This is a genomic window from Mycoplasma sp. P36-A1 (assembly GCF_049478495.1).
In the GTDB taxonomy this organism is placed as follows: domain Bacteria; phylum Bacillota_I; class Bacilli_A; order JAJDGJ01; family JAJDGJ01; genus P36-A1.
The window spans coordinates 173,015-634,387 of sequence record NZ_CP168083.1 but is presented as its reverse complement, the minus strand read 5'-3'; the positions used below and the strand labels follow the sequence as shown (position 1 = coordinate 634,387).

Here is a 461,373-nt window from a genome sequence, read left to right as displayed (position 1 = left end):
CCTACTAATTAATGGCTCCTATATAGGAGCCATTAGCTTAATTACATTTTATCGTGGAATGTACGTGATATTACATCTAATTGTTGTTCACGATTTAATTTTGTAAAGTTTACAGCATAACCGCTTACTCTTACTGTTAATTGTGGATATTTTTCAGGATGTTCCATTGCATCTTCTAAAGTTGATTTATCAAAAACATTAACGTTTAAGTGGTGCCCACCTTGTGAAGCATATCCATCTAATATATTTACTAAATTATCTATTTGTGTTTTACTTGCCATGATTTGTTTCCTCTCATTTCTTTAATATTTTTATTTATTAATTACATACAAACATTTTTAAATGGGTTACAAATTTCAATATCTTCTGATTTTCCTAATGAATCAGGAATAATTGAGAATGTATTTGAAATTCCATCTTGTGCATGTTGGTATGGTATTTTTGCTACTGATGATAATGAAGCTAAAGCTCCTGATTTATCTCTACCATGCATTGGATTTGCACCTGGTGCAAATGGTTCACCTTTTTTACGTCCATCTGGAGTTGAACCTGTTTTTTTACCATATACTACATTTGAAGTAATTGTAAGAACTGACATTGAAGCATGTGAATTTCTTAAGTGGAATTGTCTTCTAATCATATTCATGAATTTCTCTACTATTTCAGCAGCGATTTCATCTACACGATCATCATTATTACCAAATTTAGGGAATTCTCCTTCTGTAACAAAGTCAATTGCAACACCATTTTCATCTCTAACTGGTTTTACTTTTGCAAACTTAATAGCACTTAATGAATCAGCTACTACTGAAAGTCCAGCAATCCCTGTTGCAAAGTTACGTTTTACATCTCTATCATGGAATGCCATTTGAATTGCTTCATAAGCATATTTATCATGCATATAATGAATAATATTTAATGTGTTTGCATAAAGTTCTGCTAACCATTCTAAAGTTTCTTCATATCTTTCCATAACTTCATCATAATCTAAGTAGTCACCTTCAATTTTTCTGATTTTTGGTCCTACTTGAGTTTTACTTAATTCATCTACTCCACCATTTATTGCATATAATAGTGCTTTAGCTATATTAGCTCTTGCTCCAAAATACTGCATTTCTTTTCCTACTCTCATAGCAGATACACAACATGCAATTGCATAATCATCACCATAAGTTTGTCTCATTAAATCATCGTTTTCATATTGTACTGATGAAGTTGAGATTGATGTTTTAGCACAGAACTGTTTAAATGGTGCAGGTAAGTGTGTTGACCATAATACAGTTAAGTTTGGTTCTGGTGCTGGTCCAAGGTTTACTAATGAATGTAGTATTCTGAATGAGTTTTTAGTAACTAATGATCTACCATCTAATCCCATTCCACCAATTGCTTCTGTTACCCAAGTTGGATCTCCTGAGAATAAAGCATTGTAATCAGGTGATCTCATGAATTTAACCATTCTAAGTTTCATAATGAAGTGATCCATATATTCTTGAGCTAAATCTTCTGTAATTAATCCTTTGCTTAAATCTCTTTGGATATAAATATCTAAGAATGATGAAACACGTCCAATTGACATTGCAGCTCCATTTTGTTCTTTAATTGCTCCAAGATATCCAAAATATAACCATTGAATAGCTTCTTGTGCATTCTCTGCAGGTCTTGTGATATCAAAACCGTATTCTTTAGCCATAACTACTAATTGTTTTAATGATTTAATTTGCTCAGCTAGTTCTTCTCTTAACTGAATATTTTCTGGTGTCATTGTAAATGGCATTTCATTAATTTGAGATTTCTTATCTTCAATTAATCTATTAATACCATATAAAGCTACACGACGATAGTCTCCGATAATACGTCCACGACCATAAGCATCTGGAAGTCCAGTAATTACACCTGTTTTTCTTGCAGCTCTTATTTCTGGAGTATATGCATCAAATACACCTTGATTGTGTGATTTACGATATTTTGTAAATATTTCATCTACTTCAGGATCAATTTCATAACCATATGATTCTAAAGCTGATTCTGATGTTCTAATTCCACCATAAGGTTGTAATGCTCTTTTTAGTGGTTTATCTGTTTGTAATCCGACAATTTGTTCTCTGTCTTGATCAATATATCCTGCTTTGTGTGAAACAATAGATGATATTACTTTAGTATCTGCATCTAGAACTCCACCATTATTTTTTTCTTGTTCTAATAAATCTAAAACTTCTTGCCATAAATACTTTGTATTTTCTGTTGGATCAGTTAAGAAGCTATCATCACCTAAGTATTCAGTATAATTTTGTTGGATGAAATCTCTAACATTGATTTCTTTAGTCCAAATCCCTTGATTAAATTCTTTCCAAGTATTAAACATGTTTTGTTCCTCCTAATTGTTATATATATAGTGTTTTATAATTAACACTTCAATTTCTTTACATCTATATTATAACAATTAGTAAAAGATATTCAATAGCTTTTGATAAAAAACTACAATACATACACGGTAAAACATATTATTTTTTCTTATAGAAACTATTCAATTATTTTATTTATAATACTTATAATTAAATAAAAATATTTTTACACACCTGCAACACTAGTATTAGCCAAATTACTATCTCTTTTCACTAAAATATAGAATTTTTCTATCAATAGTGATATAGAATTTAGTAATAGCTTTAATTTATTTTTATATTTTTAACATTTGTTAGGCTGTGTCTAAAATATGTACTTTTTTGTTGCGCTAATAAATGCGATAGCTAGTGTATTCTTTCACAATTACTTTTTTTAATTTGTGATTTTATACACAAATATTTTTTAACAAAAATATCTATCAATAAATAAAAGCACCCATAAAAGTTGATTTTAGATCTAACTTTTAGGGTGCATTACAAACTCTAGCTTTTTGATAATTTTAAATTAGTGTTTATACAATTTATAAATTTTATATTCAACTACTGATGTTGTTATTATTAATCCAATAATCATCATAATTGAAATTAAAATCATTCTTGAAGTATCAACTCCAACAATTGTGTTTGCAATTGTAGATAGGATTAATATTACGATTAATCCTAAAATACTTTTGAACAGTCTATTTACTATTTTTTTGTACGCACACATTTTTTCATAATAATCCACAATTGACATCTCCTTGCATTTATAGGTATATTATAACTCTTTATCATATTAGACACAAGTATGAAATTTTATTATACATATGCTATTAAGACTATTAAATTAATATCTAACTTTAGATTTACTTAGTTAGATTATCTATAAGTTGGATTGTTTTTTCTAGACAATCCTGGTTAGTTTTGGGATTGTATTTTTCAGAAAATGTTGTAAAGTCATATTTATTTTGTTCTTTTATTAGTTGTATAATTTGATCTGTGCTATTAGTAGGCTTTGTTACTAAATCTTTTTCATAATCTAGATAGAAACCTCTTAATTTATTTTTATATTCATTTACATCTTGAGCAAAGAAAAAGAATGGTCTTTTTAAAATTGAATAATCAAAGAATACTGATGAGTAGTCGGTAATTAATATATCAGACACTATATATAATTCATTTATATCATTATACTGTGTGACATTTATTATATTTGGGTTTTTAAAGTCTTTGCTTTTAGTTATTATATAATGATATCTTAGTAATATTATATAATCAGGAAATGCTTGTTTTATTTTTTGAAAATCAAGTGTTGTTTCAAAACTATATTTTCCAAGACCTTCATTTAAATTATCTCTATATGTGGGTGCATAAAGTATTACTTTTTTATCATTTGGTATGTTAAGTTTTTGTTTTATTGCTTTGATGTTTGCTTTGTTGTATTTGTATAGTAATTCATTTCTTGGATAGCCTATTTGTAATATTTCTTGTTGATAATTGAAGGCACTTTTAAATTTTTCTGTTGCATAATCACAACTACTATATAAGTAATCCCATCTTTTAACATCTTTATCAAACATTTCTACATAATCATCTAAACTACCAGCAGAAGGCATGTGATAGGTTGTTAAGTCGTGAACTAATTTTTTTAATGGTGTTCCATGCCAGGTTTGTATAAAAATTTGTTGATCTTGTTTTAGCCAATACTCTGGCATTCTTTGATTAGAAACTATTATTTTAGCTTGTCTTAATAATGTATAGTGTTCTTTGCTATTTCTTTTTACTGTCTGATATTCTAAAAACTTTTTTGGATCGTTTACTATGAATATGCATTGGTACTTTGCCTTATCTAAGGCATCGTAGATTGCCTTAGGATTATCTAAAATGCTTCTTCCAAAAAAACATTCAAAGGCTATTAGCTTTTTATTAACCTTATTTTTTGTTTTTTTATTAACTGTATATATTTGATATTTTCTAATTGTTTTGTTATATATTTTTCTTAGTAGATTATTGATTTTTATTTTAAGTAACATTATATTTCTCCTTAAAAAAAGACTGACATATTGTCAGTCTATCATTTTTATAAGTGTTTTTCAAATGTTTCAAACACTTTATCGATATTAATTTTTGATTCACTTGAAAATGGTATTAATACTGATTCATCAACATTTAATGTTTTTTTGATTAGGTCTAGATTTTTTTTACGATCATTTCTTTTTACTTTATCTTCTTTAGTTAGAATATAGGTAACTGGAATATCATAGTAATCTAGAAATTGAGACATAATTACATCATCTTCGCTAGGTTTATGTCTAAAATCTATAAGCATTATGACAGCTTTTAAATTTGGTCTATTGACCAAATACTCTTCTATCATTTTTCCAAACTCTTCTCTTTGTTTTTTTGATACTTTAGCATATCCATAACCTGGAGCATCTACTATACTAAATTGTTCATTTATAATAAACCAGTTTAGTACTTGTGTTTTTCCAGGTTTTGAACTTGTTTTAGCAAGTTTGCTATTTTCAAAAATTGTATTTATAAATGTTGATTTACCAACATTTGATCTTCCACAAAGAAAGAATTCTGGTAAGTCTGAATCAGGAAAATTATCTGAATTAGTTCCACCAACTAAATAGTATGCGCTTGATATTTTCATTATAATAACACTAGCTCTACAGCTTGTTCAACATTTTCAATTGGTACTATTTCAAGTTTTTCGACTACTTCACTAGGAATATCTTCAATATCTTTTACATTTTCTTTAGGGATAAGTATTTTCTTAAGACCTGATCTATTGGCTGCAATTGATTTTTCTTTTAGGCCACCAATTGGTAAGACATTACCTCTTAATGTTACTTCACCTGTCATACCAACATCACTTCTAACTTTTCTTTTTGTTAAAGCTGAAATCAAAGCACATGACATTGTTACTCCGGCACTTGGACCATCTTTTGGAACTGCTCCTTCAGGAACATGAATGTGAATGTCATTCTTATCAAAGATTGTATCATCTATACCAAATTTTTCGGTATTAGCTTTTACATAGTCTAGAGCAATATTAGCTGATTCTTTCATTACATCACCAAGTTGTCCAGTAATTATTAATCTTCCCTTACCTTTAAAGTAATTGACTTCAATTGGTAATATATCTCCACCAAATGCTGTGTAAGCTAAACCTGTAACTACACCAATTTGATCACTTTGTTCTTTACTTGAATATGAGAATCTTGGTTTTCCCAATTTTTCTTCTATCATTTTTTTATTAATCTTTAGTTCTACACCATCTTTTAAGATTGATATTACTTCTTTACGAGCAAGCATTGCAATAGTTCTTTCTAATTGTCTAACTCCTGCTTCTTTTGTATATCTTTGGATTAAATATTTTAATGATTCTTTATTAATTTTAAGTTGATTTTTTTCTAAACCATGTAATTTAGCTTGTTTAGCAACTAAATGATCTTTTGCTATCATTACTTTTTCTTGTTCAGTATAGCTTGATAGTTCGATTATTTCTAGTCTATCTCTTAATTCATTTGGGATATTTTCTAAATAATTGGCTGTAGCAATAAACATTACTTTTGAAAGATCATAATTTTCTTCTATGTAGTGATCTGAGAACATTGAGTTTTGTTCTGGATCAAGTACTTCTAGCATTGCTGAAGATGGATCACCTTTGTAATCTGAAGACATTTTATCTATTTCATCTAATAAAAATACTGGATTAACTACTTGAGCCTTTTTCATACCTTGTATTATTCTACCTGGCATTGAACCTAAGTAAGTTCTTCTATGTCCACGAATTTCTGATTCATCTTTTACTCCACCAAGAGACATTTTTACAAATTCTCTATTTAGTGATCTTGCAATTGATTTAGCAATTGAAGTTTTACCTACACCTGGTGGTCCTACTAAACAAATAATAGGTGCTTTTAGTGAGTTTGTCATTTTCATTACTGCAAGGTATTCTAATATTCTTTCTTTTACTTTTTCAAGGCCATAGTGGTCTTTATTTAGAATATCTTCTACTTTTTTTAAATCTGATTCATCTTTGGTTTCTTGATACCAAGGAATTGACATTACCCAGTCAAGATATGTTCTTATGACATTAGCTTCTGAACTAGAAGCAGGCATTACTTCATATTTTCTTAATTCATCATTAACTTTATCAATAACGTGTTTAGGGAAAGGTTCTTCTGCTAATCTTCTTTTTATAACTTCTACTTCATCTTCTTTGTCTACTGCTTCCCCTAATTCTTCTTTAATTGCTCTCATTCGTTCTCTTAAATAGAATTCTTTTTGATTGTCATTTATTTTTTCTTGAACATTTTCATTAATACTAGACTCTAGTCTTGAAATTTCCATTTCATTTCTTATTTCTTGTAATGCAAGTTCTAATCTTTCGTTAATGTTTAATGTTTCTAACATCTGTTGTTTCTTTTCAATATACATTGGGAAATATTGGGCAATCATATCAGTTAGGTTAGCTGCGCTAATTCCATTTGTAATCTCTGTTATTATCTCTTGTGGAACATTTGGGATTACTGAAATTAAATCATCAATTGCTTTAGCAATTTGTCTTACTAATGCGGCTTCTCTTGTTTGATCACCTGAAACATCGTCTTTTACTTCGATGTTTGCTAAAAATAGTTCATCATCACTGATTACATCTAATATATTAGCTCTTTCTAATCCTTCTAAGGAAACCCTCATACTACCATCATCTCTAGTGTTAACTAATCTGATACGGCATAGTGTACCGAATTTATAAATATCTTCAGTTGTAGGAATATCAATATTAGGATCTTTTTGTGTTGTAATGAAAACATAATCATCATAATCTTCTTGAGATCTTATTATTGCTTCAAGGCTTTTTGGTCTTCCAACTTCTAAATTGAAGTTATTACTTGGAAAAACAAACATACCTCTTGTGATAACCATTGGGATATCTTTGAAAATTTTCTTTTTAACTGACATATTTTCGCCTCCTTTTAACATGTCTTTATTAGCAAAAACAAGACGCTGCGCGCCTTATTTTTGAATATATAGCTTACAACTATTATTTTACGTTGCTTTTAATAATATCTGCAGCTTTTTGCATTTTTATTTCAAACATGATTCCAGATTGATCAGGAATCATTTGTTTAATTTGTTCTACAGGCATATTGTAAACTTCTGATAATTTTACAATTTCTTCTTCAACTTCTGCATCACTAACTTCAACTTTTTCAGTTTCTGCAATTTTTTCAAGTACTAATGTATACTTAAGTTTATTGATTGCATCACCTTCCATTTGTTCTCTTACTTGTTCAGCAGTTTGTTGAGTCATTTGTAAGAACATTTCTTCATTCATACCTTGCATTTGAAGTCTTTGCATGAATTGTTGATACATGTTGTCTAATTCTTGATCGATCATTGCTTTTGGAACATCAATTTTTGTAGCTTCTATTACTTGGTTAACTAAGTCATTAGTATAATCCATTTCAGCTTGTTGTTGTTTTTGTTCTAAAATTTTAGCAGCTAAATCTTCTTTCATTTCAGCAACTGTAGTTACACCTTCAATACCTAAACCAACTACAAATTCATCGTTTAATTCAGTTTCTTTAGCTTCTTTAACTTCGATAACTTTAACTTTGAATACAACTGGTTTACCAGCTAAATCTTCTGCTTGGTATTCTTCTGGGAATGTAACTTCTACATCTAATTCATCATTAGCAGCTTTTCCAACTAATTGTTCTTCAAATCCAGGAATGAATGTATTTGATCCAACTTCTAAAGGATAACCTTCACCTTTTCCACCTTCAAATGCTACACCATCTTTGAATCCTTCAAAGTCAATAACAGCAGTATCACCTTCGGCAATTGCACGTTCTACAACTTCTAATGTTTTGTTTTGTTCTAACATTGCATCGATTTGTTGTTGAATTTCTTCATCTTCTACGATTGCAGCTTCTTTTACTGCAGTTAATCCTTTATAATTACCTAATTCAAATTCAGGTTTAACTGTAATTGTGAATAGTACTTTTAATTCATCTTCAGTCATAGCTTTAATATCTAAAGCTGGTTGAGCTACTGGCCAAATGTCATTTGCTTGAACTGCATTAACATACATTTCGTTTAACATTGTATCAGCTGCTTTGCTTAATACATCAAAAGGATTAACATTTTTCTTAACCATTTCAATTGGAGCTTGACCTTTTCTGAAACCTTTGATTTCAAAGTCTTCTCCTGCTTTTTTCCACTCTGATTCTACTGCAGCTTGCCATGCAACTACTTCTGCGTTTACTTCTATTTCAATAATTGAATTTTCTTTTTTATTTACGATTGTTTCCATTATTTATGAATTCCTCCTTGTTTTTATAAAACCTTAATTATTATATAACAAAAAGTATAAATAAGCAAGATAAGTAAGGGGATATAAAACCCTTGTTCACTGCTAATACACTTTTAATTACTATGTCTTTGACAATATGTAATTGGTGTGAATAAAATGCTATTTTTTTATTAATTTACACTTTAAATATTGCCTGAATATCTTTACTGTTATAGTGCTTTTATGATAGTATGAGCTGCTTTTGCTGAGTTTTTGCTTGCAAGTTGAATATATTGTTCAAACTGTATTTGATTTGAATCACTATCTCCAATTACATCTGATATTGATCTAAAAACTACAAATGGAATTTTTTTCAAAAAGGCAATTTGAGCTATTGCTCCTGCTTCCATTTCAACAGCACAGACATCTTCAAAGTTATCTGTAATGTGAGTAACTTTTTCAGTATCGGCTACAAATGTATCTCCTGATGCTATAGTTGCATAATGATATGTTAATCCTGTTTCACTTAATGATTTCATCATGTTATCTGATACTGCTGATTCATAATAAACTGGTAAATTTGGTAACATTCCTAATGGTCTATCTGCTGCAGTCAGATCAACATCATGTTGACATACTTTTTTTGCAACTACAATATCCATTGCTTTTACATGATGATTATTTACCACTCCACCAGCACTACCAATATTGATAATAAAATCAATATCTAACTCGTTTAAGATTGTTACAATACTCCATGAAGCATTTACTTTACCTATTCCACTCAACATTAAAACTACATCTTTATCTTCTATTCTACCTTGATGATATTTTACTCCATTAAATTCACCTTCTTGTGGATTTTCCATAAGGGCTTCTAATTCTTGATATTCTTCTTGCATTGCTGCTACAGCTAAAATCATAATTTTATCCTCGCTTTTTTGTTATGTAATTATTTCTAGATGGTTTACTTTCATCTAGCTCATTATAATCATATGTTTTTTTAATAATTTCTAAATTATATTTTTCTAATATTTGTTCTATTACTGCAAAATCATAAATATATTGTAGATGTTCTTCTTTATATATATTATTGTTTGCCTCTATTACTAGTTCATGTTTTATTTCATGTTTGGCTATTTTACTTACTTCCCAATCATATGAAAATTCTTCTAAATCTTCAAATTGGTAGTAATCATTGACAATTTCATCTATGTAAAATTGAGTCAACATATCAAAGACAAAATATCCATTTGGTTGTAGTGCTTTAGATACTTCTTTAAATATATGTTCTATTGATTCTAATGGACTTATATAGTTCAAACTATCTAAAGTACATGTTATTAAATCATAAGTGTTTTTTGGTAATGTTAATTCTTTTAAATCTTGTTGTATAAAGCTAACACCCTTTTTGTGTTCGTGATTATAATCATTTGCTATCATTAACATTTCAGCTGATAAATCTAGACCTGTTACTTCATTTTCACTATTTTTAAGCATGAATGCTAATGTTCCGCTTCCACAAGCTAAATCTAAAATATTATTAAATTCTTTAATATTATTGATTGTATCTTTTACTTCTTCATAAAATGATAGTGGTATTAGTTGATTATAATAATATGCAAAATTTCTATAACTCTGTATCTTTGACATATCTTTCTAAAATTGAATCTACATCGTAGAATTCACGAGATTCCTTTACAAAAATGTGAATTAACATATCATAACAATCGATGATTACCCATTCTTTTGACGCTGTATCATAAGCTTTAACTTCTATTTCATTTTCTTTTTCTGCTTTTTTTACTTCATTTACTATTGTATCTAAATTTCTTTTAACATCGACACTTGCAACTACTACTGTATCAAATAATGGATGCTCTGCCCCTACTTCATATACTTCAATATTTTTAGCGTGTTTATTTTCTAATAAATTCGCAATAAATCTTACATTATCTTTCATTAAACTTCATCCCTTTCAACTTTCTGTATTAATTTTTCTAATTCATCATCAATTTTGACATTTTTTGTTTTTAAATGTGCTGTTGATTGTATAAAACCTTCTTTAAATGCTTGATTTAAATTAGTTTTTAATAATTCTCTTAGCTCTTTTACACCTTCAAAACTTCTTTCACAACTTACCATATCACTCATATATATTAATTTATCTAAAGCTGACATTTCATAAAAACCTGTTGTATGCCATCTAATAGCATTTAGTATTTCTAAATCATATATTTTTAATTTTTTGGTTATTACTTCTAATGCTGCTGCTGCATGGTAAGTTGGCGTTTTCAACTCAAATTTAATTGTTGCTTTTTGAGCTAATTTTTCTTGTGTTTCTTCTGGTAATTCTTTTGCTATATCATGTAGCATACCTGCTACATAAGCTTTATTAGGGTCTATATCATTTTTGCTTGCAAGTTTTCTTGCAAGATTAGCAACATTTATTGAATGTTGTTTTCTTGACACTTGTAAATAATTATCAAGAACTGATTCTAAATATATTCCTTTATATCTTATGTAATTATCTACTTCAAATATTCCACTTGTTTCATATTGTGTTCGTATTTTAGTTGATGAATAATCTAAAATATTATTATCTAAATAAATGAGGCTTTTATCTTTTAATAGCTTATTATCTCTTTTAGAAACAATAAATGTTACTTCTTTTTTTAGCTGTTCTATTTTATCCCATTTTGATAGGTTAATAGCTTGATCACTTCCTATTAAAAAATAGTAGTCACCTGGTTCAGTTGCTTTAAGTTGAACTATTGTATCATAACTATATGATGGTTTATCTTTTTTTAATTCTATTTCATTTATTTCAACTTCAAAGTCACATTTTTTAAATGCTTCTAAGAGCATTATCTTGCGATCATATGAACTAGCTAAATTATTGTTATCTTTAAAATGGCCACCATGATTTGGTAAAATTACTACCTTATCAAATTTAAACTTTTGACAAGCTATTTCTACATTGTTTACGTGAGCTTTATGGATTGGATTAAATGTTCCTCCATACACTAGTATTTTCATTATTTTTCGAATTGTGGATCCTTATGATTTTTTTTATATAGCACTATTGTTTTTCCAATTATTTGTACTACTTCTGCATTGCTTAATCTTGCTAAATCAAATGCTAATTCTTTTTTATCTTCACTATTGTTTTGCAAGATACTAACTTTTATTAACTCACGATGATCTAATGCTATTTTAATTCCTTCTACCATTTCTGTTCCAATTCCATTTTTACCTATTTGAAAAATTGGTTTTAAATGGTGTGCCTGTGCCTTTAAGTATTTTTTCAATTCTTTATTTAACATATTTTTACCTTTTCTTTCTTAACTAAATCAATGCACTTCTTTTAGTTACTTGTACCCCTTTTGGTACTTTTACTTCTATTATTTGATTAGTTGTATTAAATGATATCCAACCTAATCCACTAATTACAATATCTACTTTTCTTTCTGTAGCTTTTACTTCAAATCGATAATTTACAAAGTCTTCTACTTTTTTTACTTCTAGTGCTTTTGGTATTAATGTACTATCTTCTAAATGATTATTATATAAATCATCTGCATTCTCTAACTTAGTACGATGTATTTTAATCTTTGGATTAAAGTATGTACTAAAACCTGTTTTATCACCAAATAAGAAATCAAATCTTGCTAATCCACCAATGTAAAGTGATTGTTCTTCATTTAGTTGATAGTTCATCGCTTTTATTTCTTTGTTATTAGTAAAATATTTATAGTCTTTTACTGATACATGATGTATCATTTGTTTATTATTTACTATTCCTGGCGTATCATATAATGTCGCATCATCTAGTGGGATTGCAATACTATCTAGGGTTGTTCCAGGATAATTTGATATTGTAATTTTATGTTCTGTTTTAGCCATTGAATTTATTAAGGCATTAACTATACTTGATTTACCAACATTTGTAATTCCACAAATATATACATCTTTATGATGATAGTTATCAAAAATACTATCCATTAAATCATCTACATTGTATTTTTTTAATGCTGATGATATTACAATATCTTTTATATCTAGTTCTTTTTCTTTTGCTATCTTCATTAAATATGTTGTAAGTTTTTTATCTTTAACACTTTTAAGTATTAAATCTCTTTTGCTTGCAACTAATACTATAGGGTTGTATTTTATTATATTTAGTAGTTCAGTTGAAAATGACGCTTCTAAATCAAATAAATCTACTATTAATACTACTAAATTCTTAGGTTTAATTTGATTTTTTAAAATCTTTTTAAAATCTTCTGCTTGTAAGTAATGTGAATGGTATTCATTGTAATTATTCATTTTAAAACATCTTTGACAAAGTTCATGTTCTTCATTTTCTAAATTATTTATATACCCCGGTTCATTTTTATTCTTGTCTTGTAGTTCTACACCACAGCCATAACATATCTTTTTACTCATAAAATTCTCCATCCTTAAATAGTTTTTTCTTTGCTAATAACTTCAGTACTATTCTTTCAAAGAAACGATTTATTTTAGTATATACGATATCTCTTTTTGCTAATGGTCTAACTAAAACACTTACCACCTTAGTTGAATTAGCACCAAATACATCAGTCATTATTTGATCACCAACTAAAGCTATTTCATTGTTTGCAACATTATATTTCTTGGCAATCTTATGAAAGACTCCTGGTAGCGGCTTTTTTGAACTATAGTTGTAATCTACACTTATTGGATCTGCAAACTTTTTGACTCTAGTCTTATTATTATTACTTATAATAATGAATTCAAGTCCAATAGATTGTATTTTGTTTACTAGATATTTCACATTTTCATCTGGTAAATCAACGTCGTGTGGAACTAAGGTGTTATCTAAATCACAGGCTATTACTTTAATACCTTCATCAAATAATTTTTGATAGTTTACTTGAAAAACGCTATTGTAATATTTTGATGGTTTGAATAGTTTTATCATTCACTTTCTTCCTTTCGAGTACTCCTTTTATTATATCATAATTTTTGTGTATAAATACACTGTAATCATGCTAGTTTTAATTATATTTAACATAATAACTAACATTAAAAAAAGAGCGATTCTTATCGCCCATTGTTGTAATACTAATTGATTAGTACTCTTTAATGTAAATCTATTATACGTATATTTTAATTGTTTGTCAATTAGTGTTTTTTTTATTAGTTATTATCTTTAAATATGAGTTTAATAGTCATAATTTCACACTAAAATAACAATATGCTTTTAGAAAGTATTAATTGATTGTAAATAACCTTTTTAGCTATATTTAAATTGTGATAATTCATTAATTTGTTTTTTTCTTTATTAATATGTTTTGTGGTATTTTATTTGACTAAATTATGTTCATAAGTTATTATCTAAACAAAAGGAGGTTCAATTATGAAAAAAGAGTTCTTTTTAGACATTTTAATAAATGTAGCAATTGGTATATTTGGTTTATGGGTATTAATCAATCCAGGTATTGGTATAGATTTTGTTAGATTTTATCTAGGAATTATTTTAATTGTTGCTGGAGTTGGAATTGGTATATTATATTTCATGAATAAAGATGAAAAACAGTTACTTCGTATTGTTCAAGCAATTTCTTTAGTTGTTATTGGTATTTTATTATTTTTCAGCTTTAGATTTACTGTTACTTTAATTGGTATTATTTTACTTGTTTGGATGATTGTTGAAGGTATTTTTGGGCTAAATCAAATGTTTACTTATAAAACTTTTGGCATTAAACAATGGCCAATTATGCTAGTATATAGTGCTATTGCTTTTATTTTAGCAATATACATTTTATTTAACATTCAAAAGGGTGCTGTTACATTTATTCAATTATCTGGTTTCTTTGCTTTTATAAAAGCAGTATTTGGAATCATTGATAATGTTTTATATCGTAAGATATATGAAATAAACAAAACTGATGTTTCTGATGATAATTCAAATGTTAATAATGATGATGTTATTGATGTTTAATTTTTAATAATAATAAAGGACTTTAAACTTACGAGTTTAAAGTCCTTTATTATTTATTTTCGCTCTTGGTATGAGCCGTTTATTACACTTTTAGTACTTGTTAGTGCTGCTGCTCCCATTGGTCCTCTAGCATGTATCTTTTGAGTGCTTATTCCTATCTCGCTACCTAATCCAAACATCTCTCCATCAGAAAATCTTGTTGAAACATTTACATAAACACAAGCTGCATCTACTTCTTTTTTGAATTTTTCAATTTTTGTATAATCATTTGATAATATTAAATTTGAATGTTTTGATGAATATTTATTCATTATTTTTATTGCTTCATCGATTGAATCTACAATTTTAATTCCTATTTCATAGTCTAAATATTCTAAATCATAGTCTTCTTCTTTAAACTCTTGTGAATTATCAAAATATGGTATTAAATTTTTGTCACAGTGCACTTTAATGTTATATTCTTTTAATCTATTATTTAACATTGTATAAAAGCTTGTAAGTACATCTTTGTCAATTAATACTTTTTCTAATGAATTACAAACACTAACTCTAGAAGCTTTAGCATTTATAATAACATCAATTGCTTTTTCAAAATCGGCACTATCACTTACATAAGCAAAGTTATTTCCAGTTCCGGTTTCAATAACAGGAACACTACCATTTTGTACAACATTTTTTATTAAGGCTGCACCACCTCTTGGTATTATCACATCTACATATTCATCCATTCTTGCTAAATCAATTATATCATCATGACTTGTCGTTTGAATCAATTGTACAAAGTCTTGTGGTAAATCTAATTTTAAGGCTTCTTTTCTTAGTGCATTTATTATTGCTTTATTGGTATTAAGTGCTGATGCTGAACCTCTTAATATTAAGGCATTTTGTGATTTTAATGATAAGGCTAAGGCTTCAGTTGTAACATTTGGTCTTGCTTCATATATCATTCCTATTACGCCTAATGGTACAGTTAATGTTATAACTTCAAAGCCTGATGGACTTTGATATGAGCTAACAACTTTATTAATTGGACTTTCTTGATTTTCTACTAATAATAAATTGTTTGCCATACCTTGAAGTCTTTGATCATTTAATGATAGACGATCTATCATTACTTCTTTCATTCCTGCTTTTCTAGCTTTTTCAACATCTTCTATATTAGCCTTAATGATACTTTCTTTATTTTCTAAGATTATTTTACTTAATTTATTTAATGCGTTATTTATGGTTGTTATTGATGTGTTAGCAAGTTGTATTGCTGCAATTTTTGCTTTTTTACCAATTTCTATATCTAATGCCATTTTATCTACTCCTCTATTAAACTTATATTATCTTTATGAATAAATATTCCTGAAGTTGCATTTGTTAATTCACTTTCACTTAATGTTGCTTTTCCTTTTGCTAGTAAATTGTGATCTTGATCATATATAGCTACTATGCTATCTTTTTCAAACTCACCTACAAAATTAGTTACTCCTGGAACAAGCAAACTAGCTTGTTTATTTAGTAATGCATCTTTAGCACCTTCATCTATAAATATTGTTCCACTTGTTTTTGCTATAAAACCTAGCCATTTTTTACGTAAGTTCTTCTTACTGTTTAATGGGGTGAAATATGTTCCATTAAAGTGATCTTCTACTATATCTATTAATATATTATCATCACTACCATTTGCTATTACCATTGGTATACCACTATTGGTAGATTTAAAGGCTGCTTCTAATTTTGTCATCATTCCACCGGTTCCTAAAGCTGAACCTGCTCCTGTTGCTACTTTCATTAATTCATTATCAATCTTACTTATTATTTCATATCTTTTTGCTGTAGGGTTTTTTGCGGGGTTTGCAGAGTAAAGTCCATCAATGTCTGATAACAATATTAATAGTGATGCATCAAGCAGTATTGAGACTAATGCTGATAAATTATCATTATCACCTATTTTTATTTCATCAACTACTGTTGAGTCATTTTCATTTACTATTGCTACTATGTCTAAAGCTCTCATTGCTTCAAATGTGTTTTTAGCATTTAATGCTCTACTTCGTACTACAAAATCATCATTTACTAATAACATTTGTCCAACATTAATTTCATATGGTGCAAATAATCTTGTATATGCATCCATTAAGGCAACTTGTCCAACTGCTGCGGCTGCTTGTTTCTTAGCTATACTCATTTTGCCATTCATTTGTAGTATTCCTTTTCCAAAGCCTACTGCACCACTTGATACTAGCAATACATCAAATCCTTTTGCTTTTATTGCAGCTAGTTGTCTTACTAAATCTTCTATATTGGCATTGTTTAAACTTCCATCATTCTTTACTAAAGTTGATGTTCCAACTTTTACTACAACTAAATCTTTTGCTTTTAAATTAACTCTACTCATCTTGCTCACCCTTTGCTTAATTTTTAATTTATATTTTAACACATAGTTATAATTATGGTAATTAATTTGATTGATTTATTTGTTATTTCATTGAATATTATTGTAATTTTAATTATTATTTATTAAATAATTATTTTCTTTTTTATTTTTTTATTAAATGTACCTTTTAACTTTATATTATTGTCTAAAAAAAGCAATCATATTAATATACAATTGCTTTTTATAAATTAGTACCAAATATGATTTTTTTTCTTAATACTTTTTCTTACTTGATTTACATATTTTGAGTTTAGTTTTATTTTTTTATAATTTTTTGTAGCTCTTCCTTGAGATGTATAATATTTTTTAACATATCCTTTTGTAGCTATTTTGCTTTGTAGTAATTTTCCATCAACAAATACCCAAACTAGACTTCTTTGATAACGATCTTTTTTTGATGCTTTAGAGTCATACTTAACTTGAATTTTCTTTGCTTTTTTTAATATTGTACAAGTATACTTACTTGCTTTTTTACCATATTTTGTATATCTTTCTGGAGTATCTATCATTAAAAATCTTGATTTTCCTACTTTAGTAAATTGTGCAGTGTCACCATCAGTACATTTTTTTAATTTTACTTTTATTAATTTAGTTGATGTTACTGTATTTTTAGTTTTCTTTTGTTTTGCTTTACTTTTAGTTTTTACATATTTACATCTAGCTACTTTTTTGTATGTAGTTGATGTAGATTTTGCATACCAATACTTTCCTGATTTTTTTGCTTTGTGATAATGATTTGAATGTTTTCCATAATAAGTTTGTCCACACTTTTCAATAGTGCTTTTGCTTAATCTTCCTGATGTTGCCTCGGCTTCTGTTGTAAATGATATACTTATTATTAAGGCAAGTATAACTGTTAATATTTTTTTAGTTTTCATTCATAGATTTCCCTTCTAATTTATATGTGTTTTATGTGTTGTCTTAATAATAACACATAAATTTAGGGTGTCTATAAAAAAAGAGATATTTCACATCTCTTTAATAGTTCTTTAATATTTAATTGTTAAACGTTAAATCTAAAGTGCATTATATCGCCATCTTTGACTATATATTCTTTTCCTTCGATTCTAACTCTACCATTTTCTTTTGCAGCATGTTCACTACCAAATTTTACTAAGTCATCATAAGCCATTACTTCAGCTTTTATAAATCCTCTTTCAAAATCTGTATGTATTATACCTGCTGTTTGTGGTGCACTCATACCATCAATAAAGGTCCATGCTCTAACTTCTTGAACACCTGCAGTAAAGTATGTTTTTAAATTTAAAATGTTATATGCTTTTTTTATTAAAACATCTAATCCACTTTCTGCTAGTCCGATATCTTCTAAAAACATTAATTGGTCTTCTTGATCTAATAGTGCAATATCCATTTCAATTTTAGCACATACAGGTACTACTTCAGTATTTTCTTTTGCTGCTAATTCTACTACTTTGTTGTAGTTTTCATTGCTTGTTGGATCACTTATTTCTTCTTCTGATAAGTTTGCAACATAGATCATTGGTTTCATTGTTAGTAATCTAAAATGTTTTACAAATGCTAGTTCTTCTTTATTTAATTCAGCGACTATTGCTTTTTGATCTGCTAGTAATACTTCTTTTATTTTTTTTAGGATTCCTACTTCATACATTCCTTCTTTATCTTTTGTTTGAGTTGCTTTTTTTTCGATTCTAGATAATCTTTTTTCTACTACATCTAAATCGGCCATTATTAACTCAAAGTTGATTGTTTCAATATCTCTAGCTGGGTCTACATTACCATCAACATGAGTTATATCTGCATCATTAAAACATCTAACTACATGAGTTATTGCATCTACTTCTCTAATATGTGAAAGGAATTGGTTTCCTAGACCTTCTCCTTTGCTAGCTCCTCTAACTAGTCCAGCAATATCTGTAAATTCAAATGTTGTTGGTACTGTTTTTTTGGGTTGTACTAATTCTGTTATTTTTTCTAAACGTGCATCTGGTACTTCTACCACTCCAACGTTTGGATCAATTGTGGCAAAAGGATAGTTTGCTGCTTCAACGCTTGATTTTGTTATTGCGTTAAATAAAGTTGACTTACCTACATTTGGTAAACCGACAATTCCTGCTGTTAATGCCATCTATATTACCTCTTTTCTAGTTTATTTCTTTTTTACTTTGTTAATTATATCATATTTAATTTTATGTTTCATTATGTCTTTGTTTTTAATACTAAAAACGTTGTTATCAATAATGTTTTAAAGCTATACACGACTTTTATGCCATACTTGCTTATGCTTTTTTAGATTTCTAGAAACTTGATTAACATACTTGCTTGTTAGTTTTACATTTTGATATCTTTTAGTCGCTTTTCCTTTTGAAGTGTAATATTTTGATACATATCCTTTTTTAGCTATTCTACTTTGCAGCAAACTGCCATCAACATAAACCCAAACTAATGAGCGATTATATCTATCAGTTTTATTAGCTCTTGAATCATATCTAACTTGTATTTTCTTAGCTTTTTTCAATTGATTACATGTGTATTTTGCAGCAATTTTTCCATACTTAGTATTTTTTTCAGGAGTATCAATCATTAAAAAACGTGATCTTCCTACTTTGCTGAATTGAGCTGTATCTCCATCAACACATTTTTTTAGTTTAACACTTTGTAATTTAGTGTTTGTTACTTTTTTGGTTGAGCCTGCACTTCCATTATTTTGAACATAATGGCATCTTTTTATTCTTTTATATGTTGTATTGGTTGATACAGGATACCATCTAGCTCCTGATTTTTTGGCCTGATGATAATGTGTTGTATGTCTTGCATAATATGTTTTTCCACATTTTTCGACGCTATTTGTTCTTAGCATTCCTGGTGTTGCTTGTATCTTTTCATTAAATGAAATTAGTAGCATTATACTTAGCAAAGCTGTTAATATTTTAATTTTCTTCATAATTATCTCCTAGCATTTTGTTTTCATAATATATTCATAATTATAACATATTATACACATGATTATAGTAAATATTTACAAATAGTTTTAATTGGTTTATCCACATAAAAAATATCTTTAAATAGTTAAAGTGTGTTTTACACTCTCTACTTAAAGATATTTATCATTTTATAATTATTATACTAAATATTGGTATATTGCATAGTAATGTGCAAAAACACCGGCAATTACAAATATATGCCAAATGAAATGGTGATATTTGAATTTACCTACAGCGTATAGGATTGCTCCTACTGTATAAAATACTCCACCAATAATTAACCATTTTATAAATTCTGGTGCAAGTTCAGTTGCCATTTGTGGAACAAGTATTAAACCTGCCCAACCCATTGCTACAAATATTAGTGTAGATAGTCTTTTAAACTTACCAACAAAAAATACTTTAAATACAATTCCTGCTATTGTAACCAAACATAATATTATAAATGTTATATAAGCTAGTTTGGAATGTAATCCAACAAATACAATTGGTGTATATGTTGCTAATATTTGAATAAATATAAATGAATGGTCTAATCTTTTAAAGATATCTCTTGTTTCATAATGCCAAATACCATGATACAAGCATGACATTAGAAACATTAAAAATGAACTATATCCATATATGGCTGCTGTAGCAACCACTACTGCATTTTGTGTTTGACTTGCTTTATATATTAGAAAAACATTAAGGATACTTACTATTAATGCTGCTATTCCATGAGAGATACTGTTTGCTATATCTTCACTTATTGTATAGGGAAATAATTTACTTTTTTCGATTCTTTTCATACAATCACCTCTGTTTACTATAATAAACTATTTTATACTAAATGTCAATAATCGTTTCCTATACGAAACTAAGGATTATTTTATTTATACTATTAATAATATACTTATCTATGGGTTTTTTCAAATTTTTAGGTCTCTTTTTTTTATATTTATATCTGTAATTATATTAGATTAAATTGCTACTTTTAATAGTTTGTATAAAATGATAAAATAAGTAAAGAATGAAAGGATGATATTATGAATTCAGTTGCAATTAGAGGAATTGCTTTAGAGAATCGAGTTAGAATTTTAGCTATTAATTCTACTTCTCTTATTTATAACGTTACTAATAAATTAGAAACAACAGCAGTTGCAAGTGCTGCTTTAGGTAGAAGTATGTCTATTACTTCTTTAATGGGTTTAATGAAGAAAAATGAAGATCAAATTTTTACTACAATTGATGGTAAAGGTGCTTTAGGTGCTATCCATGTTCACTATATGGGACATGGTAAAATTAGAGGTTATGTTGATAATCCTAATGTTCAAACATTTATTAATGATATGAATAAATTAGATGTTAGCAGAGCTGTGGGAACAGATGGTTTTTTAACTGTAAAATACAGACAAGGACTAAAAGCTGATTATTTAGGTAGTGTTCCTATTCAAAGTGGTGAAATTTCACAAGACTATACTTATTATTTTGCTTCAAGTGAACAAACACCAAGTGTAGTATCTGCAGGTGTTTTAGTTGATTCAGAGGAAAAGGTTTCTAGTAGTGGTGCTATTATTATTCAATTAATGCCTGGCTATCTTGAAGAAGACATAGTCTTTATAGAAAATCATTTAAATGATATTAGTAATCTATCTTCTAAATTAGAAGTTGAAAATGATATTGAAAGACTAATTAAAAATATATTTAAAGATTTTGAAGTTTTAGAAAGTAAAGTAATTGAGTATGATTGTGCTTGTTCTTATGAAGAAATGGAAAGTAAAATTATGACTTTATCTTTAAAAGATTTAATTGAAATAAGAGATGAAGATAAAATGATAGAAGCAGTTTGTCCTTGGTGTAATGAAAAGTACATATTTGATGAAGTTGCTTTAAATAAAATGATTGATGAAAGAGTTAATAAAATGGTGATTAGAGATGAAAAATAATAAATATTCACTTATCTATCAACGAATAGTTTTAGTTGTTGCTATTATGGCTTTATTCATTTCTTTATACATTATGTTTATTGCACCAAATAACTATTCTCAATATGGTGGCATTCCTTTAAACTTTAGAATCTTTTATACACAACAAGATGGTCTGAATTTTATCCAGGCTTTAAGTGCTGAGCAAAAGTTAGCTTATTCACAATTATTGACTTCTACCTTTGTATTTATTATTTCAGTAACTTATTTGATGTTTACTGCATTTACTGTTGTAAGAGAAAAGTTAAATATGTCTCAAGATTATCAAAAATTTGCATTATTATCTTACTTATGGGGTGGAATTTATTTAGGTGAAAATATGGTTATTTCTCAAATATTAGATACCTTTCCTGATAATAATGTAAATATTACTTTTGCAAGTATGTTAACTCTAGCTAAACATGTAATGTTTATTTTATTTATTGTATCTTTTGCTTATATGTATTATCGTAGTAAAAATCCAGGTAAAATAGAACGTAAAGAAGCAGCTATTACTAAAAAAGTAGAACATAAGGCAGAGCTAGAAAATTTATCAAAAGCAGAAAGAAAATATATTATAAAACAAAAAAATAGCAACAAAGATTCAAAGGAATAATTGTTGCTATTCAAGGCTATCTTAGATAGCTTTTTATTTTATACTTTTAAAAAGTTGCATTTTTTCTAATACTAGTAATTTCATTGCTTCTTTTCCAGGTCCAAGATATTTTCTAGGATCATAAACTTTAGTATCATTTGCTAAAATTTCTCTAACTTTTGCAGTAAATACTTGTTGACATTCAGTATTAACATTAATTTTAGCTGTTCCACAACTAATTGCTTCTTGTATTTGGTGATCTGGTATTCCACTTCCACCATGTAATACTAAAGGTAGATCTACTAGAGTTGATATTTCTTTCATCTCTTTAAATCCTAATTTTGGTTCACCTTTATAAACTCCATGAACACTACCTAAAGCTGGTGCTAATGTATCTACATTTGCTTCTTTAACTAATCTTAGGCATTCTTCTGGTTTAGCATACATAACAGATTCATTAATGATTCCATCTTCTTCTCCACCTACTAATCCTACTTCTGCTTCTACTGAAACATTTCTAGCATGAGCATAGTCTACTACTTCTTTAGTAATTTTAATGTTTTCATCAATTGGATGTTTTGAACCATCAATCATTACAGATGTAAATCCAGCATCTATTGCTTTTTTACAAGCTTCAAATGAAGATCCATGATCTAAGTGAATTGCTACTGGTACAGTTATGTCTTTTGATTTAATAAATCCTTTTACCATACCAACTACAGTATCATAACCTCCCATGTATTTTGCTGCTCCTTCACTTACTCCTAAAATAACTGGACTACTATATTCTTGAGCTATTTCTAATATTCCAATTGTCCATTCTAGATTATTAATATTAAATTGGCCTACAGCATATTTTTCTTCTTTTGCTTTATTTAACATTTCATTCATATTAACTAATGCCATTTTCATATACCCCTTTTCTAAGTTCTTATTTATGATTTAATTATAACAAATTATCTCTTATCTGACTATATATTCAACTATTTCATTTAATAAAGTACTTTAAAGATACTATTGTATTAGCATTAAATATATAAAAACAAGTTTTCAGTTAGAAAACTTGTTTTATCGTTAATTATTTCTCCTTATTAAAAAAGGTTTTAATTTTTGTTAGTGCTTCTAATAATATTTCTTCTTCTTGTGTGCCTAAATTATCTAAAATATGCTCTATCATATTTCTGTGAAATTCATCATGTATTGCAAGTACATCATATGCCTTTGGTGTAAGTTTAACTAAAACTACTCTAGCATCACTTTGTTCCCTAATTCTTTCAACATAGCCCTTTTTTTCTAATTTCTTTATAGCTGTTGTAGCTGTCCCTATTGTTATCATTAAAGATTTTGCTATGTTTGACATCGATGGGATATCAACATTAGCTACGGCTTCAATTGTATGCACTTCTGTCATTGTTAAATCGATACCAGATTTTTGTATGTTAATTTCTTCAATATAAAGCAAATGATTAAATAATTCGACAAACAAATGATTCATGACTTCTTCACGATTTTTCATTTATTTCTCCTGCTTATTTTATTTATTATTAGCTGTAAGCTTTGAAAAAGCTTCTAATAATAGTGTTTCTATATCTCTTGAGTTGTTTTCAAGTCCATATTTTATTATTTCAACATTACTTGAGATATTGTTAATGTACCTTTTATTATCTAATATGTCAATAACTAAGTACTTATTTAATTTACTTATATAATTATTTTCTAACTTTTCATGATTATCAATTACAATTAAATCATAATCTTTTAACTCATTTATATCATTAATATATTCAACAGATTCAAGTAGTGATTGTGCATTTAAGGTATCTAAAAATTTTTTGTATTCCTCTTTTTGTCCTACTATTGCAATTCTAAATTTTTTTTCAGTTGAATTTTCTTTTCTTAAATTATAAATTTGAGTGGTAACTTCTTTTTTTAATTTTTTTGTACCTAGAGCTTTTATTTCTAATTCTTGTATCGGTTTTCCTATACAAACTTTTATTACTTTAGTATTTTTATCATAACTTTTGTCTATATATACAGGAATTATTGGTTTTTGGCATTTCTTAAATATTGAAAATATTCCACTATTAAACTCTTTTATAAATGGTCCTTTTGATCTAGTCCCTTCAGGAAATACTACTGTATTGGCATTTTCATTATTTATATCATTTATTGCCTGTTTTAAGGTTCTAATACTTGCCATAGCATCTTCTCTATCAAGCGAATAAGATTGTCCTATTTTCATAAAATTACTTAGTAAGGGTATTTTAAATAATTCTTTTTTAGCAACAAATCTAATATCAAGTCCTAAAGCAGAATACAATGCCCAGATATCTCTATTATCTTGATGATTAGATAGTATTAAACAGCCATTTATATTTTTTAAGTATTCAGAGTTTACTACTTCTATTTTTACATTATCAATTTTCAAAATTGAATCTGCTAGTTTTTTTGACAGTTGTATTTTATCCTTTGAAGTTAAATTTTTTGAATTAAACATTATAGCTGGTGCTTTACTAATAAGGGCATTTGCTAGTTGAATATTCTTAATTATTTTCATCTTTATTTACCTCCAATACTACATTAGCAACTGCATAATCATTGTCATGTGCAATAGTAATTTCTCCACTTAAACCTAGAAGAATTGGTTCATTATTTTTACCTTTTAATATTTCAACATCTAAAAAGTCAAATTTATCACCAATACCAGTTTTAAGCGCTTTTGAGCATGCTTCTTTAGCTGCAAATCTACCTGCTAAAAATTCAGCTTTTCTTCTATCATTATTTAAATCATTAAATAATATTTGTTCCTTTTTTGTTAGTATTCTTGCTATAAATTTAGTATCATTTATTTTTTTTGCTAATCTAGGAATATAAACGATATCTATTCCTATTTTATAGTTCAATAGCAAATTTCAACTCTCCACTACATACTAACTTATCTTCTACAAAGGCTTCTGCTTTGGCAATTCCAATAAATCCTTTTAATTTTATAAGTTCTACTTTTAGAATTAAAGTATCTCCTGGTATTACTTGTTTTTTAAATTTCACTTTATCCATTCCAGCAAAATAAGCAATTTTTCCTTTATACTCTTCTCTGCTTAATAGTAAAACGGCTCCAGCTTGAGCAAGTGCTTCACAAATTAATACACCTGGCATTACATGCTTTTGTGGAAAGTGTCCTAAAAATTGCATTTCATTAACTGAGATGTTTTTCTTTCCAACTACAGTAGTTTCACTCATTTCTAAAATTTGATCAACTAATAAAAAGGGATATCTATGAGGAATTATTTCTTGTATTTGATTTGAATTAAGTAACATTTTATTCACCATACTTTCCTAATACTATTATAGCATTATGTCCACCAAATCCTAATGAATTTGACATAGCATAATTTATTGTTCTTGCTACGGCTTTATTTGGTGTATAGTTTAAATCTAGTTCTTCATCTTGTGTATGGTAATTAATTGTTGGAGGGCAAATATCGTTTTGTATTGCTAATGTTGTTAATACAGCTTCAATTCCTCCTGCTCCTCCTAATGCATGTCCATGCATTGACTTAGTTGAAGAAATGTTAACTTTGTAAGCATCTTCTTTAAAAACATCTTTTATTGCTTTAGTTTCAAATTTATCATTTAAAGGAGTACTTGTACCATGAGCATTAATATAATCAATATCTTTTGGTTCTATCTTAGCTTCTTTTAATGCTTTTTCAATAGCTTTAACAGCCCCTTCTCCTGATGGAGAAGTTATATGAAAGGCATCGCAAGTTGAACCATATCCAAATACTTCACCATATATCTTAGCATTTCTTGCTAAGGCATGTTCTAATTCTTCTAAAACTATAACTCCACTACCTTCACCTAAAACAAAACCATCTCTTTCTTTATCAAAAGGTCTTGAAGCTGTTTTAGGATCTTCATTGGTACTTAAAGCGCTTAGTGCATTAAATCCTGCTACTGTTTCTTTAACAATTCCAGCTTCTGTTCCACCTGCTAACATTATTTTAGCATCTCCATATTTAATCCATCTAAATGCATCTCCAATAGCATTTGTTCCTGCTGAACAAGCTGTTGTTGTGCAACTACATGTATTTTTAGCATTTAAAGCAATTGCTACATTTCCAGCTGGCATATTTGGTATTATCATTGGTACAAACATTGGAGGTATTTTGTTAATTCCTTTTTCTATACTTACTCTAATGTCTCTTGCAAAGGTTTCTAAACCACCCATTCCAGTTCCAATCCAAACTCCTAAATCATCAGGATTATGATTGTCTTTGTTTAAACCAGCATCATTATATGCTTGAGTTGCTGCTGCTACTGCATATTGTGAGCATAAATCTTGTCTTCTTATTTCTCTTTTAGCAATATAATCTAAGGCATTAAAATCTTTTACTTGTGCTGCAATTTTAACTTTTAGTTCACTTGCATCAAACTTTGTAATATAATCAATTCCACTAACTCCAGCAATTGCATTATCAAATGCTGTTTTGACATCACTACCTAATGGTGATATTATTCCTAATCCTGTAATTACTACTCTGTTCATAACTTTCCTCCTACATTACCATTCCGCCACAAACATTAATTGTTTGTCCCGTAATATATGCTGCTTGTTCACTGCTTAAAAAACTTACTAAGTTAGCAACATCTTGTGCTGTTCCCATTCTTTTTAATGGTACATTTGCTAATATTTTTTCTTTCACTGAATCATCTAATTTTTTAGTCATATCAGTATCAATATAACCTGGTGCTACTACATTACATGTAATATTTCTTGCGGCAACTTCTCTAGCTACACTTTTGCTTAATCCCATTAATCCTGCTTTTGAAGCAGCATAATTTGCTTGTCCTACATTACCAATTTCACCTATAACTGAACCCATATTAATAATTCTACCTGATCTAGCTTTTTGCATTGGCTTTTGAACTGCTTTTATCATGTTGAAAGATCCTACTAAGTTTATTTCTAAAACTCTACTAAAATCTTCTTCTTTCATTTTCATTAATAACATATCATTTGTAATACCAGCATTATTAACTAATATATCGACCTTTTCAAACATTTCTAAGGTTTTCTCTACTACTTTTTGACATTGTTCTTTATCGACAACATTTGCTTCAATATAGGTATAGCTAACATTGTTTTGTTCAGCAAGTTCCTTTGCATCTATAATGTTTTGTTCTTCTATTTCACCAATACCTGTTGCAATTATGTTTATTCCATCTTCAATTAATTTCTTTGAAATTGCAAGTCCTATTCCTCTAGAACCACCTGTTATTATTGCACTTTTATTCATAAATTATTGCTCCTTATTAATATATTGATTTAATGTATTATAGTCATAAACATTATCAATAATTACATTTTTATCTTTTTTCTTTGCGATGCTTTTGACAAAGCCACTTAAAACTTTTTTAGGTCCAACTTCAACAAATTCCTCTACACCATTATCTAGCATTAAATCAATGATATTAGCCATTTTAGTAGGCTGTGCTATATGTCTTGTTAAAGAATCACTATAATTATCAGTTTGTATTTTTGCTTCAACATTGTTTATAAAGTTTTTTGTTGGTTTTTTAAACTCATATTCTTTCAATACTTTATTAAGTTTTAATGAGGCATCATTTAAAAGGTGCATATGTGATACAGTTGATACTTCTAATGGTATAACTCTTTTAAATCCAGCATCTTTTAAAAGCTCTATTGCCTGTGATAATTTTTCTTTGCTTCCACCTATTACAATTTGATCAAATGTATTAATATTACAAATTCCAACTTTATTTTCTAATTCTTCACTATTTAAAACTTCTGTTATTTTACTTATGTCTGCTTTTAAAACTGCAGCCATTGAAGTTGAGTATGGTTTTGTTGCACTGTCCATTATTAATGCTCTTTGTTGCACGATTTTTAATGCATCTTCAAATGAGATAACATCGGCTGCAATTAAGGCATTATACTCTCCTAATGATAATCCTGCTACATAATCATATTCGATATTATTATCTATTAACAATTCAAATATCGCTTGATTTAAGGTCAACATTAATGGTTGAGTATATGTTGTTTTATTCATTTTTTCATCTTCTAATAAAGCTATTAAATCTATCTTTGTAATTTTACTAGCTTTGTCAAAAACATCCCTTACACTTTGATAATTTTCTAATAAATCAAGGGCCATACCTAAGTATTGTTGCCCTTGACCTGCAAATAATAATGCTCTCATTATTTACTTTCGATATAAGTTATAATATCTGTTACTGTTTTTAATGATGGGATGTCTGCAGTATCTACTTCAATATCATATTCTGTTTCTAATTCCATTACAATTTCCATTACTGCAATTGAATCTGCTCCTAAATCGTCTAAAATGTTTGCTGTATCTGAAATCTCACTTACTTCTAAATCTAAAATATCTCCAATAATTTCTTTTACTTTTGTGTTCATTTTTAAATCCTCCATGATTTTATTTTTAATTTATTACCATTCCAACAATACTGAACCATATGTTAATCCACTTCCAAAAGCAGTTAAGATTATTTTATCTTTTGCTTTAAACATCTTTTTTCGATTGCATTCATCTAATACAATTCCTATAGATGCGGCTGAAGTATTTCCATATTTTTCAATGTTTCCTGGAAATTTGGCTACTTCCATCTTTAATACTTTAATTGCAAAATCTACTATTCGTTGATTTGCTTGATGTAATACGACATAGTCTATTTCTTTACTTGATATATTATTTTTCTTCATTATATCTTGAATAGAAGTCTTACATGCTTTAGTAGCAAATTTAAAGACTTCTTGTCCTTTCATGTGGACATATCTATCTTGATTAAAATCTATATTGGTAAATGGTGTTTGTAAATTAATACCATTACTACCAAGTATTGCTTGTGTATTGTCACTTTCACTTTTAATTATGCTATCTATAATTCCTGCTTCATTACTTTGTTCAAGTATTAATGCACTTGCACCATCACCAAATAGTATTGATGTTGATCGATCATTAAAGTTTAAATGTTTTGATATGTGTTCTGCACCTATTACAAGAATTCTTTTATATTTATGTATTAACATACTTGCTAGTTCTAATCCATAAATTAATCCACTACATCCAGCATTTATATCTAGTGCTGGTGCTTTATTGCTCATGTTTAAATTCTTATAGATTAAGTTGGCAGTTGAAGGTGTATTATAATCTGGTGTGAAAGTTGCTACTAGAATATAATCGATATCATTTGCTTCAAGTTTTGCCATTTCTAATGCTTTTTTTGCTGCCTTAGTTGCCATAGCAGAGGTATTTATTTTTGAGTAACTTCTTGTTTTAATACCTGTTCTTTGATAAATCCATTCATCATTTGTATCCATTACAGTTGCTAAATCATCATTTGAAATGAAATTATCATCAATATAACTTCCAGTTGCAATTATTCTTGCTCTAATTTCTTTTTCCATATTTTCTAAACCTTTCATAACGAGAGCTTGCTATTTTCTTTTTGCTTAGCTTGCTTATCTGTGTTATTTTTTCATCTAGTGCTTCATTTAGATATTCTGTTATTTCTTCAAAGTGTTCATTTATATCATCTAATTCATCTATGATTCTTTCAACTATTTTTAACTCTAATAAATCTTCACTTGTTATTTTCATTATTTGAGCTGCTTCTTCTGCTTTGCTTGCATCTTTATATAATATAGATGCAAATCCTTCTGGTGAAAGTATTGAATAAATAGAATTTTCCATAACCCAAACTTCATTTGCTACTGCAAGTGCTAATGCACCACCACTTCCACCTTCTCCAATTAATATTGCTATAACTGGTACTTCTAAATCGATCATTTCTAATAAATTTCTTGCAATAGCTTCTCCTTGGCCTCTTTCTTCTGCCTCTTTACCTGGATATGCTCCTGGTGTATCGATAAAGGTAATTATTGGTCGATTGAATTTTTCAGCTTGCTTCATTAATCTTAGAGCTTTACGATATCCCTCAGGATGTGGCATACCAAAGTTGTATTGTAAATTAGTTTCTAAACTATCGCCTTTATTAATACCTATAACAGTTACTTTATGCTCATTTAGTAAGGCAATACCACCTATAATAGCTTGATCATCTCTGTATAATCTATCTCCATGTAATTCTATAAAATCATCAAATATATGATTAATGTAATCTTTTACCTTTGGTCTATTAGTTTTTCGGGCTTTCAAGACATGTTGCCATGCTTTATTGTTGTTTTCTTCCATTTTATTTATGCATTGCAAGCAAATAGTATAGTGTTGTTTTCATATCTCTTCTTGATACTATTTTGTCTACAAATCCTTTCTCAAGCATCATTTCTGCCTTTTGAAAATCTTCTGGTAATTCACTATTTATTGTTTGAGCGATAACTCGTGGTCCTGCAAATCCAATTAAGGCTTTTGGCTCTGCTAGAATAATATCTGCTAAAGAGGCAAAACTTGCTGTTACACCACCAGTAGTTGGATCACACATTACATTTATAAATAACAAACCTTTTTTATTATGAGCTGCAACGGCTCCACTTGTTTTGGCCATTTGCATTAAAGATATTAGTCCTTCTTGCATTCTAGCTCCTCCACTTGTAGAAAAAATAATTATTGGATAATCTAAAGATATTGCTCTTTCAAATGCTTGCGTTATCTTTTCTCCAACAACACTTCCCATTGAACCCATTAAGAAGAATGGATCTAATACACAAGCTATAAAATCAATATCATTTATTGAAGCATATCCAGTTAATATTGCATCTTTCATTCCATATTTATCATTTAAACTTGTCATTTTATCTTCATATCCTGGAAAGTTTAAAGGATCATCAGTTTTCATGTCGTACATTAATTCTTCAAAACGGTCAAATGTCATGGCTACTCTTTGACTTGCACTTACTCTAAAGTGATGTTGGCAAGCTGGACACATAAAGTAGTTTGACTCCATCTCATCAATTCTGATTGTTCTATTACAACTTGGACAGCCCATATATAAATCTTGTGGTACTTCTTTTATTTGCGTTTTTAATTTTATTTTTTGTCTTGATTTAGCTTTCTTACTTACTAGTTTATTAAACATTACCTAAATCGCCTACCTTTTCAAGATACTCTTTTATTGTTGATGTATTATACTCACCTTTTAAAAATGGTTTTGTTAATACTAAATCTAATAGAAATTCAATATTTGTATTTACACCTACTACATCTATTTCTTCTAGACATCTCATTATTTTTTCATTTGCTTGCTTTCTATTTTTAGCATGTACTATCACTTTTGCAAGCATTGAATCATAATATGGTGGAATAATGTAATCTTGATAAATCATTGAATCTATTCTTACTCCATTTCCTCCAGGAAAATGTAAAGCACTTATTTTACCACAACTTGGTTTAAAATTATCATATGGATCTTCGGCATTTATTCTAACTTCAATAGCATGTCCATTTTTTACAAGTTTTTCTTGTTTAAAACTTAATACTAATTCTGATGCTATGTTTATTTGTTCTTGAATTAAATCAACCCCTGTTATCATTTCGGTAACTGGATGTTCTACTTGAATACGAGTATTCATTTCAATAAAATAAAAATTTTCATTTTCATCCATAATAAATTCAATAGTACCTGCATTTTGATAATCAATATATTTACATAAATCTAAAGCTACTTGATATAATTTTTGTTTTGTTTCTTCTTTTAATTTTATTTCCCCAGCTTCTTCAATTACTTTTTGATTATTTCTTTGCATTGAACATTCTCTTTCAAATAAGTGTGCATAGTTTTGGTGTTGATCACCTATTACTTGAACTTCAATATGTCGTGGATTTTCTATAAATTTTTCAATATATACTCTTTCATCTCCAAAGGCATTTCTTGCTTCGCTTTGACAATTTAAATAATTTTCTTCAATCTTATCTAAATCATATACAATTCGCATTCCTTTACCGCCACCACCACTGCTTGCTTTAATTATTACAGGAAGTCCAATTTTTTTTGATATTTCTATTGCTTCTGTAGCGGTTTCTACTATTCCATCAGATCCTGGAACAACAGGCACACTTGTTTTCATGACTGTTTCCCTTGCCATGGCTTTATCTCCCATCATTGCAATGGTTTGCCATTTAGGACCAATAAATTTTATACCTACTTCTTCAATAGACTTAGCAAATTCAACATTTTCTGATAAAAAACCAAAACCAGGATGAATGGCATCAGCACCAGTGCTTATTGCAGCTTGAATAATGTTAGAGAAGTTTAGATAGCTATCTTTAGGTAAAGGTCCTCCTACACAAACTGCTTCATCAGCAAGCTTTACATGTAAGGAATCTCTATCTGCTGTTGAGTGTATTGCCACTGTTGCAATACTCATCTCTCTAGCTGCTCTAATTATTCTTAAAGCAATTTCTCCTCTATTAGCTATTAATATTTTTTCAATCATAAATACCTACTCCAATTCAAATAAAGATTGATCATATTCTACTAAACTACCATCTTCTACTAGTATTTTAGCTATAACACCTGATTTTTCTGCTTTGATTTCATTCATAACTTTCATAGCTTCAATTATACATATAACATCACCTTTATTAACTTTATCCCCAACCTTAACAAAAGCATTTTTATCTGGTGATGGTCTATCATAGTATGTACCTACTAATGGAGCTTTTAAAGTATTAAGGCTTAAAGCTTTTTCAACACTTTCTATATTATTGCTCAATATTTGATTGTTATGTGGTGTTGTAGAATTAATTACTACATTTTCATTTTTTTTACCTAATTTAATTTTTATATCTTTATCTTTAACTTCTAGCTCTGTAAGACTAGAGTCTTCTAATATCTTAACTAACTGTTTTATTTTATCAATATCCATAACTTACCTCCGTATTTATAGTTTGAACATCAAATAGTTTGATACTCAAACAGTTTGATTATCAAACAAAATTATAGTATAATGTTATCAACAAGTCAATAGAAGGAGAATTAAATATGATAATTAAACCAATCATTAGAAACAACATTGCGCTTAATTCACACCCATTAGGTTGTCAATTAAATATATTGCATCAAATAGAAGAATTAAATGATAAAGAATTAATTAATGAATCACCAATAAATGTCCTTATTATCGGGGGAAGTAGTGGTTATGGATTAGCGACTAGACTAGTTTTAGCATTAAAAGCTAATGCTTATACTTACAATGTCTCATATGAAAGTGGACCGCGAAAAAGAAGTAGTGGTACTGCTGGTTTTTACAATAATTATTATGTAAAAAAACACTTTATGGACAATAATATTCCATGTGATGATTTAAATGCTGATTGCTTTAGCAATGAAACTAAACAACTTGTTGTTGATGATTTTAAAAGAATGAATAAGAAAATAGATATGATTATTTATTCAGTGGCTAGCGGTGTTAGAGTTGATCCAGTGACTAATGAAAAATATACATCTGCTTTAAAACCAATTAATAAATCATTCAATGCTGATAGTATTGATTTAAGTAAAAAATTATTAAAGAATACAACTATAGAACCTGCTTCAAACCAAGAAATTGCTGAAACTATTAAAGTTATGGGTGGTGAAGATTTCTTGTTATGGATGGAAGTCTTAAAAGATAATGATCTTTTAAATGATAATGTTAAAGCTTTAGCATATACTTATATTGGTTCACCTATCACTTATGATATTTATAAAGATGGAACAATTGGTCAAGCTAAAAGAGATTTAGAGAAAAAAAATGAAGATATTAATAATTTGTTAGCTAGTTTAAATGGTACAAGTTATATTTGTTCTTCACAATCAGTCATTACAAAAGCAAGTATTTATATACCTGGTATTGCTTTATATGTTTCTTCTTTAAATAAAGTAATGAAAGAAAAAAATAAATATGAAAGCATTATTGATCACAAATATCGTTTATTTAGTGAAATGATTTTTAAGAATAACATTATTTTAGACGATAATAATATTATTAGATTAGATGCTATAGAATTAGAAGAAGATATTCAAAAAGATGTTATTAAATTAATGAACTCATATACACCTGAAAATTTTTATGAATTATTAGATGTAGATCAATTTAGAACAGAATTTTATAATTTAAATGGTTTTGAATATGATAGTATTGATTATGATTTAGATTTAAATTTAGATGAATATCTTAGTGAATAATATTTGAAAGTAAAAAAAAGTTAAATTCTATTGTTGAATTTAACTTTTTTTTGTTTATTTATTATTGTGTGCTAGTATTTCTTTGGGAACTTTTTTTACTACATAAACTACTATGAATGCTTTGATAAAATCAAATAGTATAAAAGTACTAGATAACATTATTAAATTATCAAGAAAATTTCCACTTACATTTAAAGTATAAAATGCCGCTCCACATACATAGTCTATTAATATTGCAATAATCAATACTGTTGTGATATTTAGTACACTATGAGAATTTGCAAATATTTTTATAAAATACATCATTAACAACCAACCATAAATATAACCTGATGTTGGTCCTACAAATACACTTATACCACTTGAAAAACCACTCATCATTGGTATTCCTGCAATTGTTGCCATACATAATGTTAAAAACCAAATACCAATTTCTTTTATATCTAGAAAAAATGGTAACATCATTACTAAACATATTTGTAATGTTATTGGCACTCCTACTATATTAATTGGTGGAATTATATTTGAAAAGATAAAAAATAATACTAAAAACATTGATACTTTTGACATTGATCTAACTTTCATAATTATTCTCCTTCAATTGCTAATAACTCTACTTGTTCTCTAAAATATTTAATTATCTTATTATTTTCTTTTACCACTAGTCTACCATCTTCTTCTACTTTTAATACTTTTACTTTTTTGGGATTTATACTAGTTTTTATTAGAATATTCTTGTTTTTAAATAACAAATTTTGGTTATATAGCTCTATATTTGAAATATTACTTTGATAATCAAAGTATATTCTATTAATTATTATACTTAATATCTCTTCTAATGCAAGCGTTTTATTATCAAATAGATAACCAACCTGATTCTTAAGTTTAAAAGTTACATCGTTATTTGGATTGTATAAATTTATTCCTATTCCTAAAACATAGTTTTCAATCTTATTATTTGAATCAGTAATTGTTTGTGCTAATATACCAACAGCTTTTTTATTATTACTGTAAATATCGTTATACCATTTAATTTTTATATCTTTATTAGAATATCTTTGTAGTACATCACACACAATTGCAGCACTGCTTAATGTAATATTATATTTTGTATTATTTGCTGGCATATTGATACTAAAATATACTCCTAAATCTTTACTTGAATAATAGACCCTATTTCTTGTGCCATAACCAGCAGTTTGATATGAACCTAGTACAACTTTATAGTTGTTAGTTTTATTATTTAGTAAATAGGTCTGAGTTGAATCGATTGTCTCAAAATATTCTATTTCTATTTTGTTATTTACTAGTTGTCTTAATTTATTTATATTAATACTCATTGTTATCACCTTTATTATATTGTAATTTAATTTTAAAATTATCACAAATACTTTTAAGAAAATTTCTTTATAATATCATTTAAAAAGGTTATAATAAATATGGTGATAAATGTGGAAATAATTAATTATATTTTAATCATAGCTTTAGGGTATTTAATCGGAAGTATTCCCTTTGCTTTGATTGTAGGTAAAGTCTTTTATAATAAAGATATTAGATTAGAAGGTTCTGGAAATCTAGGCGGTACTAATGCTGGTAGAACACTTGGTAAAAAAGCTGGAATTTCTGTAATTCTCTTAGATATTTTTAAAGCTTGGTTTGCTATTATATTAGCAACTTTTATTGTGAATAAGTTTAATATGAATGTTGATCCTAACTATGCTGGTTTAGCGGTTGTTTTTGGTCACTGTTATCCTATTTTCGCAAATTTTAAAGGTGGAAAAGGAGTTGCTACTGCTGCAGGTTTTGTTCTTGCTATTAATCCCATATTGCTTTTAATAGCTCTAGCTATTTTTCTAATTATATTATTTTGGAAAAAAATGGTTTCTTTAAGTGTTATTGTAACTCTAGTTGCAATTACTATATTATCTTTTATTTTCCCAATGTTTTATAATGCTAGATTGATGTTAGTTATTCTTACTATTTTTATAACTTATAAACATAAAGCTAATATTAAAAGAATTATAGATGGTAATGAAAATACTATTTCTTGGTTGACTAAATAATAGATGACTTTACATTTAATTATTAAGAGTGAATTGTTCACTCTTTTTTTTATTTGTTTATAATTATGAAATATTTTATAGGTTATTATCAATTATTATTGATAATATAAATATATTTTTTCTCATTTTTTAACAATAGGTAACTGTATCGTTATTTTTTATTTAAATAGTTCATTTCTTTATGTAGATTTGCTATTATGAACATATAATGTATATCTATAACATTATAATTTAAAATAAGGAGTGATTTATATGCAGTTTATTAATGAGAACAATGAATTTATAATTCAATTAGATTTAGTTGCAACGATGGCATTAACATTATTATTAGTTATTTTTGGTAATTATATTAAAAAGAAAATACCTATATTAGAAAAGTTATGTATTCCTTCACCAGTTATTACTGGTTTGTTATTTTCTTTAGTAACTTTAGTATTATATATTACTAAAATTGCTACTATTCAACTTGATTTAACTTTACAAACGCCTCTAATGATTACCTTTTTTGCTACAGTAGGTATTGGTGGTAGTTTAAAAATTCTTAAAAGTGGTGGTAAAGATTTAATCTTTTATTGGATACTAGCAGCTTTACTATCTATTAGTCAAAATGTTATTGGTGTTGTTTTTTCAAAATTACTTAATATGAATCCTTTATATGGTGTCTTAGGTGGTGCTGTTTCTATGGCTGGTGGTCATGGTGGTGCCGCTGCCTTTGGACAAACTGCTCAAGAAACAATGGGTTTAAGTGGTGGTTTAAGTGTTGCTTTAGCTGCAGCTACTTTTGGTTTAATATGTGGAGGATTAATTGGTGGTCCTATTGCTAAATATCTAATTAACAAATACAATTTACAACCTAATTTAGATGAAGTTGAAAATAGTGAAATGATTAAAGAAGAAGAAATCACTGAAGAAATAAATCCAAACAACATTATTCATCAAGGATCTATTCTTGGAGTAATAATGGTAGTTGGTGCTGTATTAGCAACATGGTTTTCTGGCTTATTTAATGATTTAGTTTTACCTGGTTATGTGGGAGCAATGTTTGTAGCCGTTATCTTTAGAAATGTAAATGATAAAATTAAAATAACTAAAGTTAATATGAAGGTTATGGACTTTATTGCTGATTTATCTTTAACTATCTTTTTAACTCAAGCATTAATGTCATTAAAACTATGGGAATTAAAAGACATTGCTGGACCATTGTTAATTGTTCTTATAGCCCAAGTAGTCTTCATTGCCTTATACACTGTCTTTATTGTCTTTAGAGCTTTAGGAAAGGACTATGATGCTGCTGTTATGGTTAGTGGTATGATAGGACATGGTTTAGGTGCTATGCCTAATGGTATTGCTAATATGACTAGTGTTACAAAAAGATTTGGTCCTTCAACTAAAGCCTTTATGATTGTTCCATTAATCGGTGCTTTCTTGGTTGATATTATACATATACCAAATATTATCTTCTTTATGAATTTGTTTAAATAATACATACCCTAAGAGAGTGAAAATTCTAAAATTTATTTTCACTCTCTTTTTTTATATTAACAAATACTTATTATTACAATGAATAGTTATTCAATCAAACCTATAATTAATTATACACATAGTCAACTTTCTTCTTTAATTATTTCTTTTTTAGTCAAAATTTTGATAATATGAACATATAATGAATGTTGATAAAATTATAATTTTAGAAATGAGGAGAGATTTATATGCAATTTATTAGTGAGAACAATGAGTTTATTATTAAATTAGATTTGGTTGCTACAATGGCTTTAACATTACTTTTAGTAATATTTGGTAGTTTTATAAAAAAGAAAATACCTATATTAGAAAAATTATGTATTCCATCTCCAGTTATTACAGGATTATTATTTTCCTTAGTAACTTTAGTATTATATATAACTAAGATTGCTACTATTCAACTTGATTTAACCTTACAAACACCTTTAATGATTACCTTTTTTGCAACAGTAGGTATTGGAGGTAGTTTAAAAATCTTAAAGACTGGTGGTAAGGATTTATTCTTTTATTGGATACTAGCAGCTTTACTATCTATTAGTCAAAATGTTATTGGTGTTACTGTTTCTAAAATATTAAATATGAATCCTATATATGGTGTTTTAGGTGGTGCTGTTTCTATGGCTGGTGGGCATGGTGCTGCTGCAGCCTTTGGCCAAACTGCTCAAGAAACAATGGGTATAAGTGGTAGTTTAAGTGTTGCATTAGCTGCGGCAACTTTTGGTTTAATTAGTGGTGGTATAATAGGTGGCCCTATTGCTAAACATTTAATCAACAAATACAATTTGCAACCTAATTTAGATGAAGTTGAAAATAGTGAACTTGTTCAAGAAGAAGAAATAACAGAAGAAATAACTCCTAATAGTATTATTCATGAAGGTTCAATACTTGGAGTGATTATGGTTGTAGGTGCTATTATCGCTACTTGGTTTTCAAGTTTGTTTAGTGATTTAGTTTTACCTGGTTATGTAGGTGCAATGTTTGTAGCCGTTATCTTTAGAAATGTAAATGATAAAGTAAAAATAACTAAAGTTAATATGAAGGTTATGGATTTTATTGGCGATTTAGCATTAACAGTCTTTTTGACTCAAGCTTTGATGTCATTAAAACTTTGGGAGTTAAAAGATTTAGCTGGACCATTATTGGTTGTATTGATAGCCCAAGTAGTCTTCATTGCTTTATATACAGTCTTCATTGTCTTTAGAGTCTTAGGAAAGGACTATGATGCTGCTGTTATGGTTAGTGGTATGATCGGCCATGGTTTGGGTGCTATGCCTAATGGTATTGCTAATATGACTAGTGTTACAAAAAGATTTGGTCCTTCAACTAAAGCCTTTATGATAGTTCCTTTAATTGGTGCTTTCTTGGTTGATATTATACATATACCAAATATTATCTTTTTTATGAATTTATTCAAATAAAAAAATGGTGCTTGCATATTCATATACAAGCACCATTTTTTTGTTTAATTTACATTACTTTTTCTGACCAGTTCTTTTTGGACTTACCCAAACACCTGATCCATAACCTAAAATTGTTTTAACAGCAGGAATAAATGTTGTTGCTATTGTTATAGCATTCATCATCCAATACAATAATAAATAAAGTGGTGCAAAAATAAAATACTTAATTTTTCTACCTCTATCATCAACAATTAAACTAGCAGCTAATTGGAAAATACCAGCTATCATTTCAAAGAATACAAAGATAAATGCCATTGTTATCATGTGATATATTCTTTCATAATTTCCTTGAAACATGTAAACTATGAATAAAACTATATACAGGAATGATGATATCCAAAAGAAAAAGGCCCATATTATACTTAATGTTTGATCGACAAACATGAATGTTCTTCCTATATGTTCAAATGGATGAAGTAATACTCTTTTAAAATTAGTTAGCCATACTTCTGTTCCACCTTTTGCCCAACGTTTTCTTTGTCGATATAACATATGTAAAGTTTCAGGAACTTCCATATAAAACATGATCTTTGGTGCAAATAGTGATAACCAACCATCAAATTGATGATCCCATGCAATACTGATATCTTCAGTTGCTCTATTTTGTCTAAATAGACCAACATCAATTAAGGCATCTTTTCGATACATAGTATTTGCTCCACTATAGGCATAAATTACTCCAATAACACCAATTTGCGTTCTTTTAATTATTCCTACAATACTAGAAAATTCTACAGTTTGTGATTTAGAAATGATTGTTGAACGATTTTGCACATCCATATTAGCTGTAACAGCTGCAATATTTTTACTATCTGGTCGATTAAAATAATTAACATATTTAATTAATGCATCTGGTTCTGGAACTGTATCAGCATCATTACTTAAAATCAATTCACCTTTGGCAAAGCCTACTCCTATATTGAAGGCATGTGCTTTACCTTTATTTTTTTGGATGTGTATTACACGTAGATTTGAATATTTATTCATTAATTTATTTAAAATATTTGCTGTTTTATCTGTAGAACCATCATCTGTTACTAATACTTCATAATTAGTATAATTGATATTATTCATTAAATATTCAATCGTATCCTTTATAACAACTTCCTCATTATGAGCAGGAACCATAATAGTTATAAAGGGTTCTTCATCTATAGAAACATCATCAAATTCAACTTGTTTATATTTAAAGATAAAAGTATAACATAAAACTCCTATAAGCCATGAAAAACCACCAATGATTGGATAAGTTACTAAAATTAAAAATATTATAAGTAAAAATAAATCTACTATAGGATTTCCTGTTTGAAATAGTGATATCATTATTGCACACCCTTTTCTTCGTATAATTCTTTTATTTGATCAGTATCTATATTTTTATCTTCAGATACTGAGTAATATGTTACATTTTCTCTAAATTCTTTATCTCCAAATCGTTCATAATAAAAATCATTTAAGACTTCTTTACGTTCTTCTAATCTTTTTTCATTGTACATTGTTTTGTTTTGATAAGTATTTTTAAATTGGTGATTATTATGCAGAGTTAATAAAACAAAAACAATTATAAAGAATATAAATACATAAATTAAAAATGACATTAAAAACTTAAATATTTGTAAGCCTTCTTTATATATTAAGAATCCAATATCGGCTGCAAGATTTGGATAAAAGAATGGAAAGAATAACCAGACTACTGGAAGTATAACTCCTAACCAACTTAATAATGTTATTGTCCCTTGTCTAAATGTTAACCAAAAATTTCCTTTTTCAAAAAATTTATCTGAAACTAATAAATCATTGACTTCTTCTCTTGTAACTTGTTTTTTTCTCATCTAATTCTCCTTATCATTATTTAGATATTCTATAAATATACAATACTATTACATCTCTATTGTTGTTGTGTGTAAATATTTCCTTTACATATAAAATGATTGATTGTATTATTCATATTCAAGCAAAAAATTTTATAAATTATAGTGATTTAAGCACTAATACGCTCTATAATTTATACTTTTATAAAATAGCTATAGATTAATTTTATAGTATATTACTTAAATAATAAAACCTATTTTACACATTCAATGTGCAAAACAAGACTTTTTTTATTATATTAAATAAAATTAAACACATATATATTTATATAATTAATGTATTACAAATAATTTATTAGATTATGAATTACACTCTTTTATCAATAAGAATCAACACTTGTTAAACATACTTATTTGTTGCGTATATTTGGATTTAGAATATACATAATGCTAAAATTGTTTTAGTACTATTATGAAGGGAGTATTGATATTTATGAAATATTATAATGGAAATTATGAGGCTTTTGCTATTCCACGAAAGCCTGATAATGTTGATGATAAAAAAGCATATTTAGTTGGTTCTGGACTTGCTTCACTTTCTGCAGCTGTCTTTTTAATTAGAGATGCTCAAATGAAAGGTGAAAATATAACTATTTATGAAGAAACAAATTTACCTGGTGGAAGTTTAGATGGTTTGTATTATCCTGAAAGAGGTTTTATTATTAGAGGTGGTCGAGAAATGGAAGATCATTTTGAATGCTTATGGGATATGTTTAGAAGTATACCTTCTATTGAAGTTGAAGGGATTAGTGTATTAGATGAATTTAGAAGATTAAATATTGATGATCCTAATTATTCTAAATGTCGTATTATAGAAAAAAATGGTATTCAAGCTAAGGATGATGGTTTATTTACTTTAAGTGATAAAGCATTATCTGAAATTTCTAAATTAATTATTACTTCTGAAAGTGAATTAGATAATAAAAAAATAACCGATGTCTTTTCAAAAGAATTTTTTGAATCTAATTTCTGGTTATATTATCGTACGATGTTTGCCTTTGAAGATTGGCATAGTGCAATGGAAATGAGAAGATATTTATTGAGATTTATCCATGCAATAGATGGTCTACCTAATTTTTCTGTTTTAAAATTCACTAAATATAATCAGTATGAGTCTTTAGTTATGCCTTTAATTAAATACTTAAATATGCACAATGTTAATTTTGTATATGATGCAAAAGTAACTAATATTTGGGTTGATCAATTCAAAGATTACAAACGTGCTAAGACTATTGAATTAGAACAACATGGTGTTGCTACTAAAGTTGATTTAACTATTGATGATCTAGTCTTTGTAACTAATGGTAGTATCACAGAGAGCACAACTTTTGGAGATCATCACAATCCAGCTATTGCTAATAATGATATTGGTGGAAGTTGGAAATTATGGGAGAGTTTAGCTGCTCAGGATAAAGAATTTGGAAATCCAAAGAAATTCTATACTAACATTCCTAAGAACAGTTGGTTTATTTCAGCAACATTTAGAACTTTAGATGATAAAGTAATAAAATTAATTGAGAAAATTGCTAAAAGAGATCCTTTATCTGGTAAGATTGTTACTGGTGGTATAGTTACTGTTAAAGATTCAAATTGGTTACTTAGTTTCTGTGTGCACCGTCAACCACATTTCAAATTACAACCTGAAAATGAAATTACTGGTTGGTTCTATGCTTTATTCTCAGATACAAAAGGTAATTATATTAAGAAAAGGGTTACTGAATGTAGTGGTGAAGAAATTGCTATGGAATTGTTATACCATTTAGGGGCAAAAGAAAGTGAAATTAAAACAATAGCAAGGAATTCTCTTGAAGTTATTCCTTGTTATCTACCTTTTATTACTTCATACTTTATGCCTAGACAAAAAGGTGATCGTCCTTTAGTAGTACCTAATAAATATAAGAATTTAGCATTTATTGGAAATTTTGCTGAAACAGAAAGAGATACTGTATTTACAACTGAATATTCAGTGAGAACTGCTATGGAAGCTGTCTATACTTTATTAAATGTTGAACGAGCAGTTCCTGAAGTATATCGTTCTTGTTATGATATTGAAATATTACTAAAATCTACTGCAAAGTTATTAGATGGTAAGAAATTAAAAGATGTTAAATTACCTTTATTTTTAAAAATGTTTGAAAACAAAGCTTTAAAGAAAATGGAAGGTACCATTATTGAAGAACTATTAGAAAAAGAAGGATTATTATAATACAAAAAAAGATGAATTTTCTTTTAAAGAAAATTCATCTTTTTTTAATTACTAATTATTTGTTGTCACGACATACATCATGATATTCAGGTTTGCGATCAAATTCAGCTTTTGCATATGGGCATAGTGGAATAATTTTTTTATTTTTCTCTCTTGCTACATCTACAACTTTACCTACTAATTCAGCTGCAATTCCATATCCACGATATGGTGTTTCAACTAAAGTATGATCAATTATCATTAAATCTTTTCCTGCATTAGAGTAAGTACATTCTCCTACAAATTTTTCTTGATCTGTTTCACAATATACTCTGTTAGGTTCTTCAATATAATTTACATTCATTACTTTTCCCTCTTTCTATTTTTTGATATATTTTAATGCACCAGTTGGACAAGTGTTAATTGTATTTTCGATATGATTAGCACTGTTTTCATTTGGTTTAATCCAAGGCTTACGACCTACTTCAAAGACTTCAGGATCACCATGTGTACATTTCCCGGCATGTTTACATGTTTCTTTAGAATAAAAAATATCAATGTTTTCTCCATCATATTTCTTATAGTCTGTTCCTTCTAAAATTTTTTCGTCTTTAATCTCATTTGTTCCCATCTGATATCCTCCTCAATAAAATAATTTTACTACAATAATTATAACGCAAGACTACTTTTAAAGCTATGAATAAGCTTAATAAGTACACTCATAGTTTAAAAATGGATTCTTTATAAATATCCTTTATCTATAGTCATTTTGTATCTATTATTTTAGATAAGTATTATAAAATTATTAAAATTAAAGACGTTCAACAAACTATAATTTATATATAACATTTTGTACACTTTTAGACAATGCACATTGAGTACTAATATTAATATATGGTGCTATAATTTATTTAGACAAATTGAGGGAGGATCAATAAATGAATAAGAATGATATGAGAGTTACAATATTAAAAGATGGACCATATTTGGTCAGTGGTGATATACCACTTTTCTATAAGAGAATTGTAAAAAAGGGACGAATTGTCGATTTAGAAACAGTGAAACAAATTGAAACTAATCAAAATGAAAGCTATGCTTTATGCCGTTGTGGAAAGTCTAAAACTATGCCATTTTGTGATGGTAGTCATGAACATGCACATTTTGATGGAACTGAAACTGCTAATAGAAATAATTATCTTGAAAGAGCTGATGTTTTAAATGGCCCTGAAATGGATATGTATGATGATGGTAGATGTGCTTATGCTAGATTTTGTCATCGTCAACATGGTGATGTATGGCAAGAGACAATGGATTCTTATGATGCTACTAAAAAAGAAGAAGCTTACTTAGGTGCTGATCTATGCCCTGCTGGCAGATTAACTGCATCTTCTAAAGATGGTAATCTTCACGAACCAGAATTAGAGCCAAAAATAGTAATTGCATATGATAAACCTTTGAAAATCTCTGCTGGTATGTGGCTAGAAGGATATATTCCATTATATAGTAGTGATGGTTATATGTATGAATTACGTAACCGTTATGCTTTATGTCGTTGTGGAGAATCTGAGATTAAACCATTTTGCGATGCTATTCACGTTAATATCGAATTTGATGATAAATTAGAAACTAAATAAAAAGAAGCTGTAATAAATTAATTTTAATAATCAATTTATTACAGCTTTTTATTATTTTATCATTCTATTTTCTTATGTAAAAAAAATTAGACTAGATTTTCTTTACATAAATATATTCCTTGTTTGTCACATCATAATTTTTAAACTTATAATCTAAGTATTCAAAGCTTTCAAAATTTGTATTTCCATCTAATATATTATTAGCCATGATACCTCTTAATTTTTTATTATCAACACTTATTTTTTTCTCAATATTATCTTTTATGCAAATAAAAGTAAAATTAATAAGATTAGGATGTTCTATTAAATTATTAAATTCATTTGAAGCTAAATTATAAACTATTTCTTCTTCAGCTAATTTAATGTTTATTTGATTGTAGATTATTTTTTTAAAGGTTTTAGAACCTTTCATTGTGTAATCAAAACGATGTGGACTTATATAATCTAAGCCATTTGACATACCATAAAGTGAGCTTAAAATATATAAATCTTTAAACTTTTCAAGATTATTTTTTGGTATTTGCATAAAAGCTATGCCATTATATAGTAATATTGCATATTTGCTGTAGATATTTATTTGGGAATGCATATTATAGATATCATTTTTAGTTTTAAATATTTTACATGATTCATCTTTTGAAATACTTTTAATATACTTTATATTATCAATTACCTCATCAAAATTTATACTATTTTCTTTTAAGATTAAATCATCTAGGTTCATTTCTTTACTTGGTGAAAGTAAGACTTTCATTATTTAACTTTACTGAATAATGTAGTTATTAATTCTTTTACACTAGTCATTTCATTAATTTTATATGCTTTTGCTCCTACAAAGAATAAACCATTATCAATATCACCATTAGCCGCATCCATTAATGCTTGTGCTATGCAATAAGGAGTTGTTTTTACATCACATGGAACTAAACAATTAAAGCATTTAGTAACTGGTATATTTTGTGTTTCTAATTTTTTCACTAAAGGTGTTTTTAATGCTCTACCTGGCATTCCTACTGGGCTTTTGACAATTTGTATGTCATCTTGTTTACAATCTATTATTAATTGTTTGAAAGTATCATCAGCATCACATTCATAAGTAGCAATAAATCTAGTACCAAGTACTACCCCATCAGCACCGCTATCTAATGCATGTTTTACATCATTTTCATCAAAGATTCCACCACCAATATAAATTGGTATTTTTCTATTATACTTTTCTTCAAACACAACTATAGATTCTTTAACATCGGCTAATAAATCATATATATCTACATCTAGGTGGTTTTTTTCATAACCTAAATGACCACCGGCTTCTGGTCCTTCTATAATTAACATATCTGGTATTACATTATAAGTTTTATCCCATTTTTTACATAATAATTTAGCAACTCTACCTGTTGAAACCACAGGACATAAAATTATTTCAGGATCACTTACAAGTCCTGGTAGATTTAATGGTAGTCCTGCTCCTGATATAATGATATCTGCCTTAGCTTCTACTGCAGCATGAACTAAATCTTCATAGTCTGTCATTGCTACCATTATATTGACACCTACTAATCCTTGATCTTTTTGTGCTTTTGCTTCGTTTATTTGTCTAATCAAGGCATTATGATTGGTCTTCTTAAAATCTTTATCGAAATCTTTATCTTTGAATCCAGGAAAAGCTGCTGAAATTATCCCTATTCCACCAGCAGCTGCCACTGCTCCAGCTAATTTTTCTAAAGATACTCCTACTCCCATACCACCTTGGATAATAGGATATTTTATTTCTTTATCTTTTATTATATATTTGTTCATTGCAAACCTCCTAGTACACTTATAGTATATAAAAAAATACTTTGAATGTCAAAGTATTTCATGTATACATTACTCTAAATTTAAATCATCTAATAAATCTTGAACTCTTTTAGGAATTTCATTTCTATTCCAGCTTATACAGTCAATAATTTCTAATTTACTATTTACTTGTAACTTGTAATATTCAGACTCTTCTACACATTTTTCATTAAAATCTTCAGCATCTATTATTATTTCATGTTCCATTGCATCTACGGCAATATAACTATTTTCATACAACTTATTTGTTGCATAGTATATTTCATTACTATTTATATTAGTTCTCAACAAAATAATACATGCAATACTAATGCCTAGAAGGACATATAGTCCTGTTCTCTTCATTAAAAACTCACCAATTTCTATATAAGATTTACTTAATACATTATATAATAATGAATTATATATATCAAATTTATGAACTGATATAGTATTTTGTTCTTTTCTATTTATATACATATAACTAACAAGTATATAATATCATTTTATATAGTAACTGTATATAAAGCATAATTTTGATTACTTAAGTATAACTCTATTTTAACTACTTTATGACAAAGCTACTGCGTTGTTTACTAGTAGTGTATTCAATATGATTTCGCAAAAATTTTATTTATTAAAATATCTTTATCAATATAAATTAATATTTATATAATCATAATATAGTTATTACTTTTGCTTTTTTAGATATCTAATTGACTATAAAATCAGAGTTACTTTATTTATAAGTATCTCATGATTGAATTATTTATTTTTTAAAAAAGTATATAAAATGATTATCTTGATTTATATTTGCTGGAAATGGTATTGTAATTTCTTCTTTTTTTAATGAAATAGTATTCATTCTATAATATTTATTATTTGAGTCTTTATAGTAAATATAGTCTGTTGATGCTGTTAATACAGCTTCAGGAAAAACTAAATTTTGAATTTGAATTTCGCCTGATTTATCTATTTTAACTAGTGATGATTTTCCTTCTTCTATTTCATTTTCTAATGTTGGAAAAACAACAAGTATATCTCCTTTTTTATTTACAACATAATTTGTGAAACTACCATACTCGTAGCCAATTTTTTTCTTTTTTATAATATTCCTATTTTTAATTATTCCTAAATAATAGTTATTATCTTTATTATCAAGGTATATAACATAGATATTATTGTTGTTTATTATAATATCGATAATATTCTTTTTTTTGGTAACATTATATATTATGGATTCTTTTTTTGACTTTATGTTGTATTTTACTATTTGTGATTTTTTTTGTGATTCTTCATTTTGTACATTTTCTCCACTAATTAGATAATATATTTTATCATTTTCTACTACTGTAGAATAAATTATATTATTTATTTTTAATTCATCAATTAACTTAAACTCTTTATCATAAATACCAATTCCACTCTGATAGTTTTTCATATCATTTCTGAAACCACCATTTAGTGTTGCAACATTGTAATTTTTAGTAAATCTTAATTCCTGAATGCCTGACTTTAATGATAATTTTTCACATAAATCATATTCTTTAGCATTTAAATTATTATGATATACATTAACAGTACATTTGTGGTTACTTATAAAGTTTAATGTATCATTATAGGGATTGTATTCTATGTTATTAAAAGATTGTTCACTGAGTTTTTGATATTCTTCTATTTTGTTGGTAACTAATATATTACTATCATAGTTTAAAGTTCCACTATCATCTGTCTGTGATCTATTGATAAGGATATAATTAGGAACATTGTTTGACTTAATAATTTCAATATTTTTAAATTTAAGATTATTTAAAAATATGTACCAAACCATTAAACATATGATAGCAATAATTATTATTTTCAATTTCTTGTTCATTTTTACTTACGATACACTTTCATATGGAAATCTAATAGTTACTCCTTGTGCTTTCCATGCGCTTGTAACTAACGTAACAGAATTGTAACACTCTTTATCAAAGGGAGATTTTACTGTGCAATAATAGGTCTTTTTATTATTCATAGTTTCTTTTTTAGATGCCCATAATACTGTAGCTGCAGATTTCCCGCCAGCATAATCTCTTGTGTGTATTTCATTCTTTGTTGGATAATATTTTTCTTTAAGTTCTTCTACTTTTAAAAAAGATAAATCTCTATTACTTTCTTTAAATAAATCTGCATCTTCTATATTTTTTAAACCATAAGCTTTATTTAATTCTATTAGGTCAATTAAATATAAATTATTATTATTCATATTTTCCTTTTTACTACTTATCACTACTTCTATTTTTGCACTTTGTTCCTTAAGAATAACAACTTCTTTTGGATAATTATATTCTTGTAATGCAACAATACTAATTGTTAGTACAAGCGTAAATAATATTAATAAACAAATAAATCTATTTTTCATAACTTTTCCTCCCTTAATGTTTGAATTGTATACTTCTTTACCAACACTTTGATGTAATAATTGATACTTATTATATCACCAGTAAAAAAAATTACTACATACTTGTAGTAATTTTAATATGTTGTAAAAAAAATTAGATTAATATATAACAATATTTTATTTATTTATTTTATATGTTTAATTTTTTAACATATCATATTTTATACTTAATATAAATTAGTAATGTTTAATATGTTTATTATAATGCATAATTTGTCATATAAATCTTATATCCACAGATATCTTTTTTTAATAGTATTTTTCAATTATTATTATGTATTTTATATGTTTTTGTGCTTATCTTATTTTTGTACCATTTTATTAAAAACAAAAGATTAATATATTAGTTTTCATGTAGTACATCAATTAATAAGTATATTTCCTACTGAATAAAAAGCATAAAAAATAGCATAACGTTGAGTATTATTGCTGTCTTTTTAAAACTCCTATAATAATACACTTATTTTATCTGTACGCAGTGTTGTCAAGGATACACTATAAAGAAAGTATATTGTGTTTAATTTTTAGCTATTTAGATGAGCTGTTTTTTAGTATTTTATTTATTTTAAGAAATCCAATGCCTGATGCAATTGCAGTTAGACCGGACATTCCAGCAGCAACGCCTATATCTCCATACATCATTGTGCTAATCCCTAAACATATGCATCCAAAAAGTAATAATGCCATTCCTAATTCTCTCATATTATTAATCCTCCAAATTATCTATTGCAAACTTAGCTTGCTTTTTTGTAAAACGTCCGCCATACTGCGAAATTAATTGATTATATACACGTGTTTTAGACATGTTCATTTTTGTATAATAAGTTTCTGCACTAGCTAAAGCATTTGCATTCCAGTCAGCATCGACATTATCTATTGCATATTGAGCAGCATCTTTAGGAAAATTTCCGCCATGCTTTGACACGAGTTGATCATATATCCTTTTTTTTGACATGTTCATTCTATTTGCATATGTATCCGCACTATCTAAAGCGTTCTTAAATTCTTGTGATGGTTCTTTTCCCATTGAATAAACTAAAACAATATCTGTTGAATATACTTTACTACCTGCTTCAACATCCTGATTAATTAAATTGCCAGCTTTAACACCATTAGAATATGAAGTTTCTACAGTTACATTTACTCTATCTAAAATAGGAAACTTATCTTTTTTATATTTGCTATAGTCTGGTATTACAACTCCTGCTCCAGCTGAATAATAAATAGTAATATTTTCGTTAATTGTTTCATTATCATTTATAGTCTGCGAAATATACATATTCTCTGCAATATCATCATTAAATTGATAATTTACTTCACATGCAATTTTACTTTGCTTTTTGCACCAAGCTTCTGATTGATTATAAGTTAAAGTTGAGAAATTAATTGCTTTTACTTTAGTATTTATATTTATCAAACCAATTACTAATAAGATGATTAATATTGCACCTATAATTTCATATTTGCTATTTTTATTTTTTTTACTTTTTTTAGAAATCTCTTTGATTTCATGCATATCTATTTTCTCCTTCGATTAATTTTTTTAGAAACCAATTGTCTCATCATAGTATATTTTATTATTATTATCAATTAGTTTTGCATTTATACCATTTGGAAAATCATCTATAAGTCTATATTGCATCGCTTCCGTTATATCATAGAATCTTCCATCTTCAACCATTTTAGATTTTTTAATATTATCAATGTTAAGAGTCATATTTAAGACTCCACTTAAATCACAATGAATATCAAAATTTTCTAAAGAATCTTTAACATCTTTAAAGTAACCAATATCACTAGCTATTGTTAGCTTGTCATTACATTGATTGTATAATTCTTTATTTGATTGTTTACTATCACTACAAGCTGTAATAAGAATTAAAATAAAAAACACAGTTAGATTTTTATGTATATCTCTGCTCATATTAATACCTAGTATATTATAATTAAAAAATAGAATTCAGATTATATATACCTTTTCCTTTATATTTTTAAAATTCTATAATAGTATTGTGAAAAATCAAATGATTGCATTAAAAACACATAAAAAATATACTTGCATAGAAAACCACTTAATATGAATGAGTTATAATCTATATATTTAACTATAAACTTATATATATTAGCTTTACATGTTATGGCATTTTATTAATAGTAAGCAAGTCTATATTTATAACTATTGAGTCATGATAAAACAGCATATCTTAACACTATAAACATTTCTTGTAATTATTACATAAAATTAGTTACTATTTACTGTTTATGATAGAAGTGGCATTTTTAGATCAGTTATTAATAGTTTTTGCTTTTAAGCAATAACTTATTAGAATTAAATGTACTATATAAAATAATTACAATTTCTAAAACTAAGTATCAAACTATAATTCAATATTACTAGGTGGAATTTTAACTATAATTATTACATTAATAGAAAACTATAAATGAAAATATTTTAACTCTATATAAGGTAAATCAAATTAACGTATTAAAAAGAGGGAATCAGTAATTTTTATTGATATTCTTTTATATTTCTAATTATTAATATCAATTCAAGTTAGCATTCTAACTAAATTTGATGATACATTAGTTTATTAAAACTTGTTACTATCTACTTTGTATCAATTCACACTAATGAGTACTAGAACGTATCCTTAAATAATTACTAAAATGAATTTAACTAAATGAGCTTGCTTAATCTATTTACTTTCACAGTATTATTTTTTATTTATCTAATAAATTTAATCTTTTTATTACATTGTTCACAAATACATAATATAATTTTAAAATAAAAACAATAATTATACACTTCAGTTCACAAAAATAACACAAAATATTTACGATGATGACTTATTTAAGGAAAATTTATATGTGTTACTTTTTAAAAAGCAAGAAAACAGTATAACATTGAATGTTATTGCCGTCTATTTAAAAACTCCTAATAATAATACACTTATTAAATCTGATAAAACTTGTGCTTGTTTTACAAACGTTTCAATTGATCATTGATGAATTTCAAAAATAATGAGATAGTCTATTTCTTTTTTTTATAAGTATTGAAAATATACAATATATATGAGAAATGACATGATACAATTATTAATAACTCATAAATATTTTGGAAGATAAAAGAAGTACAGATTATTAGAACATCAAAAAAGCCCTATAAAGTAGGACTTGAATATTCTGTGGTGCGATTCACAATAATCGATTCCACAAACAATGTCTAATAAAATTTTCATCTTTATTTCAAAACTGAATTTTGCTTTTCTTCTCGTAATAAAAATCATCCAAAATTTTTAGTGTAATTTATTTTTTTACAATGTCCACTTTAGTGGTATCATATAAATTCGATACATCTTTTTCCCAGATTTTATTTTTAAATATTATTCATTTACTATTATTTTTTTCTTTGTTATTAATACTATCTAAGTCACTTATATGGTGTTGAGGAATAGTGTAAACTTTTTTAAGTGTTGAAATATTAAATAAAACTGTAGAATATAACATTAATAGTAACAGTCTTATTAAGGTTACTAAAATTAAAACATTTATGATTATATTATATTCAAATAAAAATATTGAAATAAATATGTACAATAGTATTACTCTAAAATTTGTAACCAGTGTTGTCTGGTATTTTTTCAGTTGCATTACTCCATTTTCACTTAATCCCACTTTTAAATTATCAAAATTTGTAGATTGGAATAAAAATAATTGAAAGCTGAACAGAATTGAAATAACTGTTAATCCAGCATTTTTAAATTCTGGACTATTAGGGATAATATTAATTCTTAATATTATTAGGATAATAAAAAGAATTAGTAACATGATTGAAACCCAACTTAAAAACTTACTACTATTCTTAAAATCTTCTCTAATTGACTTTATAACAAAACTAAATTTCATGACATAACAACTCCATAATCTTTTTTAATTTAATTTGATTTAGTCCCGATGCTTTTGAATATTTTAAATTAATTTCTATATTTTGTTGAAATTTTTTATCGAAATTACGAGTTTTTCCATCTTTGTTTTTTCCTGTAATGCTAATTAATTTAGATCTTAGCATTATTTCATTAATTTTATTGATATCTGTAGGTATTGGCTTATTTGTTGATAGTGTATACTCTAACTTTTTAATATCTTGAACTGTAACTCCTAAATCTTCTATAGACTCGAAACCACAATCACTATTAAATATATTTATTCTATCTTCTAAATATTCTTCAATTTTGATTTTATTAAAGAATGCAATATCATCTAAATTAACAACAGGCTTTATGAAATTGTGTTCTACACCCATTAAGAAAAATAGTATAGTACATAAAGTCTGCTGTCTACAGTCTGAATTTTTATAAGCATAACATTTATATGTATCAACTAATATAAATCTAATAAGTAATGGAACACCATTTTTGCTCTTTATAAAATAATCATGATCCACAATTTTATCATTGTCTTTAACTCCTGAACTTCTGGGACTGTAATTTTCATATATTTTAATTAGTAAAAATCTATTATCAGAATATAAAATATCATTAACACAAAAATCATTCTCTTCATTTCCTAAACTATCCTCAGGAAATTCTAGACATAAGTATTTTTTAATTTCTTTAATTGTACCGTTTACACCATTAAATTTTGGCGTAAAACTGTAAATTGAAAAATTTCATAGATATTCACCATCCTATTTGTATACTTATATTATATACGTTGTTAGCTCCACAATCAAATAACAATATTTTATTAAGAATGGATAAATGATTAAATAATAATGGACATAATAGATTAAATAAATATGTACAAAATATTCTAGTATATTTTGAGTAATATTTAGTTTACTTATATAATTATTGTAGGCTACGAACACAATGATTATACAACAAAATATTACAACTAGCTTAAATATAAATTAGCTAGAAGATTTTAATAAGCTGAAATTTTTACTGAAAAGTGATTAGTATGGAAACATACAAAGGTAAACATTTAACTTTAGTAGAAAGAGAATACATTGAAAGTAAACTAATAGAACTTGCTACTAAAACTTCAATTGCTAAAGATTTAGGTAAAAGTAAATCTACAATAAGCAAAGAAATTAAAAATCATCGATACTTATATATTAAGTCTTATTCAAGAGATAGAAGTATTGTATTTGATTGTATTCATATGCAAGAATGTAAAGTTTATAAATGTAATAATACTTGCTCTGATTATTCAATGATACCTTGTAAGCATAGAGATAAAATAATCGGTGTTTGTAATGGATGTGTTGATATACTTAGCTGTAGATATACTAGGTATAGATATGATGCGAAAAGAGCTCAAAATGAATATGAGTATTCACTTGTAGATTCACGTAGAGGTGTAAACTTTACTACTTCTCAAGCTTCAATTATCGGTTCTATTATCAAACCTTTGATAAATAATGGACATTCTTTATATGCGATTATTAAATCTAATGATAATTTAAATATTTGTGAAAAGACACTCTATAATTATATTTCTAATGGAGTCTTTTCTAAAGAGGGTTTAATAGATCTCGATTTAAGATGTAAAGTATCAAGAAAAGTAAAAAAAATTAAATCAAAGCCAAGAAATAATAGAGCTTATTTAACCAACAGAAAGTTTAATGACTTTGAGAAATATTTATTGGAACATGCTTCATCCTCTGTAGTAGAAATGGATACAGTATATAATAATATATCAACTGGTCCATTTATTCAGACTTTTTATATTAGAAAATTCAAAATTATGATTGGGGTCTATCAAAATGAAAAATCTATGGAAGCAATGGTAAATGGTCTAAAATATTTAAAGTCTTTACTTGGAGATGACTTATATAAAAATATATTTCAGGTGATTTTAACAGATAGAGGTAGTGAATTTTATGCAACTGATAAAATTGAAGAATTAGGTAGTAAATTATTTTATTGTGATCCAATGGCTTCATATCAAAAAGCAAATGTTGAAAGAGGCCATGTAACATTGCGATATATATTGCCAAAAGAAAAAGATCTAAATAATCTTGGCTTAAAATCACAAGAAGATTTAGATCTAATCTTTTCACATATTAATTCATATCCAGTTGAAACTTGTAATGGTAAATCACCAATTAATTACATGAAATATTTTGTTGATAACACCAATGAAATATTACAATTACTAAAAATTAGTGAAATAGAACCTTCAAGTATAATACTTAAGCCAAAACTTATAAAGAAATAAACCGTAACGAATTAATATCAAAATAAGCGAAATTCTATCGATTGAATGAATACATACATAGTAGAAGTTAGTGTTACAACATTACAAAATTACTATGATTTTCAGTGTGTAGAAATTAGTCTTACTTTGAATATAAGTATACCATTATAGATAAGTATTGAAAATAAACATCACTAAAAAAACACCTTTTAATCGTTAGATATAGAATTTAGTATTACATGAACCATCTATAGCCTAAGTGTAGAATTAAGTTTTACACTTTACCATAATATCCCTAACAAATATAAAGATAGGCAACATATGGATAATAAGACAACAAATATTAAAGAAGATATAAATGTAGGTTTTTTTTCTTTCAAAAATAGATTTAAAGACTTCAATCATAACAAAGAAGATATAATAAAAAGTATTATTAACAAAGAAAATGTTATGTAATATGACCAACTGGTATTGATAAATCTTTATGTTATCAATACCTTACAATTAAACTAGCTCAAAAAAGTAATGGTGGTATCTCCATTAATTGCTCTAATGAAAGATCAAGTTGATAAACTAAATAAAGATAATCAACTAGCCTAACGCTATGCTGCTATTCTAAATAATAATAAGAAAATGCTAGCTAGAATTAAAAGCAAGAATACTAAAAATTCTTGCTCATAATTTTATATATTATTTTAGTAATATATTCTATTTTTATATCATCTTTAATATCATTACTATTGAGATATTGTTTCCATAATTTTTTTACATTTGCATTAGATACAATCTTATTTAATATTTCACTATATTCATCGTAAATATATTCTGTTCCTCTGTTAGTTATAGTATTACTTAATGCTGTAATTAATAAATCGTTATCTATTTCATAATGAAAAAGAGTATAGATAATGTAAATATCATAGTAATCTTTCATTCGACTACTTATTTCCGCTTTACTCAAGATTGTTTCTATTTTTTCTGATAGTATTGTTTCAAAATTATATGATAATATTGATATTTCTGTATCATCAAATAATTTTCTAAAAGTAAATGTGATAGCACTAGGAGTGACTTTATCTCCAGTTGCTAAATCAATATAAATTCTTTCGGTTATATTAACTATCTTAGCTTCTAGGAATACTCTATAACCACCATAATCATCTTCACCTTTTATTTCAGTAACCTTTATCATATTGAACTTAACATCATCATCTAGATTTACTGCAATAATATCAGTAATTATTCTTACAACTTCTTCATAAGTAAACTCGACATCCTTTAGTGAGAAATCTATATCTTTTGTGGTTCTACCTTTGCAACCTAATACATTAGATAAAATGTAACCACCTTTTACAATAAAATTATTTTTATAACTACTTATTGATAACCTTTCAATAAATCTTTCAAAAACATAAAATTTTAAAATAATATTTTTTTCTACTTTAATCTCTTTATGTAAATTATCAATATTACTTTTTAAGCTTTGAGCCTTCATCATTCAACATACCTCCCTATATACTCCATTACTTTTTCATAGACATTTAGCTTAGTTGCATATTTTCTTAATTTAGAGAAATTCAGACTATTTGAATATGCCTTTAGAACCTTTTTAACTTGCTCAACATCTTGTCGTCCAATACTTTTAATAATATCACATATAGATCGTTCAATATCATAACAGTTTACATAGTTGCCATATTCAGTAAGTACTTTCTCAACACCCAACTCTAATTTTTCTTTGCTAGAGACATAATAAACATTATATCCTGAAAAATATTTTTTCCCTCGTTTATTTGCAACAGTAATATCCTTTCTATATGGAATTTTTTCTGTCAAACCATGAAAGTGCAAAGCAGTGAAATGAGAGTAAATAGTACTAGGATATCTAAGTTGAAAAATGTAATATGAGTCTTCAAAACCATCATTCATTGCATCAAAGTATACACCTCGATCAACTCTTTCTAGTAGACCCTTCTCAACCATTCTTGTCAATATCTTTGGACTTATATTTTTAGACTTCAACTCCGACCTTGTAATATATCCATTATTTTTACGCGCTATATCAAGTATTATTGATTCTTGCATTTTAAACACCTCTGCCTTCTTTATGCGAATATTATAACATATTTTCGCATAAAAGGGGCGTTTTTTAAAAAAAGCTCTAGAAGTTGAATATTACACTATGAATTGCACCATATACTACAGGGCCATTATGGCAAACACTGCAGCATTTTGGTGTGCAAGATTACATACATGTCATACACAAAGCTCCACCAAAGTAATTTCATAGTGGTTTTGTACCACTAAATCTTGTATAATTTGAGATTACAAAAACTCTATTAAAAATGACATTCAAAATTGTGATTACACTTTATTTTAGATAATTATAAATATCTATTGGAAAATATTTAGAACATGGAAATGGTAACATAGTAAGTAAAGTATATATGCATTTATATCCTGAAAGTGATACTTCATTCTTAAACTCACTATCATGTGAAACATAATTAATTAGAATGAAGTAAAGAGTATAGATCTTACTTTTATAATAAAAAAAGCCCTTTAAAGTAGGGCTTGAATATTCTATGGTGCGGATAACAGGAATCGAACCTGCACACCGAAGTACTAGATCCTAAGTCTAGCGCGTCTGCCAGTTCCGCCATATCCGCATAAATATATTATGCACTAATATCAAGCAAATGTAAATACAATTATTTTACTTTTTTTATAATTTTTTCTATAAAACAGTTGCTTACATTTGTCTTGTTATTAAAACATTATTATTTTTTTAAGATAGCTTAATAATCTAATTTAAATGCTTCATCATCTACTATTTTCATTTTATCTTTAAAGACATAACTACAAACTAATGATGTAATCACTGGAGCTACTATGAATACAAAGCCTGTAATTAGAAGATTATGAATACTGAATCCTACTTTGTTCAGGTGTCCTAGAGGTCCAATTAGTCCTGCAAGGCCAAACCCTGCTGACATTGGTGTTCCTTGTATATTAAAGATTGGAACTAATGTTGAACAAATAATAGCTGATATTATTCCCGGAATAATAATTTTAGGATTTTTTATACAGTTGGCCATTTGAATTTTTGGTGATCCCATAAAGTGGGCAATTGCAGTACCTGCACCATTTGCTTTATAGCTTAGGATTCCCATTGTCATTGCCATACAAGCTACTCCCATTGTTGCTGCAGCACTACTGTTCATTGTAAGTGAAATCAAAAGTGCGATTGCTACAGTTGAAATTGGTGAAACGATGATTATTGCAAATGAAATAGCGATTAGAATTGACATTATAAGTGGTTGCATTACTGTAAATGAATTAATCATTTCACCTATACCAACAGAAATCATACTAACACTTGGAGCTGTAAAGCTTGTAATTGCACTTGTTGTAATAATTGTAATTGCAGGAAGTAGAATTAGTTTATATGCTTTAAGTTTTGGGCCAAAGAAGTTAATAAGACTTATGGCTATAACTGCACCAATCATACAATTAATAATATCGCCTGCACCTTTAAGCATAATCATTCCTTCTTCATTAATACCTTTCATTGAACCAGCAGCTACAAAGGTAGAAATAATTAATGAAGAAGCACTGATCATATCATATTTATATTTTAAAGCGATACAAACACCAATAGTTGCACCCATCATAGCTGTTGAAATACTTAGAAAAGGTGTTAGTGATGTTAAATGCAACGCCTTAATTATCTCTCCAAACACAGCTTCTGGCATTAAAGCTACAATAATTCCAATACTCATTCCATTTAGGATTTTTGACATATTATCTTTTATTATTTTCATAATTATTTCCTCTGACTTTCTATAATTGTATATGGTTTTTTATTATTTATAATATCTACTACACTATCAAGGCAAATGTTTACCATGTTTTCCACTGCTCTATGTGTATAAAATGCAATGTGTGGAGTTACGAATATTTTAGGATGATCTAAAACTAACTTAACACTTTCATCTACTATTTCTTTATTTTGATAATTATGTGCAAAGTATGCAGCTTCATGATCTACAACATCAATTCCAGCTGATTTAACTTTATTATTATCAATTGCATCAATTAAATCTTTTGTATTTATAGCTTGACCTCTTGATGTATTAACTATAATAACACCATCTTTCATTTGCTTAAAAATATCTTTATTTATCATGTTTATTGTTAATTCTGTTAATGGAACATGCATTGAGATTAAATCAGCTTGTTTAACTAAGTCTTCTAATGAATCTACATAGTTTACAAATGATTTATTTTCTTCATTTACTTTTATATCATATCCAATTACTTTAGCTCCTAAAGCATTCATTATTTTTGCATATACACTTCCTATTCTACCTACACCAATAACTCCTACTACTAAATCACTTATCTCATTAGATATTAATCCAGGCCAAGTAAAGTCTTGTTGTTTAATTCTATTTTGAGATAATGGCATATTTCTTATTTGATACATACTTAACATTAATGCATGTTCTGCAATTGCATGTGGTGAATATGCAGGAATATTAGTAACAGTTATATCATATTTATTAGCAAATGGAATATTTACCATATCATATCCTGCACTTCTTAATGATATTTGTTTAATACCAAATTCATTTAATTTTTTATAAACTCTTTCATCATCCATATCTGCAGTTTGTAAGATGCTAATTCCATCATAGCCTTTAACTTCATCAACAGTATCAAACTCTAAATCGTATGTTACTGTATCTATTTCTATATTATTTTTCTTTGCAAAAGCTTGAATGAATGGTTGTTCATCCTCTCTAACACTATACATCTTGATTCTCATAGTAATAACCTCCATTTGTTATTGTAAAATTTTGATAAAAAAAAGTGGATAAGCATTTTTGCTTATCCACTGTATCATAGCTTTTCTCTATTTAGATAACAGAAAAAAGATAGGGTTGTAAATAAACACTATCATTCAATAAGCTATATAAATAAAATCGTTTTGTTGAAGTTTTCATAATGTTTACTCTCCTTTTCTCTTTTTGTTGTTTCTAATATTAACACCTGTGTTAATATTATGCAACTCTTTTTTCTGATTATTTGTCAAATTACTTAATTTTAACAATTGCTAAAATATTTATTAATAGTTTCTTTAGTAATATTCATCAATTCTGTTGTACCAATAGTTATACGTAATCCATTATTAAACTTAGATACAATAATATTATTATCTTTTAAGTATGCATGTAAGTGTTCTGCTTTATCAAAAGTAAAATAAACAAAATTTGTTTCACTATCATAAACATCAAATTGTTCAAATTTCTTTAAAAATTGTTTGAAATCATCTCTAATTACAATTAATTCACTTCTTTTTGTTTTAAAGTGATCAATATGTTTTAATGCTTTAGATGCAATTAAAGAATTGACATCACTTAAGGTAAATGGACCTTTTACTGTATCTACAAAATCTAATAGTTTTTCATTTGCTAAGACAAAGCCTATTCTTAAAGCTGCAAGCCCCCATGCTTTTGATAATGTTCTTAATATTAATAAATTATCATATTGACTTAATAAGTCTAAACAATCAACACTTGCATATTCTACATAGGCCTCATCTAAGACAATATATGCAGATGTAGAATTAAGTAGGTCTACTATGTACTCTTTTGATTTTAAAGTACTTTGAGGATTATTAGGATTGGATAAAATAAATAATTCAATATTATTATCATCTATAAAAGATGCTATTTTCTCTGCTGATGCATTATTATTAATAGTTTTTAACTCTCTTTGAGCAATCAATGCTGCTTCTTCATACCTAAAGAAATCTACTTCAAAAGCTGCAATTTTATTCAAGGTTAAGGCGCTAAAAACCATTCCTATCATTGAATCAGATCCTGCACTTGGACATATCATATTTTTGTCAATATTATATATTTTAGCATACTCACTAACTAACTCATCATGATAGTTATTACCATAAAAGCCAAAGTTAAGATCTCTTATTGCTAATAATTCTTGATCACTTAAATATTCTTGCCAATTTAAAAAGTAATTTTCATTTTGGGCAAGGTTTATTAAAGAATTAGGTGCTGGTTTGTATTTACTTAATTTTTTTAAGTCATTTCTCATATGTATACCTCCATTTATTTTAATAAAAAAAGAACTATATGTTCTTTATATATATTATTATAATAGAATTGCTAAAAATGTATTGCAATTAATTATTGTTTATTATCTTATCAAATAATCATCTTAAATTCAAGATAATTAGTTTTTACTATACAAGTTTTAATCTTTACTTTACAGTATTTATTTGAAACTTTAATTATATTTACTTTTATTATCGTATAAATTATACTTTATAATTAGATTTTTTATTTTTTATACTATAAATAAAAAAGCCTAATCTTTACGATTAAGCTAGTATTTAACTATTCTAGAAATAAATTCATTAATATTTATAAATAATATCTTTTCTTTTTCAACAATTAAATTTATTATTCAACATCAACAACTGATACTAGAAATCTTATTTCTAAAATACCTTCACTTTCAGTCACTCTAATTTCATATTTACCGATATAAAAATACTCATCTTCTAATAACTTTTTTACATCATTATTACTAATTGCTTTTTGATTATTATTTTGTAAAAGTATATTTAAATCATTTTTAATTTCTTTAATATCAACATCTTTATATAGTATGAAAATTGCAATTGGATATTCTTGATCATTTATTATATTACTATCTAATCGAACTTTTTTATCTCCATCTATATAACATTTAGTATCTTTGTTTGATTTAATCAATTTTACTTTGTTTGTAAATTGAGAATGCTTTATATTCAACTGTGAAACATAATTTACTGCTTCTTTGTTATAATCTCTAATGTCTGTATCATTTATACACTCTTCATATCTATTAATGACTTCTTTACTATTGTTATTTGCTGAACAACTACTAACAATTAGTAAAACAATGAAAAGAGTTATTACTTTTGAAATGTTTTTTCTCAATTTATAATTCCTCCATTTTCAATTTGTATTAATACATCGCTAATCTCTTCGATATCGTTTTTATAATGTGAGGATATTATTAATATACCTTTCTTTTTAAATTGAATTAAGTACTCTTTTAATATTTCGCTAGTTTGAGTATCTAATGAATTAAAAGGTTCATCAAGTATTAGTATGCTTGAATTATCTATCAATGCTTGAATAATCAACATTTTTTGTTTATTACCTAAAGATAGTTGTGCATACTTCTTTTCTATAAATGGAGTTAAATTGAATAATTCATTTAAGTTCAACATTTCATTTAAAGTTGTTTCATTTTTAATTAGTCTAATTTTTTCTAAATTATTTAAGCATGATACATCACCTAAAAACCTGGTGTATCAACAATTATTCCTGCATTTAAAATGAAGTTGTTTCTATTCCTAATAATAATTCCATCTTGTATTATTTGTCCAGAAGTTAATTTAGTGTGCCCACAAATCGCCTTCATTAGTTGTGTCTTTCCTGAACCGTTTTTTCCAATAATTCCATAAGCATTACCAGTTTCAAATTCAAGGTTAATATTATTCAAAATCAACATATCTCTATATTTTTTTACTGCATTTTTTACTTGTATCTTCATTAAACTTTCTCCAATCTATAAAAAATAATTCTCTACTACTAATAATAATATACATACCAAAATTGAATATTTTGATTTAGTTGTTATACTTATTCCACCCTTAAATTGTTAATATAAAGAAAAAGACATTTATCTTTGTTATAATTTAAGCGACTAAAATAAATTAAGGAGATAAATGTCATGATTAATAATAACATAATTAATAAAAACAATAAAGAATTAAAAGAAATTATTGGAATTAATGATTCCAATATTAATATATATAAATTTCAAGATGAAAAAATTAAAGATAATATTTCTAAAGTATTTTATGGAATTCTATTTTTTAATGATAATGTTTGCCCTAAATGTAATAAAGTTCATAATAAATTTTATGTACATAATAAAAAAGTATCTCTTATTAAATTACCTATGGTTTCTGGTTTTGATGCTTATTTAAAACTTACTAAGACTCGTTACAAATGTATGGAATGTAATAAAACTTTTATTCCTGCTAATACTCTAACAAATCCTGGATGTTCTATTTCTAATATGGTTAAATATCTAATTGCTCTTAAATTAACTAATATGCTTACTTGTACTTATATTGCTAAAGATCATAATGTATCTACACATTCTGTTTTTAGAGTATTAGATACTTATGCAGAGGCTGCTAAATCTACTACTATTAAATCCTATTTACCAAAAGTACTTCATTTTGATGAGTTTAAATCTACTAAAGATGCTGATGGCAATATGTCCTTTGTTATTATGGATGGTGAAAAAAGAAAGCTACTAGATATCGTAGAAAACAGGCAAAAAGCTTACTTAGAGAACTATTTTAGCTACTATACAAAAGAAGCTATTGATAATGTTGAATATATTGTAATTGATATGTATACACCTTATATTGAAATCATTAAAAATGACTTTACTAATGCTAAAATAATATTAGATAGATTTCATATTTATCAGAATTTAACTAGAGACTTTAATAAAACTAGAGTTGCAATTATGAATGCAGATGAAAAAAACAGAAATAAGTTCAAAAATTTTTGGAAACCTATATTACAGTTAAAGGAGAATCTTTCAGAAGTGATGTTTAAGCATGTACCTTTAATTGTAAGTTTACAAACAATAAAGCAATTCAAAATTATTTAATCGAGAATAATGAGGACTTTAAAAATAATTATGAAATATATCAAGATTTACTATTTTCTTTAAAATACAATAATATGGAAATGTTTAAGAAAACAATGATCAGCCTAATAAATTAGCTTCAGATAAAATTAAAACTTGTATATCTACCTTTATTAAGTATTATGAATATATTAAAGATAGTTTCGATGCTGAGTATAATAATGGAATAATAGAAGGTACAATATCTAAATTCAAGAAGTTAAAAACAATATCTTGTGGCTTTAGAAGATTTGAAAGATTAAAAACTAAAATAATGATACAAGAATAATTAATTGTATAGCGATAAAGCATTAAAAAAGGATACAACATTTCTGTTATATCCAATACTAACTCATATATTAAAATAGTGACATTTATCTATCAGAATGAGGCAACAAAAAAACACCTGTAAAAGGTGTTATCTATTAAATATATGGTGCGGATGACAGGAATCGAACCTGCACACCGAAGTACTAGATCCTAAGTCTAGCGCGTCTGCCAGTTCCGCCACATCCGCATATTTAATTTAAAATGGTGTCCTGTACAGGATTCGAACCTGTGACCCTCTGATTAAAAGTCAGATGCTCTACCAACTGAGCTAACAGGACAATGGTGCCGGCTAGAGGACTTGAACCCCCGACCTACTGATTACAAGTCAGTTGCTCTACCAACTGAGCTAAGCCGGCATGGTGGACGATAACGGGCTCGAACCGCTGACCCTCTGCTTGTAAGGCAGATGCTCTCCCAACTGAGCTAATCGTCCATATTAAAGGTTAGTTACGCCCTTTTTCCAATATTTCTATCCAGTATCCATCAGGATCTGCAATGAAATATAAACCCATTACTGTGTTTTCAAATACAATTACATCCATTTCTTTGTGTAATTCATATGCCTTAGCATAATCATCAACTTCAAATGCCATATGGATTTCATTATCACCTAAATTATATGGTTTATTTTGATCTCTTAAGTAAGTAAGTTCAATTAGATTAGTTCCTTCTTCTGGTTTCATATAAACTAGAACAAATGATCCATCTTCTGCTTCTACTCTTGAAGATTCTACCATATTTAATGACTTTTTGTAAAAAGAAATACTTTTATTTAAATCAAAGACATTAATATTATTATGTATAAATGAAAATTTCATATAATCATCCTTTAAATAAAATGGTGGAGCCTAGCGGGATCGAACCGCTGACCCCCTGCGTGCAAGGCAGGTGCTCTCCCAGCTGAGCTAAGGCCCCATGTAAATTTAAAATGGTGGGCCTGAGAAGACTCGAACTTCCGACCTCACGATTATCAGTCGTGTGCTCTAACCAACTGAGCTACAGGCCCATTTTAAAATGTTATTATTTGTTAGAAATAAAATGGTGGGCCTGAGAAGACTCGAACTTCCGACCTCACGATTATCAGTCGTGTGCTCTAACCAACTGAGCTACAGGCCCCTATCTAAGAGTTATTTTATTTCCTAACGCCTATATATAATATCATGTAGGTTTATGCAAGTCAACTATTTGAAGGCTATTTTTATTATTTTTTTTATTTTTTTAAAAAATGAATTATTGCATTATTTTTGATAAAATTTATTACTAATTCTATAATTTAAATTAAGAATATAAATAATTAGAAAGAGGGAATAATTATGGAATTTAAAAAAATTAATTCTGCCTTAGCAATGCTTAATGTTTTAAGCGACTATGGAGTTAAGCATATTTATGGTTTACCTGGTGGATCTATCAATTCTACTATGGAGGCTTTATACAACGATCAAAGTAATATTGAATATATTCAAGTTAGACATGAGGAAGTCGGAGCTCTTGCTGCTGCTGCCCATTCTAAACTTACAAAAAAAATTGGTGTTTGTTTTGGTTCTGCTGGACCTGGTGCTGTTCACCTATTAAATGGTTTATATGATGCTAAGCATGATAAGACTCCTGTTTTAGCAATTATTGGACAAGTATCTTCTAAATTTATGAATACTAACTACTTTCAAGAAATGAATGAAGATCCAATGCTAAGAGATGTTAGTGTTTATAATAGAGTTGTTATGGATCCTCAGCAAATGCCTTACATGGTTGAAGATGCTATTAGAGCAGCTTATGAATATAATGGTGTTGCCTGTTTAACTATACCTGTTGATTTTGGTACTGTTGATATTAATGACACTTATATTACTTCTGCTAAACAATTTAATATTAAGCATCCTATTGCTGAAGAATCTGATATTGATGCTGCTATTGATTTATTAAAACAAGCTAAACAGCCCCTATTATTTTATGGTATAGGTGCTAAGGGCTGTAAAGATGAACTAAAAGAGCTTTCAACTAAGTTGCAAATGCCTGTTGTTTCTACTGCTTTAGCAAGAAATATTATTGGTGATGATTTTGAAAACTATTTAAAAGCATCTGGAAGGTTAGGAACGAAACCAGCTACTGAAGCAATCGCACATGCTGATTTGATTATGTTTGTTGGTAGTGATTTCCCTTTTGCTCAAGTTATGTTTAGACCAGATCAAAAGTTTATTCAAATTGATATTAAGCCTAGTATAGTTGGTAAAAGACATAGAGTTGATGTTGGTATTAATGCAGATGCTAAAAGTACTTTAAGAAGTATTATTGATAAATTAGATGGTAATGTTACTGAAAGTGCATATCTTAAAGCTTGTAAAATAAATATGGATTATTGGAATAAATACACTAAAGATTTAGCAAATCTTAAATTAGAAAAGGTTACTGCTGAAAACATAATGGCTAATTTAGCTAATATATTAAAAGATGATGCTATTATTGTTGGTGATGTTGGAAACGTAAGTATACAATGTGTTAGAAACATTGATTTTAAGCCGAATCAGCTATGGACTACCTCTGGTATATATGCAACAATGGGTTATGGTGTTTGTGGTGGTATAGCGGCTAAATTAGCTTATCCAAGCAGACAAGTTGTTACAGTAAATGGTGATGGTGGCTTTTCAATGGTTTGCCAAGATATTTTAACTCAGGTAAAATATAATTTGCCTGTAATCAATATTGTTATGAGCAATGATTCTTTAGGGTTTATTGAAAGTGAACAATATGCTACTCAACATATTTTTGGAGTTGATCTTTATGAAGCTGACTTTGGTTTAATGGCTAAATCAATGTCTGCTGTTGGATACACTGTTAACTCTATTGAGGAATTAAAAATGGTTTTTGAACAAGATGAAGTAATCAATCCTACTAAGCCTGTTGTTATTGATGTTAAGATTTCTCAAAACAGACCATTACCTACACATAGATTAGAATTAGATCCAAACAAATTTAGCCAAGAGCAAATTTCTAATTTTAAAAAAGCATATTATATTAATGAAATGCCATTATTTAAAGATATTCTAGCAAAACTTATTTAAACAAAACTTATTTAAACAAAAAAACTAACTTTATAAATGGGTTCTATAATTTATAGGGTGGAATAACAAATTCAAGTATTACTTGAAATGTTATCCACCCTTAAATTGTTAATATAAAGAAAAAGACATTTATCTTTGTTATAATTTAAGCGACAAAACTAAATTAAGGAGATAAATGTCATGATTAATAATAACATAATTAATAAAAACAATAAAGAATTAAAAGAAATTATTGGAATTAATGACTCCAATATTAACATATATAAATTTCAAGATGAAAAAATTAAAGATAATATTTCTAAAGTTTTTTATGGAATTCTATTTTTTAATGATAATGTTTGTCCTAAATGTAATAAAGTTCATAATAAATTTTATGTACATAATAAAAAAGTATCTCTTATTAAATTACCTATGGTTTCTGGTTTTGATGCTTATTTAAAGCTTACTAAAACTCGTTACAAATGTATGGAATGTAATAAAACTTTTATTCCTGCTAATACCCTAACTAATCCTGGATGTTTTATTTCTAATAAAGTTAAATATCTTATTGCTCTTAAATTAACTGATATGCTTACTTGTACTTATATTGCTAAAGATCATAATGTATCTACACATTCTGTTTTTAGAGTATTAGATACTTATGCAGAGGCTGCTAAATCTACTACTATTAAATCCTATTTACCAAAAGTACTTCATTTTGATGAGTTTAAATCTACTAAAGATGCTGATGGCAATATGTCCTTTGTTATTATGGATGGTGAAAAAAGAAAGCTACTAGATATCGTAGAAAACAGACAAAAAGCTTACTTAGAGAACTATTTTAGCTACTATACAAAAGAAGCTATTGATAATGTTGAATATATTGTAATTGATATGTATACACCTTATATTGAAATCATTAAAAATGTCTTTACTAATGCTAAAATAATATTAGATAGATTTCATATTTATCAGAATTTAACTAGAGCCTTTAATAAAACTAGAGTTGCAATTATGAATGCAGATGAAAAAAACAGAAATAAGTTCAAAAATTTTTGGAAACCAATATTACAGTTAAAAGAGAATCTTTCAGAAGTTATGTTTAAGCATGCAACCTTTAATTATAAGTTTACAAACAATAAAGCAATTCTAAATTATTTAATCGAGAATAATGAGGACTTTAAAAATAATTATGAAATATATCAAGATTTACTATTTTCTTTAAAATACAATAATATGGAAATGTTTAAGAAAACAATTGATCAGCCTAATAAATTAGCTTCAGATAAAATTAAAACTTGTATATCTACCTTTATTAAGTATTATGAATATATTAAAGATAGTTTCGATGTTGAGTATAATAATGGAATAATAGAAGGTACAATATCTAAATTCAAGAAGTTAAAAACAATATCTTGCGGGTTTAGAAGATTTGAAAGATTAAAAACTAGAATAATGATACAAGAATTATTAATTGTATAGAAAAATCATAAAAAAAGGATACAACATTTCTGTTATATCCTGTACTAACTCATATATCAAATTGTAAAATTCCACCCTATTTGACAAAGAGCCGTTATATCCTGTTCTAACTCATATATCAAATTGTAAAATTCCACCCTATTTGACAAAGAGCCTATAAATGAAGTTAGTTTTTTTATGCTTATTAATTTTTAAATGACATTGTTGCTGCTACTGCTTTTTTCCATCCTGAATAAAGTTTTTCTTTAGTTTCTTCATCCATGTTTGGTTTATAGTTACAATCAACTGCCCATTGTTTTGATATGTCTTCTTTATTTGTCCAATAACCTGTAGCTAATCCTGCAAGATATGCAGCACCTAAGGCTGTTGTTTCAGTAACTTTTGGAACATCTATTTCTACTCCTAAAATATCTGATTGGAATTGCATTAAGAATCTATTGGCAACTGCTCCACCATCTACTCTTAATTTTTTAAGAGGGAATCCTGATTCATCTGCCATTATTTCTACTATGTCTTTTGTTTGATAACAAATTGATTCTAAGGTTGCACGAACTACTTCTTCTTTTCCACTACCTCTTGTTAAACCAAATATTGCACCTCTTGCATCTTGATCCCAATATGGTGATCCTAATCCTACAAAGGCTGGTACTACGTATACTCCTTGAGTATTTTCAATTCTTTTAGCATATTTTTCTGTATCTGCTGCATTTTCAATTAGTCTTAAGCTATCGCGTAACCATTGAACTGAACTTCCTGCTACAAAGATTGAACCTTCTAATGCATATTCAACTTTACCATCTATTCCCCAAGCGATTGTTGTTAATAAACCATTATGAGAAATAACTGGTTTTGTTCCTGTATTCATTAACATGAAACAACCTGTTCCATAAGTGTTTTTAACAAATCCTTCTTCAAAACATCCTTGTCCAAATAAAGCTGCTTGTTGATCTCCAGCGATTCCTGCAATTGGTATTTCAAAACCAAATAAGATTGCAGGTTCTGTTATACCATAAACTTCTGATGAAGGTTTTACTTCTGGAAGTATACATTCTGGAATATTTAAAATTTCTAGTATTTCTTTATCCCATTCCAAATCTATTATATTATACATTAAAGTTCTTGATGCATTAGAGTAATCAGTAACATGAGCTTTACCAGCTGTTAATTTCCAAATTATCCAAGTATCAATTGTTCCAAATAAAACTTTACCTTTTTCTACTCTTTCTCTTACACCTTCTACATTATCTAAAATCCATTTAACTTTTGTTCCTGAGAAATAAGCATCAATAGGTAGTCCAGTTTTTTCTTTAAATTTTGTTTCATAACCTGAAGCAATTAATTCATCGCATATTTCAGCTGATTGTCTTGATTGCCAAACAATGGCATTATATACAGGTAAACCTGTTTTTTTATCCCACATTACGGTAGTTTCACGTTGATTAGTAATTCCTATGCTATCAATTTGTTCTGCTTCAATTTCATTGTTAACTACTAAAGTTGCTAGAACTGAAAGTGTTGTTAACCAAATTTCATTTGCATCGTGTTCTACCCAACCAGCTTCTGGAAAGTATTGTGTAAATTCTCTTTGTTCAACTGCATGGATTTCTCCTTTTTTGTTGAATAAGATTGCTCTTATTGAAGTTGTTCCTAAATCAAGTGATAAGACATATTTTTCCATTATTATTGTTCTCCTTTTTTATAAATAGTTAAGCATTAAAGTATAAATTAAACTTGCCACTACTGCTCCACATAGCGGTCCTACTATTGGTACCCAAGCATATGACCAGTTTGCTGAATATTTTTTTCCCATCTTTGTTAATGAGTAAACTATTCTTGGTCCAAAATCTCTTACTGGATTAATTGCATACCCTGTTAATGATCCAAGTGCAATACCAATTGCAACAATCATAAATGGTACAAATAAAGAGTTAGCTGATTTATCATGTGCCATCATCATTATAAATAATACTAAAGTTGCTGTTCCAACTAGCTCTGCAAAAAAGTTTCTTACTGAATCTTTAATTGCTGGAGCTGTAAAGAATACACCACCATAATCTTCATCTTCAACATAAAAGTGATGATAGTATAGTTGATAAACTGCTGCTGCTCCTAAGATTGCTCCTACTAATTGAGCTCCTATATAAGCTAATAGTTCTACAATTGACATGCTTCCTTGTAAAAAGAAACCTAAACTAACTGCTGGATTTAGATGTGCACCAGATAAAGGTGAAGAAACTATAATACCTGCAAAAACTGCAAATCCCCAACCTAATGTGATGAATACCCATCCTGTGTTTTGCGCATAACTTTTTCTTAGTGAATTAGCAGCACATGTACCAGTACCAAACAGTATAAGTACAAATGTTCCTAACAACTCACCAATAATAATCTTTTCCATTTAAAGATCCTCCTATTAATTTAATTAAAACGCTTTCAATTCCCATTAATAAGAAAAGCAAAAACAGTAAATGTTTTTGCTTTTCTCTAAGATAATTCGCTTATTAACTTTAACCAAAGTTTATCATAAGAAAACGCTTTAAGCAACACTTATAATTGTAAAAAAAATAATAGTTTTATTATAATTTAGATAATTGATAATGCGATTAAATAGGCTTTGTTATAAATCCATAGTAAAATATTATATATGTCTAGTGCGTGTATTTTTTATGATTTATTCTAATTGAATAACATAAAAAGCTATAGGTAAAAGGTTTGTTAAACATTTATCATTTTTATTATTTACCTTTATTATCTATATTTAGTTGTTTTTAGGTGTTTTTTTATTATACTATCTCAATACCTAAAGAAGTTAATAAATTTAATGATTCATACATACTAAATTTTGCTTTTTTCATTACATTGTTTTTTATATCTATAATGAAACCTCTTGCATTTATAAAGTTTGTTTTTGTTAAATCACATTGAATAAACTGAGTATCTATTAAACTTGTATCTTTAAAATTTGCTTCTGTAAGATTACATCCTTCAAAAATACTCTCTTCTATTTCAAGTTTTGAAAAGTTGAATTTCTTTAAATTCATATTTATGAATGAATTGTACTTTAAAAAGCAGTTTGTAATATTGCTTATTGGAATTATACTTTTATTACTATGATAGAAGTCTTTCCAATATATTCCTATTAAATTACAATCTTGAAATTTAACATATTTAATATTAGCATTTTTTGTTTCTATATTTAGAATATTACAATTGATAAATTCACAATTATCAAATAGTACATTATTTAAATCACACTGCTCAAAAGTACAGTTGATAAATTCACACTCTAAAAAATTGGTATCATTAATTTTTTCTTTAATTAGTTTTAGATCTTTATATTCTATGTTTTCTTTTACTTTATTATCCATTTAATCTACTCCTTTCTTAAATTCTAACATGTTTAGCTAGCTTTTATATTTATTTTCAAAAAAAAACTGAAATGAATCAGTTTTTTAACACCATAAACTTTTTTTACCAGTTGTAACTGCAACTAGTCCATTATCCAAACAATTTTTTATATCTTCTTTATCAACTATTAATCCTCCACCTATTACTGGAATATCTATTTGAGATTCTATTGTGGTAAATATTTTTGATGCTAGTGCTGGAAGTACTTCTAAATAATCTGGTTGTATTTTGTTTACTAAGTCTATACTTTTTTTAAGAGATGTTGAATCTATTAAAAATATCCTTTGTATAGCTAGGCAATTATTAGCTTTTGCAGCTAAAAGTGCATTTGGTTTTGTTGATATTATACCATCTACTTTTAGCTTTTGACATAAATATTCTGTTCCATATTTATCATTTGCAAGGCCGTGTATCATATCTATATGTACAAAGACTTTTTTGTTATTTTTATGCATTTTATTAATTATATCTGATAAGTGATTAATATGAAAGTCTAATATTACTCCATATATATGTTCTGTATTTAAAAATAAATCTAAGTTTTTATAGTTAGATATGGCTGGGATGACTCCATTATTGAACATTTCTCTTCCTCCTAATATCTCACTTATAGTTTATCTTAACTATTCAACTTTTTCAAGAGTTTTAGTTGCTAGTATGTCTACACCTAATCCTAATATATTGGCATAAACTACATCTTTAACTTTTATTGGCGCTTTTACTTTAACATTTGCAAGTTCTTTCATGCAGTCCATTATTCTACCTTTTGGTAGATCACTTGATGATACTACTGATAGTTGGTTTACAATTGCTCCTTCTATTTTTACTGTTGTTGTTAACATTCTTGTTGGATTTGTTAATTCTTTTTTTACATATATTGGTCCACGATTACATTGATTGTATTTAAAAGTCATTTCTTGACCTTCTTTTTGTTCTACTTCAATATGACATCCTTTAGGACAAACTATACAAATTACTTCTTTTTTCATTGTATTAACCCTCCTTTATTAGTTCAAGACTTATATTTTGAGTGTTTTCATCTAATACACTACTATCAAATTCTATATAGTCCATTTCAGCTGGTATTACATGTGTTTTAAAGAAATCTTTTATTACTGTCTTGTTATCAGATAATCTTATTTTGACATTTTGATCGACACGACCTACTCTAAAATATAGTCTTTGTTTTTCTTTTAAATTGTTCAAATCTAGGATTTGAGGTACTACATAGTTAATACCATTTAAGTTTTTCACTTCTATTTGTTTCATTGGCTCTGCATTATTTTTTAAATAATCAACGACTCCACTTACGCAAGTTTTTGCCTCATTTACTACATAGTCTACCAAATCATGTATGTGTAATACATTTCCACAGGCAAATATTCCAGGTATTGATGTTTGCATATCATTTGTTACTATTGCGCCTTTTGTTAATCTACTAAGTTTTATTCCAGCATATTCACTTAAGTTATTATCTGGAATTAATCCTACTGATAAAAGAAGTGTATCACATTCTATTATTTTTTGACTTCCTTCTATTACTTTAAGTTTATCATCTACTTGTGATAACTCAATACTACTTAATCTATTTTTTCCAATGATATTTGTTACTGTGTGTGATAAATATAAAGGTATATCAAAATCATTTAAACATTGAACTATGTTTCTAGTTAATCCATTTGAATAAGGCATTATTTCAGCAACTCCTAATACTTGTGCACCTTCTAATACCATTCTTCTTGCCATTATTAAGCCTATATCTCCACTACCTAATATAAATACTTTTTTCCCTACTAAATAACCATCCATGTTTAAATATTTTTGTGCACTACCTGCTGTTAGTACTCCTGCTGGTCTACTTCCAGGTATTGATATTGCACCTCTTGAACGTTCTCTTGAACCCATTGCAAGTATAATCGCTTGAGCTTGTACTATTTCATGGCCTTTTTTTGATATATATTCAACATGTTTATCTTTTGTGATATTAGTTACACTAGTTTCTAAAATATACTCTATTTTAGCTTTATCTACCATATCAATTAATTTTTGTGCAAATTCAGGTCCTGTAAGTTCTTCTTTAAATTCGTGTATTCCAAAGCCATTGTGAACACATTGAAGTAATATTCCACCTAATTGATTTTCTCTTTCAATAATTAAGATATTATTAATTCCTTTTTCTTTTGCTTCTAATGCAGCTTTTAATCCAGCTGGTCCACCACCAATAATTACTAGTTCATATTGTTTCATTAGCGATACTCCTCCTTGCTTAAAGATACTAAAATAGGTGATTTATCATTATCATATTTAACATCCATTTCATCTATACCTTTTTCTCTTGCAATTATTTTTACTATATGCCCTTCACAAAAACCACCTTGGCATTGACCACTACCTGGTCTTACTCTTTTTTTAATACCTTTTACACTAATACTTCCTACATTTCCATGTATCGCTTCAACTATTTCTTGTTCAGAAATATTTTCGCAACGACACACAATATTTCCATAAAGGTTATTTTCTGGTATTTTTTCTATTCTTTCTGGCATTTTAAGATTTCTTATTCTTGTTGTTGCTTGATATTCTTTGAAATCTGTTTTTTTAGGTAATTTTTCAAATTGTGCTATTTTACTTACATATTTAGCAATTGCAGGTGAGCTTGCTAATCCTGGTGATTCTATTCCAATAACATTATATAAGCCTTTATTTTCTTTTGATGCACTTATATCAAAGTCATGTTTTTCACTAGTTGCTCTTAATCCAGCAAATGATCTCATTATTCTATCAACTGGCATATCATTCATTGTATGTAATATTTCTTCTTTTAAATATGCTAATTTTTCTGCTGTAGTAGAAAGATCATCAAAGCTATCGACATAATCAGATGTTGGTCCTACTAATATTTCTCTTTCACTAATTGGTACTGCTAATACCCCTTTTCCTCTTTCTGTTGGTAATGGGAATATTACATGATTAACATATTCAAAATTTCCTCTTGTTAAAACATAGTACTCTCCTTTACGAGGTCTAATATCATATTGTGGTTTTTCTAACATACCTTGAATTTTAGCACCGTATACTCCTGCACAATTTATGATATTTTTTGTTTGATACTGATTATCTTTTGTAGTTATTAAAAAACCTTGTTCTATTTTTTCTATCTTTATTACTTCTTGATTTAATCTTAGTTCTACACCATTACTTATAGCATGGTCCATTAAAGCTAGACACATTTGCCATGGATAGACTATTCCTGCTGTTGGTGCAAATAAACCTAGTTTAGCATCTTTTTTTACATGTGGTTCTTTCTCTAATATTTCTTCTGAACTAAGTATTCTTGTTTCTACCTTATTTATTACTGCTCTTTCAGCTAGTTCTTTTATTTTTTCTACACCTGCATCATCAAAGGCAATTGTTATTGAACCTATTGGTGAAAAATCTACATCATAATATTTACATAGTTCTGGATACATTTGATTTCCTACTACATTTAATTTTGCCATTAATGTATTTGGTTCTGGATCATATCCTGAATGGATAATGGCACTGTTTGCCATACTTGTTCCATTAGCAATATCGTTTTCTTTATCTAATACTAATGTTTTTACATCGTATTGTGATAGTTCTTTTGCTATGAAACTTCCTACTACTCCTGCTCCGATTATTATATAATCATACATCTTAAATCCTCCGATCGTGAATAAAAAAAAGAGAATATAAAAACTGATGAATCAATTTATATTCTCTTATCTCTTGTTTATATTAACTTTGACTTTATGATAGCATCATCATTGTTTGTTTACAAGCTTTTACATAATTAAAACCTAATAGTTTATAAATTATATTAATTATTTTATCTAGATTTAATATTTAATATATTATATTAGTGTTATTAACAGTATTTTTTTATATTATTTAGGCAATAATTATTTCTATGCTTTCTAAAATTAGTTATATTTAGTTTTTATCATGTTTTACTATAATAATTTATAATATATAGTAGCCTATATTAGTATGTCTTATCTTATAGTACTAGAAATATTTATATTTTATTCTAGTTTTATTTATAAAAAAGAATCTGAATTTGCTCAGACTCTTTAATAGATATTATTGTTTTAGTATGATTGACCATAACTTAAACCATAATAGTTTTGTGGTTTTAATCGACATGTTCCAGAACAGTCTCCTATACCCATATAACCTAAACCAAAGTAAATATCATAATTTCTATGGAATTCTTTGACTACTTTTGATAATGATTTATTATTATGTTTGATAATTTCAATGTGTGTATGTGGTCCAGTTGAGTTTCCTGTTGAACCCATTCTACCAATTGTTTGTCCCTTACTTAAAGTTCCACTTGTTTTTACAAAGCTATTTAAATGGCCATATAAGAATGTATATGTATCATTTCCTACTTGGTGTGCTGTAACCATGTAGTTACCATATCCACCATATTCACTTGCTGCAAGTAAAACTACTCCTTTACCTGGAGAACGGACTGCAGTATTGTAATTGTTTGCAAAGTCTACTCCTGGGTGCCATCCACCACCAAAACTAGCTGGATAATACCATGAAGCGGCTGTAATAGTAGCATGTTTTACAGGTAAACCAAGTCTACTACTATTTGATGATGATCCTCCACCTGAACTAGATCCTCCACCTGAGCTTGATCCTCCACCTGAATTAGAGTTTCCTCCTGAGTTTGAATTTCCACCTGAATTTGAGCTTCCACCTGAGTTTGAATTATTATTATTATCCTTGTCACTGCTTGAGCTTGTATCATTGTTTAATTCTTTTTCTATTTGATCATTGATATTTAATTTAGCTGCTTTATTATCATAAGCTATTGATTGTTTTCTGCTTGATTCCATTTTTGCAAATAGATCTGCTTCTTTTTCTCTATATTGTTTCAACAATTCATTTTGTTGTTTATTTGCTTCATCAAGTTCTTTTTGACTAGTTTCTAAAGATTTTGTTTTTTTAGCTAACTTTGTTTTTTGACCTGTTAAATCGGTAGATAGTTCATTATTAGCACTATTTATAGCATTTATTCCATCAACTTTAGTAAAGAAATCATCTATTGTCATTGAACTCATTAAGAAATCTACTACAAAGTTTGATGTATTAACTTCTTGCATTAAAGCAATTCTATTTTTTATTTCTTTTTCAATTCTTGCAATTTCTTTTTCAACTACTTTAATATCTGACTTTGTTTTTTTAATTTGTTCTTTAGTTGTTTTAATTAAATCTTCATTTTTCTTGATAACATCTAAGAGTTTAGATATATCCCCTTTTGTTGCCTCAATTTCTTTTTTTATATCTTCTACATTATTTTTTGATTGTGAGCTAACTCCATTTAAGTATTCCTCATATGCTTGGCATGTTTTTAAGTTAGCATTGTAACTTGATCTTCTATTACACAATTCTTGATAATGTGCTTCATTACTTTTGAAGTCGATGTTAGTTTCGGCTTTTGTATCTGCAAATAATCCTAATACTAAACTCAAACTAATAAGCGTCAATATTCCCTTTAGCTTCATATACTCATCCTCCTTATTACGTACACATATTATACCATGTTTTGTAAACACTTTTTTATAATAGAGCTATTATTTTCTTAAAAAAAGACTGCATAGCAGTCTTTTATGATGTTAAACCAACATTATATAGTGCAAAATAAGCTTTTTTAAGCTCCATTAAGCTTTTATGGTTTCCTTCTTCAATTATGCCTTTATTTCCAATAACAACGATTTTATCGGCATTTTCAACTGTTGTTAGTCTATGGGCTACTATTAAACTAGTTCTATTTTCTTCTAGTTTTTCAAGTACTGCTTGTATTTCTTTTTCTGTTTTATTATCTAAAGCAGAGGTTGCCTCATCTAACACCATTAGTGTAGGGTTTTTCAAAAACACTCTTGATAGAGATAATCTCTGTCTTTGACCACCACTTAATTTTATACCTCTTTCACCTATATTACTGTTGTATTGTTCTGGTAAGCTTGCAATTACATCTGTTAATTTTGCCATTTCACAAGCATTTATAACATCTTGTTTACTTTTTCTAAAATCACCATAGATTACATTATCAAAAATACTTCCAGAAAATATATAGTTATCTTGTGTTACATAACCGATATGACTTCTTAAAGATTGAAGACTTATATTTTTAATATTAATACCATCAATTAATATTTCGCCACTATCTATTTCATAAAATCTATTTAGTAAGTTACACACTGTTGTTTTTCCTGCACCACTTGCTCCAACTAAGGCTACTTTTTCTCCTGGATTAACTATTAAATTAAAGTTTTCTAATACATAATCACTATCCTTATCATATTTGAAACTAACATTTTTAAATTCTATTTTACCTTTGATATCACTTATTACCTTGGCATCTTTATAATCTATTTGTTCTGGTTGTTCCATAACATCTAAATATCGATGATATCCTGAAGCTGCTTTATGATATTCTGTAACAAAGTTAGAAAATCTATTTATTGGTTGTTCAAATAAGTTTACATACATTATAAAAGCAGTCAGCTTTCCAACATTCATTTCATTTTGAATTACTAAATAAGCTCCATATATAATTACAACTAGATTTAAAACGCCAAAATAAGCTTTAAACGATGACATGTATGAAGCCATTATTGCATAAAAACTTTTCTTTTCATTGAAGAAACCATTATTTCCTTTATCAAATTTTTCAACTTCAAAGCTTTCATTTGTATATGATTTAACTATTCTAATTCCACTAAATGTTTCATTTATTGATGAATTTATCCTAGCTAGACTTTCTTTCATTTTTAGGTTTACATTAAAAAACTTTTTTCGTGATCTTTGATTAATAACATAAACTAGAGGTACTAGTATTAATATAATAGTTGCTAGCTTTACATTCATATTAAACATTAATGCTAATGAACCTGTCACTAGTATGACTAACATTGTTAATTCTTCTGGTCCATGATGAGCTATTTCTGATATTTCATTTAGATCTACTGTAATTCTAGACATCAAACTTCCTGTAGAATTTTCATCAAAAAACTTGATTGGCAATTTTGTAATTTTATCAAATAGTTTTTTTCGCATTTCAAATTCAATTGATACTCCAACCATATGACCATGAAGAGTTACAAAATAGGTAAATATTACTCTTAGAATATATAATCCTAACATTATTAAACCTATTTTGTAGAACAGGTTTAAATCATTATTTCCAATAGCATTATTAATTAGGTTGCTTGTTAAATTTGGTATTAGTAAATCTATGATTGAAATACATACTGCTACTACTAAAACACTTATAAACCTTTTTAATCTTGGTTTATAAAATGGTATAAATTTTTTTATCATTTTATCATCCTTTTTTTTATATTGATTATATTATATCTTATTTACTACCTTATTGTAAGTGTACTAAGTTTTAGTTTAAAGATTAACTATTTGTATTAAAAAAATCAGACTGATTAAGGTCTGATTTTATATCTTAACTTAGTGCTACTGATGCAATGTATATGATTGATACTATCGTTACATAATACATATAGGTATGCACTTCATTTTTTCTTTTAGCTGCAACCATTAATATTGTATGGAAGACAAAACCGATTGTTAAACCTAGTGCAATTGAACCTGTTAAAGGCATTAATACTATTGTTAAGAATGCTGGTATTGTTTCTTCAAAATTATTTTGCCATTGTATTGTTGAAACATTTTTAAACATAAATATTCCAATCGCTACTAATGCTGGTGCTGTTACAGCTGATGTAAATAATGACAAGAATGGGTGTAAAAATAATGATAGTAGAAATAGTATCGCTACTACTACTGCCATTAAACCTGTTCTTGCTCCTTGGACAATTCCACTTACTGATTCGATATATGTTGTGATATTTGATGTACCAAAGATTGATCCAAAAAAGCTTCCTAATGCATCTGAAACGTATATTCTTTTATTTTCAGATGTATCTATATTAAAGTTTCTCATTTCTGAAGTTGCTGCATTTAATGTTGCTGCTGTTCCAAAGAAATCTAAAAATGTAAATGTTAAGACGATTGTTATTCCACTTACAGTCATTATTTTAGGTATGTTTATAAATGCTACCCCAAATGTTTGACTCATCATTGCATTTATTGGTGTTGTTGGTAGAGCAATTAAGTTTCCTGATAAATGTGGTAAGGTTGCTGCTTGTTCTTCTGTGAAATGAATAAGTCCATTTGAATTTAGTACTCCTAACAACAATCCAACTACCATTGCAAATATCATTGAGAATATTACGGCATTTTTATTTTTCTTAGTTAATAATATTGCAAGAAATATTATCCCACAACCAGCAATTATAAAGTTGGGATCTGAGAAATCTCCTATTTTAATCATTGTTGATGGATCTGATATTATTATATGTGAATTTTTCATTCCTATAAATGCTATAAATAAACCTAATCCAACACTTCCTGCATTTTTTAATACTTCTGGTATTGCTTCTAGTATTTTAAATCTAATACCACTATATGATAAAGCAAGGAATATTACTGAAGATACTAAAACGCATGATAAAGCTTCTTGCCAAGATAGTCCTGTTCCTAATACTACTGAGTAGGCAAAAAAAGCATTCATTGACATGCAACTTGCTAGCCCAAGTGGGAATTTTGCATATAGCCCCATAATTAGTGTTGCTGTTGCTGCTCCAAATATTGTTGATGCAAACACTGCATCATGATCCATACCGGCATCTCCAAGTACACTTGGATTTACAAATATGATATATGCCATTGCTAGATAAGCTGAAATTCCACCGATTAGTTCTTTTTTAAAACTCGAACCGGATTTTGTGACACCAAAAAAGGCATCTAGTTTTTGTGTAAAACGATTCATTGATATCCTCCTATTTTTCACAAGCACTCTTTGCCTTCTGTTTTTATTATTCAGATTGATTACTCATAGTCTTCAATTTAAGGCTGAAGGTAGAAACGATTAACCATATTATAATCTATATGAGTACTTGTACACATATTATAGCATACCATAATCTTATAGAGAACACCTTTTATTATAATTTAGCATTATTATGTATTATTTTAAGTCCCTCTAAGTATCCTTTAACACCTTTATTACTTATTAGATAGTCACAGGCTTTTGCTGTTATTAATTTTGCTCTAAATTCTTCTCTATTTAAGACATCACTTAAATGAACTTCTACTTTTAAACCTTTAAAAATTAATAAAGCATCTAAAATTGCTATGCTATAGTGTGAATAAGCTCCTGGATTTATTATTAATGCATCAAAGCTATCTTTTACTAATTGATGTATGTAATCTATTATTTGGCCTTCATGATTTGATTGATAATATTCTATGTATTCTATGTTTAATGATGTTGCATAGATATCTATTTCTTCTATCATTTGATCATAAGTAATATTAGAGTAATGTTCTTGTTCTCGTTGTCCTAACATATTTAAATTAGGACCATTAATTATTGCTATTTTCATTTAATAAACTCCTTAATGATTCTTGATCTAATACTAGATTTGCATAAGACATATATAGTGGAAGTCTTTTATTATATACATTAATTAATTCTTCTTTATTTTTTAGTAATGGTCTTATTCCATCTTGATATCGTTCAAGTAATGTAACTAGATCTACATTTAAAAAGATAATAAGATAATCTTTTATTAATTGCATATTTTTATAATTTAGTATGGCTCCACCACCTAAAGCTATTAGCTTCTCATTATTTTTCACTAAGTATTCAAGTTCATTTGTTTCTAATTGTCTAAAATAACCACTTGCTATTAGCTTTGGTATTTGTTGTTGATTTCGTTTTACTATTTGTTCATCTACATCTACTCCACCAAATTCATGTACTATTGTACTTTTACCTGCTAATGGCATTCCTATTAAAGCTATTTTATCACTTTGTTCAATTAACAAGTATTGATATATCTCTTCAATTGTTGTTATATCTTTTTTTATTCCAGTCCATATTTCAAATGATGCCATTGCTTGTACTATCAACATGTACAAACCACCAATAAATTTCCTTCCACTACTCTTTGAATCGATAGCAAGTTTAGAGTTTATTGGATTATAGTTTAAATCAATTACTGCACTAAAATTTTCAATGGTTTGTTTTTCGATTGGTGATTCATATTTATTCATACCTATTGGAGTTGCATTTACTAATAGGTCTGCTTTTATATCTTTTAAAGTCTCATAGTTATACTGTTTATCATTTCTTGATATTACTATTACTTGAGATTTTTTAAAATATTCTTGCACCATTTTAGAACTACCACCACTGCCTAATATAACTACTTTTTCTACTTTTTTTACATTTAATAGTTTAACTAAGTATTCAAAACCTATTTTATCAGTATTATCTCCATAAAATTTATTATCTATATTTGTTATTGTATTACATGATTTTAGTGGTTGTGAATTTATATCAAGATATTTAAGTATTTCTTCTTTATATGGCATTGTAATATTTAATCCATTATACTGTTCTAACAGTTCTTGTGATAAATTATTAGTTTCAATTAACTCATATGTTGCTTCTATTTCATATTTTTTAATTAGGTATTCATGTATTAGCTTTGAATATGAGTAATCTAATTTTTTACCTATTAGTCCATATTTATTCATTAGTGTCTCCTTTAAAAAAAAGAGTAACTAAGAGCTACTCTTTATAATAATTAATTTTCAATTCCTGTCATGATATCTAAGATAACTGCATCTGTTTCTTTCATTCCAACTTTTCCTAGAATACCAACATTTTTAATAGTATGTTCTATATCATCTTCTACTATTCCACAACCGTGTGTAAACACTAAATTATCTTTTGCAAGATTAACTGCTTGGAATGCTGCATCTAAGGCTGATGATATTTTTGATGGACAACTTTCTTTAGCACCATCGCAAATTATTCCTGATACATTTCCTAAAACGTTTGTTATTGCTTTTTTGATTTGTTCTCTACTTCCACCATCTAAGTACATAATTCCGGCTGCTGAACCACTTGCTGCTACAACAGCACCACAATAACAAGATAATCTAGTTATTCCTGTTTTAACATGTATTGTTATTAGATTTGATAATAATAAAGCTTTCATCATTTTAGCATGATCATAGCCATTTTCTTTGGCATATACTATTACTGGTATTGAACAAGTCATTCCTTGATTACCACTACCTGAATTAGTAACAACTGGCATTGTTGATCCTGCCATACGTGCATCTGATCCGGCTGCTGTCATAGCTTTAACTTTAGTCTCAATATTATTATCACCATATTTTATTAAAGTTTTACCTACAGAAACACCATAATCATTAGTAAGTCCTTCTTCTCCAATTGCTATGTTGTTTGCCATTTGTAACTCTAATAAATCTTTGTAATCATCATATTTTGCGATTTCTACAAAATCTAATATTTGATCAACTGTTAATATTGATCTGTCAGTCATACTTGAAGCAAAGGCTGCATCATCTACATCTTGTTTTACAATGTCTTTACCATTTAAGGTAATTCTAACTACATTTGTATGCATATGTTTGATTTCAACTTCAACATTATTTGTTCCATCACTAGCACTTATTATCATATGTAATGTAGTAGGAGTATCTAATTTTTCAACATTAATTAGTCCTGTATTCATTAATTCATTTACTTCTTTGATATTTTCTTCTGTCATTTTTGATAGTACTTCTAATCCTAAATCTGGTTCTCCACCAACTAAACCAGCTAACATACTTGCTTGCATACCTTTTAATCCACCTGTGTTTGGTACTACAACGCTTTTAGCATTTTTAATAATATTTCCACTTGATTTTATTGTCATTTCAGTTGGAAAAGATTCTAAATACTTTCTTGCAAGAGCTGCTCCAAAGGCTACTGCGATTGGTTCTGTACAGCCTAATGCAGGAACAAGTTCCTCTTTTAAAATTTGTAAATAAGCATTATAATTCTCTTGTTTAAACATACTAATTTCTCCCCTTATATAATATATTTTTAAGTACTTACTTATTCTTTAATAAGTAATCTTGCACTTGCTATATTGGTAGCAAGTGGTACATTGTACACATCACAAAGTCTTAATAATGCACCAATATCTGGTTCATGTGGTTGGGCTGTCAATGGATCTCTGAAGAAAAATACTTTATCGATTTTTCCATCTGCTACCATTGCACCGATCTGTTGATCGCCACCCTTAGGTCCACTTTTCATTAAGTTTACTATTAAATCTGTATGCTCCATTACTCTGGTTCCTGATGTTCCTGTTGCATATAGTTCATGATGTTTTAATACTTCTTCAAATTCTTTACAAAATAGGATTAGGTCATTTTTCTTTTGATCGTGCGCTATCAAAGCTATTCTCACTAGCACCAACTCACTTTCGTATATGTTTTTTTACCTCTTCTTACTATTGTAACTCTTTCATCAAAGGCATCCTCTTTTTTTACATTAAATTCTACATCATTAACTTTGATACCATTAATTGTAATTGAGTTATTTGTAACAAATTCTCTAGCTTCTCTTTTTGATTTAACGATTTCATTTTGTACTAAGAAATCGATTATATTTAGTTCAATAATTTTTTCAAGTTGTTTATTAGGTACTTGATCAAATGAACTTTCAATTGTTTTAATATCTAAATTAGAAATATCTCCTGAAAATAGTGCTTTTGATATTTCTATTGCTTTATCATAATCTTCTTGTGAATGAATCATTATAGTAACTTCTTTTGCAAGTGCTTTTTGAGCAGCTCTTTCATGTGGTTTTTCTTCTACTTGTTTTGCTAAGTCAGTTATTTCTTCTTCACTTAAGAATGTAAATACTTTTAAATAATGTACAACATCAGCGTCTGCACTATTTAGGAAAAATTGGTATAACTCATATGGTGATGTTTTTTCTCTATCTAACCAGATTGCTCCACCGGCTGTTTTACCAAATTTTGTTCCATCACTTTTAGTTATTAGTGGCATTGTAATACCGCAAACTTGAGCTTCTGGTCTTTTCTTTCTTATTAAATCAGTTCCAGCTGTAATATTACCCCATTGGTCTGAACCACCAATTTGTATTTGTACTTTATGATTATCATACATTGTTAACCAGTCAATTGATTGTAATATTTGGTATGAAAATTCAGTAAATGAAATACCTGAATCTAATCTATTTGCTACTATATCTTTTGCTAGCATTGTATTAACATTAAAGAATTTTCCATAGTCTCTTAAAAAATCTAATAATGAAATTTTTTCAATCCAATCTTTATTATTTAGTAATAAGTAGTCGTCTTTATTAGCAATTTTAAAAATATGTTCTACTTGTTTTCTAATTTTTTCAACATTTTGATCTATTGTAACTGTATCAAGTAAAACTCTTTCTGAGTTACGACCACTTGGATCTCCTATTTGTCCTGTTCCTCCGCCCATTAGTGGTACAGGTATATGTCCATAATTCATGAATCTTTTTAATAATAGTATTGGTAATAGGTGCCCAATATGCATTGAGTCTGCGGTTGGATCAACACCTACATAAATTTTAGTTTGATTTTTTAAAATACTCTCTAATTTATCTTGGTCTGTAACTTGGTTTATTAAGCCACGCCATTTCAGTTCTGCTATAATATCTTGGTACATTTTATTCCTTCTTTCTTACTTTGTACTTTCTCTTTTAATTAGGTAACAATCTAATTCATGATTAGCTGATGTTACTTCTTCATTATTTAATAATTTGGTCATATGTCTAGCTGCTATTGCTCCCATTTCATATAATGGTACATGTATTGTTGACAATTGTGGTCTTGACATTCTACTATATTTGGTATTATTGAAACCAATTATTTCTAGATCATCTGGAATAACTTTATTTAAGTCTAAGGCAGCATTCATTGCTGCTATTGCTAAAGAATCTCTAGCTCCTAAATATAAATCTACTTCATTTTCTTGCATATGTTTTTTAAGTTGTTCATATGATTTTGAAAATGAATCACTTACTTTTAAGTGTCCTTTAAATCTAAGCCCTTTATCTTTATATGCTCTTTTTATTCCTGTAAGCATATCGGAAACTATAAATCTATTATAATCACCATCGATAAAATAAATTTTGTCTTTTCCTTTATCTAAGTAATCTTTTACACTTTCATAACACACTTTTTCATAATCGACATAAACACTTGTTCTTAGTGGACCATTTATTGTTGTTCCAACTATAGTTACAGGGATATTATATTTTGAAAACTGGTCTAATGCTTTTGTAGTTAACTCACTACTTAATATTATCACTCCATCAGTTCTGCTTGATACAACTCTATCAACTATTTTATCAATCTCAAATTGACCAAAATTAGTTGAGTGTAAAATTACATTATAATTATATATATAAACTACATCTACTACTCCATTAATAATTTTTGAAATATAAGAAAAACTTGCTTCAGGAACTATTAAAGCAATGTTAGTTGTTTTATTTGATGCAAGTCCTTGAGCTACAGCATTTGGAACAAAGTTAAGTTCTTTTATTGCTTCTAAGACTCTTTCTTTGGTTGCTTGCTTAACAGAAGCACTATTGTTTATCACTCGACTTACTGTGGCTAAAGAGACATCTGCTTTCTTTGCGACATCGTAAATTGTTACTTTATTAGACATAATACACCTCTTTTCAATTATTCTAACAAAAAATATTTTATTATCTCTAATTATACTAAAAAAACCGACTTATTTAAAGCCGGTCACAGGATATATTTATTTATTTACTTCTTTATTAACTTTTGATACTCTTTCTCTTACTTTTTCATCTATATTTTCATTATTATCAGTAGAATTAGCTTCATCAATTATTTTTTTAATATCATCTTGACTAGCATCTCTAGTAATTTTTTCTGTTTCATCTTTTAATTCATTAACTCGATCATTTACATTTTTTTCTAAATAATCTACTGTTGAATCTACATTACCTAATATTTCATCTCTTTTTGCTGCAGCTATTTCACTTGCTTTTGAAAGACTAGCAGATGTTTTATCATAAAAATCTGAACTTTTTTCTTTTGCTTCTTTAGCAAATTCATTTGCTTTATTCATAAATTCATCTTTTTTTGTTTTTGCCTGTTTTGCTAAATCATTATTATCAAAAAAGTTAATAACTTCAATTGCTCCATTTTCTAAACTTGTTACAGCATTGTCTAAAGTAGGTTTAATATTCTCATTTTTTTGTAGTTTATCAACTAAATTGTTAAGATTGCTTTTAATTTTTTCAGCTTGATCATTTACTATTTCTTTTGATTTTGTAGAATCTAGTTTAGATAGCTCTATTCTTAAATCTTCAACGTTATTTTTTAAATCGTCTATATTTAATTCTTTTGCTTGTAAATATATATTATTTAATTTTCTTTTTAATTCTTCGTATGATTCGCTTCCTTTTTTTGGTGATAATAGTATTCCTGCAACTATTCCAGCACCAAGTCCAATAATGGCTCCTTTTGCTTTCATTTTTACATCCCCTTCATTTTTTATTTTTGTCTATCTCTTTTTTTCTTATTTGCGCGCGCTCTTGCTGCTGAAACCGCTACTCCACTAAGCATGTTTCCAACACCAGTATATGATGCTTCAAAGTTAGCAATTCCATCAAATATTGGATCAAATATCGCAACTTTCTCCTGCACATCATCAACCATTGTATTTGCTTTTTTTATTGTTTGTACCATTTGATATAATAGAACACTTATCATTATTAGTACTCCAATTCCTGCTAATGGTAATAAAATTTTTATTAGTGCAAATGAAATTCCATTCCAAATTTCCATTTTAAACTCCCTTTCGTTCACAATATATTTAAATTATAACAAACACATCTTTATCATTCAATTAATAAGCTATGTCCATACTTTAAATGTATTATCTTTTTTGTTTAATGTTTTGTAATTGCTATCACTTGATCTCTAAAGTCATAGACATTTTTGCTTGACATGAATAAGAAAATACAGTTTCGATAATCCTTAAATCTTTCAACACTGTCTTTACTTTCATCAATTATAACACCTTTATTCATTTTTTCTAAGACATAATTCATGTTTATATCAATACCTTCTTCTTTTGCAGAGGTACTTGGAAACTCAAATAAATAAGCTTCATCACTTAAATCTAAAGCTTTGGCAATTTCATCACCAAATTGATAAATTCTTGAATATCTATCTGGTTTAAAAAATGAAATTACTCTTTTGAAAGGGTATCTTATTTTTACTGTTTCAATCATTAGTTTTATTGCTGTTGGATGATGAGCATAGTCATCAACAAATATATTAGTATTTTGTTCTATGACATCAAATCTTCTAGCAACACCTTTATACAAGTTTAATTGTTCTTCCATTTTTTTATAATCTTGTTCATCTGTTCTTAATACATAAATTGCAATTGCTGCTAAAGCATTACTCATCATGTGATGTCCAAATAAATTTAAATTAAATGTATAAACATATTCTTTATTAGCTCTTTTATAATCAGTGTAGAGATCAAACTTAATTCCTTGTTGATTTAATACTACATTTTTAGCTTGAAAGTTATTATTATCATTTTCTCCAAAGTAGTAATAATTATCTTTTTTAGGTATTTCTAAAACGTTTTTGTCATCACCATTTAACACTACATATTTCTTTGCTTGTGATGCAAATTGTGCAAATGAATCTATGTATTGTTTCATACTATGAAAGTAATCAACATGATCTAACTCAATATTGTTTATTAAAGCAATATCAGGTGTATAGTTTAAAAAATTGTCTTTATATTCACAGCTTTCTACCACAAAGTTTTCTGAATCTTTTGTAATTTCTCCATGACCATCTCCTATTAGATAGCCTGTTGAACCATTTGCTGATAAGATACTACTTACCAAACCTGTTGTTGTTGTTTTACCATGTGTACCTGCAATTGATACAGAATAATATTCATTTATTAATTTTTGTAGCATTTCCATGTAAGTATGCATTTCTAAATTCATTTCTTTTGCTTTTTTTACTTCACTAAAATCATTATCAAAGGCATTACCTTTAATTACTATCATACCATCTTTTAAATTATCTTCACTAAATGGTAATATTTCAACACCTCTTGCTCTTAGTCGATCTTCTAAAAATATATGTTGGTCTATATCACTTCCACTAACTTCATATCCTAAATCTAATAAAATATTTGCTAGTGATGCCATTCCACTACCTTTTATACCAATAAAATAATAATGCTTCATTATTGCTCGTCCTTTCAAATTCTTTGTTTATTTATACAAAAAATAAGTCGTTACCGACTTATTCAATAATATCATCACTATATACTAATTCTATTTCTCCAGTAGAATCTTCTATAATTGTGAAACCGGTAGTTACATGTAAAGGTGATTTTTCTTCATCTTTTACTTTTTTATTGTCTACAGTGTTTTTGCTTTTTGCCTTTAATACTTCTAGTTCTTCATGTAATGATTCTTTATTAGTAGATTCATCTACATTATTTTTCGTCTTTTTAGTTTTTTTAGTAACTTTTTCAATACCTTTATCTTCAACAACTTCTTCTATTTTTTCTTCTAGTTCAGTTGATTCTTCTAAATCAGTAACTTTGTAATTTTCTCTTAATTTAATTATACCCGTTTTAGGTGGCTTACTTTCACTTTTTGTAAGTACTTCATTATTAGCTTTTTTAGTGACACCACTCATCGGTTTAATTATATCCATAAGCTTAAAGTTTTCTTTTGTTACTAACTCAGATACATCTCTAGGTATAAATCCTGCTGATTTAATTTTTTTGGTTGCTTCTGGTTTTTTTACGACAGCTTTTTTATCAGCATTGGATGTCTTATCATTGCTTTTAACTTCTACTTGTTTTTTTTGTGGAGCTGTTTTAGTATTTGCAGGTTTTGCTTGTTTAGTAGGTTTAGCTACTGGTGGTACATAACTTGCTGGTTTACTTTCAGGTATGATTGACTGATTATATGCTAATTCAATTTCTTGTGTAAAATTATCAGTGCTTTTTGTGATTTTGTCTTCTACACTATCACTTTTAATATTATGCGAAACTATATTAGGAACATTGTTCACAATGTTTTTTTCATTACTATATCTTGATCCATTATTAATGTTGTTTTTATTTTGTTGATGATGTGTAGTATTATTCTCTACATTTATTTCACGCATTTTCATTGTATTATCTGGCGCGCTATTGTTAGCATTATATGGAGAATATTTTTCATTTGATGATTCGTTTTGACTATGGTGTACATCTTCTGTGTCGAAATCTAATTCTGAATCATCTACTGAAAATAATTTTTTGATTGTCTTTAACATCTTTAATACACTCCCTTAATTTATATATGCTCTCATTATATCATAAAACATACTTTATAATAGTGGTTTTTTATAAAGAATTAATTTTATATGTACTATGTAAACAATCAGTTAAGTACTTTATACTACAATTAGATATAACTTCTAGTATCTATTTTAATATTTCTATAAATATTGTTTTTTATTTTTTAAGATTCACATGTGTGTTTTAATAGTTAAATCACACAAGTTTAATAAATGATTGCTATATTGATATCACAGGAGTGATCAACATGAAATTGCTTATTAGAAAATATTTTGTTTTATTATTACTAACAGTTATTATAAGTGGCTGTAGTACTAAAAACAAAACAACAACTGATTATATTAATGATAAATTTAATACTAATACTTCTTTTATTATGGTTGTTAACAGTGCTAATTGTTCTACTTGTAATAATTTTATAGAAATACAAAAGGCCGCAAAATTATATTATTCTCATTTAGATTTTGAAACTGTTAATTTATATCAAATCAATGATGCAAATGAAAGAAATGAGTTTATAGATCGTTTTAGTTTAGAAAATATTAACTATCTAGATAATGGTAAATTGTTCTTTATAAAAAATGGAGCTATTGTATATACAAGTGATATTTCTAAAGTAGATACTATTGATACTTTTAAGACTTTAGTTGATGAATATATTTATGATAATAATTACTCTCCTTCAAACAAAGATAAAAAGGATAGTGAAAAATACTCATATGAAAATGATTTAGAAAATAATTTAGATGCTACTGATGAATTAATAAGTTATAAAATTCAACACAAAGAAAGATTTGTAGTCTTTCTTATTAGTGATGATTGTAATAACTATTGTGATTTAATTGTAGATAATATTGTTAGCTTTGCAGCTAAGTCTCAAGAAATTCCAATTTTAATTTACAAAACTACAGAATCAAGTAGTTACAATAAAGAATATCAAAAGAAGTGGCATGAACAATATCCTAATAAGACTATCTTATTTTTTGAAAATGGAAAGGTTATAGAAACATCAGGTGATTTTACTATTATATCAAAATCATTAAAATCATTTTCAGATACTATTCATGATGTATATGATAAATACTTAAATTAATAGTTTACTTTATAGGTGATGTATTTACATTGCCTTTTTTATTATTAAAACAATATAAAAAGCTCATAAATTATAATAGGAAATAACCTATTAATTTATGAGCTTTAATTATTTATTTTATAATTTTTTTATTAGGATCTCTGCTAATGAAATGTGTGTGTAGTAATTCATGAGCTTTATGACTACCTGGTTTATCTAAAAAGTCTTCGTATAATTTAATTATATCTGGATTTTTATGTGATTCTCTAATTGTTTTATCTGAATCAATTTGATAAGTAGCTTGCATACGTTTTTCGATAACTTCTAAGTTACCATGAGTGTATGGTTGTCCACCACCAGCAATACAACCACCAGGACATGCCATGATTTCTATTACATCATATTCATTTTCACCTGAATCTATTTTTTCAAGTAATTTACGAGCATTACCTAATCCACTTGCAGCAGCAACTTTTAACTCAGTTCCTGCAACAGTTAGTTTAGCTTCTTTGATACCATCTAATCCTCTTACTATATTATAGTCTAAAGTCTTTGGTTCTTCATCTTCTAACCATGCAGCTGCAGTTCTTAAGGCAGCTTCTAATACACCACCTGTTGTTCCAAATATTTGAGCAGCACCTGTAGATTGTCCTAATGGATTATCAAAGTCTGAATCTTCTAATTCCATAAATTTTAGACCTGCTTCTTGACACATAGCAGCAAATTCTCTTGTTGTAAGTACTAAATCAACATCACTTGTTCCTTCAGCACCTAATTCTGGTCTTGCAGCTTCATATTTTTTAGCAACACAAGGCATTATTGAGACAACCACGATATTTTCTGGTTTAATTCCCATTTTGTCAGCAAAGTATGTTTTAGTAATTGCACCAAACATTTCATGTGGTGATTTACATGTAGAAGGTATATCAGTTAAATTTGGAAATTGATATTCAATGAAGTTGATCCAAGCAGGACAACAAGAAGTTAATATTGGTAACTGTCCTTCGCCATTCAATCTTGAAATTATTTCATTTGCTTCTTCCATAATTGTTAAATCGGCAGCCCAGTTTGTATCAAAGACAAAATCAAATCCTGTTCTTCTTAAAGCTGTTACCATTTTACCTGTTGAAATAGTACCTGGCTCTGCACCAAACTCTTCAGCAATTGCAACTCTAACAGCTGGAGCTGTTTGGACTACTACTACTTTTTCTGGATCATTTATAGCATCCCATACATTATTAACATTATTTATTTCAGTTAAGGCAGCTGTTGGACAAACTGTTACACATTGACCACAAAATGTACATGGTGTATCTTGTAAAGAGTTTCCAAAAGCTGGTGATATTATTGTTTCAAAACCACGATGGATTGCTGAATACACATTTACTGTTTGCATTTCAGAACAAGCTGTTTCACAACGACGACATAATATACATTTGTCTAAGTCTTTAACAATCGATTTTGAAGTTGCATCAACACCAAAATGGTTTTGTTTCCCTTGATATCTATTTTCTCTTATATTTAATAATTGAGCAAGATCTTGTAACTCACAGTTAGTACTTCTTGCACAGTATAGACAATCTTGTGGATGATCTGACAACATTAATTCTACTACTGTACGACGAGCATTTATTGCTTGTTTTGAATCTATATCAATATCCATTCCTTCAGAAACTGTTTGATCACATGCTGGAAGTAATACTGAGTTCCAGTTAGGTCTTTTTACATCGACCATACAAACACGACAAGACACAGGATGATTATTTAATCCTTGTTCATGTAGGTTTAAGTGACAAAGTGTTGGAATATGGAATCCGTTTTCTTCTGCTGCCATTAAGATAGTATCACCTTCATTGGCTTGTATTTTTTTACCGTTTATTGTAATGTTTACCATAATTTTGCCTCCTATTTAACAACAATCGCATTTACTGGACATGCAGTAACACATGCCTTACATTTAATACATTCTGCCTGATCAATCACATGTAATTCTTTTACTTTTCCATCAATGCAATCTACCGGACAAACTCTACTACATTTTGTACAACCAATACATTTGTCTGTAATAACGACTTTTAATAAATCTTTACATACACCAGCTGGACATTCTTTATCATCTATATGAGCTAAATATTCATCATAGAAATAATTTAAAGTTGATACTACTGGATTGGCTGCTGTTTTACCTAAACCACAAAGTGAAGCTGAAGTTATTATTTCAGAAAGTTCTTTTAGTTTAGTAATATGTTGTCTTGTTCCTTTACCTTTAGTAATATCATCAAGTAATTCTAATAATCTAGTTGTTCCAATACGACAAGGAGTACATTTACCACAAGATTCTTCACAAGTAAAATCAAGGTAGAACTGTGCAATGTTTACCATACAATTTGTTTCATCAAGAACTATCATACCTCCTGAACCCATCATTGAACCAATTTCAACTAATGATTCATAATCAATTGGAGTATCTAAATAATCTGCTGGTATTACACCACCAGATGGTCCACCAGTTTGTACTGCTTTAAATTTATGGTTATTAGGAATTCCACCACCGATTTCAAACACTAATTCTCTAAGTGTAGTACCCATTTCTACTTCTACTAAACCTATATTATTTACTTTTCCACCTAAAGCAAATACTTTAGTACCTTTAGATTTTTCAGTACCTATATTAGAAAACCACTCTGCACCATTATTAAATATAATTGGAATATTTGCTAATGTTTCAACATTATTTGTACATGTCGGTTTTCCCCATAGCCCTTTTTCTGAAGGAAAGACAGTTTTTGAAAATGGTTCTCCACGATCACCTTCAATAGATTTCATTAAAGCTGTTTCTTCTCCACATACAAATGCACCAGCACCATATTTGATTTCAATATCAAAGCTAAAATCTGAACCTAAGATATTTTGTCCTAGCAAACCATATTCCTTAGCTTGTTCTAAAGCTATTTCAAGTCTAGAAATAGCTAAAGGATATTCTGCTCTTATGTAAACAAAACCTTTATTAGCACCTATAGCAAATCCTGCAATAGCCATTGCTTCAATTACTGAATGTGGATCACCTTCAAGTAATGAACGGTCCATAAAGGCACCTGGATCACCTTCATCTGCATTACAGATTACATATTTTTGATCTCCAATAGCTTTTCTTGTAGCATCCCATTTAATACCAGTTGGGAAACCAGCTCCACCACGGCCTCTTAAACCAGAATCAATCATGACTTTAACTGTAGCAGCAGGATCATTTTGTGCAATTTGATTTGCAAGTGCCATATAACCATCAGCTGCAATATATTCATCAATTATTTCTGGATCAATTATTCCACAATTACGTAGTGCAATACGCATTTGTTTTTTATAAAATGACATCTCATGCATTGTTGATACTTTTTCTTGAATAGTAGGTTCAAAGAATAATAAGTCTTCAACTGGTTTTCCATTAATAATATGTTCTTCAACTATTCTTTTTGCATCTTTTGGTTTAACTTTTACATAAAACACATCATCTGGATATACTTTTATAATTGGACCTTCAGCACAAAATCCAAAACAACCTGTTGATTTTGCTTCAACATTTGTTATATTATTTTTCGCAAGTTCTTCAATTAAATCTTCTAATAATTCTTTAGATTCTGCAGAGTGACATCCTGTCCCACCACAAACCATTAATACTTTATCTTCTCCAATACATGCTTCTGCTTTACGCAAAGCTAATAGTGGAAGTTTTTCTTCTCTTAATTGTTTCAATTGTTCAATAGAATTAATTTTCATTTTCTTACCTCCGCTGCTTAAGCTGTAGCTTGTTCTACTAAGTAATCAGCTAATATATTTTTTACATCCTCAGACTGTACATGTCCATAAACTTTTTCATTTATTAAAACTACAGGAGCTAGTCCGCAGGCTCCGACACATCTTACACCTGAAAGTGTAAACTTCATATCTTCTGAAGTAGTACCAGATTTAATATTTAGTTCAGCTTCAAATGATTCCATAACTTTATCTGCGCCTTTTACAAAACATCCAGTCCCCATACATACTTGTATAATGAATTCTCCCCTTGGCTCATCTGTAAAGTATGAATAAAAGCTAATTACTCCATACACCTTAGCAATAGGTACATCTAACTTTTGTGCTACATGAATTTGTACATCTTTAGGTAAATATCCAAAGATGTGTTGTGCTTTATGTAATACCATTATTAGTGATGACTCATCAGTACTATTGCTACTTACAATAAACTGATCAAGTTCTTCGAACATTGGTTTATGTTCTTGATTATCTGTACATTTACAACTCATTTGCATTTCCTCCATATATCTTAATTTAATGACTTGCATCACTCTTATTTTAAACAATAATTAGGATAAAAACAACGTTGCATTTCCTTAGATATACACAACAAAAGTGTTTACTTAGTGCTTTTTTACTATTTGTTTATTTCAGTTATAATCTAGGACTAAAAATTATCAGTTGTGAATAAAGTATCATATAGTTGAAATGTGCTACTAAAAGACTGTATATATCACGTTTTTTGTAGTTATTTATATTATATATCCATTAAAAGTAATTATAATTATTTTAAATAAGCATATGAAAAAATTCACATGAAAAAATACACACTTTTTATGACATCATTACTATTTTAAACTTTAAATAGCTTAATAATCTTGATAATATATATAAAAAATAAGAGATTTCTCTCTTATTTTTTAAAATTCATTTTCAACTATTTTTTTACTTTTCTTTTTTATTTCCATATTTGCTAATTAATCTTTGTTTATTCTCATAACATTTTTGAGATAAATCAACATAATATCTTGCTGGATTTCGATATCTTTTATGTTCATCCCAAAGTAGATCAAGTGACTTGTAACAATAATCTTTAATTTCATTTATATGTGGTAATTCATAGTTAATTTTTCCATCAATATATAAATCTATATGTATATCTTTCAAGCAATAATTATGAATTGTTTTATAGATAAGTGGATTTGATTGTTCAAACATTATTAAAGGTTTCTTTTCATCTACCTTTTCATTTGCCAGAATGATATAATCACCTTCTGATTTATTAGAAAGTTTATTAATAACTCTAAACACTTTCTTTTTACCTGGTGTTGTTATCTTCTCAATTGAGCCACTAATTTTTATAACATCTACCATTCCCTGATCTTCTTCAACAGCTACTAATTTGTATACTGCTCCTAAAGCTGGTTGTGAATAAGCAGTAATAAGCTTTGTTCCAATACCATAATTATCTATTTTAGAACCTTCTAGTAACAATGAAGCAATTGTATCTTCATCTAAATCATTACTTACTGTTATTTTAGTATTCTTAAATCCTGCTTCATCTAATATTTTTCTAGCTTCTTTAGATTGGTATGCAAGATCGCCACTATCTATTCTTATTGCACTAAAAACATTTTTATTTGGATCAAATGTCTTTGCTACTTCGATAGCATTAGGCAATCCACTTTTTAATGTATCATATGTATCTACTAAAAAAGTACAGTCTTTGTGTGATTCTGCATATTTTTTAAAAGCAACTTTTTCATCTTGATACACTTGAACAAATGAGTGAGAATGTGTCCCAACTATCTTCAATCCAAACTTTTCTCCGGCAATTACTAAACTTGTTCCATCAAAACCACCGATAATAGTAGCACGTGCTCCCCATAAAGCAGCATCTAATTCTTGCGCTCTTCTTGCTCCAAATTCAAATAGACCTTCTGTTTTAGCTAAATTTCTAATTCTACTAGCTTTAGTAGCAATTAAAGTTTGAAAGTTTATAATGTTTAATATTGCTGTTTCTAGTAATTGAGCTTCAATTAAATTTGCTTCCACTATCAATAGTGGTTCATTAGCAAATACTATTTCTCCTTCTTGACATACTCTTATATTACCTGTGAATTTCATATTTTTAAGATATGCTAAAAAATCTTCTGAGTATATTTTTAATTCTCTTAAATATTCAATATCTTCTTCAGTAAACTTAAATCTATTAATATAATCAACAATTCTTTCAACACCTGCAAAAACAGCATATCCATTATTGAAAGGATTTTTTCTGAAATAAGCTTCAAAAACGGCCTTTTTTTCATGCTTATTATCATTGAAATAAGCATAAGCCATATTAATTTGATATAAATCTGTGTGTAATGCTAAGGACTCCATTATTATAATCTCCTTTTTCCTAATTATAAGGTAATTTTAGCATAATATAGCTAATTTTGCTAAAGAATAATTAAACTCTTATCTTGTAGAATAAATGACAATTTACATTTATTTGCTATTTCTCCATACTCTGTGACGTTCATTGCTTCAATTAGTCTTTTTGAACTATCAGGTTTGTATCATTTAGATTAGCTTTTTTATCTATCACTATTAATGCTCGATCTATTTGTTTATTTCGTATTGATCTTTGATATAACTTAAACTTTGGACTATAACTTACTATTATTCTTTGTTCTAGTTTATTTTCTGTTTCCACTTATCTTTATAAAACACTGAATTAATATACTCTTCATCATTTATTTCATCTAAATCAAATATTTTATCTGATCCGGTTAATTTACAACCAGCTTTTTTCTAAACACCAATCTTTTATATGTATCTTAGTTTTCTTGATTGATTGAGTTACTATATAAGACCTGTCATTAATACTATTGAATACTCTGTTTTCTTTAGAATGTCCATATTGTTTAAGACGTCCTCTTTTTCTATTTCAAAAAAGTAATTAGTACAATCATAATATAAGACATCTGTATTTCTATCAATGACTTTAAGGTTGTTCTTATATACTTGTGATTGAATTTATTCTTTATTATCAGCAAGAACACTCAATGAGTGATATAAATTATGAAGTTTATAAGCAGGTTGTTCTATAAAGCTTTGAGAATATGTAAAAGAACTACTTTTAGAACAGGGATTAAGTATTCTAGAATATATTAAAGTTAATAGAATATTTGATAAATCGTAAGAATAGTCATTTTTCTTATTTATATTTTCGCATATTTTATCTAGTTTAAATTGATGATATATTTTTTAAAGGAAAAGATAGCCACCATTAAATAGCAGTTTCTCGTTAATTTTTAATTGCTCTTTAGGATCTAAACTAATTATTACTTTTTTTAAGTTTTCATTATCTTGTCCAGTAAGCTTTCTAGCATATAAATCAGCCCAATCAAGTGCTTGTTGATTAGTAAAATTATTATTTTTTTATAATCTTTTCTATAGAGCCTAATTTTTCAACAACATATGAAGAATTTTTTCCATTCTCAAATGTTGATTTTCTTACAAACGATTTTGTAATAACATACCAAAATGCATATGAGCCATTAGAAGCTCTAATAACCAAAATTACTGATTTATTTGAAAATAAAATTTGATTATCAAGTAATACGAGTTGAGTGTTTTTTTATTTAGCTACAATACACTTTGCGTAGTTTATAAAGCATAGAATTTATGTTATTAATATTATAATAAAGTGTTATTTATATATGATTGTTTTCACACTATGTTTACAATGTATATATTAAATGATATTATAGTTATATAAATTTAATTTAAAGGAGAATTAAAATAAAAAATTATTGTATTATTAACAGTATTTATGATTGGAATAATTACAGCACCACTATCGACTCAATAAATTAAAATAGAACCAAGGGTAGAATCAATTTTTAATTGTAATAATTGGGCTAATTATTCTAAATATAAAACTTATAAAAATGCAACAATGAGTGGATGGCATCCACAATTAAGTAGAACTTGGGAAAAAGTAAGTAGATATTTTTTTCTAATTCTAAAACAAGTGTTTTTGTATCAGTGTCTAATTCTTCAACTAGTAGATGGTTTATTAGTGCAAATAAGAAAAAATATTCTAAAGTTAAATTTTCTAATAAAGGAACGTTAACTAAATGGAGACATAATAATGGATGTCCAGTAAAAAACAAATTTAGTATTACACATGAAAATTATTATCCAGTATATAAATAAGGAAAGATAACAATGAAAAAAATAATTAGTTTTTTAGTAGTTTTAATTTTTGTTATTGGTTGTAGTAATAAAAATAGTACAACTATAAATTATGAGAAAATAACAAATGATGAAGGTAAACAATCAATTTTAAATAATAATTTAGTATTTGATAAATTCCAAATAAAAAACATTAAAGATTTTGAAATTTATTTTATACATTTTTTAGATGGAAAAGAAATACGAAAATATGATTTAATTCATGATGAAAATAAAGATGAATCTATAAATTTAGACGTAATGTACTCTATTTCAAACTCACAGGATAGTGAACAAAAAAAAATAATTAGTTTTATGGAAGGCGCTTCAGTTTATTATGATAATATTATCTTAAAAAGTAAAACAAAAGATATAAAAACTTTAAAAATTGACAATATAGAATTATCAAATAAAGATTTAAATATATTAGGTGGCTTTTATTTAGATAATAAAAATAATATAAATAATCCAATGGAATTTAAAGATATGACTAAAGATGAAGCGTTATTATTAGTTTTAAAATTAAAATAATAAAAATATAGCTTATAAAAATAAGCAAATACTTTAAGCAAAGTAATAGAACGACCAATTCTATTACTGAGACAATTAGATAAAAAGGACCTATCTAAAACTCCGACACTACTTTTTCAAAATAGTAGTGTTTTTATCTATAAGAATTTGGAATTTGAAAACCATTATATTTTTCTTCATCTTCAATTTTTTTATTATCTAATGATAATTTACATTTATCTGCTACTTCTTCATACTTCTATGACGTTCTTTGCTTCAATTAATCTTTTTGAACTATTAGGATTTCTATCAATGACTTTAAGGCTGTTCTTATATACTTGTGCTTGAATATATTCTTTATTATCAGCAAGAACACTCAATGAGCGATATAAATCATGAATTTTATAAGTAGATTGTTCTATAAAGCTTTGAGAATATGTAAAAGAACTACTTTTAGAACAGGGATTAAATATTCTAGAATATATTAAAGTTAATAGAATATTTGATAAATCATAAGAATAATCATTTTTCTTATTAATATTTTCGCACATTTTATCTAGTTTTAATTGATGATATATTTTTTGAAGGAAAAGATAGCCACAATTAAATAGCAGTTTCTTGTTAATTTTTAATTGCTCTTTATGATCTAAGCTGATTATTACTTTTTTGAGTTTTCATTATCTTGTTCAGTAAGCTTTTTAGAATATGAAGCAGCCCAATCAAGTGCTTGTTGATTAGTAAAATTATTATTTTTCATAATCTTTTCTATAGAACCTAATTTTTCAATAACATATGAAGAATTTTTTCCATTCTCAAATGTTGATTTTATTACATAAAGATAAGTATATTTATCTGATTTAACTTTGCTAATTCTCATAGAAACACATCCTTTTACACATTATGCTACATTTACGTATGTTTATGTAATAGTTAAATTGTAAATTTGACATAAAAAAACGATACTTATGCATCTAAATAGTTGTAATATGAATATTAGCTGTCAAACTCTTGTGTAATGCTAAGGACTCCATTATTATAATCTTCTTTTTTACTAATCATTAGGTATTTTTAGCATAATATCGCTAATTTTGCTAAAAAATAATTAAACTCTTGTCTTGTAGAATATATGTAGTAAAATAAGATATAAATATAAGATGGGAGTATTAATATGAAACTTAATTCAAATAATGATTTACTTGTAATAATAGATATGATTAATGGCTTTACTTATGAAGGTGCTTTTGCTTCTTCAAATGTTTGTAAAATAATTCCTAAGATGACTGAATTTGTAAAAGAAATGATTGATAACAATATAGAAGTTGTTCATTACACTGATCAACATATTTCTAATGCTACTGAATTTAGTACTTATCCAATTCATTGTATTAAAGGCAACAATGAATCTCTACCAATTGATGCTTTGAACTTTAAAGAAATTAGTATTATTCCTAAAAACAGTACTAATGGTTTTTTTGCTAAAAACCCTTTTGATTATAAAAAGAATATCTATATCATTGGTTGTGTTAGTGATATTTGTGTTTTTGAATTTGCTTTATCTGCACAAAAATATAAAGAAGAGAAAGAATTAACTTATACAGTTAATGTTATTTCTGATCTTGTTGCAACTTTTGATGCACCTAATCATGATGCTAAGATAGTTCATGAAGAATATATGAATAATTTAAAAAATCGTGGGGTCAACATTATTAGTTTATAACAATTGATTTTTTAATAATTTAGATATTCTATGCACTTAATAATTCTTATTTATAGATTAATAAGTTATGTTTTACATCAATAATACTTATATAATATAAAAAACTTATTAAAGACTTTTTTGTATGTTGCTTGCACAAATATATCACATATGTAAATCATTGTGCACACATAGTTTTTTTCTGGTGTTATAAAGCGATTATTTATAAAGATATATGTTGAAATAATGAACTTTATAACTTGTTTATTGCTATAAAAAAAGGTATAATAATTTATAATTTTAAGATGTATTTTTACATCTTAAAAACAGTATTATTTTTAGAAATAAAAGTGTATAATAATATGATGTGATATTATGTATTTAAGAATTATATTCACTGCTAAAATAATACATTTTTTATAGAAAGAGGGATAAAATGTACAATAATGATACTATTAAAAACCTGAACAACACAATTCGAGAAGATTTTGTTCATCTATTTCCAATAGAATCTGATTATAATAAATCACTAGAGGGTGTTTCTCGACTTGTTATGCTTGATAGATATTCACAAAAGGATAATAGTCTTAAAACTCTTAGAGTTAATGATCTAGTTATTGTTGTGTTAGAGTTTGATCCTAAATTTCCTGCTAGAGGGATTGGATATGTTAAAAAAATAGAAGATGATAATGTTACAGTTGAAGTTTTAGATGATTATGTAAATCAAATAAAAGATGAAACTGAATTTAATACAAAGACAGTAATTCGTAAAAAGAATGAAATTGAAAAACCTTTAGAGATTTATTATGAGCAAATTGCAAAAAGAATTGCTGTTGCTTTAGCTAAAGAAGAAAAATCAAAAGAGTTATCAGAAGAATATGCTGACAAGTTTTTTGAACAGTTAAAAGACTTTAATTTAGTACCTGCTGGTAGAGTATTATATGGTGCTGGTAGTGGTTCTAATGTTACTTATTTTAATTGCTTTGTAATGCCTTTTATCGAAGATTCTCGTGGTGGTATTTCTGATCATCGTAAAGAGGTTATGGAAATAATGTCTCGTGGTGGTGGTGTTGGAACAAATGGTTCTACACTAAGACCTAAACACACTATTGCTAAAGATGTTGGCGGTAAATCTAGTGGTTCTGTAAGCTGGCTACATGACTTATCTAACTTAACTCATTTAGTTGAACAAGGTGGTTCTCGTCGTGGAGCTCAAATGATTATGTTATCTGATTGGCATCCTGATATTATTGAGTTTATTGTATCTAAAATGCAAAATCCTAAAATTTTAGAATGGCTTTTAGAAAACTCTGATGATGAAGATATTAGAAAATTTGCAAAACAAAAACTTAAATTTGTTGCTTTGTCTAATGAAGATAAAACAATGTATGAACAAATTGCTAACAGTCATGATTGCTTACCAAAAGAACTTGTTGATAAAGCTAATGAAAAGCTTTTGGCTGGTGGTCATTATGAAGTTGAAAATAAAGAATTTTTAACAGGTGCTAATATATCTGTAACTATTTCTAAAGAATTTATGGCTGCTATTGAAAGAGATGGCGATTTTCAATTAAGATTTCCTGATTTAGATAAATTAAATGCTGAACAAAAGGCTTTTTATGATACTAAATGGAAGGATATGGGTGATGTTAGAGAATGGGCTGAATTAGGATATCCTGTAAAAGTTTATAAAACTATTAAAGCTAAGGAGTTATGGAACTTAATTTGTTTCTGTTCTACTTACTCTGCTGAGCCAGGAATATTCTTTATTGATAATGCTAATGATATGACTAATGCTAAAGCATACAATCAAAAAGTTGTTGCTACTAATCCTTGTGGTGAACAACCTTTAGCACCATATTCTGTTTGTAATTTATCTGCTTTAAACCTTGCAAACTTTATTGATAAAGAAACTAGACAATTAAAATTGAAAGAACTTAAAAATGCTGTAGAACTTTCAATTAGAATGCAAGATAATATTATAGATAATACTCCTTACTTTTTAGAAGCTAATAAAGAACAAGCAACTGGAGAAAGAAGAATTGGATTAGGTGTCATGGGTCTTCATGATTTACTTCTTTATGCTGGCTTAAGATATGGTTCTGTTGAAGCTAATAAAATAGTTGATGAGTTATTTGAAAACATTGCAACTTTTGCTTATAAGGCCTCTATTGAGCTTGCAAAAGAAAAAGGTAGTTTCCCTTTCTTAAATGATCGTGAAGCTTTTATAAACACTGGATTCATGAAAAAAATGCCACAAGATATTAGAAATGATATTTTAAAATATGGTATTAGAAATTCTCACTTATTAACAATAGCACCTACTGGTTCTACTGGAACTATGGTTGGTGTTTCTACTGGACTAGAACCTTATTTTTCATTTAAGTTTTACCGTTCTGGTAGACTAGGTAAGTTTATTGAAGTTGATGCTGCTATTGTTCAAGATTGGTTAATTCACCATCCTGAGTATACATCTAATAATCTACCTGATTATTTTGTTGGTTCTATGGATTTAACTCCTGAAGAACATGCTGATACTCAATGTATCATTCAAAGATGGATTGATTCTTCTATCTCTAAGACAGTTAATGCTCCTAAGGGATATAGTGTTTCTCAAGTTCAAAAAATATATGAAAGACTTTATAAAGGTGGAGCTAAAGGTGGAACTGTTTATGTTGATGGTTCTCGTGATACTCAAGTTCTTTCTTTAACTAAAGAAGAAACTATTGTAGAACAATTGTCTTTATCTGATGAATTTAAAACTCCAAAAAACAAAGAGAAAACTGAGTTACGTTCTGATAGACAAGATCGTAATATTGGAACTGAAGTTGGCGATATTTGTCCAATATGCCTTGAAGGTACTGTTGAGGATGTTGGTGGTTGCAATACTTGTACTAATTGCAATGCTCAACTTAAATGCGGTTTATAATAATAACAAAAAGACTAGAACTAATAATTATTAGTTCTAGTCTTTTTAAAAATCAATATAAAAGTGCAATATCAAATTAGCTTTGAGTATTGCACTTTTTTGTATATATCTAAAATTAAAAAAAGAATTAGACAATATGATATTAAATTGTCGTTTAAAAAGGAATGAATAGTAAGTAATCATTATATTTATATTATTATAAGTTACTCACCTTTTGATTCATAAATAAAATTATTATTAACATCTCCTTTCATAAGAATTACTATTGATATAAAGCAGTTTAAACATTAATAGTAATTATTCACTTATTTAGTTGATTGATATTTTCCAAATACGTATTTGTTACCACTATGATAATACTTATATTGTTTTTTGTAAATATACTTAACTATTTTTTAAAAATAATTGTAGACTTTTTTAACAATATCTATACACTGATGCAATTAAATAATAATATAAAAAAAAAGCAAAATTAATTGCTTTTATTATTATTTATCAGATCTATTAATCTCTAATCATTTTTATTGTTGGTATTAATAATCCATATTCATTAACTTTTGATTTTTCAATTGGTCTGAAACCTAAGTTTGAGTAAAAGTTATAAAATGGTTCATCAGTTTCTTCTACTAGGACCATGTTGGCTTCATCATTTACTAAAACATGTTTAGCAAGCTCTTCTTGAATACCTTGTTTTTGAAGTTTTGGTAAGACATACAATCCTAATATTCTTTGCTTATTTAATAGAATAAAACCCTTTATTTCATTTGTATCATTTCTAGCAACATAAACTTTTGAAGCTTTAAATTCTCTTGCAAATAATCCTTGATCCATTTTAAATTGATTTTCATTTAAAAAATCTCTAACATGTTTAACATCTTTTTCCCATACTTGAAATATTTGTTGGATGTCTAATTCAGTTGGACTTTCTAACAGTGTAATATTTAAGTTTGACATTATTTTTCCTCCTATTGTACTAATCCATTTTTAGCAAGTTTCTTTTATCAGCAGTGAAATCCTTTGTAACTTTAGGTATATTTAATAATGTAACCAAACCTGAATCCATTACTAAAAATCCGTGTATTGTTCCTTCAAAGGCGATATATGATTCATCATCATAATTACCTGTTTTAATAAAATGCTTAGCTTCTGGATTCATATGTTTCTTAAAGAAATCTTCTTTTTTAGGAGTAAACAGTTTCGGTTTTTGTGGATGAAACAATCCAAATGTCTTAAACCTTAAAGTTCTTATTTCTTTATCTCTTTTGTTATATGCATTTAATCTTTGTCTTAATATACGATCATTAGGAATACTTTCCATACAATCAGCTATAAATGTTCTAAATTCATTTTTAAATGGATAAGCTATTACATATCTATTGTTTCCTTTTTTAAAATCTGCATAAAAGCTTTCTACTTTTTTCATTTCTAAGAAAAAATTAAAAGCAAAAACAAATACAACTGCTAGTACCATATATAATATTCTATTACCATGAACTACAAAGGCATATACTGCACTAAGTATCGCTACTACTGCAACTATTAATAGTATAATACTTTTCACATAAAATAATCCAATAAAATGCGCAAAATCCTTTATATCTTTTATGTTGTCTAGTATTTTCTTTGTTTTTTGAAGATTGTAGTAATCTTCTCTTTCCATACTTACATGACACACTGGACATAATCTTTGAATTTGTGGCATTACTGCATCACAATTATAACATTTCATAAATTTACCTCATATAGCAAAAATGCTTGAGAATTACTTCTCAAAAGCATTTTTCCAATCTTTTTCAAAATTTTCTAATCCTTTTGTTGTTAGTGGATGATTAAACATTTCTTTAAATACTTTTGTAGGTATTGTTGCAATGTCTGCACCTGCTAGTGCACATCTAGTAACATGTATTGGATTTCTTATACTTGCAGCTATTATTTCTGTTTGTATATTGTGTAATGTGAAAATATCACTAACTTCTTCAATTAAGTTTATTCCATCTTGTCCTATATCATCTAATCTTCCCACAAATGGAGAAACAAAAGCAGCATTTGCTCTAGCAGCCATCAATGCTTGATTGGCACTAAAAATCAATGTTACATTTACTTTAATTCCTTCTTTTGCAAGTTGAGAACAAGCAGTTAATCCTTCTGGTGTAATTGGAACTTTAATTACAATATTTGGATGGATTAAGGCAAGTTGTTTACCTTCTTCTATCATTCCATGTGCATCAGTTGAAACAACCTCTGCTGATATTGGACCATCAACTATTTGTGTTATTTCTTTTACAACAGTTTTAAAGTCTTTACCTTCTTTTGCTATTAATGATGGGTTTGTTGTAACCCCACATATAAATCCTAGTTTAGATATTTCTTTTATGTCTTCTAAATTAGCAGTATCAATGAAAAATTTCATTATATGCACCTCCGCTATTATTATATCCTATCATTGTTTCTAATGCTATGTATTATTTTAAGTTTACCAATCTTTTTTTGTGAAGTGGGCTGCATAAGATCCTGCACCTGAGTGTGCACCTAATGTTGGTGGAAAAGGCATATATTCAACTTCAATATTTGGATAAACATCCTTTATTCTTTTTTCTAATTCTTTAGCTTTATCTAGCACATTTGCATGAGCTATATATACTCTTGAATTCTGTTCTGTGAAATTCATGTTTTGAGCATCATCTACTATTTCTTTTAAAAGTTTAGCCTCTGATCTTGAAATAGAAAATTTATCCATTAAACCATCAGTTTTAAGTGTTAATGCTAGTTTTAGTTTTATCATAGTAAATATTGATGCTGCCATATTTGAAAAACGACCACTTTTTCTCAGTTGTTTAGTATCTCTTACTACAACATATAGTTTAGAGTTATATTTCAATGACTTAGAATACTCTACTATTTCTTCAACTGTTTTATTTTCTTCAATCATCTTATTAACATTTAAAGCTAGTGTTCTAGAAGCTCCTACTCCAGTTGCAATATCTACAACAGTAATTTTTTCCTCTGAAACTTCTCTTGCTGCAAGTTTTCCAGCATTATATGTACCTGATAATTGTTCAGGTAAAGTGAAGTAGATAATATGATCATATTCAGTCAGTATATTTTCAAACAAGGCAATTGTATCGGCAACATTTGGTTGAGAAGTACTAACCTCAATGCCTTCATCTAATTTTTCATAAAATGTTTTGTAATCAATATCGACCATATCTTTATAACTTTCATTGTTGATAACGATAATAAAAGGTGTAATACCTACATTAAACTTTTCAGCCTCTTCTGGTGTGTACATTATTGTACTGTCAAATACTATCTTAATTTTCATCGATAAACTCCTCCACTGTTTCTATTATTATTGTTGCTAGTTGTCTTGTTTCAATACTTCCATCTAAATTTACATACCCTTTTTTTAGATTCTTAGCTAGCTTTGTATTTTTTTGTAATTGTATTTTATCATTACGTTCATCATCTTTAAATGTAACATTTAATACTAAATCAAATAATTTTAAATATGTTGTTGCATTTATTAAAGCATTATTTGTATCTGATAAAGCAGTATCATCTGCAAAGTAAATAAATTCATTTCCTACAAAATATAAACGATTATTTTGTCTTTGTTTACTTATTTGTTCTATTATATGGACCTGATTACTTAAAAATGTTCCACTCTGAGTATTAAAATCTTTAAATATCGCAAAATCATCTATTGCATAATCAGTTGTTAACTTTAAAACGTTTAATAAAATACTTAGTTTACTTTGATTATTAGAAATTAATAAAACTGATTTGTTTTTCAATCTTTTAATTCTAAGATATTCTTTTTCCTCTAAGTTAATATCGGTAAACTCTTTTAAGTTAAACTCTTCAAATTCATTGTTAAAGGTATAAAAACTTGTATAACCTGATTTACTAATAACTTTTTTCAAGTCTGATTCTGTCACTATATCTATTTTAGTATTTGAAAAGTTCAAGTAATCATAAAATCTATTTAATGATTTTTTTACATCTTTAATTTTTGCTTTATCTTTAACTAAAATATAGATATCACTAGTAGAAGCAATATTGTGTGATGCGATATAGACATATTTTTCAATTGATATTGTGTCTACATTCACTAGATATGCCTTTTTTTCAAAACTTTCTTGTAATGTTGGTAGATTTAAGGCATGATGTATTGCATTAATCTTTGTGCTACCAGGTTCATTAATTTTATTATTTATCAATCTTGATAAATACCCTTTTGATACATTAACTTGTTTAGCTAATTCTGAGATACTTTTATTTTCTTTTTCTAAAGCATCTTTTATATATTGATAATTATTCATGTCATCACCTGTTTATTATAATAAACGTTTTTATGCAATTAGTCAATGTATTATTTACTATAGGAAACGATTATTTTATGTTCAGTTTTTTCTTTAGCTCTTCTAAATCACTACTTCTATCTATTTTATTTAGGTAATCGTTAATTGTTTTAAGATGTTTTTCATAATTTGATTTATTATTAGGTTCATAAAATTTCTTATTTTTTATTTCATTTGGAAGGTATTGAATGAGGTGTTTATTTTCATATGGAATTGCATAATAGTTTAGCTTATCTTTTATGTTCATTGGCGTTTGTTTCATATAATCATTAAAACTAAAATTTATTGATGATGCTAATTCTATTGCTTTATCTAAGGCTACATAAGCTTTATTTGATTTTGAGCTTAAAGCTAAATCAACCACACAAAAAGCTAGTGGAATTTTAGCTTCTGGAAAGCCAACCATTCTTGCTACTTTTAAGGCATTTAGCACTCGATCTACTACCTCTGGATTTGCAAGGCCTACATCTTCATAAGCCATTATACTTAATCTTCTTTCAATTATATCTAAATCCTGTGCTAAAACTAGTATTGCTAAGTAAAATAGTGCTGCATTTACATCGCTTCCTCTGACACTTTTTTGTAATGATGATATGGTATCGTAATAATAGTCTTCATTTTTATCTATTTTAACATTGATGTTTAAATTTTCTAAAAGTTTATCTATAGGTTGGTCTTTTTCATATATTATTGTTAATAGTTCTAGTTGGTTGATAGCATGTCTTATATCCATATTAGAAACTGATGCAATCTTACTAATTATTTGTTGCTTTTCTTCTATATCTTTTAGTTCTGTTTCATCAATTATTTTTTCTAAAAACATTTTCATATCTTCAATTGATATACCTTTTACTTCTAGTAATATTACTCTTGATCTTAATGCTTTGTTTACTGAATGATATGGATTTGAATTTGTTAATCCTATTAAAGTTATTAGACCACTTTCAACAACTGGAAGTAGTATATCTTGTTTATCTTTATTCAATCGATGTATTTCATCTATTATTAAAATAAAATTACTGCTCAATCTAGATCTTGTAATGGCATTTTCTAAATCTTTTTTAGTTATATTTGTAGCATTAAGTTCTAAGAAATCACTTTTACTTGTATTTACAATAATTCTTGCTATAGTTGTTTTTCCAACTCCAGCTGCGCCATACAAAATCATTGATAGTAGTTTATTCTTTTCTAACATTTTACTTATTATGCCATTATTTCCAACTAAGTGCTCTTGTCCAATTACATCCTCTAATTTTGTTGGTCTGATACTATTAGCTAACATACTGTTTTTTTCCATCTTATTCCACCACTGATCGATAACTAAAACCTTCACCCTGTACACTATTAGCATTTTGTACTATTACAAATGCTTTAGGATCTTTTTCTTTAATTATATGTTGAATTTTATCTAAATCACGATCATTACACACTATCATGCTTATGTCTCTTGATTCTTGGGTATACCCACCATATGCTTTTAATCTTGTAACTCCTCTTCCTGTAATATCCATAGAGGTTTTTTCAATATCTAATTGCTTGGTTGATATTATATATATTACTTTTTTTCGAGATATTCCATTTGATATTGTTTCCATTATCACAGATGTTAGTAATATAACTAGTACTGCATACATAAAACTTTCTATACCAAATGCATAACCAGAAATACCTACAATTACAGCATCTGTTGCAAAAAGTCCTATTGAAGTTGGAATACCAAAATATTTTTTGAAAATAAGTGGTGGAATTGTTGTTCCTCCACTAGAAGCATTATTACGATATAGTATATCTACTCCTACTGCTGTTAACAGTGCTCCCATAAATACTGACAATAAGATATCATCACTTAATGTTAATTCTGGTATTATTGCCATGTAAGCTGGAACTAACATTGTTCCAAAAGCTGTTTTTAGTAAAAATGCTTTACCTAGTAAGATAGCACCAATTATTAAAAGAGCTGTGTTTAAAATAAATGTCGTAATAGACATGTTTATATTAAATACTCTTTCTACTATTAAAGATAATCCACCTATTCCTCCTGCAGCAATATCATGAGGTGCAAAAAACATCTTAATAGCAACTACTATTAATAATACCCCAATTAATATTCCACTATATTGTTTAATTATATTTTTCATAAATGCCTCCCTTATATTAAAAATAAGCTGTGTTAACAGCTTATTCTAATTCTTTTATATATTGTTCTGCAGTTGCAGATGTATTTTTAAATACTGTTGCTTTACCATCTTTAATTCTGATCAAAGCTAATTCTTTACTTATTTTTATATCCTTTGGTGCTTGTGGTAAACTTGATGCATTTGTAACATCTTTTGTTAAAGATGAGTTATCAAATGTAGTACTGTCAACTGTATATACTGGTAACTTTGTAATTCCAGCTGCCATATTACTTGTTTGTTCTGCAGTACCAAATAAAACTACATATTCTTTATCTACTCTATTATAAGTTTCACCTACTAAGATATCTTGTGGATTGTAGTCAGCAGCTGTATATTCTACATCACCTTTTAAAGCACTGTCACTTAGTTTATACGTTCCTGAATTACCACCCATATATGGAACAATCATAGATGCAACCATTATTATAACTACTACCGCTACAATTGCAGTAATAATTCTTTTCTTTGTTTTTTCATCACTAAAGTCCATTTTTAGACCCGCTTTTGAGTTACGTGCCTTATTTGCAGTTTTTTTCATATTTTTATTAGAGGCCATAATTATTTTTCCTCCTTTGCTGCATCATCATAATTAGTTTTTATTGCTGCCATTGCCATATTGTATGTTTTTTGATCTTTACTATTTGGAAAAGTAATTTTGGCACCACTTCTTAATTTATATAAGAAATAATCATCCATATATGAATTTGCTTCTGTAGCTTGTTCGTATTGTAAATCTCTTAATCTTTCTTTACTTGCTTCAAAGCTAAGTCTTTCATCATTGTTTGATTTATAGATAAAATAATATTTATCTTCATCAACAACAGGATCTTTAGTAAACTCTTTGTATTTTAAAGAATCTAATTTAGCTAATACTTTATCATCAACATCATCTCTACTAACACTTTCTTTTTTACCATTAGTAATTGTTGATTCATCCCCTGGGTATTCTTTTGCTAGAGTTGTGAATGTTTCTTCTACATTTTCTGCTGTTACTGTACTTAGTGTTTCTTTTATTTTAGCAACTGATTCTTTTAGTTTTTCTTCATCATTATCAAATAATGTTTCATCTAATTCAACTACTGTATATGAAACTAACTCCCCAGCTTTTTTATCATACAACGCTTTTAAAGAGGCATCATTAACAAATTCTTTGTTAAATTGATCTTTGGCATATTGTTCTCTTTGAGCTGATAAAATAATCCCAGCTTTTAATACTAATTCATCCATATCTTTTACATCATATTGTGAAAGTATATCTGGATTACTTTCTAAAATAGTCTTTTTCTGTGTTTCTACTTTTTCTTTTACTTTATTATTTTTATCTATACTATAATTTGCTGCTAGTAATTGTGAATCTATTAAATCAAAAAAGCCTTCACCTTTACTATCTATTTTTGCTTGATTAAATATTTCTGTTTTATTTACTGATTGATCTGCCATCGTAATTAAAGCATCACTAGCTGCATTTGCACTAGAACAAGCACTTAACCCAACCAATAATAGACAGCTTAAAGATAATTTATATAATTTTTTCATTTATCTTTCCCCCTAGTATCCAAAGTCGTATCCGCTTGAAGCATTGTTTGGATCAAACTGTTGATAGTTTACTCTATTATCGATTACACTTGATGCATATTCTTTTGAATAAGCATTATCATTAAATGATATTTTATTATCAGATCTAAATAAATCTAAGACATATTTTTCAACATTTGTATTTTCTGTTGAATATATATCATATAATTTACTAGCAACTTGTTTTTCTAATTCTTCATATGTTTTCTTTGCTTCTGAGTATTTAATCATTACTATTTCATATCCATTTTCAGTAGCAATAACTTTACTAGCTTTGCCATCTTCTAATGAAAATGCTGCATTTATTATACCTTTATTTAATCCAGCTTCCCTTGCTGAATTTACATTGTATTTTCCTAAAGAACCATTATCATTTATTTTATTACTACTATATTTCTTTACTGCATCTTGAAATGATATTGTTCCTGCATTTATTTCACTGATAACTTGTTCTGCTGTTTTTAATGCTTCAGCTTTAGCTTTTGAAATTGTCTCTTCATTACCATAATCAGCTGCAGACACTGCAGGAGATATTAAAATGTTAAAAATTTCTCCAGTACCTGAAAAATAATTATCATAGACATATTGCATTTGAGCTTTTGAAAATATTGCTTTTTCTGCTTGATCAATTGCAGCTAATTTTCTTAGTGCTGCTAATCTAATTCCAGAATTTTTAATATATTCATCTTTATTTGTTGCACTATATATTTCATATTCCTTTGCCATTGTACTGTCTGAAGATTTTGCTGTTTCTTCTGCTTCTTTATATTTATCATTAACTACTGCTGCTAATCTTGAATCATCTTTGTAGATTTGTTCAAGAACTTTTGTATCTAACACCTCTAATGCTGGTGTAAACCCTGCATTTAATTCTATTGCATTGTATAAATCTAAAGATGTTTTTTTATTCCCATTTACTGTAAGTACTTCTTTATCACCATCTGTAATAGTTGTATCATTTTGTGCATAAATGACACCTGTAGCTAAACTAGCTATTACTAGGCCTAAAGTAACTTTATTCTTTAAAGTCATCACAATTCCTCCTCGTTTGTAATAATCACTCTTTATTATAACATAGCATTTTCGATAATTTAACTGTTTTTTAAGCTTTTTCTATAAAATCTAGATTCATGTGTTTAATTCCTACATTTGCTTCAAAGGCTATTTTAGCAATGTTGTCATTAACTTCAATAATAACACCCTTTTTAAATATCGGATGTATGACTTTATCGCCCTTGTTAAACTCTTGCTTTTCTTTCATGTTATTCTTTCTTTTTTTCATCATTTCCATTTCATTTACATTAGTATGTAAATGTAAATCCTGTTTATATTTACCTTCTTTATCTAAATGTTCATTATCTATCTCTTTTACAAAAACACTACTTGAAACATTAGTATAGTTATTTTGATTCATACGATGAGATATTAAAAACAATTGATTTTTAGCTCTTGTAAATGCAACATATGCTAGTCTTCTTTCTTCTTCAAAATTTAATCTTTCCATTGAATATGAACTTGGAAATACTCCATCATTTAAAAAGACCGTAAAAACGTATTTATATTCTAAACCTTTAGCAGCATGCATTGTCATTAAAGAAACTTTAGGACTATCTTCTTTTTCATCAGTGGTATCTAAGCTAACACTTTGTAAAAAATCACTAAGACTTAAATCAATAGTTTGAGCATAATTTATAAGCTCTTGTACATTATCTGCTCTTTTTTGATATTCAAAACTTTGAAAATTATATTCATCTAGTATATTAACACTATCATTTATATTAACTAGCATACTGAATACTTCTTCATTACTTTCTTGTTGCTGTTTTATAATATCGACAAATTCAGCCAAACTTTTTTCTTGTGTTTTACTTAATTTTATTTCAGACAAGTTATTTTTTAATGCTTCAAACATACCAATTTTATTACTTCTAGCATAATTAGTAATTTTTTCAATTGCTTTTGGACCTATTTTTCTTTTAGGAACATTAATAATTCTTGTTAAAGCTAGTTCATCTTCATTATCAATAACTTTTAAATAAGAAATGAAATCTTTTATTTCTTTACGTTCATAAAAGCGAGTTCCACCATATATTTTATAATCTATATTCATTTGAGTTAATTTTTGTTCAAATACTCGTGATATATAATTTGAACGATATAATATCGCAAAATCATTATAATTTACTCCATCATTATTAGCAATTATTTCATTAATTTTTTCAGCAACATAATTAGCTTCTTGCTCAGCTGTATCGGCTACAAAATGGATTACTTTATCTTCACTATCTAATGTTGGAATTAATTTCTTTTCAATTCGATTATCATTGTTTTGTATTAAATCATTTGCTATATCTAATATATGTGAATATGAACGATAATTATATTCTAATTTTATTGTTTTAGCATTTTTAAAATCTTTTTCAAAATTCATTATATACTCTATTTTAGCACCTCTCCAAGAATATATATTTTGATCTGGATCTCCAACAACAAATATGTTTTGTTCTAAGGCTAGCATTTTAACTAATTCATATTGTTGTGAGTTTGTATCTTGAAATTCATCTACCATAATATAATTAAAACGATAACGCCACTTTTCTAAAATTACTGCATTTGTTTCAAATAACTTTACAACTTTTATTATTAAATCATCAAAATCTAAGTAGAAATGTTCTTGTAAATATTTTTCGTATTTATCATAAAAAATATCATATACTCTTTCTAAGTTTTCATCTAGTTTTTCTAAGTTATATTTATTTTTTTTGTTAGATATATATGATATTATTGCTTTAACTTTAAAAGTTTCTGCATCATATTCTAACTCTTTATTAATATCTTTCAAAATGGATTTTTGATCATCAGGGTCAATAATATTAAAATTATTAGGATAACCTAACATATTTATATCTTCTTTTAAAACTCTTAAGCAAAATCCATGAAATGTTGCTACTACTCCTTTAAAATCACTTTGCTGATCGCCAAGCAAGTCATATACTCTATCTTTCATTTCAGTTGCTGCTTTATTTGTAAAAGTAATAGCTAAAATCTTATTTGATTTTACTTTTCTTTCTTGTATTAAGTAAGCTATACGAGTTGTTAGTACTGCGGTTTTACCTGAACCTGCTCCTGCAATTACTCTGATATATGGATCTGTTGAAGTTATGGCATCTTGTTGTGCTTTATTAAAATGTTCTAAATTCATATTATTTATTCACCCATCCTAACCCTAAAAAGGCTTCAGTAATGTAAATCATAGCTCCTATTACTACTAATAAGGTTACAACTACTATTTTTTTCAAATTTATATTCAAAATTCTCAACTCCTTATACTAATTATACTATATTTAGCTGCTTAATAGTTACATTGCATTAATAATGTTTTTTTATGACATTAACTATTTATAATATCTTTATAACTACTAAAATATGCCTTTTGAATCTGTAGTTATTAAGTTTTTTTTACTAATGTAAATACAAATATGCACTTATAATGTACAATTAACAAAAATAGATACACATTATAAGTCTATTCTTGTATAATACTTAAAGGGAGGTAGTTATGCAAACTAATAAAAAATTAAAGATAGCCATACAAGTCGTTTTGGTTGTAGCATCACTGTTAACAATAGCAAATGTATTTTACACATTCCCATCTTTAAAATTCACTGTTATAAATAAGGTAATTATACTAGCATTCTTTTTATTGCTAATAAATATATTGGTTGCTTTCTTGTTAAATAAGTTCAATAATACTACATGGAAAAATGTTCTTGGAGGTATACTTATTGTTCTAGTTGGTTTTGGAATTTTCAAAGGAAATGAATTCTTGTTAAATTATAATAATGCTTTTGCTGCTATGAATACAAGTGGTGTTTATCGAACAAGTTTAGTTACTGATAAAGATTCAACTATTTCTAGTGTTGATGATATTACTAAAAAAACTAAAATTGGTATTCAAAATATTAAATTTTATGAAAATGGTTCTTTAGCTTTAGCAAAAGTTAAAGAGTTGAATAAAACTGATAACATTAAACAATATCCAACTATTTCTGATGCTTATAAAGCTTTAGAAAAAGGTGAGATTGATTTAATGAGCGTTAAAAGCTTAGCTGATGAGGATTTATTAAAGGTAAATGCTCAAGCAGTTAGTAATATGAAAGAAGTCGTTTCTTTTGAAGAAACTGAAGCTGCAAAAACTGTTAGTACTTCAAAAGATATTACAACTGAACCTTTTACTATTTTAGTATCTGGAATTGATAGTAGAAGTTCTGATATTAGTGATGTATCTAATTCTGATTCAAATGTATTGGTTACCTTTGATCCAACTACTGGTCGTGTAACTACTTTAACTACTCCAAGAGATTCTTATGTGCAAATACAATGTGGTGGCTATGGTTATGATAAATTAACTCACGCAGCTGCTTATGGTGGGACTAGTTGTGTTAAAAAAACACTTGAATCTATATATGATATTAAAGTTGATTATACTGTTAGAATTAATTTTGTAGGTGTTATTGATATTATTGATGCTTTAGGTGGTATCGATGTTGATGTTCCTAAAAACACTGCTAATGTAGGCGTAGAAAAAGTCTGCGAGCAAAATTCTAAAGGTAAAAAGGACACAATGTGTTGGGAAGAAGGAAAAGTAAACCACTTTGATGGTGAGTCTGCTTTAGCCTTTGCAAGAAATAGATATAATCAAGATGGTGGCGATTTCTATCGTGGCCGAAATCAACAAATTGTTATTGAAGCTATATTAGAAAAAGCTAAATCAATTAACAATATTGACACTATTAATAATTTATTAACAGGTGTTTCTAAGAACATGAGAACTAATCTAACTAAAAATGATATTATATCTTTATATGAAATCTTAGTTGGTTTAAACAATGGTATTTCAATTGAAAAGTTATATATTGGTGGTGGCACTGGAATGGTCAATGCACAATCTGTAGTATATCCTTCTGTTGATGATATCAGTTATGCTAGTTATCGTATGAAAGTTTCTTTAAAGAAAGCTTACCCTCAGTTTCCAACTACAAATTATTCTGTTTCAGCAATAAAACCAGATAATAGTGATGGAAGTAATGCCTTACAAACGGAAAAGACACCATTTAATGGAACTTTTAAAAAATATGTTGAATCTTCAACAAAATAATTTTTAAATAAAGTTGTACTCTATAGAGTTGCAACTTTTTTTATTTTTCTAAAAGGATAATTTTATTATTAGCATTACTATCATAACCATGATTAATTATGTTTATAATTAGTAATAGAATCAAGTTTATTTAATACAATTATTATTTTATATATGCTATAGTATTAGATAAGAAAAGAGGTTTTTTTATGGATAGTAGTATGAAAAATGAATATAATAAATACCTTTTACCAATAATTAATAGTGATGATTACATAATCAAAAGTGGTAAGGGACTATATTTAATAGATGAGTATGGTAATGAATTACTCGATTGTAATGGTGGACAGTTTTGCACTATATTTGGACATAGCAATGAATATTTCAAAGAAATATTGGAAAAGGTAAATAATACTCTAGTACATACTAATGTATATAGTTACTCTTTAAGTGTTTTAAAGGCTTCTAAGCAATTAGATTCAATAATGCTAGGATTTAATCCTCGCTCTATTTTTCTATCAACTGGTTCAGAGGCAATTAATTTTTCTATTAAATATGCTAGACATTACACAAAAAAGAAAATGGTTATAACTAATGATCATAGTTTTTTAGCTATTAGTAATAATTTTGAAAAGAATTTATTTAGCACAATTACAACACCTTTAAACTCTAGTGATGTAGCTGCATCTTTACAAGAATTTGAATTATTAGCAAGTTCTAATCAAGTTGCTTGTTTTACTATTGAGCCTATTATCAGCATGGGTGGTATGCTTTTTTTACCACAAGAATTTTTTGTAGGTTTAAGAGAAATTTGTAACAAATATCATATTTTATTAATATTTGATGAAAGTCAATGTGGTTTTGCTAGAACTGGCAAATGGTATTATTATCAACAAATAAATGTAGTACCAGATATTATCATTTCAGCTAAAGGTGTAGGAAATGGTTATCCTGTTAGTGTAGTTAGTGTTAATGCAAATTTTGTAAATGAACAAGATCCTATAGCAACTGCTTCTACTCATCAAAATGCACCATATGCTGCATCAATAGTAAGTGCAGGTATTGATTATATTGAAAAAAATAATTTATTAAATAACAACTTAGATAATGGTAATTACTTTTTACAAAAATTAAAAGAGTTATGTTATCATAAAAAGCTATTTAATAATCCTCGTGGATTAGGTTTAATGTGTGCAATTGATATAAATAATACCAACTATCAAGTAATATTTAATGACTTAAAAAATTATTGCCTAAGAAATAATTTAATTATTAATGGGACTTCTAAGGGTAAAACTATTCGCTTTATTCCTCCATATACTATTAGCACTAAAGAAATTGATTATATTATTTCAGTATTAAATGATTATAATGAAATGGAGCTAGCACATGAATAACAAACAATTTCTTAATGATTTAAACCTAGTTGAAGCTTTTACAAAATGCTTACCACAAGCTACTTATCAGTTTGCAGTTATGTTAGCATCTTACACATTAAAAGCTACCCAGTTTAGGGATAGAAATAACTCTTATATAAAAGAAGCAATTGCTGCTGCAAACTCATATATTCTAAATAATGATTCTTTAGCTGATATTGATAATGCTATAGAAAATGTGTATAAGCTTGAAAATGAAGCTTTAGATAAAGCAGAATTATATACTATTAAAACTTTAGCAACTTGTTTAGAATCTTTTAGCAATAATGAAAAAATTATGTTAGCTTGTGAATATGCTATTGAAGCTATTTCCTTAAAATATGATAATGATAGCTTTAAACTTGATAATTTACAAAGGTTTATAAAAAACACTGCAAACAATCTAATATTAAAATATATTTATCAATAAAATATTCTATAATCTAGAATATTTTTTGTTTTATCTAATTTAGGACTTTTTTAATATATAAATGATATTATTTATATATTAAAGAAAAAAAGAGGGGTTTGTTATATATGTATTTAGAAAATGAAAATCAAATTATGTTTGCTATGGCACAAGATCCTATACTATTAGATTTAAGTATGGCTAATAGACATGGACTTATTTGTGGAGCAACAGGTACTGGTAAAACTATTAGTTTACAAGTATTAGCTGAGTCTTTTTCCAAAGCAGGCGTTCCAGTATTTTTAGCAGATATAAAAGGTGATTTATCTGGTATGAGTGTTGCTGGTGAAGCCAGTGAAAAATTAAATGAACGATTAGCTAAAATTAAAGTTAATGATTTTAAGTTTGAAGCTAATAGTGTTTCTTTTTGGGATGTTTATGGAAATGATGGTACTGCTATTAGAAGTACTATAAGTGATTTAGGACCAGATTTACTAGCTAGAATTTTACAACTTAATGATGTTCAAACTAGTATTTTAAAAATTATTTTTAAAATTGCTGATGATAAAAAAATGTTATTAATTGATATGAAGGATTTAAAAGCTTTACTTACATATGTTAAAGATAATGCAGATTTATTTGTTAATGATTATGGTTTAGTATCTAAGCAAAGTGCAGAGGCTATTTTAAGATACTTAGTAAATTTAGAAGCAAGTGGTGCTGATGAATTTTTTAATGATCCTGAAGTTGATATCAATGATATTTTAACAATAAATAACGCTGTTGGTATGGTTAATATTTTAAATTGTACTAAATTGATTAATTCACCTTTATTGTATTCTACCTTTATGTTATGGTTGTTAACTGAACTATATGAAACACTACCTGAAGTCGGTGATTTAAGTAAGCCTAAAGTAGTCTTTTTCTTTGATGAAGCTCACTTATTATTCAATAATGCTTCATCTCAATTAATAGATACTATTTCACAAATTATCAAGCTAATTAGATCTAAAGGTGTTGGTATCTTTTTTATAACTCAGAATCCTTCAGATATTCCTGATAGCATTTTAGGCCAATTAGGTAATAAGATTCAACATGCTTTACATGCATATACTGAAAAAGAACAAAAAGGTGTTAAAGCAGCTGCTATGTCTTTTAGAGCTAATCCTGAATTTGATACTGCTACTAAAATTAATGAGCTTGGAACTGGAGAGGCTATAATTTCCTTTTTAGATGCTAAAGGTATTCCTCAAATCAGTCAGTTTGCTACGGTTTTACCTCCACAAAGTAAAATTGGAGTTGCAGATCAAAACATAATCAATAATATAATTATGAGTAATCCTTTATATGCTAAATATAAAGATGTTATTGATAATAACTCAGCTTTTGAAATGATAAAAGCTGAAAATGAAAATAATGAATTAAAACTTCAAAATGAAAAACTAAAAGAACAAAATTCTCAAGAAGAATTGAAACAACAAAAAAAATTAGAGAAAGAAAATACCAAGAAACAACAACAAATGAATAATACTATTAATAAATATCTTGGTAAAATTGGAAAAGAGATTACTAATTCAATAATTAGAGGCTTTTTTAATACTAGAAAAAAATAATTTTCAATTGACATACATATAAGTATTTATATAGTATTTAGCTTATATTTGTCCAAATATACATATTTTAGATAATGGTTTGAATTATTTGTGTTATAACTTTTATATAGGCAATGTACTAGCTTTTTTAAGCAATTAAGTGTTATTATCATTTTACATCTAAAGAAAAAGTGTAGGAGGATATTACATATGCATGATATTGAAACAAATATGGAAAGTCTAAACTTTTTTTCAGCAATTCATAATGAGAAACTTGATTTTTATTGTATTCATAAATTAAAAGCATTCTTTAAAAATCATTTTAATGTAAGTCATTATATTTCTAGTATTAAACATAAGAAAAGTTATGTTATTAGGTTAGAAAAGTGTACTTATTCAAAAATTGTCGTTTTGAAAAACGATTCATTAAGGCATTATCCAATCAAAGCAGCAATCATTATGTTTTTATGGAAAAAGCAATTTGTTTAAAATATAAAAGACAATAGTTTTATAAGCTATTGTCTTTTATATTTTATTCATGATTTTTAATATATGTTTCTTTTAATTTTTGAAAGCTTTCATCACTTATATCATGTTCAAGCTTACAGGCATCTTGTTCTGCTAATAGATCATTTACGCCACATTTTATTAGCATATTTTTAAAGAATGTATGTCTTTCAAAAATTTTATCTGCTTCTATCAAGCCATTAGAAGTGAATTGCAAATAACCATTTTCATCTGTTTCTATTAAGTCTCTATTTTTCAATTCTTTGACTGCAATTGAGACACTTGGCTTTGAAAAACCTAAATATCTTGCAACATCAATTGACCTAACAGTACCTTTTTCTTTAGCTATTCGATAAATAGCTTCAAGATAATCTTCTAAAGATTTCCCTATAGCCACCATTAAAACCACCTTTTTTAATTATTAGTATATGTATACTATATCACATTAAAGTATTATACAATAATAATTTGTTATGTAAGTGTGTATTTTGAGTAAATATTAAAAGTAGCGCCTTAAAATGGCGCTACTTTTACAATTATTTATCCTAAAGCTTTTTCTAAGTCTTGAATCATTATATCAGTTGATGTAATACCGCCTGATACTAGATACCAAGCTGCAGGGTTTAGATAAAATATTTTATTATCGATTGAAGCTTTTGTCTTTTTAACAAGAGCATTATTCATTACTTCTTCTGCAAGCTTTGCACCTTTAGCATTTATTGCAGAATCACGGTCTAAAGCAAATATATATTCAGGATTTTTTTCTACAAGTAATTCAAATGAAGATTCATTTCCATGCGTAGAGTTAATGTTTTCTGCTAGGTTAGTAAATCCTACTTCATTCATTATTAAAGAAGCACGACTTTCATTTCCCATTGTATTAAATGATGAATTTGTAACCATTCCTGCAATTGCATTTTTACCTTTTGCTTTTGTTGCAAGAGCTGCAATTCTTGTATCAAAGCTATCAGTTAATTTTGTAGCTTCATCTGTTTTATTAAATATTTTTGCGACATTCACTACATTATCTTTTGTACTTTTAATTACACCTTTATCATAATCAGTACTCAAATATATTACTGGTGCAATTTTTGAAAGACTATCATACTGATCACTTAATCTTCCACCAATAAAGATGATATCTGGATTAATAGAAGATAATGCTTCCATGTCTACTTCTTTTAATGTTCTAAATCTTTAATGTTATCATTTTCATTATATTTTTTTAAATATTCAACTTGTGATCCTTTTGGCATACCAACTACTCTATCAGCTAAATTCCAAGCATCTAACATATCTAAAACTGCAAGATCTAGTATCGCAATTTTTTGAGCATTGTTTTTAACTTCTATATCTACTTCTTTTCCTTCTGCATTTAGTGTTTTTACACTAACTGTTTCTGCTTCATTTGTAGTTGTGCTTGAATTTGAGCAAGCACTTACTCCTATTGCTAAAATAATTGCTGCTAATAATGCTGTGATTTTTTTAAACATTTTTAATGTTCTCCTTATTTTTAATAATATATAGACATTGGCTTTCCATCAATATCAAGAATTTCAAAATCAACATGATAAATGTGTGATAGTGTTTCTTTATTGATTACTTCAGACACTTGTCCAAATTTTGCAACCTCACCATTTTTAAAGGCACAGATATAATCTGAATAAAAAGCTGCATAATTTATTTCATGTAAGACCATGATTACTGTTTTATCAAGATCATCACATAATTTTCTTACTAATTTCATCAGTTTTGTTGCATGGTAGATGTCTAAATTATTAGTTGGTTCATCTAATAAAATATAATCTGTATCTTGTGCTATGACCATTGCAATGTAAGCTCTTTGTCTTTGCCCACCTGATAATTCATCAATAAATCGATCTTTAAATTCATCTAATTCCATATAATTTATTGCTTTATCGATTATCTCTTTGTCATGCTTATTAATATATGAACCACTGTGTGGAAATCTTCCAAACGCTACTAATTCTTTAACTGTTAACTTCATAGTTATAGAATTTGACTGTGTTAGTATTGCTAACTTTTTTGCTAGTTCTTTACTTTTCCAGTCTTTTATCTCTTTACCTTTAAAATGAATTGCTCCTTCTTCTGTCTCTATCAATCTTGATATCATACTCATTACAGTTGATTTACCAGCACCATTTGGACCGATAAATGCAGTTATCTTTTTCTCTGGTATTTCAATATTGACATCATTTACTACTGTTTTGTTATCATATCTTTTAAATAAATTACTTATTTTCATTTTAGTATGCCTTTCTTTGTTTTAATAATAAATATAGAAAATAACAACCACCTGCTACTGAAATAAAAACACTTATTGGCATTGAATAAATATATATTCTTTCTACAACTGTCTGCGCTACCACTAAAACAACAACTCCTATAAATACACATCCTGCAATTAAATAACTATGTTTATATGTTTGTAGTAATTGTCTTGATAAGTTAGCAATTATTAATCCTAAAAATGATATTGGTCCTACTAAAGCAGTAGCAACTGCTATGTATAAGGTTACTCCAAGCAATAGTTTGGTAATTGTCTTATCAAAATCTACACCTAAATTAATTGCTTGATCTTTTCCTAAGGCTATTACATCTAGAAGTTTAGTCTGTTTTCTTAATAAAAATGTTATTACTACTAAAGCTACTATTGATATTCCTATTAAATTTGAATTTATATTTGAAAAGCTGGCAACTAGTGATGATAGTAAAGCATCATATTCATTTGGATCCATTACTCTTATCATTGAAGATTGTATACTTGTAAAAAATGAAGCTAAGATGGTTCCTGTTAATAAAACATATAAGACATTATATTTTGTCTTTTCAAAAAGGTATTTATATATTACTGTTGCAACTACTCCCATAAGTATTAAATCAAGTAGAAATGATATATTAGCATCTCTTGCAAATATGCTTTGTGATCCTAAAAAGAATACTACTGATGTATGAATTAATGTATATAATGAATTCATTCCTAATAAACAAGGTGTTACTATAGTATTGTTTATTATTGATTGAAAAATAATTGAGGCTTTTCCAATGGCATATGCTACTATAGCCATAACTATTAATTTAGGCATTCGCAATGACATTGCATATCCTATTTGACTAGGATTTAATTTATAGAAAGTATATGCTAAACAACTAATAAAAGATACAGCTATCAATACCGCAATAATACGGTTATTTTTACTTTGTAATATTTCAATATTCATTGTCTAGAATCTCCTTGTTTTTTAGTTTCAATACTTTAGAATTTTTTCTTTCATTTAATACTATAGATATTGATTTGTTTCCATATCTTAATCGATAGAATAGTAGTGCAACAAATATGACACTTCCTAGAACACCGACAATTAAATCTATTGGTAATTCATAAGGAGCAATTAAAGTACGACCTATAATATCGCATATTAAGACAAATAGTGCTCCAGCTAATGCTGTATCGATTAATGTTCCTTTTAAGTGATCACCTTTATACATTGATACTAAATTAGGTACTATTAAGCCAATATATGATATGCTTCCAACTATTACTACTATACTTGATGTTAACATTGCAGCTATTGCTAATCCTACAAATAAGATAACCTGATAATTTACTCCTAAATTTTTTGAGAAATCTTTTCCAAGTCCTACTATATTAAAGTGATTGGCAAAAACAAAGGCGATTATTAAAAGTGGTACTACTAAAAATACTATTTCATAACGATCTTTGATTATTAATGAAAAGCTACCAGTAAGCCAAGTTGCTAATGCCTGTGTCATTTCATATCTAAATGCTATAAAACTTGTAATTCCCCCAACTATATTTGAAAACATAATTCCTACAAGTGGTACCATTACTATTTCTTTAAATTGCATTTTTTGAATAAACCAAACAAATATTAATGTTCCTATTAGTGATGCAATAAATGCTAATATTGCTCTTGAAACTATCGTAGAATTAGGTAGAAATAGTAATGCTAATAGTATTCCTAATTGAGCTGATGAAATTGTAGCACCTGTTGATGGGGATACGAATTTATTCATACACAACTTTTGCATTATTAAACCTGCAACACTCAATCCCATACCTGTACATACTATGGCCAATAATCTTGGTAATCTAGATAATATAAGCATTTCTAATTGTACTGAATCATTTCTTTTTAAAACATCTATGATATTTACTTCATAAACTCCAACAAATAATGATAATACTCCTATTATTATCAATAAACCTAATAAGCTTATACTAGTTTTATAATTATTAATATAACTCACTCCTTGCTTTGCATTAGTGTATCTAAACTGAACAGTTAGATATAACTAACTATATTTGATTTTATCAGTTTCTTATTTAAAGTCAATATAAATATGATTATTATATATATTTACTTAACTTTTTAACTCATTATTAATAACTGTATAACACTATATTAAATATGTTCTTGATTATCTCTAATTTTTAAGTTGAATTGGTTTTATTTATATTATATATGTGTTGTTTACACACAAAAAAAAGACTTTGGAAATAAATCCAAAATCTTGTTTTTTGTAATCGTATATAATTAACGTTTTGGGAATTGAGGTCTCTTTTTAAACCCTTATTTGATGGGCTTTTTGGCCGATTGAAGTATCCATTGTTGCAAACTTTGTTGCAAGTCATGAGATTCCACCGCAATTCATGGGACCTGGGGAGATATTCCTTGTTCTTCACTAAGAACACATTACCATTGGCTCTTAATTATCAGAGATTTATACCTGTTGCGTTGAAGATGCATCATTGTTGCAACCACTCGGGTTTTTTAGTGTTCCCACATGACCCTCAGTAATCTCACACGTAAAATCCCTAGTCCAGGAACTATGCGCCAGAGAATTGAAGAGAGAATATGTGGTCTCCCTTTAGATCTTGTTGATTGCATCAATTAACACCTGCATATCAAAATGAGTATAAACCTTTTCAGTAAGTGACATTGCTCCAGAGTGACCAACAATCTTCTTAATGACTGTTTGGTTTACTTCAGCTGTTGCTAATAGACTTACACAAGTATGTCTACAACAGTGAGGAGTCTGCGTCATATCTAACCTTTTCATTAAAGGCATAAAATAAGAATCGTAATAGTTACGATATGAGAATTGTTCATTGCTTGGTGAATGTATTAAGTATTCACATTCATCTGTAGATTCATACCAACTTTTAAAGAATGGTAAAACTTTATCAGCAATAGGCACTCTTCTTATACCATTAATAGTTTTTGATTCAGTTACTTCAAACCACTGTTCATCAAGATGGACAGTTTCTTTTTTTAGATTAAGAAGTTCACCTATTCTTAGTCCTGTATATATAAGGATAAGGACTACTTGATAATAAGGTTCATCACTTCTCTTCCAAAGTTCTTCTATATCCTCAGTTGTAAAGTTTTTACGATTATATGCATTAGGATTAACATCCTTATATTTTGTTATATCAATAAAAGGAGAATAATCCTTATTACATATATCATTCTTTAATGCATACTTATACATCTGAGAGAATAAATATTTTAATCTCTTTAAAGACGGATAATGCTTTCCACATGTATCAATCAGTCTTTGATAATCTGCTGTTTTTAGATCTCTAAATGCTTTACTGTGAAGTGATTCTGCAGTTATATAAGCTGCATGATATGAATTCTTTTGTCCAGGTGTAATCGTTCCATACTTTTCAAGACTATATCTTTCATATACTTCTTTAAAAGTAATTTGTGCACTATCTAAATCATAAGGATTATTGTGGTAATCTGCTAATATCATTTTACCTTCCCTACGAGTAGCTGCATATCCGATAATAACCATTTTTGTTTTAACGGTTTCCTTCTTTGGATCAATATCATATCCACTTACAACTCTAACAACATAAGGCTTTCTTCTATTTCCGCTTAATTTGCTTACGCTACCGAAACCTTTAGGCGATTTCATTGAAATATCCTGTCTCTTCCCATACTCTTTTATCAGAGCAATAGTAAGTATATTCACTTGAGTCGTTAATCTTCATTGCACAACCAAATGTTAAGATACCTTGTTGAAGAGCTAATCTAATATACATTTCACTTTTATTCATAGCTTTAGCTAACTCTGAAATAGGAACATTACGTCCTGTAAACTTAGGTACTTCTAAATACGGTTTGTTTTCTTTTATGTTTTCCATATATATATCATCCTTTCTCTTGTTCTTATTTAAAACGCGTAGCAATTAAGCTACTGTCAATATACTGAATAATCAAAAATCTTACTAACATGCAAAAAAATAATTTGCACATTAAGTAATAATGTCGATAGGTATTTCTATCTGGTTCATAGCAGGCCCTTAGTTAGAGGGCCTTCATTGGAATCTCACCACCCCGTTCTACCGAGGGCCATTACGCAAGTATCATTATCCCCTATATATAGTTACGGCCATAGCTGTGACTATCAGCTTTACGTATTGAACCTATTCAATACCACTCGCATTCTTGTAAATAAAGAATATATGCGCATTCTTGTATCGGCTATTACATACAGGTAAAGTACTACTACACCTATTCAATTTTCAAGGATCTAATAGATTTGTTTACCAACAATCTAAAGGGCAATTTATTTCCCTTCATCTATTACCATGGAATTTGAGAATATATAGGGCATATTTTGAAATAAAATAAAAAAAGTTACTGAATTGATCAGGTTCAGTAACTTATAAGGATTAATCTTCTTCACTCATTGGATTAATTTTAATGATTTGTTTAAGTTTCTTTAATGATGTAATTAATGATTCACTAACTGAAGATTGTTTAACACCTTCTTCTTTAGCAATCTCTACAGTGTTCTTACCCTCGTAAAAATACTTATGTACTCGTCTTTTTTGAATATCACTTAAATTAGATATTGCTTCTTCTAATTGAAGTTTTGCATTCTCCATTTTTAATTCAGTTTCTTTAGCACAAAGTATTTCAGCAGGAGTTGGTACTTTATTAATTGCATACTTTTCCAACCATTCATATTGATCCAAATAATAATAGGCCTTGTTTCTTCTAATCTGTTCTTTATATGTATGTTCTGCTCTATAATAGTCATTGAAAACATCTATCAATTCAACTTTAAGTTGAATTATAGTGTCTTTTTCATACAAGCTAGGATACAGATCTCTTAGATTAACATCTACTAAAAGACAGGTCATTTAAACATCATCCTTTCATGAGATGAAAGGTATTGATCAATTACCTCTCATTAACTCCCATGAAAATTGGAAATGTATAGGGCATTTCTTAAAAAAAGCGCAAAAAAAAGTACAGCATTAAATAAATACTGTACTTTGAGCGCATTAAAAAGATTATATTCTATTGTGGTTATTATTCTTTCTGATAAGTTAAGATGGATGTGATAAATGCCGTTATCTTCCAGTAACATGTAATCATCCTGGATAAACTATAAAAAAAGCTTTCCTATCAGACATATAAACACACCCTCTCTTATATTATACATCAACCCTGTGTATAATTAGTATGCTCCCAGTGTACAAATAAGTTTACAAAAGCCCATAAAATAGCGGTTAAACAACATTTTCATTTTACATTTACAATACTACTAATTACACTAAATTATTTTTATATATTAGTTTGTATCAACAAGTATATATATGATAGAATATGCTTACATATAAAAGAGGAGTGGATTATTATGACAACAAAGGAAAGCATACGTGATACTGCTGTTAGGCTTTTCAATGAAGAAGGTTATGAAAATGTTTCTTTAAGAAGGATTGCTACTGAAGCAGGGACTACAATAGGAAACTTGACATATCATTTCAAAAAAAAAGAAGATTTAGTTATTGAAATAGTTTCCGAATTACATGATGATTTTTCATTTTTCTTTTGTTCTTCTTTAAAAGGGAAAGACTTATTAGATGATCTAGTAAAATCTTTTAATAAGGCAGAACAAAATCAATTAAAATATCCATTCTATTTTATCAACATTAATGAACTCATTATTGCATCAGACTATTTTTCTAAACTTAATAATGATTTTCAAAAAAGGCTATATACTTATTACGTATCTTGTTTGTTAGTCCTTCAAGAAGATGAGATTATTGATACATCAGTTACTCTAGATCAAATCCATAATATTGCTACAGTTTTTATATCAATAATTACTAATTGGTCAACACCATCTTCAGTTTCGAATAATCCATTAATAAAAAGTTCTACTATGCAAAATGCATTACAACAAACACTTATCTCTTATTTAAATCATGAATATAAAGGTTGTTTATAAGTAAGAAGAGTAACTAAAGGTTATTCTTCTTTTTTTATATTGACTTCTGTTACAGTACATTGTACTATAATAATATAAGAAAACAGTACATTGTACTATAAGTAGGAAAATTTATGGCAGTACGTGGACGTCCTGGAGCACAAAACCCAGGAAGAATGATTGCAGGTGGAATGGACATTGCAGACTTTATTGAATTAACAAAGAGAACTGAATGTGATTGTACTTGTGTTGGTAAAAGTTTTGAATTAGTTCCAATGGAACAAAGAGAAGACTTCGTAGATGTGGCAGAAGAAATTGGTGATCGCCATTTTGCTTATGCAAAAAAATTAGAAGCTGAAGGGAATCTATTGTCAGCAAGTCATTATTATGGAAGAGCAAATGCATTATTCCGTGTAGCTGATTATGGTATCCATGATGGATTAACTGATGAGAAAATGAGAATCTACGGAAAAGTTCCTGTAACTTTCCAAAAGCAATGGGAATTAAGTGGAAGCAACTTTGAAACAGTCAACATTCCATATGAAGGTAAAAATATGCAAGGTTATTTCTGCATACCTGATAATACCCCTACAGACTCACCAGTTTTAGTATTTATCCCAGGAGCTACTGGATTTAAAGAAGAAAACTATGCAATTGCATATGATTTCTATGAAAGAGGAATTCCTTTTATCATCTTCGATGGTCCTGGACAAGGAACTAGTTTATACTTTGAACATATGTGGCTTAACACTACTAACTATATTGGTGCAGTTAAAGAAGTAATAGATTATGTAAAAGCGGACTCTAGAGTTGGGAATAAAGTTGCCTTATATGGTATTTCATACGGGGGATTCTTAGCTACTCAAGCAGCATGTGAACTTAATGATGATATTTGTGGGCTAGTTGTCCGTGGTGGTACAGATAGAACAGACGATTTAACTAAACATCCATGGGTTGGAATACCTAATTTCTATTTAGGTGGATTCCAATTGAAATTTAACGAACCTGATTTAGAGGTATGTTCAAAGATGTCTACTGAAATGTGTGTGACAGATAAATTAAAGAATATTACTGTTCCTACACTTATTATCCACACTGAGAAGGATCCAATTATTGGTGTGGATGGGCCAAAGAGAATTTATGATATGATTTCATCAACAGACAAATACTATGCTGAATATCCAGGTCAAGCACATTGTGTAAATGACCAAATGGATTCAGCTGGATGCTTTGGATCTGATTGGATGGTAAAAAGGATGTTATCTAAATAACTTGCATTAATTCAATGTCATATAAAAAGGATGTATTTTAACAAAACAAAATAACATCCTTTTTTCTTTTATCTTCGTATAATAAACAATTATGTAACTACAAAAACAAGCTATGGTCACTTTAGTGTTGACCACAGCCCGTTTTCATATTCTCGATGCGTTCTAGAGGGCAATTTTGATACCCTATTTTGTCGGAAAATCCAACATATTTTTGGGGGGTGCAAAAAATAGGTTAAATTTGACATAAATTTTATAAAGTATTAATTACTCCTCTTCCATCATCATTTTATAGTGTTCTTCATGTTTCATGTTTACAAACAATTCTCTAAAGACACGCTTATATCTATCGATGGAATCTGTATAACTATCAATGTAAAAATCATCTGGTATAGAATGAGATCCATCATTAATCCAACTTATTAAAGAACGACATATTGTTTTATCTTCAACAGAATCAAACGATTCAACTATAGTATCATCAATTTCCTTACCTAATATACCAAAGTAGTTTTCAATAATTCTTCTCATAATATTTTGTGTTGTTACTAACGATGCATTTGTATTCGTTTTTAATTCTTTCCACAACAATTCATACGAAGTTTTTATTGGGTTTTCTTTTCCAAAACTACGTATAGATGTTACATTATAATCTTTGCTAATAATCCAATAATTAACATCGTTACACTCTTTTGTTCTTCCATTAATAAATGAAGCTTCTTTATGAAAGAAAACATTATGCGTAAGGACAAACACTTGTTTAACGTTCGATTTATTTTCACGTACATCTTTTACTAGTGATTTCACCATTGAACTTACTATATATAAAACAGTGCTATCTAAGCTACTAATTGGATCATCTAGAACTAGGACTTTACTTGAAGATACTTTTGTTTCATCCATTGAACCCTTAGCCAGTTGCATAAAATAAAGGAATGAAATAAAAGTTTCTTCTCCTTCACTCAATGTATTAGTTGCTAACGTTCCATCCATTCTTTGAATCTGATAACAATTATCCATTTGCTTAGACGGAACAATTTGAAAATTTGTAAACCCATAGGCTCTTAGAGATCTATTTATTTCATCAACAGTAGGCTGAACACTTGTAATATTTTTACCAGCCTCTACAATCTTTTCATTAAGCTCATTTAATTTAATTTGACAGTCTGATATTATAGTTGCTATTCCTTTTATTGCTTTGTCTATATTTGCTACATCTTTTAAATAATCTTTTATTAAACTAGAATTTTCAGTTACTAAGAATTCCCAAATATCATCAACTAGTTTTTGCTTTTCATCATTGAAATTATCAACAATTGTATTATGCTTATTAATTACTTCATTAGCGCTATTAAACACTTTAAGTATATTTTCTATTGCTTGTTTACTTTTAGATATTTCTATACAACTCCCCGGTTCTCGTGTCTTAGATTCCATTTCCACTATAACAGTTGAAAAAGAAGATTTTAATGAATCTAATAATGCATTTGCTTTTACAGTATCTATATTAGCTATATTAGTAGTATGTTCATCATTAACAATAGCCATATATTTTGATTGTAATTGTTCTGAGATACTTCTATACTCTGTTACTAATTCATTTATGTATTCAATATCATTTTCATACTCACCATTAAAAAAATCATTTAACTGATTTTCTAAATCCTTAGTAATTGTTTTTTGCTGACAAAATGGGCAAACACCATCTTCACCTATGTATGATCTTCCTTTATTAACCCAATCAGCATTATTTAGAAATCCAATTAGTTTTGCTATTGGGACATCTTTATTTCCAACGATAGTCTTTGACCAAATTGGATCATTTTCAATTATATCAAGTCGTTCAGTTAAACTAGTATCGTTTGTATTTATTGGGTTACATAATTCTGGCTTTTCTGAAAACAACAATTTTGAACGTTCTATGATTGATTCTCTTGTTTCAGCTGATTGATGAGATATATTATATTTATTAATTACTTCTTCTTTAAATTTTTCTCTACTACTTCTTAGCCCGGAAAACGCCACTTGAAAATCACTATCATTTTTCTTAAAAATATTACTCCACACATTTTCTTTAAATCTTGTATCAAGCGCTTGTCTTTCTTCATTTTTTCCTTTTAAGGTTCTCTTTCTTATTTCAGAATCAGCGTATTTATTTTCATAATCTGTTTTCATTTTCTCAAGAGCTTCAATATCTTCAATAGCATCTGCTCCTAAGGTAAAAACCCCTGCAATATTCTCTTTAAAATGACGCGCTCTAAATTCCTTATTATAAACAAGCGTATCCATTGGATTATCATTTTCCCATTCAATTGTACATGAGTTGTACTTAGAATCTACTGAGTTATAAAGGTAATTACTTATTGTGGATTTACCACTTCCGTTTGGTCCATAAAAAAAATTTATTTTCTTACAGTCCTCTATCTTTTCACCTTCAGCTGAATATGTTGCACAATTTGACATATATATTGATTTAATCATTCCTTATCATTCCTTTTCTATTCTATTTTGTTTAAACTTACGGATTACATATTAAGATAATTATAGCATATACATAATTTACAAAATACAAAAAAAGAAGAGTTATGGGAAACTCTTCTCAGGTACTGTGATGGATTATTTTTAAGTTTTTTGGAAAGGGATCCACCACATATATATTATGTATCATAAAATAAGTAGAAATATCAATTACAGTATCTGTATGATTTTCTTTAATATTAGTTTGGGAAATACTACCGAAAAACCGACATAATAGGGTATTATGCGAAGTAACCTATTTCCGCCCTATTTTAAAGGGTTTGAAGCTTGGCGTATAATTCGCTCAATAGCTGTTGTCTCCAATTATTCTCTAAGCTTTTATCTTCTGAAATCATTGGATAATAACATGCTTTATGTACTCTTTTTCCTTTTTGCCTATTTGTAGTTTTGTACAAGTAATAATCATCACTGCCTTCTTCTATAGCAGTAATAGGCCCTAGCCCCTTACATAATACAAATTGTTTGATTTCAATATTATCACTACTAATATTAATTTTTTCAGGATGAATATTTCCAGTTTTATAATCGATATTTGGTCTAGATGCGTTAGGATCAGTAACTTTATTTTTGATTATATTTTCTCTAGCAAGTTCTAATATATCTTCATCAATTAAATAAGGACTAAGTGCTATATTATCATATTGTATTGAATCATCATTAGATATGATTTTATATTCATACCAACATAGATCTTTTAATGCTCTTTTTCCTCTATGCAATTTAGGATTACCTTTACAATCAGTATCTAGTTCTAATGTTATTCCACAATCTAATACAATATTAGAAATCAATTGTTTGCTAGATATACTATTTGCTAAGCCATGCATCATTAAACTTATTCCTAAACTCATTCATTATATCAGAGAAAGTTTTTAAAGTACTATCATACTCTTTTACTTTCTTTTCAAAATCCATTCCATTATCTTGTGCTAACGAATCCCAATAGTACGCAACCATACTGATTGCGGGTAATTTCCCAATACGTGCTTTAGTAATATTAACACCATGTTTAATATTACTTGGCGCGTTTGAATTTAAGATTGGCTCAAAAATTTCTCTATCTAAATAATCCAAAATTTCTTGTTCTTTACTCATATATTTTTCCTCCTATTTAGTTAATATATTTTGTATCTTCAACAATTATCAGATGATCTTTCAAATGCTCTAATTGATTTAGAGACATACTTTTTAAATAAGTTACATTCTCTATATCCTCACAATCACCTTTTCAGCTGAAAATGTACGTCCACTATAAATACATTTATCAGATGATAAATAACTATATCTATCATTAAGTAAAATAATCATTATATTTCTACTAGTTTTTATAAATTCAAATCCATCTCCAGATTTGATTTTTTCATCTAATATATCAAACAAACATTGATCTGAACTATTAGAAGTATCAAACTCAGAGAAATCTGAATTTATTATTTTCATACCTACTATTCTACCTACAGGTATACCAATTAATGTATTTGAATTCATAATATACTCCTTGTAAATCTATTTAAATCTATAAAAAGAGCGTTTCCTACTTAAACCATACTCAACAACTTTTCTTGGCCCTAGACACTCAATATCATCACGATCTTTTATCATCATAAAAAAACCGCGACCAAGTCTTGCAGCTCCTGAGATACCAATATCATCAATTAGTTGCTGGTACTCAGAATTTGAATACAAATCCGGTATAGAAAACTCGTCTTTATTGTCTTTATATTTTTCTAGTGCTCTCCTCAATGCATCTCCTGCTGTAAAAATTTCATTTTCTAAAGCTAAGCATTGTTTGATGTAATCAGTTATGCTTAAATTTTTTTTTGCAGCAGTATTCTTTACTTGCTCATATTGATCTTCCGTTAATTTAAAACTTACATTTACTGTCATAGTTCATCCTCCTCGTGATGACAGTACTACTGTCGCTTATCACTGTACTACCAGTGTATCACTGTGGTTTATTTTTTGCAACACTTTTTTAAATTTAAAGAAATTCTTTAATTTTTTGAGTATATATTAATAGGAGGTGAAATAAATGGATGATAATAAAATAATAAGTATTGTTTTAGAAATTAATTCAATAAAGGAACTACTTGTGGCTTTACAACAACTCGCAGTAAATGATAATTTGGATTTTATAAATTTAGATGACTACTTAACAGTACCCATTGGTTCTCTAATAACAATTTCTAATACACTTATCAAATTTAAAAAGACTCAATAATGAGTCTTTTTTGGTAAAATTCCTTCATAAGTGTTTTCTTATTTTTTTTAAACAAGATATTTCAATATGATTTAATCCTCTTCTATTTGAATAATGAGGATAACCATATTCATCTATAAAGAATACCTTTTTCCTATATTCTTCTGCATGCTCTGAACATAATAAAATATAGTTATAAGTATCATATATACTATGTTCTGAGTTTATTAATACTAATCTCAGATTATAAACATTACTTTCTTCACAAATGAAGCAATAATTTATATTTTCTAAAACTCTATTAAATAATTTGTCACCAAGTTTTAAATCTTGGTAATTTTGGTAATCACTTTCAGATAAAGATGATGTATATGAAAATCCTGGCAAATCTATATATTTTTTAATCATCATATTTACTATGTTAATAAATAATTTCTTTTGGGATTCATTATAGTTGTCAAAATCATAATCAAACCACAATGAATGTTCATCGAATTCTAAATACTCGACTCTTGATTTGATTGTATCAAGTGTTGCCAAAACATAAGTTCGCATATCTTCTGGTTTAAATAGCTCTAAACATTGAATCATGCGATTTGAATTTCTTTTTCGTAATATTGGATTATCCAGATAGAATCTATAGGTATATACTACAAATTTTTTGATATCTATTTTTTTTTGCGAGAACAGATCTTCTTCTTTAATAAACAATAAAAAGGAAATCATTCCATAGTCGCTACCAACAGCAGAATTAGAATCCAGACTCATTAATGCGTTAAATAATTGTTTCATCGTATAATAAACTCCATACTTATCAAATTCTCGATATTTATTTCTTTTTTCTTTTCCTTTGATAAATTAACCATCAAATTATTACGTCTTTCGTTTATTTGATCTTCTGCCTCAGCTAAAGAAATCCATGATTGTGATATCTTTTTACTTAGTTTATGAATTTCACTTTGAATTCTTTCTTTTTCTAAAATATCTTTTTCGTAATTAAAATCCATCTGTAATATTTTTCTTTTCTCTCTCATTTCTTTTACTTTCACCTGAATAGACTCTATTTGATTATCAGCCCATGAATTAATGTATTCAGATTCATCTCTAAATAAATTTTCATTTCTTAATTCTATTTCATTAATTGTTTTATCTATATCAAGATTATGCCTTTTGTTCAGTTCACCGAAATCTGTAGTTGTTACTGCCGTTTCTGCACACTCTAATTTAAGCAGTTTATGACATATATCTCCAGGAATTATTGTACCATCATCAAATCTCCCTGATAATACTAACGATTCTGTTAACTCAAACGAATTATAAGTAACTTTTGATACTACAATTTGTCCAGATTTATTTTCAGTATTATCAATAAATCCTATTTTAGCATTACTATTAGTATAATCTAAAGTATTCTTACTCAAGTTATTTCTATTTTTAGCAACCAATAAAACCCTTTGTCCTAGCTCACTGTTTAAAGAACAATAATGATAATTTGATAAATTCTTTTTTTGAGTAGAAACATAATAGTTCTCATTTGATTTTTCCATTTTGAAAGTAAAATCATTTTCATTGAATTTAGCATCATTAAAATATGTGTATTTTAATAATTCCCAAAAGATGATTTCATATTCATTTACAAGTTTTGTAGCCTCAACATATTGTAAGTCAAATGATCTTTGGACTTCCTCATCAAAGTATTGCTCTAGCTTATCCTCTGAAATTTTCAAAGATTCTTTTATTTCTTTATCAAACTCTTTTTGCATTTCCTCAAACGCTTCATTTATCTCTTCAGGAGTCCTACATGAGGTATATATTTTTTTAATCCTTAACTCAATATCTTCTGCAATATTAGTATTTCCTAAAATCAAATCTGATGATCCAAATGTCTCTTCAAATATTCCAAGTTTTGTATTCAATAAAGTGTATATTCTGTTATCTATTGAGCTATTCTTATTAAGCATATTCATTACTATGACATCATTTTTTTGTCCATATCTATGACATCTTCCAATTCTTTGTTCAATTTTCTGTGGATTCCAAGGAAGATCATAATTAATCATAATCGAGCAAAATTGCATATTAAGTCCTTCAGCCGCAGCATCTGTTGCAATCAGTATTTCATATTGATTTTCAAAAGCATCAATAATTGCTCTACGCACATTTATTGATTTATCAACATTTGAAGATATTTGATCTGTTTTCTCCAACCATTCACAATACAAATTATTAATTTCTTTTGAATTGTTTTCTCCATTGAACGACAATATTTTATCGTATCCATCATTTTTTAATCTATAAGCTAAATATTCTTGTGTTTGTTTTGATTCAGTGAAAATAAGTATTTTTTTATTTCTTGACGAATCTTGTAAAAGCAATTCAAATGCACTATCTATAGCTTTTTTTAAACTCTCATATTTACTATCAATTGTTATTGTCTTAGAGAATTCTAAACACTTATCTATATTTTTTATTATATTATTTATATTTATATTCGGTTTGTTTGCAATTATCTTTTCTTCTTCATCATTTTCTATATCATCAATCACTAGTAATTCTTTATTTTGCAAATTATACTTCATGTTTGTTAATGTTTTACATACAGCATAAGAAGATGATGATAATAATTTTTGTAGCAATATAATCAATAGTTGATTTTGTCCACCGGAATATGATTCTAAAAAATCATCACTATATAATATACTACTAACCATTTCATAAAATTGAGATTCTTTTAAAGTACTTTCATATTCGAACACTTCCACAAGTCGCTTCGTATATTTAATATATTTAACAACATCTTTTCGTAAAGTCCTTACAATGTATTTTTCTAAAATACTGTGCAAATCTTCTTTATTTAAGTTGTAGTTGTTTATATACTTGCTTTTAAATAATTCAACATCACCAAAAATCTCATCATCAATAATTGAAATCAAACCAAACAATTCCAATAGATTATTTTGAAATGGAGTAGCAGTTAACATTAGTTTTTTTGTTCCTGCAAAAGCCTCTTTAATTGCGGGGGCCATTACACCGTTTGATTTATAAACATTTCTCAATTTATGAGCCTCATCAATAACAACTAAATCAAAAGTTGAATTGAATAATTCCTTATTTAAATAAATTGAATGTAGCGAAGTTATATATATTTTATCTTCCCATTTAAAATCTGCACTCTTGAATTGTTTACTACTCAATAATGTTGATTCCAAGAAAAATTTTTCATACAATTCTTCATTCCATTGTTTCATTAATGATGCAGGGGAAATAATTAAGATTTTTCTTTTCTTTTCATACCAATACTGAGATATTACCAACCCAGCTTCTATTGTTTTTCCTAACCCCACTTCATCAGCTAGTATTAACCCCTTTTGAAAAGGCGTTTTAAAAAATGCCAAAGCTGCATCTATTTGATGGGGGTTTAAGGAAATTTTAGAACCCATTAATGATGTCCCCAATTTTGAAAAATCTTCACCACTTTTTTTTAATTGAATATAGTTTGAAAGATATGTAGCCTGACTTTCGCTAATCATTATCTTTTAGCCTCTTTATTTTGGAAAGTAGCATTATGTTCCATTAAATATGCAACTCTTTCTTCAGTTAGTAAATCAGCAGGCAATACAAAATCCCTATTCACATTTAATAGTTTCAAATCTTCATCAGATAAAAGTTTAGATATTTCTATTGATCCATCCATAAAATTAAATGTTATTAAATATCTATCAAATAATTTGTCGTGGTTACAGCAAAGTAATAAACCATTATTTGTGTCGATTTTCTCATATACATTAGAGTTAGCTGCAGGTTTAATATGTGAACCAATTAATAATTCTTTATTTTCAACTCCACACATTATACAATGACAATTTTGTGTAACCATTAAATTGTTCTTAAATACACTTTGCACATAACTATTTCTAGATACCGAATTAACAAGTGTTGTACCATCAATTCCATATTTGTTGGCTAAATCCACTAATTCTTTATACATGATTTTATCTTTTTTTTCTATTTCATTAATTTCTTCTTTTGTAATTTTCTTTTCTTTCAAACTACTATCCGCAATATTTGATATAACCTGACTATCGAACGTTAAAGTTCCATTTTCCTCTTTAAGCACTTCAAACAAAGTACATAACTGCAAAAGACTAGGAACCCTGTTCTCACCAGTAGATGTTCTTGATCCACGTTCATATGGTGTTGGGTCAATATCATAAATTGTTTTTGTTGTTTCAAAATAATCATCAATAAAATCTTTTCTTTGATTATAATAAAATCCATATTCTAACAAATATTCTCGTAGAATTTTAAAAGGAATAGATGAAAAGAATACATTTTTAAATTCATCATATAAATTTGGATTAATAGTAACCATCTGTTTTTTTACGTTTTTTATATTAGCAAGTCTAAACCCTTCATCAAAGTCTGGTGATGCACTTCCAAAATAATCGAATATTCTTTTTCCTTCACTTGTTAAATCCAATATAAAAGAATCGCCTATTGCAGAACCTAACGAAACAAGGTTCAACCCAATCATTAATTCTGTTGTCCAGGCATAACCAATATTATTTTCTAAATTAATTTTTCTATTTCCATTTTTATGTCTCAAAGAGTTATTCCCAGCTAAATAAATATAATTAAGAATTCTACCTACTGGCGCTGGTCCTGAAACTATATTTTTAAATGCTATGTTGTGTTGATCAAGATTAAAAGTTTTCATAATTCTCCCCTATTCTATAGTATTTTAATAATTATAACATTTATGAAATTTGATTTAAATTGATACTCATATATTATTAATCAAAATTACAAAATATGATTGTATATAATGTAAAATGAATTGACATGTGATTGAAATTAATGTAATATTAAGCAAGGAGGAATTTTATGAGAGACAGCGAAAAAATTGAGTATCTACAAGAAATAAAAAAATACCTAAATTTAACTTCCGTTTGCAACTTGTACAATCAAAAAAATGTAAAAGAGCAAATTGATTATAACAATTTAAGAACTGTTATAAATAATCCTGATTCTACAAGATTAAGTACCAAAAAGATAGATTCATTTATTAACTTTATTCAAAATGATTTATTAACAGTATTAAAACCTGATTATTCTAAGCCATTTTGTATTAATAATGAAAAAATTGAAAATATTGTAGATGAGTATTCTAACGAACTAAAACAATCTATAATGAAGGAGATTAATAATGGAATTTAAAGTAAATGAATCTTCAGAATATGAAGTAAAACTAAACGAAGAAAAAACAAAAAAAAGAGCTGGTATGCATTCTTTCCATAGATATTATGGAAAGCTAATCCCTGCTATTCCAGGAAGTTTTATTAGCGAATTAACTGATGAGGAAGATCTTATATTTGACCCTTTTTCAGGATCAGGAACAACTGCAGTTGAAGCATTAAGACTAAATAGAAATTTTGTAGGTATCGAAATTAATCCATTATCTCAAAAAATTGCTAAAACAAAAACTACTAAATTAAAATTCTCAGTCTTGAATATGTTTAATGAAGAAATAATGAACATCGTGAAAAACAACAATTTTATAGTTACAGAAGATGATCTCCCTTATTTAGTAAACAGGGACCATTGGTTTAAAGACTTTGTCCAAAATGATTTAATAATTATTAAAAAATCTATTGATTATTTTTTTAACAATTTGGAAGAACATCCAGAAGATGAAAGTGACTATAAAGACTTTTACCTTGTTACACTTTCTGCTATTTTACGAAATGTTAGCAACGCAGACACTAGACATGTATTTCCAGGAATTAGCAAAAGAATGCGAGCTCTAGAAGCAGAAGGAAAAATACATATCGACGTAATCGCATCCTATGAACGTGCTATTAAGAAAAGAGCTCAGTATTATAAAATATATGATTCAGTATCCACTGAATCTAAGATAATTTTAGGAAGTAGTACAGATGTAGATTTAAGTGACTATCGAGAGAAAGTTGATCTAATTGTTACTAATCCACCATATATTTCATCAGTAAGATATATTGAAACATTAAAATTAGAAATGTATTGGTTTGAATTCGTAACCAACATTGATGAATATTCAAATTTAGCACATCAAATGTTAGGAAATGACAAATTAAAGAAAGCTGAATATGCTCAACTTGAATATACTAATTATGATGAAATTAACGAGATAATCGATAATATGAGCTTAATAGATATGAAGTCAGCAAAAATAATAGGAGAATTCTTTAATTTAATCGAAAAGGTCATCATTCAAATGAATTACGTTTTAAAACTGAATAAGCATGCAGTCATTAAAATATCAGATAGTAAAATCAAGAAAACAAAAGTTGAGACTGGTAGATTAATGACTCTTATAGCTGAAAGTCATGGATTTAAACTTAAGGATTTATTTTTAGACGAAATAAACAATAATAGTAGATCATTGACCACAGCGAGAAATACCTATAGCGATATTATTACTCATGATTATATTATAGTATGGGAGAAAATAGAAAATGTACGATAGTATTCCAACCATAAGATATATGGGAACAAAAACAAAATTACTAGATTATATTATCCCATGTATAGACAGTGTAACTCCGAAAAATGGTACCGTATGTGATATTATGGCTGGTTCGAATGCAGTTAGTTACGCTCTAAAAAGAAACTATAGTGTATATACAAACGATATACAAAAATATAGTGAAGTAATCAGTAACGCACTAATTATTAACCAGGATACTGTTATATCATCCATTTCTGCAAAAGAAGATTTATATGATTTATATATCTTCAATCTTCAAGAACAAGAATTTGACTATTTTAAAAAAACGTATTCAGGAACTTACTTTTCAGAAAATCAATGTTGTTCAATAGACTCGATAAGATATAGTATTTCTAAAGTACAAGACAAAAATAAATTTAACCTATACCTATTAGCGTTGATGAATACAATGTGCAAAGTTCAATCAACCCCTGGACACTTCGCTCAATTTATGCCTAGTACACATAAAAGAATAATTCCACTACAAAATATGGATGTATGGGATGAATTTCTAAAATCATGTAATTACTATTCTGATATTACTTTTTCCAATTTTAATAACCACTGTTTTTGTGGAGACTACAAGAAACTATTAATAGATGATTCACTAAAAAATGTCGATACAATATATCTAGACTCTCCATATTCGCAAGAACAGTATTCAAGATTCTATCATATTCTCGAAACAATCGTTAAATATGATTATCCAGAGGTCCATTTTAAAGCCAAATATAGAGATGATAGATTTATGAGTGATTTCTGTTATAAGTCCAAAGTACTCGATGAGTTTAAAACCATCCTAGAATACTGCAATAAAACCCAAAAAAATTTAGTTATCAGTTATTCTACAAATGGAGTTCTTCCTCACAAAGAATTGTTTGAAGTGTGTAAATTATTTTTTAAAAATTGTAAATTAGAAGAGATAAATTATTCACATTCAACTCAAGGAAAAGGAAGTAATAAAATCAAAGAAATATTAATAACACTATCGCACTAACTATATAAAAAATAATAAAATAGAGTATAAATACGTCTTATTCTAGACATATCTATACTCTTTTTTTATTTGATTATCCCATAACCATATATAACACTATCGCTAACCCTGTAAGTATTTCTTTTACAAACATCATTTGAATTACCTTCAATAGTATGAATAACATCTCCTTCAACATATTCGATAATACCAACATGATCTGAGACACCATCACCTTGCCAATCAAAGAAGATAATATATCCTTTCATTGGATATGTTCCTTTCTTTGCCCATTGAGATTCCTTTTTAAACCAAGGTATACCCTGTTCCTGACAAGAAGCAAACTTAGGCATCTTATTTGTTGCTATTAAATTAGATTTATCTCCACACCAACTAACAAAACATGCACACCACTCTACTCTACTTTTGAATCCATACCATGACCAGAATTTTTGACCACCTTTATTACCTATTTCTTGTTGTGCAACTTTAACGATATCTCCATTACCTCTGTTGTAATACCTCATTACATGAGCAACATATTGCTTATCACCAAACTTTTTTACTTTCAGTTCTTTCTTCTTGTTATCAGAATATGTTTCAGCATTGGCTTCGCTATATCCCCCAAAGTTCTTTACAGCCCAATCAATATATTCAGATCCATAGTTATATCCCTGTAAAGCAAGATATATAGGTTTCATATCTGTAGGGCTACTTACTTTGGCTTGTTTAATACAATCAGCCAGTTTATGCACTCCACAATCAATTGAGTATTCTGCTTCTTTGATGCTATCAGGTTCATGAGGATATTTTGTATTATAATCACTCTCAGATACTTTCATTACATCTGTACCTTTTCCTTGAGATTCTTGCATCATTACTGCTTGAATAAGATCTACATACTCACCTATTCCATATTGATCAGCATATTTCTTAGTAATGATATTGTATTGAAGTACTTCCTCACTAACTAATTGATTATCCATTTCAGTAATTACTGTACTGTTATTCAAGTAAGTCATAGATGTCATAAAGAACATAAGAACAACTAATGTTATCATTCCACCAATTGCCCATCCAATAAAAGGGATAGATGATAAAGCTTTAACTACTTGCTTAATAACTATATAAGTAGTCTTAATTGTTTCTTTAGCTGCATAACTTGATCTTTTAGCAGAATTCTTTGCCTTCTTCATCATTTGTTTTTGTTTGAATGCTTGTTTCTGTGCATTCAGCATTTGCTTCATTGATTGTTCTGCTTTTTTAGTTCTAGTAGTTTTGAATCTCTTAACGTTTTTTACATTATTTGCAACGTTTTTGGTATCTTTGGTAGATTTATCAATTGCTCTAGATGATTCATTAACACTTCTATCAAATACTTGTTGCTCATTTTTAATGTTTCTTTTTCTTGTGCGTCTTTCTTTAAACTTCTTAACTGAATAATTCTTTACCGCTCTAGAAGATGTTGATGCAGCTTCTTTTTCAGTATTTGTTATTATGCCACTAGCATACTCATTAACTGTCTTATCATCTTTGTTGATTCCTTTCTCTACTGATTCTTTTGTCTTATAAGTTGAATGTACTATAGATCCTTTTAATAACGATCTACTGTCAACTGTTTTAAAATCATGACTTGTTCCTTTTACCTTAAATTCAGGCATTATAAAAAAATGCATAAGCCATATGGCCTATGCATGATTAACCTCATCTGGTTTTGTTGTCATGATTTGATAAGACTCAGTATTCTTTGGATAGTTATCAGTAAACGGAATTAAGAATTTTCCGTATCTAATTAATCCGCTTCCTGGTGTTACGTTGGTAATATATTCTAATTGATCATCTGAAATATTAAGTAATCTTGCTAACTCATCTCTATCAGATGTAGCTTGATTTAACATTACAATAAACTCACTATTTGATAACATTGTTCTAGCAACTGGAGATTGTAATAAATCTTCTACGTTTTGTGTAATACCTGTACAGAATGCTCCATACTTTCTTACACGTTTCCATAACTTAGATAAGAATTGTGCAGAGTACTCATGTTTAAACAATAAGTAGATTTCATCAATGATGATGTAAGTTGTTCTACCTGCTTTTCTATTCCTTGTAATACGATTTAAGACACTATCTAATACTACTAGCATCCCTAAAGATTGAAGTTGTTCACCTAGTTCTAAGATATCATAACAGATAAGTCTATTATTGATATCTACATTAGTTTGTTTAGCAAAAGTATTAAAACTTCCTTTAGCATATAAGTTAATTGCTTGAGCTAACTTATGACCTTCTTCTCCTTCTTTAGACAATAACTGACATAAATCTACAAGAGTTGGTGGTGTACCATGAAAGTCATTTCTTACATACTCTTGATATACCTGTCTTGTACATTTATCAATGATTGATTTATCTATTGCACTTAATCTTTCAGGTGCTATAGCTTGTTCACAAAATGATAATATGAACTCAGACTTCAAGGTGATTGGATCACCATTTTCGTTATATGAAGCATTAATATCTAACGCATTAATATGATCACTTGAATCAGCTGAAATAATAATAGTCTCACCTTTAAATCTCTTAACAAGGTTCTTATATTCTCGTTCTGGATCTATGATGATAATATCGCAATCGTCTGTTACAAATTGATTTAATACTTCTTTCTTAGCTGTAAATGATTTACCAGAGCCTGATACTCCAAGTATAAATGAATTTCCATTCATTAGTTTCTTCTTATCAGCAATAATCATATTACCACTTACTTTATTGATACCATATAACAATCCACTAGAATCAATAATATCTTTTGATCTAAATGGAATAAAGTTGGCTACTCCTTCAGTTAGTAGTGTTCTTGTACAATCAATCTGTTTTGTTCCAAAAGGCAATACAGTATTTAATCCTGGTAGTTGTTGATGTGTTAAAACATCTAGCTCAAATCCACATCCTCGTCCTTCAGTAATTAAGTATTGTGTATCAGTATCAAGTTCTTCTTTAGTATCCGCTAGATGAACAATTGTTACTGTGGCCAACATCATTCTTTGATCTCTTGAAGTAATATCATGAAGATATTCTTCAGCTTCCATTCTAGCTGTCTTCATATCATATGGTATTGATGCTGAGAAGTTATTATTCTCATTTTGTCTCATTTGAAATTTTGTAATATTAGTTTCAACACTTAATAGTCTTTGTTCACATTCTCTAATAGCCTCTTCAGTGGATACAGGAATAATATCTATTGTAAGCATCAGATTTTTATTTAAGTCACATAAGTTAGTTATTATTTTGTCATTTCCAATATTAGGATAATCTCTAATAAATAACACTCTTCCATATTTATCATCTAACTTAAAATACTTCTTTTCAAAATCAATAGATGCAGGACATATATAATCTTTAAAGTTATGACCTTTAGCCATTGATTTTTTCATTTCAAAAGGAATAGTTCCTTCCACATTTGGTCGATAGAAACCTTTAAATATATCTAACCTTTCTTGATAAGTCAGAGGTCTTGCATCAGATGTTAATTTTGACATTTGTTTTTCTAGATTAACTCCAACACGATTAAAGTAATTACAAGCTTCCTCATGATTCTTTTTTTCAGTTGATAATGTAATGTATTTCTCCTGAACTATTAGATTAGATCCTTTAGCGTGTGCAATACGTATATCATTTTGTTCATCACGTATACCGCTAAATTCATCATCACGAGGTTTAATTAATAATCTTTTTTCAAAGTCTTCTTTATTAATTTTAGTGTTGTTAATTGTAATCTTAGCATTAATACCAGCATCCAACGAATTTAGTAATTCTACATAATCAGCAAAGATATTATATTGATCAGTCTCACTTGATGCTTCGTAATTAATATCACTGAATTTAAATGTTTTACTAAATAATCTACCAGATCTAAAAATACCATCATCATAGATGGTATCCACAGGCATTGTCTGTTGAACTGATTTAGGTAATTTGTTATCTCTTTTATTTAGATTTCTTATTCTTTTTAAAGCCTTTAACATATCTATGTTTCTCCTCTCTTCTTTTTTCTTTTGCACTTTCTATAAGCATTAGCTCATACATATTCTCACTCTTATAAACTAACGGTTTCATCGATAATAGATACGATTTAAGAAAACATCTTGTAAAGTCTTCAAAATACATTCCATGATATCTAACAAAACCTAACAGTACAAATGGTACTGCTGCTATCATACAGATCCAACTTAATGGCTCTAATGATAGATAAGGACTTAATGTGAAATAACATATAATTGCTACTCCTGCAGCAAGTGCAGCAAACAAACACTGTCTCATTGTTAATCCAAAGAATATGTGTTCATTGTATTCTCTTATTTCTTTATTAATTCTTATTTCCATTTCTTATTCCTCCAACAAAAAAACTGATTCTATTTAGAACCAGTTCCTTCTTCTTGTTTACCAACAAGTGCTACATTAAATCCTAATTTAACACCTTTGATAAACTGATCAAACATTTCTTCTTCAGTAAAATTCATCCAAGCATTTCTATATTCCTCGCATAAGTTATTAAAATCCTCAGAACTTACTTTATTTTCATGTCCTACTTCTAGATTGTTTCTTGCATTATTTAATTCTTTTAATGCTTTTGATAGTTCAGGACGATTAGAATTTCTTGTAATCATTCCTGTATACTCTCCATCAAATATTTCTCTCATAAATTTTTCATTTAGCATAGTTATATCCTCCTTTTATGCAAGGATATTCTACTCTTTAATAAACAAAAGAAAAACGTGCAAATAATTATTCACACGTTAATCTTCTTCATTTATTACTTTATCGTATATTTCTTTATCCACTAATATAACTTCTTTTGGAACAACATCATCTTTTTGATACTTTTGAATAATAGATACAACAACATCAGCTAGTAAATATTCTTGTGTAGTTGTCTTTCTACCAAACTTTTTGATTATACGAATATTACCATCTATTAGATTAGTAAACGCATAATCATATAGTGCTTCTTTATTCTTTCCATTTTCTAAAAATTCTTTACTGAATCCAATGATCCAAGACTTATCATCAAATTCATTATTTAATGAATAAGTATATTGATATTCCTCATCATCTTCTTTAACTTGTTTAATACGTAAAAGTAAAAATTCTGATAACATAATAACTTCCCTCCTATGTTCTAAACAAATTTTAACATTCAATAAAAATTAATAAAAATGTGCAAATTGTTATAATCCCATTAATTCCTTAATAATGCGATCACTCATCTTAACTGTTCCAACTAGAACTAATAAGTTAAATATGATTTCTGATATGTAACCCCAAAGCATACTACTAGCAGAAGCATCTGCGTTCACTGTCGGCGATACAACAAATGCCGAGAATATGACACAGGATATAACAATTATTAATCCTTCTAAACATACACCAGAAAAACTCTTCAGGAAGTTAATACCCATACTTTGAAATGGTTGTCCTGCAAAAGTTGATAATGGTAATGGTGATATTGCTGTGTATAAGTATATTTTAAAAAACCTACCATAAACGGTAAGTATCATAATGAACGATAAAATTGTAATAAAAAGACTTCCAATTAACGTAACTGCATATAGTGGCATAGCTTCCAACCAACCTACATCATTACATGCATTCTTTATTACTTCAGGAAGTACAATCTTTGAATAACTAGCTACTCCTGTTGTATTCATTACAGATGTAATTGTTCCTTGTGCAATTTCCATGATCGCTAATAGTAAATCTAGTCCATATGTGACTACTCCTTTTGCAATTGCAAATCTTACAAACAACTTTAATACATGTTCTGGTTTCTTTACCTCTGTAAAACTACCACAAGTTTTGACTACTCCACAAACAAAGAAAATAACAAGCAATGCTAGTGCAATTGCTTGTAATGTTCCATGTATATTTTTAATAACTGTCCATATAGTTCCACCTTTAAAATTCTGAGGGGATGTTGTTAATAATGCCCATATCTCCTGGAACTTGGAATTCCAGGTATTCAGGGCGTTAACTAAGTTATCTATAATCCAACTATCTCCCATAATTACTTTCACCTCCTACTTTCTTTTTTAATCAATTAACCTACAATTAAATCTAAGATTTCTTTGGCAAAAGTAATAATGATTCCACCCGCAAGAGTTAAGAAACCATTTGCTCTTTGGCTAGGATCATGACTCTTTAATGATAACCCTACTTGCACAATACCAAATCCTAAAAGGATTAAACCAATTGCTCTAATCAACGAAAAGATAAATGTTGATAGATTATTAATTACTGATAAGGGATCTCCAGCTGCATATACTGTTGATCCAAAGTTACACATTAATACTCCCCATACATACATATAGAATGTACACTTCACTGTATGAGGTGCCTTACTAAATCTAATTAAACTACTTTTTATTTTTTTCATTTTACTCATTCTCCTTGTTGAATTCTTCTTCTAAATCTTCTTCACTTAATAACTCATAGTTACCATTTTCATTAAGTTCGATTGTTCTCCAATCAATGTCTTTTTCTACGATTCCATATACATATGGTTCTCCACCACCATCAGTCGTATATTTAATATTCTTATGCTTTAAGATATCAAACTTCTTATCACATATCGGCTTCTCACTTCTCACAAAAAGTAGTGCTTCATCAATATTAATAAGACCTACTTCATCAGGCATTAATAACTCTCTACCACTTTGTTGATAGTTAGTTGTATAGGATCCATTTCTACCTCTATTCATTCCATATGTATTTGTATCGATTGTTTCTTTTCCTAATCGCTTAGAAACATATTCATAAGTACTTTGTTCATTCCCACCAAGATAAAGCATCTCATCACAGTTACCAACAATTGATTCCCAATTGTCTTTATACAACGCTTTAATCTGTGCTAAGTTTTGAAGAATAATAGATACCGATATTTCTCTAGATCTCATCGTACTTAGCAACTTATCAAATTCATCTGGTAATGCAACATTCGCAAATTCGTCCATAACGAAATGAACATGTACTGGTAATGCTCCATGATATATATAATCAGCTTGATAATATAGTTGCTGAAATAACTGAGTATATAACATACCTACTATAAAATTGAATGATGAATCATTATCTGGGATAACAGCAAACAATGCTGTTTTTCTTTCACCCATCTTTTCTAGTTCTAGTTCATCAGTTGTAGTAACTCCAGATAATGAAGACAAATTAAAAGCAGCAAGTCTAACTCCTACAGAAATCAAAATTGATTTTGCTGTCTTACCTGCTGCTTGTTTATATATGTGATATTGCTTTACTGCTAAACTATCTGGATTACGATTCTCTAACTGTGTAAAGAGTTCATCTAGTGGACTAACATAATCCTCATCATCTTCTTTAACATCAGCTGCTGCAATCATTTCCATTACCATACCAAAGTTTTGTTCTTCAGGTGGTGCTTCATGGTGTAAGAATAAACATAAAGCTAATAGCAATGCTGTTTCACTTTTCTCCCAAAACGGATCCATTGATTGAGATCCTTTAGGTGTTGTGTTTCTAATAAGATTAGTTATAAGCTTTAATACATCGTTGTCATCATGCAAATAAGCAAAGGGATTATAACAAAGACTTCTTTCCATCTTAATGAGATCTAGGACTTTAACTACGTATCCTTCTTTCTCTAATAAATTTCCTGTAGACCTTAAAATCTCCCCTTTAGGATCTAGCACGACAAAACTACTATTACATTGCATAATATTTACTTTAGCATAGCACCTTGTCTTACCTGCCCCACTTCCTCCAATAACGAGAACATGTAGATTTCTTAGATGCTTTCTTTGATTAAAACTAATACTAAAGTTTTGAGTTAGTATCTTATTGTTATTACTATTCTTATCTTCATACTTGTTAGCTAATTGAAATACATTACCCCACTTAGCTGAACCATGTTCTTCATTACGCCTATAGTTCTTTTTAGTAGAATAATAGATTGCAATTCCCATTCCATATGCAATTAAACATAGCAAAATACTTCTTCCAGTATTCTTAGTTATTTCTATATGAAATGGATTAGACATATTAGTGCTAAGACTATTCATAATATCAAATAGATTACCACTCAAAGACATTCCTAAAATCAATGCAAACCATAAAACTGGTACACATCCTAATAAATATAAAAGTACAATAGTTCTTTTATCTAGCTGCTTCATACTTATCTATATTCTTAGGCTTAGCATCAATGATTTTTAATAATACATCGTCTACATTCTCAGTAGGCTTCTCACTATCTAATAAATTATTTCTAAACTCATTTAATGCTTTAATAATTAAGCCTCTCTCATACTGATCAATGTTTAATGTATATTTATCTTTCATCTCTTTGATCCTTATTCTTATCTTTATATAAATAATCATTGATACCTTTGTTCATTTTCTTATTCATACTATTAAGTTCAGAAAAGAATACTTTTTGATCATCTTCACTTCTTTGAACAATATCTTCAGATGCTTTATCGAAACTATAATTAGAAACATCAATTCCATACTTATTACAAATCATATAAGAAAGCATATAGGCATTCATCGAGAAGTCTCCTCTTGAATAGTTTTGTGATTCATTATCTCTAATAGCATGAGCTACTTCCAAAGATAAGCATCTAACTACATTTTCAGGTGGCATATTAGCCTTAATGTAAATTTTCTTATCCAATGGTTCATACTTGCTATCTACTGTATCCGCCATGTCCTCTCTTTTTAAGATATCGCATGGTGAGATACTAATTAAAGCTTCTACTACTTTCTTAATATCAAGATGATATTGAATATCCTTAGTCGAATCAGTTTGTTCAACATCAAAAACCGTTGCAGTACTTACTTTAAACTCACCCTTATTATCTTTATAAGGTTTTAGAATTAAGAATCCATTCTCACCTTTTCTAACATGAATTCCTAACTTATCCCATTGCTTATACTCTTTAATTTGAGTAGCCTTAGGATTCGCATTAAATACTAGTAACTGATTGTTTAAAGTGTATTGGTCAAATCTTGAACAAACATCTAAAAAGCTTCTTAAATTATCAGGTGTTTCTGATACTTTAGGAAGCGTTATTTTAATATTTCCAAATACTAGTTCTCTATCTGCTTTCTTCTTTAAAATCCATTTTTCTTTATCAAATTCTTGGTTCATAACTATCTACCTCGTTTCTTTGTTTTCATTTTAGTTTTAACTGGAACCTTCTTAGCAGGAGTATTTTTACTTCTTCTTTGTTTAATATCATTCAATTCTTTTCTGATACTAGAACGAACCATTGTAGGAATACTTTCCTGTTTTTGTTTTTGCTTTGTTGAGTTCTTTCCTGACTGATGTTGGGCTGTCTCCTGCTGTAAAGACTTTTTTGGCTCTACACCTAATAAGTCATTAGCTTTATCAATAATTTTTGTTTCTTTAGCTTTTTCTTTTGAATCAGTAATTTCCTTTTTAATGGTTGCTGTATCAATAGATGCTAAATCAAACTTATCCATAATACGATCTACTTTAGAAGCATCACGTGCTTTAACCATGATATCGACTTTACCATTTACATCATTCTTATCTTTTAATGCACAATACAATACTCCATACTTTTTAGCTTCTCTTTGAAAGACTTGTAAATCTTCTCTATTAACTTCAAAGATTTTTAATTCATCTCCACTGTTAAGCATTGTTTTAAGTCGTGTCTTACCTTTGGTACGCTTTTGATCTTTCATCAAAGTATAAAGATAAACCGATAAGTTCTTTGCTCCATATCCAGATATCTTAATGACTTCTTCCATACCCTTAAGAGACATGTTGACGACTTGTTCTGCTGCTTGTGATTCTGTGTTCATCTTGACCATCCTCTCTTTCTTGATTGTTAATTAGATTAACGTTATTTTGAATCTTTGCAGATCTATCTACTATCTGTTCACATAGTTTCACCTCCTTAGATAAAGAAAAGATTTCCTTAGATAATAAGGAAACCTTCTGTTTAACTTCTTCCATTTCTACATAATTCGTATCTTTCTTACTGCTATTAAGTTGATTACGAACATCTTTGCATTCTTCAATTTGTTGTTGAAGTAATACCTTTCTCATTTCAACATCTTCAGCAGTTTGAAGATCATGTTTACAAATATAATTTGCTTGTCTGCATATATCATCAAGATAATTAATATCTTCTTTTAATAAGAAATGCATTCTTTTAGCTTTAGGTTTATTTTCAAATACACCTAGTAAAAAACAATAGTGATAATAAAGGGCTTGAATACCTTTAGACTTTGGTTTGTTATTTTTATTAAGGAATACATTTCTATCCACTTTAATAGTTGTTACACTTCTATCTTGTTCAGCTATTCTTTTCTTAATAGCATCTTCAGTGTAATCTTCACCTAGTGATTTACATCTAAAGTATTTAGATTTACCTTCAGGCATTACTTTAAGATACTTGTTGTAGTTATTAACTTTGTATCCTCGTTTTTGCATACCTTTAACAAACATATCAAATGTTCTTGATTCAGCAATTACTTCATCAATATCTCTTTTAATAATATTCCTTACTGTTGGTTTACCTTCTTGAGTGTCCATATATATTCTATAGTTCACACCTTTACCTCTCTTGTTTTCTATCACACTTAAGTGATTCTCTTTGCATAATCTATCAGACACTTCTTGCATCTTTCTATAGGTTGCTTTATTTGCTTCAAAGCATTTATTGTTTTTTAAATTCACATTGTTAATAACAAAATGATTATGAATATGTTTCCTATCAGTATGAGTAGCAACTACTACTAGATAATCAGTCCATAACTCTTTAGCAAGTTGTACACCTATATCATGAGCTTGTGCTGCTGTTACTTCTCCAGGCTTGAATGACTGATATCCATGAAATGCTTTTATCTTTAATCTGTTATCATTTTTTTCATGTAGCATCATCATATCTTTAACTGGATCACTACCACAATTTAATGAAGTAACAAATAAAGCTTGTTCTGTCTTTTTACTATTAGTAGCATACTTAACAACATTATTAACATCATCAAATCCTACAGGCTCATCATAATCATCATTAGTTGTCTTATCAGGATTAGAAGCATAATCGACAACTCTTTTTATACTTCCTTTAACTGACCAAATTTTTGTTGTTGCCATTTCATTCCTCCATCTTTTCAGGCATAACATTTAACTCAAATAATTGATCTAGAAGAACGTCTAATTTCTTACACTCTTCATTTATTAATTCAACATTCATTATGCCTCTTGCATTTGCTTTTACAGCTAGTTGATTGAGATTATTACCAATAGCATGTAATTCTCTTGTTAGTGATATGTACTCCTCACTAGGTGCTTCTTTTGGAATATATCCTGTTATTAATTTTCTAATATATGCTTCTTTGGACATCTGAGTTTTTAATGTATGTTCATCAAGTTTATGTTTTAACTCATCATCTAAGCGTACAGTCAATTTATATTTATTCATATATCGCCTCCAAAATAAAAAAGTACAACAAGTGTACTTTAGAATATTGTTATTAAATGAAAAGTGCCTTCTATTATGAAGACACCTTTTAGCTAATTATTTAGTTTTCTATTTCTTAGTGACAAGTACATACCTGCCATACTTATCAACATTAATGATACGATTGATGCAATATCTGTTGTATCTCCTGTTTGAACTGTGTCTTTATCAATGACCTTAATTGTTGTAGTCGCTGTTCCATCAGTCCATACCATTTTAATCGTATGGTCACCAGTTTTTAATGTTTTCATAAACTCGGGTTTAAATGTAATGATTGTTGATCCTTCTTTAAGTGTATAATTTCTATCACTGACAAGAATATCATCAAAGTATACTCCTGTGAACTTATCTAAACTTCCTTCTCCTTTAACTACGAATGCACTGTTAGAACCTTTTTGATATACAACTGACGTATCTGAGACATTAGAACCCGGAAAAGAAATTGGATAATTTTTATTATCATCTAAATCTTCAATAGAGACCTTATCAGGAAAATCAAACTTTCCAATAAACCAACTAAAGTTATTAATGGCCAAAACTTTATATCCTGTTTTTGTTGAATTGACTACTAATCCAGTAGAAGAAACCATTAAACTTAATTTTGTATAGCTCATTTTTATTAAAACTATTGAACTACCAGCAAAAGCATCTTTTCCTATACTTGTAATTGAATCGGGGATTGTAAGACTGTCTAATTCATTACACTCATAAAATGTTTTTTCACCTATACCAATTACTTTATATGTTCTAGTTTTAGTTTCAGTAATAGTATGCTTTACAGTTTCTGGAATTATTAAATCACCACTATACTTAGTATCTCCCGAAATAATCATAACACCACTATTACCAGGATCGACTACTCTATATTTTATCCCATTAGAAACAAATTCTTCATTCATATCAGTAAATATAAACGTTCCTTCACATCCTGAAAATCCTAAAACTTCAGAGGTGGTTGGGATTGAATATCCTTTTCTATTAGAATGAATTGTAAAACAAAGAGGAGCAGTTCCTAAAAGGTGATTGTATTCGATAGCTTCAAGCTTTGATGAATGCATTTTTACATTCGTTAGATTACAACACCCCATACAAAAATTTGAATCAATTCTTGTTACTGAATCAGGGATGGTAAAGCTTGTTAATTTTTTACAACAACCAAAAGCCATTGATTCTATAGTTTTAAGTTGACTATTCTCACCAAATGTTACACTTGCAAGATTTGATTCATTTTCCGCGTTCCACGCACTAAAAGCTTTCGATTCTATACTTTGTACTGTATCTGGAATTGTAACACTTTTTAAAATTGAACAATTTTCAAACGCAGATTCACCTATACTTGTCACAGTGTATTCAGTGTAATCATCAAAGGATTCAGGATTATATTTTTTTACTTTAGATGGTATTTCTAACTCACCAGAATCACCCAAATTTCCGTAGCCAACAACTGCCACAGTTTTTGATTCCTCATTATCCTCTATTATTTGATATTTAAGATAGTTATCATTATCAAAAAACATGTCACCAGTTGATGCACTTACTTCTTTTACACCACCAGTAAAGATTGGTATTGCAAAACACATAGTTATAACTAATAGATAAGATATGATCTTCTTTATCTTCATTGTTCTATCCTCCCTCTTTCAAGATTAAAATGTTTTTCTTTTATATCTTTATTATACTTTTTTGAAATTTTAAAGTATATAAATATAGTCAATAAATCCAAAATTGTTTCGATAGAATCGATGAAAATACAGGGTATTAGGGAGCATCCCTAACAAGCGATTTATGATGCCGTCATAAATCAATGCTTGCTATGAAAGAAAGGTATAGTCTACCTTCCTTCATGACCTTTATTCGGATGTTTAACTTCTCTGAAATCAACTTGGCCTTGATCATTCCTAAAGAATGTATGTGGATTTTCAAACACCTTTTTATAGTGAGTAAGCTGTTCTTCATTTAATGAACAACATTCATGATGTTCATCTATTCCACAAATAATCATGTTACCAAAGAAGATGTTTTGTAGTTTCCCATTGGCATCTTTGATTCCTCTATTGGGTTCAAGTTGTAATGGAATACCTTCTTCATTTACTACAACAGCTACTTTGTAATCTTCAAAAGGATATGCTCTTTCAATATGTCCATCAACAATATTTTGCATACTTTCCAGGTTGTTGTTGATTGATGATTGATATGGTTTTCTTCTTGGTTCAATGATTAATACATTGATCCTTTCTGGAACTTCTTCTATTGAATAATCAACACCTGAAAAGTCATCAGCAGATAATACGATTTCCTCTTCTGCATATTGACCTTCAACAATATCTCTAGCCTCTTCTGGGCTACTTGCGATAACCTTAACTTCTCTTGATAGTGTTTCTTCAACTGTAACAATATACTGCTTTTGAACACCATCTGCATTTAGATTTACATACTCTACTTCCTCAGGTTCAATCTCTCCTGTTTGCATTCCATTTAAGGCCATTATTAATTCAGGTCTCATATCTACTCCATCAGGAGAAAACCTATCCAAGAAACATCCCATTGTTGTAAATAGATTTCGATCTAATGAATCAATGAACATAAATCTATCTGTCGTTTGGTCATTGATAAAACTAGCTATGTTTAAGATATCTCTTTTAATAGCTATAGGATCTTCTATATTTTTAACATCATTTATCTTATAAGCTAATACAAAATCATCTGGCATTGTTGTCACCTCTTTCTTTATTCATATATTTAACTAAATATTCATTTACATCTTTACCACTCGTAGGTGGTCTATCTAATACGTTATATTTATTTGAATATACTCTTTTGATAAGTTCTGTTGCAGCTCGTCCTGCATGATCATTATCAAGATGAAGAATTATATTCTTAATGTTTTTATGATTGTTTAAGAATGTCTCCAAAGCTATTGGATTGGTATCCTTATTTGAATCATAAACACCACCTAACGATAAGTAATTTTGTTTATTCCATTCATGTTTCTTATGTTTAAGTAATGTACCATATGATAGCAAATCAATAGGACTTTCAAAAACATGTAATACATCATTTGAATTATTTAATCCCAACGAAAAAGAGAAGTTCTTATTACTACAAGATACTTCTCCATGAAACTTCTTTTCAGTTGTTCCTCTCATACAAGCATATTTAACATTACCTTCAGGATCTTTTCCTAAGAAGACTACATTATGATGATTCTTTTCTTCATAAAGAATTCCATCATATAGACAATAAGCAATTAAAGAATCATCAATACATCTTTTTCTTAAATATTCTATTGCAGCTAATGGTTTATCTGCTTTTTCAGGAAGTTGGAAATACTTCCTTTTTGTATACTCCTGCTTAGTTTGTACTGGTTCTTTTGCATTCAAGTTTCCATTGATTTTCTTAACTGCTTCAGGGAATGAATAGCCATATACATTCGTTAAATAACTGATTACATTTGTTCCTCCAATTTGTCTAGAAAACCAATGCCACTTACCATTAGATATCTTTAAACTGTCATGATCAACAGTACAATAATTTCCTCTAGATATTTTAACAAGATTATCAAGTTCATAAGTCATTAAATAAGTTAAAAGGTCAATCGATTTTGCACGACTGATCTCTTCTTTATTAACATACATGTTCTGAAGATGTTTCCAATTCTGTTCCAGTAATAAACCCTATTCTTGCTAATCCTACAGAATACTGTAATTCAAAATCTCTATAATTCATATTTGTTATTACGTCTAATAGGTCCCATTTGTTTTTAAAAAAGTGATATTCAACAACAAGTGGTTCATCACTGTTGTCATGAGGATCACGTCCTCCTTCAAATACTGATAGAATTATATTCAATGTCATGACATCATATTCAGCAAATTTATCTAACAATATATTCTTTGGTTGTTTAACATTTCTTAGTGATTCAAAATCTCTCATTGAGATAATACAGTTATCACCGTTATCAACTTTTTCCATTTTCTCAAACATGTCATCTAACTTTTCCATATACTTATTAAAAGCATTTCTATATTTAACAATATTATTGTAAACATCTATTAACACATCTTTGTGTTGTTCTAAAATTGTTTCTGGATTCATTTTATCTTACCTGTCCTTTTCCCTGTGATTTTTGTTCTATGTTAAATTGAACAAACTTATTTTTATTAATCATTTCTTGATTACCTTCAGCTTCAATTACATTACCTTTTTTATCAAAGGTTATTGAGAAGTCATCTCCTTTTATTTCAGCTATTTTATAATTGTTTTCTTTAATATTCTTTAACCATCCATTAAGGAATTTATTTAAGTCATCTGCTACTTCTGGATTAGAATTAATATCTTGATACATGTTCATATTGTCCTGTTGAAATGTTTGACCATATATTAATTGATTCTCCGTATCAAATGTAATCTCCATATCAGGATCTGCCATCATATCTCCATTTACTTCATAGTAATGAGACATTGCAAACCTATCATTTCCCAGGTTATCAATATTCAAATCCATAAATGAACTATTGGCTTTTAACTTAATATAAGTAGCATCACCACTAAGTACACTTTCACCAAATGATTTAAATCTTAAATAGTTTTCTCTTTGGATGCTATCTTCAACAAATGGTCTATCCATATTGGGATCCATAATATCTAAATAGCATCTTAGGAAAATTGTTTCTTTAACTCCTTTTTCAAAGTAATCATTAACATGATATAAGTTAGCAGCTAAAGGATGTTTATCAGCATACTTATCCACAATTGCACCTAAATCACTATCAATAACTTCTCTACCCAATTCTGGTTCGTTATCTTTTGATCTCAGATAATCATAAACAGGCATCGCTGAGACATCATTCATTAAATCTTCAACTAGTCCTTTAGAGATGTATTCAAGCTCTACAGGTGTTAAATAACTATCATCAGTTGAATGCACATCATTAAGATCAATGTTAAACTCTTTATCATTGTTCATATCCATATTCCTTTCATAAATTGGTTCTAACTTTGTAATCATTTCATGAGCATTACTTTGAATATTAAGTAATGTCTGTTTTAAGAATTGATCGTTTTGTTCAGCATATGTAGCAACATACACAAAACTATATTCACTGGTATCAATTCCAAAGTGATTACAAATAACAAAAGCCAACGATTCAGCTTCTATCTCTCGTTGACTTTGTGGTTTATTTAATTCTTTATGTAATAGTGAATGGGCATATTCATGTGCTAAGGTTTTAGCTTTATGGATATCATCTAGTCCTGAGTTAATTACTATCTTATCTTCAGTAAGGCTATAATAACCTTTCGCTCCTCCACTAAGTGTTTGATCTTCATCAATTGATTTGAACTCAATTTGTATTTCACAAACTTCTTCTATTGATTTTATTAATGCTCTCGAACTATCTGATGTTCCTTTTAAATCATGAGTTAATTCAGGTAATGGTTGTCCATCTGTTTGAGAAATATCAAATACATTAACTACTCTAAACTTAGTCACTGTATAAACTTTCTCTTCAGTTAAAGCATCTCCTTTATCATTCCTTATGACTTCACCATTTGCATCTTTTTGTTCTACTTGTGTTTTAGCATTAACTTGATAAGGAGCTAATATCTTAATAGCTTTAGCTCCTTTTACTACATGTCTTTTAAAATTCTTATTCCATGAATTAAATCCAGCAACTAATGATGCTGTTGGATACTGACATAATATCAACATTGTATTATTCAAGGAATAATTATGAAACTTTGATAATGATTGTAAGTAATTAAGGAAGTTGTCTGATGTATAAACATCTTTAACCCCCTGTTCTATCATCTCAAAAGCTTGTTTAGTCTTGTCTTCTCTAGGGCATATCACTCACTCCTTTTCACTAATCTTTTTTCTTTTTAGCGAAGTATACTTTTCCTGCTACGATAGCAATTCCTGCAGCAAACATTAAGAACATATAGAACTTAACATTAGTACTATCACCTGTATGAACTACGACTGGTTTATGAGTATCTTTCATCACTACTTTTTGTACTACTCCTGTATCACCAATTGTAAACTTAATTGATTCAGCTTTATTGTAGCCTTCAGGTGCAGTAATTTCTGTTAAAGTATATTCTTCATTTACATGTAATCCATAGATCATATGTACTTCATTTGTTGAAATCCATTTATCAATTTGATTACCATCTTTATCAGTGATAATTAAAGTTGCTCCTGGTAATTCTTTGCCAGTACTTGCATCTTGTTTAGAAATACTTACTTTAGTGATTTCATCTTTCATTACGATCTTTTGAACTTCACCTATATCATTTACTGTGAATACAACATCACTTGCAGTTGCGTATCCAATAGGTGCTAAGTCTTCCCATAATACATAAGTCTTATTGATTTCTAATCCTCTAATTACATGAGGTTCATTTGTTGAAGTCCATTCATCAACCACTTTATTTGTTTCTTTATCATAAACAGTTAAGTGTGCTCCTGGTAATTCTTTTTCAGTAGTAGCATCTACTTTAGTGATATTAATATTTGTTTTAGTATTAGTTAATTCTAAACTTTGAGTGTATAGAACTTTATCACTATGATCATAAGATAAATCAATATCATATACTTTCTTATCAGTTGCATAACCTACTAAAGCTTGAGTTTCCTTTAATTGATATTTACCTAAAGCTAAGTCACCGATATTGATTTCACCTAACTCATTTGTTAAGTAGAATCCATCTTCAGAAATATCTTTAGATACTGTTTGTCCACTTCTATAAATTAATGTCTTTCTTCCATCTAATGAATAGATATCTTCAGCAGCAGTTAATTGATATTGAACTCCACTTAATAACTCATTTGAGTCTTTATCAGTTTTAACTAAATGAATTTCTCCAGTAGGAGCAATATTAGTAATTTTAATATCCATCGAATAAACCTTAGTTGTTAAATCTTTTTGAGTGAATTCAATATCATGTACTTCTTCACTTAAAACATAACCTTCTAAAGTTAATGTTTCTTTTAATTGATATGATCCCATTGGTAAATCTTTAATTGTGATTCTACCTTCTTTGTTAGTTTTATCTTTTGAAACAAGATCACCTTTTTTATAAAGAATACTACCATCGATTGGACTAATAATATCTTTAGTTGCTGTTAATTCATATTCAACATTTTCTAAAGGCTCTTTTGATACTTTATCAGATTTATATAATTCAATTGTTCCAGTTGGTTGTAAGTTTTCCACTTTAACTGTAAGCATTGGATCTTCATCTTCATCAAGATCATAATCGTATTGATTAGTAATAGTAAACTTAACTGGATTTTCTAATGATAAGAATCCTTCAGGTGTTTCTACTTCTTCAATAGTGTATGTTCCTGCTAATAAAGTTAATGGTAAAGTAACTTCTCCATCTTTACCTCTAATAACTACGATATTGTTTTTACTATTAGTAGTGAAAGTATCATATTTAACTCCACCTACTTTTTGAACTACATAATTACCTTTAGAATCTTTAATCTTGAATGATGCACTATTTAAAGTAACAGTCTTTCCTGTTACTTTATCAATCTTTACAAGTTTAACTTGTGATTTGAAAGGTGCGTTATTCACGTTAACTCTTCTTACTTGTTCAACATCTGTATATTCTGTGTAATCTTTTGTAACTGAGATTGTGAAATCTGGTGCTGTTACATAATCTTTTGGAGTAGCTGTTTCTTTAACTAAATATGTTCCATATGGTAAATACTTTGTATTAGCTTTTCCATTTTCATCAGTAGTAACAACATCATATGTAGTTGCATTGTCCCAACCTACATGATCAACTTCTGATTTTAATTTGAATGTGAATTCTGCTCCTTGTAATCCTTTAACTACTCCAGAGATACCTTCACCTTCTCCTGATTTAAATACTTGAATCTTTTGCATATTGACTCTATCACTTGTGTCTTTATCCACAATAACTTTTGATACTGTTTGTCCTTGATAAGTAATAGCTACATTAATGGTATTAGTATTTAAAACTAATGAATCATTAGTTGCAGTTTCTTTAATGTAATAATTACCTAATGGAAGATCATCCCAAGTAATATCACCTGATGCATTTGTTTTTTTAGCTGAAACCTTTTGATCTTTATCATAGAACTTCTTAGTTCCTGCTACATTAGTAATTGTTTCAGCAGCATATAAGGTATATGTATTATCGTTGATAACAGCATCACCTTTTTTGTTATCAGTTTTTGATACATCCATGCTCTTCTTTAGATTGATTTTTCCTGTTGGTTCTAAATTGGTTGGATCAATAGTTGTAGTTTCTAATACTTTAACTGTAAATTCAAATTCAGTTGTATTGATTAAATAACCTGTAGCAGCATTTACTTCTACGCATTTATAATCACCTACTGGAATACGATCTAATTTAATCTTTCCATCACTACTTGTTTGTACAGTACGATCAAATCCATTAGGACCTGTTACTCTATAACTAGTATTAGGAATTGTTGCTGACTTATCATCATTGTATTTTAATAATTCAAAGTTACCATATTTATTTGTTTTAACTCTGAATGATACACGAACTGGATCAGCAATCTTAAAGCTTCCAAGTGATTGACAATCACTAGCAGTATAAACAATTGTTGTTCCTGTTTCACTTGCAGCAATGTTTTTCTTTAATGTAATACTTGTTAAGTCAGAAGCATTAGAAGCTCCTTTAATGATTAACTTGTTTCCACTAATTGAAACATTTAGGTTACCTGAACTAACAACTACCATATCAGATAACACTCCGTTGGTATCTGTTAATTCAATTTGCCCATCCATATCTACTTCATGTGTTCCTGAAGCAAATGATGGCATTACATAATAACGATCAACGTCAGCTAAGATTTCATTCCAACATCTTTGTTGATCTTGATATGTAGGTGCTGTTTTACATGTTACAAATTGTAAATCAGTTCTATCATGGATTTCTCTCCATAGTAATCCTTGTGTAATTGCATACCAGTCTTGGCTTGTTCTTCCAGCCACTTTAGTTCCATAATAAGCAATTAACGATAATCTTTTAGCTTTAGCTTCACTCAATCCAATATCAGCAGGTGTTCCTGCGGTTACTGTTTTTCCACTATGATATTCAGCATAGTAATCAACACAGAAAACTGGTTGTCCACTAACCTTTAAATATCCTTCATGTCTATTACTTACTACATTTCCTGTTGTGGTTAAATACCAATCACTAGGTACATCGCAACTTGTTACTCCAGTTAATGCTTGAGCTGATGAAGTTGCTCCACTAATCACTATCGCTAAACTAGCTAGTGATATTAAGAATCTTCTAACATTCTTCTTTATCTTATCTATCATTGTTTTTCTCCTGTTTAAAATAAAAAAGGAAGAACATTATAATCATTCTTCCTTACTTATTATTTCTATTTAATTGTTGTTAATAATTACTGTAATAATACGAGATAGTCCATTTATCATATGTTGAATATACTAAATATCCACTAACATAATTTGTATCACTTACGTAATTATCTGAGTATCTTTCAGCTTCACTATATGCCACATTTTCATCAGTATATAGCTTACCTGAATTACCTATTTGATAATTATATGAAATAGGTTTTTCTTCTTTTGGTTTTTCTGGTTGTGTGGGCTTAGGTGTTGGTGCTGGTGTACTAGGTATTGAATTATCAGTTGGTTTTGATTCTTCAATCTTAGTTGGAACACTACTAGAACTAGAAGTACTTGAAGAACTAACTTGTTTACTAGAGTTTTCCACTTTTTTTGATGAATTATCCACCGATGTATTACTGCTACTAACTTCTTTCTTTTCAGCTGTCTTTTCTTCGACAACTTGATTAGTTTCACTAGCAGCTGTTTCTTCATTTTCTTTAGTGTTCTTTTGATCCTTTTCAATTGTTTCCTGAACTGCTTTCATTGATTCATCAGGAACAGGAACATTTGAAGCACTAATAAACATACCAACTAACACTACAGCCATTGGAATTGCAAGTATTCTTTTTAACATAAAGCATTCCTCCTCTTCACATTCAATGTATTCCTAGAAGGAAGACTATTCAATCTTGCAATTAATTAATTTGCAGATTAATCATCTTCATAGTCATCTTCTGTTAATAGAACTGGTGGAACATTCTCACATTTGGGCACCATTACTCTAATATTTGCAAAGCACTCTTTAAATTCATCACCAGGAACAAAGAAATCTCTTTTATCTTTAGACTTATCATCATATGTCACAATAAATGTTATTGCACCTATATCTTCACACATGTAATCAAGTTCTCTATAGATGATATCAATTACATCTTTAGAAATACGATCAAACAAAACATTGAATACTTCATTGTTTGTTTTAAAAGACCATTTTTTTACTGGATTGATATCTGAAATAAACATTGGATTATATGTATATTTAATACTTTCTTTTGTTATTACGATTTTATCCTCATACGCATCTTCATATGAACAAAATCCAGATGTACTTCTTATTTCAACTTTAATAACATTCTTAGTACTCATAAACATATCCTCCTGTATCTCTTTATATTTAAATCATAACACTTATTGATTTACTCAGAAAGATAATAAGGCTAAATCATTTGTTCCTTAGGAGGCTGTGTATGATTCTTCAACTTAATACCCTTATCGTGCATTATTGTTTTCATCTTTTCTAAATCATCTTGACTCTCACAAGCAATTACATAATCTAGTTTAAATTCTGATTCACTAATAACAGGACTTACACCTAAAATCATTCTTCCATCATTTCCAACAGCTGATTGTATTGGACGATCATCAGCAATAAGTTCTAAGTTACCTTCATAGAACAATGCAAATGGTGGACATTCTTTTGATTTAAAGAATTCAGGGTATTTATCATCAATGATTGTTACACACTTATTCTTCTTTGATTCCATTAATGTTGGTCCAAGTTCTGGGTCAACTTTTTCTTTGTTTGATAATGCTTCATAAATTTTATCGAAATCACCTTTATACTTTAAAGCAAAGTATTCCAGGATTTGTTTCATACCGTTATCCATGAGTTTCATCTCCTTTTGAATAATTTTTAATTAACTCTGTGATCTTTTCATAATCATCATGTTGATTAGCTTCAATTTTGTTTAAAACATCTTTAGCCTGTTTAGCTTGTTCACCATTAAGACTAAAAGCATAATGCATTAAAGCTGAACTAATAATGCTTAATTCTTCTTTATTAAAATTCATTTTCTTTATTCCTTTCTAATTAAGTATTTCTTATTAAGTTATTTACTTATTTTTTTCAGTAAATAATATTCTCAGATAGTAAAAACAGGGGGAGTGTGAGGGGGAAGAAAAAATTCTTCCTATCCTGGTTTGGGCGCACTCCTCCCTTGTTGGTAACTATCTACTTTGTATTTCTTTTTTCTTCTTTTTTGACCAGTCTTCAATAAGTTTCATTATTGTTTCTCTTATCTGATCATCATCATAATTTCGTGGAAAATATTTCTTAATATCTTCCTTTCTTAAAGAGACACGCTCTTTTTGATTTGGCTTATATTCGGCCATGATTGCTCCAAGAGTCTCATCATCAAGTTTTCCCGCTTGTGAACATTGTTTTAATCTAATGGCCTGTGCTAATGATGGTGTAGCATCATTCAATTGCATTTTATCAAGTAATCGGTCTTGTTCATCTTCAGTTAAGTAAGATATTTCAACAGCTGGTCTAATTGCTACAATTTTTGCATCTACCATATCAAGCAATGGTTTATTTAGATAAGTTAATCGGATAAATCTTCTAACTGTTTCTCTACTTTCACCATTTTCTTCACCTATACTTTCAGCTGACAACTTCGACACCATTGGTGTAGAAGTTGATTGTCTTTGTCCTTGGTGCTTAATTGCTTCCATCTTCATCTTATAAGCAAATGCTTTCTCACTAGGTAAGATACCTTCACGTTGAATATTACTATCAACCATGATGATTGTTGCTTCATCATTAGATAACTCTTTAACAATACAAGCAATTCTTTCTAAGTCTGCCATTTGAGCAGCAAACTTCCTACGATGTCCTGATATCATTTCATATCTACCATCTTTTGTAGGTCTTACCATTGCTGGTACTAGAACTCCATTGTCTTCAATACTTTTAGCCAGTTCGACCATCTTCATATCGTTTTCTACCTTGAATGGATGATTAGGAAAATCATCAATCTTTTGGATGTCGATATGTAATACCTTAGTATTAGTTGATACATCCCTTAACTCCTGCGTAGAAAATAAATCATCGATATTGCTGATTTTTATTTCGTTTGACCTGTTTGCCATTTTCATTTACCTCCTTTGAAAAGTCCGCATAAGCCTTAGTAGCCTTTCCATTAGGATCATACCTGAAAACCGATTCTCCTACACCTGTGCACTCACTTGCTTTTACACATCTTGGGATTGAATCCTTATAAACTTTGATGTTTCTACCATACACTTCATGTATCTGTTCTCTAATATTCTTAGAAAGATTAGTTCTTTCATCAGTCATAGTAATTAGAATTCCATCAATGTTTAATTCAGGATTAATGTTACGCTTAACACTAGAGATAGTCTGTAACAGCTGTACTGTTCCTGTGGTAGATAAGAATTCTGCCTGTACAGGAATGATAACTGAATCAGCACAAGCTAATGAATTGATTGTCATCATACCAAGAGAAGGCATACAGTCGATTATTACATAGTCGTAATTGTCTTTAACTGTATCAATAACATTCTTCATTACCTTTTCTCTACTCATTGTATTAACGAGTGTAACGTCCATAGCAGCAAGTTCAATATTTCCTGGTATGAGGTCAACACCCTCCACATGATGTAGTAAGGTCTCACCAACCTTTAAGTCTGTGTTCTTAATAGAACTCGTCATTAAAGTAGCTAGTGAGTTTTCTAGTGAATCCTGATTACGATAACCAAGAGATACTGTCATACTGCCCTGTGGATCAGCGTCAACTAGTAATACTTTCTTACCCTGGTTTACTAAACCTACAGCAAGATTGATACAGGTAGTAGTCTTACCGACTCCACCTTTTTGGTTGGACACTGCAAATACTTTAGACATAAGTATTCCTCCTTTCCCTCAATTTGGGTATAAAAAAAGGAAGTAATTAGTTTTTAGTTAATTACTCCCTGTTGTTTGATTATTCAGTTAAATTGGATGATATACATAGTAAATTTGTTGCGTTTCCAATAGTAAAAAGAAGCCTTGGTGTTACAAGGTTGTTGCAAGTGCTCGGAATTTTGTGTTATTTCACAAAACTTGGAAAAACAAAAAACCCTTTAAAATAAAGGGTTTTAAGTCTTTTGACACTTCCTGAAATCTTCCAGAAATTATCTCTTAGTGAAAACGTATTAACGTTTTGAGAATTGAGGTGCTCTTCTTGCTCCCTTAAGACCGTATTTTTTACGTTCTTTAACACGAGCGTCTCTTGTAAGCATTCCAGCTGCTTTTAAAGCAGGACGGTAATCTGCTGAAGCTTCTAATAAAGCTCTAGCAACACCTAATCTGATTGCTCCAGTTTGACCAGTGAATCCACCACCGTTGATGTTTACTAAAACATCAAACTTTTCAAAAGTGTTAGTGATCATTAGTGGTTGAACAAGATCTGATACTAAAACTTCGAATGGAAGATATTCTCTTACATCTTGACCATTTACTGTAATTTTCCCGTTTCCAGGTACTAAAATTACACGTGCAACTGAGCTCTTACGACGTCCAGTTCCTCTGTACATTACTTCTGACATATGATATATCTCCTTTCTTAACCTTTAATTTTTAGTTCAACTGGTTGTTGAGCAGTATGTGGGTGCTCGTTACCAGTATACACAAATAAGTGCATACCTTGTTGACGTCCTAAAGTAGTTTTTGGTAACATTCCTTTGATTGCTATTTCTAACATTTCTGTAGGATATTTTTCAACCATTGTTCTTGCACTTCTCGTTCTTAGACCACCGATGTGTCCAGAATGATTGTGATACATTTTTTTCTCTAACTTGTTACCTGTTAATTTAATTTTTTCTGCATTTGTTACGATTACGTAATCACCACAGTCTACATGTGGTGTGAATGTTGGTTTGTGCTTTCCTCTTAAGATTGCAGCAATTTGAGATGAAAGACGACCTAAAGTCAATTCTGTTGCATCTACAACATACCATTTACGTTCAACTGTGCTATTATTAGCCATTGTAGTTTGACGCATTGTATTCCTCCTAAATCATTTTGTAGTTTTCCGGGGCTACAAAACGACACTTTGTGTCAACCATAATTATACATTACTTTAGCTAGTAAAGTCAATGTACATTAGTGATTATATTTATGTTTTTTGATTAAAAGTTATCCACATTACTTAAAGAAACCCTGATTAATTAAAAAGAGCATAAAGCTGCTCTTTTGTAGTTAGTTATCTATTATTTGACTATCTCTTTGACTCATTCGATAATCATAAAACTCATTAAATCCTTCTTTTAGACTTGCGGCCATTGGAACGCATAACAATAGTCCTAACACTCCAAAGGTTGCTCCACCGATAACTATAGCTATAATAACCCATACACTTGAAACTCCTACTGAATCCCCAAGTATTTTAGGTCCTAAGTATATTCCATCAAATTGTTGTAGAGCTAAGATAAACAATGCTGACCATAAGGCTTGCATTGGATCTCCAGTTACAAATAGGGTTACTAATACTACTGGGATTCCTCCAATAAATGGTCCAAAGTATGGAATCATGTTTGTAATCATTACTACTATAGCTAATAATGGAAATAATGGTACTTTTAATAATGAAAGTCCTATAAAAGCAAGTATTCCTATTATTAGTGAATCAAGCATTTTTCCAAAGAAGAATTTTTTAAAAGTACTTTCAAAATGTAAAAAATATTTTTTACTATACTTAAATTGTCTAACAGACATTACTGCTTCAAAAAATTTATTAGATGCTGCAAATAGTTCCTCTTTTGATAAAATCATATATATACTTATAATAATACCCATTACTACTGCATATATTGAAGTTGTAAATCCAACTACTCCTGTAATATATTTTGTGACATTATCAACAGATAATAAATTTGATATTTTTGAAATTGATGTATTTATCAAATTAGTTGCATCTATATTTGCTAACAATGAATATTGAGATTGTAGTTGTTTCCACTCTTCTACAGTATCACTTGTTATTTTTGAGTAATCTAAATTGGCAATTTTATTACCACTTTCAATTACTATTGGGGCTAACCATGAATAAAGCATATAAAATATCATGAATAGGAGCAGGTAACTTATCAGAATACTAATATAATAACCTAATTTTTTTATTCGTTTATTATCTAGTGGATATAGTAATTTTTCATACATTATTTTTACTATAGGATATATAAAATATGCTATTCCCATTCCATATACTATTGGTTTTATAATTGAAAATACTTTTCCTAAACTGCCGCTAAAACTTGAAAAGTTAGTTACAGCTGTATACATAAGTATTACTATAAATGCAAAACCTAAGTATTGATATTTTTTTTTGCCCATTATTTCACTTCCTTGTTTAATTTCTTCTATTTGCAATAATAATTATTCTTAATAAATTGGCTAATGCTGCTAATACTCCAACTACATATGTCATTGCGGCTGCTTTTAAGACTGCTTTTGCAGGGCCTACTTCAGTTTGTATTATTAATCCATTTGCTTGTAAATTAGTTACCGCTCTTTTAGATGCATCAAATTCTAGAGGCAATGTTAATACTTGAAAAAGTAAAATTACTGCTAGCATTGCTGCTCCTAGCCATAATAGACCTGTAAATGATGAGAATAAACCAATCATAATACACATCCATGAAAGATTACTTGCTAATGAAGCTACAGGTAATACTTTGTTTCTTATATCAATTACTGGATATTTTTCAGCGTGTTGAATTGCATGTCCAACTTCGTGTGCTGCAACAGCAACTGAGGCTACAGAATATCCATTATATACTTCTGGTGATAAATTAATATGATTACTTCTTGGATCAAAATAATCTGTTAGAAAACCTTTTCCAACTCCAATACTAACATTTTGTAATCCATGTGCATCTAAAATATCTCTTGCAGCTTGTGCTCCTGATACTCCTCTAGAATTACGCAATTGTAAATATTTGTTATATGTATTTTTTAAACTTGATTGTGCTATCATTGCTAGCACCATTGGTACAATCATTAATAAGAATGTTGTTCCATTATCGTTAAATGTTATTGGCATTTTTTATCACCTTTACCTTTCTGCTTTTAATTTTCTACTCATTAAATTGTTAATTGCTTGTTCTGGATCTTCATCCTCATACAATACTGCATAGCATTCATTTATTATTGGTAGCTCTAATCCCATTGATTGGCTATCTTGATAAATTACTTTACATGTTCTTACACCTTCAATTGTCGTTGAGGCATCTTCTACTACTGCTTTTGATGAGTGTTGTTGTCCAATTTTTAGTCCAGCTTGATAATTTCTTGAGTGCACTGATGTAGCAGTAACTATTAAATCACCTATACCTGTTAATCCTAAATAGGTTTCTACTTTTCCACCTTTAGCAACACCATAATTAATCATCTCATGTAAGCCTCTTGTTAAAAGAGCAGCTCTTGTGTTGTCTCCTAATCCTATTCCTGTTATTACACCACTACACAACGCTAAAACGTTTTTAAAAGCAACACCATATTCTGCGCCCACTTCATCTGTTAGTGTATATAATCTGATGTAATCATTTGAGAATAGAAGTTGTATCGCTTCAGCAACATCTGTATCTAAACTAACACTACATATTGCTGTATACATTCTTTGAATAACTTCTTCTGCATGTGATGGACCTATTATTGAACATACTTCATGTCGATATTCTTCACTGATTGTTTTTCTAATTGTTTCTGACATGCGATCATTTGTTTGAGGATCAAATCCTTTTGATGCATTTACAATATATACTTTTTTGTTGGGATTTAAATATTGTGATATTTCTTTTAATACAGATTTTGTTACTTTAGTAGGTACTACCATTAGTATTACATCTGTATCTTTTAAAGCTTCTTCTAAACTTGTAGTAGCTTTTATATTACTATTTATTTTTAAATCATCAAAAAACTTATGATTATATCCACTATTAATATCTTTGATTTCTTCTTTATCTATTCCATAAATTATGGCATCATGCTTATTATCTGCTAATACTTGAGCTAAAGCTGTTCCCCAACTTCCACTACCTATAATACTTACCTTCATAAAATTCTCCTAACTATACTCTTTTTCTTAATAAAATTTTAATTGGTGTTCCTTCAAAGCCAAAGGCATCACGTAATTTGTTTTCTAAATATCTTTGATAACTAAAGTGCATATAATCTGTATTGTTTACAAATAATATAAATGTTGGTGGTGCTATAGCAACTTGTGAAGCATAGTATATTCTTACTCTACCACCATTAAACATTGGAGATTGATTCATTGCTTGAGCATCACTTATTACATCATTTAAAACAGATGTGCTTACTCTTTTATTCATACTATCATTTGTTTCTGTAATAGCATTAAATATTGTATGGATTCTTTTCTTTTCTAAGGCTGATACAAAGACAACATTTGCATATGCAAGAAATTTGAATTCTTCTTTTAGTTTATCTTCAAATTTAGTCATACTGTTTGTATCTTTATCAACTAAATCCCATTTGTTTACTACTATTATTATTGGCTTACTTTCTTCATAAGCAAATCCTGCAACATTCTTATCTTGATCTAAGATACCTTGTTCTGCATCAATTACTAATAAAACAATATCACTTTTTTCAATTGCACCCATTGATCTTAAGGCCGCATATTTATCTAAGTTTTCGAATATTTTTCCTCGTTTTTTCAATCCAGCAGTATCTACTACCTCATATTTTTGGCCATTATTAGTAAATGATACATCTACTGAATCTCTTGTTGTACCTGCAATGTCTGATACTATTACTCTATTATCATTTAAGATTGCATTTACTAATGAAGATTTTCCTACATTTGGTCTTCCTATTAGACTAAATCTGATAGTATCTTCATCTTCATCTTTTGCTTCATTAGGTAAGTCTTCAATTACCTTATCTAATAAATCTCCTATACCAATACCATGAGATACTGATAAAGCAATAGGATCACCTAATCCAAGTGAATAAAATTCATAGATATTAGTATTTAATTCAAAGTTATCTATTTTATTAACTGCTAAAATGACTGGTTTCTTTGATTTTTTTAATATTTTAGCTACATATTCATCATCACTTGTAGCACCAATTTTTCCATCTGCTACATATATTATGACATCTGCTTCTTCAATTGCTATCATTGCTTGAGTTCTTATTTCATCAATAAAAGGAGCATCAGCTAATTGAATTCCTCCTGTATCAACTAATCTAAATTCTTTTGTTAACCATGTTGCCTTAGCATATAATCTATCTCTAGTTACCCCACTATAATCTTCAACAATGCTTAATCTTTCTCCTACTATTCTGTTAAAAAGCATTGATTTTCCTACATTTGGTTTACCTACTATTGCTACTAATCCTAAACTTGCCATGCTATTTCACCCTTTCTTCTGCTAATTTTATTACTGCATCTGCACTTTGTTCAATAGTCATATTTGAAGTATCAAGTATTAGTGCATCTTTAGCTTTAGTTAAAGGTGAATGCTCTCTATTCATATCCTGATAATCTCTTTGTTCTATTTCTTTTGTTATTTCCTTTAAATCTGAAGGAATATTTTTTTCAATATTTTCTTTATGTCGTCTTGTTGCTCTAGCAGTTGCTGAAGCAATTTGATATATTTTTAATTCTGCATTTGTAAATACTACTGTTCCTATATCTCTACCATCCATTACAATACCTTTTGTTGCCCCTAATTTTTGCTGCTGTTGTACTAAATAACTTCTTATTTTAGCATTCTTAGCAATTTGAGGGACTATATTCGTAACTTCATTAGATCTAATTTTTAAAGTAACATCTTGATTATTTAAATAAACATTGTTCTTTTCATCAAATTCAATGTTTATTTTATTTAAATTTTCTTCTAATTGTTTTTCATCTAGGTTGTTATTTATAGCATATAAAGCAACACATCGATACATCGCCCCTGAATCAATGTATTTATAACCTAGTTTACTTGCAACTATTTTAGCTACTGTTGATTTTCCGCTTGCTGCTGGTCCATCAATTGCAATAATGATTTTTTTCATTTTTCCACCTATCCTGCAAATGCCTGGTAAACTAATACGCCTAAAAAGATTATTAAAACAATTAAAACTACCCCTAATAAAGTGTTAACTGATAGGCTTTGCTTTGTTTGACTTGTTTTATTTACCGGTTTATTTACTGGTTTACTTACTGATTTTTTTACTTTTTTTACTTTTTTTGGCTTAGTATTCTTGATTTGCTTTTTTGCTTTTTTTGCTTTACTTGTCTTTGTTTCATTTTCTGTGTTATTTTCTAAATTCAAATTTATTCTTTGTGTCATTGAATGATCAACTTTTTTTCGACTAACATCTGCTAACACTTCAACTACTGGTCGATTCCCACTGTCTAATTCCTTAACAGGAATTGTTTCCTTAGGAATATTTTTATGTTCTGGCGAACTAATATTAGCTGGTTTAATTGTAGCTTTTTTAGCCTTAACACTAGCTTTTATTGCTTTTTGTTTTGCAATTGTTTTTTCATCAAGCATTTTTATTAAATCTTCTTCACTTATTGTTATTTCTTTTGTATGATGATCTTTTAAAATTTCAATTGTATCATTATACTCAATCATATTTTCACTGAACAAATCATTCATTATCTCTAATTGAGTATCTCTATCATAACTTCTATTATCATTTTTCATATTTTTAAAAGCTTCTTCAATATCAAATAACTCTCTTTTAACACCTGCTGCTTTTTTTCTTATATCCTCAATGTCTAAGTTTTTTGATACAACAATATTATTGTATGATCTTTTTCTTTTAGCTACCCCTTCTTTTTCTTTTGCTGCTATCGGATTAATATCATATGTTTGTTTCATTGTCGTATCAGAATTAATTTGCGTTGTACTATTAGCTAATTCACCCTCGCGTCTTTGTTTATGTCTTTCTAATCTAGACATTTTTTTCTCCGACTTCTCCATCTTAATTATTTCCTTCTTTAGATATTTTATTTAACATATTTTGTCTTGCTTCTTCTTCAAAGCTAGTATCAATTTTTTGTTCATTGAACTCTAAATTGTTTTTTTCCATAAATTTTTGTAAAAAGAATTTTGTAATATTAGGATTCTTTGGTAATAGTGGTCCATGTAAGTATGTACCTACTAGATTTTGGTATATAATACCTTCTTCGTTTGTATCTAGATTATTTCCTTTGCCATTTATTGCTGTTCCTAATTTATCTAGATTGTGAAAAGTCTCTCCTGCATGGTTTACAAATCCAACAATTGTTCCAAATTTATCAGATTCAACTATAAGATTTCCTAACATACGTTGTTTAGTTTGTCCTACTGTTTCCATATCTAAAACCGATAATCCATCTAAAATATTACCTGATGTATCTTTGTAAAACTTTCCTAAAAATTGATACCCTCCACAAACAGCTAGTACTGGCAAGCCATTATCTACTTCTTTTTTTAATTTATCTTTTATTTTTGATAGTTGACCTGTAACTAGGGCTTGTTCTCGATCACTACCTCCTCCAATTAGCATAAAATCAACATTTTCCCAGTCTATATTGTCTACATTGTCAATTTCATGTACAACTGGATTTAATCCTAATTGTTTTGCATAATAACTTAAAGTTAAGATGTTTCCTCTGTCTCCATATAAATTAAGAAGTTTAGGAAACATATGATAAATGTTATAATCCATTATTTATCCTCCTTTTTCATTAAAGCATTTTTAGCATCATTTAAAGCTGTATAGCTTGCAACTACTAAGGCATTTTTTTCAGTGATTACTTCTATTAAAACATCAAAGTTATTGTCTACTATTATTTTATTTGGTTCTACTCCCATATTTTTTAATCTTAGTGCCATATCTTGTGCTCTTGTTCCTGAAACAAAGTATTTCGCAATATTTTTTTCTAATAGATATTCAAAATCAGCATCCCAAATCCAAGAAACATCTCTACCATCTGGCTCATGATCATTTAATATAAAGGCTATGTTTTCAATATCCATTTTCATTGCTTCTTGTAATGTCATATTCATACCTGCTGGATTTTTAACTAAGTTCAAATAAACATCGTTATTTTTTATTACTATTTTTTGCATTCTACCATCATTTGAAAAATATGCTTTTAATCCTTTTTCAATTAATTCATCTTTTATATTTAATTCCTTTAATATACTTATTGCAGCTAAAACATTATAGGCATTATATGCACCACTTAAGTTATGTTCATAGTTATGATGATTAATAAGTAAATTTTTATCTTTTATTTCTTGGGCTTCATACTTTGGTTCTGTTCGTTTAAAACTACAATTAGAACAATAATAATGTCCAAGCTGTCCATAGAAGTTATGCGTATATGTTAATTCACTGCCGCATACTGGACAAAATCTTGAATCTGATACGCTTCCTTCTTTAAACAAATCTATATTACTACTTAATCCATAACCTATATATTGATGATTGCTTAAGCGCATGCAAAATGGATCATCAACATTTAAAACTAATTGTGTGTTTTTATTATCTAATGATTTATCTATTCTATCAACTAACATATCCATTTCACTATATCTATCTAATTGATCTCTAAAGAAATTGGTTACTACTAAATAATTAGCATTTATTTCTTTCATAATTTTAGGTACTGAACCTTCATCAACTTCAAAAACAGCATACTTTATTTTATTATTACCAAATATTTTATAATCTTCAATCATAGCTGTTAAGACACCAGTATACATATTAGCGCCTTTACGATTATCTATAGTTGAATCTGGTAATTGATCAAGTACACTTGCTATTATATTTGTTGTAGTACTTTTTCCATTTGTTCCTGTTACTAAAATGATATTTTCAATATTTGCCGCTAGTTTACTGAAAATATTCTTATTAAACTTTAATGCTACAACGCCACCAATATCTGTACCGCGATTTCCGATTAATCTTGATGAATTTATAGCTAATTTACCTAATATTACGCTCATTAAATAATCACTCCCTTGATTTTATATTATAACATTTTTTTCATATAATTATAACATATACATAAATCATATATATTAAATTATTGAATTAAATAGCGTTTTATTTGATTTTTTTAATAATATGTTTGTTTAGGCACTTACATATTATTAATTTGTGTTTTTTTCAATCAAACAATAGTTTATTTAACTCATAAATTATATACATTGTATATAAAAAGGCGTAATCGAACTTAGTTGTCACTAAACGCTATTACACCTTGTCTTATTAACATTTACTTTTAATAAGTATTTTCTATTGTTTTTTATTGTCTAAAAATATTATATAATCTTCAAATATTTTTTTCATACCTTCATAAGTATTTTCAGTATTTAATGCTTGTCTAACTCTTGCATTTTCACTAAGACCTTTTAAGTACCATGCACCATGACTTCTCATTGATGTAACACCTATTTTGTTTCCATATTCTTGAACTAATAGATCTAAATGTTCGATAGCTTGATTTATTTTTTCTTGATAACTTGGTGCTTCTAATCTATTTCCTGTTTCTAAGTAGTACTCTATTTCTTTTGCTAACCAAGGATTTCCAAGGATACCTCTTCCGATCATAATTGCATCACATTTTGTATATTCTAACATTTTTATTGCATCGTCTACTGATTGAATATCACCATTTCCAATTACAGGAATATCTAAATGTTCTTTTAAGTCTTTTATGTAATCCCAATTAGCTTTACCTTCATAAAATTGTGAACGTGTTCTTCCATGAATAGTAATAGCACTTGCACCACTATCTTGAATTATTTGTCCTATTTCTAAATAGTTGATACTATCAAAATCAAATCCTGCTCTTATTTTTACTGTTACTGGTTTTGAAACATTATTAACTACTTTTGTTACAATTTCTTTTACTTTATCTGGATACTTTAATAAATTTGAACCCCCGCCTGTTTTTAATACTTTTTTTACAGGGCATCCCATATTTATGTCAATAAAAGTAGCATTTGAGTTTTCATCTATAAACTTAGCTGCATTTACAATATTATCAACTTCTCCACCAAAGACTTGCATACTTACCATACCTTCATCTTTATCAACATTAATCATATTTAATGTTTTTTCATTTCGATAAAGTATTGCTTTATCAGATACCATTTCAGCACATATTAGTCCTTTTGTATATTTGCGATATACTTTTCTAAATGCATGATTACTTACTCCTGCCATTGGAGCTATTATTATTTTACTTGGAAGGTTTATTTCCCTAATTTTCATTAAAGAAAGTATTTCCTATTACTGCTGAATCTTCTAAAACTAGGATACCATTTGATTCTTTTGTTAATCCTAATTCTTTACTTGAACAAATCATTCCAGCACTATCTACTTTTAATAATTTGCCTTTTCCTATCCAAGTACCATTAAATAGTACTGCATTTGGTTTCGCAACTACCACTTTTTGACCTTGTTCTATATTTTTAGCTCCACACACTATTTGTAATACTTCATCTTTTAAGTCTACTTGAGCAATATGTAATCTTGTACTTTCTGGATGTTTTTCTAATTCTTTTACATATCCAATTACAAAATATTTACTAATATCATCCATTTCTAATGGTTGTTGATTTATTGTTGCTAATGCTTTATTTACTAATGCTTCTATTTCTTTATCATATTTCAATAAGCCATTTTCCTTATTTGGTAGTTCGACATTAAATATGTTATAACCAATTACTTGGTCTTTGTTATATAATGTTGCTACTTCTTTATCTTTTTTATATTCTGTTGTTGTTTTATTAATTAATCTTACTATTAAAGTTTTACCTTCAACTAAAAATGCATGGAATTTATTCATTTTTTTCACCTTTCAATTTAAATACTACATGGGCACTATAAATTGGCTGTCCCATTCCTGAGAATTTTCTTTCATATTCACTCATTACATTATCTTTTGCTATTTCATTATTGTGTAAATCAACACTTACAAATGTTAAATAAGCAGGATATAAACTGTATGACATTAAAGAAGACTCAAACAATCCTTGATTATCTGTTTTTTGCTTTAAAATACCATCTTCTTTTAATAATTTTTTATATAAATCTAAAAACGTTCTAAATGTTAATCTTCTTTTTGCATGTCTTGATTTTGGCCATGGATCACTGAAGTTAATGTGTATTTCATCAATTGAGTAATCTTCAAAGTATTCTGGCAATTCAACTGCATCTACATTTAGTATTTTTATATTGTTTAATTGTTCATTTTCTACTTTTTCTAGCGCTTTTGCAAGTACTGTAGCATATTTTTCTACCCCTACAAAATTAATATGTGGATATTTCTTTGCCATACCTACAATATAATCACCTTTTCCCATTCCAATTTCTAAAATAAGTTGTGTGTTATCATTGTTGAAATATGAAGTAGCTTGTTCTTGTATTGTATAGGTAGAACTATCTAGTATATTACCTGCTTCTGGATTATTTCTTAGTCTCATGTTTTGCTCCTATTTAATTTATCATTAAAAAAAATTTGCCAAGGCAAACTTTTTATATCATATTAATTATATCACATACTAATAATTTAAACAATTGTTTCCACAAAGTGTTAATCATTTCGCTATTTGTTTATTTTTTGGTTTTGATTAGGTTTAACTACATTTTGACACACATCTAAAATATTCACACTATCAACTCTTAATGTAGAAGTAATAGTTGCAATTATTGTTATAATAAGAATTACTAATATTGTTTTCTGATTACTAGTCATATTAATCACCTTCTATTTTAGTTTACTTTATTTTATCATTATTCTTTAACAAAGATGATTAATTTTTAACTAGTAATATATTAATTTTATTTTATTTTTTGAACCGGTTTTGTTAAAACTGCACTAAATGTTTTAAAAAAATCTAAGGTTTGAACCTTTACTTATTGTATGCTAGAGAGTTTTTGATTATTTGGTCTATTCCATTTGTGTATGTTTCAAATGTCTTTTCTAACATTTTGGAAAATCTGCTTCCTTGTGTCATACCTGGAATGGTATTTATTTCATTAAAATAAATATTATTTTTGTGATCGATAAACATATCTATTCTAGCATAGTCTTTGCAACCTAAGATATTATAAATAGTAAGAGCTGTTTTCATTATCTCATTTTCTAGTTCTTTTTCTATTTGTGTTTCATTAGTAAACATTATTTCAGAACTTAAATACTTTGTTTTATAATCAAAAAAATCATCATTTAGTAATACTTTATCTGGTTTACTAATAATTATTTTATCTTTATTGCCAACGATAGCACAACCAACCTCATATCCTTTTATTTCTTCTTCTATTACTATTTCATTATCATATTTAAAAGCAGTATCTATTGCACTGATTATATCATCTACTTTGCTTACTTTAGTTATTCCAATTGATGATCCTGACTTTATTGGCTTAATATATAAAGGCATTTTTAGATCATATATTGATTCTAGATTTCTTTTATCTTTTAATTTAATACTTTTAGTTGTTTTAATCCCAGCATGATTTGCAATTATTTGCGAGTAATATTTATCCATACCTAAAGCTGAACTTGCTAGATCACAACCAATATATGATAATTCTAATGCCTGTAATACTCCTTGTATTACACCATCCTCGCCATTTTTACCATGAAAGATTGGCCAAATATAATCATATTCGATTTCTTTTTCTTGATAAGTTAGCGGTTTATCTAATGAAATAATGGCTGGCTTGATATTATCTTTACAAATATCTTCAATGTTTGTTATTAAGTTCCATGAGCCTTTCTTATCTATTTTAATTAATTCTATTTCATATTTTTCTTTATCTATGTTCTTAGTAATTGTATAGGCTGACATACATGCTATTTCATGTTCTGTTGATTTGCCTCCAAATAATAATAATATTTTTGTTTTACTCATGATCTTTAATCCTTTCTTTAGGTATAAGATTTTCTTGAAAATTTATTTCTTTATACTCTTCTATTATGGTTTCATTATTATGTAGTATATTATTTTTATATTGTTTTCTATCTAAAGAACAATGAAAGTAATACTTATTTTCTATTTTCAAGTATTCTTTTATATTGTTATAAAGCTTATATGTGTATTGTGGTTTTATTTTTGAATATATTGCTACTTTTAGGTATCTGTTATCTACATCTAGTTTAAGTTGATAAGTATTTATTGTTGAATTAATAGCTTTTAAATCTAACCATCCTTCATTTACTGTTGCATCTATGCCTTGTAAGTTATCATGATTTAAGATTGGAAAGGATAATGAGTCATGACCTTGTCTTTGAGTTATTGTTAGTTCAGTATTTAATAATACTTCATATATCATATTGCTAACTTGACATAATCCTCCACCTTTTATTAAGCTCATTTTATTTCTTATTACATTTAAGCCTTCTTTGAATTGTTCATTTTTAGAGTAATATGATAGTACTTTCCAAAAGGAAAAGGTTTCATTTGGTTTTATAATTAATCCATTAAATGCTTTGGCTGCTATTTTAAGATTGTGGACTTTATTATGTTGGTATTTTATATCATAGCCACTTTCTAAATTTATTAGCTCTGTTTTGCATTCATATACTAGATTGTTAAAAAATATATGATCTTTTGCTAAGGAATATTTATTAGTATCAAATTTCATTAACATATAAAAGCAATACTTTTTTTGTTTTTCTCTTATTGGCCATAGCCAAGGAAATACTTGTGTTAATAATAATCTTGCCATATTTATCTTGTATGATAATTTGTATATCATACTTCTCCTTTTACCTATAGTAATTAAATTTTATCAAATCTATAATAATAGTTTCTTACTTATTTATGACAATTAAACTTTTTATCTTACTTTTTTGTAATATTTTATTTATTTCTTTTTGTTGTTTAAACTTAGTTGAGATATTATATTCTTTAAGTAGTTTTTACTTTTTAAAATATAAATGCATACAAAAAAAACTACCAACTGGTAGTTTTATGTTTTAAATGGTGACCCGTACGGGATTCGAACCCGTGTATGCATGCGTGAAAGGCATGTGTGTTCAACCGCTTCACCAACGGGCCTTAAATGGCGGAGTAGGAGGGATTTGAACCCTCGCGCCCGTTTCCAGACCTATACCCTTAGCAGGGGCACCTCTTCAGCCGCTTGAGTACTACTCCATAATGGCGCCTAAGGTAGGGATTGAACCTACGACCGATCGGTTAACAGCCGATTGCTCTACCGCTGAGCTACTTAGGCAAGTAGTTGTTTTTACTGCTACTTAATAATATCATAATAGATTTTACTTTGCAACAATTAACTAGCATTTTTTGTAAATTTTCCTTAAATAAGCCTTTACTTACTTTATTTTTTGACTCTTTCTTTAATTTTTAACTTTAAATAATTAAAAGCCACATAATAGTGGCTTTTAATTTAAGTTAGTTTGCTTTAATGTAGTTTTTTAATTCTTCTACTTTATCTAACTTTTCCCATGTAAAGTCAGGATGTTTACGTCCCATGTGACCATATGCTGCTGTGTTTGAGAATATTGGTCTTTTTAGTTGTAATGCATCTATAATACCTGATGGTGTTAAATCAAAGTTTTCTCTAATTGCTTGGGCAATTCTAAATTCTTCTATGTGATTTGTTCCAAAAGTTTCAATTAGAATTGATACTGGATGGGCTACACCTATTGCATAAGATAGTTGTATTTCACATTTATCTGCAAATCCGGCTGCAACAACATTTTTCGCAACCCAACGTGCTGCATAAGCTGCACTTCTATCTACTTTAGTTGCATCTTTTCCTGAAAAGGCTCCGCCTCCATGTCTTGAATATCCTCCATAAGTGTCTACTATAATTTTTCTTCCAGTTAAACCAGCATCACCATGTGGTCCACCTATTACAAATCGACCTGTTGGATTAATCAACACTTCGTATTCACTTGTATCAACTTCATATTCAGATAATACTTTTTTTATAATATGTTCTTTAATATAAGCTACAAACTGATCATGATTATAATCTTCATCATGTTGAATTGACATTAAAACTGTGTGTACTTTTGGATTAGTTTCATCAGTATAATCAATTGTTACTTGTGATTTCATATCTGGTCTTGACCATTTAAACAAACCACTTTTTCTTTGCATACTAGCTTCTCTAACAAGATTGTGTGAAAGTACAATTGGTAAAGGCATGTATCCAGATGTTTCTTTACATGCAAAACCAAACATAATTCCTTGATCTCCAGCTCCAATTACTTTACTTGTATTTGTTGTTTCATCTACTCCTAAGGCAATATCAGATGATTGGTTGTGTATTAGGATCTCTACTCTACAAGTATCGCAACCAATTCCTAGTTCTTCACTAGTATAACCAATTTCTCTCAACTTGTTTCTTACAATGGCTTCAAAGTCCACTTTTGCATTTGTTCTTAATTCTCCACCAACAATAATTGTTCCAGTAGTTGCAAATGTTTCACATGCTACACGTGAATAAGGATCTTGTTCTAAACAAGCGTCCAAAATGGCATCACTAATTTGGTCACAAACTTTGTCAGGATGTCCTTCAGATACTGATTCTGAAGTGAATAATTTTAATTCTTTCATTCGATAAACCTCCATAAATTTTTGTAATATTATATGATACCCTTAAATTAACATAGTAATTATAACAATAATAAGTAACTTATTCAATCTACTTTTGTCCTTATTCTCTATATACAATAGAATAACACACGTAATTTTTTTCTAAAAACAGGCTATTAATTGTAAATATTCACCTATATTATGCTTTATAGTTCTAATTAATACTTTTTTTGAAATTTTTTTTAATTTTATTCTTATAATTTACATACAACTATAACTTAGTTATGATAATATTTATACATAGGAAAGGGAGTTGTTGCTTAAAATGATAAGTGGAAAAAATAAAACTATGGCATTTTTAATCAGTTTAATACTGAGCATGGTTTCATGGGGTATTGTTGTATTTAATGTTATTTTAAGAGTAAGTACTTTATTTCAGTATGGGGTATATAACATCGATGGATTTGGATTCGTTTTTGTTACAATTTTATTAAGTATTTATACATTATTAATATTATTTAAATTTTCAAACTCAGCTTACTTCCCAATTTTGTTAATGCTTTTGCATATGGCAGCTATGAGAGGGTCTACCTTAATTGTTCCATTTATAATTGCTGATCTTGCTATCTTGCTTTTATTAAATACTGGACCAAGCATTCAAACTAACCACTCTTCTAGTCAAAGAACTTATTACTACAGTACTTTTGGATCAGATAAACCTAGTAGTAAGAGTGAGCCTATAACAAGCAGTAGTAGTAAAATCAAAGAACAAGATGTCTTTGATGCAGAATACACAACAAAAGATTAGGAGTATATATGAATATTGTAGATTTTTTAAAAAGTGAAATAACTAATACAGAATTTTATGGTGCTAAAAGACCTAAGTTTAATAAAGAGGAAAGAATTTATCTCTTTGAAAACGATTCGTTGGTCTCACTAAGCACCTTTGATTATGCTAAAAGTTTGGAAAATTTCTTTGAGAATGTTATAAAAGACCATTTAATTGAACTATTAGATGAGATACATATTAAGGATTATAATAACCATGATAATTTTGCTGGATTTATGTATTTAGATCAAGACAGTAAAATTGATTATATTGAAAAGATGAATGAAACACAAGCTTCTTTAAGTTTACTTGAAGCTGCTACTATATCATTTCCATATTTAATAATTAAATGTGAAAATGATGAATCACAAACGTTTTTAATTTGGATGAAGTTAGCTTCTCCAATTAAAGTAGAGAATAATGTATTTTTCTCTAAACCTGAAAATTATGAGGTTAAAATAAATAAAGAAGGTATGGTAATTGATAATTATCCTTCTTTCAAATTAGATTTAGCTCAAATTGCTTTTTTTAATTTTAATAATGATTTTTATATTTTAGATAAAGAACTTTATCAAAAATATTTAAATTTAGAAACTTATTATCAAAAACAAGCATCTGATTTAATTTATGCAGATGATAAGATTATAAGTGATGGAGAATTGCTTACAAAATCTAATTCTAAATTTGTAGTTGAATATTATGAAAATGTTCAAAGGTTTATTAATCGTATTGAAAGTGATGAAATAAGCACTGAAAATGTTAGTAAAATGATTGAAGAACTAAATTTAGGATTTGATTATATAGTTGACAGTGGTAAATTTTTATTAAAAAGACCTAAGGATTTAGTCGATCTAATTCTACTAAGTAGTGGTTGTTTGGGTATTAATTCTTTAACTAATGAACCTTATAGAGTTAAGAAACCTAATTTTTTAGTAGAAGAATAGTTATTGCATATTATGCTGTAATAGTTTACAATAATAAGTTGGAAAGACATGGTGAAAAATTAATGAATAAAATAATAAACATCGCAGTAATCGCACACGTTGATGCTGGTAAATCGACTCTAGTAGATGCATTTTTGAGTCAAAGTAATACAATGGAAGCTCATAACCAAGTTATGGACAGTAATGACCTTGAAAAAGAAAGAGGTATTACAATATATTCTAAGAACTGTAGTATTAAGTATAAGGATTATAAAATTAATATCGTTGACACTCCTGGACACGCGGACTTCTCAAGTGAAGTTGAACGTATTATCAAGACTGTTGATACAGTAATTTTATTAGTCGATAGTGCTGAAGGGGTAATGCCACAAACACGTTTTGTGCTTTCAAAATCTCTTGAATTAGGTATTAATCCTATCTTATTAATCAATAAAATTGATAAACCTGATCAAAGAGCTATTGAAGTTATTGATGAAGTTATGGAATTATTTATTGAATTAGATGCTAATGATAAACAATTAGAATTCCCAACATTGTTTGGAATTGCTAAACAAGGTATTGTTAAATATGATTTAAATGATGATTATAATGATTTAACTCCTTTATTTAATACAATAATTGAACATGTAAGTATTGATGATACATTAGTAGAAAAACCTACTCAATTACAAATTTCTTCTCTTGCATATGACAACTTTATAGGGCGTCTTGGAATAGGTAGATTATTTCAAGGGACTATTGAAGAAGGTCAAAATGTCTTAGTAAATAATGTTGAAGGACAACTTGTTAAAAAGAAAGTTAATAAAGTTTTTGTATATGAAGGTTTAAATAGAGTTTCTGTCAAAAAAGCTGTTGCAAATGATATAGTTGTTATTTCTGGAATTGATGATATTACAATTGGTGAAACAATTTGTGATGAAAATGATCCTCAACCTTTAGAATTAATTAATATTGAAAAACCTACAATGGCAATGAACTTCTTAGTTAATAAATCACCTTTTGCTGGTCAAGAAGGTAAGTATTTAACTACTAGAAATATTAAAGATCGTTTAGATAAAGAATTAGAGGTTAATGTTGGATTAACTGTAGAAAACCTTGATAGTGCTGCTGATGGATTTAAAGTTAGTGGACGTGGTGAATTACACTTATCTATTCTTTTAGAAAACATGCGTCGTGAAGGATTTGAAATTGCAGTTTCTAAACCTGAAGTTATTTATCGCGAAATTAATGGAAAAATTCATGAACCTATTGAAAGAGTTACAATTGATGTTCCTGAAGAATATTCTGGTACAATCATCAATACATTAAATCTTAAAAAAGGTGAAATGCTTAACATGATGCCAAAAAATGCTATGATAAGATTAGAGTATCTTGTACCAACTAGATCTTTAATTGGTTATAATACAACTTTTATCAATGATACTCATGGTGAAGGTATTATGGTAAAAATATTTGATAGCTACCAACCATATAAAGGTGCTTTAGATGGACGTAAGAATGGTGTATTTGTATCAGGTGTTGATGGTGATGCCATGGGATATTCATTAATGAATTTATCTGAACGTGGTACAATGTTTGTAACACCTGGTACTAAAGTATATGAAGGTATGGTAGTTGGTTTAAACTCAAGAGATAATGACCTTGTTGTAAATCCAACTAAAAATAAAAAACTTACTAATGTTCGTGCTAGTGGTACTGATGATGCAATTAAATTAGGTAACCCTATTATCATGACATTAGAAGAGGCTCTTGCGTTTATAGAGGATGATGAGTTGGTTGAAATCACTCCTGAAACTATTAGAATTCGTAAAAAGCATTTAAAAGATAATGATAGAAAGAGAGCTAACAAAATAAACAATCTAGAGGTGATCTAATTGAATGATGATGAAGTAAAAAGCAAACCGTTAACTAAGACTAGCGAGAATAAAGATCAATCATATACAATGAATATTAACATTGCTAAATTAAAGGAATCTCAAAAAAAACGAGAAGACTTTTTTAAGAAGCACCCTGATTTATTGTCTGAACAAATTGAACAAAAGCGCAAGGAAAGAGAACAAGCTAAAAAAGCTATTATCAAAAAAATTAATTCTGACAACAAGCCTTTATCTAAAACTAAAGTAACGCCTTCTAAGCCAATTACTTCTTTAAAGGATAATGAAAAAAGTGTTGTTAAAAGACCGCAGACTGATGATGTTAAAAAATCTCCAGAAATTAGAGTTATTAAAAGTCGCGCTAGTAATAAGGATAAAAAAACTACAACAACTAATACTGTTGGTGAAAAACAACAAAGATTAAGTTATACTTTACAAATGGATCAAGTTTCTAACAGTCATGTTGAAGCTTATCGTAAGAAAAAACGTAAAGATAATTACTTTAACTTTGAAGATCGTTTTGAATCTTTAAATCCTAAAATCAATCGCTACTATACAATAGTTATTATTATTTTATTAGTATTAATAAGTATTACTTTAATTTTATTAAATATAAAATAAACACTTGAGAATTATCTTAAGTGTTTTTCTTTAACCTTATATAGCATATCTAAGGTTACTTATAACTTTTCATGTTATAATTTTTTTAATATCAGAGAAAGAGGGAGTGGAATTTTATGTCAAACAAAAATATTAATCAACCAAACAAAAGAACTAGTGAACAAATAAAGGAATTGTCTAATCCTCATAAAGAAGAAAGACAATTACATGATCAAGCAATAAGTACTAATGATATTATCGAAATGCTTAAAAGTAATGATGAAAAAACAATCTTAAAAGGTTTAACTTTAATGGAATTAACTAGATTAGATCAGGATCAACCTTTAGTAGATCAATTATACAAACTATTAGATTCTGATGTTGTTGCTATTAAAGCTCATTCATTATGGTTTTTAGGTGAAATCGGAATGGGATACTATACTTTAGTCTATCCAAACATTAATAAGATTACTAAGTTTTTAGATGATGAAAAACCTGAATTAAGGGTTAAAGCTATCCATGCATTAGCAAGAATATCAACTGCTGATTTTAAAGCAATTGAGCCAAACTTAGCTAAAATAATCAATATGAGAAGTGATAATAATCCTACGGTTAGGGAAGCTGTAGCATGGGCTGCTACTAAAGTAGCATCTTATAATCCTGATGCTTTAAAATCTTATTTAGAAATAATTATTGAAATGTTAAAGGATCGAACACCAGATGTTAGAAAGCAAGCTTTACAAGTGTTTAAAGAAATGGCAATTCAAAGACCTCAAGAAGTTGCAAAGGTTATGAATTACTTATTAAATGTACAAAATAATGATGAAAACTCAATGGTAAGTAATGAAGCTAAAGCTTTAGTTAAATATATTGATAATCATACAAAAGTTAATAATTATATTGAAAAGTAATTATATAAAGGCATAAAAAAAAGGAGAAATAAATCTCCTTTTTTATTTTATTCTTCTTCTGATTCCATTCTAATTGAATTTCCAACTGCATTAGAAATAGTGAAGATACAAGCAAATATTGCTATAAATATTACAAGTAATAATATAAGCAAAATGGCTAAATTATTATCCATTACTGACACTCCTTATTTTTTTGATAATTATACCATGCTTTTTTGAATAAGCATATATTATTTTAGAAAATAAAATTGTTTATTGAATATAAAAACCATAATCTAAGATAGTTTCATCATTTGAAAAATTAAATCTTCTATTATCATAACGTTCATAGTAATAATGAACTCTATCAAAGTTGACATCTTTAATTATATCTGCATTTTTTAGGGCTAATAAACTTTGTGCTATAGCATCCTGACCATATAGATCAGATGTTGATTGTTTTCCTTTAAGCCAAGTAACCACTACTCTGCTTTTAGGTAATTCCATATAATCAAACCCATCAGGAATATTACTACTTTTTTCAAAAAAGTAACCTACCCAATAAGAAAAATCTTCTTCATTAATCATTAAACAAGTTAATGAATCATCAAAATTACCTTCTAATTCTTTTAAAATTTCTAATTGTTTACTCTCAATTACTTCATCTCTAAATGCAATTGTAGATTTATTACCTAAACCATCTTTTTCGTCCATTTTCTTACCTACAAAGTATAGTGATGGTAAAACACGTTCAGCTGTATATACAACTTCTCCCATGCTAATTCCCTCCTTATAAAGATAATATTATTTTGTTAAAATTCTGTAAATAATCATTTTATCTATCTTATATAGTATACCACAACAACTAGTGTTTGTTCAAATACACAGTACTAAAATTAGTGATTTTATTTGTACTTTGAGATATAATATTAATGAGGTGTTTATAATGGAAAAAAATAAAATTAATATCCATGAAAGATTATACATCGGAATAATATTAGCAGTAGCTGGCGGAGCTATGGATACTTATACTTTTATGTTACAAGGTGAAGTTTTTGCAAGCATGCAATCAGCTAATGTTTTATTATTAGGAATTAACTTAGCTAAACAAAACTTTGCTCAAGTTATCCATTATGTTCCTCCTATTATTTGTTTCATTATTGGAACAATGTTAGTAGAACATATTAAAGTTAGATATTCTCATAAGTTCAAAAAAATCGATTGGCAGCACGCTATTTTAATAATAGAGATTGTTTTATTGCTAATTATAGCTGTTTTTGAGCTAAACTTTAATCAAATAATAATAAATTCAATTATCTCTTTTGTTGCAGCATTACAGGTTGGTACTTATCGAAAATTATCTGGTGTACCATTCTCGACAACAATGACTACTGGAAATATTAGAACAGCTTCAGAGTATTTATATTATCATTTCTGTGAAAAAGGAAAGAAACATGGAACTAAATCAGCTAAATCTTTTTTAATAGCAATTGGCTTTTTCGCTGGTGCATTACTTTCGGCTTCTTTATATTTTTATTTAAATTTTAGTCCTTTGTATACAACTATAATAACTTTAATAGTAGTTTTAGTTTTCACTTATCTTTTTAGAACTAAAAATTAGCTATTAACATTTATAGTTTTTACAATTTTTTAATACTTTTATTAAAAGTAGATAATTATTACTAATTATGTATTGAAGTTAAGTACCATACTTTTAAGAAAGTATGTATTTAGCTTTTTTATTTTACTAGATCTTTTATTCAATTATACAATTACATATATTCAAAAAACTGTTGTATAGCTAATAAAAAGATTCATATATTTTATGAAGTGATTGTATTTAATAATTATTGAAATTAAACTCTTTACACAAGCAAATTAAAATACTATATATGATAAGCTAAATCGAAAAAACACCTCTAAGTTAGATACTTAACTCTAACTTAGAGGTGTTTTGAGTATTTAAAATTATATTATTAGTATGATCCTTTTGGTGCAGATTCATTTGAAACTAGTGCAATTCCATTAGATGTACCAATTCTAGTTGCTCCAGCTTCTATCATTGCATTAAAGTCTTCTGGAGTTCTAACACCACCACTAGCTTTAACTTGTAATAAATCTTTTACCACTGATTTCATTAGTTTAACATCAGCTACAGTTGCTCCACCAGTTGAAAATCCTGTACTAGTTTTCACAAAATCTGCTCCAGCTTCCATTGCAAGCTCACATGCTTTTATTTTTTCTTCTTCATTTAGTAAAGATGTTTCGATAATTACTTTTACTAATGCTTCTTGGTTTGCAGCACTAACAACAGCTTTTATATCATCTAAAACTACATCATAGAAGCCACTTTTTAAAGCTCCAATATTTATTACCATATCAACTTCTGCAGCACCATTTACTATTGCATCTTTAGCTTCAAAATATTTTACTTCTTTTGTATTTGCTCCTAAAGGAAATCCAATTACTGTACATACATCTACAGTTTCTTCTTCAAGTATTTCAGCACAATATTTTACCCAAAATGGATTAACACAAACAGATGCAAAATCATTAGATATCGCTTCTTGACATAATGTATGTATTTGTTCTTTAGTTGCCTCTGCTTTTAATAATGTGTGATCAATATATTTACTTAATTTCATTTTCTTTTCCTAACCTTTCATTTATTAAACGTTTACTTAAATCGATATCACCCTCATATGGCTCATCTTCGTTAATTCCAACTACATTATATTTATCATTAGCTTTTGCTAATATCAATATCAAATCATCTTTTTTAGCATTATTTATTGCATGTATTAGTGCATCTTTTCTTTTAGAAAACTGAATATAATTAGTATTGTATATAAAACCACTAGCTATTTCACTGTTTATATCTTCTACTTTTTCAGTTCTAGGATCTTCTTGTGTCAGTATTATTTGACTTGAATACTTACTCGCAATATTTCCTAACACTGGTCTTTTACTTTTATCTCTATCTCCACCAGCACTTCCAAATACACTTATTATATCTGCGTTTGCTATTTCTTTAGCATAAGTGAATACTTTTTCAAATCCATCTGGCGTATGAGCATAATCTACTATTACAGTATAATCTTGTCCATAATCTAAGTTCTCCATTCTTCCTTGTGGATATGAAAACTCATTAAATAATGGCATTATTTTTTCGATATCAAAACCTTCTAAATAACAAATAGTTATTACAGGTAATAAATTATAAACATTAAATTCTGCTACTAAATTTGACTGTATTTTATAATTTTTATCAAATAATTTCAAATCAAATGTTGTATTCTTTTTATTTAAAACAATATTACTTGCCATAACATCAGCATTATTTCTTATTCCATATGAAATAACTTTTGCTTTAGTACACTTTGAATATTCATCGTATGTTATATCATCTTTATTTAAAATAGCATAAGCTTCTTTTTTTAATCCTTTAAATAATATTTGTTTAGCTTTTTTATAGTTTTCCATTCCACCATGAAAGTTTTCATGATCATTTGTAAAATTACTCATTACAGCATAATCAATATCTATACTATGACTTCTTTTTTGTTCTAAAGCATGTGAAGATACTTCTAAGTTTACATACTTAACATTATCTTGTTTCATTTTTGAAAGGACACTATTTAATTCTATTGGTTTTGGAGTTGTAAAATGATTTTTAAGTACTTTGTTATTATATTCAATACCAATTGTACCAATATAACCACTACTACTCAATTTAGTTAGAATATCATGTAATAACCAAGCTATAGTAGTCTTACCATTTGTACCTGTAATGCCTGTTACCACCATTTTATCTGAAGCATTATTATAAAATGCATTTGCTATTTCTGCCATTGTTTTATTTATATCTTCAACTTTTAGATATACAATATCATCTTGATAATTTGTCAGATTTTTTGTATGAACTATTACTTTAGCACCATCATTAATTACTTGATCAATTGCACTATGTCCATCAAAATTAGCACCTTCTAAAGCAAAGTATAAACTATTAGGTTTAATATCACGATTATCTTCACTTAAGTATTCTACATTTATATCACTATCTATATTATATAGTTCTTTTAATTTCATACTATACGACCTTTCCTACTGGAATAAATCTATTTTCAGTTATTTCTACATTAACAATATCACCTGGATTAATTTCATTGCTTATAGCAAAAAATACTTTTATATAATTAGAGCTGTGTCCATAATACAATTCTTCTTTTGAATCATAACCTTCGACAATTACTTCTAAAATACTCCCAATATGGTTATTAATATATTTTCTACTTTGTTTATGTTGCAAATTTATTATTTGTTCTACTCTTTGTTTTTTAACTCTTTCATCTACTTGATTTTCCATACTTGCAGCTGGAGTACCTTTTCTTGCAGAGTAAGGAAAGACATGTACTTCAAAGAAATTACATTTTTCTACTAAGTCTAATGTATCTTGGAATAACTCATCTGTTTCATTTGGAAAGCCAACTATTAAATCTGTAGTTAAAGCTATATCTTCTACTTTATCTCTAATTTCTGTTAGCTTTTCAAGATACTGTTGAATATTATACTTTCTTTGCATTAAGGCTAAAATAGTATCAGTTCCAGCTTGTATTGGTATATGTAAATGTCTTGCAATTCTTGGATTATTTTTAATAATATCTAGTGTTTTAGTTGTAATTTGAGATATTTCAATCGAAGATATTCTTAATCTTTGTAACTGAGGTACTCTAGTTAATATTTCTTCTAGTAAATCATCAAAATTATAGTTATTTAAATCATAGCCATAGCCACCTGTGTGTATTCCAGTTAAAACTATTTCATTATATCCATCAGCACATAAAGATATAGCCTCATTTATAATACTTTCTTTATCCCTAGAACGCATTTTACCTCTTGCATAAGGAATAATACAATATGTACAAAAGTTATTACAACCCTCTTGAATCTTTAAATAAGCTCTTTTGTTTGTCGTATGAGTTTGTAGTTCAAAATCCTCAAATTTTTCACTTTTGAAGATATCATCAACTTTTTTTAACTTTTGACTTTTATCATGATTTTTAACAAGCTCTACAATCTTATCGCGATATTGTGTACCTAGAACAATATCAACACCTTCAATTTCAATTACTTCATCTGGGCTTACTTGTGCATAACATCCAAATGCTACTACAATTGCATCTTTATTTCTTTTAGCAGCCTGTCTTATTATCTTTCTACTTTTAGCATCACCTGTATTAGTTACAGTGCATGTATTTATGATATAGACATCTGCCTTTTCTTTAAAATCTACTTGCATATATTCATCTATTTCAAATAGTCTTGCTATAGCATTACTTTCATAACTATTTACTTTACAACCTAAACTATACATTGCAAATGTTTTCATTTAATCATCCCTTCTATTCCATTAAATCAGTTATGATAGCTAATGAGCTAATAACTGCTGTTTCTGTTCTTAATATTCGTTTACCGAGTGTTACAATATCATAATTATTATCCTTGAACACTTCAATTTCTTTAGAACTTATTCCACCTTCAGGACCAACAACTAACATAACTGATTTATTTTGTTTTATACATTTATTTATTTTTGAATCAACCTTAGCTTCTTCATAAGCTACTAAATTAATATCCTTACTATACTGCATTAATTCCTTTACACTTATTGGCATCATTATTTCCATCAAAGCATTACGATGAGCTTGTTCACAAGCCTCTTTAATAATTTTTTGCCATCGTTCTATTTTTTTAGCTAGTTTTTTTTGATCGTATTTAACAATACTTCTTTCCATTATTAAAGGAATAAATTTAGTTACTCCTAATTCAGCAGCTTTTTGTATTACAAATTCTAATTTATCAGCTTTCACTAAACCATAAGCTAATACTAACTCATGATTTAGTTCACTACTATGTTCTATTTCTTTAATTATTGTCGCTGATTGACTATCATCATTTAAAGATGCTAGATATTTTTTATTTGTATTTATATTTACTACTTCTACTTTATCATTAAAGTTATGTCTCATCACTTTATAGATATGATGTAGATCATCTTTTATAAATTCGACTTTGTTATTATTAAATTTACTATTATGTATCATATATTGTTGCATTTCATCACCTTTTTAATTATATCATTTTACTTCTATATTACACAATGTAAAAGTGATGTATTTAACTACATTATATAACTTTATTTATTGTTTTTTAGTAATAATCTATAAATTTTATATATAAAATAATAAAAGTTAAGTTTATTTAAATTGACTAATATTTAATGTTTTGATACTATGCAATAAAGGGGTGTTGCACAAAATGAAACAAACATACATTAATGGAAATATTTATACAATGAATGGAAAAGAGAAAGCTTCTGCAATGATTATTGATGATGGAATCATTACAAGTATTGGATCTAATGAAGACATTTTATCTATGTTAAATAAAAACAGTGATATAATTGATTTAGATAATCATACAATCATTCCTGGTATTAATGATTGTCATTTACATGTTTTACAAACAGCTAAACAATATGAATATATTGACTTAAACAATACTTTTAGTATTGATGATATTATAAGAATAGGTAAAGAAAATCTTTCTAAAGATCAAAATAAGTGGTTATTAGGTAAAGGATGGAATCAAAATAATTTTAAGAATCCTACTATATTTACTAAAGATGATTTAGATAAGATTTCTAAGGACATTCCTATAGCTTTTACTCGTATTTGTATTCATGTAACTATTGTAAATTCTAAAGCTCTTGAACTAATTAATGAGGTTGCTGATATTTACAATCCTGATTCTACTTTATTAAAAGGTCATTTAGATGATATTAAAAATGGAGTATTAAAAGAGAAAGATCAGGATATTTTAGGACAGTTTATTGCTCCAAATACCAATGATGAAATTAAAGATTTATTAATTAAGATGAATCCTATCTTTGCTCAGTATGGGATAACATCGGTACAAAGTGATGATTTCAGTGCTTTTACTAATATTGATTTTGAAACTATTATTGATGTTTATAAAGATTTAAATGCAAATAATTTATTAACTTATAAAGTATATCAGCAATGTGCTTTACCTAATATTGAGATCTTATCAGAGTTTATTGGTAAAGGTTATAAGTCTTTACAAGATTATCAAAATTATCGCTTAGGGCCTCTTAAACTATACTTAGATGGTTCTTTAGGTGCATGGTCTGCTTTAATAAATGATGGTTATAAAGATGCTCATACTTTTGGACAAAGTAACTATTCTGATTCTGCTTTAACTGAAATTTGTACATATGCTCAAGAAGAAGATATGCAAATTGCTATTCATGGTATTGGTGATAAAGCTGTTGAAAGAATTTTATTAGCTTATTCTCATTTACAAGAAGAAAATATTAATAATATTCATCGTCATGGAATTATTCATGCTCAAATAACTACTCCTCGTTTAGTTGATAATATCTCAAGAAGTAAAACTTGTATTTATGCTCAACCTATCTTTGTTGCAACTGATAGACATATAGTTGAACAACGAGTTGGAAAGGATAAAGCTGCTACTAGTTATGCTTTTAAACAAATGATTGAACATGGAGTTAAGGTTGGTTTTAGTACTGATGCTCCAGTTGAAAGTATTAATCCTTTTGAAAATATTTATAGTGCAGTTACAAGAAAAGATCCATTTCATCCAAGTGATAAACCATTTCAAGATTATGATACCATTGATATATGGGATGCTATAGAAGCTTACACTACTACACCTGCTTATCTTTCATTTGAAGAAGATAAGAAAGGAAGTCTTGAAAAAGGTAAAGTTGCAGATTTTATTGTGTTAGATCAAGATATTTTTGAAATTGATTCTGAATCAATTAAAGATATCCAAGTATTAAGAACGGTAATTGATGGTAATTTAATTTACAGCAAATAAAAAAGCTACAATTAAATTGTAACTTTTAAATAATAAGTAGGTTGTGTAGTTTATTACACTACCTACTTTTTTAGTTTTGATAGTTTGATTAATAATGTCACTACTAGAGCAACTACTGGTATTATTATCACACCAAATATTAATCCAAGTAATGCCACCATTTTGTTTTCTCCTATCTATGCTTTTTCTTTGCTTGTTTCTTTGCTTTTTTAGCTGCTGCTTGTCTTTCTAGGATCTGACGGTTTTTCTCTTTAATCATTTTATTCTTAGTACGAGTGTATGTAAAACCGGCTACTACTACTAAGGATACTAGAAAAGCAGAAATGACTTCTCTTGAAAAAATGTTTGAAACTACTGACTTTGTTTCAACTTCTTTTGCAAATAATTCAGTTGGTATACTTAGCAATATAATTGTAAAAGTAGTTATAATTGTTTGAATTTTTTTATTCATATTGACACCTCAATAATATTATAGCAAATAATATTACTTTAATTAAGCTTAAAGATAAGTACATTATATTTTTAAACTTCATATATGTGTTATTTTTTATCAACTAGTTACTTTTATATTAAAGTGAAAATATTCACAAACTAATATTTCTATAGATTAGTTTACTCTTTGTTTAAGAATTTCTATAATCAATATTTATTCACTACAGTGTATATATTTAAAAAATTTCACAATACTGTGAATAATGCTTCAGCTTTATTAACTGTCAATGCTATAGATTATTTTAATAGCTTTTAGACTAATGGTAAAATAATTACATATTTGTATCCTTTATGTTAAAAAAACTTACAATATGGTGTAAAATTTAAAATTGAGCTATCAAAAGTTATAATATAAAATTACACTTTATATTTTAATTGTTATACATTTAGATATTTTGTATGTCTTTATTGAAAATGATTAATGTGTCTTTTTTTGGAATCAAGTTATGATTGTATTTAAGTTGTGAAATTTTTTTGTCGTAATTTTTGGAAAATATTGTTATTGCATAGTGTTTATTTTTTTTGTAAAATGAATGTGGGAAATTTAAATACTATATATTAGGAGGCATATTATGAAGAAAATGTATAAAGATACTTTCATTGTAGGGTTTGCGTTGTTTGCAATGTTTTTTGGAGCTGGAAACTTGATATTTCCACCATACTTAGGTCTTGTTTCAAGTAATAAATGGTTATTAGCATTTGCTGCTTTTATTATATCTGATTTAGGTCTTGCTTTAGTTGCTCTTGCTGCAGCTGCTAGAAAAAATGGAGATATTATTTCTGTTTTTAGCAGATCTGGAAAAAAAGTCGCTATTGTTATTGCTAGTTTAATTATGTTGTGTTTGGGACCACTTCTTGCTATACCAAGAACTGGTGCAACTACTTTTGAAATGGGTGTAGCTCCTTTACTACCCGGTGCTAGTACTGCCTTATTTGCGGTTGTCTTTTTTGGTTTAACTTTGCTTTTAACTATTAGGCCTTCTAAAGTTGTTGATATAATCGGTCAATACTTAACTCCAGCATTATTGGTTGCTTTAATTGCTATGATTGCTAAAGGAGTTTTAGATCCAATTGGACCTATTGAACAACCTGAGTTTATAGAGTCTGTTGTTGCAGAAGGTATTGCTCAAGGATATCAAACGATGGATGCTTTAGGTGCTATTTCTTTATCAGCTGTTATTATGGTTAGTTTAGGACAAAGAGGATATACTTCTGTTAATTCTAAAGTTAAAATGGCTTTAAAAGCAGGTGTTGTTGCCACTGTTGCCTTACTTATTGTTTATGGTGGTCTTGCTTATTTAGGGGCATCTTATGTAAACAACTATGTTGCTGCTTTAGGAGGTGTTGATCCTAGTAATATTAATAATACTCAACTTATAGTTTCATTAACTGAAGATTTATTAGGTCAAACTGGGAAAATTATGCTTGCTGTAATTGTTTCTCTTGCTTGTTTAACAACATCTGTTGGACTAACATCAGCATGTGGTACTTTCTTTTCTAAGATTACAAATAATAAGTTAACATATGAAGCAATTGTTATTGCCATTTGTATTTTTGCTGGTATTGCTTCAACTTTAGGCGTTAGCAATATAATCGCTATTGCTGCTCCTATTTTAAGCATTGTTTATCCTGCAACAATTGTTCTTGTCTTCTTATCATTTGCTGATAAACTAATTAAAAATGATAATGTCTTTAAATATGCTACTTATGCTACTATTTTATTTAGTACATTAGAAGTTATTGGATCATTCAATATTATTGATGTTTCTTTCTTACAAATTATGCCTTTATCTTCTATTGGGTTTGGGTTTGTTCTTCCTGCTATCTTTGGTGGAGTCATTGGATACTTTTCTTTCAATGGCAATAACTCTGGTAGAAAACAGAAAAAAGCTGAAGAAACTTTGCAAGAGAATAATGCCTAATTAATTTTAAAATATTATATAAAAAAGCTGACTTGATACTTTATCTTAGTATTAAGTCAGCTTTTTGTATATTGTTTTTTATTCATCTATACTTTTTATTTCTTCTTCTAATTCTATAACTTCTTTATTATTGCTTGTTTCTTCTAATACTAATTCATCACTTTTCACTATTTCAGCTTCGGTTTCATTTGTATTATTTATTGTTTCTTCTTCCAATACTATTTCAGTATTTATTACAATTTCAGGTTCACTTATATCTTCTTTTTTTATTTCATCATTTTCATCTGTTTTTATTGATTGAACTGTACTTGAAATTAATATTTGTGATATTTTTGGATTTAGTTGTGTTAAACCATTATTGTTTAATAAGTATGTTTTATCACACTCTTTTGCTACGATATCATCGTGTGTTACTACTATAATAATTTTATCTTCTTCTTGAGCAATCTTTCTTAATTCATGAATTATATTAAGTGAGTTTTCTGAATCTACACTTGATGTAGGCTCGTCTGCTAATATTATTTTTGTATTAGATAAAAGTGCTCTTATAATCGCAACTCTTTGTTGTTGTCCACCAGATAATGTTGCTGGCATCTTACCTAGGTTTATTGTATCCATATCAAATTTCTTAATGAATTTTTCTAAATTTTCAGCAGAGTATTGTTTGTTTTTAACTAGATATCCTTGTTTTATATTATCATCAATACTTAAATATTTGATTAGATTCAACTCTTGAAAGATGATACTTACATTTTCTTTATTGTATTCAAATAGATCCTTTTTTTCAATTACCTTATTATCAAATAACAATTCTCCACTATAGTTGTTTTCTAATCCTGCTAATATTGTTAACAGTGTTGATTTACCTTGGCCACTCTTTCCTTGAATTGCTACTACTTGGCCACTTTCAAAGGTCGCATTTAGATTATCAAGTACTTTAATATTGCTATCATATGAAAATGATAGATCTTTAATTTGTAACATTTTTGTTCCTCCTAATCATTAATTATTTCTTTTGGTCTTTTCATTAGTGTTTTTGATACTGTTATTAATGTAATTATGATTACTAATATTACTAGTATCAAATAAACACTAGATATTCCTAGTATGTCCCAACTTGCAGTTATATCTGTAGCAACTGTTGCTGATGATGAAGGCATCATTGATCTGCCACCACCCATTCTTGTAGCACCATCTTTTATATTGCTAAAGACATCCATATTAAGCAGGATTGATATGATATTGCTTCCAACAGCTAATGATACTGCTAGACCTACAATAAAAGCAATACTAACTAGTATTACATTTTCTGTAATAAACTGTGTCACTATGTTTCTTTTTCTTTCTGATAGTGAGTAGAGAACTCCTATTTCATAGTTTCTTTCTTTTATCATTAAGTATAAAATAATTGCTATCAATGCTGATATTCCTACTATTATTACTATTTTAGCTTTTGACATTATCTCTGCTATTTGGCTTAATGGTTGGATTGTGCTTGTATACACTTCATCATTTAGTGATAGTTGTACTGTTTCTTCTGTCGTATTTGTTATTTTGTAATATGCTTCTTTGAATGTTTCAAAATCATCACTTGAATTTACATAGTATTGAGTAGATATCATTGGAGTATAATCGCTTGATACCATTGATGTTACTGCAGAATATGTTGTATACATCGTATTTTCTGGTATCATTTGCATGCTCATTTCATCTAGAGTTGCATTATATGTATAGATACCTACTATTGTATATTTAGCTGTTTTATCTTCATCATTACTATTTTTTAAAGTAATGCTATCTTTTAGTTTTAAATCATTATCATCTGCTAATGTCTTACTAATTACTATTTGATTATCTGTTGTTGGCATTTCACCAGAACTTAATGAAATAGTATTTTCACTAAAAATTGTTTCTAAATTATAATTTGTTGAACCATATATTCTTAGTCCATTGCTCATTTGATTTCTACGTTCACTTGATCCACTATCTTTTGATGCATCAGGTATTACATTAGACAGTGCAGTTGATCCTGATTGAGTTGTATTTGTACTATTACTTGTTGTTTCTTCTTCACTATAAGAAATTGCCTCTACTCCATCAGATGTTACACTTAGATTAGTATTTTGTTTTACATCAGTGATATATTCTAATTCTTGTATTTGTGCTAATTGTTCTGCAGTTACATTTGTAGCTGTTCTTCTATCACTATTACTTGATGGCTGTTGTGTTTTTCTTGACATGACTGGATTTACTGAGACTTCTATTCCATTTTTATTATTTATACTATTGTAGTAATTTGATATTGTTGAATCAAGACTACTAGATAGTAACAATACAATACTCATTATGCTGAATAAAGCTATTAACATGATACTTTTAATTTTTTTATATTTTAAATATTGAATAGCTCTGTACATTATGTTTTTCATATTATACCTCCTTAAATTTCTTTACAATGATAATTATATAAGTTCACTTAGTTATCCAAGTATTTAGTAAATGTTGTTTATATAAAGATATTTTCAGTTTTAAGAAGAGCTATTGTTATCTATGTGTAATAGTTATGACTATATATTTTTTTATTTTTATTATAATATATTTAATAAAAAGAAAGCTAACACATCAATTACTGATATATTAGCTTTCTTTTCATTTACTTTATTAATATATATTATTTTTTTCTTATTGCATCTACTGGATCTAATTTTGCAGCACTTATTGAAGGTATCAAACCTGATATAATTGCAAGTAAAGTTGTTATTAACACTAAGATAATTGCTGTTTGTGGTGTTAATGAAGCAACATTCATTGCAGGTAAGTTTTCATTTGTTTGTCTTAAAATGCTTGTGACTACACTATTAATTATTTCACATATACCATATGAGACAACAACTCCAATAATTCCTGATAATAAACCAATTAACATTGATTCTGAAACAAACATATTTCTAATATCTTTCATTCGTCCACCAATTGCTCTTATTATTCCTATTTCCATTCTTCTTTCAAGTACAGAAATATAAATAACTACCGCAATCATTAAGATTGCTACAAATACTGATACACTAGAAAAGGCTATTAAAACGTTTCTTACTAAATCTAAAATTCCATTTACTGTTGATAAAACACTTTGTGCACTAGGCTCAAATAAATATTTATCTTGTTTCTTATTTAATTCATCAGCATAGCTATTTACACTTGCTACTTCATCACTTGCAAGCATTACTGACATTGCTTCTGTATCTTTTATGCTTTTATCAAAATAGTCATTTAAAACATTTTTATAAATGTCTTCATTAGTATACATTGATGATAAAAGAGTATTTTCTGATGTTATACCTCTTATAGTAAATTTTACTGTTTCATTTTTTGGTGTTGTTGCATTTGATCTTTCTGACATATCAACAGCTGATACATAGACATTTTTGCCTATTAAGTCTTCAACTTTTTCTTTGTCTTTTATTAATTCTTGAGCTGTTGATAAAGAGATAAGCACACCGTATTTATCATCTTTGTCTGGAACTTTTCCAAAGCCAATGCTATTATCACCAGAGCTAAATGGAACAACACTTGCCATCATTGTTGTTGGGTTTTTATCTTCTACTCCATTAATAGTGTTTTCTCTAAATTTAACTACATCAGCACTATTTTTATTTGTTGAAGCTATTGTAAACATAAATGATGATGGTTGGAAATAAACATATGATGCATCATCTGCGATATCTTTTATTTTTTCATAATCTTTATATGATAATTTGCTATCTTCTTCATCATCGTTTAGTGTTGCTGTAATAGCATTTGCAGGGAATATTGAAAGTACTTGATTTTCAATTGATGATCTTGTTCCATCTGTTAGTGCAAGTGCTAATGCTATTCCTATTATTCCTATTGACATTCCAATTGCTGTTGCAATAGTACGTCCTTTTTTTAATTTAAGATTTCTTAAAGCCAATTTAAATGATGTCCAAAATGGCATATTTGATTTTGAATTATTGTTTTCTAAAACTAGCTCACTTTTTTCTTCATTAACTAGATTATTCTCAATAGATGTTAATTTCCCATCACTAATATTCATTATTACATTTGCATATTTGCTAGCTAATCCAGGATCATGTGTAACCATGATTACTGTTCTTGTTTTAGCAATTTCTGATAGTATTTTCATTACTTCTAAACCATTTTCTTGGTCTAAAGCTCCTGTTGGTTCATCTGCTAATATAATATCTGGATTATTAGCTAATGATCTTGCAATAGCTACACGCTGTTTTTGACCACCTGATAATACATTTACTTTCTTTTTAGCATGCTCTTTTAGTCCTACAGAATTTAGTAATTCCATTACTTTTACTTTTCTAGTTTTTTTGTCTACATTAGATATTTCTAAGGCAAGTTCGACATTTTCATATGCTGTTAATGAATTTATAAGTGTAAAGTTTTGAAATACAAAACCTACGGTATTTTTTCGATATGATTCTAAATCTTTTCCTGCTGCACTTTTAAGTGATTTACCATTAACTATAACATCACCATCAAAGTCGCTATCTAGTGCTCCTAGTATATTCATTAGTGTTGTTTTCCCACCACCTGATGGTCCAACTATGGCAACTAAATTACCAGGTTCAACTTGAAAGTTTATTTCATCTAGTGCTTTAAATTTACCACTACCTGATGAATAATATTTAGATACTGATTTTACTTCTAACATGTTGTTTCCCCCTATTCATCACGCAATGCATCTATTACTTGCATTTTAGTTGCTCTTCTTGCTGGTAAGTATCCTGCAATTGCAGCTACTATTACACTTATTAGGATTAATATTATTTGTGGTAATAGATAATAATCACTACCATTTATATTTAAAGTTAACGGTATTGATAGTAATCCTGTTGCATCAAATCCAGTAACAGCTGTTACTACTACTTCAGCTATTGGTGCTATAACAAATGATAATCCAACACCAATTAATCCAGCTAATAATCCTAACATAATAGCCTCTGATTCAAATACTCGAATTACATCTTTTTTACGAGCTCCTACAGCTTTCAATATTCCTATTTCAACTTTTCTTTCTAATACGCTTGAGAATTGAACTATCGCTATTAATATTGAAGATACAATTAATGCCACTACTAAAAATAGTATCATTACTAGTTGTGCCATAGAAATAATGGTGCTTAAAGCTTGATAGAATATTAAAGCAAATGAGTTCATACTTATTCCTACTCTATTTCCAATCATACTTGCCATTGGATTTGCACTTGCCACTTTACTTGTTTCTCCTGGATAGTTTTCTATTACCCATTGTTGTACTTCAGTTAACTCATGTGGGTTTTTAACAGTTATTTCAAACTCTGGATTCTTTTGACTAGTAGATGAATAAACTGTTTCAGTAGTCATTGGTATCTTAGTGTCTTTATAAAAATCTTTCATATCTTCATAGTTGTAATACAACATTGAAGTATCAACATCTATCTCATTTACAATTCCTGATACTTTGAATTTTTGACTACCGGCAAAACCAGATGATGATAAATCAAGTTCTACACTTTTTCCAATTGCTTCTTTTATATCAGTATCTTTTTTCTCACCTGTAGCTTTTAAGATTGCTCTTGCATATGCTTGATTTACTAATAATTGATTTTTACCTTCTTTTGGTAAATCTCCTGTTATAAACTCTTCTAAATACTCTTGATTATCTGGACTAGCTAAGGCATAAGCTGTTACATCCTCTGACTCATCATTTATCAACCAAGTACCTTGATCAGTTAGTTTTCTTCTAAGTTGTAAAATATCATCATTATCTGTAACAAATTCATAATCAGCTTTTTTACTTACTTTATTAAGTTGATTATCATCGCCTTTAGTTGTTATAGCAATAGTTGCTACATTAGAAGAACCAAACTTAACCATTTCATTATTGATAAAATTAGTTGTTCCATTTCCTAATCCCATTACTAATGAAATCCCAGCAATTCCAATCGATCCAGCAAATGCTGTTAAGATTATTCGACCTTTTTTCTTAACCATATTTCTAAATGACAATCTAATTGCTTCTTTAAATGGCATTGATTTATCTTTTTTAGATAATGAAGTATTCTTTATATTTTTTTCATTAGTTTTAAGCACTTCATCATTTATAATCTTTCCATCTGCTATTGAGACAACTCTTGTTGAATATTCATATGCAAGATTTCTATTATGAGTTACCATTATGACTAATTTATCTTTAGATATTTCACTTAGTAGATTCATAATTGATAAACCAGTTTTAGTATCTAATGCTCCTGTTGGTTCATCTGCTAAGATTATATCTGGATCATTAGCTAATGCTCTTGCAATAGCTACACGTTGCTTTTGTCCACCTGATAACATTGAAGGTAAATGGTCTACTCTTTCTTCAAGACCTACTTCTTTAAGTAACTCTAAAGCACGTTTTCTTCTTTCTGCTTTATTTATTCCTGTTAATGTCATAACAATTTCAACATTTTCAATAGCAGTTAAATGCTCTATTAAATTAAACTGTTGAAAAACAAAACCTACATTATTTTTTCTATAGAAATCCCAGTTTTTATCTTTAAATTTCTTAGTTGTTTTTCCTTCTATTAATAATTCTCCTGATGTTGGTCTATCTAGACCTGCTATTACATTTAGTAATGTTGATTTACCACCACCACTTGGTCCTAAAATCGAAACAAATTCTTGTCTATCAAAACCTAAATTAACATTGTCTAAAGCTTTTTGGATAGTACCATTTTTTTCACTACCATATACTTTAGTAATATTTTTTAATTCTAGTAACATAAAATATTACTCCTTTCGTTGTAAATCTTTAGACTCATTCATAATACTGATAAAGGTATTTTTAATTAATTGTGAATAAACTTTATTTTTAGTGTAATAATCCACTTTATTTAACACTTGTTGTTCTCTATTTTCATCTAATACTGCAATATTATTTTCTTTTTTATACTCTTTTACATTTAAAACTAAATTAAGTCTTTCTTCTAATAAACTAATGATTTTTTTATCTATTTCATCAATTTTATTTCGATAGGCATCTAATTCGTTCATTTTTATCCCCCTTTATAAATAACTAATTCATTTTACCATACACCTGTTAGGCTTATATGTGCTATTTGTGTAAATTATAAAAATAATAATTTTATATTTGCATACCTTATCACTCAACTAGTATATCAAGTTAATATCAACTTAAGATAAACTTTTTCAAAAAATTTATCTTGAGTTGATTAATATGGTTTATTATGTAATTATATTATTAGTGGAGGTATTTTTATGTTTAAAATTTTAGTTGTTGAAGATGACAAGAATACTCGTAAATTGATGTGTGCCGTTTTAAAAATGAATGGTTTTGATACTTATTATGCTGAAAATGGTATTGTTGCTTTGAATGTATTAGATAAAGAGCAGATAGATCTTATTGTTTTGGATATTATGATGCCTGTTTTAGATGGATATGAATTAACTAAATCTTTAAGAGATGTAAATATAAACATTCCTATTATTATGGTTAGTGCTAAATTTAATACAGAAGATAAAATTAAAGGATTCAATCTAGGTATTGATGATTATATGATTAAACCTATAGATGAACAAGAATTAGTTTTAAGGATTAAAGCTTTATTGAGAAGAGCTAAAATTGCTTTAGAAAAGAAAATTATTATTAATAATACGGTTGTTGATTATGATAGTATGTCTATTCATTTTAATAATCAAACTATCTATTTACCACAAAAGGAGTTTCAACTATTATTTAAGTTACTTAGTTATCCTGGTATTATTTTTACTAGAATTCAATTAATGGATGAAATATGGGGGTTAGATTCTAACACTAATGATCATACTGTTAATGTTCATATAAACAGATTAAGAGATAAATTAAATGATGTTGATGATTTCAAAATTATTACTGTTAGAGGTGTTGGATATAAGGTGGAGAAATATCATGAATAATTTTTTCAAGGATAAATTAACTTTACAAACTATTCCAATTGTTTTTGTTTTTTTAACTATGTTAACAGCCTGTACATTAACTATTTTGTTAATTGCAGTTTTAAGATTATCAAGTGTTTTTGTATATTTATATCGTTTAGGACCTACATTAGTCTTTTTTACTATGTTAATAGCTAGTACTATTATTGGAACTATTATTGCAGCTATTGCTAGTAAAAGGATTGTTAAACCTATTTCTGAAGTAATTGTAGCAACTAAAAAAGTTGCTAATGGCGATTTTAATGTTAGATTAAATACTGAAAGTATTAAGGAAATAAATGATTTAAATGATAGTTTTAATATTATGGTCAGTGAACTTGCTTTAACTCAAACTTTAAGGAATGATTTCATTAGTAATTTCTCTCATGAGTTTAAAACTCCTATTGTCTCAATAAGGGGATTTGCTAGACTACTACAAACTGCAGACTTAAGTGATGAAGAAAAGAGTGAATATATCCAAATTATTATTGATGAATCTAGTAGGCTTGCTAATCTTTCTAATAATATATTAGAATTGTCTAATTTAGAAAATACTAATATATTAACAAACAAGATTGAATATAGTTTAGATGAACAAATTAGAAGAGTTGTAGCTTTAACTGAACAAAGTTGGGCTAATAAAAATATTACTATTGTTTTAGATCTAGCTAATATTAATATTTTTAATGATGAGCAATTATTATATCAAGTTTGGCTAAATTTAATAGATAATGCTATTAAATTTTCTAAAGATGGTGGTACTATTGAAATTAGTCTAACTACTAATAATAAGGATATTATTTTTATTATTAAAGATTATGGCATAGGTATGGATATACATACTATTAATCATTTATTTGATAAATTTTATCAAGGTGATACTTCACATAGTGAACAAGGTAATGGATTAGGTCTATCTTTAGTAAAACAAATACTAATACTTTGTAATGGAAGTATTACAGTAAAGTCAGTTATAAAAGAATACAGTGAGTTTATTGTTACACTTAGTAATATTAAATCTAAATAAATAAAATCCAGTAAACAACTAAATGTGACTAATGGGTTATATTTATTAATGTCACATTAGCAAATATGACATTATATTTTAAAAAGCAAAAAATGATGTAGTTAAGACTAGCCATTTTTTGCTTTTTATTGTAAATATATTTTTTTAGATTATTATTTGAGTATTTTTATTACTACTACTAATTATAGTATTTTATTAAATAGAAGGCTTTTAACACTATTTGAATAAGTATTAAAAAGACAATTGTGTATTGAAACATCAAAAATAGTTTCTTACTTTTATTATATTCTTCTTCCTGACTAGATTTAATTAATTGCTTACTTTCATCATTTTCATGAGTGTATTGATATGCTTCTTTTATAAATTCATTTAAGTTAATTTTGAATAATAGTGATAACTCAATTAATCTTTCTAAATCTGGTGAAGAAATACCATTTTCCCATTTTGAGACTAATTGTCTAGATACTTTCAAATTAACAGCAATATCATTTTGTGACCAACCTCTATTTATTCTTTCTTGTTTTATCTTATTCCCTAAACTTTCGTAGTTCAACATTTTCATCACTCCTTATTTTGATTATATTTCTATTTAGTAAATTATTAAAGAGTTAAATAGTAGCATTGTGTATTGATTTGTAGCACTATGTTTTAATATACCAAAAGTTTACAAAGAGTAAATAATATGCTTTAATTTTTTTTATTAGTATCATCATAATCTATTTATTAGTATGCTTTCATTTAGGAATTTCCTTTTATAAATAAAAAAGGGGCTGTAATGCATTAGCATATATAGTTCTATACAATAAAAGGAAGAATGTTTACTCAATGTAGAGAAAACGTTCTTCCTTTTTAGTATAATTGATATATGAATACCGAATTACTCAATAACAATTATGCTTTTAATTATAAACCAGTTCAGCTTATTTTACCACTAGAAGTAGAAGTAATTTCACCAGCTGATGATGTAGTACATTCATTTGTAGAACTAATGAAAGGATTTAATTTATCAAAATACATAACTCGATCATACCATAGAGGTAATCAAGGGTATGATCCTACAATGATGTTACTAGTTATTTTATTTGCATATACTAACCAAATTTATTCTTTAAGAAAAATAGAACAAGCATGTAAAACAGACATACGATTTATGAGTCTTTGTAATATGAAGACTCCATCTCACAATGCTTTCGCAACATTTATAAATGAAAATTTAGTTGATAAAAATATAGAAAATATATTTTATGATATAAATAAATATATTATCTCTTGTGATGATTCAATTGATACTTCAAAACTTTATATAGATGGTACTAAATTTGAAGCCAATGCTAAAAAGACTAGTTTTGTATGGCGTAAAGCTGTTGAAAAATTTCAACAAAAACTATTTACTAATGTTTCAACTTTCATAGTAGAATATAATAAATGTTATGATCAATATTTTCCAGTTAAAAATAAATATAAATCAACATACTTAAAAACAATAGTAGAAGATATTGAAATAAATATAAAAAAACAAAAAATTGAGTTTGTTTATGGAAAAGGATCTAGAAAACACGATTTACAAAGAAAACATGAAAAAATAAATGATTATTATTCAAGATTAGCTAAATATGAAGAACATTTTAAAATATTTGAAAATAGAAACAGTTACTCTAAAACTGATCATGATGCCACTTTCATGCACATGAAATATGATTATTATAACAATACTGGAGTTTTTAAACCAGGGTATAATATCCAAGTAGGAGTTTCAAGTGAATATATAATGGTTGCAGATATATTTCAGTGTGCCAATGATTTGAGAACATTCATTCCATTAATGGATTTGTATAAATCTAAATATAAAAGTTATCCACAGTATCCAGTAGGTGATGCTGGATATGGTAGTTTTGAAAACTATAAATATTGTAAAGAACACAATATGGAATTAACTTTAAAATACCCATTATTCAATAAAGTTAATTTTGATAAAACTTTTGTTAAGAAGAAAAAATATCAAGCTATTAACTTTAAAACATCAGAAAATGGATTCAAAATTTGTCCTGAAAATCAAGAGTTTAATGTTTTAATAAGTGAAAATATAATAGATGTAAATGGCTACGGAAAAAAACAATATAAATATGAATGCACTAAATGTAATGACTGTCCAGTCAAATCAGAATGCACTAAAGCTGCAGGAAATAGAATGATAACAGTTACACCTGAGCTTGAAGAAATGTACAAAAAAGTAAATGAAAACCTTACAGGAGATTTTGGTAGTAACTTAAGAAAACAAAGAAGTATCCAAGCAGAAGGAACATTTGGAATAATTAAACAAGATTATCAATACACTAGAATACATAGAAAAAAGATAGAGAATGTCAAAACTGAGCTTTTACTAATATGTATAGGATATAACATAAAAAAATATCATAATAAAAAAAGCAGAATTAAGCTTAATTGATATATTTAAACTGAATATCGTGATAGGCTTTTTAATAATGCCTTTTTTTATGAAATATATTAATAACTGAACAAATTCTGTATTAAAACTAAAAAAGCTATAATGCATGATTATTAAATCAATGCATTACAGCCTCTAATTTCTAGAATAAATCTTCATCTACATTTAGTAATGTTGCAATAGTTTCTTGATTAATTATGATTCTTTCAGTGTTTTCTATTGTTTCTTTTAATAAAGGTTCAAAGTCAAATCTTTCTTCATTTTTAAGTGTTACTTCTAGTGATGGTTCAATAACTGGATTTGCAGGTAAGAATATTGTACAACAATCTTCATATGGTAGAATACTTGTTTCATATGTATCTATTCTTTTTGCTATGTCTATAATATCTTCTTTATCAAATGCAGCAAGAGGTCTTATTATAGGCATTGATGTAACATTGTTTATTACAAACATACTTTGTAATGTTTGTGATGCTACTTGGGCAATACTTTCTCCATTTATAAGTATCTTGCAATTATTTCTTCTTGCAATTTCTTCACTTATTCGATACATCATTCTTCTCATTATTGTCATTGAATAATTAATATCTACATGTTTATTTAATTCAAGTTGCATATTAGTAAATGGTACATTATGTAATATTACTTCTTCTGTATAATCTAAATACTTTGCAGATAGTTTTATGACTTTGCTCAGTGCTTTTTGAGATGTGTAAGGTGGTGATGCAAAGTGAATTGCATGTAATGATACTCCACGTTTCATTACCATGTATCCTGCAACTGGTGAGTCTATTCCACCTGAAAGCATTAACAATCCATTTCCACTAACACCTACAGGATAACCTTTAGCACCAGGTATTTTTTCAAAGAAGATATAAGCATAATCATATCTAATATCAATATTGATTCCTAGATCATAATTTCTTACGTCTACTTTCAAATCTGTTTCTTGTAGTACTTTAGTTGCGATACTTCGATTAATTTCATCTGATATCATTGGAAATTGTTTATTTCCTCTTTTAGTAATTACTTTAAATGTTTTATATTTGTTAAAATCTATTATTTCCATTACTGTTTTTTCAATTATCTCATAATTAGGTTTTACTTTTTTTGCTAAAGAAAAATTTGCAATTCCAAAAACATTTTTTAAATTTTTCATTATTTGATTAACATCATATTGATCAAATGTTATATACATTCTATCTCTTCTAGAATCTATTTTTATTTCTGGATATTGTTTTAGTCTCTTTTTTATATTATTTTCTAATTTATTTATAAAGAATCTTCTGTTTTTTCCTTTAGTATTTAATTCTCCATATCTAATTAAAATTACGTCTTGCATTTAGATTATCCTTTCGTTATTGAATCAAGGGTTGCAATTAGCTCTTTGTAAAATGTTTGGATATCTTCAATTGTTGTATATAATGAAAAGCTTACTCTAAAGGCACTTTCTTTTATGCTATCATCAACAGGTAATGATTCCATTACACGTGATCTTTTAGCATTTGATGAACAAGCACTCTTAGTTGATATATATATATCTTTGTGTTCTAAATCATTTAAAATTACTTCTGATTTATATTCTGGTATTGAGAAGTTTATTATATACATTGAAGTATTTTGTAAGTCTGAATTAATTACAATTCTTGAATCACTTTGTAATAGCTGAATCATTAAATCATATTTTGGTTTAATTGGACTACTTTCTTTTTTTTCTAAAAACAGTTTTAATGTTTTTGCTAATGCGATATTGAAATGGTAGTTAGCAGTTCCTGCTCTTAATCCCATTTCTTGTTCACCACCTGAAATCAATGGTAATATTGTTATGTTTTCTTTTTTATAGAACAAGGCTGATCCTTTTACTCCATTTATTTTATGGGCAGAAAATGATGCCATATCCATGTGCTTTAAATCTAATTCATATTTTCCAAAAGCTTGTACACAGTCCATATGAACTACGATGTTGCGATTTATCTTTTTTATTTGATCATAGATTTCTTCTACATAATTCATGGTTCCCATTTCTGAATTAACTTTCATTATGGTAATTAAAATTGTGTTATCTTTTATTGCTTCTAATATATCTGTATTAGAAATTCTTCCATGTTTGTTTGGTTTTAAATAAGTAACTTCAAATCCAAAGTTTCTTTCTAGTTGTTTACATGTTTCATACACTGAAGAATGTTCTGTTTCTGAAGTAATAATGTGTTTAGTACCTTTTCCATAAAACTTAAAGGCTATTCCTTTAATGGCTGTGTTGTTTCCTTCGCTTCCAGTACTTAGAAAGAATAATTCTTTTTTATTTACATTTAACATTTCTGCTAAAATTGCTCTTGATTTTTCTTGTAAATCTGAAATTTGAATTGCAGGCCAATATGGACTGTTTGCATTCATAAAATAGCTGCTTCTTAGTTTATTTATTGTCTCATGGACATCTTTGTTTAATTGTGTTGTTGCTGCATTGTCTAAATAGATCATTGTTTTTCCCTCCTAAAACAATATACCCCTATATTAAATAGGAGTACTTTCTAGTTGTTCCTTCTTATAACTAAGAAGTTCTTGTCTGATTCTTGGATAAATTGTTTCGATTGATTCGATTGCTGTTGTTAATGATTTAGTGTATTCTCCATTATTAAAGAATATTTCTGCTCTTCCTAACATTGAATCGATTTCTGGTCTACTTGATCGATAACGATTTCCAAAAACTATGGTGTTCTCTGCCATTTGTGCTGTTTTTAATAAGTTTCTTGAATTATCATATAATTTATATACTATCTCATGTTGTGCTGATACCTTTGAATTAATCTTGTTTATGTCTAATGGCTTTTGTCCTAACATTGCTAGTATATCTATTAAACCTTTTTTACATTGTTCGATTGTATCATAGTATGCATGTGATAATTTTGGTAAATTCATTTCTCTTAGTTTTGCTTCACAATCATTGATAATATAATGCATGTTATTATACTCATCATATTGTCTTTTTTCATCTGTTCTTAGTTTATCTATATGATTTATATATGCATCTACTGCAATGATTATTGCTGTAAATTTAGGATATAAATCTGCTGCTTTAGTTACTAAGTCTGATGCGATAAAGTTGTTTTTAACTTGTAGTGAAACTATTTCATTTTTTTCTGATATAAAATCTTTTAAAAGATTTGCTTCCATATCTAAGTTTGCAACTTCATTTTTAGTTAAAATATATTGTTCTTTTATTTCTTTAAGTTCATTGATTGCTTTATCCATTTTTTTAGATGCTTCTAATTCTGTTTCAACTAATTTATCAATCTTGTCTTTTAAAATAAGATTAGCTTGTACTTCTTCATTTAATTGAGAATCAATTAAATCTAATTCTTTATGTAATGAATGTGATGTGTCTTGAAGGTCTTTCAAAAAAACATCGTTATTATTTTCTAATACTTTTAGTAATTCTGTTCGAATCATTAAAATTCTTTTGGCAATATCTAAATGTGCTACATTGTATTTTTGTTTTACTACATCATTATAGTGTTTCTCAACTAATTCATATTTTTTTGGTAAATCTTTACTTAAATCTTCTAAGACAACTGGTAGATTATTTAGTATGTCTTTCATTTTAAGTAATTCTCCTTCAAGTGTTGCAGCTTTATTTCTTGCTTTATCAACTTGAGATTGATTTAATAAAATATCTATATTAGTAAATGAGTCTTCAATATTTACAAAGTAACGTTCAATTGCAATATTATAAGGCTTATAATTATCTATATTTGATTGATACATTTTCTTGTAGTTTCTAAATAACTCTTTTTGATTTGTAATTTCTTCTCTGTTTTTAACATCTATTTGTGTTGCTTGTGTTAACTCATTAAGTATTGCTTCATACTCAGTTTCATATGCTTTGATATTTGATTCTAAATCTCTTATTTTTTCACTTGCTTGATTATATTTTCGTGAATAGACTTGCTGTTCAATATCTATTAGCTCATTTTTTATCTTATTACTTTCTTCATTAGATAAGCGATTATAGCTTTCACTCCATCGGTTGTATTGTTCTTCAACTTCAGGTGTCTTTGGCATTAATGAAACTTTGTTCAATAAGTATTGTACTGGTAATGCTTTTAGTGTTGAAATTCTATCTTGTAATTCATCTAATTGTTTTAATCGATTTGATTTTTTGGTGGAATTTGTAACTAGTGCGATGATAATTGCTACTAATAAAATCCCCACGGCTATCATAATAATTAATTTTTTATCCACATTATCACCTCATCTCTTAATATTTTATCATATATAGCTAAATAAAAAAACTCATTAATAAAATAAAGTAATGCATTCTATCAAATACCACAGAAAAAATACAGAAGTTTGCTTTTAAAATTATTTGACATCTTTTTTACTTGTGATATTATAACACTGAGGTGATATAATGAAAAAACTATTAAGTTTGCTAACAGTATTCTTTTTAGCTATTGCTATTGTTGGATGTTCTAAATCTTCTGTTGAAGTTGTTGATCCTGCAAAAGTTACAGAGAAAATTGATGCAAAGGAATCTTTTATTTTAGTTGCTTCTTCAACAACTTGTGAATATTGTAAACAATATGAACCTATTGTTAAAGAATTTACTGATAAAAAAGAAAATGTTAATGTAGTTAAAGTTGAAATTGATCAAATTAGTGATCAATCTGAAAAGAGTAACTTTATTAATAAATTTGTGATTAGTGGTACTCCTACTACTATTATCATAAGTAAAGGTGAAGTTAAAATGACTAAAGCTGGTGTTCTTACTGAAGCTGAGCTTGAAGATTATACTTCACAATACATTACAGAATAATTAAAATAGTAAACAGGTATGCAAAGTGCATACCTGTTTTTTTGTGTGAATATTTTGATTATACTTATTTTTGTTTTGAATCTTTTAATAAATGTTTTTTGTATTGCATTGGCATATATTTTAATATTAAAAATATAAGTACAACATTTATTGGTAGTTGCAGTATAGTTTTGACTATTCTAGTTGATGCTGCAATATCAAACTGTACTCCATACATTATATTAATCCATAATGATGTTCCTATTATTGATGTAACTACATCACTTACTAATACAATTAAAGTTATATGTGATGTTGTTACATATAATTTATTATTTTTATTATTATACTTTTTAGCAAAATAGCTATTTACTATAATTACTACTACACTCATTACTACTAATAAGATGTATACTAAATTCTTTATTGAAGATGTTAGTTCATTTTTCACACCATCTATTGATAATGATGTCGTATTATTAATATATAAATACCCTAATAATAACATGATTGCTAAGAAGATATAAATAATCATATTTAATGTTTTTTGAGATGTATACTTAGTTTTTCTGATCATCACTGATGGAATGTACACCCCTAACATTGCTGATAAGGTAAATCCTAGAAATGGCATTGACATATCACCTGACAAAGGTGCTAATGCTATTCCTATCAAATCAATTATGAAACCTGCAATTAATGCAAGTTTTGGTGAAACTAATAAACCTATTGTTGTAGTAACACACATTGCAAGTGATATTACAAATAATGGCTGTCCTGGTGGTAGTTTAATTGATAGTGTTTTACTTAATATTGCAGTTAAAACACATAGTATTGCTACCATTGTCATTTCTTTGCTTGTAATTTTATTCTTGTCATATTTTAATGTAATGGCAAATAATAAAATAATAATTATCGCTACAATTGCTTGTGATGCGATTAATTCCATAAAAAAGCCTCCTAAAAATTCTAAATTTTAGAGACCACTTAACTTTTATTTAGTTAAAAATTTAGCGGATGCGGTATAATATTGCGTCTATGACTTCGTTTCTAACCAACTTCCCATGTTAGAACACTTAACATATATAACCTACTCTAATCAATTAGATTATAGTACACAAAATGTAAATAATCAATATATTTTAACTTACTTATATAAAATTTTTTATTTATTTTATAAATCTTGTCTATTTATAAAATAAATCTATATAGATGATTAATATCTTATTTAACAGATATATAATACAAAAAAAGCCAAAGAATATTTTTTTCTTTGGCTTTTTAATTAGTCTATATTTATTACTTCTCCTATTTTTGGTAATGCAACTTCAAAGTTTTCAGCAATAGTAGCACCAATTGATGCAAAGCTTTCTATCACTGGTAGCATTTTACCTTTTTGAAGTTTATTATAGTATGCTACAAATGGTGCATATTCTCTTGTGTGATCACTACCTCTAAAGTTTGGATCATTTCCATGATCTGCTGTTAGTATTAATAAATCATCATCTTTAAGATTAGTTAATACTTCATTTAGTTTCACATCAAATTCTTCTAATGCTGTTGCATAGCCTTTAGCATTACGTCTATGACCATAAACAGCATCGAAGTCTACTAGGTTTACAAAACATAAACCTTTAAAATCACGGTTTTTAACCATGGCTATTGTTTGGTCCATACCATCATCATTAGAGATTGTCTTATTTGATTCTGTTAGTCCTTTACCATCAAATATATCATATATTTTACCTATTGATATTGTTTCATAACCTGAGTTTTTTAAATTATCTAATACTGTATCTTTAGGTGGTTTTAATGCATAATCATGTCGATTAGGCGTTCTTTTAAAGTTGTTTGGTGTTCCTATGTATGGTCTTGCTATTACTCTTCCTAGCAACCATTCTGGCTTCATTGTAATAGCTCTAGCTATTTCACAACATCTATATAGCTCTTTTAAAGGAATTATATCTTCATGTGCTGCAATTTGTAAAACTGAATCAGCTGATGTATAAACTATTAACTCTTTTGTTTTCATTTGTCTAGGCCCTAATTCATCTAGTATTTCAGTACCACTTGCAGCTTTGTTACCAATAACTTTATAACCTGTTTTCTCTTCTAATTCATCTATTAGTTCTTTAGGAAAACCGTGTTCTGTAAATGTTACAAATGGTTCAACTGTTTTTATACCCATAAATTCCCAATGACCAGTCATTGTATCTTTTCCATTACTTTCTTCAGCTAGTTTAGCAACTACTGCTTTAGGATTATTTGTGTGATATTTATTTATTGAAGATAAATTAGTAAAACCTAATTTTTGTAAATTAGGAATATTTACTATATCTTTTGCTTTTAATATACTTTCTAATGTATTAGCACCTACATCGTTAAATTTTGCAGCATCTGGCATTGCTCCTACGCCTAATGAATCTAATACGATTAAAAATACTCTTTTAAATTTCATATTGATTACCTCCTGTGTCTAATGATTATATCATTTTTTATGTCTTTTTTGCTACTAAAACACAAATAGTTTGCTAATTGTTTATACATTAGATAAAATATGTTTTATAGGAGTGATAAAATGAAAACTGAAGTTTTGTATTACAATAATATTAATGAATACGAGTTTGATGCAACTGTCTTAGAATCAACTGAAAAAGATGGTCTTTTTTATTCTATTTTAGATAAAACTGCTTTTTACCCTGAAGGTGGCGGAATGTCTAATGATATTGGTACTATAAATGGAATACAAGTTGAACATGTAATGAAAAAAGATGATGAGATTTATCATGTTACATCGCAAAAACTAGAAGATGATGTACATGGAATTGTAGATATGCATAATAGAACTATCATGATTCAAGGACATGATTCTCAACATTTACTAACTGCATTGTTAGAACTTGATTATGGCTTTAATACCATATCTCATCATGTTCATGATAACTATTACGATATTGTTTTAGAAGGTGATAATTTAACACCACAGATTATTGAACAAATATCAGCTAAAGCAAATCAATTAATTATTGATGATGCAGTCATGGAAATCTTTTATATTGATAAAACTGAATTAGGTAAATATGGTCTAAAAGATAATCCTAAATATACTAATCCTGTTAGGATTACTAATATAGTTGCATTGAATGATTATAATGCTTGTGGATGCTTACACTTTGAAAGTCTCAAAAAAATACAGTCTTTAGTTATCTTAGATTATGAAAATACTAGTAAAGGTTATAAATTAACTTATACTTGTGGTTTAGCATTAGTTGATTATTTTAGTAAAATGAATGAAAATATGAAACAGGTATATGCTTTAACTAAATCTAATGAAGATAATTTAATTAAGAATATTAATACTATTTATGATAAAAATAAAGAACTAACTGATGAATATAATATTATGAAAACTAATTATTATGATCTTGCTATTGAAAAGTTATTAAAAGATAAAGATGAATTTGTAATTTTTGATTCTGTTAGTAATTCTAAAGACTTGAAGAATATTTCTGCAAAAATTGCTAAACAAGATTATAATGTATCTGCTTTGATTCAAGCCAAAAATCATGATAACTACCAATTTGTTCTAGTTAAAAGTTCTACAAGTGATTTAGATATTGTTAAAGTTTTTAATCAACTTAAAAATGACTTTGATATTAGAGGTGGTGGCAAAGGTCAAAGCATTAGTGGAAAAAGTGATATAGATGTTTCTAAGATAATCAAAAATTATTTATAATATAATTTAGACATGATACTAATTATCATGTTTTTTTTATTGTTAATTGAATATTAAAAAAATAATGAACATAAAAAAAACTAGCTCTAAGCTAGTACATTTTTTAATGGTGACCCGTACGGGATTCGAACCCGTGGATGCATGCGTGAAAGGCATGTGTGTTAAACCGCTTCACCAACGGGCCAATAAAAATGGCGCCTGAGGTAGGGATTGAACCTACGACCGATCGGTTAACAGCCGATTGCTCTACCGCTGAGCTACTCAGGCGTTGATAGAATGATTATACTATATTTATTTGTTTTTAGCAATTATAGAAATTTTTAATGGTGACCCGTACGGGATTCGAACCCGTGGATGCATGCGTGAAAGGCATGTGTGTTAAACCGCTTCACCAACGGGCCACTAATGATTTTCTATTGCTTGTTTATCCCTTGTTTCAGGACTGTTATATAATAACATTTATATTTTTAATGTGCAATACTTTTTCGACAAATTTTTACAAAAGTTTCATATTTTAGCTATTATTTATTTTAAGCAACTATTATATATATATATTCTATATTTTTAATCATATTTATATACCAATTATCTATAATTATTATAATTTATGTCTATTTTAAATATATATTATTTTTTTATACATTTGTAGACTAAAATAATGTATAATGTGACTAGGAGTACACAAATTTAGTAAAAAGATGCTTTATTATCGTTTTATGATATAATTTTCATTTGTTAGTTTGGCGTCTTGCTATGAAAAAACATAAAAATATAATTTTAAATCTGAGTTTTTAAGACAATCAATATCATTGTAAATAAGCAATCTATCTAACTTTTCATTATAAATAAAAACTTCTTTTATTATCTTGTATTATTCTATCTGTTAATAAAACAGGTATACACATCTTAAATAGTATTGTATTAGGGCACAATACTATTTATTTTCAAACAATGATAAGCATATTTGGTAATTATGCACTGCTTGTAGTTTAGACATTCTAAATTTGTCTCCTTTTATTTTTACTTTACATTGACTACTACAGTCAATTATAAAAGCTTCTATTAACATTTTTTGTTTATAGAAGCTTTTTTGTTTTTATTTTATTATTCTATTCTATTATTTAGTTTGTCATCTTCTATAATTGGTTTCAAAAATTGTCCAGTATAACTTTCTTTAACTTTTATTACTTGTTCTGGAGTTCCTTTTGCAACAATACTACCACCTTTTTTACCACCTTCAGGACCTAGATCAATAATGTAATCAGCTACTTTTATAACATCTAAATTATGTTCAATTATTATAACTGTATCACCATTATCTACTATTTTTTGTAGTACTTTTATTAATCTTGATACATCATCAATATGTAATCCTGTTGTTGGTTCATCTAAAATATATACTGTTTTACCTGTAGCTCTTTTTTGAAGTTCAGTAGCTAGTTTAATTCTTTGTGCTTCTCCACCTGATAAAGTTGTTGCACTTTGACCTAGTTTTATATATCCTAATCCCACTTCTTGTAGGGTATCTAATTTACGTTTTATTTTAGGAATACTTGTAAAAAAGTCACAAGCTTCATCTACTGTCATGGCTAGTACATCTGCAATGTTTTTATCTTTAAATGTAACTTGAAGGGTTTCATCATTATAACGTTTTCCACCACATTCTTCACATACTACATAAACATCTGGTAAAAAGTGCATTGCTATTTTAATTACTCCATCTCCTTGACAGGCTTCACAACGTCCACCTTTAGTATTAAAACTAAAACGACCTTTTTGATAACCTCTAGCTTTTGCTTCTTTTGATAGTGCATATAAATCTCTTATGTCATCAAATACGCTTGTATATGTAGCTGGGTTTGATCTTGGTGTTCTACCAATTGGATCTTGAGATATTTCTATTACTTTATCGATATTTTCTAATCCTTTTATTTCTTTATGTAATCCTGGCTTTTGCTTATTTTTATATAGTTTATTAGCAATTGATTTATATAATATCTCATTTACTAAAGTTGATTTACCACCACCAGAGACTCCTGTTACTATTGTCATGGCTCCAAGTGGAAATTTAGCATTTATATTCTTTAAATTATTTTCTTTTGCACCTCTTACTTCTAAGAAGTTACCATTACCTTTTTTTCTTGTTTTAGGTAAAGGAATATATTTTTCTTTTGATAGGTATTGACCTGTAATACTATTTTTGTTGGCAACTATTTCATCATATGTTCCTGCAGCAACAATTTCTCCACCATGTTCTCCTGCTCCTGGACCAATATCAATTATATAATCTGCTTCTTTCATTGTATCTTCATCATGTTCAACAACTATCATAGTATTTCCTAATTGTTGCATCCCTCTTAATGTTGCAATTAGTTTTTCATTATCTCTTTGATGAAGTCCTATACTAGGTTCATCTAAAACATATAAAACACCTGTTAGAGCTGATCCTATTTGTGTAGCTAGTCTAATTCTTTGAGCTTCTCCACCACTTAACGTTCCTGCAGTTCGAGCTAAGTTTAAGTATTCTAAACCAACATTCATCAAAAATGTTAAACGGCTGTTTAGTTCTTTTAGGACTAGTTTTGATATTTCTACTTCATTTTTATTTAAATGATTTGCTAAATCTTTTACAAACTCTAAAGCTTCATCTACTGGCATTAAAGTAAATTCATAAATATTTTTTCCGCCTACTTCTACACTTAAAGCTTCTTTTGATAATCTTGATCCATTACATTCAGGACAAACTGCTTCTGCCATAAATCCACTATACCAAGCTTTTGATCCTTCGCTTTCAGTTGTTGCATATCGTCTTTCAATTAATGTTTTTACACCTTCTATATATTCTACTCTATTATAGGTACCACTTGAAGAATACAAAGTATATGTAATTGGTTTATCACTACCATTTAGAATAATATTCATTTCTTTTTTACTCATTTTATTTAACGGTTTATCCAAATCTATTTTGTAAGCGTTACATAGGGCTTTAAATTTTTGTGTATCTAAATTATCTTTGTGAATAATATTACGATAGTATTTAATTCCACCTTTATTTATTGATTTTTCTGGTTCATCTATTATTAAATCAATATCTGCTTCAAAAACAACACCTAATCCTTTACATGTATGACATGCTCCTAGTGGACTGTTAAATGAAAATAGTCTTGGTTCTAAATTGGGAATTGAAAAACCACAAATAGTGCAAGCAAAGTTTTCTGAGTATTGTAATCTGTTTAAAGGGTTTCCTTCTTCATCATTTCCACGTTCAATTTGAACTACACCTTTGCTTAATTTTAAAGCTATTTCTATTGAATCATATAGTCTTTCTGAACTGTCTTCTTTTAAAACTATTCGGTCTACTACAACCTCAATATTATGTTTTTTATTTTTATCTAATTCTTGCACATCTTCTAATAGCATTGATTCACCATCAATAAAAGCTCTTACAAAACCATCACTCATTAGTTTAGCAATCAGATCTTTATGAGTACCTTTTTGATAGCTAGCTACTGGAGCTAGTAGTTGTAATTTACTTTTAAGTGGTACTTCTTCATATAGTTTAGTAATCATTTGTTTAATTGTCATTGCTGAAATTTCATGATGATGAATAGGACAATATACATGGCCTATTCTAGCATACAATAATCTTAAGTAATCATATATTTCGGTTACAGTTCCAATTGTAGAACGTGGGTTATTATGTGTTGTTTTTTGTTCTATTGAAATTGCTGGTGATAAACCTTCTATTAAATCTACATCTGGCTTTTCACTATTTCCTAAAAATTGTCTTGCATATGCACTAAGACTATCCATATATCTTCTTTGTCCTTCTGCATATATTGTATCAAAAGCTAAAGAACTTTTACCACTACCACTTAAACCTGTCATAACAACTAGTTTTGATCTTGGTATTTCAACATCTATATTTTTAAGGTTGTTTACTCTTGCACCTTTTACAATTATTTTATCATTTTTCATATAATATATTTCAGCTCCTTTTTATCATATATTTCTACTGCATTTTAGGTTTTAAGACAAAAAAAACTGACAGAAAACCTAATCTCTTGTCTAATATATTATACGTTATCGTTGTATAAAATGATACAAAGAACATACTTTATATACTTAAATGATTTATATGTGTCTATTGATAAATAAAAAAAAGTGAACTATCTTTAAGATAACTCACTTTGGTTGAATCAGTACATATATTTTTTCGGGAGAATATTAGATAACTGATTCTATTGAACAAATGAAATAATAAATCGCGAAATGCTTCTTATCACCTTCGCAACTTAATTATAACAGTTATAATTACATAACACAAGTGTTTTTTATAATTATTATAAATTATTTTTTGCTTCTTTTTTTAACAGCTCTTTTATTGTTTGTTTTACATCTTGATTATATTCTCCACCATGATATGCAATTATTTTATCAAAGTTATAATTAAGTAATTTTTTTGTGCTTTTAATTACATCTTCATAATTTAAGGAGAAATCTCTACGTGCAAGTAGCAATTGTTTTTTTTCAACTGTAAACATATCACCTGCAATAAGTGTTTTCAATTCATTGACTAACACACATAAATGCCCTGGCATGTGGCCTGGTGTTAAAATAATAGTTAAACCGTTTGCAAAGTCGATTACTTGATTATCTTCGACTACTTTATCTACTTCTACTGTTGGTATGCTACTTATCATTGAGATTTGTTCATCAATACCAATTTTTTTTAATGGATCAGTGTAATCAATTCTATTATATAGTGGTTTTATTCTAAGATTTTCTTTACTACCATCTAAGTAAGGTTTTTCTATTTTACTTGAATATATTTCTATACTTGGATTTAATTTTTTTAAATATGCTAGATTTGCGATATGATCATGATCTTGATGTGTGACAATAATTCCCTTTAAATTATTTATTAATAGTTTATTGTTATCTAATTGTTCTATTAAACTATCATAACTACCTACAAATCCGCTATCTACTAACATGAATTCATCATTATCATTTACTATTGCTACTACATTTACTTTTAAACCGAATTTAAATACTTGTTCGCTTAATACTAGATTAATTAATTTGCTCATGTGTTATAATCCCTCTTTCTTTCTTAGATAAGATTATAGCAAAAAAAATGATTAAAAAGTATTATGTACAATTTTTGTTGACAAAATGTATAACTATGTTGTATTATTGTATCATACAGTTAATACAGTAACACAACAGGAGGTGTACATATGGAGTTTAACTTTGATAATTCTAGTCCTTTGTATAAACAATTGGTTAACCAGCTGATGATAAAGATAGCTATTAAGGATTATCCTGCAGGAAGTAAATTACCTTCTGTCAGAGAGCTTGCAACTATTGCAACTATTAATCCAAATACTGTTTCCAAAGCATTTACTGAATTAGAAACTTTGGATTTAATTACTACTGAAAGAACTAACGGGAAATTTGTAACGGAGGATGAACATACTATTATGGAATTAAGAAATCATTTAGCAAAAGAATATGTTTTAGAATTTTTAAAGAAAATGCAAAATTTAGGGTACGATCAAAATGATATATTAAATATCATTGAAGAAGAATTGAAGGAGGCATAATATGAGTTTAGTTAAAATAGAAAATGTAAGTAAAAGTTATGGTTCACATATTGTATTAAGTGATTTGAATCTAACTTTGGAAAAAGGAAAAATAATTGGTCTTTTAGGTTCTAATGGTTCTGGGAAAACTACTATAATCAAATTGATTAATGGACTTCTTCAACAAAATAGTGGTCGAATATTGGTAAATGGAATAGCACCTGGTGTTGAAAGTGCTAAAATATTATCATACTTACCTGAAAGAACATATTTAGATGAAAGCTATAATGTAATTGAATGTGTTGAATTATTTGTAGATTTTTATGAAGATTTTAATAAAGAGAAATGTTTACATATGCTTAGAACTATGAAAGTTGATGTAAATGATAAAATAAAAGAATTATCTAAGGGTACTAGGGAAAAAGTTCAATTAGCTTTGGTTATGTCAAGACAAGCTATGTTATACATCTTAGATGAACCACTAGGTGGTGTAGATCCTGCTTCTAGAGATTTTATTTTAGATATGATTATTCAAAACTTTGATAATGAGGCTTCTATGTTAATATGTACTCATTTAATTGCTGATATTGAAAATATTCTAGATGAGGTTATCTTTATTTCTGAAGGTAAAATTCTAACGCATGATAGTGCCGATGAATTAAGAATTAAACATGGAAAATCTATTGATAAAATATTTAGGGAGGAATTTAGATATGTTGATTAAATTAATTAAATATGATATGAAATCAATGATTAAAGATACAAGCTTTATTTATCTTATTACATTTATTTCTTGTATTATGGCAGCGATATTTATGAATTTTATTGATAGTGAGAATTTATTCATTAAAATTATTGTTACTTTAGTTATTATTTTTTCTGTAATTATGCTAATTACTATTAATATTGTAACTCTTGTAGCTGTTATTAAACGTTTTTATACTAATGTTTTAAAAGATCAAGGATACTTAACAAATACTCTACCAATAACTAAAGGAACTCTTGTTTTATCTAAATATATAAGTAGCTCATTAATGCTTATAATATCTTCTATTGTTACAGTAATTTTATCTACTATATTTTCATCATCTAATATTTTTAGTCTAACAAGTACTGCAATTAGAGAATTAAATGATAATATTAATTATTTAGGCTTTAGCTTTATTCCTTTTATAATTGGACTAATTGTATTATTTCTTATTACGTGTGTCTACTTTCAAGCTTTTGTGTATACTGCTTTAGTATTAGGACATGCAAAAGATCGTAATAAAATTTTATTTAGTATTTTATATGCTATTATTATCAATACAATATTATCAATTGCTTTAGTCTTTGGAGTATATTTAATTGAAGGTCTTAGTTATTCCTTTAATTTTTCGACTAATATGTCTGAACAATTAGTAATAAATACTGTTATTTGGGGATTAGTTGTTATTTCTGCAATTCCAACTATTGCTTATTACTTTATAACAAAAATTACTTTAGAAAAAAGATTAAATCTAGAGTAATAATTATAATATGACTTCTTATGAAGTCTTTTTTTATTTTCATAGATTATTCATATGATATTCTTGCATTAACTAGAAATGAGGATTATAATGATATCATTATAATATTCACATTTGTGAATTAAGGAGTTGTTTATATGAGTTCTTTAGACAAAGTTAAGTTATACTTAGATGATTATGGTTTAAAAAACGATATTATGGAATTTGATGTTGCTAGTTCTAGTGTTGAGCTTGCAGCAATTGCTTGTAAATGTAAGGCATCACATATTGCTAAAACTTTATCTTTTAAATTAAAGAAACAAGATAAAATAATTGTTGTTGTAATGGCTGGCGATGCTAGTGTTGATAATAAAAAATATCGTCATCACTTTCATGAAAAAGGTAGTATGCTTAATCGTGATGATACTTTTGAACTATTAGGTCAAGCAGCAGGTGGTGTCTGTCCTTTTGCTTTAAATGATGGAGTTGCTGTTTATTTAGATATTTCATTAAAACGTTTTGATTATGTTTATCCTGCTTGTGGCTCTAGTAATAGTGCAATTAGAATTTCTATTCCTGATTTAGAAAATACCTCTAAATATGTAGAATGGGTTGATGTAACTAAAGGATGGCAATCTGAATAATATGTATAATAAAAACCGCTTATGCGGTTTTTATTGTGCTTATTACTTTGTGTATAGTGATATCTTTAACAACTAAAGTTTATAGTAGAAAGATGATATTTATACGACTTTTTAGATTATTCTTTTAAACATTTTTTCAACTTCATATTTACTCATTGTTATTATGATTGGTCTTCCATGTGGGCATCTATCATAGTTTGGTGTTGTCACTAATTTATCTAAAAGCTGTTGTTGTTCTTTAATATCTAGTCTGGTATTTGCTTTTAGTGACATTTTACATGAAGCTAATATCAAACCTTCTTTACTAATATCTTTGATGCTTACTTTATTTAATTCTAGAATATGCTCTATAGCGTTTTGTATTTGAAGATTTGCATTATTAATATCTATCCATAATGGTACTTCTCTTATGATTAAATCGTTTGTAGCACTTTCTTCAATTTTAATGCCTATACTGAATAATTTATCACTAACTTCTAATATTTTTAACTTTTGCGAAAATGTTAGTGGTATTACTATTGGTACTACTAATTCTTGAAATTCTAAAGGATCATTTATTTTCTTTAGTTTATTTTCATAATTTATTCTTTCCATTGCAGCATGTTGATCTATTATGTGTAAGCCACTTTGGTTTTGTGCTAAGATATATGATCCATCAAACTGACCTATTGCACTAAAGCTTACATATGCTGTTTCTATTTCTTTAACTACTGCTTCTTCTAGGTCTTCTTTTAATGAATAGTCTTTATTAGTTGTATCTGTTATGTTTAAGATTGGCTTATCAATATTTAAGGTTTGTTCACTTGTTTGTTTATCAACTAAATTTATTTTTACATTATCAACTTCTTTTAGTATATCTTTTTCTTCTTGAATATTCATATCTCTTGTTTCATTAAAGCTAGTTAGTTCTTTTTCAGATATATTATCTTCTATTTCGTATGTAAAATTTAGAGTTGGTTGTATTATTTTTTCTTTTGTTATAAATTGTTTTCTTGCAATGTTAAATGTTTCTTTAATTGTATTTATTATAGTCTCTTTTAACTGATCTACTTTAGATATTCTTACTTCTAATTTAGCTGGATGAACATTTACATCAATTAATTGAAAATCGCATGTAATATTTATAAATGCTATTGGATATCTTTTTTCCATTAAATAGTCATCATAACCTGCAATTACTGAATTACTTAGTTCTTTATTAAAGACTAGTCTATTATTAATATAAACATAGATATTTTTCTTATTTGATCTTGTAGTTTCTTTATCTGATATATATCCTGTTATGTTAAAGTCATTATCTGTTTTATTTATTTTTATCATACTTTTAGCAACATCTAATGAGTATATATTATTTATGATTTGTAACATATCTTTATTTCCATTTGTATTTATTAATGTTTTATTATCATTTATTAAGACAAATGCTATATGAGTATTTGCAAGAGCAAATCTTGTTACTATTTCTACTATTTTTGATAATTCTTTTTGAGTAGAATCTAAATATTTAAAACGAGCTGGTACATTATAAAATAGATTATAAACACTTATTTTACTACCTTTAACATCATATCCAGCATTTATACTATCGGTGAATACATCATATGTATAACCTGTTTCGCTGCCATTATTAGAACTTATTTTTAGCTTTGATACTGCTTTTATACTTGCTAAGGCTTCTCCTCTAAATCCTAATGTTTCTATATTAAATAGTTCATATTCATTTGTTATTTTACTAGTTGCATGTTCTTTTACTGATAGTAATATATCTTCTTTATCCATTCCACTACCATTGTCGGTTACTTCTATTAACTGTATTCCACTATCTATTAGATTTATTGTTATTTTATTAGCGTTTGCATCTATGGCATTTTCTATTAATTCTTTAACAACACTAGATTGGTTTTCTACTACTTCACCTGCTGCTATTTTAGAAGCAAGATCAAAACTCATAACTTTTATTTTACTCATAATTATCAACCTTCTTTTTCAATGTGTCTAATATTGTTAGTGCTTGTATTGGTGTGATTTCATTAATGTTTAAGTTAGCTATTTCATTTTTTAATGGTGTATAATCTGAATATGTATTACTATTTTCATTTATTTTTTCTATTGGATTCACTTCTATTTCTAAGTCTTTTGTCTGTTCTAAACTATTTAGTATTTCATATGATCTTTTTATTATATTTTCAGGAAGATGAGCTAGTTTAGCTACATGGATACCATATGATTTAGCAATATGTCCTGGTTTTATCTTGTATGTAAAGGTAATGTTTTGAAAGTCTTCAACAACACTAGCATGATAATTAATGACTTGTTTATAGCTATCGGCAAGTTTTGTAAGTTCATGATAATGGGTTGAAAACAGTACTTTGGCTTGTGAGTTTAATGCTAGATGTTCTATCATTGCATAAGCAAGTGACATTCCATCGTATGTTGCTGTTCCTCTACCTAGTTCATCGAATAATATTAAGCTATTATCTGTTGTATTATTTATGGCATTACTTGCTTCTAACATCTCTACCATAAATGTTGATTGGCCTTCTAATAGATCATCATTAGAACCTATACGAGTAAATATTTTATCAAAGATTGTTAAGCTTGCATGCTCTGCTGGAACATAGCATCCTATTTGAAACATTATTACTATTAATGCAAGTTGTCTCATGTATGTTGATTTTCCACCCATATTTGGTCCTGTTATCAACATTATGTTTTCTTCAACATTTAAATAATAATCATTATTTACAAAGCTATTGTCTGTATCAATTGCCTTTATTATTGGATGAAATGATTCTTTTATCTCGATATTTTTTTGATTGTTAAATATTGGTTTTGTAAATCCATATTGATTTGAAATATTATATAATGCATACATTACATCTAAATATGCTAGTTTTGAAGATAGCAATTGTAGTCTTTTAGTTTGTGGTTGGATATTTTTTTTAAAGGCATTAAATATTTCATTTTCTAGGTTTGTTAGATTTTCAGAAGCATTTAATATTAATGATTCTTGTTCTTTAAGTTCACTGTTAATATAACGTTCTGCATTAGCTAATGTCTGTTTTCTTATATAACCATGTTCTTCTTTTATTAAATCTTTATTTGCATTTGAAACTTCTATGTAATAGCCAAATACTTTATTGTATTTAACTTTTAGATTTTTGATATTTGTTAATTCTTTTTGTCTTTGTTCAAAGTTAATTAACCATTCTGTACTTTCTTGTAATACTTTTCGGTATTCATCTAATTGTTCATTTATATTATTTTTTATTATTACTTGACTATTGCCTTCTAATATTTCTTCAGATATTGTTGCTTTTATCAGATCTTTTAAATCTGTTAAATCATCATAATCTTCTAGGTAATTTTCTATTTGTTTATCTTCTATCATTTCTAATTCTACTTTTATTTTTGTAGCTTGTTCTAGTGAGTTTGCTAGCCACAATAAATCTTTTGGTGTTGTAGTTAATAGGTCTAATTTACTTGCTATTCTTGCAATGTCATAAACATTTTTTAAATAGGTAGCTATCATTTCAGTATTCATAAAATTGTTTAATAATGCTGAAACAAATAGTTGTCTTTCTTCTATTAATGTTCTATCTATTAATGGGTTTTCTATGTATTCTTTTAGCAATCTTGATCCCATTGCTGTTTTTGTTTTATCTAAATACCAAAAAAGGGTTCCATATTTTTCATTGTTTTTTATAGTTGATGTTAATTCTAGTGAGAATTTACTTGAAAAGTCTAACTGCATATGTTTATTATCTTGATACTCTACTTCTAAGTAGTAGTTTATTGTTTCCATCTGCATACCTTCGATGTATTTAAGTAATTGTTTAAATACATTTTGATATTCTAAATGAATTGAACTCAGTATTTTATTTTTATATTCAATGCTATCTTTTACTAGTGATATTAAGACTTTATTTGTTTTTAATAGGTCATTAAAAACATTTGTTTGAAAGTTTTCATTTACTACTATTTCTTTTATTTGATAGTTTTTTATTTGTTCATATAAACTTTGTTGGTCTATATTTGTCTTTAGAGCTTTTAACTTACCTGTGCTAATATCAGCTAATGCTATGTAATAGTATTGTTGATCATTACTTATTGACATAAGATAGTTGTAATCATTATTTTCAATATTTAAATCTGTTCCTGGTGTTATTATTTTAACGACATCTCTTTTTACTATTTTTACTCCTTTACTAGGAGCTTCTAGTTGCTCACATATAGCTACTTTAAAGCCATTATTTATTAGTTTTTTGATATATGATTCGCTTGCATGAAAAGGTACACCACACATTGGTATTTTTTCTTCTAATCCTGCTGAACGTCCTGTTAAGGCTATCTCTAATACTTTTGATGCAGTTAGTGCATCTTCAAAAAACATTTCATAAAAATCGCCTAATCGATAGAATAAAATGGCGTCTTGATATTTATTTTTAATTTCCATGTATTGTTTCATCATTGGAGTTAATCTTTCATAATCCATATTCTCACCTCATTTATTAATTATATCAAATAAACAAAAAAAGAAACAGTCTAAATAAGACTGTTATCTTTTACTTTACTTAAGTATCGATATATTGTTGGTTCAGATACTTCTAATATACTTGCTACTTCATTTACTGCGCCTTTAAGCATAAATATTCCTTTTTCATTTAATAATTCTATTACTTCTATTCTATTATCTTGTGTTAATTGTAATATTAGATTATGAAACTGTGCTTTTTGCTTGTGTGTAGCAATTATGCTGTTTGCAAGAAAGTATTCTTCAATTGTTTTTTGAATTGTTTCTATCATTGTCTCACTTATATCTTCACTTTGTTTAACTTGTTCATTTCGTTTTTTTATTATTTCATTAGGATGTACTAATTCTAACATTGATTTTGCTAGATCGACAAATTGACTATCATCAAAGTTAATACATAAAAGCCCTAATAATTTGTTGTTATCTTTAATAAAGAACATTGATGATCTTAATGGCTTTTTATCTTTTGATACTGCATCATGATTTGACATGTAATCATTATCTTTATACTGTTTTGATGCTATTACTTTTAGTGCAAACATTGTAGCACTATCATTTATTTTTCTTCCTGTTATATGTGAGTTTGCTATTGCAATTATTGGTACATTTTCTTTTTGTGCATCGTGTAGAACTATTTCATAATTTGGTCCTAACATTGATGCTAAAAAGTCTACTAATTTTATATAACTTTTCATCACTTCGTTCATTTTATCACCTTTTTTTATTATACCATTTTTATTTGCAATTAGAAAAAAAAGAACTGCTTTTTAGTGCAGTTCTTTTTGCATTACTTAATTGGTGCTAAGTGTGCTTGGAAATGTCTTAATATTGGTGGTTCCCAAGTTATTTTGTATCCTGTTACTGTATTGGCTCTTGCTTTTATTGCAATTAATGCATTTGCCATTACATCTATGTGGGCTTGTGTATATACTCTTCGTGGTATCGCAAATCTTGTAAAGTCAAACTCTGATTTTAACTGTACTCCTGTATCTGGATCATTTCCAAGCATATAAGAACCAATATCACAAGTTCTAATACCTGCTTCAATATATAGTTCGATAGCTAGGGCTTGTCCTGGAAACTCATTATATGGAATATGTGGAAACATTTCTCTTGCATCAACAAATATTCCGTGACCGCCAGCTGGAGATTGATATGAAATTCCTTGTTCATCTAATTGAGCTGCAAGATATTCTACTTGGCCAATTCTATATCTTAAGAAATCTTCGTTTAGTCCTTCATATAATCCTATTGCTAATGCCTCTATATCTCTACCTGAAAGACCTCCATATGTAGTGAATCCTTCAAATGAAATAGTTCTTGCTTTTGCTTTTAAAAATAATTCTTCATCATCCTTAATTCCTAGTAATCCTCCCATATTTACTATAGTGTCTTTTTTAGCACTCATTGTAAACATTTCAGCATATGAGAATGTTTCTGCTACAATTTCTTTAATACTTTTATCTTGATATCCTTCTTCTCTTTGTTTTATAAAATAGGCATTTTCTGCATATCTAGCAGCATCTATACAGTATCTTATACCATATTTTTTACACAGTTCACTAGTTTCTTTTATATTTGCTATTGAAACCGGTTGTCCTCCAGCTGAGTTATTTGTTATTGTTGTAATGATTAAACCAACATTTTCAGCACCGTGTTCTAATATAAGTTTTTCTAGTTTTACATTGTCCATATTACCTTTGAATGGAGCTCTTTTTTTAGGATCTTTTGCTTCTGCTACAACACAATCAATAGCTCTAGCTCCTGCAATTTCAACATGTGCTCTTGTAGTATCAAAGTGCATGTTAGAAATTGAGATATTACCACTATGTAATAATAAACCAAATAAAACATGTTCTGCAGCTCTTCCTTGGTGCACTGGTTGAATATATTTATACTTAAATATATCTTGGGCAGCTTCAAGTAATTTGAAATATGATTTACCTCCAGCATATGCTTCATCTCCGCGCATTACACCTTCCCATTGTTCTGATGACATGGCATTTGTTCCACTATCTGTTAATAAATCGATGTATACATCTTCAGATCTTAAGTTAAATAAATTATATTTTGCCTCTTTAATTCTTTCAATTCTTTCTTCTTTAGTAAGCATTTTAATATTCTCTACCATTTTAATTCTAAATGGTTCTGCTATGTATTTCATGTTAATCCTCCTAAAAGTTATTTTATAACAACATACTATCATGATAATATTTTATTGTCAATGATAATTTATTATTACATCGTTGAGTATTTATAGTAATATATTGCTAAATAATAAAAATAGACCCTTTTAGGGTCTAAATCCGATTATTATTTTATCTCTATCTTCAATAATTGGTCTTTTTATTAATTTTCCATTTGATAATAATAGTTCTACTTTTTCTTCATCGTTTAACTCTGGTATTTTATCTTTCAATTCTAATTCTTTAAACAGTACTCCTTTAGAATTGAAAAAATCATTTATTGGTTGATTACTTTTATCAATTAGTCTTTCTAATACTTCTTGTGGAATTTGTTCTTTAATAAAATCAAAGAATTCTACATCATTTCCATTTTGCTCATAATACTTAATTGCCTTTGTGCAGGTGCTGCATTTTTTGTACCCAAATATGTTCATATTTTTCTCTCCTTTAGAATAATGGTGCAAATAATCTTAAGATTACTTGTAATGCTCTTTTAAATAAATTTTGTTTTTCATAGTCATTATATATTACTTCATTTGAATTTACTATTTCATCTTCAAATATATCTGATATTTCTTTTAATACTGGACCATTCATTAGCAATGTGCATACTTCAAATGAAAGATTGAAACTTCTCATATCAAAATTTGCAGTTCCAACTATTGCGATATCATCATCTACCATTAGTTTTTTTGAATGTATAAAACCTTTATATTCAACTATTTTTACGCCGACTTTTAATAAGTCACGATAATATGATTCAGTGGATAATTTTACTATTTTTTTGTCTGGTAATCCAGGTGTTATGATTGTTATTTGTACCCCACTTCTAGCTTGAAGTATTATTGAGTCTAAAAGAACTGAATCAGGAATTAAGTATGGTGTTGATATTAATACTCTTTCTTTAGCAACCATAATTGTTTTAATAAACATGTCTCTAATAAATGTTTCTGCTGAGTCTGGTCCATCAACATATGGATAAATAAAAGTATCACCTTTTAATGTTGAATTATCTATTGATGGATAGTATTTTGGTATAAATAAATTTTCTTTTGTTTCAAAATACCAGTGTTGGGCAAAGAATGTTTCGTATTCTAATACAGCACTTGAATCAGCTATTCTTATAGCAAAGTCTTGCCAATGTCCATAGTATTCATCTAGATCTATATATTCATCTCCTATATTAAAACCACCTGTATAAGCTATACTACCATCAATTACTACTATTTTTCGATGATCTCTAAAGTTAGTTATCTTTGATAGAACATTTATTTCAAGTTGATTAAAGAATACTAAATGAATATTGTTTTGTTTTAACTTATTTTGTGTATGTAGACTAATACTTCTACCACCAACAAAATCACTAATTATTCTTATTTCTATTCCTTGTTTTGCTTTTAAAATTAGCTCTTCTATGATTTTATCAAATAATATTCCTTCTTTAATAATATAAAATTCTAAATGGATATATTCTTTAGCCCTTCTTATATCTTGTATTATGTCTTCAAAGAAATCTTGACCAAAATCATATGTTTTAAAGTTACTTCCTTTTTGAAGGTATGCTGTTCTATAGTTCATATTATCTAAATAATTTACTAAGGATTTTTTCCTAGAACTTAAACTATTTAGTTGTGATAGTTCTGATTTTTCTGTATTGTATCTTATTTTTGATGATTCTAATACTCTTTTTTTATAACTTGTCATTTGTCCAATTCCAAATAATAGGTATAGTATTGTTCCTACTGCAGGAAATGCAAGTACTATTGTTATCCATGATAACTTAGAAGTTGTCATTTTAGTATCATCTGAAAGGATGTAAAGTGCTAATAAAATTCCAATTATTATTTGTAAAAGATATACTGCTGTAGTTGTTGCAGGCACAAGAAAAAAATATAAATAAAGTATAATTTGTATTATTGCCCATATCCCAATTATTACTATTCTTCTCATATTTTCTCTCCCTTATGCTACTATATCAAATATTATTTTTGCTGCTAGTAATAACATTACAAATATTAATACTGGTCTTATAATCTTCTCTCCATTTTTTATTGCCAGTTTTGAGCCAAAATAGTTTGCAATTATATTTGTAATTATACATGGAATTGCTAGCCACCAAATTATTATTCCATTAAAAAAGAATATAATGAATGAAATTAAATTTGTTATTAAGTTTATTATTTTAGCATTTCCACCAGCTTCAAGCATGCTTAAACCGCAAAGAGAAAATGCAATTATTAGAAATGTTCCTGTACCTGGTCCAATAAAACCATCATACAATCCTATTACTAATCCTATAATTGCTGATATTACAAAGATCTTCTTTTTTGAAAAGCTTACTTTTTTATTAGATACTATCTTTTTGTTAAACATCATTAGTACTCCAATACACGGTAATACTAATATCATTATTAAATTAAGTATTTCAGCACTAGTTATTGTTACCATATATGATCCTAGAGCTGATCCAATTATTGCACCAACTGTTGCAAATGGAATATACCATTTATTAAAATGGCCTTCTTTTAAATAATTATATGTCGATACTGCTGTTCCTACAAGTGCTTGTGCTTTGTTTGTTCCATAGATTAAATGTATTGGTAGTCCGCCTACTAAAAAACCAATCCATGTTACTACTCCACCGCCACCAGCTATAGAGTCTACAAAACCTCCTAGAAATATAAATGGTAATACAATAAATAATATGTTTATATCAAAATCCATCTTAATGTACTCCTTATTTAAAATATATAAATATATTATAACAAATTTTTGTATAATATATGTCTTTTTTAGCAATAGTTTACAATTATTAATATTTAAATAAAAACACCCCATTAAAGTTAGATTTCTTAATCTAACTTATGGAGTGCCTTTACACAATTGTTTTTTTAACTTATTATTTTTATTAATTCTTTAATTGAAACTTAAATTATCTTTTACCTTCATCATATATCTCACCGGCAGCTTTTGGACCGTTTGACTTACCACTAGTTACAATTAATGCAATTATTGTGAATACATATGGTACCATGTAGAATATTTCTTGTGGAAATGAGTTTAGTGCTTCAATTCCATTTGAACTGATAGCTATTACATTTGATAGTCCAAAGAATAAACCTGCTCCAAATACTCCCCAAGAGTTCCACTTACCAAATATTAGTGTTGCTAAAGCTATGAATCCTGTACCGTGAATTGACATTGCAGTAAATTGTGTATCTACTGTTAATACCATGATTCCGCCACCAAGTCCTGCTAATAATCCTGATAATAAAACTCCAGTGTAACGCATTTTATATACGTTAATACCCATTGAAGATGCTGCTTGAGGAAATTCTCCACAAGCTCTTAATCTTAAACCAAATTTTGTTTTTTTCATAATAAAGGCTGTTAAGATTACAATTATTACGGTTAATACAAATGGTTGATATGTTCTTGATAACAATTGTCCTATTATTGGTATATTGTTTATTGGTCCTAAATCTATTGTACCAAATCCTTGTGCAAAACTGTTTGTTCTTTGTTGATTAAACATAATTTGAGCTAAGAAGACTGTAAGTCCTGTTGCTAACATATTTATTGCAGTTCCTGAAATAATTTGATCTGCTTTATATTTAATACTTGCAACTGCATGTAATAATGAAAATAACATACCTGCTATTGCTGCTGCTATGACACAAACCCATGGTATTACTGTGCTTGCCATGAATGATCCACTTGGTACATTTAAACCTAGGTAATAACACATTGCAGCTGCCACAAATGCACCAACTAGCATTATTCCTTCTAAACCAACGTTAGTTACTCCACTACGTTCTGAGAATAAACCTCCAATTGCAGTAATAATTATTGGTGAAGCATACATAAATGTTAATGCGATATTAATTATTAAACTATTCATTATGCATCACCTCCTGCTTTTTTGGCTTTTTCTTTTTTTAATTTTTTCTCTTTATGTTTTTCTTCATATCTATCTATATACTTTTCATATAGTGCTGGTATTGCGCAGAAGAAGATAATTAATGCAGAGATAATTACAGCAATGTCTTTTGGTATTCCTGCTGATTGCATTAATGGTTGTGATACTTGAAGCATTGCAAATAATCCACCAGAGAATACTGTACCTATTGCACTATTTAAACCTACTAATGAAACTGCGATTCCATTGTAACCATAGTTTTCAAATGAGTTTAAAACTCTTCCATAACCAAATAGTCCTAGTACTAAACATGCACCTGCTAAAGCTGCAAATGCTCCTGAGATTCCCATTGACATCATTATTCCAGAATCTACTTTCATTCCTGCATATTTTGCGGCATCTTTATTATGACCGATTGCTTTTAATCGATATCCAAATGTTGTTTTTTCTATTATAAACCAGAATACTAAGCATGCGACTAGTACTACAAGTATTGACCAGTTAAGTCTTGATCCTTGTGTTATTTGCGATAAAAAGTCACTACTTATTTTTGCTGAATCTCTTATTGCTGGTGTTTTGTCATTAGCATATCCTGGAAGTGCTTTAAAGATCATATTTGCTAAATACATTCCAACATAGTTAAGCATGATACAGGTTACAACCTCATGCACATTAAACTTTGCCTTTAACAATCCGGGTATAAACCCAAAGATAAATCCTGCTATTATTGCTGCTAAAAAGCAAACTATAGGATGTATAATTGGAGGTAAATCTAAATATATACCTGCTAAAGTTGCTGCAATACTACCTACTAGTACTTGCCCTTCAGCCCCTATGTTAAACAGTCCTGTTTTAAATGCAAATGCAACTGATAAACCAGTTAATATTAATGGTACTGCTGCTACTATAAACTCTCCTATATATCTAGCAGAGAAAGCATTGTGTCCACTTATGTCAAATCCAGTGAATGATCTTATCATAGGTACTAATATGGTATCTGGTGTATATGTTGTTATAGTCCCATTTTGGAATTTTATTCCTAATATCATTGAAAAGACCATACCTACTATAAATCCAAGCAGAACCGCTATAATTGCAGTTAGTAATTTTTTATTCATTGAAGCTTTCCTCCTTATTATGATTAGAAGTTGCTCCAGCCATCATTAAACCAATTTCATTTTCATCAGTTTCTTTTGGGTTGACAGTCCCTACTATTTCGCCTTCATACATAACGGCAATAGTATCACTCAAATTCATAATTTCGTCTAATTCTAAAGATACAAGTAAAATTGCTTTCCCTTTATCTCTTTCTTTTACTATTCTTTTGTGAATATATTCAATTGCTCCAACATCTAATCCTCTTGTTGGTTGAACAACTAGCAACAAATCAGGACTAAGTGAAATCTCTCTTGCAATAATTACTTTTTGTTGATTTCCACCTGACATTTGTCTAACTATAGTTTTTGACCCTTTTGAACTTCTTACATCAAATTCTTCAATTAGTTTATCAGAATTTTTTGTTATTTCATCTTCTACTATTATTCCATGATTTTGATATGGTGCTTTATTATAAGTATGTAATACCATGTTTTGTTCAATTGAGAAATCTAAAACTAATCCATGCTTATGTCTATCTTCAGGAATATGACCCATTCCTTTATCTATTCTATGCTTAATAGAAATATGACTAATATCTTCATCATTCAGTTTTATAACCCCTGATTTAGCATTAGTTAAACCTGTAAGCGCATACACTAAATCGGTTTGACCATTTCCTTCTATACCAGCTAAGCCGTATATTTCTCCAGCTCTTACACTAAAGCTAACGTTGTTTACTACTTTGTATTTTTTTTCATTTTCTACTGTTAAGTTTTTAACATCTAAGACTATTTTTGTAGGATGTGCTGGAGTTTTTTCAACTTCAAAGCTTACTTCTCTACCTACCATCATACTAGCCATTGTTTTTTCATCAGTATCTTTTACATCTACTGTACCTATACATTTTCCTCGTCTAAGTACTGTACATTTATCAGCTACCATTTTAATTTCTTTTAATTTGTGAGTAATTATTATTATTGATTTACCTTCTTTTATTAAAAGTCTAATTATACTCATTAGTTCTATTATTTCTTGAGGTGTTAATACTGCAGTTGGCTCATCAAATATAAGAATTTCATTGTTACGATATAACATTTTTAATATTTCTACTCTTTGTTGCATCCCGACAGAAATATCTTCTATTTTAGCCTTTGGATCAACATTTAAGTGGTATTGTTTACTTAACTCTGCAACTCTTTTAGTTGCAGTATCTATATCAACTACCATTCCTTTTACTGGTTCTGCTCCAAGTATTATATTTTCAGTAACGGTAAAGTTTTCTACAAGTTTAAAGTGCTGGTGTACCATTCCTATTCCTAATTCATTAGCAATATTTGGATTGTTAATTTCTACTTTTTTTCCATTTACTAATATCTCACCACTTTCAGGTTGATATAGTCCAAAAAGTACACTCATTAACGTTGACTTTCCAGCTCCATTTTCTCCTAAAAGCGCATGTACTTCTTGTTTTTTCAGACGTAAAGTTACATCGTCAACTGCTTTAATACCAGGAAATTCTTTTGTGATATTAAGCATTTCTATTACGTATTCCATGAGCTTCCTCCTCTATCATGTTTATTTAAATTATAGCAAAAATACTAGTGGTTTACAATTGTGATTTTTATATTTAAGTAACTTTTATGTACATTATTTTTGCATTATTTATGTGTTTTTTATCAATTTATCTACTAATCCACTTTTTCGTTGATTAGTAATTTCATTGTTACTAGCAGTATTAAGTATATTTATTGTTGAAATAATTGTTAATTTATTTTTTGCTCTTGTTATTGCAGTATACATTATTTTTTTATCAATAAAATGAAGATTATCCTTTGAAAGAAATATTAATACTTCATCATATTCATTACCTTGTGATTTATGAATTGATATGCAGTAGGCAAGTTTGATTTGATCATAGTCTGCTTTTTTATATTCGATGTATTTACCATCATAGTTAACTACAATACCTGCATTTTGGGATGAATCAACTATTCCAACATCTCCATTATATATTTCATCATCATTTCTATTAACTAGTTGTATTACTAAATCATCTTTAGAAAACTTTTTATCTACATCATTAAATCTCTTTTTTTGAATTGCAAGATTTAATTTATCAATGCCAAATCTTCCTTTATACATTGGTGATAAAATAACTTGATCTTTTCCATTTGTAGTTTTTTCAATAAAATCATTTACCTGTTTTAATATTTCTTTAGAGTTGCTTATATCAATTAAATTCAAGTCATCATTTTGAAAATCACTTTCTGAAATTTCTTGTTTATTTAAAATTTTGTAAGCTAAGTCAATTATGCTTGAACCTTCTTTTTGTCTATATATTTGATTCAGTGTGGTTGTATATAGTTTATTAGATTCAATCATATCTTTTAATACTTGTCCTTGACCAACAGATGGTAACTGATTATAATCACCCAAAAATATAATTTTAGATATAAATTGACAAGCTTTTAATAAACTAGCCATCACAAAGTTGTCTATCATACTTGATTCATCTACTATTAAAACATCATATTCTAATGGTGCAAAAACATTTTGTCCAAATGTGTTATCATTCATATCATATTTTAATAATTTATGAATAGTCATTGCTTGCTTTTGTGTTAGTTCACCTAGTCTTTTACTCGCTTTTCCTGTAGGAGCACAAAGAGCTATTCTTTGTTTTCTATCCTGTTTTTTTAGAATATAAACTAAGGCATCTACTACTGTACTTTTACCTGTACCTGGACCACCTGTAATTATGCTTATTTGTGAGGTAGCACCATTAATGATTGCTTGTCGTTGTTCACTGTTAAATGTAATACCTTTAATATTCTCATACTCAGTTATTATAGCATCAACATTATTATCTACTTTACTTAATGAATACTCATTTAAAAAGTCTGCAATTGTCTTTTCATAATCATACTGATCTTTCTCATATATTTTTTCAGTATCTTCTATATAGATATGTCTTTCTTTTTCTAAATTTTCTAGATTGCTATTTAAGCTTTCTTGATCTAAGAAAATTTGTTGCTTTCTATTTATTACATCAAATAAAAAACTTTTTTCTATGTATGTAGAACCTGTAGAAAAGCCTATTTCTTTTATCAAAGAAAAAAGATATGCTTGAATTCTTTTATCTTCGGCATTTTCTATTTCAAGTGAAATTGCTACTTGTTCTATTTCATTAAATTTAATATCGTTAAATATTAAATCATAAGGATTATTCTTTAATATTGTTATAAATTCATCTGATTTAAGGTTGCTTTTATTAAACATCTTCATAACATCTGCATAATTCACATTTAATTTACTAACAAAATCAAGTAAGATATTATTTTTAAGTTCTTCGGTTAGAATACTTAAAAAAGCATCTTTTTTCACTGACATCCCTTTAACAAGATCAAGTTCTTCTGGTTTTTGAACTATGGCTTGTAAAATATCATCATATGTTTGGTATTGTTCATAGATTTTAGTTGCCATTACTTTTCCAATACCATTAAATTGTTTACTTGAAAGATAACTTATAATAGAATCCTTTTCTTCTGGAAGTAATAATTTTGCAGAATATGCTTTAAATTGTTGTCCATATTTAATATGATTAACATATTCACCTTCAAACTCATATTCTACATTTTCTTTAATATTTGCAAAAGTTCCAGTAATAGTTTCTTCATCAGTTATTGTCTTGATAGATAAAATATAGAAATTAGCATCAGTATTTGAAAATATAATTTTTTTTACTTTACCAACAAGTTTATCGCTCATACTGAAGCTCTATATCATTTAAGAATACTTTTGAAATTTCGCCACCACCAATGCAGTATTCATCTAGGTATAATACTGCGGCTTGACCTACAGTGACACCAAGTGGTTCTTGATCACTATAAGTTATGTAGGCACTAGTTTCATCTATCCATTCTACTTGTGCATTTTGTTCTTTTTGTCTATATCTGAATTTAGCATTACAATTTTTTATACCTTCAAACTTTTGATTGTTTATTACAATATTATTAACTAATGCTTTGTTTGATTTTAAAAACTTTTGTTCTGAATCGTTACTAACGTATAGTATTCTTTTATCCAAATTCTTACCCATTACATACCATTTACCATTATCAAAACCTTTTTGACCACCTATACCTAAGCCTTTGCTTTGGCCAATAGTGTAGTACATTACTCCAGCATGAGTTCCAATTTTTTTATGAGTTACATAGTCTATAATATCTCCTGGTTTAGCTGGAATATAATTTGATAAAAATTGTTTGAAGTCTCTTTCACCTATAAAACAAATACCTGTACTGTCTTTTTTATTAGCTACAGGAATATTTATTTCCTTGGCAATATTTCTAATCTCAGGTTTAGTATAATTTTGTAAAGGAAAAAGGCTTTTTGAAAGTTGATATTGACTTAATTGAGAAAGAAAATATGTTTGATCTTTATTAGTGTCTTTAGCTTTAATCATAAATGAACCTGAACTTGTGTGTTCTACTCCGGCGTAATGTCCCATTGCAATATAATCAAAGTTATTTTTTTCAGCATAATCTAAAAAGTAGTCAAATTTTATATATTTATTACATAAAATATCTGGATTAGGTGTTCTTCCTAGTTTGTATTCTTCTATAAAATAAGTAAAAACATTATCCCAATATTCCTTTATAAAGTCTATTCTTAAAAGTTCAATTCCTAAATGTTCACAAACATTAAGAGCATCATTATAATCTTGTTCTTGTGGACATATGTTATTGTTCAAAGTAGGGTTTCCACTAATATCATTATTAGCAGTACTATCCCAATTTCTCATAAATGCACCTGTAACATTATATCCTTCTTTTTTTAATAAATAAGCAGCAACTGCTGAATCAACTCCACCACTTATTCCTACTAATACTTTTTTCATTATCATCAATTTCACCTTCCAAATTATATCTATACTAATTATACAACAAAACTAAGTAACAATTTATTTAGTTTCTGTTAAATTTCTAATTATATCTTTATACACAAAAAAAGACAACCTAATGGCTGTCTGTTTGCCTGGCGATGTCCTATTCTCGCACTTTCGTACTACATTCGGCGCTAAGATGCTTAACTTCTGTGTTCGGTATGGGTACAGGTGTGTCCATCTTGCCATCAACACCAGACTTTGTAAAGTCTTTGCTGAATAATATTAGTCTTTTTCAAGGTTAAGTCCTCGACCTATTAGTAACACTCAGCTTAATACATCGCTGTACTTACACATGTGTCCTATCTACCTTGTAGTCTTCAAGGGGTCTTACTTATTGGGATATCTCATCTTGAAGTAGGCTTCCCGCTTAGATGCCTTCAGCGGTTATCCTTTCCCTACTTAGCTTTCCAGCCATGCCACTGGCGTGACAACTGGTGCACCAGAGGTAGGTCCATCCCGGTCCTCTCGTACTAAGGACAGCCCTTCTCAAATATCCTACGCCCACGACAGATAGGGACCGAACTGTCTCACGACGTTCTGAACCCAGCTCGCGTACCGCTTTAATGGGCGAACAGCCCAACCCTTGGGACCGAATTCAGCCCCAGGATGCGATGAGCCGACATCGAGGTGCCAAACCTTGCCGTCGATGTGAACTCTTGGGCAAGATCAGCCTGTTATCCCCAGGGTAGCTTTTATCCGTTGAGCGACGGCCATTCCATTCTGCACCGCCGGATCACTATGCCCGACTTTCGTCCCTGCTCGAGTTGTTGCTCTCGCAGTCAAGCACCCTTTTGCCATTGCACTCTTTGCATGATTTCCATCCATGCTGAGGGTACCTTTGGGCGCCTCCGTTACCTTTTAGGAGGCGACCGCCCCAGTCAAACTGCCCACCAGACACTGTCCTATACCCCGTTTAGGGGTTCTAGTTAGAGATTCAATATATCAAGGGTGGTATCCCAACATCGCATCAATACACACTTGCGCATGTATCTCTTTTGCTCCCACCTATCCTGTACATAATATACTAAATCCCAATATCAAGCTACAGTAAAGCTCCATGGGGTCTTTCCGTCTTGTCGCGGGTAACCTGCATCTTCACAGGTACTAAGATTTCACCAAGTCTATTGTTGAGACAGTGCCCAAATCGTTACGCCTTTCGTGCGGGTCGGAACTTACCCGACAAGGAATTTCGCTACCTTAGGACCGTTATAGTTACGGCCGCCGTTTACTGGGGCTTCGGTTCTGTGCTTTGCATTGCTGCTAACACTTCCCCTTAACCTTCCAGCACCGGGCAGGCGTCACCCCCTATACTTCGTCTTACGACTTTGCAGAGAGCTGTGTTTTTGGTAAACAGTCGCTTGGGCCTATTCACTGCGGCTTATATTTCTATAAGCACTCCTTCTCCCTAAGTTACGGAGTCATTTTGCCGAGTTCCTTAACAATAGTTCTCTTGCTCACCTCGGAATTCTCTTCCTGACCACGTGTGTTCGTTCTCGGTACGGGCATTGTTACAATTAGCCATAGAAGCTTTTCTTGAAAGCTGGCATCGGGTGTTCTTGATTGCTCAATCTTGTCTAGTCTTTAGATTATGTACTACGGATTTGCCTATAGTACTCCTTCTACTAGCCTACTAACATCCATCTCGCTAGCTCACCCTAGCCTTCTTTGTCACTCCTTCTGTTGTAACAACGGTGCAGGAATCTCTACCTGCTGTCCATCGACTACGCTTTTCAGCCTCGCCTTAGGTCCCGACTTACCCTGGGCGGACGAGCCTTCCCCAGGAATCCTTAGTCAATCGGTGTAAGGGATTCTCACCCTTATTCGCTACTCACACCGGCATTCTCACTTCTAATCAATCCACTCACTCCTCACGGTATGGCTTCTTCTCAATTAGAACGCTCTCCTACCACATTTCTGTCCTCAGCTTCGGTGTTATGCTTAGCCCCGGTAAATTTTCGGCGCAAAGTCACTCGACTAGTGAGCTGTTACGCACTCTTTGAAGGATGGCTGCTTCTAAGCCAACCTCCTAGCTGTCTGTGCAACTTTACATCCTTTTCCACTTAGCATATACTTTGGGACCTTAGCTGGAGATCTGGGCTGTTTCCCTTTCGACTACGGACCTTATCACCCATAGTCTGACTCCTGATCATATCTTTCTGGCATTCGGAGTTTGATTATACTCAGTACCCCATGCTGGGGCCATCATACATTCAGTGCTCTACCTCCAGAAGACTCTTATCAAGGCTAGCCCTAAAGCTATTTCGGAGAGAACCAGCTATCTCCAGGTTCGATTGGAATTTCACCCCTAACCACAGCTCATCCTCGCACTTTTCAACGTGCGTAGGTTCGGTCCTCCATTTAGTGTTACCTAAACTTCAACCTGGCCATGGCTAGATCACCTGGTTTCGGGTCTATGACTACATACTTTGCGCCCTATTAAGACTCGCTTTCGCTTCGGCTCCATATCTTCTATTTAACCTCGCATGCAATCATAACTCGCCGGTTCATTCTACAAAAGGCACGCTATCACCCTTTAACGGGCTCTAACTTTTTGTAAGCATATGGTTTCAGGTTCTCTTTCACTGCCCCTTCCGGGGTTCTTTTCACCTTTCCCTCACGGTACTGGTTCACTATCGATCACTTGGTAGTATTTAGCCTTGCCAGATGGTCCTGGCGGATTCCAACAGGATTTCTCGTGTCCCGTTGTACTCAGGATTCCACTTTGTGTTGAAGTAATTTCGCCTACGAGGCTTTCACTCTCTTTGACTTACCTTCCCAGGTAATTCGGCTATCACTCGCTCACTCTATTGTGGTCCTACAACCCCGCATCGCTGCGGTTTGGGCTTCTCCCCGTTCGCTCGCCGCTACTAGGGGAATCACTTTTGTTTTCTTTTCCTCTAGGTACTAAGATGTTTCAGTTCCCTAGGTCTGCCTTGTCATGCACTATGTATTTATGCATGCATTTAGTTATCTCTAACTATGGGTTCTCCCATTCGGATACCCCTGACTACGAGTGTTATCCTCTTATCAGGGCTTTTCGCAGATTACCGCGTCCTTCTTCGGCTCCAAGTGTCTAGGCATTCACCATACGCTCTTTCTTCCTTAACCTTACTTTTTTTTCAAGTTTATTCTTGCGTTTTTTTGAAAGTTTCGCTCTTTCTTTTGCTTGTTTTTTGTAAAATCTTTAGTATTACCCACTCCAATAAACAGAAATTCCTTCCATTTATTTTTGTTTGTCTTACTTATCTATCTTGTTTGTTTTCTAATATTATTCAGTTGTCAAAGATCTTTACTACTTAAGAAGTCTTTTCGACCTCTCAAAACTAAACAGTACTGCCTTTTTCAATCCAGCCTTCTTTCTCCTTAGAAAGGAGGTGATCCATCCCCACCTTCCGGTAGGGATACCTTGTTACGACTTCACCCCAATCATCAATCCCACCTTAGGCGACTCCTTCATTGCTGTTAGGTCATCGACTTTGGGTGTTATCAACTCTCGTGGTGTGACGGGCGGTGTGTACAAGGCCCGGGAACGTATTCACCGCGGCATTCTGATCCGCGATTACTAGCGATTCCAGCTTCATGTAGTCGAGTTGCAGACTACAATCCGAACTGAGATCAGCTTTTTGAGATTTGCTTGCCCTTGCGAGTTTGCTTCTCTTTGTACTGACCATTGTAGCACGTGTGTAGCCCAGATCGTAAGGGGCATGATGATTTGACGTCATCCCCACCTTCCTCTAGCTTGTCACTAGCTGTCTTGTTAGAGTCCCCACCTTATATGCTGGCAACTAACAATAGGGGTTGCGCTCGTTGCGGGACTTAACCCAACATCTCACGACACGAGCTGACGACAACCATGCACCACCTGTCTTAGTGTTAACCTCCACTATGCTTCCATAGCTTCGCACTAGATGTCAAGATCTGGTAAGGTTCTTCGCGTTGCTTCGAATTAAACCACATGCTCCACCGCTTGTGCGGGCCCCCGTCAATTCCTTTGAGTTTCACTCTTGCGAGCATACTCCCCAGGCGGAGTACTTAATGCGTTTGCTTCAGCACTGGGTTGCCCCAACACTTAGTACTCATCGTTTACGGCGTGGACTACTAGGGTATCTAATCCTATTTGCTCCCCACGCTTTCGTGCCTCAGTGTCAGTTACAGACCAGAAAGCCGCCTTCGCCACTGGTGTTCCTCCATATATCTACGCATTCCACCGCTACACATGGAATTCCGCTTTCCTCTTCTGTACTCTAGTTATGCAGTTATCATGGCATTATGGAGTTGAGCCCCATTCTTTAACCACAATCTTTCATAACCACCTGCGCACCCTTTACGCCCAATAATTCCGGATAACGCTCGCCACCTACGTATTACCGCGGCTGCTGGCACGTAGTTAGCCGTGGCTTTCTGATAAGGTAATGTCAAGTGCAAAGCATTTCCTCTTTGCAGTTTTCCTCCCTTATAACAGAGATTTACAACCCGAAGGCCTTCTTCTCTCACGCGGCATTGCTCCATCAGGGTTGCCCCCATTGTGGAAAATTCCCTACTGCTGCCTCCCGTAGGAGTCTGGGCCGTGTCTCAGTCCCAGTGTGGCCGTTCACCCTCTCAGGTCGGCTATGCATCGTCGCCTTGGTGAGCTTTTATCTCACCAACTAGCTAATGCACCGCAGGTCCATCCTTTAGTGAAGCTTGAAAGCTTCTTTTAATCTTCCACCATGCGATGGTTGATATTATCTGGTATTAGCAGTCGTTTCCAACTGTTGTCCCAATCTAAAGGGTAGGTTACCTACGTGTTACTCACCCGTTCGCCACTAAGAAAATGATCCAAGTTTAAAATGCAAGCACTTTATTCTTGGTTTTCTTCGTTCGACTTGCATGTATTAGGCATGCCGCCAGCGTTCATCCTGAGCCAGGATCAAACTCTTCATATTAATTTATTGACAGGATAATTGTGTTATCCATTTGTTTTGATTTCCTGACTGAATTGAATTGACAGTTCTGTTTAGTTTTCAAAGATCGTTGCGTTTTATTACTTTCGTTTTTCAACGCCCATATATAATAACAATTTAAACACTATAGGTCAACGCTTTTTTGCTTTTTTTTTGCTTTTTTTACTTATTTTCTTTTCTTTTATAATTCTATAGTTTTCTTTAATGTATTTTGCCTTTTTTTTATCATTTTTCTGCTTGTTTTTTCTTGCTTTTCTTCTTTTTTCTTTTCTAGTTAACCATTTCTAATTCTTTTCATTTCTCTTTTATTTTTTTCAAATGATAATATTTTTTTCATTTGCACTGTTTGTTAATAATTTCACAAACTTTTACGCTTTTACTTTTATCCACAGTTGTTTTTAAGCTTTATTTATTCCTTATTTATTTTATTTTTTACCTTCTTTTTTTAGTGTTTTGGGGATAAGTTTAGTTGATTATTCTATTTTTAATAGTTTTAAGCTAATTTTATCAACACTTATAAATACTAGCATTAGAATATAATCTTACAATAATTTAATTTTTTGTCCTTATTCTAGTATTTTTAATCTTTTTTTGACTAGTTTCTTTTTACTTATATAATTTTTGGGCTATTTATCTAGCTATACTATAAGTTATCTACAATAATACTAAACGAATACTTCTTAGTAAACTTTCTTAACAAGTAATTTATTAACTGCTTTTAGTTTTAGATACTAATCTAAAATTAAGATAGTTGCCACAATTATAGCTATTAGTACTATAGATGATACTTTATATCATTGTTTATCTATTTAAGCTTATACTTGCTTATTTAAGCTTGTATCAAGTTACTTTGCTCTTTATTTCACTGTTAGAAGCTCTATCTTAATTAATACCTATCTATTTTTTTAAAAGACTACTAAATAAAGGCTGCTTTTACTCATACTCATTACTATCCAGTTTTATTAATTATGTTTTAATTCTATATTTTATTGAATGGAAATAATTGCTTCAAGTAATAATAATACAGTAGTTGTTAAATGGTTAGTTTAAAAAATATCTTTATAATACTTTTTACATCACTACTAGATTCAGTACCTTTTATTTAGCTTTACTACTTAAGTAGTTATCAAATTAATACTGTTATAACTTTATCGTTTATAAATAATACAAGCAGCTCTTTTTTAATTAATATTATAAATCAACTCTTTTAAGAAACACTTCTATTTTTAACAGCTTAGATCTAGGCAATAATATAATTAATTAAAAAAACAGCCTAAAGAGCTGTTTTATCTTGTATTAAATCATGTATCAAATTGTATAGGTTCTATAATTTATAGGGTGGAATAACAAATTCAAGTATTACTTGAAATGTTATCCACCCTTAAATTGTTAATATAAAGAAAAAGACATTTATCTTTGTTATAATTTAAGCGACAAAACTAAATTAAGGAGATAAATGTCATGATTAATAATAACATAATTAATAAAAACAATAAAGAATTAAAAGAAATTATTGGAATTAATGACTCCAATATTAATATATATAAATTTCAAGATGAAAAAATTAAAGATAATATTTCTAAAGTGTTTTATGGAATTCTATTTTTTAATGATAATGTTTGCCCTAAATGTAATAAAGTTCATAATAAATTTTATGTACATAATAAAAAAGTATCTCTTATTAAATTACCTATGGTTTCTGGTTTTGATGCTTATTTAAAGCTTACTAAAACTCGTTACAAATGTATGGAATGTAATAAAACTTTTATTCCTGCTAATACTCTAACAAATCCTGGATGTTTTATTTCTAATAAAGTTAAATATCTAATTGCTCTTAAATTAACTAATATGCTTACTTGTACTTATATTGCTAAAGATCATAATGTATCTACACATTCTGTTTTTAGAGTATTAGATACTTATGCAGAGGCTGCTAAATCTACTACTATTAAATCCTATTTACCAAAAGTACTTCATTTTGATGAGTTTAAATCTACTAAAGATGCTGATGGCAATATGTCCTTTGTTATTATGGATGGTGAAAAAAGAAAGCTACTAGATATCGTAGAAAACAGACAAAAAGCTTACTTAGAGAACTATTTTAGCTACTATACAAAAGAAGCTATTGATAATGTTGAATATATTGTAATTGATATGTATACACCTTATATTGAAATCATTAAAAATGTCTTTACTAATGCTAAAATAATATTAGATAGATTTCATATTTATCAGAATTTAACTAGAGCCTTTAATAAAACTAGAGTTGCAATTATGAATGCAGATGAAAAAAACAGAAATAAGTTCAAAAATTTTTGGAAACCTATATTACAGTTAAAAGAGAATCTTTCAGAAGTGATGTTTAAGCATGCAACCTTTAATTATAAGTTTACAAACAATAAAGCAATTATAAATTATTTAATCGAGAATAATGATGACTTTAAAAATAATTATGAAATATATCAAGATTTACTATTTTCTTTAAAATACAATAATATGGAAATGTTTAAGAAAACAATTGATCAGCCTAATAAATTAGCTTCAGACAAAATTAAAACTTGTATATCTACCTTTATTAAGTATTATGAATATATTAAAGATAGTTTCGATGTTGAGTATAATAATGGAATAATAGAAGGTACAATATCTAAATTCAAGAAGTTAAAAACAATATCTTGTGGCTTTAGAAGATTTGAAAGATTAAAAACTAGAATAATGATACAAGAATTATTAATTGTATAAAAAAAGCATAAAAAAAAGGATATAACATTTCTGTTATATCCTGTACTAACTCATATATCAAATTGTAAAATTCCACCCTATTTGACAAAGAGCCATTGTATAATTACACCCATTTGATCAAAGAGACATAAAAAAAAGCCCTTTTAAGGGGGCTCTTACTTTGCCTGGCGATGTCCTATTCTCGCACTTTCGTACTACATTCGGCGCTAAGATGCTTAACTTCTGTGTTCGGTATGGGTACAGGTGTGTCCATCTTGCCATCAACACCAGACTTTGTAAAGTCTTTGCTGAATAATATTAGTCTTTTTCAAGGTTAAGTCCTCGACCTATTAGTAACACTCAGCTTAATACATCGCTGTACTTACACATGTGTCCTATCTACCTTGTAGTCTTCAAGGGGTCTTACTTATTGGGATATCTCATCTTGAAGTAGGCTTCCCGCTTAGATGCCTTCAGCGGTTATCCTTTCCCTACTTAGCTTTCCAGCCATGCCACTGGCGTGACAACTGGTGCACCAGAGGTAGGTCCATCCCGGTCCTCTCGTACTAAGGACAGCCCTTCTCAAATATCCTACGCCCACGACAGATAGGGACCGAACTGTCTCACGACGTTCTGAACCCAGCTCGCGTACCGCTTTAATGGGCGAACAGCCCAACCCTTGGGACCGAATTCAGCCCCAGGATGCGATGAGCCGACATCGAGGTGCCAAACCTTGCCGTCGATGTGAACTCTTGGGCAAGATCAGCCTGTTATCCCCAGGGTAGCTTTTATCCGTTGAGCGACGGCCATTCCATTCTGCACCGCCGGATCACTATGCCCGACTTTCGTCCCTGCTCGAGTTGTTGCTCTCGCAGTCAAGCACCCTTTTGCCATTGCACTCTTTGCATGATTTCCATCCATGCTGAGGGTACCTTTGGGCGCCTCCGTTACCTTTTAGGAGGCGACCGCCCCAGTCAAACTGCCCACCAGACACTGTCCTATACCCCGTTTAGGGGTTCTAGTTAGAGATTCAATATATCAAGGGTGGTATCCCAACATCGCATCAATACACACTTGCGCATGTATCTCTTTTGCTCCCACCTATCCTGTACATAATATACTAAATCCCAATATCAAGCTACAGTAAAGCTCCATGGGGTCTTTCCGTCTTGTCGCGGGTAACCTGCATCTTCACAGGTACTAAGATTTCACCAAGTCTATTGTTGAGACAGTGCCCAAATCGTTACGCCTTTCGTGCGGGTCGGAACTTACCCGACAAGGAATTTCGCTACCTTAGGACCGTTATAGTTACGGCCGCCGTTTACTGGGGCTTCGGTTCTGTGCTTTGCATTGCTGCTAACACTTCCCCTTAACCTTCCAGCACCGGGCAGGCGTCACCCCCTATACTTCGTCTTACGACTTTGCAGAGAGCTGTGTTTTTGGTAAACAGTCGCTTGGGCCTATTCACTGCGGCTTATATTTCTATAAGCACTCCTTCTCCCTAAGTTACGGAGTCATTTTGCCGAGTTCCTTAACAATAGTTCTCTTGCTCACCTCGGAATTCTCTTCCTGACCACGTGTGTTCGTTCTCGGTACGGGCATTGTTACAATTAGCCATAGAAGCTTTTCTTGAAAGCTGGCATCGGGTGTTCTTGATTGCTCAATCTTGTCTAGTCTTTAGATTATGTACTACGGATTTGCCTATAGTACTCCTTCTACTAGCCTACTAACATCCATCTCGCTAGCTCACCCTAGCCTTCTTTGTCACTCCTTCTGTTGTAACAACGGTGCAGGAATCTCTACCTGCTGTCCATCGACTACGCTTTTCAGCCTCGCCTTAGGTCCCGACTTACCCTGGGCGGACGAGCCTTCCCCAGGAATCCTTAGTCAATCGGTGTAAGGGATTCTCACCCTTATTCGCTACTCACACCGGCATTCTCACTTCTAATCAATCCACTCACTCCTCACGGTATGGCTTCTTCTCAATTAGAACGCTCTCCTACCACATTTCTGTCCTCAGCTTCGGTGTTATGCTTAGCCCCGGTAAATTTTCGGCGCAAAGTCACTCGACTAGTGAGCTGTTACGCACTCTTTGAAGGATGGCTGCTTCTAAGCCAACCTCCTAGCTGTCTGTGCAACTTTACATCCTTTTCCACTTAGCATATACTTTGGGACCTTAGCTGGAGATCTGGGCTGTTTCCCTTTCGACTACGGACCTTATCACCCATAGTCTGACTCCTGATCATATCTTTCTGGCATTCGGAGTTTGATTATACTCAGTACCCCATGCTGGGGCCATCATACATTCAGTGCTCTACCTCCAGAAGACTCTTATCAAGGCTAGCCCTAAAGCTATTTCGGAGAGAACCAGCTATCTCCAGGTTCGATTGGAATTTCACCCCTAACCACAGCTCATCCTCGCACTTTTCAACGTGCGTAGGTTCGGTCCTCCATTTAGTGTTACCTAAACTTCAACCTGGCCATGGCTAGATCACCTGGTTTCGGGTCTATGACTACATACTTTGCGCCCTATTAAGACTCGCTTTCGCTTCGGCTCCATATCTTCTATTTAACCTCGCATGCAATCATAACTCGCCGGTTCATTCTACAAAAGGCACGCTATCACCCTTTAACGGGCTCTAACTTTTTGTAAGCATATGGTTTCAGGTTCTCTTTCACTGCCCCTTCCGGGGTTCTTTTCACCTTTCCCTCACGGTACTGGTTCACTATCGATCACTTGGTAGTATTTAGCCTTGCCAGATGGTCCTGGCGGATTCCAACAGGATTTCTCGTGTCCCGTTGTACTCAGGATTCCACTTTGTGTTGAAGTAATTTCGCCTACGAGGCTTTCACTCTCTTTGACTTACCTTCCCAGGTAATTCGGCTATCACTCGCTCACTCTATTGTGGTCCTACAACCCCGCATCGCTGCGGTTTGGGCTTCTCCCCGTTCGCTCGCCGCTACTAGGGGAATCACTTTTGTTTTCTTTTCCTCTAGGTACTAAGATGTTTCAGTTCCCTAGGTCTGCCTTGTCATGCACTATGTATTTATGCATGCATTTAGTTATCTCTAACTATGGGTTCTCCCATTCGGATACCCCTGACTACGAGTGTTATCCTCTTATCAGGGCTTTTCGCAGATTACCGCGTCCTTCTTCGGCTCCAAGTGTCTAGGCATTCACCATACGCTCTTTCTTCCTTAACCTTACTTTTTTTTCAAGTTTATTCTTGCGTTTTTTTGAAAGTTTCGCTCTTTCTTTTGCTTGTTTTTTGTAAAATCTTTAGTATTACCCACTCCAATAAACAGAAATTCCTTCCATTTATTTTTGTTTGTCTTACTTATCTATCTTGTTTGTTTTCTAATATTATTCAGTTGTCAAAGATCTTTACTACTTAAGAAGTCTTTTCGACCTCTCAAAACTAAACAGTACTGCCTTTTTCAATCCAGCCTTCTTTCTCCTTAGAAAGGAGGTGATCCATCCCCACCTTCCGGTAGGGATACCTTGTTACGACTTCACCCCAATCATCAATCCCACCTTAGGCGACTCCTTCATTGCTGTTAGGTCATCGACTTTGGGTGTTATCAACTCTCGTGGTGTGACGGGCGGTGTGTACAAGGCCCGGGAACGTATTCACCGCGGCATTCTGATCCGCGATTACTAGCGATTCCAGCTTCATGTAGTCGAGTTGCAGACTACAATCCGAACTGAGATCAGCTTTTTGAGATTTGCTTGCCCTTGCGAGTTTGCTTCTCTTTGTACTGACCATTGTAGCACGTGTGTAGCCCAGATCGTAAGGGGCATGATGATTTGACGTCATCCCCACCTTCCTCTAGCTTGTCACTAGCTGTCTTGTTAGAGTCCCCACCTTATATGCTGGCAACTAACAATAGGGGTTGCGCTCGTTGCGGGACTTAACCCAACATCTCACGACACGAGCTGACGACAACCATGCACCACCTGTCTTAGTGTTAACCTCCACTATGCTTCCATAGCTTCGCACTAGATGTCAAGATCTGGTAAGGTTCTTCGCGTTGCTTCGAATTAAACCACATGCTCCACCGCTTGTGCGGGCCCCCGTCAATTCCTTTGAGTTTCACTCTTGCGAGCATACTCCCCAGGCGGAGTACTTAATGCGTTTGCTTCAGCACTGGGTTGCCCCAACACTTAGTACTCATCGTTTACGGCGTGGACTACTAGGGTATCTAATCCTATTTGCTCCCCACGCTTTCGTGCCTCAGTGTCAGTTACAGACCAGAAAGCCGCCTTCGCCACTGGTGTTCCTCCATATATCTACGCATTCCACCGCTACACATGGAATTCCGCTTTCCTCTTCTGTACTCTAGTTATGCAGTTATCATGGCATTATGGAGTTGAGCCCCATTCTTTAACCACAATCTTTCATAACCACCTGCGCACCCTTTACGCCCAATAATTCCGGATAACGCTCGCCACCTACGTATTACCGCGGCTGCTGGCACGTAGTTAGCCGTGGCTTTCTGATAAGGTAATGTCAAGTGCAAAGCATTTCCTCTTTGCAGTTTTCCTCCCTTATAACAGAGATTTACAACCCGAAGGCCTTCTTCTCTCACGCGGCATTGCTCCATCAGGGTTGCCCCCATTGTGGAAAATTCCCTACTGCTGCCTCCCGTAGGAGTCTGGGCCGTGTCTCAGTCCCAGTGTGGCCGTTCACCCTCTCAGGTCGGCTATGCATCGTCGCCTTGGTGAGCTTTTATCTCACCAACTAGCTAATGCACCGCAGGTCCATCCTTTAGTGAAGCTTGAAAGCTTCTTTTAATCTTCCACCATGCGATGGTTGATATTATCTGGTATTAGCAGTCGTTTCCAACTGTTGTCCCAATCTAAAGGGTAGGTTACCTACGTGTTACTCACCCGTTCGCCACTAAGAAAATGATCCAAGTTTAAAATGCAAGCACTTTATTCTTGGTTTTCTTCGTTCGACTTGCATGTATTAGGCATGCCGCCAGCGTTCATCCTGAGCCAGGATCAAACTCTTCATATTAATTTATTGACAGGATAATTGTGTTATCCATTTGTTTTGATTTCCTGACTGAATTGAATTGACAGTTCTGTTTAGTTTTCAAAGATCGTACATCTTTCGATGTGTTTTGCGCTTTTTCAACGCTTATATATAATAACAAATTTACTACTGTTTTGTCAATGCTTTTCACATCTTTTTTATAATTAATTTGTTATTACTATTTTTTATCGCCTATTTGGCTTGTTTATATAATACCATTTTTTCCCTTACATAAGCAATATTAATTGTTTCTTTTTACTATATTAAAATAAAATTAACCTCTTCTTAATAAAACATCAGTATACACGACTTAAAACCTTTAAATACTATATGTAAATTTTTTATCATCTATCTTTATCTATAGTTATACTTATAAGTAAAAGTATTAAATATGTATATTATTATCTAAAAGGCAATTACAATAACATTGTTTCATTTAAATATTCTACTGTTTAATTTATTATCCGTTAAAAATTGGATGAGTATTTTATTATATTTTTTAGTAATAAGTTACTATTAGTATAACTTAATGTTTATAAGCTGAACAGAACGTTCACTTTTTTTAATAAAGAATATAAAAAACAGCCCAAAAAGCTGTTAATAAAAAAAAGCCCTTTTAAGGGGGCTCTTACTTTGCCTGGCGATGTCCTATTCTCGCACTTTCGTACTACATTCGGCGCTAAGATGCTTAACTTCTGTGTTCGGTATGGGTACAGGTGTGTCCATCTTGCCATCAACACCAGACTTTGTAAAGTCTTTGCTGAATAATATTAGTCTTTTTCAAGGTTAAGTCCTCGACCTATTAGTAACACTCAGCTTAATACATCGCTGTACTTACACATGTGTCCTATCTACCTTGTAGTCTTCAAGGGGTCTTACTTATTGGGATATCTCATCTTGAAGTAGGCTTCCCGCTTAGATGCCTTCAGCGGTTATCCTTTCCCTACTTAGCTTTCCAGCCATGCCACTGGCGTGACAACTGGTGCACCAGAGGTAGGTCCATCCCGGTCCTCTCGTACTAAGGACAGCCCTTCTCAAATATCCTACGCCCACGACAGATAGGGACCGAACTGTCTCACGACGTTCTGAACCCAGCTCGCGTACCGCTTTAATGGGCGAACAGCCCAACCCTTGGGACCGAATTCAGCCCCAGGATGCGATGAGCCGACATCGAGGTGCCAAACCTTGCCGTCGATGTGAACTCTTGGGCAAGATCAGCCTGTTATCCCCAGGGTAGCTTTTATCCGTTGAGCGACGGCCATTCCATTCTGCACCGCCGGATCACTATGCCCGACTTTCGTCCCTGCTCGAGTTGTTGCTCTCGCAGTCAAGCACCCTTTTGCCATTGCACTCTTTGCATGATTTCCATCCATGCTGAGGGTACCTTTGGGCGCCTCCGTTACCTTTTAGGAGGCGACCGCCCCAGTCAAACTGCCCACCAGACACTGTCCTATACCCCGTTTAGGGGTTCTAGTTAGAGATTCAATATATCAAGGGTGGTATCCCAACATCGCATCAATACACACTTGCGCATGTATCTCTTTTGCTCCCACCTATCCTGTACATAATATACTAAATCCCAATATCAAGCTACAGTAAAGCTCCATGGGGTCTTTCCGTCTTGTCGCGGGTAACCTGCATCTTCACAGGTACTAAGATTTCACCAAGTCTATTGTTGAGACAGTGCCCAAATCGTTACGCCTTTCGTGCGGGTCGGAACTTACCCGACAAGGAATTTCGCTACCTTAGGACCGTTATAGTTACGGCCGCCGTTTACTGGGGCTTCGGTTCTGTGCTTTGCATTGCTGCTAACACTTCCCCTTAACCTTCCAGCACCGGGCAGGCGTCACCCCCTATACTTCGTCTTACGACTTTGCAGAGAGCTGTGTTTTTGGTAAACAGTCGCTTGGGCCTATTCACTGCGGCTTATATTTCTATAAGCACTCCTTCTCCCTAAGTTACGGAGTCATTTTGCCGAGTTCCTTAACAATAGTTCTCTTGCTCACCTCGGAATTCTCTTCCTGACCACGTGTGTTCGTTCTCGGTACGGGCATTGTTACAATTAGCCATAGAAGCTTTTCTTGAAAGCTGGCATCGGGTGTTCTTGATTGCTCAATCTTGTCTAGTCTTTAGATTATGTACTACGGATTTGCCTATAGTACTCCTTCTACTAGCCTACTAACATCCATCTCGCTAGCTCACCCTAGCCTTCTTTGTCACTCCTTCTGTTGTAACAACGGTGCAGGAATCTCTACCTGCTGTCCATCGACTACGCTTTTCAGCCTCGCCTTAGGTCCCGACTTACCCTGGGCGGACGAGCCTTCCCCAGGAATCCTTAGTCAATCGGTGTAAGGGATTCTCACCCTTATTCGCTACTCACACCGGCATTCTCACTTCTAATCAATCCACTCACTCCTCACGGTATGGCTTCTTCTCAATTAGAACGCTCTCCTACCACATTTCTGTCCTCAGCTTCGGTGTTATGCTTAGCCCCGGTAAATTTTCGGCGCAAAGTCACTCGACTAGTGAGCTGTTACGCACTCTTTGAAGGATGGCTGCTTCTAAGCCAACCTCCTAGCTGTCTGTGCAACTTTACATCCTTTTCCACTTAGCATATACTTTGGGACCTTAGCTGGAGATCTGGGCTGTTTCCCTTTCGACTACGGACCTTATCACCCATAGTCTGACTCCTGATCATATCTTTCTGGCATTCGGAGTTTGATTATACTCAGTACCCCATGCTGGGGCCATCATACATTCAGTGCTCTACCTCCAGAAGACTCTTATCAAGGCTAGCCCTAAAGCTATTTCGGAGAGAACCAGCTATCTCCAGGTTCGATTGGAATTTCACCCCTAACCACAGCTCATCCTCGCACTTTTCAACGTGCGTAGGTTCGGTCCTCCATTTAGTGTTACCTAAACTTCAACCTGGCCATGGCTAGATCACCTGGTTTCGGGTCTATGACTACATACTTTGCGCCCTATTAAGACTCGCTTTCGCTTCGGCTCCATATCTTCTATTTAACCTCGCATGCAATCATAACTCGCCGGTTCATTCTACAAAAGGCACGCTATCACCCTTTAACGGGCTCTAACTTTTTGTAAGCATATGGTTTCAGGTTCTCTTTCACTGCCCCTTCCGGGGTTCTTTTCACCTTTCCCTCACGGTACTGGTTCACTATCGATCACTTGGTAGTATTTAGCCTTGCCAGATGGTCCTGGCGGATTCCAACAGGATTTCTCGTGTCCCGTTGTACTCAGGATTCCACTTTGTGTTGAAGTAATTTCGCCTACGAGGCTTTCACTCTCTTTGACTTACCTTCCCAGGTAATTCGGCTATCACTCGCTCACTCTATTGTGGTCCTACAACCCCGCATCGCTGCGGTTTGGGCTTCTCCCCGTTCGCTCGCCGCTACTAGGGGAATCACTTTTGTTTTCTTTTCCTCTAGGTACTAAGATGTTTCAGTTCCCTAGGTCTGCCTTGTCATGCACTATGTATTTATGCATGCATTTAGTTATCTCTAACTATGGGTTCTCCCATTCGGATACCCCTGACTACGAGTGTTATCCTCTTATCAGGGCTTTTCGCAGATTACCGCGTCCTTCTTCGGCTCCAAGTGTCTAGGCATTCACCATACGCTCTTTCTTCCTTAACCTTACTTTTTTTTCAAGTTTATTCTTGCGTTTTTTTGAAAGTTTCGCTCTTTCTTTTGCTTGTTTTTTGTAAAATCTTTAGTATTACCCACTCCAATAAACAGAAATTCCTTCCATTTATTTTTGTTTGTCTTACTTATCTATCTTGTTTGTTTTCTAATATTATTCAGTTGTCAAAGATCTTTACTACTTAAGAAGTCTTTTCGACCTCTCAAAACTAAACAGTACTGCCTTTTTCAATCCAGCCTTCTTTCTCCTTAGAAAGGAGGTGATCCATCCCCACCTTCCGGTAGGGATACCTTGTTACGACTTCACCCCAATCATCAATCCCACCTTAGGCGACTCCTTCATTGCTGTTAGGTCATCGACTTTGGGTGTTATCAACTCTCGTGGTGTGACGGGCGGTGTGTACAAGGCCCGGGAACGTATTCACCGCGGCATTCTGATCCGCGATTACTAGCGATTCCAGCTTCATGTAGTCGAGTTGCAGACTACAATCCGAACTGAGATCAGCTTTTTGAGATTTGCTTGCCCTTGCGAGTTTGCTTCTCTTTGTACTGACCATTGTAGCACGTGTGTAGCCCAGATCGTAAGGGGCATGATGATTTGACGTCATCCCCACCTTCCTCTAGCTTGTCACTAGCTGTCTTGTTAGAGTCCCCACCTTATATGCTGGCAACTAACAATAGGGGTTGCGCTCGTTGCGGGACTTAACCCAACATCTCACGACACGAGCTGACGACAACCATGCACCACCTGTCTTAGTGTTAACCTCCACTATGCTTCCATAGCTTCGCACTAGATGTCAAGATCTGGTAAGGTTCTTCGCGTTGCTTCGAATTAAACCACATGCTCCACCGCTTGTGCGGGCCCCCGTCAATTCCTTTGAGTTTCACTCTTGCGAGCATACTCCCCAGGCGGAGTACTTAATGCGTTTGCTTCAGCACTGGGTTGCCCCAACACTTAGTACTCATCGTTTACGGCGTGGACTACTAGGGTATCTAATCCTATTTGCTCCCCACGCTTTCGTGCCTCAGTGTCAGTTACAGACCAGAAAGCCGCCTTCGCCACTGGTGTTCCTCCATATATCTACGCATTCCACCGCTACACATGGAATTCCGCTTTCCTCTTCTGTACTCTAGTTATGCAGTTATCATGGCATTATGGAGTTGAGCCCCATTCTTTAACCACAATCTTTCATAACCACCTGCGCACCCTTTACGCCCAATAATTCCGGATAACGCTCGCCACCTACGTATTACCGCGGCTGCTGGCACGTAGTTAGCCGTGGCTTTCTGATAAGGTAATGTCAAGTGCAAAGCATTTCCTCTTTGCAGTTTTCCTCCCTTATAACAGAGATTTACAACCCGAAGGCCTTCTTCTCTCACGCGGCATTGCTCCATCAGGGTTGCCCCCATTGTGGAAAATTCCCTACTGCTGCCTCCCGTAGGAGTCTGGGCCGTGTCTCAGTCCCAGTGTGGCCGTTCACCCTCTCAGGTCGGCTATGCATCGTCGCCTTGGTGAGCTTTTATCTCACCAACTAGCTAATGCACCGCAGGTCCATCCTTTAGTGAAGCTTGAAAGCTTCTTTTAATCTTCCACCATGCGATGGTTGATATTATCTGGTATTAGCAGTCGTTTCCAACTGTTGTCCCAATCTAAAGGGTAGGTTACCTACGTGTTACTCACCCGTTCGCCACTAAGAAAATGATCCAAGTTTAAAATGCAAGCACTTTATTCTTGGTTTTCTTCGTTCGACTTGCATGTATTAGGCATGCCGCCAGCGTTCATCCTGAGCCAGGATCAAACTCTTCATATTAATTTATTGACAGGATAATTGTGTTATCCATTTGTTTTGATTTCCTGACTGAATTGAATTGACAGTTCTGTTTAGTTTTCAAAGATCGTTGCGTTTTATTACTTTCGTTTTTCAACGCCCATATATAATAACAATTTAAACACTATAGGTCAACGCTTTTTTGCTTTTTTTTTGCTTTTTTTACTTATTTTCTTTTCTTTTATAATTCTATAGTTTTCTTTAATGTATTTTGCCTTTTTTTTATCATTTTTCTGCTTGTTTTTTCTTGCTTTTCTTCTTTTTTCTTTTCTAGTTAACCATTTCTAATTCTTTTCATTTCTTTTTTATTTTTTTCAATTGATAATATTTTTTCATTTGCACTATTTGTTAATAATTTCACAAACTTTTATGCTTTTACTTTTATCCACAGTTGTTTTTAGACTTTATTTATTTCTTCTTTATTTTATGTTTTACCTTCTTTTTTTAGTGTTTTGGGGATAAGTTTAGTTGATTATTCTATTTTTAATAGTTTTAAGCTAATTTTATCAACACTTATAAATACTAGCATTAGAATATAATCTTATAATAATTTAATTTTTTGTCCTTATTCTAGTATTTTTAATCTTTTTTTGACTATTTAGCTAGCTATATTAAAAGTTATCTACAATAATACTAAACGAATACTTCTTAGTAAACTTTCTTAACAAGTAATTTATTAACTGCTTTTAGTTTTAGATACTAATCTAAAATTAAGATAGTTGCCACAATTATAGCTATTAGTACTATAGATGATACTTTATATCATTGTTTATCTATTTAAGCTTATACTTGCTTATTTAAGCTTGTATCAAGTTATTTTGCTCTTTATTTTACTATAAGAAGCTCTATCTTAATTAATAACTAGCTGTTTTTTTAAAAGACCACTAAATAAAGGCTGCTTTTACTCATAATCATTACTATCCAGTTTTATTAATTATGTTTTAATTCTATAATTTATTGAATGGAAATAATAGCTTCAAGTAATAATAATACAGTAGTTGTTAAATAGTTAGTGTAAAAAATATCTTTATAATACTTTTTACATCACTACTAGATTCAATACTTTTTATTTAGCTTAACTACTTAAGTAGTTATCAAATTAATACCAATATAACTTTATCATTTATTAATAATATAAGCAGCTCTTTTTTAATTAATATTATAAATCAACTCTTTTAAGAAACACTTCTATTTTTAACATCTTAGATCTAGGCAATAATATAATTAATTAAAAAAACAGCCCAAAAAGCTGTTTTATCTTGTATTAAATCATGTATCAAATTGTATAATTACATCCCTTTTGATCAAAGAGACATAAAAAAAAGCCCTTTTAAGGGGGCTCTTACTTTGCCTGGCGATGTCCTATTCTCGCACTTTCGTACTACATTCGGCGCTAAGATGCTTAACTTCTGTGTTCGGTATGGGTACAGGTGTGTCCATCTTGCCATCAACACCAGACTTTGTAAAGTCTTTGCTGAATAATATTAGTCTTTTTCAAGGTTAAGTCCTCGACCTATTAGTAACACTCAGCTTAATACATCGCTGTACTTACACATGTGTCCTATCTACCTTGTAGTCTTCAAGGGGTCTTACTTATTGGGATATCTCATCTTGAAGTAGGCTTCCCGCTTAGATGCCTTCAGCGGTTATCCTTTCCCTACTTAGCTTTCCAGCCATGCCACTGGCGTGACAACTGGTGCACCAGAGGTAGGTCCATCCCGGTCCTCTCGTACTAAGGACAGCCCTTCTCAAATATCCTACGCCCACGACAGATAGGGACCGAACTGTCTCACGACGTTCTGAACCCAGCTCGCGTACCGCTTTAATGGGCGAACAGCCCAACCCTTGGGACCGAATTCAGCCCCAGGATGCGATGAGCCGACATCGAGGTGCCAAACCTTGCCGTCGATGTGAACTCTTGGGCAAGATCAGCCTGTTATCCCCAGGGTAGCTTTTATCCGTTGAGCGACGGCCATTCCATTCTGCACCGCCGGATCACTATGCCCGACTTTCGTCCCTGCTCGAGTTGTTGCTCTCGCAGTCAAGCACCCTTTTGCCATTGCACTCTTTGCATGATTTCCATCCATGCTGAGGGTACCTTTGGGCGCCTCCGTTACCTTTTAGGAGGCGACCGCCCCAGTCAAACTGCCCACCAGACACTGTCCTATACCCCGTTTAGGGGTTCTAGTTAGAGATTCAATATATCAAGGGTGGTATCCCAACATCGCATCAATACACACTTGCGCATGTATCTCTTTTGCTCCCACCTATCCTGTACATAATATACTAAATCCCAATATCAAGCTACAGTAAAGCTCCATGGGGTCTTTCCGTCTTGTCGCGGGTAACCTGCATCTTCACAGGTACTAAGATTTCACCAAGTCTATTGTTGAGACAGTGCCCAAATCGTTACGCCTTTCGTGCGGGTCGGAACTTACCCGACAAGGAATTTCGCTACCTTAGGACCGTTATAGTTACGGCCGCCGTTTACTGGGGCTTCGGTTCTGTGCTTTGCATTGCTGCTAACACTTCCCCTTAACCTTCCAGCACCGGGCAGGCGTCACCCCCTATACTTCGTCTTACGACTTTGCAGAGAGCTGTGTTTTTGGTAAACAGTCGCTTGGGCCTATTCACTGCGGCTTATATTTCTATAAGCACTCCTTCTCCCTAAGTTACGGAGTCATTTTGCCGAGTTCCTTAACAATAGTTCTCTTGCTCACCTCGGAATTCTCTTCCTGACCACGTGTGTTCGTTCTCGGTACGGGCATTGTTACAATTAGCCATAGAAGCTTTTCTTGAAAGCTGGCATCGGGTGTTCTTGATTGCTCAATCTTGTCTAGTCTTTAGATTATGTACTACGGATTTGCCTATAGTACTCCTTCTACTAGCCTACTAACATCCATCTCGCTAGCTCACCCTAGCCTTCTTTGTCACTCCTTCTGTTGTAACAACGGTGCAGGAATCTCTACCTGCTGTCCATCGACTACGCTTTTCAGCCTCGCCTTAGGTCCCGACTTACCCTGGGCGGACGAGCCTTCCCCAGGAATCCTTAGTCAATCGGTGTAAGGGATTCTCACCCTTATTCGCTACTCACACCGGCATTCTCACTTCTAATCAATCCACTCACTCCTCACGGTATGGCTTCTTCTCAATTAGAACGCTCTCCTACCACATTTCTGTCCTCAGCTTCGGTGTTATGCTTAGCCCCGGTAAATTTTCGGCGCAAAGTCACTCGACTAGTGAGCTGTTACGCACTCTTTGAAGGATGGCTGCTTCTAAGCCAACCTCCTAGCTGTCTGTGCAACTTTACATCCTTTTCCACTTAGCATATACTTTGGGACCTTAGCTGGAGATCTGGGCTGTTTCCCTTTCGACTACGGACCTTATCACCCATAGTCTGACTCCTGATCATATCTTTCTGGCATTCGGAGTTTGATTATACTCAGTACCCCATGCTGGGGCCATCATACATTCAGTGCTCTACCTCCAGAAGACTCTTATCAAGGCTAGCCCTAAAGCTATTTCGGAGAGAACCAGCTATCTCCAGGTTCGATTGGAATTTCACCCCTAACCACAGCTCATCCTCGCACTTTTCAACGTGCGTAGGTTCGGTCCTCCATTTAGTGTTACCTAAACTTCAACCTGGCCATGGCTAGATCACCTGGTTTCGGGTCTATGACTACATACTTTGCGCCCTATTAAGACTCGCTTTCGCTTCGGCTCCATATCTTCTATTTAACCTCGCATGCAATCATAACTCGCCGGTTCATTCTACAAAAGGCACGCTATCACCCTTTAACGGGCTCTAACTTTTTGTAAGCATATGGTTTCAGGTTCTCTTTCACTGCCCCTTCCGGGGTTCTTTTCACCTTTCCCTCACGGTACTGGTTCACTATCGATCACTTGGTAGTATTTAGCCTTGCCAGATGGTCCTGGCGGATTCCAACAGGATTTCTCGTGTCCCGTTGTACTCAGGATTCCACTTTGTGTTGAAGTAATTTCGCCTACGAGGCTTTCACTCTCTTTGACTTACCTTCCCAGGTAATTCGGCTATCACTCGCTCACTCTATTGTGGTCCTACAACCCCGCATCGCTGCGGTTTGGGCTTCTCCCCGTTCGCTCGCCGCTACTAGGGGAATCACTTTTGTTTTCTTTTCCTCTAGGTACTAAGATGTTTCAGTTCCCTAGGTCTGCCTTGTCATGCACTATGTATTTATGCATGCATTTAGTTATCTCTAACTATGGGTTCTCCCATTCGGATACCCCTGACTACGAGTGTTATCCTCTTATCAGGGCTTTTCGCAGATTACCGCGTCCTTCTTCGGCTCCAAGTGTCTAGGCATTCACCATACGCTCTTTCTTCCTTAACCTTACTTTTTTTTCAAGTTTATTCTTGCGTTTTTTTGAAAGTTTCGCTCTTTCTTTTGCTTGTTTTTTGTAAAATCTTTAGTATTACCCACTCCAATAAACAGAAATTCCTTCCATTTATTTTTGTTTGTCTTACTTATCTATCTTGTTTGTTTTCTAATATTATTCAGTTGTCAAAGATCTTTACTACTTAAGAAGTCTTTTCGACCTCTCAAAACTAAACAGTACTGCCTTTTTCAATCCAGCCTTCTTTCTCCTTAGAAAGGAGGTGATCCATCCCCACCTTCCGGTAGGGATACCTTGTTACGACTTCACCCCAATCATCAATCCCACCTTAGGCGACTCCTTCATTGCTGTTAGGTCATCGACTTTGGGTGTTATCAACTCTCGTGGTGTGACGGGCGGTGTGTACAAGGCCCGGGAACGTATTCACCGCGGCATTCTGATCCGCGATTACTAGCGATTCCAGCTTCATGTAGTCGAGTTGCAGACTACAATCCGAACTGAGATCAGCTTTTTGAGATTTGCTTGCCCTTGCGAGTTTGCTTCTCTTTGTACTGACCATTGTAGCACGTGTGTAGCCCAGATCGTAAGGGGCATGATGATTTGACGTCATCCCCACCTTCCTCTAGCTTGTCACTAGCTGTCTTGTTAGAGTCCCCACCTTATATGCTGGCAACTAACAATAGGGGTTGCGCTCGTTGCGGGACTTAACCCAACATCTCACGACACGAGCTGACGACAACCATGCACCACCTGTCTTAGTGTTAACCTCCACTATGCTTCCATAGCTTCGCACTAGATGTCAAGATCTGGTAAGGTTCTTCGCGTTGCTTCGAATTAAACCACATGCTCCACCGCTTGTGCGGGCCCCCGTCAATTCCTTTGAGTTTCACTCTTGCGAGCATACTCCCCAGGCGGAGTACTTAATGCGTTTGCTTCAGCACTGGGTTGCCCCAACACTTAGTACTCATCGTTTACGGCGTGGACTACTAGGGTATCTAATCCTATTTGCTCCCCACGCTTTCGTGCCTCAGTGTCAGTTACAGACCAGAAAGCCGCCTTCGCCACTGGTGTTCCTCCATATATCTACGCATTCCACCGCTACACATGGAATTCCGCTTTCCTCTTCTGTACTCTAGTTATGCAGTTATCATGGCATTATGGAGTTGAGCCCCATTCTTTAACCACAATCTTTCATAACCACCTGCGCACCCTTTACGCCCAATAATTCCGGATAACGCTCGCCACCTACGTATTACCGCGGCTGCTGGCACGTAGTTAGCCGTGGCTTTCTGATAAGGTAATGTCAAGTGCAAAGCATTTCCTCTTTGCAGTTTTCCTCCCTTATAACAGAGATTTACAACCCGAAGGCCTTCTTCTCTCACGCGGCATTGCTCCATCAGGGTTGCCCCCATTGTGGAAAATTCCCTACTGCTGCCTCCCGTAGGAGTCTGGGCCGTGTCTCAGTCCCAGTGTGGCCGTTCACCCTCTCAGGTCGGCTATGCATCGTCGCCTTGGTGAGCTTTTATCTCACCAACTAGCTAATGCACCGCAGGTCCATCCTTTAGTGAAGCTTGAAAGCTTCTTTTAATCTTCCACCATGCGATGGTTGATATTATCTGGTATTAGCAGTCGTTTCCAACTGTTGTCCCAATCTAAAGGGTAGGTTACCTACGTGTTACTCACCCGTTCGCCACTAAGAAAATGATCCAAGTTTAAAATGCAAGCACTTTATTCTTGGTTTTCTTCGTTCGACTTGCATGTATTAGGCATGCCGCCAGCGTTCATCCTGAGCCAGGATCAAACTCTTCATATTAATTTATTGACAGGATAATTGTGTTATCCATTTGTTTTGATTTCCTGACTGAATTGAATTGACAGTTCTGTTTAGTTTTCAAAGATCGTTGCGTTTTATTACTTTCGTTTTTCAACGCCCATATATAATAACAATTTAAACACTATAGGTCAACGCTTTTTTGCTTTTTTTTTGCTTTTTTTAAAAAAAATCGTTTTTTTAAGTTAGATACATCATTCTTACATATAGAAATTTTATTTTAGTTATTATTATATGCTATAATGTTTCTATTGAGGTGAAAAAATTGAGAAATAAAAATAAGAAAAAAAGTCCTATAAATACACTACTGAACATTATAATAATTTTATGTTTGGCTGGAGCTGCTTATTTTGCTGGTAAATATTTTTATGATATTTATCAACAAAAACAAAATGCTTCTGTCGCATTAGTTAAGGCTAATAAAACTTTAAAAACTAAAGAAGATGTTAGAAAGAAAAAGAAAATTGATATTGGAACAGTTTTAGGTGTTTTTAAAGTTGATGGACTAATTGATGAAACTCCAATTATAGAAGGAGATAATCTATATGAGGCAATGGCTCATGGTATTGGACATGTACAGACTACAAGATTACCAGGTACTGGTAATGGTATTATTGCTTTATCTGCACATAGAGAAACATTTTTTAAGCCATTAAAAGATATGAAAATTGGTGATATTATTACTGTTAAAATGCCTTATGGAACTTATAAATATGAAGTAAAAAAATCTATGATAGTAAACCCTGATCAAGGTGCTTTAGTATATAGTGAAGAAAATGTTAATACTGAAAGACTTGCATTAATTACATGTTATCCATTCAGTGCATTTTCAACACCATCACAAAGAATAATATTCTTTGCCGATTTAATTGAATAAAAATATATACTATATAAATAAAAAGGGGCTGTAATGCATTAGCATATATAGTCCCATACAATAAAAGGAAGAATGTTTACTCAATGTAGAGAAAACATTCTTCCTTTTTAGTATAATTGATATATGAATACCGAATTACTCAATAACAATTATGCTTTTAATTATAAACCAGTTCAGCTTATTTTACCACTAGAAGTAGAAGTAATTTCACCAGCTGATGATGTAGTACATTCATTTGTAGAACTAATGAAAGGATTTAATTTATCAAAATACATAACTCGATCATACCATAGAGGTAATCAAGGGTATGATCCTACAATGATGTTACTAGTTATTTTATTTGCATATACTAACCAAATTTATTCTTTAAGAAAAATAGAACAAGCATGTAAAACAGACATACGATTTATGAGTCTTTGTAATATGAAGACTCCATCTCACAATGCTTTCGCAACATTTATAAATGAAAATTTAGTTGATAAAAATATAGAAAATATATTTTATGATATAAATAAATATATTATCTCTTGTGATGATTCAATTGATACTTCAAAACTTTATATAGATGGTACTAAATTTGAAGCCAATGCTAAAAAGACTAGTTTTGTATGGCGTAAAGCTGTTGAAAAATTTCAACAAAAACTATTTACTAATGTTTCAACTTTCATAGTAGAATATAATAAATGTTATGATCAATATTTTCCAGTTAAAAATAAATATAAATCAACATACTTAAAAACAATAGTAGAAGATATTGAAATAAATATAAAAAAACAAAAAATTGAGTTTGTTTATGGAAAAGGATCTAGAAAACACGATTTACAAAGAAAACATGAAAAAATAAATGATTATTATTCAAGATTAGCTAAATATGAAGAACATTTTAAAATATTTGAAAATAGAAACAGTTACTCTAAAACTGATCATGATGCCACTTTCATGCACATGAAATATGATTATTATAACAATACTGGAGTTTTTAAACCAGGGTATAATATCCAAGTAGGAGTTTCAAGTGAATATATAATGGTTGCAGATATATTTCAGTGTGCCAATGATTTGAGAACATTCATTCCATTAATGGATTTGTATAAATCTAAATATAAAAGTTATCCACAGTATCCAGTAGGTGATGCTGGATATGGTAGTTTTGAAAACTATAAATATTGTAAAGAACACAATATGGAATTAACTTTAAAATACCCATTATTCAATAAAGTTAATTTTGATAAAACTTTTGTTAAGAAGAAAAAATATCAAGCTATTAACTTTAAAACATCAGAAAATGGATTCAAAATTTGTCCTGAAAATCAAGAGTTTAATGTTTTAATAAGTGAAAATATAATAGATGTAAATGGCTACGGAAAAAAACAATATAAATATGAATGCACTAAATGTAATGACTGTCCAGTCAAATCAGAATGCACTAAAGCTGCAGGAAATAGAATGATAACAGTTACACCTGAGCTTGAAGAAATGTACAAAAAAGTAAATGAAAACCTTACAGGAGATTTTGGTAGTAACTTAAGAAAACAAAGAAGTATCCAAGCAGAAGGAACATTTGGAATAATTAAACAAGATTATCAATACACTAGAATACATAGAAAAAAGATAGAGAATGTCAAAACTGAGCTTTTACTAATATGTATAGGATATAACATAAAAAAATATCATAATAAAAAAAGCAGAATTAAGCTTAATTGATATATTTAAACTGAATATCGTGATAGGCTTTTTAATAATGCCTTTTTTTATGAAATATACTAATAACTGAACAAATTCTGTATTAAAACTAAAAAAGCTATAATGCATGATTATTAAATCAATGCATTACAGCCCCTTTTTTAATTGTTAAATTTTTATTAGAAATCAAAGTTTTCAATTTCCATATATGATTGTGGATGTTTACACACAGGACATACCTTAGGTGCAACTTTACCTTTATGTTGATGACCACATTTTTTACATACCCAAATTTTTTCTTCTGGTTTAGTAAATACTGATTCATCTTTAACATTGTCAAATAATTGTTGATATCTTTCTTCATGTGTTTTTTCAATTTTTCCAATTAATTCAAATTCTTTAGCTATTTGATCAAATCCTTCTTCTTTTGCATCTTTAGCAAATTGTGCATACATTGATGTCCATTCATAATTTTCACCTTTTACACAATCTAATAAATTTACTTCAGTTGTTGGAATATCTCCACCATGTAAATATTTAAACCATATTTTAGCATGTTCTTTTTCATTATCTGAAGTCATTTGGAATAAATCACCAATTTGTTCATATCCATCTTTTCTTGCTTTTTTTGCATAAAATTCATATTTAACTCTAGCTTTTGATTCACCAGCTAATGCTTCCATTAAATTTTGTTCTGTTTTAGTTCCAGCTAAATCTTTCATATATAATACCTCCCATTTCAATGATTATATTATACCAAATTTAGTAAAATATTGAAAAAGATATGTTAAAGATTTTTACAAAAAAAGAAACTGGCAGATTAAACCAATTTCTTAATTATAATTATTATCTTAAGCCTAATTTAGCAGTACAAGCTGGCCATTGTCCCCAACCTGATGCTTTTTGTAAATAAGACGCTACTTTTATTTGTTGTGCTCTTGATGCATTTTGAGGCATTGATACAGTTACACCAACTTTAGGTGCTACAGATTGCCAAGTAGATGCCATAAACTGTAATCCACCATAAAATCCATTACCTGTATTTGCTGCCCAGTTACCACCAGATTCACACTTAGCTAAATCATCCCATACAGAATCTCCAGATTCATAATTTGTAGAAGATGCTGTAGATTTAGTACCTTTTTCTATTATTTTCTTTTGTCCTTCAACTAAAACTTTAACTGTTTTAGTAGTAGTTTTATCTTTTTTTCCATTTACATATGTTGTAGTTACTTCTTGAACATATTTTTTAGCAATACCTTTTTGCTTAACTTTAGTAGTTCCTGCAGCTAGTTTGCTGTTATTAACATAAGTAGTCGTATAGTCTTTAGTTTTTTCAACTTTTTTGGTTACAGTTTTAACTAAATCTATAACAAAATTATTAGTGTTTGTAAGTAATACCTCTTTAGGTTTATCATATTTAGCAACTTTATAAGAATAATCTGATCCTAATTTAGTTAATTGAGCTTTTTGCTCTTCAAGAAATTCAGCAAGAGTATCTGCATATGTATTATATGTTTTTTTCTCTCCACTTATAGTTGCAGTTATATTTTTTTGCGTTGAAATTTTTACAACTTGATTTTCTTGAACTAATGTATTAAGGTCATCAGCATTCTTTACTTTAATTTCTTCTGCATGAATATTAGTTGATAGTTTGTCTAGTAACATTGAATTAATAAAGTGGTTTGTTTTTTTGGTATATTGTTGTCCATCTAGTATTAATTTGATACTCTTATTTTTACCAAACACTCCTACAAAAATTGCCATAGCAATTAAAACTACTAACATACTAAGTTGAATAATTCTTCTTTTACTTAAGAATTCTTTTACAAAATTTGGTTTTAATGCTTTTTCTTCTAATAAGAATGCCCCATTATTGGATTGATCTTTATTAGATTTATTTTTATTATACTTTGCATTAATTTTAGTTAGCTTAAAATTTTCACTCTTTTTAAATTTATTCAATCGTATCACTTCCATTTCTCAAACATTATACTTCACTATTTTTTAAAGGTAAAGAAAAGACATAAATAAAGCATTTTATATACTGCTTTTGTTCACATCATCTTCAGGGTCTCTATTTTTTGAAAAGTCAAAATTAAAACCTGTTTCTGCCCAAATAATTCCAATAGTAATGATAATACCACCAATTATTAATCCACTTGAAAAAGGTGTACTTCCAAGAACAATTGCAAAAAAAGTTGCAAATAAAGATTCAGTAGAACAAATAATTGCAGTATTTGAAGCTGATACATATTGTTGGGCAACTAAAATTGCACCAAAAGAAATTATTGTTGGGAAGATAGCCATGAATACTATAGGTAATATAGTTGGTTGTAAATTTTCCATAGGAATATTTAAAGGATTACCATCAACTATTAAACTAAATATAAACGATAATACAGTACTTGTTAGTAATTGAAATATTAACAGTGTAATTGGATCTTCATCCTTTACAAAAATATCTGATAATATTATTTGAGCTGCAAATCCAAAAGCACATATTAATGTAAGAAAGTCACCAAATGTTAAATTAAGTTGACTGCTTAAAGAAGTTAATGAGTTTGATAAATTGAAAATATCTATATCAAAGACTAAAAAGAAAAAGCCTATTAGCATTACTATTACACCTTTTAATATGTGTAATGGCGGTTTTTTCTTAAATAAAACCCAACCAATTAATGGTACCCATATTACATTTGTAATTGTTATAAATGCATTCTTAGGTACAGTTGTTTGTGCAAGACCATAATTTTGTGCTGTCATTGCAAAGAAAAAGGCAACACCTATTAATACTCCGTAAATAATACTTTTTTTACTTACTTTGAGCCATTTATTTCTAAATAAAACCATACAAATTATACTAGCAATTCCAAATCTCATGAATTGCATTTGTACTGGACTTATGTATTTATTTGTTACATCTGTAGCAACAAAACCCATACCCCAAAACATTGCTGCTAGAATTAATAAAATATTAGCTTGATAAGTTTTCATACACATTTCCTCCTTATTTTCATTACTATGAATATAACAATAAAACAACAATCTTACAACCCCTTAAGTAAAAATGTTTACAAAACAAGCTAATGTTAAAATTTCAAATTTTAATTAGGCATAAAAAAAAGTGTGAATAATCACACTTTAATATATATATTTATTCTTTAGTAGCTATTACAGAGATTTCTACTCTTACATCTCTTGGAAGTCTAGCAACTTCTACACATTCTCTTGCAGGTTTGTGACCTTCAAAATATTCTCCATACGCTTCATTAATAACAGGGAATTCATTCATATCTTTAATAAAGATAGTTGCTTTAACAACATCAAATTTTGTATAACCAGAATCCTTTAAAATTGCATCAATATTAGCAAGTGATTGTTTTGTTTGTTCAACAATCCCTCCTTCAACTACTTCCATAGTTTCTGGGTTGAATGGTACTTGTCCAGATACATATAAAGTTCCATTAGCTTCTACAGCATGAGAATATGGTCCAATAGCTGCTGGTGCATTATCACTAAAAATAATTTTTTTGCTCATTTTATTCACCTCATAAAGTCCTTTCAGTTTTCAAGACAATGTCTTGTAACTCCATTATACTAAATAAAATGCACATGTTCAACTGCCCAAATATGTATTTGTAAAGAACTGATAAAAGTTTTATACAATGTCATAAAATGATGTTATAATTACTTTGAAAAGAGGTGCATACTGTATGTTAAAGCAGATGTTTAAAATCATCTTATTCTTGTTAATATTGCTTTTGATTAACTTACTAAGTCCTGCTTATACAAATATATTAAATATAGTATTATCAAATTTAACTAATGTTTTTATTGGAGCTGGTATTGCATATATAAGTTATCCACTTGTAGTTAAATTAAAACAATTAGGTGTTAATACTGTAATTTCTAATATTATTACTATACTAGTATTTTTTAGTTTATTTATTGCCATTGGCTTACTAGTATTACCATTACTTTATAGTCATGTAATAAAGTTAATTGAATTAATACAACATTCTTCAACATCTTTATCTTGGATAGATGATTATCCTCAAGTTAAAGAAATATACAACTACATAGAACCTTATTTTGATAAGATAGCACAATCTATTTTAAATTGGATCGCATCAGAAACTTCATCTATAGTTGGAACATCTACAAAGTTGATAACAGACGCCTTTATAATTGTTTGTTTATACATTTATATCCTAATAGATGCTCCTAGAATAATAAAATATATTAAACGAAAATTAGGATATAATACTAAAAGATATAAATTTGTTCAAGAATTAGATGATCAACTTCGATTGTATATTAAAAGTGTAGCTTTAATTATAGCTATTACAGTAGTAGAATATGCAATAGTATATAGTTTAATAGGTCATCCAGACTGGAGAACTTTAGCTGCATTATGTGCTATTGCAAACTTAATACCTTATTTTGGAGGAATAATAGTAAATATAATCGCTTTAATAACAGCTGCATTTGTATCACAAGAGTTGTTTCTTAAAGTTCTAGCTTGTGTTTTAATCTTACCTAATATTGAAGGTAATGTTATCAATCCAATAATACATAAAAAGCGAACAAATATATCGCCTATAATTGTTTTACCTTCTTTGTTTATTGGTAGTGGTATCCTTGGATTCATGGGAATTGTTATTACATTGCCTATTTTAATTTGTATAAAAGTATTTTATAAATACTACGCTAAAGATGTTAAAAATTTTATTAACTATGTTTACGCATCATAATAATAATAATAATAACAACAAAGAGGTGCAATTTGCACCTCTTTGTTATTGTTCTTGTAATTTCATTTTAGCATTCATAACCAATAATTTAACTCTGTTTTCTTGGTTAATTTTACTTGCACTTGTATCATAATCAATTGATGCAAGGTTTGCATATGGGTATTTGTTTTTTATTGATTTAAACATACCACGAGCTACAATATGATTTGGTAAGCAACCAAATGGTTGTGTTGTTATTACATTTTCTACTCCACTTTGGATTAACTCTATTATTTCTGCCGTTAATAACCAACCTTCTCCAACATGAGTACCTTGTCCTAAAAAAGGAGTAGCTAAATTTCTTAAATCTCTAAAATCTAAACTTTTTCTAAAGCGTGTATTAGTAAGTGCTTTATTTATTTTCTTTCTAGGGGCTTCAACATAGTATGATAATAGGTTAAAAATCTTTGCTTTAATCTTAGATCCTCCATACTGTGAAATATCAAAAGATGTTGATTCAAAGGTATATAAAATAAAATCTACAATACCTAAAGTGACAACTTCACAACCTTCACTTATTAAAAAATCTTCTAAGTTATTATTTCCTAATGGTGAATACTTAACATATATTTCTCCAACAATTCCTACTTTAGGCTTTTTTATATTACTAATTTCAATATTTTCATAGCTAGTTATCATTTCTTTAACTATTCTTTGTATATATACATCTGATATCATTTTTTTACTAGCAAAAATATCAATCATATTATCAAGCCATTTATCACTTAACTCTCTTGTTTGATTTTTATTAATTTCATAAGGAATTGTTTGGTTGTGTAAAGACATTAATAAATCGCCAATAGTTAAGGCTTGAATAAGCTTTTTCATTAATGCAATATTCATTTTAAAACCTGAATTACTTTCTAAGTTAGCAGCATTTAATGATATAACTGGTATAAATTCATAACCAGCTTTAGCCAATGCTTGTCTTAGTAAATGAATATAATTACTAGCACGACATCCTCCACCAGTTTGTGTAATTATCAGCGCTATTTTATGAACATCATATTTACCGCTTTTTATAGCATCAAGAAATTGTCCAATAACATATATTGCTGGCACACAAGTATCATTATGGACATACTTATTACCTAGATAGGCAATATTAGCATTGTTATTTTTTAATACTTCTGCTTTATATCCAAATGATTTTAAAGTTGAAGCAAATAAATCAAAATGGAAAGGAGCCATTTGTGGCATTAAAATCGTATATTCTTTTTTCATTTCTTCTGTAAATTCTATTCTTTGTACCATACTATTCCCCCATTACATTTATTAAACTTCTCAATCTAATATTAGCACTACCAACATTAGATATGTCATCTATTTTTATTTGTGTGTATAGTTTATTACTTTCACTTAAAATATTCTTTACTTCATCACTAGTAATAGCATCTATTCCACATCCAAAAGATACTAGTTGTACTAGATTAATATTATCGTATTTTGCAATACTATGCGCTGCATTATACATTCTATTGTGATATGTCCATTGATTTAAAACATTAGTCTTTTTAGTATCATCTAATCTAAAACTATCTTCACTCAAGACAACACAGCCTAAATCATTTATTAATTTATCAATACCATGATTTATTTCCTCATCTATATGATATGGACGACCTGCTAATACTAATGCATTTTTATTATTAGTAATTACATCATTAATAACAGCTTCTCCTTCAACAAAAACTTCATTTCGATACATATTTTGTTTTTCTTTTGCTTTATCATAAGCTATTTTAATATCTTTTTTAGAAAATCCTAATTCTTTTAAACTTTGTTCCATAACTTTAATAAAAGCTTTTTTATTATCTAATGTAATATATGGCATAAAATAATTATGCTTGCTAAGATCTAAGTTAGCTTTTATCAATTCTGGATAACAACCAACAACTGGACAATTATAATGATTTTGTAGATTACAAGATTCATTTTCATTATATGGCATATTAGGATAGAAAATATTCTTAATACCTTTATCTTGTAAATTTATTATATGACCATGTATTATTTTAGCTGGATAACATACTGTATCACTTGGTATTGTATGTTGTCCTTTTTTTATTAGATTCATAGATGTTTTATCACTAACAATTACCTTTGTATTTAACTGATTAAAAAAGCCAATCCAAAAAGGAATATTTTCATACATGTTTAATCCTCTAGGTATTCCTATTACCGAATCATAATCCTTTTGATTATCGATATAAGATTGTAATAATTCATTTTTAAAAGTATACATATTTGCTAGATTACTACTAGTAGTCTTTTTCTTTAATGGTTTAGAACATTTATTATTAGCAATAAAGTTTTCTCCCGTACTAAATTTAGAGACAGTCAAAGAACAATGGTTTGGACATAATTTACAAGTTACATTACTGGCTTTATAGACAAAATCTTTTAAACTTTCATAACTAATAATACTAGAACTTGCTAAGTTTTGTTCTTTAGCTATTAAAGCTGCTCCATATGCTCCCATTAATCCTGCAATTTTTGGTCTGATTACTTCAAAGCCTATTTCATCTTCAAATGCTTTTAAAATAGCATCATTATAAAATGTGCCTCCTTGAACTAAAACTTTAGTACCAAAGTTTTCTTTAAAATCAGTTGCTCTTATTACCTTGTATAAAGCATTTTTAACAACAGAAATTGCTAAAGAAGCTGAAATATCTTCAATACTTACTTGCATAGCTAGTGCTTGTTTTATTCCACTATTCATAAAAACAGTACATCTTGTTCCTAAATCTATTGGTCTTTTAGCATTTTTAGCCATAACTGCAAAATCTTTTACATTATGACCTAATGATGAAGCATAAGTAGAAATAAATGAACCACAACCACTTGAGCATGCCTCATTTAAAACAATAGATGTTATTACTCCATTATCTATTGTAAAATACTTCATATCTTGACCACCAATATCAAGAACAAATTCTACTTCAGGTAAAAAATGTTTAGCTGCTTCATAGTGACAAATAGTTTCTACTTGTCCACCATCAAGTTTAAAGGCATTTTTAATTAGTTGTTCTCCATAACCTGTAGAGTATGCTCCTTTTATCTCTATATCACTATTTAATCGATAAATATTTAGTAATTCCTTTTTGACTATATCTAAAGGATTACCCTCATTATTACCATAATATTCATATAATAATTTATCATCTTGAGATATTAAGACCATTTTAGTTGTAGTACTTCCAGCATCTATACCTAAATAAGCATCACCTTTATAACTCTTGATATCTTTTACTTCAATATTATGATCATGTCTTTTTAAAAACTGTTGATAGTCTTCTTCATCTTTAAATAATGGATCTAAAAATTTTTGAGAATCATCTGCTTTTATATTTTCTAGTCCTTGTAATAAGTCTTTTAAATTAAGTTTTTGTTCAGTATCATAAATAGCACAACCATAGGCTACAAATAATTCAGAATTCTCAGGAATAAAGCTTTCTGTTAAATTTAAAGTTTCATCAAATCTTTTTCTAAGTTGACTACTAAATGTTAATGGTCCTCCTAAATAACAAACCTTACCTTTTATTTCTCTACCTTGAGCTAGACCTATTATTGTTTGATTAACTATTGCTTGATAAACACTTATTGCTACATCTTCTTTAGTAGCTCCTTGATTCAATAAAGGTTGAATATCGTTTTTAGCAAAAACACCACATCTACTTGAAATATCATAAATTTTATTAGCATTGCTTGCTAATTCATTCATCTGACTAACATCCACTTTAATTAATTGTGCCATTTGATCAATAAAAGCTCCTGTACCTCCAGCACAAGTACCATTCATTCTTTGTTCTATATTTCCATTATCTATAAATATTACTTTTGCATCTTCTCCGCCTAATTCAATAATAACAGAGACATCATCATATAATTTATTTACTGCATAAAATGCACAACTAACTTCCTGAATAAAGTTCATCCCAAACTTTTTAGACAAACCAAGTCCTGCACTACCTGTAATATTAAAGTAAACCTCTTCTTCATTGCACTCACTCAAAAAATCACTTATCAATCTACTAAGTGTCTCATTTATTTTAGAATGGTGTCTTTCATACACCTTGTAAATTACTTCTTCATTTTTAATAGCAACTAACTTAATAGTTGTACTTCCCATGTCAACTCCTAAAGTTACATTTGACATCTATTCCACTCCCTAACAAATCATCTTATTATTTTAATTCATTTTCATTTATTTTAGAAAAATTAACATGGCAATAACCACTTGGATTCTTTACTAAATAAGCTTGATGATAATCCTCAGCATGAAAGAAACCATTTTCTAATTCTACTTCTACAACTATTGGTTTATTATACTTAGCTTGTTCATTCATGATAAAATTATCAATTATAGTTTTATCATTAATATCAGTATAATAAACTCCTGTTCTATATGATACACCTACATCATTACCTTGTTTATCTAAACTTGTAGGATCTATTATTCTAAATAGATGTTCTAATATTTTATTTAAGTCAATGATGTTTTCATCATAAAATATTTCTACACCTTCTTTTGCTTGAAAGACTCCTGAACAAACTTCTTCATAAGTAAGCTTGTACTTAGTACCATTCACATAGCCAACACTAGTCTTTTCAACACCTTTTAATCTTCTAAAGTATTCTTCTACTCCCCAAAAGCAGCCACCGGCTACAACTATCCTTTTCATAAACATCCCTCTTTTCTTACTAAATCAATATTTTAACACATATAAATTTTAACATATAGATATTTTATAACTATAATACTAATATAATTCTATATTACTAGTAAACTTGTTTCAAAGATTTAGCTATATATTCTAAAAAACACTAATAATAAAAGAAATGTCGATTTTTTACGGTTTTATCTTTACAAACTTTTCTATTTATTGTATTATATATTTGTCGTTAAAATATGGCGGATGTGGTGAAGTGGTTAACACAACGGTTTGTGGTACCGTCATGCGCGGGTTCGATTCCCGTCATCCGCCCCATATAACAATTTACTCCTTAGTTATAAGGAGTTTTTTTATACTTATACTATATACTATATATATTTATTATAAACTTAGCTTTTGTTAAAATTACGTTTTAAACAAAAAAACTAGCTAAAAGCTAGTTTAATCAAATATTTTTATTTTAAATAATTAAGTTTATATTTCTTGCTTACAGTTCCAAAATAAGCAATAGCAACCAATAATCCACCTGTTAGATTACCAAAGGATGTAGCAAATAAATTGTAGAACATTCCCCCTATTGACAGTGTAGAGCCATGATTTGCTAATAAACTAGAAGTTAGAATAGTCATATTAGCTACACAGTGTTCAAAACCTATAACATTGAAAGCAAATAAGCACCACCAAATCATTATAAGTTTTCCACTTTCACTTTTTAGTTTAATTGAACATAGCACCGCAAGGCAAACAAGAATATTACATAAAATACCTTTACAAAACAAGTTAAAGAAATCACCATGCATTTTTAAATTTGCAGCATGTTGTAATGCATTAGCTGTAGCATCGCTTGTTGCATTTCCTCCAATATGATTTAAGCCTGTTCCTACAAACAAGATACTTAGTAATACTGATCCAATTAAATTACCTAAATAGCATATACTCCATAACTTAATTGTTTCTTTTACTTTTGCTTTTTTACTTAGTAAGGCAACCCCTAACACAAAATTGTTTCCAGTAAACAATTCTGAGCCGGCCATAACAACTAAACTTAATGCAATACCAAAACTAGCTGCCATTGCAATCTTAGTAAAAATAGTATTGCCTAACTGCCCTGAAATACTAAAAATAAGTAAGCAACCAAAGCCTATGAAAAATCCTGCGATAATACTAGCTATAAAAAAATTAAAGGTATTTTTATTACTAGCTTCTAATTTTTCAAGCGCTACACTATTTACATCATCAATTAATGCTTCATACATAATTCTACCTCCCGAAAATATATTCATGTAATTTTACCACTTTTACATATAGTAAAATGTGGACATAATCATGTATAACTTGTGAAATAATGCACATAACGTTATACATTTAAATATTTAACATTTAACTAAGCTAATAATAATAAAAAGGATATAACCATTCAATCATGAAAGGCTATATCCTTTTATTTAATCTAATTCTTCAATTATTAATGTTTCATTGTCCCCAACTACAAGCATTGTTTTTTTACCAGTAGTACTTTCTACATAGGAAATATTACCATTATCATTTACGACATCAAATTTTCCTTTTCGTTCCCAAACAATTTTGCCATCTTTATCTAGTATATAGACATGACGGTTTAATCCACCTGTAAAATTTGATGAGAAGTTTTTAAATTGACGTCTTCCTACTTCAGTATGATTAACATATAAATAACTGCCTACTGCACCAAATAATAGCACAACTACGACAGCAGTAATAATTGCTTTTTTTGCAGTTTTCATAACAATCCTCCATTTATGATATATTTATTAATATAATATACCATATTTATAAATATTTTAAGCTACTTTAGTAATATTTTTTATTAAAAGACATTATCAATAATACAAACTTCTTCATAAGATTTATTTTTAATTAAATATATATGTAGTGTTACACATATATAAATAAAACATAACATTAATTGTAACCATAGTTTTGGTACCATAACCATTGAAAAACACATACCAACAGATAAGAATAAAAATGCTTTTCTTTTATCAGATGCACTAACTCCTTCATCTTCTAAATAACTTTGTAAATAAGCTTTACATAATTTATTAGAATATAAAATATTAAGTGCTTTCTCACTTGTTTTTACAAAACAAATTGATGCTAACAATAAAAATGGTGTTGTTGGTAAAATATGTAGAATTATACCTACTAATCCTATAACAACACAAATAACTCCACAACTAAAAATCATAAATCTTTTCATAAACTACCTACCTAATCTTTAAATATATTTACCTTAAATACATAATAATACATTTCTAATATATAATCAATCTAAATAATAAAACAGTACTTTAAAACAAAAGGCATAAGATTTGTTTTGTAAATAAAATAAGTTTAATATTAAGTTAAATTAAAATATAAGGAGGGAATTATATGCCAGCATTTGCAGATCCATTTTCATTCAATGTTGATAGAAAGATAACAAAGGATGAATTAGTACAAGCCATAAGAGTAGATATTGCCGGAGAATTAGAAGCAATATATCTTTATGATGCACATATACAAGCAACTGATGATATTGTTGTAAAAGAAATATTAGCAGATATTAGAGATGAGGAAAAACTTCATGTAGGACAACTAATGAGATTATTGTCTTATTTAGATCCTGATGGGGCTGTTCATTTCAATGAAGGTCAAGAAGAGGGACAAGAAATGATTGAAAGTTTAGCAAAAACAGCCCTACAAGCTAATACAGTAGGTTCATTAATAGAAGAGTAAGGAGGAATAAGTATGGATTATTTACAAAGAGATGCCGCTAATTTTAGCGATAAGTTATGGAATGATATAGATAGTGCTGTAGTTGAAACTGTTAAAAGCAATCTAAAAGGTCGTCAATTTATTCCAATAACAAACTTAGGAACAGGAATAAGATTTGTTCAAGTTGATCAATATGATCATGAGGAAATATTTGAAGATAATATAGTAAGTACATCAAATCGTAAACTATATGAAATAGTACAACTATATAGTGATTTCTGGCTTAACTGGCGTGACTTAGCTGCTTCTGAAAAAGAGAATTTACCTTTTGATTTATCGCAAGCAAGAGCTGGAGCAGAAACATTAGCTAGAGCTGAAGATAATTTGATTTTTTATGGGAATGAAAAGTTAGATATTCCAGGGCTTATAAATGTTAAAGGTAATAAAGTAATTGAAATAAAAGATTGGTGGGAAGCTGAAAATGCTTTTCTAGATATCGCAAAAGCTGTTACTTATTTAGAAGATAAAGCTCGTTATGGAAATCACACTTTAATAGTAAGTTCTGATTTATATGTAGCATTACAAAGAATACAACCAGGTACTGGTGAAATAGTATTGAAAAGAATATCTAAATTAATTGATCGTAAAGTAATTAAATCAAATGTTTTAAAACCAAAAACAGCATTGTTAGTTGCTGCACAACAACAATATATCGATTTAGTTTTAGGCCAAGATATTTGTTCAAGTTATATTGAATCAGTGGACTTAAACCATCATTTAAGAATAATAGAAACTGTTTTACCTAGAATTAAAGCAGCTGATGCTATTGTAGTATTTAAAGAAAAATAATTTATAAAGATATTATGTATATTTATGCATAATATCTTTTTTATATATTATTAATTAATATTTAGGCAGTTGTTTAGTGTTTATTAAATAATTGTAAAAATATTTACATATAATTAATATTTCTTGACCTTTGATATTGCTTTAACTTGTTTTATTTGTTAATATTAAATTATAAACATATTGAAAGAGGTGATAGTTATGGCAATTTTAGTAATAGATGATGAACATTCCGGCATAAAGGCTACTTGGCATACACTAGAACACCAATTAAATATCTACTTTAACTGATTGAAAAAAATGTATTTTTTTACCATGAATTCAATCATGGTTTTTTTATGCCTTTTAGTCTCATTGTTATTAAACTAATGGAGGACTAAAAATATGAATAACAACACAAATATTTACAATGAATTAACAAAATTATCAACACAAGATATCATTACAAAATACAGTATTGATATCAATGGTTTAAGTGAAAACCAAGTACAAGAATCAATTAGACAATACGGTTTAAACACTGTAAGTTATGGAAAGAAAGAACATATTCTAATAAAATTGATTAAAGAATTTTTTACACCGTTTACAATAGTATTAATAATACTAGCAGTAGTATCTTTTTTTACTGATTATATGTTTGCTGATGTAGGTGAAAGAGATTTAACTGCTGTGCTGATCATTTTAATAATGGTTATTATGAGTGGACTACTAAGTTTTTTTCAAAGTGAAAAATCAAGTAACGCTGCTTCTAAACTTAAAAAGATGGTTAGTATAACTACTAAAGTTAAAAGATCAGAAAAAAATGCTTATGAAACTCCAATGGAAGAAATAGTCAAAAATGATATCATCTATCTAGGTGCAGGTGATATGATACCTGCAGATATGCGTATACTACAATCAAAGGATTTATTTATATCACAATCTGCCTTAACTGGTGAAAGTGCACCTGTTGAAAAAACTAGTAGTGCCTATGAAGTTAAAACAACTGATAATCCATATGATTATGAAAATATGGTTTTCATGGGAAGTAATGTAGTATCAGGAAGTGCAATTGGTATTGTTATCAATGTCGGTTCAAAAACATATTTTGGTGAAATAGCTAAAAATATAACGGTTGCAAAGCCTCAAACCAACTTTGATAAGGGTATCAATTCTGTTTCTTGGTTATTAATTAGATTTATGTTAATAATGGTACCAATTGTATTCTTTATCAACGGTTTTTTTAAGGGAGACTGGCTTAATTCAATGTTATTTGCTTTATCAATTGCTGTAGGATTAACACCTCAAATGCTTCCTATGATTGTTACAACAAACCTATCAAAAGGTAGTGTTAGTCTTGCTAAAGAAGGTACAATTGTTAAAAGTTTAAACAGTGTTCAATCATTTGGAGCAATTGATGTTTTATGCACTGATAAAACTGGAACATTAACACAAGATAAAATAGTTTTAGAATATCATCAAAACCTTCTAGGAGAAGATGATGATTATGTCTTAAAAATGGCTTATTTAAATAGCTATTATCAAACTGGTTTAAATAACTTGATGGATGAAGCTATAATTGAATCTGCAAATAAACAACTTAATGTTGATAAGTATGGATATAAATATACAAAGGTAGATGAAATTCCTTTTGACTTCAACAGACGAAGAATGAGTGTAGTAATTCAAAACTATAATACTGATACATTGCTAGTTACTAAAGGAGCAATTGAAGAGTTACTTTCAATTTCAACAACAGCGTATATTAATAAGAAAGTTGTCACTCTTGATGAAAAAGTTAAAACAAAGGTTATGGATGTTGTTGATAAACTTGGCTCACAAGGATTTAGAGTTATTGGTTTAGCAACAAAGAAAAATCCACCAGCTGAAGAAGAGTTTGAAGTAAAAGATGAAAGTGAAATGACTTTAATTGGTATATTAGCATTTTTAGATCCACCTAAAGAATCAGCTAAAAATGCAATCAAAGCACTTGAATCAAACAATGTTAAAGTTAAAGTTATCACTGGTGATAATGAACTTGTTACTAGAAATGTTTGTAATCAAGTTGGTTTAAGCGCTAGTAAAATATATTATGGAAAAGATATCGAAGATAAAAATGATGATGAATTAAAACAAATAACTGAAGAATATGATATTTTTGTTAAAGTGTCTCCCGATCAAAAAACTAAAATTGTAACTACTATTAAAAATAATGATCATGTAGTTGGTTATATGGGTGATGGAATTAATGATGCTATGGCAATGAAGGCTGCTGATGTTGGAATCTGTGTTGACACTGCAGTTGATATATCAAAAGAATCAGCTGATGTAATCTTATTAGATAAAGATTTAATGGTTTTAGAAAAAGGTATTATGTCTGGTCGTAAAATATTTGGAAATACTATGAAATATATTAAAATAACTGCAAGCTCTAATTTTGGTAATATGTTTTCTGTTTTAGTAGCAACGCTATTTTTACCATTTTTACCAATGCTTCCACTACAAATTTTAATTTTAAACTTAATATATGATATTTCATGTATTTCATTACCTTGGGATAATATGGATTCAGAATATTTAACAACTCCCAAAAGATGGTCAGCAAAAAGTATTAAATCATTTATGATGTGGTTTGGACCAACAAGTTCTATTTTTGATATATTAACCTATTTACTAATGTATTTTGTTATTTGCCCAGCTATTTTAGGAAATACCTTCCATAATCTAAACAATGCTGATCAAGCAATCTTTATTACACTGTTTCATACAGGTTGGTTTATTATGTCATTATGGACACAAACATTTATCATTCATGTCTTAAGAACAGAAAAAGTTCCTTTTATAAAATCTAGTGCCTCACTTATTGTTTTTGTAGTAACAACATTAGGAATAGTACTTGGAACCTATTTAGCTTATTCACCTATAAATGTAGATTTAGAAATGTTACCTTTACCAATATACTACTTTGCTTATTTAATTGTAATAATCATTGGCTATATCTTATTAACATCTCTAGTAAAGTATTTCTATATTAAAAAATTCAAACAACTTTTATAATAAATAAGACTTTTAGAATACTATACATATCAATATTTGAATGTATAATTTATATAACTGTAAATAATTAGAAAATTTCAGATGAGATTTTCTTTTTTATTTGTACTATAATAACTATAAGGCGGTGGTTATTTGAACAGCATTCAAATATTAAAGGATAGTATTTCTAAATTATTGAAACATCCATATGCAAACACAAAATATATAGCACTAGCTAATATATTAACAATGTACATTTTCATACCCTTATTAAGAAAATTAGCTCTAGCTTTAATGAAAATAAGTGGTATAACCTATATTTCATATGACAATATCTTTACTGTATTTAAAAATGTACCTTTATTCAGTATTATCTTTATTGTCTTGTTTATCTTTATATTAATACTTTTATACATTCAATTTTATATAATAATTATTACAATGCAGTATATCAGAAATGATAAATATATCTCATCTACTAAACTACTAACAAGTACAGTATTTGCGATATCTTGTTTAAGTCCAACTAAACTATTATTCACTTTCTTTTATTTACTTATTTTTGTACCTCTTGCAGGATTTAGTTTTTATACTAAATTATTAGCAAATGTAAGAATTCCTGATTTTATTATGGAATTCATTACTACTACAAACAGTATCTATCCAATAGTCTTAGGCTTATTTTACATTTTAGTTTTATATGTAGCTATTAGATTAGTATTAGTACTTCCATTAATGATGCTTGAGAATATTAAGTTAAAAAAAGCAATAAACATTAGTCTTAAGTACACTAAAAAGAAATTATTCTTTTATTTAAAAAATTATATTTTAATATTTGTAACACTATCATTTGCAATGACTTCAATATACTTTATCCTTCTAGCAATACAGTTAGGTTTTGATAATTATTTACCATCTTTTGCATATAATTCATCACTAATAATAATATTTATAATGCAAGGTTTTAACTACTTCTACTGGTTAGTAGGAGTATATTTAACTTTTAGTGTATTCTTTAATCAAATAGAAGAATATAACTTATTAGCACCCCTACTTAATACATCTTCATTTTTTAATAATAATGTTAAATTAAGTAGTGAAACGATCTTTATTACATTTTTTACTATTATTTCACTTTTTTCATTATTCACCTATAATAGTATGTATTTACAAAACGTTTTAAATTCAAAACCTTTAAGCATTTCACATCGTGGTATCAGCAATAAAAAAGGGGTTGAAAATACTATCCAATCCTTTAATAAAGCAATTAAGTATAAACCTGATTATGTAGAAATAGATATACAATTAACTAAGGATGATAAATTTGTTGTTTATCATGATAAAACACTAAAAGGTTTAACAAATAAAAGTACTGAAGTTAGTAGTTTAACTTTAGAACAACTTACAAATACAACTATAAAACAAAATAACTATAAAACAACGATATCTGATTTTGATAGTTACTTAGAAAATGCCAATAAGCATAAACAAAAACTATTAATAGAGTTTAAACTATATGATAGTGATCCAAAGCATTTTGTGAATTTATTTCTTGATAAATATCAGAAAAATATTATTACAAATAATCATCAAATACAGTCGTTAAGCTATGATGCATTAAACTATTTAAATCAAAAGAATAGAACTATTCCAGCTGGATATATAATGATTTTAGAAGTATTAGGACAACCTAAAGATATTGTAGATTTTTATACATTAGAATACTCTACATTAAACAAGCGATTTATTGATGAGATACACGCTAATAACAAGAAGGTTTATGCTTGGACAGTATCAGATGAAGAATCAATGAGTGGCTTAATGTTTCAAAATATTGACGGTATTGTAACTACTGACTTAAAGACACTACAAGAAACAATTGATGGCTTTTATTCGCAAAATTCCTATTCTAAAAAACTTCTATATTACATAATTGGACAAAGTTAAGACTTATCTTTTGTTTATCTTTTGAAAGTCTTTAATTAAAAGTGCATAAGCTACATTATAACTATTTATTTGATATACAATAAAGAAGAACAAAATAAAATAATAAAAGGGAGATCATAATATGGAACCAAAAATGTACTGTTACCAATGTCAGGAAACAGCAAAAAATGAAGCATGTACAATAGCTGGTGTTTGTGGTAAAAAACCAACACTTGCTAATAACATGGATGTATTAAAAAATGCCATTAAAGAAATATCAAAAGTAGTTTTAGAACAAGGCTACAAAGATCAGGAAGCTAAAGAATTTGTAACTCATAGTTTATTTAAATGTATTACAAATGCGAACTTTGATGAAGCAGTATTCACTAATGAAATTGCTAAAGCAAATGAAATATATGAAAGATTAACTGGTAAAAAAGATGCTTTTGTCTTAACAGAAGATTCTTGGAAAACTATTGGTACTCAAAATGAAGAAAATGCCGATTTAAGAGGACTAAAAGAATTTGTCATTACTGGTTTAATGGGTATGGCAGCTTACCATCAACATGCAATTAATTTAGGATTTGATGATGATTCTATACATAATTTTACAGTTGAAATGTTAGCTAAATTAAAAGACACAAAAGATATGAATGAATTAATTACAATGGTTGATAGAACTGGAGAATACGGAGTTAAAGCTATGGCTTTATTAGATAAAGCTCATAATGAAAGCTTAGGAAGTCCAGAAATCACTGAAGTTAAAATTGATGCTGGAACTAGACCTGGTATTTTAATAAGTGGACATGATATGGATGATATGGAACAATTATTAGAACAAAGTAAAGATGCTGGAATTGATATTTATACACACTCAGAAATGTTACCAGCACACTACTATCCTAAATTCAAAAAATATGATCATTTATATGGAAACTATGGTAATGCTTGGTGGAAACAAGTTGAAGAATTTAAAACATTTAATGGTCCAATCTTATTTACAACAAACTGTATTGTACCTTTTAAAGAAACAGAAGAATATGGAAAAAGAATATATACAACAAATGATGCAGGATATCCTGGTTGTATTCATATAAAAGCTGATAAAGATGGTAAAAAAGACTTCTCAGAAATTATTGAACAAGCTAAACAATGTCAACCTCCTCAAGCAATTGAACAAGGAACTATTGTTGGTGGATTTGCACATAATCAAGTTGTAAATTTAATTGATTCAGTAGTAGAAAATGTTAAAAACGGATCTATTAGAAAATTCTTTGTTATGAGTGGTTGTGATGGAAGATTCCCAAGTCGTAAATACTATACAGAATTTGCTGAAGGATTAAAAGATGATACAGTAATTCTAACATCAGGATGTGCTAAATATCGTTATAACAAATTAAACTTAGGTGATATTAATGGTATTCCTAGAGTACTAGATGCAGGACAATGTAATGATTCATATACTTGGGCTGTTGTAGCAATGAAATTAAAAGAAATATTTGAAGCAGATACATTTGAAGATTTACCGATTCAATTCAATATTGCATGGTATGAACAAAAAGCAGTTATTGTATTACTTGCATTAATGCACTTAGGATTTAAAAATATTAAAGTAGGACCTACACTACCTGCATTTGCAACACCAGCACTAGTAGATTTCTTAGTTGCTAATTATGGTTTATCAACTATTGGAACATTAGAAGCTGATTTACAAGCTATCGGATAAATAATATTGGCTCTTTGTCAAATAGGGTGGAATTTTACAATTTGATATATGAGTTATTACAGGATATAACAGAAATGTTGTATCCTTTTTTTATCCTTTATCGCTATACAATTAATAATTCTTGTATCATTATTCTAGTTTTTAATCTTTCAAATCTTCTAAAGCCACAAGATATTGTTTTTAACTTCTTGAATTTAGATATTGTACCTTCTATTATTCCATTATTATACTCAACATCGAAACTATCTTTAATATATTCATAATACTTAATAAAGGTAGATATACAAGTTTTAATTTTATCTGAAGCTAATTTATTAGGCTGATCAATTGTTTTCTTAAACATTTCCATATTATTGTATTTTAAAGAAAATAGTAAATCTTGATATATTTCATAATTATTTTTAAAGTCCTCATTATTCTCGATTAAATAATTTAGAATTGCTTTATTGTTTATAAACTTATAATTAAAGGTTGCATGCTTAAACATCACTTCTGAAAGATTCTCTTTTAACTGTAATATAGGTTTCCAAAAATTTTTGAACTTATTTCTGTTTTTTTCATCTGCATTCATAATTGCAACTCTAGTTTTATTAAAGGCTCTAGTTAAATTCTGATAAATATGAAATCTATCTAATATTATTTTAGCATTAGTAAAGACATTTTTAATGATTTCAATATAAGGTGTATACATATCAATTACAATATATTCAACATTATCAATAGCTTCTTTTGTATAATAGCTAAAATAGTTCTCTAAGTAAGCTTTTTGCCTGTTTTCTACGATATCTAGTAGCTTTCTTTTTTCACCATCCATAATAACAAAGGACATATTGCCATCAGCATCTTTAGTAGATTTAAACTCATCAAAATGAAGTACTTTTGGTAAATAGGATTTAATAGTAGTAGATTTAGCAGCCTCTGCATATGTATCTAATACTCTAAAAACAGAATGTGTAGATACATTATGATCTTTAGCAATATAAGTACAAGTAAGCATATCAGTTAATTTAAGAGCAATAAGATATTTAACTTTATTAGAAATAAAACATCCAGGATTTGTTAGGGTATTAGCAGGAATAAAAGTTTTATTACATTCCATACATTTGTAACGAGTTTTAGTAAGTTTTAAATAAGCATCAAAACCAGAAACCATAGGTAATTTAATAAGAGATACTTTTTTATTATGTACATAAAATTTATTATGAACTTTATTACATTTAGGACAAACATTATCATTAAAAAATAGAATTCCATAAAATACTTTAGAAATATTATCTTTAATTTTTTCATCTTGAAATTTATATATGTTAATATTGGAGTCATTAATTCCAATAATTTCTTTTAATTCTTTATTGTTTTTATTAATTATGTTATTATTAATCATGACATTTATCTCCTTAATTTAGTTTTGTCGCTTAAATTATAACAAAGATAAATGTCTTTTTCTTTATATTAACAATTTAAGGGTGGATAACATTTCAAGTAATCTTGAATTTGTTATTCCACCCTATAAATTATAGAACCATAATATTTTAAGATAAGAAAGCAATTTCTTATCTTTTTTTATTAATATTATCTTTATTGATAAATAGAAAATATACTTTATGCAATGTAATGAAATTGTAAGGTTTTTATCCACAAGATTAATTGACACTCTTTTTATTTATAGTTAAAATTAAATTATCTTATAAATAGGAGTAAACCTAATAAAAGCTAATATAAAGTCTAACATCCTGAATTAAGTATAAAATTAAAAAACAAAGGTATTATTATTCTTTTGCAAAAACAAAAGTAAATATTTCAATTAATACATTAACAGTATTATCTAGTTATCAATAAAGGAAAGAAAACTATGAAATTTAAAGAAATAATAAGTATAGCATTAATGCTTAGTATAGTAATAAGTTGTAATAATAATAAAGAAACAAAAGCCTTTCATAACATTAGTGAAGATCAAAACAAAATTACAGCTCTTTACAACTCAGAATTATATGAACATATAAATATAAACAGTATAGATAAATTTAAAATATACTTTGAACATTATGTTGCTAGTAAGCTTTTAAAAAGAGATGGTGACTTACTTTAAAGGTTTTGATAAATTAGTAAATTTAGATCATGTACTCTATTACTAAAGATGTTAATAATTCATCAATTAAGACAATATATTTTTTAGAAAAAGTCTCTACCAATAATAAAAATACAATTTAAATTTAAAAAACTTAAAAACAAATGATTTTGATACAATAAAACATAATAAACAATAGACAAATACCTTAAAACTGCATAAATGCACTTTGAGGTATTTTATTTATCCAAATTTAATTGTATACAATATAATGAAATTGTAAGGTTTAGCTACATTATACATCTTGAATTTGATAATCTAGAATGATAGACTTTAAGTAGAAAGAACTTATGTCCATCATTTTCAAAAGAAAGGTAGTATTTATATGAAATTTAAACACTTGATTCCTCTATTAATCCTTTTTTTACTTGTAACCTGTTTTACTAACTTTAAAAAAAGTGAATACATTTATAATAATAATGATTCACAACTAAAAATTAGAATACTTAATTACTTAGATACTTTTAATAATAATAAAAGTAAAGAGTATAATAACATCGATCTAGACTTAAAATGATATTATCAGTTAATGAATAACTAGAATATTAAAAATACAGTCTAAAATAGCTATATGAATTATTATAAAAGTGACATTGCCTTTAATTAGCCAAATAAGACTAAATAAGCCATTATATTTAATAATTAACTTTAACTATTAGTAAATAAAAAAAGCAGTCAAATGACCGCTTAATGTATTAAATAACTCTTTTTGCATATGCTGGTTTGTATGTGCTTAGTTTATTTACAATTACTCCTGATTTTGGAGTTGATGCATGAACATACTTTCCAGAACCAATATAAACACCTACATGATATGGAGAACTTTTAGAACCCCAGAACAATAGATCTCCTGGTTGTAGTTTTTTAGTACTTAATTTTACATAACTACCTTTTTTAGTTTGTGAACCAGTTGTACGTCCTATTGATTTAGATACTGTTTTATTATAAACATAACTAGTTAGACCACTACAATCAAAACCTTTAGTAGTAGTTCCACCATAGCGATATTTTTTACCAACTAAAGTTTTAGCTTTAGCAGCAACAGCGCTTCTTTTACCAGTTTTAGAATAATATTTTAATTTTTTTGTTGTTTTACCATTAGATTTATAAGTTCTCTTTGCAAAAGCACCACTAGTTGCTTTTATTTTTTTTGAAAACGTATTGTAATAATAAACTCTTGAAGTTTTAATAGCTTTTTTTCCTTTATAACGATAGTAAGTAGTTAAATATCTTTTACCGCTTTTATAACGAACGATTTTTCTATTAGTTAACTTTCCTGACTTAGAGTAAGTATATCTTTTATACTCTGTAGTTACTTTATTCTTTTTAACAAAAACATATTTATATTTTACTTTCTTATTCGAGTAATATGTTTTTTTAGTTGATGTGACTGTTTTAGCTGAAACACTATTGTTATGTCCTAACATTATTAGAAATGCTAATCCAACTACCATTATCAGTTTCGCATACTTCCTAAAATACATTAAATCTCTCCTTTGAATCAATTTCTCTTTAATTTTGTGAATACATAATACCACTTCTTGTAATATTCCTTTTTCAACGCACCTTCATTTTACATTACATTTTTGTCATGTTTTGTATATCTTTTGTATGAATTATTATGTTGTTTTACTGTTTTTTATTAGTAATTACCTTAGGTATAGGAAACGATAAAAAAACTTGCTTTTTTCAAAATAAAGTATTTTAACAATAAATTAACTTGCATTAAAGTTGCAAATAACATTACATTTTAGTAATGTTTGTCTGAAATATAGCTAATTTATAATGAATACATCTTAATATCGATATAATGTCACTATAAATACACTTATATATTTACAAGTAGTTAATCTTTCACAAAAATTACATTTAATAATAGTTGAATTTGTTTACTGTTAATGTTATATTATAGATTAACTGAAATTTTCATCGTATTCTAACCAGTTAACTAAGTAAAATAAATATAATAAAGGAGGTCCTTTTATTGAATGAATTATTAATCTTTGGTAGTTGTAATATTGATATTATAGCTAAGTCATATCAAAAGATTGTTCCCTTTGATAAAAATCCTGGTATTACCTATTATGGCATGGGTGGAGTTGGACGTAACATCTTTGAAAGCATTTTACGTTTAGGTTTTAAAGCTGACTTTGCAACAAACATTGGTAATGATATGTTTGCAAAAGCAATGATTGATCACCTTGAAAAGCTAGATGGAACTGTTTTTGTAAATGAAGTAGATATGCCAACATCATCTTTTACATCTATATTAGATGAAAATAATGATTACTACTTATCTATAAGTAGTATGGATATCGCAAGCAAGTTTACTACTGAATTATTAAACAGTATTGATTACACTAATTACAAATTAATTGGTGTTGATGCTAATTCTCCTGTTATTTTAGATTTTGTCTTTAATCTAAACAAGACAATATTTGCTGATGCAACTTCAGCTGCAAAAGTTAGTGCTTTTAAACCTTATTTAAATAAATTAGACTATTTAAAATGTACTGATGAAGAATTCACTGCTTTATTCGATACTAATGATAAGCAAGCTGTAAGCTTAAAGTATAAACAAATGCATATTATCATTACAGATAAAGAAAAACCTATTAATTACTATCACAATACTACTCATCAAATATTTAATGTAGAATATGTACAACCTATTTCTACTATTGGTGCTGGAGATTGCTTTAGCGGTGGTTTGCTTTATGCAATCACTAATAACTTAGACATTGCTACTGGTATTAAACTTGGTAGTAAGATGTCTGCATTAACATTACAAGATCAAATAGCTGTTTCAGCTAATATTACACAAAATTTACTTAAGGAGTTATAAAATATGAAAACATATAATAAACTATTAGAATTTACACCTGAAATCAAACAAGCACTTGAAAATAATCAACCTATTGTTGCTTTAGAATCAACTATCATTTCACATGGTATGCCTTATCCACAAAATGTTGAAATGGCTAAAAAATGTGAACAAATAATCAGAGATAATGGAGCAGTTCCTGCAACTATCTGTTTAATGGATGGAAAAATTAAAATTGGACTAAGCGATGCAGATTTAGAAAGACTTGCAACTGAAAAAGGTGTTATCAAAACATCTCGTAAAGACTTTGGTTATGTTTTAAGTCAAAAGAAAATTGGAGCTACTACTGTTGCAACAACAATGTATGCTTCTGAATTAGCTGGAATTAAAGTATTTGCTACTGGTGGAATTGGTGGTGTTCACAGAGGTGCTGAATTAACATTTGATATCTCTGCAGATTTAGAAGAACTTCAAAACACTTCAGTTGCTGTTATCTGTGCTGGAATTAAATCAATCTTAGATTTACCTAAAACATTAGAATATTTAGAAACTGCTGGAGTTGAAGTACTTGGTTATCAAACTGATACTTTACCAGAGTTCTACACTACTGGACGTAATTATTCTGTAAATTACAACATGCAAACTCCAAGTGATATTGCTGCTTTAATTGATTGTAAGTGGACTAGTGGTATGGTTGGTGGAGTAGTTATTACTAATCCTATTCCAACTGAACATGCAATGGATTATGATACAATTAATTCTGCAATTGAAAAAGCTGTAGCTTCAATGAATGAACAAGGTATTAAAGGTTTTGAACAAACACCATTCTTATTAAAAACAGTTAAAGATATTACCGAAGGTAAATCATTAACTGCTAATATTGAATTAGTATATAACAATGCTAAATTAGCTGCTTTAATTGCAGTTGATTATGTTAAAAGAAATAACACAAAAGAAATCTAAAACAAAAAATGGTTGCCTTCATTTGAAGGTAACCATTTTTTTGTTGTTTACTATTTTTCTTCTGAATTATTTTCTTTTTCAATTCTAATCTTATCTTGTTCAATGTTTTTAATATCAGATTCTACATTAGCTGCATCCCTAGCTAATCTTTTTTTATCTCTTTCAATTTTAGCATTATTAATTTCTTCATCTACTTTTTTCATATCAGTTAATAGATTCTTTCTTAAAAAGCCTTTATCTTTATTTCCAAAAGAATTTCTTTTAGTTAATAAATAATAGATACCTGTAACTACAATAGCACCAATTATTATGACAGTATCTTGACCAATTACAAAACCCTTATTAATATTTTCCGGTTGTTTTGCTGTTTTTTCAATTACATTACCTTTTTCATCTACTGCTTTATTATCTTCATTTATATTATCACTAACTGGCATTATACCAACTCTTGCTTCTTTTTCAATGACATCACCATTTTCATCCACAGCTTTAGCTTCATTATTTGTTTGTGTTGTTTCAGCATTGATATTAAATTGCATTACTGTCGTTGAAAAGCCAAACATCAACATTATTGCTACTAAGAAACTTATAATATTCTTCTTCATAAAACTCCTCCTTTTTGATTTCTCATTTAAATATACTCCATTATTATTGAAAAGACAATAATTATCTATCTCTAACTCGATAATTATGAATATAAAGATTATATAATTCACAATTTTAAACATCATGTCAACTAATATAAAAAAAGAGGAAAACTCCTCTTTCTATTTTTCATAAAATGATTTAATCTTAGCTAATGCTTGTTCATAGTCACTGTTATCCATTACTCTTTTAAAGATTGGCATTAATTTATATTTTACAACTGTCTTGTATTCATCAATATTAATACCACGATCTTTTTTCAAGAACAATCCATGATTAATAGTTAGTCCATAATCTTGTAGCTCTTGATTTAGTTCTGTAAAAGTTTTTGCGATAAAACTTGCAAGTTTATGGTCTTCAAACATATGGATAAAGCGATCATTATACATAGCATTCATCTCAAATATTAAATTATTTGATATTTCATAAGGATTAAACATTCCTGGAACATCTCTATAAGTCATTAAAATATAAATATTATCTGGTAAATAATATTTTGTAGGACTGTATGGTACATCTAAAGCACTTTCTTTAGCTCTGTTATTATCTTCCATTAAATATGATATTTCTGCTGCAACATCATCTATATTAATAGAGTGTGCATCTTCAAAAATAATAACAAAATTATCCATTGTATTTTTACGAGCCATCTCAATAAAATTATACAGTAATCCTGTTTTTTCATCCATTAATACTTCATATGTCATATTTTTAGTCATTTTAATATGTAACATATTATCAAGATTACGATCTTCTAGTACTAAATATGCTAGTTTTCTAGCAAAATATGATTTACCTGTACCCCAATCACCAACAATATGTAATGTTTTTTTCATTTCAATTAATCTAAGTGCTTCTTCAAAGTAACCTCTTGTATAAACACTATTAGTAGCTGCTTCAGCTAAAGTATACTTTGATCCCGCTCTTAATTGATCTTCATGAATTAAACCAGCTTCTTTTAATGCAGTTGCCAATTCATTTTTCATTATTAAACATAAATGACCATCTCTAACAATTCCATTAAATAAGTTTGGAGTCCACATACCTTCAACTTTTTTAAGTTTAAACTGTCTTGATATTTTTCGTGCTAAATTTTCTAGTGATTCTTTTACTCTTATACCAACATATTGTTTTTGCAGTTCATAGATAGATATTCCACAATCTTGATTTTTATATATAATATGAAGTAGTTCAATTTCATGAGGGTTAAAAGTTACATTTTCAAAAAATGTTAAATATTCATCTGTTGAAATAAATGAAGGGTAATTTATTAACATACCATTATCATCAGATACTAAAGCTTCATTTATAACTTGTTCAATCATCTCATGAGTTGATTGTTTTTCAACTTGTCTTATCTTGATTCGGTGATTACCATCTTCAATACTCATTGTTTCTTTATTTAGCCACTTAACTGCTCTAACATGTGGAACTTCTTTATTTTTATTGAAACGATAGTTTGATTCTATTATACCTACTGCTCTAACTGATTTAGAATCAACTAAACAAACAGCATCTCCTACTTCCATTTCAAATAAAAACTTTTCAAAGTTTGTCTTATCTTCATTGCTTATATCATGTTGTTCTTTTAAAATGTCAGCTAACATTTCCTTTGGATCAGCAGCATTAAAAACAATACTTAGATCTTTATTAGGTAGTTTATCAATTCCAATTAGATTGTAATCTAACATTCTACGATAATGATTTCCATAATTAAATAAGAAATATTTTCTTAATTGCATATCACTTCTATATATTTTATACATTTTTACATACCCTTTCTATTTTTTCATACTTAAAGAGATTTTAGATGATTTAGGATCTATTTTGATAACAGTTACATCGACAATATCATTTACTGAAACCTTTTCACTTGGATGTTTTATATAACTATTACTTATTTGAGATAAATGTACTAATCCATCATTTTTTAACCCTACATCAACAAACGCTCCAAAATCAACTACATTTCTAACTACTCCTTGTAGCTTCATTCCTACTTCTAAATCATCAATGCTCATTACACTTTTTTTAAGCTGCACTTTTTCTAGCTTTTCTCTAATATCTAGATTTGGGTGTTTTAAAGCATTTAATATACCTTCTATTGTATACTTGTCACTGCCTAATTGTAAAGAAATATTATTCACATCAACATTACTAATTTTTTCTTTAAAACTTTCATCATTTAGTTGTGTTAAATCAAGATTTAAATGTTTTAATAACTCTTTAGTAACTTCATAACTTTCTGGATGAATTGTTGTTTTATCCAATATGTTTTTACCATCTACTATTCTTAAAAATCCAGCTGATTGTTCAAATGCTTTAGGTCCTAATTTGGCAACTTTTTTAAGTTGAACACGACTGTTGAATGGCCCATTATCTAATCTGTATTGCATAATGTTCTTACCAATTGTTTTACTTAATCCAGATATGTGAGCTAATAAATAAGGACTAGCCGTATTTAGATCAACTCCAACATCATTTACTATCTTTTCAACTGTAAAATCTAATTTTTTTTCTAAACTTTTTTGATTTACATCATGTTGATATTGACCAACACCAATTGATTTAGCATCAATTTTTATTAATTCTGAAAGTGGATCTAATAATCGTCTTGCAATAGAGATTGCTGATCTTTTTTCGACTGTTAAATCAGGAAATTCTTCTTGGGCTGTTTTAGATGCTGAATAGACACTTGCTCCAATTTCACTAATAATAGCAAAGCTTGTATCAAGTTTATATTTTTCTATTACCTGTGCTACAAACTGTTCACTTTCACGACTAGCAGTACCATTACCTATAGCAACTACCTCAACTTTATAATCTTTAATCATTTTGGCTAGTTTACTACCTTCTGTTTCATTAAAACCATTTTTAAAAAATGGATAGATGATATCAACATGCAATAAATTTCCTCCTTGATCAATAACAGCAATTTTACAACCTGTTCTTAATCCTGGATCAAATCCTAGTATTACCTTGTTTTTTAATGGTGGTTGTAATAGTAATTGTTCTAGATTTTTAGCAAATAATTCAATTGCATCATCAGAAGCAACTTCTAACTTTTCACTATACATAGCACGATGAATACTTGGAAGTAACAATCTTTTATATCCATCTTCAATACCTTTTAATATTAGTTCTTTATTAAGTCCATCTTTTATTTTCAATGAGTTGTAAATATAGTTAATATTAGCTTGATCGTTTTGTTCTATTTTCATTGTAATTACTTTTTTATTGACACCTCTATTAATCCCTAATAGTCGATGGTTTGCAATTTTAGTAAATTTTTCTGTATAATCATAATAATTTTTAAAAATTCCTTTTTCATCATCATGCTTTTTCTTTTCTGATGTATTTAAAATTGCCTGATCATTAATTCTTTCACTTAATGTTGTTCTAACTTTTGGATTAGCTGTTGCATCAAAAGCGATAATATCCAAAGCATACTCAATTGCTTTTTCAACTGTTTCAACATTTTCATTTAAATAGTTTATAGCTTCTGTTTCAACATTTAAATTAGGGTTGCTTAATAATAGTTTTGCAAGAGGTTCTAAGCCATATTCTTTAGCAATTGCAGCTTTAGTTTTTTTACCTTCTTTAAATGGTTGGTAGATATTTTCAACATCAACTAACCTTTCTGCTTTTAAGATAGATTGTTTTAATTCTGGTGTTAACAATCCTTTTTCATCAATTAATCGTATAACATCTTCTTTTCTTTGAACTAGGTTTTTTGCATATTCATATACTGTTGATATTTCAAATATTTGATTTTCATCTAGTCCTTCGGTCTTTTCTTTACGATATCTTGCGATAAAGGGTATTGTTTGATTGTCACTTAATAAATCAATAACCGTCTCAACTTGAGACGGTTTAATTGCTAATGAAGTGGCAACATCTTTAATAATTATACTTGTTTCCATGATGTTCTCCTCTTTTTATCCATTAAATATTTTTAATATGTCATTAAATGTTACAAAGACAATTAATGCCATTAACAGTGCAAAACTAACACCGATAATACGTGATTCTAATTCTGAGCTAAACTTACGTCTTGTTACAGCTTCAATAATTAATATTAAAATACGTCCACCATCTAGTGCTGGAATTGGTAATAAATTAAAGATTGCTAAGTTCATGCTTAATAGGGCTGTAAAGTTGATTAATCCTACTATACCTGAACTACTATCAATGTCTTTAGTCATTTCAATCATTCCTACTGGACCTGATAGATCATTAACTCCAGCTTTTCCTGTGAATAACATCTTTAAGCTAGTAAAAATACTTTTAGCACCATCAACACTCATGTTAAAACCATTAACAATAATATCTTTTGGATTTTTACTTGCTGCTAACACTGATGGTGAAAAGCCTGCAATATATCTTTCTTCTTCTTTTACATATGCTGGTTTTATATCTAAAGATACATTCTTATTATCTCTTAATACATTCATCGTATATGCTTGTCCTTCTTTATTTAAAGAAGTAAATATACTTAGATCAGAATATGTTGTAATTTTAGTTGTATGTTTATCTTGTTCAATACTAGTAACTAAGTCTCCTGTTTTTAAACCAGCTTTAGCTGCAGGAGAATCATTACTTACAACACCAATAATTGGTTGTGGATTTATCGTATCTTGGGTTGCTGCAATACCACAAAATATTATAAATGCTAAAACAATATTCATAAATGCTCCTGCAAACATGATAATAAATTGTTTTAATCTATTTACTCCTTTTAGCGTTCTTTCTACTGGTAGATTTAAATGAGCTAATTGCTCGTCTTGATCAACATCTTCACCTGCCATTGCTGCAAATCCACCAAGTGGTAACATTCGAATGCTAAATTCTGTTTCTTTACCTTTGTGAGAGAATATTTTAGGTCCAAAACCTAGAGCAAATTCACTTACATAGACATTAAATATCTTAGCTGCAATAAAATGTCCAAATTCATGAACACTAACTAGCACTAATAATATTACTAAAAATTTCAATATCTCCATTAATTTCTCTCCTTATTAATTAAATTCACAACATAACTTCTAGTGGCTGCATCTATCTTTACTAGTTGTTCTAATGTTGGATTTTTGACTACTTTGTGATCTGTTAAAGCTATTTCGACATATTCAACAATATCTAAAAATGGTATTAATTCTAAGAGAAATGCTCTAGTAGCTACTTCTTTTGCGGCATTTAAGACACAAGGATAACTGTGGGCTTTTTTACCTGCTTCAAAGGCTAAGGCTAAACCTTTAAATCTTTGATAATCTACAGGTTCAAATGTTAAATTCATACCATTACTAAAATCAAGTCTACTTTCATTAAAAGATTCTCTATTAGGATAAGCAAAAGCATACTCTATTGGTTGTCTCATATCTGGCATTGATAGTTGTGCTATACAAGAACTATCTTTAAAATCTACCATTGAGTGTACAATGCTTTGTCGATGTATTAAAACTTCTATATTTTCATAATCAATTCCAAATAAGTAATGTGCTTCAATTACTTCTAATCCCTTATTTAACATAGTTGCACTATCAATTGTAATAGAAGCACCCATATTCCAATTAGGATGATTTAAAGCTTCTTGAACAGTTACATTTTCAAGCTCTTGTAATGTTTTATCTCTAAAACTACCACCACTTGCTGTTATTAAAAGTCTTTCAACTTCATGATGTTGTCCATTTTTGATACATTGAAACAATGCACAGTGTTCACTATCTACTGGTAGTATGTATGATAATGGATGGTCTATAAGTAAATCATTAATCAGTTTTCCTGCAACTACCATTGTTTCTTTATTTGCTAAAGCTAAAACTTTGTCATTTTTTATTGTTTCTATAGAAGGTATTAATCCTGCAAAACCTACTATTGCATTTAAAACAATATCATAATCATCATCATTTGTTATTAATTTTACTATTGCATCTTCATCATCATTAAAATATGTATTAGGAAACATTATTCTTAACTCAGAGATTCTATCTGATTTAAGCAATGCTACTTCTTTAATATTAGGAAAAACATTAAGAATTTTTATTAACATATCTACATTTTTACCAATACTTATTTTATTTACTTCATATAAATTTCTATTATCATTTATTAAATCTAGTGCTTGTGTTCCAATAGAACCACTAGCACCTAATATAATTATTTTTTTCAATTAAAACAGTCCCTTCCAAAATACCAATAAAAGACATAAAACTAAAAAGTTTGTTAAATGAGAATCTATTCTATCTAATATACCTCCATGTCCAGGTAACATATTAGAAAAGTCTTTAATATTCATTGTTCTTTTAATTTTAGAAAAGAATAAATCACCTAATTGTCCAGTGATAGCTAAAACTAATGAAAACAATAAAGCCATTGGTATACTATCTATTTGCATTGGCATAATTAAGTACAAGACTAATCCCATTACTAAAGAAGCAACTATACCACCAATAGAACCTTCTATGGTTTTATTAGGTGAAATACGTTCTATTAATTTATGTTTACCAAACAACTTACCGGCCAATAAAGCACCAGTATCACTTGCTGATGTCACAAAAATACTAAACATGATTAAATAAAAACCATCATCATTAGATCTCAGCCACATTGCACTAGTTGTTGTTGCAATTAGATACATCATAAAAGTATAGAGATTAGACATTTCATAATAATCAATATTTTTATCTATTATCATTAATAAGAATATTATTAGTGTCCAAATACCAAACCATGCAATACTAACATTAAATATATCAGTTACTAACACAACAGGCAAGATACTTAAAGTGTATATAATAATTTTAGAAGTTAAACTATACTTTTTCTCTTTAAAAACATCTAAAAATTCATGAATTCCAAAAGCAGCAATAATAATTGCAAGGATTCTAAAGGTATTTACAGAGATAAAGACAACAGGAACGACTACTGCAACAATTAATAGGGCTGTAATTACTCTACTCTTCATCATTCAAACCTCCATAACGTCTATTTCGCTGATAATAGTTATCCAAAGCAATATCTAATTGTGTTTCATTAAAATCTGGCCATAATACATCAGTAAAATAAAATTCACTATAGGCTACTTGCCATAGTAAAAAATTAGATAAGCGCTTTTCTCCACTTGTTCTAATTACAAGATCAACTGGCATCTTCTCCATTAAATTATCATTGAATAAAGATTCATCTATATCATCAATATTCAAACTGTTTTCTATTACTAAACTTGCTATTTTTTTACTAGCTTGAACAATCTCATCTTTAGATCCATAATTTAAGGCAAAAGATAAAGTCATCCCACTATTATTTTTAGTTTTTTCCATCGTTTCATTAATACTTTTTTGCGCATTGCAAGGAATTTCACTAAAGTTTCCAATATATTCTATCTTAATTTGATGTTTCATTAAATCCTTCAAATATGCATCTAAAAAGATTTTTGGTAACTTAAATATATAATTAACCTCATCAGCAGGTCTTTTCCAATTTTCAGTAGAAAATGCATAAACTGTCATTTTCTTTATCCCTCTTTTACTTGCAGCTATAGCAACTTCTTTTACTCTTTTACCACCTTCATAATGACCCTTAATACGTGGTAAATTACGTTGTTTAGCCCATCTGCCATTACCATCTAAAATAACAGCTAAATGTTTTATTTCATTTTTCATATCTTTCACCCTCTTCAAAGTAATTATAACATTTATAATTGTTTTATTAAATGTAATCGAATAAAATTAACTACTGAATACTAAAAAGACAATAATTATCTATAGAAATAACATTTTTTAAAAAGGCATCAAAAAAGTGATAGCAAAACTATCACTTAACAAAAAGGATTCAACTATAAGAATTATTATGTGTAGTATGGTAACTACACTTGTATAATAACAAATTATAATAATAAATATCTTAAGAAAATCATACAATATACTTACATTATTGTAAGATTTATTATTCTATAGCTTTATTAATATCATATTCTTCAGTTAAATTAACTAACCACTTACCTCTTTTAAAACGATGACGTGCAACAATTAATTTAACTAAATCTAAAAATTGAATAATAAAATAATGTACTGGCATGTATAAATGAGCAAATCCTGTTAAAAAGGCTAATGGTAATATAATAACCCAAGTAAAACCAGAGTCCATTAATAATACTGATTTAGTATCTCCACCTGCTCTTAAAACATAGAAATGTGTCGCATTTAAATAATATAGGAATGCAAACCCAGCAGCAACAGCAATCATCCAACGAGCTTTTAAAATAATTTCAACATCAACATTATATAAAGAAGTTACAAAGAATGAACTAGCTAATGCAGCACTACCTAAAAATATTCCAATAGCTGCACTTAGTTTAAACAATCTTGAAGCATCTTTTTTTGCTTTTACAAAATCCCCTTTACCTAAACTATTACCTACTAATATACTTACTGCAACATTCATACCTGACATTCCAACAGTTATTAAATTAATAATAACATTAGATATACTTAAAGCTGCAATATTATCTCTTGTTCTTTGGGTATAAGCAACATTAATTAACTGAAAGCCTAATGCCCAGAAGAATTCATTAGTAATTAAACCATATGCTTTTTGTTTGTAATCTACTAAGACTTTATGATCAAAATGCATAATATCTAATACTTTTGTTTTAATTGGAGTACTTAATTTAATCATAAACCATATAATAACAATTAGTTCAGTTATTCTTGCAACCAATGTAGCAATTGCACTACCTTCAACACCTAAAGCTGGAAATCCTAAATTTCCCTTTATTAGTAAGTAGTTTAAAATTATATTTACTATTACAGCTAGAATAGAAGTATACATTGATATTTTAATCATCCCATAATATTTCAACGAAGCACCAATTGCAGTACTTACAGAATATAATAAGAATGTATACTTAATATACTTAATAAAGTGTAATGCAGCATCAATTGTTTCACTATCATTAGAAAATAAAGTTAAAGGTATTGTAGGAATAAAATGCATCATTAAAAAAAAGACAATTCCTAACATACTTGCAACTAGTAAAGTAACCCTAAAAACCTCAGTTGTCTTTTGATCATTACCCGCTCCTTGATATTGAGCAATAAAAATACCACCTACTGCACAGACACCAAGTAAAACTATTGTATAAATCCAAAATATTTGGTTTGCAATTGATACTCCTGCTATTGAAACAGCATCTAGACTACCAACCATAATATTGTCAATCATTGAAGAAAAAATCATTACAAACTGTTGAATTATACTTGGTAATGCAAGTGCTAAAGCATTGTAATAAAATAACTTATTTTTTCTAAACATATCCTACACCTCCTAAAAAAATATTATAACACACTAATGAAAGATAATACACATAAAATTAACACAATTAAAAAGTGTTTAACTTTATCATTATCAAAACAATATATAATGCTTTTTCGCTACAATATATAATAAAAACTTATAATCGCATAATTGTTGATTATAGTATAATAATAGGCTATAATAATATAAATAAAATTTTGGGAGATGAGTATTATGAAAAAGAAAGTAAATCGTTTCAACTGTGTAGTTAAAGCTAATCAAAAAAACAAATATAAAATAGACATTGATTATGAAACTATGAAAACTAATGTTATTAATTATTTAGACTTAAACGAACTTCTAAAAAAACATGTTCAAAGCCTAGAAAAGCTAAGTTCTTAAGAATGATACTTCATTCTTTTTTTAATGCGATCTCTTAATTATTAAATTATCTATACTTAATATAGCTATATACTTATATGTAACAAAAAAAGCCTTATTACCTTTTTTCAAAATAGAAAAAACGTTACAGACTTAAAGCTATCTATTAACAATATTAATGTTATCACAAATAATATCAAGTAGTCAATTTATATTTAAACAAATAATATTAACTTGTTATTATAATATAATAATAAATTTATCTATAAAACTTAAAAATATCTCTATTTACATATTAATATTACTTAGTAATATTACAACTTGATTTAAAAATGAATAAAAACAAAGAAAGCGCCATTATTTGGCGCTTTGCTTATTTAAATAAATATTATTTTAAGTTAAAGAAAGTTTTAGAACCACTAAATATAGCAGTAGAACCTAAATTATCTTCTATTCTTAATAATTGATTGTACTTAGCAATTCTATCTGTTCTTGAAAGTGAACCAGTTTTGATTTGTCCAGCATTTGTTGCAACTGCAATGTCTGCAATGATTGTATCTTCTGTTTCTCCTGATCTATGAGAGATAACTGTTGTGTAGTTATTTCTTTTAGCAAGTTCAATAGCTTCAAATGTTTCAGTTAAAGTACCAATTTGGTTAACTTTAATTAAAATTGAATTAGCTATATCTTTTTCAATTGCAGATTGTAATTTTTTAGTATTTGTTACTAATAAATCATCTCCTACTAATTGTACTTTAGATCCTAATTTTTCTGTAAGAATTTTCCATCCATCCCAATCGTTTTCATCTAATCCATCTTCAATTGAAATTACAGGGTATTTTTCTACTAAGTTAACATAGAAATCTACTAATTCAGCTGAAGTTAGTTCTTTATTACCTTCACCAGCAAGAATATATTTACCTTTTTCTTTATCATAGAATTCACTTGAAGCAACATCCATACCTAATAAGATATCTTCTCCTGCTTTATATCCTGCTTTTTCAATAGCTTCTAAAATTACAAGAATAGCTTCTTCATTTGATCCAAGATTTGGTGCAAATCCACCTTCATCACCAACACCAGTGTTGTAGTTTTTTTCAGTTAATACTGCTTTAAGACTGTGGAATACTTCTGCACCATATCTTAATGCTTCTTTAAAAGTAGGAGCACCTACTGGTAAGATCATAAACTCTTGAAAGTCAACATTGTTATCAGCATGAGATCCACCATTTAAAATGTTCATCATTGGAACTGGTAATTCTCTTGCATTAAATCCACCTAAGTATTGGTATAATGGTAATCCACTATAAATTGCAGCAACTTTAGCGACTGCCATACTTACACCTAAAATAGCATTTGCTCCAAGTTTACCTTTATTATCTGTTCCATCTAAATCAATCATCAAGTAGTCAATTCCTGCTTGATCACGACAATCTAAACCGATAATTTCATCAGCAATAATATCATTAACATTATCTACTGCTTTAGTTACACCTTTACCACCATAACGTGATTTATCTCCATCTCTTAATTCAACTGCTTCATATTCTCCAGTTGATGCACCACTAGGTACAATAGCAGAGGCAAACTCTCCACTTTCGATTGAAACTTCAACTTCAACTGTTGGATTTCCTCTTGAATCTAATACTTCTCTTGCATATACATCTGTAATAATTGGCATAATGTACTTCCTCTTTCTCTTTATTTATTTTTTATGATTAATGATTCACCAGTCATTTCTGCTGGTTTATCTAAGCCAACATAATCTAAGATCGTTGGCGCGATATCACTTAATCTTCCATCTTTAACACTTACACTTAAATCGGTAACTATTAAATCTACTGGGTTTGTTGAGTGTGCTGTAAACACTTCATTGTCATCAGCACGCATTTTTTCACTGTTTCCATGATCAGCAGTAATTAGCATGACACCACCTAATTTTTCTACTTTATCATAGACACGTTTAACACATTTATCAACGACTTCTAAACTTTTAATAGTAGCCTTTATATCACCTGTATGTCCAACCATATCACCATTAGCATAATTTAAGATTACAACATCATAGTCGTTATCTAATTCTTTAATTAAGGCATCAGTGATTTTTTCAGCCGACATTTCAGGAGCTAAATCATAAGTTGCAACTTTAGGACTGTTAATTAATACTCTTTTGCTATTTTCTAACTCTGGTTTGTTAGTACCATCATACTTGACTAATCCATCAAAGAAAAAAGTTACATGAGCATATTTTTCTGTTTCGGCAATTCTTAGTTGCTTTTTACCATGTTGAGCTAAATAAATACCTAAAGCATTTTTAATCTCAATATTAGGAAAGGCAATAACACCTTTAACACTTTGATCATATTCCATCATAGAAACAAAGAAAATATTATTTAAATTATTTACTATTCCACTCTTATAATCTTTATTTGTTAAAATTGAAGCTAATTGAATTGCTCTATCTGGTCTAAAGTTAATACAAATTATAGCATCGTTATCGCTAATTTGACCATCAACATGCTTATCAAATGCTGGTAATATAAACTCATCATAAGTTTCTTTAGCATAGTTAAACTCTATGTAAGCCATTGGATCGACATAACTTTCACCTTCATGATTAACTAGTACTTCATATACTAGTTCATTACGATCAAATCTTTTATCACGATCCATAGCAAAGTAACGACCACTAATGTCAGCAAGTTGTCCAATTTCATTATTAGACATAAAATCTAATATTTCTTTAGTAAACTTAATTCCTTCATCTCTTAAAGTATCTCTACCATCCAAGAAGGCATGTAAGAATACCTTTTTAACATTTTTATGTTTAGCTAATAATAAAACAGCTTTAATGTGATCAATATGAGAGTGAACTCCACCATCACTTAACAATCCCATTATGTGTAAACCTGAATTATTATCCAAAGCATATTGCATTGCATCATTTATAGCTTCATTGCTATTAAATGAACCATCCTCTATAGCTTTATTAATTCTAGTTAGTGATTGATAAACAATTCTTCCAGCTCCTAAGTTTAAATGTCCCACTTCACTATTACCCATTTGATTAACAGGTAAACCAACATCTAAACCGCTAGCTTTTATTTGAGAATGAGGATATTCTTCTTTTAATCTATCTAAAGTAGGAGTATTAGCTAAATAATATGCATTAGAATCAGAAGGTTTAGCAATACCTACACCATCTAATATGCATAATACAATCGGTTTTTTCATATTTATTTCTCCTATTTTTTAATTATTTGTAATTAATTAAATTAGTGAATGCATCAATTTTTAAACTAGCTCCACCCACTAAAGCACCATCAACATCTGATTGAGCCATATATTCTTTAATATTAGAATCATTAACACTTCCACCATAAATAACTCTTACTTTGTCAGCAAGATCTTCATTATACATTTGTGCTAATACATCTCTTATGTGTGCACAAACATCTTGAGCAATTTTTTCACTAGCACTTTTACCAGTTCCAATAGCCCAGATAGGTTCATACGCTACAACAGTATTAACAATATCTAAGTCCTTACAACATTCTTTTACTTGAGTAGCAATAACACTATCAGTTTCATTATTATCATACTGAGCTTCAGTTTCACCAACACAAATAACTGGTAAAATTACCTTTTCTTGTAATAATTTAGCTTTAGTATTAATAGCATTATCAGTTTCATTATAATATTGTCTTCTTTCAGAATGACCTATAATACAAAAATCAGTTTTAATTTCTTTTAATAAATCAACACTAACCTCTCCAGTATAAGCACCTGATAAGTGATCATTAACATTTTGTGCACCTACTAGAATTTCATTTTTTACAGCGTTAACTGCAGGTATGGCAACAAATTGAGGTGCTACTCCAATTTGTGCACTAGTATCTTTTAATTTATCTAATTGTTGAACAAAAGCAGTACCATCAGCAATAGACATATTCATCTTCCAATTTCCAATAATTATTGGTTGTCTCATTATATCATCTCCTTTGACTACTATTTATCTGCAATAGCTTCTATTCCTGGTAATTTCTTACCTTCCATAAACTCAAGTGAAGCTCCTCCACCAGTCGATACATGACTAAACTTAGAAGCATACCCTAATTTAATAGCAGCAGCAGCACTATCTCCACCACCAATAATAGTAGTAGCATCAATATTAGTTAAAATATCCATTAAACCAATAGTACCATTTGCAAAATTAGATAACTCAAATACACCCATAGGACCATTCCAAATAACAGTCTTAGAATGTTTTAAGATATCTTTAAACATTTCAATTGTTTTAGGACCGATATCTAATCCCATATATCCAGCAGCTATCTTATCGGCATCCACAGTTTTGATTAAAGATGCATCATTAGAAAACTCACTAGTTACAACAATATCAATAGGTAAAACAATTTTATCATTAGCTTTTTCTAAATAAGCTTTAGCATCAGCAATTTTATCTTCTTCAACAACACTATTTCCTATTTCATAACCTTGTGCTTTTAAGAAAGTATAAGCCATACCACCACCAATTAATATTTTATCAGCAATAGTAATTAAATTATTAATTACATCAATTTTATCAGATACTTTTTTACCACCTAAGATAGCAATCATCGGTCTTTTAGGATTATTGATTGCAGAACCAATAAAGTTTAATTCCTTTTCAATTAAAAAACCAATAGCACTATCAACATACTTAGGCACACCAGCAGTTGATGCATGTGCTCTATGGACACTTCCAAAAGCATCACTAACATACAAATCAACTAAACTTGCCCAATACTTAGCTAATTCTTCATCATTTTTAGTTTCTTTATCCAATTCAAAGCGAGTATTTTCCATTAATAAAACTTCACCAGGTTCTAAAGCTCTAATAGCTTCTTCTAATAAAGGTCCTCTAGTACCAGGAACAAATTCAACTGGTTCATTTAATAATTCACTTAATCTTTTAGAAACAACTTTTAAACTTTTACCTTCTTTATCAGCTTCAGTCTTAACCTTACCTAAATGAGAGGCTAGAATAATTCTAGCCCCATTTTCTTTTAAATATTTAATAGTAGGTAAAGCTTGAACAATTCTATTATCATCAGAGATTGATCCATCTTCATTTAAAGGAACATTAAAATCAACTCTTACAAATACTTTTTTTCCATATAAGTCTAAATCTTTAATAGTTTTTTTCATAATTATTCAAACCTCGTATATTATATTTTTATTAATTCTTATAGTTTTGCAAAGTAATTTAAAGTACGTACCATTTGAGATACATAAGAATTTTCATTATCATACCAAGAAGCAACCTTAATTAATGATTTGTCTCCTAATTCTACAACTTTAGTTAAAGTTGAATCAAATAAAGAACCAAATTTCATACCAATAATGTCAGAAGATACAATATCATCAACATTGTAACCATAAGACTCATCAGCAGCAGCTTTCATAGCAGCATTTACTTCTTCAACAGTTGCAGCTTTAGAAACAACAGCAACTAATTCAGTAATAGAACCATCAATTACAGGTACACGTTGAGCAGAACCGTCTAATTTTCCTTTTAATTCAGGAATAACTAAACCAATTGCTTTTGCAGCACCAGTAGAGTTAGGAACGATATTTGCAGCAGCTGCACGTCCACGACGTAAATCACCTTTTTTATGTGGTGCATCTAAAGTATTTTGATCATTAGTATAAGCATGGATAGTAGTCATAAAACCTTTTTCAATTGTAAATGTATCATTTAAAACTTTAGCCATAGGAGCTAAACAGTTAGTTGTACATGATGCAGCAGAAATAACTTTTTCACTTCCATCAAGTGTATTATGATTTACATTATAAACAATAGTTTTAATATTCCCAGTTCCAGGTGCAGAAATAACTACTTTTTTAGCACCAGCTTCAATATGGTAACTTGCTTTTTCCTCAGAAGCAAAGAATCCAGTACATTCTAAAACAATATCAACCCCTAATTCTTTCCAAGGCAAGTTTTTAGGATCACTTTCTGAATATATTTTAGTTTCATGTCCATCAACAACGATACTATTTTCAGTATTAGTTATTGCCCCAGCTTTATATGGTCCATGAGCTGAATCATATTTTAATAAATGTGCTAATTGTTTTGCATCAGTTAAATCATTAATTGCTGCAATTTCAAAATTATTATCCTCAAACATTTGTCTAAACGCTAATCTACCTATTCTTCCAAATCCATTAATTGCTACTTTGATTGCCATCGTAACATCCTCCTAATTATTTTGTATTATTTCTTGTTTCTATATTAACATACTATTAATGCCACAATATGTCTAATAAAAGGCTATTTACCGAGCTTTTATACATACATTTTCCCTACCTAAACACACTGAATTTTTACAGATTTACTATTTAAAAAAGTAATTGGAAACGCTTTTGTAAATATGCTCAATCTAATTTTACCATACTTTTACTTCTTTAAAAAGCCTTTAAGTATCGTTGAATATCTAACCAACTACTTTGTAAGTAGGTTTTCATTAGATAGCTCAGCCATATTTTAGTCATAATTACATTGAATATGCAATTTGACTAGAAGTAAAAATGAATGTGTTTACATTTTTAAAGCACATATTAGCTACTTTTAATAGCTATTTAAAGTAATCATATTTTAACAAAATACGCCCTAAATTATTATTAAATTTTAACTTTACATCTTTTATTATTAGTACTTACTATATAAATACTAATATAGCAATTAAAGCTTTACTATTAATAATACTAATGAAAGTACCTTTCATAAATTAACAATAAAAAAAGTTCACCTAAATATGAACTTTTAAAATAATTCTATTCTACTTTTATAATACAATAAATGGCAATACTTTAAATATGTTTACAATTTATTACCAAGGAAATATAAATAAATCAATTACTCAAAAGTAACTAAAGAGATTTAATAATCTATTATATAGTTTCCCCTTTTAAAATATTAACTATTTTCTTTTTCTCAGTTATAGTCACAATAGTAATTAAATACAAGATCATGCAAATGATTATTAACAGTAGTATACTCCAGTAATAATAATTTATATTAATATCAACACTACTTTTACTTACTCCAATTACTATACAATTACTAAATAATATACTAAAACATAGTAAGAATAATAATTTTGAATACCTTTTATAAACACTATAACCAAATATCTTTTTTATAAATAATAATTTCGCATTCATACTTATATATAAGACAACTTTAAAACTAATTAATATTATGATGATAAATATCATAACTGTAATTAGTAAAATTGTAATCCTTCTAGTATTATTGACTATTACTAATAAATCCTCATATAAATAGTAATCATTATGTAATTGTAAATAGTCTTTATACTTATCAAATGCTTCAATATCAAGCTTATCTAATAATGTTGGCTTATTATCTTGAAGTAGATTATTATTTAATAAAAAGTAATAATAATCTAAATTCTTATTAGCTATATTATTAGAAGTATTACGCAAGATAAGATTATTAATAGTACCATTATTATTCTCTAGTAAGGTATTTGCAAACAAGCCTTTATTTGCATCATAATATTGTACATGACATTTATCATCACTAATTTTTTTATTATCTAGCATACAAAGTCTTTTTTTAATAAATTTTATATTAGTTTTATCTTGACTAGAAACATATAAAATTACAATATCTTTATTATTAAGATAATAATTGCTTACTTGATAATGCTTTAAATAATTATCATTAATATCTATATATGGTGTTGTTTGATATACATCAGTAAATTCATTATCCTCTTCATTATTATTTTTATAAGAATAAACACTTTCTAAGATACTATTATCTAAATAAATTGCATTATTATCATCAATCTTTTTAACATCATTACTTTTTAAATTATCTAGTTCTACAATAACATCAGTAGTATTAAAGCTAACATTAAAATACTCTTTATTTAAAGATAATTTTGATTTATTTTGTAAAGCTAGTTCATTACTATCAGTATTTTTGTTTAAAACAAGTAATAATAAAAGACTCATCGTAGTAATACATATAAGTAAAGAAACATTATAAATGTTTGATAATAATGATAACTGAATTTTGCCTTTAGCATAGAGTAATGGATTTGCTTTTATAATATAGAGATAAATAATACCATTTATAGTAAAGGATATAATAAATGGTAACAGTAAAAAACTTAGTAGTAACATTTTATTATAGATTGGATAATAAAAGATAAAAACACTACTACTTAGCACAACTAAACTGAAATGAAAAATAGTAATAGTCGCATAGTATTTTAAATATATTTGAAGGTTGCTACTAAATATTTTATATACAGCTATACTTTTAAATTGTAGTATATTTATTAAATTAATAGTAATAACATAAAATACTAATATCACAATTAAAATCATTCTGCTTAAGTCGCTTAATAAACCATTAGTAATACTTAATTCACTAATACTAGCATTTATATTATTATCTTGAAGAATTACTAAAACATCATTTATATCCTTAGTATTACTCGTAATAAAGTAGGTATTATTATAATCCTCTAGTTGCTCTAGATTATTCATAACTAGTATATCTTGATTATAACTTTTGTATCTTTTACTTTGATCATAGTTATGTTCAAAGTAATTGTTAGATAATTCTTCATTATTAAAATGACAGTAATAATGAAGTAGCTTATCAATTTTAGAAGTGCAAATATTAAATTCATTGTTTAAACTTACATCAATTAATTTTGAATATTCTTTTTTTGATTTAATAGTAACTATTGCAGCATTATCATTAACATAACCGATTTTAGAAATATTATTTTGATTATGTTGAACTTCAACTACTACAACAATGCTTACACTAATAAACATTAAGACAATAGTAGCAATTAATTGCTTTAACAATTGTTTATTTATCTTCTTCATTTATTACTTATTCCATTGAACAGTTTGACTATCTGACACTCTAGCACCATTTATTCCAATATAACTACTTTTATAATGTTGTCTTTTAGTAATTTCATACGTATTGCTTACATACACCATTATTAATAACATAAATATTATCATTAATTTCTTTTTCATAAGAATACCTCCTTTATTATCTATTATATTTATATTAAATAAGTCTTATTCTTAAAAATCATAATAACATTTTAATAATTTGTTGTAAATCTTAGCTAAAGTAAAGCATAATAAAAAAATTCAGAAAATGAAATAATTTCCAAATATTTTCTGAATTTTTATTATTTTTTGTTAGATAGTTATTAGTATATTATTCTAATAAATTAGTATTTTATTATTTGATATTATCTAAACTATATAAAATCGTTTACTGTATATTGCAAAGTTTAACAAAGATATTTATATACTTAAAAATTTAATTGTTATTTTTTGATCTACTATATTTTAGTTTAAGTACAATTATAAAAATACATATAGATAATAAAACTATAATTGTGATAATCTCATTAGCATTTTTACCTGTACTTGGAAGTGATACATCTTCTTTGTTATCTATAACATTACTATTATCAATTTTTTTCCATGATGCATACAATGAAATATCAATATCATTTGTTTTCATCTGCTTTTGTAATTTTATTTTTGAAACTGTTAACTTTTCTCTATCTTCATATTTAACAATACCTTTATTTGCATTTTCTATTGTAGTTGACCAACCTATAAAATGAAATCCTTTTCTTTTAAAGCTGTTTATTGGTAAAGTAATATAATCAGTCGAATTAACATTTAATGAGGTCATTGTTCCATTTCCTTGATTTGCATAGAATGATATATTGATCTTTTTTTTATCCCAAACAGCATGTAACTCTATATCATTGGAAATATTATGTTTGTATTCCTGATTATCATCATAAGAGACAATACCATTTTTAGCATCACTTTTGGAAATAGCCCACCCTATAAAATCACTATCAGTTTTAATGAACTTGCTCTTTTCTAAAAGTATAGTTTCATTAAAGTTAACTTTTATATTAGACATCATTCCTTCTCCACCATTAGGGTTAAAAGAAATATTATAAGTATTTGGTTTCCATGAGGCATATAAAGTGATATTTTTTTCATCTTTATACGTATAATCCTGTTGATCTTGATAACTTATAATGTTATTTTCTGCATTGGTTTTTGAGCTTGACCAACCAATAAACTGGTAACCATCTTTAACAAAACTATTTTTAGAAAGTTTTTTTGTCTCATTTAATTTCATTTCTAATTCTTTCATACTACCTTTTCCAGAATTACTATCAAAATTCAATTTATAAGTAGCTTCTTTCCATGAAGCATATAAGATATTGTCTTTCGTGTTACTTTGTTGAAAATAAGATTCATCCTCATATTGAATGATTTGATTATTAGCATTATCTTTTGAAGTTGCCCAACCTGCAAAAGAATAACCTTTTTTCTCAAAACTATTCTTTGGTAATTTTATTTTTTTAGAATATTCAACATCTACAGAACTCATGTTTCCAAGACCAGTATTTCCATCAAAATTTAAACTATAGGTATTATTTGAAAAATAGGCATATACTTTCATATGCTTAGCTACTAAATCCATATTTGGTTGGTATTCTGTTCCTAATCCATTTTTATTAGAATACCACCCTTTAAAATTTTTACCATCAACTGTTGTATTTGGAATATCTGATGAATTAACCTTTGTTTGATCGGCAACTTTTGCTAGTGTACTTACATCTTCTACCACAAAATTAACATTATATGCTTTTTCATGTGTGTAAATACCTGCCATAGAAGGTTTATATGAAACACTTAACTTTAAAGAATTCCCCCTAAATGTTTTATCAACATTTACCCAATTTGATGTATAACCTTCTCTTTCTTCTATTTCTTTTAAACCAGAGTTAGATAATGTATTTATTCCCTTACCTAAAATTAATCTTTTTATATTTGTACTACTAAACATTGCATATAAATCAACTCTATTATCAATATAAAAACCTGATAGATCGAGCTCTGGTAGAACGTATAAACCACTAAACATTGTAGCCATTATAACTACTTTTTCTGTATTAAATTTATCTCCTAAGTTTAAACTTTCTAATGATCGCATATTTTGAAACATCCCCAACATTGATGTAACATTACTGGTATCAAATTTATCCTTTAAATCTAAACTTTTAAGTTTAAACATATCTTGAAATGCTTGTTGTGTACTTGTAACACTTGACATATCAAATTTTTCACCTAAATCAAGCTCTTCTATTACCTCCATGCCTTTAAAAGTTCTTACAATATCTTTAACTTTAGATGTATCAAATTTTTCTCCTAAGTCTAGATGCTTTAATTTTTTTAAATTTTGAAATAAGTATGTCATTTTATTTGTATTAGAAGTATCAAAGTTTGGTCCTAAATTTAAAAACTCTAGTTCTATGCAGTTGTCAAAAACAGCAGTCATATTTACCGCGTGCGAGGTATCTAAACCATTTAAATCAATACTTTTTACTGTTATAAAATTACTAAACATACTCGATGAATTTTCTGGAAATTTAACACCATCTAATATCTCTATACTTAATATTTTATTCTTGTAATATTTATATTCTAAATTATCTAAAAGCATTTCCGGCATCATACCATCAGTATTTTCTTTAGCACTTATTGTTAGCTTATAATTACTATCTACTACCCAATTAATATTAGCTACATCTCCCGTAGCAATATTAGTACTTACTTGCTTTTGATTATTATATGATTTTACTGTAGTCATATTAAAAATGATAACTATAACTAGTATCAATAGTCCTAAAGTGTATTTTAATGCTTTATTATTATTTTCTTTCATATCGTCTTCCTTCTTTTTTATTATATTTTTCACAGACACATATAAATTTATAATGTCTTTATTTCGTTAAAAAGTATAGCATAGTTTACGAAAAGTGTATATAATTTCTTTAATATTTATTAATTATTTTTTATTTATGTTATTTATTGTTTTTCAAGTGTTAATTTTTTAGTTATATATTATTATTATTTAACTTTTTTGAAAAAAATGAATATTTGATACACTTTTGGCAATTAAAAAAAGAGTAACTTGCGTTACTCTCTAATAATAAAGTTTATGTTTTTTTATGATTATGACAAACTCTAATTTTGATAAAATATGTACAAGTTATTTAAACACTTGTTCTACTACTCTTGATGCTGCTTTTCCATCATCAAATGTATTAAACTCTTGGGCAAATTCTTCTATCTTATTGGCATCTAAATCTGATTTTATATCTTTAATTAGTTGTTGTTCATTTTCTGATATAGGGCCAGGAAGTTTTGATGCATCAAAATAGAATCCTCTTAATGTATTTTTATAATATTCATAGTCATACATATAGAATAATATCTTTCTTCTTAAATTTGAATAATCAAAGAATACTGAAGAATAATCTGTTATTAAGATATCACTTATTACATATAAATAGTTGATATCATTAATTAGTGTACCATTATAGACAAATCCTTTATATTCTGAGAATTTAAATTTACTTGCAATAAAGTAATGTGGTCTAAAAATAATAACATATTCATCTTTTAATTGTTCTTTTAGAAGGTCAAAGTCAATATTTACATCAAATGTATAACCTACACCTTCCTTATATTGATTATCACGCCAAGTTGGTGCATATAATATAACTTTTTTATCTTCAGGAATCTCTAAAATATCCTTTACTTTTTTTACATCATCATTTGTATAGTTATATAAAAAATCATTTCGTGGATATCCCGTTTCATGTACTACCTTCTCTTTATCAAGTGCTTTTAGATTAAATGCACTTGTAATTTTGTCAGTATAGTATTTTGAAGGTGAAGGCATGAAATCATAATTTTCTGCATCTTCTTCATATAACTTTAATAGTTCATTTTTTTTATGAGAAGCATTTTCACCTTCAACTTCTATATCAAACCCGATTCTTTTGAATGGAGTTCCATGCCATGTTTGTACATAAACTTGTCCTTCATTTTTTTCAACATATTCTGTCATTCTGTTATTAGTTATCCAATACTTTGCTTGATATAATGCCTTAAAATAATCTTCACTCATATATTCTATAATTTTTGTTCTTAAAGCTAATTGTTTAATTTTCTTTGCTTTTTCGGTATTTTTAAAAACCCAAACAAAAGTATAATCATCAAATTTAGGATTCTTCATCATTTCTTCATAAATAGCTCTTGGACTATCTGAATAGTATTTTCCTAAATAGGAAATAAAAAGCACTGTTTTGTTGTCAAAATGGATTTCATTTTTATATTTATTCATCCATTGAATTCTTTTCTCTCTTCTTTTACTTCTTATATATGCCCCGTGTTTTTTATATATAATTGTTTCCTTTAAGACTCTTTTTACTTTGTTTTTAATTCTTTTCATTGCTATACCTCGATTGCAAAACTTAATTGATTCTTATTTTTTTGATCCTTTACTACCTTGACCAAATGATTGTAACACATTTGTTTCAAATGAAGTTGTATGTTGTTTTGATTCCCTTTTACGTTTAACTGCAAGCATAATCATTTCATCACATAACTTTGTAAAGTCAATATCTACTTTATCCCATAAATAGAATGCTAAAGAACCAGGTATTGTATTTACTTCATTTAAATATACTGTATTAGTTCTACCATCTATTAAATAATCTATTCTTGTGTCCCCAGCTAAGCTTAAAGCTCTAAAAGCAGCTTTTGACATTTCTTGAATTTCAGTCGTTTTTTCCTCTGAAAGAGGTGCTGGTATTAAACGATTAACACTTGCCATTCCTTCTGATGTTTTAGATCCACCACTTGTTTTTTTGCTTCCGCCACCTTGATACTTATCTTCATATGATAATATTTCATCATTTTGGAATACTTGTTCAATAACTGATGCTTTTTGACTACTATAGTCACCTAATACAGCACAGTTAACTTCAACAAGGTTATCCACTACTTTTTCTACTAGTATTTTAACATCGTATCTATTTGCTTCTCTAATTGCATCAGCTAGTTCATCCTTATTATTAGCCTTAGATATTCCTACAGAACTTCCAAGACTTGCTGGTTTTACAATTACAGGATAAAATAATTTGGTTTCTATTCTTTTTATAATTTCTTCTTCTTGCTCGTAAAACTCATTAGAGTAAAACCAATCAAAATCTACTACTCTAATGTTATTGTCCCTTAATATGTTTTTCATAAAGACTTTATCTTGGCCATTAACTGCACCTTTGCACTCACACCCCGTAAATGTTGCATCTAACATTTCAAACATGCCTTGAATTGTACCATCTTCTCCATTAGTACCGTGTAATACTGGGAAGAAAATATCAATTTGGTACATTTTAGATGGCGTAAACATTTTTTTATTAAAATAATGCATTTCAACATTTAATCCATCTTTTTTTAGTGTAATTTGTGTTCCATTACTTTTAGCTTTTTCTAGATTCTGAAAAGTTTCTACATTACGATAATCATTTGAAAAGTAGAAATCTTTATCTTTACTTATATATATTGGTAATACATTGTATTTTTCTTCATCTAATGCAGCCATTACTTGAGAAGCACTTATTATGCTGATTTCATGTTCAACACTTGCCCCACCAAAGACAACTCCGATATTTAGTTTCATATTACTCACCTCATCTAATTATTATATCAAATACTACATATAAACTCTATCAATTTTAGTAATTGCTAACTGATTATTTGTTTTTTCTTTAATAATATTTATAATAGTTTCATCTTTAGAATAAAATATTATATTTACTTCTTCTAAATAATCGATTTTGTTTATTACTCCATGATATTTTTTTATTTCGTATTCAACCATAGAATGAAATGAGTAAGATACTCTCACTTCAAACCCCTGCATTAATATCGCTTGTTTAATACTTGCATGATCAACGGCACTTTTAACACTGCCACCATATGCTCTTATTAAACCGCCAACTCCAAGCTTGATCCCTCCAAAGTATCTAATGACAATTGCTACAACATTAACTAGATTTTCATATCTTAAAATATCAAGCATAGGCATACCAGCTGTTTTTGAAGGTTCACCATCATCACTTTGATTTTCTATATTTTGATATTCTTTTCTTATTATGTAAGCATATGTGTGATGTACTGCTTTGGGATGTTTGGTTCTGGCCAATTGTATGTATTCTTTTGCCTCTTTTTCATCAACAACTGGATACAACCATGTAATAAATTTTGACTTTTCAATAGTTACTTCATACTCGACCTTTTCTTCTATTATATTTATATTTTCCATACAATAGTACTATTTGATAAGCATACTATCTCCAAATGAAAAGAAGCGATATTCATTCTTGATAGCATGATCATAAGCTTTCATTATTAAGTCTTTTTCTGCAAAGGCACTTACTAGCATCATCAAAGTAGATTTTGGTAAGTGAAAATTAGTAATTTGCATATCAATGACTTTAAATTTATATCCTGGATAGATGAATATATCAGTGTAACCTGATACAGGTTCTATTTTACCATATTTTGTAGCTATTGTTTCTAAAGTTCTTGTGGTTGTTGTACCAACACTTACCACATTATTACCACGTAATATTGCTTTATTGATTATATTGGCATTTTCTTCATCTAAGCTATAAAATTCACTATGCATTGTATGATTAGTTACATCATCAACACTAACTGGTCTAAATGTTCCTAAACCTACATGTAGTGTTACATAAGCAAGCTTTATTCCCTTTTCATTTATTCTTTTCAAAAGTTCTTTAGTAAAATGTAAACCGGCAGTCGGTGCTGCAGCACTGCCACTTACTTTTGAATAAACTGTTTGGTATCTTTCCTGATCTTCAAGTTGTTCTTTAATATATGGTGGCAAAGGCATAGTTCCTAATGCTTCTAGTATTTCTAAAAGTATACCATTATACATTAATTTGAAAACGCATAGTCCTTCTGCTCTTTTTTCAACACATTCCATTTTTAAACTACCATCTCCAAAAGTTAATACAGTGCCTATTTTAATTCTTTTGGCTGGCTTAACTAAACATTCCCATACATCAACACAAGTTTCTTTTAAAAGTAATATTTCAACATGTGCTTTTGTATCTTCTTTTTCTCCAAATAAACGAGCAGGAAGAACTCTGCTATCATTCATTACTAAAACATCGTTTGCATTTAAATGATCTATTATATGATCAAAACTACTATCGCTAAACTCACCACTAGTTCGATCAACCACTAATAGTTTAGAAGAATCTCTTTTTTCTAATGGTGTTTGAGCTATCAGATGTTCCGGTAACTCAAAATTATAATCATCTGTTTTTAACATTTTTATCCCCTGGTATATGATAATTTACTTATTTGCAGAAAATAATATATACCTTTTCCTTTCTATATAAAAAAAGTCATTACATAAGTAACGACTAATATTTTTGTCCTGTTTTTACATTAAAGACTGATGCTGGTTCTAGTCGGCAGACCTTACTACAATCTCCCTTATTATTATAACCTAATCCAAACCAATAATCATTATTTTGTTTAAATTGTTTTACTACAATAGATAAATCATCAGTGTTATGTCTAAATACTTCAATGTGTATATGTGGTCCTGTTGAAGCACCAGTATTTCCAGAAATCCCAATAGTTTCACCTTTTTTAAACTGATTAACATTAACAAAACTACTCATGTGAGCAAACAGCATTGTATAAACATAATCACCTTTTTTAAAGGCTGCAACCATATGAATGCCATAACCACTTCCTCCATTAGCTTTAGCTAAGATAACGCCATTTGATGGCGCAGTTATTTTACTTCCTATAGGAGTTGCAAAGTCTGCACCTGGATGCCATCCTCCACCTGGATAATACCAAGTAGATGCAGAAATAGTTGCTGATTTAGTTGGTTTAGCCCAACTTTTGGATTTATCATTAATCTTACTTAAATCAATGTTATTTAAAGCAGTATTATATGTTGCACTTCCACCACTATTTGAACTAGTATATAAAGTTACTTCTTTTCTTTGAAACTCTAAGTTAAGTTTCTTTTGCTTTTCCTTAATATCTTTTAATCTATCTAAATCAGAACTTAAGTATTGTGTAGTCTCTTCTAATTCTAAAGTTGTTTGTTCTAATGTAATTACATCTTGCATATTTATTTTTTGTATTGCAGACAAACCGTCAACTCGAGTCATTAAATCATCAAGATCTGTTGAACCCATAATGATATCAACGATTTGATTTTCATTTGTAAAGTGTTGCATTAATGCTATACTTTGGCCAACAACTTTATCCAATTTTTTTATCTTAGCCTTATTTTTAGCAACTTTAACTTTAGCTGCTTTAAGTTGTTTCTCTTTTTTTGTAATTAATTCATCATTTCTTTTTATCAAATCAGATAGTTCACCCGCTGTTAAACTACTATCATTAGTTTCTTTATTTAGTTGATCTACTTGACCATTATTATCTGCTTTGTATCTTTCAAAATCAGTACATGCTTGTCTATTTAATTCATAGCTTGATCTTTTAGAACACGTTTCTTCATAAAAATCAAAGTTCTTTTTAAAATCTATTGTTGCATCTATGTTTGCACTTGTTAATATAGTTACAATACATATAATTAAAAATTTCAGTTTAAATATTTTATTCATCAAGTTCACCTCTTGCATATTATAACATTACCAACACAATGATATACATAACATTAACAATACAAAAATATATTTTAACTTTAAAGTGATATAATTAACCTTATATTAACTTTATTAACTAAATGAAAAGCTTTATGTGTTCTCAGTTAGTTATTTAGAGAGGTTATATTTATACATATTGAAATTTACTCTACAAATAGAAAACAACCTATTGTGGTAGATTGTTTGATTTCTTATTCTTAAATGCTTTATAGTCAAATACTATTTTATTTACCAAAAAAGTAATTGGTATTGCTGCAATCATCATTATTAATGATGCATATTTTGAAGAAACTAAATTAGCTTGTACTAAGAAAACTGTTCCTAAACTACTCATTAACAAATTAGGCAAAAAAGTAATTGGAAATGAGACAAAGGTCTTCCATTCTGGTTTTCTTTTAAATGTATACATTGTTGTAGCAAAATAAGAAATAAAAGCAGCCATTAAAAAGGCAATTATATGTGCTATAGAGTAATTTATAATGTTTAATAATATTAAATAAAAGGTGTAATAACAAAAAGTATTAAAAGCGCCTACTAAAACAAAGCGATAAAACTGTCTGTTTAAAAATGGTGTTTTATCTATAACTATCTTACCTATAACAAAGGCACAAATGCATAAAATAAAAGCTAGTGGGTAGCTAACTTCCACATTTACTATTGGTATTGAAAAAAGAATATTATTTATCATTTTCTACTTCCTTTACTTTTTCATTAAAATCTTGTTTATTATAGTCTAAAATGCTATTGTCTTCATCTACAATATATAAAGGTCTATCTTTAACTTCAGTGTATATTAATCCAATATAATAACCCATTACTCCCATTAACATAATTACTATACCAAACATAAATAACATTACACTTATTAATGATGCATATCCATCTACATCTACACCAAAAGCAATAGTTTTAATAACAACATAAAGCAAGAACAAAAAACTTGCAAGCGATACAAATGCACCAATTTTTATAGACACTAATAATGGAACGTTTGAATATAAAGCAAAAGATTCAAATGCATATGAAAATAATCGTTCTATGTTACCAAATTTACTAACTCCTGCATTTCTATCAACAATTTCAACCGGTATAATTCTTGGACTATAACCTAAATACCCAGTCATTCCCTTAAAATAGCGAGTTTTTTCACGCATTCCAGTTATAATATCAATAATTTCTCGATCCATTATTTGAAAGTCCATAGCATCCTTGTGTATTTTAGTTTTAGACATTTTATTAAATAAATCATAATATTTAGTTGCAAGTTTACTTTTTATACCGCCACTTCTATTTGAACGGTATGTTAAAACAAGTTTTTCACCGTTTAACCAATGGAACACTAACTCATTTATAGAAGAAACAGGCATCTGTAGATCTGCATCTATAACAATTGCAGCATCACCTAAGCAAAAATCTAAACCGGCAATCATAGCTGAGTCTTTTCCAAAGTTACGAGAAAAGTTTACTAATTTAACTTTTTTATCTACCTTACTTAAGTCTTCAATTATTTTAACAGTTTTATCTTTAGAACCATCATTTACAAATAAATACTCAAAAGTAACTTTACTTTTATCAAGCTTATCTTCTAACTCTGAATACATTTTTTTTATATTACCTTCTTCATTATAAGAAGGAATAATAATACTTACCATTTTCATATGTTCACCCTTTACACAACTTTCACTTTTTATCATTATATTTTAACATATAAATATATTTTTTCAAATTGTAAAAAATTGAAATGCATGCAACTACTTAACTCAATTTTAAAGGTAGTGAATTTAGTATTCACTACCTTTATTCTAGTCTGTATTTTTTTGCCACATATCATTAATAATATCTTCAACTGAATTTATATTAGTTTTCCAACCAAAATTTTCAAAAGCTTTTTCTGAACTAGCTACTGAGCAGAATAAATCACCTTGTCTTCTTGGTCCAATAATAAACTCAATATTTTTACCAATAGCTTTTTCACTTGCTTTAATAATTTCTAATACTGAAAATCCCTGACTACTTCCTAAATTATAAATACCACTAATGTTATTACTTGCATCACTCATAAGTTTTTTAGCTGCAAGAATATGTGCCTTAGCTAAGTCTTCAACATGAATAAAATCTCTAATACATGTACCATCAATACTTGGATAATCATTTCCATATACTGTAACAGGCATATCTTTATGAACTGCTGTTATAACTTTTGGAATTAGAGTTGTAAATTGTTCAATTTTATATCCCTTTTTATTTCCACCAGCAACATTAAAATATCTAAATATTACATAATTTAATCCATATACTTTTGCATCTTCAATCATTTTTTCACCAAATAGTTTAGTTCGACCATATACATTTACTGGATCTGTTATGTAGTTCTCATCAATTTTATTTGATAAATCTGCATCACCATAAACTGCAGCTGTTGATGAAAAGACAATATCTTTAACATTATATTTTTTCATAGTTTTAAGTAAGTTTAAGGTACCCGCAACATTTACATCATAATATTCATAAGGTTTCTTTGCGCTTTCTTCAACACTTAATTTTGCAGCTAAATGAATTACACAGTCAATTTTATTTACTTTAAAAACTTCATTTAGTTGTTCTTGATCTCTGATATCATATTCATAAAATAATGCTTTTTTATTCACTCCACTTATATGTCCAGTACTTAAATTATCAACAATAATAACTTCTTCATTTTGTTCTATTAATAGATCAGTAATATATCTTCCAATATACCCTGCTCCTCCTGTAACTAATATACTCATAGTTAGTCCCCTTTTTTAGTAATTTTATATATTATACCTTATATGCCTAAAAAAGATACAAACAAGTGCTATTAAACCACCTGCTTGTACCTATAATATTAATAAGTTGAGCCTACAGATACACCAAATACTTCTGTCGGTTGAAGTCTTTGTACAGTAGAGGCATTTCCTTTACTACTATAACCAAGTCCAAACCAATAGTCCTGTGTTTTCTTAAACTCTTTTACTACTGTTGATAAACTAGATGTGTTATGTCTAAATACTTCAACATGGACATGTGGTCCTGTTGAGTTTCCAGTATTACCTGTATATCCAATTACATCACCTTTTTTAAATGAGCTAACACCACTTTTAAACTGTGACATATGACCAAAAATCATTGTATAGACATAGTCTCCTTTTTTAAAGGCAGCAACCATATGATTACCATATCCATTAGCTCCAGTAGCAGTTGCAAGTAACACTCCATCACCAGGAGCTAGTATTTCTGTCCCTACAGGTACTGCAAAGTCAGCACCAGGGTGCCATCCACCACCTGAATAATACCAAGTACCTGCTGATACAGTTCCACTTTTAGTAGGTAATTTCCAACTACTACTAGTATCATTAATCTTTGATAAATCAACATCATTAACCAAGTTATTATATGTTGCTTTACCACCAGAATTACTACCAGAATATAAATCTGCTTCCTGTCTTTGGAATTCTAGTAACAATTTTTCTTGTTTAGCTTTTATTTCTTTAAGTGTTTTCAAATCAGATTTGATATACTTATTATCTTCTACTAATTCTTGATTAGTTTGATCTAATTTAGTAATACTATCTAAATTAGCATTATTAATTGCTTCCATACCATCAATTTTATTTAATAAATCATTTAAACTTGTTGAACCCATAATTACATCAATTACTTTATTTTCATCAGAAGTAACTTGCATTAAAGCTAAAGCATTAGAAACCTCTTTTTCAAGTTTTTTTACTTTTGCTTTATTTGCAGCTATACGTTTCTTTTTAGTTTTGTAAGCAGCTGTTTTCTCTGTTATCAATTCTCTATTAGTATTAAGTAATGCTGTTAGTTCATCTAGTGTCATATCTTTAACGCTATCATCTTCAACAGATTTTTGCATTTTTTCTACTTGTCCATTTCCATCTTTTTTCCATTGATCAAAACCAACACAAGCTTGTTTATTTATTTCATAACTAGCTTTGTTACTACAAAGCTTTTCATAATAGTCTTCATTTTTAGAATAATTTATTTCAGCATTTACATTACTAACATTTATCACAAAACCTAAACTTAGTACAAATGCCATCAATTTGCTTATTGTTTTCATAGTATACACCTCGGTAGTAATTATAACAAATCAAATTGAACAAATTATGTCTATATTATAGTGAACTTATCCTTATAATGTGTACTAACAAAAAAATAATTTTTTACTAACAGTATAGTAATAATAATAAATGCAGGATAACATAGATATCTAATGTCTTTTCTAAGTTGTGAAATATATAACGCAAAAAAAAGAGGCATTTTGCCTCTATTCTGCAATTTCACTATCTTTAAATCTAACTGAGCGAACATCAAATGAGAAGTTATTTTCATAATTTCTGGCTCTAAACTCATAGCAGCCAATTTCTTCATCAATATTTTGCGTAGTAAATGATGTGTTAACCATTTTTTCACCAGTACTTGGATGAGTAAAAGTGAAACTAAAGACATCGCTATTTAAGACATCTTGCAAGTTAATGTAAACATCTAACAAATACTCACTTACATATTCAATATCAAAATCAAAAACATCATAATCAACTGATTTATATGTTTTATTATCAAATCTTGTAGAATACAACCTAAACTCTTCTATTTTATCTTTCTTGATAACATTACCTTCAGCACCAATACCAACATCAAAACGAAGTCTTAATCTTTGTTCGGCAATTTCAAACTCAACAAAAGAAACTGTAGGTTGTCGTTTTAGTTTTAAGTTATCAGCATGATATAATGCAAGTCCACGATCAACTTCACCATCATATTCAATATGACCTTCTTTTAAATAAATGACACGATCACAAAACTCTTTTATTAAAGATTCTGAATGTGATACAAATAAAACTGTTTTACCAGATCGTAATAACTCTTCTGTTTTTGCTCTAGATTTTTTTTGAAAGTTTTTATCCCCAACAGCAAATACTTCATCAATTATAAGTATATCAGCATCAGCATTAACAGCTAGTGCAAAACCTAAACGAGCCGACATACCTGATGAGTAAGTACCCAGTGGCATATCAATATAATCTCCAATATCAGCAAAAGCAATAATATCTTCAATAACATTATCAACATCGGCCTTAGTTAAACCTAATAAAGAACCTTTTAAATAGACATTTTCTCTACCGGTTAATTCCTTATTGAAACCTGCACCAAGTTCAATTAAACTTGCAATCTTACCATTTACTTCTATTTCACCACTAGTTGGAAAGTATATTCCTGATATTATTTTTAGTAAAGTTGATTTACCTGCACCATTTTTTCCAAGTATTCCAACTCTTTCACCTTTAGCAACATTAAATGTTAAACCATTTAATACTCTAAATTCTTTAGTAAAACCTTTTTTAGTAAACAACCAATAAAAGACCATATAGTCTTTTTTGAAGAAACGAAAGATTTTTTTTAAATTTTTAATTTTTATTACGTTAGTCATATTAATCCTCCTAGACAAAATCCGCATAAATTCTTTGTAGTCTATATTGGATATAACATCCTAAAGCAAACATAACAAAGACAATGCTCATGAATATTGCAATACTACTTAAAGGCGGAAATTGGCCTAAGGAAATTGAATATCTAAAAGTGTTAATCAAATGAATAAATGGTGTGTTTTGTAAAAATGTAGCTGCCCATGATGGTAAAAAGCTCATTTTAGGAATATCTTGTAAAACAGACCAGAAAATTGGGACAAAATAGAATTGAATTCTAACAATTGCTTTATAAAGTTCTCTAAAGTCTTTAGAAATTGTATAAAAACCGCTCATTAATAAAGAATAAGCAATACCAAATACTAAAGAAGCTAACAAAGAATATATTAATCCAAAAATATTAATATTAACTCTATAATTAGTTGTGATCATGATAATACCTAAAATAATGGCAAGTAATGTAAAGGTAGTCCATCTTTTAATAAAGATTGCCAATGTTTCAAATGTTGGAATAATTAATATAGGGAATTTAATTTTAGTGAATATATGTTTATTTTTAAGTATACATTTTACTCCACCATTTAAATAATCCGATATTAAATACCAGGCTACAAGACCAGTGTATAAATACACAAGTCTAGGCATTCCTTCAATTTGACCACCAACACCTCTAACTGCAAGCATAAAGAATGTATAAGCCATAAAAAACACAGCATCCCTAAAGACATTCCAATACATCCCTAGTGTTGTTTTCTGTGTTTCTTCTTTTGCACTTGATAATGCAAGATTTAAAATATATCTACTGTTGTTTTTATGTTCTTTAAAAAAATAATTAATTTCTTTTATCATATATAGTAATGCCTCCAATAATATGTACACTGTAATTCTATTATTATATCAAATAATGATTAAAGAGTATATGTCTTATAATTGATTAATTTGTATATATAAAACAAATTCAACTAATAAAGTTTCATCCTAGTTTACGATGAAACTTTATAATATTACTTTTCTCTTTTAATAATAAAATCGATATTTCTTTGTTTAACATCAACTTTATCACAAATTACAGTTACTCTTTGAGCTAAAGCATATGTTTTATTTTTATTTTGGCCACGAAGTTGATGAAATTTATCATCATAAATATAGTGATCATCTTTTAAATTAGAAATATGTACTAATCCTTCTACAGTATTTTCTAGTTCTACAAAAAAGCCAAAACTAGTTACAGAAGTTATAATACCTTCAAATTCTCCACCTACATATTTTACCATGTACTCAGCCATTTTCATATCATTAACTTCACGTTCTGCTTCTATTGCATCACGTTCTTTTGTTGAACTTTTATCAGCTGCTTTTTGTATCTTATCTACAAGTATTTCCATTTCATTACCATTTTTAGGAATGTCCTTATCATATAAGTATTTTCTAAGTAATCTGTGAACTATTAAATCTGGATATCTTCTAATAGGTGAAGTAAAGTGAGTATAATTTTTACTTGCTAGACCAAAGTGTCCTAGATTCATACTATCATAGCGTGCTTTCGACATACTTCTTAATAATAGACGATCTAAAAATAATTGATCACCCTTAGCATTTATTTCATTCAAGACTCTTTGAACATCTAAAGGAGTAATTTTGTCGCCTTTTAATTTTAGTTTAACATCAAAAACACTTGCATAATTTAAGAAATTACTTATCTTATCTGGATTTGGCTCTTCATGAACTCGATAAATGAATGGCAATTCCATATGGTAAATGGCAGAAGCAACGGTTTCATTTGCAATAATCATAAAGTCTTCAATTACTCTTTCACCCTCACCACGTTCTCTAACAATGATTTCTGTAGGTTTACCTTTTTTATCAACTAATATTTTAGGTTCAGGTATTTCAAATTCTAACATACCCCTTTTAATTTTAGTTTTTCTTAGCTTCTTAGATAATTCATGCATTTCAAGTAACATTTGATATATTTCTTGATATTTATCTTGAGTAGCTTTGTTATCGTGCACTAAAATATCATTAACTTCATCATAAGTCATTCGATATTTTGAATTAATAATTGATTCAAATATTTCAAAGTCAATTACTTTTCCTTTATCATTAAACTCCATTTTACAAGTCTGTGTTAATCTATCAACATCTGGTAATAATGAACATATCCCATTTGATAATTGATGTGGTAACATTGGAACAACTCTATCAACAAGATAAACTGATGTCCCTTTAGTATATGCTTCATCATCTAGAGAACTATTTTCAGTTACATAGTGAGATACATCGGCAATACTAACATACAATACACGATTACCCTTTTCATTTATTTCTAAATAAACGGCATCATCTAAATCCTTAGCATCTGCACCATCTATTGTAATAGTTGTTTGATTTCTTAAATCTCTTCTTTTACCTACTACAATATCATTTTCAGTATATGATTTTGCTTCATCAATAGTCTTTTGACTAAATGTTGGATCAAAATCATATTTATATACTACCGATAATATATCAATTCCAATATCATTAATATGACCAATAACATCTTTAATTTTACCAGAAACAATACCTGTGTTTTTATCAACATTAGTAATAACCGCTAATACTTTACTTCCTTCACTAGCACCATTTATGTTCTTTTTACTTATGTTAATTGCAAAATCTAGTGATCCATCATCGGGTGCTACATAAAGTCGACCTTTAAACACCTTAACTTCACCAACTATTATGTTATAACCATGTTCTATAACACGGTAAATAAAGCCTTCTTTATTACTATTATCTTTCTCATTAGTAACTTTTACAAAAACCTTATCTTTGTTGATTCCACCATTTAGGTTATCTCGACTAACAAAAACATCAAAATTTTCAGTACGTACAAAGCCAAAACCTTTACGCTTAATTTCTAAAGTACCAACAATTAAACCTAATCTTTCAGCACTATGAATTTTATCACCTTTAAGTCTAAGTACTTTATTATCATTTTCTAAATCTACCATAGCTTTAAAAATATCATTTAAATCAAAATCTGAATATACCATCTGCACTGTTGCTGCAATATCAGAATAGTTTAACGGTATATAATTATCATCATTAAGCATTTTTAATATCTTATCTTTTATTTCTTCTAACATTCTTTACTACCTCCTAACAAAAAAAGCCCTATGAGGCTTTTAATTAATTAATTAATGCAATGATAACTGGTATAACCATAAATGTCGTACCAAAAACCATAGTTAATCTTTTAAATACTAGTTCTGCACCACGCTCTTTAGTTTGAGCAAAGACATTTACACCTGTACCACTCATAGTACCTGCTGCATTTTCAGACTTTGGTGGCTGCATCATAATAACGACGATTAGAATAGCAGCATTTATTATAAACAATGCGTTTAAGAAACTTACCATGTTTTACATTCCTCCATATCTAGTAATTAAATTATCTCGTTTATCATTGTAACAAGAAAATAGAAAATATGCAAACTAATGCTTAATTTCAACATCTATATTCAAAATATTAAAGCTTACTTATCATTTTGAAATAAAGCATTATATGTATTTTTAGTATTATTATTACTATTAGTTTCAATCAAATCATTATAAATATCTATAAATAATTGATCTTGTTTATTTGAATATCTATTTTTAATATTATTAACTACACTATCTAAATCATAAGAAATATCTCCAAAACAAATTGGTTCTTGCATTATATTAGGTGAACCATAATGTTCTTCTGCAATAGCTTTATCTTCCCAATAACATATAATATTTGAACCACCTGCAAATCCAAAAAACATAATAGAAGAATAGTCAGTTACTAAAACACTACTTCTTTGAATTACTTCTTTAATATTACCATTATATAAATATTTTTTAATGCTATTATATTCATCAGTAAACTGTGTTTCTAACATTTGTGTAGCCTTAGGATGTAATACAAGATTTACTTTTTTATCATTGAAAAATTCATTTTCTTGTACTAATTTTAAGAACGTCAAATATCTATCTATATAAGAACCTTTTCCCAGTGTACCAGTAATATCCCATGGTCTCCATGTTAACATAAAAGTAATATCAGTTTTAGGTTTATTATCTAATTTATAATTTACAAAGTCATCAAAATTTGGTATTCCAGTTAATAATAATTGTTCATCTTTATAATAAGTATTGTCTAAAAATAATTGTTTTTCATATTTAGAACTAACAATAATTTTTTCTGGTGCAAAAGCACCTGTAGATGAATAATATCCTCTGGTAAAGACATTTGTACATAATGATGGTCCATGTTGTAAAAAGACCCTTTTAGATTCAATGATTGCTTTTTTAATATCAGAACTATTATCATATAATCTTCTTTGTATATGACTAGCAGTATCACTAGATATTAAGTATTTTGCTTTGAAAATGTTATAGAATGCTTCTACTGAATTTTTAATAAATACATTATTTGGATATTTATTTTTAATTTCATCATAATTTTCTGCATCGTTAGACATAATATATATATGTTTTAATCCATCGTTTTGTTTCATTGCATATTCAAATAGTAAGAATGCAGATTCTCCCGCACCAAATGCAAATTTTTCAAAATATAAATATCTATCCTTAACTGGTTCTTTTAAAGCAAGCTTCTTACCTTCATTTTCATTTTCATATACTTCTTGCTCTAATCTATCAGTCATAACAAATACTGCTTGCCCATTGTCATTTCTTTTCATGTATACTTCATTATTTGTATTTTTAATTTCAACAGAATTTGTTGCAAAAAGTCTATTTTCTAATAAGTGTTTCCCTCTTTTATTAAATAATGGAACTTTTATATAACTCTCTTTATTACTATCATCAAAACTGTATTGTAAATAGATAGGTATATTTACTTCAGATGTTTCTAGATAATGTTGATATACTAAATCTAAAGGAATCTCACATGTATACGCTATTAAATTTTTGATTGGTTTGAATTTAGTTTTAGTATATAACCTTCTTAGTCTGTAGTTATGTATAAAACTAATATCAAACTCTAGTTGTTTTTTATATCCAATAGTTACTGATGTATGTTCTAATTTATTTTTTGTTTTAATTTTACTACTTACACCTTTTATTATCAGTTTGTCATTTTCTAGTGTTAGTCTATTGATGTTAACAAATGCTTTACTTATTTCCAAAATATAATCTAATTCATTAACAACAGTTTTTAACTTTGAAAAACTAAGATACTTTCTCTTGTCTAAAAAAACAATATACTTATCCTCATCAATTACAATTGTATCGATTAATGTATTTGCATTTTTATCTAATAATTGTATTCTTTCACCATTCAAATCATAAAGAAGGTATTTAGTATTATAGTTAACTCTTAATATTAGGTCTCTGCTTCCATTAAACCTAGTATAATCATGAGTTAAGAAAACTTTCAACATACCATTTATGCCCTTCTCATATTTTATAAAATCACTCATTTTTAATCTCCTTTTTATATACTATTAAATTCTAAATTTGGAATCAATTTTCTTATTTAAATAATTTGTACTTGTAATGCTTGCTACTTTTTTAAAACTTTCATAATCATTATCTATAATACTCTTAAATAATTTATTATTTCGACTATTTCTATTTAGACTATAAGAATAGTATTCTTGATTATTTAATAAATAGTCTTGTAATATATCAAATAAATTCTTCTGTGAGTTATCGTTGTACATATTAAATAATCTAATATAAACAATCATATCAACATTTATAAAAGTAGAGAAAAGATATACTCTATACTTAATTGATACATTATTTATCTCATTATTTATTGCTTTAATTCTTTCATTTAATAATTCTAAAGATATCTCTTGATCATAATTTAAATTATAGTAGTTACCATTAACTCTATTTTGAAGACTAATTGTATTTTTGATAACATTAATTTTACTTGCCTTGTATAGTAAAACCATATTTAAAGTAGTATCTTCATAATATGAAGTTTTTAGTAAATCTTGATTGTTGATTAGTAATTCTTTTTTATATAATTTATTTTGATAGTTAATATCTTTGAAAAATTCATTAGTTTCTTTATTTTCAATAGTTTTACTAGTCTTATAAACAGCGTCATATATATAATTAATTTTATTTGTATCCTTGTTATTTATTAGTGTTTTCCCACTTACTATATCAGCATTATTATTTTCTGCTGAGTTCACTAACAAATTTATAGCATTATTAAACAATCTAGTGTTCATATCTAAATAAAATATATATTTACCAGTGCTGTTTTCAAGACCTTTAATTCTTAATTCTCCAACTTCATTAGTATTTACATAATATTGATTTACTTTTTCATTATCTATTAATTCATCTTTACTATTACTAACATAGATTATTTCTAAGTTAGTATATTCTTGTAGTAATGCTGCCTTAATTGCAGGTAGTGCTTTGTTTTTACTACTATTATTAATTATAATGATTGAAACTTTTGTATCCATAATATTACTATTCGATATATTATTCTCATTATTTATTGTATCAATGTATTGCTTTAAACTTTGTATACTTTTTCCATTACTATTGCTTTTATGTAATACTCTTTTAAGTAATCTTAACACTTTCACTTTAAAGCTTTTTGCATTAGCATTACTTTTATCTTCTTTACTATAGTTATTTAAATTATTATTTTCATTTAACACCTCTAAATAATTAACACTAGTAGTATTATCATTGGTTATGTTTATTGTATTATTATTAATATTTTTAATGCTATGATTAATTTTTTTAATTAGTTGAATATTAAATTTAGTTATTTCATCACTTAAATATATTTTTTGTGCACTCGAAATATGGTTAATTACTTTATTTGAGTTTGGTTCTATTTCTACTATATTTTTAAACTTTGAGGTTTTTACTGCTTCAACTAAACTATTATACATTAAACCTTCAGCTATTATTACTATTTTCTCTTCATCCATTTGATTAATAGCATTTATTAGTTGCGTTATTTTATCTTTATCATTTACAAATGATAACATTACACTGTAATTATTGTTGTTTTCACTACTGTCTTTATCTATTGTTGGAATATCTAATAATATATCATTTGAAACTATTCTATTTTCTATGTTAACTTTTTTATTGAAGAAATTATAAACAGTTTCATCAAAATAAATTATCTTTCCATCACTTTCATTTAGTATATTCAGCACTGCTTTCTTATTTGTTTCAAAAGATATTGCAATATCTACTAAATCATAATTAATGCAATGTAGTTTTTTTGAATTTTCGTTGTATTCATTTTTAGCAATCACTATAATTTTAGTATTTGCATCATCTTTAATTACTTTAGAAATAAGGTACATACTTAAATGATCATTTGTAAAATCGTTTAAATCATTAACTAGAAAAGTTATTTCTTTAGTTTTTCTTGTCTCATTGTTTAAACTTAAACTGTTTACAATATTTTGTGTTGAATTACCTGTTTCATAAGGGTAAAACTCTTCTTTCAATTTATTTTGATTAAAATCTTTTAATAGTTTAGGTAGCTGATATAAATCTTGTTCTTCAATTATAATGTGACTGCTTGGTATATATTTTGAAAAATCAAAATAAACTGATCTACTCTCAAAGTATTGTTGTTGATCATATTGGTATAAAAATATAGGTTTATTAAGTAAAGCATAATCTAATACTAAAGATGAATAATCACTAATTAAAGCATCACTAATTAACATCAAATCACTTATTTGATTACAAGAAGAATAATCTAATAAGTCTTTATTTTTATCTATAAGTTGTGACCAATAATGTAATTTTGTAATTATTTGCCATTCTTCACTTGTTTCTTTTTCTAGTTCTTTCTTTAAATTAGTAACATCAAATGGAATTTGATAAGGACCCTTTTCTCTAAAAGTTGGAGCATATAATAGTATTTTTTTATCTAAGGGTAATTCTAGCTTCTTTTTTAATTCTATAATTTCTTCAGTACTATTGTTAAATAAATTATCAACTTTAGCACAGCCTATTTCTTTAACTTCACCTGAAAACAATAGCGAATTTCTTAAAAAAGTATTAGTATAATATGATGACATTGAAATCATTGTATTATATGCATTTGAATAATTAAGTCCATGATTTAAAGAAGTATAATCAAAATCAATAAACATTTTTTTATAAGGAATTCCATGCCATACTGATATCCAGTGCTGTTTAGGACTTATTTTATAAGGAATTCGCATAACACCAGCATCTATTGTGTAATCACTTGTATATCTTAAATATTGTCCAAATCCAGAAAGACCATCGACAATATAATAGCCATCCTTTTTAACAATATCCTGTTCTTGATTACGTGCTAACAAATATAAATTAAAATCATCCTTATAATATTGTATAAATGGGGCAACATCCCCTAAAGCTTTTAAATTCATGTTACTTGGTACTAATATCATATTTTTTTTAAATTGCATCTATATTCCCCTATCATTTTTTATTATTAAATTATATCATATTTTTTAAAGACAATAAAATCTAGTTTTGTATTTGAAATATACAACTAGTGTACAAAAGAGGTGTAAATAATCACACCCCAATTGTTATTTATTTTTATAATTACTTCTTTTATTATTTATTAAGATAAATATAAAGTAGAAAATATTAATAATTACCCCAATTATACTTACAACAATACCAATTTTTTTTATTGTATCATCATATGATATTTTTATCTTGTATGAGCCTTTTTCTAATTTGGCTCCTAAAAAATATCCATTAACAACCTTACTATCTACTTTTTGATTAGGTTTATCATTTTGGATAAGCTCAATTTTAAATCTATCATCATAATATATACTTGTAAATAAATCTCCACTTGTTGGCATATTTATTTCAAACTCATATGAATGATTGTATTCTATTTTATTATTATAAGTTTTAATAAAGTTAGAATTACCTAAATCTTTTTTTGGTACAAAATAAATTTTATAATCACTATATGTATTATTAAAAGCAGTTGCATGCATTCTTAAATAGATAGGTTTATTTAATTTTAAATCATCTGTATCTATCATAAATACAGCTTTTTTATTTGGAAAATCTGTATATTGTGTTTTATTTCTAATACTAGTACAAAATCTTTTAATACATACTCTTTGATATGAAATATTTTCATTTGTTGCTGATGTTTCTATATAGTAAGTACCTTCTTCTTTTATTGTATGCTTTAGTAACTCTATTTTTTGATATGCTGTGTTGTTAGTAGGCATTTTATTTGAAGTTATAAAATACTTATCAGTATTAATACTTCCTATTTTGGTAGAATTGTTATCTGTAGAGTAGTTTGTCAAACCTAATAATCTACCTAAATTCAAGTTGTTGTTATTATCGCTTGCTATATTTAATTTATTAAAACTATAAATATCTTGATCCAATACACCATAAATGAAAGTTCTTGCATTATAATTCTTGTTAGTAGTCAAGTCTTTCTTTACCCCATAGATTGTTCTAAGAATATTATTTCGATAAGTATAGTTTTCTACATAACGATCAGATCCTCTTTTTGATATACTTATATAATCATTAAACAAATCAACACCGTATTGATTGACAATTGATGTATAAAGCATTGGTGCATAATGATTAATTGCTGCCGTCATATTAACATTATTATTTGTACGATAAAAATCTGTCCCTATTTCTTTATCATAAAACTTCTTCATCTTCTTAGTTAATATTTGTTCTTGATAATACACTTTATCTTTATAATAACCAAAATAAGTAAAATTACATATTACTAGTAAGTTTACTAGTAATATTGTAAGTGCTTTTCCTATTTTATTATTAAATAGGTTATTCTTAGATAACAAAATAAACATTACTAGTTGTATTAATAATATATAGATATATATTATTTGTTTAGAGTTCTCTTCAAAATTAAACAATGGATTATTATAAATATATAATCCACATATTATTATTGATACTAAAGAAGAAACTAATTTGAACTTTATTGTTTTATCATTCATCAAATAGTATATATATATAATTATAAATGGTACTAAATATATGTATGCTCTATTTTCATTATATTGCATAATGTTTAGAAAGATTGCTGCATGATTGGATATTAAAAGTATTGCAAGTACAATCCCTAAGTATCTAACAAGTTTATTTTTTAGGTTGAAAATAGTTAATACCCATAAGAATACTATTAAGAAATTTAAACCAAATCCATAGCTACTAATCATCATGTTATTAACTAAATCCGGATGGATAATTGTTTTCAAATCTAGTGTTGATGTAACTCTTCCACCATGCATTATATTATATGCTTGTGGAATAAAAGCTGCGGCACCCATCACTATTCCTATTAAATAACCATATAACATTTTCTTAATTGTTGTATATATTAACTTTTTATCAGCTTGCTTGTGATATAAATACATGATAGCAAATAAAGTTTGTGATACACCAATAGCAATGGCAAAGAAAAAGTTAGTGAAAAAGATACTTGCAATAGTAAATGAGAAAGGAATAGAACTTTTTCCATCAACTATTCTAGTAATAAGATAAAAGGAAACAACAATGATAGGATAATAATAATAAAACATTAAATGAGTTCCAAAGTGAGTTATTAACACTGGACTAGTGGCGACTAGAGTTGAGAAAACATATATTTTTAAATCACTGGTATTATCTTTAGATAACTTTTTCAATGTTATATATGAGAATATATAAGATATTAAAATTGCTAATAATGGTAATATCTTTAAAAAAGTATATGTTGTTACTTTAGGAAATAAAAGAGTTATCAATAAAAACGGATTTAAATAACCATAATAATACAAATTAGCAAAATCTTGAGTAGTACCGTAATTCATAGTAATATTAGGCATTAAATCATGTGTTTTATGAAAATTTTGTCTATAATAGTCAAAAAACTTAACATGTTGAGTTGCAAAATCTGAACCTCGCGCAAGTGTTAAGTTATTTGTATGTAAAAACATAAATATTGATACAATAACAACAATAAATATAGCATGATAAAATAATTGATTTTTTTTCATATAACGTTCCTTTTTTTTATATGAATATATTATATCTAATTAGTTTACTTAATGCAAAAAATATTTTATGCAATTATTTAGATGAAAATTTATAAAATAATTAATTTATTGTTTTTCTATCTTTATTTTTAACTTTTCTGGCCATAATTTATCTTCAAACACATTTTCATAACTTGAATTAATATGGCCAATATCTATTGCCCATTTTCCAAGTTTTGCTAATTCAAATGTTAAAATTGTACCAGCTGGTCCAAGTGATATTAAGAATAGTTCAGATTGGTTATTTTGTATTTCATCTAAGATTCTTGGTAAATCGTCATATGCATTCTTTGGCACGCTATACATATAATTAATTGTTTTTGCATTATCAAATAAAGCATCAATTGCATCAAATCTAGATGATTGACCAGTTATAATTGTTATATCCTTATCATCCCAAATTTTCCTCCATAAATCTACTCCATCTTGCCCCATAGTTAAAAAAAATAATGGTCTAGATACATGAGCATGTCCAAAGACATTATGATTGATTAACATTGGTTTAATTTCAAACCAGATATCCGCATAAACACTTGCCCAATGTAAATCATGATAAACATTAGAGAAACCAATTAGCAAGTTTTCTACTTTTGAATTTAAACAATTTTTTAAATCAACTTGGATATTTTCGCTATTTTTTTGAAACTTTAAATTATAATCATTTCTTAACATAAGTTTAAGTTCCCCATCACCAAATCTAGAAAAACTCAATTTATTCTTTTCAATATACTCAAGAGTCTCTTTCATAGAAAGCTGTTTTTCTTTTAAATATATATTAACCTCTTCATATATTTTTGAAGTTGATGCATTTTTTATTATATCAATTCTCTTTCTATTTTCCTGAAGTTCCCATAAAATCAGGCTATCCTGTTTACTATTATTCAAATTATTATCCTCTAATAATTCTATAATTCTATCCATTTTCAAATTATTTTCCTTAAGTAGTTTACTATTTTTTTTAGTAGAGCTCAAGTATGATTTAAGACTTTTAAACATCAATTTCCAACCCCTTTTTATAAAATGTTGAGACAATATCCCAATGTTTACTAATGCTTGTAAGATTAACAATTTTCTCAATTACTATATTTCCAGTTTTTCTTTTTACCTCTAAAGCAGAAAATGGTTCTAAATATTTTAAAAATACTAAAGACTCTAGCCCTTCAGTATACGCGTCAACTGCAAACCACTGTTCTTCTAAGTAATTATAACCTCCTATTGCAAATAATTGATGGATATCTGTGTTAGAAAATCTATACCTTTTATTAGTTTTATATACCTTAGTATGAAATAAAATAATGTTATACTCATCAGAGTTGTAACCATTTATTGTTTTAATGGCATTTTCACCATCTTCCGTAAATATATCTGGAAGAAAAAATAAGATATTTTCTTTATTATTTGATACTTTTCTCTTATTAATTACATTTTCTTCAAAAAAGAAATCTCTAACAATTCTATTTGAAACTTTTCCGTCTTGATTTGATACCCATTTATTTGCAGATTCAATATTCAACCAGTTACAATTTTGCACATCAAGTCTGTTTTTGAAATATTCATCAAGATCGTTTTTATCTTGAGTAATAAAAGCATCAATACTTTCTAAATCAAAATATGTACCTCTTTCTCGTAGATATTCTTCTTTGTCATATATCCAAAGTATAATAGGTTTTTCACGAACGTAATAATCGAAAAAAATACTAGAATAGTCTGTAACAAGTAAATCAGTAACTGATAAAATTTCAGATGTATCAAGATAATTTGGTATAAATATTGTTTCATCAATTCCATATTCTATCATATCCTTATATGAATTCAAATGAACTTTTAGCAATAATTGATATTCATTAGGTATTGTTTCTTTTAAAATATTATATTGTTCTATTAGCTCACTAGAACTATTATTATCTCCACCATTGAACCCACGCCATGTTGGAGCATATATAGCTATTTTTTTATCATCTTGCAAATTTATAACACTTCCTAATATATCATTCTTATAATATTCCTTATTAGTATTTTGAATTAGGTCAATTCTTGGAGCACCACAGACAGAAGAATATCCATTAAATATTCCAAACATATCATGAGATTCAAGGAGTGATTTTTCGGTAAAATTATTAGGGTGCACAATTAAATCAGATTGAAATAAAGTTCTTTGAACATTCCTATACGCTCCCATATATCCGTCTTTAATATCTTTACCAAGCGTTTTTAAAGGTGTTCCATGCCATGTTTGTAATACTTTTTGGTCATATCTAGCTGCAAACTGTTCTTTTAAAGATGTATTAATGACTATGTATTCTGAAGTTGCAAGATACATAAAATACTCTTCTGAACCAATTAATATAAACTTAATATTTTTAAAATTACTATACCTTTTAACTTGTATATTAGTTTCTAAGCTATCTAAAACCCAAACATGAAAGAATTTACTCTCAGTATCGATTTTTAATAATTCTAAAAAAATTGCATACGGATTATCAGTTAAACCCTGTCCATAAAACGATTCATATAATATAACATCTTTTTGAATATTATATTCTCTATATTTAGTATATACATTAGAGTTTAGATTAGAAACATTTTTATTTAGAAACTTTTCAAATTTATTCATTGTTTATCTCCTCTTTAACAATCAAATCAATGATTCTTTCAGATATATTTGCATTATTAAAACTCAAAAATTTATTTTCAAAATTCTTATTACTCGCGAATACTAATTTATCTAGATTATTTATTGAGAAAAAAAGCTCATTCTCAGAAGTGATGATCTTTCCCGGTAAATTTTTTAAAATAAATTTATCTATTTTAGCAATATTCTTGTCAAAGTTAGATTGATCAGATTGAAAAAAGATAATTGGCTTATTTAATGTAGAATATCCTAAAAAACTTGGACTGTAGTCTGTAACTAATGCTTCTGAGATGTTCATATAATCAGTCATATTACTTAAATTGTAAATTACCCTTCCTCTTTTACCTAAATCTTTATTTGTTATACTACAAGTACTCTTCTTTTCACAAAAAATAACAAAATATACATCGTCATTTGTCATCTTTAATAAGTGCTTGGCTCTAAAAGGAAAAATCACCTTACGCTTGGATTTTTCAAACATATCTAATATAACAACTTTCGAGTTATCTGGGATACCAAATTTTTTTCTGATTAGTATGTTTTCATTTATACTTTTGTTTAAATTATTAAAATATGGAATTGCAGTTTCAAGTATTTTCACGTTAGACTGAAATGCAGATTTAAGACTAAAAGTATTATGCTCTCCTACAGATAATAGAAAATCTATATCATCATATTTTTTTCTAATAATATCTTTTTTAGATTCATGAACACTAATAGTATCATTAACACCTTTCAATGTTATACCATAATTTTCTTCTAATGAAATTATAATCTGTTTATCTTTTTTATAGTAATCTATTAACAAATTATTATCAGTAAATATATATTTGCAGGTTGATAGTTCATACCAAAAATTTTTGCTATTGTATACAACTTGATTGTTCTCCCCATTAATGAACCCAACAGTTGAGCAAAATATGATAGTATTATCAATATTGTTCTTTATTATTTCATCTTTTAATAATTTGTAGTTTTCCATATTTCTAGAATTTATTATGAAAAAAAACTTTTTTTCATTTATTTCTAAATTTTTATACTTTCGCACATATGTCTCATCTAAAAATAATGAATATTCCTTCTTGTTCATAAATCCATTGTTTCTTTTTATTTCAATTTTTAAGTTATTAAACTTTTCGTTTTTATACGGATATAGAATTATTGTTTTTCCCATTAGACGATGTATTTTGTTTTCACCTTCAACACCAAATCTCACTCTAAGTAATTTGGGCTTAGCTAATAAATAGTTTAGTTTTAAATAGACATCAAAACTACTTATATTACTAGTAAAATCATTGTATGCAATTTTAGCTAGAAACTCATTTCTATTGTCTGGATTATCCATTAGATTGATTTTCATTTCGATATTTTCACTATCATTTGAAAAAATCATATATGAGCTTCTTAATATTCTTTTACTAAATATAAGTTTTCGATTAATATTTAAATTAAAATTTAATGTAGCTTCATCAAAAATAATTTTATTTAAGATTGGTTGACTTTTATATTTTTCAATGAATAACTTGCTTCTGTATTCATACATCACATAATTACCATCAGATTTTGTTTCTGTATTGTAAAAATAACTACTGCTATTTTTACTAATTATTTTGTTTTCACCTTCTGTGTCATATACCAAATATCTTCCATTCTTTTCTAATATACTGGTATTTTCAATATCAAAATAATATTTGGAATTTTTTATTTTTTCTGCATATAATATTTCAGATTTTCTACTAATTCCGATATTTGTTTTACCACAACTAATTGCGCCATTTAAGGATAACTTGTAATGATTACTTTTTTTATATACAGATAACGAATCAATCACCAAACTTTCAGTATCTCTAGCTATTAGTATATTATCATCTTCATCATTTGTTAACTTATAAACATTACTGCTACTTACAAAATGCTTTGTAACCCATTTTTTGCAATTTGCTGATTGAAGAATAAAGCTAAAATTTAAACCTTTAATATGAATTTTAATCCTGAATTTAATTGCTTCACAACTATTCAAAATATTATCTATACTTTCAAACGGAATAATCACTTCAAAAAGAGAATAATCATAATTGTAAAAAGGTTTCTCTCTTTTTGGTTGATTTTTCACATATCCCTTTTCGTAAGTAAATTCTTCATCTTTCATAATTTTCACAGATTTTTCAAGTACAATTTTATTATTTGAATTTAGTATTTCTAATTGTGCAGAGTATTTTTTTAAGTCATTTGTGTTTAGAGCAGAGAAATAATTATGAAAAGATATTGTTAATTGGTTATCAATTAAATCAATGTTATTAATAATAGTATTTCTAAAAAAATCTGTTGACTTTGGATGCACATCAAAATTTTGTATTATTCTTGTATATTTGTTCTCCATTGCGAATATATCATTATTTGTTGTTTCTTCAAAATGCAAAACACCTTGATTTTTGTCTAGCTCATAGCTTGAAAGCTCATTAAATTTTTCTTCAAAAATAAGTCCATACTCAATTCTGTTTCTATATGGTAGTTTTACAGTATAATCAATTGACATAAGATTATATAGCTTTTTAGCAAACTCAATAAGTTCTGTTTTATATTTATTGTTTACGTATGGAAAGACCTTAAAATAGATTGGCAAATCTAATGATAAAGATTTAAATAAAAAGTCATCTAAGAACTTACGCTTTATCTGTAATTTATCAATTGAATTAAGAACTAGTGAAATAGCTTTTTTTCTATCTTGAAAATTGACTATATCAACTCTATTTTGAGTTATTGATTGATTACTGTTATCTCTTTCTCTCCAAAGGTATCCAATCTCATATATAATATCTATACTATTTGCAAGATAATGCATGACCATAGTAACAGGAATATCCTCGTATAACATATTTTCTGGAAATTTAAAATTATTTGTTTTATACCAGGAGTGTAGAATTAGCTTGTTCCATGCAGTAGAGTCATATATTAACTCAGGTGTATTTTCAATATTAGTTTTATCTATAGATTTTCTAAATATTTTTTCGTGTAGAGGTGATCTTTTTACTACATTGTGCATAAATCTTTTAACGTTTATAGTAACAAAGTCAGATTTTGTTTTTCTTATCTTCTCAAGCATAATTTTGTATGTGCCATTTGGTATAATATCATCTGAATCAAAGAAAATTATGTATTTACCAACAGATATAGACTCCCCTATATTCCTTGCTGCTCCTAACCCCCTATTTTCTTGCACTATAAGTCTAAACTCATGAAAAGTATTAGCGAAATACTCAGCAATTTCTTTACTTCCATCTGTTGACCCATCATCTATCATTATAACTTCAAATGTATTACTTTGTAATTCTTGTTTAGTCAGACTTTCTAATGCCTCAAATAAAAATTCTTTTACATTATAAAACGGGACTATAATTGAAATTTCCACCATATAACCTTCTCCTTAAAAAATTTTAAAAAACTGAATACTTAAAAAAACACTGTAAATTTACATAAGATTTTTTTTGATATTACTAATTCGATAATAACCCATAACACTTATTAATATGTAAATGGGTATAAATTGTATTAAATATCTAGATCTTCCACCTTCGAATATCAATAAAAACAATAATCCTCCTAAAAATGCAGTTTTACATACTACTAATTTGTTATCAATACAACCTACTTTAAGTGTTGATAAAATCATACCTAATATACCAATAATCCATAAAAATTGCATGTAAAATCTCGAATTTTTTACATTATCTCCATCTGAATAATATGTGTCTCTTAAAAAGGCTTGAACTACATTATTTGACTTCAAATTACTTTTCAAATTTGCTTCGCCACCTAAGCCCCAACTAAAATCTCCTCTTGAAACATTATAATTAAGTTTATTAAATAAAAATTTGATATATCCTAAAAAACCCTTTTCTTTAAGTCTTAGATTTATTTGATCAATTGTATATTCTTTTTTTTGATCATAACTTTTAAAGCTCGCTGTCATATTCACATCTTCTCTATTATACCCACCATTACCTTTTAATCCCATCATAACCCAATGTGTTAATGGTATTTTTTTTTCACTATCATAATCTATAATATCTTGGTTGTATATCTGATTGTTGGCTATTTTAGTAAATGAAAAAAGAAGTGCTAAAAATATAAACACTAAGCATATTTTTTGTTTTGAAGACTTTTTTATATTAAGAAAAAAAACTAAAATAAAAGCAATTACAAAAATTATACCAGTTGGTTTCAATAAATAGGAAAATACACTCAATGCTGAAAGTAAAATAACTAGTAATATCTTATTGTTTATTTTTTCAACACTACCTATACATCCGAACACAAATATTATGATACATGTAATTGATAGTGAAAAGGTATCAGTATAAGGCACTAAAATATGTGGTGATAACATGACAGTTATAGCAAGAGCATAAGTTGAAATATATGAAAATGATTTGTTAAAAATTTTACTAATTCCAAAGAAAAATAATACTACGCCTACATCAATAATAAAAATATTGAATAATTGCCAAAACATCCAAGTATTACCTATTCCAGAATGTATAAAATTACCAAGCTTAGTTACATTGAGCATTATAAAAAAATATAAAGAATTATTTGGATACCTTGACAAGTATCCACTAATAGAAATAGTTTCACCAACTAAAGTATCTTTGACACCTTTAAATATTGCTCCGACATCCCAACCAATAGGAGTAGAAATATTTATAATAATTATTATTTGCAATACTACGGCAATAATAAACAGTTTTATGCTATTTTTCCCAATATCTTTTACAAAAGCATTTTTAAGTTTATTAAAATGATTGATTAAAAACAGTCTACTTTTTTTATTTATAATTAATACTCCAAAAATTATTAATGAGATTATTGTTATAAAGAAAACTAAGGGTGTTAGGTTTTGTATATCAAAAATTGGTGATCTTAATGAAAAATACAACATTAAGATGCTAACAAATAAAAAAGTAATGTTAATAAAACTTGCAAACTTCTCATAAACTCTATTCATCTATTTTACCCTCTTCTTCATAACCATATTTATTAGCTACTATATATAGTGGTCTTTCTTTAACATTATTACTGATGCCTGCAATATATTGACCGAATATTCCAAGTGTTATAAATAAAATACCAAAGAAGAATGTTAGTAATAACATCATTGATGACCATCCACTAACTGTTTTACCAAATATTAGACTAGATATTATATAAATTATAAAAATAAAATCTATCAACAGTGTTAATATTCCCAAATTTGTAACCAATTTTAATGGCTTATCTGAAAAAGATATAATAGCATCATTGGCAAAAGCAAACATTTTAAACAAACCATATTTAGTTTTACCAGCATATCTTTTATCTCTTTCATACTCTACGGCTATTTGTTTAAAGCCTACCCAGCTTACCATTCCTCTTACAAAGCGATTTTTTTCAGGCATTTGTTTTAAAGCTTCTACTACCTTTCGATCCATTAATCTAAAATCACCAGTATTTCTAGGTATTCTTATTTCACTCATTTTATCTAAAAAAGCATAAAACATATAAGCTGAGAGTTTCTTAAATAAAGACTCTCCTTTTCTTTTAGATCTTGTACCATAAACTACATCATATTCTTCTTGCCATTTAGTAATAAATTCAGTTATTACTTCTGGTGGATCTTGTAAGTCTGCATCAATTAAAACAACAGCATCCCCCTTAGCACTATCAATACCAGCACTTACAGCTGCAGAATGGCCAAAATTACGGGAAAAATCTATTATTTTAACTTTGTTATTATCTTTTTGAATATCTAGTAATTTAGGTAATGTATTATCAGTACTACCATCATTTATAAAAATTAATTCATAATCATAGTTATTTAAATTATCCATTACCTTATATAAACGTTTATAACTTTCATCAACTACTGCTTCTTCAAAGTACATTGGTATTACTACACTAATAAGTTTCATTATTTAACACCTTTACATTCATAATTATATGCCGTTTCAATAATGATATTAATATCATCATATTTAGGTATCCAATTTAGATCTTTAACTATCTTTACATTAGAAGCAATCAACTCTGTTGGATCACCACTTCTTCTAGACTCTATTTTATATGGTAGTTTTTTTCCAATAACACTCTCTGTAGCTTTAATTATCTCTAATACAGAGTATCCATGATTATATCCTAGATTATAGAAATTACTTTTTTTAGTTTTGATTAAACTTTCTAAAGCTAGAATATGAGCATCACATAAATCTAATACATGAATATAATCTCTAATACAACTACCATCTTGGGTATCATAATCATTTCCATATACACTTAGATATTCTCTACTACCATTAACTACTTGCATAATAATAGGAATAAGATGCGTTTCAGGATTATGTCTTTCTCCTAATTTTGAGTCTAAACTTGCTCCTGCAACATTAAAGTATCTTAAAACCATATAGTTTATACCATATGCTTGTTCAACCCACTTAACCATTTTTTCCATAGCAAGTTTAGTTTCACCGTAAGCATTTATTGGCTTAGTTTCATACTCTTCTGTAATAGGCATAATTTCATGCATTCCATAGGTTGCAGCAGTTGAAGAGAAAACTATTTTATCAATATTATTCTCTTTCATAGCATCTAATAAAATTTGCATCCCATAAACATTGTTATCGTAATAAGCTAATGGAATACTCATACTATCACTTACTATAGATAATGCTGCAAAGTGCATTACTGCATCTACTTTATATTTTTTAAATATACTATTTAATTTTTCCTTATTTCTTAAATCACAATTTTCAAAGATTGCTCTTTCATCAATTGCATCACTATGTCCTGTTGAAAGATTGTCTATAACTAAAACTTCATAATTATTATCTAATAACATTCTAACTTGATGCGATCCTATATACCCAGCTCCACCTGTAACACATATTAACACTATAAACACCTCATTTATAACAAAATAATTTTCAACTATTATTATAACATACAGTTAAACTTAAATATTAAAAAAGTTTGTTTTTTTGGTTACATCTTTAACAAAAAACTTTAATTAAACTATTATTCTACTATGCATAATGTTAAACTATAAGTTAGAAATTATAATACTTACAAAAGGAGAGAATAGTTTAATGAAGAATTTTAAAAATAAGTATAGTTCTTATCTATTTTTTACAATATTTTTATTTTGTGTTATTGCAATCTTTGGCTATCTAGAATATAGAGGATTAATTTTTGGTGAAGCTAGAGGTGATTTTTTAACGCAACATGTTAGATTTATTGATTATTATAGAGAGACATTTTATAAAACTGGCAACTTATTTCAACCTATTACAATGAATTATGGAACTACTCAAGATTATGCTAATTTATATTATCATGGGTTTTTAAATCCTTACTTAATGTTGTCATTATTAGTGCCTAGTCTAAGTACTTTAACGGTAATAAAATTAATGCAAATTTCAACATTGATCTTAACATATTTATTTTCATATTTGCTATTTAATAGGCTAGGCACTAAATTCTGTACAAATGTTGATAAAATAAAATGGTATTCTTTTATCTTTGCTGTAATTACAGCCTTTAGTGGCTGTGTCTTATGGCATTTTTCGCAACACTTTATGTTTTTCTATTACTTTCCTTTCATTTTTTTATCATATTATGCCTTATGTGATCTAGTAGATGGAAAAGGTATTATTAAATTTATAATCTCTGTTGCTTTAATAATGTATACAAACTTTTTCTTTGCCCTTATTATCGGTTTTACTCAAATAGTATTCATACTGTATTACTTCAATATAAGTAATGCAAGTATTAAACTTAAAACTCTATTATTTAAAACTCTTCTATCCTATGTTTTAGGTATAATGCTTGGAGCTATAGTTTTTATACCAGAAGCATTTGCAATTATAACTAGCAATAGATCTAGTCAAAAACGTAGTAGTATTCCCATAATACTGAATAACTCAAAAAATTTAGCATTTCTAATATTTGATAGTCCTTATAGCCAAGGTATGGGCATAATTACAGCTTTTGCATTTATACTAGGTTTATTAAACTTCAAAAAAAAATATGTATTAATTTTACTTGTTCCTTTAATAATAATATTTTTATCAGGACATTTTAATTATTTATTAAACATCATGCAATATACACATCGTAAAGTCTATATGTATGCCGTTCCATTAGTATTGATATTATTATTTTCAATGATAATTGATAATAAAATTAAATATAAAAATATAAGTTTAATAATTACTATTGTTTTGGCATGTTGTTATGTTTTTGTACCTAGCCTACATACAAATAGGTTTTCAGGTTTAATACTTATTATTCCAATGATACTACAAGCAATTATTTTTTTACTTTTAATAAATAAAGGTGACAAACTTAAGTATTGTATAATATTATTCATTCCATTACTTGCAATATCAACAACTTATGTAAATAGCACAAGGATGAGTAAGAAGGATTTTTATAAAAAAGTTTTAACCAAAAAAGTGGATAATTATTATGACAATAATATTAAGTCAGATTATTATCGTACTTTAAATGTTACAAATATGAATGCTGCAATTAACCATTACAGTCCTATATTGTACTCTTCTGTCTTAACAAAGGATTATGATATCTTTTATAATGAATTTGTAAATTTAGGTCGCAGTACTTTTAGTAATCGTACACAACGTGAAAGATATTATAATAATGATATTTTCAGAAAGTTATTTTCTATTAAACAAGTATATTATTCTAATAAAACATATGATGCAACACCATTTATATATGGAGTAACTAACAATCAAGTTCAATCTGATAAACAACTTTATGATAATAAAAACAATCTAGATCGCATTCTAGCTATTACACAAGATACTTTTGTTGATAGTAATACTAATAATAATAATTACCAGTTTGAAGGCTCTAAGTATCTTATAAAAGAAGGTAGCTTAAACATTGAAAAAGGAAAGAATCAAAGCTTTAATCTTATTTCTACTAAAGGCTTAAAAGATGGTACTCTGTATTTTGAAATGAGCACTAAGAATAAAGTTAATTCTAAACAAGATTTTTGTTTTGATAATGTATGTACTGGTGTTAGACCTGTGAATTTTTATAATGAACCTGCTAATGACACTGTAGTTATTATGGCTAACTCCAATAAGTTTGATAATAAAAATTATGTAGAATTAATAAGTAAACCAACTTGGAATCTTAATGATTACAATAATTATAAGTTATACTTTATTCCTAATAATAAAGTTAAATTAAAAAATGTTATTAATACTACTAACAATCAAGAACACTTTAATGAAAAGTATGAATTTGACTTAAATATGCCTAGTGATGGCTTTATAGCAACATCTATAATATATGATAAGGATTATATCATAAGTGTAAATGATGAAGTAGTCGACACAAGAAAAATTAATGGTCATTTTATTGGAGCAAGTGTTAAAGCTGGTAGTAATAAAATAATTATTACTCTTAAAAGAAATGACTTTACTCTAGGATTAATTATCTCAACTATTGCAGCTATTAGTATTGTGGCACTTGCTATTTATCAAAGTTATAAAAAAAAGGTTGATACTAGAAATAAATAAAGTACAATGTAATACAATTAGTTCAATATATTAAAGTTAAAGTTTATACTAAATAATAGAACTAAATACTATTGTTTTTATTTCTACATTATTTTACATAGTAGCAAATTAAATTATAATAATAATAATTGTATTTATTCGAGTTATTTAAGTTGTAAAATTTAATATTTACTACATATATTACCTATGCAAGATATATTTTGGATTTTCAAAAAAATAAAATTTTTTAGCAGTAAATGATTGCGGTATACTAACATCACCACCTTAAAATTCACTTATTCAGTTATAACAAAATAAATATCTTAAAAACAGACAGAAAAATAGCAGTAATTTTATAAATTCACTGCTATTTTTATTTGTCGAAATAATAATTTTTTGCTTTTACAAAAGAATTAAACTAAAGAATTACGTTTCCTTATACTCAGACCAATTACTATTTAGAAAGTCATTATATAATTTTAATATCTTTTTTGTTTCACTATTCTTATAACATGCTTTTATTCTGTACGGTAATTCAGCACCTTTATTAGATTCAACTATATTTGAAACACTAGGTCTTGTTAATCCCATCTCTAAATTACAATAATACAATTTTGCAAAATCCATATAGATGTTTTCTTTTTTTATACTTTCCATATTTGCAAATCTAGTTATTACATTATTTTCAAAAATAGTATCATTGTTTTTTGTATTAGTATTATTTAAAAAAAATATTAAATCACTAGGCTTAATTTGCATAAAGTCCTTGATATATCTTTTAATACAACTTAAATAAACTATATCATTATTTTCTGTCTCGATTACAAATATATTTATTAGATACATTATAAAATCAAAGACTTTTTCCTCATTTTCATAGTCAATACTCTTCATTAAATCTCTACATTTATTTTCAAAACTAAAATATATGTCTTCATCAATTCCATCTAACAGTTTCATTGGAAAAGTCGGATTAAGTTCCTGAATGAATTTAAGTTTTTTCTCTAATGTTTTTATTCTTTTTTCATTATAGTTGCTATCTATAATTTCTTTAACACACTTTGTGATTTCAATTGCTGTTTCCATAATAAGCATATAACTTATCCTTTCCTTTTTTTATTACATCAATATTATACATAAACAATAACGTTATTGTTTTTTTCAAAGAATCTAAAATAGTACATTGTAATCAATACGATTAACTTTTTAACATAAGTATTACTCAATATTTAAATCTTTAACATCATGTATAGTAGTATTAATAACTATAATATATTCTCTAGATATAAGATAATTCATAGCTTTTTCATATACTTTTTTATATCCTGCAGTTAATCTTTTTTTATCAAACACTTCTAGATTAACGGCTCTAATTAATCCTTCTATATCATAACCAATTCTTGTTTTAGCTGCTATTAGTAGTATTTGTGCTAAATCTTTTATGTTTTTTTCAAATAGATATACATCTTTTCCATGATAAGTTGGTAGACTTGTATCTATCTTTTTAGTTAGTGTTATTATATTAGACTCTTCATATTTGTTATCTTGATTATTTATATATTTATCTTTTTCTTCAGAATAATTATTTATTGTTTGGTTTATAAACTCTAATAGTTTAGCTTTTTCATTGTTATTATCATTAATCCAGCATGTAGAATATATTCTATAATAAGACCATCCTTTTGTTTCTAGTATTTCTTGTCTTAAACGGTCTCTATCTCTTGCTGTCTTTGAAGAATGATATGATTGACCATCACATTCTATTGCTACAATATAATTATCCTTATTTTTAGGATTAACTATAGCTAAATCTATTTTATAATCAGATGCTCCTACTTTAGTATGAACATCAAAGTTGTTCTCTATTAAGTAATTATAGATATTCTCTTCTAAATTTGAATCAAAAGATTTATTATTCTCTACATTAACATTTTCATAACCAATTAATGTTTGTAATCCTTTTTCTGTATAATCCAAGAAATCTCTGAATATTAAACGATTATTGTTATTAGTATCTGTTTTAATATCTATTGATCTAATAGAAGAAAAGATATGCATATACTCTTTAGCTCTTGTAATTGCTACATTTAACCTTCTTTCTCCTCCAACAGAAGTAAGTGGTCCAAAATTCATTTTTATATTTCCATTTAAATCTCTACCATATCCAACACTTAAAATAATAACATCTCTTTCATCACCTTGAACATTTTCTAAATTCTTAATAAAAAAAGCTTCATCTTTGTTTTCATCAAAGAATGTTTCAATTTCAGGATAATTATCTCTAAGTGATATTACTTCATCTTCTATTAGATTAGCTTGTGATATACCAAAAGCAACAATACCTAAAGACTTATGTGGATGATTAATTATATGATCATATACTTTTAAGGCAACTTCTTTTGCTTCATTTACATTTCCAAGCTTACTTTCCCATATTCCATTTTTAACATAGTTAAATGTTACATTACTATTATTGTTTATATTGTTAGAAGGAAAAGTAGTTAATCTTTTTTCATAAAACTTATGATTAGAAAAACTAATCAATGATTCATCTTTACTACGATAATGCCAGTTAAGATAACTGTTAGGTATTTTAGCTGATAATTCATCTAATATTGATTCTAAATCAACAATGTCATCTAATTGATCATCATCATTGTTAGAATTAAAGAAAGCTGATGGTGGCATTTGTTTTGAATCACCTGCAATTACTATTTGTTTACCACGTGCTATTGCAGCAATAGCACTTTCTGTTTTAACTTGTGAAGCCTCATCAAAGATTACTAAATCAAACATGCTCCAATCAGTATTTGTTGAAAAATAAGCACTTACTGATAAAGGAGACATCATCATACAAGGTTTTAATCTTGGTAATAAAGTTGGTAAAGATGCTATCAACTTTCTAGTAGACATCTGTCTTGATTTTTTCAATAGTTCTTTTTTTAATATTTGCATCTCTCCACCACAGTTATTTTCATTAACATTAGGAAGTGCCTTTAACAAGTTTAATCTTATCTTTTCTTTTGATAATTTAAATGTATTTTTATCATTCTCTTTAAAGCTAACTATATCTTGATTTAAGAAACTATGAGATTTATTTCTTAAAAAGTCATATTTAGCTTCTCTTTCTAAAAATAAAAAATAAAACCTTTTCTTAAAGATATTTAAAATATCTTCTTTAAGAAAACAATCTGATTCTATTTTATCTATAAAGTCATTTAAATTATAATTATTCAATAAATGTCTTTTAGATTGAACATAGTCTTTATATTCAACCCAAGTATTAAAATCTAAAGATTTTATAAAGTAAAGCAATTGTTCATCATCATAACTATCAAGATTATCAAAATTATTCTTTATGATTTCACTTGTTACTACAACATTATTACTTGTAGTAATTTTATTATTAACTAAAGATTCAATATTATCCCAATCAATCATTTCATTATTTACAATATTTTCTAATATTTCATTGTAAACAATATATTGATTGTTTACATATACAATATTTTTTAAATTATTAAGCCATAGTATTGTTTGATATAACTCTTCAACTTTTTCAAAATCATAGCCATCTATCTCTAAAGTAGTAGTTATTGATTTGATTAACAATTCTTTATCATTTGTAAGTTTTGCATACTTAGATTTATTATCGTTTCTATTTGCTAAATCCTCTAAGTTTTTTACTAAGATATCATAACTTAATTGCAAATCTTTAGTTAATAACTTATTAGATCTAAAAATATTTTTATAATCACTAGAAAACAATCTTTTAATAAATGATTTATATTCATATTTTAAGATTTTTATAGTCTTTTCAACATCAGCTTTATTAAGAAATTCATCCTCAAATTTTTCATTAATATGTTTTTCAACTGATAATATATGTTCATTAGTTTCATTTAATTCCTTATTAATATCTAGTAGTTTTTCTAAATTACTAATAACATTTATTAGATCTTTATCTAACATAGAATAAGAAGGATTATAGACTCTAGTATTAGCTAGTTCTTTTAAATTATTAAATAGTAATAATAGTTTTTCATCTTCTATTTTAACTTTAAATTCTTTATCTAAGCTATCCTTTGCAATACTAGCTTCAATTAATTGTTGTTGATAGTTTTCAAAAATATTTTTTAATTCTTCTTGCTTGCTCATACTAAAATCAACTTTTAAACTCTTCTAATTATTGTTTAAATGATGTTGTGTATTATCTAGATATGTATTAGCTAATGTCTTTATAGCATCAAAGACACCTTGTATTTGATTGTATGAATAATTAAATATTTTATCATCTATCTTAAAAATGACTAGTTTAGTATTTATGATAGGTGCTAATTTACCATGAACAAAGTAAAAAGACTTTTGTAATTTATGATCTGTAGAATGTAATATATTATCATATTCATTTAAAAAGTTAATATTAACTTGTAATTTATCATAAATCCATGTTTTATCATCTCTTGTTGCATAATCAGATTCTGCAAGATTCATAGTATTTTTTAATTGGGTTCTTATATCTGATTTTTTAGCTTTAATATCATGAAGTATTAAACAAAAATCAGCTAAGTTATTTTTTTCTAACTTTTCATAAACCACATTTAAGGCAGCTTGTTTTTCAGATACAAACAGTATTCTTTTACCTTGACCTAATTGATCTCCTATAATATTAGTAATTGTTTGTGATTTACCAGTACCTGGTGGCCCTTGTAAAACAAAACTATCACCTCTTCGAGCACGTTCAATAGCTTCTTCTTGACTTGAATCAGCATCTAAGATTTGCAATTTTCTTTTTACATCTATATTTTTAATATCTAGTGGTTTATTATAATCTTCATATAATAAATCACCATCTTCATCTATCAATGCATTAATAAATTTACTATTTTTTAGAAGTTCTTTATTAGTCTCTAAATCATTTTGTATTACTAAATTAGTAAAATTAAAAGTATCAATTATAATAGTTTCATCAATACTCCAATTAACTTGTTGACTTATTTTTTGTTTAAACTCTATTACTATTTCACTATAACTACTAAATTCAATATCTTTGTTTAAATCAATCCCAAAATCATCTTTTAATTTCTTGATTATAACTGGATTAATTTTAGCATCATCTGTTTTTATTTTACTAATTATAAATGAAGACTTTCTATTTTCTCTTTCTATTAATATAGGTACAAGTATTAATGGTGATTGTAATGGTTTATCTTTAGTTACATCACTACTTGTCTCATACCAATTCAACATTCCAAATGTCATATATCCTATATTAAAACCAATTTCATCATTTGCTAGTCTTATTTGTTTTCTAAGATATTCTAACTTCTTATTTTGTGTAATTACTTTATCATTAGCTAGTTTATATTTTTCTTCATCTTCATAATTTGCTTTATCAGGTAGAACATTTGAATATTCAATACATTTCTCATCATCTACTAATGCTCTATAAAGAGTACTAATCTCTTCTTCTACTTCAAAGCTTCCTGTCTTACGTTTCTTATAATTCAACATTCTATTTTTCTTTGTTAAATCAAGTAATTTTTTATTCCAATAATCATTCTTTTGTTCAAACAAGTCTAGATTCATATTCTATCCTCCAATATTTATCTTAAAAACATATATTAATAAAGCATTAAAACATGTATATTTATTTTAAAAATAACACAATTCTATATATTAAAATTATATCACAGTATGTAGTTAACTATTAGTAAAACTTTCATTACGTTGCAACTATATTTATTTATCATAGATAATTGTTTTAATGATCTATTTGCTATTGTAAAAAAGAAATATGATATTCATAAAATTTCTAGAAACAATATGAAAGTCTTCAACAGGGAAATGACTTTGTTCAAGTTATTGATGATATAAGAATATATGATAAAGCAGTATTATTAGTACAAAATATTGCTGAAGACTACATAATCTATTTAAACTTTGTGTATATGAACTAAGTAGTTGTTATATAAAAAAGATATTAAAAAGGAATAATTACTGAAAGCTGTAAAACAAAATATGCAATAATAGAAGTAACAAGACATAATACATAAAATATCAAACTTTAAAACTATTTAACATATACTAACTAAAAAATGTCAAAAATGCTTTAAAGGTCATCAAATAGTTATTAATTTATGTAGTTTTAAGTAAGTAAAAGAACCATACTAAATGTCTTAGGTAAGACTATATGGTTCTTTTCCATTTATTTTAACTGTCAAAATTGATTTTATAATATACAGCTTATCTAAAAAAGAATAATCTGCTTGTTAACAAAAGTGAATTATGATTATTAATAAGTATAATTATATACTCAAATTAAGAAAAATCGTGTTTACAACAACTGCAATTGAAAGCTTAATTATCTCATTTATACATTTAGAAAATTCGCTAAAATACGTACATTATTTATTAGTGAAGAAACTTTGTTTAAATTATTATATTTAGCTTAAGATAACTTACAGAAAAATAGAATACACCACAGTAAACTAGGGAATAGTATAATCTAGTTTATAAATTATATTCGAAGGATGTATATATGTTTATCGTTTTAGATCAATAACACAAATTTATATGCTACTCTTAAATTATACTATATTAATTATTAGCACTTTGCATAAATTCCTTAATAAGCTTTTTAAAATTGATAAATTACTTAACAACCAAAAATATAAATAATTTTATTTACTTATTTAGTTAAGTATAATTTTATGTTTTATTTTTTTTTATAATTTTGTAACCATGACTTTCAAGTTTAACAAACTTTTCATTTAGTTTATCAATTATAATATCCATTTGTATTGGCTTTTTAGGATTATCAAAATCAATTTTTTTAGTCCATAATGTAAGTTTTTTATTTTCGGGAATAAAGTATGGATTTGTGTATCCTATTCCATTGTCTAAAATGTCTAGATATATACAAAATGCAATAAATTGCTCATCATTTAAATCAGTAATTTTCTTAACTAGCACAGCATTCCACAGATCATAGTTTTTCCAAATATCTATAGACGAAATATATACAACTAAAATAAATTCTGGTCTTGCCAAACTTAAAGATTGAAGATTATTATAACAATCTTCAATTTTATCCTTGTGTATTTTACCTAAATCATTTGGACTGCAAATTCCATGCTTAATGAAAAAGTATAGAGAGTCTGAGTAATCATATTTACTTTCCAATAATATTTTATGCCACTCTTTAAAAATGTCTTCATAGTTTTGAAGATTTTCTTCGCTATAGCTATCAATATGTAAACTACTAACAATTTCATTATTTTTTTCTCTTACAATAAAATTAATAGTATCGCTTGATTTATTATCTTTTTCCAATCTTAAAGAAAGATTAAGTAACTTTTCTTTACGCTCATGAGAAAAGCTATTATATTTTACATACAAAAATCTATAAAAATCTTGTAGATAACTTGATAACATTTTTTTTTCAAGTTCTAGTTCATTTTCAAAAGTAGCTTCTAGTTCTTCCTCAGTTGAATTTGAAGTAGATTCATATATTAGATATTCTGTAAAATTATCGATATATACTGGTGGATATATTTTATCCCTGTTATTTAATATGTCTTCTAGAACGTTTTTAAGCAAAGTATTATTTTTTATAAATTCAAACAATTCATCATATTTGTCTATATTTTTTACTTGGCCAAATGCCATTTCACCTGTTGATAAGCGTTTTTTTTCAGTTAGTATTGCTTGTAATCTCTCATAATAATTAGGATGAAATAAGTACATATAAATAATAAGCAATTGTTGCTCAGTTTGAACCCTACCTAGTTTTCCCCTAGTAAAAAATTCTAAATTGACATAATCATTAAAATGATAACGATCCCTTAAGTTTCTTTTTTCAGATACAACTAAATTAATAAAAGATTTTGTAATATTACAATTGAAATTTATGCACAAAACTTCAAAATATTTTTCCCAAATATTTGAATAACTTAAGACAAAAGGAAGCTCTATTCTTCTATCAATAATTTTAGATAAAAAATGAGGTTTCTCTTCTATAATTTTTTCATAGTCACCTATGAATAATATTGGTAACCTTCCATTTAAAATATTAAATAAGATATAGGCTTCATTTTGATCGGTTTTTTTAACTCTATCAAAATCATCTAAAACCAATACAATATTATTATATGATAAATTCTTTAAAAAATAGATATACAAATCATCAATTTTAAACTGAAAGAATTTTAATATTGTTATTACTAAACCAAGCAATGAAATTATAATTGTTGCTATAGTTAGTACATTTTCTAAATTTGAACTTTCTATAGTTTCTAGTATTTTCGAATATACTTTTAAACTGAAAAATAAATATAAGACTAATAAACAAAATAAAGCAAATATATTTTTATATTTCTCGATAAAAATCTTTCTAAACGCCTTTGCGATTACGGTGCTATTATCACTTGGTTGCCATAAGTTCAAATATATAAATCTATCTTTAGATTCTTTTTCTACTTTGCTTATAAAAACGCTCTTACCACTTCCCCATTTTCCATTTAAGAAATAAGTCTTTTTCTCAGTAATTAACTTTGCAATTCTTTGTGCTGAAATTTCCGTATTTATTTCATTTAACACAATAAATTTATCATCATTTGATTCACTCATATTTACCTCCATTTTTTAAAAGTGTTTTTCCTACATAAACACAGCTATTTCTCTAAACAAACTTAATAACAGTATATCTTAATATTTTCATTTTATCATACTGCAGTTAAAAACTATACTAAATAAAAAAACTAAGTAGCAATTTGCATTTATTGATATAAAAGTGGACCACAATTCAACTTAATATCAGTTGAAAATACAATTACTGTTTTTTATCATATTACTGAAAACATCAATTTCATAAACAACTTAATTATTATAAGTCAAACAGTTTAAAGAAGTTTTTTGTCCCAAATAATATATTTTTGTCCCGTGATATGTTAAAATGTAAATATATACGAGGTGGCCTACAATGAAAAAGAAAAACATATTAAACTTAATAAAGTATCACTCTGAAAAAAATGAATTGCAATTTAGAAATGAGGCTATAGAAATAGCTAGAAACTTTGATGAAGCTGGTGATTATCAATTATCTGAATATATCATGAGTATGTTGTCTGAAGTTAATACATTTGTTCCACAGACTATGTTTTATGAAAGTGATTATTTAAAAGAAGTAGAACTAAATACAAATCCATTGCCTTTACCTGAAGTTATTGCTGATGATATCAAAGGTATTATCAATGCAGTAAATCATAATGTTGGGATTAATAAGTTTTTATTTGAAGGAGCACCTGGAACTGGAAAAACAGAAACAGTTAAACAAGTTGCTAGACTGCTTGATAGAAAATTATATATGATAGAATTTAGTGAGTTAGTCGATAGCAAATTAGGGCAAACAAACAAAAATATTGTTTCTGTTTTTAGTGAAATTAATAAACTTGCTTATCCATCAAAAGTATTAATTTTATTTGATGAAATAGATGCTATTGCACTTGATAGAATTAACTCAAATGATAATAGAGAGATGGGAAGAGTAACTTCAGCAATCCTGAAAGAATTAGATGGATTAAATAATGAAGTTGTTTTGATTGCAACAACAAATTTATTTGGTAATTTTGATAAAGCTTTAACAAGACGTTTTGATTCGATAATAAGTTTTAATAGATATAATAAAGATGATTTAGTAGCAATAGCTGAAAGTATTTTAAACTCATTATTAAAAACTTTTAAAAATGCTAGAAGAGATATGAAATTGTTTAAAAAAATAATATCTAACATGGATGTAATACCAAATCCTGGAGAGTTAAATAACATTATAAAAGTCTCTCTAGCTTTTAGTGATCCTAATAATCAATATGACTATTTAAGACGTTTATTAAAATCTACTCATAACAAAGATTTATCTTTAAAAGATCTTAAAGAATTAGGTTTTACAACAAGAGAAATTGAAGTTTTAACAGGTATTTCAAAAAGTCAGGTTTCTAGAGAACTGAAAGGAGAATAAAATGAGAAATGATATTTTAAATATGAAAGGAGATTTTGAACAAAAATCAAATGTAGGAAGACCTGGTTCACCTACATTACCTTCTAACACTACTGTTAGCGTTAAAGATCTCCAACAACATATATATTACTTAAATGAAATGGCTAAATACTGGAAGCGTGAAAACCTATTAAATGGATGTCTAGTAAGTGTATATTACACTAGAGTTATTCCTAAAAGTAAACGAACTAATTCTTTTCTTAAATACAAGAGTAACAATGCAAATGATACAATTGTTGGTACAAAATTTTCGAGTGATAAAAATAAACATATCATAACTCATTTTATACCTTATGATGCAATTTCACACTCAATTTTAATTGCTACTATGAGTGCTAAAATTTTACTTAATGAATTCAATGGAAGTATAAATGATTTAGTTTTTAATAATCAAGAAAATTTTAGTAAAATAGATTTTAAAAAATATAATATTTCAAAATCTGTTTTTCAAAGAGTTATTCAAGATACTCCCTTTATTGAAAAATTTGATGTTGAAAAAGCTAATTTTGATACTAAGCATAGTTCAATTGTTACACTATATGACACAGGAGAAAATACAGTAGAATTATTAAAAAAGTATAATATTAATGTATTGAATGAAAGGGTTATTAATAAAACCACTGTATTACTCGATCAACATTATTTAAATGTTTTACTTCAAAAAGCTCCCTATTTAGTTGTTATGGCTGTAGAAAATATCTCTGATTTATCATCAAGTGATTTTTCAAAACCCTTTGAAGTTGATGAAAATATTATACCATCACCTAGAAACGAACCAACAATAGGAGTAATTGATACATTATTTGATACAAGAGTATATTTCCATGAATGGGTAGATTTTCATAATATGGTTGATCCACATATACCAGTAAATGCGGGTGACTACAAACATGGGACTGCAGTTTCATCAATTGTTGTCGATGGTCCTTCAATTAATCCTGAATTAGATGATGGATGTGGAAGATTTAAAGTAAGGCATTTTGGTGTGGCAATCAACAAAGCTTTTAATTCTTTTACAATTATTCGTGCCATTAAAGAAATTGTTGCAGATAATCCTGATATAAAAGTTTGGAATTTATCACTTGGTTCAAATGAAGAAATAAGGGAAAATTTTATATCTGCAGAAGCTTCTATACTAGACCAAATTCAATATGAACATGATATTATATTTGTCATTGCTGGTACAAATAATCTAGAAAAAAATACTAGCAAAAGAATCGGCTCACCAGCTGATTCAATAAATTCTTTAGTAGTAAACTCAGTTGATTCTAATAAAAATCCAGCTGACTATTCAAGAGAAGGAATTGTATTATCTTTTTTTACTAAACCTGATGTTAGCTACTATGGTGGTGGGAATGGCAAACTCATGTATGTATGTGAACCACTTGGAAAGGCATCTGTAGCTGGTACTTCATTTGCAGCACCCTGGATATCTAGAAAATTATCATATTTAATAGATATAATTGGTTTAAGTAGAGAAGTAGCCAAGGCACTTATAGTAGATTCAGCTATAGGATGGGAAAATAGCGATGATAAATCTCTTAAGGGACATGGAGTTGTACCAATAAAAATAAAAGATGTAATTCAGTCATCTTCTGATGAAATTAAATTTGTTGTAGAAGGAATATCTGAAGGGTATGATACTTACAACTATAATTTTCCAGTTCCTATCTATCAAGATAAACATCCATACATAGTAAAAGCCACATTATGTTATTTTCCCAAGTGTTCAAGAAATCAAGGTGTTGATTATACTAATACAGAATTGGATATACAGTTTGGTAGGATTAGTAATGATGGAAAGCTTAAAACTATTAATAATAACAAACAAGGTCTTGAAGAAAAATATTATTATTTACATGAGGATAATGCTAGAAAGTTATTTGGAAAGTGGGAAAATGTAAAACATATTTGTGAATCAATGCCAAAAAATAAAACAAAAGGGAAAAAGGTATACAATAATCCAATGTGGGGTATGAGTATAAAAACAAAAGAACGTCTTAATAAAAAAGATGGTGAGAAAATTCGTTTTGGTGTTGTTGTAACACTAAAAGAAATTAATGGAGTTAATAGAATTGATGATTTTATTCAACAATGTTCCTTTAAAGGTTGGCTTGTTAATAGAATTAATGTTGAGAATCGTATTGATATATATCAAACTTCTGAACAAGAAATACATCTAGAATAGGTAGAAAATTTTTTATTGGCTATAGTAGTATCTAGAAAATTATTTATATTAATGTGTTTTATAAATTTTAAGTTTTAAACTTATTTTATATAGTTTTAATAAAATATCATTTTTAAATTAAAGAAAGACAAAGGTATTTAAACATGACTAAAAAAAGCATATATATTAAAACCCCTAATGAACATAAAAAAAATATAATAATATTATTTTTATTTTTGTTTCTAATTTTTTTTATTGGATATTCAATTTCAATTTCAAGCATATCTCTTTTTTTTAATTTCTTTAATATACTAACTCCATATATACTCCTTTTCTTAACATATATGCTAGTTCATAAAGAAATAAAAGATCAGAATAACAAAAAAATTAAATTTCACTCAATAAGAATAAAATATAATTTGGACAATGTAATATCTAACCTAAATTCATTTATAAATAATTATGAATGCATAGCCGCTTCAGATATTTCGAAAAGAAATATTAGATTAAATATCGAATTAAAAGTTTTTATAAATGACATTGAAGGAATTTTGTCAACTGGTCTAATACAAAATAGTGAAAACAATGAACTTTTAAGCATATTTGACCATATAAAATCATTTCAGTATTATTTATTTACTAATAGTTTGAACTTAAGTGAATATGACATGAGCATTGAAAAAAATTATGAATTTAATGTTATGGAATCTAAGAAAATACTTAAATCTATTGATAAATTTCTTAATTATCCAATCTTAAAAGAAAAAAATCTTTATTAGCATAAAAACAAAATAATTTAAAAAAGACATTTATTAGAGTTTACACTTTCTTGTATATTATCCACACAACTTGAAAACGACTATTGTTAACTGTCTTTTTTAGTTTGACAATATTTTTTAAATTAGTAACTAACTATCTTTGAAATGCTTAAGCATAGAAAAAATTCACAAGTAATTTGTGAGTTTTCTTCCGCACCGAGTGCCATTGAATTTATATAATACTTTAATTAACTCTCAATGTCAAATACTCTAAAAAACCAAATAACACATTTTTCTATATCTTGTATAAAAATACCGATAATTTAGCTCTAATTATTTAGAATTTGCTTGCAATAAAAATAATATATTATGACAGATCAGTTTTATTATATTCACTCATATTTTTAAGATTTTACTTCCATGTAGTACTTATTGTCTTTAACAATAACAGGAATTTCTTGATTTAATATGTCTTTTTCACTAATATCTATAATATCTATATTGTTAATGCTTTGATTTTTAATTTCTAATACTAAATTATCATCAATTTTTGTATTCTTCCAATCACTATTAAAAATACTAATTGTATCTTTAATAAATCCTTCAATACCTTCATTATTTCTTGTTCTATTCTCTATATTGATTCCAAATCTTATAATTTCTTTATTATGCCAGATCTTTAAATTTTTGAATGATTGCATACTCATATTTTTAACTTCATAATAACTATTATTAGCATGTTCTTTTGACATTGATCCTTGGTGTAATACATAATTAAGATCACTAATGATATTTATAATATCTAGAAGTTTTCTTTGGTAATCTAATAAAATATTGATTTTATTTATTGATATTTCATATTGTGCAAAATCACTATTTTTACTATCTTTGAATATATCATTTAGAGCTAAATTCACCTGATTAAGTACTCTTTTAGAATCTCTTCTTAAATTATCAAGTAAAATTATTTTTTGATTTCTAACTTCAGCATTTTTTAATATTTCATATTTAAAATTTACCATTTCCTTTACTTCAGAATAAATAGTTATAATTTCACTTTTTAATTCCCTTTGTTGAAAGGCACTAATTTCTTTAACATCTTTACTAATTTCATTTAATTTAGCACTAATTTCTTGCATATGATATTGACCAACAGCCATCGAAGTAATTGCCATTACATTAGATATTGAAGCGATTTTCTTCAAATCTTTGGGATTAATCTTTACTAGATCCGCATGTCCTTCAATATTACCTTTACCATAGATTCCTTTAAAAGTATCTGGTAAGCTTTTTGATTCCATTAATTGCTGGTTTGTAGGAATAATGACTTTATAAATATTATCTGCGTTAATTTTATTCTTTAAAGCCATATCAGATCCAATACTTGTAAATGCAGGAATAGAAGCCTGTAAAGTGTCTATTACTTTATTATCAGAAATTAATACTAATTTGGATTCATCAAAATCATCATTACTAATTTGTTGGAAATTTAAAATACTTTCTACAGATAAATCTTTTATTTTTTCATCTAATTCTTGACTAGACTTTGTAATAGTTTTATTGTTGTTATTATATAAATATCTTACTAATACAAAGACAATTACAGCGGCAATTAGTAAAAAAAATAATATGTAAGTTACATTATCAGTCATATATTATCCTCCTTTATTTCTTTTGTATTAATATATTCTAACTTAAAAATATCAAAATGAATTTCACAATACATTTTTTATTATTAATCAATTTTCAATATATTAATTGCACTGGCACTAAATTGGTTAATTTGTTTAATTAATTCTTTTGTATTTTTTTCATTATATTCTAATATATATATTTTAGTATATCATAAGGTTAGTTTTCTATTGTTATATATTTATTATGGTTATGTAATATATAACTAATCAAAAACCTTCTTTGGTGTTATTCTCATATACCAAAGAAGGTTTTTATCAATTTATTCAGTTTTTTAGCTATATTTTTTAATATAATAATTATTTTTTTTCTAAAGTACTACTTTTTAAATATATGCTTAATGTTATACCTATTAAAGTTAATATAAATGCTGTAGGTAATAAATAGTTTCCTGTTTTAGGTAATTCTTTATTTGTACTACTAACACTTGTGACACCTTTATCTTTATTATCATCTGTAATAACACTACTTGTTTTTTTCTTAGTATTATATTTTTTAAGTTTTATTGTAGTTTCATTTTTTGTACTGATTTTAAAACTTATTATTTTATTGTCATTTTGATAACCTTCTGGTGCTTTTGTTTCTACAAATTTGTAATTTCCAACTAGTAAACCTTTAACTTTAATTATTCCATTTTCATCTGTAACTAAAGAATCTTTAATAATTTTATTATTTTCATCAAGTATATTAAAAACTGCCCCACTTAAAGTTTCTTTAGTTTCACTATCAAGCTTAGTAATTAAGACACTTCCTTTATATAAAGTATTTTCTTTTGTTAGCTTTATATTTTCTGTTTGTTCACTTTTAATTTCAAAATCAATAGCAGTTGAATCTAGAATATATCCATAAGGTGCTTTTGTTTCAATAAGCTTATACATTCCTAGTTCCATTTTATCAATTATAATTTTACCATCTTTATTAGTAGTAATTTTCTCTTTTAATACTTTACCATGTGCATCTTCTAACCTAAATTCTGCACCTTCAAGCAGGATATTGTTATCTTTACTATCTACTTTAGTCAGTTCAACACCAAAGATTGTACCACTACCACTTCCATCACCACCAATTGCTGGTGTTTTAGCGTTTATAGTTGCATTAATGTCATTAGAACTATTTAAAACTCCATCATTTTCATATATTTTAGAAGAACCACCATCTGTAGTTTTGGTACTATATTTGATATACACCATATCTGTTAGAGTACCAAAACTATATTCAAATCCTGTATCAGACTGACTGGTAATTTCACCTATAGGTCCTAATATTTTTTCATGATTATGATTGTTTGGATCAAATATTGCAACGTTTGCTTTTAATGTATCTTTAAGCAATATTTGATTTTCACCAATTGTATCAGTATATGTAGCATTCTCTATTGTTTTATGATTTGCATTAATTCTTACAACCCAGTGTATTAATGTCTTATCATAAGTATCTCTATATCCCCATTTAGTTAAATTTTCACTAACAGGTGGTAGTGGCAATGGACTAACATGAATTGTATCATTTTCAATCCCATCAATATTCCAATCTATGTCATTATCTCCATCAACAATGACATCATCATGCAACCATATAACTAAGACTTCAAATTTACCATTTTTGAAATTTGGATTCTTTTCAAAGTAATCTGTAAATTTAAGTGTTACAACTTTAGAATTACCATCAAATGTCGCATGTGCCACAATTTCTTTGCCTGCACTATCGAAAATCTCAAATGCTTGATTACCTCTTGCTATTAATTCATCTGGCAAAGTCACTTGCATTGTATCATCTTGTAAAATACTAATTTCATTTGGAATTTCAAATGTATATTCTACTGACATGTTTGCATTTTCTTGATGTGAATTACTCTCATTACCATCTTTATCTAGTAATTTAACTGAAGTTATATACTTTGAATCATAATCCTTTGCTTGAATATTATTTATTGTTAATGTTAAAAATGCAAATACAATTAACATTACTCCAATAAATTTTCCCTCTCTTTTTTTACTACTATTAATTTTCCTTCCCATAAAACCTCTCTTTCTTACATACATTATATAATTTTTTTAATCTAATAGAAAATATTTTTATAATTTATTTTTACAATTCGTAAACATTATAATTAGAGTCAGTTTTTAGTTAATAACAATCTTTTGAATTCATATTTTTTATTTATTAAGTACTTATTTGTAGATTAGGATGAAGATAATATAAGCTATTTTCTACAACAATAAGTTATTTTATTTCTTAATATTTTTTTTTCGAACATAAAAAAAAGACAGTGTTAAAACTCACTGTCCGATGATTATTATACTTTGCAATTATGCAATATCAAGACACTTTTGAATGAATATTTCTAGATTAGAATTATCTGATTCAGCTAATTCTTTATTAAAATCAGCTAGATCATTTTTACCCATTTGTTTAAAAATATATTGATAATCTGCAGTTTTATTTTATATTTATTTACACTGTCCACTTTAAAGGTATCATATATCTTTATCAACTTTAACTTTTTATTTATCAAGGTTATTTAAAGCATATTCAATTTGTTTGTCAGTATATTTTTCATACTTTAATTGTCTTTGTAAGTCTTCTTTTGACATATCCATTAACTTTACATAATTTTTGGCAGCATCTAATGCTTCTTTATTATAATCAGCTTTTACATTTTCAACTGCATATTTAATGAATTCATTTGGTACTTTATCATACTCTAATTGATCTTTTAAATTTTCTTCACTAAATGACATATATTCAATATAGTTTTGAGCTGCTTCTAATGCCTTATTTTTATCTTTTCTTGCTGCTTCATATACATTTTCATAATCTTCACTGTTATTTGTTTCTTCATCTTCTGTTACATCATCATTGATTAATTCTATATCATTTTCTTTTGCTTTGTACTCATCACTTACTATATTACCGTATGATAGCAATGGTATTGCTATTACTATAAACAATAAGGTAATTTTTATTATTTTATTTTTCATTTTAATTATTTATATTTTATGATAATTTATCATAAAACCCTTCCCTCTTTTTAAGCTAAAACTAAACTATTTACTTATTCTTAATTTAATTTTTAACTTCTTTATTGTATCATGCAAAGTGCATAACTTCAACAAATGGTAAACAATCAAGTGTTAGGCTTTTATGATAGATTTGAGTAAAAATTAATGATTTTATTAGCTAATAATTCTGGATTATCAATATTTACTTCATGAGAGGCATTATTTATCAATGCAAATTCACTATTTATAATTTCTTTATGATAACTTTTTGAGCTTTTTAGATTTATTTTATCTTTGGCTCCACATAATACTAAAGTTTTACAGGTTATCTTATCAAGGTTACTTGTAAGATCTAAATCTGCAATTGATTTTGTAAGAGTGATAAAGTCTTTTTTGCTGCACCCTAAACTTATAAATTTATGCTCAGGCATAAATTTAAATACTATGTTTTGTATTTTAAGCATTGTCTTTGGCATTTTATATGGCGTTCCTATTATTATTAATGAGTTTACTTTATTTGGATATTCTTTAGCATATTCTAAAGCTATTATTCCACCTAATGAAAGGCCGCATAAGTTTATTTTACCTTCTAGTTTATTACAATCTTGTTTAAAACTATCATATATATTTTGATAACTTATACTCATGTTATTCTTTATCAAATTTGGACAATGCACTATAATATGATTCTTTTCTAAGATATTTTTTGTTTTTGTCCAACTATCTTTATTTTGGCCTAAACCATGTATTAGTATATTATTCATATATTCCTCCCTTTTTATCTATTATTATATATTTTGTTAAATGCTTTAGCAATATTCAATGTCTTAATCTAATATTCTATTTTTGTATTTCATAATATCTTTAGAAAAAAAAGGACTATAAATCAGCTTTTACTAACTTATTTATAGGCCTTTATATACTATTTTTATCTAATAGACATATCTATGTAATTATTAAGATCATAGAAGTTACCATCAGCATCGATGGCTATTGCTGTTACAGCACCACCACCTTGATTATATCCTATATTTGCTTGTTCTACTCTTACAATATTATTGACACCTTCAATACTGCCTTGAGAGTTTCCACCTTCTATTATAGCTTTCAATTTTAGATATTCTACACTTCCATCTTCCATTATCATGAATAAAGCACTATAAGAACTATTTTGACCTATTCCAATCATTTTACCATCGATAACAGTAGATTTTTTAGTAGTAATATCAATTGAGTAATTATTGTTTTCTAGTTTTTCCATCTTAGAATCATCTTCACTCTTAATTACTCCATATTCTACCATCTGTGCTAGGCTGTCATAATAGTAAACCTTAGCTTTAGAATTTTCAATCTTCACTGAAAAACCATCCAATTCTTTACTTATAATAGAGTATGATACTTCCGGTGTTTTTTTCCCTATATTTTTTTTATTATCAAATGCAACGGCTTTATTTTTACACTTGATCAATTCTGATGATGGTTGTTCTTTTATGATTATTTCAGGTTCTGGTTCTACATAAGTGGTTTTAACTACTACATATGTAATTAGTAATGTAATTAAACATGATATTATTGCTACTATTACTAATTTAAGTTTATTTGACATGGTAGTTCTCTCCTTTTGTTAGTCTTTTTTAGATAAATCTCTTATCATAACTAGATTATAAATTATTCCTACTAAACTAAAACTTGCTACAATATTGTTATTTTTTAAGATACTTACTAAAGCAAAAACTATTTCACTTTCATTATTAAAGATTATTTTTATCAAACTTAGTAATAATGTTTGTATTAAAATTGAAATTATAAGCCAAAATAGTGATACTAATATTACTGTAATTAAAACTTCAAATTGCATTTTAAAAAACGATAAAATTGATATTTCATCTTTGTTTATATCTTTAGTTAGTACTTCTTCTTTATTTTCTAGCACTTCTTTATTCTCCTTTTTTTGATATAATTGACTATTTAGATTTATTTCAGGATTATTCTTATGTAAATATTGATATAGGTTATATAATAAAAATCCTATTAGTAAAATAAAAATTATTATGCACACTATTATTATTAATTTTTCTATAATATCACTCATGTAAGCAGTCCTTTCTTTTTAAAGATAAATATATTATTCATTATCTGTATTTGAGAATATTATATTAGACTTTTATTTTTAATTAAATTGATTTACCTTTAAATAATTATAAATGTGTAAATAATATCATTATCTAATTATTCATTGTATCTTTAATTTCTTTATATCTTTAGTTTCTTTATATCTTTATAAGTAATTAAACACAATATAAAAATAGAAGCATTAAGTTGTATATAACTTTAAGTGCTTCTATTTTATTTACATTATTTAGTTTATTTATAGTCATTTATTATGTATTAGTCTAGATTTTTTATAGCATATGTAATTTGTTTTGATGAATATCCTTCAAACTTTAGTTGAGACTTTAAGCCTTCTGTTGACATACTAGTAAAACTTAAGTAGCTATTAGCTGCATCTAGGGCTTCTTTGTTGTAATCAACATCGACATTCTTTATTGCATAATCAATAGCTTTAGTAGGATATTTTTCAAATTCTAATTGTTTTCTTAATCCTGATTTACTAAAGGCAGTATAGTCTATATATGATTGTGCAGATCCTAAAGCATTTTTACTTTCTCTATCTACTTTAACTTCTTTCTTTTTTTCTACTACCTTTTCTGTTTCTTTTACTTCTTCAACTGCTGGTGTTTCATTTGTTTTTTCTTCTACAATTACTGGTGTATTAGTTTCATTTATTGATTTATCATCATTCATTAAATTTCCTATACCTGAAATTACTACTAATACTGCAATTACTGCAATAATTCGTTTTTTGCTCTTATTGGTTTTCATTAGATTTATGGTTTATATAACACTTTAAACCAATCTCTCCTTTCCTTTTTAGTAAATAAATTTTTCTTAAAACACTTATAAAACAATATATATAATCCCCATTAAATACTTATTCTATTTCTAATTTACCTCCTTATTTATTTTTTAATACATCTTTATATTCGATATGAATATTTTATAAATTTATATGAAAATATTATATCATTTGTATCACATATAATCAACACATAGTAAACAAATATATAACATTTATTTTATTTATTCTTTATATTATAAAAGTTTTTATATACTATCTTGATGCATCTACTAATTATTTAGATTGTTTAATTTTTATTTTTAAATGAAAATAGTAATTAATGATTATTAGTCTATTAATTACTACTTTTTTTTTATATTTCTGTATCTTCTGTTATCATATTCTTATTTGTTGCTAGAAGGATACCAGCACCAACTATTCCACAAATTCCTGCTACAAATCCAAGTAATGAACTAAACATTACTACTAATCCTCCAGCTATTATAAGTAATATCTTACCTGCAAGACTTGATGTTTTTGATTTAAACATTAATATGATTGCTAGTATTAACATAATTCCTGCCATTATTCTAAAGAAACTATCAACTCCCATTGTTGCACTTGCACTTGCATTTTCTTCTATTGCATCCCCTACTATACTCATCATAGTGAATAATGGTGCAATTAGTAATACTATTGATACTATTAAAGAATATATTGCTGTTAATAAGCTTAATTTTTTCATTGTCATTTTTATTTCCTCTTTCTTATTTAATGTTAAGTTCTACTTCTATTTTATCTGTCCAATTATCAAAGAATACTTTATAAACTCCACTTCCTTCTTTGACATAATACATGTATCTAGTTGCACTTTTACCTGGTAAGATATCACCACCCCAATCAATGGTCGTCTTATCATCAAAGTATGCTGATGCATTATCTAATTTGGTTTCACCTTTTGGTCCATATGCTTCATAATAAAACATATTTATCATTCCTTTTTCATTCTTTGTATTTTTTATTTTTAAAGGAATTTTTACAACTTTCTTACCTTTGTTATCACTATAAGCATTAGTATCAACTACTGTTTTTACTTTATCTTTAAAAGTTATTTCAAAGCCATCAAATAGTATCTTATCATTAAAACCATAACTATTTTTTAGATCTGAAACTTCAAACTCAATCTTATTAGAAATATCATAATTTTCACTAGCTAAACCTTTAATTTCGACACTTACATTATCACCATTACTTAGATCCTTAGTTTCAGGTGCTACATATTCTAAATCGTTTAGATTTCCATCAAAATCTGGAAAATCTTTCTTAAACTTTTCCTTATCAACACTAACATTAGCTACACTAGCCTTAGTATTTATTCCAGTATATGTAACATTCATATAAGGTTTTAAATCTATACTTTCTTTACTAGAACATCCACATAAAGCTAGTATTAATACAAATAAACCAATTAATTTTTTCATCTTTCTTTTCTCCTTTACTTGATGCCTTCATTATAGCAAGCCAGAACACTAAAAAAGTATCCTGTCAGGATACTTTGATTTTTCGATTTTTATTTTGTTAAATATCTGATTTATTATTAAGACTATTGTGCTATTTAAAATCATTATTTATAATTTACATATAACATCCAGGCTCCTATTAGGCCACATATACCACTAACAAAGCCAAATATTGCTCCTAGTATTGTTCCAATTAATCCAGTAACTATAATTAATACTTTAGCAATTGTCTTTGCTTTTTTATTAGTTATTAATAAAAATACTCCTAATACAATCATTATCATTGATAGTATTCTAACAAAAGCATCTAATATAAATAATGATTGTGAATCATCACTACTCATAAAATCACCTGATAAAGTTACTAAGATTATTAATGAACTAACTAGCATAATTATAGATACTATAAAAATATATCTTGTTATATATAATGTGATTTTTTCTTGTTTCATTATAAACCTCATTTCAATAAATGTAATAATACTTTAACATTTACCTATCTAAAAATCACTTTATATACAACTTTATCCATTATTTATATATTAAATACTTTCTAGCTAAATAGTTCCACACTAATACAATTATAGATACTATAACTTTTAATATTACATAGTTATATTTAAAAATAAACTCTCCTATATACATTAGTAAAAGTGTTAAAACTAGTCCTATTATAGCTACTATTAAAGTATTAAAAATATCTTTTTGCTGGTTATTACTTTCATAGTTAATAAAAACATATTTAAGAGTGCTTAGATAATTAAAGATAAAAGCTAGGATAAATCCTAAGATATAATATAAAGTTATGATATATGGGTTTGTTGTAGGATAGATAATATTACGGCATATTATAATAGTCATAAAATCAATTATAAAGGCAATTGAACCAATAATGATATATCTTATAAAACCACTTTCTAATAGTTTAGTTATCTTCATACTTATCATCTATTAATCGATGTTGAATATCAATTAATCTCATTTCAAAATCCCTTTTATCTTTAGCAGCAACATTATCAAGTAATAGTCCATTAGTAAACATCAAAAATGATAGCAATAAAATAACTAATCCAAACATTAGTGTAGGAAATCTTAATACTAATTTGGTATCAAAATACTCTATTATTACTGGAACTATAAAGGCTAGTGAAATTGTAAATAATATCGCTGCAATGATACTGAAGAAGGCTAATGGTCGATAGTTTTTAAATAGTTTAAAAATAGTCATAATAACTTTAATACCATCACTATATGTATTTAATTTTGATTCACTTCCTAATGGACGATCTCGATAATCTACTTCTATATTATCTATATATAAATTCTTATCTAAAGTATGAATACTCATTTCTGTTTCTATTTCAAAACCATGAGTAATAACTGGAAAGCTTTTAACATAACGATAACTAAAGGCACGATAACCAGTCATAATATCTTTGATATCACTATTGAATAAGAAATTAATTGTTTTTCTAACTATTTTATTACCTAGATTATGAAAAGCTCTTTTATTTTCACTAAAGTAAGTTGTAGATAAACGATCACCTATAACAATATCATTCTTTTTAGTTAAAATAGAATATACCATTTCATTAGCATATTCACTTGGATAGGTATCATCCCCATCAATCATTAAATAACATTTAGCATCAATATCTCTAAACATTGATCTAATGACATTACCCTTACCCTGTTTAACTTCTTTGACAACAATAGCACCACTTTGTTTAGCAATCAATGCAGTATTATCTGTTGAATTATTGTCATACACATAAACTATTGCTTGTGGTAGTGCTAAAGTAAAATCATCTATTACTTTCTTTATTGTTAGTTCTTCATTATAACATGGTATTAGAATCGCAATTTCTATCATTACAATCTACCTCCTTTTCATTAAATGTCTTTGATAATACAAAACCTAATAAAATTAATGTGCTTAATATATATGGATACGCATAACGATATTCTCCATTAACCGGTGAAGCTATGATTGTTAGATATAAATAGAATATAGGTAAACTAATACATAAATAAATTATTCTATTTTTTCTAATAAAGATATAACATGTTATCATTAGCATCCATATTTGAATTCCTACACTGTATATATCACTTACTAAAGGTATTTTTCTTAGTATTTGCCACTTTTTTATAATATGCATATTATCTTGTTTATTGCTTAGTCTAATTAAGGGTTCCATTTTTAAATCATATTTTTTAAACTTTTTATACTTATTAAAATTACTGCTATGTGCAACTATCCAATAATTATTATGGATAGTGTAATATCTAAAAGTTTGTAAAATGAAAGCTTTACTAGCATTAAGCGGACTTTCTTTTAAATATTTTAAGTAGAGAATAATAAACTCTTTACTATGATTATGATAATAATCATCTTTAAAAGTATTCTTTACTGGATCAGATAAGTAATACTTATAATTTTTAAGCGATTTTTTTAAGTTTATGTATTTATTTAAACTATTTTTTAGATCTTTATTTATACCATGATCATACTTATTTATATAAACCATCTGTTGTAAAGGTAGCGAAAACATTTCTCTTTTACTACCTTCTATTACCCCAATATTAGAATATCCAATACCAGTTATCATTTTAAAAATTATTATGGGTATTATAAAGATAATTAATGTTTCTTTTCTCTTATTTTTTAATAATACTAAACAAGTAATAAAACTAAGATAGATTACATATATAGCATTATTTTTACTAAAAGATAAACTAGAACAAACAATAATAAATATTATTATAAAATAGCCTTTATTATAGTATTTATTGTCTTTTACATAATAAATCATCAATATCGTAAATAACATCATAAATAATGCTAGCCATATATCTTTCCACATAGTACATAAATATAAATAAGTAACAGGATTAAGAACTACTACAATAAATAAGAATACTAAATATTTTTTACTAACCTTTATTTTTATTAAAGTATAGGCAACAAAGGCAAAAATAAGATTACCTATTATTATTTGAAAGATAAAATACATTCCAATACTAAGTTGGTTAAAGCCTAGTTGACTACCTAAATTTATTAATAATCTAATTAATAGAGTCATCATAATAGGATGATGATTACTTAATACTTCATTATTTAATGCTTGATTTAATTGCCATTGACTATCTGATGTCAATATTCCTGGATAGATTAATGAGTATAAACCAAAGCTTATTAATAACATTATTAGTAATAGTTTTAAGGATAACTTTTTAGCATTTCTAGCATTAATAAAATCAAAGTCTCCTTTTATTAGATAATGAAGTATATCTATTATAAAACGATATAAAGGCAAAATTGTTGTTATACTAATAAAACATAAATATAATATTATGTTATTAAATAACTTGTCTATATTAGCTAAAGTAAGTATCATTGCATAATTACTAAAGATAAATAATAAACTGATAATTAATGCAAATATTTTATCCTTACTACTTACATTAGCTAAGTTAGGTTTCTTTTTTGTATTAATCTTATATAAATAATATAAGGCTAAGAAATATGTTGTTGAAAAATAAAGATATTTATCATGATATGCTACTATAATTACTATTATTGAAAGTAGCATTAAGATTAAACAGATCAAATCTTTATTTAAATGATGTCTTTTCATACTCTTTTTGTTTTAGTATTTTTAGCAACATTAGCTTGATATTCTTGGCAAATATAGTTACTTACTAAAATAAATCTTTCTAAATCATTGTTTATAAAACAATCATATACTGTTCTAGCATTGGCATTTTTTAATAGATTAGGATAATAATATTTTTTATTAGCTAATATAAACTCATTGGCTTTAACATATATTTGTTCTTGTTGTTCAACAGTATAAAAGCAAAATTCTCTTAAATATATCATAAGATCATGCTTTAAAAAGTAAGCAAACATTTTATATCTAACTATTTCATTAAAGTTAAACCAACTTCTATTTATAGCATTCATACGTTCACAAAAATTGTCATAACTTTTATGAGTTGTTATTGATGTATAACTACCATAAACACACCATAAATAAACTGTCGTTTTAATAAAACCTATTTTAGGAACTTTAGCATATAGTTTTGAAGTAAATATCTTATCTTCATATAAACCCTTTTCAAAGTATAAATCATACTTTGAAAACACTTCTTTTTTGTATAACTTATTAGTAGCTAGAGTATCTTCATAAATATTAAAACGTTCATCTAAACTTTTATATATTTCATTTCTTTTATATAATTCTAAATGCCAAGGCTCTGTCTTATCACTTTCTAAATAGTGTCTTTGAGTCAGACCAGAAACAACATTTAAATCATTTCTTAAGGCAAATAATAATAAGCTTGATAGGCTTTTTTGTGGTAATAAATCATCAGCATCTAAAAAGAATATATAATTAGATACTGCTTGTTCTATACCATAATTTCTAGCTTTTCCAGGACCATTATTAGTAGTTTTAAACAACCTAATATTTATATTTTTAATTTTGTAACAATTAATAATATCATTTAAACTTTCAACATCATCACTACCATCATCTATTACTATTATTTCGTATAATATAATTCCTTGAATTATTATCGAATCAATACAAGCCTTAATACTTTTGCTAGCATTAAAAGCTGGAATAATAATACTAACACTTGCTTTATCTTGATATTCACTATTGATTATATTAAGATTTTTAGTATTAGTAACTTGATCTTTATATAGAGAAAAGTATTTTTCAGGAAATATAGGTAAACTTTTTACATAGGCCTTAAACTCTTTAATAAGCTTTTTGTGCGTTATATTCTTTTTAGCAGTACTAATTTTATCAATTGCCTTTTCTTCTTTAATATCAATAAATAACTGATTCCATTTATTAAATATTTCATTGTTTTGATAGTTGCTGAACTTTTGCTTTATGTAATTACTATTTAATAATTTATCTGATACAAGTAAGGCATTATATAGTTGTTCATAATCAAGATTATCCACTAAATAACCTGTTTTACTACTAAGTATCATTTCACTTGCTGCTGTAAAAGTGTTAAAAGCAATAACAGGTCTACCATAAGCATATGCTTCTAATATCACATAAGGAAAACCTTCATTTTTAGAAAGTAAAATTAAACCATTGTTTTTACTGAAAATATCTTCCTTATTTTCAACATAACCATGAAATATAATAATATTATTTAATTTTTGTTTATTAACCTTACTTACTAACTCTTCTTTAAGAGGACCATCACCATAAACATTAATAATAATATTACTTTTGTTTGATTTTATTAGCTTTGCAAGTTTAAGCAATGCTAGTGGATTCTTTTCATCACTTAACCTACCAATAAAAGCAAAACTATTATGGGTTTCTTTACTTAAAGGTGTGTATTTCAAATCTATGCTATTATGTTGAAAATCTAGTTTATCAACTACTTCTAGACTAAGATGTTCTCTAATATTATCCTCATTTTTTTTAGATAAAAATAATAATCTTTTGTAGTTATACAGCTTTTGCATATTCAAAGATTTTAAATGAAACTTGTAAACATCTGCATCTATAATAAGTTGAGAATCTCCATGAAACATTAAAATAGTATTTTTATTACGCATCCATCTTTGAAAGTGACGATGAGCACTAAACTGTAGTGAAATAATATATCCTGTGGTATTTTTAAGAAAGTGAACACAAGTACCATGTTGATATGTAGATGATAAAGTATAATCAATATACTTACTATCTAAAATGTAAACTTCACTATTTTTGTTAGCAAACTCTTTCATAGCAATGACAATAATCTTAGCATCATATTTATTCTTATAATATTTAGCCATATTGTTAATGAATGTGTTAAGTCCTCCTATTTCATTTAAATCATTAATTATAAAGATAATATCTTCATGTTTTCTTTCATTAGTATTAAAATTTAAACTTTCTACTATTCTTTTACTACTTTGACCATCTTCTAAAGGATAGAAATGCTGCTTAAGATTATTTTTTATCTTTTTAAAATCATTATTCTTAAATAGTTTATATAAATCATCAATATTATAAATAAGTGATTCTTTACTTACATAGTCTTCTATATTAAATGACAAACCTCTTTTATCTAGATATTCTTGTTTATCATTTTGTAATAAAATGATTGGTCTATTCAAGATTGAATAATCAAATATTACGGAAGAATAGTCACTAATTAACAGATCACTGCATAATAGAATATCTGAAATATTATGATAGTTAGTTAAATTAATAACATTTTTATTTTTAATAGTAATATTACTAAGATAATGCATTTTTATTACTAAAACATATTCATCATTAAAACTATTTAATAAATCATTTAGATTAAAAGGTAATGTTTCATTTTTTATATCCTTAAAAGTAGGAGCATACAAAACAACTTTTTTATCTAGTGGAATATTTAAATTGTTTTTCAATTCATTAATTTCTTCTAGGCTTTTGTTAAATAGTGAATCCATTCTTGAACAACCTAGCATTCTAATCTCTTTATTGTATAACATTGCTTTTCTTAAAAATATTTCTGTATAGTAATTAGAAGATGATATCATTAAATCATAGGCATTAGCGTATAAATTTGCAGATTCTATTTCTGGTGGTAGTTTATCTACAAACATTTTTTTATAAGGTATCCCATGCCATATTGAAACAAAATACTGGTTTTTTCCTTTTCTTTGTCTACTGTTGATACTTCCTGCATCAATAACATATTCTGCAGTATCTCTTAAATATTTACCATATGAACATTGAATATTTACTAGTTGATAATCAAGGCAATCTTGAACATCACAAGGTATATCCTTAACCAGAATATATATATCTAAACTATCTTTATAATAATCAACAAAGTTAATAACATCTCCAATTGCTCTTATGTTATAAGCACTTGGTACTAATAATAGTTTCCTTTTCATTACATCAACTCCTTTGTATTTTAATCTAATATTTATATTTTATATAATTAATGTTATTTATCTTTTGATACCATTTATTATTAACAAAGTTATAGTATCCATAAATAGCTACTAGATATATTAAAGGTAGAAATTGAATTATATATCTTGATCTTCCACCCTCAAATATTAATAGGAATAACAAACAGCCTAAAATACTTACTTTCAAAACTAAAATATAGTAATTATCTTTTTTGGTATAAGCTAGTATTAAACCGACTATTGTAAACAACCATGATAAATGCATTATAAACTTACTATCTTTAATATGTTGGCCATTTGGATAGTAAAAACTTCTTAAAACACTTTGTAGTTTAAAATTAGCTTTCTTTTTTTGTTTTTGTTGTCTACCATCAAAACCATATGCAAAATCACCATCTGCTACGTTGTTTGCAAATTTTTTAAATAAAAACTTTGTGTAATTTAATAGACCATAATTACTTAAACGTTCTTTAATAATTTTTATATTAAATTCTTTTTTGGCTTTTAAGCCCTTTATTGAACCTGTTTTTTTAACATCACTACTGTTATAACCACCACTTTTAGTTAAACCCATCATTATCCAATGTGTTTCTGGAAATTTATCATCAACATTATAGACAATGATGTTTTGCTTTTCTTTAAAGACTGCATAACTTTGATAAGTAACTAAAACAGATAAGAAGAATATAAGTACTAGGCTTAATTTTTTAATATTAATATAGCCAGCTTTAATAATACTTACTACAAAAAAAGCAATAACAACAATAATAGCTGATGGTTTTAATAAGAAGGTAATACTTACAACAATCCCTAATAATATAGTTATAAAGTATCTACGGTATTTAATGCTACTATGAATAATGCTATATAAATAAAGCATTAAACAAGTTAGTGATAATGCCATAATATCTGTATAAGGTATTAATAAATGGGGAGAAAACATCATACTTATAGCTAATAAGTAAGCTACACTATAAGCATACTTTAAATCAAATAGCTTTTTTGTAGCTAAAAATAGTAAGATAATACCTACATCTAAAATTAAGATGTTTAATAATTGCCAATAAATCCAAGTATTACCAGCTGTTTTAATAAATAGATTACCTATACTTGATAATGCATACATAATATAAAAATACATTGAATTGTTATCATATCTAGATAAGTAACTACTTATTCTAGTATTATCACCAGCCATTACATTTTTTACACCCTTAAATATTTGTGCAACATCCCAACCTATTGGTATTGTTGTTAAAAAGATAATAACAATTTGGATAATTATAGCTACAATAAATAGTCCTATACTAATCTTGCTAAGATTATTAATAAAATATTTACTACACCTATCATATCCTTTAACTAAGAAAACTCTGCTTTTATTATTTAAAAGTAAAATACTTATTATTAATAAAAAAATGATTAAAAAGAATAAGAATTCTGAAGTTAAGTTATTTATATTAAATATTGGTGATCTAATAGCAAAGTAGAACATTAAAATACTTATTAGTAAAAATATAATATTGATAAAACTAGTGAATTTTTTTAATATAATGTTCATTAATCTAACTCCTTATTCTTATCTTTTAAAAAACCATAGCTATTACCAATAATGTATAGTGGTCTTTCTTTAACATTGTTACTGATACCTGCAATATATTGACCAAAAATACCTAAAGTAAGAAACAGTACTGCAAAAAAGAATGTTAATAATAACATTAGTGAAGTCCAACCACTTACTGTATTTCCAAAGAATAAACTATACATTATATAAACAACAAATACTAAATCAATTAATAAAGTTATAATTCCAAGACTTGTTATTATTCTTAATGGCTTATCTGAAAAAGATATAATAGCATCATTAGCAAATGCAAACATTTTAAATAAACCATATTTAGTTTTACCAGCATATCTTTTATCTCTTTCATACTCTACGGCTATTTGTTTAAAACCTACCCAGCTTACCATTCCTCTTACAAAGCGGTTTTTTTCAGGCATTTGTTTTAAAGCTTCTACTACCTTTCGATCCATTAATCTAAAATCACCAGTATTTCTAGGTATTCTTATTTCACTCATTTTATCTAAAAAAGCATAAAACATATAAGCTGAGAGTTTCTTAAATAAAGACTCTCCTTTTCTTTTAGATCTTGTACCATAAACTACATCATATCCTTCTTGCCATTTAGTAATAAATTCAGTTATTACTTCTGGTGGATCTTGTAAGTCAGCATCAATTAAAACAACAGCATCACCCTTAGCACTATCAATACCAGCACTTACAGCTGCAGAATGGCCAAAATTACGGGAAAAATCTATTATTTTAACTTTGTTATTATCTTTTTGAATATCTAGTAATTTAGGTAATGTATTATCAGTACTACCATCATTTATAAAAATTAATTCATAATCATAGTTATTTAAATTACTCATTACCTTATATAAACGTTTATAACTTTCATCAACTACTGCTTCTTCAAAGTACATTGGTATTACTACACTAATAAGTTTCATTATTTAACACCTTTACATTCATAATTATATGCCGTTTCAATAATGATATTAATATCATCATATTTAGGTATCCAATTTAAATCTTCTACTATCTTTACATTAGAAGCAATCAACTCTGCTGGATCACCACTTCTTCTAGACTCTATTTTATAAGGTAGTTTTCTTCCAATAACACTTTCTGTAGCTTTAATTATCTCTAATACAGAGTATCCATGATTATATCCTAGATTATAGAAATTACTTTTTTTTGTTTTTATTAAACTTTCTAAAGCTAGAATATGAGCATCACATAAATCTAATACATGAATATAATCTCTAATACAACTACCATCTTGGGTATCATAATCATTTCCATATACACTTAGATATTCTCTACTACCATTAACTACTTGCATAATAATAGGAATAAGATGCGTTTCCGGATTATGTCTTTCTCCTAATTTTGAGTCTAAGCTTGCTCCTGCAACATTAAAGTATCTTAAAACCATATAGTTTATACCATATGCTTGTTCTACCCACTTAAGTATTTTTTCCATAGCAAGTTTAGTTTCACCATAAGCATTTATTGGATTAGTTTCATACTCTTCTGTAATAGGCATAATTTCATGCACTCCATAAGTTGCAGCCGTTGATGATAATACAATATACTCAACATAATGTTCATTCATTATTTCTAATAAAACTTGTAGTCCATATACATTATTATCAAAGTAATATAATGGATTATTAATACTTTCACTTACTATCGAGACTGCTGCAAAGTGCATTACTGCATCTATATCATAGTTGCTAAATATTTCTTTTAAACGATCTCTATCCCTTAAATCACATAACTCTATTAAAGCTCTTTTATCTATAGCATCATAATGTCCAGTTGATAAATTATCTATAACTAAAACTTCATAATTATTATCTAATAACATTCTTACTTGGTGAGAACCAATATAACCAGCTCCACCTGTTACACATACTAGCAAATATATTCCTCCTTTACACACAATGACTTTGTGTTTTATTAATTTTATCATTAAGAAAACTTTATTATGTTACATTAATCTTACAAAAGTCTTACAATTTTCTTCCATTGTATACAATCATTTAGAAGGTTACTGGTAATAATATCTCAGCTATTATTTGTTACATTATTATTAGTGATTTACATGTAAAGAAGAGCTTAACATGTTCTATAAGGTAATAGTAAGAGATACTTGCTAGTTTTATTAATAAACATTTTATATAATATAATTGTAAAAAGAGGTGATTGAATGAATGATTTTGGTAGTCAAATAAAATCATTACGAGTTGATAATGATTTAACACAAGAACAAATGGCTAATATTTTAAATGTTTCTAGACAAGCTGTTTCTAATTGGGAAAACAATAAAAACCTTCCTGATTTAGAAACTATAATATTAATTGCAAATTATTTTGCTATATCGTTAGATGAGTTGATCTTAAAAGATAAGACTATTAATAATTTAACTAAAAAGTTAATAGATGATGGTAATGAAAATAAAAAGGCAAAATTGAACTTAATATCACTTATTATTGGTTTTGCCTTATTAATATTAGGTGTTATAAGTTTTATAATAAAATCAATTAGTGTTGAGTATATTGATGCTCAAGGAATATTACATGAAAACTTTTTCCTAATTATTATTGGCTATATTTTTATTTTTAGTGGTCTAATTACTTTTCTAATTATAGGTATTAAAAATATTAAAAATATCTTTATAAAGTAAAAAAAACAGCTTATATCATTGTGATATGAGCTGTTTTTAAGTATTATTTAAATTCTATTTTAAGTTTAAACATTTTACTTTCTTTTTCAAAACTTGGTGTTATTTTAAACTTATGTAGTTCTATTATTTTTTTACTAATATACATTCCTAAACCACTTCCTGATTTATTACGAGATTTATCTTGTCTATAAAATGGTTTAAAAATTAAATTATCTTTAAGAATACTATCATCAAAGTCTTTAGTAATATTAGTAATTTCAAAATAATCTTGATTTGCTGCTATTACTATTTGAGTATTATCATCACAATACTCAATAGCATTTGATATTAAATTAGTTAAAGCTTTAGAGAAAAGACTACCATCTGCTTTAATATTTAAATCATTATCAATATTAACCAATACATCAATATTTTTAGCTTCAATATTGAAATCAAGTTCATCTAATACTAGAGTAACATGTCTTATTATATTAAAATCAGTTATATTTAAGGTTGTATTATAATCATCTAATTTAGATGAAATAATAATTGATTGTATGATTTCTTGCATGTTATTAACTAGTGAGACATTTTTCTTTAAATATGTATCTCGATCTTTATATTTACCAACATTATAAATCATTCCTTCAAGCTGTCCCTTAATTGCTGTTAAAGGTGTTTTTAAATCATGAGAAAGAGTTGCGATATATGCTCTTCTTTCCTCTTCCATAATACGTTCCTTCTCAATATCTGAATAAAGCTTTTCATTTGTCTTTTGTAATTGATTTATATTAGTTTCTAATTCATTTGCAAGTTTTTTAAGACTAATAGATAAATCACCTAATTCATCATCACTTTTAATACTTTGATCTACATTAAAGTCTAGGTTTGTAATTTTTTTAGCATCTTCATTTAATTTTATTATGCCACTACTTAATTTTGAAGATATTAAATTAGACAACAATAAGGCCATGCTAACAGATAATAAACCAAATAATGGTAAGAATAATACTAAGATATTTTGAACTTCCTGAGTAGAGCTTAAAGGCATTATAAAATGAATATATACTAATTCATCATCTATTTTTACTGATGTATCAACTTTAATATAGTTTATTCCATTACGTCCTCTAATATCAATATTTTGATTTGGGACACTTGTACAATACTCTTGAAAGAAACAATTATAAAATTCACCATTTATTTCATATGTAACAATTGCATTACTATGTCTTTTCATAATTTGTAAATTATATTCAAGTTCTTGCATATCGTCACTTTCATTAACTACTCTATTAATTTGAGTATTAAGATTTACTGTTTTATAGTATTTATACAATGTAGGAATACCTGTATAAATCATTATATAAACAATTACACTGAACATTAAAAATACTATTAAAGAAAAATTAAAAGTCTTCTTTCCTAAACGACTATTTTGCCATTTAAAATGTTTTCTAAGATTAAATTTCTTCGAGTTTGTAACCAATTCCAGTCACCGTCTTAATTTTTGATATCCCTGTCTTTTTTCTTATATTTTTAATGTGAGTATCGATTACTCTTGTATCACCATAATAACTATAACCCCATACTTGATCTAGTAATATTTCTCTTGATATTACTTTCCCAACATTATTCATAAGTATTTTAAGTATTTCAAACTCTTTTAAAGTTAATGCTACTTCATTATCTTCCACTAAAACACTGTGACTTGTATCATCAAGCATAATATTATCATATGATATCTTTTTACTTGTTGATTCATTAATAATTGAATTTCTTCTTAATAATGCTTCTATTCTTTTTAGTAAGATATTAAATGAAAATGGCTTTGCAACATAATCATCAACACCTAATTCAAAACCTTTTAATTCATCGTATTCTTCACCTAAAGCAGTCAACATTAATATTTTGACATTCTTATCTTTACCTCTAATAAGTTTAACTAAATTATTACCATCCATAATAGGCATCATAACATCAGTTATTACTAAATCAAAGTCTCCTTCTTTAAAGGCTTCATAACCCTGTTGACCATCATTAGCTCTTTTTACTTCATATCCTTCTTCTTGTAACAACTCTGCAACAATATCTTGAATATTTAAATCATCTTCTACTATTAATATTTTACTCATTAAAATCACTCTTTTCTTTTAAATTTTTTTATTTTTATAATCTGCTTAAACAAGCTTCTACTCTTTTTAAAAATACTCTTGTTGAAAAAGGCTTACAAATATAATCATCAATACCTAGATCAAAACCTTTCAGTTGGGTTTCTTCTTGATCTAAAGCACTTAAAACAATTATCTTTGTCTTAGAATCATATTCTCTAATTCTATCTATAAAACCATATCCATCAATATGTGGCATCATTAAATCAGTAATAACTAAATCAAACAATTCATTTTGATATATATATAATCCTTCGATGCCACTAGAAGCAAACTTCACTTCATAGTTTCTACTTAATAATAATTCTACTACTAACTCTTGTATTTTATAATCATCTTCTACTACTAGAATTTTATACATCTTAACACATCCTTGCATAGTATTATAATACCCACTTTTAGCATTCAAATGTGTGCTTTGTGGGATTGTTGTGAAGTTATTGATTTACACAGAAAAAGCATATTTTACATTTATTTATAAATATTATCTTTAATAATGCAAATAAAGAATGATTTAAGTCATACACTAATTGTGTAATATTATCAAAATATCACTCTCTTCAAAACTGTGTTTTTTATTAATATCATTATATGAAATCGTTAATTATATTTTAGATAATTATCTATTGTTAACACTAAATTATGAAATTGTTATTAGCAAAAAATTATTTTTGTTTATTGTGCACATAGCTTTATTTTAGCTATTATTAGACTTTAATAAATGATAAACTAGTCTTTATAAATTAAATACATTTATAAAAAGGAGAATTATTTAATGAAGAATTTAAATACAAAGTATAGTTCTTATCTATTTTTTACAATATTTTTATTGTGTGTTATTGCGATTTTTGGTTTTTTTGAACATAATGGGCTAATGTTTGGAACAGCTAAAGGTGATTTTTTAACGCAACATGCAAGATTTATTGATTATTATAGAGAGACATTTTATAAAACTGGCAATTTATTTCAACCTATCACAATGAATTATGGAACTACTCAAGATTATGCTAATTTATATTATCATGGATTTTTAAATCCTTATTTAATGTTGTCATTATTAGTTCCTAGTCTAAGCACTTTAACTGTAATAAAATTTATGCAGATTTCTACTTTAGTTCTAACATATTTATTTTCCTATTTACTTTATAATAGACTAGGAAAATACTTTTATGAAGACTCTATTAAAATTAAGTGGTATTGTTTTATCTTTGCAAGTATTACAGCCTTTAGTGGCTGTGTCTTATGGCATTTCTCACATCACTTTATGTTTTTCTATTACTTTCCCTTCATCTTTTTATCATATTATGCCTTATGTGATCTAGTCGATGGAAAAGGCATTATTAAATTTATAATCTCTGTTGCTTTAATACTGTATACAAACTTTTTCTTTGCCCTTATTATTGGCTTTACTCAAATAGTATTTATACTCTATTACTACAATATAAGTAATGCAAGCATTAAACTTAAAACCCTAATTTTTAAAACTATCCTATCCTATGCTTTAGGTGTGATGCTTGCAGCTATAGTATTTATACCAGAAGCCTTTGCAATTATAACTAGTAATAGATCTAGTCAAATACGTAGTAGTGTTCCTATAATAATGAATAGTCCAAAAAGGTTAGTCTTTTTAATATTTGATAGTCCTTATAGTCAAGGTATTGGAATAGTTACGGCATTTACTTTCATATTAGGCTTTCTCAATTTTAAAAAGAAGTATATCTATATTTTACTTGTACCTTTAATAATAATATTTTTATCAGGGCATTTTAATTATTTATTAAATATATTGCAATACACTCATCGCAAAGTGCACATGTATGCTTTACCTTTAGTGCTAATACTATTGTTCTCAATGTTACTTGATAAAAAGACTAAGTACAAAAATATTAGCTTATTCATTACTATCATTCTTGCATTAATGTATGTCTTTATTCCTTATTTACATACTGAACAATTCAGTGGGAAAAAAATTATTATTCCAATGCTTATTCAATTTATTATTTTTTTAATACTCCTTAATAGGTATGATAAATATAAATACAGCCTTTTAATACTTCTACCAATCCTTACTGTTACTAGTACTTATGTTAATAGTAACAGAATTAGTGTAAAAACATTCTATGAAAAAATACTAACTAAAAAAGTTGATAATTATTATGACAATAATATTAAGTCAGATTATTATCGTACTTTAAATGTTACAAATATGAATGCTGCAATTAACCATTACAGTCCTATATTGTACTCTTCTATCTTAACAAAAGATTATGATATGTTTTATAATGAATTTGTAAATTTAGGTCGCAGTACTTTTAGTAATCGTACACAACGTGAAAGATATTATAATAATGATATTTTCAGAAAGTTATTTTCTGTTAAACAAGTATATTATTCTAATAAAACATATGATGCAACACCATTTATATATGGAGTAACTAACAATCAAGTTCAATCTGATAAACAACTTTATGATAATAAAAACAATCTAGATCGCATTTTAGCTATAACACAAGATACTTTTGTTGATAGTAATACTAATAATAATAATTACCAGTTTGAAGGCTCTAAGTATCTTATAAAAGAAGGTAGCTTAAACATTGAAAAAGGAAAGAATCAAAGCTTTAACCTTATTTCTACTAAAGGCTTAGAGAATGGTACTCTGTATTTTGAAATGAGTACTAAAAATAATGTTAATTCTAAACAAAATTTTTGTTTTAGTAATGTGTGTACTGGTGTTAGACCTGTGAATTTTTATAATGAACCTGCAAATGACACTGTAGTTATTATGGCTAGTGCTAGTAAGTTTTCAAACAAAAAATATGTATCTTTGAAAAGTATGTCTCATAAAAAATTAAATAAATATCATAATTATAAATTGTATTTTATTCCTAATAATAAAGTTAAATTGAAAAATGTTATAACTACTACTAACAATCAAGAACACTTTAATGAAAAGTATGAATTTGACTTAAATATGCCTAGTGATGGCTTTCTAGCGACATCTATAATATATGATAAGGATTATATTATAAGTGTAAATGATGAAGTAGTTGACACAAGAAAAATTAATGGTCATTTTATTGGAGCAAGTGTTAAGTCTGGTAATAATAAAATAGTTATTACTCTTAAAAGAAATGACTTTACTCTAGGGTTAATTATCTCAACTATTGCAGCTATTAGTATTGTAGCACTAGTAAGTGTTCAATATTTTAGAACTAAGAAATACCTTTAAATAGTAAAAACTCTATCTTTTATTAAGTTACACGCTTAATATTGATAGAGTTTTCTCTGTTTGAGTATACTGTTTATTTTTTATACAACTTAGACTTCTATAACCACACATACAAATACAGACTTATTGGGAATAAAAAATACTTGTAATTTATATGAATTGACTGCTTACAAAGTTAATTACAATTATAGTGGCATAGCTTAAACGATCATCATCAAATTTTAAACCTTAGTATCAAATAATAATTACTATTAATGTATTGTATTACACTCAAACAGAATATTTTATTAAGGGTACTCATTACAATAATAATACTGTGAAGAATAAGGTTTTTTTGAATACCAGTATTATTTAAATACATTGTATAGCTCTTACTAATTTGATAAAAATATTATATCTGATAAATAAAGTACTTTTGATAAAATACAGTTAATAAATATTAATTACTTAATAAAATTAAATTATAGTTATGTTAGTAAAAATAATATTTATTTTATTAGAAATTTAAATAATCTATATGTAAATTTATGTGTTTAAAGAAGTAATTAAGTGTCTATAATGTGTTATAATATTTTTTAGATATTAGTATTATTTTTGGAGGTATAATTATGAAGACTATTTTTAATATGAAAAATTTTTATGTTTTATTAGGTATAGTATGTGTTGCTTTATCAGTAAACGGTTTTGCTTTAGCTAATAATTTAGGTGAAGGAGGCATTACTGGTGTTACTATGCTTTTATATTACACTTTAAATATTCCAACAGCATATTCAAATTTTATCTTAAATGGTATTCTAATTATTATTGGATTTAAACTATTAGACAAAAAGTTGATTTATCGTACTATTGTTACTGTTATTTTAACTTCTGTTTTTCTAGACTTAACTACAGGTATTGCTTTTAAACTTGAAAATAGTTTAATTGCGTCAATTTTTGCAGGTTTGTTAATGGGTGCTGGTATTGGTTTTATTTACAAAGGAGAATCTACTGGAGCTAGTTCACCTTTAGTTGGTAAATTTGCAGAGAAATATTTGCATATTAATAAAAGCACTACTGTCTTGTTCATGGATATTATTGTTATTATTCCTTCTATATTTATTATTGGTTTGGAAAATTCTTTACTAACATTAGTTTCAGTTTACATTGGAGCTAAAGCAATTGCTTTTATTGTTGAGGGTGCTCAACCAAGTAAGTCAATTATGGTTATATCGAGTCAATATAAAGAGATAGCTCAAAATATAATTGATCATACTAATAAGAGTGTTACTGTATTAGATGGCACAGGATACTACTCTAACAGCAATTATAAAATGCTTTATACAGTTGTTGAGTATGAACAAATGGTTGATGTTATTGATGCTGTTAGAAGCATTGATCCTGAAGCCTTTATGTCTGTCACTAATACTTCTGATGTTTTTGGTAGTAACTTTGCCCATCTACAAGATTATCGTATAAAAAAATCTAAACACTTACAACATTAATACTTACCATATAAATACTGTAACTCTTTTGTATCATTAATAGTTGGCTTACTTATATTATTGTAGCCCATAATCGAGGCATTATTTGATACAACATTTTTAGGATTTCCATTTTTACTTATGTTTACATAGTGACCCATACCTAAAGTATGCCCTAGCTCATGTATATAGGTACTTAATGGATTTTTATCATTTGTTTTAGTAAATCTTGTAACATATACTAATTTCTTAGCGACATTTGTCTTAAATTGGCCTAATACAGTAGCATTATTTACTCGATATATTTTATTTGAAGTTAAAGCTATAATATTAGCCTTATTTTTATTATTTGTAAGCACAAGTTTAAAGTTAGCTTTTTTACCAGTCTTTTTTCCTGTTCGACCTGATACATTGTTAATATTAGTTATTGCCTTTTTAATATATTTCTTTTCTTTAGCATTATAATTATCAGTATATACATAAATATTATTGTTGTTTTTTTTATATATTGCTTGATATAGTTGATAAAATGACTTTCTTTCTACTCTATTATATAAGTATTTAACTAGTTTTGTCTTAGTCTTAATTTTAATTCCTTTTTTATTGTATGAAATTGTAGTAGTTTTATAGTATTGTGAGTATTTATTATAATACTTAATTTGCTTAGATTTAAGCTTTTTATTACTATAATAGGTATATGTCGTTTTCTTGCTGAGTATCTTTTGATTATTATAGTAATTAGAATACTTAGAATTATAAGTGTATACTATTTTTTTAGCTTTACTTACTGTTGTTGTTTTAGTAGTAACTTTAGCTTTAATAACATTATTGTTATTAAGTAAAAAAAACATTGTGATAATAGTTAATAGTTTAATAATAATATTTTTACGTTTCATTTTTTCTCCCTTTATAAAAATAAAAAGAGCCCTAAAAAAGACCCTCATTTATTTCTATATCTGTTTTAATATGATTATGCTTAAACTTATCACTTAATAACTTAATTTGCTTTTAAGTAATTTCTATGTTTTTATTTTACCATAAATGAAATATAAAAACATCACATTTTTTACAGTTTGTTAACAAAGGTCTTATTTACTGTTATGTATTTACTTGATATTATAAACCTTTTTCATTAACTAACTTATAAATATATGCTATTATAGAGTTAGTAAATGGAGGTTTTTTAATGAAATTATTTAAAAATATAAGTGATTGTAGTGAAATATTTAAATATTTTGAAAAAGTTCACATTAATAAGAAGACAATTTTATTTTATGAAAAACAACCAACACAATATTTTTATTATTTAATAAAAGGTAAAGTTACTTTATACTCTAATATTGCAAATGGAAAGAAAAAAATTTTTTTAACATTAGATAGTGATAGTATAATAAATGACTTTGATCAAGCTTATTATAACTTTCCTTATGAAGCTATTGCTTTTGAAGATTGTGAGATTCTTAAAATTAGCCAAGATCATTTATTTTCATTATTTAAACTATATCCACAGTTAGAATTAAATGCTTTAAAACTGCAATCTCATCGTACTAGAAGACTTTATCGTTTATTAAAAAACTCTATATCCATTAATGTTGAAAAAAAGATAGCAGCTAAGCTTTGGAAGTTTGCTAAGGATTATGGCATCAAATCAGATGATGAATATACTCTTATTAATTTTAAAATCAACAATTCTTACCTAGCAGATGTAATTGGTGTTTCAAGAGAAACTGTATCTAGAGCTATTACCTCTTTAGTGGAGCTAGGCTTAGTAAAAATTATTGCTAATAATTACTATGTTAAACAAGATCTACTTCTTGATTATTATCGTAATATAAAAACTAATAAATAAAGCACCTCAATTGAGGTGCTTTATCTAACTATGCTTTTAGTAATCTTCCTGAAGCATTATATCTTCTTGTAACATTACTAGTTCTTCTTCTTTTTGAATTATATGTTTTAACATTTCTTGATGCATTACCACTTTTATTGCTTCTTAAGACACCATTTCTATTGTAGTTATAAGTTGTAATTCTAGTTACTCTTTTTGCAGCAGTTCTATTAGTTACAACTAAACGTTGACGCTTACCATTACTACGATAAGTAGTAATTCTTCTTGTTCTATATACACCTTTACTAAAGTTAGAATCTTGAATTATTCTAATATTACGTCCATTACTTCTTCTTGTTAATTCATAATAAGAGGTTCTACGTTTAGCACTAGTTTGCTTAGTAGTTCTTCTTCTATTTATAACACCATTACTATGATAAGTTCTTAGATCTCTTTCACTCCATACATTATTAACATTAGTATGGTATTTATAGTAATTTCTACTTGCATATCTTAGATTAGTACGTCTTACGACTTGTTCTAATGTTGTTCTTCTACCACTATTATTAAAAGTTGTGATATTACGTGTTCTCCAATTATTATTAGTAGTGCTGAAGTAAGTATATGTTGTTGTTCTAATAATTCTATTACTAGTATTTCTTTGAGTAATACTTGTAATTCTATTACGTGAGTCTCTAACAGTAGTAACTCTGTTTACAGTTGTTGTGCTACCACTGTTATTATTACTATTGTTATTATTGTTATTGTTATTGTTGTTATTGTTATTGTTGTTATTGTTATTGTTGTTATTGTTATTATTATTGTTGTTATTATTTATAACTGTAACTACAGCAACTTTAGTTTCATTCTCATAAGAATAAAATACATTATAACTTCCAACAACTGCAGTATTAACTGATCCAGTCCACTTGATTTGATTAAAATTAATTACAGTTCCACCATATGAAGCATTAACAAAGTTATCAATTGCAGACCATTTAGAATCTTTCTCTATAGTTGTATTTTTAACATTAAGCACTACAGTTTTTTCTCTAACATAAGTATCACTATCTTGAGCAGTATACTGATGCATTAATAAACTACTAGATTCAAAAGTTAAATTTTTATTTAAACCTTTCCATCTACCAGTATACTTTGCATTATCTCTATTTATTGCTGGTAAGTTTACGGCCATCTCAAAACTATTTTGACTTCCTAAAGTTAATGAATCTAAATTGACCATTCCACTAAACATATCAACTTTATTAGATACATTGCTCATGTTCCAATTTTCAATATTTAATGTAATTAAATTGCGCATATTCTTAAAAGTAGAATTTAAACTTTTAACATTAGTTGTATTCCATTTACCTAAATCTAAATTTTTGATAGCACTCATATTTTCAAAGGTATTGTTTAAACTTACAACACTTTGAGTATTTAAATCATTTATCAAAAGACTTTCAAGACTTATCATATTTTTAAATGTATTATCCATTGTTTGAACATTAGAAATATTCCACTTATCAATAGTAATATTTTTAATTTTAGTTACATTTTCAAATGTACTATTTAGACTAGTAACATTTGTTGTATCCCAGTCATTTAGATCAAGTACAGTAATAGAACCTAAATTAGCAAAAGTACTATCCATACTTTTTAAAGAATTAGTATTCCAATTACCGATATTAAGATTAGTAAGAATTGACATGTTTTCAAAAGTATTATTCATGCTTTCAACATTAGTTGTATTCCATCTATCTAAATTTAAACTTGAAACAGATGTTAAATCTTTAAATGTGCTATTTAAACTTTTAACATTACGAGTATTAAGATTATTTAATTGCAAATCACTAATTTTACTCATGTTACTAAATGTGTTATTCATAGTCGTAACATTAACAGTATTCCAATTATTAATATCTAAACTTTTTAAAGAAGTCATATTTTCAAAAGTGCTATCCATATTAGTTAATGAAATCGTATTCCAACTTGAAACACTTATTTCTTCTAATGAACTAGTACCCTTAAAAGTAGCATTCATGTCAGTTACATTACCAATATTCCAATTAGAGATTAATAAATCTTTAAGATTACTCATTCCTTCAAATGCACTATCCATAGATGTAAGGTTAACAATGTTCCAACCTAATAAATTCAAACGTTCCATTGTTTCATTATTTAATAAAAATCTAGAAATTGAAGTTAACCTGTTAACATTCCAGTTTTCTAACCCTGTAACATTAAGCTTAGTTGTATTTTCAAAGAAACCATTAGCACTTGTTAAATTAGAAGTATTAAAATAACCAACATAAATATGTGTTAGTGATGATGCATTTTTAAAGAAATCATTAGCAGTGGTTACTCTACTAAAATCGATATTTTCAAATCCATTAATTGTTTTTAAAGACTTAAAATTTTCAAATATACCATTTGCAAATGCCGTTAAATTAATATTACCTGTAATATTAATTTCTTCTACACTTTCTATCTCATCTTTTGTAAAATGAGTTGAAAATGAACCTGAATTACTTGATATAAAAGTACCACTATCCAGTTTTAATACGTTATCTGATAAAGTAGCTCTTACAGTACCAACAAATGCCTGTTTGCTTCTTTGATTACTTTGATTTACTGTATTTGCCTTTATCATTTTTGAATTTCCACCAACTCCAGCACATAACAATACTGCCACAATTAATACTTTAATCTGTTTTTTATTCATTATTTGTCCCCCTTATAGACACTTCACTTTTAACTTATACACAAGTGATGTGAATATGATATTAAATAATCATAAAATTGTCAAACACGAAGTAAACAGGTAGTTTACTTTAAGAAAAAGAGAACTATAAACTTACTATTAACTAACAAAAACCGCAAAAAATTGCGGTTTCTGAAGACTTTTTATTTAGTTTTACTAATCATTTCACAAAATAGATTTCTAATTTCTTTGCACTCACCTAATGAGTAAGAATTATAATTGCATTTATAATCATCAAATATTTTAATTGTAGACTTAACATCTTTTTGTGCATGAAATCCCTCTACAAACATTAAAGGGTATATTTCTATATCTTTCTCTTTATCTAAGTTTAAGAAACTGATATCATTTGTTCTTAATTGGGATAAAACACAAACTCGAACATTATTTTTAGTTTGTTTATAAAATTCATTTTGAAGGTTTTCATAATCTTTATTACTTGTACTGTTACCATGTCCAATAAATATTATATTTTTATTCTTATCATAAGGTAATATACTAACTAGTTTTGAAAGATCTAGACTATCTAATAAAGGCTTATTTATTTTATAATCTATCTTTGAGTTATCTAATTTACTAATGATACCCTTATAAATATCACCATTACTTAAATTTGTATGTAATATTTCAATTTCTTTTATATTATCTTTTTTTAACATATCTAATATATTATCAAACGTTTCTCTTTTTTTAATTATTCTATTATTTACAATTCTTGAAGTAAATACTTCATATACTTTAGCATGTGGATGAAGTATTTCAACCTCACTTTTAAGCTTAGTATAAGTTTTCTCATTTATTTTTTCATTTGATGTTCCATGATGTACTAATACGATAACTTTATGCATCTTATACACTCCTTAGTCTAGAGTGTTTGCTTTATAATGAACTCCACTCCAGTTTATATTATCTTTAACAATCATTATATCACTGTATTCTACATCTTTTAAGGCCCATTTCTTGTATTCCATAAAACCTGTTCTATCAACAATATAACCTATATGTTCTTTAGGAAGTGAACGATCAATATATTCATTAACATACTTGTAAGTATTTTCAATAACTTTCATTATTGTTTCTTTATTAGTCCATAACATCCAATCCATTGCAAGTCTAGGATTTTTCTTACCAGTTCTACCCATTATAACAAAACGATAATATTTTTCTTTAGATCTTGTCCATGCTCTAGTTGGACAGTTTAAAACACACTCTCCACACCCTATGCATTTACTATGGTCTCTATCAGGACGATTATTTTTCATTTCAATAGCTGAAGTTGCAAGTTTTTGACATTTTTTCTCACACATTCCACAACTGATACAACGATTTAGATTAAATACAGGTAATGCCATACCTAAAATACCAAAATCATGCATTCTTACCTTTTGACAATCATTTAAACATCCTGTTAAGGCAATTTTAAAGTGTAAATCATTTGGAAAGACTAAATCTTCTATCTCTTTTGCAAACTCTGTTGTATTGTATTGAGCTTTAGGACAAACTTCATTCCCAATACAAGCTGCAACATTTCTTGTCCCAGCTGAAGGATAACCATTACTTTTACCATTCGGTTGATTAGTATGCATTGCATCAATAATTGGTTGGATTGCTTTATTACAAGCATCCATATTTTGCCAAGGAATACCTAATATTTCAAACCCTTGTCTAGTTGTAATATGAACTCTACCATTTCCATATTCATTAGCAACTTTAGCAACCTGCATTAATACATCAGCTTCTAATTTTCCACCAGGTATTCTAATTCTTAAAGCCGTTTCATCTCTATTTTTAGTAACACGATAAGCATTTTTAGTTACTAATTTTCTATTGATATCTAAACTCATATATAATCCTCCTAATCCAATAAAGTCTTAGCTTTAGGATATTCAAATACTGGTCCTTCTAAACAAACATAAGTTTCATCTATTTTACAATGACCACATTTCCCTACAGCACATGACATATTTCTTTCAAAACTAACAATGATATCTTCTTCTTTAATACCTAGTTTTAAAATATCTAAAGTAGTAAACTTCATCATTAAAGGAGGTCCTACTACTACAACTTTTACATTATCCTTGTTTACTTTATTAAATAATGATTCTAAGTGATCAGTAACAAAACCTACTAAACATCTTTCATTATCACAGTCTAAAGTCATCATAATATTATTATTTTCTTTAGACCACATATCAATATCATTTTCAAATAGGATTCCATTTTCATCCTTGAATCCCATTAATAAATGAAAATTACTGTTTTTATAAAACTCATTAACTAATGGTCTTACTGGAGCTAAACCTGAACCACCACTTATAACAACAACATCTTTACCTTTTAATTTATCTAAGTCAAAACCATTACCATATGGCCCTCTTAAAAACATATTATTACCAACTTCTAAATCAAATAATTTATCAGTTACCTTACCTACTTTTCTAATTAAAAACTGAATACTATTATTACTAGGATTAATTTTAGTAATTGAGATAGGTGCCTCACCAACCATTGGTAATGAAACTTCAATAAATTGACCAGGATTAGCATCTTTATCAAATTCTACTTCAAATAAATACTCTATTTCTGATTGCTTAAGAATACTTAATATTTTATATGGTTTTGGTAAATATATATTATTCATGATTTTCACCTTCTTTGATGTAATTAGTTAATTTATTAACACTGTTTGCAAATGAGATATGTTCTGGACAAACATCATCACATCTTCCACAACCAACACACATGTTGTAACCAAAGCGTTCTTTAAAATCACTAACTTTATGTAAAACTTTAAAACGCATACGATCTTTTTTATCTAATCTAAAACTATGTCCACCTGCCATATCAGAATAACCATCAACATGACAACTTGCAGCCACTCTTCTTCTTTCACCAACATTTTCATTATCCTGATAAAAAATATCTTGCATAGTAAAACATGTACATGTAGGACAAACAAAGTTACATGCTCCACATGCTATACATCTAGTAGAATATTCATCCCAAATATCTGCATTGATTACTTTTTCTAATTCTACTTTATCTGGAACATTTACTTTGTAGCTATTTATACTTACATGATCATGCATAAAGTCTTTAATGTCTATAACATTTAATAAATCTAAATCTGCATCTTTTATATCTATTTCAACCCCATTGTCTCTAATATTTAAAGCAATATCATAATTATCTGAAATATTAGTAGCAAAATCAACACAATGACAATTATCAAATTCTTCTTTACAACCTACTAAAACAAATTTTAATAATTCTTTCTTTTCTTTATAATAGATATCTTCATATTTATTATATAAGTATATTTGATCAGTTCTCTTTATTGCATGTAAATCACAACTTCTAACAAAAATTAAACTAGGTTTAAGCTTATTAGTTGGTTTAGTATATTCATTTTCAGTAAAATAAAAAATAGTTTCACTTAAAGGTAAAAAGATATCTTTAGCACTGTAATTAGATTTTTTATCAAAACACATTTCACTAAAATTATTAACTTTTTCAAATATAATTGTATCAGTATCTGAAAAGACACCGGCTTTTTCTTGAACTACTGGTCCATATAAATCATATGATTTAGCTATTTTAGCTAAGTAATCATCTAATTCTAAGTATGTAAGTTTACCTGCCATAATTAATTCTCCTTTATTTATCCATATTTCTTGATGCAACTATATACGCACCCGCTAGTAATAAGCCACCAACTATATTACCTGAGGTAGTTGCTAGTAAATTGTAAATCATACCACTGTAAGATACTGTTTCAATATGTGGTGTAAACAAACTAGTAAAAAAGATTGTCATATTTGCAACACTATGTTCAAATCCAGTTGTAATGAAAGCAAACAAACACCACCAAATCATAATTAGTTTACCACTTTCAGATTTAAGCTTAATAGAACATAAAACTGCTAAGCAAACTAGTACATTACATAAAACACCTTTAAAAAATAATTGTATAAAATCACCATTCATTTTTGCACTTGCTGCATTTTGTATTGCCATACCTACACCATTACTAGCAACTCCATCACCAATTTGACCAAGCCCTGCAAGAATAAATATAATACTTAATAATGCTGCTCCTGCTAAGTTACCTAAATAACATAGTACCCATAGTTTAATAACATCCATTAATTTAGCTTTTTTATCAAACAAAGAAACCCCTAAAACAAAGTTATTACCTGTGAATAACTCTGAACCAGCCATTATTACTAGTGATAATGCAACCCCAAAACTAACACCCATTATTAATTTAGTATATGGTGTATTACCTAATTGTCCTGAAATACTAAATATAAGTAAAATACCTAGCCCAACAAAAAAACCAGCTAACATACTAGCTACAAAATAGTTTAATGGTTTTTTCAATCCACTTTTCATTTTATTAGCTGCTGCCTTATTTACATCTTCTATTAACAAATTATACATATAATACCTCCTATTTTATTAAATTCTATCATTATAATAAATAAGGTAAGTGTGAGAATAATCACACTTCATATGTGAATATTCTAACATATAGCTATATAATAACCTTACATATAACACTATAATTTATACTCTATAAATACTTCTATATGTATAAGCCAATATTTATAGTGTATATTTATATACTCATCTTAGATTTATTACTTTTATAGTTTCCTAAGTATTTATATTTAAATAATCTTAACTTAGTTATATTGAAGTTTAAACAATAAATAAGTACAATATAATATAGAGATAAGTATTGATAGAGTGGTTTATAAAGGAGATTTCTTAAATGATTGAAAAGATAATGAGTGGTATTAAAGAATTAGATAAAAAAGCAATTGAGATTGCTAGTATAAGAGTTGATAATTTAGCTAAGCCTTTAGGTAGTTTAGGTAAACTAGAAGATATAAGTATTAAACTAGCAGGTATTACAACTAAAACATATAACAGTGTTGCAAACAAATGTATTATTATCATGTCTTCTGATAATGGTGTTGTTGAAGAAGGTGTTGCTTCAGCACCACAAGCAATTACCCTAGAACAAACTAAGAATTTCATAAAACAAAAAACAGGAGTTGCATCCCTTTCAAAGGTTAATAACACTAAATTAATAGTAGTAGATGTTGGAATTAATTCTGATGAAATTATTCCTGGTGTTTTAAATCGTAAAATTAGTAAAGGAACTAAAAATATATACAAAGAACCAGCCATGACTTATAATCAAGCCCTTACTGCTTTAGAAATTGGTATAGAAGCAGTTAAAATTGCTAAAGATAATAATTTTGATATCATTGGTGTAGGTGAAATGGGTATTGGTAATACCACAACCTCTGCTGCAGTTTTAAAATCACTTTTAAACTGTAGCGTTGAAGATGTTGTTGGTAAAGGTGGCGGTATAACTAATGAATCTTTTGAGAAAAAGAAATTAGTTGTTGAACAAGCTATTAAAATAAATAATTTAAATTTCAATGATCCAATTGATATAGTTGCAAAAGTTGGAGGTTATGATATTGTAGCAATGGCAGGCGTTTATTTAGGTGCTGCATATTATCGTATACCTGTTGTAATTGATGGATATATTTCAGTTGTTGCTGCCTTAGTTGCAAATAGAATTAACCCATTAGTCAAAGACTATTGTTTTGCATCACATAAATCTGAAGAGATAGGTTATAATTTAGCAATTAAGGAATTAGAATTAAGTCCTATGTTAGATTTAAACATGCGCTTAGGTGAAGGAAGTGGCTGTCCAATAGCTTTTTCTGTAATTGAATTTGCTACATCAATGATGAATAACATGGCTACATTTGAAGATGTTGCGATAGATAATGAATATTTAGATGAAGTACGAGATAAAGAATGTTATATAGTATAAAAAAATGCTACTTTTGTAGCATTTTTTTTAACGAGATTTAATCTGAAACTGTTTTGGTGTTATTTTCATTTTACTTTTATAAAAATAGATAAATGAATTAGAATTAGCAAATCCAAGAGTTTTAGCAATAACTGATATTTTAGCATTTTCTGCTACTAACATACTGTTTGCTAGATTAATTTTAACTAAGCTTATATAATCATGAATACTCATGTGATATAAATACTTAAAACCATAAGTTAACTTTTGAACACCAATATAGTACTTGTCAGCTAGTTGTTTTATTGTTAAATAATTACCACAGTTTAAGGTTATCTCATTATGAATTTGTTGAATTATTTCATGATCCGTTGCAGATAAAATAACTCTTTTACCATTTTTCATTTCAAGTGGTATTGTTTTAGATTGTACGGCAGAAATATTATCTTTTGGTATTAGAAAATAAATAATATTCATAATTTGAGCATCTAGATATAATCTAGATACTTTTTTATGTGATATTGTTGTCGATATTTCTTGTAAAATATGTAAAACCTGTACTGGTAAAGGTTTAAATAGTTTATTTAGACCATAGTAATCTAATTCATTAAAGGTGTAATCATAATCAACAAGTTTTTTTTCAAAGAATGGCTTTTTTATTATAATATCAGTCGAATGATAATGACTATTTTTTTGCCACTTCTGTCTACCTTTACGATCTTTTCCATATAATAAAAAACTTGAATAGCTATTTTGATTACTATTATCCTCTTGTCCTAAGAACATTTCTAAATGCAAATATGTTTCACCAATATCATAATCAATCATAATGTCCTCATAAATAGTGAAATCACCTACAAATAATTCATACCAATCAAATATTTTTGCATGTATTATATACTCTTCACTTTTGCTTGGATTAATATATAAATTAAAATGCTCATTTTTATATTGTATATAATTTATTTTACTAAAGAAAGCTTCATAGTATTCTTCTAAGTTGTTACATATCATTTTTATCACCTATATTTATTATACATAAATTAAGTGTAAAAATACATAATTATCATGATTTTATTGCGTATATATATTCTATATGTTAATATCTTATCACCGGTTAGATTAAACTAATTGAATACATTAGATACATAGTATAGAGAAAGAGGTATATATGAAAAAAATATTTTCACTAGCATTTGTTTGCTTAATGCTAGTTTTAACTGGATGTTCAACAACATCAGATCAAACGACAAAAACAGTGAGTACTGTTAAAGGAGATGTAGAGATTCCATCAAATCCTAAAAGAGTAATTGCTGATTATTTTGTAGGTGATCTTTTAGCTTTAGGTGTTACTCCTATTGCATCTACTTATATATATGAGGGAGCAGTCTTTGAAGATAAATTAAAAGATACTCCATCTATTAATGGTAGTGATGCTTATGGAGAATATAATTTAGAAACTATTGCATCTTTAAAACCCGATTTAATAATAACTTATTCAGAAGCTGATTATGATAATTTAAGTAAGATTGCACCTACACTTTTAATTGATTATTTAAATATTACAACACAAGAACGAATTACTTGGACTGCAGATGTTTTAAATAAACAAAAAGAAGGAGAAAAGCTTATTAGTGACTTCAATAATGAAGTTGCTACTTATAAACAAAAACTTATTGATTCAAAGGTATATGATAAAACAATTACTCTTATGGAAACATATGTTAAAGAACTATTTGTTTATGGTAATAAACAAGGACGTGGTGGTGATGTTTTATATGATTTATTAGGATTAAAAGCTACTAAAATTGTACAAGATGAAATAATAAATGGTGAACAATATCGTTCAATTTCTTTGGAGGTTATTGATGATTATGCTAGTGACATGATTATGATTGGTAGTTGGCAAGAAGATCCAATGACTCTTGTTGGTAAAAACAAGGTTTGGTTATCTACTGATGCAGTAAAAAATAATAAAGTTATCACTTATGATTCAAGTGCCTATATTTATCAGGATATTCAATCAACTACTAAACAGTTGAAAGATATCACTAATAGTATTTTAGCTTTATATGAGTAAAATGAAAAAATGGATGATAATTGGTGTTCTAGCTTTACCAATTATCATCTTCTTTTCTTTGAAATTTGGAGCAGCTAATACTTCATGGTCTACTTATTTAAATATTTTAGGTGGCTTTATTAATAAAGGAAACTCATATGAGATTATCATTAATATGCGCTTGCCTAGAATACTTGCAACTGGTATTGTCGGTGCAAGCTTTGCAGTTGCAGGTGCTGCAATGCAAGGTTTAACTAGAAATAAACTTGCAGATGCAAGTATCTTAGGAATTAACTCCGGTGCATCATTTATGCTAGCAATATGTTTTGCTTTAATAAGTCGTAATAACTTTATTATAACAATTATTATGTCTTTTATTGGAGCTGCCTTAGGTTTATTTTTGACATTGAGCTTTTCAACTAATAAATATAGTTCTAACTCAAAAAATTTATTATTAGCTGGAGTTGCTGTATCACTATTCTTCACATCTTTAAGTCAATTTGTTGCAATATATTTTAATATAGGACAAGAACTTACATTTTGGAATGTAGGAGGTAATGCTAATATAGGATATAGTGAACTAATGCTAAGTTTTATTGCTTTTGTTATTGGAATACTTATATTATTCTCTTTAGCAAAAAAACTAACACTATTATCAATAAGTGATGAAGTGGCTACTAGTTTAGGAGTAAATGTTAATAAGACTAAATTTCTAATTTGCATTGGAGCATTACTACTTGCAGGTATGTCCGTAAGTATAGTTGGTAGCATAAGTTTTGTAGGTCTTATAGTACCATATGCTGTATCTAGATTAATAAAGAAAGAAGAATACCAATACATTTTGCCACTATCATGCATTTATGGAGCTAATTTCTTAATAATTATCGATTTGATTGCTAGAAACATTCAACCACCTTATGAAACTCCTTTAGGTATTATCATGTCCATTATTGGAGTTCCTACATTTTTATTTATGGAAAGGAAAATGTACTATGCAAATAAGTAAAAAAAATAAAGTTATTACATTAAGCCTTATCTTAATTGTTGTAACAATAATATCACTATTCATAGGGCAAGGAAACATTAATGTCACAAAGCTTATTAGTGGTGATACTACAAGTAATTTTATATTCTTTCAACTAAGGTTACCTCGTATTATTTGTGCAATACTAATAGGAGTTGGTTTATCAATTGCAGGACTACTACTTCAAACAACTTTAAATAATGATTTAGCTGATTCTAGTATTATTGGTATTAATTCTGGTATCTCATTTTTTGTATTATTATATATAATGTTAAACAATAGTACTAACTTCTTAAGTATTCTAGGAATGCCTTTAGTAGGCATAATAGGTGCTTTAATAAGTATATTTATCTTATTTATCCTAGTTTATGATAAAGATAATGGTATTAATTCAATTCGTATGTGTATTTGTGGAATAGCATTGAACATAGGTTTTCAAGGATTAATTCTCTTTTTTTCAACACAGTTAGACAAACAAAAATTTGCCTATGTACAGCTTTGGAATGCAGGTATTATTACTGGTAATAATTATTTCAAGATTACAATACTTTTTATAGTTATAAGTTTAATAGTAATTTATATTATTAAACATCTAAATGAACTGAACATTTTTATTCTCGGAAAAGAAAGTGCAACTACATTAGGTTTAAACTATCAAAAAATGAGTATTATATTCATATTATTATCTTGTATTTTAAGCGCTTTTGCAATTTCATTTGGAGGATCAATTCCTTTTGTAGGATTACTTGCACCACATATTGCTAAAAAATTAATTGGTAATAATTACAAATACACCTTAGTATGTACCATGTTAATAGGTGCTGCATTAGTTTTAGTTGCAGATGCTTTAGCAAAAATACTAATTAGTAGTACTGAAATACCTACAGGTATTATTATGTCAATAATTGGTGTTCCATATTTTATATACTTATTAAGAAAGGAAAATAGTCAATGAATATAATAGAAGCAAACAATTTAAGCATTAATTATGGTAGTAAAAATATTATTAAAGAACAAAATATTTCTATTCAAGAAAATAAAATTACCGTAATCCTAGGACCTAATGGTTGTGGAAAATCTACTCTATTAAAAAGTATCGCTAGAATTATCCCTATTAACGAAGGTAAGATATATTTAGATAGTCTAGATATGAAAACACAAGATAGTATTGAAATAGCTAAGAAATTAGGCTTTCTTCCACAAATATTAAATAGTCTTGATGGATTGAGTGTAGAAGAATTAGTTAGTTATGGTAGATACCCTCATCAAAAAACAGCTTCTAAATCAGAAAATAGAAAAGCAGTTGCACAAGCTATGAGACTGACAAAGACAAATGAACTTGCTTCAACTAATATCAATAGTTTGTCTGGTGGCCAAAAACAAAGAGTTTGGATTGCCATGGTATTAGCAGCCCAAACTAAAGTAGTACTACTAGATGAACCAACTACTTATCTAGATATTGGATATCAAATTGAAGTTTTAGAGCTTTTAAAATCACTTAATAATAATAACAAGCAAACTATTGTTATGGTCTTACATGACATTAATCATGCTGCTAGATATGCTGATTGGATAATCACTTTAAAAGATGGAAAAGTTTTTAAAGAAGGGACTCCTAAAGATATAATTACCGTTGAAAATATCAAGCACTTATATAATGTAGATTCACAAATAATAATCGATTCTAAGCATGATTGTCCAGTTTGTATATCTTTTGATTTATAAACTTATAATAAAAACAGTAATACATGATTTAAATGTCATGTATTACTGTTTTTTCTATTTCATAGTTTACCATCTACATATTAGATATATTGAAAAAGAGTATTATATACACTTTCAATTACAATAATTCTAATATCTATTTCTTTTTTGTTTAAAAGCTAATAAAGCTACAAATAGTAAAAATAATACCACTATTTGAACAATAGTTTTAGTTCCACTTTTTGGTAAATTTGATTTAGTTGTTTCTGCAGTACTTGCTTTTGTTTTAGGATTTTTAACATTACTATTTTTATCATTACCAGTAGTACTATTATTAATAATTACATTAATAGTAATTTTTGGATTTATTGATAATGTTATTTGGTAAGTTCCTGGCTTATTCATTATATTATTACTTATTATTTTAACTGCAGGATTTTTAATCCACTCTAATTTACTAATATCATAAACTCTAACTTTAGATAACTTTAATAGATTATCGATACTTAAATCTAAATTGTCACTATTTATTTCAAAGCTATAAGCATTAATAATTAAATTATTATCTTTAACATAAGCTGAATCTTTAACTAGAATAACTTTAGTGAATACCGTTTCATTTAAATCACTGTCTATAACTTTGTATTGTACATTATAAACACCAGCAATTTTAGTATTAAGATCACTTTTGTAAGTAACTTTATCATTACTAATAATTCCATCTTCTTTATCACTTACTTTTAAATTTTTCAGATAACTATACTTACTATTTAAAGAAACTTCTTGGTAATTTTCTGTTACAATCTTAGCAGGCTTTCCTTTATCTACAGATTGATTATCTACAGTAACATCTGCTTTTATGATAACTTGTTCACTACCAATAGCTACTTTAATATCATAAGTTCCTGTTTGATTATTAAAACTAGATTTATCTACAACTACTTGATCACTTACTTCTTTATTAGTTTTTTTATCATATACTTTAAGATTACTTTTACTAATAATATTTTGATCATTTAAATCTTTACTATCTAGATCTATATTATTAGCTACTATTATGTAATCAGTTCCCACAGTAACATTCTCACCTTTTACTACTACTAGTTGTTCACTATCTACTTTATTACCATCTTTATCTACTGTAGTATAAGTAACTGGATATACTCCTGGCTTAGTTGTATCAACACTTCCAGTTATTGTTGCTTTAATAGTTCCATCTTCTTTATCACTTACTTCTACATCACTTAAAGTATCATTAGCATTTATTTCTAAGATAGCTGGAATATCTACTATAGGTGCTTCACCTACTTTAACATCCGCTTTTATGATAACTTGTTCACTACCAATAGCTACTTTAATATCATAAGTTCCTGTTTGATTATTAAAACTAGATTTATCTATAACTACTTGATCACTTACTTCTTTATTAGTTTTTTTATCATATACTTTAAGATTACTTTTACTAATAATATTTTGATCATTTAAATCTTTACTATCTAGATCTATATTATTAGCTACTATTATGTAATCAGTTCCCACAGTGATATTCTCACCTTTTACTACTACTAGTTGTTCACTATCAACTTTATTACCATCTTTATCTACTGTAGTATAAGTAACTGGATATACTCCTGCTTTAGTTGTATCGACACTTCCAGTTATTGTTGCTTTGATAGTTCCATCTTCTTTATCACTTACTTCTACATCACTTAAAGTATCATTAGCATTTATTTCTAAGATAGCTGGAATATCTACTATAGGTGCTTCACCTACTTTAACATCCGCTTTTATGATAACTTGTTCACTACCAATAGCTACTTTAATATCATAAGTTCCTGTTTGATTATTAAAACTAGATTTATCTACAACTACTTGATCACTTACTTCTTTATTAGTTTTTTTATCATATACTTTAAGATTACTTTTACTAATAATATTTTGATCATTTAAATCTTTACTATCTAGATCTATATTATTAGCTACTATTATGTAATCAGTTCCCACAGTGACATTCTCACCTTTTACTACTACTAGTTGTTCACTATCAACTTTATTACCATCTTTATCTACTGTAGTATAAGTAACTGGATATACTCCTGGTTTAGTTGTATCAACATTTCCAGTTATTGTTGCTTTGATAGTTCCATCTTCTTTATCACTTACTTCTACATCACTTAAAGTATCATTAGCATTTATTTCTAAGATAGCTGGAATATCTACTATAGGTGCTTCACCTACTTTAACATCCGCTTTTATGATAACTTGTTCACTACCAATAGCTACTTTAATATCATAAGTTCCTGTTTGATTATTAAAACTAGATTTATCTATAACTACTTGATCGCTTACTTCTTTATTAGTTTTTTTATCATATACTTTAAGATTACTTTTACTAATAATATTTTGATCATTTAAATCTTTACTATCTAGATCTATATTATTAGCTACTATTATGTAATCAGTTCCCACAGTGATATTCTCACCTTTTACTACTACTAGTTGTTCACTATCAACTTTATTACCATCTTTATCTACTGTAGTATAAGTAACTGGATATACTCCTGGTTTAGTTGTATCAACACTTCCAGTTATTGTTGCTTTGATAGTTCCATCTTCTTTATCACTTACTTCTACATCACTTAAAGTATCATTAGCATTTATTTCTAAGATAGCTGGAATATCTACTATAGGTGCTTCACCTACTTTAACATCTGCTTTTATGATAACTTGTTCACTACCAATAGCTACTTTAATATCATAAGTTCCTGTTTGATTATTAAAACTAGATTTATCTATAACTACTTGATCACTTACTTCTTTATTAGTTTTTTTATCATATACTTTAAGATTACTTTTACTAATAATATTTTGATCATTTAAATCTTTACTATCTAGATCTATATTATTAGCTACTATTATGTAATCAGTTCCCACAGTAACATTCTCACCTTTTACTACTACTAGTTGTTCACTATCTACTTTATTACCATCTTTATCTACTGTAGTATAAGTAACTGGATATACTCCTGGCTTAGTTGTGTCAACACTTCCAGTTATTGTTGCTTTGATAGTTCCATCTTCTTTATCACTAACACTTAAGTTTGATGTGTTATCAAATTTATCATTTAGATTCAATTCTGTTAGTTGTGGAATGTTAATAGTTGGTAACTCTCCAGTTTCTACATTTGCTGTTATTTCTTTTGTTGTTTGATCATCTAAAGTAAAAGCTATTTTATATGATCCTACTTTCGTATTATAGTCATTTACATTAACAGAAACTGCATCTTTTGTTTCTATCCCTGTTTTTTTATCGTATACTACTAAATTTGCAGCTTTTTTTATCGCAAGTATGTTAGTATCAACCTGTGATGGTCTTAAGTTAAAATCTTGTGCTGATATTATGTAATCAGTACCAATATTTATTTTGTCATCTTTTACAACTACTACCTGTTTATTATTAATGACATTTAAATCACTATCTTTAACTTCATAATCTAAAACATATACTCCTGGTTTAGTTGTATCGACACTACCTGTTATAGTTGGTTTGATACTTCCATCCTCTTTATCATTTATGATTACATTTGTATTATTATCAAAACTATCATTTACATTTATTTGTGTAAACTCTGGGATAGTAACTTCTGGTATTTCTTTTGGATCTACTGTAGCATTGATTTTCAGTATATTTGTAGATTCTATTGGCAGATATATTCCTAATTCATAACTTCCAGGTGATTGATTATATCCATTTAAAAGTATTTCTATCCTATTATTGATTGCTTCACCTGTTTGCTTATTATAGGCTTTGATCTTGGCAGTTTTTATTACATCTTTTCCATCAAGCGAAAAATCTTTCATTCTAACTGTAAAATCATTCGCTTTTAAAATATAGTTATCACCTACAGAGATACTTTTATCTTTAACGACGATAATTTGTGTAAATTCTACTCTATTATTTTCTTTATCAGTTGCACTATAATATGCTTTGTATACACCTGGTACATTTGTATCTATTTTATTGCTCATCTTAGCTGGAATTTCACCATCTTCTTGGTCTTTTGCATTTACTTCATTTAATGTCTCACCTTTATTTATTTCAATATATTTAGGTATTGTAAATTGTGGCATTGCATTATCTTCTACTTTTACATTAGTTATTAAAGTAGTTGTCGGTTCTTTTTCAACAGATATATTTAATGGATATTCTTTTACTTCATTGCTTAAACTAGTGGCATCTACTACTGTTTTCTCATTTAATATACTACCTGTTTTCTTATCATATACTTTAGCTTCTGTATTATTAAGTATATCTTGTTCATTCCAATTAGCCTTATTTTTTGTTGTTGTTTTGTTTGCTGTTAGTATGTAATCATTTCCAACTTCTAGATTAGTATCTTTAACTACTACTACTTTTGTAACACTTACTTTATTTGTATCAGTATCTGTTACTTCATAGTTTAATTTATATACACCAGCTTTTGTAGTATCTACTTGACTCTTTACATTGTCTTCACTAACTTTTATGGCACCATCTTCTTTATCAGTTATTTCTACATCAGCAAGAGGATCAAATTTATCATTTAGATTCACTTCTTGATATAAAGCTGTTTTTATTTCTGGTAAAGTACCTATATCTATGTTAATAATAATACTTATCTTAGTAGTTTTATCTTTAGTTACTAAAGCTTCTATTTCGTATTTATTTTCTTTTTGATTAAATCCTTTAAGATTTATTTCTAATGGTGTTGTTTCCACTACACCTGTTTGCTTATTATATACTTGAATATTGGCATTTTTAATTATCATGTCATTTTCAATGTCTGAATCTCTAGCAAGTATTGTGAAATCATTTGCACTTATAATATATTCATTTCCTATGCTAATTGTATTATCTTTTACAACTATTACTTGATTAGCACTTACTTTGTTTCCATCACTATCAGTTGCAGAGTATATTACTGGATACACTCCAACTTTTGTTGTATCGATTGTTGTATCTATTTTTGCATTTATTTCTTTATCTTCATTATCTATAGCCTTTATTTTTGGTAGTTTATCATTTACATTTAATTGTAAAAATTTATCTAATTCTAAATATGGTGACTTTTTTTGATCTATTGTTACATAAACAGTTGTTTTAATTTTAGGGTTATCTTTTAAAGATACATCTACTGAATAAGTCTTTTCTTCTTCTTTAAGATTTGTTCTATCTACTACAAATTCTTTTGATAATACTTCTGCAGTATTTTTATTATATACTTTAATATCAATGTTTTTTAGTATGTCTTTATCGCTACTTTTAGCAATACTTGTTGTAATGTTAGGGTTGTTTACTACATAGATTTCATCATTATCTATAATAATTGAATCATCTTTTACTACTACGACTTGTGTTGCAAAGCCTTTGTTTTGATCTTTATCTAGCACTTCATAATCTAGTTTATAAACTCCTGCTATTGTAGTGTTCACAGTTCCGATAACAACTACATCATTAACATTCAATGAACCATCTTCTTGATCATCTACTTGAACATTTTCTAAAGGATTAAATTTACTTCCAATAGTTATTTCAGTGTATTCAGCAACTTTTATTGTTGGTGGATTTTTAGGATCTACTGTAATATTAAATTTTATTTGACTAGTTTTATCATTCTCTACATAAGCATTAACTTCATACTTTCCTGCTATTGCAGCATAATCATTAATATTTATGCCTACTTTTTCTTTACTTATCGTTCCATCAAGTTTATTAAATACTTGAATGTTAGCACTTTTAATTATCGCATCAATATCAGTATTAACATCATTTATATCAACAGTATAATCATTAGCCTTTATAATATAATTATTCCCTGAATTAATTTCATTATTTTTAACAACTGCTATTTGATTAGCCTCTACTTCATTACCATCTTTATCACTAGCTTTGTATACTAAATTATAGATTCCAGGTTTATTAATATCAATATCATTTGCTAAGTCTGCTTTTATATCTCCATCTTCTTGATCTTGAGCATAAACATCTTTAAGTGTTTCTCCCATATTAATCTCTAAGAATCTTGATACATTTAGTTTAGGACTTTGTTTATTACTAACAATCATGTTTATCGTTGTTTTAGTTGTAGCTTCTTTATTTAATGATATTTCTATTCCATATGTTCCATTATTCATAGATAAATTATTAGTATTTATACTTAAATCTGCATCTGTTATGTTACCTGTTTTTTTATCATAGACTTTAATTTTTGCTTTATCTATTATTTCTTCATTTGTGGGTAAAGTATCACTGTTATTCATGTTAAATGAATAGGCACTTAATACAAAGTTTTCGCCTTCAATTATAGAATCATCTTTTACTAAGACAACTCTATTTACTGTAACTGTATTACTATCTTTATCTGTATAACTATATTCTAAAGGATACAATCCTGCTTGTTCTGTGTTTACACTGCCTTTTATAGTTGGCTTTAATGAATCTAGAGTATATTCATCTTCTTCATCTTTTACTACTACATCTTTTAATGTATCAAAACTTTCATGTATATTTATTTTAGTATATTCTTCTAAAGTAAGCTTTGGTAATTCGCCTTTATCTGTTGTTACTTTTACTTTATTTGAAATACTTCTATCTCTAGATGTAGTAAATGTTATATATGAATCTCCATATACATCTTTATATTCTTTTCTATCAACACTAAGCGTATTTTCAATTATTTTACCTGTCTTATTTTCAAAAACTGTTGCTTTGGCATTTCTTACAATACTAGTATTACTTTGTTTAAACATACTCTTAGCTTGAGTATAACTTTTTGCATATATAGAATAATCTTTTCCCATTACTAATTCACTACTTGTAATAGTTAATAATTGTTCTGCAATTACTTGATTACCATCTTTATCAATGGCATAGTAAACTATTGGAATAATATTTGCGACACTAGTATCTATATTATTTGTAAGTTTAGCTTCTATATCTCCATCTTCTTTATCTTTAGCTTTGTATACTGGTAAGCTATCATTAACCTTAATTGTTAAAGTTTTAGGAATTGTTAATACTGGTTTTTCTTTACTTATTTCTGTTGTATTTACTGCTAATATTTTAGTCCCTATATTATTTCTTAGTATTACTAAAATAGCTATTATGCTTATACATAAGATATATTTTACTTTTATTATTTTCATACTGTTCTCCCATCTTCTATATGTACTGTATTTATCAAATATAAGTTTAATTGTATACAATTAGTATACTTTTGATTTATATATTTATAAATATAACAATTAAAAAATGATAAAACAATAGTATAAATACAACTAGTATTTATTAATTATTCTCATTAATTATGCTAATTTGTATAATTAATTTTATTTTGGAATTAATATGATATCTTTTATTATTAATATATTAATTATGTGATTATTAATCTTTTTTATCTTTAATAAATTTGAGTAATAAGCGACTTTTAATAGCTAAAAAGATTAAAGTTATTTTAGTATTTATAATTTGTTATTAAGAATTTCATATTAACTTTCTAACAATCTTTTTATTATAAAACGAACTTTAATAGATTTTATTAATTTAGGGTTTTTATTTAAAGAAATACTTATAAATATAATAGCTTTTATAAAACCTTATGGTATAAAGGCTATTTTTTGGGTTAATTAACACTTTATCTGTATAAAAAAAAGACTTTTATTCATCAAAGTATTATATGTACTTTTTATGAACTAAGTCTTGTTTTTTTATTTTATTACTTCTTGTAGTACTTTATCATTAGCTATATCATTTATTTCTACAAAGATAGTTTCTACTATTTTAGCTTGCACTACTATACTTAAATCCTTTTCTTTGCTTAAATTATATTTATTTTTTAATTTCTCAACAGCTTTTTTTGTATCATTTGAATAATAGCCATCTTCTCTTTTACAATCATATCCTAAAGCTTTTAATGCTTTTTGATATGAAATAAGATTTCCATTTACAGTATCATTTTTTAAATCTTTTTCAAAGCTATATGAATAATTTGTTGCTTCAAATACGGCACCTTTAGATACTTTATTTGTCGGCTCTATTCCTTTTTTATTTATAGAGTTTCCTTTGGGTGTAAGCCATTCAGCACTTGTATATTTCAAATATGCCTTATCTGAATATTCAAAGAAATTCTGCATTATTCCTTTTCCAAATGTTGTTTCTCCATAAATAGGTATATTAAGATTTTCGTTCATTGCTGCAGTAAATGCTTCTGCAGCACTTGCGGTATTATTATTTACTAATAATAATATTTTATCGTTTTCATAATAGGCCTTTTCTGTTGTTTTATATTCAAGTATTTCATTATTTTTATCTTTTGTTTTTAAGATTACTTGATCTTTTTTCAAAAACAAGTCAGCTGTTCGTTCTAATGCATCTAAATAGCCACCTGGATTATTTCTTAAATCTAAAATCAATGTTTTTACATTTTTTGCTTTTAAATAGTCTAGGGCTTTTTTTACTTCTACATCAGTAGTTTTTGAAAACTCATCTATTTTTATATAGCCTTTTTTATTTATTACACTATATTGAACACTTGTATCTAATTCAGCTCTAACAGGACTAACTTTAATCTCTTTATTTGATCTTTTTAATGTAATTTCTACTTTAGTACCCGCTTGACCAACTACTAGTGCTTTAATATCTTCACTTTTCATCTTGCTTATATCTTTGTTGTCTATTTTTTCTATAACATCACCAACTTTTATCTTTGCTTTTGAAGCTGGTGAATTAGGATATACTTTTGTAACTAAAGGATATTGACCTGCAGTAAAATATTGAATACCTATACCAACATAGGCTGAGTCCATATTTTCAAAATATTCTTCACTTTGATCACTTTCAATATATTGAGAGTAGTGATCATTATCACTATTTGAATTAGTCATTGCATTTGTTGCAGCTTCTAAGACTTCTTTCTCTCCTTGAAAGTAGTACCAATTTTCTTTTAGAATATTATAATTTTCAATAAATCTTGATAAATATTTATCGTTTGTTTTACTTGAAATTAGTACTGTAGGATTGCTTGCAAATTTAACTAAAAGAATACTATAGATTATTACTACTAATACTATTATTGTAATCTTTTTGTTTTTATTCATTTTCATTATTTCATTCCATTACTTAGGTATTCAACCTCTTTAGCTACATCTAGTCTTTGAAAGATTGGATCTAGTTTTGTAACTGTTATTTCATCGGTAATATCAAATTCATATACACTTTCATAACTTCTATTATCTTCTGTAATATTTAATTGATCTAGAATACTTTGACTTCCATCTAATAAGAATGGTTTTAATAATATTCCTACTTGTCTTAATCCTAATGATAAATTAAGTAGTACTGTTTTTAGTTCATCTTTCTTTGCTTCATCTTTTGCTAAAACCCATGGTTGTGTTTCATCAATATATTTATTTAAAGCAGATACATAATCAAATACTACATGTGATGCTTTATCTACATGATATCTATCCATGTGTTGTTCATATTCTTTGATAGTTTCACTTGCTAGTTGTTTTAGTTTTTCATCATATGGTGTACTCATATCTGTTCTTAAAACACTGCCATCAAAGTATTTTTCTATCATTGAAACAGTTCTGTTTAATAGATTTCCTAAGTTATTAGCTAAATCTGTATTTACACAGCTTACAAATAATTCTGGTGTATATGTTCCATCTTGTCCTAAGACTACTTGAGATAAACAATAATGTCTTAAAGCATCTATACCATATCTTTCAGTTAAAGTTTGTGGTGCTACTACATTACCTTTAGATTTAGACATTTTTCCATCTTTCATTATAAGCCATCCATGAGCATATACTTTATCTGGAAGTCTTAAGCCTAATGCCATCAACATTATTGGCCAATAAATGGTATGGAATCTTACAATTTCTTTACCAACAATTTGTAGTATTTCAGTATCTTGTGACCAGTATTTTTCCATTAATGAATCATCTTCACTTAAATAGCCTAATGCTGTAATATAGTTTGCAAGTGCATCTATCCAAACATATATTACATGACTTGGATCTTCTAAGACTGGAATTCCCCAATCAAAAGATGTTCTTGTTACTGATAAATCTTCTAAACCTGGTTCAATAAAGTTTCTTAGCATTTCTGTTTTTCTAGTTTCTGGTTCTATAAAATCTAGATGATTATCATAATATTCTACTAAACGATCTGCATATTTAGACATTTTAAAGAAATATGTTTCTTCTGTCTTATCTTCTACAGGTCTTCCACAATCAGGACAATTTCCATTTTCATCTAATTGTGCTTCTGTCCAAAACGATTCACAAGGAATACAATATTTACCTGAATATTCTCCTTTATAAATATCGCCTTGTTCTAAAAATATTGAAAAGATTTTTTGAACTGCTTCCATATGTCTTGATTCTGTAGTTCTAATAAAATCATCATTACTTATTCTTAAATCTTTCCATAACTGTTTAATACCAGCTACAATATTATTTGTATATTCTATTGGTGTTACATTTGATTCTTCAGCTTTTCTTTGTATCTTTTCTCCATGTTCATCAGTTCCAGTTAGAAAATGAACATCATAACCTCTTTCTCTTTTATAACGGCAAATACAATCTGAAATGATTGTTGTATAAGCATGTCCAATATGTAAATTATCACTTGGATAATATATTGGTGTTGTTAGATAAAACGTTTTTTTAGTTTCCATGTTATCAATACCTTTCTTTCTTATAAAAAAAGAGCACATCGCTAAGGACGAAATGCTCGTGTTACCACCTTAATTTATAGTTTATTTACTAAACTACCTCAATAAGTAAATAAAAATATCTACTTTGCCTTGTAATGTAGGCAACACAGCATAATTTACTTGATTTCAACTATCCAGCTCCAAGTCCATCTTCCTTATAATTATACATGATCTTTCTCAGCCTTTAGATCTCTCTGTAAATAATAAATTATAAGTACTCTACTTTTCATCGCATTTATTTATATAACTAATTTTATCAAATGGTTAAGAGCAAGTCAATTTATAATAATAAATGAATAAGTTATATTATATAATAAACACAAAAAAGAAGCTGCTAAGCAACTTCTAATTCGTATTTTTCAAAAATCCCTCAATTTTTAAAAACTCTCAATTTTAATTTACATTTAATCCCTCAATTAATTATAAATTTCTCATTTTAATTTTAAACTTTAAAAGAATAATATATCTTTTTTAAACAATTCCCTTTGTTATTATTAAAACATTCCCATTATTTTAATAAGTACATTCTCATTTTCGCATTTTTTCTAAAAACATTCCCACATATTTTTAGAAGTTTAAATTCAGTATTAAATTACTTAATACTTTTAAAGAACATCCCTCGTGTTGTTCTTGTATATATAATACCATATACACAAAATTATGCAATAGCTATTTTAATTATTTTTTAACATAAACTAACTATATACTCATTATTAGTAATGTGAATTTATCAATTATCTATTAATTAGTGAAATAAATATTAAATAAGGCTAAATACTTGAATAATTAGTGTTTTATATTAACACTTGAATAATTAACTATTATTTTAAAGTTAGTTTTATTAATATAAGGTTAATATAGTTAATTACTAAATACTTATGTCTTAATTGTGTCCTGAAGTTTCTTTTATAAAGTTAAGAATATCAACATAAACTTCAATATTGTCTTCTTCATTTAATATTTCATGTTTCATTCCATGATAAAAATGATACTCATTGTTAATATTATATTTATCCATTATATCTACTAATTCATAAAGTTGTTTTGTATTATCTGAAAAGGCATCATCTTTACCAGACATAAATAGATAATTACTTTTTTGCATGTTAGCTATGTTGTTTTCATCTATTGCTTTTACTGTTAATTTTAATAAATCATCAATTGCAGAGTTACTAAATGGTATCCCTGAGTCTTCATCTAATATATATTCATTAATATTATCACTATTATATGATATTCTTTCCTTTAAATCACCAAAGACTAGCTTATTTAATTTAGGACTAATTTTTTTAGAACCAAAGATTTTTTTATTTACTAATCCAATTGCTTTTGCACTTCTTATTAAATTAGATGAAGGATTTAAAGTACCTGTTAGGATTACTCCATTAAAACTGATCTTAGTTTCCATCATTAACACTCTTGTAATTAAAGAACCCATTGAATGACCTAAAACATATAGTGGCAACTTTGAATTATGTGAATATGCATATAAGCATACATCCTCTAAGTCATTTACTAACTTTTCATCACCATTACTTTCGGCAATTACGATTTTATCCTTATGTTTTCTTTCTGGACCATGTCCTTTATGATTATATCCATATACTTCAACCTTGCCATTATTTAAGAATTTAGCAAGTTCTTCATATCTATTAATATGTTCACTTGCACCATGGGCAATTATCAATACTGCTCTTGCATCACTAATGTGCCAATTATTAATTGTAATAGTTTCATTATCTCTATTTTTTATTTGTATATTTTTCATTTTTTTCACCTTTAAATTTCAATAATATTTGTGTTATTATAACATATTTGATACTATTATAAGTATATACACTTTTTTAAATCACATGGAGGTTTTTCTATGACTATTATACACATTATTGTTTGTCTTATTGTAATCATTTTATTATATTTAAATATGAAGTCTATGACAGCATCACTAAAACAAAAAAATTATTTCATGCAATATCATCTAGAAGAGAATGAGTTTATTTATAAAACTGCAATGTCATATAAGATGAAGCTGTTAAAAATAAACCGAATTAGCTTTCTTGTTTCGATAGTTGTAGCTATTATCATTTGTATTTTTAGTAAGTATTATTTAATACTTTTATCTTATGTTATTTTATTTTTAGGTGGTAACTTATTTATAAATCAATATATGATTACAAAATATGGAGAACAATTGAAAAGCATGAATACTCTAGATAGTAATCAAGATGAAAAATTTTCTAAATATGGTTTATTATATAATGATGATAATACAAACTCTTTATGGCATAAATATTTAAATAATCGATATGCTTTAAATAAGAATTATACTAATATCAAACAAATGATTGTCGTGTTTGTATTTTCAATACTTATTTTTGTAACTATAGCTGTAACATCAGATTTTAAGATTGGTTTCTTTAATCCTGATCGTCATGTACAAATAAGTACTGAAACAAATGAACCTGTTGAAAGTACTACTCAACCTTTAAATTCAAAACTTAAATACGAAATTACTAAAAACTATGTTGTTTTATCTTATGATGATAAAGTACATAAAGTTAAAAAAACTGATATTAGTAAAATTACTAAGTTAGATAAATTACCTGTAATTACTAGTAACATTGATGGATATCAAAATTCTGGTATAAACGTTGGTAACTTTAATTTACAAGCATATGCTAAGTCTACTCTTGTGCTTGATAGAAATCATCCACCTTATATTATGATTACTAAAAATGATAAAACTGCCGTATTTATAAATTATACAGATGATGACTTTTTCAATAAATTGAAAGAGAAATAGATCTAAGACTAAAATTAAAATAATATAATTTTCTATCATTAAATATGTGCTATTTTATATTAATCAAAATTAGACATTACAATTAAAGCAAAGATTTTCTAAATGAAAAAACTTGCTTAAAAGAAAGAACAATAAATCATTGAATAATTTATTTCATTAACTGTGATTAATTCTATTGCAGCAACAACAATGTTATAACATTTATTTCAAAATGATAATTGGCAAGTTAAATACATTCTTTCAAATTGTCTGATTATGATAGTAATTGATAACAAAATAAATAATACAAATTATCACTATTTATAACATTAAAAATACTCAAGAATGATTAATTTCATTCTTTTTTTGTCTAAAAAAAGGAATGCTATGCATTCCTTTTAATTAACATACTTATTTAAAAAATTATTGACTTTTTTCATATATTGATAGCTACCTAATACTGATTTTGCTTGTCCATGACCTGCTTTTTTTACTATTAGTTTTTCTTTTTCTACATTTGCAGCATTATATACTTTGTCTAACATTTCAAAAGGAACAAATGTATCCTTATCGCCATGTATAAACATCATAGGTACCTTTGCATTATTAAGTTGGTTTAATGTATTACCATCTTCTAAAAAGTATCCTGCTCTAACTTTTGTAGTAAGAGAAGCAAAATTTATTATAGGAAAACTAGGTAAATTAAATATTGATTTTAATTGATAAGCAAAAATATCATTAATACTACTAAAACCACAGTCTTCAACTATAGCTTTAACATTTGCTGGTAAGTTTTCTCCTGCTGTATTCATTACAGTAGCTCCGCCCATTGAGATACCATATAATACTATTTCTGCATTTTTATTGTTTTTAATTATTTGATCAATCCATACAAGTGCATCTTTTCTTTCATCCCAACCCATTCCAATATAATTGCCTTCACTTTTACCATGTCCTCTTGCATCAGGCAATAAAACATTGTAACCAAAATCATTAAAGTCTGCAGCCGTATAAAACATAGCATTGGCCTGAGACATATATCCATGAAATACTATTACCCATTTATTAGCATTATGATTTTTTACCTGGTAGGCATGTAATTTCAAATTATCTTTAGACATTACACTTACTTCACTATTATTTTGTAAATCATACCATTTTTTACTAGCTTCATAATCAAGCTTTTGACCTTCTATAACATTATTATCTGCACTTAATACCATACTTTTATCGGTATTAGGATTAAGAGCAAGATCATAAAAATAATTACCTATAAAACCACCAGCAATTACTAATAATACTGTAAATATGCTTAAAAAAACTATAATTTTCTTTTTCACATCTATCTCCTTTTTCTTTTAAAGTTACTTAATATTATATACTATTTGATTATATTATTGATATCTTTTTTGATACTTCTTATTATAAAAAATATCTAATCCTTTATTATTAAACACTTTCTAACCTGTATCACACTAGTTTAACCTATCTCATTTATATTCTATTTCTTTTAACCCTATTATTATTCATCTACAAATACTTTATCTATGTCAAGAATAGATTTACAAAAATTGACAAATTAGACAGTAATAGTGACAAATTAGACACATTGTTTATTATTTAATTATTAATTATGATATAATTCAAGAAAAGCAATACTCACTTTATATTTAATTACTAAATATAAGAGCATTACAATAATTGGTAATATGAAAGATATCATCAAACACTATAGTAAGAGGCCTACTATGATTCTTTATACGATGTAAATCAAATTCATGCTTAAGGAGAGAAGAAATATGTTTAAAATAGATATAGATCAAATATCAAACGGTGGCTTTAAAATGGGCCCTGTTAAATTGAATATAGAAAAAGGTGTTTTTTACCATTTAATTGGTAAAAATGGTAGTGGTAAATCTACACTGTTAAATTACATATTTAGATATTATAGAGATAATGTCTCAAATAGTATAGTTTATTGTCCAGATACTTATATTGGCTATACAAATGTTACAATTAATGAAATTGAGAAGATATACAAACTTTCAACTGAAAAATGGGATTATCAAGAATATAAGATACTATATGAAAGTTTATTAGATATTAAAAAAAATAAATATATATCTACTTTATCAACAGGTGAAAAAACAAAACTATTGATTTGTATTTTAATGGCTTTCAAGCCACAATTTATAATATTTGATGAAGCACTTTACAGTTTGGATATTGATTCTAAGGAAAAGATTTTAAACTATCTAAAATTATATTTAGAGAAAAACAATGCTTATTTTATCGGAGTAAGCCATGATACCGAATTAAATCAATATAGTGATCAAATTATCGATATTAAAGAGGTAGTTGCACATGATTAAGCAATACTATAATTCTATTATAAAAGACTTCATACTATCAAGAAAAATAATATTAATCGTATGTATTTTCATGGCAATTAGTTTTTTTGTTCAGGTTTTCATTGAAAAAGATACTAGTATCTCAACTTTTGGTAAAGGAGTTGTTATATCCCTTACAATATTAAATGTTGGATTGATTCTTTTTGCTTTTAAAAATGAGGAAGAGATTGAATTTGATTACTTAGCTCATTTTTTTGATTTAAACAGGCCTAAAAGGATCATTGCTAAGTATTTATTTTTTCTAATAATTAATTTATTTATACTACTTTTATATTTAGTGTTTAATGTAGATTTTCTAATAATTGGGTTCCTAGTAAATATAATAATTTGTTCTATAACATTATTTACATATTATACCTTTGGAAGTCAGTACCTAATGATTATGGTTATGGTGTTTAGTGGTTTAACTATACTGTTATTTCAATTTTTCCCCATAAGTATTACCAATTTAAGTAATATTAAATTATTAATACCACTAATTGGTATCTCACTATATTTTTTATCATTAATATTTTCTTTAATATTAAATAAGCTTAAAAGGATAAGATCATATGAAACTTAAATTTATTAATAATTATAAAAGAGAGTTATATATAAATAGAAAAGCCTTTATTACATTAATAATTGTTCTATTTTGTTATTTTAACTTCTTTAATAATTTTTCAAATGTTTTAAATGTTAATAGAGATATTACTTATATCTACATATTGTATTCTAGTATTTACTTCAAAAATATTATAGAAGTAACATATTCTATGAATACTAAAAAAATAAACCATTTAATCTATGGAAATGAGTACAATAAATTAAATGCGTATATATTTCATTTCACTAGCATCGCATTAATAATAACGCTATTTAGCTATTTATTTAATCTAAACTTTAATAGTTATATTATCTTATGTATATTCTCATCCATGGTATATCTATTAAGCTTTTTTTTGAAGAGAGTAACTCTATTTGTATGTATATTACTTTATCTACTATTTATGATTAACTATCAAAGTACTTTTACAAATTTATTAAATATTTCTACTTGGTTATTATTTGTAATATTTAGTTACTTATTTGTCTTTATAGTGAAAAAGTATATAAAATATTAGTGTTATGATTCATCTCTTATACCTATTAAAAATAATATCATCTTAAAATGAAGATAAAGTCTTCATTTTTTTAGTTACTATCTAATTTTTGGGTGTATTTACTTGTTTACAAACATCAAAAAAAGGAATAACTATTGTTATCCCTGATTGAATTAGTGCTGAAAAAGTAGCTTAAGTAGCTAGTTAATTATAAAAAAACTCTTAACTTGCCTAAGCAACTTAAGAGCTAATAGTTTTATAATGGAGCGGGTGAAGAGAATCGAACTCTCACAGTCAGCTTGGAAGGCTGAAGTTCTACCATTAAACTACACCCGCATTTGATACCTTTATATTATAGTATTTATATAACGTTTTGTAAACACTTTTCTTTAAAAAAATTGATAAATATCGTTATTTTCACTACTTTTTTCCTCTTTTTAAGAAAAAAACTGATTTTGATAATATTTAGAACAAGTTTTTTCAAAACTTTATTTCAATTATCTTCTCGTAGCTAAATACATAGAGGTATTTTCCACCCTATTTGACAATGAACCATATTTGTTTAAGTAATGATTTAGTATATAAATTTTCTAAATTATAATTGATGCTTTTATAATTAATACCCAAAGAAATTATCATTTATATTTTGAATTAAATGGATATAAAAATGCAGGTAAAATATTATTAGACCAAGTACGAGCAATCGATTCAAATGCTAGAAAAGTAAACCATATTGAAAAGTTAAATAATAATGATTTAAAAGAAGTATTAAAGCCTGCAAGTTTTATATTCCAAGAATAGGTTAGAAGGAAAGTAATTACACTTTTGCCCCTCCCATTGCCCACCGTATGTACGAGTCCTGTATACGGCGTTACATTTGTATTATCCAGAAATGACTTAGATAGTATTCAAGATGATGGTCCAAACATAGTCTATCCTTTTTCTTTATAGATAAGATGTTTAGGTTTAGTATGATATTAACCACATGCACTTCGCATTGACGATACAGTCATAAGCTTAAATTAGCCACTTTGTATATTTCTTCATTATTGAATGCAATGCTTCAACTACTGTAATTAAATAGCCTATTTTACAATATTAGTATCTATACTTGTAAAAGGTTCACTTTTTAATCCTACAGTACTTAAATATATTTTTTTATCTGTTACTGATTGTATTATTGAAAATTCATGGTTATTATCTAATGACTTAATATTAAAGTCATAACTTGGTACTTCTTTGCTAAAAACAATTTCAGTTTCAATAAAGGTATTGTCCTTTTTAATTTTTTTCTTAGAAATTTTATAAAATAATTTTCCTGGATCTTCTTCATCATTTTTTTCAATATATATTAATAAATATTTATTTGCAAAATTAAACATAGAGTTTTTACTATCATCTATTTCTTGAACTTGATCTTTGCTTAATCCTTCATTATCCTCTTCTTCTTTACTAGGTTTTCCAGATGTTAATGAATCCTTTATATCTTGTTTAGTAAAACTAATATAATAAGTTTGATTGTGTTTTAAATTAGTTGGAACTTCAAATAATGAATCATCTTTTAATAATTTGAAAGCTGAGAATGCTATTAAGATTATAAAAGTTATAGCTGTTGTTGTATATATAATTTTTTTCTTTTTCATATTTTTACCTACTTTACCTTTATTAATTTCGAATCATCTATTTCATATATCTCATCTGCAAAACCTTCATGAAATGTTTCATTATGAGTTGTATAGATTATAGATGCATCTTTATTTATTTTTAAATAAGTGTTAAATAATTCAATTGCTAATTTTTGAGATTTCTTATCTAAAGCATCAAATGGTTCATCTAAAATTAAATATTTAGAACTATCCATAACAGCTTGAATAATTCTTAACTTTTGTTTAGTACCTAAAGAGTAATTACGATATTTTTTATGTATAATATCATTCATATTAAAATAATCTACTAATATCTTTATTTTATCTTCAGATGCTATTTTTCTTATTTTAGCTAAATAACATAAATTATCAAATCCACTTAAATTTTTGTTGAATTCAGGATTATTAATACTTACACCAGAACCATTAATAAAATCATAGTCTTTTTTTAAAATATAGTCATCTATTTTTATTATTCCAGAATCTGCAGTAGAATAACCTACAATAAGCTTTAATAGTACACTTTTACCTACCCCATTTGGCCCTTTTATTAATACTTTCTTTCCATTTTCTATAACCATACTAACATTATCTAAAATCATATTATCTTTATATTTTTTACTTAAATTCTCTATTACTATCAAAATATATCCCTCTTTCTTTTGTATATTGTCATAAATATAATGTAAATTAAAACATGTAAAGCAATAAATATTAATATATAAACAAAATCATATATAGCAACACTAGATTTTAATAATATACTAGTACCTATTGTTATATCTGTATATGTTAATAATATAATCAATACGATATTTATATATATAGTATGTATGTACTTATTAAAAATAATAGCTAAATTAATAATATTTGTAATTAAAGAAAAAGCTAAGATTAATTTAAAATAATAATAGAACATAGATACATCATTAAATGTTACTGGCAAATTAGTTACATAATGATAAACTAATAAATGAATGACAAACATTGCAAATATTAATATAAATGAGTTAATGAAATTCATTACATACATTTGTCTTATATTAGCTTTTAATTGTTGTTTATGAATAGAAAACTTTAACAAATCACTATTAGAATTATTTTGATTAATTAAATAATATAGAATTATAATAAAGAATAGTACATAATAGATATGTGTAAAAAATAGATTCTCTACTGTCTCATATTTATTAACAGCAGCACTATTATAAAATAATATATCAACAATGTTTTCAAAGCTAGTAATGTTATTTCCTTCATAAATACGATATCTAATTATAAAAAATACAATTGTTACAATGCACATTAATATGGTATGTTTTTTTATTTTTATCTTCTTATTATTAAAATATAGTATCGTTAATCCTAAAATAAAACAAAGAATCGTGATTAATAAATTATATTTTAAATTATTATAATCTGAATAGTTAAATAAACTGATTTTTAAATTTGTAAAAAATCTTGTTGCAATAAAAATAATTAAAAGCAAGAAATATAAATATTTACCCAATTTTATATTTAATGATATATAGTAATAAAATAGTAATAAACTAATGTTTGTTAAAAAAACAATTGAGGCAAATATTAGCAACGGTATGATTTCATACTCTGAATTCAATAAGGCAAAAAAGATGTTACCTACAGTTATAACAAATAAAAAAAAAGCGACTAATGTAATTTTTTCTCTATACATAAAAATATAATAGTCTATCTTTCTTTTAAATCGATAGATTATCAAATTATGATCAATATTATCTTTACATAGAAAGAATACAAACACTATTAATATTAGTGTAATAAAATAATTATTATAAACATTAATAAAACTAAAATGAGCTTTTAACATATAAAATAATAGTGATATTAATGAAATAATGATACCATATAGCATGGCTTCTTTATATTTCAGCATTTTTTGACCTCCAAAACATAATTATCATACTTATAACAAGAGGAATCAATGCGCCTGAAAGTAGAATAATACTATTTAGATCTGCATAATCAGAATTAGCCATTATTGTACTAGGACTTATATATAATGAAATATCAGGAAATGCATCCATTATTACAAAAGAAAACATAATCAAACCATAATATAATAGAAATGGTGCAAATATAATTTCTTTAATATTTTTTAAGATAAATACTAGTGACTGTGCAAATAAACTATAAGAGAATATAACCATAAAAAACTTTATAAATCCTTCAATCAAATAATATAAATATAAATTATTAGAATAAAAACTTCCACCAAATAAATCTAAAAGGAAACTTTTAGGCAAGCTATTTAAATCATGTATATCTAATGATGTCTCTCCGTTACTTACTACAATCATGAAGATATAAAAGATTAAAAAAGATGTAAATACTGCAGAAGAAATTTTCAAAGCATTTATAGTAATACTTTTTAACATAAATTTAAAATAGCTTTTTTCCCTATATATTATGTAAACATCTATATTATTATATTTTTCAAAATTCAGATAAGCTGATATAGACATAAATAAAGGAATTAGTAATTGAAAAAAATAGAAAGAAAAAATCATATTAAAATCAAATTTTTTATAAGATTGATCTTCAAAAATATATTTAATATATTCTATTGTTCCTTGTTTTAAAAAAGGAGCATCACTCATTTTATTTCTTTCAATAAAATTATTATTATCAAAGACAAAAATATATAACCTTTCAAAAAAACCATTTTCTGACAAATATGTAATAAAAATAAAAGAAGATAAAACGAGGGTTAGTATAATATACACTTTATTATTATCAATAATTTTTTTCATGTTTTATCTCCTTTAAAATAATTAGATTTTATGGATCCCATCTACCAGAAACTTTAGTAATTGGATCAATCATATGCTCTCTTTTGGTTTTTAGCCAAGCATAATAACCTTTTTTCTGAGTAGTACTGAACGTCTTATTCTGCAAGTAATTAAGTAATGATTCTCCTCTGACTGCACCATCACTATTCACAACCCTAAACCATTGTTTGTGCTTAGACTTGCTACTACTTTGCCAATGAACCCATGCAGTTTTCAAAGTATCACTTTTAGTATTTCTTGAAGATGCATATGCCCATGTACTACCAGTTGTTGCAGTAAATGATTGTACTTTCGCATCAACCTTAGCAGAAAACATGAGCGCTAAAACTAATAAAAATGACATAAAAACTAAATTTTTATACTTATTTAATAAAAACATCGTTAATCTCTCCTTTCTTTTGTATTACTATAATATTATCAAATATTTTGTTTGAAGTTCTTAATATTTTCTTAAATTACTATTACATTTATGTAATAGTTGTCACAAAATCTTAATAAATTCACTGCATTCACATAATTAAGTGTTTATTACCTTTTTAACACGATAAAAAAAATTTAGAAATATTTGTTTTAGTTGCTTGGCTAAAAAAATCTAACTTTTGAAATGCTAGTACATAATACTTTTTACAACTAAATATTTCTTTATGATATATACTCATAATATGATTTTAAATTCATGACTTACAATCAACTTAGTGGCTTATATTTTTTATTAAAGTTAGCTTTAAAACATTATAAAGCAATATAGTTGCATCTAGTCGTTACAAAGTTAATAATAAGAGATATAAATAAGGAGGAAATTAATTATGGAAAAAATTTTAATTGCGTATTTTACAACTACAGGAAACACTCAATCTATAGCAGAGGCATTTAATGATGCTATCAAAGATTCAGCTGAGGTAACTCTTGTAGAAATGAGTGATGACTTATCAATTGAAGGATTTGATAAATATATGTTTGGTTCACCTGCACAGGGTACTGAAGTTACAGATGATACTGTATTTGATCCATTCATGGAAAAAAACATTGAAGGATTAAAGAATAAAAAAGTTGCCCTATTTGGTTCATTTGGTTGGGGTGGTGGAGAATACATGACTACTTTTGCTGATAAAATCAAAGCAGATGGTGTTAATGTATTTGATGCTCCATTTACAGTATTAGAAGCTCCTGATCAAGAAGCTATCGATGCAGCAATGGAATATGCTAATAAATTCTTATCATTCTAATAAAAAGAACGTTAAAAATTATAAGTAAATAGTATTAATGATGGTAGGTACAATTTTTTTGTATCTATCTTTCTTTTATACTAACATAAAAGAAAATGTTGTCAAACATTGGATTAACTTCTATCTTACAATTTAAACTTTTACTATATTTGTTAGAAACAGTATTTAGTTTATTTTAAATTTATATATTATTGAATGTATCTTCAAATATATATAAGACTTTATCACTAATTTTTATTATCACAGATCTAAATTATTAGTTTAATATGTAATCTACAATAAACAATCAATTTTCATAGATATTATATTGAATCTTTCTATATTGTTTTTTCTTTTTATACAGATTCTTAAGAAAGATTATGTAGATAAATGCATATTATTATAACAAAAAAAAGCACCTTAAGTGCTTTTTTTTTGTTTATAAGTCCTTCATAACTTTACGTAGTATTCTGAATAGATCACTAGCATCTTCACTTGTGATTTCCATACATTCAGCAACATTATTAGGTACTTCCTTGGCATTTTTTCGTAATGTTAATCCCTTTTTAGTAATACAAACAATTACATTTCTTTCATCAATTTTATCTCTTTCTCTTGAAACATACCCATTTTTTTCTAACTTTTTTAATAGGGGCGTTAAAGTTCCTGAGTCTAAAAATAAAAGTTCTCCTAATTGTTTTACATTCATCTTTTTTCTTTCCCATAATACCATTAATGTTATATACTGTGTATACGTAACACCTAGCCCATCTAGAAATGGTTTATAACGGCGAATAACTTCCTTTGATACAACGTATAAAGGAAAACATATCTGGTTATCGAGCTTTAATTCTTTATACTCCATAAACATACCTACTTCTCTTTAAATTATATTCACACAAATTTATTTTAACATAGTTTTTTAGTATAGAACACACTAAACAGGAACAAAAATAGCACAAAAAGTGTACTAGTGAAATTACTACACTTTATTAATGCACTTTTAACATTCAAACAACAAAAATAGACTTATTGTATACTTTGATTATCCTTAAAATTAATAATAAAATCACAATTGATATTTATAGATTCATTATGTAATAGTAATTATTAAAAAAAAGAGAAATATCATCTAAATGTATTTCTCTTTCAAAGCTTTTGTTTAAAATATTTATCTCTTGATATTTTAATAATATTCTTGTATGTTGCAAAGATGCATACTATCAATGGTATAACCATCATCAAGCCATATAAGTTATTATATGCCAAGATCATTATCAACATTAATTGAAACGATAAAATAATACCATAGCAACTAAATCCAAAAACTAATGCTTGTTTTTTAGAATAAGACACATACTTATTGTACCAAGGAGTTGAAAATAATATTCCTCTTACAAAAAAATAGGCCGCAACTAACACTAGCATATCACCTGCAAATGTATTATATTCAAACTGAAGAAACTTTGATAAAATTGATAAGACAACACCAATTCCAATGTATATAGCATTTATTTTCATATTTATAAGAACCCCTATTTTTATTTTAGATATATTTATATGTTCTTTATAATTATAACAAATTTTTATGAATATACATAGCATAACTAAAACTAATTCATAAATGCATTATTCAATAAATACTGATTATGGTTTACTAATTTAAATAAGTAAACCATAAGAATCTACATACTTAAAATAAGCCTTTTTAAATTCTTTCATTCTCTTTTGTGCAACAGGTATTTCATGATTATTATCCATTATTACTTTATTATTATTGTAGAACATTTTAATACGTTTAAGATTAATGATATACGCAGCATGAGTATGACTAAAATTAAAATGTACTAATTTAGCATTGATATCCTTTACTGTTGAAGAAATATAATATATTTCATTATCAAGTACTAATCTAACCTTTCTATTTACATATTCAATATAGATTATACTATTTATTGGTACTTGCACATATCCAGCAATCGTCTTAAAGGAAACTAAAGTAGAATGATGTGAACTAAAATCTTTAAACCAAGGATTTACAACATCTAATAGATATAAAACTTGTTTTGTGGAAAATGGCTTGATAATGTAATCAAAACTATGCAAATAATTCATATATACTTTAAATAGAGAATAGTCTAAAATAAAAATAAACTTTGTCTTTAAATTATTAGCTTTTTTAAGACCCGTAATTATTTCTATACTATGAGCATTATCAATTTGAATATCTATGAAAGAAAATGAGTAATTACACGTTAAGGAAGCTTCTAAAAAAGTATCACACTCACTAAAATAATCTATTTTAATATCAATATTTTTATCCTTAAAGTATTTCTTAATAGTAGAAGCTAAGTAATTAGTATTATTTTGATTTTTCTGACAAATTGCAATATAGAAAGAGTTCATATATACCTCCAATATAAATGTATTACATTCTATTATACTTTTAGTATATACAATATACAAATTCACAATAATGAGTAAACATATTATTCATGAGCTATTATTTAAAAAATAATACTCATTAGTTACTCCAGCTATTATTAATAATAAAGACATTTATCTATAAATTTTTAATAGAATTACCATATATCTATAGCTTTTAAGCTATTTACTTCCATCTAAGATCCTTTTTATAATAATTATTCTTAGAAAAAATATTATAAATTTAACTCTTACTATAAAAGTTATTATAAATAAATAATATTTATAATAATACATTATTTATGTACTAAATATGTAATGTTTTAGTACTAAATCATACATATTATAGTAAACACAACAACAATAACCTCATATTATATTTAATTGTATAAACTACATTTATTAATTAGACATTTATTCCTATTCTTTAGACAATATTTGTTTTTTTTGTTTTTAGCTATGATATTATGACAATAGTGATAGTTTAATACAAAGAATAATTTATTAAAAAGAATGTTGCTTTGATGTCTATAGTTTCAATAGTTGCACCCTCGCTAATAAGTGCAGATATTGGTGATTTTAACTTTTATGTAAATAAGGAACATAGACAGGCTAAACAAGTAAAAAAAAGAAAAGCTGATAAATCAGCTAGAATTAATATATTAAATAACAAAAATTCTACAGACTACTTTTGGGTGGATATTCATAGAAGTAGTACTGATCAAATAATTGGCTGGAAAAAAATAAATGATAATTCACCTACTGAAACTATATCTTTAAATAGAATATATAGAAATGAAATGCACTACTTACGTGTAGCTAGAGCAAGTGCTGCATTTGATAATGCTCTAAAACTAGCAAAAGGATGGTACTCTCTTGATTTAAGCTAGTATCAAAATATAACCTATCACTAATTATTTTTAAAGGAGTTTAAATATGTTTATCTCTAGAAATATTTTCAAAGTAAATTTACTTATTATTATAATTACATCAACTTATGGATTACTTAATTGGTTTTTCTTTTCCCAATATAGTAATTCAATAGATAGTTTAAGAAGTTTATATTATTCTATAAATTATTTTGGAATAACTTTTAATATATCTAATATAATTTTTATACCTATTATTGCTTTGTTAGCTACTTATAGCTATCTTTTTTTAAGTAATCGTATTCTATTATTCAGTATAGGGAAAAATACACATTACTACAAAAATAGATTCTTTTTAAAAGTAGTAGTAACATTATCCACTAGTCTAATAGTAATAACCACCTATAGTTTAATAGTATTAATCTTTTATCTTATCAATCCAGAAGCAACCTATATTGTAAATGATAGTACTATTTCACTAGTAAAAGATAACACTTTATATAGTAGTATTGAATACTATATATACAGTAACCCTCTAAGAATTTTTATTTTTGAAGCTATTATTTTAGTATTTATCCCCCTATTTATAACTACATTTATGACACTTACAATTCAAGATCTTATACATTCATTTGTTAAGACTATTTTATTATTATTTACTTATATCTTTATATTTTCATTTATCTTATCCTTTTTTATACCTACACAATATAATTTTAATATTATATTTAATTATGAAGTAATAAACAACTTTAAAATATATAAAGTTATCTTTCCCTATTTATATACAATTACAGCAATAGTATTGTTAGAGTATTTTACATATGATATTTAACATATATAAACATTATAAATTATTAGCTTGTATCTTTGCATATGTAACTTCATTACTAGTTGTCACTAATTATTCAGTAAGTGGCTTTACTGACAATTCATATGATATATTTTATATCCTATTCTTAATTGTTAATATAAATATATTGTTTAATTTATTTATCAAAGACTCACTACTATTAAAAGCAACATCTACTATTAATTATCATAAAAATCTATTATGCATTACTATAAAAGAAGAAATATTATTTATACTACAAATAGAATTTTGTATTTTACTAGCAAGCATTAGATATTTAAGTTTTATTCCCTTTATTATTAGTACTATTACATTTATATTACTAATGATAAACATAAAAATAATGTACATACTACTATTACAATTTACTAAACTAATATATATTTTTTTAGTAGTAAATTTTATCATAATAGCATTTCATTTAGTAAGTCGTTATTCACAATATAATTTTAGTGTAATATCAATCTTATATCAATTTGATTTAAGAATTATTTTAGTCTTATTAGTACTATTTCTAATAAATTTATTTATTTTTATAATTACACTAGAAAAAGTAGTAATAAGCAAAAAAGCTAAATCATATCTTTTATATACTGTAACATTTTTAGGAATACTATTAACTTTTAAATATATTAATACCGATAACTCAATTATAGACTTTTTAAAAATATTTGGTGAAAATCCTGATTTAGCTTATATTGAATACAAAAAAGTAACATTTATATATGCTCTAACTTTTATATTATATTTTCCAATAATAAAAGCATTTTTAAATTTCAATGAAAACTATATAAGTATACTTTCATTTAAGTCTACTAGTATTACAAATTTAAATCAAAAGATATATAAATACTTAACTGCAATAGCAATAATATCTACTACAAAATATCTATTTATTATCTTAGTAATAAATATAATATATTTTGATATTTCACATACAAATAATATTATGCTTTATTACTTGTATGAAACAATAATTATTATTTTTATAACATTAATAATCGCAAATATCAGTTTTGACAACAACAATACTAATTCTATAATATTATTTATTCTAATATTATTTCAAGTTTTAAAAATATACTATTTAAATAATTGGTACTTAATACTTATAACCTTGATATTGTTATTTAGCTTTACAAGTTACACTAAAAAATTAAGATAGAAATGGAGTGATAAAATGATTGAATTAATAAATGCTAGTAAAAAATATCGTGGAAGAATTGTTTTAAATAATATCAGTTTAACATTTAATGATAATAAGGCATATGGTATCTCTGGAGTAAATGGCTCAGGAAAAACTCAATTACTAAAAGCAATTTGTGGTTACATTGTATTAAATAGTGGTAGTGTTATGCAAGACAACAATAAAATAAGGAATAAATATAATTTTATACATAATGCAGGAATATTGATTGGCGATCCAGAATTTATACCTGATAAAACTGTTATTGAAAATTTATTATTAATAGCTTCTATTCAAAATAAGTGTGATAAAAAACGTTTATCAGTATTGTTAAAATATTTCAATTTAGAAAGCTTTAAGGATGAACAATACAGTAAACTTTCCTTAGGGAGTAAAAAGAAAATGCTAATAATACAAGCGATTATGGACTATCCTAAAGTGCTAATACTAGATGAGCCATTTAATGCTCTTGATAAAAAAACAAGTGAGAAACTAAGAAGTTTTCTAGTTCACTATAAAAAGAATAATTTATTAATATTAACATCACACAATGAAAATGATTTAGAGATCATATGTGATGAAATATTTGAAATTGAAGAGGGAATGATAATATGAAACTACTGACTATACTTTTATTGTTTATTTTAACCAGCTGCAGCTTTGTAAACATAAATATAGAAAACACAATGATTAATGATTATTGTAATATTGATAAAGTTCCAGATATTGATGATAATCAAGAACTTAAAACAAACCTAAACAATAAATTCTATGATGCTATTAAAGAATATGAATTAATATATGATGAACAAAGCTTAGCTTGTTATAAAAATGATGAACAAATATATGCAAATCACTTTTTCACAAATAAAAGGGCTAAAACTAGTGCTATTTTTATTGGTATTACTTCTAATAGTATCGAAGATATAAACTTAGAAAAGCTAAATAAAGCATTAAAAAAATTTTCAAAACATGAAATAACACTAAAAGATTTAGCTAACATGACTCGTGATACACCACTTGTCTTACATAATAAATGTGTATATTATTTAGAAAAAATAAGTAATGGTTACATTATTACAATAAATTAAAGGAGCCTTTATGTTTAAAATAATATACAACAAAAAAATCTACTTCATCTTTATTTTATTTATAACTGTTATTACATTAATATTCATTATTTCTAATAATATCGATGATAATAAAAGAAGTATTCTTCTTTGTCAAAAGCATGAAATACTAAAATCAAATGAGACTGCCATAAAGAAAAATACCTTTACTAAATATAATGTTGAAACATATACCGATTTGAATTATATTCAAAATAATAATGCAAGTGCTTGTTTTATAAATAATAATAAAACCATTATTTCAAATAAAATAGAATGGAACTACTCTAATATTATTGCTAGTTATTTTTACAATAAAGATCAAAATTTATTAATTTCTGATTTAAAACAAAATTTAAAATCTTTAGATATAGTATTTAAAACAGATGAAATAAATCAAGTAATTGATAAAATTAAAGAAAGTAACTTTGAGAACATTGAAATATCCTATCATGATTTTTCATTCATTCTAAATAAAGAATATAATTTCTATTCTATTAAATATGGTTTAACTCAATATCAAGAAGATTGGCTATAATATACTACTAATACAAAGTGAGGTGTTAATATGAATAAAGTTAGAATTGCTGTTTGCACACAAAACATAGAAATACAAAATAAAATTAAAACTATTATACTAGAATATTATAGAAAGAGAAAAACTACTATTACTCTAGATATTTTTACAAATGGAAATATATTTATTGAAAAAGCATTAAATAAAAATTATAGTTTTATATATTTGGATTTGGATTTTAAAAGAAACAATGGCAAAAAAATAATTGAATCTATTAAGACTATAATCAAAAGTCCAACTTTAATAATATTTATATTAGACTACCATAGTTGCGAGAAAGTCATCTTTCCACTTCAGACCTTTGATATTATTACTAAATCTTTTACAAAGTATGATATTCATCACTCTTTGGATGAATTAAATCATCGACTAAATAACAATTTAAGTATTCATATAAAAAAAATAGTTTTTAAAACAATTTCAGGAATAATTAATGTACCTATTAGTAATATTTACTATATTGAAAGTTCTAATCGAAAAGTAAATATTATCCTAAACTCAACTACATTCTTATTAAATGAAAAAATGAATAGACTGACTACAAAAATGGTAAAACATAATTTCGCAATTCCACATTCTTCTTTCATTGTTAATTTATCTAAAATATCTAGTATTGATAATAATAAAATAACTATGGATAATGGTGATGTTATATTTATAGCACGCACTAGAAAAAAGAGTTTTAAAAAACAATATCTAGAATATATTAAATATCTTGGATACTAACACATTAGCTATATATTATTTATGTATAAATAGATATTTTAATTTTAAAATGACATATTTGTTAATATAAATGACACATTAGACAAGACCACTATTATTATTTTAAATGTTATATATAATTCTAGTAATACTATTTATTTTAAAAAATATATTTTTAATTACAAAATACATATAAAGGAGGCACACAATGAAAAAAAATATAATACTAATTTTTATATTATGTTTAAGTATTTTAATTAAACAGTTTGATAATAACTATGCTGATATACAAAATATTGGTAAAGAAAATAATGAATATGTTTCTGTCTTATTAAAAAGAGGAAATAGCCTTTCTAATTTAATTAATTATGCTGAAAAAAACAGTCTTAATATATCTTATTTATCAATAGAAAATAATGAAACAGTAATTTATCAAATCAAAAATTATGATCCTTATACTACTACTAAAAATAAGTATGATAAAGGATTAAATGATTTTGAAAATAAAGTAAATTTTTTCCAAAGTAATGTTAGAACTGAACAACTAAACAAAGATCATATAGTTAATGGATTTAGATCATATAGTATAACTTCTAAAGATAAAGACTATGATGTTTTAAAAAAGTCTTTAGATGAAGTTGGCTTTGAAGCATATTTAGTACATGTAGTAAAATCAAATGATATCGATTTTATATTTGATGTTATTCTTATATTAGTTATTTCAATATTATTACTTTCTTTTATTATTGAGTACAACAAACAAAAAAAGAAAATAAACATTGAACTGACACCCGTCAAGTAGACAGTGTAAATAATTAAATTCTTAACATTGCAATATAGCTTAAACACAAGTTGTTTGAGTTATATTGTTTTTTCTATCTATATTTTCCCAGTATTTAACCACTTTAGGATTTGGAACGATTGGATAAGTTACAACCACTAAATTATTTTTAATCTGATCTAAAGCTTCATTTCTAACTTCTATTGGTGTTTTATAGTTAAATCTAGGTTGTAATCTTATATTATTATAGAAGTATATGTGTTCAATAATATAATCTTTTAACTCAGATATACTATTTGCTTTATTGTAATCTACCATTTCAGTTTTTAGTATTGCCCAGAATTTCTCGATTGGACCATTATCTATACACCTTCCAACTCGTGACATACTTTGTACCATGTTTTGATCTTCCAACATTCTTTTAAATGCTTTTGATGTGAACTGATAACCTCTATCGCTATGAAACATAGCTTTAGAATTAGGGTTATTATTTATTGCTTCTCTATATGCATCGAATACTAATATATTATCGTTTCTTTCGGATATTTGATATCCAACTATTGTATTATCAAACAAATCTATAATAGCTGCCAAATATAGTTTTAATCCTGTTGATGATATTTTAAACTCAGTAACATCACAACACCATTTTTCATTTGGTAAATTAGTGCTAAAATCTCTGTTCATAATATTTTGTGCAACTACTTCAGGAGTACTTCTAATATATTTTGGTTTAGAGCTCTTTCTAATTTTTGCCTGAAGGTTTGATATTTTCATAATACGATATATTCTTTTAGGATTATAATTTGCGCAAAATTCTCTATTAACCATTGCACACATTATTCTATAACCAAATATATATTTATATTCCTCTTGTTTTTGCTTAATAAACTTATAGATTTCTATATTTTCTATATCTTGCTTTGATTCTGATCTTTTTAACCATTTGTAATAACTACTTCTATTTAGTTTTAATATTTTACAAGTAAATTTAATACTAATTCCTTCACTATAAAATGCCTTTACTAATTCATATTCTATTTCATTTTTCGGCGTGAAAGTAACACGCTCCTTTCTTTCTCTTCTAGCTTTTTTAGAATTTTATTCTCTAGTTCTTTCAATTCCAATTCTCTTTTTAGTCTTGAATTATCACGCTGAAGTAGTTCAATTTCATCTAATTCACTATCATCTTTCTTGCGACCACGATTATCTTTTAAACCATCAACTCCATCCTTTAAATATTTTCTAGTCCAATTGTAAACGTTAGAATAACTAGTTTTATACTTACTAGCAGTATCGATATAATTTAAGCTATTTTCAATACAATATTTTGCAATAGCTAACTTTTGATCATAAGTATATTTATTATTGTCTTTCATATAGACACCATTACTTTCTAAAGGCTTATGAGCCTTTGTTTCTATATGATTATTATACTTATTAATCCAAGATTGTAAAATACTGATTGAGCTTATATTATATTTACCGATGATATCATTTAAAGAACCTAATCCATTAATATAATCATTAATTGCATAATTTTTCAAATCAGTTGAATAAGACTTATTAAATTTATTGGTTATCAATGCTTGTTCACCATTGCTTATATATTTATTTAACCATCTTCTTATAGTGGATTCATTTACAGTTAATCTATACGCAGCATTACTAACTGATTCGACCCCACCAACTATGTCTAATACAGTTTTCATCTTTATCTCAAAACTGAATTTAGCTTTTCTTCCCATAATAAAACACCTCCAAAATATTTAGTGTAATTTGTTTTTTTACACTGTCCACTTTAGAGGTATCATATCACATTTTAAAACTGTATAGTAATTTTACAAATGCTTTTAAATATCTCTACTTAAATCAACTTATATTAACGAGTATTTTATTACTACTTTTGTCATTTTTTCTTATAACATTTATAAAAGTTGATTCTTTCTTATTAATAAGAAACTTTGGACTATTTATATTAACACAATGGATTATTGCAATTATATTATGCTATAGCTTAAATAAAAAGTTAAATATTTCTGAATTAAAAGGAAGAGTTAATTTGAAAATTCCTTTTAATATATTTAGGATCTTATCGTTTTTAATTATCATCCTAATTTCAATAACAGGATATCAATTGTTAGGTAATATTGAAGATAGTACTTTATTAGAGTATCAAAAATCTAAATGGAATTTTTCCAAAAATTATGCCAATTTAACTATAAATGATGATTTACTTGGTTCTAATATAACAGTAGACTATCTTAATGATATTTATAAACAGTTCAAAAATAGTTCTTTAGTCTATTTTGATAATAATGAGTTTTCAGACTATGAAACAGAAATGTATGGAGAACTTTCAGCAAACAAAATTAAAGATGTTGAAGTAGATAAGTATTCAGCAATAACCGTAAATAATGAATATTTGAAAATTAATGATTTGTCTATGCATATTAAAAGTAATGATATAAATGTTTTAATTCCTAGTAGTTTATGGAATCAAAAAGATAAAATTATGAAATCTCGATGCATTATCGATAGAAATGATAAAGATGTAAAAATTAAAGATTGTAACGCTACTGAAACTGATGATAAAAACATATTCGTTGGTGCACTATTAGATAATGCAAATACTGGTATGCATAAGGCGATTATAGTAGTATACAGTGATGATTTTATAGAGAATGAAGTAAAAGTAGATTCAAGATTAATTTTTCTTAAGTATGATAGTAATAGTTCCTATGATAAAAATTACACTAATATAATGAATTCAATTAATAATAAAAAAATATTTTCTGAAGATGGCTTATATACAGGCTTATTCAATAAGTCAGTTGAATACAGTCATCTTGAAGATACAATGGCTACAGGACAACTAATTATAACAATTGCTCTTGTAATCTTTCTTTTAGTAATTATTTATTTTATATACAATATTATTAATATTTATATAGGTTCTATGATTAAAGAAATAATGATTAAAAAAACTTCTGGTTATTCACTATTAGCAAGATACCAATCATTACTATTATTTTTAATATTTTGTTTCTTATTAACTACATGGCTAATTTGGCTATATTTACTAATGAGTAAAAGTGGTTCATTGACAGTAAATTACTTATTTTTCATTATTTTTATTAATTTATTAATCATACTTATCTCATATAAAATTGTTAATAAATTAGAAAAAAAGAGCATCTTAAACATTTTAAAAGGAGATAATATATAATGATAGTTTTTAAAAATATATCAAAAGGTTATGACACCCCTATATTTGAAAATATTAGTTTTTCTATAAATAGTGGCGAGTGTGTTGCTTTCACTGGTGAAAGTGGTTGCGGTAAATCAACTATACTTAATATAATTGGTTTACTAGAAAATTATGATAGTGGTGAATATTTATTAATGAATAAGAATGTTAAATCATTTAAAGATAAAAATAAAACAGCTATTATGAAAAATGAAATTGGATATATATTTCAAAACTTTGCTTTAATTGATGATGAAACAGTCTTAAATAATCTAAAGCTATCTATACCAGATAGAAAAAAAAGAAAAAATTGTAATGAAGCAATTGATAAAGTCCTAAATGAAGTTGGTATGTTAGCTTTTAAACAAAAAAAGATCTATACATTATCTGGTGGTGAGCAACAAAGGATTGCAATTGCTCGTATCCTTTTAAAGGATTGTAATATTATTTTAGCTGATGAGCCTACTGGATCATTAGACTCTAAAACAAGAGATGAAATATTAGAGCTGCTTATGAAACTAAGAAATGATCATAAAACAATAATAATTGTAACTCATGATCAGTATGTTGCAAATTGGTGCAATAGAAAATATATATTGAAAAGGTGAATGATATGAAAAAAATTTTAAGTGTGTGTTTACTAATATTAGTTTTAAATTTAGGTTGTTCAAATAATAGTAGTAATACAAAAAATTTGGAAGACTATAAAAAGAAAATTAATGAATTAGAGTTAAAGGTTAATGAAACTAACACCAATAATATTAAAGAAAAATTACAAGATATTAGTGGTTTATCTAATAAAATTATTAATCATAATTTAGATGATGTACCAAAAAATATAGAAGATAAAATAGATATAAAACTAATGCAAATAATCGATTTAACGGCTGAAAGCAAAAAAATGGAGATTACTTTATTTAAAGAATCAGTTACTAAAGTTTTAACAAGTATAAAAGATGATTTAGAAAATGCTACTAAAAATTAATATTATAAAAAGCTAGAATGATATAGAAACATTCTAGTTTTTTTTATGCTATTTTATAATAAGCTTTACATTAATAATTTCATCATAATTTTTAACATTTATATCTGATGGTGTGTTTGGTAAGTCACTTTTCTCATTTATACTTCCAAAATATATTAAATTATATTCATTTACCTTTTCTACAATAAAACTTTCTTCTATGGAGTAATAATCATAGTAATCATAAATATATATGAAATTGTTTTTGCACATTCTATATTTTCAGTATCTGACTGGCTTAAGCAATGGAATTTTTTTTACACTGTCCACTTTAGAGGTATCCTATCATAGTGTCATTGATATTTACAATAAAAAAAAGCTTTTAAACTACCTTGTAGGCAATTATAAAAGCTTTTGTATTTTTAATGGAGCGGGTGAAGAGAATCGAACTCTCACAGTCAGCTTGGAAGGCTGAAGTTCTACCATTAAACTACACCCGCAAATGGCGGTCCAGACGGGACTCGAACCCGCGATCTCCGCTGTGACAGAGCGGCATGTTAACCACTACACCACTGGACCCCTAATGCCTTTATATAATAGCATTTTTAAAAATACTTGTAAAGTTATTTTGCTAAATTTGTGCACTTTTTCAATAAATAAGACGATATTTTAATAATATCGTCTTTTAGTAAATATTTATTTTGCTTTTACTGAAAATCTTAAAGTTGTCTTTAATTTTTCTGGTGCTGTTTTTCTTGGATCACTTAAGTATATTTCTTTGTGATTTAATGAAGATCTTTCTAAATTATTCTTTTCTGCAAATTCTTGCATAATACTAAAAGTTTCTACTTCTGTATCATATGGACCAACATGCAACATTTGAATTGAAAGACCTTCTGTAATTTCTTTTAGTTCTAATTTATCTATATATGAATTTTCAGAATTTTTTAATTTGATTATTTTTTTATAGTCTTCAAACAACTGTTCATTTAAGAAATCTGGTTGTCTTATCATCATTATAGACTTGAAATTATCTTTATTTAACCCTTTAGAAGGATCTTGTAAGGTCCAATAACCTTCTAAAGGAAATACTACATAGTCATAGTAATCTTTTAAATTTTTAGATTTCATTTTTACTGTATATGACATAGAATATAATGCTTTCATTACATCATTAAACTGTTCATTATTAGGATTTCCTAAATATTCTACACAAATATATTTATAAGCTTCAACATCTATTATTTGTGGCTTTTTTTTAGCAATATAAATATCCTTATATTGTTTTTTATAATCTATTTTTTCCATAGTTTTCCCCTATTTATTATGATAGTGATGTATAAATATAAAGTAAGTCAGCTTTTGTAAATTCATGATAGATATCATTTGTTTGCTTAGTATCTATTAATTTATTAATAGATGTATCAAAATCAAAATCGATAATATCGTAATCTACAAGTTTTGTTTTTTCAATCCAACCAAAGAAAGTATCTTTTAAACATTGATTAGCTTTTACTGCTACTTCTTCATCTGTTCCAGTTAAATGGAAGACATTTTTACCAATATTTACAAACTTAATTAGACTAAGTCCTTGTTCAATATCTTTATTTAAAAAGACATCTAAAACATATGGATGAATCAATGCAAGGCCAATTCCATGAGTTATATCAGTAACTGCACTTAAATCATGCTCTATACTATGAACACTCCACTCTCCACCTTTTTTACCTAGACCTGTTACTCCATTTAAGGCATATGTAGCACTAAGCATTACTTGTGCATTTGATTCATAATTATCTGGTTTACTTAAGTAATCACTTCCATAATTAATCAAATTAAGCATCATAGCTTCTGCCATTCTATCTGGAAAACCTTCATCATTATGTGATGTAAAGTAGTTTTCTAATAGATGAGATAATGTATCAGCTAGACCAGCAACTCTTTGTTTTGGTGGTAATGTAGTAAGTTGATTAGGATCTAAGAATGAGAATACTGGAGCTAGTTCAGGATGTCCTATTGACATTTTATCACATGTTTCTGGATTAGTAACAACTCCACCACAATTCATTTCTGATCCTGTTGCTGAAATAGTTAGTATTGTTCCTAGTGGAATAAACTTAGATTCAGTCTTTGCTTTAGAAGGATCTAATATTAAATCCCAAATATCTTGTTTACAGGCTTGTGCTAAAATCATATGTTTAGAATTATCGATTACACTACCCCCACCTACTGCTAGTATAAAATCAATATTATGCTCGTTTATAAGCTTAACACCCTCTCTAACTGTCGTTACTTCAGGATTAGGCTTAATACCTGATAATTCTATAAATTCTATATTATTATCATTTAATAATGTTACAACTTGATCATATAAGCCATTTCTTTTAATACTGCTCATTCCATAAGTTAAAAGAACTTTGTTTCCATATTTTTTTATTTCTGTAGGTAATTTCTCTAACATATCTTGACCAAATACTAGTTCCGTTTTTCTTTGATATACAAAATTATTCATTTTTATTTCCCTCCATTTTATGTTTTAATTGTTCTAATGCTAATATAAAAATAATTCCAACTACAAACCATATTACTTTAAAATTAGATAAACCTAGTGGTGCTAGATTTAAACTTTGTTTTGTAATTTCATCAGTTAAACTTGTTGGTCCAATACATATTGCATATATAGAACCTATCATAAGTCCTACAACAAAGAATACTGATAATGAACGATAATTGTTCAATAAATATTTTACTAATTTTGAAAAGTAAAATAAACCAATAAGCACACCTAAACCAAAAACTATACATATATCTAAACTTTCAAAGTTAAATTTCATAACATTTTTTACTGCAGTAATTATTGGTACATACAAACCAAAGATTAGTAAGAATGTAGATCCAGAGATTCCAGGTAAAACCATAGCACATATTGCTACCATACCCGCTACAAAGATATACAGATATTTAACTATTGAACCTTCTTCTCCTAAATTAACAGCTCCTGCAGTTGAAGAAGATACTAAATAGACAAATAATATTCCAATAATTGTAAGTAAGATTCCTTTGAGACTAATCTTACTCATCAGCTTTTCTTCCTTAACTATAAAAGGAATTGAAACAATTACAAACCCTAGAAATAATGATGTCATCTCATATGGTTTATGTGTTACTTGAGTAGATACTATAGTAATAGCTAGTCCCATACCAACAATCCAACCCATTAATAATTTGATTAAAAACTCGATTCCTTTTTTTCGATCTTCTTTATTTGCTTTTGAAGACATTGAAGAAATTGCATTGACAAAGTCTTCATATTTACCCATTACATAGGCAATAGTCCCACCACTTACACCAGGTACACTATCTGCAATTGCCATTAGGAAACCTGTTATTGTTGTCATCATATCACTTTTTTGATATTTCATTTATTTACCATCCTTTTCAACTATTTATTCTTAATAATTATACACTAAAATAACACTTAAAGCATTCCTTGAAAGATACATTCACATTATGTCTACTTTAAAACTAGTTTAGTTTTTATTAATATAAATACAATAAAGCGAAAATTGAATTCTCTTTAGAGTTTTACAATTTTCGCTTTTTAATATTAAATTATTTTTTAACTAAAAGCTTTATCTATAAGCTTGCGATACAATAAGTAAAATCCGATAGCTAAAACAATTAATAACACTGAGATTACTCCTGCAACTATATTAATATCTAAATTTAGCAAAAAGACACCTGAAATAGTTGCTCCAATCACTATACCTGCAAATAATAATGAACTTAACATTGTTATCCATATTGATTTAGATCTTTTTACTACCATGATATCTGATTCCCACTCTAATGAAGGGAATTTTAAATCGGCACATAAAGGTATAAATGAAAAGGCACAAGTTACTAAAAATACTGAAACGATCATTATTAGCACATATTGAATATTTAAACCAATTACTAGCATTGGTATTACCATGAAAATAAATGATGTTGCAAATTCTAGTATAAAGTGGAATATTACTTTTCCAATAAAGGCACTTTTCATATCGATTGGCATTGATTTTAAAGCTTCTAAGTTATATGCTTCTCTTGAATATGCTGTAGCTGCTCCATTATTAAATAAAGCAAAGAAACTTGTTATACATACTCCAACTAAAAAGACTGCAGGAATAGATATATAATCATTAATTGAAGCAAATACTTCAACACTTTCTTCATCCATAGTAAAGTAGAAGTAACCCATCATTCCTAAATATACTACAACAACAATTAAGTTACCAAATATTGTATTGAAAAAATAGGCACTTGTTTTTATAAGTTGTTTAGCTTCCATAAAGAAAAACCATTTTTTCACACTTCTAGTTTTTACTTCACTAACTTTAAACTTCTTACCCTTACTTCTATAGTAATCTTTTGAGAAACCAATTGCCCCTTTGTAATATATTTTTTCAAAATATAAAATACTTATTGCTCCAACAACAACGGCAATTAGCATATATAATAAATTAATATATTTGTTTACTGTAAATACTTCCATTGCCCATGTTGGATAGAACATAATTTTACTAGTGGTTGACATCATTGAAGTTAGAGCTTTTGCTAACTCTGATGTATCATCTCCAAAACTAGACATGAAAAATGAAATTGACATGTTTAACCCTAGTAAAGCAACTATAAATAAAAAGTATAAGAAATTTCTAGCAATTGTTTTATTCTTTAATTTATTTAAGAAATACAAGATTGTTCCTGCTAATATTAATGAAATATAAGTTGTTATTAATGGTATTGTAATAAGAAATAGCAAAGAAGAAACTATCATCATTAAATCAAATCCGCTAAATCTTATAGCAATAATTATTAATGGAATATAGGCTAAGCCTACAATCATTAAAACACTTTTATATATAGTAATAACTTTAGCAATAACAAAATCTCTACTTTTAATTGGCATAAATAAATAGTTTTCTAAATTTTTATCTAGGTAACATAATGAATAAGTAAATCCAAAAGAAGAAATTAAACTAATTAATGTTAATGCCATTAAGCCTAATCCTAAAGTAAAGTATCCAATATTAATAGGAATATACTTTGCTATAGTATCAGCATTAAACAGTAATGGTGATAAAATTGCTACAAAGACTGCAATTATTGCAATAACAGCTATTAAATTCATTAAAAAACGGTACTTTGGACCTTTTCTAATAAACTTTATGCTTTGCATTTCATTATAAAATATTTTAGACAGTAGCTTTATCATATGAATTTGTAATCTTAAAGAAAATATCTTCAAGACTTTCACTTTCTGGATATTTTGCTTTTAAAGCATCTAGTGTTCCTTGATATATAAATTTACCACCATTTATAATTATAATTTCATCACATAATTTTTCAGCAACTTCTAAGACGTGTGTTGAAAATAAAACAGTATTACCTTTTTCAACATGTTTTTTCATAGAATCTTTTAAGAATCTTGAAGCAACTGGATCTAAACCTGTTAAAGGTTCATCTAATAAAAAAACACTTGGCTCATGAACTAGAGCACCCATAACGATAATTTTTTGTCTCATACCATGAGAATATGAATCAATTAAGTCATTTAGTTTATCACTCATTAAATATTCTTCTGCTAAAGTTGAAATTCTTTCTTTTAAGACACTATCTTCTACTTCATAAACTGTACCAATAAAGTTTAAGTATTCTAAACCAGTAAGTTTTAAAAACATATCTGCATTATCTGGAACATAACCAAATTGTTTTTTAGCTTCTAAAGCTTGTGTCTTAATAGAAAAGCCATTTATAGTAACATCACCTGTAGTTGGCTCTAAGATTCCAGTCATCATTCTTAATGTTGTCGACTTACCAGCACCATTGTGACCAATAAACCCGATAATTTTTCCAGGTTCAATAACCATATTAGTTGGTTGCAAAGCATAATCTTTAGCTCCTGGATATTTTTTAGATAAATCAATAAATTTTATCATTAATCTCTTCCTTTCAATTACAGTCCTATTTCTTGTGCATTTTTAGCTGCTTTAGGAACTGTTACTTTATCTGTAGTAGTTTCAGAAGTTACTTTCAAATCTGTTACATTAACAGCAGTTTGAGCAGCAATTACTTTTACACTACCATTTGTGACTTTAATAGTACTAGCATCTTCAGATACAAATAAATCATATGCTATGTCTAATGTATCAACAGTACTTAAATCAACGTTTTCTAATTCTTTTTTAGCTTCTTCAGCTTCTTCTTTACTTAAACCTTTAGTAAAAAGATCCACATTATCTTTTAACATTTTTTCTATTGAAGCTTTGTCCATAGTTAATTTTATCATATAACCACTTTTACCATCAACATCTGTTTTAGTATACTCACTAGTTTTAGATGAATCAAAAATTTTTGTTATTGTCTTAGCATCAGTAGTACTATTTAAATCAACATCTTCTACTTTTATACTTGAATCTAAAGGTAATTTCATCCAATTTTTTTCAAATAATACATAAACCATTTTATCTTCAATTATAGCTTGTGCACTCATTTTAGCATCTTTACCATCATCATATGAACCATTAATCATCATTTTAAAGTTTTTAATGTCTACTAATCCATTTAAGCTAACACTACCATTAACATCTTCAGGTACTGACATTGATTTTGGTACATTAATTTTAGCACTCATATCAAACTTAGTATTAGTTTCACTCATTTTTTTACTAGCATCTACATAAGTATTAATTGCTGTTTCTTTAACTTGAGGATCGCTACTTCCACCATTGTTACACCCTGTAACCATAAATAGCAATACTAGTCCAATCATATATAATTTTTTCATTTTTATTCTCCTCATTTTTATATTATATTTCCATATTAAGTGTATCACACATATAACACAAAAAGAAAATTTAATCTCTACAATCTATTGATATTATCTATAATATAACATAATTTTAACTCATAAAAAAGAAACTGTGTAAATACAGTTCCTTTTATACATTATATTTTTTTATTAAGTCTTTTATATCTTTACTAAATTCTTCATTATTTAATAAATCAGGTCTATTTTTTATAGTTTTTATTACTGATTGTTCTAAACGCCACTGATTTATATTTTTATGATGACCACTAAGCAAGACATCTGGAACCTTCATTCCATCGTATTCTTGTGGTTTAGTATATTGAGGGTATTCTAATAATCCGTTTTGAAATGAGTCTTCTTCATGAGATTTTTTTTCAATAACACCATCGACTAACCTACCTATTCCATCCATCATTACCATACTAGCTAGTTCACCACTAGTTAATACATAATCTCCAATTGAATATTCATAATCAACATAGCTTCTTATTCTTTCATCATAGCCTTCATAATGACCACAAACAAAGATTAATTCTTCTTCAAGAGCTAACTTATTAGCTTCCTTTTGGGTAAATGGTTTACCAGTAGGACAAACTAAAATTATCTTACTATTATTACTACTATTTGCAAGTAAAGCATCATGTATTGGTTGGACGGTTAAAACCATTCCATTACCACCACCATATGGTGTATCATCAACCTTATGATGTTTATTGGTAGTATAATCACGATAATCTATTATATCTACAGATAAATTATCACTTTCAATTCCTCTTTTAATAATCGAATGATTTTTAAAGCTATGTATTAAATCAGGAAATAATGTTAATACCTTAAATTTCATTAATATAGACCTTCTATATCACTTAAATAAATTTCATTTTTAGCCATATCAACATCAGTTACAATTGCTTTAACAAAGGGAATCATTACCTCATCCTCATTATGTTTAATAATTAATATTTGACTTGCACCTGTATCCATTACTCTAATAACTTTACCAATATTTTCTTTATTATAATTTAAAACATCTAAACCAACCAAGTCAAAGAAATAAAACTCATCTTCTGCTAATTCCATACGATTTTCTTTATTAACTTTTACTTCATATCCTTTATACTTTTCAACATCATTAATATTAAAAATACCAGTAAATTTAACAAGTACCATTCCTTTATGTTCTCTAACAGAATCAATTTTCATTTCTACTGTTTCTCTAGGACCAACTAACAGCAAAATATTACCTTTTTTAAAACGTTCTTCTTTGAAGTCAGTTGTACTTTTAATTTTAACTTCACCTTTAATACCGTGAAAACCAGCAATATATCCAATATTTATATTATCTTGCATCTTAATCCTCCTTTAATTACCCTTATATATAAAATAGGCGATACTCACACTAATAGTGCTTTTTCGCCAAATTTTTAAAATGATTCAAAATCAACTAATATCTTTTTCTTTTCCTCACTAGCTGCTGCACGAACCAATTGTCTAATAGCATTAGCATTACGACCAGACTTTCCAATTAATCTTGGAATTTGTTGTTCGTGAGCAATGATTAGTATTTTAAGTTCATCTTCATTAGCCGTAGGCATAACTTTGACATCAAGACTAGAAGCATCTTCTAGCAATGGTGTTACAATTGTCTTTACGATGCTTACATAATCTTTCATTATTTTTGAAGTTTACTTTCGTGGAATTTTTTCATAATTCCAGCATCAGAGAATAAGTTTCTAACTGTAGTTGTTGGTGCTGCACCGTTTCCTAACCATTTTAAAACTAATTCTTCTTCAATTTTCACTGTTGCAGGAACAGTGTTTGGATCATAAGTTCCTACAGTTTCAATAAATCTACCATCTCTTGGAGATCTTGAATCTGCTGCTACTATACGATAGAATGGTTTTTGTTTTGAACCCATTCTTTTTAATCTAATTTTAACTGCCATATTGTGTACTTCCTTTCTATTTACTATCAGTAATATTTTTACTTTTTTATTATATCTCATTACCATTGTGGTGTCAACCTTTTATGGTTGACACCACATAGATTATTATTAGAAAGTTAGCTTCAAAAAAGTAACTACTTGAAGATTATAGTATTACTTTATAATCATTTATATACTAGTTTATCAAAAAAAAGAAAACACTATCGACATCTTATCAACGTTTACTAGTGTTTTAAAATCACTTCAAGAGTGTTCTTCTATTATAATAGTTTCTTTATTCTATTAGTATATCAGTTAATGAATTTTAAAGTTTTTTAGACAAAAATATTTGATCATTTTTAGTACTGATATCTTTGGAATCTTCACAATTCTGAATCTTTTTCTATTTCTAGAATAATGCTATTTTCTTATTTTATTTATGATATAATATTTCTAGAAAATACTCTGTGGAATTTAAAACTGGAGGTAGATAATTATGTTTAATAATTATAGCCTTCTTTAACTTTTCTAGGGAAGGCTTAAGTTTATAAACTGTAATTTTGAAAATATTACCATTAACATTGGTAGTATTAACATTATTAGTATTACAATTATAATTTTTCTAGTTGTAGTACTTGCAATCGTTTTTGCACTGGTTTATCTTTTTAAAAAAAGAAAAAACATTAGCTAGACCCTACGAAGTTTACTAATGTTTTAAAACCACCACAGAGTATTTTCTGTTTCTATAAATAGTATACTAATATTTATAAGTGTTGTCAATATAACAAGTATAAAAGCTTATATTATGCAAAGTGTAAAGTTAACTTCTACACTTTACTGAATAAAATATTGTCTACTAGATAGTAACCTCTTTTTAAGAGCAGTACTTGCAATCGTTTTTGCACTGGTTTATCTTTTTAAAAAAAGAAAAAAACATTAGCTAGACCCACGAAGTTTACTAATGTTTTAAAACCACCACAGAGTATTTTCTGTTTCTATAAATAGTATACTAATATTTATAAGTGTTGTCAATATAACAAGTATAAAAGCTTATATTATGCAAAGTGTAAAGTTAACTTCTACACTTTACTGAATAAAATATTGTCTACTAGATAGTAACCTCTTTTTAAGAGCAGTACTTGCAATCGTTTTTGCACTGGTTTATCTTTTTAAAAAAAGAAAAAAACATTAGCTAGACCCTCACAAAATTTACTAATGTTTTTAAAAAACCCACAGAGTATTTTCTGTTTCTATAAATAGTATACTAATATTTATAAGCGTTGTCAATAAAACAAGTATAAAAGTTAGTATTATACAAAGTAAAAAGTTAATTTTTGGACAACAATTTAAATAGAAAAATCAATACTTACTTTGTTGCATATATAACTATTAGTATATAATTATAGACCTTTTAACCTTTTCATGATATGTCTTAAATATTCAAACTATTATTCTTTTATAATATAAAAAGCTAAGTATTGTTTTAATAACAAGTGCTTAGCTTTTTAAAATTGAGTATACTTGCCAAAGTTAAGTAATTAGATTTTTATATTCTAATTACTTTTAAAATACTATAAGTTTAATTAGTAATAGTTTACTATTTCTAATTGAAACTATTATAGCAAGATACTTTCTAAAATTAATATGTATTGCTTAAATACTTTAATTATTATATACTCAATTATTTTCTATCATCTATTGTTGTATTTCTTTATACTAAAGTTGCTGTCAAATCTTTATTTTATTTCCAAAATTCTGTTAGTTCATTATTTATTTGAATATGATTTGAGGCTATTAATCGATGGTTCCAATGATATGGCATTAGTGATGCATAGTCGTTTTTTTCAAAACGACTATCTATTAATAATATACTTCCTTTATCGTTATGGTCTCTTATTAATCTTCCTGCAGACTGAATCACTTTATTCATGCCTGGTATTTGATAAGCGTATAAAAAACCACTGCTATTACTCTTATCATAATAATCCTTTAAGAGGTTTTGTTCAAAACTTATCATTGGAAGACCTACTGAAATAATTGCAACCCCTATTAATCGATCACCTTTCAAATCTATCCCTTCTGAAAAAATTCCTCCCATAACGCAAAAGGCAATTATTGGCTTTTCATTATCTTCTTTAAATTTAGCTAAAAACTGTTCTCTTTCGCTTTCTTTCATTTCTTTTGTTTGTTTTATTATTTCAAAGCTTTCATCTTTAAATTGTTCAAAAATATCATTCATATATTTATAAGATGGAAAGAAGAACATATAGTTACCTTTTTTAGTAGTCACATACGATTTTAAGGTGTTTACTAATTGAATGCTGTATTGATTTCTTAATGCATATGTTGTTGCAATTTTTTTATGTATTATTATTTTTTGATTTTCTTGATCAAAGGGGCTAGCAATCAAGTAGTGCAAATCTTCTTTACATCCTCCTAGTATTTCTTTGTAATAGTTTATTGGAGAAAAAGTTGCTGAAAATAAAACACTTGATCTTGCAATAGCTAGCGACTTTGCTAACATCTTATTAGGATGTAAACAAAACTGTTTAATTATTACATTATTATCAATATAACAACATGTAATATAATCATCATTAAAAAATTCAGATATCTTTAAGTAGTTTAGTACCATGAAATATAACTCTAATGGTGTATCATCATCCAAATATTTTTGATTTTCAATTAAATATTTAGATAAAAGATTGCTTAAATCATATAATATAAAGTTTAATTGTTCAAAACTTAAACCATAAGCTGCTTCTTTAGTTGTCTGTGAATCAACTATTTCATATATATAACTTTCAATACTTTCTATTTTTTTATATATTTTTTTATTATTATTAAAATATGTCTTAGCATCTATAAAGCTTTGTAAGTCTATTTCAGATGAATACATCATACGTGATCTATCTACTAAATTATGTGCTTCATCAATCAAAAATATATAATCAGAATTCTTTTGTTCAAAGTATCTTTTTAAGTATACTCTCGGATCAAATAGATAATTATAATCACAGATTACTAAGTCTGCAAACATGGAAACATCTAATGATAATTCAAAAGGACATACCTCATATTCTAGAGCATATTTATGAATAAGATCTTTGTCAAAGATATCATTTTCATTAATTAAATTATATAAAGCAGTATTTAATTTATCATAATAACCATCAGCATATTTACATTTTTCTGGATTACAATCTCTTTTATCTAAAAGACATACCTTATCTTTTGCAGATATTAATACTGTTTTTAATTTTATATCTTGATTTGAAAATTGTTTAATAGCATCTAAAGCCACTTGCCTAGTTATTGTTTTAGCTGTTAAATAAAATATTTTATTACCATAATCATTTCCCATTGCTTTTAAGCTTGGAAATAGTGTTGATAGTGTTTTACCTACACCAGTTGGTGCTTCTACATACAGTTTCCTTGATGCTACTACACTTTTATAAACTGCAATAGATAATTCTTTTTGTCCTTTGCGGTATTGTTCAAAACAAAATTCTATTTCTTTTAAACTATTATTTCTTGTAATACGCCACTCTGTTACAAATTTATGCCATTTAGCATATTCAATTAATAATTCATCCATAAATAGTTTTAATTGTTTATACTCATATACTCTTATAACTTTATCAATCTTTTTTTCAGTTGTTTCATAATATGTTAGTTGAATACTTATTTCTGATAAGTTATTAGAATCTGCAACTATAAATGCATAACACATTGCTTGATACCAATACATATCTAGAATATTATCTTTTATTGCTTCAAATGGTGTTGTTGATGTTTTAATTTCATCTATTATTATTTTGTTATTTTCAGTAATAATCCCATCAGCTCTGCCATCAACAATAAATGGGATGCCATTCATCTCTGTTTGATATTTTAAAAATACTTCACTTTGATAATTACTTCCTGCTTCGCTTTGAATTTTACGATGAATTCGTGCACCTTCTAATGCTGTGTGTTCACTTTGATGTCTATTATCAATATTGCCACTTCTTTTGACTATATCTAATAAATTTCTAATTGATATTCTATTTCGATCAAACATCTTACACCTCCATTATCTACCTTATTTACATTATTCTATTATAATATGATTTATCTATTAATACTATTGCTTTTTTAAGACTAAAATCAGCCATAACTAAAAAAACAAACAATTAATTTTGCTTGCTTTTTCTTTGTTCAAATATCTTTATTAAAAATAAAATTATTTAATGATTATATTTTTCATCTATAATTACAGTTTTATCAAATACTAATGCTAATGAAATTGCTTCTTTTAAAAGACTAATTGAATTAGCTTTAATAACACTTACTATCTTTCCATTTATTGATGTATAAACATATAATGGGAATTTTAACTGTTTTGCTTTAAACCATTCTAATTCACTTCTTACTTTTATATAGTTTGAATTATAACAATTATTATAATTTATGCTGTGTTTTAGTTTATAATTATTTTCTTTACTTTTTAAACTATATTTTATTTTACTAACGCTTTTTTCAAAGATATCATTAATACTATTACCTTTTAAATTAAGCTTACTAATATCTTTCATAATAGCATTCCTTTCTTTATTATATAAAATTATCTAACATGATATAATCTAAGTATTTCTTAAGCTTAGATTTATTTATTTTAATGCTTTTAATGTAATAGAGAATACAATTTTATTATCATAACTTTCAACATCAATACTACCTTTATGAATATTAATTATCTCTTTTGAAATTGCTAATCCTAAACCAGCTCCACCTGTATAGGTTGTTCTTGATTGATCTCCTCTATAAAATGGATCAAAGAATTTTTTTAGTTTTTCTTTAGCTATCGTTTGCCCTTCATTTATCAATAATATTTTTATTATTGAATCGTCTAAATAATCAGTAGACAGTATAATATCTACTGTTGAGTTAGGAAATGCATATGATACAGCATTTGAAAGAATATTATCTAAAGCACGTTGTAATTTATTACTATCAACTTCTACATAAATGTTTTCTTGTATTGTTTGTCTCAACTTTATATTCTTACTTGCAAAAATTGGTATATATTCAAATGATAATTGTTCTAAAAGTAAAGATAAATTAATATTTGTTTTTACTAATGTTTCCATTGATAGACTTAATCTAGATAATTCAAAGAACTCATTTATTAGCGTTTCTAATCTATCACTTTTATCATTTACTATATCAATATATTTATCTCTTACTTCTATTTCTAGTTCCTCTTCTTTAAGCAGTTGTAAATATCCTTTTATAGAAGTTAGTGGTGTTTTAAGATCATGGGCTAAATATACCATTAATTCATTTTTTCTTTCTAATGATTCTGCTGCAATAGCTTTATTAGTATTAATACTTTCATTAATATCATCAATTATTAATTGTAGTTCATTAAGTTCTACTGGCAATTTATGTCTAATTGTATTATCACTTAATAGTTCACTTGTTACTTTTTTTATGTTTTCTATATAAGAAATACATTTGTATAAACTAGTTACAAGAATATAAGAAGTTATTATAAAAAGTGAAAGTGGGCCCGCTACATAAAATATTTTATAATATATATTTTTTAAGATAGTGTATGTCAAAATACTTTTATTGGCTGCATATTGCTGTATTACTGGAGTTATATAATAAATGAATAACAAAAATAGACCTAAAATTATATATGCTCTTATTAATCTTACGATAGTTTTTCTAAGCAGCATTTTTTTGATATTTTCTTGATCCTGTTTGGTATTATTCAATTAAATAGCCTACTCCCCATACAGTTTTTATATATTTTGCATGATTTTTATTATTATCTATTTTTTCTCTTATTCTTGCGATATGTGCCATTATTGTATTATTTGAATTAAAAAACTTTTCTTCCCAAACTACTTTAAAGAGATCTTCTGAAGATACTACTATTCCTTTATTTCTAGCTAGATAATAAAGTATTTTATACTCTATTGGCGTAAGTGGTATAATTTCACCATTTAATTTAACTTTTCTTGATTCATTATTAATTATTAATTCTCTAATTTCAATTACACTATTTGAACTAGCTTCTAAACCAAATGAATTATAATTTTGATTTCTTCTTAAGTGGCTATTTATTCTGGCTAATACTTCTTCTATATTAAATGGCTTGGTTATGTAATCATCTGCTCCAAATGTTAAACCTGTAATCTTATCATTATCTGCATCTAATGCTGTTAACATTATTATAGGGAAGAAATATTTAATTCTTAATCTACTTACTATATTAAAACCATTAATATCCCCTAACATTACATCTAATAATACTATATCTGGTTCAGTTCTTTTTACTTCATCTAAAAAAGATGTTCCATCATAAAAAACTTTTACTTTAAATCCATTTTTTTCTAAAATAGACTTTAATAAATTAGCAATTTCTTGTTCATCATCTACTACATATATTATCCTTTCCATATAAACTCTCCTTGTATAACATTTTATATATATTATAACATTTATCTCATGAACTATTAGTAAATATCATAAATTCGTAAGATTTAACTATAGATATTTTTAGGAACATTAATTTTTAAAGCTAATAATAGACAAGAATTAAATATAAACATAGGAGGAAGTGCAAATGTTAAATCAAATAGTTATAGTTGGAAGGTTAGTTAAGGATCCTGTTACTATTGAAACTAATGATGGAAAAAAATTAGCAAATATTACATTAGCTGTCCAAAGAAATTTTAAGAATTCTGAGGGTAATTACGAAACTGATTTTATTGACTGTGTTTTATGGAAAGGTATTGCAGAGTCAACTAGTAATTATTGTTCAAAAGGAAGTGTCCTAGGTATTAAAGGACGTTTAGTTACTAGTGTTTTTAAGAATAATGAAGGTTTATCGAGAAAAAGTGTCGAGGTCGTTGCTGAAAAGGTAAGTTTTATTGGAAACTCTAACAAGGATGTTTCTACTACTGAATAATTTATAGAATAACGAAAAGAGCCTAGCACCTTAATTTAAATTAAGATACTATGGCTCTTTTCGTCGATTTTAATTACATTGAATTAAAATTAAGTAATGTTTAATATGCTAGGCATAAATACATTCCTCAAATTAGAGTACATTACTGTACTTCTAATACCTATATTATAGCAAATAATATTTGCTATCCCTTTAAATATACTCTAGATATTTTGTTTTAATTATGAATGCTTTTACTTTGCAGTTACTTCATTAGTAAGTTTTCCAGTAGTTAGTATTTCATTGAAGTTATCATATGAAACTTCTACCATATTTTTTAATGCTTCATCAGTATTAGAACCAATATGTGGTGTAATTAAAACTCTAGGATAAAGCTCTACTAATTCATTAACAACTGCATCTTTGATTGGGTTTTCTTTATCAAACTTTTTAAAGAATAATGTTGTTTCATTTGGCATAACATCTGTTCCAAAGCCACTTAATTTATTAGATTTTAAGGCATTTAATATATCTATATTAGATTGTAATTCACCTCTAGCTGTATTAACTAAAATAGCATTATCTTTCATTTTATTTATAAATTCTTCGTTTATATAACCATCATTCTTTCCTGGGAAATATGGCATATGTATTGATACTATATCACTTTGTTTTAGTAGTTGATCATGTTCTACATATGTTGCAAAAGCTTTTGCCTCTTCATTTATGTATGGATCATAAGCTAATACATTAGCTCCAAGTCCTTTAAATAATTTAGCTTCTGTAATTCCAATTTTACC

At 27.7% G+C, this 461,373-nt stretch carries 393 protein-coding genes, 18 tRNA genes, 12 rRNA genes, 2 riboswitches and 1 other annotated feature (1 of these 426 running past the window's edge); of the genes, 93 read left to right on the top strand and 330 right to left on the bottom strand.

Annotated elements, in window-relative coordinates; translation table 4 throughout:
- Positions 1 to 41: 41 nt before the first annotated feature.
- The 14 genes from ACD762_RS02925 to ACD762_RS02860 form a co-directional block, all read right to left on the bottom strand.
- Positions 42 to 281: a glycine radical domain-containing protein gene (locus ACD762_RS02925; protein ID WP_423364361.1), complete on the bottom strand. Its 240-nt coding sequence runs from the start codon at positions 279 to 281 to the stop codon at positions 42 to 44.
- 41 nt (positions 282 to 322) lie between these two features.
- Complete coding sequence (gene pflB, locus ACD762_RS02920) at positions 323 to 2,362, bottom strand: formate C-acetyltransferase (RefSeq protein WP_423364360.1); 2,040 nt, start codon at positions 2,360 to 2,362, stop codon at positions 323 to 325.
- A gap of 545 nt (positions 2,363 to 2,907) precedes the next feature.
- Positions 2,908 to 3,129, bottom strand: a complete 222-nt coding sequence (locus ACD762_RS02915) for a hypothetical protein (protein WP_423364359.1) — start codon at positions 3,127 to 3,129, stop codon at positions 2,908 to 2,910.
- Positions 3,130 to 3,247: 118 nt separating this feature from the next.
- A complete protein-coding gene (locus ACD762_RS02910; RefSeq protein WP_423364358.1) occupies positions 3,248 to 4,414 on the bottom strand; it encodes a CDP-glycerol glycerophosphotransferase family protein in 1,167 nt (388 codons plus the stop codon).
- A gap of 47 nt (positions 4,415 to 4,461) precedes the next feature.
- Positions 4,462 to 5,040: a ribosome biogenesis GTP-binding protein YihA/YsxC gene (gene yihA / locus ACD762_RS02905; RefSeq protein WP_423364357.1), complete on the bottom strand. Its 579-nt coding sequence runs from the start codon at positions 5,038 to 5,040 to the stop codon at positions 4,462 to 4,464.
- Entirely contained in the window at positions 5,040 to 7,358 is a 2,319-nt protein-coding gene (lon, locus tag ACD762_RS02900; protein WP_423364356.1) for an endopeptidase La, read from the bottom strand. Before lon ends, yihA begins: the two co-directional genes overlap by 1 nt.
- Before the next feature lie 82 nt (positions 7,359 to 7,440).
- The gene (gene tig / locus ACD762_RS02895; protein WP_423364355.1) at positions 7,441 to 8,715 is read right to left on the bottom strand and encodes a trigger factor; all 1,275 of its coding nucleotides are present in this window, start codon (positions 8,713 to 8,715) and stop codon (positions 7,441 to 7,443) included.
- A gap of 209 nt (positions 8,716 to 8,924) precedes the next feature.
- Positions 8,925 to 9,617: a 5'-methylthioadenosine/adenosylhomocysteine nucleosidase gene (locus ACD762_RS02890; RefSeq protein WP_423364354.1), complete on the bottom strand. Its 693-nt coding sequence runs from the start codon at positions 9,615 to 9,617 to the stop codon at positions 8,925 to 8,927.
- Positions 9,618 to 9,621: 4 nt separating this feature from the next.
- Positions 9,622 to 10,347 carry a class I SAM-dependent DNA methyltransferase gene (locus ACD762_RS02885; protein ID WP_423364353.1) on the bottom strand — a complete coding sequence of 242 codons (726 nt, stop codon included), beginning with the start codon at positions 10,345 to 10,347 and terminating at the stop codon, positions 9,622 to 9,624.
- Positions 10,325 to 10,657 carry a ribosome silencing factor gene (gene rsfS / locus ACD762_RS02880; RefSeq protein WP_423364352.1) on the bottom strand — a complete coding sequence of 111 codons (333 nt, stop codon included), beginning with the start codon at positions 10,655 to 10,657 and terminating at the stop codon, positions 10,325 to 10,327. Before rsfS ends, ACD762_RS02885 begins: the two co-directional genes overlap by 23 nt.
- Complete coding sequence (gene yqeK / locus ACD762_RS02875; protein WP_423364351.1) at positions 10,657 to 11,733, bottom strand: bis(5'-nucleosyl)-tetraphosphatase (symmetrical) YqeK; 1,077 nt, start codon at positions 11,731 to 11,733, stop codon at positions 10,657 to 10,659. Before yqeK ends, rsfS begins: the two co-directional genes overlap by 1 nt.
- Positions 11,733 to 12,020 (bottom strand): ribosome assembly RNA-binding protein YhbY, encoded by a 288-nt coding sequence (yhbY, locus tag ACD762_RS02870; RefSeq protein ID WP_423364350.1) that lies wholly within the window; start codon positions 12,018 to 12,020, stop codon positions 11,733 to 11,735. Before yhbY ends, yqeK begins: the two co-directional genes overlap by 1 nt.
- A gap of 22 nt (positions 12,021 to 12,042) precedes the next feature.
- The gene (yqeH, locus tag ACD762_RS02865) at positions 12,043 to 13,143 is read right to left on the bottom strand and encodes a ribosome biogenesis GTPase YqeH (RefSeq protein ID WP_423364349.1); all 1,101 of its coding nucleotides are present in this window, start codon (positions 13,141 to 13,143) and stop codon (positions 12,043 to 12,045) included.
- Positions 13,136 to 13,660 (bottom strand): YqeG family HAD IIIA-type phosphatase, encoded by a 525-nt coding sequence (locus ACD762_RS02860; protein WP_423364348.1) that lies wholly within the window; start codon positions 13,658 to 13,660, stop codon positions 13,136 to 13,138. The genes yqeH and ACD762_RS02860 overlap by 8 nt, the downstream gene beginning before the upstream one ends.
- A 438-nt stretch (positions 13,661 to 14,098) precedes the next feature.
- On the opposite strand from ACD762_RS02860, the gene ACD762_RS02855 reads away from it, so the two are divergent.
- A complete protein-coding gene (locus tag ACD762_RS02855; protein WP_423364347.1) occupies positions 14,099 to 14,683 on the top strand; it encodes a DUF308 domain-containing protein in 585 nt (194 codons plus the stop codon).
- A gap of 53 nt (positions 14,684 to 14,736) precedes the next feature.
- Here ACD762_RS02855 and ACD762_RS02850 read toward each other — a convergent pair whose 3' ends face one another.
- The 6 genes from ACD762_RS02850 to trhA form a co-directional block, all read right to left on the bottom strand.
- Complete coding sequence (locus ACD762_RS02850; RefSeq protein ID WP_423364346.1) at positions 14,737 to 15,984, bottom strand: glutamate-5-semialdehyde dehydrogenase; 1,248 nt, start codon at positions 15,982 to 15,984, stop codon at positions 14,737 to 14,739.
- A 5-nt stretch (positions 15,985 to 15,989) separates the two neighbouring features.
- Positions 15,990 to 17,069, bottom strand: a complete 1,080-nt coding sequence (proB, locus tag ACD762_RS02845; RefSeq protein ID WP_423364345.1) for a glutamate 5-kinase — start codon at positions 17,067 to 17,069, stop codon at positions 15,990 to 15,992.
- Positions 17,070 to 17,296: 227 nt separating this feature from the next.
- Entirely contained in the window at positions 17,297 to 17,986 is a 690-nt protein-coding gene (locus tag ACD762_RS02840; RefSeq protein ID WP_423364344.1) for a thermonuclease family protein, read from the bottom strand.
- A 125-nt stretch (positions 17,987 to 18,111) separates the two neighbouring features.
- Complete coding sequence (gene ychF / locus ACD762_RS02835; protein WP_423364343.1) at positions 18,112 to 19,215, bottom strand: redox-regulated ATPase YchF; 1,104 nt, start codon at positions 19,213 to 19,215, stop codon at positions 18,112 to 18,114.
- A 123-nt stretch (positions 19,216 to 19,338) separates the two neighbouring features.
- Positions 19,339 to 20,031, bottom strand: coding sequence for a thermonuclease family protein (locus tag ACD762_RS02830; RefSeq protein WP_423364342.1), 693 nt, complete (start codon positions 20,029 to 20,031; stop codon positions 19,339 to 19,341).
- Positions 20,032 to 20,208: 177 nt separating this feature from the next.
- A complete protein-coding gene (gene trhA, locus ACD762_RS02825) occupies positions 20,209 to 20,862 on the bottom strand; it encodes a PAQR family membrane homeostasis protein TrhA (RefSeq protein WP_423364341.1) in 654 nt (217 codons plus the stop codon).
- A gap of 237 nt (positions 20,863 to 21,099) precedes the next feature.
- Between trhA and ACD762_RS02820 the strand changes: the two genes are divergently transcribed.
- Together ACD762_RS02820 and ACD762_RS02815 are read left to right on the top strand one after the other, a co-directional pair.
- On the top strand, positions 21,100 to 21,999 hold the full coding sequence (locus ACD762_RS02820) for an Hsp33 family molecular chaperone HslO (protein ID WP_423364340.1): 900 nt from the start codon (positions 21,100 to 21,102) through the stop codon (positions 21,997 to 21,999).
- Entirely contained in the window at positions 21,989 to 22,633 is a 645-nt protein-coding gene (locus ACD762_RS02815; RefSeq protein WP_423364339.1) for a hypothetical protein, read from the top strand. The genes ACD762_RS02820 and ACD762_RS02815 overlap by 11 nt, the downstream gene beginning before the upstream one ends.
- A gap of 33 nt (positions 22,634 to 22,666) precedes the next feature.
- On the opposite strand, the gene fba is transcribed toward ACD762_RS02815, so the two are convergent.
- The 14 genes from fba to accB form a co-directional block, all read right to left on the bottom strand.
- A complete protein-coding gene (gene fba / locus ACD762_RS02810; protein WP_423364338.1) occupies positions 22,667 to 23,518 on the bottom strand; it encodes a class II fructose-1,6-bisphosphate aldolase in 852 nt (283 codons plus the stop codon).
- Positions 23,519 to 23,690: 172 nt separating this feature from the next.
- Positions 23,691 to 24,128, bottom strand: coding sequence for a MarR family winged helix-turn-helix transcriptional regulator (locus tag ACD762_RS02805; RefSeq protein ID WP_423364337.1), 438 nt, complete (start codon positions 24,126 to 24,128; stop codon positions 23,691 to 23,693).
- A gap of 18 nt (positions 24,129 to 24,146) precedes the next feature.
- The gene (locus ACD762_RS02800) at positions 24,147 to 25,169 is read right to left on the bottom strand and encodes a lysophospholipid acyltransferase family protein (RefSeq protein WP_423364336.1); all 1,023 of its coding nucleotides are present in this window, start codon (positions 25,167 to 25,169) and stop codon (positions 24,147 to 24,149) included.
- Entirely contained in the window at positions 25,156 to 25,515 is a 360-nt protein-coding gene (gene acpS / locus ACD762_RS02795; protein ID WP_423364335.1) for a holo-ACP synthase, read from the bottom strand. Before acpS ends, ACD762_RS02800 begins: the two co-directional genes overlap by 14 nt.
- Positions 25,505 to 25,930 carry a 3-hydroxyacyl-ACP dehydratase FabZ gene (gene fabZ / locus ACD762_RS02790; RefSeq protein WP_423364708.1) on the bottom strand — a complete coding sequence of 142 codons (426 nt, stop codon included), beginning with the start codon at positions 25,928 to 25,930 and terminating at the stop codon, positions 25,505 to 25,507. The genes acpS and fabZ overlap by 11 nt, the downstream gene beginning before the upstream one ends.
- 1 nt (position 25,931) lies before the next feature.
- The gene (gene fabF, locus ACD762_RS02785; RefSeq protein WP_423364334.1) at positions 25,932 to 27,161 is read right to left on the bottom strand and encodes a beta-ketoacyl-ACP synthase II; all 1,230 of its coding nucleotides are present in this window, start codon (positions 27,159 to 27,161) and stop codon (positions 25,932 to 25,934) included.
- Positions 27,162 to 27,171: 10 nt separating this feature from the next.
- A complete protein-coding gene (fabG, locus tag ACD762_RS02780) occupies positions 27,172 to 27,912 on the bottom strand; it encodes a 3-oxoacyl-[acyl-carrier-protein] reductase (RefSeq protein ID WP_423364333.1) in 741 nt (246 codons plus the stop codon).
- Positions 27,913 to 27,915: 3 nt separating this feature from the next.
- The gene (locus ACD762_RS02775) at positions 27,916 to 28,839 is read right to left on the bottom strand and encodes an ACP S-malonyltransferase (protein ID WP_423364332.1); all 924 of its coding nucleotides are present in this window, start codon (positions 28,837 to 28,839) and stop codon (positions 27,916 to 27,918) included.
- Positions 28,839 to 29,060, bottom strand: coding sequence for an acyl carrier protein (locus ACD762_RS02770; RefSeq protein ID WP_423364331.1), 222 nt, complete (start codon positions 29,058 to 29,060; stop codon positions 28,839 to 28,841). The genes ACD762_RS02775 and ACD762_RS02770 overlap by 1 nt, the downstream gene beginning before the upstream one ends.
- Before the next feature lie 33 nt (positions 29,061 to 29,093).
- The gene (locus ACD762_RS02765; RefSeq protein WP_423364330.1) at positions 29,094 to 30,071 is read right to left on the bottom strand and encodes a beta-ketoacyl-ACP synthase III; all 978 of its coding nucleotides are present in this window, start codon (positions 30,069 to 30,071) and stop codon (positions 29,094 to 29,096) included.
- Entirely contained in the window at positions 30,055 to 30,858 is an 804-nt protein-coding gene (locus ACD762_RS02760; RefSeq protein WP_423364329.1) for an acetyl-CoA carboxylase carboxyltransferase subunit alpha, read from the bottom strand. The genes ACD762_RS02765 and ACD762_RS02760 overlap by 17 nt, the downstream gene beginning before the upstream one ends.
- 1 nt (position 30,859) lies before the next feature.
- Positions 30,860 to 31,699, bottom strand: a complete 840-nt coding sequence (accD, locus tag ACD762_RS02755; protein ID WP_423364328.1) for an acetyl-CoA carboxylase, carboxyltransferase subunit beta — start codon at positions 31,697 to 31,699, stop codon at positions 30,860 to 30,862.
- A complete protein-coding gene (accC, locus tag ACD762_RS02750) occupies positions 31,692 to 33,056 on the bottom strand; it encodes an acetyl-CoA carboxylase biotin carboxylase subunit (RefSeq protein ID WP_423364327.1) in 1,365 nt (454 codons plus the stop codon). The genes accD and accC overlap by 8 nt, the downstream gene beginning before the upstream one ends.
- A 6-nt stretch (positions 33,057 to 33,062) precedes the next feature.
- Positions 33,063 to 33,488, bottom strand: a complete 426-nt coding sequence (accB, locus tag ACD762_RS02745; RefSeq protein ID WP_423364326.1) for an acetyl-CoA carboxylase biotin carboxyl carrier protein — start codon at positions 33,486 to 33,488, stop codon at positions 33,063 to 33,065.
- 116 nt (positions 33,489 to 33,604) lie between these two features.
- Between accB and fabV the strand changes: the two genes are divergently transcribed.
- Entirely contained in the window at positions 33,605 to 34,789 is a 1,185-nt protein-coding gene (gene fabV, locus ACD762_RS02740; protein ID WP_423364325.1) for an enoyl-ACP reductase FabV, read from the top strand.
- Between the two features lie 54 nt (positions 34,790 to 34,843).
- Here the strand turns inward: fabV and ACD762_RS02735 are convergent, their stop codons facing one another.
- Both ACD762_RS02735 and ACD762_RS02730 read right to left on the bottom strand, forming a co-directional pair.
- Entirely contained in the window at positions 34,844 to 35,374 is a 531-nt protein-coding gene (locus ACD762_RS02735; protein WP_423364324.1) for a biotin transporter BioY, read from the bottom strand.
- Between the two features lie 2 nt (positions 35,375 to 35,376).
- The gene (locus ACD762_RS02730; protein ID WP_423364323.1) at positions 35,377 to 36,129 is read right to left on the bottom strand and encodes a biotin--[acetyl-CoA-carboxylase] ligase; all 753 of its coding nucleotides are present in this window, start codon (positions 36,127 to 36,129) and stop codon (positions 35,377 to 35,379) included.
- A 111-nt stretch (positions 36,130 to 36,240) separates the two neighbouring features.
- Here ACD762_RS02730 and plsY point away from each other — a divergent pair, with 111 nt between their 5' ends.
- The 3 genes from plsY (at position 36,241) to gltS (ACD762_RS02715) (ending at position 39,791) form a co-directional block, all read left to right on the top strand.
- Positions 36,241 to 36,852, top strand: coding sequence for a glycerol-3-phosphate 1-O-acyltransferase PlsY (gene plsY, locus ACD762_RS02725; RefSeq protein ID WP_423364322.1), 612 nt, complete (start codon positions 36,241 to 36,243; stop codon positions 36,850 to 36,852).
- Between the two features lie 252 nt (positions 36,853 to 37,104).
- Positions 37,105 to 38,334 carry a sodium/glutamate symporter gene (gene gltS / locus ACD762_RS02720; protein WP_423364321.1) on the top strand — a complete coding sequence of 410 codons (1,230 nt, stop codon included), beginning with the start codon at positions 37,105 to 37,107 and terminating at the stop codon, positions 38,332 to 38,334.
- Positions 38,335 to 38,561: 227 nt separating this feature from the next.
- Positions 38,562 to 39,791, top strand: a complete 1,230-nt coding sequence (gene gltS / locus ACD762_RS02715; RefSeq protein WP_423364320.1) for a sodium/glutamate symporter — start codon at positions 38,562 to 38,564, stop codon at positions 39,789 to 39,791.
- A 54-nt stretch (positions 39,792 to 39,845) separates the two neighbouring features.
- On the opposite strand, the gene ACD762_RS02710 is transcribed toward gltS (ACD762_RS02715), so the two are convergent.
- Complete coding sequence (locus tag ACD762_RS02710) at positions 39,846 to 41,156, bottom strand: glycosyltransferase (RefSeq protein ID WP_423364319.1); 1,311 nt, start codon at positions 41,154 to 41,156, stop codon at positions 39,846 to 39,848.
- A complete protein-coding gene (locus tag ACD762_RS02705; protein WP_423364318.1) occupies positions 41,156 to 41,665 on the bottom strand; it encodes a hypothetical protein in 510 nt (169 codons plus the stop codon). Before ACD762_RS02705 ends, ACD762_RS02710 begins: the two co-directional genes overlap by 1 nt.
- A 472-nt stretch (positions 41,666 to 42,137) precedes the next feature.
- On the opposite strand from ACD762_RS02705, the gene ACD762_RS02700 reads away from it, so the two are divergent.
- Positions 42,138 to 43,910: an oleate hydratase gene (locus ACD762_RS02700; protein WP_423364317.1), complete on the top strand. Its 1,773-nt coding sequence runs from the start codon at positions 42,138 to 42,140 to the stop codon at positions 43,908 to 43,910.
- A 55-nt stretch (positions 43,911 to 43,965) separates the two neighbouring features.
- Here ACD762_RS02700 and ACD762_RS02695 read toward each other — a convergent pair whose 3' ends face one another.
- Together ACD762_RS02695 and ACD762_RS02690 are read right to left on the bottom strand one after the other, a co-directional pair.
- On the bottom strand, positions 43,966 to 44,253 hold the full coding sequence (locus ACD762_RS02695) for a GNAT family N-acetyltransferase (RefSeq protein ID WP_423364316.1): 288 nt from the start codon (positions 44,251 to 44,253) through the stop codon (positions 43,966 to 43,968).
- Between the two features lie 15 nt (positions 44,254 to 44,268).
- A complete protein-coding gene (locus ACD762_RS02690; RefSeq protein WP_423364315.1) occupies positions 44,269 to 44,520 on the bottom strand; it encodes a (4Fe-4S)-binding protein in 252 nt (83 codons plus the stop codon).
- 307 nt (positions 44,521 to 44,827) lie between these two features.
- Between ACD762_RS02690 and ACD762_RS02685 the strand changes: the two genes are divergently transcribed.
- Positions 44,828 to 45,523, top strand: coding sequence for a CDGSH iron-sulfur domain-containing protein (locus ACD762_RS02685; protein ID WP_423364314.1), 696 nt, complete (start codon positions 44,828 to 44,830; stop codon positions 45,521 to 45,523).
- 91 nt (positions 45,524 to 45,614) lie between these two features.
- Here the strand turns inward: ACD762_RS02685 and yaaA are convergent, their stop codons facing one another.
- The 10 genes from yaaA to ACD762_RS02635 form a co-directional block, all read right to left on the bottom strand.
- The gene (yaaA, locus tag ACD762_RS02680; protein WP_423364313.1) at positions 45,615 to 46,277 is read right to left on the bottom strand and encodes a peroxide stress protein YaaA; all 663 of its coding nucleotides are present in this window, start codon (positions 46,275 to 46,277) and stop codon (positions 45,615 to 45,617) included.
- Complete coding sequence (locus ACD762_RS02675) at positions 46,277 to 47,323, bottom strand: NAD(P)H-dependent flavin oxidoreductase (protein WP_423364312.1); 1,047 nt, start codon at positions 47,321 to 47,323, stop codon at positions 46,277 to 46,279. The genes yaaA and ACD762_RS02675 overlap by 1 nt, the downstream gene beginning before the upstream one ends.
- A 69-nt stretch (positions 47,324 to 47,392) precedes the next feature.
- Positions 47,393 to 47,821, bottom strand: coding sequence for a hypothetical protein (locus ACD762_RS02670; protein ID WP_423364311.1), 429 nt, complete (start codon positions 47,819 to 47,821; stop codon positions 47,393 to 47,395).
- A 289-nt stretch (positions 47,822 to 48,110) separates the two neighbouring features.
- Positions 48,111 to 49,217 (bottom strand): hypothetical protein, encoded by a 1,107-nt coding sequence (locus ACD762_RS02665; RefSeq protein ID WP_423364310.1) that lies wholly within the window; start codon positions 49,215 to 49,217, stop codon positions 48,111 to 48,113.
- A gap of 6 nt (positions 49,218 to 49,223) precedes the next feature.
- Positions 49,224 to 49,748, bottom strand: a complete 525-nt coding sequence (locus tag ACD762_RS02660) for a hypothetical protein (protein WP_423364309.1) — start codon at positions 49,746 to 49,748, stop codon at positions 49,224 to 49,226.
- A 567-nt stretch (positions 49,749 to 50,315) separates the two neighbouring features.
- Entirely contained in the window at positions 50,316 to 50,489 is a 174-nt protein-coding gene (locus ACD762_RS02655; RefSeq protein ID WP_423364308.1) for a hypothetical protein, read from the bottom strand.
- Between the two features lie 4 nt (positions 50,490 to 50,493).
- Positions 50,494 to 51,303 (bottom strand): Ltp family lipoprotein, encoded by an 810-nt coding sequence (locus ACD762_RS02650; protein ID WP_423364307.1) that lies wholly within the window; start codon positions 51,301 to 51,303, stop codon positions 50,494 to 50,496.
- 27 nt (positions 51,304 to 51,330) lie between these two features.
- Positions 51,331 to 51,711 carry a hypothetical protein gene (locus tag ACD762_RS02645; RefSeq protein WP_423364306.1) on the bottom strand — a complete coding sequence of 127 codons (381 nt, stop codon included), beginning with the start codon at positions 51,709 to 51,711 and terminating at the stop codon, positions 51,331 to 51,333.
- 1,382 nt (positions 51,712 to 53,093) lie between these two features.
- On the bottom strand, positions 53,094 to 53,693 hold the full coding sequence (locus tag ACD762_RS02640) for a hypothetical protein (RefSeq protein ID WP_423364305.1): 600 nt from the start codon (positions 53,691 to 53,693) through the stop codon (positions 53,094 to 53,096).
- Positions 53,683 to 54,090, bottom strand: coding sequence for a hypothetical protein (locus ACD762_RS02635; RefSeq protein WP_423364304.1), 408 nt, complete (start codon positions 54,088 to 54,090; stop codon positions 53,683 to 53,685). The genes ACD762_RS02640 and ACD762_RS02635 overlap by 11 nt, the downstream gene beginning before the upstream one ends.
- A gap of 659 nt (positions 54,091 to 54,749) precedes the next feature.
- Between ACD762_RS02635 and ACD762_RS02630 the strand changes: the two genes are divergently transcribed.
- Together ACD762_RS02630 and ACD762_RS02625 are read left to right on the top strand one after the other, a co-directional pair.
- Positions 54,750 to 56,012: an IS30 family transposase gene (locus ACD762_RS02630; RefSeq protein ID WP_423364303.1), complete on the top strand. Its 1,263-nt coding sequence runs from the start codon at positions 54,750 to 54,752 to the stop codon at positions 56,010 to 56,012.
- 300 nt (positions 56,013 to 56,312) lie between these two features.
- Complete coding sequence (locus ACD762_RS02625) at positions 56,313 to 56,447, top strand: hypothetical protein (RefSeq protein WP_423364302.1); 135 nt, start codon at positions 56,313 to 56,315, stop codon at positions 56,445 to 56,447.
- A 205-nt stretch (positions 56,448 to 56,652) separates the two neighbouring features.
- Here ACD762_RS02625 and ACD762_RS02620 read toward each other — a convergent pair whose 3' ends face one another.
- The 9 genes from ACD762_RS02620 to ACD762_RS02580 all read right to left on the bottom strand — a co-directional run bounded on the left by ACD762_RS02620 (position 56,653) and on the right by ACD762_RS02580 (position 63,626).
- Positions 56,653 to 57,489: a nucleotidyl transferase AbiEii/AbiGii toxin family protein gene (locus tag ACD762_RS02620; RefSeq protein ID WP_423364301.1), complete on the bottom strand. Its 837-nt coding sequence runs from the start codon at positions 57,487 to 57,489 to the stop codon at positions 56,653 to 56,655.
- Complete coding sequence (locus ACD762_RS02615) at positions 57,468 to 58,076, bottom strand: type IV toxin-antitoxin system AbiEi family antitoxin domain-containing protein (protein ID WP_423364300.1); 609 nt, start codon at positions 58,074 to 58,076, stop codon at positions 57,468 to 57,470. The genes ACD762_RS02620 and ACD762_RS02615 overlap by 22 nt, the downstream gene beginning before the upstream one ends.
- Before the next feature lie 501 nt (positions 58,077 to 58,577).
- A tRNA-Leu gene (locus ACD762_RS02610) sits at positions 58,578 to 58,660 on the bottom strand.
- Positions 58,661 to 58,789: 129 nt separating this feature from the next.
- Positions 58,790 to 59,815: a PTS sugar transporter subunit IIC gene (locus ACD762_RS02605; protein WP_423364299.1), complete on the bottom strand. Its 1,026-nt coding sequence runs from the start codon at positions 59,813 to 59,815 to the stop codon at positions 58,790 to 58,792.
- A gap of 2 nt (positions 59,816 to 59,817) precedes the next feature.
- Positions 59,818 to 60,822 carry a D-2-hydroxyacid dehydrogenase gene (locus ACD762_RS02600; RefSeq protein ID WP_423364298.1) on the bottom strand — a complete coding sequence of 335 codons (1,005 nt, stop codon included), beginning with the start codon at positions 60,820 to 60,822 and terminating at the stop codon, positions 59,818 to 59,820.
- Positions 60,823 to 61,100: 278 nt separating this feature from the next.
- Positions 61,101 to 62,114 (bottom strand): pyridoxal phosphate-dependent aminotransferase, encoded by a 1,014-nt coding sequence (locus tag ACD762_RS02595; protein WP_423364297.1) that lies wholly within the window; start codon positions 62,112 to 62,114, stop codon positions 61,101 to 61,103.
- Between the two features lie 368 nt (positions 62,115 to 62,482).
- The gene (locus tag ACD762_RS02590; protein ID WP_423364296.1) at positions 62,483 to 63,004 is read right to left on the bottom strand and encodes a hypothetical protein; all 522 of its coding nucleotides are present in this window, start codon (positions 63,002 to 63,004) and stop codon (positions 62,483 to 62,485) included.
- Entirely contained in the window at positions 62,980 to 63,327 is a 348-nt protein-coding gene (locus tag ACD762_RS02585) for an ATP-binding cassette domain-containing protein (RefSeq protein WP_423364707.1), read from the bottom strand. Before ACD762_RS02585 ends, ACD762_RS02590 begins: the two co-directional genes overlap by 25 nt.
- A gap of 41 nt (positions 63,328 to 63,368) precedes the next feature.
- Complete coding sequence (locus ACD762_RS02580; protein ID WP_423364295.1) at positions 63,369 to 63,626, bottom strand: ATP-binding cassette domain-containing protein; 258 nt, start codon at positions 63,624 to 63,626, stop codon at positions 63,369 to 63,371.
- Between the two features lie 180 nt (positions 63,627 to 63,806).
- On the opposite strand from ACD762_RS02580, the gene ACD762_RS02575 reads away from it, so the two are divergent.
- Together ACD762_RS02575 and ACD762_RS02570 are read left to right on the top strand one after the other, a co-directional pair.
- On the top strand, positions 63,807 to 64,766 hold the full coding sequence (locus ACD762_RS02575; RefSeq protein WP_423364294.1) for an ISL3 family transposase: 960 nt from the start codon (positions 63,807 to 63,809) through the stop codon (positions 64,764 to 64,766).
- A gap of 112 nt (positions 64,767 to 64,878) precedes the next feature.
- Positions 64,879 to 65,073, top strand: coding sequence for a transposase (locus tag ACD762_RS02570; protein ID WP_423364706.1), 195 nt, complete (start codon positions 64,879 to 64,881; stop codon positions 65,071 to 65,073).
- 145 nt (positions 65,074 to 65,218) lie between these two features.
- Here ACD762_RS02570 and ACD762_RS02565 read toward each other — a convergent pair.
- From ACD762_RS02565 to ACD762_RS02530, 8 genes are all read right to left on the bottom strand, one after another.
- A tRNA-Leu gene (locus ACD762_RS02565) sits at positions 65,219 to 65,301 on the bottom strand.
- 15 nt (positions 65,302 to 65,316) lie between these two features.
- Positions 65,317 to 65,392 (bottom strand) — tRNA-Lys (locus tag ACD762_RS02560).
- A gap of 2 nt (positions 65,393 to 65,394) precedes the next feature.
- A tRNA-Thr gene (locus ACD762_RS02555) sits at positions 65,395 to 65,470 on the bottom strand.
- Between the two features lies 1 nt (position 65,471).
- Positions 65,472 to 65,547, bottom strand: a tRNA-Val gene (locus ACD762_RS02550).
- A 10-nt stretch (positions 65,548 to 65,557) separates the two neighbouring features.
- Entirely contained in the window at positions 65,558 to 65,932 is a 375-nt protein-coding gene (locus ACD762_RS02545; RefSeq protein ID WP_423364293.1) for a VOC family protein, read from the bottom strand.
- A gap of 21 nt (positions 65,933 to 65,953) precedes the next feature.
- Positions 65,954 to 66,029, bottom strand: a tRNA-Ala gene (locus ACD762_RS02540).
- Positions 66,030 to 66,043: 14 nt separating this feature from the next.
- A tRNA-Ile gene (locus ACD762_RS02535) sits at positions 66,044 to 66,120 on the bottom strand.
- 33 nt (positions 66,121 to 66,153) lie between these two features.
- A tRNA-Ile gene (locus ACD762_RS02530) sits at positions 66,154 to 66,230 on the bottom strand.
- Positions 66,231 to 66,427: 197 nt separating this feature from the next.
- Here ACD762_RS02530 and spxB point away from each other — a divergent pair.
- Together spxB and ACD762_RS02520 are read left to right on the top strand one after the other, a co-directional pair.
- The gene (gene spxB / locus ACD762_RS02525; RefSeq protein ID WP_423364292.1) at positions 66,428 to 68,170 is read left to right on the top strand and encodes a pyruvate oxidase; all 1,743 of its coding nucleotides are present in this window, start codon (positions 66,428 to 66,430) and stop codon (positions 68,168 to 68,170) included.
- A gap of 180 nt (positions 68,171 to 68,350) precedes the next feature.
- Positions 68,351 to 69,631: an ISL3 family transposase gene (locus tag ACD762_RS02520; RefSeq protein WP_423363078.1), complete on the top strand. Its 1,281-nt coding sequence runs from the start codon at positions 68,351 to 68,353 to the stop codon at positions 69,629 to 69,631.
- Between the two features lie 184 nt (positions 69,632 to 69,815).
- Here ACD762_RS02520 and glpK read toward each other — a convergent pair whose 3' ends face one another.
- The 20 genes from glpK to ACD762_RS02420 all read right to left on the bottom strand — a co-directional run bounded on the left by glpK (position 69,816) and on the right by ACD762_RS02420 (position 91,374).
- A complete protein-coding gene (gene glpK / locus ACD762_RS02515) occupies positions 69,816 to 71,309 on the bottom strand; it encodes a glycerol kinase GlpK (RefSeq protein ID WP_423364291.1) in 1,494 nt (497 codons plus the stop codon).
- Between the two features lie 18 nt (positions 71,310 to 71,327).
- Positions 71,328 to 72,029, bottom strand: a complete 702-nt coding sequence (locus tag ACD762_RS02510) for an MIP/aquaporin family protein (RefSeq protein ID WP_423364290.1) — start codon at positions 72,027 to 72,029, stop codon at positions 71,328 to 71,330.
- A 385-nt stretch (positions 72,030 to 72,414) separates the two neighbouring features.
- A complete protein-coding gene (locus ACD762_RS02505) occupies positions 72,415 to 72,999 on the bottom strand; it encodes a pentapeptide repeat-containing protein (protein WP_423364289.1) in 585 nt (194 codons plus the stop codon).
- Between the two features lie 84 nt (positions 73,000 to 73,083).
- Entirely contained in the window at positions 73,084 to 73,623 is a 540-nt protein-coding gene (locus tag ACD762_RS02500) for a glycerol-3-phosphate responsive antiterminator (RefSeq protein WP_423364288.1), read from the bottom strand.
- 39 nt (positions 73,624 to 73,662) lie between these two features.
- Positions 73,663 to 74,028, bottom strand: a complete 366-nt coding sequence (locus ACD762_RS02495; RefSeq protein ID WP_423364287.1) for a DUF1667 domain-containing protein — start codon at positions 74,026 to 74,028, stop codon at positions 73,663 to 73,665.
- Between the two features lie 4 nt (positions 74,029 to 74,032).
- Positions 74,033 to 75,286 carry an NAD(P)/FAD-dependent oxidoreductase gene (locus ACD762_RS02490; protein ID WP_423364286.1) on the bottom strand — a complete coding sequence of 418 codons (1,254 nt, stop codon included), beginning with the start codon at positions 75,284 to 75,286 and terminating at the stop codon, positions 74,033 to 74,035.
- Positions 75,286 to 76,716, bottom strand: a complete 1,431-nt coding sequence (locus tag ACD762_RS02485; RefSeq protein WP_423364285.1) for an NAD(P)/FAD-dependent oxidoreductase — start codon at positions 76,714 to 76,716, stop codon at positions 75,286 to 75,288. Before ACD762_RS02485 ends, ACD762_RS02490 begins: the two co-directional genes overlap by 1 nt.
- Before the next feature lie 435 nt (positions 76,717 to 77,151).
- Entirely contained in the window at positions 77,152 to 78,579 is a 1,428-nt protein-coding gene (locus ACD762_RS02480; protein ID WP_423364284.1) for a murein hydrolase activator EnvC family protein, read from the bottom strand.
- 103 nt (positions 78,580 to 78,682) lie between these two features.
- Positions 78,683 to 80,398, bottom strand: coding sequence for an ABC transporter ATP-binding protein (locus ACD762_RS02475; RefSeq protein WP_423364283.1), 1,716 nt, complete (start codon positions 80,396 to 80,398; stop codon positions 78,683 to 78,685).
- 133 nt (positions 80,399 to 80,531) lie between these two features.
- Entirely contained in the window at positions 80,532 to 81,920 is a 1,389-nt protein-coding gene (locus ACD762_RS02470) for an NCS2 family permease (protein WP_423364282.1), read from the bottom strand.
- Positions 81,921 to 81,966: 46 nt separating this feature from the next.
- Positions 81,967 to 82,063: riboswitch (purine riboswitch) on the bottom strand.
- Positions 82,064 to 82,095: 32 nt separating this feature from the next.
- The gene (locus tag ACD762_RS02465; protein WP_423364281.1) at positions 82,096 to 82,536 is read right to left on the bottom strand and encodes a type II 3-dehydroquinate dehydratase; all 441 of its coding nucleotides are present in this window, start codon (positions 82,534 to 82,536) and stop codon (positions 82,096 to 82,098) included.
- Positions 82,517 to 83,695: a shikimate kinase gene (locus tag ACD762_RS02460; protein WP_423364280.1), complete on the bottom strand. Its 1,179-nt coding sequence runs from the start codon at positions 83,693 to 83,695 to the stop codon at positions 82,517 to 82,519. The genes ACD762_RS02465 and ACD762_RS02460 overlap by 20 nt, the downstream gene beginning before the upstream one ends.
- Positions 83,696 to 83,745: 50 nt before the next feature.
- Entirely contained in the window at positions 83,746 to 85,029 is a 1,284-nt protein-coding gene (locus ACD762_RS02455; protein ID WP_423364279.1) for a serine dehydratase subunit alpha family protein, read from the bottom strand.
- 41 nt (positions 85,030 to 85,070) lie between these two features.
- The gene (locus ACD762_RS02450; protein ID WP_423364278.1) at positions 85,071 to 85,427 is read right to left on the bottom strand and encodes a methylglyoxal synthase; all 357 of its coding nucleotides are present in this window, start codon (positions 85,425 to 85,427) and stop codon (positions 85,071 to 85,073) included.
- On the bottom strand, positions 85,427 to 86,689 hold the full coding sequence (gene tyrS, locus ACD762_RS02445; RefSeq protein ID WP_423364277.1) for a tyrosine--tRNA ligase: 1,263 nt from the start codon (positions 86,687 to 86,689) through the stop codon (positions 85,427 to 85,429). Before tyrS ends, ACD762_RS02450 begins: the two co-directional genes overlap by 1 nt.
- Before the next feature lie 15 nt (positions 86,690 to 86,704).
- Positions 86,705 to 87,697 (bottom strand): LacI family DNA-binding transcriptional regulator, encoded by a 993-nt coding sequence (locus tag ACD762_RS02440; protein ID WP_423364276.1) that lies wholly within the window; start codon positions 87,695 to 87,697, stop codon positions 86,705 to 86,707.
- A 96-nt stretch (positions 87,698 to 87,793) separates the two neighbouring features.
- Positions 87,794 to 88,537 carry a YtxH domain-containing protein gene (locus tag ACD762_RS02435; protein ID WP_423364275.1) on the bottom strand — a complete coding sequence of 248 codons (744 nt, stop codon included), beginning with the start codon at positions 88,535 to 88,537 and terminating at the stop codon, positions 87,794 to 87,796.
- Between the two features lie 20 nt (positions 88,538 to 88,557).
- On the bottom strand, positions 88,558 to 88,851 hold the full coding sequence (locus tag ACD762_RS02430; protein WP_423364274.1) for a hypothetical protein: 294 nt from the start codon (positions 88,849 to 88,851) through the stop codon (positions 88,558 to 88,560).
- A 104-nt stretch (positions 88,852 to 88,955) separates the two neighbouring features.
- Positions 88,956 to 90,287, bottom strand: a complete 1,332-nt coding sequence (locus tag ACD762_RS02425) for a UDP-N-acetylmuramate--L-alanine ligase (protein ID WP_423364273.1) — start codon at positions 90,285 to 90,287, stop codon at positions 88,956 to 88,958.
- Between the two features lie 58 nt (positions 90,288 to 90,345).
- Positions 90,346 to 91,374 carry a hypothetical protein gene (locus tag ACD762_RS02420; protein ID WP_423364272.1) on the bottom strand — a complete coding sequence of 343 codons (1,029 nt, stop codon included), beginning with the start codon at positions 91,372 to 91,374 and terminating at the stop codon, positions 90,346 to 90,348.
- 272 nt (positions 91,375 to 91,646) lie between these two features.
- On the opposite strand from ACD762_RS02420, the gene ACD762_RS02415 reads away from it, so the two are divergent.
- Positions 91,647 to 92,492: a hypothetical protein gene (locus ACD762_RS02415; protein WP_423364271.1), complete on the top strand. Its 846-nt coding sequence runs from the start codon at positions 91,647 to 91,649 to the stop codon at positions 92,490 to 92,492.
- Between the two features lie 112 nt (positions 92,493 to 92,604).
- Here the strand turns inward: ACD762_RS02415 and ACD762_RS02410 are convergent, their stop codons facing one another.
- The 5 genes from ACD762_RS02410 to ACD762_RS02390 all read right to left on the bottom strand — a co-directional run bounded on the left by ACD762_RS02410 (position 92,605) and on the right by ACD762_RS02390 (position 98,964).
- Complete coding sequence (locus tag ACD762_RS02410; RefSeq protein WP_423364270.1) at positions 92,605 to 94,365, bottom strand: NADH-dependent [FeFe] hydrogenase, group A6; 1,761 nt, start codon at positions 94,363 to 94,365, stop codon at positions 92,605 to 92,607.
- 11 nt (positions 94,366 to 94,376) lie between these two features.
- Positions 94,377 to 96,245 carry an NADH-ubiquinone oxidoreductase-F iron-sulfur binding region domain-containing protein gene (locus tag ACD762_RS02405; protein ID WP_423364269.1) on the bottom strand — a complete coding sequence of 623 codons (1,869 nt, stop codon included), beginning with the start codon at positions 96,243 to 96,245 and terminating at the stop codon, positions 94,377 to 94,379.
- Positions 96,246 to 96,262: 17 nt separating this feature from the next.
- Entirely contained in the window at positions 96,263 to 96,772 is a 510-nt protein-coding gene (locus ACD762_RS02400) for an NAD(P)H-dependent oxidoreductase subunit E (protein ID WP_423364268.1), read from the bottom strand.
- Between the two features lie 436 nt (positions 96,773 to 97,208).
- On the bottom strand, positions 97,209 to 98,648 hold the full coding sequence (locus ACD762_RS02395) for a nicotinate phosphoribosyltransferase (RefSeq protein WP_423364267.1): 1,440 nt from the start codon (positions 98,646 to 98,648) through the stop codon (positions 97,209 to 97,211).
- A gap of 151 nt (positions 98,649 to 98,799) precedes the next feature.
- The gene (locus tag ACD762_RS02390; protein ID WP_423364266.1) at positions 98,800 to 98,964 is read right to left on the bottom strand and encodes a hypothetical protein; all 165 of its coding nucleotides are present in this window, start codon (positions 98,962 to 98,964) and stop codon (positions 98,800 to 98,802) included.
- A gap of 1,337 nt (positions 98,965 to 100,301) precedes the next feature.
- Here ACD762_RS02390 and ACD762_RS02385 point away from each other — a divergent pair.
- Both ACD762_RS02385 and ACD762_RS02380 read left to right on the top strand, forming a co-directional pair.
- Positions 100,302 to 100,472 (top strand): hypothetical protein, encoded by a 171-nt coding sequence (locus tag ACD762_RS02385; RefSeq protein WP_423364265.1) that lies wholly within the window; start codon positions 100,302 to 100,304, stop codon positions 100,470 to 100,472.
- A 12-nt stretch (positions 100,473 to 100,484) separates the two neighbouring features.
- Positions 100,485 to 101,021, top strand: a complete 537-nt coding sequence (locus tag ACD762_RS02380; protein ID WP_423364264.1) for a hypothetical protein — start codon at positions 100,485 to 100,487, stop codon at positions 101,019 to 101,021.
- A gap of 215 nt (positions 101,022 to 101,236) precedes the next feature.
- On the opposite strand, the gene ACD762_RS02375 is transcribed toward ACD762_RS02380, so the two are convergent.
- Both ACD762_RS02375 and ACD762_RS02370 read right to left on the bottom strand, forming a co-directional pair.
- Positions 101,237 to 101,551: a hypothetical protein gene (locus tag ACD762_RS02375; RefSeq protein ID WP_423364263.1), complete on the bottom strand. Its 315-nt coding sequence runs from the start codon at positions 101,549 to 101,551 to the stop codon at positions 101,237 to 101,239.
- Positions 101,552 to 101,658: 107 nt separating this feature from the next.
- Entirely contained in the window at positions 101,659 to 101,877 is a 219-nt protein-coding gene (locus tag ACD762_RS02370) for a hypothetical protein (protein WP_423364262.1), read from the bottom strand.
- Between the two features lie 291 nt (positions 101,878 to 102,168).
- Between ACD762_RS02370 and ACD762_RS02365 the strand changes: the two genes are divergently transcribed.
- Together ACD762_RS02365 and ACD762_RS02360 are read left to right on the top strand one after the other, a co-directional pair.
- Positions 102,169 to 102,717, top strand: a complete 549-nt coding sequence (locus tag ACD762_RS02365) for a cysteine hydrolase family protein (protein WP_423364261.1) — start codon at positions 102,169 to 102,171, stop codon at positions 102,715 to 102,717.
- A gap of 415 nt (positions 102,718 to 103,132) precedes the next feature.
- On the top strand, positions 103,133 to 105,625 hold the full coding sequence (locus ACD762_RS02360; protein WP_423364260.1) for a vitamin B12-dependent ribonucleotide reductase: 2,493 nt from the start codon (positions 103,133 to 103,135) through the stop codon (positions 105,623 to 105,625).
- A gap of 504 nt (positions 105,626 to 106,129) precedes the next feature.
- Here the strand turns inward: ACD762_RS02360 and ACD762_RS02355 are convergent.
- From ACD762_RS02355 to ACD762_RS02305, 11 genes are all read right to left on the bottom strand, one after another.
- Positions 106,130 to 106,579: a GNAT family N-acetyltransferase gene (locus ACD762_RS02355; RefSeq protein ID WP_423364259.1), complete on the bottom strand. Its 450-nt coding sequence runs from the start codon at positions 106,577 to 106,579 to the stop codon at positions 106,130 to 106,132.
- Positions 106,580 to 106,598: 19 nt separating this feature from the next.
- Positions 106,599 to 107,354, bottom strand: coding sequence for a hypothetical protein (locus tag ACD762_RS02350; RefSeq protein ID WP_423364258.1), 756 nt, complete (start codon positions 107,352 to 107,354; stop codon positions 106,599 to 106,601).
- Positions 107,355 to 107,387: 33 nt separating this feature from the next.
- Positions 107,388 to 108,035 carry a fructose-6-phosphate aldolase gene (gene fsa, locus ACD762_RS02345; protein ID WP_423364257.1) on the bottom strand — a complete coding sequence of 216 codons (648 nt, stop codon included), beginning with the start codon at positions 108,033 to 108,035 and terminating at the stop codon, positions 107,388 to 107,390.
- Between the two features lie 63 nt (positions 108,036 to 108,098).
- Entirely contained in the window at positions 108,099 to 108,947 is an 849-nt protein-coding gene (locus ACD762_RS02340; protein ID WP_423364256.1) for a DegV family protein, read from the bottom strand.
- Positions 108,937 to 109,947 (bottom strand): helix-turn-helix domain-containing protein, encoded by a 1,011-nt coding sequence (locus ACD762_RS02335; RefSeq protein ID WP_423364255.1) that lies wholly within the window; start codon positions 109,945 to 109,947, stop codon positions 108,937 to 108,939. The genes ACD762_RS02340 and ACD762_RS02335 overlap by 11 nt, the downstream gene beginning before the upstream one ends.
- A gap of 70 nt (positions 109,948 to 110,017) precedes the next feature.
- Positions 110,018 to 111,283, bottom strand: a complete 1,266-nt coding sequence (locus tag ACD762_RS02330) for an AAA family ATPase (RefSeq protein ID WP_423364254.1) — start codon at positions 111,281 to 111,283, stop codon at positions 110,018 to 110,020.
- 1 nt (position 111,284) lies between these two features.
- Entirely contained in the window at positions 111,285 to 112,124 is an 840-nt protein-coding gene (locus ACD762_RS02325) for a YitT family protein (RefSeq protein ID WP_423364253.1), read from the bottom strand.
- Between the two features lie 40 nt (positions 112,125 to 112,164).
- Positions 112,165 to 112,719, bottom strand: coding sequence for a hypothetical protein (locus ACD762_RS02320; RefSeq protein WP_423364251.1), 555 nt, complete (start codon positions 112,717 to 112,719; stop codon positions 112,165 to 112,167).
- Between the two features lie 2 nt (positions 112,720 to 112,721).
- Positions 112,722 to 113,699 (bottom strand): hypothetical protein, encoded by a 978-nt coding sequence (locus tag ACD762_RS02315; protein ID WP_423364250.1) that lies wholly within the window; start codon positions 113,697 to 113,699, stop codon positions 112,722 to 112,724.
- Positions 113,700 to 113,711: 12 nt separating this feature from the next.
- Positions 113,712 to 114,770, bottom strand: a complete 1,059-nt coding sequence (locus tag ACD762_RS02310) for a peptidylprolyl isomerase (RefSeq protein ID WP_423364249.1) — start codon at positions 114,768 to 114,770, stop codon at positions 113,712 to 113,714.
- Positions 114,771 to 114,840: 70 nt separating this feature from the next.
- Positions 114,841 to 116,940, bottom strand: a complete 2,100-nt coding sequence (locus ACD762_RS02305) for an ATP-dependent helicase (protein WP_423364248.1) — start codon at positions 116,938 to 116,940, stop codon at positions 114,841 to 114,843.
- A gap of 357 nt (positions 116,941 to 117,297) precedes the next feature.
- Between ACD762_RS02305 and ACD762_RS02300 the strand changes: the two genes are divergently transcribed.
- From ACD762_RS02300 to ACD762_RS02280, 5 genes are all read left to right on the top strand, one after another.
- Complete coding sequence (locus ACD762_RS02300; RefSeq protein ID WP_423364246.1) at positions 117,298 to 118,896, top strand: LCP family protein; 1,599 nt, start codon at positions 117,298 to 117,300, stop codon at positions 118,894 to 118,896.
- A gap of 188 nt (positions 118,897 to 119,084) precedes the next feature.
- Positions 119,085 to 120,272 (top strand): aminotransferase class III-fold pyridoxal phosphate-dependent enzyme, encoded by a 1,188-nt coding sequence (locus tag ACD762_RS02295; RefSeq protein ID WP_423364245.1) that lies wholly within the window; start codon positions 119,085 to 119,087, stop codon positions 120,270 to 120,272.
- Positions 120,265 to 120,720, top strand: coding sequence for a hypothetical protein (locus tag ACD762_RS02290; RefSeq protein WP_423364244.1), 456 nt, complete (start codon positions 120,265 to 120,267; stop codon positions 120,718 to 120,720). The genes ACD762_RS02295 and ACD762_RS02290 overlap by 8 nt, the downstream gene beginning before the upstream one ends.
- A gap of 107 nt (positions 120,721 to 120,827) precedes the next feature.
- Complete coding sequence (locus ACD762_RS02285) at positions 120,828 to 122,312, top strand: helicase HerA-like domain-containing protein (RefSeq protein ID WP_423364242.1); 1,485 nt, start codon at positions 120,828 to 120,830, stop codon at positions 122,310 to 122,312.
- Between the two features lie 189 nt (positions 122,313 to 122,501).
- Positions 122,502 to 122,780, top strand: coding sequence for a hypothetical protein (locus ACD762_RS02280; RefSeq protein WP_423364240.1), 279 nt, complete (start codon positions 122,502 to 122,504; stop codon positions 122,778 to 122,780).
- 43 nt (positions 122,781 to 122,823) lie between these two features.
- Here ACD762_RS02280 and ACD762_RS02275 read toward each other — a convergent pair whose 3' ends face one another.
- The 9 genes from ACD762_RS02275 to ACD762_RS02235 all read right to left on the bottom strand — a co-directional run bounded on the left by ACD762_RS02275 (position 122,824) and on the right by ACD762_RS02235 (position 130,002).
- Positions 122,824 to 123,198, bottom strand: coding sequence for a metal-dependent transcriptional regulator (locus ACD762_RS02275; protein ID WP_423364239.1), 375 nt, complete (start codon positions 123,196 to 123,198; stop codon positions 122,824 to 122,826).
- Between the two features lie 140 nt (positions 123,199 to 123,338).
- Entirely contained in the window at positions 123,339 to 123,968 is a 630-nt protein-coding gene (locus ACD762_RS02270; RefSeq protein WP_423364237.1) for an ABC transporter substrate-binding protein, read from the bottom strand.
- A gap of 11 nt (positions 123,969 to 123,979) precedes the next feature.
- The gene (locus tag ACD762_RS02265) at positions 123,980 to 124,291 is read right to left on the bottom strand and encodes a hypothetical protein (RefSeq protein WP_423364235.1); all 312 of its coding nucleotides are present in this window, start codon (positions 124,289 to 124,291) and stop codon (positions 123,980 to 123,982) included.
- A gap of 20 nt (positions 124,292 to 124,311) precedes the next feature.
- On the bottom strand, positions 124,312 to 125,064 hold the full coding sequence (locus tag ACD762_RS02260) for an ABC transporter ATP-binding protein (RefSeq protein ID WP_423364233.1): 753 nt from the start codon (positions 125,062 to 125,064) through the stop codon (positions 124,312 to 124,314).
- A 1-nt stretch (position 125,065) separates the two neighbouring features.
- On the bottom strand, positions 125,066 to 126,040 hold the full coding sequence (locus ACD762_RS02255; protein WP_423364232.1) for an iron chelate uptake ABC transporter family permease subunit: 975 nt from the start codon (positions 126,038 to 126,040) through the stop codon (positions 125,066 to 125,068).
- Positions 126,015 to 127,091, bottom strand: a complete 1,077-nt coding sequence (locus ACD762_RS02250; RefSeq protein ID WP_423364231.1) for an ABC transporter permease — start codon at positions 127,089 to 127,091, stop codon at positions 126,015 to 126,017. The genes ACD762_RS02255 and ACD762_RS02250 overlap by 26 nt, the downstream gene beginning before the upstream one ends.
- A 621-nt stretch (positions 127,092 to 127,712) precedes the next feature.
- Entirely contained in the window at positions 127,713 to 128,768 is a 1,056-nt protein-coding gene (locus ACD762_RS02245) for a tyrosine-type recombinase/integrase (protein ID WP_412893762.1), read from the bottom strand.
- A complete protein-coding gene (locus ACD762_RS02240; protein ID WP_412893763.1) occupies positions 128,755 to 128,997 on the bottom strand; it encodes a hypothetical protein in 243 nt (80 codons plus the stop codon). Before ACD762_RS02240 ends, ACD762_RS02245 begins: the two co-directional genes overlap by 14 nt.
- A 531-nt stretch (positions 128,998 to 129,528) precedes the next feature.
- A complete protein-coding gene (locus ACD762_RS02235; RefSeq protein WP_412893764.1) occupies positions 129,529 to 130,002 on the bottom strand; it encodes a sigma-70 family RNA polymerase sigma factor in 474 nt (157 codons plus the stop codon).
- Positions 130,003 to 130,502: 500 nt separating this feature from the next.
- On the opposite strand from ACD762_RS02235, the gene ACD762_RS02230 reads away from it, so the two are divergent.
- Both ACD762_RS02230 and ACD762_RS02225 read left to right on the top strand, forming a co-directional pair.
- Positions 130,503 to 131,096, top strand: a complete 594-nt coding sequence (locus ACD762_RS02230) for a TetR/AcrR family transcriptional regulator (RefSeq protein ID WP_412893765.1) — start codon at positions 130,503 to 130,505, stop codon at positions 131,094 to 131,096.
- 113 nt (positions 131,097 to 131,209) lie between these two features.
- Positions 131,210 to 132,346: an alpha/beta hydrolase gene (locus tag ACD762_RS02225; RefSeq protein WP_412893766.1), complete on the top strand. Its 1,137-nt coding sequence runs from the start codon at positions 131,210 to 131,212 to the stop codon at positions 132,344 to 132,346.
- A 264-nt stretch (positions 132,347 to 132,610) separates the two neighbouring features.
- Here the strand turns inward: ACD762_RS02225 and ACD762_RS02220 are convergent, their stop codons facing one another.
- The 5 genes from ACD762_RS02220 to ACD762_RS02200 form a co-directional block, all read right to left on the bottom strand.
- A complete protein-coding gene (locus tag ACD762_RS02220) occupies positions 132,611 to 134,824 on the bottom strand; it encodes an AAA family ATPase (RefSeq protein ID WP_412893767.1) in 2,214 nt (737 codons plus the stop codon).
- 308 nt (positions 134,825 to 135,132) lie between these two features.
- Complete coding sequence (locus ACD762_RS02215; protein ID WP_423364230.1) at positions 135,133 to 135,732, bottom strand: hypothetical protein; 600 nt, start codon at positions 135,730 to 135,732, stop codon at positions 135,133 to 135,135.
- On the bottom strand, positions 135,689 to 135,976 hold the full coding sequence (locus ACD762_RS02210) for a hypothetical protein (protein WP_412893769.1): 288 nt from the start codon (positions 135,974 to 135,976) through the stop codon (positions 135,689 to 135,691). The genes ACD762_RS02215 and ACD762_RS02210 overlap by 44 nt, the downstream gene beginning before the upstream one ends.
- Positions 135,977 to 136,087: 111 nt before the next feature.
- Complete coding sequence (locus tag ACD762_RS02205) at positions 136,088 to 136,369, bottom strand: hypothetical protein (RefSeq protein ID WP_412893770.1); 282 nt, start codon at positions 136,367 to 136,369, stop codon at positions 136,088 to 136,090.
- Positions 136,370 to 136,387: 18 nt separating this feature from the next.
- The gene (locus ACD762_RS02200) at positions 136,388 to 136,768 is read right to left on the bottom strand and encodes a hypothetical protein (RefSeq protein WP_412893771.1); all 381 of its coding nucleotides are present in this window, start codon (positions 136,766 to 136,768) and stop codon (positions 136,388 to 136,390) included.
- A gap of 145 nt (positions 136,769 to 136,913) precedes the next feature.
- Here ACD762_RS02200 and ACD762_RS02195 point away from each other — a divergent pair, with 145 nt between their 5' ends.
- Complete coding sequence (locus ACD762_RS02195) at positions 136,914 to 137,102, top strand: hypothetical protein (RefSeq protein WP_412893646.1); 189 nt, start codon at positions 136,914 to 136,916, stop codon at positions 137,100 to 137,102.
- On the opposite strand, the gene ACD762_RS02190 is transcribed toward ACD762_RS02195, so the two are convergent.
- From ACD762_RS02190 to ACD762_RS02180, 3 genes are read right to left on the bottom strand one after another with little or no spacing between them, the layout of a single operon-like run.
- A complete protein-coding gene (locus ACD762_RS02190; RefSeq protein WP_423364229.1) occupies positions 137,055 to 137,873 on the bottom strand; it encodes a hypothetical protein in 819 nt (272 codons plus the stop codon). The two genes, ACD762_RS02195 and ACD762_RS02190, sit on opposite strands and share 48 nt — an antisense overlap.
- The gene (locus tag ACD762_RS02185; protein WP_423364228.1) at positions 137,849 to 140,611 is read right to left on the bottom strand and encodes an SNF2-related protein; all 2,763 of its coding nucleotides are present in this window, start codon (positions 140,609 to 140,611) and stop codon (positions 137,849 to 137,851) included. The genes ACD762_RS02190 and ACD762_RS02185 overlap by 25 nt, the downstream gene beginning before the upstream one ends.
- On the bottom strand, positions 140,611 to 141,798 hold the full coding sequence (locus tag ACD762_RS02180; protein ID WP_412893644.1) for an HNH endonuclease: 1,188 nt from the start codon (positions 141,796 to 141,798) through the stop codon (positions 140,611 to 140,613). Before ACD762_RS02180 ends, ACD762_RS02185 begins: the two co-directional genes overlap by 1 nt.
- A gap of 167 nt (positions 141,799 to 141,965) precedes the next feature.
- Between ACD762_RS02180 and ACD762_RS02175 the strand changes: the two genes are divergently transcribed.
- From ACD762_RS02175 to ACD762_RS02165, 3 genes are read left to right on the top strand one after another with little or no spacing between them, the layout of a single operon-like run.
- Positions 141,966 to 142,298, top strand: a complete 333-nt coding sequence (locus ACD762_RS02175) for a hypothetical protein (protein ID WP_423364227.1) — start codon at positions 141,966 to 141,968, stop codon at positions 142,296 to 142,298.
- Positions 142,288 to 143,586, top strand: a complete 1,299-nt coding sequence (locus ACD762_RS02170; protein ID WP_423364226.1) for a DNA methyltransferase — start codon at positions 142,288 to 142,290, stop codon at positions 143,584 to 143,586. Before ACD762_RS02175 ends, ACD762_RS02170 begins: the two co-directional genes overlap by 11 nt.
- Positions 143,576 to 144,604 (top strand): DNA adenine methylase, encoded by a 1,029-nt coding sequence (locus ACD762_RS02165; protein ID WP_412893641.1) that lies wholly within the window; start codon positions 143,576 to 143,578, stop codon positions 144,602 to 144,604. Before ACD762_RS02170 ends, ACD762_RS02165 begins: the two co-directional genes overlap by 11 nt.
- A 65-nt stretch (positions 144,605 to 144,669) precedes the next feature.
- Here the strand turns inward: ACD762_RS02165 and ACD762_RS02160 are convergent, their stop codons facing one another.
- From ACD762_RS02160 to metK, 45 genes are all read right to left on the bottom strand, one after another.
- Positions 144,670 to 146,244, bottom strand: coding sequence for a lysozyme family protein (locus ACD762_RS02160; protein WP_412893640.1), 1,575 nt, complete (start codon positions 146,242 to 146,244; stop codon positions 144,670 to 144,672).
- Positions 146,245 to 146,271: 27 nt separating this feature from the next.
- Positions 146,272 to 148,605, bottom strand: coding sequence for a VirB4-like conjugal transfer ATPase, CD1110 family (locus ACD762_RS02155; RefSeq protein ID WP_412893639.1), 2,334 nt, complete (start codon positions 148,603 to 148,605; stop codon positions 146,272 to 146,274).
- Positions 148,568 to 148,963, bottom strand: a complete 396-nt coding sequence (locus tag ACD762_RS02150; protein ID WP_412893638.1) for a PrgI family protein — start codon at positions 148,961 to 148,963, stop codon at positions 148,568 to 148,570. The genes ACD762_RS02155 and ACD762_RS02150 overlap by 38 nt, the downstream gene beginning before the upstream one ends.
- Positions 148,964 to 148,992: 29 nt before the next feature.
- Positions 148,993 to 149,298 (bottom strand): DUF6809 family protein, encoded by a 306-nt coding sequence (locus ACD762_RS02145; protein ID WP_412893637.1) that lies wholly within the window; start codon positions 149,296 to 149,298, stop codon positions 148,993 to 148,995.
- A gap of 78 nt (positions 149,299 to 149,376) precedes the next feature.
- Positions 149,377 to 149,739, bottom strand: coding sequence for a hypothetical protein (locus ACD762_RS02140; protein WP_412893636.1), 363 nt, complete (start codon positions 149,737 to 149,739; stop codon positions 149,377 to 149,379).
- Positions 149,740 to 149,808: 69 nt separating this feature from the next.
- On the bottom strand, positions 149,809 to 150,642 hold the full coding sequence (locus tag ACD762_RS02135; protein ID WP_412893635.1) for a hypothetical protein: 834 nt from the start codon (positions 150,640 to 150,642) through the stop codon (positions 149,809 to 149,811).
- Positions 150,643 to 150,677: 35 nt separating this feature from the next.
- Positions 150,678 to 151,022: a glutamyl-tRNA amidotransferase gene (locus ACD762_RS02130; protein ID WP_423364225.1), complete on the bottom strand. Its 345-nt coding sequence runs from the start codon at positions 151,020 to 151,022 to the stop codon at positions 150,678 to 150,680.
- Positions 151,015 to 152,784, bottom strand: a complete 1,770-nt coding sequence (locus tag ACD762_RS02125) for a VirD4-like conjugal transfer protein, CD1115 family (RefSeq protein ID WP_412893634.1) — start codon at positions 152,782 to 152,784, stop codon at positions 151,015 to 151,017. Before ACD762_RS02125 ends, ACD762_RS02130 begins: the two co-directional genes overlap by 8 nt.
- A complete protein-coding gene (locus ACD762_RS02120; RefSeq protein WP_412893633.1) occupies positions 152,768 to 152,950 on the bottom strand; it encodes a hypothetical protein in 183 nt (60 codons plus the stop codon). The genes ACD762_RS02125 and ACD762_RS02120 overlap by 17 nt, the downstream gene beginning before the upstream one ends.
- A complete protein-coding gene (locus tag ACD762_RS02115; protein ID WP_412893632.1) occupies positions 152,940 to 153,761 on the bottom strand; it encodes an ArdC-like ssDNA-binding domain-containing protein in 822 nt (273 codons plus the stop codon). Before ACD762_RS02115 ends, ACD762_RS02120 begins: the two co-directional genes overlap by 11 nt.
- Before the next feature lie 2 nt (positions 153,762 to 153,763).
- Positions 153,764 to 154,441 carry a PcfB family protein gene (locus tag ACD762_RS02110; RefSeq protein ID WP_412893631.1) on the bottom strand — a complete coding sequence of 226 codons (678 nt, stop codon included), beginning with the start codon at positions 154,439 to 154,441 and terminating at the stop codon, positions 153,764 to 153,766.
- Positions 154,392 to 155,741 carry a relaxase/mobilization nuclease domain-containing protein gene (locus ACD762_RS02105; protein ID WP_423364222.1) on the bottom strand — a complete coding sequence of 450 codons (1,350 nt, stop codon included), beginning with the start codon at positions 155,739 to 155,741 and terminating at the stop codon, positions 154,392 to 154,394. Before ACD762_RS02105 ends, ACD762_RS02110 begins: the two co-directional genes overlap by 50 nt.
- Complete coding sequence (locus ACD762_RS02100; protein WP_423364221.1) at positions 155,713 to 156,069, bottom strand: plasmid mobilization protein; 357 nt, start codon at positions 156,067 to 156,069, stop codon at positions 155,713 to 155,715. Before ACD762_RS02100 ends, ACD762_RS02105 begins: the two co-directional genes overlap by 29 nt.
- Positions 156,070 to 156,161: 92 nt before the next feature.
- Positions 156,162 to 157,730 (bottom strand): leucine-rich repeat domain-containing protein, encoded by a 1,569-nt coding sequence (locus ACD762_RS02095; protein WP_412893800.1) that lies wholly within the window; start codon positions 157,728 to 157,730, stop codon positions 156,162 to 156,164.
- Between the two features lie 209 nt (positions 157,731 to 157,939).
- Positions 157,940 to 158,818, bottom strand: a complete 879-nt coding sequence (locus ACD762_RS02090; RefSeq protein WP_412893799.1) for a DUF3846 domain-containing protein — start codon at positions 158,816 to 158,818, stop codon at positions 157,940 to 157,942.
- A complete protein-coding gene (locus ACD762_RS02085) occupies positions 158,790 to 159,743 on the bottom strand; it encodes a DUF3991 domain-containing protein (protein WP_423364220.1) in 954 nt (317 codons plus the stop codon). Before ACD762_RS02085 ends, ACD762_RS02090 begins: the two co-directional genes overlap by 29 nt.
- Positions 159,733 to 160,203: a hypothetical protein gene (locus ACD762_RS02080; RefSeq protein WP_412893797.1), complete on the bottom strand. Its 471-nt coding sequence runs from the start codon at positions 160,201 to 160,203 to the stop codon at positions 159,733 to 159,735. The genes ACD762_RS02085 and ACD762_RS02080 overlap by 11 nt, the downstream gene beginning before the upstream one ends.
- Before the next feature lies 1 nt (position 160,204).
- The gene (locus ACD762_RS02075) at positions 160,205 to 161,959 is read right to left on the bottom strand and encodes a DUF6908 domain-containing protein (protein ID WP_423364218.1); all 1,755 of its coding nucleotides are present in this window, start codon (positions 161,957 to 161,959) and stop codon (positions 160,205 to 160,207) included.
- A gap of 13 nt (positions 161,960 to 161,972) precedes the next feature.
- A complete protein-coding gene (locus tag ACD762_RS02070; protein WP_412893795.1) occupies positions 161,973 to 165,440 on the bottom strand; it encodes a SpaA isopeptide-forming pilin-related protein in 3,468 nt (1,155 codons plus the stop codon).
- A 79-nt stretch (positions 165,441 to 165,519) separates the two neighbouring features.
- Entirely contained in the window at positions 165,520 to 166,110 is a 591-nt protein-coding gene (locus tag ACD762_RS02065; RefSeq protein WP_423364216.1) for a hypothetical protein, read from the bottom strand.
- 77 nt (positions 166,111 to 166,187) lie between these two features.
- Positions 166,188 to 166,622, bottom strand: coding sequence for a hypothetical protein (locus ACD762_RS02060; protein WP_423364214.1), 435 nt, complete (start codon positions 166,620 to 166,622; stop codon positions 166,188 to 166,190).
- Between the two features lie 71 nt (positions 166,623 to 166,693).
- Complete coding sequence (locus ACD762_RS02055) at positions 166,694 to 167,143, bottom strand: hypothetical protein (protein ID WP_423364212.1); 450 nt, start codon at positions 167,141 to 167,143, stop codon at positions 166,694 to 166,696.
- Positions 167,136 to 167,327 carry a hypothetical protein gene (locus ACD762_RS02050; RefSeq protein ID WP_423364210.1) on the bottom strand — a complete coding sequence of 64 codons (192 nt, stop codon included), beginning with the start codon at positions 167,325 to 167,327 and terminating at the stop codon, positions 167,136 to 167,138. The genes ACD762_RS02055 and ACD762_RS02050 overlap by 8 nt, the downstream gene beginning before the upstream one ends.
- A 156-nt stretch (positions 167,328 to 167,483) precedes the next feature.
- A complete protein-coding gene (locus ACD762_RS02045) occupies positions 167,484 to 168,407 on the bottom strand; it encodes a ParB/RepB/Spo0J family partition protein (protein WP_423364209.1) in 924 nt (307 codons plus the stop codon).
- Positions 168,325 to 169,182 carry a ParA family protein gene (locus ACD762_RS02040; protein WP_423364208.1) on the bottom strand — a complete coding sequence of 286 codons (858 nt, stop codon included), beginning with the start codon at positions 169,180 to 169,182 and terminating at the stop codon, positions 168,325 to 168,327. The genes ACD762_RS02045 and ACD762_RS02040 overlap by 83 nt, the downstream gene beginning before the upstream one ends.
- Before the next feature lie 290 nt (positions 169,183 to 169,472).
- Complete coding sequence (gene rpsI / locus ACD762_RS02035) at positions 169,473 to 169,865, bottom strand: 30S ribosomal protein S9 (RefSeq protein ID WP_423364207.1); 393 nt, start codon at positions 169,863 to 169,865, stop codon at positions 169,473 to 169,475.
- A 17-nt stretch (positions 169,866 to 169,882) separates the two neighbouring features.
- Complete coding sequence (rplM, locus tag ACD762_RS02030) at positions 169,883 to 170,320, bottom strand: 50S ribosomal protein L13 (protein ID WP_423364206.1); 438 nt, start codon at positions 170,318 to 170,320, stop codon at positions 169,883 to 169,885.
- Between the two features lie 197 nt (positions 170,321 to 170,517).
- Positions 170,518 to 171,651 carry an AI-2E family transporter gene (locus ACD762_RS02025; protein WP_423364205.1) on the bottom strand — a complete coding sequence of 378 codons (1,134 nt, stop codon included), beginning with the start codon at positions 171,649 to 171,651 and terminating at the stop codon, positions 170,518 to 170,520.
- 16 nt (positions 171,652 to 171,667) lie between these two features.
- A complete protein-coding gene (locus ACD762_RS02020) occupies positions 171,668 to 172,360 on the bottom strand; it encodes a zinc metallopeptidase (RefSeq protein ID WP_423364204.1) in 693 nt (230 codons plus the stop codon).
- Positions 172,361 to 172,372: 12 nt separating this feature from the next.
- Complete coding sequence (locus ACD762_RS02015) at positions 172,373 to 173,374, bottom strand: NAD(P)H-dependent glycerol-3-phosphate dehydrogenase (protein ID WP_423364203.1); 1,002 nt, start codon at positions 173,372 to 173,374, stop codon at positions 172,373 to 172,375.
- 13 nt (positions 173,375 to 173,387) lie between these two features.
- Positions 173,388 to 174,698, bottom strand: coding sequence for a ribosome biogenesis GTPase Der (der, locus tag ACD762_RS02010; RefSeq protein WP_423364202.1), 1,311 nt, complete (start codon positions 174,696 to 174,698; stop codon positions 173,388 to 173,390).
- Position 174,699: 1 nt separating this feature from the next.
- A complete protein-coding gene (cmk, locus tag ACD762_RS02005; protein ID WP_423364201.1) occupies positions 174,700 to 175,353 on the bottom strand; it encodes a (d)CMP kinase in 654 nt (217 codons plus the stop codon).
- A gap of 8 nt (positions 175,354 to 175,361) precedes the next feature.
- Positions 175,362 to 176,252: a hypothetical protein gene (locus tag ACD762_RS02000; RefSeq protein ID WP_423364200.1), complete on the bottom strand. Its 891-nt coding sequence runs from the start codon at positions 176,250 to 176,252 to the stop codon at positions 175,362 to 175,364.
- Positions 176,253 to 176,274: 22 nt separating this feature from the next.
- The gene (locus ACD762_RS01995) at positions 176,275 to 177,003 is read right to left on the bottom strand and encodes a type 1 glutamine amidotransferase (protein ID WP_423364199.1); all 729 of its coding nucleotides are present in this window, start codon (positions 177,001 to 177,003) and stop codon (positions 176,275 to 176,277) included.
- Entirely contained in the window at positions 177,003 to 178,289 is a 1,287-nt protein-coding gene (locus ACD762_RS01990) for a MurT ligase domain-containing protein (RefSeq protein WP_423364198.1), read from the bottom strand. The genes ACD762_RS01995 and ACD762_RS01990 overlap by 1 nt, the downstream gene beginning before the upstream one ends.
- 292 nt (positions 178,290 to 178,581) lie before the next feature.
- Entirely contained in the window at positions 178,582 to 179,562 is a 981-nt protein-coding gene (gene dusB, locus ACD762_RS01985) for a tRNA dihydrouridine synthase DusB (protein ID WP_423364197.1), read from the bottom strand.
- On the bottom strand, positions 179,552 to 180,139 hold the full coding sequence (gene ytpR, locus ACD762_RS01980; RefSeq protein WP_423364196.1) for a YtpR family tRNA-binding protein: 588 nt from the start codon (positions 180,137 to 180,139) through the stop codon (positions 179,552 to 179,554). The genes dusB and ytpR overlap by 11 nt, the downstream gene beginning before the upstream one ends.
- The gene (gene trmB / locus ACD762_RS01975; RefSeq protein ID WP_423364195.1) at positions 180,132 to 180,776 is read right to left on the bottom strand and encodes a tRNA (guanosine(46)-N7)-methyltransferase TrmB; all 645 of its coding nucleotides are present in this window, start codon (positions 180,774 to 180,776) and stop codon (positions 180,132 to 180,134) included. The genes ytpR and trmB overlap by 8 nt, the downstream gene beginning before the upstream one ends.
- A gap of 122 nt (positions 180,777 to 180,898) precedes the next feature.
- A complete protein-coding gene (locus ACD762_RS01970) occupies positions 180,899 to 181,048 on the bottom strand; it encodes a hypothetical protein (protein ID WP_423364194.1) in 150 nt (49 codons plus the stop codon).
- Positions 181,049 to 181,205: 157 nt separating this feature from the next.
- The gene (locus ACD762_RS01965) at positions 181,206 to 182,210 is read right to left on the bottom strand and encodes a D-alanine--D-alanine ligase family protein (protein ID WP_423364193.1); all 1,005 of its coding nucleotides are present in this window, start codon (positions 182,208 to 182,210) and stop codon (positions 181,206 to 181,208) included.
- Positions 182,203 to 183,057 carry a VanW family protein gene (locus ACD762_RS01960; RefSeq protein ID WP_423364192.1) on the bottom strand — a complete coding sequence of 285 codons (855 nt, stop codon included), beginning with the start codon at positions 183,055 to 183,057 and terminating at the stop codon, positions 182,203 to 182,205. Before ACD762_RS01960 ends, ACD762_RS01965 begins: the two co-directional genes overlap by 8 nt.
- 225 nt (positions 183,058 to 183,282) lie before the next feature.
- Positions 183,283 to 183,359, bottom strand: a tRNA-Glu gene (locus tag ACD762_RS01955).
- Positions 183,360 to 183,364: 5 nt separating this feature from the next.
- A tRNA-Ser gene (locus tag ACD762_RS01950) sits at positions 183,365 to 183,455 on the bottom strand.
- A 4-nt stretch (positions 183,456 to 183,459) separates the two neighbouring features.
- Positions 183,460 to 183,534, bottom strand: a tRNA-Asn gene (locus tag ACD762_RS01945).
- A 179-nt stretch (positions 183,535 to 183,713) separates the two neighbouring features.
- Positions 183,714 to 184,886 carry a methionine adenosyltransferase gene (gene metK, locus ACD762_RS01940; RefSeq protein ID WP_423364191.1) on the bottom strand — a complete coding sequence of 391 codons (1,173 nt, stop codon included), beginning with the start codon at positions 184,884 to 184,886 and terminating at the stop codon, positions 183,714 to 183,716.
- 304 nt (positions 184,887 to 185,190) lie between these two features.
- Between metK and ACD762_RS01935 the strand changes: the two genes are divergently transcribed.
- The 5 genes from ACD762_RS01935 (at position 185,191) to ACD762_RS01915 (ending at position 190,023) form a co-directional block, all read left to right on the top strand.
- Positions 185,191 to 185,673 (top strand): hypothetical protein, encoded by a 483-nt coding sequence (locus ACD762_RS01935; RefSeq protein WP_423364190.1) that lies wholly within the window; start codon positions 185,191 to 185,193, stop codon positions 185,671 to 185,673.
- A gap of 8 nt (positions 185,674 to 185,681) precedes the next feature.
- Complete coding sequence (locus ACD762_RS01930; RefSeq protein ID WP_423364189.1) at positions 185,682 to 186,638, top strand: hypothetical protein; 957 nt, start codon at positions 185,682 to 185,684, stop codon at positions 186,636 to 186,638.
- Positions 186,639 to 186,700: 62 nt separating this feature from the next.
- The gene (gene typA / locus ACD762_RS01925; protein ID WP_423364188.1) at positions 186,701 to 188,512 is read left to right on the top strand and encodes a translational GTPase TypA; all 1,812 of its coding nucleotides are present in this window, start codon (positions 186,701 to 186,703) and stop codon (positions 188,510 to 188,512) included.
- Entirely contained in the window at positions 188,513 to 189,133 is a 621-nt protein-coding gene (locus ACD762_RS01920; RefSeq protein WP_423364187.1) for a hypothetical protein, read from the top strand.
- Between the two features lie 116 nt (positions 189,134 to 189,249).
- Positions 189,250 to 190,023 carry a HEAT repeat domain-containing protein gene (locus ACD762_RS01915; RefSeq protein WP_423364186.1) on the top strand — a complete coding sequence of 258 codons (774 nt, stop codon included), beginning with the start codon at positions 189,250 to 189,252 and terminating at the stop codon, positions 190,021 to 190,023.
- A 47-nt stretch (positions 190,024 to 190,070) separates the two neighbouring features.
- On the opposite strand, the gene ACD762_RS01910 is transcribed toward ACD762_RS01915, so the two are convergent.
- Together ACD762_RS01910 and ACD762_RS01905 are read right to left on the bottom strand one after the other, a co-directional pair.
- The gene (locus ACD762_RS01910) at positions 190,071 to 190,196 is read right to left on the bottom strand and encodes a hypothetical protein (protein ID WP_423364185.1); all 126 of its coding nucleotides are present in this window, start codon (positions 190,194 to 190,196) and stop codon (positions 190,071 to 190,073) included.
- 79 nt (positions 190,197 to 190,275) lie between these two features.
- The gene (locus ACD762_RS01905) at positions 190,276 to 190,779 is read right to left on the bottom strand and encodes a hypothetical protein (RefSeq protein ID WP_423364184.1); all 504 of its coding nucleotides are present in this window, start codon (positions 190,777 to 190,779) and stop codon (positions 190,276 to 190,278) included.
- Between the two features lie 169 nt (positions 190,780 to 190,948).
- Here ACD762_RS01905 and ACD762_RS01900 point away from each other — a divergent pair, with 169 nt between their 5' ends.
- The gene (locus ACD762_RS01900) at positions 190,949 to 191,623 is read left to right on the top strand and encodes a YoaK family protein (protein WP_423364183.1); all 675 of its coding nucleotides are present in this window, start codon (positions 190,949 to 190,951) and stop codon (positions 191,621 to 191,623) included.
- A gap of 355 nt (positions 191,624 to 191,978) precedes the next feature.
- On the opposite strand, the gene deoC is transcribed toward ACD762_RS01900, so the two are convergent.
- From deoC to ACD762_RS01880, 4 genes are read right to left on the bottom strand one after another with little or no spacing between them, the layout of a single operon-like run.
- A complete protein-coding gene (deoC, locus tag ACD762_RS01895; RefSeq protein ID WP_423364182.1) occupies positions 191,979 to 192,647 on the bottom strand; it encodes a deoxyribose-phosphate aldolase in 669 nt (222 codons plus the stop codon).
- Positions 192,634 to 194,094 carry a UDP-N-acetylmuramoyl-L-alanyl-D-glutamate--2,6-diaminopimelate ligase gene (locus ACD762_RS01890; RefSeq protein ID WP_423364181.1) on the bottom strand — a complete coding sequence of 487 codons (1,461 nt, stop codon included), beginning with the start codon at positions 194,092 to 194,094 and terminating at the stop codon, positions 192,634 to 192,636. The genes deoC and ACD762_RS01890 overlap by 14 nt, the downstream gene beginning before the upstream one ends.
- A gap of 1 nt (position 194,095) precedes the next feature.
- Entirely contained in the window at positions 194,096 to 195,394 is a 1,299-nt protein-coding gene (mtaB, locus tag ACD762_RS01885; RefSeq protein WP_423364180.1) for a tRNA (N(6)-L-threonylcarbamoyladenosine(37)-C(2))-methylthiotransferase MtaB, read from the bottom strand.
- A 13-nt stretch (positions 195,395 to 195,407) separates the two neighbouring features.
- Positions 195,408 to 196,121, bottom strand: coding sequence for an RsmE family RNA methyltransferase (locus ACD762_RS01880; protein ID WP_423364179.1), 714 nt, complete (start codon positions 196,119 to 196,121; stop codon positions 195,408 to 195,410).
- A 202-nt stretch (positions 196,122 to 196,323) separates the two neighbouring features.
- Between ACD762_RS01880 and ACD762_RS01875 the strand changes: the two genes are divergently transcribed.
- A complete protein-coding gene (locus ACD762_RS01875; protein WP_423364178.1) occupies positions 196,324 to 197,931 on the top strand; it encodes an amidohydrolase in 1,608 nt (535 codons plus the stop codon).
- 172 nt (positions 197,932 to 198,103) lie between these two features.
- Here the strand turns inward: ACD762_RS01875 and ACD762_RS01870 are convergent, their stop codons facing one another.
- Positions 198,104 to 198,382, bottom strand: coding sequence for a hypothetical protein (locus tag ACD762_RS01870; RefSeq protein ID WP_423364177.1), 279 nt, complete (start codon positions 198,380 to 198,382; stop codon positions 198,104 to 198,106).
- A gap of 613 nt (positions 198,383 to 198,995) precedes the next feature.
- On the opposite strand from ACD762_RS01870, the gene brnQ reads away from it, so the two are divergent.
- Complete coding sequence (gene brnQ / locus ACD762_RS01865; RefSeq protein WP_423364176.1) at positions 198,996 to 200,345, top strand: branched-chain amino acid transport system II carrier protein; 1,350 nt, start codon at positions 198,996 to 198,998, stop codon at positions 200,343 to 200,345.
- Positions 200,346 to 200,423: 78 nt separating this feature from the next.
- Here brnQ and ACD762_RS01860 read toward each other — a convergent pair whose 3' ends face one another.
- The 5 genes from ACD762_RS01860 to ACD762_RS01840 form a co-directional block, all read right to left on the bottom strand.
- Positions 200,424 to 201,329, bottom strand: coding sequence for an ATP-binding cassette domain-containing protein (locus ACD762_RS01860; RefSeq protein WP_423364175.1), 906 nt, complete (start codon positions 201,327 to 201,329; stop codon positions 200,424 to 200,426).
- 11 nt (positions 201,330 to 201,340) lie between these two features.
- Positions 201,341 to 202,774, bottom strand: a complete 1,434-nt coding sequence (locus tag ACD762_RS01855; protein ID WP_423364174.1) for an ABC transporter permease — start codon at positions 202,772 to 202,774, stop codon at positions 201,341 to 201,343.
- Positions 202,775 to 203,016: 242 nt separating this feature from the next.
- Positions 203,017 to 205,050 (bottom strand): ATP-binding cassette domain-containing protein, encoded by a 2,034-nt coding sequence (locus ACD762_RS01850; RefSeq protein ID WP_423364173.1) that lies wholly within the window; start codon positions 205,048 to 205,050, stop codon positions 203,017 to 203,019.
- 11 nt (positions 205,051 to 205,061) lie between these two features.
- Entirely contained in the window at positions 205,062 to 207,146 is a 2,085-nt protein-coding gene (locus tag ACD762_RS01845; RefSeq protein ID WP_423364172.1) for an ATP-binding cassette domain-containing protein, read from the bottom strand.
- A gap of 6 nt (positions 207,147 to 207,152) precedes the next feature.
- Complete coding sequence (locus ACD762_RS01840) at positions 207,153 to 207,416, bottom strand: chorismate mutase (RefSeq protein WP_423364171.1); 264 nt, start codon at positions 207,414 to 207,416, stop codon at positions 207,153 to 207,155.
- A gap of 225 nt (positions 207,417 to 207,641) precedes the next feature.
- Between ACD762_RS01840 and ACD762_RS01835 the strand changes: the two genes are divergently transcribed.
- Positions 207,642 to 208,319: a response regulator transcription factor gene (locus ACD762_RS01835; protein WP_423364170.1), complete on the top strand. Its 678-nt coding sequence runs from the start codon at positions 207,642 to 207,644 to the stop codon at positions 208,317 to 208,319.
- On the top strand, positions 208,312 to 209,364 hold the full coding sequence (locus tag ACD762_RS01830) for a HAMP domain-containing sensor histidine kinase (protein WP_423364169.1): 1,053 nt from the start codon (positions 208,312 to 208,314) through the stop codon (positions 209,362 to 209,364). Before ACD762_RS01835 ends, ACD762_RS01830 begins: the two co-directional genes overlap by 8 nt.
- 178 nt (positions 209,365 to 209,542) lie before the next feature.
- Here ACD762_RS01830 and ACD762_RS01825 read toward each other — a convergent pair whose 3' ends face one another.
- On the bottom strand, positions 209,543 to 209,920 hold the full coding sequence (locus ACD762_RS01825; protein ID WP_423364168.1) for a helix-turn-helix domain-containing protein: 378 nt from the start codon (positions 209,918 to 209,920) through the stop codon (positions 209,543 to 209,545).
- 309 nt (positions 209,921 to 210,229) lie between these two features.
- Between ACD762_RS01825 and ACD762_RS01820 the strand changes: the two genes are divergently transcribed.
- The gene (locus ACD762_RS01820) at positions 210,230 to 211,819 is read left to right on the top strand and encodes an IS1182 family transposase (protein ID WP_423363416.1); all 1,590 of its coding nucleotides are present in this window, start codon (positions 210,230 to 210,232) and stop codon (positions 211,817 to 211,819) included.
- A gap of 133 nt (positions 211,820 to 211,952) precedes the next feature.
- On the opposite strand, the gene thiI is transcribed toward ACD762_RS01820, so the two are convergent.
- Genes thiI through ACD762_RS01805 form a run of 3 tightly spaced genes read right to left on the bottom strand, consistent with a single transcriptional unit; the run spans position 211,953 to position 216,049 of the window.
- A complete protein-coding gene (gene thiI, locus ACD762_RS01815) occupies positions 211,953 to 213,152 on the bottom strand; it encodes a tRNA uracil 4-sulfurtransferase ThiI (RefSeq protein ID WP_423364167.1) in 1,200 nt (399 codons plus the stop codon).
- Between the two features lie 5 nt (positions 213,153 to 213,157).
- Complete coding sequence (locus ACD762_RS01810) at positions 213,158 to 214,288, bottom strand: cysteine desulfurase family protein (RefSeq protein ID WP_423364166.1); 1,131 nt, start codon at positions 214,286 to 214,288, stop codon at positions 213,158 to 213,160.
- Between the two features lie 33 nt (positions 214,289 to 214,321).
- Positions 214,322 to 216,049: a septation ring formation regulator EzrA gene (locus ACD762_RS01805; RefSeq protein WP_423364165.1), complete on the bottom strand. Its 1,728-nt coding sequence runs from the start codon at positions 216,047 to 216,049 to the stop codon at positions 214,322 to 214,324.
- Between the two features lie 169 nt (positions 216,050 to 216,218).
- Here ACD762_RS01805 and ACD762_RS01800 point away from each other — a divergent pair, with 169 nt between their 5' ends.
- Complete coding sequence (locus ACD762_RS01800; protein ID WP_423364164.1) at positions 216,219 to 216,623, top strand: thioredoxin family protein; 405 nt, start codon at positions 216,219 to 216,221, stop codon at positions 216,621 to 216,623.
- 64 nt (positions 216,624 to 216,687) lie between these two features.
- On the opposite strand, the gene ACD762_RS01795 is transcribed toward ACD762_RS01800, so the two are convergent.
- Both ACD762_RS01795 and ACD762_RS01790 read right to left on the bottom strand, forming a co-directional pair.
- Entirely contained in the window at positions 216,688 to 217,551 is an 864-nt protein-coding gene (locus ACD762_RS01795; RefSeq protein WP_423364163.1) for a hypothetical protein, read from the bottom strand.
- Positions 217,552 to 217,611: 60 nt separating this feature from the next.
- A riboswitch (THF riboswitch) is annotated at positions 217,612 to 217,702 on the bottom strand.
- A 185-nt stretch (positions 217,703 to 217,887) separates the two neighbouring features.
- Positions 217,888 to 219,060 (bottom strand): phosphopentomutase, encoded by a 1,173-nt coding sequence (locus tag ACD762_RS01790; protein ID WP_423364162.1) that lies wholly within the window; start codon positions 219,058 to 219,060, stop codon positions 217,888 to 217,890.
- Positions 219,061 to 219,180: 120 nt separating this feature from the next.
- Between ACD762_RS01790 and ACD762_RS01785 the strand changes: the two genes are divergently transcribed.
- Positions 219,181 to 220,338: a hypothetical protein gene (locus ACD762_RS01785; protein ID WP_423364161.1), complete on the top strand. Its 1,158-nt coding sequence runs from the start codon at positions 219,181 to 219,183 to the stop codon at positions 220,336 to 220,338.
- A 107-nt stretch (positions 220,339 to 220,445) separates the two neighbouring features.
- Here the strand turns inward: ACD762_RS01785 and ACD762_RS01780 are convergent.
- The 5 genes from ACD762_RS01780 to ACD762_RS01760 form a co-directional block, all read right to left on the bottom strand.
- Positions 220,446 to 220,522, bottom strand: a tRNA-Glu gene (locus ACD762_RS01780).
- 8 nt (positions 220,523 to 220,530) lie between these two features.
- Positions 220,531 to 220,605: transfer RNA gene (locus ACD762_RS01775), tRNA-Asn, on the bottom strand.
- A gap of 57 nt (positions 220,606 to 220,662) precedes the next feature.
- Positions 220,663 to 220,739: transfer RNA gene (locus ACD762_RS01770), tRNA-Glu, on the bottom strand.
- Between the two features lie 703 nt (positions 220,740 to 221,442).
- On the bottom strand, positions 221,443 to 224,316 hold the full coding sequence (gene uvrA / locus ACD762_RS01765) for an excinuclease ABC subunit UvrA (protein ID WP_423364160.1): 2,874 nt from the start codon (positions 224,314 to 224,316) through the stop codon (positions 221,443 to 221,445).
- Positions 224,317 to 224,681: 365 nt separating this feature from the next.
- Positions 224,682 to 225,431 (bottom strand): MBL fold metallo-hydrolase, encoded by a 750-nt coding sequence (locus ACD762_RS01760; protein WP_423364159.1) that lies wholly within the window; start codon positions 225,429 to 225,431, stop codon positions 224,682 to 224,684.
- Positions 225,432 to 225,581: 150 nt separating this feature from the next.
- On the opposite strand from ACD762_RS01760, the gene ACD762_RS01755 reads away from it, so the two are divergent.
- The 4 genes from ACD762_RS01755 to ACD762_RS01740 all read left to right on the top strand — a co-directional run bounded on the left by ACD762_RS01755 (position 225,582) and on the right by ACD762_RS01740 (position 228,057).
- On the top strand, positions 225,582 to 225,947 hold the full coding sequence (locus ACD762_RS01755) for a GntR family transcriptional regulator (RefSeq protein WP_423364158.1): 366 nt from the start codon (positions 225,582 to 225,584) through the stop codon (positions 225,945 to 225,947).
- Between the two features lies 1 nt (position 225,948).
- Positions 225,949 to 226,650: an ABC transporter ATP-binding protein gene (locus ACD762_RS01750; RefSeq protein WP_423364157.1), complete on the top strand. Its 702-nt coding sequence runs from the start codon at positions 225,949 to 225,951 to the stop codon at positions 226,648 to 226,650.
- Positions 226,640 to 227,434 (top strand): hypothetical protein, encoded by a 795-nt coding sequence (locus tag ACD762_RS01745; RefSeq protein ID WP_423364156.1) that lies wholly within the window; start codon positions 226,640 to 226,642, stop codon positions 227,432 to 227,434. The genes ACD762_RS01750 and ACD762_RS01745 overlap by 11 nt, the downstream gene beginning before the upstream one ends.
- A gap of 137 nt (positions 227,435 to 227,571) precedes the next feature.
- A complete protein-coding gene (locus ACD762_RS01740; RefSeq protein WP_423364155.1) occupies positions 227,572 to 228,057 on the top strand; it encodes a YbaK/EbsC family protein in 486 nt (161 codons plus the stop codon).
- Between the two features lie 111 nt (positions 228,058 to 228,168).
- Here ACD762_RS01740 and mutL read toward each other — a convergent pair whose 3' ends face one another.
- From mutL to ACD762_RS01665, 15 genes are all read right to left on the bottom strand, one after another.
- Entirely contained in the window at positions 228,169 to 230,025 is a 1,857-nt protein-coding gene (gene mutL, locus ACD762_RS01735) for a DNA mismatch repair endonuclease MutL (protein WP_423364154.1), read from the bottom strand.
- On the bottom strand, positions 230,018 to 232,552 hold the full coding sequence (mutS, locus tag ACD762_RS01730; RefSeq protein ID WP_423364153.1) for a DNA mismatch repair protein MutS: 2,535 nt from the start codon (positions 232,550 to 232,552) through the stop codon (positions 230,018 to 230,020). The genes mutL and mutS overlap by 8 nt, the downstream gene beginning before the upstream one ends.
- A 50-nt stretch (positions 232,553 to 232,602) precedes the next feature.
- Complete coding sequence (locus ACD762_RS01725; RefSeq protein ID WP_423364152.1) at positions 232,603 to 233,298, bottom strand: helix-turn-helix transcriptional regulator; 696 nt, start codon at positions 233,296 to 233,298, stop codon at positions 232,603 to 232,605.
- A gap of 80 nt (positions 233,299 to 233,378) precedes the next feature.
- Positions 233,379 to 234,755, bottom strand: a complete 1,377-nt coding sequence (locus ACD762_RS01720) for a tryptophanase (protein WP_423364151.1) — start codon at positions 234,753 to 234,755, stop codon at positions 233,379 to 233,381.
- A 129-nt stretch (positions 234,756 to 234,884) separates the two neighbouring features.
- On the bottom strand, positions 234,885 to 235,211 hold the full coding sequence (locus ACD762_RS01715) for a Spx/MgsR family RNA polymerase-binding regulatory protein (protein ID WP_423364150.1): 327 nt from the start codon (positions 235,209 to 235,211) through the stop codon (positions 234,885 to 234,887).
- Between the two features lie 13 nt (positions 235,212 to 235,224).
- Complete coding sequence (gene cls / locus ACD762_RS01710) at positions 235,225 to 236,727, bottom strand: cardiolipin synthase (RefSeq protein ID WP_423364149.1); 1,503 nt, start codon at positions 236,725 to 236,727, stop codon at positions 235,225 to 235,227.
- 12 nt (positions 236,728 to 236,739) lie between these two features.
- Positions 236,740 to 237,501 (bottom strand): sulfite exporter TauE/SafE family protein, encoded by a 762-nt coding sequence (locus ACD762_RS01705; RefSeq protein ID WP_423364148.1) that lies wholly within the window; start codon positions 237,499 to 237,501, stop codon positions 236,740 to 236,742.
- Between the two features lie 208 nt (positions 237,502 to 237,709).
- Entirely contained in the window at positions 237,710 to 238,678 is a 969-nt protein-coding gene (locus ACD762_RS01700; RefSeq protein ID WP_423364147.1) for an ABC transporter permease, read from the bottom strand.
- The gene (locus ACD762_RS01695) at positions 238,678 to 239,814 is read right to left on the bottom strand and encodes an ABC transporter permease (protein ID WP_423364146.1); all 1,137 of its coding nucleotides are present in this window, start codon (positions 239,812 to 239,814) and stop codon (positions 238,678 to 238,680) included. Before ACD762_RS01695 ends, ACD762_RS01700 begins: the two co-directional genes overlap by 1 nt.
- Entirely contained in the window at positions 239,807 to 241,348 is a 1,542-nt protein-coding gene (locus ACD762_RS01690) for an ABC transporter ATP-binding protein (protein WP_423364145.1), read from the bottom strand. Before ACD762_RS01690 ends, ACD762_RS01695 begins: the two co-directional genes overlap by 8 nt.
- Positions 241,349 to 241,456: 108 nt before the next feature.
- Complete coding sequence (locus ACD762_RS01685) at positions 241,457 to 243,562, bottom strand: AAA family ATPase (protein ID WP_423364144.1); 2,106 nt, start codon at positions 243,560 to 243,562, stop codon at positions 241,457 to 241,459.
- Positions 243,552 to 244,697, bottom strand: coding sequence for a tRNA 2-thiouridine(34) synthase MnmA (mnmA, locus tag ACD762_RS01680; RefSeq protein ID WP_423364705.1), 1,146 nt, complete (start codon positions 244,695 to 244,697; stop codon positions 243,552 to 243,554). Before mnmA ends, ACD762_RS01685 begins: the two co-directional genes overlap by 11 nt.
- Before the next feature lie 132 nt (positions 244,698 to 244,829).
- Positions 244,830 to 244,938, bottom strand: a 5S ribosomal RNA gene (gene rrf / locus ACD762_RS01675).
- 38 nt (positions 244,939 to 244,976) lie between these two features.
- Positions 244,977 to 247,850: ribosomal RNA gene (locus tag ACD762_RS01670) — 23S ribosomal RNA — on the bottom strand.
- 259 nt (positions 247,851 to 248,109) lie between these two features.
- Positions 248,110 to 249,667, bottom strand: a 16S ribosomal RNA gene (locus ACD762_RS01665).
- The 16S, 23S and 5S rRNA genes sit together here, the layout of an rRNA operon.
- Positions 249,668 to 251,146: 1,479 nt before the next feature.
- Between ACD762_RS01665 and ACD762_RS01660 the strand changes: the two genes are divergently transcribed.
- Positions 251,147 to 252,427, top strand: a complete 1,281-nt coding sequence (locus tag ACD762_RS01660) for an ISL3 family transposase (RefSeq protein ID WP_423364143.1) — start codon at positions 251,147 to 251,149, stop codon at positions 252,425 to 252,427.
- 162 nt (positions 252,428 to 252,589) lie between these two features.
- Here ACD762_RS01660 and rrf (ACD762_RS01655) read toward each other — a convergent pair.
- The 9 genes from rrf (ACD762_RS01655) to ACD762_RS01615 all read right to left on the bottom strand — a co-directional run bounded on the left by rrf (ACD762_RS01655) (position 252,590) and on the right by ACD762_RS01615 (position 269,123).
- Positions 252,590 to 252,698: ribosomal RNA gene (gene rrf, locus ACD762_RS01655) — 5S ribosomal RNA — on the bottom strand.
- 38 nt (positions 252,699 to 252,736) lie between these two features.
- Positions 252,737 to 255,610, bottom strand: a 23S ribosomal RNA gene (locus tag ACD762_RS01650).
- A 259-nt stretch (positions 255,611 to 255,869) separates the two neighbouring features.
- A 16S ribosomal RNA gene (locus ACD762_RS01645) occupies positions 255,870 to 257,427 on the bottom strand.
- 653 nt (positions 257,428 to 258,080) lie between these two features.
- Positions 258,081 to 258,189 (bottom strand): 5S ribosomal RNA (gene rrf / locus ACD762_RS01640).
- A 38-nt stretch (positions 258,190 to 258,227) separates the two neighbouring features.
- Positions 258,228 to 261,101: ribosomal RNA gene (locus ACD762_RS01635) — 23S ribosomal RNA — on the bottom strand.
- A 259-nt stretch (positions 261,102 to 261,360) separates the two neighbouring features.
- Positions 261,361 to 262,918, bottom strand: a 16S ribosomal RNA gene (locus tag ACD762_RS01630).
- Positions 262,919 to 264,285: 1,367 nt separating this feature from the next.
- Positions 264,286 to 264,394: ribosomal RNA gene (gene rrf / locus ACD762_RS01625) — 5S ribosomal RNA — on the bottom strand.
- A gap of 38 nt (positions 264,395 to 264,432) precedes the next feature.
- Positions 264,433 to 267,306: ribosomal RNA gene (locus ACD762_RS01620) — 23S ribosomal RNA — on the bottom strand.
- Between the two features lie 259 nt (positions 267,307 to 267,565).
- A 16S ribosomal RNA gene (locus ACD762_RS01615) occupies positions 267,566 to 269,123 on the bottom strand.
- A gap of 283 nt (positions 269,124 to 269,406) precedes the next feature.
- On the opposite strand from ACD762_RS01615, the gene ACD762_RS01610 reads away from it, so the two are divergent.
- Complete coding sequence (locus ACD762_RS01610) at positions 269,407 to 270,018, top strand: class D sortase (RefSeq protein WP_423364142.1); 612 nt, start codon at positions 269,407 to 269,409, stop codon at positions 270,016 to 270,018.
- A 123-nt stretch (positions 270,019 to 270,141) separates the two neighbouring features.
- Positions 270,142 to 271,731, top strand: coding sequence for an IS1182 family transposase (locus tag ACD762_RS01605; protein ID WP_423363416.1), 1,590 nt, complete (start codon positions 270,142 to 270,144; stop codon positions 271,729 to 271,731).
- 149 nt (positions 271,732 to 271,880) lie between these two features.
- Here the strand turns inward: ACD762_RS01605 and rbr are convergent, their stop codons facing one another.
- The 4 genes from rbr to ACD762_RS01585 all read right to left on the bottom strand — a co-directional run bounded on the left by rbr (position 271,881) and on the right by ACD762_RS01585 (position 275,242).
- On the bottom strand, positions 271,881 to 272,423 hold the full coding sequence (rbr, locus tag ACD762_RS01600; RefSeq protein ID WP_423364141.1) for a rubrerythrin: 543 nt from the start codon (positions 272,421 to 272,423) through the stop codon (positions 271,881 to 271,883).
- Positions 272,424 to 272,547: 124 nt separating this feature from the next.
- Positions 272,548 to 273,666 carry a resuscitation-promoting factor gene (locus ACD762_RS01595; protein WP_423364140.1) on the bottom strand — a complete coding sequence of 373 codons (1,119 nt, stop codon included), beginning with the start codon at positions 273,664 to 273,666 and terminating at the stop codon, positions 272,548 to 272,550.
- A gap of 75 nt (positions 273,667 to 273,741) precedes the next feature.
- Positions 273,742 to 274,698, bottom strand: coding sequence for a DMT family transporter (locus ACD762_RS01590; protein WP_423364139.1), 957 nt, complete (start codon positions 274,696 to 274,698; stop codon positions 273,742 to 273,744).
- A 160-nt stretch (positions 274,699 to 274,858) separates the two neighbouring features.
- Complete coding sequence (locus tag ACD762_RS01585; RefSeq protein WP_423364138.1) at positions 274,859 to 275,242, bottom strand: RidA family protein; 384 nt, start codon at positions 275,240 to 275,242, stop codon at positions 274,859 to 274,861.
- Positions 275,243 to 275,417: 175 nt separating this feature from the next.
- On the opposite strand from ACD762_RS01585, the gene ACD762_RS01580 reads away from it, so the two are divergent.
- Positions 275,418 to 276,458, top strand: a complete 1,041-nt coding sequence (locus tag ACD762_RS01580; protein ID WP_423364137.1) for an AI-2E family transporter — start codon at positions 275,418 to 275,420, stop codon at positions 276,456 to 276,458.
- 45 nt (positions 276,459 to 276,503) lie between these two features.
- Here the strand turns inward: ACD762_RS01580 and ACD762_RS01575 are convergent, their stop codons facing one another.
- Genes ACD762_RS01575 through msrA form a run of 3 tightly spaced genes read right to left on the bottom strand, consistent with a single transcriptional unit; the run spans position 276,504 to position 281,182 of the window.
- On the bottom strand, positions 276,504 to 277,751 hold the full coding sequence (locus ACD762_RS01575; protein ID WP_423364136.1) for a hypothetical protein: 1,248 nt from the start codon (positions 277,749 to 277,751) through the stop codon (positions 276,504 to 276,506).
- Position 277,752: 1 nt separating this feature from the next.
- Positions 277,753 to 280,656: an acyl-CoA dehydratase activase gene (locus tag ACD762_RS01570; protein WP_423364135.1), complete on the bottom strand. Its 2,904-nt coding sequence runs from the start codon at positions 280,654 to 280,656 to the stop codon at positions 277,753 to 277,755.
- Positions 280,657 to 280,684: 28 nt separating this feature from the next.
- Positions 280,685 to 281,182, bottom strand: coding sequence for a peptide-methionine (S)-S-oxide reductase MsrA (msrA, locus tag ACD762_RS01565; protein ID WP_423364134.1), 498 nt, complete (start codon positions 281,180 to 281,182; stop codon positions 280,685 to 280,687).
- A 230-nt stretch (positions 281,183 to 281,412) separates the two neighbouring features.
- On the opposite strand from msrA, the gene ACD762_RS01560 reads away from it, so the two are divergent.
- A tRNA-His gene (locus ACD762_RS01560) sits at positions 281,413 to 281,488 on the top strand.
- 140 nt (positions 281,489 to 281,628) lie between these two features.
- Here the strand turns inward: ACD762_RS01560 and ACD762_RS01555 are convergent.
- From ACD762_RS01555 to ACD762_RS01545, 3 genes are all read right to left on the bottom strand, one after another.
- Complete coding sequence (locus tag ACD762_RS01555; protein WP_423364133.1) at positions 281,629 to 282,429, bottom strand: formate/nitrite transporter family protein; 801 nt, start codon at positions 282,427 to 282,429, stop codon at positions 281,629 to 281,631.
- Positions 282,430 to 282,618: 189 nt separating this feature from the next.
- Positions 282,619 to 282,936, bottom strand: coding sequence for a hypothetical protein (locus tag ACD762_RS01550; RefSeq protein ID WP_423364131.1), 318 nt, complete (start codon positions 282,934 to 282,936; stop codon positions 282,619 to 282,621).
- 83 nt (positions 282,937 to 283,019) lie between these two features.
- Complete coding sequence (locus ACD762_RS01545) at positions 283,020 to 283,412, bottom strand: YbaN family protein (protein WP_423364130.1); 393 nt, start codon at positions 283,410 to 283,412, stop codon at positions 283,020 to 283,022.
- 173 nt (positions 283,413 to 283,585) lie between these two features.
- Between ACD762_RS01545 and ACD762_RS01540 the strand changes: the two genes are divergently transcribed.
- The 5 genes from ACD762_RS01540 (at position 283,586) to hcp (ending at position 291,422) form a co-directional block, all read left to right on the top strand.
- Positions 283,586 to 283,930: a demethoxyubiquinone hydroxylase family protein gene (locus tag ACD762_RS01540; RefSeq protein ID WP_423364129.1), complete on the top strand. Its 345-nt coding sequence runs from the start codon at positions 283,586 to 283,588 to the stop codon at positions 283,928 to 283,930.
- 12 nt (positions 283,931 to 283,942) lie between these two features.
- Complete coding sequence (locus ACD762_RS01535) at positions 283,943 to 284,758, top strand: family 1 encapsulin nanocompartment shell protein (RefSeq protein ID WP_423364128.1); 816 nt, start codon at positions 283,943 to 283,945, stop codon at positions 284,756 to 284,758.
- 381 nt (positions 284,759 to 285,139) lie between these two features.
- The gene (mgtA, locus tag ACD762_RS01530; RefSeq protein ID WP_423364127.1) at positions 285,140 to 287,791 is read left to right on the top strand and encodes a magnesium-translocating P-type ATPase; all 2,652 of its coding nucleotides are present in this window, start codon (positions 285,140 to 285,142) and stop codon (positions 287,789 to 287,791) included.
- Between the two features lie 132 nt (positions 287,792 to 287,923).
- Entirely contained in the window at positions 287,924 to 289,717 is a 1,794-nt protein-coding gene (locus tag ACD762_RS01525; RefSeq protein WP_423364126.1) for a glycerophosphoryl diester phosphodiesterase membrane domain-containing protein, read from the top strand.
- Positions 289,718 to 289,838: 121 nt separating this feature from the next.
- Positions 289,839 to 291,422, top strand: a complete 1,584-nt coding sequence (hcp, locus tag ACD762_RS01520; RefSeq protein ID WP_423364125.1) for a hydroxylamine reductase — start codon at positions 289,839 to 289,841, stop codon at positions 291,420 to 291,422.
- A gap of 103 nt (positions 291,423 to 291,525) precedes the next feature.
- Here hcp and ACD762_RS01515 read toward each other — a convergent pair whose 3' ends face one another.
- Entirely contained in the window at positions 291,526 to 292,806 is a 1,281-nt protein-coding gene (locus tag ACD762_RS01515) for an ISL3 family transposase (protein ID WP_423364124.1), read from the bottom strand.
- A 468-nt stretch (positions 292,807 to 293,274) separates the two neighbouring features.
- Between ACD762_RS01515 and ACD762_RS01510 the strand changes: the two genes are divergently transcribed.
- The gene (locus tag ACD762_RS01510) at positions 293,275 to 293,511 is read left to right on the top strand and encodes a hypothetical protein (RefSeq protein ID WP_423364123.1); all 237 of its coding nucleotides are present in this window, start codon (positions 293,275 to 293,277) and stop codon (positions 293,509 to 293,511) included.
- A 364-nt stretch (positions 293,512 to 293,875) separates the two neighbouring features.
- Entirely contained in the window at positions 293,876 to 294,091 is a 216-nt protein-coding gene (locus tag ACD762_RS01505) for a hypothetical protein (protein WP_423364122.1), read from the top strand.
- Positions 294,092 to 294,245: 154 nt separating this feature from the next.
- Here ACD762_RS01505 and ACD762_RS01500 read toward each other — a convergent pair whose 3' ends face one another.
- Positions 294,246 to 295,034 carry a C40 family peptidase gene (locus ACD762_RS01500; RefSeq protein ID WP_423364121.1) on the bottom strand — a complete coding sequence of 263 codons (789 nt, stop codon included), beginning with the start codon at positions 295,032 to 295,034 and terminating at the stop codon, positions 294,246 to 294,248.
- A 500-nt stretch (positions 295,035 to 295,534) separates the two neighbouring features.
- Between ACD762_RS01500 and ACD762_RS01495 the strand changes: the two genes are divergently transcribed.
- Positions 295,535 to 296,395 (top strand): PfkB family carbohydrate kinase, encoded by an 861-nt coding sequence (locus ACD762_RS01495; protein ID WP_423364120.1) that lies wholly within the window; start codon positions 295,535 to 295,537, stop codon positions 296,393 to 296,395.
- Positions 296,396 to 296,398: 3 nt separating this feature from the next.
- On the top strand, positions 296,399 to 297,337 hold the full coding sequence (locus ACD762_RS01490) for a pseudouridine-5'-phosphate glycosidase (RefSeq protein ID WP_423364119.1): 939 nt from the start codon (positions 296,399 to 296,401) through the stop codon (positions 297,335 to 297,337).
- 50 nt (positions 297,338 to 297,387) lie between these two features.
- Here ACD762_RS01490 and ACD762_RS01485 read toward each other — a convergent pair whose 3' ends face one another.
- From ACD762_RS01485 to ACD762_RS01450, 8 genes are all read right to left on the bottom strand, one after another.
- Positions 297,388 to 297,942 (bottom strand): hypothetical protein, encoded by a 555-nt coding sequence (locus ACD762_RS01485; protein ID WP_423364118.1) that lies wholly within the window; start codon positions 297,940 to 297,942, stop codon positions 297,388 to 297,390.
- 162 nt (positions 297,943 to 298,104) lie between these two features.
- Positions 298,105 to 299,748: a hypothetical protein gene (locus ACD762_RS01480; protein WP_423364117.1), complete on the bottom strand. Its 1,644-nt coding sequence runs from the start codon at positions 299,746 to 299,748 to the stop codon at positions 298,105 to 298,107.
- A gap of 15 nt (positions 299,749 to 299,763) precedes the next feature.
- Positions 299,764 to 301,905: a helix-hairpin-helix domain-containing protein gene (locus tag ACD762_RS01475; protein WP_423364116.1), complete on the bottom strand. Its 2,142-nt coding sequence runs from the start codon at positions 301,903 to 301,905 to the stop codon at positions 299,764 to 299,766.
- Positions 301,906 to 301,920: 15 nt separating this feature from the next.
- Positions 301,921 to 302,985 carry an RIP metalloprotease RseP gene (rseP, locus tag ACD762_RS01470; protein WP_423364115.1) on the bottom strand — a complete coding sequence of 355 codons (1,065 nt, stop codon included), beginning with the start codon at positions 302,983 to 302,985 and terminating at the stop codon, positions 301,921 to 301,923.
- Positions 302,985 to 304,148, bottom strand: coding sequence for a 1-deoxy-D-xylulose-5-phosphate reductoisomerase (gene dxr / locus ACD762_RS01465; protein WP_423364114.1), 1,164 nt, complete (start codon positions 304,146 to 304,148; stop codon positions 302,985 to 302,987). Before dxr ends, rseP begins: the two co-directional genes overlap by 1 nt.
- A complete protein-coding gene (locus ACD762_RS01460) occupies positions 304,149 to 304,946 on the bottom strand; it encodes a phosphatidate cytidylyltransferase (protein WP_423364113.1) in 798 nt (265 codons plus the stop codon).
- Entirely contained in the window at positions 304,933 to 305,640 is a 708-nt protein-coding gene (locus ACD762_RS01455) for an isoprenyl transferase (protein ID WP_423364112.1), read from the bottom strand. Before ACD762_RS01455 ends, ACD762_RS01460 begins: the two co-directional genes overlap by 14 nt.
- A gap of 283 nt (positions 305,641 to 305,923) precedes the next feature.
- Positions 305,924 to 307,291, bottom strand: coding sequence for an MATE family efflux transporter (locus ACD762_RS01450; RefSeq protein WP_423364111.1), 1,368 nt, complete (start codon positions 307,289 to 307,291; stop codon positions 305,924 to 305,926).
- Between the two features lie 216 nt (positions 307,292 to 307,507).
- Here ACD762_RS01450 and ACD762_RS01445 point away from each other — a divergent pair, with 216 nt between their 5' ends.
- The gene (locus ACD762_RS01445) at positions 307,508 to 307,675 is read left to right on the top strand and encodes a hypothetical protein (protein ID WP_423364110.1); all 168 of its coding nucleotides are present in this window, start codon (positions 307,508 to 307,510) and stop codon (positions 307,673 to 307,675) included.
- 367 nt (positions 307,676 to 308,042) lie between these two features.
- Here the strand turns inward: ACD762_RS01445 and eno are convergent, their stop codons facing one another.
- From eno to galE (ACD762_RS01295), 30 genes are all read right to left on the bottom strand, one after another.
- Entirely contained in the window at positions 308,043 to 309,335 is a 1,293-nt protein-coding gene (gene eno, locus ACD762_RS01440) for a phosphopyruvate hydratase (RefSeq protein WP_423364109.1), read from the bottom strand.
- Positions 309,336 to 309,355: 20 nt separating this feature from the next.
- Entirely contained in the window at positions 309,356 to 310,888 is a 1,533-nt protein-coding gene (gpmI, locus tag ACD762_RS01435; RefSeq protein ID WP_423364108.1) for a 2,3-bisphosphoglycerate-independent phosphoglycerate mutase, read from the bottom strand.
- A gap of 22 nt (positions 310,889 to 310,910) precedes the next feature.
- Positions 310,911 to 311,642: a triose-phosphate isomerase gene (tpiA, locus tag ACD762_RS01430; protein WP_423364107.1), complete on the bottom strand. Its 732-nt coding sequence runs from the start codon at positions 311,640 to 311,642 to the stop codon at positions 310,911 to 310,913.
- A gap of 20 nt (positions 311,643 to 311,662) precedes the next feature.
- Positions 311,663 to 312,850 (bottom strand): phosphoglycerate kinase, encoded by a 1,188-nt coding sequence (locus ACD762_RS01425; protein ID WP_423364704.1) that lies wholly within the window; start codon positions 312,848 to 312,850, stop codon positions 311,663 to 311,665.
- A 32-nt stretch (positions 312,851 to 312,882) separates the two neighbouring features.
- Positions 312,883 to 313,887, bottom strand: coding sequence for a type I glyceraldehyde-3-phosphate dehydrogenase (gene gap, locus ACD762_RS01420; protein WP_423364106.1), 1,005 nt, complete (start codon positions 313,885 to 313,887; stop codon positions 312,883 to 312,885).
- 703 nt (positions 313,888 to 314,590) lie between these two features.
- Complete coding sequence (locus ACD762_RS01415) at positions 314,591 to 316,576, bottom strand: DUF1430 domain-containing protein (protein WP_423364105.1); 1,986 nt, start codon at positions 316,574 to 316,576, stop codon at positions 314,591 to 314,593.
- Between the two features lie 3 nt (positions 316,577 to 316,579).
- Positions 316,580 to 316,735 carry a hypothetical protein gene (locus tag ACD762_RS01410; protein ID WP_423364104.1) on the bottom strand — a complete coding sequence of 52 codons (156 nt, stop codon included), beginning with the start codon at positions 316,733 to 316,735 and terminating at the stop codon, positions 316,580 to 316,582.
- A gap of 295 nt (positions 316,736 to 317,030) precedes the next feature.
- On the bottom strand, positions 317,031 to 319,472 hold the full coding sequence (locus tag ACD762_RS01405; RefSeq protein ID WP_423364103.1) for an InlB B-repeat-containing protein: 2,442 nt from the start codon (positions 319,470 to 319,472) through the stop codon (positions 317,031 to 317,033).
- Positions 319,473 to 319,799: 327 nt separating this feature from the next.
- Positions 319,800 to 321,047, bottom strand: a complete 1,248-nt coding sequence (locus ACD762_RS01400) for a CDP-glycerol glycerophosphotransferase family protein (protein ID WP_423364102.1) — start codon at positions 321,045 to 321,047, stop codon at positions 319,800 to 319,802.
- Positions 321,048 to 321,080: 33 nt separating this feature from the next.
- A complete protein-coding gene (locus tag ACD762_RS01395; protein ID WP_423364100.1) occupies positions 321,081 to 322,280 on the bottom strand; it encodes a D-alanine--D-alanine ligase family protein in 1,200 nt (399 codons plus the stop codon).
- A 33-nt stretch (positions 322,281 to 322,313) separates the two neighbouring features.
- Positions 322,314 to 322,925 carry a YigZ family protein gene (locus ACD762_RS01390; protein ID WP_423364099.1) on the bottom strand — a complete coding sequence of 204 codons (612 nt, stop codon included), beginning with the start codon at positions 322,923 to 322,925 and terminating at the stop codon, positions 322,314 to 322,316.
- Between the two features lie 9 nt (positions 322,926 to 322,934).
- Positions 322,935 to 323,963 (bottom strand): tRNA preQ1(34) S-adenosylmethionine ribosyltransferase-isomerase QueA, encoded by a 1,029-nt coding sequence (gene queA, locus ACD762_RS01385; RefSeq protein ID WP_423364097.1) that lies wholly within the window; start codon positions 323,961 to 323,963, stop codon positions 322,935 to 322,937.
- Between the two features lie 94 nt (positions 323,964 to 324,057).
- On the bottom strand, positions 324,058 to 325,281 hold the full coding sequence (locus ACD762_RS01380) for a murein hydrolase activator EnvC family protein (RefSeq protein ID WP_423364096.1): 1,224 nt from the start codon (positions 325,279 to 325,281) through the stop codon (positions 324,058 to 324,060).
- Positions 325,282 to 325,489: 208 nt separating this feature from the next.
- Complete coding sequence (locus tag ACD762_RS01375; RefSeq protein WP_423364094.1) at positions 325,490 to 326,011, bottom strand: GtrA family protein; 522 nt, start codon at positions 326,009 to 326,011, stop codon at positions 325,490 to 325,492.
- On the bottom strand, positions 326,001 to 326,981 hold the full coding sequence (locus ACD762_RS01370; protein WP_423364092.1) for a glycosyltransferase family 2 protein: 981 nt from the start codon (positions 326,979 to 326,981) through the stop codon (positions 326,001 to 326,003). Before ACD762_RS01370 ends, ACD762_RS01375 begins: the two co-directional genes overlap by 11 nt.
- Positions 326,982 to 327,125: 144 nt before the next feature.
- Positions 327,126 to 328,091, bottom strand: coding sequence for a UDP-glucose 4-epimerase GalE (gene galE / locus ACD762_RS01365; RefSeq protein WP_423364090.1), 966 nt, complete (start codon positions 328,089 to 328,091; stop codon positions 327,126 to 327,128).
- A 98-nt stretch (positions 328,092 to 328,189) separates the two neighbouring features.
- Positions 328,190 to 329,425, bottom strand: a complete 1,236-nt coding sequence (locus ACD762_RS01360) for a M23 family metallopeptidase (protein ID WP_423364088.1) — start codon at positions 329,423 to 329,425, stop codon at positions 328,190 to 328,192.
- A 207-nt stretch (positions 329,426 to 329,632) separates the two neighbouring features.
- The gene (locus tag ACD762_RS01355) at positions 329,633 to 330,796 is read right to left on the bottom strand and encodes an ABC transporter ATP-binding protein (protein ID WP_423364086.1); all 1,164 of its coding nucleotides are present in this window, start codon (positions 330,794 to 330,796) and stop codon (positions 329,633 to 329,635) included.
- Between the two features lie 10 nt (positions 330,797 to 330,806).
- Positions 330,807 to 331,640 carry an ABC transporter permease gene (locus tag ACD762_RS01350; protein ID WP_423364084.1) on the bottom strand — a complete coding sequence of 278 codons (834 nt, stop codon included), beginning with the start codon at positions 331,638 to 331,640 and terminating at the stop codon, positions 330,807 to 330,809.
- Positions 331,641 to 331,795: 155 nt separating this feature from the next.
- Positions 331,796 to 333,922, bottom strand: coding sequence for a ribonuclease R (gene rnr / locus ACD762_RS01345; RefSeq protein ID WP_423364082.1), 2,127 nt, complete (start codon positions 333,920 to 333,922; stop codon positions 331,796 to 331,798).
- Positions 333,923 to 333,965: 43 nt separating this feature from the next.
- On the bottom strand, positions 333,966 to 334,196 hold the full coding sequence (gene secG / locus ACD762_RS01340; protein ID WP_423364080.1) for a preprotein translocase subunit SecG: 231 nt from the start codon (positions 334,194 to 334,196) through the stop codon (positions 333,966 to 333,968).
- A 116-nt stretch (positions 334,197 to 334,312) separates the two neighbouring features.
- Positions 334,313 to 336,250, bottom strand: a complete 1,938-nt coding sequence (locus tag ACD762_RS01335; RefSeq protein WP_423364078.1) for a CDP-glycerol glycerophosphotransferase family protein — start codon at positions 336,248 to 336,250, stop codon at positions 334,313 to 334,315.
- A 24-nt stretch (positions 336,251 to 336,274) separates the two neighbouring features.
- Positions 336,275 to 339,235 (bottom strand): CDP-glycerol glycerophosphotransferase family protein, encoded by a 2,961-nt coding sequence (locus ACD762_RS01330; protein WP_423364076.1) that lies wholly within the window; start codon positions 339,233 to 339,235, stop codon positions 336,275 to 336,277.
- A 126-nt stretch (positions 339,236 to 339,361) separates the two neighbouring features.
- Complete coding sequence (locus ACD762_RS01325) at positions 339,362 to 341,830, bottom strand: YfhO family protein (RefSeq protein WP_423364074.1); 2,469 nt, start codon at positions 341,828 to 341,830, stop codon at positions 339,362 to 339,364.
- 105 nt (positions 341,831 to 341,935) lie between these two features.
- Positions 341,936 to 342,790, bottom strand: a complete 855-nt coding sequence (locus ACD762_RS01320; protein ID WP_423364072.1) for a GT-D fold domain-containing glycosyltransferase — start codon at positions 342,788 to 342,790, stop codon at positions 341,936 to 341,938.
- Between the two features lie 67 nt (positions 342,791 to 342,857).
- Positions 342,858 to 344,483 (bottom strand): CDP-glycerol glycerophosphotransferase family protein, encoded by a 1,626-nt coding sequence (locus ACD762_RS01315; protein ID WP_423364070.1) that lies wholly within the window; start codon positions 344,481 to 344,483, stop codon positions 342,858 to 342,860.
- Positions 344,476 to 347,913 carry a bifunctional glycosyltransferase/CDP-glycerol:glycerophosphate glycerophosphotransferase gene (locus ACD762_RS01310; RefSeq protein WP_423364068.1) on the bottom strand — a complete coding sequence of 1,146 codons (3,438 nt, stop codon included), beginning with the start codon at positions 347,911 to 347,913 and terminating at the stop codon, positions 344,476 to 344,478. The genes ACD762_RS01315 and ACD762_RS01310 overlap by 8 nt, the downstream gene beginning before the upstream one ends.
- 57 nt (positions 347,914 to 347,970) lie before the next feature.
- On the bottom strand, positions 347,971 to 349,506 hold the full coding sequence (locus ACD762_RS01305) for a hypothetical protein (protein WP_423364066.1): 1,536 nt from the start codon (positions 349,504 to 349,506) through the stop codon (positions 347,971 to 347,973).
- On the bottom strand, positions 349,499 to 350,449 hold the full coding sequence (locus tag ACD762_RS01300) for a glycosyltransferase family 2 protein (protein ID WP_423364064.1): 951 nt from the start codon (positions 350,447 to 350,449) through the stop codon (positions 349,499 to 349,501). The genes ACD762_RS01305 and ACD762_RS01300 overlap by 8 nt, the downstream gene beginning before the upstream one ends.
- On the bottom strand, positions 350,449 to 351,426 hold the full coding sequence (gene galE, locus ACD762_RS01295) for a UDP-glucose 4-epimerase GalE (protein ID WP_423364062.1): 978 nt from the start codon (positions 351,424 to 351,426) through the stop codon (positions 350,449 to 350,451). Before galE (ACD762_RS01295) ends, ACD762_RS01300 begins: the two co-directional genes overlap by 1 nt.
- Positions 351,427 to 351,619: 193 nt before the next feature.
- Here galE (ACD762_RS01295) and ACD762_RS01290 point away from each other — a divergent pair, with 193 nt between their 5' ends.
- Entirely contained in the window at positions 351,620 to 354,085 is a 2,466-nt protein-coding gene (locus ACD762_RS01290; protein ID WP_423364060.1) for a YfhO family protein, read from the top strand.
- 405 nt (positions 354,086 to 354,490) lie between these two features.
- Here the strand turns inward: ACD762_RS01290 and ACD762_RS01285 are convergent, their stop codons facing one another.
- The 4 genes from ACD762_RS01285 to ACD762_RS01270 form a co-directional block, all read right to left on the bottom strand.
- Positions 354,491 to 355,150 carry a hypothetical protein gene (locus ACD762_RS01285; protein ID WP_423364058.1) on the bottom strand — a complete coding sequence of 220 codons (660 nt, stop codon included), beginning with the start codon at positions 355,148 to 355,150 and terminating at the stop codon, positions 354,491 to 354,493.
- A 132-nt stretch (positions 355,151 to 355,282) separates the two neighbouring features.
- Positions 355,283 to 358,222, bottom strand: coding sequence for an AAA domain-containing protein (locus ACD762_RS01280; protein WP_423364056.1), 2,940 nt, complete (start codon positions 358,220 to 358,222; stop codon positions 355,283 to 355,285).
- Positions 358,223 to 358,246: 24 nt separating this feature from the next.
- Positions 358,247 to 359,653, bottom strand: a complete 1,407-nt coding sequence (locus ACD762_RS01275; RefSeq protein WP_423364054.1) for a DUF4011 domain-containing protein — start codon at positions 359,651 to 359,653, stop codon at positions 358,247 to 358,249.
- Positions 359,654 to 360,775: 1,122 nt separating this feature from the next.
- A complete protein-coding gene (locus ACD762_RS01270; RefSeq protein ID WP_423364052.1) occupies positions 360,776 to 362,695 on the bottom strand; it encodes a P-loop NTPase fold protein in 1,920 nt (639 codons plus the stop codon).
- Positions 362,696 to 363,047: 352 nt separating this feature from the next.
- On the opposite strand from ACD762_RS01270, the gene ACD762_RS01265 reads away from it, so the two are divergent.
- The 3 genes from ACD762_RS01265 to ACD762_RS01255 all read left to right on the top strand — a co-directional run bounded on the left by ACD762_RS01265 (position 363,048) and on the right by ACD762_RS01255 (position 367,067).
- A complete protein-coding gene (locus ACD762_RS01265) occupies positions 363,048 to 364,082 on the top strand; it encodes an AAA family ATPase (RefSeq protein ID WP_423364050.1) in 1,035 nt (344 codons plus the stop codon).
- A 1-nt stretch (position 364,083) separates the two neighbouring features.
- Positions 364,084 to 366,309 carry a S8 family peptidase gene (locus tag ACD762_RS01260; protein ID WP_423364048.1) on the top strand — a complete coding sequence of 742 codons (2,226 nt, stop codon included), beginning with the start codon at positions 364,084 to 364,086 and terminating at the stop codon, positions 366,307 to 366,309.
- A gap of 323 nt (positions 366,310 to 366,632) precedes the next feature.
- Positions 366,633 to 367,067 (top strand): hypothetical protein, encoded by a 435-nt coding sequence (locus ACD762_RS01255; RefSeq protein WP_423364046.1) that lies wholly within the window; start codon positions 366,633 to 366,635, stop codon positions 367,065 to 367,067.
- A gap of 383 nt (positions 367,068 to 367,450) precedes the next feature.
- Here ACD762_RS01255 and ACD762_RS01250 read toward each other — a convergent pair whose 3' ends face one another.
- From ACD762_RS01250 to galE (ACD762_RS01170), 17 genes are all read right to left on the bottom strand, one after another.
- Positions 367,451 to 368,698 carry a hypothetical protein gene (locus ACD762_RS01250; protein ID WP_423364044.1) on the bottom strand — a complete coding sequence of 416 codons (1,248 nt, stop codon included), beginning with the start codon at positions 368,696 to 368,698 and terminating at the stop codon, positions 367,451 to 367,453.
- Between the two features lie 339 nt (positions 368,699 to 369,037).
- On the bottom strand, positions 369,038 to 370,756 hold the full coding sequence (locus tag ACD762_RS01245; RefSeq protein WP_423364042.1) for a SpaA isopeptide-forming pilin-related protein: 1,719 nt from the start codon (positions 370,754 to 370,756) through the stop codon (positions 369,038 to 369,040).
- Positions 370,757 to 371,242: 486 nt separating this feature from the next.
- Complete coding sequence (locus ACD762_RS01240) at positions 371,243 to 371,719, bottom strand: Ltp family lipoprotein (RefSeq protein WP_423364040.1); 477 nt, start codon at positions 371,717 to 371,719, stop codon at positions 371,243 to 371,245.
- Positions 371,720 to 371,880: 161 nt separating this feature from the next.
- Positions 371,881 to 372,504, bottom strand: a complete 624-nt coding sequence (locus tag ACD762_RS01235; RefSeq protein WP_423364038.1) for an alpha/beta fold hydrolase — start codon at positions 372,502 to 372,504, stop codon at positions 371,881 to 371,883.
- A 164-nt stretch (positions 372,505 to 372,668) separates the two neighbouring features.
- Positions 372,669 to 373,346 carry a hypothetical protein gene (locus ACD762_RS01230; protein WP_423364036.1) on the bottom strand — a complete coding sequence of 226 codons (678 nt, stop codon included), beginning with the start codon at positions 373,344 to 373,346 and terminating at the stop codon, positions 372,669 to 372,671.
- A gap of 18 nt (positions 373,347 to 373,364) precedes the next feature.
- Positions 373,365 to 373,832: a hypothetical protein gene (locus ACD762_RS01225; protein WP_423364034.1), complete on the bottom strand. Its 468-nt coding sequence runs from the start codon at positions 373,830 to 373,832 to the stop codon at positions 373,365 to 373,367.
- 296 nt (positions 373,833 to 374,128) lie between these two features.
- Positions 374,129 to 374,623, bottom strand: a complete 495-nt coding sequence (locus ACD762_RS01220) for an Ltp family lipoprotein (RefSeq protein ID WP_423364032.1) — start codon at positions 374,621 to 374,623, stop codon at positions 374,129 to 374,131.
- 389 nt (positions 374,624 to 375,012) lie between these two features.
- Entirely contained in the window at positions 375,013 to 375,390 is a 378-nt protein-coding gene (locus ACD762_RS01215) for a hypothetical protein (RefSeq protein WP_423364030.1), read from the bottom strand.
- A 16-nt stretch (positions 375,391 to 375,406) separates the two neighbouring features.
- The gene (locus ACD762_RS01210; RefSeq protein WP_423364028.1) at positions 375,407 to 376,120 is read right to left on the bottom strand and encodes a hypothetical protein; all 714 of its coding nucleotides are present in this window, start codon (positions 376,118 to 376,120) and stop codon (positions 375,407 to 375,409) included.
- Positions 376,121 to 376,263: 143 nt separating this feature from the next.
- Complete coding sequence (locus tag ACD762_RS01205) at positions 376,264 to 376,611, bottom strand: hypothetical protein (RefSeq protein WP_423364026.1); 348 nt, start codon at positions 376,609 to 376,611, stop codon at positions 376,264 to 376,266.
- Between the two features lie 79 nt (positions 376,612 to 376,690).
- On the bottom strand, positions 376,691 to 377,098 hold the full coding sequence (locus ACD762_RS01200) for a GtrA family protein (protein ID WP_423364024.1): 408 nt from the start codon (positions 377,096 to 377,098) through the stop codon (positions 376,691 to 376,693).
- Entirely contained in the window at positions 377,085 to 378,032 is a 948-nt protein-coding gene (locus ACD762_RS01195; protein WP_423364022.1) for a glycosyltransferase family 2 protein, read from the bottom strand. Before ACD762_RS01195 ends, ACD762_RS01200 begins: the two co-directional genes overlap by 14 nt.
- Positions 377,998 to 379,800 carry a DUF6020 family protein gene (locus tag ACD762_RS01190; protein WP_423364020.1) on the bottom strand — a complete coding sequence of 601 codons (1,803 nt, stop codon included), beginning with the start codon at positions 379,798 to 379,800 and terminating at the stop codon, positions 377,998 to 378,000. The genes ACD762_RS01195 and ACD762_RS01190 overlap by 35 nt, the downstream gene beginning before the upstream one ends.
- Complete coding sequence (locus tag ACD762_RS01185) at positions 379,782 to 383,081, bottom strand: CDP-glycerol glycerophosphotransferase family protein (RefSeq protein WP_423364018.1); 3,300 nt, start codon at positions 383,079 to 383,081, stop codon at positions 379,782 to 379,784. Before ACD762_RS01185 ends, ACD762_RS01190 begins: the two co-directional genes overlap by 19 nt.
- A 25-nt stretch (positions 383,082 to 383,106) precedes the next feature.
- Complete coding sequence (locus tag ACD762_RS01180; RefSeq protein ID WP_423364016.1) at positions 383,107 to 384,663, bottom strand: hypothetical protein; 1,557 nt, start codon at positions 384,661 to 384,663, stop codon at positions 383,107 to 383,109.
- Positions 384,663 to 385,616, bottom strand: a complete 954-nt coding sequence (locus ACD762_RS01175) for a glycosyltransferase family 2 protein (RefSeq protein ID WP_423364014.1) — start codon at positions 385,614 to 385,616, stop codon at positions 384,663 to 384,665. Before ACD762_RS01175 ends, ACD762_RS01180 begins: the two co-directional genes overlap by 1 nt.
- Positions 385,616 to 386,593, bottom strand: a complete 978-nt coding sequence (galE, locus tag ACD762_RS01170; protein ID WP_423364012.1) for a UDP-glucose 4-epimerase GalE — start codon at positions 386,591 to 386,593, stop codon at positions 385,616 to 385,618. The genes ACD762_RS01175 and galE (ACD762_RS01170) overlap by 1 nt, the downstream gene beginning before the upstream one ends.
- Positions 386,594 to 386,881: 288 nt before the next feature.
- Here galE (ACD762_RS01170) and ACD762_RS01165 point away from each other — a divergent pair, with 288 nt between their 5' ends.
- Positions 386,882 to 387,358: a DUF3955 domain-containing protein gene (locus ACD762_RS01165; protein ID WP_423364010.1), complete on the top strand. Its 477-nt coding sequence runs from the start codon at positions 386,882 to 386,884 to the stop codon at positions 387,356 to 387,358.
- 43 nt (positions 387,359 to 387,401) lie between these two features.
- Here the strand turns inward: ACD762_RS01165 and ACD762_RS01160 are convergent, their stop codons facing one another.
- From ACD762_RS01160 to ACD762_RS01150, 3 genes are all read right to left on the bottom strand, one after another.
- Complete coding sequence (locus ACD762_RS01160; RefSeq protein WP_423364008.1) at positions 387,402 to 388,724, bottom strand: sensor histidine kinase; 1,323 nt, start codon at positions 388,722 to 388,724, stop codon at positions 387,402 to 387,404.
- A gap of 76 nt (positions 388,725 to 388,800) precedes the next feature.
- Positions 388,801 to 389,472, bottom strand: a complete 672-nt coding sequence (locus ACD762_RS01155) for a response regulator transcription factor (RefSeq protein ID WP_423364006.1) — start codon at positions 389,470 to 389,472, stop codon at positions 388,801 to 388,803.
- Between the two features lie 34 nt (positions 389,473 to 389,506).
- Positions 389,507 to 389,869 (bottom strand): response regulator transcription factor, encoded by a 363-nt coding sequence (locus ACD762_RS01150; RefSeq protein ID WP_423364005.1) that lies wholly within the window; start codon positions 389,867 to 389,869, stop codon positions 389,507 to 389,509.
- A 414-nt stretch (positions 389,870 to 390,283) separates the two neighbouring features.
- Between ACD762_RS01150 and ACD762_RS01145 the strand changes: the two genes are divergently transcribed.
- Both ACD762_RS01145 and ACD762_RS01140 read left to right on the top strand, forming a co-directional pair.
- Positions 390,284 to 392,740, top strand: a complete 2,457-nt coding sequence (locus tag ACD762_RS01145; RefSeq protein ID WP_423364003.1) for a YfhO family protein — start codon at positions 390,284 to 390,286, stop codon at positions 392,738 to 392,740.
- Between the two features lie 608 nt (positions 392,741 to 393,348).
- Positions 393,349 to 394,221: a YitT family protein gene (locus ACD762_RS01140; RefSeq protein ID WP_423364001.1), complete on the top strand. Its 873-nt coding sequence runs from the start codon at positions 393,349 to 393,351 to the stop codon at positions 394,219 to 394,221.
- Here ACD762_RS01140 and ACD762_RS01135 read toward each other — a convergent pair.
- Positions 394,218 to 395,096 carry a hypothetical protein gene (locus ACD762_RS01135; RefSeq protein ID WP_423364000.1) on the bottom strand — a complete coding sequence of 293 codons (879 nt, stop codon included), beginning with the start codon at positions 395,094 to 395,096 and terminating at the stop codon, positions 394,218 to 394,220. The two genes, ACD762_RS01140 and ACD762_RS01135, sit on opposite strands and share 4 nt — an antisense overlap.
- Before the next feature lie 290 nt (positions 395,097 to 395,386).
- Between ACD762_RS01135 and ACD762_RS01130 the strand changes: the two genes are divergently transcribed.
- Positions 395,387 to 396,049 (top strand): Crp/Fnr family transcriptional regulator, encoded by a 663-nt coding sequence (locus ACD762_RS01130; protein WP_423363998.1) that lies wholly within the window; start codon positions 395,387 to 395,389, stop codon positions 396,047 to 396,049.
- A 28-nt stretch (positions 396,050 to 396,077) separates the two neighbouring features.
- Here the strand turns inward: ACD762_RS01130 and ACD762_RS01125 are convergent, their stop codons facing one another.
- From ACD762_RS01125 to ACD762_RS01100, 6 genes are all read right to left on the bottom strand, one after another.
- The gene (locus tag ACD762_RS01125) at positions 396,078 to 398,753 is read right to left on the bottom strand and encodes a BspA family leucine-rich repeat surface protein (RefSeq protein ID WP_423363996.1); all 2,676 of its coding nucleotides are present in this window, start codon (positions 398,751 to 398,753) and stop codon (positions 396,078 to 396,080) included.
- Positions 398,754 to 398,935: 182 nt separating this feature from the next.
- The gene (locus ACD762_RS01120; RefSeq protein WP_423363995.1) at positions 398,936 to 399,640 is read right to left on the bottom strand and encodes a sirohydrochlorin cobaltochelatase; all 705 of its coding nucleotides are present in this window, start codon (positions 399,638 to 399,640) and stop codon (positions 398,936 to 398,938) included.
- Positions 399,641 to 399,652: 12 nt separating this feature from the next.
- Positions 399,653 to 400,636, bottom strand: coding sequence for a sulfite reductase subunit C (gene asrC, locus ACD762_RS01115; protein ID WP_423363993.1), 984 nt, complete (start codon positions 400,634 to 400,636; stop codon positions 399,653 to 399,655).
- A gap of 11 nt (positions 400,637 to 400,647) precedes the next feature.
- Positions 400,648 to 401,433 carry an anaerobic sulfite reductase subunit AsrB gene (gene asrB, locus ACD762_RS01110; protein ID WP_423363991.1) on the bottom strand — a complete coding sequence of 262 codons (786 nt, stop codon included), beginning with the start codon at positions 401,431 to 401,433 and terminating at the stop codon, positions 400,648 to 400,650.
- On the bottom strand, positions 401,426 to 402,436 hold the full coding sequence (asrA, locus tag ACD762_RS01105; protein ID WP_423363989.1) for an anaerobic sulfite reductase subunit AsrA: 1,011 nt from the start codon (positions 402,434 to 402,436) through the stop codon (positions 401,426 to 401,428). Before asrA ends, asrB begins: the two co-directional genes overlap by 8 nt.
- 13 nt (positions 402,437 to 402,449) lie before the next feature.
- The gene (locus ACD762_RS01100; protein ID WP_423363987.1) at positions 402,450 to 403,235 is read right to left on the bottom strand and encodes a formate/nitrite transporter family protein; all 786 of its coding nucleotides are present in this window, start codon (positions 403,233 to 403,235) and stop codon (positions 402,450 to 402,452) included.
- A 334-nt stretch (positions 403,236 to 403,569) separates the two neighbouring features.
- On the opposite strand from ACD762_RS01100, the gene cobT reads away from it, so the two are divergent.
- The gene (gene cobT, locus ACD762_RS01095) at positions 403,570 to 404,652 is read left to right on the top strand and encodes a nicotinate-nucleotide--dimethylbenzimidazole phosphoribosyltransferase (RefSeq protein ID WP_423363985.1); all 1,083 of its coding nucleotides are present in this window, start codon (positions 403,570 to 403,572) and stop codon (positions 404,650 to 404,652) included.
- 27 nt (positions 404,653 to 404,679) lie between these two features.
- Here cobT and ACD762_RS01090 read toward each other — a convergent pair whose 3' ends face one another.
- Positions 404,680 to 405,645, bottom strand: a complete 966-nt coding sequence (locus ACD762_RS01090; protein ID WP_423363983.1) for a helix-turn-helix transcriptional regulator — start codon at positions 405,643 to 405,645, stop codon at positions 404,680 to 404,682.
- 157 nt (positions 405,646 to 405,802) lie between these two features.
- Between ACD762_RS01090 and ACD762_RS01085 the strand changes: the two genes are divergently transcribed.
- The 4 genes from ACD762_RS01085 to ACD762_RS01070 are packed head-to-tail and all read left to right on the top strand — an operon-like array spanning position 405,803 to position 409,439.
- A complete protein-coding gene (locus ACD762_RS01085) occupies positions 405,803 to 406,711 on the top strand; it encodes an ABC transporter substrate-binding protein (protein ID WP_423363981.1) in 909 nt (302 codons plus the stop codon).
- A complete protein-coding gene (locus tag ACD762_RS01080) occupies positions 406,704 to 407,696 on the top strand; it encodes a FecCD family ABC transporter permease (protein ID WP_423363979.1) in 993 nt (330 codons plus the stop codon). Before ACD762_RS01085 ends, ACD762_RS01080 begins: the two co-directional genes overlap by 8 nt.
- On the top strand, positions 407,683 to 408,675 hold the full coding sequence (locus ACD762_RS01075) for a FecCD family ABC transporter permease (RefSeq protein ID WP_423363977.1): 993 nt from the start codon (positions 407,683 to 407,685) through the stop codon (positions 408,673 to 408,675). Before ACD762_RS01080 ends, ACD762_RS01075 begins: the two co-directional genes overlap by 14 nt.
- Positions 408,666 to 409,439 (top strand): ABC transporter ATP-binding protein, encoded by a 774-nt coding sequence (locus ACD762_RS01070; protein WP_423363975.1) that lies wholly within the window; start codon positions 408,666 to 408,668, stop codon positions 409,437 to 409,439. Before ACD762_RS01075 ends, ACD762_RS01070 begins: the two co-directional genes overlap by 10 nt.
- 129 nt (positions 409,440 to 409,568) lie before the next feature.
- On the opposite strand, the gene ACD762_RS01065 is transcribed toward ACD762_RS01070, so the two are convergent.
- The 4 genes from ACD762_RS01065 to ACD762_RS01050 form a co-directional block, all read right to left on the bottom strand.
- The gene (locus ACD762_RS01065; protein WP_423363973.1) at positions 409,569 to 416,603 is read right to left on the bottom strand and encodes an immunoglobulin-like domain-containing protein; all 7,035 of its coding nucleotides are present in this window, start codon (positions 416,601 to 416,603) and stop codon (positions 409,569 to 409,571) included.
- A 561-nt stretch (positions 416,604 to 417,164) separates the two neighbouring features.
- Complete coding sequence (locus ACD762_RS01060; protein ID WP_423363971.1) at positions 417,165 to 418,559, bottom strand: S41 family peptidase; 1,395 nt, start codon at positions 418,557 to 418,559, stop codon at positions 417,165 to 417,167.
- A complete protein-coding gene (gene metG, locus ACD762_RS01055; protein ID WP_423363969.1) occupies positions 418,559 to 420,142 on the bottom strand; it encodes a methionine--tRNA ligase in 1,584 nt (527 codons plus the stop codon). Before metG ends, ACD762_RS01060 begins: the two co-directional genes overlap by 1 nt.
- A gap of 40 nt (positions 420,143 to 420,182) precedes the next feature.
- Positions 420,183 to 420,420: a binding site (T-box leader), on the bottom strand.
- 644 nt (positions 420,421 to 421,064) lie between these two features.
- The gene (locus ACD762_RS01050; protein ID WP_423363967.1) at positions 421,065 to 421,949 is read right to left on the bottom strand and encodes an alpha/beta fold hydrolase; all 885 of its coding nucleotides are present in this window, start codon (positions 421,947 to 421,949) and stop codon (positions 421,065 to 421,067) included.
- Positions 421,950 to 422,048: 99 nt separating this feature from the next.
- Between ACD762_RS01050 and ACD762_RS01045 the strand changes: the two genes are divergently transcribed.
- Entirely contained in the window at positions 422,049 to 422,984 is a 936-nt protein-coding gene (locus ACD762_RS01045; RefSeq protein ID WP_423363966.1) for a hypothetical protein, read from the top strand.
- Between the two features lie 377 nt (positions 422,985 to 423,361).
- On the opposite strand, the gene ACD762_RS01040 is transcribed toward ACD762_RS01045, so the two are convergent.
- Complete coding sequence (locus ACD762_RS01040; RefSeq protein ID WP_423363965.1) at positions 423,362 to 424,303, bottom strand: alpha/beta hydrolase; 942 nt, start codon at positions 424,301 to 424,303, stop codon at positions 423,362 to 423,364.
- 459 nt (positions 424,304 to 424,762) lie between these two features.
- On the opposite strand from ACD762_RS01040, the gene ACD762_RS01035 reads away from it, so the two are divergent.
- Both ACD762_RS01035 and ACD762_RS01030 read left to right on the top strand, forming a co-directional pair.
- Positions 424,763 to 425,335 carry an ATP-binding cassette domain-containing protein gene (locus ACD762_RS01035; RefSeq protein ID WP_423363964.1) on the top strand — a complete coding sequence of 191 codons (573 nt, stop codon included), beginning with the start codon at positions 424,763 to 424,765 and terminating at the stop codon, positions 425,333 to 425,335.
- Positions 425,328 to 425,936, top strand: a complete 609-nt coding sequence (locus ACD762_RS01030) for an ABC-2 transporter permease (RefSeq protein WP_423363963.1) — start codon at positions 425,328 to 425,330, stop codon at positions 425,934 to 425,936. Before ACD762_RS01035 ends, ACD762_RS01030 begins: the two co-directional genes overlap by 8 nt.
- Before the next feature lie 782 nt (positions 425,937 to 426,718).
- Here the strand turns inward: ACD762_RS01030 and ACD762_RS01025 are convergent.
- Positions 426,719 to 426,792 (bottom strand) — tRNA-Gly (locus ACD762_RS01025).
- 258 nt (positions 426,793 to 427,050) lie between these two features.
- Here ACD762_RS01025 and ACD762_RS01020 point away from each other — a divergent pair.
- Positions 427,051 to 427,257 (top strand): type II toxin-antitoxin system PemK/MazF family toxin, encoded by a 207-nt coding sequence (locus tag ACD762_RS01020; RefSeq protein ID WP_423364703.1) that lies wholly within the window; start codon positions 427,051 to 427,053, stop codon positions 427,255 to 427,257.
- A gap of 284 nt (positions 427,258 to 427,541) precedes the next feature.
- On the opposite strand, the gene ACD762_RS01015 is transcribed toward ACD762_RS01020, so the two are convergent.
- From ACD762_RS01015 to ACD762_RS00995, 5 genes are read right to left on the bottom strand one after another with little or no spacing between them, the layout of a single operon-like run.
- Positions 427,542 to 428,099, bottom strand: coding sequence for a hypothetical protein (locus tag ACD762_RS01015; protein ID WP_423363962.1), 558 nt, complete (start codon positions 428,097 to 428,099; stop codon positions 427,542 to 427,544).
- A gap of 8 nt (positions 428,100 to 428,107) precedes the next feature.
- Complete coding sequence (locus tag ACD762_RS01010; RefSeq protein ID WP_423363961.1) at positions 428,108 to 428,746, bottom strand: ATP-binding cassette domain-containing protein; 639 nt, start codon at positions 428,744 to 428,746, stop codon at positions 428,108 to 428,110.
- Positions 428,740 to 430,014 carry a hypothetical protein gene (locus ACD762_RS01005; RefSeq protein WP_423363960.1) on the bottom strand — a complete coding sequence of 425 codons (1,275 nt, stop codon included), beginning with the start codon at positions 430,012 to 430,014 and terminating at the stop codon, positions 428,740 to 428,742. The genes ACD762_RS01010 and ACD762_RS01005 overlap by 7 nt, the downstream gene beginning before the upstream one ends.
- Positions 430,001 to 430,891, bottom strand: coding sequence for a hypothetical protein (locus tag ACD762_RS01000; protein ID WP_423363959.1), 891 nt, complete (start codon positions 430,889 to 430,891; stop codon positions 430,001 to 430,003). The genes ACD762_RS01005 and ACD762_RS01000 overlap by 14 nt, the downstream gene beginning before the upstream one ends.
- A 28-nt stretch (positions 430,892 to 430,919) precedes the next feature.
- Complete coding sequence (locus ACD762_RS00995) at positions 430,920 to 431,309, bottom strand: hypothetical protein (RefSeq protein ID WP_423363958.1); 390 nt, start codon at positions 431,307 to 431,309, stop codon at positions 430,920 to 430,922.
- Positions 431,310 to 431,736: 427 nt separating this feature from the next.
- Here ACD762_RS00995 and ACD762_RS00990 point away from each other — a divergent pair, with 427 nt between their 5' ends.
- Complete coding sequence (locus ACD762_RS00990) at positions 431,737 to 432,156, top strand: flavodoxin domain-containing protein (protein ID WP_423363957.1); 420 nt, start codon at positions 431,737 to 431,739, stop codon at positions 432,154 to 432,156.
- Between the two features lie 418 nt (positions 432,157 to 432,574).
- Here the strand turns inward: ACD762_RS00990 and ACD762_RS00985 are convergent, their stop codons facing one another.
- From ACD762_RS00985 to ACD762_RS00975, 3 genes are all read right to left on the bottom strand, one after another.
- Positions 432,575 to 433,000 (bottom strand): MarR family winged helix-turn-helix transcriptional regulator, encoded by a 426-nt coding sequence (locus tag ACD762_RS00985; RefSeq protein WP_423363956.1) that lies wholly within the window; start codon positions 432,998 to 433,000, stop codon positions 432,575 to 432,577.
- A gap of 245 nt (positions 433,001 to 433,245) precedes the next feature.
- The gene (locus ACD762_RS00980) at positions 433,246 to 433,656 is read right to left on the bottom strand and encodes a hypothetical protein (protein WP_423363955.1); all 411 of its coding nucleotides are present in this window, start codon (positions 433,654 to 433,656) and stop codon (positions 433,246 to 433,248) included.
- Between the two features lie 141 nt (positions 433,657 to 433,797).
- A complete protein-coding gene (locus ACD762_RS00975) occupies positions 433,798 to 434,541 on the bottom strand; it encodes a LytR/AlgR family response regulator transcription factor (protein ID WP_423363954.1) in 744 nt (247 codons plus the stop codon).
- Between the two features lie 542 nt (positions 434,542 to 435,083).
- On the opposite strand from ACD762_RS00975, the gene ACD762_RS00970 reads away from it, so the two are divergent.
- The 8 genes from ACD762_RS00970 (at position 435,084) to ACD762_RS00935 (ending at position 440,660) form a co-directional block, all read left to right on the top strand.
- Entirely contained in the window at positions 435,084 to 435,449 is a 366-nt protein-coding gene (locus ACD762_RS00970; protein WP_423363953.1) for a hypothetical protein, read from the top strand.
- Between the two features lie 46 nt (positions 435,450 to 435,495).
- A complete protein-coding gene (locus ACD762_RS00965; protein ID WP_423363952.1) occupies positions 435,496 to 436,263 on the top strand; it encodes a hypothetical protein in 768 nt (255 codons plus the stop codon).
- A complete protein-coding gene (locus ACD762_RS00960) occupies positions 436,253 to 437,446 on the top strand; it encodes a hypothetical protein (RefSeq protein WP_423363951.1) in 1,194 nt (397 codons plus the stop codon). The genes ACD762_RS00965 and ACD762_RS00960 overlap by 11 nt, the downstream gene beginning before the upstream one ends.
- A 15-nt stretch (positions 437,447 to 437,461) precedes the next feature.
- Entirely contained in the window at positions 437,462 to 438,115 is a 654-nt protein-coding gene (locus tag ACD762_RS00955; RefSeq protein WP_423363950.1) for an ATP-binding cassette domain-containing protein, read from the top strand.
- A 38-nt stretch (positions 438,116 to 438,153) separates the two neighbouring features.
- A complete protein-coding gene (locus tag ACD762_RS00950; protein ID WP_423363949.1) occupies positions 438,154 to 438,558 on the top strand; it encodes a hypothetical protein in 405 nt (134 codons plus the stop codon).
- Between the two features lie 10 nt (positions 438,559 to 438,568).
- Positions 438,569 to 439,114 (top strand): hypothetical protein, encoded by a 546-nt coding sequence (locus tag ACD762_RS00945; RefSeq protein ID WP_423363948.1) that lies wholly within the window; start codon positions 438,569 to 438,571, stop codon positions 439,112 to 439,114.
- A gap of 30 nt (positions 439,115 to 439,144) precedes the next feature.
- Entirely contained in the window at positions 439,145 to 439,879 is a 735-nt protein-coding gene (locus ACD762_RS00940; RefSeq protein WP_423363947.1) for a LytR/AlgR family response regulator transcription factor, read from the top strand.
- Positions 439,880 to 440,066: 187 nt separating this feature from the next.
- On the top strand, positions 440,067 to 440,660 hold the full coding sequence (locus ACD762_RS00935) for a hypothetical protein (protein WP_423363946.1): 594 nt from the start codon (positions 440,067 to 440,069) through the stop codon (positions 440,658 to 440,660).
- Between the two features lie 39 nt (positions 440,661 to 440,699).
- Here ACD762_RS00935 and ACD762_RS00930 read toward each other — a convergent pair whose 3' ends face one another.
- Together ACD762_RS00930 and ACD762_RS00925 are read right to left on the bottom strand one after the other, a co-directional pair.
- Positions 440,700 to 441,641, bottom strand: a complete 942-nt coding sequence (locus ACD762_RS00930) for an IS3 family transposase (RefSeq protein WP_423364702.1) — start codon at positions 441,639 to 441,641, stop codon at positions 440,700 to 440,702.
- A gap of 35 nt (positions 441,642 to 441,676) precedes the next feature.
- The gene (locus ACD762_RS00925) at positions 441,677 to 442,387 is read right to left on the bottom strand and encodes a helix-turn-helix domain-containing protein (RefSeq protein ID WP_423363043.1); all 711 of its coding nucleotides are present in this window, start codon (positions 442,385 to 442,387) and stop codon (positions 441,677 to 441,679) included.
- Between the two features lie 314 nt (positions 442,388 to 442,701).
- Between ACD762_RS00925 and ACD762_RS00920 the strand changes: the two genes are divergently transcribed.
- Genes ACD762_RS00920 through ACD762_RS00910 form a run of 3 tightly spaced genes read left to right on the top strand, consistent with a single transcriptional unit; the run spans position 442,702 to position 444,874 of the window.
- Entirely contained in the window at positions 442,702 to 443,868 is a 1,167-nt protein-coding gene (locus tag ACD762_RS00920; protein ID WP_423363945.1) for a hypothetical protein, read from the top strand.
- Positions 443,868 to 444,518, top strand: coding sequence for an ABC transporter ATP-binding protein (locus ACD762_RS00915; RefSeq protein WP_423363944.1), 651 nt, complete (start codon positions 443,868 to 443,870; stop codon positions 444,516 to 444,518). Before ACD762_RS00920 ends, ACD762_RS00915 begins: the two co-directional genes overlap by 1 nt.
- The gene (locus tag ACD762_RS00910) at positions 444,503 to 444,874 is read left to right on the top strand and encodes a hypothetical protein (RefSeq protein ID WP_423363943.1); all 372 of its coding nucleotides are present in this window, start codon (positions 444,503 to 444,505) and stop codon (positions 444,872 to 444,874) included. The genes ACD762_RS00915 and ACD762_RS00910 overlap by 16 nt, the downstream gene beginning before the upstream one ends.
- Before the next feature lie 48 nt (positions 444,875 to 444,922).
- On the opposite strand, the gene ACD762_RS00905 is transcribed toward ACD762_RS00910, so the two are convergent.
- From ACD762_RS00905 to ACD762_RS00825, 17 genes are all read right to left on the bottom strand, one after another.
- A complete protein-coding gene (locus ACD762_RS00905) occupies positions 444,923 to 445,126 on the bottom strand; it encodes a hypothetical protein (RefSeq protein WP_423363942.1) in 204 nt (67 codons plus the stop codon).
- A 153-nt stretch (positions 445,127 to 445,279) separates the two neighbouring features.
- Positions 445,280 to 445,353: transfer RNA gene (locus ACD762_RS00900), tRNA-Gly, on the bottom strand.
- A gap of 3 nt (positions 445,354 to 445,356) precedes the next feature.
- Positions 445,357 to 445,432 (bottom strand) — tRNA-Asp (locus tag ACD762_RS00895).
- A gap of 117 nt (positions 445,433 to 445,549) precedes the next feature.
- On the bottom strand, positions 445,550 to 446,161 hold the full coding sequence (locus ACD762_RS00890; protein ID WP_423363941.1) for a GyrI-like domain-containing protein: 612 nt from the start codon (positions 446,159 to 446,161) through the stop codon (positions 445,550 to 445,552).
- A gap of 16 nt (positions 446,162 to 446,177) precedes the next feature.
- A complete protein-coding gene (locus tag ACD762_RS00885) occupies positions 446,178 to 447,365 on the bottom strand; it encodes an iron-containing alcohol dehydrogenase (RefSeq protein ID WP_423363940.1) in 1,188 nt (395 codons plus the stop codon).
- Positions 447,358 to 448,275, bottom strand: a complete 918-nt coding sequence (locus tag ACD762_RS00880; protein ID WP_423363939.1) for a DUF368 domain-containing protein — start codon at positions 448,273 to 448,275, stop codon at positions 447,358 to 447,360. The genes ACD762_RS00885 and ACD762_RS00880 overlap by 8 nt, the downstream gene beginning before the upstream one ends.
- Positions 448,276 to 448,472: 197 nt before the next feature.
- Positions 448,473 to 450,110 carry a hypothetical protein gene (locus tag ACD762_RS00875; RefSeq protein WP_423363938.1) on the bottom strand — a complete coding sequence of 546 codons (1,638 nt, stop codon included), beginning with the start codon at positions 450,108 to 450,110 and terminating at the stop codon, positions 448,473 to 448,475.
- Positions 450,091 to 450,834: an ABC transporter ATP-binding protein gene (locus tag ACD762_RS00870; protein WP_423363937.1), complete on the bottom strand. Its 744-nt coding sequence runs from the start codon at positions 450,832 to 450,834 to the stop codon at positions 450,091 to 450,093. Before ACD762_RS00870 ends, ACD762_RS00875 begins: the two co-directional genes overlap by 20 nt.
- Positions 450,835 to 450,851: 17 nt before the next feature.
- A complete protein-coding gene (locus ACD762_RS00865; protein WP_423363936.1) occupies positions 450,852 to 451,682 on the bottom strand; it encodes a hypothetical protein in 831 nt (276 codons plus the stop codon).
- A 154-nt stretch (positions 451,683 to 451,836) separates the two neighbouring features.
- Positions 451,837 to 452,550, bottom strand: coding sequence for a tRNA (guanosine(37)-N1)-methyltransferase TrmD (trmD, locus tag ACD762_RS00860; protein WP_423363935.1), 714 nt, complete (start codon positions 452,548 to 452,550; stop codon positions 451,837 to 451,839).
- The gene (gene rimM, locus ACD762_RS00855) at positions 452,550 to 453,056 is read right to left on the bottom strand and encodes a ribosome maturation factor RimM (RefSeq protein ID WP_423363934.1); all 507 of its coding nucleotides are present in this window, start codon (positions 453,054 to 453,056) and stop codon (positions 452,550 to 452,552) included. The genes trmD and rimM overlap by 1 nt, the downstream gene beginning before the upstream one ends.
- A gap of 74 nt (positions 453,057 to 453,130) precedes the next feature.
- On the bottom strand, positions 453,131 to 453,379 hold the full coding sequence (locus tag ACD762_RS00850; RefSeq protein WP_423363933.1) for a KH domain-containing protein: 249 nt from the start codon (positions 453,377 to 453,379) through the stop codon (positions 453,131 to 453,133).
- The gene (gene rpsP, locus ACD762_RS00845; RefSeq protein ID WP_423363932.1) at positions 453,379 to 453,651 is read right to left on the bottom strand and encodes a 30S ribosomal protein S16; all 273 of its coding nucleotides are present in this window, start codon (positions 453,649 to 453,651) and stop codon (positions 453,379 to 453,381) included. The genes ACD762_RS00850 and rpsP overlap by 1 nt, the downstream gene beginning before the upstream one ends.
- A gap of 1,720 nt (positions 453,652 to 455,371) precedes the next feature.
- Positions 455,372 to 457,693, bottom strand: coding sequence for an ATP-dependent DNA helicase (locus ACD762_RS00840; protein ID WP_423363931.1), 2,322 nt, complete (start codon positions 457,691 to 457,693; stop codon positions 455,372 to 455,374).
- A 166-nt stretch (positions 457,694 to 457,859) separates the two neighbouring features.
- Positions 457,860 to 458,207, bottom strand: a complete 348-nt coding sequence (locus ACD762_RS00835) for a hypothetical protein (protein ID WP_423363930.1) — start codon at positions 458,205 to 458,207, stop codon at positions 457,860 to 457,862.
- 75 nt (positions 458,208 to 458,282) lie between these two features.
- The gene (locus tag ACD762_RS00830) at positions 458,283 to 459,395 is read right to left on the bottom strand and encodes a sensor histidine kinase (protein WP_423363929.1); all 1,113 of its coding nucleotides are present in this window, start codon (positions 459,393 to 459,395) and stop codon (positions 458,283 to 458,285) included.
- The gene (locus ACD762_RS00825; protein ID WP_423363928.1) at positions 459,388 to 460,083 is read right to left on the bottom strand and encodes a response regulator transcription factor; all 696 of its coding nucleotides are present in this window, start codon (positions 460,081 to 460,083) and stop codon (positions 459,388 to 459,390) included. Before ACD762_RS00825 ends, ACD762_RS00830 begins: the two co-directional genes overlap by 8 nt.
- Positions 460,084 to 460,249: 166 nt before the next feature.
- Between ACD762_RS00825 and ACD762_RS00820 the strand changes: the two genes are divergently transcribed.
- Positions 460,250 to 460,594: a single-stranded DNA-binding protein gene (locus tag ACD762_RS00820; protein ID WP_423363927.1), complete on the top strand. Its 345-nt coding sequence runs from the start codon at positions 460,250 to 460,252 to the stop codon at positions 460,592 to 460,594.
- 233 nt (positions 460,595 to 460,827) lie between these two features.
- Here ACD762_RS00820 and ACD762_RS00815 read toward each other — a convergent pair whose 3' ends face one another.
- Positions 460,828 to 461,373 carry the 3' portion of an NAD(P)-dependent oxidoreductase gene (locus tag ACD762_RS00815; protein WP_423363926.1) on the bottom strand. Its footprint extends 459 nt past the window's final position, so only the last 546 of its 1,005 coding nucleotides appear in the window; the start codon falls outside the window, past its right edge; the stop codon is at positions 460,828 to 460,830.